The organism is Streptomyces sp. NPDC004266, assembly GCF_042874095.1.
In the GTDB taxonomy this organism is placed as follows: Bacteria; Actinomycetota; Actinomycetes; order Streptomycetales; family Streptomycetaceae; genus Streptomyces.
The window spans coordinates 318,180-669,054 of sequence record NZ_JBIAMM010000002.1 but is presented as its reverse complement, the minus strand read 5'-3'; the positions used below and the strand labels follow the sequence as shown (position 1 = coordinate 669,054).

304 protein-coding genes, 15 tRNA genes, 1 other RNA gene, 3 pseudogenes and 1 riboswitch (1 of these 324 running past the window's edge) are annotated in these 350,875 nt (G+C 72.0%); of the genes and pseudogenes, 166 read left to right on the top strand and 157 right to left on the bottom strand.

The window, feature by feature from the left end; genetic code table 11:
* From ACFYUZ_RS07825 to ACFYUZ_RS07815, 3 genes are all read right to left on the bottom strand, one after another.
* The coding region (locus ACFYUZ_RS07825) for a DEAD/DEAH box helicase (RefSeq protein WP_389306983.1) at positions 1-1,992 on the bottom strand (1,992 nt) is incomplete at its 3' end.
* Between the two features lie 197 nt (positions 1,993-2,189).
* Positions 2,190-2,807 (bottom strand): hypothetical protein, encoded by a 618-nt coding sequence (locus ACFYUZ_RS07820; protein ID WP_389306982.1) that lies wholly within the window; start codon positions 2,805-2,807, stop codon positions 2,190-2,192.
* 289 nt (positions 2,808-3,096) lie between these two features.
* Positions 3,097-3,447 carry a metallopeptidase family protein gene (locus tag ACFYUZ_RS07815; RefSeq protein ID WP_389306981.1) on the bottom strand — a complete coding sequence of 117 codons (351 nt, stop codon included), beginning with the start codon at positions 3,445-3,447 and terminating at the stop codon, positions 3,097-3,099.
* Positions 3,448-3,551: 104 nt separating this feature from the next.
* Here ACFYUZ_RS07815 and ACFYUZ_RS07810 point away from each other — a divergent pair.
* The 3 genes from ACFYUZ_RS07810 (at position 3,552) to ACFYUZ_RS07800 (ending at position 3,834) form a co-directional block, all read left to right on the top strand.
* Positions 3,552-3,624 (top strand) — tRNA-Glu (locus tag ACFYUZ_RS07810).
* A gap of 40 nt (positions 3,625-3,664) precedes the next feature.
* Positions 3,665-3,738: transfer RNA gene (locus ACFYUZ_RS07805), tRNA-Asp, on the top strand.
* A gap of 22 nt (positions 3,739-3,760) precedes the next feature.
* Positions 3,761-3,834: transfer RNA gene (locus tag ACFYUZ_RS07800), tRNA-Phe, on the top strand.
* A gap of 135 nt (positions 3,835-3,969) precedes the next feature.
* On the opposite strand, the gene ACFYUZ_RS07795 is transcribed toward ACFYUZ_RS07800, so the two are convergent.
* The 3 genes from ACFYUZ_RS07795 to ACFYUZ_RS07785 are packed head-to-tail and all read right to left on the bottom strand — an operon-like array spanning position 3,970 to position 6,011.
* Positions 3,970-4,803 carry a cytochrome c biogenesis CcdA family protein gene (locus ACFYUZ_RS07795; protein ID WP_389306980.1) on the bottom strand — a complete coding sequence of 278 codons (834 nt, stop codon included), beginning with the start codon at positions 4,801-4,803 and terminating at the stop codon, positions 3,970-3,972.
* Positions 4,800-5,543, bottom strand: coding sequence for a DsbA family protein (locus ACFYUZ_RS07790; RefSeq protein WP_389306979.1), 744 nt, complete (start codon positions 5,541-5,543; stop codon positions 4,800-4,802). The genes ACFYUZ_RS07795 and ACFYUZ_RS07790 overlap by 4 nt, the downstream gene beginning before the upstream one ends.
* A gap of 60 nt (positions 5,544-5,603) precedes the next feature.
* Positions 5,604-6,011 (bottom strand): hypothetical protein, encoded by a 408-nt coding sequence (locus tag ACFYUZ_RS07785; RefSeq protein ID WP_389306978.1) that lies wholly within the window; start codon positions 6,009-6,011, stop codon positions 5,604-5,606.
* Positions 6,012-6,123: 112 nt separating this feature from the next.
* Between ACFYUZ_RS07785 and hrpA the strand changes: the two genes are divergently transcribed.
* The 3 genes from hrpA to ACFYUZ_RS07770 all read left to right on the top strand — a co-directional run bounded on the left by hrpA (position 6,124) and on the right by ACFYUZ_RS07770 (position 10,564).
* A complete protein-coding gene (hrpA, locus tag ACFYUZ_RS07780) occupies positions 6,124-10,104 on the top strand; it encodes an ATP-dependent RNA helicase HrpA (RefSeq protein ID WP_389306977.1) in 3,981 nt (1,326 codons plus the stop codon).
* A gap of 68 nt (positions 10,105-10,172) precedes the next feature.
* A tRNA-Asp gene (locus tag ACFYUZ_RS07775) sits at positions 10,173-10,246 on the top strand.
* 126 nt (positions 10,247-10,372) lie between these two features.
* On the top strand, positions 10,373-10,564 hold the full coding sequence (locus ACFYUZ_RS07770; RefSeq protein ID WP_389306976.1) for a DUF6274 family protein: 192 nt from the start codon (positions 10,373-10,375) through the stop codon (positions 10,562-10,564).
* Positions 10,565-10,905: 341 nt separating this feature from the next.
* Here ACFYUZ_RS07770 and bldC read toward each other — a convergent pair whose 3' ends face one another.
* Both bldC and ACFYUZ_RS07760 read right to left on the bottom strand, forming a co-directional pair.
* Positions 10,906-11,112 carry a developmental transcriptional regulator BldC gene (bldC, locus tag ACFYUZ_RS07765; RefSeq protein ID WP_003949541.1) on the bottom strand — a complete coding sequence of 69 codons (207 nt, stop codon included), beginning with the start codon at positions 11,110-11,112 and terminating at the stop codon, positions 10,906-10,908.
* Between the two features lie 584 nt (positions 11,113-11,696).
* Positions 11,697-12,557 (bottom strand): hypothetical protein, encoded by an 861-nt coding sequence (locus ACFYUZ_RS07760; RefSeq protein WP_389306975.1) that lies wholly within the window; start codon positions 12,555-12,557, stop codon positions 11,697-11,699.
* 155 nt (positions 12,558-12,712) lie between these two features.
* Here ACFYUZ_RS07760 and ACFYUZ_RS07755 point away from each other — a divergent pair, with 155 nt between their 5' ends.
* Positions 12,713-13,804 (top strand): Leu/Phe/Val dehydrogenase, encoded by a 1,092-nt coding sequence (locus tag ACFYUZ_RS07755; protein ID WP_389306974.1) that lies wholly within the window; start codon positions 12,713-12,715, stop codon positions 13,802-13,804.
* Between the two features lie 289 nt (positions 13,805-14,093).
* Positions 14,094-14,348: a DUF3073 domain-containing protein gene (locus ACFYUZ_RS07750; RefSeq protein WP_352017950.1), complete on the top strand. Its 255-nt coding sequence runs from the start codon at positions 14,094-14,096 to the stop codon at positions 14,346-14,348.
* Positions 14,349-14,480: 132 nt separating this feature from the next.
* On the opposite strand, the gene purM is transcribed toward ACFYUZ_RS07750, so the two are convergent.
* From purM to ACFYUZ_RS07730, 4 genes are all read right to left on the bottom strand, one after another.
* Positions 14,481-15,560: a phosphoribosylformylglycinamidine cyclo-ligase gene (purM, locus tag ACFYUZ_RS07745; protein WP_389306972.1), complete on the bottom strand. Its 1,080-nt coding sequence runs from the start codon at positions 15,558-15,560 to the stop codon at positions 14,481-14,483.
* A gap of 44 nt (positions 15,561-15,604) precedes the next feature.
* Entirely contained in the window at positions 15,605-17,131 is a 1,527-nt protein-coding gene (purF, locus tag ACFYUZ_RS07740) for an amidophosphoribosyltransferase (RefSeq protein ID WP_356904443.1), read from the bottom strand.
* Positions 17,132-17,347: 216 nt separating this feature from the next.
* Positions 17,348-18,166, bottom strand: a complete 819-nt coding sequence (locus ACFYUZ_RS07735) for an META domain-containing protein (protein WP_389306971.1) — start codon at positions 18,164-18,166, stop codon at positions 17,348-17,350.
* Between the two features lie 65 nt (positions 18,167-18,231).
* Positions 18,232-19,020, bottom strand: a complete 789-nt coding sequence (locus tag ACFYUZ_RS07730; protein ID WP_389306970.1) for a sterol carrier family protein — start codon at positions 19,018-19,020, stop codon at positions 18,232-18,234.
* Between the two features lie 66 nt (positions 19,021-19,086).
* Between ACFYUZ_RS07730 and ACFYUZ_RS07725 the strand changes: the two genes are divergently transcribed.
* Entirely contained in the window at positions 19,087-19,494 is a 408-nt protein-coding gene (locus tag ACFYUZ_RS07725; RefSeq protein WP_389306969.1) for a nuclear transport factor 2 family protein, read from the top strand.
* A gap of 54 nt (positions 19,495-19,548) precedes the next feature.
* On the opposite strand, the gene purL is transcribed toward ACFYUZ_RS07725, so the two are convergent.
* From purL to purS, 3 genes are read right to left on the bottom strand one after another with little or no spacing between them, the layout of a single operon-like run.
* Positions 19,549-21,798: a phosphoribosylformylglycinamidine synthase subunit PurL gene (purL, locus tag ACFYUZ_RS07720; protein WP_389306968.1), complete on the bottom strand. Its 2,250-nt coding sequence runs from the start codon at positions 21,796-21,798 to the stop codon at positions 19,549-19,551.
* On the bottom strand, positions 21,798-22,478 hold the full coding sequence (gene purQ / locus ACFYUZ_RS07715) for a phosphoribosylformylglycinamidine synthase subunit PurQ (RefSeq protein WP_225804323.1): 681 nt from the start codon (positions 22,476-22,478) through the stop codon (positions 21,798-21,800). The genes purL and purQ overlap by 1 nt, the downstream gene beginning before the upstream one ends.
* The gene (purS, locus tag ACFYUZ_RS07710; RefSeq protein ID WP_015035032.1) at positions 22,475-22,720 is read right to left on the bottom strand and encodes a phosphoribosylformylglycinamidine synthase subunit PurS; all 246 of its coding nucleotides are present in this window, start codon (positions 22,718-22,720) and stop codon (positions 22,475-22,477) included. Before purS ends, purQ begins: the two co-directional genes overlap by 4 nt.
* Positions 22,721-23,085: 365 nt before the next feature.
* Here purS and ACFYUZ_RS07705 point away from each other — a divergent pair, with 365 nt between their 5' ends.
* The 4 genes from ACFYUZ_RS07705 to ACFYUZ_RS07690 all read left to right on the top strand — a co-directional run bounded on the left by ACFYUZ_RS07705 (position 23,086) and on the right by ACFYUZ_RS07690 (position 24,054).
* On the top strand, positions 23,086-23,427 hold the full coding sequence (locus ACFYUZ_RS07705) for an Lsr2 family protein (protein ID WP_389306967.1): 342 nt from the start codon (positions 23,086-23,088) through the stop codon (positions 23,425-23,427).
* Positions 23,428-23,548: 121 nt separating this feature from the next.
* Positions 23,549-23,620, top strand: a tRNA-Gly gene (locus ACFYUZ_RS07700).
* 84 nt (positions 23,621-23,704) lie between these two features.
* Positions 23,705-23,777 (top strand) — tRNA-Gly (locus ACFYUZ_RS07695).
* A gap of 201 nt (positions 23,778-23,978) precedes the next feature.
* A tRNA-Gly gene (locus ACFYUZ_RS07690) sits at positions 23,979-24,054 on the top strand.
* Positions 24,055-24,097: 43 nt separating this feature from the next.
* Here ACFYUZ_RS07690 and ACFYUZ_RS07685 read toward each other — a convergent pair.
* The 6 genes from ACFYUZ_RS07685 to ffs form a co-directional block, all read right to left on the bottom strand.
* Positions 24,098-25,009, bottom strand: a complete 912-nt coding sequence (locus ACFYUZ_RS07685; RefSeq protein ID WP_389306966.1) for a phosphoribosylaminoimidazolesuccinocarboxamide synthase — start codon at positions 25,007-25,009, stop codon at positions 24,098-24,100.
* 142 nt (positions 25,010-25,151) lie between these two features.
* Complete coding sequence (locus ACFYUZ_RS07680; protein ID WP_389306965.1) at positions 25,152-26,612, bottom strand: N,N-dimethylformamidase beta subunit family domain-containing protein; 1,461 nt, start codon at positions 26,610-26,612, stop codon at positions 25,152-25,154.
* Positions 26,613-26,825: 213 nt separating this feature from the next.
* Entirely contained in the window at positions 26,826-28,880 is a 2,055-nt protein-coding gene (locus ACFYUZ_RS07675; protein WP_389306964.1) for a hypothetical protein, read from the bottom strand.
* A 280-nt stretch (positions 28,881-29,160) separates the two neighbouring features.
* Positions 29,161-30,414, bottom strand: a complete 1,254-nt coding sequence (gene purD, locus ACFYUZ_RS07670) for a phosphoribosylamine--glycine ligase (RefSeq protein ID WP_389306963.1) — start codon at positions 30,412-30,414, stop codon at positions 29,161-29,163.
* Between the two features lie 61 nt (positions 30,415-30,475).
* Positions 30,476-32,590, bottom strand: a complete 2,115-nt coding sequence (locus ACFYUZ_RS07665; RefSeq protein ID WP_389306962.1) for a DNA polymerase III subunit gamma and tau — start codon at positions 32,588-32,590, stop codon at positions 30,476-30,478.
* Between the two features lie 134 nt (positions 32,591-32,724).
* Positions 32,725-32,823, bottom strand: an RNA gene (gene ffs, locus ACFYUZ_RS07660) — signal recognition particle sRNA small type.
* Positions 32,824-32,941: 118 nt separating this feature from the next.
* Between ffs and ACFYUZ_RS07655 the strand changes: the two genes are divergently transcribed.
* Positions 32,942-33,029, top strand: a tRNA-Ser gene (locus ACFYUZ_RS07655).
* Between the two features lie 75 nt (positions 33,030-33,104).
* Here the strand turns inward: ACFYUZ_RS07655 and ACFYUZ_RS07650 are convergent.
* Positions 33,105-33,524: pseudogene (locus ACFYUZ_RS07650) on the bottom strand (hypothetical protein).
* Positions 33,525-33,787: 263 nt separating this feature from the next.
* On the opposite strand from ACFYUZ_RS07650, the gene ACFYUZ_RS07645 reads away from it, so the two are divergent.
* From ACFYUZ_RS07645 to ACFYUZ_RS07635, 3 genes are all read left to right on the top strand, one after another.
* Positions 33,788-34,201 (top strand): hypothetical protein, encoded by a 414-nt coding sequence (locus ACFYUZ_RS07645; RefSeq protein ID WP_389306961.1) that lies wholly within the window; start codon positions 33,788-33,790, stop codon positions 34,199-34,201.
* Positions 34,202-34,265: 64 nt separating this feature from the next.
* Positions 34,266-34,940, top strand: coding sequence for an ABC transporter ATP-binding protein (locus tag ACFYUZ_RS07640; protein WP_389306960.1), 675 nt, complete (start codon positions 34,266-34,268; stop codon positions 34,938-34,940).
* Positions 34,937-37,192, top strand: coding sequence for an FtsX-like permease family protein (locus tag ACFYUZ_RS07635; RefSeq protein ID WP_389306959.1), 2,256 nt, complete (start codon positions 34,937-34,939; stop codon positions 37,190-37,192). Before ACFYUZ_RS07640 ends, ACFYUZ_RS07635 begins: the two co-directional genes overlap by 4 nt.
* A 41-nt stretch (positions 37,193-37,233) precedes the next feature.
* Here ACFYUZ_RS07635 and ACFYUZ_RS07630 read toward each other — a convergent pair whose 3' ends face one another.
* A complete protein-coding gene (locus ACFYUZ_RS07630; RefSeq protein WP_389306958.1) occupies positions 37,234-38,490 on the bottom strand; it encodes an MFS transporter in 1,257 nt (418 codons plus the stop codon).
* Positions 38,491-38,576: 86 nt separating this feature from the next.
* Between ACFYUZ_RS07630 and ACFYUZ_RS07625 the strand changes: the two genes are divergently transcribed.
* Both ACFYUZ_RS07625 and ACFYUZ_RS07620 read left to right on the top strand, forming a co-directional pair.
* On the top strand, positions 38,577-39,554 hold the full coding sequence (locus tag ACFYUZ_RS07625; protein WP_389307033.1) for a DUF5937 family protein: 978 nt from the start codon (positions 38,577-38,579) through the stop codon (positions 39,552-39,554).
* Between the two features lie 44 nt (positions 39,555-39,598).
* A complete protein-coding gene (locus tag ACFYUZ_RS07620; protein WP_389306957.1) occupies positions 39,599-40,657 on the top strand; it encodes an aldo/keto reductase in 1,059 nt (352 codons plus the stop codon).
* Positions 40,658-40,897: 240 nt separating this feature from the next.
* Here the strand turns inward: ACFYUZ_RS07620 and ACFYUZ_RS07615 are convergent, their stop codons facing one another.
* On the bottom strand, positions 40,898-41,758 hold the full coding sequence (locus tag ACFYUZ_RS07615; protein ID WP_389306956.1) for a helix-turn-helix transcriptional regulator: 861 nt from the start codon (positions 41,756-41,758) through the stop codon (positions 40,898-40,900).
* A gap of 188 nt (positions 41,759-41,946) precedes the next feature.
* On the opposite strand from ACFYUZ_RS07615, the gene ACFYUZ_RS07610 reads away from it, so the two are divergent.
* Both ACFYUZ_RS07610 and ACFYUZ_RS07605 read left to right on the top strand, forming a co-directional pair.
* The gene (locus ACFYUZ_RS07610) at positions 41,947-42,747 is read left to right on the top strand and encodes an alpha/beta fold hydrolase (RefSeq protein ID WP_389306955.1); all 801 of its coding nucleotides are present in this window, start codon (positions 41,947-41,949) and stop codon (positions 42,745-42,747) included.
* 16 nt (positions 42,748-42,763) lie between these two features.
* On the top strand, positions 42,764-43,945 hold the full coding sequence (locus ACFYUZ_RS07605; protein ID WP_389306954.1) for a winged helix DNA-binding domain-containing protein: 1,182 nt from the start codon (positions 42,764-42,766) through the stop codon (positions 43,943-43,945).
* Between the two features lie 125 nt (positions 43,946-44,070).
* On the opposite strand, the gene ACFYUZ_RS07600 is transcribed toward ACFYUZ_RS07605, so the two are convergent.
* The gene (locus tag ACFYUZ_RS07600; protein WP_389306953.1) at positions 44,071-44,700 is read right to left on the bottom strand and encodes a MarC family protein; all 630 of its coding nucleotides are present in this window, start codon (positions 44,698-44,700) and stop codon (positions 44,071-44,073) included.
* A 131-nt stretch (positions 44,701-44,831) separates the two neighbouring features.
* On the opposite strand from ACFYUZ_RS07600, the gene ACFYUZ_RS07595 reads away from it, so the two are divergent.
* Positions 44,832-45,248 carry a YciI family protein gene (locus tag ACFYUZ_RS07595; protein WP_389306952.1) on the top strand — a complete coding sequence of 139 codons (417 nt, stop codon included), beginning with the start codon at positions 44,832-44,834 and terminating at the stop codon, positions 45,246-45,248.
* On the opposite strand, the gene ACFYUZ_RS07590 is transcribed toward ACFYUZ_RS07595, so the two are convergent.
* A complete protein-coding gene (locus tag ACFYUZ_RS07590) occupies positions 45,208-46,662 on the bottom strand; it encodes a DHA2 family efflux MFS transporter permease subunit (protein ID WP_389306951.1) in 1,455 nt (484 codons plus the stop codon). The two genes, ACFYUZ_RS07595 and ACFYUZ_RS07590, sit on opposite strands and share 41 nt — an antisense overlap.
* Before the next feature lie 64 nt (positions 46,663-46,726).
* Between ACFYUZ_RS07590 and ACFYUZ_RS07585 the strand changes: the two genes are divergently transcribed.
* Together ACFYUZ_RS07585 and ACFYUZ_RS07580 are read left to right on the top strand one after the other, a co-directional pair.
* The gene (locus ACFYUZ_RS07585) at positions 46,727-47,359 is read left to right on the top strand and encodes a TetR/AcrR family transcriptional regulator (protein WP_389306950.1); all 633 of its coding nucleotides are present in this window, start codon (positions 46,727-46,729) and stop codon (positions 47,357-47,359) included.
* 78 nt (positions 47,360-47,437) lie between these two features.
* Positions 47,438-47,725: a metal-sensitive transcriptional regulator gene (locus ACFYUZ_RS07580; protein ID WP_030685455.1), complete on the top strand. Its 288-nt coding sequence runs from the start codon at positions 47,438-47,440 to the stop codon at positions 47,723-47,725.
* 92 nt (positions 47,726-47,817) lie between these two features.
* Here ACFYUZ_RS07580 and wrbA read toward each other — a convergent pair whose 3' ends face one another.
* Positions 47,818-48,426, bottom strand: a complete 609-nt coding sequence (wrbA, locus tag ACFYUZ_RS07575) for an NAD(P)H:quinone oxidoreductase (RefSeq protein ID WP_389306949.1) — start codon at positions 48,424-48,426, stop codon at positions 47,818-47,820.
* 192 nt (positions 48,427-48,618) lie between these two features.
* On the opposite strand from wrbA, the gene ACFYUZ_RS07570 reads away from it, so the two are divergent.
* From ACFYUZ_RS07570 to ACFYUZ_RS07555, 4 genes are all read left to right on the top strand, one after another.
* Positions 48,619-49,254, top strand: a complete 636-nt coding sequence (locus ACFYUZ_RS07570) for a TetR/AcrR family transcriptional regulator (RefSeq protein WP_389306948.1) — start codon at positions 48,619-48,621, stop codon at positions 49,252-49,254.
* Positions 49,255-49,338: 84 nt separating this feature from the next.
* Positions 49,339-49,908: an RBBP9/YdeN family alpha/beta hydrolase gene (locus tag ACFYUZ_RS07565; protein WP_389306946.1), complete on the top strand. Its 570-nt coding sequence runs from the start codon at positions 49,339-49,341 to the stop codon at positions 49,906-49,908.
* A 66-nt stretch (positions 49,909-49,974) separates the two neighbouring features.
* On the top strand, positions 49,975-50,910 hold the full coding sequence (gene pip / locus ACFYUZ_RS07560; protein WP_389306944.1) for a prolyl aminopeptidase: 936 nt from the start codon (positions 49,975-49,977) through the stop codon (positions 50,908-50,910).
* 242 nt (positions 50,911-51,152) lie between these two features.
* A complete protein-coding gene (locus ACFYUZ_RS07555) occupies positions 51,153-52,706 on the top strand; it encodes a M28 family metallopeptidase (protein WP_389306942.1) in 1,554 nt (517 codons plus the stop codon).
* 14 nt (positions 52,707-52,720) lie between these two features.
* Here ACFYUZ_RS07555 and ACFYUZ_RS07550 read toward each other — a convergent pair whose 3' ends face one another.
* Positions 52,721-54,349, bottom strand: coding sequence for a helicase HerA-like domain-containing protein (locus ACFYUZ_RS07550; RefSeq protein WP_389306941.1), 1,629 nt, complete (start codon positions 54,347-54,349; stop codon positions 52,721-52,723).
* Positions 54,350-54,446: 97 nt separating this feature from the next.
* Here ACFYUZ_RS07550 and ACFYUZ_RS07545 point away from each other — a divergent pair, with 97 nt between their 5' ends.
* Both ACFYUZ_RS07545 and ACFYUZ_RS07540 read left to right on the top strand, forming a co-directional pair.
* Positions 54,447-54,743, top strand: coding sequence for a type II toxin-antitoxin system VapB family antitoxin (locus tag ACFYUZ_RS07545; RefSeq protein WP_030209440.1), 297 nt, complete (start codon positions 54,447-54,449; stop codon positions 54,741-54,743).
* Between the two features lie 111 nt (positions 54,744-54,854).
* Positions 54,855-55,484 (top strand): LytR C-terminal domain-containing protein, encoded by a 630-nt coding sequence (locus ACFYUZ_RS07540; protein WP_389306940.1) that lies wholly within the window; start codon positions 54,855-54,857, stop codon positions 55,482-55,484.
* A 102-nt stretch (positions 55,485-55,586) separates the two neighbouring features.
* On the opposite strand, the gene upp is transcribed toward ACFYUZ_RS07540, so the two are convergent.
* Positions 55,587-56,222, bottom strand: a complete 636-nt coding sequence (gene upp, locus ACFYUZ_RS07535) for a uracil phosphoribosyltransferase (protein WP_389306939.1) — start codon at positions 56,220-56,222, stop codon at positions 55,587-55,589.
* 92 nt (positions 56,223-56,314) lie between these two features.
* Here upp and ACFYUZ_RS07530 point away from each other — a divergent pair, with 92 nt between their 5' ends.
* The 9 genes from ACFYUZ_RS07530 to ACFYUZ_RS07490 all read left to right on the top strand — a co-directional run bounded on the left by ACFYUZ_RS07530 (position 56,315) and on the right by ACFYUZ_RS07490 (position 62,725).
* Positions 56,315-56,524 (top strand): hypothetical protein, encoded by a 210-nt coding sequence (locus ACFYUZ_RS07530; RefSeq protein WP_389013750.1) that lies wholly within the window; start codon positions 56,315-56,317, stop codon positions 56,522-56,524.
* Positions 56,525-56,741: 217 nt separating this feature from the next.
* Positions 56,742-57,278 (top strand): hypothetical protein, encoded by a 537-nt coding sequence (locus ACFYUZ_RS07525; protein WP_389307032.1) that lies wholly within the window; start codon positions 56,742-56,744, stop codon positions 57,276-57,278.
* 77 nt (positions 57,279-57,355) lie between these two features.
* The gene (gene tadA / locus ACFYUZ_RS07520; RefSeq protein WP_389306938.1) at positions 57,356-57,784 is read left to right on the top strand and encodes a tRNA adenosine(34) deaminase TadA; all 429 of its coding nucleotides are present in this window, start codon (positions 57,356-57,358) and stop codon (positions 57,782-57,784) included.
* Between the two features lie 67 nt (positions 57,785-57,851).
* Positions 57,852-57,936: transfer RNA gene (locus tag ACFYUZ_RS07515), tRNA-Ser, on the top strand.
* A 506-nt stretch (positions 57,937-58,442) separates the two neighbouring features.
* Positions 58,443-58,607, top strand: coding sequence for a hypothetical protein (locus ACFYUZ_RS07510; RefSeq protein WP_177181689.1), 165 nt, complete (start codon positions 58,443-58,445; stop codon positions 58,605-58,607).
* A gap of 9 nt (positions 58,608-58,616) precedes the next feature.
* Positions 58,617-58,910, top strand: coding sequence for a Dabb family protein (locus ACFYUZ_RS07505; protein WP_389306936.1), 294 nt, complete (start codon positions 58,617-58,619; stop codon positions 58,908-58,910).
* Between the two features lie 917 nt (positions 58,911-59,827).
* The gene (locus ACFYUZ_RS07500; protein WP_030685480.1) at positions 59,828-60,679 is read left to right on the top strand and encodes an RNA polymerase sigma factor SigF; all 852 of its coding nucleotides are present in this window, start codon (positions 59,828-59,830) and stop codon (positions 60,677-60,679) included.
* Positions 60,680-60,914: 235 nt separating this feature from the next.
* Positions 60,915-61,847 carry an RNA polymerase sigma factor SigF gene (locus ACFYUZ_RS07495; protein ID WP_389306935.1) on the top strand — a complete coding sequence of 311 codons (933 nt, stop codon included), beginning with the start codon at positions 60,915-60,917 and terminating at the stop codon, positions 61,845-61,847.
* A 59-nt stretch (positions 61,848-61,906) separates the two neighbouring features.
* Complete coding sequence (locus tag ACFYUZ_RS07490; RefSeq protein ID WP_389306934.1) at positions 61,907-62,725, top strand: hypothetical protein; 819 nt, start codon at positions 61,907-61,909, stop codon at positions 62,723-62,725.
* On the opposite strand, the gene ACFYUZ_RS07485 is transcribed toward ACFYUZ_RS07490, so the two are convergent.
* From ACFYUZ_RS07485 to ACFYUZ_RS07475, 3 genes are read right to left on the bottom strand one after another with little or no spacing between them, the layout of a single operon-like run.
* Complete coding sequence (locus ACFYUZ_RS07485; protein WP_389306933.1) at positions 62,706-63,539, bottom strand: alpha/beta fold hydrolase; 834 nt, start codon at positions 63,537-63,539, stop codon at positions 62,706-62,708. The genes ACFYUZ_RS07490 and ACFYUZ_RS07485 overlap by 20 nt on opposite strands.
* Positions 63,536-64,132, bottom strand: coding sequence for a TetR/AcrR family transcriptional regulator (locus ACFYUZ_RS07480; RefSeq protein ID WP_389306932.1), 597 nt, complete (start codon positions 64,130-64,132; stop codon positions 63,536-63,538). The genes ACFYUZ_RS07485 and ACFYUZ_RS07480 overlap by 4 nt, the downstream gene beginning before the upstream one ends.
* Positions 64,133-64,179: 47 nt before the next feature.
* Positions 64,180-65,112 (bottom strand): oxidoreductase, encoded by a 933-nt coding sequence (locus tag ACFYUZ_RS07475; RefSeq protein ID WP_389306931.1) that lies wholly within the window; start codon positions 65,110-65,112, stop codon positions 64,180-64,182.
* A 48-nt stretch (positions 65,113-65,160) separates the two neighbouring features.
* On the opposite strand from ACFYUZ_RS07475, the gene ACFYUZ_RS07470 reads away from it, so the two are divergent.
* Positions 65,161-65,811, top strand: coding sequence for a TetR family transcriptional regulator (locus ACFYUZ_RS07470; protein WP_389306930.1), 651 nt, complete (start codon positions 65,161-65,163; stop codon positions 65,809-65,811).
* Positions 65,812-65,927: 116 nt separating this feature from the next.
* Here ACFYUZ_RS07470 and ACFYUZ_RS07465 read toward each other — a convergent pair whose 3' ends face one another.
* Positions 65,928-66,161 (bottom strand): hypothetical protein, encoded by a 234-nt coding sequence (locus ACFYUZ_RS07465; RefSeq protein ID WP_030685489.1) that lies wholly within the window; start codon positions 66,159-66,161, stop codon positions 65,928-65,930.
* Positions 66,162-66,320: 159 nt separating this feature from the next.
* On the opposite strand from ACFYUZ_RS07465, the gene ACFYUZ_RS07460 reads away from it, so the two are divergent.
* Both ACFYUZ_RS07460 and ACFYUZ_RS07455 read left to right on the top strand, forming a co-directional pair.
* The gene (locus tag ACFYUZ_RS07460; protein WP_389306929.1) at positions 66,321-66,764 is read left to right on the top strand and encodes a MarR family winged helix-turn-helix transcriptional regulator; all 444 of its coding nucleotides are present in this window, start codon (positions 66,321-66,323) and stop codon (positions 66,762-66,764) included.
* 14 nt (positions 66,765-66,778) lie between these two features.
* Positions 66,779-68,392: an MDR family MFS transporter gene (locus tag ACFYUZ_RS07455; protein WP_389306928.1), complete on the top strand. Its 1,614-nt coding sequence runs from the start codon at positions 66,779-66,781 to the stop codon at positions 68,390-68,392.
* Between the two features lie 157 nt (positions 68,393-68,549).
* Here the strand turns inward: ACFYUZ_RS07455 and ACFYUZ_RS07450 are convergent, their stop codons facing one another.
* The 9 genes from ACFYUZ_RS07450 to ACFYUZ_RS07410 all read right to left on the bottom strand — a co-directional run bounded on the left by ACFYUZ_RS07450 (position 68,550) and on the right by ACFYUZ_RS07410 (position 78,948).
* Positions 68,550-69,338 carry a TetR/AcrR family transcriptional regulator gene (locus ACFYUZ_RS07450; RefSeq protein ID WP_389306927.1) on the bottom strand — a complete coding sequence of 263 codons (789 nt, stop codon included), beginning with the start codon at positions 69,336-69,338 and terminating at the stop codon, positions 68,550-68,552.
* A gap of 35 nt (positions 69,339-69,373) precedes the next feature.
* Positions 69,374-70,873: an MFS transporter gene (locus ACFYUZ_RS07445; RefSeq protein ID WP_389306926.1), complete on the bottom strand. Its 1,500-nt coding sequence runs from the start codon at positions 70,871-70,873 to the stop codon at positions 69,374-69,376.
* Between the two features lie 75 nt (positions 70,874-70,948).
* The gene (locus ACFYUZ_RS07440; RefSeq protein ID WP_389306925.1) at positions 70,949-73,069 is read right to left on the bottom strand and encodes an ArnT family glycosyltransferase; all 2,121 of its coding nucleotides are present in this window, start codon (positions 73,067-73,069) and stop codon (positions 70,949-70,951) included.
* Entirely contained in the window at positions 73,066-74,325 is a 1,260-nt protein-coding gene (locus ACFYUZ_RS07435) for a glycosyltransferase (protein WP_389306924.1), read from the bottom strand. Before ACFYUZ_RS07435 ends, ACFYUZ_RS07440 begins: the two co-directional genes overlap by 4 nt.
* Before the next feature lie 25 nt (positions 74,326-74,350).
* Positions 74,351-75,943: an ATP-binding protein gene (locus ACFYUZ_RS07430; RefSeq protein ID WP_389306923.1), complete on the bottom strand. Its 1,593-nt coding sequence runs from the start codon at positions 75,941-75,943 to the stop codon at positions 74,351-74,353.
* 5 nt (positions 75,944-75,948) lie between these two features.
* On the bottom strand, positions 75,949-76,704 hold the full coding sequence (locus tag ACFYUZ_RS07425; protein ID WP_389306922.1) for a response regulator transcription factor: 756 nt from the start codon (positions 76,702-76,704) through the stop codon (positions 75,949-75,951).
* Positions 76,705-76,800: 96 nt separating this feature from the next.
* On the bottom strand, positions 76,801-77,676 hold the full coding sequence (locus ACFYUZ_RS07420; RefSeq protein ID WP_389306921.1) for an amidohydrolase family protein: 876 nt from the start codon (positions 77,674-77,676) through the stop codon (positions 76,801-76,803).
* Positions 77,663-77,998 carry an antibiotic biosynthesis monooxygenase family protein gene (locus tag ACFYUZ_RS07415; protein WP_389306920.1) on the bottom strand — a complete coding sequence of 112 codons (336 nt, stop codon included), beginning with the start codon at positions 77,996-77,998 and terminating at the stop codon, positions 77,663-77,665. Before ACFYUZ_RS07415 ends, ACFYUZ_RS07420 begins: the two co-directional genes overlap by 14 nt.
* A gap of 83 nt (positions 77,999-78,081) precedes the next feature.
* Positions 78,082-78,948, bottom strand: a complete 867-nt coding sequence (locus ACFYUZ_RS07410) for a DUF2797 domain-containing protein (protein WP_389306919.1) — start codon at positions 78,946-78,948, stop codon at positions 78,082-78,084.
* 27 nt (positions 78,949-78,975) lie between these two features.
* Here ACFYUZ_RS07410 and ACFYUZ_RS07405 point away from each other — a divergent pair, with 27 nt between their 5' ends.
* Complete coding sequence (locus ACFYUZ_RS07405) at positions 78,976-79,374, top strand: hypothetical protein (RefSeq protein ID WP_389306918.1); 399 nt, start codon at positions 78,976-78,978, stop codon at positions 79,372-79,374.
* A gap of 38 nt (positions 79,375-79,412) precedes the next feature.
* Here ACFYUZ_RS07405 and ACFYUZ_RS07400 read toward each other — a convergent pair whose 3' ends face one another.
* Positions 79,413-80,240: a BRO family protein gene (locus ACFYUZ_RS07400; protein WP_389306917.1), complete on the bottom strand. Its 828-nt coding sequence runs from the start codon at positions 80,238-80,240 to the stop codon at positions 79,413-79,415.
* 124 nt (positions 80,241-80,364) lie between these two features.
* Positions 80,365-80,730 (bottom strand): PH domain-containing protein, encoded by a 366-nt coding sequence (locus tag ACFYUZ_RS07395; protein WP_329856176.1) that lies wholly within the window; start codon positions 80,728-80,730, stop codon positions 80,365-80,367.
* A 103-nt stretch (positions 80,731-80,833) separates the two neighbouring features.
* Here ACFYUZ_RS07395 and ACFYUZ_RS07390 point away from each other — a divergent pair, with 103 nt between their 5' ends.
* Positions 80,834-81,781 carry an RNA polymerase sigma-70 factor gene (locus ACFYUZ_RS07390; protein WP_389306916.1) on the top strand — a complete coding sequence of 316 codons (948 nt, stop codon included), beginning with the start codon at positions 80,834-80,836 and terminating at the stop codon, positions 81,779-81,781.
* Between the two features lie 92 nt (positions 81,782-81,873).
* The gene (locus ACFYUZ_RS07385; protein WP_389306915.1) at positions 81,874-83,061 is read left to right on the top strand and encodes an NAD(P)/FAD-dependent oxidoreductase; all 1,188 of its coding nucleotides are present in this window, start codon (positions 81,874-81,876) and stop codon (positions 83,059-83,061) included.
* A gap of 167 nt (positions 83,062-83,228) precedes the next feature.
* Here the strand turns inward: ACFYUZ_RS07385 and ACFYUZ_RS07380 are convergent.
* A tRNA-Arg gene (locus ACFYUZ_RS07380) sits at positions 83,229-83,301 on the bottom strand.
* A gap of 348 nt (positions 83,302-83,649) precedes the next feature.
* Positions 83,650-83,740 (bottom strand) — tRNA-Ser (locus ACFYUZ_RS07375).
* Between the two features lie 247 nt (positions 83,741-83,987).
* Here ACFYUZ_RS07375 and ACFYUZ_RS07370 point away from each other — a divergent pair.
* Both ACFYUZ_RS07370 and ACFYUZ_RS07365 read left to right on the top strand, forming a co-directional pair.
* Complete coding sequence (locus tag ACFYUZ_RS07370) at positions 83,988-84,410, top strand: SSI family serine proteinase inhibitor (protein ID WP_389306914.1); 423 nt, start codon at positions 83,988-83,990, stop codon at positions 84,408-84,410.
* Between the two features lie 115 nt (positions 84,411-84,525).
* Complete coding sequence (locus ACFYUZ_RS07365) at positions 84,526-88,446, top strand: PAS domain-containing protein (RefSeq protein WP_389306913.1); 3,921 nt, start codon at positions 84,526-84,528, stop codon at positions 88,444-88,446.
* Positions 88,447-88,508: 62 nt separating this feature from the next.
* Here the strand turns inward: ACFYUZ_RS07365 and ACFYUZ_RS07360 are convergent, their stop codons facing one another.
* The 12 genes from ACFYUZ_RS07360 to ACFYUZ_RS07305 all read right to left on the bottom strand — a co-directional run bounded on the left by ACFYUZ_RS07360 (position 88,509) and on the right by ACFYUZ_RS07305 (position 99,888).
* Entirely contained in the window at positions 88,509-90,161 is a 1,653-nt protein-coding gene (locus tag ACFYUZ_RS07360) for a long-chain fatty acid--CoA ligase (RefSeq protein ID WP_389306911.1), read from the bottom strand.
* 136 nt (positions 90,162-90,297) lie between these two features.
* Positions 90,298-90,843 carry a SigE family RNA polymerase sigma factor gene (locus ACFYUZ_RS07355; protein WP_190155334.1) on the bottom strand — a complete coding sequence of 182 codons (546 nt, stop codon included), beginning with the start codon at positions 90,841-90,843 and terminating at the stop codon, positions 90,298-90,300.
* Positions 90,844-90,986: 143 nt separating this feature from the next.
* The gene (locus tag ACFYUZ_RS07350) at positions 90,987-92,264 is read right to left on the bottom strand and encodes a DUF1906 domain-containing protein (protein ID WP_389306910.1); all 1,278 of its coding nucleotides are present in this window, start codon (positions 92,262-92,264) and stop codon (positions 90,987-90,989) included.
* A gap of 52 nt (positions 92,265-92,316) precedes the next feature.
* The gene (locus ACFYUZ_RS07345; protein ID WP_389306909.1) at positions 92,317-93,483 is read right to left on the bottom strand and encodes a lipid-transfer protein; all 1,167 of its coding nucleotides are present in this window, start codon (positions 93,481-93,483) and stop codon (positions 92,317-92,319) included.
* The gene (locus ACFYUZ_RS07340; RefSeq protein ID WP_389307031.1) at positions 93,480-93,863 is read right to left on the bottom strand and encodes a MaoC/PaaZ C-terminal domain-containing protein; all 384 of its coding nucleotides are present in this window, start codon (positions 93,861-93,863) and stop codon (positions 93,480-93,482) included. Before ACFYUZ_RS07340 ends, ACFYUZ_RS07345 begins: the two co-directional genes overlap by 4 nt.
* A gap of 5 nt (positions 93,864-93,868) precedes the next feature.
* Positions 93,869-94,903 carry an acyl-CoA dehydrogenase family protein gene (locus ACFYUZ_RS07335; RefSeq protein WP_389306908.1) on the bottom strand — a complete coding sequence of 345 codons (1,035 nt, stop codon included), beginning with the start codon at positions 94,901-94,903 and terminating at the stop codon, positions 93,869-93,871.
* Position 94,904: 1 nt separating this feature from the next.
* Positions 94,905-95,903, bottom strand: a complete 999-nt coding sequence (locus tag ACFYUZ_RS07330) for a bifunctional MaoC family dehydratase N-terminal/OB-fold nucleic acid binding domain-containing protein (protein ID WP_389306907.1) — start codon at positions 95,901-95,903, stop codon at positions 94,905-94,907.
* Positions 95,900-97,066 carry an acyl-CoA dehydrogenase family protein gene (locus tag ACFYUZ_RS07325; protein ID WP_389306906.1) on the bottom strand — a complete coding sequence of 389 codons (1,167 nt, stop codon included), beginning with the start codon at positions 97,064-97,066 and terminating at the stop codon, positions 95,900-95,902. The genes ACFYUZ_RS07330 and ACFYUZ_RS07325 overlap by 4 nt, the downstream gene beginning before the upstream one ends.
* A 203-nt stretch (positions 97,067-97,269) precedes the next feature.
* A complete protein-coding gene (locus ACFYUZ_RS07320) occupies positions 97,270-97,575 on the bottom strand; it encodes a hypothetical protein (RefSeq protein ID WP_389306905.1) in 306 nt (101 codons plus the stop codon).
* Between the two features lie 751 nt (positions 97,576-98,326).
* Positions 98,327-98,542, bottom strand: a complete 216-nt coding sequence (locus tag ACFYUZ_RS07315; RefSeq protein WP_389306904.1) for a hypothetical protein — start codon at positions 98,540-98,542, stop codon at positions 98,327-98,329.
* 254 nt (positions 98,543-98,796) lie between these two features.
* Positions 98,797-99,084: a hypothetical protein gene (locus ACFYUZ_RS07310; RefSeq protein ID WP_389306902.1), complete on the bottom strand. Its 288-nt coding sequence runs from the start codon at positions 99,082-99,084 to the stop codon at positions 98,797-98,799.
* Between the two features lie 291 nt (positions 99,085-99,375).
* Positions 99,376-99,888: an O-acetyl-ADP-ribose deacetylase gene (locus ACFYUZ_RS07305; RefSeq protein WP_389306901.1), complete on the bottom strand. Its 513-nt coding sequence runs from the start codon at positions 99,886-99,888 to the stop codon at positions 99,376-99,378.
* Positions 99,889-100,288: 400 nt separating this feature from the next.
* On the opposite strand from ACFYUZ_RS07305, the gene ACFYUZ_RS07300 reads away from it, so the two are divergent.
* Complete coding sequence (locus ACFYUZ_RS07300; RefSeq protein WP_389306900.1) at positions 100,289-101,488, top strand: hypothetical protein; 1,200 nt, start codon at positions 100,289-100,291, stop codon at positions 101,486-101,488.
* A gap of 78 nt (positions 101,489-101,566) precedes the next feature.
* Here the strand turns inward: ACFYUZ_RS07300 and ACFYUZ_RS07295 are convergent.
* Together ACFYUZ_RS07295 and ACFYUZ_RS07290 are read right to left on the bottom strand one after the other, a co-directional pair.
* Positions 101,567-101,651: transfer RNA gene (locus ACFYUZ_RS07295), tRNA-Ser, on the bottom strand.
* 136 nt (positions 101,652-101,787) lie between these two features.
* Positions 101,788-103,257: a S1C family serine protease gene (locus tag ACFYUZ_RS07290; RefSeq protein ID WP_389306898.1), complete on the bottom strand. Its 1,470-nt coding sequence runs from the start codon at positions 103,255-103,257 to the stop codon at positions 101,788-101,790.
* 189 nt (positions 103,258-103,446) lie between these two features.
* Between ACFYUZ_RS07290 and ACFYUZ_RS07285 the strand changes: the two genes are divergently transcribed.
* The 3 genes from ACFYUZ_RS07285 (at position 103,447) to ACFYUZ_RS07275 (ending at position 106,277) form a co-directional block, all read left to right on the top strand.
* On the top strand, positions 103,447-104,268 hold the full coding sequence (locus tag ACFYUZ_RS07285; RefSeq protein WP_389306897.1) for a glycerophosphodiester phosphodiesterase: 822 nt from the start codon (positions 103,447-103,449) through the stop codon (positions 104,266-104,268).
* A 107-nt stretch (positions 104,269-104,375) separates the two neighbouring features.
* Positions 104,376-104,978 carry an ATP-binding protein gene (locus ACFYUZ_RS07280; protein ID WP_078953706.1) on the top strand — a complete coding sequence of 201 codons (603 nt, stop codon included), beginning with the start codon at positions 104,376-104,378 and terminating at the stop codon, positions 104,976-104,978.
* A 321-nt stretch (positions 104,979-105,299) separates the two neighbouring features.
* Positions 105,300-106,277 carry a DUF5926 family protein gene (locus tag ACFYUZ_RS07275; protein ID WP_389306896.1) on the top strand — a complete coding sequence of 326 codons (978 nt, stop codon included), beginning with the start codon at positions 105,300-105,302 and terminating at the stop codon, positions 106,275-106,277.
* A gap of 221 nt (positions 106,278-106,498) precedes the next feature.
* On the opposite strand, the gene ACFYUZ_RS07270 is transcribed toward ACFYUZ_RS07275, so the two are convergent.
* Both ACFYUZ_RS07270 and ACFYUZ_RS07265 read right to left on the bottom strand, forming a co-directional pair.
* Positions 106,499-107,098: a hypothetical protein gene (locus tag ACFYUZ_RS07270; protein ID WP_389306895.1), complete on the bottom strand. Its 600-nt coding sequence runs from the start codon at positions 107,096-107,098 to the stop codon at positions 106,499-106,501.
* A 213-nt stretch (positions 107,099-107,311) separates the two neighbouring features.
* Positions 107,312-107,992 carry a bifunctional DNA primase/polymerase gene (locus ACFYUZ_RS07265; RefSeq protein WP_389306894.1) on the bottom strand — a complete coding sequence of 227 codons (681 nt, stop codon included), beginning with the start codon at positions 107,990-107,992 and terminating at the stop codon, positions 107,312-107,314.
* Between the two features lie 558 nt (positions 107,993-108,550).
* On the opposite strand from ACFYUZ_RS07265, the gene ACFYUZ_RS07260 reads away from it, so the two are divergent.
* Both ACFYUZ_RS07260 and ACFYUZ_RS07255 read left to right on the top strand, forming a co-directional pair.
* Positions 108,551-109,966 carry a PP2C family protein-serine/threonine phosphatase gene (locus ACFYUZ_RS07260; RefSeq protein ID WP_389306893.1) on the top strand — a complete coding sequence of 472 codons (1,416 nt, stop codon included), beginning with the start codon at positions 108,551-108,553 and terminating at the stop codon, positions 109,964-109,966.
* 103 nt (positions 109,967-110,069) lie between these two features.
* Positions 110,070-111,536 (top strand): aminopeptidase P family protein, encoded by a 1,467-nt coding sequence (locus ACFYUZ_RS07255; RefSeq protein WP_389306891.1) that lies wholly within the window; start codon positions 110,070-110,072, stop codon positions 111,534-111,536.
* Between the two features lie 99 nt (positions 111,537-111,635).
* Here the strand turns inward: ACFYUZ_RS07255 and ACFYUZ_RS07250 are convergent, their stop codons facing one another.
* The gene (locus ACFYUZ_RS07250; protein ID WP_389306890.1) at positions 111,636-112,082 is read right to left on the bottom strand and encodes an ATP-binding protein; all 447 of its coding nucleotides are present in this window, start codon (positions 112,080-112,082) and stop codon (positions 111,636-111,638) included.
* 260 nt (positions 112,083-112,342) lie between these two features.
* Here ACFYUZ_RS07250 and ACFYUZ_RS07245 point away from each other — a divergent pair, with 260 nt between their 5' ends.
* The 9 genes from ACFYUZ_RS07245 (at position 112,343) to ACFYUZ_RS07205 (ending at position 122,084) form a co-directional block, all read left to right on the top strand.
* Complete coding sequence (locus ACFYUZ_RS07245; RefSeq protein WP_389306888.1) at positions 112,343-113,125, top strand: hypothetical protein; 783 nt, start codon at positions 112,343-112,345, stop codon at positions 113,123-113,125.
* Positions 113,126-113,251: 126 nt separating this feature from the next.
* Complete coding sequence (locus ACFYUZ_RS07240; RefSeq protein WP_389306886.1) at positions 113,252-114,013, top strand: YcnI family protein; 762 nt, start codon at positions 113,252-113,254, stop codon at positions 114,011-114,013.
* A gap of 87 nt (positions 114,014-114,100) precedes the next feature.
* The gene (locus ACFYUZ_RS07235) at positions 114,101-114,766 is read left to right on the top strand and encodes an SCO family protein (RefSeq protein WP_389307030.1); all 666 of its coding nucleotides are present in this window, start codon (positions 114,101-114,103) and stop codon (positions 114,764-114,766) included.
* Entirely contained in the window at positions 114,763-115,215 is a 453-nt protein-coding gene (locus ACFYUZ_RS07230) for a copper chaperone PCu(A)C (RefSeq protein ID WP_389306884.1), read from the top strand. Before ACFYUZ_RS07235 ends, ACFYUZ_RS07230 begins: the two co-directional genes overlap by 4 nt.
* A 24-nt stretch (positions 115,216-115,239) precedes the next feature.
* Positions 115,240-117,234 carry a copper resistance CopC/CopD family protein gene (locus tag ACFYUZ_RS07225; protein ID WP_389306883.1) on the top strand — a complete coding sequence of 665 codons (1,995 nt, stop codon included), beginning with the start codon at positions 115,240-115,242 and terminating at the stop codon, positions 117,232-117,234.
* Between the two features lie 5 nt (positions 117,235-117,239).
* Positions 117,240-118,499, top strand: coding sequence for an iron uptake transporter deferrochelatase/peroxidase subunit (gene efeB / locus ACFYUZ_RS07220; protein WP_389306882.1), 1,260 nt, complete (start codon positions 117,240-117,242; stop codon positions 118,497-118,499).
* A 69-nt stretch (positions 118,500-118,568) separates the two neighbouring features.
* Positions 118,569-119,504, top strand: a complete 936-nt coding sequence (gene pheA / locus ACFYUZ_RS07215) for a prephenate dehydratase (protein WP_389306880.1) — start codon at positions 118,569-118,571, stop codon at positions 119,502-119,504.
* A gap of 487 nt (positions 119,505-119,991) precedes the next feature.
* Positions 119,992-121,281 carry a serine--tRNA ligase gene (serS, locus tag ACFYUZ_RS07210; protein ID WP_389306878.1) on the top strand — a complete coding sequence of 430 codons (1,290 nt, stop codon included), beginning with the start codon at positions 119,992-119,994 and terminating at the stop codon, positions 121,279-121,281.
* Entirely contained in the window at positions 121,278-122,084 is an 807-nt protein-coding gene (locus tag ACFYUZ_RS07205; RefSeq protein WP_389306876.1) for an HAD family hydrolase, read from the top strand. The genes serS and ACFYUZ_RS07205 overlap by 4 nt, the downstream gene beginning before the upstream one ends.
* 130 nt (positions 122,085-122,214) lie before the next feature.
* Here ACFYUZ_RS07205 and ACFYUZ_RS07200 read toward each other — a convergent pair whose 3' ends face one another.
* Both ACFYUZ_RS07200 and lpdA read right to left on the bottom strand, forming a co-directional pair.
* Positions 122,215-122,835 (bottom strand): rhomboid-like protein, encoded by a 621-nt coding sequence (locus ACFYUZ_RS07200; protein WP_389306875.1) that lies wholly within the window; start codon positions 122,833-122,835, stop codon positions 122,215-122,217.
* A gap of 89 nt (positions 122,836-122,924) precedes the next feature.
* Positions 122,925-124,328, bottom strand: a complete 1,404-nt coding sequence (lpdA, locus tag ACFYUZ_RS07195; RefSeq protein ID WP_389306873.1) for a dihydrolipoyl dehydrogenase — start codon at positions 124,326-124,328, stop codon at positions 122,925-122,927.
* 135 nt (positions 124,329-124,463) lie between these two features.
* Between lpdA and ACFYUZ_RS07190 the strand changes: the two genes are divergently transcribed.
* Entirely contained in the window at positions 124,464-125,144 is a 681-nt protein-coding gene (locus ACFYUZ_RS07190; protein WP_389306872.1) for a FadR/GntR family transcriptional regulator, read from the top strand.
* A gap of 203 nt (positions 125,145-125,347) precedes the next feature.
* Complete coding sequence (locus tag ACFYUZ_RS07185; RefSeq protein ID WP_389307029.1) at positions 125,348-126,526, top strand: CynX/NimT family MFS transporter; 1,179 nt, start codon at positions 125,348-125,350, stop codon at positions 126,524-126,526.
* A gap of 44 nt (positions 126,527-126,570) precedes the next feature.
* On the opposite strand, the gene ACFYUZ_RS07180 is transcribed toward ACFYUZ_RS07185, so the two are convergent.
* From ACFYUZ_RS07180 to ACFYUZ_RS07165, 4 genes are read right to left on the bottom strand one after another with little or no spacing between them, the layout of a single operon-like run.
* Positions 126,571-127,293 (bottom strand): ABC transporter permease, encoded by a 723-nt coding sequence (locus ACFYUZ_RS07180; RefSeq protein WP_389306871.1) that lies wholly within the window; start codon positions 127,291-127,293, stop codon positions 126,571-126,573.
* 16 nt (positions 127,294-127,309) lie between these two features.
* Complete coding sequence (locus ACFYUZ_RS07175) at positions 127,310-128,221, bottom strand: ABC transporter ATP-binding protein (protein ID WP_389306870.1); 912 nt, start codon at positions 128,219-128,221, stop codon at positions 127,310-127,312.
* A 49-nt stretch (positions 128,222-128,270) separates the two neighbouring features.
* Positions 128,271-129,161, bottom strand: a complete 891-nt coding sequence (locus ACFYUZ_RS07170) for an ABC transporter permease (protein WP_389306869.1) — start codon at positions 129,159-129,161, stop codon at positions 128,271-128,273.
* On the bottom strand, positions 129,158-130,114 hold the full coding sequence (locus tag ACFYUZ_RS07165; RefSeq protein WP_389307028.1) for an ABC transporter ATP-binding protein: 957 nt from the start codon (positions 130,112-130,114) through the stop codon (positions 129,158-129,160). The genes ACFYUZ_RS07170 and ACFYUZ_RS07165 overlap by 4 nt, the downstream gene beginning before the upstream one ends.
* A 249-nt stretch (positions 130,115-130,363) precedes the next feature.
* On the opposite strand from ACFYUZ_RS07165, the gene ACFYUZ_RS07160 reads away from it, so the two are divergent.
* The 6 genes from ACFYUZ_RS07160 (at position 130,364) to ACFYUZ_RS07135 (ending at position 136,873) form a co-directional block, all read left to right on the top strand.
* Positions 130,364-131,209 carry a M24 family metallopeptidase gene (locus ACFYUZ_RS07160; RefSeq protein WP_389306867.1) on the top strand — a complete coding sequence of 282 codons (846 nt, stop codon included), beginning with the start codon at positions 130,364-130,366 and terminating at the stop codon, positions 131,207-131,209.
* On the top strand, positions 131,209-132,993 hold the full coding sequence (locus ACFYUZ_RS07155; protein WP_389306865.1) for an SDR family oxidoreductase: 1,785 nt from the start codon (positions 131,209-131,211) through the stop codon (positions 132,991-132,993). Before ACFYUZ_RS07160 ends, ACFYUZ_RS07155 begins: the two co-directional genes overlap by 1 nt.
* A gap of 140 nt (positions 132,994-133,133) precedes the next feature.
* Positions 133,134-134,084 carry a MerR family transcriptional regulator gene (locus tag ACFYUZ_RS07150; protein ID WP_389306863.1) on the top strand — a complete coding sequence of 317 codons (951 nt, stop codon included), beginning with the start codon at positions 133,134-133,136 and terminating at the stop codon, positions 134,082-134,084.
* Positions 134,085-134,184: 100 nt separating this feature from the next.
* Entirely contained in the window at positions 134,185-134,727 is a 543-nt protein-coding gene (locus tag ACFYUZ_RS07145) for an RNA 2'-phosphotransferase (RefSeq protein WP_389306862.1), read from the top strand.
* A 36-nt stretch (positions 134,728-134,763) separates the two neighbouring features.
* A complete protein-coding gene (locus ACFYUZ_RS07140) occupies positions 134,764-135,216 on the top strand; it encodes a hypothetical protein (RefSeq protein WP_389306861.1) in 453 nt (150 codons plus the stop codon).
* 79 nt (positions 135,217-135,295) lie between these two features.
* Complete coding sequence (locus tag ACFYUZ_RS07135) at positions 135,296-136,873, top strand: aldehyde dehydrogenase family protein (protein ID WP_389306860.1); 1,578 nt, start codon at positions 135,296-135,298, stop codon at positions 136,871-136,873.
* Between the two features lie 112 nt (positions 136,874-136,985).
* On the opposite strand, the gene ACFYUZ_RS07130 is transcribed toward ACFYUZ_RS07135, so the two are convergent.
* From ACFYUZ_RS07130 to ACFYUZ_RS07080, 11 genes are all read right to left on the bottom strand, one after another.
* Positions 136,986-139,343 (bottom strand): M20/M25/M40 family metallo-hydrolase, encoded by a 2,358-nt coding sequence (locus ACFYUZ_RS07130; RefSeq protein WP_389306859.1) that lies wholly within the window; start codon positions 139,341-139,343, stop codon positions 136,986-136,988.
* A 20-nt stretch (positions 139,344-139,363) separates the two neighbouring features.
* Positions 139,364-140,230 carry an alpha/beta fold hydrolase gene (locus ACFYUZ_RS07125; RefSeq protein ID WP_389306858.1) on the bottom strand — a complete coding sequence of 289 codons (867 nt, stop codon included), beginning with the start codon at positions 140,228-140,230 and terminating at the stop codon, positions 139,364-139,366.
* A gap of 2 nt (positions 140,231-140,232) precedes the next feature.
* Positions 140,233-140,979 carry a thioesterase II family protein gene (locus ACFYUZ_RS07120; RefSeq protein ID WP_389306857.1) on the bottom strand — a complete coding sequence of 249 codons (747 nt, stop codon included), beginning with the start codon at positions 140,977-140,979 and terminating at the stop codon, positions 140,233-140,235.
* A gap of 9 nt (positions 140,980-140,988) precedes the next feature.
* Positions 140,989-141,180 carry an MbtH family protein gene (locus ACFYUZ_RS07115; RefSeq protein ID WP_389306856.1) on the bottom strand — a complete coding sequence of 64 codons (192 nt, stop codon included), beginning with the start codon at positions 141,178-141,180 and terminating at the stop codon, positions 140,989-140,991.
* On the bottom strand, positions 141,177-142,463 hold the full coding sequence (locus ACFYUZ_RS07110; RefSeq protein ID WP_389306854.1) for an MFS transporter: 1,287 nt from the start codon (positions 142,461-142,463) through the stop codon (positions 141,177-141,179). Before ACFYUZ_RS07110 ends, ACFYUZ_RS07115 begins: the two co-directional genes overlap by 4 nt.
* A gap of 26 nt (positions 142,464-142,489) precedes the next feature.
* Entirely contained in the window at positions 142,490-143,539 is a 1,050-nt protein-coding gene (locus tag ACFYUZ_RS07105) for a cupin-like domain-containing protein (RefSeq protein ID WP_389306853.1), read from the bottom strand.
* Positions 143,540-143,594: 55 nt separating this feature from the next.
* Positions 143,595-144,908, bottom strand: a complete 1,314-nt coding sequence (locus tag ACFYUZ_RS07100) for a diaminobutyrate--2-oxoglutarate transaminase (protein WP_389306851.1) — start codon at positions 144,906-144,908, stop codon at positions 143,595-143,597.
* A 5-nt stretch (positions 144,909-144,913) separates the two neighbouring features.
* Entirely contained in the window at positions 144,914-149,485 is a 4,572-nt protein-coding gene (locus ACFYUZ_RS07095) for an amino acid adenylation domain-containing protein (protein ID WP_389306850.1), read from the bottom strand.
* Entirely contained in the window at positions 149,482-164,298 is a 14,817-nt protein-coding gene (locus ACFYUZ_RS07090; RefSeq protein WP_389306849.1) for an amino acid adenylation domain-containing protein, read from the bottom strand. Before ACFYUZ_RS07090 ends, ACFYUZ_RS07095 begins: the two co-directional genes overlap by 4 nt.
* Positions 164,299-164,415: 117 nt before the next feature.
* The gene (gene glyA, locus ACFYUZ_RS07085; protein ID WP_389306847.1) at positions 164,416-165,783 is read right to left on the bottom strand and encodes a serine hydroxymethyltransferase; all 1,368 of its coding nucleotides are present in this window, start codon (positions 165,781-165,783) and stop codon (positions 164,416-164,418) included.
* Between the two features lie 31 nt (positions 165,784-165,814).
* The gene (locus ACFYUZ_RS07080; protein ID WP_177181694.1) at positions 165,815-166,636 is read right to left on the bottom strand and encodes a TauD/TfdA family dioxygenase; all 822 of its coding nucleotides are present in this window, start codon (positions 166,634-166,636) and stop codon (positions 165,815-165,817) included.
* Between the two features lie 346 nt (positions 166,637-166,982).
* Between ACFYUZ_RS07080 and ACFYUZ_RS07075 the strand changes: the two genes are divergently transcribed.
* Positions 166,983-167,792, top strand: coding sequence for a 4'-phosphopantetheinyl transferase family protein (locus ACFYUZ_RS07075; RefSeq protein WP_389306845.1), 810 nt, complete (start codon positions 166,983-166,985; stop codon positions 167,790-167,792).
* Here the strand turns inward: ACFYUZ_RS07075 and ACFYUZ_RS07070 are convergent.
* The 3 genes from ACFYUZ_RS07070 to ACFYUZ_RS07060 all read right to left on the bottom strand — a co-directional run bounded on the left by ACFYUZ_RS07070 (position 167,752) and on the right by ACFYUZ_RS07060 (position 169,768).
* Complete coding sequence (locus tag ACFYUZ_RS07070; RefSeq protein WP_389306844.1) at positions 167,752-167,964, bottom strand: MbtH family protein; 213 nt, start codon at positions 167,962-167,964, stop codon at positions 167,752-167,754. The genes ACFYUZ_RS07075 and ACFYUZ_RS07070 overlap by 41 nt on opposite strands.
* Positions 167,961-168,575 (bottom strand): response regulator transcription factor, encoded by a 615-nt coding sequence (locus ACFYUZ_RS07065; RefSeq protein WP_389306843.1) that lies wholly within the window; start codon positions 168,573-168,575, stop codon positions 167,961-167,963. The genes ACFYUZ_RS07070 and ACFYUZ_RS07065 overlap by 4 nt, the downstream gene beginning before the upstream one ends.
* A 197-nt stretch (positions 168,576-168,772) precedes the next feature.
* The gene (locus tag ACFYUZ_RS07060; RefSeq protein ID WP_389306841.1) at positions 168,773-169,768 is read right to left on the bottom strand and encodes a LuxR C-terminal-related transcriptional regulator; all 996 of its coding nucleotides are present in this window, start codon (positions 169,766-169,768) and stop codon (positions 168,773-168,775) included.
* Positions 169,769-169,928: 160 nt separating this feature from the next.
* Between ACFYUZ_RS07060 and ACFYUZ_RS07055 the strand changes: the two genes are divergently transcribed.
* On the top strand, positions 169,929-170,240 hold the full coding sequence (locus tag ACFYUZ_RS07055) for a hypothetical protein (protein WP_389306839.1): 312 nt from the start codon (positions 169,929-169,931) through the stop codon (positions 170,238-170,240).
* Positions 170,241-170,378: 138 nt separating this feature from the next.
* Positions 170,379-170,519, top strand: coding sequence for a hypothetical protein (locus tag ACFYUZ_RS07050; protein ID WP_389306838.1), 141 nt, complete (start codon positions 170,379-170,381; stop codon positions 170,517-170,519).
* A gap of 177 nt (positions 170,520-170,696) precedes the next feature.
* On the opposite strand, the gene ACFYUZ_RS07045 is transcribed toward ACFYUZ_RS07050, so the two are convergent.
* Positions 170,697-170,831: a hypothetical protein gene (locus tag ACFYUZ_RS07045; RefSeq protein WP_389306837.1), complete on the bottom strand. Its 135-nt coding sequence runs from the start codon at positions 170,829-170,831 to the stop codon at positions 170,697-170,699.
* Between the two features lie 265 nt (positions 170,832-171,096).
* The gene (locus ACFYUZ_RS07040; RefSeq protein ID WP_389306836.1) at positions 171,097-171,612 is read right to left on the bottom strand and encodes a MarR family winged helix-turn-helix transcriptional regulator; all 516 of its coding nucleotides are present in this window, start codon (positions 171,610-171,612) and stop codon (positions 171,097-171,099) included.
* Between the two features lie 156 nt (positions 171,613-171,768).
* On the opposite strand from ACFYUZ_RS07040, the gene ACFYUZ_RS07035 reads away from it, so the two are divergent.
* The 4 genes from ACFYUZ_RS07035 (at position 171,769) to ACFYUZ_RS07020 (ending at position 174,888) form a co-directional block, all read left to right on the top strand.
* A complete protein-coding gene (locus ACFYUZ_RS07035; RefSeq protein ID WP_389306835.1) occupies positions 171,769-172,431 on the top strand; it encodes a hypothetical protein in 663 nt (220 codons plus the stop codon).
* A gap of 1 nt (position 172,432) precedes the next feature.
* Positions 172,433-173,257: an SGNH/GDSL hydrolase family protein gene (locus ACFYUZ_RS07030; RefSeq protein WP_389306834.1), complete on the top strand. Its 825-nt coding sequence runs from the start codon at positions 172,433-172,435 to the stop codon at positions 173,255-173,257.
* A complete protein-coding gene (locus ACFYUZ_RS07025) occupies positions 173,248-173,898 on the top strand; it encodes an NAD(P)-dependent oxidoreductase (protein ID WP_389306833.1) in 651 nt (216 codons plus the stop codon). Before ACFYUZ_RS07030 ends, ACFYUZ_RS07025 begins: the two co-directional genes overlap by 10 nt.
* A 117-nt stretch (positions 173,899-174,015) precedes the next feature.
* Positions 174,016-174,888 (top strand): Cof-type HAD-IIB family hydrolase, encoded by an 873-nt coding sequence (locus ACFYUZ_RS07020; RefSeq protein ID WP_389306832.1) that lies wholly within the window; start codon positions 174,016-174,018, stop codon positions 174,886-174,888.
* Positions 174,889-174,910: 22 nt separating this feature from the next.
* Here ACFYUZ_RS07020 and ACFYUZ_RS07015 read toward each other — a convergent pair whose 3' ends face one another.
* The 4 genes from ACFYUZ_RS07015 to ACFYUZ_RS07000 form a co-directional block, all read right to left on the bottom strand.
* Positions 174,911-176,641: a GAF domain-containing sensor histidine kinase gene (locus ACFYUZ_RS07015; protein WP_389306831.1), complete on the bottom strand. Its 1,731-nt coding sequence runs from the start codon at positions 176,639-176,641 to the stop codon at positions 174,911-174,913.
* Positions 176,642-176,661: 20 nt separating this feature from the next.
* The gene (cydD, locus tag ACFYUZ_RS07010) at positions 176,662-180,252 is read right to left on the bottom strand and encodes a thiol reductant ABC exporter subunit CydD (RefSeq protein WP_389306829.1); all 3,591 of its coding nucleotides are present in this window, start codon (positions 180,250-180,252) and stop codon (positions 176,662-176,664) included.
* A gap of 69 nt (positions 180,253-180,321) precedes the next feature.
* Positions 180,322-181,323 (bottom strand): cytochrome d ubiquinol oxidase subunit II, encoded by a 1,002-nt coding sequence (gene cydB / locus ACFYUZ_RS07005; protein ID WP_389306828.1) that lies wholly within the window; start codon positions 181,321-181,323, stop codon positions 180,322-180,324.
* Positions 181,324-181,341: 18 nt separating this feature from the next.
* Positions 181,342-182,850 carry a cytochrome ubiquinol oxidase subunit I gene (locus tag ACFYUZ_RS07000; protein ID WP_389306827.1) on the bottom strand — a complete coding sequence of 503 codons (1,509 nt, stop codon included), beginning with the start codon at positions 182,848-182,850 and terminating at the stop codon, positions 181,342-181,344.
* Positions 182,851-183,049: 199 nt separating this feature from the next.
* Between ACFYUZ_RS07000 and ACFYUZ_RS06995 the strand changes: the two genes are divergently transcribed.
* On the top strand, positions 183,050-183,430 hold the full coding sequence (locus tag ACFYUZ_RS06995; RefSeq protein ID WP_389306826.1) for a cyclophilin-like fold protein: 381 nt from the start codon (positions 183,050-183,052) through the stop codon (positions 183,428-183,430).
* Positions 183,431-183,462: 32 nt separating this feature from the next.
* Here the strand turns inward: ACFYUZ_RS06995 and hisC are convergent, their stop codons facing one another.
* Positions 183,463-184,560: a histidinol-phosphate transaminase gene (hisC, locus tag ACFYUZ_RS06990; RefSeq protein ID WP_389306825.1), complete on the bottom strand. Its 1,098-nt coding sequence runs from the start codon at positions 184,558-184,560 to the stop codon at positions 183,463-183,465.
* Positions 184,561-184,974: 414 nt separating this feature from the next.
* On the opposite strand from hisC, the gene ACFYUZ_RS06985 reads away from it, so the two are divergent.
* The 3 genes from ACFYUZ_RS06985 (at position 184,975) to ACFYUZ_RS06975 (ending at position 188,693) form a co-directional block, all read left to right on the top strand.
* Positions 184,975-186,081 carry a LacI family DNA-binding transcriptional regulator gene (locus ACFYUZ_RS06985; RefSeq protein ID WP_030685682.1) on the top strand — a complete coding sequence of 369 codons (1,107 nt, stop codon included), beginning with the start codon at positions 184,975-184,977 and terminating at the stop codon, positions 186,079-186,081.
* Positions 186,082-186,368: 287 nt separating this feature from the next.
* Positions 186,369-187,853: a metallophosphoesterase gene (locus tag ACFYUZ_RS06980; protein WP_389306824.1), complete on the top strand. Its 1,485-nt coding sequence runs from the start codon at positions 186,369-186,371 to the stop codon at positions 187,851-187,853.
* A gap of 165 nt (positions 187,854-188,018) precedes the next feature.
* On the top strand, positions 188,019-188,693 hold the full coding sequence (locus ACFYUZ_RS06975) for a hypothetical protein (RefSeq protein ID WP_389306823.1): 675 nt from the start codon (positions 188,019-188,021) through the stop codon (positions 188,691-188,693).
* A gap of 51 nt (positions 188,694-188,744) precedes the next feature.
* Here ACFYUZ_RS06975 and ACFYUZ_RS06970 read toward each other — a convergent pair whose 3' ends face one another.
* Positions 188,745-189,236: a hypothetical protein gene (locus ACFYUZ_RS06970; RefSeq protein ID WP_389306822.1), complete on the bottom strand. Its 492-nt coding sequence runs from the start codon at positions 189,234-189,236 to the stop codon at positions 188,745-188,747.
* A gap of 151 nt (positions 189,237-189,387) precedes the next feature.
* Positions 189,388-191,172, bottom strand: a complete 1,785-nt coding sequence (thiC, locus tag ACFYUZ_RS06965) for a phosphomethylpyrimidine synthase ThiC (protein WP_389306821.1) — start codon at positions 191,170-191,172, stop codon at positions 189,388-189,390.
* Positions 191,166-191,300: riboswitch (TPP riboswitch) on the bottom strand. It overlaps the preceding gene by 7 nt.
* A gap of 71 nt (positions 191,301-191,371) precedes the next feature.
* On the opposite strand from thiC, the gene ACFYUZ_RS06960 reads away from it, so the two are divergent.
* The gene (locus ACFYUZ_RS06960) at positions 191,372-192,754 is read left to right on the top strand and encodes a YibE/F family protein (protein WP_389306820.1); all 1,383 of its coding nucleotides are present in this window, start codon (positions 191,372-191,374) and stop codon (positions 192,752-192,754) included.
* A gap of 57 nt (positions 192,755-192,811) precedes the next feature.
* On the opposite strand, the gene ACFYUZ_RS06955 is transcribed toward ACFYUZ_RS06960, so the two are convergent.
* From ACFYUZ_RS06955 to ACFYUZ_RS06940, 4 genes are all read right to left on the bottom strand, one after another.
* Entirely contained in the window at positions 192,812-193,252 is a 441-nt protein-coding gene (locus ACFYUZ_RS06955) for an SsgA family sporulation/cell division regulator (protein ID WP_086823848.1), read from the bottom strand.
* A 138-nt stretch (positions 193,253-193,390) separates the two neighbouring features.
* Positions 193,391-194,155 (bottom strand): IclR family transcriptional regulator, encoded by a 765-nt coding sequence (locus tag ACFYUZ_RS06950; protein WP_389306819.1) that lies wholly within the window; start codon positions 194,153-194,155, stop codon positions 193,391-193,393.
* A 241-nt stretch (positions 194,156-194,396) separates the two neighbouring features.
* Positions 194,397-194,615: a DUF5326 family protein gene (locus ACFYUZ_RS06945; RefSeq protein WP_123453633.1), complete on the bottom strand. Its 219-nt coding sequence runs from the start codon at positions 194,613-194,615 to the stop codon at positions 194,397-194,399.
* Between the two features lie 229 nt (positions 194,616-194,844).
* Positions 194,845-195,162 (bottom strand): cupin domain-containing protein, encoded by a 318-nt coding sequence (locus ACFYUZ_RS06940; RefSeq protein WP_366037105.1) that lies wholly within the window; start codon positions 195,160-195,162, stop codon positions 194,845-194,847.
* Between the two features lie 51 nt (positions 195,163-195,213).
* Here ACFYUZ_RS06940 and ACFYUZ_RS06935 point away from each other — a divergent pair, with 51 nt between their 5' ends.
* From ACFYUZ_RS06935 to ACFYUZ_RS06915, 5 genes are all read left to right on the top strand, one after another.
* Positions 195,214-195,591 carry a phage holin family protein gene (locus ACFYUZ_RS06935; protein ID WP_389306817.1) on the top strand — a complete coding sequence of 126 codons (378 nt, stop codon included), beginning with the start codon at positions 195,214-195,216 and terminating at the stop codon, positions 195,589-195,591.
* 9 nt (positions 195,592-195,600) lie between these two features.
* Positions 195,601-196,092 (top strand): low molecular weight protein-tyrosine-phosphatase, encoded by a 492-nt coding sequence (locus ACFYUZ_RS06930; RefSeq protein WP_389306816.1) that lies wholly within the window; start codon positions 195,601-195,603, stop codon positions 196,090-196,092.
* Complete coding sequence (locus ACFYUZ_RS06925) at positions 196,089-197,228, top strand: cystathionine gamma-lyase (RefSeq protein WP_389306815.1); 1,140 nt, start codon at positions 196,089-196,091, stop codon at positions 197,226-197,228. The genes ACFYUZ_RS06930 and ACFYUZ_RS06925 overlap by 4 nt, the downstream gene beginning before the upstream one ends.
* A gap of 239 nt (positions 197,229-197,467) precedes the next feature.
* On the top strand, positions 197,468-198,364 hold the full coding sequence (locus tag ACFYUZ_RS06920; protein ID WP_389306814.1) for a LysR family transcriptional regulator: 897 nt from the start codon (positions 197,468-197,470) through the stop codon (positions 198,362-198,364).
* A gap of 35 nt (positions 198,365-198,399) precedes the next feature.
* Positions 198,400-198,879 carry an NUDIX domain-containing protein gene (locus ACFYUZ_RS06915; RefSeq protein WP_389306812.1) on the top strand — a complete coding sequence of 160 codons (480 nt, stop codon included), beginning with the start codon at positions 198,400-198,402 and terminating at the stop codon, positions 198,877-198,879.
* Between the two features lie 22 nt (positions 198,880-198,901).
* On the opposite strand, the gene ACFYUZ_RS06910 is transcribed toward ACFYUZ_RS06915, so the two are convergent.
* Entirely contained in the window at positions 198,902-200,095 is a 1,194-nt protein-coding gene (locus ACFYUZ_RS06910) for a globin domain-containing protein (protein WP_389306811.1), read from the bottom strand.
* Positions 200,096-200,200: 105 nt separating this feature from the next.
* On the bottom strand, positions 200,201-200,854 hold the full coding sequence (locus ACFYUZ_RS06905; protein WP_389306810.1) for an HAD family hydrolase: 654 nt from the start codon (positions 200,852-200,854) through the stop codon (positions 200,201-200,203).
* 113 nt (positions 200,855-200,967) lie between these two features.
* Between ACFYUZ_RS06905 and ACFYUZ_RS06900 the strand changes: the two genes are divergently transcribed.
* The 3 genes from ACFYUZ_RS06900 (at position 200,968) to ACFYUZ_RS06890 (ending at position 202,875) form a co-directional block, all read left to right on the top strand.
* On the top strand, positions 200,968-201,831 hold the full coding sequence (locus ACFYUZ_RS06900; protein WP_389306809.1) for a GNAT family N-acetyltransferase: 864 nt from the start codon (positions 200,968-200,970) through the stop codon (positions 201,829-201,831).
* Between the two features lie 87 nt (positions 201,832-201,918).
* Entirely contained in the window at positions 201,919-202,377 is a 459-nt protein-coding gene (locus tag ACFYUZ_RS06895; RefSeq protein WP_389306808.1) for a MarR family winged helix-turn-helix transcriptional regulator, read from the top strand.
* 45 nt (positions 202,378-202,422) lie between these two features.
* Positions 202,423-202,875, top strand: a complete 453-nt coding sequence (locus ACFYUZ_RS06890; protein WP_389306807.1) for a GNAT family N-acetyltransferase — start codon at positions 202,423-202,425, stop codon at positions 202,873-202,875.
* A gap of 53 nt (positions 202,876-202,928) precedes the next feature.
* Here ACFYUZ_RS06890 and ACFYUZ_RS06885 read toward each other — a convergent pair whose 3' ends face one another.
* Together ACFYUZ_RS06885 and dnaB are read right to left on the bottom strand one after the other, a co-directional pair.
* On the bottom strand, positions 202,929-204,311 hold the full coding sequence (locus ACFYUZ_RS06885) for a serine hydrolase domain-containing protein (protein ID WP_389306806.1): 1,383 nt from the start codon (positions 204,309-204,311) through the stop codon (positions 202,929-202,931).
* A 52-nt stretch (positions 204,312-204,363) separates the two neighbouring features.
* The gene (dnaB, locus tag ACFYUZ_RS06880) at positions 204,364-205,845 is read right to left on the bottom strand and encodes a replicative DNA helicase (RefSeq protein WP_190155405.1); all 1,482 of its coding nucleotides are present in this window, start codon (positions 205,843-205,845) and stop codon (positions 204,364-204,366) included.
* Between the two features lie 423 nt (positions 205,846-206,268).
* Between dnaB and ACFYUZ_RS06875 the strand changes: the two genes are divergently transcribed.
* Positions 206,269-207,606, top strand: coding sequence for an MATE family efflux transporter (locus ACFYUZ_RS06875; RefSeq protein ID WP_389306805.1), 1,338 nt, complete (start codon positions 206,269-206,271; stop codon positions 207,604-207,606).
* Between the two features lie 149 nt (positions 207,607-207,755).
* On the opposite strand, the gene rplI is transcribed toward ACFYUZ_RS06875, so the two are convergent.
* The 4 genes from rplI to rpsF all read right to left on the bottom strand — a co-directional run bounded on the left by rplI (position 207,756) and on the right by rpsF (position 209,463).
* The gene (gene rplI / locus ACFYUZ_RS06870) at positions 207,756-208,202 is read right to left on the bottom strand and encodes a 50S ribosomal protein L9 (protein WP_030685731.1); all 447 of its coding nucleotides are present in this window, start codon (positions 208,200-208,202) and stop codon (positions 207,756-207,758) included.
* 18 nt (positions 208,203-208,220) lie between these two features.
* Positions 208,221-208,457, bottom strand: coding sequence for a 30S ribosomal protein S18 (gene rpsR / locus ACFYUZ_RS06865; RefSeq protein ID WP_005315025.1), 237 nt, complete (start codon positions 208,455-208,457; stop codon positions 208,221-208,223).
* Between the two features lie 56 nt (positions 208,458-208,513).
* Positions 208,514-209,098: a single-stranded DNA-binding protein gene (locus ACFYUZ_RS06860; protein ID WP_123453610.1), complete on the bottom strand. Its 585-nt coding sequence runs from the start codon at positions 209,096-209,098 to the stop codon at positions 208,514-208,516.
* Between the two features lie 74 nt (positions 209,099-209,172).
* A complete protein-coding gene (rpsF, locus tag ACFYUZ_RS06855; protein WP_015034882.1) occupies positions 209,173-209,463 on the bottom strand; it encodes a 30S ribosomal protein S6 in 291 nt (96 codons plus the stop codon).
* A 285-nt stretch (positions 209,464-209,748) separates the two neighbouring features.
* Between rpsF and ACFYUZ_RS06850 the strand changes: the two genes are divergently transcribed.
* The 3 genes from ACFYUZ_RS06850 (at position 209,749) to ACFYUZ_RS06840 (ending at position 212,394) form a co-directional block, all read left to right on the top strand.
* The gene (locus tag ACFYUZ_RS06850) at positions 209,749-210,051 is read left to right on the top strand and encodes a hypothetical protein (RefSeq protein WP_123453608.1); all 303 of its coding nucleotides are present in this window, start codon (positions 209,749-209,751) and stop codon (positions 210,049-210,051) included.
* A gap of 119 nt (positions 210,052-210,170) precedes the next feature.
* On the top strand, positions 210,171-211,289 hold the full coding sequence (locus tag ACFYUZ_RS06845; protein ID WP_030685738.1) for a peptidoglycan bridge formation glycyltransferase FemA/FemB family protein: 1,119 nt from the start codon (positions 210,171-210,173) through the stop codon (positions 211,287-211,289).
* A 73-nt stretch (positions 211,290-211,362) separates the two neighbouring features.
* Positions 211,363-212,394, top strand: coding sequence for an alanine racemase (locus ACFYUZ_RS06840; protein ID WP_389306804.1), 1,032 nt, complete (start codon positions 211,363-211,365; stop codon positions 212,392-212,394).
* A gap of 85 nt (positions 212,395-212,479) precedes the next feature.
* Here ACFYUZ_RS06840 and ACFYUZ_RS06835 read toward each other — a convergent pair whose 3' ends face one another.
* Together ACFYUZ_RS06835 and ACFYUZ_RS06830 are read right to left on the bottom strand one after the other, a co-directional pair.
* Complete coding sequence (locus ACFYUZ_RS06835) at positions 212,480-213,985, bottom strand: glycosyltransferase family 87 protein (RefSeq protein WP_389306803.1); 1,506 nt, start codon at positions 213,983-213,985, stop codon at positions 212,480-212,482.
* Between the two features lie 125 nt (positions 213,986-214,110).
* Positions 214,111-216,861, bottom strand: a complete 2,751-nt coding sequence (locus tag ACFYUZ_RS06830; protein WP_389306802.1) for a transglycosylase domain-containing protein — start codon at positions 216,859-216,861, stop codon at positions 214,111-214,113.
* 371 nt (positions 216,862-217,232) lie between these two features.
* On the opposite strand from ACFYUZ_RS06830, the gene ACFYUZ_RS06825 reads away from it, so the two are divergent.
* The 3 genes from ACFYUZ_RS06825 to ACFYUZ_RS06815 all read left to right on the top strand — a co-directional run bounded on the left by ACFYUZ_RS06825 (position 217,233) and on the right by ACFYUZ_RS06815 (position 220,391).
* Positions 217,233-217,913: a PadR family transcriptional regulator gene (locus ACFYUZ_RS06825; RefSeq protein WP_030685747.1), complete on the top strand. Its 681-nt coding sequence runs from the start codon at positions 217,233-217,235 to the stop codon at positions 217,911-217,913.
* 48 nt (positions 217,914-217,961) lie between these two features.
* Positions 217,962-219,044 (top strand): inositol-3-phosphate synthase, encoded by a 1,083-nt coding sequence (locus ACFYUZ_RS06820; RefSeq protein WP_389306801.1) that lies wholly within the window; start codon positions 217,962-217,964, stop codon positions 219,042-219,044.
* 75 nt (positions 219,045-219,119) lie between these two features.
* Entirely contained in the window at positions 219,120-220,391 is a 1,272-nt protein-coding gene (locus tag ACFYUZ_RS06815) for an MFS transporter (RefSeq protein WP_389306799.1), read from the top strand.
* A 75-nt stretch (positions 220,392-220,466) separates the two neighbouring features.
* Here ACFYUZ_RS06815 and ACFYUZ_RS06810 read toward each other — a convergent pair whose 3' ends face one another.
* Positions 220,467-221,933, bottom strand: a complete 1,467-nt coding sequence (locus ACFYUZ_RS06810) for a CCA tRNA nucleotidyltransferase (protein WP_389306798.1) — start codon at positions 221,931-221,933, stop codon at positions 220,467-220,469.
* Between the two features lie 243 nt (positions 221,934-222,176).
* On the opposite strand from ACFYUZ_RS06810, the gene ACFYUZ_RS06805 reads away from it, so the two are divergent.
* From ACFYUZ_RS06805 to trxA, 7 genes are all read left to right on the top strand, one after another.
* Positions 222,177-224,531 carry a DUF6049 family protein gene (locus ACFYUZ_RS06805; protein WP_389306796.1) on the top strand — a complete coding sequence of 785 codons (2,355 nt, stop codon included), beginning with the start codon at positions 222,177-222,179 and terminating at the stop codon, positions 224,529-224,531.
* 45 nt (positions 224,532-224,576) lie between these two features.
* Entirely contained in the window at positions 224,577-226,808 is a 2,232-nt protein-coding gene (gene murJ / locus ACFYUZ_RS06800) for a murein biosynthesis integral membrane protein MurJ (protein WP_389306795.1), read from the top strand.
* 117 nt (positions 226,809-226,925) lie between these two features.
* Positions 226,926-228,617: a serine/threonine protein kinase gene (locus ACFYUZ_RS06795; protein WP_389306793.1), complete on the top strand. Its 1,692-nt coding sequence runs from the start codon at positions 226,926-226,928 to the stop codon at positions 228,615-228,617.
* Positions 228,618-228,640: 23 nt separating this feature from the next.
* Complete coding sequence (gene sigM / locus ACFYUZ_RS06790; protein ID WP_389306792.1) at positions 228,641-229,345, top strand: RNA polymerase sigma factor SigM; 705 nt, start codon at positions 228,641-228,643, stop codon at positions 229,343-229,345.
* A complete protein-coding gene (locus ACFYUZ_RS06785) occupies positions 229,342-230,289 on the top strand; it encodes an anti-sigma factor family protein (RefSeq protein WP_389306791.1) in 948 nt (315 codons plus the stop codon). The genes sigM and ACFYUZ_RS06785 overlap by 4 nt, the downstream gene beginning before the upstream one ends.
* A 139-nt stretch (positions 230,290-230,428) precedes the next feature.
* Positions 230,429-231,394 carry a thioredoxin-disulfide reductase gene (gene trxB, locus ACFYUZ_RS06780; protein ID WP_389306790.1) on the top strand — a complete coding sequence of 322 codons (966 nt, stop codon included), beginning with the start codon at positions 230,429-230,431 and terminating at the stop codon, positions 231,392-231,394.
* Positions 231,395-231,440: 46 nt separating this feature from the next.
* Positions 231,441-231,779 carry a thioredoxin gene (gene trxA / locus ACFYUZ_RS06775; RefSeq protein WP_389306788.1) on the top strand — a complete coding sequence of 113 codons (339 nt, stop codon included), beginning with the start codon at positions 231,441-231,443 and terminating at the stop codon, positions 231,777-231,779.
* A gap of 69 nt (positions 231,780-231,848) precedes the next feature.
* Here the strand turns inward: trxA and ACFYUZ_RS06770 are convergent, their stop codons facing one another.
* From ACFYUZ_RS06770 to rpmH, 9 genes are all read right to left on the bottom strand, one after another.
* Positions 231,849-232,466: a GNAT family N-acetyltransferase gene (locus ACFYUZ_RS06770; RefSeq protein ID WP_389306787.1), complete on the bottom strand. Its 618-nt coding sequence runs from the start codon at positions 232,464-232,466 to the stop codon at positions 231,849-231,851.
* A gap of 163 nt (positions 232,467-232,629) precedes the next feature.
* Positions 232,630-233,670 (bottom strand): ParB/RepB/Spo0J family partition protein, encoded by a 1,041-nt coding sequence (locus ACFYUZ_RS06765; RefSeq protein ID WP_389306786.1) that lies wholly within the window; start codon positions 233,668-233,670, stop codon positions 232,630-232,632.
* Complete coding sequence (locus tag ACFYUZ_RS06760; protein ID WP_086828372.1) at positions 233,667-234,743, bottom strand: ParA family protein; 1,077 nt, start codon at positions 234,741-234,743, stop codon at positions 233,667-233,669. The genes ACFYUZ_RS06765 and ACFYUZ_RS06760 overlap by 4 nt, the downstream gene beginning before the upstream one ends.
* 236 nt (positions 234,744-234,979) lie before the next feature.
* The gene (rsmG, locus tag ACFYUZ_RS06755; RefSeq protein WP_123453573.1) at positions 234,980-235,696 is read right to left on the bottom strand and encodes a 16S rRNA (guanine(527)-N(7))-methyltransferase RsmG; all 717 of its coding nucleotides are present in this window, start codon (positions 235,694-235,696) and stop codon (positions 234,980-234,982) included.
* A 118-nt stretch (positions 235,697-235,814) separates the two neighbouring features.
* Entirely contained in the window at positions 235,815-236,327 is a 513-nt protein-coding gene (locus ACFYUZ_RS06750; protein ID WP_389306784.1) for a protein jag, read from the bottom strand.
* 29 nt (positions 236,328-236,356) lie between these two features.
* Positions 236,357-237,673, bottom strand: a complete 1,317-nt coding sequence (gene yidC, locus ACFYUZ_RS06745; protein WP_389306783.1) for a membrane protein insertase YidC — start codon at positions 237,671-237,673, stop codon at positions 236,357-236,359.
* Between the two features lie 3 nt (positions 237,674-237,676).
* Positions 237,677-238,003, bottom strand: a complete 327-nt coding sequence (gene yidD, locus ACFYUZ_RS06740) for a membrane protein insertion efficiency factor YidD (protein WP_030685785.1) — start codon at positions 238,001-238,003, stop codon at positions 237,677-237,679.
* Entirely contained in the window at positions 238,000-238,371 is a 372-nt protein-coding gene (gene rnpA / locus ACFYUZ_RS06735; protein WP_389306782.1) for a ribonuclease P protein component, read from the bottom strand. The genes yidD and rnpA overlap by 4 nt, the downstream gene beginning before the upstream one ends.
* Before the next feature lie 21 nt (positions 238,372-238,392).
* Positions 238,393-238,530, bottom strand: a complete 138-nt coding sequence (gene rpmH, locus ACFYUZ_RS06730) for a 50S ribosomal protein L34 (protein ID WP_007265229.1) — start codon at positions 238,528-238,530, stop codon at positions 238,393-238,395.
* A 398-nt stretch (positions 238,531-238,928) separates the two neighbouring features.
* On the opposite strand from rpmH, the gene dnaA reads away from it, so the two are divergent.
* From dnaA to ACFYUZ_RS06675, 11 genes are all read left to right on the top strand, one after another.
* The gene (gene dnaA / locus ACFYUZ_RS06725) at positions 238,929-240,707 is read left to right on the top strand and encodes a chromosomal replication initiator protein DnaA (protein ID WP_389306781.1); all 1,779 of its coding nucleotides are present in this window, start codon (positions 238,929-238,931) and stop codon (positions 240,705-240,707) included.
* A gap of 1,026 nt (positions 240,708-241,733) precedes the next feature.
* Entirely contained in the window at positions 241,734-242,870 is a 1,137-nt protein-coding gene (dnaN, locus tag ACFYUZ_RS06720) for a DNA polymerase III subunit beta (protein ID WP_389306779.1), read from the top strand.
* Between the two features lie 186 nt (positions 242,871-243,056).
* On the top strand, positions 243,057-243,935 hold the full coding sequence (gene gnd, locus ACFYUZ_RS06715; protein WP_389306778.1) for a phosphogluconate dehydrogenase (NAD(+)-dependent, decarboxylating): 879 nt from the start codon (positions 243,057-243,059) through the stop codon (positions 243,933-243,935).
* A gap of 59 nt (positions 243,936-243,994) precedes the next feature.
* Positions 243,995-245,116 (top strand): DNA replication/repair protein RecF, encoded by a 1,122-nt coding sequence (recF, locus tag ACFYUZ_RS06710; protein WP_389306777.1) that lies wholly within the window; start codon positions 243,995-243,997, stop codon positions 245,114-245,116.
* The gene (locus ACFYUZ_RS06705) at positions 245,113-245,685 is read left to right on the top strand and encodes a DUF721 domain-containing protein (RefSeq protein WP_389306776.1); all 573 of its coding nucleotides are present in this window, start codon (positions 245,113-245,115) and stop codon (positions 245,683-245,685) included. The genes recF and ACFYUZ_RS06705 overlap by 4 nt, the downstream gene beginning before the upstream one ends.
* Positions 245,686-246,031: 346 nt before the next feature.
* Positions 246,032-248,062 carry a DNA topoisomerase (ATP-hydrolyzing) subunit B gene (gene gyrB, locus ACFYUZ_RS06700; protein ID WP_389306775.1) on the top strand — a complete coding sequence of 677 codons (2,031 nt, stop codon included), beginning with the start codon at positions 246,032-246,034 and terminating at the stop codon, positions 248,060-248,062.
* Positions 248,063-248,103: 41 nt separating this feature from the next.
* Complete coding sequence (gene gyrA / locus ACFYUZ_RS06695; RefSeq protein ID WP_389306774.1) at positions 248,104-250,698, top strand: DNA gyrase subunit A; 2,595 nt, start codon at positions 248,104-248,106, stop codon at positions 250,696-250,698.
* A gap of 105 nt (positions 250,699-250,803) precedes the next feature.
* The gene (locus ACFYUZ_RS06690) at positions 250,804-251,364 is read left to right on the top strand and encodes a DUF3566 domain-containing protein (protein WP_389306773.1); all 561 of its coding nucleotides are present in this window, start codon (positions 250,804-250,806) and stop codon (positions 251,362-251,364) included.
* A 99-nt stretch (positions 251,365-251,463) separates the two neighbouring features.
* Positions 251,464-251,537 (top strand) — tRNA-Ile (locus tag ACFYUZ_RS06685).
* Between the two features lie 146 nt (positions 251,538-251,683).
* Entirely contained in the window at positions 251,684-251,818 is a 135-nt protein-coding gene (locus ACFYUZ_RS06680; protein WP_003958712.1) for a DLW-39 family protein, read from the top strand.
* Positions 251,819-252,002: 184 nt separating this feature from the next.
* Positions 252,003-253,310, top strand: coding sequence for a hypothetical protein (locus ACFYUZ_RS06675; RefSeq protein WP_389306772.1), 1,308 nt, complete (start codon positions 252,003-252,005; stop codon positions 253,308-253,310).
* Between the two features lie 49 nt (positions 253,311-253,359).
* Here ACFYUZ_RS06675 and ACFYUZ_RS06670 read toward each other — a convergent pair whose 3' ends face one another.
* Both ACFYUZ_RS06670 and ACFYUZ_RS06665 read right to left on the bottom strand, forming a co-directional pair.
* A complete protein-coding gene (locus tag ACFYUZ_RS06670; protein WP_389306771.1) occupies positions 253,360-254,682 on the bottom strand; it encodes a serine/threonine-protein kinase in 1,323 nt (440 codons plus the stop codon).
* A gap of 64 nt (positions 254,683-254,746) precedes the next feature.
* Positions 254,747-255,295 (bottom strand): DNA-binding protein, encoded by a 549-nt coding sequence (locus ACFYUZ_RS06665; RefSeq protein WP_356902390.1) that lies wholly within the window; start codon positions 255,293-255,295, stop codon positions 254,747-254,749.
* Positions 255,296-255,424: 129 nt separating this feature from the next.
* On the opposite strand from ACFYUZ_RS06665, the gene ACFYUZ_RS06660 reads away from it, so the two are divergent.
* The 3 genes from ACFYUZ_RS06660 (at position 255,425) to ACFYUZ_RS06650 (ending at position 257,479) form a co-directional block, all read left to right on the top strand.
* Positions 255,425-255,497 (top strand) — tRNA-Ala (locus ACFYUZ_RS06660).
* A 269-nt stretch (positions 255,498-255,766) separates the two neighbouring features.
* Positions 255,767-256,882, top strand: coding sequence for an acyltransferase family protein (locus ACFYUZ_RS06655; RefSeq protein WP_389306770.1), 1,116 nt, complete (start codon positions 255,767-255,769; stop codon positions 256,880-256,882).
* 225 nt (positions 256,883-257,107) lie between these two features.
* The gene (locus tag ACFYUZ_RS06650) at positions 257,108-257,479 is read left to right on the top strand and encodes a DUF6344 domain-containing protein (RefSeq protein ID WP_389306769.1); all 372 of its coding nucleotides are present in this window, start codon (positions 257,108-257,110) and stop codon (positions 257,477-257,479) included.
* A gap of 225 nt (positions 257,480-257,704) precedes the next feature.
* Here ACFYUZ_RS06650 and ACFYUZ_RS06645 read toward each other — a convergent pair whose 3' ends face one another.
* A complete protein-coding gene (locus tag ACFYUZ_RS06645) occupies positions 257,705-258,409 on the bottom strand; it encodes a DUF5324 family protein (RefSeq protein ID WP_389306768.1) in 705 nt (234 codons plus the stop codon).
* Positions 258,410-258,580: 171 nt separating this feature from the next.
* Here ACFYUZ_RS06645 and ACFYUZ_RS06640 point away from each other — a divergent pair, with 171 nt between their 5' ends.
* Together ACFYUZ_RS06640 and ACFYUZ_RS06635 are read left to right on the top strand one after the other, a co-directional pair.
* Positions 258,581-259,108, top strand: a complete 528-nt coding sequence (locus tag ACFYUZ_RS06640; protein ID WP_389306767.1) for a peptidylprolyl isomerase — start codon at positions 258,581-258,583, stop codon at positions 259,106-259,108.
* A gap of 22 nt (positions 259,109-259,130) precedes the next feature.
* Positions 259,131-259,994 carry a rhomboid family intramembrane serine protease gene (locus ACFYUZ_RS06635; protein ID WP_389306766.1) on the top strand — a complete coding sequence of 288 codons (864 nt, stop codon included), beginning with the start codon at positions 259,131-259,133 and terminating at the stop codon, positions 259,992-259,994.
* 316 nt (positions 259,995-260,310) lie between these two features.
* Here the strand turns inward: ACFYUZ_RS06635 and crgA are convergent, their stop codons facing one another.
* Positions 260,311-260,562: a cell division protein CrgA gene (gene crgA, locus ACFYUZ_RS06630; protein WP_190155471.1), complete on the bottom strand. Its 252-nt coding sequence runs from the start codon at positions 260,560-260,562 to the stop codon at positions 260,311-260,313.
* Positions 260,563-260,702: 140 nt separating this feature from the next.
* On the opposite strand from crgA, the gene ACFYUZ_RS06625 reads away from it, so the two are divergent.
* From ACFYUZ_RS06625 to ACFYUZ_RS06600, 6 genes are all read left to right on the top strand, one after another.
* Positions 260,703-261,470, top strand: coding sequence for a DUF881 domain-containing protein (locus tag ACFYUZ_RS06625; RefSeq protein ID WP_389306765.1), 768 nt, complete (start codon positions 260,703-260,705; stop codon positions 261,468-261,470).
* Positions 261,471-261,485: 15 nt separating this feature from the next.
* Positions 261,486-262,157 (top strand): class E sortase, encoded by a 672-nt coding sequence (locus ACFYUZ_RS06620; RefSeq protein ID WP_389306764.1) that lies wholly within the window; start codon positions 261,486-261,488, stop codon positions 262,155-262,157.
* Between the two features lie 64 nt (positions 262,158-262,221).
* Positions 262,222-262,383, top strand: coding sequence for a hypothetical protein (locus ACFYUZ_RS06615; RefSeq protein ID WP_389306763.1), 162 nt, complete (start codon positions 262,222-262,224; stop codon positions 262,381-262,383).
* Positions 262,380-263,018 carry an aminodeoxychorismate/anthranilate synthase component II gene (locus ACFYUZ_RS06610; RefSeq protein ID WP_086830118.1) on the top strand — a complete coding sequence of 213 codons (639 nt, stop codon included), beginning with the start codon at positions 262,380-262,382 and terminating at the stop codon, positions 263,016-263,018. Before ACFYUZ_RS06615 ends, ACFYUZ_RS06610 begins: the two co-directional genes overlap by 4 nt.
* Entirely contained in the window at positions 263,015-264,289 is a 1,275-nt protein-coding gene (locus ACFYUZ_RS06605; RefSeq protein WP_389306762.1) for a class E sortase, read from the top strand. The genes ACFYUZ_RS06610 and ACFYUZ_RS06605 overlap by 4 nt, the downstream gene beginning before the upstream one ends.
* A gap of 36 nt (positions 264,290-264,325) precedes the next feature.
* Positions 264,326-265,000 (top strand): class E sortase, encoded by a 675-nt coding sequence (locus ACFYUZ_RS06600; RefSeq protein ID WP_389306760.1) that lies wholly within the window; start codon positions 264,326-264,328, stop codon positions 264,998-265,000.
* 82 nt (positions 265,001-265,082) lie between these two features.
* On the opposite strand, the gene pknB is transcribed toward ACFYUZ_RS06600, so the two are convergent.
* The 6 genes from pknB to ACFYUZ_RS06570 form a co-directional block, all read right to left on the bottom strand.
* Positions 265,083-267,092 (bottom strand): Stk1 family PASTA domain-containing Ser/Thr kinase, encoded by a 2,010-nt coding sequence (gene pknB / locus ACFYUZ_RS06595; protein WP_389306759.1) that lies wholly within the window; start codon positions 267,090-267,092, stop codon positions 265,083-265,085.
* A 155-nt stretch (positions 267,093-267,247) separates the two neighbouring features.
* On the bottom strand, positions 267,248-268,714 hold the full coding sequence (locus tag ACFYUZ_RS06590) for a peptidoglycan D,D-transpeptidase FtsI family protein (RefSeq protein WP_389306758.1): 1,467 nt from the start codon (positions 268,712-268,714) through the stop codon (positions 267,248-267,250).
* Entirely contained in the window at positions 268,711-270,153 is a 1,443-nt protein-coding gene (locus ACFYUZ_RS06585) for an FtsW/RodA/SpoVE family cell cycle protein (RefSeq protein ID WP_389306757.1), read from the bottom strand. The genes ACFYUZ_RS06590 and ACFYUZ_RS06585 overlap by 4 nt, the downstream gene beginning before the upstream one ends.
* A 26-nt stretch (positions 270,154-270,179) precedes the next feature.
* Complete coding sequence (locus tag ACFYUZ_RS06580) at positions 270,180-271,670, bottom strand: Stp1/IreP family PP2C-type Ser/Thr phosphatase (protein WP_389306756.1); 1,491 nt, start codon at positions 271,668-271,670, stop codon at positions 270,180-270,182.
* A 179-nt stretch (positions 271,671-271,849) separates the two neighbouring features.
* Entirely contained in the window at positions 271,850-272,371 is a 522-nt protein-coding gene (locus ACFYUZ_RS06575) for an FHA domain-containing protein (protein ID WP_389306755.1), read from the bottom strand.
* Positions 272,372-272,381: 10 nt separating this feature from the next.
* On the bottom strand, positions 272,382-273,233 hold the full coding sequence (locus tag ACFYUZ_RS06570) for an FhaA domain-containing protein (RefSeq protein ID WP_389306754.1): 852 nt from the start codon (positions 273,231-273,233) through the stop codon (positions 272,382-272,384).
* Between the two features lie 455 nt (positions 273,234-273,688).
* On the opposite strand from ACFYUZ_RS06570, the gene ACFYUZ_RS06565 reads away from it, so the two are divergent.
* From ACFYUZ_RS06565 to ACFYUZ_RS06555, 3 genes are all read left to right on the top strand, one after another.
* Positions 273,689-273,775 (top strand) — tRNA-Leu (locus tag ACFYUZ_RS06565).
* 282 nt (positions 273,776-274,057) lie between these two features.
* Positions 274,058-275,764 (top strand): sensor histidine kinase, encoded by a 1,707-nt coding sequence (locus tag ACFYUZ_RS06560; protein ID WP_389307027.1) that lies wholly within the window; start codon positions 274,058-274,060, stop codon positions 275,762-275,764.
* Positions 275,765-275,802: 38 nt separating this feature from the next.
* Positions 275,803-276,462 (top strand): response regulator, encoded by a 660-nt coding sequence (locus tag ACFYUZ_RS06555; protein WP_389306753.1) that lies wholly within the window; start codon positions 275,803-275,805, stop codon positions 276,460-276,462.
* Positions 276,463-276,508: 46 nt separating this feature from the next.
* On the opposite strand, the gene ACFYUZ_RS06550 is transcribed toward ACFYUZ_RS06555, so the two are convergent.
* The gene (locus ACFYUZ_RS06550) at positions 276,509-276,976 is read right to left on the bottom strand and encodes a MarR family winged helix-turn-helix transcriptional regulator (protein ID WP_389306752.1); all 468 of its coding nucleotides are present in this window, start codon (positions 276,974-276,976) and stop codon (positions 276,509-276,511) included.
* Between the two features lie 143 nt (positions 276,977-277,119).
* Here ACFYUZ_RS06550 and ACFYUZ_RS06545 point away from each other — a divergent pair, with 143 nt between their 5' ends.
* From ACFYUZ_RS06545 to ACFYUZ_RS06530, 4 genes are all read left to right on the top strand, one after another.
* Entirely contained in the window at positions 277,120-278,250 is a 1,131-nt protein-coding gene (locus ACFYUZ_RS06545; protein ID WP_389306751.1) for a hypothetical protein, read from the top strand.
* Between the two features lie 168 nt (positions 278,251-278,418).
* On the top strand, positions 278,419-279,879 hold the full coding sequence (locus tag ACFYUZ_RS06540) for a DUF2252 domain-containing protein (protein WP_389306750.1): 1,461 nt from the start codon (positions 278,419-278,421) through the stop codon (positions 279,877-279,879).
* Positions 279,880-280,163: 284 nt separating this feature from the next.
* Complete coding sequence (locus ACFYUZ_RS06535; RefSeq protein WP_389307025.1) at positions 280,164-281,078, top strand: hypothetical protein; 915 nt, start codon at positions 280,164-280,166, stop codon at positions 281,076-281,078.
* Between the two features lie 54 nt (positions 281,079-281,132).
* Positions 281,133-281,477, top strand: a complete 345-nt coding sequence (locus ACFYUZ_RS06530; RefSeq protein ID WP_190155485.1) for a rhodanese-like domain-containing protein — start codon at positions 281,133-281,135, stop codon at positions 281,475-281,477.
* Between the two features lie 23 nt (positions 281,478-281,500).
* On the opposite strand, the gene ACFYUZ_RS06525 is transcribed toward ACFYUZ_RS06530, so the two are convergent.
* From ACFYUZ_RS06525 to paaA, 6 genes are all read right to left on the bottom strand, one after another.
* Entirely contained in the window at positions 281,501-282,634 is a 1,134-nt protein-coding gene (locus ACFYUZ_RS06525; protein WP_389306749.1) for an acyl-CoA dehydrogenase family protein, read from the bottom strand.
* Between the two features lie 131 nt (positions 282,635-282,765).
* Complete coding sequence (locus ACFYUZ_RS06520) at positions 282,766-283,854, bottom strand: 2Fe-2S iron-sulfur cluster-binding protein (RefSeq protein ID WP_389306748.1); 1,089 nt, start codon at positions 283,852-283,854, stop codon at positions 282,766-282,768.
* On the bottom strand, positions 283,855-284,352 hold the full coding sequence (paaD, locus tag ACFYUZ_RS06515) for a 1,2-phenylacetyl-CoA epoxidase subunit PaaD (RefSeq protein WP_356902366.1): 498 nt from the start codon (positions 284,350-284,352) through the stop codon (positions 283,855-283,857).
* Positions 284,346-285,074, bottom strand: coding sequence for a 1,2-phenylacetyl-CoA epoxidase subunit PaaC (paaC, locus tag ACFYUZ_RS06510; protein WP_389306747.1), 729 nt, complete (start codon positions 285,072-285,074; stop codon positions 284,346-284,348). The genes paaD and paaC overlap by 7 nt, the downstream gene beginning before the upstream one ends.
* The gene (gene paaB / locus ACFYUZ_RS06505) at positions 285,071-285,358 is read right to left on the bottom strand and encodes a 1,2-phenylacetyl-CoA epoxidase subunit PaaB (protein ID WP_030692422.1); all 288 of its coding nucleotides are present in this window, start codon (positions 285,356-285,358) and stop codon (positions 285,071-285,073) included. Before paaB ends, paaC begins: the two co-directional genes overlap by 4 nt.
* The gene (paaA, locus tag ACFYUZ_RS06500; RefSeq protein ID WP_389306746.1) at positions 285,355-286,371 is read right to left on the bottom strand and encodes a 1,2-phenylacetyl-CoA epoxidase subunit PaaA; all 1,017 of its coding nucleotides are present in this window, start codon (positions 286,369-286,371) and stop codon (positions 285,355-285,357) included. The genes paaB and paaA overlap by 4 nt, the downstream gene beginning before the upstream one ends.
* A gap of 286 nt (positions 286,372-286,657) precedes the next feature.
* Between paaA and ACFYUZ_RS06495 the strand changes: the two genes are divergently transcribed.
* Genes ACFYUZ_RS06495 through ACFYUZ_RS06485 form a run of 3 tightly spaced genes read left to right on the top strand, consistent with a single transcriptional unit; the run spans position 286,658 to position 289,223 of the window.
* Positions 286,658-287,326: a DUF5819 family protein gene (locus ACFYUZ_RS06495; RefSeq protein WP_389306745.1), complete on the top strand. Its 669-nt coding sequence runs from the start codon at positions 286,658-286,660 to the stop codon at positions 287,324-287,326.
* The gene (locus ACFYUZ_RS06490) at positions 287,323-288,564 is read left to right on the top strand and encodes an HTTM domain-containing protein (RefSeq protein WP_389306744.1); all 1,242 of its coding nucleotides are present in this window, start codon (positions 287,323-287,325) and stop codon (positions 288,562-288,564) included. Before ACFYUZ_RS06495 ends, ACFYUZ_RS06490 begins: the two co-directional genes overlap by 4 nt.
* Positions 288,561-289,223, top strand: a complete 663-nt coding sequence (locus ACFYUZ_RS06485; RefSeq protein ID WP_389306743.1) for a TrmH family RNA methyltransferase — start codon at positions 288,561-288,563, stop codon at positions 289,221-289,223. Before ACFYUZ_RS06490 ends, ACFYUZ_RS06485 begins: the two co-directional genes overlap by 4 nt.
* 51 nt (positions 289,224-289,274) lie before the next feature.
* Here ACFYUZ_RS06485 and paaN read toward each other — a convergent pair whose 3' ends face one another.
* Positions 289,275-290,972, bottom strand: a complete 1,698-nt coding sequence (gene paaN / locus ACFYUZ_RS06480) for a phenylacetic acid degradation protein PaaN (RefSeq protein ID WP_389306742.1) — start codon at positions 290,970-290,972, stop codon at positions 289,275-289,277.
* A gap of 124 nt (positions 290,973-291,096) precedes the next feature.
* On the opposite strand from paaN, the gene ACFYUZ_RS06475 reads away from it, so the two are divergent.
* A complete protein-coding gene (locus ACFYUZ_RS06475) occupies positions 291,097-292,680 on the top strand; it encodes a 3-hydroxyacyl-CoA dehydrogenase (RefSeq protein ID WP_389306741.1) in 1,584 nt (527 codons plus the stop codon).
* Positions 292,680-293,273, top strand: coding sequence for a TetR/AcrR family transcriptional regulator (locus tag ACFYUZ_RS06470; protein WP_389306740.1), 594 nt, complete (start codon positions 292,680-292,682; stop codon positions 293,271-293,273). Before ACFYUZ_RS06475 ends, ACFYUZ_RS06470 begins: the two co-directional genes overlap by 1 nt.
* Before the next feature lie 110 nt (positions 293,274-293,383).
* Here the strand turns inward: ACFYUZ_RS06470 and ACFYUZ_RS06465 are convergent, their stop codons facing one another.
* Positions 293,384-293,908 carry an Lrp/AsnC family transcriptional regulator gene (locus tag ACFYUZ_RS06465; protein ID WP_389307024.1) on the bottom strand — a complete coding sequence of 175 codons (525 nt, stop codon included), beginning with the start codon at positions 293,906-293,908 and terminating at the stop codon, positions 293,384-293,386.
* A 192-nt stretch (positions 293,909-294,100) separates the two neighbouring features.
* Between ACFYUZ_RS06465 and pdhA (ACFYUZ_RS06460) the strand changes: the two genes are divergently transcribed.
* The 7 genes from pdhA (ACFYUZ_RS06460) to ACFYUZ_RS06430 all read left to right on the top strand — a co-directional run bounded on the left by pdhA (ACFYUZ_RS06460) (position 294,101) and on the right by ACFYUZ_RS06430 (position 302,182).
* A complete protein-coding gene (gene pdhA, locus ACFYUZ_RS06460) occupies positions 294,101-295,258 on the top strand; it encodes a pyruvate dehydrogenase (acetyl-transferring) E1 component subunit alpha (RefSeq protein WP_389307023.1) in 1,158 nt (385 codons plus the stop codon).
* Positions 295,258-296,304 carry an alpha-ketoacid dehydrogenase subunit beta gene (locus ACFYUZ_RS06455; protein WP_389306738.1) on the top strand — a complete coding sequence of 349 codons (1,047 nt, stop codon included), beginning with the start codon at positions 295,258-295,260 and terminating at the stop codon, positions 296,302-296,304. Before pdhA (ACFYUZ_RS06460) ends, ACFYUZ_RS06455 begins: the two co-directional genes overlap by 1 nt.
* Positions 296,304-297,725, top strand: a complete 1,422-nt coding sequence (locus tag ACFYUZ_RS06450) for a dihydrolipoamide acetyltransferase family protein (RefSeq protein ID WP_389306737.1) — start codon at positions 296,304-296,306, stop codon at positions 297,723-297,725. The genes ACFYUZ_RS06455 and ACFYUZ_RS06450 overlap by 1 nt, the downstream gene beginning before the upstream one ends.
* A gap of 171 nt (positions 297,726-297,896) precedes the next feature.
* On the top strand, positions 297,897-298,751 hold the full coding sequence (locus tag ACFYUZ_RS06445) for an NTP transferase domain-containing protein (protein WP_389306735.1): 855 nt from the start codon (positions 297,897-297,899) through the stop codon (positions 298,749-298,751).
* On the top strand, positions 298,748-300,055 hold the full coding sequence (locus ACFYUZ_RS06440; protein ID WP_389306734.1) for a molybdopterin molybdotransferase MoeA: 1,308 nt from the start codon (positions 298,748-298,750) through the stop codon (positions 300,053-300,055). The genes ACFYUZ_RS06445 and ACFYUZ_RS06440 overlap by 4 nt, the downstream gene beginning before the upstream one ends.
* A 20-nt stretch (positions 300,056-300,075) precedes the next feature.
* Positions 300,076-301,137: a potassium channel family protein gene (locus tag ACFYUZ_RS06435; RefSeq protein WP_389307022.1), complete on the top strand. Its 1,062-nt coding sequence runs from the start codon at positions 300,076-300,078 to the stop codon at positions 301,135-301,137.
* Between the two features lie 58 nt (positions 301,138-301,195).
* Positions 301,196-302,182, top strand: a complete 987-nt coding sequence (locus ACFYUZ_RS06430) for an NAD(P)H-quinone oxidoreductase (RefSeq protein WP_389306733.1) — start codon at positions 301,196-301,198, stop codon at positions 302,180-302,182.
* Positions 302,183-302,266: 84 nt separating this feature from the next.
* Here ACFYUZ_RS06430 and ACFYUZ_RS06425 read toward each other — a convergent pair whose 3' ends face one another.
* From ACFYUZ_RS06425 to ACFYUZ_RS06400, 6 genes are all read right to left on the bottom strand, one after another.
* Positions 302,267-302,812 carry a bacterial proteasome activator family protein gene (locus tag ACFYUZ_RS06425; protein WP_389306732.1) on the bottom strand — a complete coding sequence of 182 codons (546 nt, stop codon included), beginning with the start codon at positions 302,810-302,812 and terminating at the stop codon, positions 302,267-302,269.
* Positions 302,813-302,909: 97 nt separating this feature from the next.
* Positions 302,910-305,774 (bottom strand): ABC transporter permease, encoded by a 2,865-nt coding sequence (locus ACFYUZ_RS06420; RefSeq protein WP_389306731.1) that lies wholly within the window; start codon positions 305,772-305,774, stop codon positions 302,910-302,912.
* Positions 305,771-306,505: an ABC transporter ATP-binding protein gene (locus ACFYUZ_RS06415; RefSeq protein ID WP_389306729.1), complete on the bottom strand. Its 735-nt coding sequence runs from the start codon at positions 306,503-306,505 to the stop codon at positions 305,771-305,773. The genes ACFYUZ_RS06420 and ACFYUZ_RS06415 overlap by 4 nt, the downstream gene beginning before the upstream one ends.
* Before the next feature lie 138 nt (positions 306,506-306,643).
* A complete protein-coding gene (locus ACFYUZ_RS06410; RefSeq protein ID WP_389306727.1) occupies positions 306,644-307,363 on the bottom strand; it encodes a helix-turn-helix transcriptional regulator in 720 nt (239 codons plus the stop codon).
* 96 nt (positions 307,364-307,459) lie between these two features.
* Positions 307,460-308,185 (bottom strand): hypothetical protein, encoded by a 726-nt coding sequence (locus tag ACFYUZ_RS06405; protein WP_389306726.1) that lies wholly within the window; start codon positions 308,183-308,185, stop codon positions 307,460-307,462.
* A 109-nt stretch (positions 308,186-308,294) separates the two neighbouring features.
* A complete protein-coding gene (locus ACFYUZ_RS06400) occupies positions 308,295-309,932 on the bottom strand; it encodes a protein kinase (protein WP_389306725.1) in 1,638 nt (545 codons plus the stop codon).
* Between the two features lie 276 nt (positions 309,933-310,208).
* Between ACFYUZ_RS06400 and ACFYUZ_RS06395 the strand changes: the two genes are divergently transcribed.
* Entirely contained in the window at positions 310,209-311,801 is a 1,593-nt protein-coding gene (locus ACFYUZ_RS06395; RefSeq protein WP_389306724.1) for a protein kinase, read from the top strand.
* Between the two features lie 27 nt (positions 311,802-311,828).
* Here the strand turns inward: ACFYUZ_RS06395 and ACFYUZ_RS06390 are convergent, their stop codons facing one another.
* From ACFYUZ_RS06390 to ACFYUZ_RS06380, 3 genes and pseudogenes are all read right to left on the bottom strand, one after another.
* A complete protein-coding gene (locus tag ACFYUZ_RS06390; protein ID WP_389306723.1) occupies positions 311,829-312,845 on the bottom strand; it encodes a phosphotransferase in 1,017 nt (338 codons plus the stop codon).
* Positions 312,846-313,205: 360 nt separating this feature from the next.
* A pseudogene (locus ACFYUZ_RS06385) lies at positions 313,206-313,598 on the bottom strand (pyridoxamine 5'-phosphate oxidase family protein); the annotation flags it as partial.
* 126 nt (positions 313,599-313,724) lie between these two features.
* On the bottom strand, positions 313,725-314,384 hold the full coding sequence (locus ACFYUZ_RS06380) for a response regulator (RefSeq protein WP_389306722.1): 660 nt from the start codon (positions 314,382-314,384) through the stop codon (positions 313,725-313,727).
* A gap of 338 nt (positions 314,385-314,722) precedes the next feature.
* Between ACFYUZ_RS06380 and pdhA (ACFYUZ_RS06375) the strand changes: the two genes are divergently transcribed.
* The 6 genes from pdhA (ACFYUZ_RS06375) to ACFYUZ_RS06350 all read left to right on the top strand — a co-directional run bounded on the left by pdhA (ACFYUZ_RS06375) (position 314,723) and on the right by ACFYUZ_RS06350 (position 320,891).
* Positions 314,723-315,907 carry a pyruvate dehydrogenase (acetyl-transferring) E1 component subunit alpha gene (pdhA, locus tag ACFYUZ_RS06375; protein ID WP_389306721.1) on the top strand — a complete coding sequence of 395 codons (1,185 nt, stop codon included), beginning with the start codon at positions 314,723-314,725 and terminating at the stop codon, positions 315,905-315,907.
* A gap of 2 nt (positions 315,908-315,909) precedes the next feature.
* Positions 315,910-316,890, top strand: coding sequence for an alpha-ketoacid dehydrogenase subunit beta (locus ACFYUZ_RS06370; RefSeq protein ID WP_093875189.1), 981 nt, complete (start codon positions 315,910-315,912; stop codon positions 316,888-316,890).
* A 31-nt stretch (positions 316,891-316,921) separates the two neighbouring features.
* Positions 316,922-318,310 (top strand): dihydrolipoamide acetyltransferase family protein, encoded by a 1,389-nt coding sequence (locus tag ACFYUZ_RS06365; protein ID WP_389307021.1) that lies wholly within the window; start codon positions 316,922-316,924, stop codon positions 318,308-318,310.
* A gap of 73 nt (positions 318,311-318,383) precedes the next feature.
* On the top strand, positions 318,384-318,854 hold the full coding sequence (locus ACFYUZ_RS06360; protein ID WP_389306719.1) for a hypothetical protein: 471 nt from the start codon (positions 318,384-318,386) through the stop codon (positions 318,852-318,854).
* A 70-nt stretch (positions 318,855-318,924) separates the two neighbouring features.
* Positions 318,925-319,599 (top strand): GntR family transcriptional regulator, encoded by a 675-nt coding sequence (locus tag ACFYUZ_RS06355; protein ID WP_389306718.1) that lies wholly within the window; start codon positions 318,925-318,927, stop codon positions 319,597-319,599.
* Positions 319,596-320,891 (top strand): nitrate/nitrite transporter, encoded by a 1,296-nt coding sequence (locus ACFYUZ_RS06350; protein ID WP_389306716.1) that lies wholly within the window; start codon positions 319,596-319,598, stop codon positions 320,889-320,891. The genes ACFYUZ_RS06355 and ACFYUZ_RS06350 overlap by 4 nt, the downstream gene beginning before the upstream one ends.
* Positions 320,892-320,973: 82 nt before the next feature.
* Here the strand turns inward: ACFYUZ_RS06350 and ACFYUZ_RS06345 are convergent, their stop codons facing one another.
* The gene (locus tag ACFYUZ_RS06345; protein ID WP_389306714.1) at positions 320,974-321,801 is read right to left on the bottom strand and encodes a maleylpyruvate isomerase family mycothiol-dependent enzyme; all 828 of its coding nucleotides are present in this window, start codon (positions 321,799-321,801) and stop codon (positions 320,974-320,976) included.
* A gap of 155 nt (positions 321,802-321,956) precedes the next feature.
* Between ACFYUZ_RS06345 and ACFYUZ_RS06340 the strand changes: the two genes are divergently transcribed.
* Together ACFYUZ_RS06340 and ACFYUZ_RS06335 are read left to right on the top strand one after the other, a co-directional pair.
* Positions 321,957-322,760, top strand: a complete 804-nt coding sequence (locus tag ACFYUZ_RS06340; RefSeq protein WP_389306713.1) for a carbon-nitrogen family hydrolase — start codon at positions 321,957-321,959, stop codon at positions 322,758-322,760.
* Between the two features lie 157 nt (positions 322,761-322,917).
* Positions 322,918-324,042, top strand: coding sequence for an SMI1/KNR4 family protein (locus ACFYUZ_RS06335; protein ID WP_389306712.1), 1,125 nt, complete (start codon positions 322,918-322,920; stop codon positions 324,040-324,042).
* Between the two features lie 97 nt (positions 324,043-324,139).
* Here the strand turns inward: ACFYUZ_RS06335 and ACFYUZ_RS06330 are convergent, their stop codons facing one another.
* The gene (locus ACFYUZ_RS06330) at positions 324,140-324,736 is read right to left on the bottom strand and encodes a hypothetical protein (RefSeq protein ID WP_389306711.1); all 597 of its coding nucleotides are present in this window, start codon (positions 324,734-324,736) and stop codon (positions 324,140-324,142) included.
* 163 nt (positions 324,737-324,899) lie between these two features.
* On the opposite strand from ACFYUZ_RS06330, the gene ACFYUZ_RS06325 reads away from it, so the two are divergent.
* Positions 324,900-326,096: a trans-sulfuration enzyme family protein gene (locus ACFYUZ_RS06325; RefSeq protein WP_389306710.1), complete on the top strand. Its 1,197-nt coding sequence runs from the start codon at positions 324,900-324,902 to the stop codon at positions 326,094-326,096.
* Here ACFYUZ_RS06325 and ACFYUZ_RS06320 read toward each other — a convergent pair.
* The 3 genes from ACFYUZ_RS06320 to ACFYUZ_RS06310 are packed head-to-tail and all read right to left on the bottom strand — an operon-like array spanning position 326,093 to position 328,891.
* On the bottom strand, positions 326,093-326,584 hold the full coding sequence (locus ACFYUZ_RS06320) for an LURP-one-related/scramblase family protein (protein WP_389306709.1): 492 nt from the start codon (positions 326,582-326,584) through the stop codon (positions 326,093-326,095). The genes ACFYUZ_RS06325 and ACFYUZ_RS06320 overlap by 4 nt on opposite strands.
* A 31-nt stretch (positions 326,585-326,615) precedes the next feature.
* Positions 326,616-327,365 (bottom strand): hypothetical protein, encoded by a 750-nt coding sequence (locus tag ACFYUZ_RS06315; protein WP_389306708.1) that lies wholly within the window; start codon positions 327,363-327,365, stop codon positions 326,616-326,618.
* Between the two features lie 2 nt (positions 327,366-327,367).
* The gene (locus tag ACFYUZ_RS06310) at positions 327,368-328,891 is read right to left on the bottom strand and encodes a hypothetical protein (protein ID WP_389306707.1); all 1,524 of its coding nucleotides are present in this window, start codon (positions 328,889-328,891) and stop codon (positions 327,368-327,370) included.
* Between the two features lie 142 nt (positions 328,892-329,033).
* Between ACFYUZ_RS06310 and ACFYUZ_RS06305 the strand changes: the two genes are divergently transcribed.
* The 4 genes and pseudogenes from ACFYUZ_RS06305 to ACFYUZ_RS06290 all read left to right on the top strand — a co-directional run bounded on the left by ACFYUZ_RS06305 (position 329,034) and on the right by ACFYUZ_RS06290 (position 332,092).
* Entirely contained in the window at positions 329,034-329,180 is a 147-nt protein-coding gene (locus ACFYUZ_RS06305) for a hypothetical protein (protein ID WP_389307037.1), read from the top strand.
* A 42-nt stretch (positions 329,181-329,222) separates the two neighbouring features.
* A complete protein-coding gene (locus tag ACFYUZ_RS06300; protein WP_389306706.1) occupies positions 329,223-330,773 on the top strand; it encodes a recombinase family protein in 1,551 nt (516 codons plus the stop codon).
* Between the two features lie 349 nt (positions 330,774-331,122).
* A pseudogene (locus ACFYUZ_RS06295) lies at positions 331,123-331,575 on the top strand (Scr1 family TA system antitoxin-like transcriptional regulator); the annotation flags it as partial.
* Positions 331,576-331,861: 286 nt separating this feature from the next.
* The gene (locus ACFYUZ_RS06290) at positions 331,862-332,092 is read left to right on the top strand and encodes a hypothetical protein (protein ID WP_031155825.1); all 231 of its coding nucleotides are present in this window, start codon (positions 331,862-331,864) and stop codon (positions 332,090-332,092) included.
* A 5-nt stretch (positions 332,093-332,097) separates the two neighbouring features.
* On the opposite strand, the gene ACFYUZ_RS06285 is transcribed toward ACFYUZ_RS06290, so the two are convergent.
* On the bottom strand, positions 332,098-332,814 hold the full coding sequence (locus ACFYUZ_RS06285) for a hypothetical protein (RefSeq protein WP_389306705.1): 717 nt from the start codon (positions 332,812-332,814) through the stop codon (positions 332,098-332,100).
* A gap of 74 nt (positions 332,815-332,888) precedes the next feature.
* Between ACFYUZ_RS06285 and ACFYUZ_RS06280 the strand changes: the two genes are divergently transcribed.
* Positions 332,889-334,697 carry an NHL domain-containing thioredoxin family protein gene (locus tag ACFYUZ_RS06280; protein ID WP_389306704.1) on the top strand — a complete coding sequence of 603 codons (1,809 nt, stop codon included), beginning with the start codon at positions 332,889-332,891 and terminating at the stop codon, positions 334,695-334,697.
* On the opposite strand, the gene ACFYUZ_RS06275 is transcribed toward ACFYUZ_RS06280, so the two are convergent.
* The 3 genes from ACFYUZ_RS06275 to ACFYUZ_RS06265 form a co-directional block, all read right to left on the bottom strand.
* The gene (locus tag ACFYUZ_RS06275) at positions 334,698-335,021 is read right to left on the bottom strand and encodes a hypothetical protein (protein ID WP_389306703.1); all 324 of its coding nucleotides are present in this window, start codon (positions 335,019-335,021) and stop codon (positions 334,698-334,700) included.
* A gap of 60 nt (positions 335,022-335,081) precedes the next feature.
* Positions 335,082-336,389: a M18 family aminopeptidase gene (locus ACFYUZ_RS06270; RefSeq protein ID WP_389306702.1), complete on the bottom strand. Its 1,308-nt coding sequence runs from the start codon at positions 336,387-336,389 to the stop codon at positions 335,082-335,084.
* 138 nt (positions 336,390-336,527) lie between these two features.
* Positions 336,528-338,357 (bottom strand): acyl-CoA dehydrogenase, encoded by a 1,830-nt coding sequence (locus ACFYUZ_RS06265; RefSeq protein WP_389306700.1) that lies wholly within the window; start codon positions 338,355-338,357, stop codon positions 336,528-336,530.
* Positions 338,358-339,162: 805 nt separating this feature from the next.
* On the opposite strand from ACFYUZ_RS06265, the gene ACFYUZ_RS06260 reads away from it, so the two are divergent.
* On the top strand, positions 339,163-339,663 hold the full coding sequence (locus ACFYUZ_RS06260) for an SseB family protein (protein WP_389306699.1): 501 nt from the start codon (positions 339,163-339,165) through the stop codon (positions 339,661-339,663).
* Between the two features lie 103 nt (positions 339,664-339,766).
* Here the strand turns inward: ACFYUZ_RS06260 and gcvH are convergent, their stop codons facing one another.
* Complete coding sequence (gcvH, locus tag ACFYUZ_RS06255) at positions 339,767-340,162, bottom strand: glycine cleavage system protein GcvH (protein ID WP_389306698.1); 396 nt, start codon at positions 340,160-340,162, stop codon at positions 339,767-339,769.
* A 228-nt stretch (positions 340,163-340,390) separates the two neighbouring features.
* Here gcvH and ACFYUZ_RS06250 point away from each other — a divergent pair, with 228 nt between their 5' ends.
* Positions 340,391-341,353 carry a pirin family protein gene (locus ACFYUZ_RS06250; protein WP_389306697.1) on the top strand — a complete coding sequence of 321 codons (963 nt, stop codon included), beginning with the start codon at positions 340,391-340,393 and terminating at the stop codon, positions 341,351-341,353.
* A gap of 111 nt (positions 341,354-341,464) precedes the next feature.
* The gene (locus ACFYUZ_RS06245) at positions 341,465-342,538 is read left to right on the top strand and encodes an AI-2E family transporter (RefSeq protein WP_389306696.1); all 1,074 of its coding nucleotides are present in this window, start codon (positions 341,465-341,467) and stop codon (positions 342,536-342,538) included.
* Here ACFYUZ_RS06245 and ACFYUZ_RS06240 read toward each other — a convergent pair.
* Complete coding sequence (locus ACFYUZ_RS06240) at positions 342,535-343,350, bottom strand: MBL fold metallo-hydrolase (RefSeq protein WP_389306695.1); 816 nt, start codon at positions 343,348-343,350, stop codon at positions 342,535-342,537. The two genes, ACFYUZ_RS06245 and ACFYUZ_RS06240, sit on opposite strands and share 4 nt — an antisense overlap.
* A gap of 92 nt (positions 343,351-343,442) precedes the next feature.
* Complete coding sequence (locus ACFYUZ_RS06235; protein ID WP_389306694.1) at positions 343,443-345,578, bottom strand: SpoIIE family protein phosphatase; 2,136 nt, start codon at positions 345,576-345,578, stop codon at positions 343,443-343,445.
* Between the two features lie 171 nt (positions 345,579-345,749).
* On the opposite strand from ACFYUZ_RS06235, the gene aspS reads away from it, so the two are divergent.
* The 3 genes from aspS (at position 345,750) to ACFYUZ_RS06220 (ending at position 349,701) form a co-directional block, all read left to right on the top strand.
* Positions 345,750-347,570, top strand: a complete 1,821-nt coding sequence (gene aspS, locus ACFYUZ_RS06230) for an aspartate--tRNA ligase (RefSeq protein ID WP_389306692.1) — start codon at positions 345,750-345,752, stop codon at positions 347,568-347,570.
* A gap of 457 nt (positions 347,571-348,027) precedes the next feature.
* On the top strand, positions 348,028-348,378 hold the full coding sequence (locus ACFYUZ_RS06225; RefSeq protein WP_389306691.1) for a DoxX family protein: 351 nt from the start codon (positions 348,028-348,030) through the stop codon (positions 348,376-348,378).
* Positions 348,379-348,387: 9 nt separating this feature from the next.
* Positions 348,388-349,701, top strand: a complete 1,314-nt coding sequence (locus tag ACFYUZ_RS06220; protein ID WP_389306690.1) for a hypothetical protein — start codon at positions 348,388-348,390, stop codon at positions 349,699-349,701.
* Between the two features lie 77 nt (positions 349,702-349,778).
* Here the strand turns inward: ACFYUZ_RS06220 and metG are convergent, their stop codons facing one another.
* A protein-coding gene (gene metG, locus ACFYUZ_RS06215) for a methionine--tRNA ligase (RefSeq protein WP_389306689.1) crosses the window boundary here: on the bottom strand, positions 349,779-350,875 show its 3' portion. It continues 511 nt past the right edge of the window; only the last 1,097 of its 1,608 coding nucleotides appear in the window; its start codon lies beyond the right edge, outside the window — the gene reads right to left on this strand; it ends in the stop codon at positions 349,779-349,781.

Genomic DNA, 350,875 nt, shown 5'->3' with positions numbered 1-350,875 from the left:
GGACGGACGGTCGTTGTCACGACGCTCGAAGGAACGGCCACCGCGGTCGTCGCGGTTGAAGCCGCCCGACGGACGGTCGTCACGACGGAAACCACCGGAGGGGCGGTCGTCACGGCGGAAGCCGCCACGGTCGTCACGGTTGAAGCCGCCGGAGGGGCGGTCGTCACGGCGGAAGCCGCCGGACGGACGGTCGTTGTCACGACGCTCGAAGGAACGGCCACCGCGGTCGTCGCGGTTGAAGCCGCCCGACGGACGGTCGTCACGACGGAAACCACCCGACGGACGGTCGTTGTCGCGGCGGAAGCCGCCACGGTCACCGCCGCGGAAGCCACCGCGGTCGCCGCGGTCGTCACGGTTGAAGCCACCGCGGTCACCGCGGTCACGGCGCTCGAAGTTGCCCCGCTCGTCGCGGTACGTCGAACGCTCCTCGCGGCGCTCCTCGGCCTTCGCGGCGCGCTCGGCCTCGACGGCCGCGGCGGCGACCTCGGCCTCGGCGGCCTCGGTCACCTCGGCGACGGCGGCCTCCGGGTCCTCGCCGCGCTCGCGGGCGGCGCGGGCGACCAGACGGTCGGCCTCCTCGCGGAGCTCGACGGCGCGGCGCTGGAGGCGCTCCAGCTGCTTGGTCAGGTCGACGACCTCGCGCTCGGCCTGCTTGGCCGAGTTGTTCGCGGAGTCGGCCTGGACCTCGGTGAGCGAACGGGCGCCGGTGATCTCGGCGACCTCCGGGTCGAAGGCGCCGGCGCCGCCGACGATGTGGCGCGAGGCGTCGACGCCCGCGTCCTCCATCAGGCGGAAGATCTGGCGGCGCTGGTGCGGCAGGGCCAGGGAGACCACGACGCCGGAGCGGCCGGCGCGGGCGGTGCGGCCCGAGCGGTGCAGGTAGTCCTTGTGGTCGCCGGCCGGGTCCACGTTGAGGACCAGGTCGATGCCGTCGACGTGGATGCCGCGGGCGGCGACGTCGGTCGCGACGAGCGCGTTGACGTAGCCGTCCTTGAAGTCGGCCAGGGTGCGCGTGCGGGCGCCCTGGGTCATGCCGCCGTGCAGGGCGTCGGCCTTCACACCGGCGTCGCGGAGCTGCTCGGCGATGCGGTCGGCGCCCAGCTGGGTGCGGACGAAGATGATCGTGCGGCCCTTGCGGGCGGCGATCGCGGCGGTGACCGGGGCCTTGTCCTTCGGCTTCACGACGAGGACGTGGTGGGTCATCGTGGTGACGGCGCCGGCGGACGGGTCGACCTCGTGCGTGACCGGGTTCACCAGGTAGCGCTTGACGAGGGTGTCGATCTCGTTCTCCAGCGTGGCGGAGAAGAGGAGGCGCTGACCGCCCTCGGGGATCTGGTCGAGCAGCTCGGTGACCTCGGGCAGGAAGCCCAGGTCGGCCATCTGGTCGGCCTCGTCGAGGACGGCGACCTGGACGGCCTCCAGGGAGCAGGCGCCGCGGTTGATGATGTCGCGCAGGCGGCCCGGGGTGGCGACGAGGATGTCGACGCCGCGCTCCAGGGCGTAGATCTGGTTGCCCATGGACGTGCCGCCGCAGACGACCTTCATCTTGAGGCCGAGCACGTCGCCGTAGGGCTGGAGGGCGTCCGCGACCTGCATCGCGAGCTCACGGGTCGGGGTGAGGATGACGCCGCGGGGCTTCTTCTTCTCGGTGTGGCCGTCCGCCAGGGTGGCGAGCAGGGGCAGACCGAAGGAGAGGGTCTTGCCGGAGCCGGTGCGGCCGCGGCCGAGGATGTCCTTGCCGGCCAGGGCGTCCGGGATGGTCGCCGCCTGGATCGGGAAGGGGGTGGTGACGCCGTTCTGCGCGAGCTTGCGCACGACGCCCTCGGGGAGACCGAGGTCGCCGAAGGTGATGGTGGGCTCGGCGGACTCCTCGACGGAGGCCTCGGCGCCGGTGTCGTCGGCCTCGATCTCGACGGTCTCGGTGGCCTCTACGGCCTCGACGATCTCGTCGTTCTCGGGCATGACGGCGTGGTCAGAACTGAAAATGGACATGCGAAATGCGAAACCTTCCGGAGTCTCGGCACGCGCCCGTCAACTCCGTGTTTCGCAAATCGACCGCCTCGATGCGGTCAGCCACGGCTAGGGAGAGTACGCGCCACGCGGCGCTCTTCTGTGTCGGCGCCGGGCAATGGGATCAAACGATCTACCACCATACGCACCCTCCCCCACCTGTGGCAAATCGGACTACGTCACACCGGGCCGACCTGCGGGGATGCCATCGGCTCCGGGGGTGCCCCCGGCCCGTCCGCCGCCCGCATCGCGCCCATCTGGGTGTCGGTTCCGGAGGGCGGCGGGTCGGCGGGATCGGAGGTCGGCTCCGGGGTCGGCTCGGGCGTCGGGTTCGAGGTCGGCTCGGGCGTCGGCTCGGGGCTCGGCGGGGTCGGTTCGGGCGTGGGCGTGGCCCCGCCGCCGTCCTGACCCCCGACGCCTCCGCCGCTGCCGCCGTTCTCCCCGCCGCCGCTGCCCCCGCTGCCGCCGTTCCCCCCGCCCCCGCCGGAGCCGCCGCCCGTGGTCTCGTGGCCGCCGCCGGCCGGCTGCGACTTCGACGGCCCTGCGGGTCCGCCGGGGCCCTCCACCGGCAGCACCGCGCCCGGCGAGGGCTTCGCCGTGCCCGACGGCGAGCCGCTCGGGACCGGGGACTCCTTGCCCGCGCCGGCCGGGACCGGGCCGCCCTTCTCCGGCCGGCCGTTCCAGGACCCGCCGCCCCCGCCCCGGGCCCCGCCGCCACCGTCGCCCTCGGCCGCCGCGCCGTGCTTCCCCCCGGACGCGCCGGGCGTCGGCTTCGCCCCCTCGTCGCTCACACTCATACAGCCGCTCAGACCGGCACAGGCCGCGACGGCCAGCGCGGTGGCGGCCCATCTCACCGGGGTGGGCAAATGGCGCACGGGGGGCACCTCCAGGACACAACGGGCAGGAACGGAACGGGTCGCACTGCCCAACTCCCCGGGCACCGCAAGGGACACGGCCCCCGCACGGCCACGCGATCCGGCCGAAGCCACCCGATCCGGCCACGCCCCACCGCCCGATCCGGCCGGCGCCCCCGCTCCGGCAGCGACTCACCTCACCTCGTCCGGCCGCCGCCCGTGCCCGCCCCGCTCAGCCGTAGCCGAGCGCGTGCAGCCGGTCGTCGTCGATGCCGAAGTGGTGGGCGATCTCGTGCACGACGGTGATCTCGGTCTCCGCGACCACGTCCTCGCGCGACTCGCACATCCGCAGCGTCGGCCCCCGGTAGATCGTGATCCGGTCGGGCAGCACCCCGGCGTACCACTCGCCGCGCTCGGTCAGCGGCGTCCCCTCGTAGAGCCCGAGCAGCTCGGGATCGTCCGGGGAGGGCTCGTCCTCCACGAACACGGCGACGTTGTCCATGAGCCGTGTCAGCTCCGGCGGAATCCGGTCCAGGGCCTCGGCGACGAGCTCCTCGAACTCCTCGCGCGTCATCTCCAGCACGGGCCCATTCTCCCCCGCCCGGAATCCGTTTTGGCGATAGCGGCCGGCATCCCATATGCTTCTCACGTCCCCGACGCACTGAGAAGTGCGCAGGTGAGCCTCTAGCCCTCATCGTCTAGTGGCCCAGGACGCCGCCCTTTCAAGGCGGTAGCACGGGTTCGAATCCCGTTGGGGGCACGCATTACCGTGTGCGACACTAGTACGCACACACAAGCAAGGCTCTGTGGAGCAGTTGGTTAGCTCGCCACCCTGTCAAGGTGGAGGTCGCGGGTTCAAGTCCCGTCAGAGTCGCTGAAGCTGGAAACAGCTTCGTGGCTGGGTAGCTCAGTTGGTACGAGCGATCGCCTGAAAAGCGATAGGTCGCCGGTTCGACCCCGGCCCCAGCCACAGAGTGAAGGCCCCGTTCGAAAGAACGGGGCCTTCTTCGTGTTCCCGCAAGACACCGGGAGACACCGCAAGGCACCCGGAGACACCGGGAGACAGAGGTACGGGGGAGGGGCCCGCGCCCCTCCCCCGTACGGCTCAGATCTCCTCGCGCCGCCGGCTCCTGCGACCCCGCGCCGCGAACACCGCCGCCACCGTCGTCACGACGCCGACGAGCAGCGCCCAGTCCGGCACCGAACGGCCCAGCGAGGCGACCCGCTCCTCCACGGCGAAGGAGTCGTCCACCGAGAGCAGGCCCGGCAGCGCGGTCGTCCCGTCGAAGACCAGGAAGAGGGTGCCGAGGGCGATGAAGAGCAGGCCCGAGAGCAGCGAGGTGGAGTGGACCTCGAAGCGGCCGACACGGAGCGGCCGGCCGCGCAGCCAGCGCCGCCGGCCCAGCTCGTACCGGTCCCAGAGCAGCGCCAGGACGAACAGCGGGACGGCCATGCCGAGGGCGTAGACGGCGAGGAGCAGTCCGCCGTACGCCGGGCTGCCGCTCAGCGCCGCCACCGTCAGGACGCTGCCCAGGATCGGGCCCGCGCAGAAGCCCGCCAGGCCGTAGACCAGGCCGAGGGCGTAGACGGAGAGCGCCGACGTGGGGCGGATCCGGCCGCTCGCCTCGGCGATCCGGCGGGAGGTGAAGCCCAGGCCGAGAATCTGGAGGACGCCGAGGCCGACGATCAGCCAGCCGCCGGCGGTGACGAGCAGGTCCCGGTGGCCGTAGAAGAACCGGCCGGCGAGGGAGCCGGCCGCGCCGAGCGGGACGAGGGTGGTCGCCAGGCCCGCGTAGAGGATGCCGGTCCTGGCCACGAGCTTCGCGCGCGTGTCGATCGAGTACGCGAAGAAGGCGGGCAGGAGCAGGGCGCTGCACGGGCTGAGCAGGGCGAGGAGGCCGCCGAGGAAGGCGGCGAAGTAGCCGATGCCGGAGGTCACTGGCCGGCACCCGGCTTCTTCGCGGCCTTCGCCGCCGCCTCGATCGCCTCCGTGAAGGTCTCCAGGGGCTGGGCGCCCGCGATCGGCCGGCCGTTGATCAGGAACGACGGGGTGGAGGAGGCGCCGAGCGCGTACCCCTGCTCCTGGTCCTTCCGTACGGCCTCCCGGGCGGCCGCGCTGTCGCCGTCCTCGGTGAACCGGGCGAGGTCGGGCACGCCGGCCTCGGTCGCGAGGGCGGCCAGCCGCTCCTTGCCGAAGCCCTTCTCCTTGGCGCCCTCGGCGTAGGCGGCCCTGTGGAACTCCCAGAACCGGCCCTGCTGCCCGGCCGCCCAGGAGGCGCGGGCGACGGTCTCCGACTCCTCGCCGAAGATCGGGAAGTTCCGCCACTCGATGCGCAGGGTGCCGTTCTCGACGTACTTCTCCACCAGGACGGGCTCGGTGTCGCGGGCGAACTTCCCGCAGTAGCCGCACTTGAAGTCGGCGTACTCGATGAGCACGACGGGCGCGTCGACGCGGCCGAGGGCGAGCTTGTCGGAGGCGTCGCGGCGGGCGTAGGCCTCCAGTTCGGCGTAGACGCCGGCGGAGGGGTCGGCGGAGACCTCGGCGACGGACGAGGAGCCGGAGGCGCCGGGGGGCGTGGGCTTGGTGGCGGTGTACGAGACGACGCCGAGCAGCACGGCGGCGGCCGCGACCCCGGAGATGATCGCGATGGACTTGGGCTTGGACGCGGTCGTGGACATGCGGAAGCGCTCCTGAGGGCGGGAGGGAGGAGGGAAGGACGGCGGAAGAGGGCCGTCCGCCTACACCCTCAGGACCGAGAGCTCCACGGGGGTCGGCACGCGCGCGGGTGGCTCCCGGCCCGGCGGGGCGGCCGGACCGACCGCGTCCGGCCGTCGGACCGCGGGCGTCACCCGGTCGGCGGCCAGGGCCGGCAGCAGCTCGGCGAAGCCGTGCGCCCGCGGCGGTACGACGGGGCTCCCGGCCCCCTCGTCGACGGCCCGGCCCGGGTCGCAGCCGGGCACGGCGGCACCGAGGACGACCGGGACCGTGGCGACGGCCGGGACCGTGGCGACGGCCGGCGCCGGGCCCGGAGCCGCGCCGAAGGCCGGGGCCGCGCCGTCCGGGGCGGAGGCGCCGCAGATCAGAAAGGAGAGCACCAGGCCCAGGAGCGCGGCGAGCGCCGCCGCCGCGCGGGTGGTGCGGGACATGCGAAACCTCTCCGGTCCGGGCCAGATGCCCGAAATACTACGCACCGACGCCCGCCCCCCTTCGTAAATGGGTTCGCCGCTTCTCGTCCGCAGGTGCGATCCTGGATCCCGTATGTCTACTTCCTTCGCCGCCCTCCAGTCCGTCCTGGCCGAGGTCTCGCTGCGGGACTCCCACCGGCTCGGCCGCCGTCTCGAAGGCGCCCGCCGCATCCGCAAGCCCGAGGCCCGCGCGGCCGTCCTGGACGAGATCGCCGCCGAGGCGGCCAAGGCCAAGGAGCGCGTCGACGGGCGCGCCGCCCGCGTTCCCCAGGTCACGTATCCCGAACAGCTGCCCGTCTCGCAGAAGAAGGACGAGATCCTGGAGGCGATACGCGACCACCAGGTCGTGATCGTCGCCGGTGAGACGGGCTCCGGAAAGACCACCCAGATCCCGAAGATCTGTCTGGAGCTGGGCCGGGGCGTCCGGGGCATGATCGGGCACACCCAGCCCCGCCGGATCGCCGCCCGCACGGTCGCCGAGCGCGTCGCCGAGGAGCTGAGGACCCCGCTGGGCGAGGCCGTCGGCTGGAAGGTCCGCTTCACCGACCAGGTGAACCCCGACGCGACCTTCGTGAAGCTGATGACGGACGGCATCCTGCTCGCCGAGATCCAGACGGACCGCGAGCTGCGCGCGTACGACACGATCATCATCGACGAGGCCCACGAGCGGTCCCTCAACATCGACTTCCTGCTCGGCTACCTGGCCCAGCTGCTGCCGAAGCGCCCCGACCTCAAGGTCGTCATCACCTCGGCGACGATCGACCCGGAGCGCTTCTCCCGGCACTTCGGCGACGCCCCGATCGTCGAGGTCTCCGGCCGCACGTACCCGGTCGAGGTCCGCTACCGCCCCCTCCTCGAAGAGGACAGCGAAGAGGCCGACCGGGACCAGATCACCGCGATCTGCGACGCCGTCGACGAGCTCCAGAAGGAGGGGCCGGGCGACGTCCTGGTCTTCCTCTCCGGCGAGCGCGAGATCCGCGACACGGCGGACGCGCTCACCAAGAAGAAGCTCTTCGACACCGAGATCCTGCCGCTGTACGCGCGGCTCTCCCACGCCGAGCAGCACCGGGTCTTCCAGGCGCACTCCGGCCGCCGGATCGTCCTCGCGACGAACGTCGCCGAGACCTCCCTGACCGTCCCCGGCATCAAGTACGTGATCGACCCGGGCACCGCCCGCATCTCGCGCTACTCGCACCGCACCAAGGTGCAGCGCCTCCCGATCGAGCCGGTCAGCCAGGCCAGCGCCAACCAGCGCAAGGGCCGCTGCGGCCGTACGAGCGACGGCATCTGCATCCGCCTGTACTCCGAGGACGACTTCCTCACCCGCCCCGAGTTCACGGACGCGGAGATCCTCCGCACGAACCTGGCCTCCGTCATCCTCCAGATGACAGCGGCCGGCCTCGGCGACATCGAGAAGTTCCCCTTCATCGACCCGCCGGACCACCGCAACATCCGGGACGGCGTCCAGCTCCTCCAGGAGCTCGGGGCGATCGACCCGACGGAGAAGGACCCGAAGAAGCGGCTGACCCAGCAGGGGCGGAAGCTCTCGCAGCTGCCCGTGGACCCCCGGCTCGCCCGGATGGTCCTGGAGGCCGACAAGAACGGCTGTGTCCGCGAGGTCATGGTCATCGCGGCGGCGCTCTCCATCCAGGACCCGCGCGAGCGGCCCTCCGAGAAGCAGGCGCAGGCCGACCAGCTGCACGCCCGCTTCAAGGACGAGACGAGCGACTTCCTCGCCTTCCTCAACCTGTGGCGGTACGTCCGCGAGCAGCAGAAGGAGCGCGGTTCCAGCTCCTTCCGCCGGATGTGCAAGCAGGAGTACCTCAACTTCCTGCGCATCCGCGAGTGGCAGGACATCTACGCCCAGCTGCGGACGGTCGCGAAGCAGATGGGCATCCACGTCAACGAGGAGGACGCGCCGGAGCAGTCCGTGCACGTCTCCCTGCTCGCCGGTCTGCTCTCCCACGTCGGCCTGAAGGACGTGAAGGAGTCCAAGGAGGGCTCCGGGGCCAAGGACGGCTCCCGCCGCGAGGGCGGCCGGGGCGAGTACATCGGCGCCCGGAACGCCAAGTTCGCGATCTTCCCGGGTTCGGCGCTCTTCAAGAAGCCCCCGCGCTTCGTCATGTCCGCCGAGCTGGTGGAGACCTCGCGGCTCTGGGCCCGGGTCAACGCCCGGATCGAGCCCGAGTGGATCGAGCCGCTCGCGCAGCACCTGGTGAAGAAGACGTACAGCGAGCCGCACTGGGAGAAGGACCAGGCGGCCGTGATGGCCTTCGAGAAGGTGACGCTGTACGGCGTCCCGATCGTCGCCGACCGCAAGGTGAACTACGGGCGGGTCGACCCGGAGGTCTCCCGCGACCTGTTCATCCGGAACGCGCTCGTCGAGGGCGACTGGCGCACGCACCACAAGTTCTTCGCGGACAACCGCAAGCTCCTCACCGAGGTCGAGGAGCTGGAGCACCGGGCCCGGCGCCGGGACATCCTCGTCGACGACGAGACGCTCTTCGACTTCTACGACAAGCGCGTCCCCGAACACGTCGTGTCGGGTGCCCACTTCGACTCCTGGTGGAAGCACAAGCGCCGCGAGGAGCCGGAGTTCCTCGACTTCGAGCGCGAGATGCTCATCAACGAGAAGGCGGGGGCGGTCACCAAGGACGACTACCCGGACTCGTGGCGGCAGGGCGCGCTGAAGTTCCGGGTGACCTACCAGTTCGAGCCGGGTGCGGACGCGGACGGCGTGACCGTCCACGTGCCGCTCCAGGTGCTCAACCAGGTCACCGACGAGGGCTTCGAGTGGCAGATCCCGGGGCTGCGCGCGGAGGTCGTCACGGAGCTGATCCGCTCCCTGCCGAAGCCGATCCGCCGCCACTACGTCCCGGCGCCCAACTTCGCGACCCGCTTCCTCGACTCCGTGGTCCCCGTCCAGGAGCCGCTGACGGGCGCGCTCGCCCGGGAGCTCCAGCGGATGGTCGGCGTCCCGGTGACGGCCGAGGACTTCGACTGGGCGAAGGTCCCCGAGCACCTCAAGGTGACCTTCCGGATCGTCGACGAGCGGCGCCGCAAGCTGGCCGAGGACAAGGACCTGGAGACGCTGCGGCTGAAGCTGCGCCCCAAGGCCCGTCAGGCGCTCTCCAAGGCCGCCGCGGCCGCGACGGGCGGCCCGGACGGCTCCGGGCCCTCCCTGGAGCGCACGGGCCTCAAGGACTGGACGATCGGGACGCTCACGAAGGTCTTCGAGACCAAGCGGGGCGGGCAGCCGGTGAAGGCGTATCCGGCGCTGGTCGACGAGGGCGAGTCCGTGGCCGTGCGGCTCTTCGACTCGGAGGCCGAGCAGGCGCAGGCGATGTGGCGGGGCACCCGGAAGCTGATCATGCTGAACATCCCGGTGAACCCGGCGAAGTTCGCCTCGGAGAAGCTGACCAACCAGCAGAAGCTGGCCCTGTCGTCGAACCCGCACGGCTCGATCCAGGCCCTCTTCGACGACTGCGCCACCGCCGCCGCGGACAAGCTGATCGCGGACCACGGCGGCCCGGCCTGGGACGAGGAGTCCTTCCGGAAGCTGTACGACAGGGTCCGCGCGGACCTCGTCGACACGACGGTGCGGACGGTGGGCCAGGTCCAGCAGATCCTGGCGGCCTGGCAGGCGTGCGAGCGCCGGCTGAAGTCGACGAACAGCCTGGCGCTGATCAACAACCTGACCGACGTGAAGGCGCAGCTCGCCTGGCTGATGCCGGCCGGCTTCGTCACCCGTACGGGTCTGAAGCGGCTGCCGGACCTGATGCGCTACCTGGTGGCGGTGGACCGGCGGCTCCAGCAGATGCCGACGGGCGTCCAGCGGGACACCACCCGGATGGAGAAGGTCCAGGAGATGCAGGACGAGTACGCCTGGCTCCTGGAGCAGCTTCCGAAGGGGCGTCCGGTGCCGGCCGAGGTCACCGACATCCGCTGGATGATCGAGGAGCTGCGGGTGAGCTACTTCGCCCACGCGCTGGGGACGGCGTACCCGATCTCGGACAAGCGGATCGTGAAGGCGATCGACGCGGCGGTGCCGTAACCGGACCCTTGCCGTGGGTGAGTTCGACCAGACCCCCTGACCTGCTGTACAGTCTCTCTCGCAGCCAAGGTCCTGTGGAGCAGTTGGTTAGCTCGCCACCCTGTCAAGGTGGAGGTCGCGGGTTCAAGTCCCGTCAGGATCGCCTCTACGAAGGCCCGCATCGTGAGATGCGGGCCTTCGTTGCGTTCCCGTGTCTTGACGGGGTCGCGCGCCCGCCGGTACCCCGGACATCAGGGAATCGGGGGCCCACACCCGGAGGTGGTCGCGCATGGCCGCGGCGTCCGCAGCACGGCACGACACCCGCGCGCTGCTGCGCGCCCATCTGGCGGCCGCGTCGCGGTACGGGCACCTCACCCGTCAGTGCCCGGTCTGCCATCGCCTCCTGCGGCTCGCCATGGAGGCCCCGGAGCCCGAGGAGCCGGCGGACGCCGCCGAGGACGAAAGTCCCACCGACCCGTGACCTGTGGCGGGTTGGGGGCCTTCCGCGAAGTGGGAGGCTGTTCCTTGGCAAGACTTCGCCGGTGTGACGGGAGTCACTGAAGGAGTTTCAGAAACCCCTGCACTTACACCCTCCCTACACTGCCCGGATTTAATATGTGCAATTGCACCACCCCGCAAGGAGTGTGGCGCCGGGCACAAAAAAGATCGCGCTGGACCCGGCGGAGTCCAGCGCGATCGTTGACGGAGACCTGTTGGGGCAGGAGCCCGTCGGCAGTACTAGGGGTGGGCGACCGGATTGGGGGATCCGGAAGGGCCCGGTGTTACGGGGTGTTGCAGGGTGCTGCAGGGTTCTGCGCGACCTCAGGCCTCGCTGCGCTGCTGCGGAATGCCCGCCAGCAGGGCGCGAACCTCGGCCTCGCGGTACCGGCGGTGCCCACCCAGGGTGCGGATGGACGTGAGCTTGCCCGCCTTCGCCCAACGGGTAACCGTCTTCGGGTCCACGCGGAACATCGTGGCAACCTCGGCGGGGGTCAGCAGCGGCTCGGCATCAGGGGTGCGAGCGGTCATGAGCGGCCTCCTCGGGAGAACCGAACCTATCTCGGTTCTTTCCTCTAAATTCTGCACCTTGACCCGCCATGCCCGAAATGGCAGAAGCGGGTCGAGTCGGTTATAGGACGAACGGCTTGTCCTCGGCACTACAACTACACCATCCGTCCAGCCGCGTCGGCCAAACCGATGGAATTGCCCTCGCAGGTGTTCATCAGCGGCGGAAGTCGACTGACCATGCCATAACGGACAGTCACGCCACTGTGACGATCAGTCACAGAGCGATCAGGAGTCCTCAGACCCCCCATAGAGTGCAATGCTGAGCGTTCCGCCCGAACTTGGGCGGAAGGAACCCTCCCCGGACTCCTTGTCCTATTTTGGCACGAGGGTGGGTGATGGGCGCAAGGGTGCGTTACGTGCTGTCCGTCACGCTTGAGCCAAAGGCCCGGATCGGGACCAACGTCCCCGCGCCACCGGTACGAAAGCCCCGACCGACCGAACGCGCATCGATCCGGCCACCGAAACCGGCCACCCGCCTCGAAGATCATTTACACCCGCCGGACATGTCTTGTCGATACCGACCTGACGAACTTGTCCGACTGATGTCAGTTCGCGAAACGCAGGTCCCTGACGGCCCGCCAGCGCTCCGCCAGCCGCCCGTACACCTCGCTCGCCGCCTCGCCGTCCCCGTCCCGCAGCGCGGCGATCCCCTCCGCCAGTTGGGCCGCCGAGCGGTCCTCCGCCAGCCACCCGGCCGGCAACGCGTGCACCAGACCGCCGAAGTCCAGCTCCACCAGCGCCCGCGGATGGAACTCCTCCAGCCAGCGCCCCACCTCCACCAGCCCCCGCGTCATCGGACCCTCGTCGATCGACTCCCGCAGCGCCTTGAGCGCCCGCGCGAGCCGCCGCCGCGCCTGGGCCATCGTCGTCCGGTAGCGCAGCACCGGCGCCCGCCCCTCGGCCGTGCTCCCGGGGTCCCCCGGCTCGTACTCCCGCTCCTCGTCCCCGAAGAGCGCGAACCAGCGCAGCGGCACCTGCCAGACCCCCGTGCGGATCCACGGCCGCGCGTCCGGGTTCCGGCTCAGCCAGCGCTCGTAGTCGCTCGCCACCTGGGCGCGCACCACCGGCGGCAGCATCGCGTCGAGCACCGCCGCCGGGTACGGACCGGCCGCCAGCTCCTCCATCGCCAGCCAGCCGCGCAGCCGGGTCCGCCACGGGCAGATCACCACCACCCCGTCCAGGTGCGCGACGAAGGCCTCCCCGCTCTCGTGGACCGGCACCGGCACCGGCGGCGTCGGGAGCAGGTCCGCGAGCGAACGGCGCAGCTCCTCCTGCGCCCCCGGGACGCGCGCCCGGCGGGCGTACCGCGCCCAGTGGGACCGCTCCGGCTCGGGGAACGCGGCCAGCGGCTCGTACACCCGCAGGTAGGACGCGTAGGGAACGGGGACCGTGGAGGCGACCGACATGTCGCAAATCCTTCCACGGAGGTACCCCCGGAGGGGGTGATCCTCAGCACTGCGGCCGATCTACGCCCAGGTAGGACTTACTCTCTTGCCGACCTGGTCCTCCCCCACCCACAGGGAGGGCCGCAACCGCCGCTTCGTACTTGGGAGTCACCACCGTGACCGATGTGACCGGCGTTCCTGGCGACGTACTGAACACCCTGTTCCACTCGGAGCAGGGTGGCCACGAGCAAGTCGTCCTCTGTCAGGACCGCGCCACCGGCCTCAAGGCCGTCATCGCCCTCCACTCCACCGCCCTGGGCCCCGCCCTCGGCGGCACCCGCTTCTACCCGTACGCCACCGAGGCCGAGGCGATCGCCGACGCGCTCAACCTGGCGCGCGGCATGTCGTACAAGAACGCCATGGCCGGTCTCGACCTGGGCGGCGGCAAGGCCGTCATCATCGGCGACCCGGAGCAGATCAAGACCGAGGAGCTCCTCCTCGCCTACGGCCGCTTCGTCGCCTCCCTCGGCGGCCGCTACGTCACGGCCTGCGACGTCGGCACCTACGTCGCCGACATGGACGTCGTCGCCCGCACCAACCAGTGGACCACCGGCCGCTCCCCCGAGAACGGCGGCGCCGGCGACTCCTCCGTCCTCACCGCCTTCGGCGTCTTCCAGGGCATGCGCGCCGCCGCGCAGACCCTCTGGGGCGACCCCACCCTGCGCGGCCGCAAGGTCGGCGTCGCCGGCGTCGGCAAGGTCGGCCACTACCTGGTCGAGCACCTCCTGGAGGACGGCGCCGAGGTCGTGATCACCGATGTGCGCGAGGAGTCGGTGCGCCGGATCACCGACAAGCACCCGCAGGTCACCGTGGTCGCCGACACGAACGCGCTGATCCGCGTCGAGGGCCTCGACGTCTACGCTCCCTGCGCGCTGGGCGGTGCCCTGAACGAGGAGACCGTGCCGTTCCTGACCGCGAGCATCGTCTGCGGCGCGGCCAACAACCAGCTCGCCCACGGGGGCATCGAGAAGGACCTGGAGGCGCGCGGGATCCTCTACGCGCCCGACTACGTGGTCAACGCCGGTGGCGTGATCCAGGTCGCCGACGAGCTGCACGGCTTCGACTTCGACCGCTGCAAGGCGAAGGCGACGAAGATCTTCGACACCACCCTGGAGATCTTCGCACGTGCGAAGGCCGACGGCATTCCGCCGGCCGCCGCGGCCGACCGGATCGCCGAGCAGCGGATGGCGGACGCCCGCCGCCGCTGATCCGCACGGCGCGGCACGGAGGGCCGGCCCGTCGCCGGGGAGACTTCGCTCACCCCTATCGGCGGGTCGGCACTCCAGAAGAGGTTAAAATCGCGATTGACCAGCGAGGAAAGGGCACCTCGAAGGTTCTGTACCGGGGTATGTGATGCGCGCGGCGTACCGTAGACCCACGGAAACAGGTACCGTTGAAGCCCTACGGACCGGTCTCTCTGTCGAGAGTCCGTTCCGAATCATGAACGCGTGTCAAGACTCTGGGGCCGACGAGCCCCGTCACCGAGGGGGTCGAGCCATGGGGCGCGGCCGGGCAAAGGCCAAGCAGACCAAGGTCGCCCGCCAGCTGAAGTACAGCAGCGGCGGGACAGACCTGACGCGTCTGGCCAATGAGCTGGGCGCTTCGACTTCGAGTCAGCCGCCGAATGGCGAGCCGTTCGAGGACGACGACGAGGAAGACGACCCGTACGCCCAGTACGCGGATCTCTACAACACGGACGACGAGGACGAGGACGACGAGTCCGGTCCTGGCACGTCCCCGCGTCGCGCTTGACCTTCTGAATCACCGAAACCCGGACCGGGGCCACCCGGCCGGGTTTCTGTGCTGTCCGCACACCGCTGCCGGTGGAAGCGGACACGCCGACGGGGCGCCCCTCAGGAGCGCCCCGCCTTCATGTCGCAAGGACTACTTCGCGTAGTCGCCGACCAGCTCCGCGCCGGTCGCGTGCGCCCCGCGCTCGGTGATCTCGCCCGCCACCCAGGCCTCGACCCCGCGGTCCGCCAGGGTCGCCAGGGCCACCTCCACGGACTCGGCCGGCACGACGGCCATCATGCCGACGCCCATGTTGAGGGTCTTCTCCAGCTCCAGGCGCTCCACCTGACCGGCCTTGCCGACCAGGTCGAAGATCGCGCCCGGCGTCCAGGTCGAGCGGTCGACCGTGGCGTGCAGCCCGTCCGGGATCACCCGCGCCAGGTTGGCGGCGAGGCCGCCGCCCGTGATGTGGCTGAAGGCGTGGACGTCCGTGGTCCGGGTGAGGGCCAGGCAGTCCAGCGAGTAGATCTTCGTGGGCTCCAGGAGCTCCTCGCCGAGCGTCCGGCCGAGCTCCTCGACCCGCTGGTCGAGGGTCATGCCGGCGCGGTCGAAGACCACGTGCCGGACGAGCGAGTACCCGTTGGAGTGAAGGCCCGAGGACGCCATGGCGATGACCGCGTCCCCCGTACGGATACGGTCCGCGCCGAGCAGCCGGTCGTACTCCACGACGCCCGTGCCCGCACCGGCGACGTCGAAGTCGTCCGGGCCGAGCAGGCCCGGGTGCTCCGCCGTCTCGCCGCCGACCAGGGCGCAGCCGGCGAGGACACAGCCCTCGGCGATGCCCTTGACGATGGCGGCGACCCGCTCCGGGTGGACCTTGCCCACGCAGATGTAGTCGGTCATGAAGAGCGGCTCGGCGCCGCAGACGACGATGTCGTCCATGACCATCGCGACCAGGTCGTGGCCGATCGTGTCGTACACGCCCATCTGGCGGGCGATGTCGACCTTCGTGCCGACGCCGTCGGTCGCCGAGGCGAGCAGCGGGCGCTCGTAGCGCTTGAGGGCGGAGGCGTCGAAGAGGCCGGCGAAGCCGCCGAGGCCGCCGAGGACCTCGGGGCGCTGCGTCTTCTTCACCCACTCCTTCATGAGCTCGACGGCGCGGTCGCCCGCTTCGATGTCGACGCCCGCGGACGCGTAGCTGGCGCCGCCTGCGGCACTGTCGGTCTGAGACATGGGTTCAGAGCTTTCGTGTCGTACTGCGGGTGTGCAGCGGGGTCTTACGGGCGACGGAGGGCGTCGGAGGCCGCGGTGGCGGCCGGGCCGGCGGCCAGCTCGGTCTCCAGGAGCTGCTTGCCGAGCAGCTCGGGGTCCGGCAGCTCCATCGGGTACTCGCCGTCGAAGCAGGCACGGCAGAGGTTCGGCTTCTGGATCGTGGTCGCCTCGATCATCCCCTCCAGGGAGATGTACGAGAGCGAGTCCGCGCCCAGCGACTTGCCGATCTCCTCGACCGACATCCCGTTGGCGATCAGCTCCGCGCGGGTCGCGAAGTCGATGCCGAAGAAGCAGGGCCACTTGACCGGCGGCGAGGAGATCCGGATGTGGACCTCGGCCGCACCGGCCTCGCGGAGCATCCGGACCAGGGCGCGCTGGGTGTTGCCGCGGACGATCGAGTCGTCGACGACCACGAGCTTCTTCCCCTTGATGACTTCCTTGAGGGGGTTCAGCTTCAGCCGGATGCCCAGCTGGCGGATGGTCTGGGAGGGCTGGATGAAGGTGCGCCCGACGTAGGCGTTCTTCACCAGGCCGGCGCCGAAGGGGATGCCCGAGGCCTCGGCGTAGCCGATGGCGGCCGGGGTGCCGGACTCCGGGGTCGCTATCACCAGGTCGGCCTCGACCGGTGCCTCCTTCGCGAGGCGGCGGCCCATCTCCACGCGGGAGAGGTACACGTTCCGCCCGGCGATGTCGGTGTCGGGACGGGCCAGGTACACGTACTCGAAGACACAGCCCTTGGGCTTCGCTTCCGCGAATCGCGAGGTGCGGATGCCGTTCTCGTCGATCGCGATCAGCTCGCCCGGCTCGACCTCGCGGACGAAGGTCGCACCGCAGATGTCGAGGGCGGCGGACTCGGAGGCGACCACCCAGCCGCGCTCCAGACGGCCGAGGACCAGCGGGCGGATGCCCTGCGGGTCACGGGCCGCGTAGAGCGTGTGCTCGTTCATGAAGACGAGGGAGAAGGCGCCCCGGACGTCGGGGAGGACCTTCGCGGCCGCCTGCTCGATGGTGAGCGGGGTGCCGTCCTCGGCCACCTGGCCCGCGAGGAGCGCGGTGACCAGGTCGGTGTCGTTGGTGGCGGCGACCTGGGTCGCGCGGCCTTCCTTCTTGGGCAGGTCTGCGACCATCTCGGCGAGCTGCGCCGTGTTCACCAGGTTGCCGTTGTGGCCGAGCGCGATCGAGCCGTGGGCGGTCGCCCGGAACGTCGGCTGCGCGTTCTCCCACACGGAGGCCCCGGTGGTCGAGTAGCGGGCGTGACCGACCGCGATATGACCTTGGAGGGAACCGAGAGAAGTCTCGTCGAAGACCTGGGACACGAGGCCCATGTCCTTGAAGACGAGGATCTGGGAGCCATTGCTGACCGCGATTCCCGCGGATTCCTGACCCCGATGCTGGAGGGCGTAGAGCCCGAAGTACGTGAGCTTTGCGACCTCTTCACCCGGAGCCCAGACACCGAAGACGCCACAAGCGTCCTGGGGGCCTTTCTCACCGGGGAGCAGATCGTGATTGAGTCGACCGTCTCCGCGTGGCACGTTTCCGAGTGTAGACGGGCTCGACCACTGGTCCGAATTGAGGAAAAGCGGGGGTGCCCGCACTCGTGCGATCGCACGAAATGATCGATTGCCGCTTGGAGGGGCCCACAAAGCAGGCGGGGTAAGGGTTTCCGGCCACCGGGCCCGGACGAGCGGACGCTCGTACCAGGCCCGGTGTGGTCCCGCGATGTGACGGACGCCGCAGTCGGCGTCCGCTCAGCGGGCGGCCGCGGTCGCCGTGAGGCCCTCGCCGGAGGCGTCGGTGAGGGTCAGCGTTCGGTGGTTCAGCCGATACCCGAGCGGGCCGTCGAGGAGCTCGTACAGCTTCGTCTCCAGCTTCATCTGCGGGCTCGTGCACATCATCCGGGTCGTCGCCGCCGGACCCTCGACGGTGAGGGTCCGGGCCTTCTCGTCGACGCGGGCGGTCGCGGAGAAGTCGTTGCAGCCCAGGTTCCCGGTGATCCGGCCGTCGGCACCGACGACGAACCGCGCCTTGGTCCCGCTCCCGGCGGGAAGGGAGGACGCCGTGTCCCCGTCGCCGGACCCCGAGACCAGCCCGTCGACCTTCCACGTGGTGCCCCGCAGCGGGGCCTCCTCCTCGGCCGTCAGCTCCACACCGTTGCGCCCGTCGGCCGAGGCGAGCCGGAGGCCGGCGCCCTTCAGGGTCCCCTTCAACGGGCCCGAGAAGGCCTTGAGCAGCTCCTTCTCGAAGCGCTGCCGGTCGGCGGGACAGCCGATCTCGGTCACCCCGTCCTGGGAGACCGTGAGGGTGTCGCCCCGGACCACCACACCGGCGTCGAAGGTGTTGCAGCCGCTGTTCCCCCGGGCACGGCCGTCCTCGAAGTCGACGCGCGCCCCGTCGGGCGCGGCCGACCTGCGGCCGTCGACCGTGACGGCGTCGACCGTCCAGTGCGTGCCGGCGACCGGCAGATCGGGCTCTCCCGCGCCCGCGCCGCCTCCCTCCCCTCCTCCCGTGCCGCAGGCGGTGAGCAGAAGGAGGGGGACCAGGACGGCGAGTGCGCGTGACTTCGGCATGCCGATGGGACGGAACGGCCCGCCGTACGGTTCCGGGGACTGGGGCCCGTCTTTCGGATCAGGCCCTAGCCCATGAGGGGCAGGAGGTCGTTCAGGTCCGCGCGCTCCCCGCTCGCGCTGACGTGCGCCGCGTCCAGCTCCGCCGCCCATGCCGTACGGCCCGTCGCGAGCCTGATCCAGGTCAGCGGGTCCGTCTCCACCACGTTCGGCGGGGTGCCCCGGGTGTGCCGGGGGCCCTCCACGCACTGCACCACCGCGTACGGCGGGATCCGCACCTCGACCGCCCCGCCCGGCGCCTTCGCCGCGAGCGCGTCGGCGAGCAGCCGGGTGCAGGCGGCGAGCGCCTGACGGTCGTACGGGACGTCGGCACCGGTCGCCGCGTTCAGGTCGTCGGTGTGGACGACGAGTTCGACGGTGCGGGTCACGAGGAAGTCCCCGAGCCGCATCGCTCCGAAGCGGCTCCGGACGAGCCGCTCGTCGGAGGCGGCCGCGATCGCCTCCTCGTACCGCGCGAGGGTCTCCGCGTACAGCGCCGGCAGGTCGGCCGTGTCGATCGCCCGGGTGGCCTCGTCGATGCTCCCCGCCGCCGTCGCCGTGACCGAAGGCCAGTCGACCAGGGTGAGTTCACGCCGCTCCGGCTCGGGCTCCGCGAGCTTCCGGGACACGGACGCGAGCACCATCGTCAGGTGCGCCGCCAGGTCCCGTACCGTCCACTCCCCCAGCCGGGTCGGTCCGTCCAACTGCTCGGGCGTGAGGGCGGTCACCGCCTCCCGGACGTTCCGGAACTGGGCCAGGACGGCCGCCCTCGTCTTGGCGGAGTCGTAACTGCGGGCACGCTTCTTGGCAGGTGGCATGGCCCGAGGCTAGCCCCGAGACTGGAAGGAACGGAGCCAACCGCAGCGAGAGCAGGCGACGGGACCATGACCCATCACGAGCACCCCGACGCGGCCCTGGTACGCCGGGGCTACGAAGCCTTCAGCAACGGTGACATGGAGACGCTGACCTCCCTGATGACCAGCGACTGCACCCATCACTCGCCCGGCGAGAGCCAGATGTCCGGGCACTTCAAGGGCCGGGACAACATCCTGGGCCACTACGCGAAGCTCTCCGAGCTGACCGACGGCACCTTCCGCTCGGATCTGAAGGCCGTCTACCCGGACGGCAGGGGCCACGTCATGGCCGTCCACAAGTGGCACGCCGACCGGGGCGACCGGGGCATCGAGATGGAGGGCGGCCTCTTCCTCACGATCATCGGCGGGAAGGTCTCCGACATCGACGAGTGCGTCGCCGACATCACGGAGACGGACTCCTTCTGGGGCACCGGCTGACAGCACGGAGCCCCCGCCCTTCCCGGGCGGGGGCTCCGTTCCGTACGGGAGCGATCAGGCCAGCAGGCCGGGGATCGTCGCCTCGTGGGCGGTGCGCAGCTCCTCCAGGGAGAGGCTGAACTCGCCCTGGACGTCCACCGCGTCGCCGTCGACGACACCGATCCGGGTCGCCGGCAGACCCCGCGCACCGCACATGTCGGTGAAGCGGAGCTCCTCGCTGCGCGGGACGGCGACGACCGCACGGCCGGCCGACTCGCTGAAGAGGAACGTGAACGCGTCCAGGCCCTCCGGGACGACCAGGCGCGCGCCGTTCCCGCCGCGCAGGCAGGACTCGACGACCGCCTGCACGAGACCGCCGTCGGACAGGTCGTGCGCCGCGTCGATCATGCCGTCGCGCGAGGCCGAGATCAGGATCTCGCCGAGCAGCTTCTCCCGGTCGAGGTCCACGGCCGGCGGCATGCCGCCGAGGTGCTGGTGGATCACCTCGGACCAGGCCGAACCACCGAACTCCTCCTTGGTGTCGCCGAGCAGGTAGAGGAGCTGGCCCTCTTCCGCGAAGGCGATCGGGGTGCGGCGGTTCACGTCGTCGATCACACCGAGGACGGCCACGACGGGCGTCGGGTGGATGGCGACCTCACCGGTCTGGTTGTACAGCGACACGTTGCCGCCGGTGACCGGGGTGCCCAGCTGGAGGCAGCCGTCCGCGAGACCACGGGTGGCCTCGGCGAACTGCCACATCACGGCCGGGTCCTCGGGCGAACCGAAGTTCAGGCAGTCCGAGATCGCGAGCGGCTTGGCGCCGGAGGCGGCGACGTTGCGGTACGCCTCCGCCAGCGCGAGCTGCGCGCCCGTGTACGGGTCGAGCTTGGCGTACCGGCCGTTGCCGTCGGTCGCCATGGCCACGCCGAGGTTGGTCTCCTCGTCGATGCGGACCATGCCCGCGTCCTCGGGCTGCGCCAGGACCGTGTTGCCCTGCACGAACCGGTCGTACTGGTCCGTGATCCAGGACTTCGAGGCCTGGTTCGGGGAGGAGACGAGCTTGAGGACCTGGTCCTTCAGCTCGGCGCCGTCCTGCGGCCGGGGCAGCTTGCCGGCGTCGTCGGCCTGGAGCTCGTCCTGCCAGTCCGGGCGCGCGAACGGCCGGTGGTAGGTCGGGCCCTCGTGGGCGACGGAGCGCGGCGGCACGTCGACGATCTGCTCGCCGTGCCAGAAGATCTCCAGGCGCTCGCCCTCGGTCACCTCGCCGATGACGACGGCGATGACGTCCCACTTCTCGCAGATCTCCAGGAAGCGGTCGACGTGCTGCGGCTCGACGATCGCGCACATGCGCTCCTGCGACTCGCTCATGAGGATCTCCTCGGGCGAGAGCGTCGCGTCGCGCAGGTGCACCTTGTCGAGGTCGACCCGCATGCCGCCGGAACCGGCGGAGGCCAGCTCGGACGTGGCGCAGGAGAGCCCGGCGCCGCCGAGGTCCTGGATGCCCGCGACGAGCTTCTCCTTGAAGATCTCCAGGGTGCACTCGATGAGGAGCTTCTCCTGGAAGGGGTCGCCGACCTGGACGGCGGGGCGCTTGGTCGGCTTGGTGTCGTCGAAGGTCTCGGACGCGAGGACCGAGACGCCGCCGATGCCGTCGCCGCCCGTGCGGGCGCCGTACAGGATGACCTTGTTGCCGGGGCCGGAGGCCTTGGCGAGGTGGATGTCCTCGTGCTTCATCACGCCGATGCAGCCGGCGTTGACCAGCGGGTTGCCCTGGTAGCAGGAGTCGAAGACGACCTCGCCGCCGATGTTCGGCAGGCCCAGGCAGTTGCCGTAGCCGCCGATGCCGGCGACGACACCGGGCAGCACGCGCTTGGTGTCGGGATGGTCGGCCGCGCCGAAGCGCAGCGGGTCGACGACCGCGACCGGGCGGGCGCCCATGGCGAGGATGTCGCGGACGATGCCGCCGACGCCGGTGGCCGCGCCCTGGTAGGGCTCGATGTACGAGGGGTGGTTGTGCGACTCGACCTTGAAGGTGACCGCGTACCCCTGGCCGACGTCGACGACGCCCGCGTTCTCGCCGATGCCGACGAGCATGGCGTCGTTCTCGGGGGTCTTCTCGCCGAACTGCTTCAGGTGGACCTTGCTGCTCTTGTAGGAGCAGTGCTCGGACCACATGACGGAGTACATGGCGAGCTCGGCGCCGGTGGGACGGCGGCCGAGGATCTCGCGGATGCGCGCGTACTCGTCCTCCTTGAGGCCGAGCTCCTTCCAGGGCTGCTCGCTGTCCGGCGTCTCGCTCGCGTGCTTGACGGTGTCGAGGCTCATCAGGCGTTGACCAGCTTCTTGAGGATCGAGGTGAAGAAACCGAGGCCGTCCGTCTTGCCGGTGCCGACCAGCGGCTCGACGGCGTGCTCCGGGTGCGGCATGAGGCCGACCACGTTGCCCGCGGCGTTGGTGATGCCCGCGATGTCGCGCAGCGAGCCGTTGGGGTTCATGTCCAGGTAGCGGAAGGCGACCCGCCCCTCGGCCTCCAGCTCGTCGAGCGTGCGCTCGTCGGCGACGTAGCGGCCGTCCATGTTCTTGAGCGGGACCTCGATCTCCTGGCCCTCGGTGTAGTCCGAGGTCCAGGCGGTCTCCGCGTTCTCCACCCGCAGCTTCTGGTCGCGGCAGATGAAGTGGAGGTGGTTGTTGCGCAGCATCGCGCCCGGCAGCAGATGGGCCTCGGTGAGGATCTGGAAGCCGTTGCAGATGCCGAGGACGGGCATGCCCGCCTTCGCCTGCTCGATGATCGTCTCCATCACCGGCGAGAAGCGGGAGATGGCTCCGGCCCGCAGGTAGTCGCCGTAGGAGAAGCCGCCGGCCAGGACCACGGCGTCGACCTGCTTGAGGTCCTTGTCCCGGTGCCAGAGCGACACGGGCTCGGCGCCCGCCAGGCGGGCGGCACGCAGCGCGTCCTGGTCGTCGAGCGTGCCGGGGAACGTGACGACGCCGATGCGTGCGGTCACGACTCCACCTTCACGACGAAGTCTTCGATCACGGTGTTGGCAAGGAAGGTTTCGGCCATCTCATGGATGCGGGCGAGGGCGGCGTCGTCGACCGGTCCCTCCACCTCCAGCTCGAAGCGCTTCCCCTGACGGACGTCGGCGATTCCGGCGAATCCCAGGCGAGGCAGTGCACGCTGCACCGCCTGCCCCTGAGGGTCGAGGATCTCCGGCTTGAGCATGACGTCGACTACGACGCGTGCCACTGGCACTCCCGGTGGTGTGTTGCGTGGGCGGTTCCCTCAGCGTACCTGCCTCCAAATTCTACGCGGGTAGAGATCTGAAGGATCCTACAAAAGCCCGGTTCGGAGCGGTGTGCGTCACACGAACGGCATCCGAACCCCGGCCACACACTCCCCACAAAATTCGAGCGAAATATTGCGGAGCACATTGCGCCGGGACACGCTGAAACAATTGGCGGGGCTTCACAATGCGACGCCCACCGCTGTACAAAGGAATCCAGAAGAAAGCAGCATTGTCCCGGCACAGCCGTACGGTCGGCATCGCCGCACGTCAGGGGCGCCACAAGCGTCCTCTCGACTGCGGCAGCCGCAGGAAAGGACCGATATCCGTGGCTCAACGTGTGGTGGTCACTCTCTCCGACGACATCGACGGCGGAGAAGCGGCTGAAACGGTCGCGTTCGGCCTCGACGGGAAGATGTACGAGATCGACCTGAATGCTGCCAATGCAAAGAAACTCCGCAAGGCCCTCGCGCCCTACCTCGCCGCCGGCCGCAAGCTGCCGGCCCGGGCGTCGGCCGGCCGGAACGCCCCGGCCGCCTCGTACACGCACACCGCCCTCGCCCCCGACCCGGCGGCGGTCCGCGCCTGGGCCCAGTCCAACAAGATGGACGTCCCGGCCCGCGGCCGGATCCCGAAGCGCGTCTACGAGGCCTTCCACGCGGCGAGCTGAGGCGGGGCTCCGGCCCCGCGGCCGACCCGGACCGAGCCGATTTGCATTGCACCCCCCTTGATCCGCTAGAGTCTGGATCACGCCGAGGGGCGAGGCCGAAAAGCCGAGTCCCCAGCAGCGTGCGGGTGTAGTTCAGTAGCAGAACAGCCCCCTTCCAGGGGGAAGGCGCAGTGTGCGATCCCTGTCACCCGCTCTGCGAGAAACGCGTTACCGACCACTCCGGTGGATCAGGTAGAGTGGTGCTCGCACCGAGCAGCGAAAGCTGACCGGTAGCAATGCGGACGTGGCTCAGTTGGTAGAGCATCACCTTGCCAAGGTGAGGGTCGCGAGTTCGAATCTCGTCGTCCGCTCAGGGAGCGAAGGCCCCGGTTCTCAGGAACCGGGGCCTTCGTCGTGTTCCCGGAGAGTTCCCGGCCGGAGAGTTCCCGGAGATGCCTGGAGGGTGTTCGGAGGGCTCCGGGGGGCGTCCTGAGGGTGTGAAGGGCCCCACACGGCGGTGTGTCACGAGCACCCGCGGGGTTGGGTATAGTTAGCAGCGCGCTACGGCGCATGCGGACGTGGCTCAGTTGGTAGAGCATCACCTTGCCAAGGTGAGGGTCGCGAGTTCGAATCTCGTCGTCCGCTCCATGAAGAAGCCCCCGGTCGAATCGACCGGGGGCTTTCTCGTTCCCTAGGACCAGGCCTGGCCGGTCAGGAGCTCGTACGCCTCGATGTACTTGGCGCGGGTCTTCTCCACGACCTCCTGCGGCAGGGCCGGCGGCGGCTGCTCGCTCTTGCGGTCCCAGCCGGAGGCCGGCGAGGTCAGCCAGTTCCGCACGATCTGCTTGTCGTACGAGGGCTGGGCGCGGCCCGGCTCCCACTCGGAGGCCGGCCAGAAGCGCGAGGAGTCCGGGGTGAGGACCTCGTCGGCGATGACCAGGCGGTCGCCCTCGGGGGTGCTCTCGAAGCCGAACTCGAACTTCGTGTCGGCCAGGATGATCCCGCGCTCGCGGGCGATGTCCCGGGCCCGGGAGTAGACGGCGAGCGTCGTCCGGCGCAGCAGCGCGGCCGTCTCGGCGCCGACCTGGCGGGCGACCTCCTCGTACGGCACGTTCTCGTCGTGGTCGCCGACGGCGGCCTTGGTCGCCGGGGTGAAGATCGGCGCGGGCAGCTCGGAGCCGTCGGTCAGGCCCTCGGGCAGGGCGAGACCGCAGACCGTGCGGGACTCGTCGTACTCGAGCAGGCCGGAACCGGTGAGGTAGCCGCGGGCCACGCACTCGACCGGGACCATGTTCAGCGACTTGCAGACCAGCGTGCGCCCCGCCCAGTCGGCGGGGGCGCCGGCCGGCAGGTCGGTGGAGAGCACGTGGTTCGGGACCAGGTCGACGAGCTTGTCGAACCACCACAGGGAGAGCTGGGTGAGCACCCTGCCCTTGTCGGGGATCTCGGTGGGCAGCACCCAGTCGTAGGCCGACATGCGGTCGCTCGCCACCATGACGAGGTCGCCCGCCTCGTTCCGGTACAGGTCGCGGACCTTGCCCGTGTGGAGATGGGTCAGGCCCGGGACCTGGACGGGCTCGGGCTTTTCTACGAATCCGGACACGGTTCCTCCGCGTAGGTTGATCCAGGAGCGAGTCCGATTCTCTCGCACATCCGGGCGGGTCCGGCCGCGAGGAGCTGTGACCCCCCGCTCAGTCCCTCTCGGGGAGCCCCTCGGCGAGTCCCTCTCGGGCAGCCCCTCTCCCTCACTCCCTCTTGCAGATCCGGTCGAGCAGGTTCGCGGTGGCGCGCTGGACCCGGGCGTCGACGTGGCCCGGCCGGTCCAGCGCCGGCGACCAGGCGAACGTGCCGGACGCGAAGACCCAGGCTCCGGACGGGGCCCGGTAGAGACTCGTCTCCTGGTGGCGCAGCGCCCCCTCGCCGTCCCGGTAGGGCGAGTGCGCGAGCAGGATGCGTCCCTGGTGCTCCGGCAGCGCGGTGCGCGGGAAGTAGCGATCGGCCTCGCCCGCGACCAGGCCCGGGAGCTCGTCGCCGTCGCCCGCCCCGGTGGCATCCCAGAGCCAGTGGTCGGCGTTCCGCACGACCAGCGGGTTCGGCTCGGGCACCCGGCCCGCGTACTGGATGCCGAGGAGCTGCTGCTCGGGCCGGTCGACCTCGCGCCAGAGGGCGGGGCGGCCGGGGCCGCGCCGCTTGCGGCAGGTGAGGAGGCGGTCCGGCACCCCGGACGGCGACGGGCCCAGCTCCACCTGCCAGTACATGGTGTTGGCGGAGAGGAAGACGAGCGAGGTGCCCTGGTCTCGGGCGAGTTCGACGGTCCGGCGCATCGGCACCGACCAGTACTCGTCGTGGCCCGGGAAGACGAGGCCCCGGTAGCGGCTCGGATCGACCCGGCCCGCGTGCAGGTCACGGGTCTCCGCGTACGCCAGGTCGTAGCCGTAGCGCTCGGCCCAGCGGATGAAGTCGTAGGCGTGTCCGACGTGCAGGGGCAGCCCCGCGCCCGCGTACGGACGGTCGAAGGAGACGGTGACGGCCGCCTCCTCCTCGCCGAGCAGCCGGCCCTCCTCGTCCCAGGCGTGGTAGAGGCTGGCGCCGGTGTGGCCGTCCTCCGGGTAGAGGTTGTACGCCTGCCAGGTCACGTCCGGGAGGACGAGCAGCAGATCCGCCGGGTGGTCGTCCCGGACCGTGAAGGGGATGTGCGAGCGGTGGCCGTCGGCGGTGGTGAGGACGGCGACGTACGCGCCGATCGACCAGTACGTGGGGACCTGCAGCCGCCAGGACTGCCACCAGTGGTGACAGGAGACCGTGCGGTCGGCGGTGAGCGGGGCCGGCTGGACGATCCCGGAGAGCCGCGGGCTCGTGGTGATCTTCGCGGCGCCGTCGCCGCCGTAGTGCCCGATCCGGTAGACGTCGACCGAGAACTGCTGCGGCGGGTCCACGGTGATGTGGAAGTCGATCGACTCGCCCGGCGCCACCGCCCCGTCCGACGCGAAGCCCTTGATCTGGCGCCGGACGTCGTCCGCCGTGCGCGGGCCGCCGCTGCCGCCCCGGGCCAGGACCTCGTCCGCGTACCAGGGGACCATCTGGCCGGTGTCGTCGAAGTAGTTCTCCGAGCCCCGCAGCCAGGGCAGCGGGCCCTGGCCGAAGGGATCGGAGACGGCGTGCGCGAGCGCACCCGACTCCCACCGTCTGATCTGCTCCGCCCCCATGTGCGCCCCTCCCTCGACTCCCCCGGTCGGCCGGTCAGTGCCTGTTCGATGCGTGTTCGGTGCCTGTTCGGCGCCTGTGATGTGTGCCGGTGGTTCGTGCCTCTGTCAGTGACGGTCTCCAGCACATCACATAACGCACGCACTCCGTCACCGTTCGTCGTGAATTGACGAGAGTGGAAGCCGAGACTCCGGCTGGAGTCCTTCCACGAGGCCTCAGACCAGGCGTACGGGCTTCTCCGCGCGCACCCCGGTGCGGGCGAGCCAGGCCCGCAGCGGCTCCGGGTCGCCGTCCTCCACGAGCGCGAGGACCCGGGGCCCGAGGTCCGCCGCGCGCTCGCCGCCGACGAGCAGGGCGGGCCCGTCGAGCCAGTCGAGGCCGGGAGCGGCCTCGGCGGTGTCCACGGCCGCGCAGCAGACCATCGCGGTCACGTGGTCGGCGAGCAGGTCGCGGCCGGTACGGGGCGGCTGGAGCGGGAACAGCGGCAGGGGCCCGTCGGGGCCGCTGACGGCGTCGGGGGCGGCGGCGCCTGCCCGGTCGCCCTTGCCGGTGGCGCGGGCGGCCGCGGCCGCCGCGGCGACCCTGGCCTCCCGGGCCGCCTCCTCCCGCGCGAGGAGCGCGCTGAGCGCCCCGGCGAGCGCCTCGGCGGCGGGATTGACCGGCTCGTCGTCGTCCTCTTCGGGACCGGTGGGGAGGGCGGGGTCGGAGGCGAGGTCGGGGCCGAGCCCGGGCTCGTCGACGGGGGCGGCGAGCTCGGGGCGGGGCTCGGCCCCGTGCCCGTGCTCGGCGGCGACGTGGAGGGGCTCGGGCCCGCCGGGGCCGTTGCCGCGTCCGGGCTTGTCGGTGCCGGTGTCCGTACTGGTGTCGGCGCCACGTCCTGGTCCGTCGAGGCCGGTGTCGGCGCCGGTGCCGCGCTGTGGCTCGGGCTCGTCGGCAACGGCGGCGCGCTCGCGCTGGAGCTCCTCGGTGCCGGTGGCGCGCTCGTGCTGGGGCTCGTGTTCGGGGCGGGGGGTCGTCAGGTGGGCCATCACCCGGGTCAGGGTCGGGCCGGTCGCGCCGGAGGCCGGTCCGCCGGCGGGGGCGGCCACGCCGAGGCCGTCGAGGACCTGGTGCAGGCGGGCCGCGTCGGTGCGCCACTTCCGGTCGACGACCTCCTCCGGATACTGGCTCCACTCGACCGGCGCCCAGTCGGGGCCGGGCTCGGCCGGACCGCCGTGGAAGAGGCGGGCGGCGAGCAGCGAGGTGGCCTCGTCGACGGCGCCGGGCTCCTCCAGGAGGTCGCAGGCGGGGCGCTCGCCGAGCCGGGAGGAGAAGCCCTCCGCGAGCCGGTCCCGGCGGGAGAGCTCGGTGAGGGCGGAGACCACGCCCGCGTCGAGCTTGGCGGGCCAGCGGCCCATGCGCCAGGCGGGCAGCGCGACCCGGGTGAGCAGCCGGTCCCAGCCCGCGTAGGCCAGGCCGACCTGCTCCTGGGCGACGATCCGCACGCCGTAGTCCACGGCCTGGGCGCGCTCCGAGCCGGCGGCGGCGACTCCGCGCTCCATCTCGGCGGCGTGCCCGCGGCAGGCGCGCAGCAGCACGCGGGCGACGTGCCCGACGCCGTGGGCCCCGAGCCGGCGGAGCGGGCCGAGGCCGGGGTCCCGGGGCACGGCGACGGCGGCGTCCAGACCGCGGACGAAGCGGCGGGCGGCGGCTATGTCGGGGTGGGCGGCCGGTCCCGTACCGGCGACGACGGGGGCGAGGACCGCCCGCAGCTCGCCGACGCGCATCCACCACAGGAAGGGCGAGCCTATGACCAGGACCGGGGCGCCGTCCCCGCCGGACGTCCGGCGGAGGCGGTGGGCCCGGTGGGTGCGGTCCTCCAGCCAGCTGTCGCAGTCCGGGGTGAGGGCTATCGCGGCGGGCGCCGGAACGCCGAGCCGGTCGGCCAGATCGCGGACGAGCCGGTAGAGGTCGGGGGCGGCGGACTCGGCGAGCTCCACCGTCGGCGTGGCGGCCGGACGGGCCCGGGTGACGACGAGGGCGACGGCCGCGGCGGCGAGGAGCACGACGACGGCGAGGACGGTCACGACCCGGCGGGCCGTGTCCCAGCCCGCTCCGGTGAAGTGGTCGGTGACCCCGCCCGCGTAGAGGACGACGGCCACGGCGGCGGGGAGCACCGCGAGGCCCAGCGCCCTGCCCCGGACGCGGAGGACGGCGAGGGCCCGGGAGCGCGCGGCGCGCGCACCCCACTCCTCGCCGACAACGGAGCCGGTACCGGACACGCCGTTCATCACCCCCTCCTGTCCTCGACGGGACTGCCTGTGGCGGTGTTGCTCACTCCCCCACTGTGGCACCCGCCGCTGACATCGCAATGCCGGTGGGCCAAGTGCCGGAATGCCTTCGCCGCACCCTAGTTGGGGCTGTGGCGGGCGTCATCCGTATGGCCGAGCCGTCACTCGATGGAATGGCTTTGGGTAAAGGTGATGGCGCACTTGTGGCCGTGTGGTTCACGGGTTCCGCACCACACGGCCACAAGAGGAATCAGGAGAAATCAGCCGGAATCAAGCGGGATCAGGCCTCGGCGGCCTTCCGCGCGATGTCCGTACGGTGCTGCGAACCGTCAAGGCGGATACGGCCGACCGCCGCGTACGCCCGCTCGCGGGCCTGCGCCAGGTCCGAACCGGTGGCGGTGACCGACAGGACGCGCCCGCCGGCGCTCAGGACCGCGCCGTCCTCGCTCCGCTTCGTACCGGCGTGCAGCACGTACGCGTGCGGGGCGTCCTTCTCCGCGACCTCGTCCAGGCCCTCGATGGGGTCGCCCGTGCGCGGGGTGTCCGGGTAGTTGTGGGAGGCCACGACCACGGTGACGGCGGCCTCGTCGCTCCAGCTCAGCGGGGCCTGGTCGTCCAGGGTGCCGTTCGCGGAGTTCAGCAGGACGCCCGCGAGCGGGGTCTTCAGGCGGGCCAGGACGACCTGGGTCTCGGGGTCGCCGAAGCGCGCGTTGAACTCGATGACCCGGACGCCGCGGCCGGTGATCGCCAGACCCGCGTAGAGGAGGCCGGAGAACGGCGTGCCGCGGCGGCGCAGCTCGTCGACCGTCGGCTGCAGGACGGTCCCCAGGACCTCCTCGACCAGCTTCGGGTCGGCCCAGGGAAGCGGCGAGTAGGCGCCCATGCCGCCGGTGTTCGGGCCCTCGTCGCCGTCGAGCGCGCGCTTGAAGTCCTGCGCGGGCTGGAGCGGGAGGACGGTGGTGCCGTCGGTGATGGCGAAGAGGGAGACCTCGGGGCCGTCCAGGTACTCCTCGATGACCACCCGGTCGCAGGCGAGCGCGTGCGCCCGCGCCTGCTCGACGTCCTCGGTGACGACGACGCCCTTGCCGGCCGCGAGGCCGTCGTCCTTGACCACGTACGGAGCGCCGAAGGCGTCGAGCGCCTCGTCGATCTCCTCCGGGGTGGTGCAGACGTAGCTGCGGGCGGTGGGGACCCCGGCGCCGGCCATGACGTCCTTGGCGAAGGCCTTGGAGCCCTCCAGCCGCGCCGCCTCCCGGGACGGGCCGAAGACGGGGATGCCGGCCGCGCGGACGGCGTCGGCGACGCCGGCGACGAGCGGGGCCTCCGGGCCGACGACGACCAGCTCGGCGCCCAGCTCGGTGGCGAGCGCGGTGACGGCCGCGCCGTCCAGCTGGTCGACGGCGTGCAGCTCCGCGACCTCCGCGATTCCGGCGTTGCCGGGCGCGCAGTGCAGAGCGGTGACGTCGGGATCGAGGGAGAGAGAGCGGCACAGGGCGTGTTCGCGGGCGCCGCCGCCGATGACGAGGACCTTCACGCCTGCCAGGGTAGCCCGCGGGGCGGGATGCCCCTTGTGCGGGTCGCCGAGCGAGACGGCCCTACTCGTTCGTGTATTCCTCCACAACCGTCGCTCCCAGCTCGCGCACGATCAGGTCGTGCCCGGAGAGCGCGGAGTCCACGAGGTCCGGGTCGTCCTCCTCCGGGACGTCGTCCTCGGGCGCCACTGGCTGCGGCGCCGGCGGGGTGTAGGCGGGCGCCGGAGCGGGCGGCGGCGCCTGCTGGAACGAGGCGGCCGGAGCGGGCTGCGCCTGTACGGGGGCGGGCGCCGGGGCCTGCTGGAACGCGGGTGCGGGAGCGGCGGCGGGCGCGGGCGCGGCGGACCGACCGCCACCGAAACCACCGGCGCCGCCTCCGCCGCCGAAGCCTCCGGTTCCGCCCGAGCCGCCGAATCCGGTGGCGGCGGGCGGGGGCGCGGAGCCGCCCGAGGGGTCGATGATCGCCTCGATCTTCCAGTTCACGTTGAACTGCTCGGCGAGGGCCTGCTTGAGGACGTCCTCGCTGCCGCTGCTCGCGAAGTTGTCCCGGGCACCGGCGTTGAGGAAGCCGAGCTGGAGCGTCGTGCCGTCGAACCCCGCCACCTGGGCGTTCTGGCTGAGCAGGATCCAGGTGAAGCGGCGCCGGTTCTTGACGGCGTCGAGGATCTGCGGCCACAGGTTCCGCACCTGGGCCGTGTCCCCGCCGCCACCCGCGGCGGCCGGGGCCTGCGGCGCGGGCTGCGCCTGTACGGGCGCGGGGGCCGGGGCGGCGGGCGCCGCGGACGCGCCGGGCCAGGCACCGGGCGCGCCGCCGCCGGGGGTGGCGGCACCCGGCCAGGCACCAGGCCGGGCCGCGGCGGGCTGCTCCTGCGGCGCGGGCGCGGGGGCCGGCGGCTGGACGGGGGCGGGCACGGGGGCCGGCGGGGGCGGGGCCATCGGGGTGTGGGCCTCGGGGCCGGGCACGTATGCCATGGCGGGCGCCGGGGGCCCGGGCGTGAAGACGGGCGCGGGCGCGGCGGCCGCCCCGCGCTCCAGCCGGTCGAGCCGGGCCTGGAGGGAACGCTCGTCGTCGAAGGCGGCGGGCAGCAGCACGCGGGCGCAGATCAGTTCCAGCTGCAGCCGGGGCGAGGTGGCCCCGCGCATCTCGGTCAGCCCGGCGTTGACGAGGTCGGCCGCACGGCTCAGCTCGGCCGCGCCGAAGACGGACGCCTGGGCCTGCATGCGCTCGATGACGTCGGCGGGGGCGTCGATGAGCCCCTTCTCGGCGGCGTCGGGCACGGCGGCGAGGATCACGAGGTCCCGCAGCCGCTCCAGCAGGTCGGCGACGAACCGCCGGGGGTCGTTCCCGCCCTCGACGACCCGGTCGACGACCTCGAAGGCGGCGGCGCCGTCCCCGGCCGCGAACGCGTCGACGACGGAGTCGAGCAGCGACCCGTCCGTGTATCCGAGGAGGGAGGTGGCCATGGAATACGTCACACCGTCGTCGGCGGCGCCGGCGAGCAGCTGGTCCATCACCGACATCGAGTCACGCACGGAACCGGCGCCGGCGCGGACGACCAGCGGCAGCACCCCGTCCTCGACGGGAATGCCCTCGCGTCCGCACACCTCACCGAGGTAGTCCCGGAGCGTCCCCGGCGGCACGAGCCGGAAGGGGTAGTGGTGGGTCCGGGACCGGATGGTCCCGATGACCTTCTCCGGCTCGGTGGTGGCGAAGATGAACTTGAGGTGCTCCGGCGGCTCCTCGACCACCTTCAGGAGGGCGTTGAAGCCCGCCGAGGTGACCATGTGGGCCTCGTCGATGATGTAGATCTTGTACCGGCTGGAGGCGGGCCCGAAGAAGGCCTTCTCGCGCAGGTCACGGGCGTCGTCCACACCACCGTGGGAGGCGGCGTCGATCTCGATGACGTCGATCGACCCCGGCCCGTTCCGCGCGAGGTCCCGACAGGACTGGCACTCGCCGCACGGGGTGGGCGTGGGCCCCTGCTCGCAGTTCAGGCACCGCGCGAGAATGCGCGCACTGGTCGTCTTGCCGCACCCGCGGGGCCCGCTGAACAGGTACGCGTGATTGACCCGGTTGTTCCGCAGGGCCTGCTGCAACGGGTCGGTGACATGCTCCTGCCCGATGACCTCGGCGAAGGACTCGGGGCGGTAGCGGCGGTACAGCGCGAGAGACGACACGTATACGAGGTTATAGGCGCCCACCGACAACCCGGGAAAACGGGAACGGGAACGGGAGGAGCGGGGCACGGGGCCGGCGCGGGACGCGGCACGGGAGGCCCGAACGAGAAGGCCCGGAACGAGAAGGCCCGGGGAAAGCAAGCGCCCCCCACGCACCTGCCAGAGCCGACCTACCCTTGCTGCCTTCCGGCCCTGGGGGAGTTCAGTCAGATAGCACCGCGTGAGGGGCTCCGCCCAGCGTACCCGATCCCGACCCCCACCGGTCCCCCCTCCCCGACCTGCACCCCTCGCCCACCCCCACGCCGAGATGACGTGCGCGAGCACCCCTCCCGGTCATGTAATGTTCTCCCCGGAGGATTCGCCTAGAGGCCTAGGGCGCACGCTTGGAAAGCGTGTTGGGGGCAACCCCTCACGAGTTCGAATCTCGTATCCTCCGCCAGTGCCTCACCGGGCACGTTGTCGAAGGGCCCCACCGTTCGCGGTGGGGCCCTTCGACGTGTGCCGTCCGTCTCTCCTACACGGGGCAGGGGCGGTACTCGAGGCTCAGCTCGCGGTCGACGGCGTAGCTCGTCCGCATCGACGCGTCGATGACCTGCTGCCAGGATCCGTACTTGGCGTACAGCTGGTCCGCGGTGGGGCCGAGGGGGTTGCCGTACTTGGCGATGTTCCGCTCCTCCAGGAGCCCGTGGTAGCGCATCCGGGTCCGCTAGGCCTCGACCTTCTCGTCCATCGACAGAACGCGGATGCGGCACACGACCGGGTCGGCGCTGGGGCAGGGGTCGTCGGCGGAGACGGGAGGGGCGAGGGGCGCCGTGTTGACGGACCCGCACGCCTCGGCCGCACCGACCACGGACGAGCCGGCGGTGCCCAGGAGGGCGACGGCGGCGACGAACGGGACGAGGGCGCGGCCCAGCAGAGAAGAGGAAGGACGGATGGGCGCATCCTGGGGGTGGCGACGGGGCCCTTCACGCAGGCGCACCGGCGATCACTCCTACGGCGGCGGGCCGCCCGCCGGGCGCGCATGCGAGGCACCCGACGCCCGGAGGGCTGAACGGGCCTTCCGGCAGGGGCTGTTCACCGGATCGGGGGGTGATCGGAGGAAGGGACGTTCCTGCTCGATCCGTCCGGTAGCGATGCCGCTACTTTCTGTGATGACCAGTCGATGGCCAGTCGGCACGATCAAAACAGGGGACATCCATGAGGAAGTTGGCTGCAGTGGTGGGGGCCGTTGGGTTGTTCGTCGGAGGGGCGGGGGTGGCGGCGGCCGATTCGTGGCACGGCCTGGCGCTCTTCAAGACGACCGGAGCACGCTTCGCGGGCGGGAAGTACAAGTGGGAGCCCGCTGAGGTACAGCAGGGCGCCTTCCACATCAAGGGCACACTGCGTGACGTCGGCCTGGACGACAACCACAACGTGTATTTGCAGGTGAAGGTGCACGGCTACGGGTGGAATCGCTTCGACGGTGTGCAGAAGAAGGACGTCTGGATCGACAAGCTCGTCCACGACGGCGCCAGCCGGTACACGAACACGGCTGAGGTACGGGTGTGCCAGAACCGCGGTTCCCTGCACCCTGACAACTGCTCTCCGACGAGGTCCTTCAAGCGCAATTAGGGCAGTCGACCTTCGCGGGGGCCGCTCACCGGTGGCTCCCGCTCCCAAAGGAGTGCGCACCACGATGGACGTCATCCTCCGCGCCGAGGGCGTGGATCTCTTCTACGGCACCCAGCAGGCTGTGACCGGTGCCGATTTCACGCTCAGGCGCGGCGAAGTGGCCGCCATCATGGGCAGCAGCGGGTCGGGCAAGTCGTCCCTGCTGTATTGCCTCGCTGGAGTTCTGCCGCCCTCCAACGGCACGGTGGCCTTCGACGGGGAGCAGCTCTCGTCGCTCCCCGACGGGGAACTCAGCGCGTTACGCCGTACGCGTCTGGGCTTCGTCTTCCAGTACGGGGAGCTGCTGCCGGAGCTGACCGTCGAGGAGAACGCGGCGCTCCCCCTCCGGCTCGCCGGGATCAGCAAGACCCACGCCCACGCCATGGCGGCCCAGGTGCTGGGGCGCCTCGGGATGGGCGACCTGCTACGGCGCAGGACGTCGAAGCTGTCGGGTGGCCAGATCCAGCGTGTGGCTGTGGCACGGGCTCTGGTCCACCGGCCGGACGTGGTGTTCGCGGACGAGCCCACCGGGGCGCTCGACAGCATCAACGCGGCCGCCGTGCTCGATGAATTCCTTCAGCTGGCGAGAAGGCAGAAGACGGCCGTCGTCATCGTCACGCACGACGCCGACGTCGCCGCGAAGGCCGACACCCAGTACACGATGTCGGACGGTGTGCTGGCCCAACGGGTGACCGTGTGAACGCGTTCGTCCTCGGCATGCGTCTGCTGTGGGGAAGCGGGCGCCGGGCTCGGGTCCGCTTCCTCCTGATGGCGCTCGGATCCGCACTCGGGGTCGCCTGTCTGGCCGCCGCACTCACCATCCCGACGATCATCGCCGCCAACGATGCCCGGGTGACGAGCCGCGCGGTCGTTCCAGGTGCGAACAAGAACGCCGTCTACCAGGAATTCCTGGACCCCTACGGCTCGCAACCGCTGCGGCGTGTCTTCATCGGTCACAAAGGTGTCGGCCCCCTGCCGGTTCCTCCGGGAATCAGGGCACTCCCTCGTGCGGGCGAAGCGATCGTTTCACCGAAGCTGGGCGAGATCCTGGCGGCCAACCCGCGCGCCGCAGGACTCGTGCCCGGCCGCGTGATCGGCACCATTTCCCCGGCGGGTCTGGGTGGGCCGGACGAGCTGTACGCCTATATCGGCACCGACGCCGATGAACTGAGCGGGGCGACATCACTCGGCCGTTTCGGCGCTGCGCACACGAAACATGAGGTCATCGACCCCTCCACCCTGGACATCCTGCGGTTCACCCTCGGCTGCATCGTGCTGCTCCCGCTCGTCATCTTCCTTTCCGTCTGTGCCCGGCTCTCCGGGGAGTCACGTGCGCGTCGGCTCGCCGCACTCCGGCTCGTCGGCCTCAGCATGCGGGACACCCTGCGGGTCAATGCCGGAGAGAGCGTGGTCGCCGCCTTCGTCGGGGCCATGGCCGGACTCATCGGATATCTCGGAATCAATGAGGTCATGGCGTGGGTCGGGCTGCCCGGCTTGCGCTGGTACCCGGCCGATGGGCGGCCGGACGGGACGACCATCGCCGTGTGTCTAGTGGGGTGCCCGGCCCTCGCCTGGGTCGTGGGCCAGTTCAGTGCGCGGCGAGCGGCCCAGTCGCCCATCAGTGTGCGCCGGACCGGCGAGCGTAAGCCTCCGAAGAAGTACGGGATGCTGCTGCTGATCCCCGGGCTCGGAATCATCAGCGGGTACTGCCTGCTCAGCGCGATGGGACGGAATCCGTCAGGTGGATCGGCCGGCGCCGTGCTGGTTCCCGGCGCGGTGCTGATGACCGGGGCAGGGCTTGTGTTCGGCCTGGCGCCGATCACGGCATGGATCTCGCGACGTCTGGCGGGAATGTCGCAATCGCTGCCACTGTCGCTGGCCATGCGACGCACGGAGGTCGATCCGGGAAGCGCCCTGCGGGTGGTCACCGGGCTCGTACTGTTGGTGTTCGGTGCCTCGCTCACACAGGGGGTGCTCATCGAGTTGGATCAGGTCAGTCGGCGAACGGCCCCGGTCCAGGAGTACAGCCTTCCCGCAGCAGAGTTGAGTACGCGACAGCGCTCAGAGATGACCGCTTTGAGCGGAGTACAGGCCCATGGCCTGGCCGTCCAGTCATGGGTGGCCACGTTGGAAGAGGACCTGCCCACCATCCAAGGCGTTGTTGCTACGTGCGCCCAATTGGCTGCCTTCACCAAAACTACGCACGGCTGCATTGACGGCAAGGTCCTACGGATCGAGGATCCGACCTTCTTGTTCGATAAGAACGCCCGCCTCGGCCGCAACTTCCCATTTCTGCTCAGCAATGGGGAAAAGCTGAATGTCTCCGTCCCTCGGGACACTGTGACCATTCAGGCTTACGACCCCTCAGAGTTCGGCGGACCAAGCCTGCTCATTCCCCCCTCGCTGCTCCCCCAGAACGCTCAGCTCGCAGACGCCCGCTTCGTTCTCGTCAGCCCCTCCGACCCCACCACCGTCCGCGCCGTTCTCGACGGCATCGGAGCCGTCGCCCCCACCGTTTCCGTCGAGCCCGTGGGGATCGTCATCGACTCGCTCGCTCAGTTGACCGTGATTCGGAGTCTGCTGGTCGTCGGGATGGTGCTCGGGCTGGTGATCGGGGTTGCCGCGTTCGTCGTGTCCGTGGCTGATCGGGCCCTGGAGCGGCGGGGGCAGGTCACCGCGCTCGCGTTGTTGGGGGCCCGGGCGGGGACGTTGCGGGTGGTGCAGGTGGTTCAGGTGTTGTTGCCGTTGGTGGTGGGGTTGGGGGCGGCGATCGTCACCGGGTGGCTGGCCGAGTCCAGTTACCTGATCACCGGGGGCGGCGCGGTGCACTGGGACTGGGACGGGTTGCCCCTGCTGTTCGCCTCCGCGCTGGGGGTCGTGCTCGTCGCCGCCGTCGCCTCCGTCCCCATGGTGCGGCGGCACATCGATCCCGAGCACATCCGGCGGGATTGATCCCCGGTGGGCGGTGGGGCCCCGCCGCCCGCCCCTCGGGCTCATGCCGCCAGGGTGTGCGCCGTCGTACGGGCCTCCACCCGGGTGCGCAGCGCCAGGGTGATCGCCGCCGTGGCCGTTCCCGCCACCAGTGCCGTCCACCACAGCGTCGCCGGGCCCAGGGTCGTGTAGGTGGTCACTCCCAGGGTGAGGGCCCCGAAGCGGGCCGCTCCCCAGGTCCAGCTGAAGGCGCCCTGGTAGCGGCCGCGGGCGTGCGCCGGGGCCAGGTTGGCGAAGACGCCGGCGGCGATGCCCGCGACGACGACCTCGCCGAGCGACCAGATCACGACCGACACCGTGTAGCCGGCGATGCCGTCGGCGAGGCCGGTCAGCGCGACGCCCACCGCGATCAGACCGCTCCCCGCGCTCTGCACCGCCACCTGCGGGAGCCGCGCCAGCCACGCGGTCGCGAAGGGCTGCAGCGCGACGACCAGGATCGCGTTGACGGCCGCCATCGCCCCGTACACCGCCGGCGAGAGGCCGCTGTCGCGGACGGCGAGCGGGAGCGCGACCTCGGTCAGCGAGTACACGAAGAGCTGGACGCCGAAGAGGGGGAGCAGGAGGAGGGCCAGGCGGTCCCGGAGGACCACTCCGTAGCCGATGCCGTCCTTCGCCGGTCCCGTCGGTGCCGAGCGCCGCGGCTCCGGCAGGCGGATCGCCACCACCGCCGCGTACAGCAGCATCGAGCCCGCGTCGACCGCGAACAGCAGCCAGTACCCCTGCGCCGCGAGGTAGCCGCCCAGGACTCCCGCCACCGCGGTGCCGATGTTCACGCCCCAGCCGAAGAGCGCGTACGCGCGCTGCCGCCGTTCGCTGTCCACGGCGTCGGCCAGCAGGGCGTACGCCGCCGGGGAGACCGTGCTGCCGGCCGCGCTGATCAGCAGCGCCGCCCCCGCCATCGTCCACACCCCCGGCGCCAGGAAGAGCGCTCCCTGTGCCGCCGCCGCGCCGATCAGGCCGATCAGCATCGTGGGGCGACGGCCGATGCGGTCGGCGAGGACGCCGCCCACCGCGGGGCCGATCAGGTTGCCCGCTCCGAGCGCTCCGAGGACGTACGAGGTGTCCCCGCCGGTCACTCCCCGCGAGGCGAGGAAGAAGACCAGGAACGGCGTGACGAGGTAGCCGAGGCGGTTGACGATCGTTCCCGCGAAGATCGTCCAGACCACCGACGGGAGGCCCTTGAAGGCCGAGCCGGAGGAGGCGGAGGAAGAGGATGAGGAGGAGGGTGCCGCTGTGGTGGTGCTGGAGGTTCGAGGCATGGGAGGAGCGTGCTTTCCCGCCCCCGCGCCCCTCCATTGATTAAGCTCAGACCGAATCCATTCGCTACCCCCAGGACGTGGAACGCATGGAAGCCGGGCTCAGTTTCTCCGCCGCCGACCTCGCCCAGACCCGTTTCGCCGTCTCCCCCATGTGGGAGGTCGTCACCAGCTACCGCGTCGTCGCCCACCGGCCCGACTCCGCCCCGCACGGGCGCTGGGCCGCCCAGGTGCGGCCCCGGCTCGTCCGCGCCGGTCTCGACCGCGGCTGGCTCGCCGCGCTGATCCCCGCCCAGGGGTACCTCGCCGACTTCCTCAACCCCACCCCCGCCGGACCCTTCCCCGCCCTCGCCGCCGAGCTCGACGCCATCCGCCGCGCCCCCGCCGCGGACGTGCGGGACGACCTCGACTCGCTGGAGGGGAAGGGCAGTCGCGAGCCCCGGCTCCGGCTGCTGCGCGAGGACCCCGAGGCCGTCCTCCCCAAGGTCGCCGACGAGATCGAGACGTACTGGGAGCTCGCCCTCGCCCCCTACTGGGCCCGCATCCAGAAGGTCCTGGAGGCGGACGTCTTCCACCGGGCGCGGCAGGTCGCCGAGCACGGTTCGGCGCGGGTGCTGAGTGAGCTCCACGAGACCGTGCGGTGGGACGACGGCACCCTACGGCTCGTACGGCGGCACTGCGCGCTCACCCGCGACCAGGCAGGCTCCGGGCTGCTGCTCATCCCCTCCGTCTTCGCCTGGCCCAGCGTCCTCACCCGGTCGGTCCACCCCGACCCACCCCAACTCGCCTATCCGGCACGGGGTTTCGGGAGCGTCTGGGAACCCCGTGCCACCGACGCCACGGACGCCGTCGCCGCCGTCCTCGGCCGCTCCCGCACCCTGCTCCTCACCGAGCTCGACACCCCCGCCTCCACCACCCAGCTCGCCACCCACTGCGGCATGTCCGCCGCCGGCGTCTCCCAGCACCTCATCGCCCTCCGCAACGCCGGCCTCGTCACCGCCCACCGCAGCGGCCGCTCCGTCCTCTACGCCCGCACCGCCGTCGCCGACCAGCTCCTGCACCCCTAGCCGCCCCTTGCCTTGGAGTGCACTCCAGTCCCTAGAGTGCGCGCATGCGCTATCGGGTACTCGGCGGGACCGGGATCGACGTCAGCACCTACTGCCTCGGCACCATGATGTTCGGAGCCGTCGGCAATCCGGACCATCAGGAGTCCGTACGGATCATCCATGCCGCCCTCGACCAGGGCGTCAACTTCGTGGACACGGCCGACATGTACTCGGCCGGCGAGTCCGAGGAGATCGTCGGCAAGGCGCTGCGCGACCCGCGGCGCCGGGAGGCGACCGTCCTCGCCACCAAGGTGTACTTCCCCGTCGGCGGTGAGGGGCCCAACAGGGGCGGTGGCTCCCGGCGTTGGATCACCCTCGCCGTCGAGAACAGCCTCAAGCGGCTCGGCACCGACTGGATCGACCTGTATCAGGTGCACCGGCCCGACCACCGGACCGACATCGAGGAGACCCTCGACGTCCTCGGGGACCTCGTCACCCAGGGGAAGATCCGGGCCTTCGGCTGCTCCACCTTCCCCGCCGAGGAGATCGTCGAGGCGCACGCCGTCGCCGAGCGGCGCGGGCTGCGCCGGTTCCGCTCCGAGCAGCCGCCGTACTCGCTGCTCGCCCGCGGCGTGGAGGCGAACGTGCTGCCCACCGCCCAGAAGTACGGGATGGGGGTGCTGACCTGGAGTCCGCTCGCGTCCGGCTTCCTCACGGGCAAGTACCGCAAGGGGCAGGCGATCGACCTGACCAGCGGGCGGCCCGCGCTCACCCCGCACCGCTTCGACCCCTCGCTGCCGGTCAACGCCGCCAAGCTCGACGCCGTCGAGGAGTTCGTCGCGCTGGCCGACGAGGTCGGGTGCTCCCTGCCCGAGCTGGCGATCGCGTTCGTCGCCTCCCATCCGGCCGTGACGTCCGTGATCATCGGGCCCCGGACGATGGAGCAGCTGGAGGGGCTGCTGAAGGGAGCGCCGGTCGTCCTCACCGACGAGGTCCTCGACCGGATCGACGCGATCGTGCCGCCGGGGACCAACCTCTACCAGCCGGACGGCGCCTGGCGGCCGCCCTTCCTCACCGATTCCTCCCTCCGACGGCGGCCGATCGGCGAGCGCGCGGCCGGGTGACGGACGGTGTGCCGTCGGGTGGGGGCGGTGTGCGGGGTGAGGACGGTGTGCGGAGTGAGGACGGTGCGCTTTCGGGTGGCGGCGCGCTGCCCGGGGGCGGTGTGCCGTCCGGGGGCGGTGTGCCGTCCGGTGGCGGTGTGCCGTCCGGTGGCGGTGTGCCGTCCGGTGGCGGTGTGCCGTCCGGTGGCGGTGTGCCGTCCGGTGGCGGCGCGCCCTCGGGCGGGTGGCTGAGCCGCTGCGCTACGGCGTCGCCGTGAACTGTTCCGTGCCCACCACCCGCAGCAGGGCCAGGCGCTCCCCCGTGTCCGTGCCCGGCGGCGGGGTGTAGAGGACGAGGCGCTGCTCGCCCTCCGGGGCCAGCAGCACCTGGCAGTCCAGGTCGACCGTGCCGATCACCGGGTGCGCGACCCGCATCCGGCTGTGCCGGCGGACCGCCACCTCGTGGCGCTCCCACAGCTCCGCGAACTCCTCGCTCGCCCCGCGCAGTCGCTCCACGAGGCGCGTGGCGGCCGGGTCGCCGGAGCGGCGGCCGACGGCCGCGCGCAGGTCGGCGACGTGGAGGCGGCTGTAGTACGCGTGCTCCTCGGCCGGGTACGCCGTACGGACCGTCGCGTCGGCGAACCAGCGCCACACCACGTTCCGCCCGTGCTCCGACACCGTGCACACGCCGCCGAGCAGGGACTGGGCCATCGCGTTCTGGGCGAGGACGTCCCCGAGGTCGCTCAGGACCTGTGCGGGGGTCGTCTCCAGCTGGTCGAGCAGGTGGAGCAGGCCGGGTGCGACGTGGTCGCCGGCCGTGGCGCCGGCGGGCGGGCGGTGGCCGGCGAGGAGGTGGAGGTGGTCGCGCTCGTCGGTGTCGAGGCGCAGCGCGCGGGCGAGCGCGGCGAGCATCTGCGGCGAGGGCTGCGGGCCGCGGGCCTGCTCCAGGCGGATGTAGTAGTCGGCGGACATGCCGGCGAGCTGGGCGACCTCCTCGCGGCGCAGTCCGGGGGTGCGGCGCCGGGGGCCGGCCGGGAGGCCCGCCTCCTGCGGGCGCACCCGCTCGCGGGAACGGCGCAGGAAGTCGGCGAGTTCTCGGCGGTCGATCGTCATGCCGATCATGGTGCCGGGTGCGGGCGGCCGTATCCAGGGATCGGCGGTCCCAGGCTCGGAAGGGCTCTCCCGGCCGCTTCCGGGGATCGGCAGAGTCCTCGGTGTCGGCCACCGACCGCCTCCCGCCGGGAGCGGACGGGGCCGGTCACCGACCGCCTCCCCGCCCGGGGAGGCCGCATCCACCGGGAGCAGAGACCATGGCCACCGTCACCGTCGGCACCGCCCGCGTCCGCTACGACGTCGAGGGCTCGGGCAGCGGGCCCGCCCTCCTCCTCGTCCACGGCACCGGCTCCGGCGGCGCCGTCATCAACTGGGGGCAGACGGCGCCGCGCTTCATCGGCGACCGCCGGGTCGTCACGCTGGACCTGTCCGGTGCCGACCGGACCGTCGACGACGGCGGGCCGCTGACCGTCGAGACGCTCGCCGCGCAGGTCGCCGCGGTGATCGAGGACGCGGGCACCGGTCCGGTGGACCTCCTCGGCTTCTCGATGGGGGCCCCGGTGTCGGCGGCCGTGGCCGCGCTCCGCCCGGACCTGGTGGAGCGGCTGGTGCTGGTGGCGGGGTGGGCGCACACCGACGGCGACGAGTACCTGCGGAACCTGTTCACGCTGTGGCAGCGGCTCGGCGAGTTCGATCCCGCGGGCTTCGGGCGGAGCGTGACGATGACCGGCTTCAGCCGCGGCTTCCTCAACTCGATCGGCCGCGAGGGCGTGGAGGCGCTCGTCCCGAACATGCCGCCCACCCCGGGCACCCTGCGGCACGTGGCGCTCGACCTGACGGTCGACATCCGCGCGCTGCTGCCCCGGATCGAGGCGGAGACGCTGGTCGTGGGGGGCACGCAGGACATCACCGTGCCGGTGGAGAACAGCCGGGAGCTGCACGCGGCGATCGCCGGCAGCAGGTACGCGGAGATCGACGCCGGTCACGTCATGTTCTTCGAGAAGGAGGACGAGTTCGTGAGGACGGTGACGGAGTTCCTGGGCCCGGCCGCCGCCTGAACCCATGATGGGGTCCATGGGAGACACCAGGTTCATCGACGCGGCGGAGCGGCGGGCCCGGCTCGGGGTGCGGCACCGGCTGGCGGGGAGCGCGCGGGCGGGGTCGGCGGCGGAGGTCGGGGACGCGCTCGTGGCGCTGCACGCGACGGATCCGGCGAGCGTGTTCCTCGCGGTGGCGGCGCGGCTGGCGGAGGGCGTCGAGCCGGTGGGGGCGGTGGAGCGGGCGCTGTACGAGGACGGGGCGCTGGTCCGGATGCACGGCATGCGGCACACGGTCTTCGTCTTCCCGGCCTCCCTCGCCGCCGCCGTCCAGACCTCGACGACCCGGCCGGCGGCCGTCCGTGAACGCACCACGCTCCTCAAGCACTTGGCGGCCGGCAGCGAATTCGACGAGGACTGGCTCGTGGAGACCGAGCGGCTCGTCCTCGCGGAGCTGGCGGCCCGGGGCGAGGCGACCGGGACCGAACTGGGCGCGGCGGTACCGAGGTTGAGGTCGACGTACGTGTACGGGCCGGGCACCCGTCAGGAAGGGACGCAGTCCGTGGCGAGCCGGGTGCTGCGGGTGCTGGGCATGGAGGGCCGGATCGTACGGGGCCGGCCGCAGGGGACGTGGACGTCGAGCCGTTTCCGGTGGGCGGTCGCCGGGGCCCACCCCGCACTGGACCCGGCCTCGGCGCGGGCGGAGCTGTTGCGGCACTGGCTCGGGGCGTGCGGGCCGGCGACCGAGGCGGACCTGACGTGGTGGACGGGGTGGAGGGTCACGGACGTGCGCAAGGCTCTCGTGGCGGTGGGGGCGCTGCCGGTGACGGTGGACGAGGGGACGGGTTTCGTCCTGCCGGACGACCTCGGGGCCGTCCCGGAGCCGGAGCCGTGGGCGGCGCTGCTGCCCGCGCTCGACCCGACGGCGATGGGCTGGCAGGGCCGCGACTGGTACCTGGACCCGGCCCATCGGGCGGCGCTGTACGACCGCAGCGGGAACGTCGGGCCGACGGTGTGGTGGAACGGCCGGATCGTCGGCGGCTGGGCGCAGCGCCCGGACGGCGCCGTCGTCCACCGGCTCCTCGCCGACGTGGGCGCGGACGCGGAGCGGGCGATCGGGGCGGAGGCGGCGCGGCTCGCGCGGTGGGTGGGCGACGTCCGGGTGACGCCCCGTTTCCGGACCCCGCTGGAGCGGGAGCTGAGCGCGGATCGGACCTGAGCGGCGCGGCACCTCTCCTGGCGGGGATCGGACCTGAGCGGCGCGGCACCTCTCCTGGCGGGGATCGGACCTGAGCGGCGCGGCGCCTCCTGGCGCGGATCGCCCCCTGAGCGGAACCCCACCTCCTAGTGGCGGACGTCCAGGCCGGAGACGCCCAGGTCGAAGAGGCCGTCGAGGACCAGGTCGACGCCGACGGCGGCGAGCAGCAGGCCCAGGAGGCGGCCGAGCAGCTCGATCGTGGCGTGGTGGGTGCGGCGCAGGATCCGGGCGAGGAGCAGGACGCAGACCAGGTCGAGGGCGATGACCGCCACGTACGCGCCGACCACCGTCGAGCGCCAGCTGAAGGAGTCGCGCTCGGCCGCCTCGATGAGCACGGCGGTCATGGCGAGCGGGCTCACGACGTACGGCATGAGCAGCTCGCGCACCCCGCTGACCAGGTCGGGGGCGTCCTGGTGGGCGCTGTCGGAGCCGAGGTGGAGGCCGAGGACGAGACCGACGGCGTAGATGAAGAAGATGATCCCGCCCGCCAGCTGGAGGGCGGGGGTGCTGATGTGGAAGAGGTCGAGCAGCCAGGGTGACGTGATGCCGGTGACGAGGCCGACGAGGACGGCCGCGCCGGAGGAGACGAGCGCGATGGTCCGCACCTGGCGGACGTCGTGGACCTGGGCGAGGCCGGCGAAGGCGAGGAGCACCTTCGGGGGGCCGACGACGGAGAAGAAGGCGATGAAGGCGGCGGAGAAGGTGAATGCGTTCACACCGGAAATCATGGGGCGGCCGGGTGATTTCTCCCGTTTTTCCGGTTTCCTTCCGCGCGGTGTCGAGAACGGCCACCCGGCTCCGACTGTGCTGCGAGAGGCAGACCGGACCCGCGAGCGAGGAGGACGTCATGAAGTACCTGGTGATGGTGCAGGGGTCGCAGGCCGACTACGAGGCGATGGCGGGGCACGGCTCCGCGCAGAGCCCCGCCTGGGACAAGACGCAGCTCAAGGCGATGTTCGACCACATGAACGCGATCAACGAGGAGGTGTCCGCGAGCGGCGAGATGATCGACGCCCAGGGCCTCGCCGCCCCGTCCACGACCCGCTTCGTCACGGTGGACGGCGACGGGAAGCCGCTCGTCACCGACGGCCCGTACGCCGAGACCAAGGAGGTCCTCGCCGGCTACTGGGTCCTCGACTGCGCCTCCCTGGAGCGCGTCACCGAGATCGCCGCCCGGGTGGCCCGCTGCCCGGTCCCGCCCGGCTCCCCGGACCACCCGGTGGTCATCCGCCCGATCGACGAGACGGGTCCGGCCCAGGACTGAGCCGGTGCGCCCCGTGGGCCCCGCCGGTGGCGCGGGGCCTGCCCCGGGGGACGAGGAAGGGGGCCGTCAGGGCCGCCGCCGCGGCCGCCAGGGCGCAGGCCTTGAAGGCGGTGGTGAAGCCGGTCGCGGCCGGGGGCGTGGTGCCGAGGGCGAGGGTGGAGGCGAGGGCCACGCCGATCGTGCCGCCGAGTTCGTGGAAGGTGTTGACGATCCCCGAGGCGAGGCCGGCCTCGTGCGGCGGGATCAGGCCGAGGGCCGTCGTGGTCGCCGTGACGAAGACCGCGCCCAGGCCGAAAGCCGCCACGGCCAGGGCCGGCAGGAGGGTGGTCCAGGGATCGGCGGTCGGCGTGAGGAACGCCAGGGGCAGGCAGCCGGCGGCCGCCAGGGCCATGCCGCCGGCGGTGCAGGCGCGCGGGCCCGCGGTCGTGACGAGGCGGGAGCCGAGGTGCGCGCCGATCGCCGTGGCGAGGGCGACCGGGAGGAAGAGGAGGCCGGTGCGGAAGGCGTCGAGGCCGTGGCCGTGCTGGAGCCGCATCGAGCCGAGGAAGAAGAACGAGATCAGGAGCGCGGTCGCGACCAACATGAGCAGGGAGCCGGCCACGACCGGGCGCCGGGTCAGCATCCGAAGGTCCATGAGGGGCGTGCGGGACCTTCGCTCCACCCCAGCGAACCCCGCGTAGAGGGCGATCGCGCCCAGGAGTGGCAGCAGGGCGGCCGGGGCGGTCCAGCCGGAGTCGCCCGCCCGGACGAGCCCGTAGACGAGCGCGCCCGTGGCGGAGGTGACGAGGAGGGCGCCCGGGACGTCCAGGGGGCGGGTGCGGGCCGGGGCGGGATCCTTCGGCAGCAGCCTCGGGAGGACGGCGAGCAGCGCCAGGCCCGTCGGGACGTTCACGTGGAAGATCCAGGGCCAGCCCGGGCCGGACGTGAGGGCGCCGCCGAGGAGGACGCCGACGGCCGAGCCGGTACCGCCGACGGCCGCCCAGGCGCTGATCGCCCTGGCCCGTTCGGGGCCGTGGAACAGGGTGGTGACGAGGGCGAGCGCCGCCGGGGAGAGGAGGGCGGCGCCGATGCCCTGGGCGACGCGGCCGGAGAGCAGGACGGTGGCGTTCGGCGCGAGTCCGCAGGTGAGCGAGGCCGCCGTGAACAGGGTGAGGCCGGCGAGGAGGACCTGGCGGGCGCCGAGGGCGTCCGCCAGCCGTCCGCCGAGGAGCATCAGGCCGCCGAAGCAGAGGGTGTAGGCGGTGACGACCCAGGTCAGGGCGGTGCGGTCGAGGTCGAGGTCGGCGGCGAGGGCGGGCAGGGCGACGTTCACGACGGTGACGTCGAGGATCAGCATGAACTGGGCCGCGCAGATCAGCGCGAGGGCAGTCCAGCGGCGTGCGTGGGCGCCGGCGGTGGCGGTGGCGGTCGACATAACTGAACTGTACGGCACAGTACAGTTGAACTCAAGAGTACAGTTCCCTTGGTACGCTCCGGCCATGGAACCCAAGCCCGCCCCCACCGGCCCCCGCGCCGCCCGCAAGCGACAGGCCGTCGTGCGGGCCGCCCGCGACCTCTTCCTCCGGGAGGGCTTCGGCGTCGGCATGGACGCCATCGCCGCCGAGGCGGGCGTCTCCAAGGTGACCGTCTACAACCACTTCGGCAGCAAGGAGGCCCTCTTCACCGCCGTCGTCGCCGGCGCCCTCGACGAGCCCCTGGGGGCCGACACCGACGGGCCGGACCTCTCTCTGCTCCCCGACGCCGAGGACCTGCGCGCCGCCCTCGTCGAGGCCGGGCGCGCCTGGGCACGGGCCGTACGGGCCGACGACGAGGGCCGCGCCCTGCGCACGCTCGTCGCCACCGAGCTCCACCGCTTCCCCGAGCTGGGCCGCGCCTGGCGCGCGCACGGTCCCGCCGGCCACCACCCGGCCGTCGCGGACGCCCTGCGCGCCCTCGCCGACCGGGGCCGGCTGGCGATCCCGGACCTGGAGGTCGCGGTCCTCCAGCTGTACTCGCTGCTCGTCTTCCCGCAGATGGTGTTCGAGCAGTACGGGACGGAGCTCACCGAGGAGCTGAGCGAGCGGCTCGTCGTCGACGGGGTGGAGATGTTCCTCCGCCGCTACACGCCCTGACAGGTGTCATCCTTGGACGTCGACGGACCCCGTGCCGGGGAGTAAATTACCCCCTGGGGTATCTGTGGAGGAGTGACAGTGGAACTCGATCTCGCGGGCGCCGAGCTCAAGGCGGTCCTGAACCGGCTGCGCCGGGCGCAGGGCCAGATCTCCGGGGTGATCCGGATGATCGAGGAGGGGCGCGACTGCGAGGAGGTCGTCACCCAGCTGGCGGCCGCCTCCCGGGCCCTCGACCGGGCCGGCTTCGCGATCATCGCGACCGGTCTCCAGCAGTGCCTGACCGACATCGAGGGCGGGCGCAAGAACGGCGAGGACCCCGAGGCCATGCGGGCCCGCCTGGAGAAGCTCTTCCTCTCGCTGGCCTAGCCGGAGACTGGCCTAGCCGGAGAGGGGACACGGGACACGGGAGTGCCCCCGGGGCGTCGCCCCGGGGGCACTCCCGTGTCCACGTCCGGCCGTCAGTCGTCCGCCAGGCCCTTCAGGCGCTTGGCGATGCGGGTCAGGCGCTCGCCCTGGTAGCGGGCGGCCGCGAGGACCTCCTCCCCCGGGGTGCCGTTGGCGCCCGGGTGGGCGGTGCCGTAGGGGTTGCCGCCGGCCGCGTACACCGCCGGGTCGGTGAAGCCGGGCGAGACGATGACCGAGCCCCAGTGGTGGAAGGTGTTGTAGAGCGCGAGCAGCGTCGACTCGTTGCCGCCGTGGACGTTGTGGGCGCTGGTGAAGGCGGTCGCGGGCTTGTCCGCCATGACGCCCCGCTGCCAGAGGCCGCCGGTCGTGTCGACGTACTGCTTGAGCTGCGCGGACACGTTGCCGAAGCGGGTCGGGGAGCCGAGCGCGTACGCGTCCGCCCACTCCAGGTCCTCCAGGGTGGCGACCTCCACGTCCCCGGTGGCGTCCACGTGGGCGCGCCAGGCCGGGTTGGCGTCGATGGCGGCGTCGGGGGCGAGCTCGGGCACCCGGCGCAGGCGGACCTCGGCGCCGGCCTTCTCGGCGCCCTCGGCGAGGGCCTGGGCGAGCTGGTGGACGGCTCCCGTGGCCGAGTAGTAGATGACGGCGACCTTGACGGACATGACGGACTCTCCTCAGCCGAACACGAACGGACCACACGAACAGGTCAAGCGGATCGTTTTCCGCTTTACCGTGACCGAGACTAAACGGATTGCTATCCGTTTCGCAAGGGGAACAGGTATGCTCGCCTCAGGAAGCCGCGAGAGCGACCCAGGGGGAGACGGAGCTCAGGACACAGGGACAGGAGTCGGCAGATGAGCACGGAGAACCCGCGGGCCGGAGACAGGACGGCGCCGGTGCTCGACCTGCTCCCCACCGTCGACGCCCCCGCCCCCGAGCGCGCCGACGCGGCCCGCAACCGGCGCAGGATCCTCGACGCGGCCGCCCGGATCGTCGCCGAGGAAGGCCCCGACGCCGTCACCATGAACCAGGTCGCCCACGCCAGCGGCATCGGCGTCGGCACCGTCTACCGCCGCTTCGGCGACGTCTCCCAGCTGCTGTGGGCGCTCCTCGACGAGCGCGAGCGCACGTTCCAGGAGGCGTACATGAGCGGCCCGCCCCCGCTGGGCCCGGGCGCCCCCGCCGCCGAGCGGCTCGACGCCTTCCTCGACGCGCTCGTCGACCGGGTCGCCGCGCAGCGCGCCCTGCTGCTCGCGGCGCACTCCGCCGCGCCCCGCGCCCGCTACCACAGCGGTGCCTACCGGGTGATGCACACGCATATGGCCCTGCTCATCGGCGAGCTCAGACCGGAGGGCGACCGCACGCTCCTCGCGCACCTGGCGCTCGCGCCGTTCTCGCCCGACGTCATGCACCACCTGACGGTCGAACAGGAGCTGTCGGCCGAGCGCCTCAAGGCCGGCGTGCGGGAGCTGCTCACCCTGCGGGCCTGACCCCGGGCGATCCGGCCCCGGAGGGCGCCGACCGCTCCGTGGACGGTGGTGGACCGGCGGCCTCCGGCGTCGCAGGATCACGCCATGACCACGTACCTGATCCTGCACGGCTTCCAGAACCGCCGCCCGCCCGCCCACTGGCAGCACTGGCTCGCCGGGCAGCTGCGCGAGCGTGGCCACGAGGTCCGCTACCCGCAGCTGCCCGCGCCGGACGCGCCCGTCCTCGACGAGTGGCTCGACGCCCTGGAGGAGCACGGGCAGCGCCCGGCCGAGGGGGAGTTCGTGGTCCTCGCGCACAGCCTGTCGGTGCTGCTGTGGCTGCGCGCCGGGCACCGGCGGCCGGACGCCGACCGGGTCCTCCTGGTCGCCCCGCCCTCCCCGGGGGTCACCGCCTCGATCCCGGAGATCGCCGCCTTCGCCGACGGCCTCGACCTGGCGGAGGCGGGACTCAAGGCGCGCCTCGTGTACGGGGACGGGGATCCGTACTGCCCCGAGGGCGCCGACCTGCACTACGGCATCCCGCTCGGCCTCGACCTGGACCACGTACCGGGCGGCGAGCACCTCAACCCCGATTCGGGGTACGGGGAGTGGCCCTCGCTCCTGGAGTGGTGCGAGGACCCGGCCGTACGGGTGCGGGGGAACGAGAACCCGTGAGCGCGGGCCGGCCGCGGCCGGAAAACTCCCCGGCCCGTGACGCCCGCGCCCGGTAGCGTCGGCCGGATGCATCCCGAGACCGCACCTCATGACCAAGGCCTGCTCGACGTGGGCGACGGCAACCTCGTCCACTGGGAGGTGTCCGGGAACCCGGACGGCAAGCCCGCGCTCGTCGTGCACGGCGGGCCGGGCTCCGGCTCCTCCCCGCGCAGCCGGCGGTACTTCGACCCGGAGGCGTACCGGGTCGTCCTCTTCGACCAGCGCGGCTGCGGGCGTTCCACCCCGCACGCGAGCGACCCGGCCGCCGACATGTCTGTGAACACCACCGCGCACCTGGTGGCCGACATGGAGCGGCTGCGCGAGCACCTCGGCATCGACAAGTGGCTTCTGTACGGCGGCTCCTGGGGCTCCACGCTGATCCTGGCGTACGCGGAGGCCCACCCCGAGCGCGTGTCGGAGATCGTGATCGCGGCCGTCACCACCACCCGCCGCTCCGAGACCGCCTGGCTGTACGAGGGAGTCGGCCGCTTCTTCCCCGAGGCCCACGAGCGCTTCCGGGCGGGGGCGGGGGACGCCCCCGACGTCGTGGGGGCGTACGCGGCCCTCATGGACCACCCCGACCGGGCCGTACGGGAGAGGGCCGCGGCCGACTGGTGCGCCTGGGAGGACGCGGTCCTCTCGATGGAGGGCATGGGGACCCCGTACACCGACCGGGTCGACGACACCCGGCTCGGCTTCGTCCGGATCTGCTCGCACTACTTCGCGCACGGCGCCTTCCTGGAGGAGGGCGCGCTGATCCGCGACGCGCACCGGCTCGCCGGCATCCCCGGGGTCCTGATCCACGGCCGGCTCGACATGGGCGGGCCGCTCACCACCGCGTGGGAGCTGACCCGCGCCTGGCCGGACGCCGAGCTGCACGTCGTCGAGCGCGCCGGGCACCTGGGCGGCGAGGAGACCCGGGAGCGGATCCTGGCGGCCCTCGACCGCTTCGCGAAGAGGTGAACCCACCGGGCGATCATCACGCACGCGCGTGATGATCAGGGCATGAACTCCGAAACCCGTCCCGGAGCCCGTCCCGGAAAAACACCTCGAAAGCCGCGAAAGAGGACCCGCGGATCGGGAATTGATAACTCCGTATTTCCTTCCTGCTGCGACCTGACAGGAATTGTGACGGATCTGTTCACAGAAGCCCCTCTACATCGCTAGCTTCCCCTCAACCTCCGTCCGTACCGGGAAGGACTTCTGTGAACGCATCCCAGCGCCGAGCCGCGGCCATCCTCGCCGCCGCCGCCCTCGCCACCCCGCTGGTCCTCGCCTCCCCCGCCACCGCGGGTCAGGACCCCGCGGCCGCGCCCGCCCGCGACGCCGCCAGGCTGGCGAAGAAGCTGGTCCGCGAAACCACCGCCCAGGACGCCTACCGGCATCTGCAGAAGTTCCAGGCGATAGCCGACTCGGCCGCCGGAAACCGCGCGGCCGGCACCCTCGGCCACGACGCCTCGGCCGCCTATGTGTACACCCAGCTCAAGAAGGCCGGATACGACGTCCGGTACCAGCAGTTCGACTTCATCTACACCGAGACGCTCACCGAGAAGGCCTCCGTCGTCTCGCCCGGTTCCCGGACGCTCGGCATCAAGGCGATGACGTACACGAAGTCCACCCCGGTCGGCGGCATCACCGCCGAGCTGGCGGCCGTCCCGGTCGACGCCGACGGCTCCACCGGCTGCGAGCCGGGCGACTTCGCCTCCGGCACCTTCACCGGGAAGATCGCGCTGATCAAGCGCGGCGTCTGCTCCTTCGCGATCAAGCAGCAGAACGCCGCCGCGGCCGGCGCCGTCGGCGCGATCGTCTACAACAACGTCGACGGCGCCCTCTCCGGCACCCTCGGCGACCCGGCCTCCGGCAAGATCCCCACCGGCGGGATCAGCCTGGCCGAGGGCACGCAGCTCGCCGCCGACCTCGCCAAGGGCCCGGTCTCGCTCTCCTTCGAGATCCGCCAGCTCCAGGAGAAGCGCACCACCAACAACGTCATCGCGGAGACCCGGGGCGGCAACGCCGCCAACACCGTGATGCTCGGCTCCCACCTCGACTCCGTCACCGCCGGCCCCGGCATCAACGACAACGGCTCCGGCTCCGCCGGTCTCCTGCAGACCGCCCTGGAGCTCGCCAAGTCGAAGGAGAAGGTCCGCAACAAGGTCCGCTTCGCCTGGTGGTCGGCGGAGGAGGTCGGCCTCCTCGGCTCCGAGCACTACGTCGACAGCCTCACGGCGCTCGACAAGAAGGAGATCAAGCTCTACCTCAACTTCGACATGATCGCCTCGCCGAACTACGGCCTGTTCGTGTACGACGGCGACAACTCGGACGGCGTCGGCGCGGGCGCCGGCCCCGAGGGATCCGCCCAACTGGAGCGCGACATCACCGACTTCATGGACAAGCGCGGGGTCCCGCACGAGGGCACCGACTTCACCGGCCGCTCCGACTACGGCCCGTTCATCGGCGTCGGCATCCCCTCCGGCGGCACCTTCACCGGCGCCGAGGGCATCAAGACCCCTGCCCAGGCGGCCAGGTTCGGCGGCACGGCGGGCGTCGCCTACGACGTGAACTACCACGCCAAGGGCGATGACATCCGCAACATCGACATGACGGCCTTCGACGTCAACATCGACGTCATCGCCAACGCCGTGGGCACCTACGCCCACGACATCTCCTCCCTGCGCAAGCCGGTCGTCTCCACCCCGACCACGGGCGACGCGGGCAGCGGCGGCGGCCTGCACGGCGACCACGACGAGGTGACCGCCTAACCGGTACCTCCCGGTCAGCGCCTCCGGCGGGCCGTCCCGAAGAGCGAACGGGTGATCTCCCGGCCCAGCTGGGTGCCGACCGAACGGGCCAGGGACGTGAAGATCCCGCTGCCCACCACCTGTTCGACGAGCGAGGGCTCCTCCTTCCCACGGGGAGCCCTCGCCTCCCGGGGAGCCCTCGCCTCCTCCCCGGCCGCCTCGGCCGCCTCCAACGCCGCCGCCTCCGCCGCCCGCTGCTCGGCGGTCAGCCTCTCGTACGCCGACTCCCGGTCCACCGCCTCCGCGTACCGCCCGTACAGCGACGAACCCTTCACCGCCGCGTCCAGAGCCGCCGCGTCGAGCGGGCCCATCAGCGACTCGGGGGCCCTCAGCCGGGTCACCGCCACCGGCGTCGGCGCGCCCTCCTCGCTCAGTACGGTGATCACCGCCTCGCCCGTACCGAGCCCGGTGAGCACCTCCTCCAGGTCGTACGGCGACTTCGGGAAGGTCCGCACCGTCGCCTTCAGGGCCTTCGCGTCGTCCGGGGTGAAGGCGCGCAGCGCGTGCTGCACCCGGTTGCCGAGCTGCGCCAGCACGTCCGGGGGGACGTCCTTCGGGGTCTGCGTCACGAAGAAGACCCCGACGCCCTTCGAGCGGATCAGCCGCACCGTCTGCGTGACCGACTCCAGGAACGCCTTCGAGGCGCCGCTGAAGAGCAGGTGCGCCTCGTCGAAGAAGAAGACCAGCTTCGGCTTCTCCAGGTCGCCGACCTCCGGGAGGTCGCCGAAGAGGTCCGCCAGCATCCACATCAGGAAGGTCGAGAACAGCTGCGGCTTGTCCTGCACCGCCGGCAGCTCCAGGACCGAGACGATCCCGCGCCCGTCCGCCGCCGTCCGCAGCAGCTCGGCCGTGTCGAACTCCGGCTCCCCGAAGAAGTCCCCCGCCCCCTCCTGCTCGAAGGCCGTGATCGAGCGCAGGATCACCCCGGCCGTCGCCGTCGACAGACCGCCGATGCCCTTGAGCTCGGCCTTCCCCGTGTCCGAGACCAGGAAGGCCACCACCGCCCGCAGGTCCTTGAGGTCGACCAGCTCCAGGCCCTTGGCGTCGGCGTAGTGGAAGATCAGGCCGAGCGACTGCTCCTGCGTCCGATTGAGCCGGAGCACCTTGGACAGGAGCACCGGGCCGAAGCCGGTCACCGTCGCGCGGACCGGGATGCCGGGGCCGGTGCCGCCGAGCCCGTAGAACTCGCAGGGGAAGCCGCGCCCCCGCCACTCCTGGCCCACCTGCCCGGCGCGCTCCCGGACCCGCTCGCCGTCCTGGCCGGGGGCGGAGACGCCGGAGACGTCGCCCTTGACGTCGGCGAGGAAGACCGGCACGCCGTTCGCCGAGAGCTGCTCGGCGATCAGCTGGAGCGTCTTCGTCTTGCCGGTGCCGGTCGCCCCGGCGACCAGACCGTGCCGGTTGAGCACGGACAGCGGGACGCGGATACGCGCGTCCGGGTGACAGACGCCGTCCCAGAGCAGAGCCCCCAGTTCGAGTGCGGGTCCGTCGAAGGCGTACCCGGCGGCGATCTCGGCGGCGGGTCCCGCGGAGGCGGCGGACGGTCCCGCGGGGGCGGCGGGCGGCTCCGCCGGGGAGGCGGGCGGCGGCTCGCTCACGCTCATGACGGCACCCCGATTCCGGTTATGTCATGGTTTGCACCAGCATCCCACTGCTCTCGCGTGGCTGCGCCGGGAGCCGCTCGCCCGGTAGGCTTTCCGTGTGATCTTCAAGCGCATCGGAAACGGAAAGCCGTATCCCGACCACGGCCGGGAAAGCACCCGGCAGTGGGCGGACGTCGCCCCGCGCCCGGTCCGCCTCGACCAGTTGGTGACCACCAAGGGCCAGCTGGACCTGGAGACCCTGCTCGCCGAGGACTCCACCTTCTACGGCGACCTCTTCGCGCACGTCGTGAAGTGGCAGGGCGACCTCTACCTCGAGGACGGACTGCACCGCGCCGTCCGCGCTGCGCTCCAGCAGCGCCAGGTGCTGCACGCCCGCGTCCTGGAGCTCGACTGAGCCCTTCCAGGGCCGTCCCGCTGACCCTTTCGGGGTCAGTTCGCCCCCATCCGGACGCGATCACATGATCATCAAGTAGGCATCGCCGACGGGCGGCATTACGCTGCGTTCATGAGCATGCTCACTCCCCCCGGCATGGGCGGAAAGTACCGCATCACGGGGGATGTCTACCCCCGCATGCGCCGCCCCCACCGCCGGCGCAGGATCGTCCTCGCGTCCGTCGCCGCCGTGGTCGTGCTCGGCGCGGCCGGCTGGGGGACGCTCCAGCTCGTCGACGTCTTCTCCGGTGACACGGGCGCGAAGACGACGGCCGGGAAGCAGACCGACTGCAAGCCCGCCCCCAAGGCCACCGCCGCGCCCGCCGCCGCCTTCCCCAAGCCGGCGCAGATCACGGTCAACGTCTACAACGCGACCCCGCGCAGCGGGCTCGCCAAGACAACCGCGGACGAGCTCAAGAAGCGCGGCTTCAAGATCGGCAAGGTGGGGAACGCGCCCACCGCCTACGACAAGAAGGTCACGGGCGCCGGCCTGCTGCTCGGCGCGCCCGCCGCCACCAAGGGCGCCTTCCCGGTCCTCGGCACCCAGCTCGCGGGCGCCACGACCAAGACGGACACCCGGGCCACGGCCGATGTGGACCTGATCATCGGGACCGCGTTCAAGACGCTGTCCCCGAAAGCGACGGCGGACGCGGCCCTGGTCGCCCTGACCAGGCCCGCGCCCGCGGTGAAGCCCTGCCGGTAGGGGTGGCCGCCCGGCAGGTCCTGCCGTGTCCTGTTCGGCGGAGCCGGCTGCGTCCTGTTCGGCGGAGCCGGCCGCGTCTTATTCGGCGGAGCCGGCCGCGTCTTATTCGGCGGAGCCGTACATGCGGTCGCCCGCGTCACCCAGGCCCGGGACGATGTAGCCGCTCTCGTTGAGCCGCTCGTCGACCGAGGCCGTCACGACGGTCACCGGCGTGCCCGCGAGCTCGCGCTCCATGACCTCGACGCCCTCCGGGGCGGCGAGGAGCACGACCGCGGTCACGTCGTCGGCGCCGCGCTTGATGAGCTCCTGGATCGCCGCGACCAGCGTGCCGCCGGTCGCCAGCATCGGGTCCAGGACGTACACCTGGCGGCCCGAGAGGTCCTCCGGCATCCGCGTCGCGTAGGTCGACGCCTCCAGCGTCTCCTCGTTGCGGATCATGCCGAGGAAACCGACCTCGGCCGTCGGGAGCAGCCGGACCATGCCGTCCAGCATCCCGAGACCGGCGCGCAGGATCGGGACCACCAGCGGACGCGGGTGCGACAGCTTCACGCCGGTCGTGGGCGTCACGGGGGTCTCGATGTCGACCTGCTCGGTCCGCACGTCCCGGGTGGCCTCGTAGGCGAGCAGGGTGACCAGCTCGTCGGCGAGACGGCGGAAGGTCGCGGAGTCCGTGCGCTTGTCGCGCAGGGTGGTGAGCTTGTGGGCGACCAGGGGGTGGTCGACGACGTGGAGACGCATGACTCAACAGTAGCCCGCCGGGCACTGGCATCGACCCACGGCGCTGGGGGAAGGTGGGGACACAGGGACCCAGCGATGGGGTGGTGTGGCCGATGCCCGACCTGGAAGAACCGGCAGGGGAAGCCGCCGAGGGGGCGGCCCGCACGCCGGCACCGGAGACCGACGCGGAGCGCCGCAGACGCCGCGCCCAGTTCCTCCGCGAGCTGAACGAGGCCAAGGCGCTGCGCGAGCGCGTGCAGCCGCGGCGCGCCAGGGCCGCCCGGATGCGCCAGGCGATGCGCATGCGGACCTTCCGCTGGTGAGGCCGTCCGTGGGACGCTGCCGCGGGAACCGTCCGTGCGCCCCCTTCGTGCGCCGGGGTCGCACGCCCACCCGATCGCGGGGTCGTTCAGACTGATGCACGACGCAAGAGCCGAAGACCTCTCCTGACGGCGACGTTTCTGTCACGATGCCGATTGGGCGGGGCACCGGAAGCGCGCCGCCGGAACGTCACACCTCTGATCAGTGGGAGAGAGTCAGGTGTACTTCGCCGCACTGCTCGCGCGCACCGAAGACGGGTGGGAAGCGAGCGACACGGAGCTCGACGACGTGGAGAGCCTGTCGGATCTGGCCGAGCTCGCTCGCGAGGCCTCGGACGACGACACGGTGATCGTCTTCATCGAACAGGAGGACGCGTGGTTCGGGATCGTCCGGATCGAGGGTGAGGAGGACCCTCGTATCTACGTCTCGGACGGGGCCGCCGCCGCGCGTTCCTCGTACGGGGAGATGCTCACCCGGGAGATCCTCGGCGACGACCTGGACGACCTGGTCGACGACCTGGAGACGCTGGACCTGGACGGCACCGAGGACGGGGAGCCGCTCGACGGCGACACGGACGAGGACGACGAGGCGGGCTCCGTCGCCGCCGAGGCCGTCCCGGCCGCTCCGGTGGGCGACCGGCTGATCCTGGCCGACCTCGGGATGTCGGCGGAGGACCTGCTGGCCCTCGACACGGACGCGCTCGCGGAGATCGCGGAGGCGCTGGGCGCCGCCGAGGTCCTGGAGGCCGTCCGCTAGTGACATCCGCGGTACCCGTTCCCGACCCCGCTCCCGACTCCGTTCGGGACCCGGTCCGGGATCCCTGGCGGGACGCCATGCGTCTCGCCCTCGCCGAGGCCGACGCGGCCGCGCCGGCCGGTGACGTACCGGTCGGGGCGGTCGTGCTCGGGCCGGACGGCACGGTGATCGCCCGCGCGCACAACGAGCGGGAGGCCACCGGCGACCCCACCGCGCACGCCGAGGTGCTCGCCCTGCGCCGGGCGGCGGCGGTCACCGGCGAGTGGCGGCTGACGGGCTGCACGCTGGTCGTGACCCTGGAGCCGTGTGTGATGTGCGCCGGCGCGCTCGTCCAGTCCCGTGTCGAGCGGGTGGTGTTCGGGGCGCTCGACGAGAAGGCGGGCGCGACCGGTTCGCTCTGGGACCTCGTACGGGACCGACGGCTCAACCACCGCCCCGAGGTGATCCAGGGCGTCCTCGGCGAGGAGTGCGCCGAGCAGTTGACGGCCTTCTTCCGCGGCCGCTGACCCCTGCTCCGACCTGGTCTTCGACGCGGATTTCATCGCAGCGCCAGTTTGGGCTAAGCTCTCTCTCGGTAGCGTGTCCGAGCGGCCGAAGGAGCTCGCCTCGAAAGCGAGTGTGGCGCAAGTCACCGAGGGTTCAAATCCCTCCGCTACCGCTTCGATCGAAGGGCCCGGCGCATCAGCGCCGGGCCCTTCGGCGTATCTCCGGTGCGCACGCGGGTCCGTGCGCGAGGACCGCACGACGAAGGCCCCGGTCCGTGCGCGAGGACCGCACGACGAAGGCCCCGGTCCGCGCGCGAGGACCGCACGACGAAGGCCCCGGTCCGCGCGCGTGGCGCGGCCGGGGCCTGCTCCGCCGGAACGGGGCTCAGGACGGGGGGAACGGCATCGGGGGGACAAGCCGCTCCCCCCGACGAGAACCGGACCTGCAAGTCCTGCGCCGCGTTCAGGGGGGAAGCCCGCGGCACGGACCCCGCAGTGCGGGCCGGTTCCTCCGAGCCCCGCGGATTCCTGCCAGATCCGCCGGGCTCGACATCCATACTGCGCGCCCGTCACCCTTCCGGGGAGCGGCGAAAGGCCCCGATCGCCGGGCCCTTGGTCCATAAGGCCTCGGTTAGAGTGGCGCGGTCGTACGGCGGGGGAACAGGGGAGGGCTGGGCAGATGGCGCAAGCGAAGAAGGTCGCGCTGTACGCGGTCGTGGTCTTTGTGCTGTACACGATCGTCACCTCCCCGGCCAGGGCCGCCGATCTGGTGCAGGTAGGGTTCGAGGGCATTTCCAGCGCCGCCCAGGGGGTCGGTCAGTTCATGACCGAACTCGTCAACTAGGAGCCCACCGTGATCCGCCATCTGGTCCTCTTCAAGCTCAACGACGGCGTCGCGCGCGACGAGCCGCGAGTGGTCGCCGGCGTCGAGGCGTTCCGTGCGCTCGGCGGGCAGATCCCGGAGCTGAAGTTCTGGGAGTGCGACTGGAACATCACGGACCGGCCGATCGCGTACGACTTCGCCATCAACTCGGCCGTCGAGGACGAGGAAGCGCTCCAGCGCTACCTGGACCACCCCGCGCACCAGGCCGGTGTCGCCCAGTGGCGCGAGTTCGCCACCTGGGTGATCGCGGACTACGCCTTCTGAGACTTGGTCCGCGATTCACCAGAGGGTGAATCGCGGACTGCGGCCGGTGTGAGGGTCGAACGTTCCGGCGTGGGCACCTCGCGGTGTCTCATCCGGGGTCGTCCGGTCGGCTGTCGGGGCCTCCGGCAAGCACCACGGCGAGCGGGCCCGCGTGGTCCCACCAGGTCGCCTTGCGCATCCTCGCCGTCCCGGCCGCCGTCGTTCTGTGCGTCGGGGAACAGATGCCGCGAGACGCCGCTCCACACCTCGTCGGCCATGCGCCTCGCAAGGGCCTTCGAACCATGGCGCTTGAGGTGCACCGAGGCTTCGAGGTGTCGGCAGGCGCACCGCTCCAGAGCCTCGCGGGACAGTCCGAGACGCTGCCTCACGGCCTTGCACCCGTTCCGCCCCCGCTCGCGGTGCGCGGCCCGGCATGCGTCCACCCTTGCGCGGGCGTCCCGCTGGACGGCCCTCTTGATGCACCACATCGCCCCGAACGGCTTCTCCAGCCGAGCGAGATCGCCAGGATCCGCGACCGCCAACGGCAGCACCACCACCGACACCGCCCCGTCATCGGGCGTGGTCCGCTTCGGCGCCTTGTTCTTCCCCCGGGACCGTCGCCGTGCCCGGACAGCACGCACCCCCCTCACCCCCTCGGCCTCAGACCCCAAGGTGGAGACGGTCCAGCACACATAGGCGAGAACCGCGCATTTTCACCATCACACGCGATGGCTCGCACGAGCGTACGACCGTCGTTCGGCAGGAGCATCGCGGATTTTCACCCCTCCCCCATTTACACCATCATGCCCTCAACACGGGATTATGCGGTGCTTGCACACAGTGGACATGTCTTGTGATGCTATGACCGCTTTTGACGGATGAGTTGACCGTAGTTGACCCGGTCCACCAGCAAGAACAGGCGAAGGGGTGGCGTGAACGTGCCGGCCAGTACAGCACCTCAGGTCCCGCCCCAGCACGAGGCGGGCGGCGGTGGTCCGGAAGCCCCGCGCCCGCGCCCGCAGAGCAGTCGCGGCGCCGACACCCGCGCCCTCACCCAGGTGCTCTTCGGGCAGCTGAAGAACCTGGAGCCGGGCACCCCCGAGCACCACCGGGTGCGCGGGGCCCTCATCGAGGCCAACCTGCCGCTCGTGCGGTACGCGGCGGCCCGCTTCCGCTCCCGCAACGAGCCGATGGAGGACGTCGTCCAGGTCGGCACCATCGGCCTCATCAACGCCATCGACCGCTTCGACCCCGACCGGGGCGTCCAGTTCCCCACCTTCGCGATGCCGACCGTCGTCGGCGAGATCAAGCGGTACTTCCGCGACAACGTGCGGACCGTGCACGTGCCGCGCCGGCTGCACGAGCTCTGGGTCCAGGTGAACGGCGCCACCGAGGACCTGACGACCGCTCACGGCCGCTCCCCCACGACCGCGGAGATCGCCGAACGGCTGCGGATCGGCGAGGACGAGGTGCTCGCCTGCATCGAGGCCGGCCGCTCGTACCACGCCACCTCCCTGGAGGCCGCGCAGGAGGGCGACGGGCTGCCCGGACTGCTCGACCGGCTCGGCTACGAGGACCCCGCCCTGGCGGGCGTCGAGCACCGCGACCTCGTCCGGCACCTGCTCGTCCAGTTGCCCGAGCGGGAGCAGCGGATCCTGATGCTGCGCTACTACAGCAATTTGACCCAGTCTCAGATCAGTCAGGAACTCGGCGTCTCCCAGATGCACGTGTCAAGGCTCCTCGCCCGCAGTTTCGCCCGCCTGAGATCCGCAAACAGGATCGAGGCGTAACCGGAACGGGTAGACCGGTTCGGAGCAGTTCTCACCCGGGCCAAATGCCGTACACCCCTTGTTTCCTGCGGAAATGCACCGCCGCCGTGTCGACAAGTCACTACAGCGTGTTGCCGACATGTGACATTCTGCTGGAACCGAGTTTGCCGCAGCCCCACCGCCGGTATTCAGGTGGAGGCTGCGTTCCTCAGACGGTCGCGGCCACCGCGACCGTCCGCGACCTCAAGGGGGTGGCATGTCCACAGAACTGGGCAGCTCGAAGGTGCTCACGCTCACGCCCGTTCCCGTGCCCACGCAGACGACGGCGCCGAACGCGGCCGACGGCACGGAGACCGTGAACACCGCCGGGACCACCGAGACCGCGCCTCCGCCGATGGTCCTCACGTCCGGGGCCCTCGACACCCGCACCCTCTCGCGCTCCCTCTTCCTGCGGCTGCGCGCCCTCGACACCGAGGGCGCCGCCGCCGACAGCCCGGAGCGGACCTACGTCCGCGACACCCTCATCGAGCTCAACCTCCCGCTCGTGCGGTACGCGGCGGCCCGCTTCCGCTCCCGCAACGAGCCGATGGAGGACATCGTCCAGGTCGGCACCATCGGCCTCATCAAGGCGATCGACCGCTTCGACTGCGAGCGGGGCGTCGAGTTCCCGACGTTCGCCATGCCGACCGTCGTCGGCGAGATCAAGCGCTTCTTCCGCGACACCTCGTGGTCGGTGCGGGTCCCGCGCCGGCTCCAGGAGCTGCGCCTCGCCCTGACCAAGGCCAGCGACGAGCTCGCGCAGAAGCTCGACCGCTCCCCCACCGTGCCCGAACTCGCCGCCGTGCTCGGGGTGTCGGAGGAGGACGTCGTCGACGGCCTCGCCGTCGGCAACGCGTACACCGCCTCCTCGCTGGACTCCCCCTCGCCCGAGGACGACGGCGGCGAGGGCTCGCTCGCGGACCGCCTCGGCTACGAGGACATGGCCCTCGAAGGCGTCGAGTACCGCGAGTCGCTCAAGCCGCTGCTCGCCAAACTGCCGCCCCGCGAGCGGCAGATCATCATGCTCCGCTTCTTCGCGAACATGACGCAGTCGCAGATCGGCGAGGAGGTCGGCATCTCCCAGATGCACGTCTCGCGCCTCCTCACCCGCACCCTCGCCCAGCTGCGCGAGGGCCTCATCTCCGACTGATCCGGCAGAGTTCCGCGAAAGCCCCGCTTGTTGACGGGACGTCAGCCAGACTGGGACGCATGAGGCGCAGGAAGCCGGGACTCGTGGCGGTGGCGCTCTGCCTCGGCGGGGCGCTGACCGCGTGCGGCGGCGGAGGAGACGGCGAGGGGTACGCGGCGGTCGGCGCCGGCCCCTCCCCGAAGGGCGCGGTCGCCCCTTCGGGCGTGGTCACCCTGGTCCCCCTGGAGAGCCCCTCCGCGAGCGGGACGACGTCCAGCACGTCCTCCCCGTCGCCCGCGGCGCCCGGCGCGCCCGGGACTCCGGGGGCGTCCGGGACGGCCTCCACGGGCGGTGGCGGGGGCTTCCCGACGCCGTCCGGGACTTCCGGGACCCCTGGGTCCTCGGGGTCCTCGGGGTCCTCCCCTACGGACACGGGTACGGGCACGAGTACGGGGTCCGGTCCGGCTTCGACGACCGCGCCCGGCCGCGGAGGCACCGGCGCCCCGCCCCGTACCCCCTCCACCACGCCCGCCCCCACACCGCCCGGCACCGGCACGTCCCCGCCGTCGACCGCACCGACCCCCGCGCCCGGGCCCGCCGTGCTCACCGTCTCCGCGCCCAGCCTCGCCGACGGCGACCGGCGCTGGTGCCAGCGGGTCACCGTGACCTTCCGCAACACCGGAGGCTCCGCGGCCACTTCGGGGACGGTCGGCTTCGCGACGCACGTCATCGGCCTGCTCGGCACCGACTGGGGGACGTTCCCCTCCCGTCAGCCGCTGCCCGCTCCGATCGCCGCGGGGGCGGCGCGGACGCAGACGTACACGGTGTGCGTGGACTCCTGGCGGGTGCCGATCGGCATGCGGGTCGACACCCGCGAGGTCACCGCAACATGGCGCTGACCAGTACCTTCGCGAACTCGACCGGGTGCTCCACGCAGCCCACGTGGCCGCCCGGGAACTCCGCCCGCACGGCGCCGGTCAGCTCGGCGAGCCGCCGCGCCGGCCCGGCGAGCGCCTCCTGATCCGTGGACTCCTCGCCGACGCCCAGGACCAGCTTCCCTGCGGCGGCGCGCAGCCCCTCCAGATCGGGTGCGGAGGAGGAGAAGGGGACCAGGACGTGCTCCAGGAAGACCGGCATGTTGGCGGCCATGCGGGAGGCCATCGGCCGGACGGAGGCGGGAAGTTCGCCGCCCTGCCGCTCCGGCTTCCGGCCGTCGGGCGTCTCGGAGAAGCGGGCCGTCGCCGGCCCGAGCCCCCGCGTGCGGTGCAGCTCGCGGACCTCGGCGAAGTGGTCGCGGTACGGAGCCGGGTCGGCGAGCAGCTCCACGAGGGGCGGCTCGTGGGCGACGAGCCGGCGCACCCGGTCCGGGCGGGCGGCGAGCAGGGAGAGGGCGACGATGCCGCCGGAGCTGCTGCCGAAGACGTACGCGGGGTCGTCCGGGGAGACCGCGTCCAGGACGGCGAGGGCGTCGTCGCGCCACTCGGCCACCCGCTGGTCGGCGGGGGGCCCGTCGAGCGGGCTGCGCGACAGACCGCGCTGGTCGTACGAGACCACGGTGTGCCCGGCCTCCGCGAGGAGGCCGGCCATCCCTTCGAAGAGCCCGGCGTCCCCGGCGCCGCCGGGGATCAGCAGCAGCACGGGGCCGCTGCCCCGGGTCTCGTACCGCAGGGTGGCCCCCGGGACCTTCACCGTGCCGACGTCGACGGCGTTCACGAGTCGTTCCCCCAGTTCTCCAGGACGTGGTGGAGCGCGTCCAGGGAGCGCGCCCAGGATGCGGCGACGGGGCGCGAGTGCGCGAAGCCGCCGCCCAGTTCGAGGTGGACGTAGCCGTGGAAGGCGCTGCGGAGCAGGCGTCCGGCGTCGGTGAGGTCGGGCTCCTGGAGGCCGTAGCCGCGCAGCATGCCGTAGGTGAGCTCGACGGCCCGCAGGAGGACGGTGGTGTCCTCGATCTCCTCCGGCTCGATCCGCTGCTGTGCGGCCGCGTACCGCCCGGGGTGCGCGAGGGCGTAGTCGCGGTAGGCGTCGGCGAAGGCGACGAGCGCCTCCTTGCCGGACCGGCCGGCCACGGCGGCGCCGATGGCGTCGTTCATCTCGCCCGAGGCGAGGAGCGCGAGCCGGACCCGCAGGTCGCGCAGGTTCCTGACGTGTGAGTAGAGGCTCGCGTCCTTGACCCCGAAACGCCGTGCCAGGGCCGAGACGGTGACCTTGTCGAGGCCGCTCTCGTCCGCCATCTCGGCGGCGGCCCGCACGAGGCCGTCGACGGTGATTCCCGCGCGCACCACGAGGCCCTCCTCTTTCCTAGTCATCCTAGGAAGGAGACTAATGCCCCTAGGTTCGATCCGCCAGAGGGTGATCAGCGGCCCAGGTAGCGCACTCCCGTCAGGCGCTCCGACTCCTCCCACAGCCGGCGGCCCGTCCCCGGGTCGCCCGCCGCCTCGGAGAGGCGCACGCGGGTCGGGGCGCCCCGCAGCTCGCCCATGCCGTCCGGGCCGATGAACTCGCCGCCCGCGACGGACGCGTCGGTCGCCGCGTACAGCTGGGGCAGTGCGCCCCGCTCCGGCCGCTGGGCGAGCAGCGGGTTGCCGATGCGTCCGAAGAACAGCTTCGCCAGACCGGAGGTGTCCTTCGTCTGGAGGCTCGTGGCGGTGTAGCCCGGGTGGGCGAGCACGCTGCGGACCGGGCTCGCGGTCGCGGCGAGGCGGCGGTGCAGCTCCTTGCCGAAGACGGCGTTGGCGAACTTCGACTGGTTGTAGAAGGTCATGGGCGTGTAGCCCCGCTCGCCGCTCAGGTCGTCGAAGCGGAGGCCGCCCTGCCGGTGGTTGATCGAGCTGACCGTGACCACCCGCGGGTCGGTCCCGGCGGCGAGCAGGTCGAGCAGCAGGCCGGTGAGCGCGAAGTGGCCGAGGTGGTTGGCGGCGAACTGGATCTCGTGTCCCCCGGGGGTGAGCGTGCGGGGCGGCGCCATCACGCCCGCGTTGTTGACCAGCACGTCGAGGCGCGGATGCTCCGCGCGCACGCCGTCGGCGAAGGCGCGCACCGAATCGAGGTCGGCGAGGTCGATCCGCCGTACGAGGAGGAGGTCCCGGTCGGCCCCCGCCGCCGCGAGGTCCTCGGCCACCCGGCGGCCCTTCTCCTCGTCCCGTACGGCGAGGATCACGCGCCCGCCCCGTCGGACGAGCGCACGGGTGGTGGCGAGGCCGAGACCGCTGTTGGCTCCGGTGACGACGAAGACCCGTCCGGTCTGGTCCGGGACGAGGTCGGCGGTCCAGCGCTGCTTCTCAGTCATGCGACACACGTTGCCGCTCGTGTCACCGAGTGTCAAGCATGACTATGGATGTCACCTGAGGCACCGCGTTACCATCGGCCCGTGACCACCCGCCCCGAGTCGACCCTCGCCCAGCGCAAACGCCAGCTCGTCGCCACCGAGCTCACCGAGGCGGCGCTCCAGCTGTTCGCCCTCAAGGGCTTCGACGCCGCGACCGTCGACGAGATCGCGACCGAGGCCGGGGTCTCCAAGCGGACCTTCTTCCGGTACTTCGCGTCCAAGGAGGACGTGGTCGTCCAGTTCCTGGCCGGCATGGGCGCCGACATGCGCGCCGCGCTCGCCGAGCGGCCCGCCGGGGAGCGCCCCTCCGAGGCGCTGCGGCACGCCGTCTCCGTACCGCTGGCCGCCTGCGGCGACCACGCCGAACGGGTCCTGCCGGTGGTCCGGCTGATCCTGCGGACCCCCTCCCTGCTCGCGCGCCTCCTGGAGCACCAGGCGGAGTGGCGCGAGGGCCTGGCGGAGGAACTGGGGGCCCGGCTGGGGCGCGACCCCGAGACCGACCTCCGTCCCCGGCTCGCCGCGGGCATGGCCCTGACCGCCTTCGACGCCGTCCTGCGCCGGTGGAGCGGCGGCGAGAGCGCGGAGGTCGCCGAGGATCCGGTCGCCCTGCTGGGGGAGGCCTTCGCGGTGCTCACCCCGGCCCTGGACGCGAGTTCGTGAGCCGCAGGGCCGTGTGCTCCTGAGGCCGTGAGCCGCGCGCCGCGCCGTGAAAGAAAGGTGGGCCGGTCCGCTGTCGCGGAGCCGGCCCACCCGGGGCGTGTGGTCGGTACGGAGGGTCAGCCCAGCGCCAGCCAGGCGACGGCCGCCAGGACGACGATCACCGCGACGACGCCGACGATCAGGCCGACGCGCGGGCCGCCCGACGCGGCCGCGGCCTGCGGCTGCTGCCGCTGCGGGGTGCCCTCGTCGACGAAGGCGCGGAACATCTGCGTGCTGCCGGCGGGGTCGTAGCCCTCGGGACCCTGAGGGGGCTGGCCCTGGCCGTACGGTGCTTGGGGGTTGTGTGCCATGGGCCAGGACCCTAGCGAAGTCGGGATGGGGGGCCCAAGCCCCGGCACCGACGATCCGCCTTTGCCGATTCTTTAGCGCCGTTTGACCGATTTAGTTTGCCTGAAGCAACCATCCATCTCTATGGTTGCCCTAAGCAACAAGATGGACGGGGGTGCCCCATGGCGACACGGAACAGATACGAGGAACTCGCCCGCTCGGTGAGCGCGATCGGCGCCGTGAAGCGCGGCCTCGCCCGTGTCCTGCCCGTCGACTGCCAGGGCGGCTCGGCCGCCGTGCTCGCCCTGGTCAACCACCACGGCGCCATGCGGACGAGCAGGCTCGCCGAACTCATGGCCGTCGACATGTCCGTGTGCAGCCGCCACGTGGCGCACACCGTGGAACACGGCTGGATCGAGCGACTGCCCGACCCGGACGACAAGCGCTCCCGCATCCTGCACCTCACGGAACCGGGCCACGCGATGCTCGACGAGCTCGACCGCCGAGTGACCGAGGCCTTCTCCCGCCACCTCGCGGAGTGGACCGACGACGACGTCGACCAGCTCACGCACCTGCTCGCCCGCCTCCGCGACTCCTTCGGGGACTGCCGGGCCCACCACGCCTGAGAAAAAGGAAGTTCATGGCCACGACCACGCCCGACACCGGTGCGCGGAACGGCGTCACCGGTACCGGCGGTGGCGGCGAGACCGCCCCGATGTCACACCGTCAGATCATGGAGGCGCTGTCCGGGCTGCTGCTCGGCATGTTCGTCGCCATCCTGTCCTCGACGATCGTCTCCAACGCCCTCCCCCAGATCATCACCGACCTGGGCGGCGGCCAGTCCGCCTACACCTGGGTGGTGACCGCGGCCCTCCTGGCGATGACCGCGACCACCCCGCTCTGGGGCAAGCTCGCCGACCTCTTCTCCAAGAAGCTGCTCGTCCAGATAGCCCTGATCGTCTACGTCGCGGGCTCGGTCGTCGCCGGTCTCTCGCAGAGCACCGGCATGCTCATCGCCTGCCGCGTCGTCCAGGGCATCGGCGTCGGCGGTCTGACCGCCCTCTCCCAGATCATCCTGGCCGCGATGATCGCCCCGCGTGAGCGCGGGCGGTACAGCGGCTACCTCGGCGCGACCTTCGCCGTCGCCACCGTCGGCGGCCCGCTGCTCGGCGGCGTCATCACCGACACCGACTGGCTCGGCTGGCGCTGGTGCTTCTACGTCGGCGTGCCCTTCGCGATCATCGCCCTGATCGTCCTGCAGAAGACCCTGAACCTCCCCGTCGTGAAGCGTCAGGTCAAGGTCGACTGGGCCGGCGCCTTCTTCATCAGCGCCGCCGTCTCCCTGCTCCTCATCTGGGTGACCTTCGCGGGCGACAAGTACGACTGGATGTCCTGGCAGACGGCCGTCATGGTCGTCGGCGCGGTCGCCCTCGGCGCGGTCTTCGTGCTCGTCGAGTCGAAGGCGAGCGAGCCGATCATCCCGCTCCGCCTCTTCCGCAACCGGACGATCACCCTCGCCTCGCTCGCCTCGCTCTTCGTGGGCGTCGCGATGTTCGCCGGCACGGTCTTCTTCAGCCAGTACTTCCAGCTGGCGCGGAACGAGTCACCGACGATGTCCGGCGTCCTCACCATCCCGATGATCGGCGGCCTGTTCGTCTCCTCCACCGTCTCCGGTCTCGTCATCACCAAGACCGGCCGCTGGAAGGCCTGGCTGGTCAGCGGCGGCGCCCTGGCCGCCGGCGGTCTCGGGCTGCTCGGCACGATCCGCTACGACACGGCGTACTGGCACATCGCGCTCTTCATGGCGGTCCTCGGCCTCGGCCTCGGCATGATGATGCAGAACCTGGTGCTCTGCACCCAGAACCAGGTGGCCCCCGCCGACCTCGGCGCCGCCTCCTCCGTCGTCACCTTCTTCCGCTCCCTGGGCGGTGCGATCGGTGTCTCGGCGCTCGGCGCGGTCATGGCCCACCGGGTCACGAACTACGTCAAGGAGGGCCTGGCCGAGCTCGGCCCGAAGGCCGCGGCCGCCATGGGCAAGGGCGGCTCGGGCGGTGGCATCCCCGACATGGACAAGCTGCCGGCCCCGATCCGCACGGTCATGGAGGACGCGTACGGCCACGGTGTCGCCGACGTCTTCCTCTACTCGGCGCCGTTCGCGCTGCTCGCCTTCGTGGTGACGCTGTTCATCAAGGAGGTCGCGCTGAAGAGCAACCACGCGAAGGCCTCCGAGGAGACAGCCGGCACGAAGGCCTAGGAAGAGCTCCCGGCCACGCTTCGAGCGGAGGCGCGGCCGGGTCGGGTACGGAGCGGCGGGCAGGGGACGGCCCGCCGCTCCGTCATTTCTCCGCACGGCGCGCCCGTTCATCTCTCCGCACGGCGCGCTCCGTCATTTCTCCGTACGGCGCGGCCCCTCATCTCTCCGTACGGCGCGCCCCTTCGGCCTCGCGCGCGACCATGACCTCGATGCCCGCGATCAGGACGTCCAGGGCGTAGCCGAAGTCGCGGTCCCAGATGTCCCTGAGGCTGTCGTGCGAGGTCCGCTCGTCGAGGATCTCCCTCAGGCCCTCGACCTGCTCCGTGAGCCCCGGGTCGTCCCGGAAGGCGTTCACCGAGTTCACGTAGAACTCGTCCTGCGACATCCCGGCCTCCGCCGCGCGCCGGCCGAACTGGGACTCGATCGTCCCGTAGCCGTACACGAACTGGAAGACCGCCGACATCGCGCTCGGCCGTCGGTCGAGCGAGAGGCCCGTCTCCGCGACCGTGTCGTGGATCTTCTGGCCGACGGCGATCGCGTTCGGGCCGATGTTCAGGTACTGGCCGGCGCTCGGCGACATCCACCCGTGGCGGACCAGCATCCTCCGGTAGTCCAGGGCGAGCAGCCGGATCCGCTCCTGCCAGCTCCCGGCGGCGTCGACCGCCGCGAGGTCGACCTCCCCGTAGACGCTGTCCATGGCGTACTCGAGGATGTCGTCCTTGGTGTCCACGTACCAGTACAGGGACATGGCCGTGACGCCCAGCTCGGTCGCGAGCTTGCGCATCGACAGCTTGGCGAGGCCCTCCTCGTCGAGCATCCGGACCGCGGCGGCGACGATCCGGTCCCGGTCGAGCCCGGCCGGGCCGCCACCGCTGCGGGTGGCCCGCTTCTCCAGCCACACGCTGGAACGCGCCGGGTTCTTGGCCCGATCGGCTGCCTTGACCATCGCGTTCCTCCGTCTGTCAGCGGTCCGTGACCATGCTAGGCAGCCACCGGCTCTTCGGGCGTCAGGGCCTTCTCCGCGCGCTCGGCCCGCTTGAGCAGGGCCGCCGCCAGGAGGCCGCCGGCGAGGACGGCGATCGCGCCGACGAGCTGGCTGGTCTGGAGGCCGGAGGCGAAGGCGTCGGAGATCTGCCGTCGCTCGGCCTCGCCGCCGGCGGCGGCCAGGGCGGCCGGGAGCGAGGTCGCGGTCACGGCGACGAGCGCGGCGAAGCGGGCGTTGAGCACGGCGCCGAGGACGGCGACGCCCAGGCCGTTGCCGAACTCGGCCAGGGTGCCGTTGATGCCGGCGCCCACGCCCGCCTTCTCCGGCGGGATCGCGCTCATCAGGGCGTTGGCCATGGCCGGCGAGGAGACGGCGATGCCGAAGCCCATCAGGACCAGGCCGAGCAGCATCCCCCAGTAGCTGCCGTCCGTGCCGCCGCCGAGCAGCGCGATGGAGGCGAGGCCGGCGGCGACCAGCGTCATGCCGAGGACGACGGTGGGCGGGGTGCCGAGCTTCATGACGATCTTGGGGCCGACGCCGGTCAGGTTGAGGCCGACGATCGTCAGGGCGAGCGGCGCCATCCGGAGGCCGGCTTCGAGCGGCTCGTAGCCGAGGACGAACTGCAGGTGCTGGGTGAGCAGGAAGAGCGAGCCGCCCATGCCGAAGACGACCAGGATCGAACCGCCGACGGCGCCGATGAACTTCTGGTTCCGGAAGAAGTGCATGTCGAGCATCGGGTACGGGGTGTGCAGCTCCCACCGCGCGAAGGCGCCGAGCCCGAGGAGGCCGACGGCCGCCGGGACCAGGACCTGGGCGGAGAGCCAGCCGTGCTCGGGGCCGCTGATGATCGCGTACACGACGGCGGTCATGCCGATGGTGGAGAGCAGCGCGCCGAGCAGGTCGGGGCGGTCCCCCTGGGGGTTCTTGGACTCCGGGACGAGCTTGAGGACGGCGACGAGGGCGACGGCCGCGACGGGGAGGTTGATCAGGAAGATCATTCCCCACCAGAAGTGGTTCAGGATCACGCCGCCGATCAGCGGGCCTCCGGCGAAGCCGAGCGAGGCGACCGTGGACCAGAGCGCGATGGCCTTGACCCGCTCCGAGTCGTCGAAGATCTGCATCACGACGGCGAGGGTGGTGGTCATCAGGAGCGCGCCGCCGACGCCCATGCCCGCGCGGGCGGCGATCAGCTGCGCGGTGGAGCCGGCGAGGCCGGCGGCGAGCGAGCCGAGGCCGAAGAGCGCGAGGCCGGCGGCGAGGAGCTTCTTGCGGCCGTAGCGGTCGGCGGCGTTGCCGGCGGTGAGCAGCAGGCCGGACTGGACGAGCGAGTACGCGTTGATCATCCACTGGATGTCGGAGGTGGAAGCGTGGAGCTCGGAGGTCAGGGAGGGGATGGCGACGCTGAGCACGGTGTTGTCGAGCAGCACCGTGAGCTGGGCGAGGCAGATGACGCCGAGGATCAGCCAGCGCTGCGGATGACCGCCGGTAGCTGTCATGACAGGAGACTCCTATACGGTGTACGAGACCGAGGCTCGTACACCGTATAGGGACTCTCGTACGCTGCATAGGGGTTATTTCTCGCGGGTCAGGTCGTAGAAGGTGGCGCCGTCGACGGTGACCTCCTCGAAGTGCTCCGACACCCACGTGGAGATCTCGGAGCCGCCGCCGGGACCGCCGCCCATGCGGCCGCCGCCCTCGCCCCCCGAGCCGCCTCCGATGAAGTAGTGGATCCTGCCCTCCGCGACGTACTCCTTGAACCGGGCGAGCGTCGGCGACGGGTCGCTGCCGTTGAAGCCGCCGATCGCCATGACCGGCTTCTCCGTGGCGAGCTGGTAGCCGGCGGCGTTCTGGGCACCGACCGTGGCCGCGACCCAGGTGTAGGCGTCGGCGTCCGCGAGCAGGGCGGCCTTCGCCTTCGTACCGACACTGGCGCCGTTGAGGAGACCGCCCATGCCGCCACCGGCGCCGGGGCGTCGGTCGCCCCCCGGGCCGAAGGCTTCCAGGGCGGCACCGCCGGGCATTCCGCGACCGCCCTGCCCGCCCGGCAGCTGACCACCGGGGAACTGGCCACCGGGGAACCGGCCGCCGCCGGGCATCTGGCCGCCGGGCATCTGGCCGCGCTGGCCGCCGGGAGGCATCGTCCCGATCTCGAAGAGCCGGCCGCCGCCCGGGCCCCGGCCGCCGAACGCGCCGCCCGCCGGACCCGCCGTCACGATCGAGCCCTGATGACCGGCGTTCACCGTCTCCAGGGTGTACGCGAACGGCCCCGCGAGCCCCGCCGCCAGGCCGAGGCCGGCCACCCCGAGCCCCAGCCGCCGGTCGACCCGGCCCGCGAACAGCAGCCCCGGCGCGGCCACCGCCCCCGCCACCAGCACCGTCCAGCGCAGCCACGGCAGCCAGTCCGGCGTCCGGCCGAGCAGCGTCCAGGCCCACCAGGCCGTCACCGCCACCACCGCCGCGAGCGCCGCCGAGGCGAGCCACCGCGTGCGTTCCTCCCACAGCACCGCGGCGCCCATCCCGATCAGCGCCGCGAGGTAAGGGGCCAGGGCCACCGTGTAGTACTCGTGGAAGATGCCGGCCATGAAGCTGAACACGGCGAGCGTCATCAGGAGCGCACCGCCCCAGACCAGGAAGGCGGAGCGCGCCGTGTCCGTCCGGGGTGCCCGCCAGGTGACGACGAGCCCCGCGACGAGCAGGACCAGCGCGGCCGGCAGCAGCCAGGAGATCTGACCGCCGACCGCGTCGTTGAACATCCGGGCGATGCCGGTCTCGCCCCAACGGCCGCCGCCCATGCCGCCGGGACCGCCACCGCCGCCGACGCTGCCGGTCTCGTCGCCGTTGATGCGGCCGAGGCCGTTGTAGCCGAAGGTCAGCTCCAGGAAGCTGTTGTTCTGCGAACCTCCGACGTACGGACGGGAGGACGCCGGCCACAGCTCGACCAGGGCCACCCACCAGCCCGCCGAGACGAGCATCGCGAGCCCGCCCAGGGCGAGCCGGCCGAGCCGCCGCCCGAACCCTCCGGGCGCGCACACCAGGTACACGACCGCGAGCGGCGGCAGGATCAGGAAGGCCTGGAGCGTCTTCGCGAGGAACGCGAAACCGAAGGCCACGCCCGCCCACACCAGCCACCGCGCGGCGCCCCGCTCCTGCTCCAGGGCGCGCAGCACGCAGTACACCGCGACCGTCATGAGCAGCGCGAGCAGCGCGTCCGGGTTGTTGAAGCGGAACATCAGCGCGGCGACCGGCGTCAGCGCGAGGACCGCGCCCGCGAGCAGGCCCGCTCCGGCGGGGAAGCGGCGGCGGACGGCCGCGTAGAGCACGGCGACCGTGCCCACGCCCATGAGCACCTCGGGCACGAGGATCTGCCAGGAGCCGAGCCCGAAGAGGCGGACGGAGAGCGCCATCGGCCAGAGCGCGGCCGGCGGCTTGTCGACGGTGATGGCGTCGGCCGCGTCGAGGGAGCCGAAGAAGAAGGCCTTCCAGCTCTCGGAGCCCGCCTGGACGGCGGCGGAGTAGAAGGAGTTGGCGTAGCCGGAGGCGCTCAGGTTCCACAGGTAGAGCAGCGCGGTGGCGGCGAGCAGGCCGAGGAGGGCGGGCCGGACCCAGGGGCGGTCCTCGGGGCGTCCGCGCCACAGCCGGGCGAGCCGGCCGGTGCGGGGCGCCGCGGGGACGGCGGTGGGCAGGGTGGTCATCGGTCGTTCCTTGGGGTCGGCCGCTCGGGGAAGACCCAGAGGCGGAAGAGGAGGAAGCGCAGGACGGTCGCGGCGAGGTTGGCGACGATCAGGACGGCGAGCTCGGTGGAGTGCGCCGGATCGCCGGTCGCCGCGCCGAGGGCGGCGAGCGAACCGCTGGTCAGCGCGAGGCCGATGGCGAAGACCACGAGCCCCTGCGCCTGGTGGCGGACGGCCCGGTCACGGCCCCGTACGCCGAAGGTGAGGCGCCGGTTGGCGGCCGTGTTGGCGACGGCGGAGACGAGGAGGGCGGCGGCGTTGGCGAGCTGCGGGCCGAGGCCGAGCCGGAAGGCCGAGTACAGCGCGAGATAGCAGAGCGTGGACAGGGCCCCGACCACGCAGAAGCCGACGAGCTGACGGGCGAGGCCGCCCGGCACGCCGCTCAGCTCGCGGTCCCGGGGGTCGTCGCCGAACGGCCGGGCGAGCCGGTCGAGGGGCAGCGAACCGGTCGCGAGGGCCCGGCCCACCCGCCACACGCCCTTCAGGTCGTCGGTGGCCGTCCTCACGATGTGCACGGTCGAGTCGGGGTCGTCGACCCAGTCCACCGGCACCTCGTGGATGCGCAGCCCGGCCCGCTCGGCGAGCACCAGCATCTCGGTGTCGAAGAACCAGCCGGTGTCCTCGACCATCGGCAGCAGCCGCTCGGCGACCTCCCGCCTTATGGCCTTGAAGCCGCACTGCGCGTCGGAGAACCGGGCGGCGAGCGATGAGCGCAGGATCAGGTTGTAGGCGCGCGAGATGAACTCCCGCTTCGGCCCGCGCACCACCCGCGAGGAGCGGGCGAGCCGGGAGCCGATCGCCAGGTCCGAGTGGCCGGAGATGAGCGGCGCGACCAGCGGGAGCAGCGCGTTGAGGTCCGTGGACAGGTCCACGTCCATGTAGGCGAGGACGGGCGCGTCCGAGGCCGACCACACGGTCCGCAGCGCCCGGCCGCGGCCCTTCTGTTCGAGCCGCACGGAGCGCACCTCGGGCAACTCTCCCGCGAGCGCGGCGGCGACGGCGGGCGTGGTGTCGGTGGAGGCGTTGTCGGCGACGGTGACGCGGAAGCCGTACGGGAAGGTCCTCAGGAGGTGCTCGTGGAGCCGGCGGACGCACGGCTCCAGGTCCTTCTCCTCGTTGTAGACGGGGATCACCACGTCCAGGACGGGCCGTCCGGCGACGTCCACCGGCAGGTGCTCCCGGGCGGGGAGGGCTTCCTCGATGGTTGGGGTTGGCATGCTCCGACACTCGCCGGGCCCGCTGTCACGGCTGTGTGATGAGCCTGTGGCCTGCCTGTGAGTCCGGTGGGGCGGCGGGTGCCGCTCCCTGTCCTGCGTTCTGTGCCGTGTCCTGTGCGGCGTTCTGTGCGGCGGGCAGCCGGACCGTGAAGACGGTCCGCCCGGGGGCGCTCTCGACGCCCACCTCCCCGCCGTGCGCGAGCACGACCGCGCGGACGATGGCGAGGCCGAGGCCGGTGGATCCGGCGTGCCGGGAGCGGGAGGCGTCGCCGCGGGCGAAGCGCTCGAAGACGGCGGGGAGCAGGTCGGGCGGGATGCCGGGGCCGTCGTCCTCGATCTCGACGAGGACGGCCGGGGCCTCCGTGCGGACACGGGCGGTCACCTTGGTGCCGGGCGGGGTGTGGGTGCGGGCGTTGGCGAGGAGGTTGACCAGGACCTGCTGGAGCCGGGCGCCGTCGGCCCGTACGGCCGGGCCGTCCGTGGGCAGTTCGAGGCGCCAGTGGTGCTCGGGTCCGGCGGCGCGGGCGTCGCTCACGGCGTCCACGACGAGCGGGACGAGGTCGGTGGTCTCGCACGAGAGGGGGCGGCCGGCGTCGAGCCGGGCGAGCAGCAGGAGGTCCTCGACCAGACCGGTCATCCGGGTGGCCTCGGACTCGATCCGCCCGAGGGCGTGCCGGGTGTCGGGGCCGCACTCCTCGCGGCCGCGCCGGGTGAGCTCCGCGTAGCCCCGGATCGAGGCGAGCGGGGTGCGCAGCTCGTGGCTGGCGTCCGCGACGAACTGCCGGACCCGGGTCTCGCTCTGCTGGCGGGCGTCGAGGGCCGAGTGGACGTGGTCGAGCATCCGGTTGAGGGCCGCACCGACCTGGCCGACCTCGGTGCGCGGGTCGGCTTCCGCCTCCGGGACCCGCTGATGGAGCGCCACCTCCCCGCTGTGCAGGGGGAGCCGGGCGACCTGACGGGCGGTGATGGCGACCCGGCGCAGCGGGCGGAGGGCGACCCGGACGAGCACGGTCCCGGCGAGCGAGGCCGCGACGAGCCCGGCGCCGGTGACGCTCAGCTCGACGAGGACGAGGGTGGAGAGGGCGTCCTCGACCTCGGCCAGGGGGATGCCGGTGAGGAAGGCGCCGTGGGCCCCGGCGGCGTACTCGACCCGGTAGGCGCCGAGGCCGCCGGGCAGGTCGACGGTGTGCGGCCGGCCGTCGCGGGGGACGGCGGCGAGCGCGGCCCGCTGGCCCGCGTCGAGTTCGGCGAACCGGATGTTCCGCTCGTACGGCCCGCTGCCCGCGGCCTCCGCCGAGTACCCGGCCGAGGTCACCTCGCCGTCCACGAGGACCGCGCCGAGGGTGCCTATGGGGGCGCCGGGCCCCTGGACGAAGGCGAGGGGCTCCTTCCGACGGACCGGGTCGAGCGGACCGGGCACCGGGGAGACCACGACCGGCGGGCCCGCCGCCCGGTCCGCGACGGCGTGGACCTGCTCGTCGGCCTGTGCGTACAGGTACGAGCGGAACGCGATGGTCGTCACCGTCCCGATCACCGCCGCGACGACCGCGATCAGCGCGACGGCCGAGACGACGAGCCGCGTCCGCAGCGACCACGGCCGCCCTCGTCGCACGCGCACGGGGGCTACTCCCCCGGCTTGATCAGATAGCCGGCCCCGCGCCGGGTGTGGATCATCGGCGAACGCCCTGCGTCGATCTTCCGGCGCAGGTAGGAGATGTAGAGCTCGACGACGTTGGCCTGGCCGCCGAAGTCGTACGACCAGACCCGATCGAGGATCTGCGCCTTGCTGAGCACCCGCCGCGGATTGCGCATGAGGTAGCGCAGCAGCTCGAACTCGGTCGCGGTGAGGTGGATGGACTCACCGCCCCGGGTGACCTCGTGGCTGTCCTCGTCGAGGGTCAGGTCCCCCACGGAGAGCAGTGACTCGCTGCGCGCCTGCGCGGCCCCGGACCTGCGGATGAGGCCGCGCAGCCGGGCCACGACCTCCTCCAGGCTGAAGGGCTTGGTGACGTAGTCGTCGCCGCCGGCGGTGAGCCCGGCGATGCGGTCCTCGACCGCGTCCTTCGCGGTCAGGAACAGCACGGGCACGTCGGGCAGTTCACGGCGGATCGAACCGAGCAGGCTCAGCCCGTCGGCGTCCGGGAGCATGATGTCGAGGATGACGGCGTCGGGCCGGAACTCCCGCGCGGAGCGGAGGGCGGCGGCCCCGTCCCCGGCGCTGCGGACCTGCCAGCCCTCGTAGCGCAGGGCCATGGAGAGCAACTCGGAGAGTGACGCCTCGTCGTCGACGACGAGGACCCGGACGGCGGTCCCGTCGGCACGGAGCATGGCGGCGTGGGTGCCGGTGCGGGCGCTGGTGCTTCGCGTGGTCACGGTCATGGCTCCCACGGTGGGGGCCACCGCTGAGAGGCCTCTTTCCCTTTCCTGTGAATTCCCTGAGAAAGCTCCCAGGGGCCCTCGGGGAGGGCCGGCGGCTCACCGTTTCACGTGAAACATCGCGGCACCGTTCTCGTACAGGACCCGCCGGAGCCAGTCGTCGCCGAGCCCGAGGCGTTCGAGGGCGTGGAGCTGGTGGACGTACGGATACGGGATGTTCGGGAAGTCCGAGCCGAGGAGGATCCGGTCGCCGAGGTCGAGGAGCCGCTTGCGCTCGGCCTCGGGGAAGGGCGCGAGCCGCTCGCTGAAGTCGGTGAAGGCCATGGTGGTGTCGAGGTGGACGCCCTCGTACCGCTGGGCCAGGTCCAGGAAGTCGCCGTACTCCGGCATCCCCATGTGCGCGACGATCACCCGCAGCCTCGGGTGCCGGGCCAGCAGCCGCCCCATGGGGCCGGGCCCGGTGAAGTTCCCCGGGGTGGGCCCGGAGCCGCAGTGCACGACGACGGGGGTGCCGCTGTCGGCGAGGGCTCCCCAGGAGCTGTCGAGTTCGATGTCGGTCGGATCGAAGCCGCCCACCTGGAGGTGCACCTTGAACACCCGGGCTCCGGCGTCGAGCGCCTGGTGGACGTACGCGTGGACGCCCGGCTCGGGGAAGAGCGTCGCGGTGTGCAGACAGTCGGGGGTGCGGGCCGCGAAGTCGGCGGCCCAGGAGTTCAGCCAGGCGGCCATCCCGGGCTTGTGCGGGTAGAGCATCGCGGTGAAGGCGACCACGCCGAACCCGCGCAGGAGGGCGATCCGGCGCTCCTCCTCCTCGCGGTAGGCGATGGGCCACTCCACGCCGGTGAGGGGCCCGACGGCGTCGAAGTACGCCCAGACCTTGTCGAGGACGTTCTGCGGCATGAAGTGCGTGTGCACATCGACGAGTCCGGGGATGCCGAGCCGCGCCGTCAGCGCTTCCGTCTCACTCGCGCTCAAAGCCGTAGCTCCGCTCGACCCTGCCGATGTGGACGCTGTAGCTGTCGTACCAGTGCTCCCGCCCGTACGCCTTGGCGGCCTGGTGCTCGGTGTCGAGGCGCCAGGCGTCGAGGGCCTCCAGATCGCGGAAGTAGGCGACGGTGATGCCGATGCCGCCGGGGGTGCGGGCCGACTCGTAACCGAGGAAGCCGGGGACGTCCCGGACGATCTCCTGCATCCGGGCGGAGGTCTCGGCGTAGCCCTCGGGGGCGTCGGGGCGGACGGAGGTGAACACGGCGGTGTAGTAGGGCGGTTCGAGGCCCGCCACCAGCTTCGGAGTCATGTGATCACCCTCGCCGGGACGGCGGCGGGATGTCCACGGCGCCCCGGGAAAGGGATCCAAGACTTTACGAAGCGGGAGAGGGTTCAGAAGAGCCCCTCCTGGGCGCCCTCGGCCGCCGCGGCCGCCGCCGTCACCGGTACCGAGAAGCCCTCCCCCTCCCCGGCGGCCTCGAGGATCCAGCCGCGCACGAGCCGGGTGTCCAGGACCAGGCAGCGCCCGTCGGGGGCGAGGAGGTGCAGGTCGGGCCCGGCGGCGGCGAGCAGCCGGCCGGTGACGACGCCGCCGCCGACGAGCTCGGCGACCGTGCCGTCGAGGCGCGGCAGCCCGTCGAGGCGGAACGCCCCGGCATGGTCCCGTGCGGCGAACTCCAGCGGCTCCAGGGTCTCCGTCCAGCCGCCGACGGCCCGCGCGCGCCGGTACAGCTCCTCGACCTCGCGGGCCCGGTCCCCGGCGGGCGGCAGGGCGTGCCGGGCGGCCCGCTTGCGCTCGTACGCCACCCGGTCGGGCACGCCGAGGGCCTGCCGCAGCACCTCCTCGGTGCGCCGGGCGGCCATCAGCGGGCCCCGGCCGAGCCAGCTGAAGGCGACGGTCCCCTGCTCCAGGAGCCGGGCCTCGCCACGGGCCTCCGCGGTGATCCCGACCTTGGTCATCCCGGGCCCGAACCACGCCAGGTAGACGCGGTACGGCTGCGGGTCGTCCGCGACGGTGTCGGCCGCGACGGAGTGGGCCCGGTCGAGCCGCGCGCACTCCGGGCACCGCCCGCCGGTGGACCGGCCGGGCACGACGGCCGCCAGGGGGCAGGCGTTCCCCCGGGCGCCGGGGCACCGCCGGACGCCGACGGCTCGGAAGGCGAGCCGCTGCCCGTACGTGAGCGTGCTGACGCGCCCGCCCCGCCACCGCAGCCCGGGCGCTCCGCCGGTCCAGTCGATCCCCCGAGACCACCACTCCACGCCGCCGCGCCTCCCTATGCTCCCCGGATGCCGTCCAGTCTCCGCCACATCCGCTTCCAGTCCCCGACCCGGAGCCCCCGGGGCCACCACACCGGCGTCTTCGGCCTGGCCAACGCGCTGGCCCGGGAAGGAAGACTCTCCCCCGAGGAGTGGGCGGTCTGGCGCGCCTCGAACGACTGGTACGACGCGCACTTCCCGAACCCGTCGGCGGTGGACCCGAGGGTCTACGACCCGGCGGTGAACCCGGGCGCCGCCGCCTGGTTCCGGCCGACGGCGACCGAGGCGCTGGCCCGGGTCGCCCCGTACCTGCTCATCCTGCGGAACCACGGCGTGCCCTGCGTACGCCTGGAGTCGGCGGACCCGGGCCGGATCGTGTACGCGGACGCGTACCAGGTGGTGGCGGTGGGGCCGGGCCGGCCGGGCTGACCGCGAGGACAGCCGCGGCCGGCCCGGGGTCCGGCCGGTCAGGGCAGGACGTAGATGCGGGTGCCGTCCGGGGCCGGGGTGCCCACCTCGCGCATGCAGCCGCGTTCGAGGAGGAGGCGGACGCAGTCCCGGACGCGTTCGCCGGAGAGGCCGGTGCGGCGGGTGACGTCCTGGGGCCGGTAGCGCACCCCGCCCCGCACGAGCGCGGGCGCCAGACAGGAGGCGACCGTCCGCATGTCCCCGGTGATGGCCCAGGACTCCACGAGCTCCTGCGGCGTGAGGGCGACGGCGGCGCCGGCGCGCTGACGGGGCACGGCGAGCCGCTCCAGGGAGTCGGCGACCCTGGAGAGGCTCTGCCGGGTCTCGCGGAGCAGCTCCGCGTACTCGGCGTGCTCGACGAACGCGGCGGCCTGTTCGTCGAACCGTCCCTCGAGCCGTACGAGGACGTCGACGAGCTCCGGTGGCAGCAGGAACCCGGCGTGCACCGGCGAGGGTTCGAGCCCGTACCCGCCGTACCGCTGGACCGCGGCCACGACCCCCGCCGTCCACGCCCGGAACGGCCCGGCCTCCGGTCTCCGGCACGCCCCGACGAGCTGCACGAGCCCCTCCAGGTTCACCATCCGGGTCGACGCCCGGATCCCGGTGGCCCGGCCGGGGAGCCCCGTGTCCCCGTCGAGATCCCGCGCGGCCGCGAGGCACTCCTCCGGCAGGGTCACGGTCCGCAGCGCCTCCCGCGTCCCCGCGTATCCGAGGCGCTTCGCCACGTCCACCACCGGGAACCAGTGGCTCCCGTCCGGCGCGGTCAGCCGCCGCAGGGGCGCTCCGGTGGCGGCGTGCACCAGGTCATCGATGTCGATCGCGTCCATCGATCATCACCTCCACCTCGCAAGCTAGGCCGAGGGCATATTCAACTGACATGCAAATCAGACGGGTTCACCCGAAAGGGGAGGGTTCTCGGCGATTCTGCCGAGAACCCTCCCCTCCACACGCCTACTTGGCGACGAACTGCGTGAGGATCGCCTGCACCTCGTAGATGTCGACGCCCTTGGTGAAGGTCTTCGTGACCGGCAGCTGGGTGCCCGAGATCCAGATCTTCAGCTCGGCGTCCAGGTCGAACGTGCCGGCCGTCTCCACGGCGAAGTGCGTGATGCTCCGATAGGGGATCGAGTGGTACTCGACCTTCTTGCCGGTGATGCCCTGCTTGTCGACGAGGACGAGCCGCCGGTCGGTGAAGAAGATCGTGTCGCGGATCAGCAGGTACGCGGCGTGCACCTGCTCCCCCTGGCCGAGCAGCCGCGCGAAGTCCTGCTGTGCCTGCGCCGGATCGATCGCGTGCGCGTTTCCGAAGAGCGCCATGCCCCAAACCCCCACATCGGACGAGAAAGAAAGATCATCCGACCCTAACGCGCACACAGGAACACCCGCTACGACGGAAGGGGCACGGACTAGGATCCGAACCATGGCTCTGACCATGAACGACGTGGACCGGTTCGAGGCCTCCCGGCCCCGCCTGGAGGCGATCGCCTACCGCCTCCTCGGCTCGGCGAGCGAGGCCGAGGACGCCGTGCAGGACACCTTCCTGCGCTGGCAGGCCGCCGACGTCGACCGCGTCGAGGTCCCCGAGGCCTGGCTGACGAAGGTCCTCACCAACCTCTGCCTCAACCAGCTCACCTCGGCCCGCGCCCGGCGCGAGACCTACGTCGGCGAGTGGCTGCCCGAGCCGCTCCTCGCCGGCGACCCGATGCTCGGCCCCGCCGACACCGCCGAGCAGCGCGAATCGGTCTCGTACGCAGTCCTCGCCGTCATGGAGCGCCTCTCCCCCAACGAGCGCGCCGTGTACGTGCTGCGGGAGGCCTTCGACTACCCGCACCGCGAGATCGCCGAGATCCTCGACATCACCGAGGCCGCCAGCCAGCAGATCTTCCACCGCGCGAAGAAGCACGTCGCCTCCGGCAAGGCCCGCACCGAGATCGACGAGGCCGAGGCCCGCCGGATCGTCGAGGAGTTCCTCGCCGCCGCCACCAGCGGCCGCACCGAGCCCCTCGTACGGCTGCTCACGGGCGACGCCGTCTCGATCGGCGACGGCGGCGGCAAGGTTCCGGCGCGCGCCAAGGCGTTCGAGGGCGCCCTCGCGGTCGCGACGTTCATGCGGGGCCTCTTCAAACCCGGCGTCGCCAAGCGGAAGGTGGTCGGCGGTTCGCCCGACGTCTACGCGACGACCGCCAACGGCTCTCCCGCCGTCGTGGCCGTCCTCGACGGCCGGGTCGTCGGCGTCATGTGCCTGGAGGTCACCGCCGAGGGCATCACCGCCTTCCGCAACCAGGTGAACCCCGACAAGCTCGAACGCGCGACGCGGCACTGGGCGGCCTCCGACCACGGCGCCCCCCTGGTGGAAGCCGCCTTCTGATCCCGTGTGACCCACGTCACACGCAGTACCTGTCAGGAATCGTCGGGCTGCCCGGTTCAAGGGTCGACACCGCGCGAGACAGGAGCAGGCACATGCAGCAGCACCGCATCATCGTCCTCGGAGCCGGCTACACCGGAGCCATCGCCGCCGGCCGCCTCGCCAAGCAGCTCCACCGCGAGGACGTCGCCATCACCCTCGTCAACCCCGAGCCCGACTTCGTCGAGCGCGTCCGGCTGCACCAGCTGGCGGTCGGCCAGGACCTCCCGCACCGGCCCTTCAGCGAGATGTTCGCCGGAACGGGCGTCGAACTGAAGCTCGCGAAGGTCACCGCCGTGGACGTGGACCGCAAGACGGTGACGGTCACCGCCGGGAGCACCACCGAGGAGCTGGCGTACGACACCCTCGTGTACGCCCTCGGCAGCGGCTGGAACACCCAGGGCGTCCCCGGCACCGCCGAACACGCCCACGAGATCGCCGGCCGCCCCGGGGCCCTCCGCCTCCGCGAGCGCCTGGCCGCCCTGGAGGCCGGACGGCCCGTGGTCGTCGTCGGCGGCGGACTGACCGGCCTGGAGGCCGCGACCGAGATCGCCGAGGCCCGCCCGGACCTCGCCGTCACCCTCGCCGCCCGCGGCGAACTCGGCGACTGGCTCTCGGACAAGGGCCGGCAGCACGTGCGGAAGGTCTTCGCCGGCCTCGGCATCACCGTGCTCGAAGACACGGCGGTCACCGCCGTCGAGGCGGACCGCGTCATCACCGCCGACGGCCCGGTCCCGGCCGCGGTCACCGTGTGGACCACCGGCTTCGCCGTCCACCCGATCGCCCGCGCCACCACCCTGGAACTCGCCGACGACGACCGGATCGTGGTCGACGGCACGATGCGCTCGGTCTCCCACCCGGACGTGTACGCCGTCGGCGACGCGGCCCTCGCCATGGGCCCGTCCGACAAGCCCCTCCGCATGTCCTGCGCCTCGGGCACCCCCATGGCCTGGCAGGCCGCCGACGCCATCGCGGCCCGCCTCACCGGCACCAAGGTCCCGAAGACGCCGCTGCGCTACTTCAACCAGTGCATCTCGCTGGGCCGCAGGGAAGGCCTCATCCAGTACGTCACCGCCGACGACCGCTCGGTCCGCGCGACCCTGACGGGCCGGCTCGCCGCCGGCTACAAGGAACTGATCTGCAAGGGCGCGGCCTGGAGCGTGGCCCACCCGAAGCTCGGCTTCCCCACCCGCGCCCGCCGCGTCCCGGCCCCCCGCCCCACCCCGCTCGAGGCCACGGCCTGACCCCACCCGCGGCCCGGGCGCTCCCCCGAGGAGCGCCCACCGCGGCGGCGCCCCGGCGGGATGCGAAGCCGGGGCGACCCCGACCGGGGGACGTGGCGCCGCACTTCGCCGCCGTACGCCCGCACAACGCAAGAGGCCCGGACTCTCGTCCGGGCCTCTCACCTGTGTGCACTCGGCAGGATTCGAACCTGCAACCTTCTGATCCGTAGTCAGATGCTCTATCCGTTAAGCTACGAGTGCTTGTTTTTAGTTCTTGTCTCCGTTTCCCGGCCCTTTCGGCCCGCTGTCCCGGCGACAGGAAGAACATTACATGAGTCCCGCCGTCATGTGAAATCCATTCCCCACACCCCTTGTGACCTGCGAAAACGTCGAGGAGGGGGCGGGACGGGGGTCGGTGGGGGAGTCGTCGCGGCGCGGTCGGGCGGGGTGGAAATCCTCGGAAAGAGACCGGGGTCACACCGTCGGGGGGTGAAGGCGGGGCGCGCGTGCCCGGAGAGCCGGAGCGAGTCCGGAGAGCCGGGCCGGGAACGGAGAGCCGGGCCGGGAACGGCCGAAGCCCCGGCCTGAGGGCCGGGGCTTCGGTAGGGGCGGAGGCGGAGGGATTTGAACCCTCGATGGGCTTTAAGACCCAAACCGCATTAGCAGTGCGGCGCCATAGACCGGACTAGGCGACGCCTCCTCGCACCTCACGCATGCGCGGGTGGTGCGTGCAGATGATGACACAGGCGAACCGGCTGTCACCAATCGATTCTCACCGTACTAGTCCTCCGGGGTCCAGGGCAAAGCCCGGCGGGCCCCCGTGGCGTTCTCTTCGCCCCCGCCCGGCGCACCCCGCTTGCGCAACGCGGGGGCGCCCGGAGCGTTAGAGGGGGCGGGCGCATCGTGCATCCGCGCTCGTCGTGCTTCCCGTGCTCCTGGAGATCCGAATGCTGCGCAGTCTCGTCCTCGCGACCCTCGCCACCGCCGCCGCCGGGACCGCCGGTCTCACCCCCCTGCCCCCGGCGCTGTTCTCGTCGCCCGACACCCTGACCGTCACGGTCGAGAAGAGCGGCGACTCCAGGACCGACGGCACCTTCCGGCTGGCCTGCGGCGAGCGCGCCGAGGGCGACCACCCGGCCGCCGAGGACGCCTGCGGGCGCCTGGGGCGGCTGGCGGAGGAGGGCGGCGATCCGTTCCGGCCCGTCCCCCGGGACCAGATGTGCACCCAGGTGTACGGCGGGCCCGCCCTCGCCCACGTCACCGGCGTCTGGCGGGGCCGCGAGGTGGACGCCCGCTTCTCCCGGGCGAACGGCTGCGAGATCGACCGCTGGAAGAATCTGGAGCCGTTGCTTCCCCTCGTCCGGGGATGACGGCCGGAGGCTCCCTTAGACTCCCCTCAGTGACAGGTCGCGGCCCGCGGGGCAAGATGGGCCGGGCCGGCCGATAGGGCGAGCACGTGCAGTGCGTCAGGGAGGAAGCGTCGTCGTGAGCAGCAGGCCATCTCGAGGCGCTGCTCGCCTCGCAGCCATACTCGACGCCCTCCCCGACGGCCTCGTGCTCGTCAACTGCAACGGCACGGTCGTCAACGCCAACACCATCGCCCTCGGCATGTTCGAGACGCCCGGCACCGCCCTCGTCGGGCGCGGCCTGCTCGATCTGCTGCCCACCTTCGACTCGCGCCTCATCCCCGGCTCCATGCGCCGCCCCGACGGCGCCGACGAGCGGGGGCGCACCAAGCCGACCCGGATGATCGCCCGCCGCACGGACGGCTCCGAGTTCCCCGTCGAGGTGACCAGCGCCAGCCTGGAGGACGGCCGCGAGGCCTACGACTCGTACGGCGGCTACACCGGCGACGAGCTGCTCATGCTCGTCGTGCGCGACCTCACCGGCACCCTCGACACCGAGGCCGAACTCGCCCGCTCCCAGCGGCAGACCGAGATGATCCTGCGCGCCGCGGCCGAGGGCGTCGTCGGCACCGACACGGACGGCCGGGTCGTCCTCGTGAACCCCGCCGCCGCGCAGATCCTCGGCTACCGCGCCGGCGAGCTCGGCGGCCAGGAGCTGCACCCGCTGATCCTCGCCAAGCGCGCCGACGGAGAGCCCTTCCCGTACGAGGAGTCGCCGCTCGCCGACACCCTCAAGTCCGGCCGCAAGCACCGCGTCCGGGGACAGGTCCTGTGGGCGAAGAAGGGCGACCGGGTGCCGGTCGACCTGACGACCGCTCCGGTCCGGGACGGGGACCAGCTCGTCGGCGCGGTGATGACCTTCACCGACCGCAGGCCGTACGAGGAGCTCGTCGAGAAGCACGCCGCCGAGCTCGCCGACCTGGCCGAGCGGCACGCGGCGGAGCGCGAGGCGCAGGCGGAGAAGTACACCTCCCTGGCCGCCCGTCACGAGCAGCTGACCGCCGTCCTCGCCGAGTCGCTGCGCGGGCCCCTGGAGGAGCTGCGCACCCAGCTGGGCACCCTCGCCGCCGACGACGCCGGGCAGCTGTGGCCGGAGGCCAACCAGGTCCTGCACCACCTGGCCGCCGGATACGCCCGGATGACCTCGCTCGTCGACAACGTCCTCGGCTACCAGCGGCTCGACGCCGGCGAGGAGAAGCTGGACAAGGCCGTCGTGCTGCTCGACGGGATCGTGTCCGGCGGCATCGACGGGGCCGTCGAGCTGATCGGGCCCGGCCGCGCCCAGTTCGCCGTGCACGCGCCGCCCATCGAGGCGGAGGTGGACGCGGCCCGGCTGAAGACCGCGCTCGCGCACCTCGTCGCGGACGTCGCCGGCGTCGACGCGACCGGCAAGAGCAAGGCCGAGCGGACCCCGAGCGACTCCACGATCGTCGTCGCGGCCGCACAGCGCGGTGACGTCGTGCGCATCGAGGTCCGCGGCCCCTACGCGGGCGGCGACCCGGCGCACGGGCCCGTCGTGCGCGGCATCGTGGCGGCGCACGGCGGTGTCGTGCAGACCCACGAGGTGCCGGGGACGAGCGGCGGCGCGTACGTGCTGGAGGTGCCGGTCGGGGCCGGCCGGGGCACGGTCCCGGCGCCCGCCCCGGGCGACGCGCCCGCGGGCGCACGCGAGGCCCTCGCGCTCCCCGCCCAGGCCTCGGGCCCGGCGGCCGGTTCGCCGAAGTCCGGTGGTTCTCCGCGGGCCGCGGACTCCCCGCGGGCCGCCGACTCCGCGTCGCCGTCGGCCGCCGGCTCGCTGTCCGTCGCGGCTCCCGGTGGGACGGCCCCCGTCGGCGGCACGGTCGCGGGCTCCGGTGCCGTCGTGGCCCCGGGCGGGATCCCGGTGGACGACCCCGCTCCCGAGGCCCCCGGTGGGGGGCGGCGGCGGGCCCGGCGCGGCTCGACGGACGCCTTCCTGGAGAGCGCGGTCGTGCCCGAGGGCGGTGCGGAGCCGAGCGGGCGCCGCCGTGCCCGTACGGGAGAGGCCGCCGGTCCCGCCGAGCTGATCCCCGCCCAGCAGAACGCCCCGGTGGACTCCGCCCGCGCGGTGTCCCCCGGCACGCCCGTCCCGCCGGGCGCCTCCGCCCTCCCCGTGGCCCCGGGCACGCCCGTCCCGCCGGGCGCCTCCGCCCCCGTGGAGCCCACCGGGCGCCGTCGGGGCCGGCCCGCCGAGGGCTCCGTGGTGACCGCCGCCGAGGGCGCGCAGGGACGTGCGGCGCTCGGCGCGGCCGTGCCGCCGCAGGGCGTCGCCGTCGAGCCGACGGGCGCTCCCGCCCTGGCCCGCGCCCTGCCCGCCGTCGCCTCCGCCCCCGAGGGGGCCCCGCAAGCCCCGGCGCAGCCGAGCGGCCGCCGCCGGCGCGCGCTGGCCGCCGCGCAGGAGCGGGCCGCCGCGGCCGAGGCCGGGCCCCGCACCCCGTTCGCGCTCGGGCCCGCCGAGGCCGACCGTGACGCCGGGGCGGCGCTCCCGGCCGCTCCCGCGGCCGGTCCGCTGCCGGTCTCCGACGAGGGGCTGCACGAGGCCGTACGGGGTGTCCCGGGCGCCGACCACACGCCGCCGCAGCCCCATCCGCACGTACAGCCGCAGCCCGACCCCGCGGCGGCGGCGACGGCGGCCGAGCCGACCGGCCGGCGCCGGGCCGTGAAGGCTCCGCTGCCGGAGCAGACGCCGCAGCACGCGCCGCAGCCCACGCCCCCGCACGCGCCGCAGCCCACGCCCCCGCACGCGCCGGAGCCCGCGCCGCAGTCCGCGCCGCAGTCCGCGCCGCAGTCCGCGCCGGTGAACGGCACCGGGACCGGCTCCGTGCCGCTGCCGCCCGAGCTGCCGATGCCGGCGACCGTGTCGAAGGACTCGACCCAGGGCCGGGCGTTCAGCGTCCGCACCCTCGGGCAGGGCGTCCCCTTCGTCCCGCCGGCGGCTCCTGCCGCCCCGGCCCCGGCGGCCCCTCCGGCCGCCCCCGCCGCGCCCTCCAACGGCTCGGGGCGGCGGCGCAGGCTCGCCACCCCGCCCGAGGTCGACCCGCCCCTCCCGGCGCCGCTTCCCGCGCCGGCCGAGGCCAGGCCGCACCCGCAGCCGACGGCGCCGGCCCCTTCGCCGCACGACACCCCGCCCGAGGGCCGGGCGTACGCCATAGGGGCGCCCGCCGAGGGTTCCGCCGAGGGACCGGAGCCGCTCGACGGCCCGGGCGGCGCGGTCGAGGTCGCCAACCGGCCCGCCCCGCGCCCCGTCGACGACGAGCTGCCCCCGGAGCCGCTCGACAACCCGCGCCGGCTGCTCGTCTGGCCCGCGCCCGACGTCTCCACCCAGCAGGCGCTGAGCGACCGCGGCTACCGGCCGGTGATCGTGCACTCCCGCGAGGAGGTCGATGCCCAGATCGCCGCCTTCCCGGCCGCGCTCTTCGTCGACCCGCTGACCGGGCCCATCACCCGGACCGCGCTCCAGTCGCTGCGTCAGGCGGCGGTCGCCGCCGAGGTGCCGGTGCTGCTGGCGGCCGGGCTCGGGCAGGCGACCCGGGAGGCGGCGTACGGCGCCGATCCGGCCGTACTGCTCAAGGCGCTCGCGCCCCGCGACAGCGAGCAGCACCCGTCCCGGGTCCTGCTGATCGAGGAGAACGAGACCGTCGCGGAGGCGCTCGCCGCCACCCTGGAGCGACGCGGGATGCAGGTCGCGCAGGCGGAGACGGACACCGAGGCGGTCATGCTGGCCACCCAGACCCGGCCGAACCTGGTGGTGATGGACCTGATGCAGGTGCGCCGCCGCCGGGCCGGGATCATCGACTGGCTGCGGGCGAACGGGCAGCTGAACCGCACCCCGCTCGTCGTCTACACCTCGGCCGACCTCGTCGAGGAGGAGCTGCCGAAGCTCGCCTCCGGCGAGACGGTCCTGTTCCTCGCCGAGCGGTCGAACAGCGCCGAGGTCCAGGCGCGGATCGTCGACCTGCTCGCGAAGATCGGCACCAACTAGGGCCTGATCCGAAAGACAGGCCCTAGGACGGGGAGGGCTTCCGCCCTCCCCGTCCCGGTCCGCTACAGCCGGGTGACGTCCAGCTCGCCCTCCGCGTACTGCCTGCGGATGACCTTCTTGTCGAACTTGCCGACGCTCGTCTTCGGCACGGCCGGCACGATCGCCCAGCGCTCCGGCAGCTGCCACTTGGCGATGCCGCCCTCGTCGGCGAGGAAGGCCTTCAGCATCTCGTAGTCCGCCGTCGCGCCGTCCTTGAGGACGACGGTGGCGAGCGGGCGCTCGCCCCACTTCTCGTCCGGCACCGCGACGACGGCGGCCTCGGCGACCTCCGGGTGCGCCATGAGGGCGTTCTCCAGCTCGACGCTGGAGATCCACTCGCCGCCCGACTTGATGACGTCCTTGGCGCGGTCGGTGAGGGTGAGGTAGCCGTCCGGGCTGATCACGCCGACGTCGCCGGTCTTGAGCCAGCCGTCCTCGCTGAACTTGTCGGCGGGGCGGATCTCCCCGGCGTCGACGCCGCCGAAGTACGCTCCCGCGATCCAGGTGCCGCGCACCTCCAGTTCGCCGGCCGACTCGCCGTCCCAGGGGAGGTGTTCGCCGCCGGGGCCGACCAGGCGCGCCTCGACACCGGCGGGGAAACGTCCCTGCGTGACGCGGTACGGCCACTCCTCCTCGGCGGTCAGGCCGTGCGGCGGGTGGGCCATGGTGCCCAGCGGGGAGGTCTCGGTCATGCCCCAGGCGTGGCAGAGGCGGACGCCGAGCCGGTCGTACGCCTCCATGAGGGAGGGCGGACAGGCGGCGCCGCCGATGGTGACCTGGGCCATCGAGGAGAGGTCGCGGGGGTTCGCGGTGACCTCGGCGAGCAGGCCCTGCCAGATGGTGGGGACGGCGGCCGCGTGGGTGGGCCGCTCGCGCTCGATCATGTCGGCGAGCGGGGCCGGCTGGAGGAAGCGGTCCGGCATGAGCATGTTGATGCCGGTCATGAAGGTGGCGTGCGGCAGGCCCCAGGCGTTGACGTGGAACTGCGGGACGACGACCAGGGTCGTGTCCTTGGCGGTGAGACCCATCGACTCGGCCATGTTCACCTGCATGGAGTGCAGGTAGATCGAGCGGTGGGAGTAGACGACGCCCTTGGGGTCGCCGGTGGTGCCGGAGGTGTAGCACATGGCCGCCGCCGAGCGCTCGTCCAGCTCGGGCCAGTCGTACGAGGTCGGACGGCCGGCGATCAGCTCCTCGTACTCGTGGACGCGCGGGGCGGCGCCGTCCAGGAGGGAGCGGTCGCCCGGGCCCGCGACGACGACGTGCTCGACCGTCGGCAGGTGCGGGAGCAGCGGGGCGAGGAGCGGGAGCAGGGAGCCGTTGACGATCACGACCCGGTCGGCGGCGTGGTTGACGATCCACACCAGCTGCTCGGGGGGCAGGCGGAGGTTGAGGGTGTGGAGCACCGCCCCCATGGAGGGGATCGCGAAGTACGCCTCGACGTGCTCCGAGTTGTTCCACATCAGGGTGGCGACGCGCTGGTCGCCGGTGACGCCGAGTTCGTCGCGCAGGGCGTGGGCCAGCTGGTGCGCGCGCGTTCCGGCCTCCGCGAACGTGCGGCGCTGCGGCTCCGGCTCGCCCGTCCAGGTGGTGATGGTGGACTTCCCGTGGATCGTCATCCCGTGCTGGAGGATGCGGCTCACGGTCAGTTGTACGTCCTGCATGGTGCTGTACACGGGGCGTCCTCCCGGTGGGCGCTACGTGGCAGAAGGGGTGTGGAGATTCTGCGCACATACCACGCGGTATGTCACTACCCGGGAGTACGGAAAATGCCAGTGATCACTGGCGGAAGCCGCCGGACGGAACGGCCCGCTACCGTACGGGCGTCAGCTCCGGGTCCTCGCGGAGCTTCCCGAGCGCCCGGGACACCGCGCTCTTCACCGTCCCGACCGACACCCCCAGCACCTCGGCCGTCTGGGCCTCGCTGAGGTCCTCGTAGTACCGCAGGACCACCATCTGGCGCTGCCGCTCCGGCAGCTTCAGGACCGCGCGCCACATGGCGTCGTGCAGCACCTGCCGCTCGGCCGGGTCCGGCTCCGGGAGGCCGGCCGGCTCGGGCAGCTCCTCGCAGACGAACTCGTCGACCTTGCGCTTGCGCCACTGGGACGTACGGGTGTTCAGCAGCGCGCGGCGGACGTAGCCGTCCAGGGCCCGGTGGTCCTCGATCCGCTCCCAGGCCATGAAGGTCTTGGCCAGCGCGGTCTGGAGGAGGTCCTCCGCGTCCGAGGGGTTCGCGGTGAGGGAGCGCGCGGTGCGCAGGAGCACGGGTCCACGCGCCCTTACGTACGAGGTGAAGGTCGGGAACGACGCGTACTGCGAAGCCCCGGCGCAGACGGGGCCGGAGGGTGGCGGAGTCATGCCTCCACGCTAGGAGCGGACGGGTGCCCGGCGGATCGGCCCCAGGTCCCGACCCGCCGTCCGCCTCAGGTTGTAGGGGTGGGGACGGCTCCACCTCCTCTGGGTGGAGACCCGGGTCGCCCGCGTCAGGGTCGGTGTCCGCCTCAGGGGTGCCGGGACGCCGCGAACGACAGGGGCACCGGGACGCGTGAGGTGAACCGGGCCACGGGCGCGTCCATCGCGTTGCGGTCGATCGCGAGGGTGCGCCCGCCGTACGTCTCGGTCACGTTCCCCGCGTACTGGTGGATCCGGGCGTGCGGCGTCCAGGCCTCCGGATGCAGCACCGACTCGGTGAGCAGCGCCGGCTGCCCCCGCCAGCGCGCGAACCACATCACGTCCGGCAGGTCCTTCGTCCCCGCCCTCCGCTGCGTCTCCATGTCCCGCACCCCCGTGTCGGCGCTGCTGTAGAAGCCGGGGAGGTAACCGAGGCGGCGCACCTCCTTGTTCCAGGCGCGGACGAAGGAGAGGGTGGTCGCGGCGCAGGCCGTGTCGCCCCGCCGGTAGGCCTCGATGTCGAGGTAGAGCGGACTGCCCGCGCCGATCCCGAGGGCGCTCGCGGCCCGCACCGCGTCGCCCCCTTCCCTGGTGCCCTGGCCCTTGGGGTCGGCACCGATGGCGAAGCGGCGCTTGGCGAGGGAGTCCACGCACGGGGCCTGGGAGCCGACGAAGAGCGGCAGCAGCCGCCAGCCCATGGCGTGGGCGGAGGCGACCCAGGCGGGGGTGAGCTCCTTCTGGACGGGGCAGCCCCGCCCCCGCCCCCCGAAGTAGATCCCGACGGCCCCGTACGGCGACCCCCGCCAGGCCCGCATCACCGTGAGGGACGGCGCCTCACAGGTGTCGAAGGCCTTCCCGGCGAAGTGCACGGGGGCGGCGGGGGCACCGGCCGAGCCGGACGCGGCGGAGGAGCCGGCGGAGCCGGACGCGGCGGGGGAGTCGGCGGAGCCGGGCCCCGCCGTCGAGCGGGTCGCCGGGGCCGGGACGGGCTCCGTGTCCGAGGCGGCCCTGGTGGTCGCGGGCGGGCGTTCGGTCCTCGTGGTGGCCGGGGGCGGGGCGTCGAGGAGGACCGTCCCGGCCAGCGCCGCCATCACGACGGCGATGACGGCCCGCGCCCCGGGAGGCGGCGCGGAACGCGGCCGGACCGGCGCCGAGGGCGGGGCCGGGACGAGGGCGGGGGCGGGGGCGGGCGCGGCCTCGGAGGCGGCCTCCGAGGCGAAGGCGGCGGCGGAAGCGGAAGCTGAGGCGGCATCGGGAGCCGAGGTGGCTTCGGCTCCGGGCGCGGCTTCGGAGGCGGAGGCCGCTTCGGAGGCGGAGGCCGCTTCGGAGGCGGAGGCCGCTTCGGAGGCGGAGGCCGCTTCGGACGGGGGCGGCGTGCGAGTGCTCATGGCGCGAGTGAAGAACCGCCCGCCCCGCCCGGCCACCGCTCAGGCCGTCGCCTCAGCCGTCCGTGCCCAGGATCAACCCGGACGTGGGAACCCCCGTGCCCGCCGTGACCAGGGTCCGGGCCGCGCCGGGCACCTGGTTCACCGAGGTGCCGCGGATCTGCCGCACCGCCTCCGCTATGCCGTTCATGCCGTGGAGGTACGCCTCCCCGAGCTGCCCCCCGTGGGTGTTCAGCGGAAGCGCGTCCGCCGCGACGAAGTCGGCCGCCTCCCCCGGCCCGCAGAAGCCGAACTCCTCCAGCTGCATGAGCACGAACGGGGTGAAGTGGTCGTAGAGGACGCCCACGTCGATGTCGGAGGGCGCGAGCCCGGACGTCCGCCAGAGCTGCCGGGCCACCACGCCCATCTCCGGAAGCCCGGTCAGGTCGTCCCGGTAGAAGCTGGTCATGGCCTCCTGCTTGCGGCCCGCGCCCTGGGCCGCGGCCAGGATCACGGCGGGGGGGCGCGGCAGGTCGCGGGCGCGCTCGACGGAGGTGACGACGATCGCCTGGCCGCCGTCGGTCTCCTGGCAGCAGTCGAGGAGCCGGAGCGGCTCGACGATCCAGCGCGAGGCGGCGTGGTCGGCGAGGGTGATCGGCTTCCCGTGGAAGTACGCGGCGGGGTTGCGGGCCGCGTGGCGCCGGTCGGTGACGGCGACGTGGCCGAAGGCGTCCGGGGTCAGCCCGTACGTGTGCAGGTACCGCTGGGCGGCCATGGCGACCCAGGAGGCCGGGGTGAGCAGCCCGAAGGGCAGCTGCCAGCCGAGCGCGGCCCCCTCTGCGGAGGGCTCGCGCCGCTGGACGCCGGAACCGAAGCGGCGCCCCGAGCGCTCGTTGAACGCCCGGTAGCAGACGACGACCTCGGCGACCCCCGAGGCGACGGCGAGCGCGGCCTGCTGCACGGTGGCACAGGCGGCACCGCCCCCGTAGTGCACGCGGGAGAAGAACGACAGCTCGCCGATGCCGGACGCCTGGGCGACGGTGATCTCGGGGTTGGTGTCCATGGTGAAGGTGACGAGGCCGTCGACGTCGGCGGGGGCGAGCCCGGCGTCGTCGAGGGCCGCGCGCACGGCCTCGACGGCGAGGGAGAGTTCGCTGCGTCCGGAGTCCTTGGAGAACTCGGTCGCACCGATGCCCACGACGGCCGCCCGCCCGCCGAGCGTGTCCCTGCTGTGCACGCTCATCGGGTCACCTCCACGGTGACCGTCCCGGTGACGTGGTGCCCGAGCCCGTTGGCGCCGACGACCCGGACGCTCGCCGTGTCCCCGTCGACGTCGGTGACCGTCCCGGTCAGGACCATGGTGTCGCCGGGGTGGTTGGGGGCGCCGAGCCGGATGGCGACCTTGCGGAGGACGGCCCGGGGGCCGAAGTGGTCGGTGACGTACCGGCCGACGAGCCCGTTGGTCGTCAGGATGTTCATGAAGATGTCCGGTGAGCCCTTCTCCCGGGCCAGCTCGGCGTCGTGGTGCACGTCCTGGTAGTCGCGGGAGGCGACGGCCCCGGCGACGATCAGGGTGCGGGTGATCGGGATCCGCAGCGGCGGCAGCTCGTCACCGGGCTTCACGGCGGTCATGACGGGTCTCCCTTCGCGAGCCGGTCGCCGAGTTCGGCGAGGAGTTCGGTGCCGCAGCCCAGGTACGCGTCGAGCTGCCGGCCCCAGAGGAAGTGCCGGTGGACGGGGTGGTCGAGGTCCGCGCCCAGGCCGCCGTGGAGGTGCTGCCCGGCGTGCACGACCCGCTTGCCCGCCTCGGAGGCCCACCAGGCGGCGGTCAGGGCCGCCCCGGCGGCGTCGAGGCCCTCGTCGAAGCGCCAGGCGGCCTCGTAGGCCGTGACCCGGATGGCCTCGGTGTCCATGTGGGCGTCGGCGGCCCGCAGTTGCACCGCCTGGTGGGTCGAGAGCGGCCGGCCGAACTGCTCCCGTGCGGACGTGTACTCCACCGCCCTGGCGAGCGAGCCGGCGCACACCCCCGCCTGGAGCCCGGCGAAGGCGATCCGCGCGGCGGCGAGCACGTCCTCGTAGGGCTCGGCGTCCGCCGTCCCCAGCCGCTCGGCCGGCGTCCCGTCGAGGACGAGCCGGGCCGCGGCCCAGGGCGCGGTGAGCTCCACGGCCTCGACGGCGGCCGCGTCCTCGGCGCGGACCAGCCAGAGGGCGCGGTCCTCGTCCGGCACGAGCACGTGGGTGGCGTCCCTGAGCCACGGCACCCAGCCCACGGCGCCGTCGAGTCCTTCCGGACCGGCGGTGACCGTGCCCGGCGCCGGGAGCGCGCCCGTCACCACCGTCGTGCCGTCGCGCAGGCCGGGCAGGAGCCGGGCGCGCTGCTCCTCCGTGCCGTGCCGGGCGACGGCGAGGATCCCGTACACGCAGCTCGCGGCGAACGGCACCTGGGCCGTCCTGCGTCCCTGCTCCTCCAGGAGCAGGACCAGGCCGAGCAGGCCGGTCTCCTCGACGGAGCCGGGCAGCCCGGCCGCGCAGAGCGCCTTCCAGAGCTCGGCGTCCGTGCCGGTCCCGGCGGCCCGGAGCCGCTCGTGCGTGGCGAGGTCGGCGAAGATCCGCCCGGCCAGCTCCCGGGCGGCCTCCTGCTCCTCGGTGGGGGTGAAGTCCATGTCAGTCCTCCCCTCCCGCACGGAAGACGGGGAGCTCCAGGTCCTCGTCGACCCGCAGGAACTCAAGGCGTACGGGCATCCCGATCCGCACCTTGTCGTACGGCACCCCCACCACGTTGCTGATCGTCCGCACGCCCTCGGCGAGTTCGATCAGGCCGACCGCGTACGGAGGGTCGAAGGCCGGGAAGGGGGGGTGGTGCATCACCACGTACGAGAAGACCGTCCCGGCGCCGCTCGCCTCGACCGTGTCCCACTCCCGCGAGCCGCAGTCGGCGCACCCCGGCAGCCAGGGGAGGCGGAGGGCGGCGCAGTCGCCGCAGCGCTGGATCAGCAGCCGGTGCCCGGCCACGCCCTCCCAGAAGCCGGCGTTGTCCCTGTTGATCACGGGCCGGGGCCGACGGGCCGGGGGTTTCCGGGGCGGCCGGGCGGCGGGCGCGTACTTGAGGATGCGGAAGCGGTGCGTGCCCGCGAGTTCGCCGCCCGCCCGGACGTCCGTCCGCGTCGTCACGAAGTACCCGGTGCCGAGCTTGGTGGTCTTGCGCTCCGACACGGACTCGATGACGGTGTCGAAGCCGATCTCGTCGCCCGGGCGGAGCGGCCGCGGGTACTCCTGCTCGCAGTCGGTCGCGACGACCGAGGTGTATCCGGCGCCGTCGAGGAGGGCGAAGAGCTCCTCGTACGCCGAGGACCGGTCCGTGTGCCCGGAGAGGCCGCCCATCGTCCAGGCCTGGAGCATGGTGGGGGGCGCGACGGCGTCCGGTCCCCGGTAGGCGGGGTGGGCGTCCCCCATCGCCTCGCACCAGTGCCTGATCATGGGCAGGTTGACCGGGTCCTTGCCGGTGCCGGCGGTGGCGGCGGCCAGGCCCTGGAAGGCCACGAGCCGCTCGTACAGGGCGTCCGGCGCGTCCGGCGCCTCCGTACGGCTCCCCGCGGGGACCTCCGTGGCGCTCGCCCCGGCCCGCTCCGTGGCGCTCGCCCCGGCCCGCTCCGTACCGCTCATCGCCGCCCCCTCCCCTTCATGCCGAGCCGCATCCTCGCGACGATCTCGCGCTGCACCTCGCTCACCCCGCCCCCGAAGGTGTTGATCTGCGCGGCCCGGTTCATGCGCTCCAGCTCGCCGCCGTCGAGCTCCCCCGGCGACCCCGCCCGCACCGTCCCCGGCGGCCCCGCGATCTCCTGGCAGACGCGATACACCTCCACCGCCGACTCGGTGCCCGCGAACTTCACTCCGCTCGCGTCCCCCGGGGCCAGTCGGCCGGCCCCCACGTCGCCCACCAGACGCCAGTTCAACAGCCGGGTCGCGGCCAGCCGGGCATGCGCCTCGGCGGCCCGGATCCGGACCCACGGCTCGTCGATGCGACGCCGGCCCGTCACCGGATCGGGGGTGCGGGCCCGGTCGAGGACGGCCGCGAAGAAGTCCTCCGCCTGCATGCCGATCGCCGCCAGCGCGACCCGCTCGTGGTTGAGCTGGCTGGTGATGAGGCCCCAGCCGCCGTGCTCGGGCCCGACGAGGTTGCCCGCGGGGACCCGTATCCCCTCGTAGTACGTGGCGGTCGTCGTCAGTCCGCCCACCGTCTCGATCGGGGTCCAGGAGAAACCGGGGGAGTCGGTGGGGACGAGGACGATGGAGATCCCGCGGTGCGGCGGCGCGTCGGGGTCGGTGCGGCAGGCGAGCCAGATCCAGTCGGCGTTCTGGGCGTTGGAGGTGAAGACCTTCTGGCCGTCGACGCGCCAGGAGTCCCCGTCCCGTACCGCCCGGGTGCGCAGGGAGGCGAGGTCCGTGCCGGCCTCGGGCTCGCTGTAGCCGATGGCGAAGACGGTCTCGCCGCGCAGGATCCGGGGCAGGAAGAAGGCCTTCTGCTCCTCCGTCCCGTAGGCCATGAGCGTGGGGCCGACGGTGTTGAGGGTGACCATCGAGACGGGTGCGCCCGCGCGGTACGCCTCGTCGAAGAAGACGAACTGCTCGTCGGGCCCGCGGCCCCGCCCCCCGTACTCCTCGGGCCAGCCGAGACCGAGCAGGCCGTCGGCGCCGATCCGGCGGAGCAGCCGCCGCTGGGCTTCGGCGTCGCCGGCGGGCGGCGGCCCGTCGGGCATCACGTCCCGGAAGTACGCGCGGAGTTCGGCGCGCAGCCGCAGCTGCCGCTCGGTCGGGGCGAGGTGCACGGCGACGGCCTCCCGTGGGACGACTGAGGTTTCTGACTGTCCGTCAGATTCCGTGCGCCTGTCAAGGTCGGCGACGCCCGCACCGCTCCGGGAACCGCGCGCGGAAGCGCGTCGGCCCGCGCATCCGTACCGAAGTACGGATGCGCGGGCCGACGTTCACACCGCGGTCACGCCCCCCGTCGAACCGGCTCAGACGCCGCCGGTCACCACCAGGGGTGGAAGTCGACCACGTTGTTGCTCTGGTCGATGTGGGTGAGGGCGGAGCCGTTCACGCTCGCGGTGTTGTTCTGGTTGGAGGCACCGGAACCGGTCGCCACCTGCTGCGTCGTGGTCGAGTTGCCGAGGTTGTGCCCGCCGACTCCGCTGCCGATGATCGTGGCGACGCTCGCGTTCGATCCGTCGTCCGCGAAACCGCCGTTGTCGGCCTGGGCCACCCCGGTGAAGAGCGCGGCGGCGAGGGGGAGGGCGGCGGCAGCGGCGAGGATGCGGGCGGTACGGATGCTTGCCATGTCTGTTCCTCCGGGAACTGAAAGCTGATGCTGTTGCACGGAACTGCTCTACGGAACTTCTCTGCGGAACTTCTCTGCTGCATTGCTCTGAAGTACGGCCATTCCCAAGGCAGTTGGCCGACCGCCCCGGTCTTCGTGCTCGACGTCGCGAATCCAGAGTTGCCCACCGAATCCCCGGCGAACCACCCCGGAGCGGCCGATTCCCCCGCAAGCGTGAGGACAAGCCGATAAACCCGCCCACAGCGAGAAAGGCGCAGCTCAGCGGGGATCGTGAACCCCGGGCGCGGCGTGTCGGCCGACAGCGTCGTTGCGCCCCAAGGGGCGAAGCGTTCCGGCAGCTTTTCAGTCAATCCGTCGTACGGAACGCCGACGCCGGGAAAATCCACGAAGGAACGGGAAGAGAAAAGCCGAACGCATTCACCGAACAAGCGAATGGGTTCGACCGAACCCCCGAGAGCAAGACCGGCGTCGTCCCCCTCCCCTCCCGCTACTGAACTTGAACTCGTGATGTCGGTCGACTCGTGGTGGCGGCGTCAGGGTCCGAGACGTCGGCTGTTACCGGCTCGGGTTCGGGACGACGGCTGTAGCCGGCGCCGCGCCGCGGAGAGGTTCACCTCCACGTCATCGCTCCAGGAACAGACCTCCAGCCGTCTTCGACCGATTTCGGGTCCGTCGACCCGACGCTCACAGGGCCAGGTCGGTGCCGCCGGCCAGCTGTCAGGCGAACGGCACCGACCTCACTCGATCGAGTTCAGTGGCGGGCGAGGGTCCAGTTCGTGAGGCGGTCCACGATGTCGAGAACCGACCTGCGTGCCCCGGCGGAGATGAACGCGAAGACGACGAACGAGGGGATGAGCGCCACGATCACGACCAACGCGGGCAGCAGACGGACCACGATGGTGCAGAAGTCCAGCAGGGCGCGGAGGGTCCGGGTCGGAGACAGGAGGTCGATCAAACGGTCCAGCAAGGTGCACTCCTCGGATACGCGAGCGGGGTCACCTGGTGTCCGACTGAGGGCATACGTCTCCCTCGGACGGTGCCCTGTCAGGGCAACCAAGCTAATGAAGAACCCCGCTGGCCCGCGTTTCACGAGTCAGCGGCAGGTTCGAAACCTGCTGCGCATCCCTGTCTCCCTGCATATCGACCTACGGCGCCGGACAACAGTCCGGCGGTCAGCTGAATTTACTGACCGCCATACTGTCATTCAAGGGCGAATTTTAGTCACTGTCTAGAAACGCTCGAAGCTACTGCCTGAGCTTGAATGCGTGATGCCGGCCAGTCGTCCGTGATCAGGCCGGTGCTGGTCAGGCAGCCGTCGACCAGGTGCATGCGCAGGTTGTCCCAGACCAGCACGATCGGGCCGCCGGGCTGGATGTGCGCTCTGACCAGCAGGTCGCACAGGTCGCGCCGGCCGATGCCCTTCGGCTCGCCCTCGCGGCCCCGGTACTCGCGGACCGAGTAGAGCGTCCGGGACCGCTTCCCCGGCTTGTGGCAGGTCAGCCCGGCCATGGACACCCGGCCCGAGCCCCGGCCACGGACCCGGACCACTGGCGTTGAGCCCTTGCGTCCCCAGCTTCTCGCTCGCGGCGGCGTCATCGACTGCCCGGCTTCGTCCTCGAAGACGATCCAGCCGTCACATGCCGCCGCGGTGCTCTTGCCCGCGGCCAGATCTCCTTACCCGCTCCCTCGCGGCCCTTCCGATGTCGGTCAACCCGCCGTCCTGCGCGTATCTCACAGTTCAGGGCTACCGGAACGGACCGACCACCATCAGGCGAACGGTCCGACATCGCCCCATCAAGTTCAGTAGCGCGCGAGGGCGGCCTCGAAGGCGGCGTACGCGGTCGCGTCGAAGAGCACGAAGCGGACCTCCTCCACCTCGGTCGCGGCGGCCCGGACGGTCTCCACGGCGATCCGGGCGCCGTCGTCCATCGGCCAGCCGTAGACGCCGGTGGAGACGGCCGGGAACGCGACCGTACGGTCGCCCAACTCGTCGGCCACCCGCAGCGCTTCGCGGTAGCAGGAGGCGAGCAGCTCCGAGCGGTCCTCGTCGCGCGACCACACCGGCCCCACCGTGTGGATCACGTGCCGGGCCGGCAGCCGTCCGGCCGTGGTCGCGACGGCCCGCCCGGTCGGCAGCCCCTTGCCGTAGTGCGAGTTCCGCAGGTCCCGGCAGGCGGCGAGGATCTCCGGGCCGCCCTTCCGGTGGATGGCGCCGTCGACCCCGCCCCCGCCGAGCAGCGAGGAGTTCGCGGCGTTGACCACCGCGTCGACCTCCTCGGCGGTGATGTCCCCCTGGACGAGCACGATCCGCATCCCTGCCCCTGTCTCCGTGGATCCCCGGACCCTATGTCCTCCTCCGTCGGGCGGCACCGCTTTTACCACCTCGCCGGGCCGGGGAGCCCCGTCCGGAGCCACGGGCGGCCGGGACGCGGAGCGATGCATACGTACGGGAAGACCCGGTGGAAGCGGCGTCACACGTACGGGTGGGTGTGAGGGCCGGGCAGTCGGGTACGGGACCGCCGCTCCGGAGGGGAGGGCGCCCACGGGCGCCCGTCGGACGGGGGAAGCGAAATACCCGGCACAGAAGGCGTTTCCGGCCTTCAATCGCTCAGGGCTGTGCGCGTGTCTAACCCCAACCCGACGCCTAAATTGTTCAGAATGTCACCTACTGCCCCACTTGAAACTACGAAGTTTCGTTGCCGAGGAGCGTGTCATGCAGATTCGCAGGTGGCTCCCAGACCAGCCCACCCGCATCGGCCGCCATGACTGGCCGGACGAGGGCGTCAAGGGAACACATCTGCGGCTGCAGGCCGGATCCATCGTCGTGCTCGACCGGCAGGCGTGGCGCGTCCTGGACATCACCGGCTATCCGGGCAACCACTGGCCGGAATCCTACGAGAAGGCATGGCGCGACCACGTCGAACTGTGGTGGCACGCCAACGAACTGCGACGGGCCGAGAACCAGGCGGTCAAACCGGCCCCGGAGCGCGCCGAGTTCTACAGGCGTCCGGTGGTCCTCGTCCTGCGCGACGAGAACCTCCCCCGGGCCGCGGCGAAGCACTGGTGCGCCCCCGCCAGCCAGGACTGGCAGGTCCTTCCCGAGCACTACGCCGTCTGCCGGGCCTGCGGCGAACTCCCGCCCTGCCACCACGGGGAGTACCGCCCGGAAGGCGGCCCCCGCCGCCCCGAGCAGAGCGGCGGCATCCCGCTCCTCGTGCCGGAGGGCTGCTGCATGGGGTGCGCCGAGGAGATCAAGCCGCGGATGCGGACCGTGCGCTTCCCCGGACCCAACCTCTGGTACCCGGACCTGGGCGACAACACCGCGATCTTCCACGCCCGTTCCTCCTGCGAGGACCAGGTGGAGTACTACCGCGCGCAGTGGCAGAGCGAGTACGCCCAGCCCGCCGCCCACCCGGCTCCCCCGGCGTTCCCCGGCTTCGACCACTTCGTCCTGCCCCGGGCCCGCCGGTCCCGGCCCCCGGTCCTGGGACCGGTCCCGCAGCACGGGCAGGATTCCGCCGCGGCCCCGCACCACCAGGAGGAGGCGCACACCTCGCTGGCGGTCGGCTCCGGCACCTTCTCGCCGTCCTTCGAGGACTACCGGGCGGAGCCCGAGCCGTACCCCTCGGCTCCACAGCCGTCGCCCCAGCCCGCACCCGCACCCGCCCCGGCCCCTGCACCGGCGCCCGCGCCCACGCCCGCGCCCGCGCAGAGCGCGCCCCCCGCTCCCGCCGGCGACGGCGGCCTCGCCGGCCCCGCCGTCCGGGCGGCGGAGGAACTGAGCCGCACCCTCACGGACCGCCCGGCCTTCCACAACGCGGAACAGGCGGCCCGGGTGATCGAGGAACTCACGGCGGCCGTCCGCAACATCGCCCTCTGCCTGAACAACCCCCAGACCCGCGCCCACCCCTGAACCGGCGCGGGTGAACGCGGAGGGCGGGCCCCGGGATCCGGGGCCCGCCCTCTGGCGTGCCGCTTCTCTGACCTGCTGCGGTGGGTGTGGGATTTGAACCCACGGTGACTCGCGCCACGACGGTTTTCAAGACCGTTCCCTTAGGCCGCTCGGGCAACCCACCCACGCCCCGGCCCACCTGGGGCGGAGCAGATCACAGCCTACCGGTTGGGCGCCCCGGGGAGGGAAGTCCGGGCAGAGGACGCAGGAGGGGAGCGCCGGGTGTCCGGTGCTCCCCTCCTGTCGTTCGGCCGTGGCCGTCAGCTGTCGCCGGTGCGCTCGCCGAGGACGACGGTGGCCGTGGCGGTCCTGCCGTCGCGCTCGTAGGTGATCTTCACCGAGTCGCCCGGCTTGTGGGTCCAGATCTCGCTGATCAGCGTCGGGCCGCTGTCGATCGGGTGGTCGCCGAAGGCCGTGATCACGTCGCCGGCCTTCAGGCCCGCCTTCGCCGCCGGGCCGCCGGGCGTGACCGAGGGCGTGCCGCCGGAGCCCTGGCCGGCGATCTTCGCGCCCTGGCCCTTGTCGTTCATGTTCACGGTGGCGCCGATCACCGGGTACACCGGCTTGCCCGTCTTGATCAGCTGCTGCGCCACGTTCTTCGCCTGGTTGACCGGGATCGCGAAGCCGAGGCCGATCGAGCCCGCCTGGGACTGGCCGAAGCCGCCGCTGGTCGACTGGATGGCCGAGTTGATGCCGATCACCGCGCCGCTCGCGTCGAGCAGCGGGCCGCCGGAGTTGCCCGGGTTGATCGAGGCGTCCGTCTGCAGCGCGCTCATGTACGAGTTGCCGCCGCCGGAGCCGTCGCCCGAGGCGACCGGGCGGTTCTTGGCGCTGACGATGCCCGTCGTCACCGTGTTCGACAGGCCGAAGGGGGCGCCGATCGCGATCGTCGAGTCGCCGACCGCCACCTTGTCGGAGTCCCCGAGCGGCAGCGGCGTCAGCCCCTTCGGGGCGTCCTTCAGCTTGATGACCGCCACGTCGTAGCCCTCGGCCCGTCCGACGACCTCCGCGTCGTACGTCTTGCCGTCCGAGAACGTCACGGACAGCGTGCCGCCGTCCGCCGCCGACGCCACCACGTGGTTGTTGGTGACGATGTGGCCTTCCTGGTCGTAGACGAAGCCCGTGCCCGTACCGCCCTCGCCCTCCTGGCCGCCGGACTTCGCCTGGATGGTGACCACGCTCGGCAGGGCCTTCGCGGCGACCGCCGCGACCGTCCCCGGGTCGCGCTTGAAGGAGGCCGGGGCCTGGCCGGAGGAGACCGTGGTCGAGCTGAAGCCGTTGTCGCCGCGCTCGGCCGCCCAGTAGCCGATGCCGCCGCCGATGCCGCCCGCGACGAGCGACGCGACGAGCACGGCCGCCACGAGGCCGCCGGTCCGCCGGCGCGGGGCCTGGGGGGCGGGGGGTACGGGCGGGTGCTGCGGGGCGCCCCAGGCCGGGACGGCCGGCGGGGGCGGCGGCCATCCGCCGGCGGGCGCGGCGGCGGGCGCGGGGGGCTGGTGCGGAGCCGCCGGGGCCGGGGCCTCGGCCGGAACCGGGGCCTGGACCGCCGTCGGCTCGTCCCCCTGCGGAGAGGTCTGCGGGGGCGCCTGCGGGGAGGTCTCCGGGGGCGTCCGCGGGGGCGTCTCGCCCGCCGGCTTGTCCAGCGACGTCGGAGGTACGGGAGGCGTCGGAGGGGCGGAGGGGGCAGCCGGGTCCGCCGGAACCGGCGTGCCCTCGTTCTCGGTGCTCACAGCTCGCTCTCCTCGTTGACTGCGCGGATGGGGTACGGAAGTGGCTCCAGGGTGCTGCACCAGCTTTTCCCACAGGACGTCAGGCCTCTGTAAGGCGGAGCTGTGCGTTCGCACCCCTTCCTTTATATACGGACAGAACGGACACTCTCCGAGGTGCCCGCACCACCCCGCCAATGGCACCATGACGCGGTGACTCACGCACGGCAGCACCCGAACCGCGTCCCCCTCCAGGTCGTCGCCCACCGCGGGGCGTCCGAGGACGCACCGGAACACACCCTCGCCGCCTATGTGAAGGCCATCGAGGACGGCGCGGACGCCCTGGAGTGCGACGTCCGGCTCACCGCCGACGGCCACCTCGTCTGCGTCCACGACCGACGCGTCGACCGCACCTCGAACGGCCGCGGCGCCGTCTCCGCGCTCGAACTCGCCGATCTCACCGCCCTCGACTTCGGCACCTGGAAGGGCCGGGACGAATCCGGCGAGATCCCCGACTGGCGGGACCCCGGATACACCTCCGTCCTCACCCTGGAGCGGCTCCTGGAGCTGGTCTCCGACGCCGGGCGCCGGGTCGAGCTGGCCATCGAGACCAAGCACCCCACCCGCTGGCGCGGCCAGGTCGAGGAGAAGCTGCTCCAGCTCCTCAAGCGCTTCGGCCTGGACGCGCCCGCGTCCCCCGCCGAATCCCCCGTACGCGTCATGAGCTTCTCGGCCCGTTCCCTGTACCGGATCGCCGCCGCAGCACCGACGCTGCCCACCGTCTCGCTCGCCCAGTTCGTCTCGCCCCGGCTGCGCGACGGACGGCTGCCCGCGGGCGCGCGCATCGCGGGTCCGTCGATCCGGATCGTCCGGCACCATCCCGCCGTGATCCTGCGGCTCCAGAAGGCCGGGCACCAGGTCCACGTCTGGACGGTGGACGAGGCGGAGGACGTCGAGCTCTGCGAGCGCCTGGGCGTGGACGCGATCATCACCAACCGCCCGAAGCAGGTGATCGCCCAGCTGGGGCGTGACTGAGCGCCGTTGGGGCGCCTCTCCCGTCACTCGTTCCCCCTCCGCCACAGGGGGCCACACCCCTTACGGGGCGTGCCCCGGCGCGTTCCACGCGTACGCGATCGTCACGAGTGCCTCATCCCACACGGATTGGCCGGTTTCCGGTCCAGGCCATTGGGGCATCCACACGGTGGCGTGGGGCAAAGGAGGTCTCGGGGGTGGCGTTGGTGGTGGCACAGGAGGTGCCCACGTCGTCGAGCATGGCCGTACCCCATGGCCCTGCGGGCGTGGGTGAGGCGCGACACCGGATGCGGGACGAGCTGTACCGCAGCGGGGTGTCCGAATCGGTCGTCGACGACGCGGTGCTGATCCTCTCCGAACTGCTCAGCAATGCCTGTCGGTACGGCAGGCCGCTGAACCACGCGGAGCGGGGCGAAGGCGATGTACGGGCGGCCTGGCGGGTCGACCCGGGAGGCGGCCTGCGGGTCGAGGTGACCGACGGGGGTGGTCCGACACGGCCCGTTCCATCGACGCCCTCGGTCACCGCACGGGGCGGCCGCGGGCTGAACATCATCGGGGCGCTGGCCCAGGACTGGGGCGTACGGGACAGTGCGACCGGTGAGGTCACCGTCTGGGTGGTCGTCACCGAGGGGCACCGCCGCGAGGACTTCGCCGCGCGCGTCGGCGGCGGCTCGGGCTTCGACTTCCTCGACGCGTACGACGACCTGGACTGAGAGGCGTACGACGGCCCGGGCCGGGGCACGACGGCCCGGGCCGAGACGCGTACGACGGTGCGGAGCGAAACGCGTACGGCCATCCGGGCCGAGGCACGACAGTCCGGACCGAGACGCGTACGACCATCCGGAGCGAAACGCGTACGACGGTCCGGGGCGGAGGCCGGTGCCGACAGGCGGTGGCGGGCACGGTCTTCCGGCGCCGCCCCGCCCGGGCCGTCGCGCCGCCCCGCCTGAGCGGCGCCGGGGCCCGGTGCGGCTAGGCTCGCGCCCGATACAGCACCGCACACAGCACAGCCGCGATCGGGAGAAAGCCACACCATGGCCAAGAAGCGCCCCCAGACGAAGGCCGGCAAGACCGGCCAGGCACAGGTCACGAGCGGGGAGATCCCGGTCGTCGGCGCGCGCGAGCCGTGCCCGTGCGGTTCGGGCCGCCGCTACAAGGCGTGTCACGGCCGGGCCGCCGCGCACGCCGTGACCGAGCTCGTCCAGCGCCCCTTCGAGGGTCTGCCCGGCGAGTGCGACTGGGTCGCGCTGCGCGAGCTGGTGCCGGCCGCCACCGTGCCGCTCACCCTGAAGGGCGGCCTGCCGGAGGGCGTCCCGTCGGTGACGCTCGCGACCGTGCTGCCGATGGCGTGGCCCGCGCTCCGCCGCGACGACGGCTCCGTCCTGCTCGCCCTGCAGAACGACTCCACCTCCGGCGACCTGGCCCGCGACCTCGCCGACACCCTGCAGCGCGCCCTGGAGGTGGAGCCGGGCACCCCGGTCCCCGCGCGCCGCGTGCCGGCCGAGGGCCCGCGCCTGCAGGAGCTGCTCGACGTGGACGCCCCGTTCGTCCCGGAGGTCCACTCGGGCTTCGAGTTCTGGATCCCGCAGTCCGCGGACGGCGCGGACCCGGAGGTCGCGGCCTCCCTGGAGCGGGCCAACGCGGCGGCGATCCCGACCGTGAAGCTGACGAGCGTGGACTCCGCGTACTGGTGCGAGGTTCCGGACAAGAACCACCTCCGCTGGGTCATGCCGCACCCGGAGGAGAAGCTCCTCGACGCGCTCGCCCGCCTCCAGGCCGGCGAGGGCACCTCGCTCGGCGCGGACACCCGGCTCGTCGGCTCCTTCCGGGCCCACGGTCTGATGGTGCCGGTGTGGGACCTGCCGTCCTCGATGACCGCCGAGGACTGCGAGAAGCCGGCGGCCGAGTTCGCCGAGCGGCTGGCCGCGGCGCTCGCCTCGGACGCCCCGCTGACGGCGGAGGAGCGCCGGGCGCGCGGCGGCCTCACGAACCGTCAGGTGACTCTCAGCTGATACCCCAGGTGGTATCGGTGACAGGCAGACCGACCGGTCGGTGACTTCCGCCACAAAGCGGGTCCTCGGACGGATAAATCCCTGTCCGAATAACCGAGATCGAATTTGCGAACAGCAGATCTCTTGTTACCGTTCTTGAAGCCCGGTCGCTGGTGCATCCCCCGTCGCCAGCGACCGGGCCTTTCCATGTCCGCTTCCGGCAGCGCCGGAGCGTCCGACGCTCAACTTCCCTCCCCGTCCGCCGTGTTGCTTCCCGCGCGGAGCAGCAGCGGAGTGGCGTCCCCCTCGCCCGCTCCCGCGAATTCCGCGACCGCCGTATAGGCCGTGACCGCGCCGCGAGCGCGCTCCCTCGGCGTTTCGCAGGTTCCCGGTTCGTCCTGCGCCGGGACGGGACAGCTCACGCGGACGGTCCGTCCGCCGGGTCCCATGAGGGTCAGAAACGCGTCGAACTGTCGGCCGGTGGCGTTCCGGTAGTACGTGCGCGCCCAGACCTCGCGTTCCTCGCCCAGGACGCAGGTCTGCGCCTCGGCCCCCTCCGGAGAGGCGAGTTCCGGCCCACAATGCGTGACGCGTTCGGGAGCCGTGGGAACCGGCGGGACCGCGGAGGCCGGAGCGGCCGGGGCGGGAGCGGCGGAGGCGGGGGTACGGGGCCCCAGGCCGAGCCCCCTGAGCAGCTCCCCGGGCTTCGCGTCCCCCTCGGCGCTCGCGCCGGCCGGCCGTGCGGGGTCTCCCGTGGGTCCGGCGGTCGCGACGAGGGGCAGCAGGACGGCGACCGTGACGGCGGTCCCGAGTCCGACCACACGGGGGTTCACCGGGCTCATGGGGCCCACCTGCTCCTGCTCGGACGGAGATCCGGAGATCTTGGACGGTGGGGTGAACATAGCGGCGGGATCCCGGCGCGTGGTCGGCCGCGCGCCCGGATCCCCTGCAAGTCGGACCGGGACGCACCCGTTCGGGTGAACGACCGCGCCCGCCCCGGCCCTCCTCCGCACGAAAGCCCCCGAGCGGCCTCCGTACGAAGGTCCCGAGCGGGCTCAGTACGCCAGCCTGCTCCCGCCGCCCGGCGTGCTCGTGCTCGCCTCGACCAGGGCGTCGACCACCGCCTCCACGTCGGGCAGCCACGGCCGGGCCGAGCCGGCGAGCGGCGCCCGCTCCCAGCGGACCTGTCCGGTCCCCGCGACCGAGGGCGGGAGCAGCAGGTAGCCGCCCTCGCCGTGGAACCGCAGCGAGCTGGGCACGCTGTCCTTCGCGTACAGCAGCTCGCCCAGTCGTTCGAGGCCGTACGGGGCGACGAGGATCGACCACCGGGTCGGGGTCGCCACGACGGGTCCGAGCCGCATGCCCGTCGCGTCGAGCGCGGCGAGGGCCCGTGCCCCCGCCACCGCCGGGAGGCTGACCGCGCAGGGCGCGGCGCCGCCGGTGGCGAGGACCACCGGGGCGTCCGGGCGCCGGGTCCACCACCAGCGGACCATGCGCTCGTCCGTGGTGGCCGCGAGCAGCCCGGGGTCGTAGGGGTGCGCGCCGGGCACCACGCAGTCCGGGTCGGGGCAGGAGCAGGCCGCCCCCGTGGCCGTACGGGTCGTCGCTCTCAGGCTCGCGCCCGGCAGGACGGGCCAGTTCCACTCGACCGCGAAGGTGACCGCGGCGTCGAGCCGGCCGGTCCTCTCCCTGCGCCGGAACCGGAGCCTGCGTCGCCTTCCGAGGATCTCGCGCATGAGCGCTCGTTCCTTTCCGTTGAACGCCGAATCCACATCACACCATGTGCAGAACTCTTCACCGTGCGTATCAGCGCGTGCCGGGTCGGCGGGGTGTCCGCCCCCTGAGGAGCGGGGCGGACCGGGCCGGTGCCGGGCGGATCCCGGGGGGTCCGGGTGGAGCCAGGTCAGAGCCGGAGCGGGTCAGAACACGTTCCCCGCCACTCGGTGGCGGGTTGCGGCCTGCGGCGGGGAAGACGCCGGGGTGCCGTGTCACGTTCCGGGGCGGTGTCAACTGCCCCTGCCTGTCACCGATTACGTACCCAGCATGCTGGGAATGACGCGCTTTCAAACGACGCCAGTCGACCGCAAAAGGTGCACACCGGGGGTAATTTTCGGCCAACTTCTCGCGTACTTCAACCCTTGCGCACGACCTCACGGACACCACAAGTCCCGTGGGGACAATGCTGGACATCGTTCCTCTTGTGCGTGTACATGTGGATGCATCGAGCGGCTCTGATTGACATGGGGGTTTGCGATGCTATGGCGTCAAACGCACCGGTCGGAAAGCCGACTGCCATGAGCGCCCCACACATGCCGAAAGTGGCCGGAATCGATTCCACAGCTCCCGGGCCCCCGCACACTGCGCCGCCCCTCCCCGGGGTGCCGCCCGCGGCGAGCCCCGCCGACGCGGCCCTCCCGCCCGGCGTCCTGATCCAGGACCGGCTGGCCTCCTGGGTCTCCGACCTCACCACCCTCCACGAACTCACCGAGCGCCTCGTGAAGACCGCCGCCCTCGACGAGGCCCTCCGCGAGATGCTCGGCGCCGGCGCCGCCCTCGTCGGCGCCCGCCGCGGGATGGCCGTCCTCGAACCGGCCGACGGCCGCGGCCCCGCCAGCACCATCGGCCTCGGCCTCGCCCACGCCGACCTCGGCACCATCGAGACCGTCCCGCGCGGCGCCACCAGCTACGGCCGCCTCCTCGACGGCCTCCCCGACCCCGGGCACCCCGGGCGCGTCCCCGACCCGATCGCCATCCGCGACGTCCGCACGGAGGAGGGCCTCGACCCGCGCCACCGCGAGGTCGCCGCCCGCCTCGGCTACGCCGCCAGCTACGCCCTGCCCCTCGCCACCGAGGAGGCCGGCCGGCTCGGCGCGGTCGTCTGGCTCTACGACGAGCCCGCCGAGCCCACCGACCGGCAGCGCCACCTCATCGGGCTCTACGGCCGCTTCGCCACCGAGCACCTCGCCCGGCTCCTCCAGGTCGAGCGCGCCCGCGTCCAGGTCGCCACCGTCGCCGAGGAGCTGCTCCCCAGCCGTCTCCCGCGCGTCCCCGGCGTCCAGCTCGCCGCCCGCCACCGCACCGGCCCGCTGGGCGGCGGCGACTGGTACGACGCGCTGCCGCTGCCCGACGGCGCCCTCGGCCTGGCCGTCGGCTCCGTCTCCGGCACCGGGCCCAGCGCGCTGGCCGCCATGGGCCGGCTGCGCGCCTCCCTCCGGGCGTACGCCGTGATGGAGGGCGAGGACCCCGTCGCCGTCCTCTCCGACCTGGAGCTGCTGCTCCGGATCACCGAACCCGCCCGCTCGGCGACCGCCCTCTTCGCCTACGCCGAGCCCGCGCCGCGCCGGATCGTGCTCGCCGGCGCCGGTCACGCCCCGCCGCTGGTCCTCGGCGAGCGCCGCACCGAGTTCGTCGAGACCTCGCTGTCGGCCCCGCTCGGGATGCTCTCCTGCTGGGAGGCGCCGAGCGTGGAGCTGTCCCTCGCCCCCGGAGAAACGGTGCTTCTCTACACGGACGGGCTGCTGCGGCGCACCGGCGACGCCATGGACCGGGCCTTCGCGCGACTCCACGCGGCCGCCGCGAGCGTGCCGAGGGCGGACCGGGGCGACCCGGGCGCCGTCGCCGACCACGTCCTGCGGGTCCTGCTCCCCGAGGGCCTGGACCCGGCCGTGGACGGCGAGGACGTGGTCCTGCTCGCGGCACGCTTCGAGTGACCGGAATGTGACGCTCCGGTAATGGGTCTTCCGGCCCTGGGCCCCCTTCCGTACGACCGTACGATGGTGGGGGTTCAGTGTCGTACCAAGAGGAGGCAGACCCGTGGCCGAGGAGCTCACCCCGGAGACCCCGGAAGAGACCGAGACCGAAGAGCAGCCGATCAAGCAGCGCAAGAACGGGCTGTACGGGGGCGTGTCCGACGAGCTCGCCGAGAACATGCGGTCCGGCTGGGCCGACACCGAGCTGCACGACCTCGCGCCGATCGCGCAGGCCGACAAGACCGCCGCGCGCCGCGCCGCGCTCTCCGCCCGCTTCCCGGGCGAGCGCCTGGTGATCCCCGCCGGGAACCTGAAGACCCGGTCGAACGACACCGAGTACGCCTTCCGCGCCTCCACCGAGTACGCGTACCTCACCGGCGACCAGACGCAGGACGGCGTCCTCGTCCTGGAGCCCACCGCCGACGGCCACGGGGCCACGATCTACCTGCTGCCGCGCTCGAACCGCGAGAACGGCGAGTTCTGGCTCGACGGCCAGGGCGAGCTGTGGGTCGGCCGCCGCCACTCCCTCGCCGAGGCCGAGCAGCTCCTCGGCATCCCGGCCAAGGACGTCCGCGAGCTCGCCGACGCCCTCAGGGAGGCCACCGGCCCCGTCCGCGCCGTCCGCGGCCACGACGCCGGCATCGAGGCCGCGCTGGCCGACAAGGTCACCGCCGAGCGCGACGAAGAGCTGCGCGTGTACCTCTCCGAGGCCCGCCTCATCAAGGACTCCTTCGAGATCGCCGAGCTGGAGAAGGCCTGCGCCTCCACCGCCCGCGGCTTCGAGGACGTCGTCAAGGTCCTCGACAAGGCCGAGGCCACCAGCGAGCGCTACATCGAGGGCACGTTCTTCCTGCGCGCCCGCGTCGAGGGCAACGACATCGGCTACGGCTCCATCTGCGCCGCCGGTCCGCACGCCACCACCCTGCACTGGGTCCGCAACGACGGCGACGTCCGCTCCGGCGACCTGCTGCTGCTCGACGCCGGCGTGGAGACCGACGAGCTCTACACCGCCGACATCACCCGCACCCTGCCGATCAACGGCCGGTACACCGAGCTCCAGCGCAAGATCTACGACGCCGTGTACGAGGCGCAGGAGGCCGGCATCGCCGCGGTGAAGCCCGGAGCCGCCTACCGCGACTTCCACGACGCCGCCCAGCGCGTCCTCGCCGAGAAGCTCGTCGAGTGGGGCCTCGTCGAGGGCCCGGTCGACCGCGTCCTGGAGCTCGGCCTCCAGCGCCGCTGGACCCTGCACGGCACCGGCCACATGCTCGGCATGGACGTCCACGACTGCGCCGCCGCGCGCACCGAGATGTACGTGGACACCACGCTGGAGCCGGGCATGTGCCTGACCGTCGAGCCCGGTCTGTACTTCCAGGCCGACGACCTGACCGTGCCGGAGGAGTACCGCGGCATCGGCGTCCGGATCGAGGACGACATCCTCGTCACGGAGGACGGCAACCGGAACCTCTCGGACGCGCTGCCGCGCCGCGCCGACGAGGTCGAGGCGTGGATGGCCGCGCTGAAGGGCTGATTTCCGCGTACGTTGGAACCGAAGGGCCCCCGCCGACCGACCGGCGGGGGCCCTTCCCCGTGCACACCGGATCTCACGCCATGAGGAACACGCCGGATCTCACGCCATGAGGAGCGACGGGCTGTCCCGCCACTTCAGGATCTTGTCGAAACTGACCACGGCGCCGCCCCGGCCCGAGCGGTTGCCGAACTGCACGTGATCGGCCAGCTCCTCGATCAGGCGCATCCCCCGGCCGTGCTCGGCCTCGTCCGACGGCACGGCCGGCGCCGAGGCGCCGGGGAAGCCCGGCCCCGAGTCCGCCACCTCGATGCGGCACGTCTCGCCGTCCAGGTACGCCGTCACCCGGTACGCCCCGCCCCGCTCCCGTGCGCCGGCTCCGCCGCCGTGCTCGACGGCGTTGGCACACGCCTCGGTCAGCGCGACCGACAACTCGTACGACACGTCGGGATCGACACCCGCCGTCTCCATCGTGCCCAGCAGAAGCCTTCGCGCGAGCGGCACGCTCGCGGCCTCGCGCCGCAGATGGAGTGACCACCAGATGCTCATGCTCCAGCCTCCCGGCAGCGGCTCGACATACCGATACGTATTGCCGGAGCGGACGCTCCGTAAGCACCCCGGGGCCTCAAGAGCGCTCGTTCGGCGGATGCACCGGGCGGGGACGCCGGTGTATGTCACCTCCGCGCGTCGCCCCGACGACCGGGCCTCCGGGCACGGCGGTCGGCGTATCTCGTCGCGAAGGCGCCCAAGAACGACCTTCCGGACCTGCCTCATGGCGGTGGCGCGCGTGGTGCGATGATGGGGCCGCCATGACTGCCCCCGCGCTCGCTCCACGGCTGCTGAGGGCCGCGGTGTTCACCGCGGTCTGCGTCGTGCTGTCCGCGCTGGGACACGCGCTCGCCGCCTGCGCGGGCATCGCCCTGTGGACCCTCGTCGCCGGATTCCTCGGCGTCTTCGGGGTCACCGTCCTCTTCACCGGCCGCGCGCGTTCGCTCGGCTTCGTCGTCGGCGCCCTCGCCGGCGGGCAGCTCGGCCTGCACGTCCTCTTCGGGCTCGGCCAGCGGCAGCTCGCCCTGAGCGAGCAGGCCGACGACGCCCTCGTCCGGATGGCCGCCCGGCTGGTCTGCGGGGCGGGCGCCGCCTCCCTCAGCCCCGCCGACGCCACCCGGATCATCACCGACGCCGGGCTCGACCCGGCCGACGCGCACGCCCACATGGGGCACCTCGCCGCCGGTGCGGCCGCGCCCGCCGGCGAGCTGCTGCCCGGCCTGCCCATGCTCCTCGGCCACCTCCTGGCCGCCCTGGCCGCGGGCTGGCTGCTGCGCCGCGGCGACCACGCCCTCGGCCGGCTCGTGGAGCTCTCCGAGCAGGGCGCGACGGAGCTCGCCGAGTGCGCCCTCGTGCGCTCCCTGCGGGCCGCGCTCCGTCTCGTACGGGCCCTGCTCGCCGGGCTGCCGTCGGCACCGCGCACCGGGCCGCGGCGGACCCTCCGGGCCCCCTCCGACTCCTCGCCGCCGCCGGTGGCCGAGGCCCTTCAGCACACGGTGATCAGGCGCGGCCCCCCGGCCGCCGACTGCGTCCTCGCAGCCTGACGCGGACCGCTCACCGCTCGACGGGAGTGGGCCGCGTTCGTCCGCACGCCCGGGCGGGACCCCTGTCCCCCGGCGCACCGGACCCACCCACCACCGTGAACCCTTCGAGCTGGAGTGTCTTCCACCATGAGCGTTTCCCGTGTCTCCGCCACCCGCGCCGCCCTCGCCGGCGGCATCGCCCTCTCCTCCGTGGTGCTGCTGTCCGGCACCGCCTTCGCGCACGTCAGCGTGCAGCCGCAGGGCGAGGCGGCCAAGGGCGGCTACGCGACCGTCAACATCAAGGTCCCGAACGAGCGCGACAACGCCTCCACCGTGAAGCTGGAGGTCAACTTCCCGCTCGACCACCCGCTGGCCTCCGTCATGCCGCAGCCCGTCCCCGGTTGGAAGGCCGAGGTCACCAAGAGCAAGCTCGCCAAGCCGCTGGAGCTGCACGGCAAGAAGATCAACGAGGCCGTCTCCAAGGTCACCTGGACCGCCGACGGCTCGAAGATCGGCCCCGGCCAGTTCCAGCAGTTCCCGCTCTCCCTCGGCCGGCTGCCGGAGGACACCGACCAGCTGGTCCTCAAGGCGATCCAGACGTACGACAACAAGGAGGTCGTGCGCTGGATCGAGGAGCAGAAGGAGGGCGCGGAGGAGCCGCAGAACCCGGCCCCCGTCCTGAAGCTCTCCGCCGCCTCCGAGGACCACCACGGCGGCGCCGCGCCGTCCGCCTCCGCCGGCACGGACGAGAAGGCCGGTCACGACGACGAGACGGCCGACCACGAGGAGACCGCCTCGGCCTCTTCCGCCACCGACACCACGGCCCGTGTCCTCGGTGTCGTCGGCATCCTCGTGGGTGTCGCCGGCGTCGCCTTCGGCGTCCTCGCCGGCCGCCGCCGCTCGGCCTGACGGCCACACCCCCACCCGACATCCGGAAGAAACACCATGTCTGAAGAGAAGACGCCCGGGGCGGCCACGTCCCGCCCCGGGCGGCGCATGCCGCTGGTCATCTCGGCCGTCGCGATCGTCGCCGCGGTCGGCCTCACCGTCGCCGTCGGCCTCGGCGACGACGACAAGCCCTCGGGCGCCGGCTCGGCGGTCGCCGAGATCTCCGGCGGCTCCGACCCCACCAGGGCCGCCACCGTCCTCGACCGGCCGTTCACCAAGCCCGCGCTCGTCCTCACCGACACCAAGGGCCGGAAGTACGACCTGCGGGAGCGGACCAAGGGCAAGCCGACGCTCGTCTACTTCGGCTACACGCACTGCCCCGACGTCTGCCCCCTGACGATGAGCAACATCGCCATCGCCAAGAAGAAGCTCCCCAAGGCCGACCAGGACAAGCTCCAGGTCGTCTTCGTCACCACCGACCCCGAGCGGGACACCTCCGCCGAACTCGCCAAGTGGCTGCCCGCCGCCGGCGACCCCTCCTTCACCGGCCTCACCGGCGACTTCTCCGCCATCCAGGCGGGGGCCCGGCAGATCGGCATCGGCATCGACCCGCCGAAGAAGGAGAAGGACGGCTCGGTCGTCTCCATGCACGGAGCCCAGGTGATCGCCTTCTCGCCCACCACCGACCAGGGCTACGTCCTGTACGGCGAGGACGCGACCGTCGACGACTACGCCAAGGACCTGCCGAAGCTCATCAAGGGGGAGAACCCGTGACCCGCCGCACCACCGCCCTGTCCGCCGCCGTGGCGCTCGCCGCCGCGCTCGCGCTGACCGGGTGCTCGTCCTCCGACAGCAAGCCCGACCTGGAGGTCAGCGGCGCGTTCATGCCCCAGCCGGTGATGGACATGGCCGGCGGCTTCCTCACGATCAAGAACGACGGCGACACGGCGGACAAGCTGACCTCCGTCACCAGCCCCCTCTCGGACGACGTCACGATCCACGAGACGAAGAACCAGAAGATGCGGCAGGTGCAGTCCTTCGACATCCCCGCGAACGGCGAGCTGAAGCTCGAACGCGGCGGCAGCCACATCATGTTCATGGAGCTGAAGTCGAAGCCCAAGCAGGGCGACAAGGTCAGCATCGAGCTCCACTTCGAGAAGTCCGACCCCATCAAGGTCGACCTTCCCGTCGAAGCGCCCAACCACAACCCGCAGCAGCACTGAGCTCGTTGACGGAGTGACACAGAGATGACAACCACCGCCCCGCGCCTCGGCACCGCCCTGGCCCGGCTGCTGATCCTCGCGGCCGCGCTGCTCGGCACGCTGCTCGCCGGCGCCGCCCCCGCCTCCGCGCACGCGGCGCTCACCGGCAGCGACCCGAAGGACGGGGCGGTGGTCGCCACCGCCCCCGAGGAGGTCAACCTGACCTTCTCCGAACAGGTCGCCATGAGCGCCGACTCCATCCGGGTCCTCGACCCGGCGGGCCGACGGGCCGACACCGGCGAGATACGCGATCTGTGCAGCGGCTCCGTCGTCCGGTACGGGGTGGGGCTCCGCGCCGGACTGCCCGACGGCACGTACACCGTGGCCTGGCAGGCCGTCTCGGCCGACAGCCACCCCGTCGCCGGTGCCTTCACCTTCTCCGTCGGAGCCCCCTCCACGACCTCCGTCGCCCTGTCCGACCAGGCGCCCGGCGGCGGCCTCGTCGGTGCCCTCTACGGCATCGCCCGCTACCTCGCGTACGCCGGATTCGCCGTCCTCGTCGGCGGCGGCGCCTTCGTCCTGGCCTGCTGGCCGCGCGGCGCGGGCGTCCGCCCCGTCCAGCAGACCGTGGTCCGGGGCTGGCTGGCCCTCACCGGCGCCACCCTGGCGATGCTGCTCCTGCGCCACCCGTACACCGGCTCCGGGAAGCTCGCCGACGCCTTCGACCTGGCAGGCCTGAAGGCCGTCCTGGAGACGAAGACCGGCGCGGCGCTCACCTCCCGGCTGCTGCTGCTCGGCGCGGCCGCGCTGTTCGTGGCCGTCCTCTTCGGCGCCTATGCCCGCCGCACCGACCCGAAGGAGAAGAAGGACCTCTCCTTCGGACTCGCCCTCGGCGGCACCGTCGTCGCCGCCGGCATCGCCGGGACCTGGGCCCTGGCCGAGCACGCCTCGACCGGTGTCCAGCCGGGCGTCGCCGTGCCCGTCGACATCCTGCACCTCCTCGCCGTCGCCGCCTGGCTCGGCGGCCTCACCGTGCTCCTCGTCGCCCTCTACCGGGCGCCGTCCGTCGAGCGCTCCGCCGTCGAGCGCTTCTCCCGGGTGGCCCTCGGCTCCGTGGCCGTCCTCGCGGCCACCGGCCTCTACCAGTCCTGGCGCCAGGTCGGCTCCTGGTCCGCGCTGACCGGGACCCGGTACGGCCAGCTGCTCCTGGTCAAGATCGGCCTCATGGCGGTCCTCGTCGGCATCGCCTGGATCTCCCGCCGCTGGACCCGCCGCCTGGCCGAACCGGCACCGGGGGGAGCGGACGGGCTGCCGGGCGGGGACGAGGCCCTGGGCGCGCGCCCGGCGGCCGAGGAGCCGGTCGGCGGATCCGAGGCCACGGAGCCGGAGGACGGGGCCGAGGGCGACGGGCCCGAGACCGACGGGGCCGAGGGCTCGGGCGGAGCCGTCGGACCGGTCGACCCCGTGCGGGCCGCGCAGCTCGCCCGGCAGCGGGCCGCCGTCGCCACCGCCCGGCGGAAGCGGGAGCGGGACGCCGACCCCGAGCGGGCCGGTCTGCGCCGCTCGGTGCTGACCGAGGCCGCCGTCGCGGTCGTCCTCCTCGCCGTGACCACCGTCCTCACCTCGACCGAGCCCGGCCGCACCGAGGAGGAGGCCGGACGGTCCACCACCGCCTCCGGCCCGGCCGCCGTGCCCGACCGGCCCGTCGACATCCGGCTGCCCTTCGACACCGGCGGCGTCGACGGCAAGGGCGTCGTCCGTCTCAGCCTCGACCCCGGCCGCACCGGCGCCAACGCGCTCCACATCTTCGTCGAGCGCCCCAACGGCAAGCCGCTGGACGTCCCCGAGATCAAGGTCGCCCTCACCCTGGAGGCGAAGGGCGTGGGCCCGCTGCCCGTCGCCCCCGACCGGATCCAGACCGGACACTGGAGCGCGAGCGGCGTCCAGATCCCGATGCCGGGCGACTGGAGGATCCAGGTGACCGTCCGTACCTCCGAGATCGACCAGACCACCATCGACAAGAACGTGAAGATCGGCTGAGCCTCGTGACCGACAGCGACAACCTCGATCTCTCCCGGCGGCGCCTGCTCGGCGCCGTCGGCGCGGCGGGCGCGGCCGGCCTCGTCGCCGGTGCGGCCGGTGGAGCCGGGATCTCCGCGGCCCTGTCCGACGACACCGCCGGGGCCGGCGGCGCCCCGGCCCTGACCACCGTCGGCTCGACCGCGGTGATGTTCCACGGGAAACATCAGGCGGGCATCACCACCCCCCTCCAGTCCCGTGGCCATCTGGTCGCCTTCGACCTCGCTCCGGGGGCCGGCCGCAAGGAGGCCGCCGCCCTGCTGCGGCGCTGGTCGGCCACGGCGAAGACGCTGATGGCGGGCAAGGCCCCGGCCGAGGACACCGGGGTGGCGCTCGACGCGGGCCCCTCCTCCCTCACGGTCACCTTCGGCTTCGGCCGGACCTTCTTCGACCGCACCGGGCTCGTCCCGCGCCGCCCCGTCGAACTGGATCCGCTGCCCGCGTTCTCCTCCGACGCCCTGGACCCCCGGCGGTCCGAGGGCGATCTGTGGGTGCAGATCGGCGCCGACGACGCGCTCGTCGCCTTCCACGCGCTGCGCGCCGTCCAGAAGGAGGCGGGGGACGCGGCCCGGGTGCGCTGGCAGATGAACGGCTTCAACCGCTCGGCCGGCGCCACCGCGAAGCCGATGACCGCCCGCAACCTGATGGGGCAGGTCGACGGCACGGGCAATCCGAAGCCCACCGATCCGGACTTCGACCGGCGGGTCTTCGTCCCGGCCGGGTCGGGCGGCGCACCGGAGTGGATGGCGGGCGGCTCGTACGCGGTGGTGCGCCGGATCCGGATGCTGCTCGACGACTGGGAGAAGCTGCCGCTGGACCGGCAGGAGAAGGTGATCGGGCGCCGGAAGTCCGACGGGGCCCCGCTCACCGGCGGCTCCGAGACCACCGAGCTCGATCTGCACAAGCTCGGGCCGGACGGGAAGCTCGTCATCCCCGACAACGCCCACTCCCGGATCTCCGCCCCCGAACAGAACGGCGGGGCGGCGATGCTGCGCAGGCCGTTCTCCTTCCACGACGGGATCGGTCCGGACGGAACGCCGGACGCGGGACTCCTCTTCGTCTGCTGGCAGGCGGACCCGCTCAGGGGCTTCGTCCCGGTGCAGCGCAAGCTCGACCGGGGCGACGCGCTGTCCGCGTTCATCCGCCACGAGGCGAGCGGACTCTTCGCGGTCCCGGGCAGCCCCGCCGAGGGCGAGTACGTGGGCCAGCGCCTCCTGGAGGCCTGACCGTCCCGACCGGAGAGGCGCCCCGCCGGTGCGGCGGCCCTCTCCGGCGGCGACCATTAGGGTGACGTCATGTCCGCCACCCGGTACACCTATCTCGGCCCCGAAGGCACCTTCACTGAGGCGGCGCTGCGCACGCTGCCCGAGGCCGCGACGCGGGAGCTCGTCCCCATGGTCTCGGTCCCGGCCGCCCTCGACGCCGTGCGGAACGGGGAGGCCGCCGCCGCGCTCGTCCCGATCGAGAACTCGGTCGAGGGCGGGGTGACCGCGACCCTGGACGAGCTGGCCTCGGGCGAGCCGCTGATGATCTACCGCGAGGTGCTCCTTCCGATCGCCTTCGCGCTGCTCGTCCGGCCCGGGACCAGGCTCTCGGAGATCAAGACGGTCACGGGCCATCCGGTGGCCCAGCCGCAGGTCCGGAACTGGCTGCGGGCCCATCTGCCCGAGGCGGTGTGGGAGTCGGCGGCCTCCAACGCGGACGGCGCCCGGCTGGTGCAGGAGGGCCGGTTCGACGCCGCCTTCGCGGGGGAGTTCGCGGCGGCGACGTACGGCCTCGAAGCGCTGGTCACGGAGATCCACGACGCGGAGAACGCCGAGACGCGGTTCGTGCTCGTGGGCCGGCCGGCCCGGCCGGCTGCTCCGACGGGGGCGGACAAGACCTCGGTGGTGCTGTGGCTGGGTGACGATCATCCGGGTGCCCTCCTCGAGCTGCTCCAGGAGTTCGCGGTGCGCGGGGTGAACCTGATGCTGATCCAGTCCCGGCCCACGGGAGCGGGGATCGGGAACTACTGCTTCGCCGTGGACGCCGAGGGCCACATCTCGGACCGGCGGGTGGGCGAGGCGCTGATGGGCCTCAAGCGGATCTGCCCCAAGGTGCGGTTCCTCGGCTCGTACCCCCGGGCGGGCGTGTCGGTGGAGGACGTGTCGGCGCTGCGGCGCGGGACTTCGGACGTGGAGTTCATGGAGGCCTCCGACTGGCTGACGAGGGCCCAGGACGGTCGGGCCTGATCCGAGGGTGGACGAACTCCCGCGCCGGTGTGAGCGGTCGTCCACAGGTACGAACCACTAGTCCTACCTGCATACTTTTCAGTTACCCACAGAGGTTATCCACAGGTCCCCTGTCAGACCTGGGGACAAGTCGACACCCCGCCGAGACAAGGTCGACAAATCGCCCCACCCACCCTCCGCCCATTCGTGCGCCATCCACAGCGCTCGCACGGCGTTCTCGTCAGCAGCCCTCTGTAGACCCACCCGTTGGGGCGACCAATTCCCACCCAAATGAGCGTGTGAAGGGTGTTTGATCACGGAATTCCCAGGCACGATGAGGGAAATCCCTGGGGTCTTCTCCGTAGTCCACAGATTTTCCGCACAGCCTGTGGATAACTGAATGGAACAGCCCCGCCGACGACATTTCCACGGGTCCCCATGGGGACGAATCAACACGCGCCCCCTTATCCGGTGGGGGCACGCGAACGCGCACCGGTAGCCTGGTGGGGTGATTGACCTTCGCCTGCTCCGTGAGGACCCCGACCGTGTTCGCGCCTCCCAGCGCGCCCGTGGAGAGGACGTCGCGCTCGTCGACGCCCTGCTCTCCGCCGATGAGCGGCGCAGGTCGTCCGGCGTCCGCTTCGACGAGCTCCGATCCGAGCAGAAGGCGCTCGGGAAGCTGATCCCCAAGGCCGGCCCCGAGGAGCGCGCCGAGCTCCTGCAGAGGGCCGAGCAGCTCAAGACCGACGTCAAGGCCGCGGAGGCCGAGCAGAACGAGGCCGACGAGGCGGCCAAGCAGCTTCTGCTCCAGCTCGGGAACATCGTCCACGCGGACGTCCCGGTCGGCGGCGAGGAGGACTTCGTCGTCCTGGAGACGCACGGCACCATCCGCGACTTCGCGGCCGAGGGCTTCGAGCCCAAGGACCACCTGGAGCTGGGCGAGGCGCTCGGCGCCATCGACGTCGAGCGGGGCGCCAAGGTCTCCGGCTCGCGCTTCTACTACCTGACCGGCGTCGGCGCCCTCCTGGAGCTCGCCCTGGTCAACGCGGCGATCGCCCAGGCCACCGAGGCCGGCTTCATCCCCATGCTGACCCCCGCGCTGGTCCGTCCGCGCGCCATGGAGGGCACCGGCTTCCTCGGCCAGGCCGCGGAGAACGTGTACCACCTGGAGAAGGACGACTACTACCTCGTCGGCACGTCCGAGGTGCCCCTCGCCGCGTACCACATGGACGAGATCATCGAGGCCGACAAGCTGCCGCTGCGGTACGCGGGCTTCTCGCCCTGCTTCCGCCGCGAGGCCGGCACGTACGGCAAGGACACCCGGGGCATCTTCCGCGTCCACCAGTTCGACAAGGTCGAGATGTTCTCGTACGTCGCCCCGGAGGACGCCGAGGCCGAGCACAAGCGGCTCCTGGAGTGGGAGAAGCAGTGGCTGACCTCGCTGGAGCTGCCGTTCCAGGTCATCGACGTCGCCACCGGTGACCTCGGCGCCTCCGCCTCCCGGAAGTTCGACTGCGAGGCGTGGATCCCGACGCAGGGCAAGTACCGCGAGCTGACCTCCGCCTCGAACTGCGACAGCTTCCAGGCCCGCCGCCTCTCCGTCCGTCTGCGCGACGACAAGGACGGCAAGAAGGTCGTGCAGCCGCTGGCCACCCTGAACGGCACGCTGTGCGCCGTACCGCGCACGATCGTGGCGATCCTCGAGAACCACCAGCTGGCCGACGGTTCCGTGCGGGTGCCCGAGGTGCTCCGTCCGTACCTCGGCGGCCGTGAGGTCCTGGAGCCGATCGCCAAGTGAGTCCCTTCCCCTACCGCCTGGTCGCGACGGACCTCGACGGCACGCTGCTGCGGTCCGACGAGTCCGTCTCGGACCGCACGCGGGACGCCCTGGCCGCCGTGACGGCGGCGGGTGCCGCGCACATCGTGGTCACCGGCCGGGCGGTGCCCTGGACCCGGCACATCCTGGACGACCTCGGCTACCGGGGGATCGCGGTGTGCGGGCAGGGCGCGCAGGTCTACCACGCCGGTGAGCACCGGCTGCTGACCTCGCTGACCCTGGACCGGCAGCTCGCGGGGCTCGCGCTCTCCAAGATCGAGGCGGAGGTGGGCCCGCTGGCGCTGGCCGCCAGCCGCGACGGCCTGGAGGGCGAGGTCCTGATGGGTCCCGGCTACCGGGCCCACGAGGGACCGCTGCCGTACGTGCCGTACGAGGACCCGGCGGAGCTGTGGGCGGCGCCGCTGACCAAGCTGTACATCCAGCATCCGACGCTGTCCGACGACGAGCTCACCCGGGCCGCCCGGGAGACGGTCGGCGGGCTCGTCGACGTCGTCATGGCGGGCCCGGGCATCGTGGAGATCCTCCCGCTCGGCCTCAGCAAGGCGACCGGTCTGTCGCTCGCGGCGCGCCGGCTCGGGGTGAAGGCCGCGGAGACGATCGCCTTCGGCGACATGCCGAACGACATCCCGATGTTCGGCTGGGCGGCGCACGGCGTGGCCATGGGCAACGCGCACGAGGAGCTGCGGGCGGTGGCGGACGAGGTGACGGCCTCGAACGAGGAGGACGGCATCGCGCTCGTCCTGGAGCGCCTGCTGGCGTCCTGACCCGGCGACACCCGGACGAAGGCCCGCCCCCCTCGGGGGCGGGCCTTCGTGGGTCGCGGCCCGCGCGGACCGGGGTCCGCGCGCTCGAAGCGGCCGCACCCGGGGAATCCCCCGTGTCCCCCGCGTGCAACTAGTGTGCGTCGGGAGGCCGTTCGAAGGCGACCGGTTTTCCACCGGTCGGCGCTCCGCGGGTCAGCGGGTGGCAGGCCAGACCGATCGCCAGCGAGATCGCGTGACCGAGGTCGGTGTACGTACGGTCGGTGGCGAGCGGCACGAGGAAGAACGCGACCACCGCGGCGAGGTAGAACAGGCGCCAGGGGTACGGCAGCCGGTAGGTCAGGATCCCGGCCGAGGCGGCGAGGCCGTAGCTGACCCCGATGTCGACGACGTGCGCCATGCTGCGCGGCACGTCGTGGAGCTGGATGGCCGCCAGGACCACCTGCTGGCTGACGAGCGTGGCCGCGATGTGGGCGGTGGCGACGGTGAGCAGCCACTTCGGGGTGCCGAGCCAGCGTTCCACGGGGGCGTGGAAGACCTCGAAGAGCACCGCGTACAGCAGGAGGTCCGCCGGGTTCTCGATCCAGAACGCGCTGCCCAGCAGGGCCCGCATCGGGTGGTGCGCGAGCTGGTGGAGATTGCTGCTGTTGCGGTGGAGGAGATAGGTCTCCAGCCCGGCGGGGGAGAGCGCGATGACGAGGCTGGTGATCGCGATGACCGCCAGCCACACATGCGTACCGGGTGACGAACGCACCCACGACCTGATCGGTCGGGACGGTTCGCCACCCGGGGAGGTTTCGCTCGGCACCTTTCAGTGCCTATCACCCGAACCTGGGAGAAACCTCAGAAATTGATCATGTGTCCGGCAATGCCGTGGATCGCTTCCTTCACGGCCTCGCCCAGCGTCGGGTGCGCGTGCACGTTCCGGGCGACCTCGTGGACCGTGAGGTCCCACTGCTGGGCCAGCGTCAGCTCGGGCAGCAGCTCGGTGACGTCCGGGCCGATCAGGTGGGCGCCGATGATCTCGCCGTACTTCGCGTCGGCGACGATCTTGACGAAGCCGGTCGAGTCGCCGAGGCCGTGCGCCTTGCCGTTCGCCATGAAGGGGAACTTGGCGACCTTGACGTCGTAGCCCTTCTCCCGCGCCTGGGCCTCGGTGTAGCCGAAGCTGGCGATCTGCGGCTGGCAGTAGGTGGCGCGCGGGATCATGACGTAGTCGAGTTCCATCGTCTCGGCGTCCGCGATGGTCTCGGCGGCGATGATGCCCATGGCCTCGGCGGTGTGCGCGAGCATCAGCTTGGCGGTGACGTCGCCGATGGCGTAGATGTTCGGCACGGAGGTGCGGCAGCGGCCGTCGACGTCGATGGCACCGCGCTCGGTGAGGGCGACGCCGGTGTTCTCCAGGCCGTAGCCGGAGACGTTCGGGGCGAAGCCGATGGCCTGGAGGACCTTGTCGGCCTCCAGGACCTTCTGGGCGCCGTCCTTGCCGGTGACCGTGACGCGGACCTGCGGGCCGGACTCGTCGATGGCCTCGACGCGGGTGGAGGTGAGGACGTCGATGCCGAGCTTGCGGTACTGCTTCGCGAGCTCCTTGGAGACCTCCTCGTCCTCCAGCGGGGCCATCCGGTCGAGGAACTCGACGATGGTGACCTTGGTGCCGTAGTTGTTCAGCACGTACGCGAACTCGATGCCGATCGCGCCGGCGCCGGCGATGACGATCGACCGGGGGGCGTCCTCGGCCAGGATCTGCTGCTCGTACGAGACGACACGGTCGCTGAGCGAGGTGCCGGGCAGCAGGCGCGGGGTGGCGCCGGTGGCGATGATGCAGTTGTCGAAGGCGATCGTCTGCGTGGTGCCGTCGGACTTCGCCACCTGGAGGGTGTTCGCGTCGAGGAAGGTGCCCCGGCCGTCGAACTCGGTGATGCCGTTCTTCTTCATCAGGAAGTGGACGCCCTTGACGCGGCCGTCCGCGACCGTGCGGCTGCGGCGGAACGCCTCGCCGTAGTCGAAGGAGACGGTGCCGTCGACCTTGATGCCGAAGGTCTTCGCCTCGTGGTTGAAGATGTGGGCGAGCTCGGCGTTGCGCAGCAGCGCCTTGGTGGGGATGCAGCCGACGTTCAGGCAGACACCGCCCCAGTACTTCTCCTCGACGACCGCGACCCGCTTGCCCAGCTGGGCGGCGCGGATGGCGGCGACGTAGCCGCCGGGGCCAGCTCCGAGTACGACGACGTCGAAGCGGTCTGACATGACTGACTCCCGAGGGTGGTGAGGGTGTTCGGCACACGTACGAGCCCACAGTAGTCCGGTCGCTGCGGCCTGACCGGGGAGGCGAGGGAGCTCACTTGTAGGATGACTGGGCAACCGGGCGAATGGAGGATTTCGATGGCTCTCAGGGCGGCGGGGCGGACCTCGCTGGTGGACTCCGTGGTGGAACAGCTGCGCACACAGCTCAGCGACGGGGAGTGGGCGGTCGGCGACCGCATCCCGACCGAGCACGAGCTCGCGCAGCAGCTCGGCGTCGGCCGCAACACCGTCCGCGAGGCGGTCCGGGTCCTCGTCCACGCGGGCCTCCTGGAGTCCCGCCAGGGCAACGGCACCTTCGTCAGGTCGACCGCCGACCCGTCCGCCGTGCTGCGCGGCGTCCGGCACGCGGGCGCGGCCGACGTCCTCGAACTCCGGGTCGCCCTGGAGGCCGAGGCCGCCCGGCTCGCCGCCGCCCGGCGCGACACCCACGACCTGCTGCGGCTGCGGGCCGCCCTGACCGGTCTGCGCGAGGAGGGCGACCGGGACGCGGACGCGGACCTCGCCTTCCACCTCGCCGTCGTCGGCGCGACCCACAACGCGGCCTTCGTCGAGGTGTACCGCTTCTTCTCCGCGCAGGTGCACGAGGTCCTGGTGGAGGCCCTCGGCGACCGGGAGATGCCCCCGGTCGACATCGACGCCCACGAGGCCCTGGTGGCGGCCGTCGAGGCCGGCGACCCGGATGCGGCGGAGCGGCAGGCCCGCGAACTGCTGCGGGTCCCGATGGAGACGGTCGCGGCACTGACGGAGGGGGACCGGTGAGCTCCGGGACGCGCACGGGTGCGGGAACCGGTCCGGGGTCCGGGACGCGCACGGGTACGGGAACCGGTCCGGGGTCCGGGACGCGCACGGGTACGGGAACCGGTCCGGGGTCCGGGACGCGCACGGAAGCGGAGGTCCGCGGGCTCGTCGACGCCGAGGCCGGGGTCCGGCCGTCGGCCGGGGGAGCGGCGGCCCGGCACGCCCTGCTCGCGCACCCGGCGCTGCTCCTGGTCGGCATCGTGCTGGCCTCGCTCAACATGCGGGTGGCGCTGGCGAGCGTGGCGCCGCTGGTCGGAGAGATGTCCGCCGCCTTCGGGCTCTCGTCGACCGCGAGCTCGCTCGTGACCTCCGTCCCGGTGCTCTTCCTCGGCCTGGGCGCCCTGGTGGCGCCGTGGCTCGGCCGCCGGTTCGGCGCCGAACGCGTGCTGTTCGCGGCGCTCCTGCTGCTCGGCCTCGGCATCCTCGCGCGCGTCCTGCCGTCCGTGTACGCGCTGTACGGCGGCGGGATCCTCGTCGGCACCGCGATCGCCCTGCTCAACGTGCTGATGCCGGGCCTGATCAAGCGTGACTTCCCGGGCCGGGCCGCCTCGATGACCTCGGTCTACACGGGCGCGATGATCGCCGGTGCCACCGTCGCCGCGGCGGCCGCGGTCCCGCTGGAGAAGGCACTGGGCGGCGGCTGGGAGGCCTCCCTGGGCTTCTGGTCGCTGCTCGCCGCGGTCGCGGCCCTCGCCTGGCTCCCGCAGGTGCTGATCGCCCGGGGTCGTACGGGGCACGAGGTACGGGCCGTCCCGGCCGGCGGCGCCCGCCCGGTGAGCGTCTGGCGCTCGGCGCTCGCCTGGCAGGTCACCCTCTTCATGGGGCTGCAGTCGCTGTGGTCGTACGTGCTGATCGCCTGGATGCCGACGATCTTCACCGACCACGGGATGAGCCGCTCCACGGCCGGCGTGATCTTCGCCTTCAACAACCTGATCCAGGTCGCCGGCGCCTTCGTGGTGCCGCTGCTGGCCGGCCGGATGCGCAGCCAGCGCCCGCTGGTCGTGCTGGTCACGACGCTGGTCGCGGCCGGTTACGCCGGACTGATGGTGGCGCCCGTGGAGGGTGCCTGGCTCTGGTCGGCGGTCCTCGGCGTCGGTCAGGGCGGCGCCGTCGGCCTCGCCCTGACCCTGATCGTGCTGCGCTCCGGGGACGCGGTGACCGCGGCCGGGCTGTCGGGCATGGCCCAGACGGTCGGCTATCTGCTGGCCGCCGCCGGGCCGCTGGCGGCCGGCGCCCTCCACCAGGCCACCGGCTCCTGGACCCTGCCGATCTGTCTGGTCCTCGGCGTCTGCGCGGCAGCCCTCGCCGTCGGGCTGCCGGCCGCCCGGGACCGTACGGTCTGACGCCCCGCCCGGGACCGTACGGTCCGAGGTCCGGCCCGGGCCCTCTACTCCTCTCCGGCCAGCTTGAGCGTGCGCAGCTTGTGGCCGGCGAACCAGGTGGCCCCGAGGGTGACGGCGACCAGCAGCACCGTCGCCGTCGGCAGGGCCACGTCCGACGTGACCAGGCTGCCCTCGCCGGTGACCTTCTCGGCCAGGGCGAGCGCCCACTGCTGGACGCTGAGGGTGCGGGCGCCGGAGATCAGGGACCCGAAGAGCGCCTCCCAGACCAGGGCGTAGACCAGCCCGATCACCACGGCGTGCCGGCTGACCGTGCCGAGGAGCAGGAAGAGCGCGCTGTAGGCGATGGAGGCGACCAGCGCGGCGACCGTGTAGGCGACGGCGACCTGCTGCCCGTTCCCGTTCAGGACGAAGCCGGCGATCAGCGTCGGCACGGCCGAGAAGACCATGGTGACGGCGATGGCCACGATCAGCTTGGTGGTGATGATCGTCGACCGCTTCACCGGCTTGGAGAGCAGGTAGACGATGGAGCCGTCGTCGATCTCCGGACCGATCGCTCCGGTGCCGGCGATGACGCCGATCAGCGGGACCATCGTGGCGAGCGCGAAGCCGCCGAGGAGATCGGACGCGACCTGGTCGTCCGCGCCGTTGAGCACGCGGACGGCCGCGGCGATGACCAGGAGCAGGGCGGGCAGGAGGAAGAGGATCGCCGCCCGGCGGCGGCCGAGGAGGGCCCGGTAGGTGAGCCGGGCGACGGTGGGGTCGTACATCGGGGTCGTACTCCTTTCAGGCCGCGACGAGATACGAGAAGACGGATTCGAGGGACTCGTCGGAGGGCGAGACCGTCAGCAGCCGGATGCCCCGCTCCCGCGCGACCTTCGGCAGCAGCTCGGTGAACCGTCCGAAGTCGACGGCCTGGATCCGCAGTCCGCCGTCCACCGCGTCGACCTCGATGCCGGCCGTGGACGGGTCGGCGATCAGCGCGGCGGCGAGCGCCCGGTCGTCGCTGGAACGGACGAGGTAGCGGTGCGGCCGGTCCGTCATCAGCCGGCGGATCCTGCGGAAGTCGCCGGAGGCCGCGTGCCGTCCGGCCACGATCACCTCGATGTGGGAGGCGAGCTGCTCGACCTCCTCCAGGATGTGCGAGGAGAACAGGACCGTGCGGCCTTCCGCGCCCATCCGCCGCAGCAGGTCCATCAACTGCATGCGCTGGCGCGGGTCCATGCCGTTGAACGGCTCGTCGAGCAGCAGCACGGACGGCTCGTGGACGAGGGCCGAGGCCATCTTCACGCGCTGCCGCATGCCCTTGCTGTACGTGGCGATCTTCCGGTCCTGCGCGTACTCCATCTCGACGGTCGCCAGGGCGCGCTGGGCCTCCGCCGCGCCGAGGCCCTGGAGCTCCGCGTTGGCCACGACGAACTCGCGGCCGGTGAGGAAGTCGTACATCGCCTCCCGCTCGGGGACGACGCCGATGGAGCGGTAGACCGACTCGTTGCGCCAGACCGGTTCGCCGTCGAGGGTCACGCTGCCGGTGGACGGGTCGAGGAAGCCGCCCATCATGTTGATGAGGGTGGACTTCCCGGCGCCGTTGGGGCCGAGGAGGCCGGTGACGCCGGGGCCGATCGACATCGTGATGTCGTTGACCGCCACCACGTTCCCGAACCAGCGCGAGACGTGGTCGATGGTGAGGGTGCTCATGGGCGCGGCCCCTTCCTTGGAGGGGTGGTGGCGGGTGACGGGAGGGCGCTCACAGTCCGACCTTTCGGTAGCGGCGCATCAGGATGCCGTAGCAGGCGGCGACGAGGCCGAGGACGACCAGCAGGTAGACCACGCCGGTGCCGGTCCCGACCTGCATCTCGCCGGGGAAGGAGGCGGGGGCGCCGAGGAACGCGTTCTGCAGGCCGATGACGAGGGTCAGGGGCGAGAAGAGACCGAGCCAGACGATGGAGCCGGTGTTCTCGGTGGCGTAGGAGATGCCCTGGAGGGTGGAGACCGCGCCGTAGGAGATGGTGAGGACGGCGATCACGGCGGCGACGCCGAAGCCGCGGCGCGGGGTGAGCGCGGCCATGACCAGGCCGACGCCGGCGAAGAGCACCGACAGGATCGCGACGGAGACGAGGCCCTGCCCGAACAACTTGGCCTGCTCGGCGAAGTCCATCTTGGCCAGCATCGAGCCGATCCACATGATGAGCAGCGGGACGGCGGTGAGGACGAAGAGCGCCGAGGCCATCGCCCCGTACTTGGCGAGGACGTAGTCCACCCGCTCGATGGGGCGGGAGAAGTACAGCGGGACCGTGCGGAACCTCAGGTCGCGGGAGACCGACTGGGGCGCCTGGGAGGCCAGGAAGACGGCGATGACGAGCTGGAGGTAGACCGCGTACTGGGTGTACTCCATGAAGAGCTTGTCCGCCTTGGTGTACACCGAGATGGCGACGATGATCAGCGCGGGCGCGCACATCACCGCGAAGAGCAGCATCGGCAGCACCTTGGACTTGGCGCTGCGGCCCAGGCCGTACGCGCCGCGCAGGGACTGCGAGAACAGCGACCGGCGCGCGTACGCCCGGCCGAGGCGCGGACCGTCGTAGGACCGGTAGCCGATGTTGTGGATCCGGGTCGTGTCGGGGGCCTGGGAGCTCATCGAGCAGGCACCTCCTCCTGGTCCTTCGCCTTGAAGACCTCGGCGATGTGGTGGCGGCGCTGCTCCATGCGGACGAGGCCGAGGCCGAGCCCGGCGACGGTGTCCCGCACGAGGTCGTACGTCTCCTCGCCGGCCGCCTCCAGGAGCAGGATGTGACCGGCGCCCGGCAGGCCGTCCTCCACGCCCGCGTGGACCGCGACGCCGGCGGCGGCGAGGGCCGCGCGGAGCGCCGCCGTGCCGTCGGGGCAGGCGTCGGAGTCGGTGACCTCGACCGCGAGCGTCGTGGTGGTCCGGGTGAAGTCGCTGGTGGAGCTGGAGCGCAGAAGCCGGCCGCCGTCGATGACGACGACGTGGTCGCAGGTGCGCTCCAGCTCGCCCAGCAGGTGCGAGGTGACGAGGACGGAGATGCCGAAGTCGGTCCAGACCCTGCGGATCAGTCCGAGCATCTCGTCCCGGCCGACCGGGTCGAGGCCGTTGGTCGGCTCGTCGAGGAGGACCAGCCTGGGGTCGTGGACGAGCGCCTGCGCCAGCTTCACCCGCTGCTTCATGCCCGTCGAGTAGCCGCCTATCGGGCGGTAGCGCTCCTCGTACAGGCCGACGTGGCGCAGGGTGTCGGCGGTCCGCTCCCGGGCGGCGGTCGCGGGCAGCCCGGACATCCGCGCCATGTGGACGACGAACTCGGTGGCCGAGACGTCCGGCGGAAGGCAGTCGTGCTCGGGCATGTACCCGACGCGCTCACGGATCTCGGGGCCGTGGGTCCGGACGTCGAGGCCCAGGACCGCCGCGGTGCCCTCCGTGGCGGGGGAGAGTCCGAGCAGGATCTTGATCATCGTGGACTTGCCGGCTCCGTTGGCACCCACCAGTCCGGTCACACCGGGCCCGATGTCCAGGGAGAGCCGGTCGAGCGCGGTCACCCGGGGGAACCGCTTGCTGAGGCTTTCGGTGGCGATCACAGTCACGCTTCGACGGTAGTGGCGTGCGCCACAGCAGTCGTCAGCCCAACGGCTCGATCCTTCTCCCACTTCAGGAGTACAAGCCCGTAGGGGCGTCGCGACGAAAGTCTTTCCCCCGGGCTCGCGGACGGTCTTTTCCACAGGCCGTCGTCCGACCCCTTGACGCAGCCGCCGGGCATTGTCACATTCATCGGTGTCAAGTTACGAACGCGTAGCGCATCCGGGCGCTCACACGGGACGGCGGGTGGCATGGCCTCAGCAGTGACAGGCGAACTCTCCGCGGAGCTGCGGGGGTTCAGGGAAGTACAGCGGCTCTCCTACGCGTGCGCGGAAGCCGTCGCGGCCCAGCTCAAGCCGGGCGTGACCGAGCGCGAGGCCGCCCGGATGCAGCGGGAGTGGCTCCACGAGCGGGGGGTGCGGGACTGGTTCCACCGGCCCTTCGCCTGGTTCGGCGACCGCACGGCCTTCGTGGACTTCAAGGTCCCCCTGCAGTTCTTCCCCACGAACCGCCGCCTGGAGGCGGGGATGCCGTTCATCCTCGACATGGCGCCGGTCCACAAGGGATACACGGCCGACATCGGCTACAGCGGCTGCCTGGGCCTCAACCCCCTGCACGACAAGCTGCTCGCCGACCTGGAGGCCCACCGCGAGCTGATCCTGCGCGAGGTGCGCGAGCGCCGCACACTGCGCGAGATATACGAGGACGTGGACCGGCTCATGGTCCGCCAGGGGTACGCGAACCGGCACCGGGCCTACCCCTTCGGCGTCATCGCCCACAAGATCGACCGGGTGAGGGAGCGCCGCTGGGCGCCGACGCTCTTCGGCTTCGGCACCCAGTCGCTCAAGGGGCTCGCGAGCGACGCCCTGCACGGCCACCGGGACGGCTGGTCCCCGCTCTGGTCGCCGTACAGGTTCTCCGACCACCCGCCCGTGCCGGGGCTGTGGGCGGTCGAGCCGCACCTCGGATTCCGGGGGACGGGCGCGAAGTTCGAGGAGATCCTGGTCGTCACCGACTCCCGGGACCCCGAGCAGAGCGCTTTCTGGCTGGACGACGATCTGCCGCACGTGCGGCGCTGGAACGAGGGAGCGGTCTGATGGCGGGGCTGAACGGGGCGCGGGAGCGCTGGGTCCGGACGGGCGGGATCGAGCTGTGCGTCGCCGAGCTCGGCGACACGGACCGGCCGACCGTCCTGCTCGTGCACGGGTACCCGGACTCCAAGGAGGTGTGGTCGGAGGTCGCGGCCCGGCTGGCCGAGGAGTTCCACGTGGTGCTGTACGACGTCCGGGGCCACGGCCGGTCGACGGCGCCGGTCCCGCTGCGCGGCGGCTTCACCCTGGAGAAGCTGACGGACGACTTCCTCGCGGTCGCCGACGCCGTCAGCCCGGACCGGCCCGTCCACCTCGTCGGCCACGACTGGGGCTCGGTGCAGTCCTGGGAGTTCGCCACCGTGCCGCGCACGGAGGGCCGGATCGCCTCCTTCACCTCGATGTCGGGTCCCTCGCTCGACCACTTCGGGCACTGGATCAAGCAGCGGATGACCCGGCCCACCCCGCGCCGGGTCGGCCAGCTCCTCGGCCAGGGCGCCAAGTCCTGGTACGTGTACATGCTGCACACGCCCGTGCTGCCGGAGCTCGCCTGGCGCGGCCCGCTCGGCAGGCGCTGGCCGAAGGTCCTGGAGCGGCTGGAGAAGGTCCCCGCCGGCGACTACCCCACGTCCTCCCTGCCGAACGACGCGGCGCACGGCGCCTGGCTCTACCGGGACAACGTCCGGGCCCGCCTCGGCAGGCCGCGCCCCGACGCGTACGCGCACGCGCCCGTGCAGCTGATCACGCCGACCGGTGACGCCTTCCTCTCCGAGCGGCTCTACGACGACCTGGGCGGCTGGGTGCCGGACCTGACCCGGCGCACCCTCCCGGCCAAGCACTGGGTGCCGCGCACCCGGCCGGACCAGCTGTCCGCCTGGATCGCCGAGTTCGTCCGGGCCAACGAGGACGCGGCGGCCAAGGCGTCGAAGCCCGTCGCGGCGAAGAGCGGCGTGAAGCCGGCGTACGCGGAGCGGTTCGGCGGGCAGCTCGTCCTGGTCACCGGGGCGGCCAGCGGCATCGGCCGGGCCACCGCCTTCGCGTTCGCGGAGGCCGGCGCCCGGGTGGTGGCCGTGGACCGGGACGCCGAGGGGGCGGTCCGCACGGCCGAGATGGCGCGCCTGATCGGCGCCCCGGAGGCCTGGGGCGAGGCGGTCGACGTCGCCGACGAGCGGGCGATGGAGGAGCTGGCCGCGAAGGTGGCGGCCGAGTACGGCGTCGTCGACGTCCTGGTCAACAACGCGGGCATCGGACTCACCGGCTCCTTCTTCGAGACGTCGGGCGAGGAGTGGAAGCGGGTCCTGGACGTCAACCTGTGGGGCGTCATCCACGGCTGCCGTTTCTTCGGCGCGCAGATGACCGCGCGCGGTCAGGGCGGCCACATCGTCAACACCGCCTCGGCGGCGGCCTTCCAGCCCTCCCGGGCGCTGCCGGCGTACAGCACGTCGAAGGCGGCGGTGCTGATGCTCAGCGAGTGCCTGCGCGCCGAACTGTCCGATCAGGGCATCGGGGTGTCGGCGATATGCCCCGGCATCGTCAACACCAACATCACGGCGACCGCGCGGTTCGCCGGGGTCACGGACGCGGCGGAGGAGAAGCGGCGGCAGCAGAAGGCCTCCCGGCTGTACGGCCTGCGGAACTACCCGCCGGAGAAGGTCGCGGACGCGATCCTGGGGGCGGTCCTGCACGACCGGGCCGTCGTCCCGGTGACCCCCGAGGCCCGGGGCGCCCACTTCCTGTCCCGGCTCAGCCCGGGAGCCCTGCGGGCCCTGGCCCGCTGGCAGCCGCCGGCGTAACCGACGGGGCCGGGCCCGGACCGGGCGCGGGTCCGGGTCGGTGGTCGCGTCGTCGTGACCGGCCGGGCCTGGTCGGGGCCGGCGGTCGTACGATCCCTCCCAGGAGGGGCTCCGCGGCGGCGGGGCGGAGGACGCGGGTGGTGGGAGCGGTTTTGGCCGAGCAGTCAGCACAGCCGGAGTACCGGATCGAGGATCTCGCCCACCACAGCGGAGCCACGGTCCGGACGATCCGCGCCTACCAGGACCGTGGTCTGCTGCCCCGCCCGGAGCGGCGGGGCAGGTCGAACGTGTACGGGGACGCGCACCTCGCGCGGCTCCGGCAGATCGCCGACCTCCTCGACCGGGGCTACACCCTGGCCTCGATCAAGGAGCTCCTGGAGGCCTGGGACACCGGTCGGGGGCTCGGCGGGGTGCTGGGTCTGGTCGCGGAGGTCCACGGGCCGTGGACGGACGAGGAGGCGGACCGGATCTCCCGCGCGGAGCTGGACGCCCGCTTCGGCGGCACGCCGGACGAGGAGGCCATCCGGGAGGCGGTCGAGCTCGGCGTACTGGAGCGGCTGCCGGGACGGGAGGGCGAGGAGTACCTCGTGCCGAGCCCGCAGGAGCTGGCGGTGGCGGCCGAGCTGTACGCGGCGGGTGTGCCCCTGGCGGCGATCACCGGCCACCTGAGGGAACTTCGCGACCAGGTCGAGCACATCGCGTCCCGTTTCCTGGAGTTCACGACCGAGCACGTCTTCGCGCGCTATCTGGAGCACCGGCCGCCGACGGACGCGGACGCGACCGAGGCGGCCACGATGGTGCGACGCCTCAGGCCGCTCGCCCAGCAGACCGTGGACGCCGAACTGGCGCGGGCGATGCGCCTGTTGGCCACGCGCCACCTCCAGATCCACCTGTCGCCGGATCCGCCCGTGGCGCGGGACGACCAGCCGCGCGCGGTGTCGCTCCCGGCCGGGACGATACGGGCCGTGCAGAGCCTGGTCGGCGCGGAGGGGGTCGAGGCCTTCATCGCGGCGGCCACGGAACGAGAGGTCAACAAAAGGACATTGGACGCACTTGCCACAAGTCACCACAAAGTCCAGGAAATTCAATAAATGCCTTGCCCTGGCAGCCCCGTTGTCCACAGAATCTCAAACTCGCTTGTGGATAACTCCACTTGCTTGTGGATCAAACCTGAACGGGGAAGAAATCGAGATGGATGAACGACGCACCGTGAAGGTGTCCAAGTACCTCTCCAAGCATCTGCGCCACCAGCCCGAGCGCATCGGCCTCGTCCTCGACGCGCACGGCTGGACCGAGATCGACGACCTGCTCCGGGCCGCCGCGGAGCACGGCTTCCCCTTCACCCGTGAAGAGCTGGACCACGTCGTCGCGACCAACGACAAGAAGCGCTTCGCCGTCGAGGGCACCCGCATCCGGGCGAGCCAGGGCCACACCGTCGCGGTCGACCTCGACCTGCCGGCCGCGGAACCGCCCGCGTACCTCTACCACGGCACGGTCGCCGACCGGCTCCCCGCGATCCGGGCGGAGGGGCTGCGGCCCATGGACCGCCACCACGTCCACCTCTCCCCCGACCGGGAGACGGCGACCCGGGTCGGCGCGCGCCGGGGGCGGCCCGTCGTGCTGAGCGTCGACGCCGGCGCCATGCGACAGGCCGGACACGTCTTCCGCGTCAGCGCCAACGGGGTCTGGCTGACCGACGCCGTCCCGCCGGAGTTCCTCCGCTTCCCCTCCTGAGCCCGCGCCCGAGGGCCGTGCGGCATGATCGCTCCCATGGCTCACCCACACCTGCCCACCACCGAGGCCGCCGTCACCGCGATCCGCGAGGTCGCCCGGGAGTTCCACCTGGAGATGACGGTGACCGACGACATCGGCGCGGACCAGACCTCCCGGCGCACCTCCTCCGGGGCCTTCGCCGTCCTCGACCCGGACGGGTCGCTGCCGCACGAGGCCCATGTCGAGCTGGGCGGCTCCCCCTCGGTCACCGTCCAGGTCTTCCCCGAGGACGACGCCAGGATCACCGTGGACGGGATCGAGTTCGCGGACGTGCCCCGCGACGCCGTCCCCGCCTTCCTGCGCTCCGTCCACGGCGGCCTCGCCCATGTGAAGGGCCGGTTCTTCCCGCCCGGCTGGTGGCTGGTCGTCCCGCTCCCCGGCGACGAGACGTACAAGGAGCTGGTCCCCGGCGCCTCGCTCACCCCCTGGATGAGCCGCAGGGTCCGCTGATCCTCCGGGACCCGGACCGGTCGCGCAGGTCAACGGCTACTCTGACCCACCGCATCCCCCATGGTGAGAGGAATTCGAAGTGGTGGCTCCGACTGCGCTGAACTCGGTGATCGACGGCAAGGAGGTCCCCGGCGGCGGTGACACCTACGCCTCCCTCAACCCCGCGCGCCAGAGCGACGTCGTCGCCGAGGTCCGGCTGGCCGACTCGGCGGTGTTCCAGGACGCCTGCGCGGCGGCGCGGCAGGCACAGCGCGAGTGGGCGCGGGTGCCGGCCCCCGTGCGCGGGCAGGTCGTGGGGGCCTTCGGGCGTCTCGTCCAGGCCAACAAGGAGAGCCTGGCGCGCCTCGTCACCCGTGAGGTGGGCAAGACGTACGCCGAGGCGCTGGGCGAGGTCCAGGAGATCATCGACACCTGTGACTTCTTCCTCGGCGAGGGCCGCCGTCTGTACGGGCAGACGGTCCCCTCCGAGATGTCGGACAAGCAGCTGTTCACCTTCCGCATGCCGGTCGGCGTGTCCGTCATCGTGACGGCGGGCAACTTCCCGGTCGCGGTGCCGTCCTGGTACATCGCCCCGGCGCTGCTGTGCGGCAACGCGGTGGTGTGGAAGCCCGCCGAGTACGCGGCGGCGACCGCCCGTGCCCTCGCCGAGCTCGCCTGGCGGGCCGGCGTGCCGGCCGGCGTCCTGAACCTGGTCTACGCGGACGGCGAGACGACCTTCGAGGGCCTGGATGCCGCGCTGGGCCGCGGCCTGGTGGACAAGGTCGGCTTCACGGGCTCGACGCTGGTCGGCCGGCGGATCGGCGAGCTCTGCGGCCGCCACCTCCAGACCCCGTGCCTGGAGCTGGGCGGCAAGAACCCGATGGTCCTCGCGCCCGACGCGGACCTGGACCTGGCCGTGCAGGCCGCGCTGTTCTCCGGCTACGGCACGGCGGGCCAGCGCTGCACCTCGCTGGGCACGGTCATCGCCCACGAGGACGTGCACGACGAGTTCGTCCGCAAGTTCGACGAGGCGGTGCGGGCCGCGGCGGTGGGCGAGCCGACCGAGGGCGTCGTCTACGGCCCACTGCTCGACGACAAGTTCGCGCGCTCCTACGAGGAGGCGCTGAGCTGGATCGAGGAGCACCACACCGTGCTCGGTTCGAGCGCGATCGGCAGGATCACCGCCGAGTCGCCCCGCGAGGGCTTCGTCGGCGACCCCTCCGACGGCCTGTACTACCACCCGGTGCTCGTGGACGGGGTCCGCCCGACGGACCGGATCTTCCTGGAGGAGACCTTCGGGCCGGTCGTCGGCGTGACCACGTACCGGACGCTCGACGAGGCGATCGAGCTCGCCAACACTCCGGGCTACGGCCTCTCCGCCGCCGTCTGGACGAGCGACCCGGCCACCGTGTTCCGCTTCCGGCAGGGCATCGGCGCGGGCATGGTCAGCGTGAACAACTCCACCTCGGGCGCCGAGGCCCACCTTCCGTTCGGCGGCAACGGGAAGTCCGGCAACGGCAGCCGCCAGTCCGGCGTCTGGGTCCTCGACCAGTTCACCCGCTGGCAGTCGATGAACTGGGACTTCTCCGGTTCGCTGCAGAAGGCCCAGATGGACGTGGCGACCGTCGAGGCCGACCTCGACTACCGCCTGCCGGCCGACTGGACCGAGGGCGTCTGACACGACGGCGCCCCACACGACGGTGCCCGACACGAGGGCGCCCGACACGGCGAACGGGGCCGGGCGGTGTTTCACGTGAAACACCGCCCGGCCCCGCGCTCCTGGTGGCCCCTCAGGACGTGTACGCGTGCGTGACGACCGTCCTCGCGTGGCCCACCGTCCACTCCGGCAGCGCGGCCAGGACCCGTTCGGCGTCCTCGCCGGTCTTCAGGAAGACCTGGTCGACCTGGATCTCGACGGGACCGCTGCGGTCGACGGTCAGCGTGTGGCCGCCGAAGCGGCCGACGACGTCGATCACCGCCTCCTCGCTCTCGAAGGGCCGGCCGCCGGCGGAGAGGCCGGGGCCCGTCACCGTGACCCTGATCAGCTCCGCGCGGTTCGCGCCGAGCGTGATCCGGACGGGCGCGGTCGGACCGGCGGTGTCGACGGAGACCTTCCCCTCCCCCACGAACACCTTCCGCGCGGCGAGCCCGCCGTCGTGGGCCCGCAGACCCGTGTCGCGGGCGACCCGGTCGACGACGCCGAGGCTCTCGGGCGTGAGGGCGTCGCGGCCTTCGAGCACGATCCGCGGGTCCTTGCCGTCGGTCTGCTCCTGGAAGGCGCTGACCAGCTTGGGGTGCGCGCTGTCGTACGGCTGGACGAGCCCGACGACCAGCAGTCCGCAGGCGGTGTACGCGAGCACGGCGAGGCCGGACCGGCGCGGCGGGCGGCCGGCGTGGGCGGCGAACGGCGCGAGGACCAGCGCCAGCGGCAAGGCGACCAGGACGCACGCCACCGCGAGGGCCGCGTCCATCGGGACGGCGGTGGGGAGCCGGCCCATCATCGGGACGGCCAGCTCGAACAGGTTCCGGGTGAACTGGGCGATCAGCACGAACGACACGAACGCGCTCACGAGCAGCGGCACCGCCCGCGCGCGGCCCCGAAGCACCAGGAAGCCGCCGAGGGAGAGGACGGACAGGGCGGAGCCGATCCACAGCAGATAGCCCGGTCCGACGCCGAGCCAGGCGGTGAGCACGCCGAGCACTCCCATCGCCCAGGCGTTGCCGAGCAGGGCGGCACGGGCGTCCGGCCGGCCGGGGCCGTCCGGGGCGCGGCGCCGGCGCCGGCGCTCCAGGAGCAGCTGCGGGGCGAGCGCCCCGAGGACGGTGAGGGGCAGCGGCACCAGGTACATCAGCCAGGGGTGCGCGTACCAGGCGTGCGGACCGATGAGGGACTGGGCGGCGCCCACCAGCACACCCGTGAGCACGGCCGCGGGGAGTCCGAGGAGCGCGGCCCCGGCGGTGGCCGCCACCCGGCCGGGACGGAGGCCCCAGACCCGGCCGGCCCGCCAGGTCAGCGCGGCCAGGACGAGGAGCAGGGCGAGGGTGCCGGACTTCACCAGCAGCGGGTCCAGGGTCACCCACCAGCGCGACAGGACGTCGAAGTAGTACGGGGCGGGCTTCCGGCCGACCGGGTCGGCGGACCCCGTGACGTCGGAGGCGAACCGGACGGTCAGGTCGGTGACCGCCTGTGCGGAACCGTCCCCGATCGCGGCGACCCGGTCGTTCGGCGTGTGGTACTGGTAGCCGTCCTCGAAGAGGGCGTAGTCGAGTCCCGACCAGCCCTGGGCGCGCCACACCCGGCCGTCGGTGTCGGAGTTGATGAGGCCCGCCTGGAACAGCCACTGGCCGAGGACCGAGCCGTACGGCCGCGCGGTGTCGCCCGCGAGCTCGATCAGCCGGCCGTCGTCCTCGCCCGCCTGGAACAGGATGGGCAGTCCGCCCGAGCCGACGGCCTCCAGGTTCAGGAACCAGCGGACGTCCTTCGCCCACGGGTGCCGGGTGAAGGCGTCGGCGCCGGTGAGGCCGACCTCCTCGCCGCCGTTGAAGAGGTAGACGACGGTGCGGTGGTGGTCCTCGCCGGCCAGCTGCCGGGCGGCCTGGAGCACCGCGCCGACGTTGACGCCGTCGTCGGCGGAGCCGGGGCCCTCCATCGCCGAGTCGACGTGGACGTTCACCAGGAGGGCGTCCTCGCTGTCGCCGGGCTGGCGGGCGATCACGTTCTCGACGGCGTAGTCGACGGCACGGTCGTGGAAGCGGTACGAGCCGGTGGCGCGCTGCCGCTCCACCTCCAGGCCCGGAATCGCCTCCAGCTCGCGGGAGACGAGGTCGAGTCCCTCCGCGAGCCGCGGGCTCGCGGCGACGTGCGTGCCGAGGTCCTCCAGCCGCTGGGCCGTGGCCAGCGCGCCCCGGCCCGCCTCCCCGTCGGGTGCCGGGCGGGTCGCCCCGTACGCCAGCGAGAAGGAGACGGCCAGGAGCAGCACCAGGACCGCCCAGGTCCCGGCGAACCGCCGGGCGCCGGCCGGACCGCCGGACGGGCCGCCGGACCGTGCGCCGGACCGGCCTCCGGACGGAGCGCCGGCCCCGGAGGACCGGCGGTCCTCCGCCGAGGGCGCGTCGGCCGTGCTCGGCCGGGACTTCAGCATGCTCATCGCAGAGCCCTCTCCCTAGGTCATTCCCCGGGCTGCGGCAGCTGCCGCAGTTCCCGCCACCACGTGCGCAGTTCGCTCACGACCGTGTCCTCGCGCTCCAGCGTGAGCGCGTGCGCCGCGTCCGGGACGCGGACGAGCGAGGCCTGCGGGACGGCGCGCTCGATCTCCTCGGCCGTGGCCCGCATGCCGAGCGTGTCGGCGTCGCCGACGAGCACCCGGACCGGCACGTCGAGCTTCGCCAGCCGGTCGGCCGCGGGCTCGGGCCGCGTGAAGTCCGGGGTGTCCTTCTGCTGCGTGTAGTTGAGCCGCAGCATCTCGGCGACCGCCTCGCGCAGGGCCGCCCGCTCGGGCGCCTGCTCGCGGCCGGGGCCGTCGACGAAGAGCCGCACCTCGAGGGCGATCAGCTCCTCGACCGTCCGGGGGACGTCGGCCGGCTCGGCGGTGTCCCAGGCCTCCTCGGCCTCCCCGACGGCTTCGAGCAGCGGGCGCTCCTCGTCCGCGACGGGGGAGTCGAAGCCCGAGACGTCGGGCGCGAGCAGGAAGAGGCCGTCCACCCGCTCGGGGTGCGCGAGGGCGAAGTCGATCGCGAGGCGCGCGCCGCGCGACTCGGCCACCAGCACGGCGGACTCGAGCCCGTAGGCGTCGAGGACGCTCCCGAGGTCGGCGAGGTCGGAGAACTCGCCGTCCAGCGTCGTCGTCGACCGGCCGAAGCAGCGGCAGTCGTAGGCGACGGAGAACATCTCGTCGCTCAGCGCTTCCATCAGCGGGTGCCACATCTGCCCGTGGGCGATGCCGGAGTGGACGAGGACGGCGGCGGGGCCGGCCGGGGCGCCGCTGCTCACGGCGTGCAGGGTGCCGCCGGGGACGGTGAGGGTACGCGTTTCCATGGTCATCCTTCGATTGACTGCAGGGGGCGGGTGTCGGACCGCTGGTGACAGCCGACCACGAACGAGGCGACCTCCTCGACGTGTTGCAGGAGGAACATGTGACCGCCCTCCCACATCCGGACGGGGCAGTCGCCCTGCCCGTGCGCCGCCCAGGCCGTGAGGCCCTCGACGGGCACGCCGGGATCGTCGGTTCCCCCGATCGCGAACACCCGGGCGGAGAGTGCGGGGCCCTCCGCGTACCGGTAGCCCATCGCCATCCGGTAGTCGGCGCGCAGGCCCGGCATGACGAGTTCGAGGAGGTCGGGCTGGGTGAAGAACTCCGGGGGCGTCACCCCGTGCGAGCGGAGGCTGGAGAGGATCTCGGCGTCCGTGGGCACCGGCCTGGGGGGCAGCACCTTCGGCGCCACCATCCCGGACGCGATCAGGCAGTCGACCGGGAGCGCACGCTCCTGGAGCAGACGGGCCAGTTCGAACGCGACCAGCGAGCCGAAGCTGTGCCCGAACAGGGTGGTCGGCCGCCGGTCCGCGCCGAGCTCGTCGGCCAGGGTGCGGACGAGCAGCCCCATGTCCTCCAGGGGTTCTTCGAGCATCCGGTGTTCGCGTGCGGGCAGATGGGGTGCCCACAGCTCCACCTCGGGGGGAAGCCACCCGGTCCAGCTCTCGTAGACCGTGCCGTTGCCGCCCGCGTAGGGCAGGCACACGATCCGGCTGGTTCCTTCACCGGCGCTGAGCCGTCGGAGCAGGGTCATGGCGGACGATCAGCTCCGCGCGCAGCGCGGACGCATGTCGGTCCACACGGTCTCGATGCGGTCGAGGCACTCGTCCTTGCTGGCGGCCGGTCCGTCGGCCTCCCAGCCGGCGGGCAGCTCGCGGTCGCTGCGCCAGATCGAGTACTGCTCCTCTTCGTTGACCACGACGACGTAGTCGGGCTCTGCGGTGGTCACGCTCATGGGGTCACCTCTTCGGGTGTCGGGTGTACGGGTGTGGGACGTACGGGGGCGGGTGCGGCGGCCGGCGCGGCCGCGGCGGAGAGCCGGCGGCCGTAGCCGGCGAAGACGAGGCTGATCGCGATGGAGGAGACCGCGATCACGGCCAGGGTCACGGAGCCGGAGGTCGCCTCCAGGGCGATGCCGGCCGCCAGGACGGACAGGGGTTTCAGGCTGAACGCGGCGACCTGCGCGGTCGTCGTCACCCGGCCGAGGAGCTCGTCCGGGGTGAGCCGCGCCCGCAGCGTGCTGTAGACGATCGCCGAGAGCGACTCCCCGCCGCCGGCGAGGAAGACGACGCCGAGGGCCAGCGGCAGCGACGCGGTGCCGCTCAGGACGAGCAGCGCGACGCTCCCGAGGACCGTGCCGGCGCACATGACGGCGACGGTGGCGGCCTTCATCCGCGAGGCGAGCACGGCGCCGGCGATCGCCCCGACCGCGTAGACCGCGATGATCGACCCGAGGACTCCGGGCGACCAGCCGAGGTCCTCGCGGATGAAGTACGTGGCGCAGATGACGACCGGCGAGGTGAAGAAGGTGACCGCCGCCCAGTAGAGCAGCGCCGCCCGGAGGAGCCGGTGTCCGGCGATGAACCGGAAGCCCTCCAGGACCTGCCGCCGCATCGGCGCGGGCGCCTGCTCCCGCGCGTTCTGCATCGGTCGGCGGATCAGCATCAGGGAGACCGCCGACACCGCGAAGGTCAGCGCGTCGACCCCCAGGGTGCCGGCCCCGCCGATGCCCGTCACCAGGACACCGGCGAGCGCGGGGCCGGCGATGTAGCCGAGCGCGTTGCCGATCGACAGGAGCGAGTTGGCCTCGCCGAGCCGGTCGCGGCCCACCAGCGAGGGCACGCAGGACAGGCAGGCCGCCTCGAAGACGGCGTACAGCACACCGACCGGCACGGCCACCGCGTACAGCACCGGCAGCACCGGCAGCCCCAGCCAGGCCGCCAGCGGCACCGCGCCGACGAGCAGCGCGCGTCCCACGTCCGACCAGAGCATCATCCGCCGCCGGTCGAGGCGGTCGGCCCAGGCGCCCGCGGGGACGCCGAGCAGCATCATGGGCAGCGCCGACAGCATGGCGATCAGACCCATGTGCAGTCCGGAGCCGGTGAGGGCCAGGACCAGCAGCGGCAGGGCGGTCTTGCTCAGCGCGTCGCCGAGTGCCGAGGCGCCCTGGCCGCCGGCGAACAGCAGGAAGTCGCGGTCCCGCAGCAGGTTCCGGCCCTCGGGGCCGGCCGTGCTCACAGCCGTGCTCGCAGGTGTGCTCACGGTCAGGCCCAGTCGTCCCAGTCCTTGGCGCCGGTCACGTTGCGCAGACCGCCCTGGGACTTGAAGTACATCTGCGCCAGGTAGCGCTCGGGGATGCAGGTCAGCCAGCCCAGCGCGTTGTCCTCGCCGACGATCTGGTGGCTGTACGAGATCGAGGTGTCCATGGCCTCGATGGCGTGCCAGTAGCCGCTGGGGACGTACAGCGTCTCGCCCGGGTGCAGGACGGTCTCCTCCACGACCACGTCCTTGAAGCGCGGGTGGCGCGTCAGGTCGGGGCGGCGGTAGTCGACCTGCGCCATGCCGAACTGGCGGCGGAACGGGCGCGGGTACAGCTTGGCGTGCTGGTCCGGGGAGACGAAGTAGCAGCGCTTGCGGCCGACGACCTGGCTCAGGTAGGCCGCGGTCTGCATGCCGTCGCTGTGGAACGGGGTGACGGTGCCCTTGCTGCCGACGAACATCACGGACGCGACCCGGGAGGACACGGTGGAGCGCGAGGCCCCCTTGCCGCCGCCGCGGTTGAGGAAGAGCTTGGCGAGGTACAGGCCGAGCATCTTCGCCGGGTTGACCGTGCCGGCCGGCAGCTTCGCCTTGAAGCGGATGTCGGCCCAGTTCGGCGCCAGGTCGGGGAGGTCGTAGTCCTCCTCCAGGCCCGGGTAGTGCTCGACCATCCGGTGGACCGGGTAGGCGCGCAGGTAGTACGCCTTGCCCTCGTCGGTGTTCTTCTCGATCTCGTCGAGGAGCGCGGACAGCTTCATCCCGCGGAAGCCGCCGACGTTGCCGAGGATCAGCTCCTTGTCGAGCCGCTGGAGGTTGGCGTGGATGTCCAGGTCGCCGAAGTGCTCGCGGAAGTAGTCCAGGCTCCAGCGCTCCATGGCCGGCCAGTCGTCCATCAGGCCGGTGATGATGGCGGGCTTGCGCTTGTACACGTACTCGCGCTTGAACATCTCGGGGTCGGGGTTGTGGAGCCGGTCGATCGCGTCGATCTTGACGGTCGCCTCGGGGAAGATCGTGCCGGCGACGGCCGCGTCCTGCTCGGTCTGGCTGATGGTCATCGTGGGTCCTGTTCGTAAGTCTGTGGGGTGACGGATGGGGGGACTGCGGGCCGCGTCAGTGGGAGAGCGCCGTGCGCAGGCCCTCGTGGATCAGTTCGCAGCCGTACCGGAGGACATCGAGCTCCATGGTCAGAGCGGGCAGCAACTTGAGGACGGCCTTGTCGCGGCCGGTGGACTCGACGATCAGGCCGCGCTCGAAGCACCAGGCGACGACCTCGTCGGCGGCCCGGCGACCCCCGGCGTGCGTCAGGTCGATGCCGATCGCGTGGCCCTCGCTGCGGACCTCGACGCCGGGCAGCGGGTGGCTCTCCCAGAAGGAGCGGAGCAGCTCGGCGCCGTTCCGGGCCCGGTCGAGGAAGGCGTCGTCCTTCCACAGGTCGAGGGCGGCGCAGGCGGCGACGAACGCCAGCTGGTTGCCGCGGAAGGTGCCCGGGTGGTCGCCGGCCTTCCAGGAGTCGAGGCCCTCGCGGATGAGGAGGATCGACATCGGCAGGCCCAGGCCGCCGATCGACTTCGAGACGGTGATGAGGTCGGGGACGACCCCGGCCTGCTCGAAGGAGAAGAAGCCGCCGGTGCGGCCGCAGCCGGCCTGGATCTCGTCGGCGATCAGCACGATGCCGTACCGGTCGCAGAGCTCGCGCAGGCGGCGCAGGTCCTCGTCGGGGATGCGGTAGACGCCGCCCTCCATCTGGACGACCTCGAGGATCACCGCGGCGGGCACGTCGACGCCGGACAGGTCGTCGCTCAGGAACTGCTCGAGGAGGTCGAGGGTCGGGAAGTGGCCGCGCGGGCCGACCGGGAACGGCAGGTGGGTGACCTCGCCGAGGGCCGTACCGGCCACCTTGCGCAGCGAGTTGTCCGCCGTCGCCGCGAGGCTGCCGCGGCTGACGCCGTGGTACGCGCCGGAGAAGGCGATCACCTGGGAGCGGCCGGTGTGCTTGCGGGCCAGCTTCAGCGCGGCCTCGACGGCGTCGGTGCCGGTGGAGCCGCAGAACTGGACGCGGTGGTGCAGTCCGCGCGGCTCCAGGATCTCCCGGCCGAAGCGCTCCAGGAACTCGCGCTTGGCCGCCGTGTGGAAGTCCAGGGCGTGCAGCAGCCCGTCGCCCTGGAGGTAGGCGAGGACCTGACGCTTGATGTGGTCGTGGTTGTGGCCGTAGTTGAGGGCGCCGGCGCCGGAGAAGAAGTCGACGTACTCCGTCCCGTCCTCGGCGACCAGCGTGGTGCCGTGCGCCGAGCTGAGCAGCGTGGGGAACGCCCGGCAGTACGACCGGACGGCGGACTCCCGGGTCTCGAAGACCTCGGTGGAAGGGGCGGGGGCGGAAGGGGCGAGAGCGGAGGGGGCGAGAGTGGAGGGAGCGCGTTCTGCCATGACCGTCATCGGGGGTCTCCAATCGAGTGGGGGGCGAGCGGGAGCACCTGGCCGACGGTGGCGGCAGGTGTACGGGCGACGGAGGCGAGCAGCGCGAGGTAGTCGTCGAGCAGCTGCCGGGCGTCGGTGTCGGCGACGCGGTCGCCGTAGTACGACAGGGCGATACGGGGTTCGGCGTCGTCGGTGACGTCGAGGCGGAGCGAGAACTCGGTCTGGTTGCGGGTGCCGTCGCTCTCGGCGCCCTCGTGGACGCTCGCGGCCTGCTGGGCACGGAGCGCCGAGGAGACCGGATAGTTGGCGACGACGACGACCGAGTCGAACAGCGGTCCTTCGCCGGCCCCCATCCGCTGGAGCGTGCCGGTGGGGACCGAGGTGTGCTCGGCGCCCTCGACGCGGGCCAGCTGGAAGCGGTCGAACAGGGCGGTCAGGCTCTCGTCCCGGTCGATCTCCACCCGTACGGGCAGGGCGGCGATGAACAGGCCGACCGCGCGCTCCAGGCCGTCGACGGCCCGGTCGCGTCCCGCCGAGACCACGCCGACCGTGACGTCGGCGCGCTCCAGGCGCGCGGCCGCGAGGAGCGACCAGCCGGCGCAGGCCAGGGTGGAGAAGGTGTGGCCGTGCTCGGCGGCCCGCTCGCGCAGCGCCTGGGCGACCGCCGGGTCGAGCCGGCCGGCCACCCGGGCGAAGCGGGACGGGCCGAGGAGGCCCGGCTCCGCCGCCAGCCGGGTCGGGAGGGCCCCGGCCAGCTGGTCCCGCCAGAAGGCGGTGTCCGCCTCCGGGTCGGTGTGCTCGGCGTCGAGCTCGGGGACCGGCGGGAGGCCGGCGTCCCGTCCTTCGAGGGCGGCGACGTAGAGCGCGAGGAGTTCGTCGAGCAGCACCAGGTTCGACCAGCCGTCGGCCAGCAGGTAGCTCTGGATCTGGCCCAGCCACCAGGTGTTCCGGCCGCGCACCAGCCACACCCGCCACAGGGGCGGCTCGGAGACGTCGAAGGGCGTGGCCCGCTCGGCCTCCAGGAGGGCGATCAGCTCGTCGGCGACCGCGTCCGGCTCGTGGTCGCTCCAGTCGAGGACCTCGATCACCGGGGCGAGCTCGTCGGCGACGACCGGGACCCAGGCGCCGTCGCCGTCGCGCCGGAAGCCGGTGCGCAGGGCGGGGTGGCGGTCGCCGAGCGCCTGCCAGGCGGCACGGAAGCCGTCCGGGTCGATCTCGAAGGGCAGCTCGGTGGTGGACTGCATCTGGTACAGGCCCGGCACCCAGTCGTTCTCCAGGACGTCCAGCATGTGCTGCTGGCCGGGCGTCACCGCCGGTCCGGCGGGACGGGGCCGGGCGGGCCCGGCGGCCGGGGCGGCCTCCCGCTCGTCGATCGCCTTCGCGAGCGACTCGACCGTCTGGTGGGCGAAGACCATGCGCGGGGTCATCTCCAGGCCCGCGCGGCGGGCCGCGCTGACCATGCGGATGACGGCGATGGAGTTGCCGCCCAGGGTGAAGAAGCCGACGTCGGCCGGGACGTCGTCGCGGCCCAGCGCCTCGCGCCACAACTCCACCAGGGCCCGCTCGGTGTCGGTGCCCGCGGCCCGTCCGGTGACGGCGGCGACCGTGGGCGCCGGCAGCTCGCGGCGGTTGATCTTGCCGTTGTGGGTCAGCGGGAAGGCGTCCATGCGGACGAACGAGGCGGGCACCATGTGCTGGGGCAGCCGCTCCGCCAGCTGCCGCTTGAGCTCGGCGTCCTCGGGGATCTCCCCGCCGGTCGGCGCCACCAGGTAGGCGACGAGCGTCTTCGCGCCGTCGCGCGGGCCGTGCGCCGCGACCAGGCAGGAACCGCCGCCGATCACCTCCCGCAGGGCCGCCTCGATCTCGCCGGTCTCCACCCGGTAGCCGTTGATCTTGATCTGGAAGTCGATGCGGCCGAGGAGCTCCAGATTGCCGTCCGGCATCCAGCGGGCCCGGTCGCCCGTGCGGTACATCCGCGCGCCGGGCAGCGGGCTGAACGGGTCCGGCAGGAACTTCTCGCCGGTCAGCCGGGGCCGGTTGTGGTAGCCCCAGCCGACGCCGACACCGCCGAGGTACAGCTCGCCGGGGACGCCGACGGGCAGCGGGGACAGCGAGGCGTCGAGGACGTACGAGGTCTGGTTCGCCATCGGGACGCCGTACGGGATGCTGCGCTGCTCCGGCAGGACCTCGCCGATCAGGTGGATCGTCGAGTCCATGGAGACCTCGGTGGCGCCGCCCATGCTGACCAGCTGCGCCGACTCGACGAGCTGGGCCGCGCCGCGCTGCGGCAGCGCCAGCGGGATCCAGTCGCCGCCGAGCAGCACCAGCCGGATCGGCAGCCGCTCGCCGCCGCGCACCTCGGCCTCCTCGACGAGCAGGCCGAACAGGGCGGGGACCGAGTGCCACACGGTGACGGACTCGCGCTCGATCGTCTCGATCCAGCGGTGCGGCGAGCGCTCGTCCTCGGGCGTCGGGAAGACCACGGTCGCGCCGGCCATGAGCGTGCCGAACACGTCGTACGCGCTCATGTCGAAGGCCAGCGCCGAGACGCCGAAGACCTTGTCACCGGGGCCGACCAGGAAGCGCCGGTTGAAGTCGGTGAAGTTGTTGACGCGGCCCCGGTGGTCGAGCAGCACGCCCTTGGGCAGACCGGTCGAGCCCGAGGTGTAGATCAGGTACAGCAGGTCGTCCGGGCGGACCTCGCGCTCCGGCCGGGTCGCGGGGAGGTCCCCGGCGGAGGACGGGTCGACGGCCGTGACGCCGTCGCCGGCGAGCCGGTCGTCACGGGTGACGACCAGGCGGGCGCCGGAGTCCGCCAGCATCCACTGGAGGCGCTCGGCCGGGTAGCCCGGGTCCAGCGGCACGTAGCCCGCGCCGGCCTTGGCGATGGCGAGCTGGGTGACGACCAGGTCGATGCCGCGCTCCAGGCAGACGCCGACGCGCTCGTGGCGGCCGGCGCCCCGCTCGATGAGCAGGTGGGCGAGGCGGTTGGCGCGGGCGTCGAGTTCGGCGTAGTCGACCGCCTCGTCGCCGCAGACCACGGCCGTGGCGCCCGGGTCCACGTCCGCCCACTGCTCGAACAGGCCGTGCGCGGTGGCGTCCTCGGGGTACTCCTCCCCCGTGCGGTTCCACTCGTCGACGACGAGCTCCCACTCGGCCGGGGTGAGCAGGTCCGCGTTGTCGACGTGGACGTCCGGGGTCTCGCACAGTCCGGTGAGCAGTCGCCGGTAGTGGCCGAGCAGGCGCTCGGCGGCGTCGGCGTCGATCACCGACTCGTCGAACTCCAGCGACACCATGACCTCGTCGTCCGTCACCGCGCAGGACAGGTCCAGCGGGAACTTGGCGGTGCCGGAGTGCAGATGGGTGGGGGTCAGCGACAGGTCGCGCAGCCGCATCTCGTGGCCGGGACCGTTGTTGAAGACGAACATGGCCTCGAAGAGCGGGCTCTCGGCCAGGGTCCGCTGCGGCGCGACCTTGTCGACCAGCACGTCGAAGGGGATCTGGTGCTCCTGGGCCCACAGCGACTCGCGGGTGATCCCGGCGAGCACGTCGCCCAGGGTGCCGGCCCCGGCGGACAGGTCGGCGACGACGGGAACGGTGTTCGCGAAGTAGCCGACCAGCCGCTCGGTCTGCCGGTTCCGGTTGGCCATGACCGTGCCGATGGCGAACCGGGAGGTGCCCGTGTACCGGTGCAGGAGCACCGCGAACGCGCTGAGCATCACGTTGAACGCGGTCGTGCGGTGCGTCTCGGCGGCACGCTGGAGCTCGCGGCCGAACTGCCCGTCCCACTGGCAGCGGATGCGCCGCCCGGTGCGGGCCGTGCCCCGGTCGCCGCTCGCCGACAGGCCGAGCGGCTGGGCCCAGGCCAGCTGCTCGCGCCACTGCGCGACCAGCCAGTTGTAGTCCGCGGGCTCCTGGGCCCGCTCGTGCACGGCCGCGTCGGCGTAGTCGATGCCGAGCTCGGGCAGCCGGGGCGAGCGGCCCTCGCGGGCCGCGTCGTACAGCTCCGCGAGGTCCTCCAGGAGGACGCCCACCGACCAGGCGTCGGTCGCGATGTGGTGCACGACCAGCGCGAGCAGGTGGTCGTCGGCGGCGATCCGGAACAGCCGGCCGTGCATCACGGGCCCGGCGGCCAGGTCGATCGGCCGGGCCGCCTCGCGCTGCGCGGCGGCCATCGCGGCCTCCTCGCCGCCGGTCTCCTCGACCGGCAGCGGCACCGGCTCGGCCTCCCGCACGACCTGCTCCAGGCCGCCGTCCGGCAGCTGCCGGTAGACGGTGCGCAGGACCGAGTGCCGGGCGACGAGCCCGTCGAGCGCGGTGCGCAGCGCGGCGACGTCGAGCGCGCCGCGCATCCGCACGCCGTACGGCACGTTGTACAGCGGGCGGCCGTCCGCGAGGGACTCGGCGACCCACAGCTGCTCCTGGCCGCGGGAGAGCAGGACGGGCGCCGCGGGGTCGCGGCGGCGGATGGTGCGCGCCGCCGCCCGCTGCTTGCCGCGGGCGAGCAGGAGCTGGGCCATCAGCTCCCGCTTGGCCGCGGAGAGGCCCTTGACGGCCTCCCGCTTGGTGGAGACTTCCCCGATCATGCGTCCCTCTCCTCGCCGGCCGCGAGCAGCTCGCGGGCCTGGTCGTCGGTCACACCGTCGAGCAGCACCTCGAGTTCGAGGAGCTCGGCCTCGCTCAGCCCGGCCATCTGGAGCTCCTCCAGGGCCTGTGCGACACCGCGCACGGTGGGCTGCTCGAAGACGGTGCGCAGCGGCAGTTCGATGTCCGTCTGCGCGGCCAGTTCGGCCACCAGACGGGTGGCGAGCAGCGAGTGGCCGCCCAGGGTGAAGAAGTCGTCCAGCGCGCCGACCGCCGGGGTGCCGAGCAGTTCCTCGAAGACCGAGGCCACGAGCCGCTCGGTGGGGCCGGACAGCGCCTCGAAGCGCTGCCGGACCCGCTCGACGGTGACCTCGTCGCGCTGGAGGGCGTTCCGGTCCACCTTGCCGTTGGCGTTGCGCGGCAGCCGGTCGGCGAAGACGTAGCCGGTGGGGACCATGTAGCGCGGCAGGCGGGTGCCGAGCGCGGCGGCCAGGACGGCCGGGTCGTGCTCGGTGCCGACCACGCAGGCGACCAGGGTGGGTTCGCCGTCGCAGTCGCGCAGGACGACCGCCGCCTCCCGTACGGCCGGCAGCTCGCACAGCGCCGTCTCGACCTCGCCGGCCTCGATGCGGAAGCCGCGGATCTTCAGCTGGTCGTCGAGGCGGCCGAGGAACTCGAGCCGGCCGTCGGCGTGCAGCCTCACCCGGTCGCCGGTGCGGTAGAGCCGGGCGCCGGGGACCGTCGCGTACGGGTCGGGGACGAAGCGGTCCGCGGTGGCCTTCGGGTCACCGAGGTAGCCGCGGCCGACCACCGGACCGCCGATGGCGAGCTCGCCCGGCACGCCGAACGGCACGCGCCGTCCCTGCGCGTCGAGGACGTACGAGGTGACGCCGGCGACGGGGCTGCCGAGCGGGACCGGGCGGTCCGCCGGCGGCGGCGTGGACAGCACCGCGAGGTGGGTGTCGTCCGAGCACTCCGCGGGGCCGTAGGCGTTGACCATCGGGATCCCGGGGAAGCGGCGCAGCCAGTCCGCCGCGAGGTCCGGCGGCAGCGCCTCGCCCGTGGCGATCAGGAACCGGAGGCTCGCCAGGTCGCCGCCCGCCGCGTGGTCGAGCAGCGCCCTGATCATGCCGGGCACCAGCTGGAGCACGGTGACACCGCGCTCCCGGACGAGGGCGAGCAGCGCCTCGGCGTCGCGGCTGGTGGCGTCGGGGCTGACCACCGTGGTCGCGCCGCGCATGACCGCGACGAGCATCTGCCAGACGGAGATGTCGAAGGACTGCGAGGCGGTCTGGGCCACGACGTCGCCCGAGGTCAGCTCCAGGTCGTGGGCCATCAGTTCGAGGTGGCCCAGGAGTCCGGCCTGCTCGATCTCCACGCCCTTGGGCTCACCGGTCGTACCGGAGGTGAAGATGACGTACGCGCGCCGGTTCGGGTGCGCGCCGGAGGCGTCGAGCGGACGGTCCGCGGTGGAGTCGTCGAGGACGAGGTGGCTGCCGCGGGCCTTGCCGTCGCCGAGCAGGGCGGCGATCCGCTCCGCGTGCTCGTCGTCGGTGACCGCGACGACCTCGCCGAGCCGGTCGAGGATCGTGGCGATCCGCCGGTCCGGCACGGCCGGGGAGACCGGCACGTACGTGGCGCCGGCCGCGCCGCAGGCGAGGGCGGCGGCGATGTGCCGGGCGGAGCGCTCGGCGCAGACCACCACGGCCGGCTCGGGGCCGGTGGCCGCCGAGGTCAGCCGCTCGGCGAGCGCCGCGACGCGGTCCCGCAGCTCCCGGTAGGTCCAGACGGTGGTGCCGTCGACGACGGCGGGGGCGTCCGGGGTGTGCCGCGCCCAGTGTTCGAGCGCCTCGGCGGTGGTCCTCGGCGTGAGGGCGGCCGGTCCGGCGCTCAGGGCGTCCTGGGCCGCGGCCTCGGCGGCCGAGCGCAGTTCCAGGTCGGCCACGGCCCGCGTCGGGGCGGCGGTGATGCTGCCGAGCAGGGCCTCGAAGTGGTCGAGGAGCTGCTCGCCGGTCTCGGCGTCGAACAGGTCGGCGTTGAGTTCCAGGGTGGCGTGCAGGCCGTCCTTCTCCTCGGCCAGGTCGAGGCTGAGGTCGAACTTGGCGGTGCCGACCGGGGCGTGCAGCCGCTCCAGCCTGAGGTCGCCGAGGTCGATCTCCGAGTAGGGCGCGTTGTGCAGGGTGAACATGACCTGGAAGAGCGGGCTCACGCTCAGGTCGCGGTTCGGCTGGAGCGCGTCCACGACCCGGTCGAAGGGGACGTCCTGGTTGGCGTAGGCCGCCAGGGTCGTCGAGCGGACGCGTTCGAGCAGCTCGGTGAAGGACTCCTCCGCGGAGAGCTTGTTGCGGAAGACGATCGTGTTCACGAAGAACCCGACCACGTCCTCGATCTCGACCGAGCGGGTGCCCACCGGGGTGGCGACCGCGATGTCCGCCGCGCCGCTGTAGCGGTGCAGCTGGGCGTTGAAGGCCGCGAGGAGGGTCATGAACAGGGTCGCGTTGTGCTCGCGGCCCACGTGCCGGACCCCGTTGACCAGTTCGGCGTCGAGGATCCGGCGGACCGTCAGGCCGCGGTTGGTCATCGCGGCGGGCCTCGGCTTCTGCGCGGGGAACTCCAGCACGGACGCCGGCTCGGCCAGCGTCTCGCACCAGAAGTCCAGCTGCCCCTGGTAGTCGCCGCCCTCGACCCGGTCGCGCTGCCAGCTCGACCAGTCGGCGTACTGCACCTCCAGCTCGGGCAGCGGCGAGGCCGTTCCCTGGCGTCGCGCCTGGTAGAGGGCCGCGAAGTCGCGGACCACGATCTGCAGGCCCCAGCCGTCGGCGACGACGTGGTGCACGGTGAGGACGAAGACGTGGTCCTCGTCGGAGAGCCGGATCAGGGTGGCCTGCTCCAGCGGCGCCTGGGCCAGGTCGAAGCGGTGCCGGGCGGCCTCGTCGACGAGCTGCCACATGCGCTGCTCGGCGTCCTCCCGCGGCTCGTCGCTCAGGTCGACGACCGTGAGCGGCATGGTGACCTCGCCGGCCGGCTCGACGATCTGGCCGACCCGGCCGTCGTCCATGACGATCCGGGTGCGCAGCACCTCGTGCCGGTCGACCAGCTCGTCCAGGGTGGCGGCCAGCGCCTCGGTGTCCAGCGGGCCGCGCATCCGCACGACCGTCGGGCTGTTGTAGGCGCCGGTGTCGCCCTCCAGCTGGTCGAGGACCCACAGGCGTTCCTGGCCGTACGAGGCGGGCAGGGCGCCGGTGCGGGGCAGGGCGGTGATCGGCGCGGCGACGGCGGCGGCGCCGGCGACTCCGTCGATGTGGGCGGCGAGGTCCCGCACGGTCTGCTTCTCGAACAGGGTGCGCAGCGCGATCTCGCAGCCGAAGACCCGGCGGATCCGGGACACGACCTGGGTCGCCATCAGCGAGTGTCCGCCGAGGTTGAAGAAGTTGTCCTCGGGACCCACCTGGTGGGCGCCGAGCACGTCCTGCCACAGGCCGGCCACCAGTTCCTCGGTGGGCGTCAGCGGGGTGCGCGGTCCGTCCTCGTGGACGCCGGTCGCCGCGGAGGGCTCCGGCAGCGCCGCACGGTCGATCTTGCGGTTCGGCGTGAGCGGGAAGGCGTCGAGGACCACGACGAACGCCGGGACCATGTAGTCCGGCAGCCGCTTGCGGACGTACCCCTTCAGCTCGTTGCCGGCCACCTTCTGGCCGGGCCTGGCCACCACGTAGGCGACGAGCGCGGTCTCGCCGCTGGCGTCGGCGCGGGCCATGACCAGGGCGTCCTGGACCTCCGGCGCGGAGCAGATCACGTGCTGCACCTCGTCGGTCTCGACGCGGTAGCCGCGGATCTTCACCTGGTTGTCGGCGCGGCCGAGCGGGGTGACGGAGCCGTCGGCGAGGTAGCGGCCGAGGTCGCCGGTGCGGTACATGCGGTCGTCGTCGGACGTGCCGAACGGGTTGCGCACGAACTTGACGGCGTTGAGCTGCTCGTCGGCGTAGCCGAGCGAGAGGTGCGGGGAGCGGATGACGATCTCGCCCGGCTCGCCGACGCCGGCCTGCCGGCCGGCCTCGTTGAGGACGAGGAGCTGGACGTCCTTCATGCCGCGGCCGAGGGGGTACGTGACCCCGGGGTCGGTCTCGGCGGTGCCGTGGGCGGCGGGGACCACGTAGTAGCCGACCGCGCGCTGCGTCTCGGTCGAGCCGTACAGGTTGACGCAGGTCGCCGAGCCCGCCATGCGGGTGATCGCCCGTACGTCACGGCTGGTCAGCGTGTCGCCGAGGAAGAAGACCCGCTCCAGGAGCGGCAGCGTGCCCGGGGCGACCGACAGCTGGTCGAAGAGCCGCGCCATCGGGGGCGTCATGTGGCTGACCGAGACCTGGGCCGTGCGGAACCACTGGGCCAGCCGGCCCGGGGTCTCGACGTCGAGGCGGTCGGGCACGCAGATCGTGGCGCCCGTGACCAGCGGCGTGAACACCTCGCGGTGCAGCGGGTCGTGGCTGATGCCGGAGAGCAGGCTGTAGCGGTCGGTCTCGCGGAGCCCGAAGGTCTCCACCATCCACGGCACGAAGTGGGTCAGGGAGCCGTGCGCGCCCCGGATGCCCTTCGGCTTGCCGGTGGAGCCCGAGGTGAACGCGATGTACGCGCAGTCCCGCGGGCCCACCTGGACCGCCTCGGCCGGTTCGGCGCCCTGCGGCACCAGGTGCCGGGCGTCCGCGAGGCGGGACGGCAGCTCGAAGCGGCAGCGCAGGGAGTGCGCCTGGAGCGCGGTGTCCACCGCGAGCGGCACGGCACCGGCCCCCTCCAGCTGGAGGAAGGCGCTCGGGCGGGCCACCGCCAGGCAGTCGGCGATGCGGTCGGCCGGGTAGCTCGGGTCGAGGATGGCGAACGAGGCTCCGGCGCGCATCACCGACAGGATCGCCCAGACCAGGGAGGCGCTGCGCTCGCCGTAGATGGCGACCACGTCGCCCTTGGCGACGCCCTGCTGGTTCAGCAGCCCGGACATGGCGGCCGTCGCCCAGGCGAGGTCGCCGTAGGTGAGCTCCTGGCCCGGCTCGCTGATCGCGATCCGCTGCGGCTCACGGGCGGCCAGCCGCTCGAACTGCTCGACCACCGACCCGTACCAGGTGGTGTCCAGCGGCGCGGCCGGGTCGGGCAGCTCGCGGCGGGCCTGCGGCGTGTCGAGCCGCAGGGCGTCGATGGGGCTGCCGCTGTCGGCGACGGCCTGCTCGATGACCCGGATCCACTGGGCGAGCAGCTCCCGCGTGGTGGCCTCGTCGAACCGCTCGCCGGCGTACATCAGGTCCAGCGAGAGGCCCGGCCCCGCGGGGTCGACGTAGAAGGTGAGGTCGAACTTGGCGCCGAGGTCGGGGACCGCGAAGGTGTCGACCTCGATGCCCGGCAGCTCGGACCGGTGCGGCGGGATGTTGAGCAGGTTCAGGTAGACCTGGAAGAGCGGCGTGGTGTTCAGGTCGCGCTCGGGGGCCAGCTTTCCGACCAGCGTCTCGAACGGGACGTCCTGGTGCTCGTACGCGTCGAGGGTGGTCGTGCGGACCCGGTCGAGCAGCTCGGCGAAGGTCGGGTCGCCGGACAGGTCGGCGCGCAGCACCAGCGAGTTGATGAAGAAGCCGATCAGGTCCTCCACCTCGCGGTGGCGGCGGCCCGCGATGGGCACGCCGATCGCGAAGTCGCGCTGGCCGGCCAGCCGTCCCAGGGTGAGCTGGAGGGTGGCGGCGAGGACCATGAACAGCGTCGCCCCGGATCCGGCGGCGAGCCGCTCCATCGCCTCGCGCAGCTCCGGCGTGACGGTCGCCCGCACCCGGTGGCTCTTCTCGTCGTCCGCCGGGGCGGAGCCGGAGCGGGCGATCGGGAGGGTCAGCGAGGGCAGCCCGTCGAGCTGCTCGCACCAGTACGCGACGGAGGCGTCGAGCGCGCCGGAGTCCAGCTGCCGGCGCTGCCAGCGGGAGAACTGCTCGTACGTGACCGGGAGCGGCGGCAGCGGGGCGGCGGGCTCGTGGCCGGTCTCCTCCGCGTAGAAGTGCGTCAGGTCCCGCTTGAGGATCTCCATCGACCAGCCGTCGCCGACGATGTGGTGCAGCGTCAGCACGAGGACGGCGTCGTCGTGGCCGAGGTCGAGGAGCCGGACCCGCAGCAGCGGGCCGGCCGACAGGTCCATCGGCTCCGCGGCCTCGCGCTCCACCAGGGCGAGGGCCTCGGAGACCCGCTCCTCGGCGGTGACGCCGGTCAGCGCGGTGCGCGCCAGGGTGACGTCGGCGCTGTCGAGGACGGACTGCGTCAGGACGCCGTCCCGGTGGGCGACGACCGTGCGCAGCGTGGTGTGCCGCTCGACCAGGCGGCCGACGGCCCGCTGGAGCGCGGCCTCGTCGAGCGCGCCGGTGAGCCGGATCGCGCCGGCCAGGTGGTAGCGGCCGGTGAGGGCGTTCTGGCCGGAGCCGTTCTCGATCTCCTCCAGGAGCCAGAGGCGTTCCTGCATCACCGACAGCGGCGCGTCGCCGCCGTCGGCGGCGTGGTCCGCGATCCCCTCGGAGGCGTCCCGGGCGGCGGCGGCGTCGCACAGCGCGGCGTAGTCGCGGAGCACGGGCGCCTCGAACAGGGCGCGCAGCGGGACCTCGCGGCCCAGCTCCTCGCCCACCTGCGAGGTGATCACGGTGGCGAGCAGGGAGTGGCCGCCGATGGTGAAGAAGTCGTCGCCGGCGCCGACCGCGTCGACGTCGAGGACCTGCGCCCAGACCCGGGCGACGGTCCGCTCGGTCTCCGTCTCCGGCTCGGCGAAGTCGGCGTGCGCGAAGTCGGCGCGGCGCGGCCGGCCGAGACGGCTCGGGTCGATCTTTCCGCCGGGCAGGCGGGGCAGTTCCGCGGAGGCCACGAACGCGGCGGGGACCATGTGCGGCGGCAGTTCCGCCGCGCACAGCTTCGCCAGCGCCTGCGGGGTCAGCTCCGGGTCGGCGGTCTCGACGTGGGCCACCAGGACGCCGTCGAGGCCCCGCACCACGGCCTGCGTCACCCCGGCCAGGGCGAGCAGCACCGACTCGATCTCGGCGGGCTCGACGCGGTAGCCGCGCAGCTTGATCTGGCTGTCGCCGCGGCCGCAGTAGTCCAGGGTCCCGTCGGCGCGCAGCCGGACGAGGTCGCCCGTGCGGTACATGCGGGCGCCGGGGACGGCGGAGAACGGGTCGGGCAGGAAGTGTCCGGCGGTCAGCGCGGGCCGGCCGTGGTAGCCGAGGGCCAGACCGGCGCCGCCGGCGTACAGCTCGCCGACCGCGCCGGCGACCACCGGCCGCAGGTCCGCGTCCAGGACGTACGCCGTGCCGCCCGGCAGGACCGCGCCCAGCGAGGCGGGCTGCCCCGGTTCGAGGGCGGCGGCCGTGATGGCGACGGTGCACTCGGTGGGGCCGTACGCGTTGACGAAGCGCCGGCCCGGCTGCCACCGCTCGACCAGCTCGGGGCGGCAGGCCTCGCCGCCCGACACCAGGGTCTTCAGGAGCGGCAGTTCACGGACGGGCAGGGAGGCGATCACCGACGGCGGCAGCAGGCAGACGCCGATGGCGCGCTCGGCCAGGACGTCGGCCAGGGCCTCGCCGACGAGGGCGTGCTCACGGCCGACGACGCACAGGGTGCCGCCCGCGGCGAGGGTGGAGAAGATCTCCCAGACGGAGGCGTCGAAGCTCAGGCTGGCGAATTGGAGCATGCGCGAGCCGGCGTCGATCCCGAAGACGTGCGCCTGGGCCGCCGTGAGGTTGGCGAGCGAACGGTGGGAGACGAGGACGCCCTTGGGACGGCCGGTGGAGCCCGAGGTGTACAGGAGGTACGCGGGAGCGTCCGGGTCGGCCTGCGGCAGCGCCACGGCCCCGTCCGGTGCCTCGCGCAGCGCCTCCTCGACGAGTTCGCGGGTCACCAGACCGCGCGCCCCCGAGTCGGCCAGCATGAAGTCCTTGCGCTCGGCCGGGTAGGCGGGGTCGATCGGCAGGTACGCCGCTCCGCAGCGCTGCGCCGCGAGGACGGCGACGACCGCCTCGACGGACGGCTCGACCGCCACGGCGACGACGTCGCCGGGGCGCACGGCGAACCGGTCGGCGATCACCCGGGCGACCTGCTCGACCCGGTCGCGCAGCTCGCCGTAGGTCAGCGCGCTGTCGGCGCCCTCCAGGGCGATCGCGTCGGCGCGGCTGTCGACGGCGCGCTCGAACTGCGCCCAGAACGTGTCGGGGTGCCGCTCCGCGCCGGTCCCGGCCGGCCAGTGGCCGAGGGCCGCGGCCGCCGAGGGGGTCTCGACGCGCTCGTCCGGGCGCTGCCCCATCGCGCGGGCCGTCTCGGCGAACAGCCGGGCGACGAGCTGCGCGGTCTCGGGCCGGAAGAGGTCCGTGTTGAACTCCAGCCAGCCCGTCAGCGGGCCGCCGTCGTCGGTGATCTCGAAGGTCAGGTCGGTCTTGGCGGTGCCGGTGTACAGCGGAGCGGTCTCGACCCGCAGGCCGGGCAGGGCCGGCGAGGGCAGGGCGCCGCTGCGGACGTCCAGGATCACCTGGAAGAGCGGGCTGCGGCTGGGGTCGCGGTCCTGGCCGCTCGCCTCGACGATCGCGGAGAACGGCACCCACTTGTGCGGCATCGCCTCCAGGGTGGTGGCGCGGGCCCGGGCGACGAGGTCGCGGCCGGTGGCGCCGCCGGGCGCCTCGAAGCAGAGCGGGACGGTGTTCACGAAGAAGCCGACGACGTCGTCGTAGGCGCCGTCGCCCGGGCGGTTGGCGTCGGGGACGCCGACGACCACCCGCTCCTGGCCGGTCAGCCGGGAGAGCGTCGAGGACAGGCAGGCGGCCAGCGTCATGAAGACGGTCGCCTGCTGGTCGCGGGCGAGGGAGCGCAGCAGGTCCGAGTCGGCCTGGCCGAGGGCCAGCGGGACGCGTGCGCCGTCGAAGGTCTGCACGGCCGGCCGGGTCCGGTCGAAGGGCAGGTCGAGGGCGAGCGGCGCGCCGGCGAGGTGCCCGGACCAGAAGGCCAGGCCCTGCCGGCCCTCCGCGGAGTCGAGCCGGGCGCCCTCGTCGAGGGCCCACCGGGCGTACTGGTGGACGACCGCGGGCGGCTCGCCGGCACCGGTGCCGGCACCGTGCGCGTACAGCTCGGCCAGCTCTCCGGCGATGACCTCCATCGAGCGGCCGTCGGAGACGATGTGGTGGAAGGCCAGGAGCAGGGCGTGCTCGTCGGGCCCGAACTGCACCAGGGCGGCGCGCATCAGCGGCGGCGTGTCGAGGTCGAAGAGCTGCCGCACGTGCTCGCCGACGAGCTCGGAGAGCTCCGCCTCGCGGCGGGCGGGCTCGGCCGACGTCCGGTCGATGACCTCGAAGGGGCAGGTCAGGCCGGTGTGCACGAAGGGCACGGGCCGGCCGCCCTCGTCCTTGAAGCCGGTGCGCAGCGCCGGGTGCCGCTCGACGATCGCGTCGAGCGCGCCGCGCAGGACGTCCCGGTCGAGCTCGCCGTAGAGCCGGAGCACACCCGGCACGACGTAGGCGCGGGAGCCCGGGGCGAACTTCTCCAGGAACCACAGGCGGCGCTGGCCCAGCGACAGGGTGGGCTCGACCTCGGTGGCGGCGTCCGCCGCGCTCCCGGTCTCCACCGGCTCGGCGGCGGCCAGTTCGGCGATCCGCGCCGCCTGGGCGCGGACGGTGACGGACTCGAAGAACATCCGCAGCGGCGGCTGGACGCCGAACTCGCGGCGCACCCGGGTGTTCAGATCGGCGGCGCGCAGCGAGTGGCCGCCGAGCGCGAAGAAGTCCTCGTCGGGACCGACCCCGGCGACTTCGAGCACCTCGCACCAGAGGGCGGCGAGCCTGCTCTCCATCGGCGACATGTCGGCCGCCCCGGCCGAGCGGGACACGTCGAGGGCCAGCTCGCGCAGGGCGTGCGCGTCGACCTTGCCGTTCGAGGTGAGCGGGATGGCGTCCAGGACGAGGAGGCGGCTCGGGACCATGTAGCTGGGCAGCTCGCGGTTGAGCCAGTCGCGCAGCCCGTCGGTGCTGACGTCCGCGCCGGTGACGGCGGCGATCAGCTCGGTCTCGCCCGCGCCGCGGGTGGCGACCACGGCCGCCTCGGCGACCTCGGGGTGCCGGCGCAGCACCACGTCGACCTCGCCGAGCTCGATGCGGTAGCCGCGCACCTTGACCTGCTGGTCGGCGCGGCCGACGTAGCGCAGCTCGCCGTCGGCGGCGCGGCGCACCAGGTCGCCGGTGGCGTACAGGCGGCGGCCCGGCTCGGTCGCGAACGGGTCGGGGACGAAGCGCTCGGCGGTCTTGCGGGGCTCGGAGGCGTAGCCGCGGCCGACGCCGATGCCGCCGATGTACGCCTCGCCGACGACGCCGTCGGCGACGGGCCGCAGCTCGGCGTCGAGGACGTGGACGACCGCGTCGGTCATGTCGGCGCCGATGGACACGTCACGGGCGCGGGAGACCCGGCCCGACTCGGGGCCGAGGTGGGCGACGGTCGAGCACACCGTGGTCTCGGTGGTGCCCCAGCGGTTGTACAGCTCCACGTGGGCGCGGTCGGCCGCGAACCACTGGTCGAGCTTGTCGGGGTGCGCGGCCTCGCCGCCGATGAGGATCGAGCGCAGCGCCGGCGGCACCCGCACCCCGGACTCCAGGGCGGTGACGAGGACGTGGAAGAAGGCCGTGGGGATGTCGACGAGGTTGAGGCGCTGCTCCTCGCACCAGGCCCAGAACAGCTCGGGCGAGCCGAGCACCGACTCGTCGCGCAGCACCAGGGCGGCGCCCCGGGTCCACGCGGAGAAGATCTCCTCCAGGCAGGGGTCGAAGGTGAGCGGGGCGAACTGCAGCACCCGGTCGCCCTCGGCGACGTCGAAGGCGTCGAGGAAGGACAGCACGTAGCTGACGAGCGAGCGGTGCTCGATCTGCACGCCCTTGGGGCGGCCGGTGGAGCCCGAGGTGAAGATGACGTACGCGAGGTTGTCGCCGGTGACGGCGAGCGCGGGACGGTCCTCGGGGAGGTCCGCGCCGGACTCCTCGTCGACGCGGGTCGCCTCGCCCAGGGAGGCCGCGAGCCCGGCGGTCGCGCCGTGGCAGAGGATCCGCTCGCACCGGGCGTCGCCGACCATGTCGGCGAGGCGGTTCTGCGGCAGCGTCGGGTCCAGGGGGACGAACGCGGCCCCGGACTTCATGACCGCGAGCATCGCGACGATCAGCTCGGGGGAGCGCTCCAGGCAGAGGCCGACGGTCTGCTCGGGACGCAGGCCGTCCTGCCGCAGCCGGTGCGCGAGACGGTTCGCGGCGGCTTCCACCTGGGCGTACGTCAGCTCGTCGGCGCCGGCCACGAGGGCGGTCGCGTCGGGGGTGCGGTCGGCCGTCGCCTCGAACAGCTCGTGGACGGAGGTGACGCCCTCCTGGGTGCGGGCGGGTACGCCGGCCCGGGCGAGGGACTCGGTCGCGCCGGTCAGCCGCAGCGCGGAGACCGGGGAACCGCCGTGGACGACGATCTGCCGGAGCAGCTCCAGGAACTGCTCCCCCAGCTGCCCGGCGAGGGCCTCGTCGAAGCGGTCCGCGCGGACCAGCATGTGCGCGAGCAGGCCGCCGTCGGCCGGGATCGCGTGCAGGGTGATGTCGAACTGGGTGGCCAGCTCACCGGCCGGGAACGGCTCCAGGGTGAGGTCGCCGAGGGCCGCGCCGGCGCTGCCCGCGCCGAAGAGGACCGAGGTGACGTCGTCGGCGATCGCGGTGTGCGGCCGCTCGAAGACGACCGCCGTGTTGATCGCGGCCGAGGTGTTGCCCTGGGCGCGCAGCAGCTCGACGAGGCGGCTGACCGGGAAGTGCTGGTGGCCGAGCGAGCGGCGCAGCTGCTGTCCGGTGCTGCGGATCAGCTCGGTGACGGTCGGGTGGGCGCCGGGCTCGGCGCGGACCGGGATGGTGTTGGCGAAGTAGCCGAGGGTGTTGCGGAAGCGGGCCTGCGGGCGGCCGGCCGTGGTGGCGCCGACGACGAAGTCGCGTGCGCCGCTGTGTGCGGCGACGAGGACCTCGAAGGCCGCCATCAGGACCGAGAAGACCGTGGTGTCGCTCTCGCCGGCGATCCCTTCGAGCGCGGCGAGCAGGTCGGCGTCCACCGTCACCCGGTGGCTCGCGATGCCCTGGTCCGGCTGCGGCACCTCCCGTACGGGGAGCGACGGCGCCTGGACGTCACCGGCGAGGAGGTCCAGCCAGTAGCGCTCGTCGGCCTGCCACTGGGGGGAGCGCTCGTAGTCCTGCTGCCAGCGGACGAACTCCTCGTAGCCGACGGCCGGCGGAAGCTCGGGGGTGCGCTCGTGCAGCAGGTCGCCGTAGACGGTGGTCAGCTCGTCGAGCAGGGTCACCACCGACCAGAAGTCCGTGATGGCGTGGTGCTGCGCGAGCACCAGGACCGGCGCTCCGCAGCCGGTGAACAGCTTCGCGCGGGCGACGTCTCCGTGCTCGATGTCGAAGGGGTCGAGGGCGCACGCGTCGACGCGGGCCCGGAGCTCCTGCTCCGTCTCGCCCGTCAGGTCGACGACGTCGAGCTCGAACGGCTTGGCGGGGTCGACGAGCTGCACGCGGCGGCTGCCGTCGACGCCGAAACCGGCGGTGAGGATGGGGTGGCGGGTGCCGATGTGGCGCACGGCGGCGGCCAGCACCCCGGCGTCGACCGGCTCCGACAGCCGGACCGCGACGGAGACGTTCTGCCGGCAGTCCGGGCCTTCGAGGTCCCGCATGAACAGCAGCGACTGCTGACCGGCCGACAGCGGTACGGCTCCGCCGCGCTGCCCGGAGGTCTGCCCGGCCGGCGTCTCGGGTGCGGATTCCAGGCGCTCCTCGACGGCGACCGCGACCTCGCGCAGGCTCGTCGGCTGGAGCAGCAGGCCCGGGTCGGTGACGACGCCGGTCTGCTCCTCGATGCGGAAGGCGAGGTCGACCGCGGCCAGCGAGTCGAGGTCGAGGTCGGCGACCATCGTGGCGGGCGCGTCGCCCTCGCCCCGGCCGACCAGGCTCAGGGCGCGCTCGATCGCGTCGACGCGCTCCTCGCGGGCGAGGGCGAGGAGTTCGGCGCGCGACGGCAGGGCGAGCTCGCGGCGCTCGCCGCGGGCGGCGGCGGTGGTGGAGCGGCGGTAGATCTCGCCCTCGACCTGCCCGGCGGTGTACGCCGTGCGGCCGGCCAGGCGCTGGATCTTGCCGCTGGAGGTCTTGGCCAGGCTGCGGGCGGCGAGCAGGACCACGTCGTGCAGGGCGATGCCGTGCTCCTGCTGGACGGCCGCGGCGATCGCGTCGGCGATCCCGGGGAGGTCCTCCTCGGTGGCGGAGACGGCGACCTCGTGGAGGATCACGCACTCCTCGCCGTCCGCGGTCTCCACCGAGAACGCCGCGCCGCAGCCGGGGCGCGCGAGCGGAGAGGCCGCGACGGCGGTCTCCTCCAGGTCGTGCGCGTAGAGGTTGCGGCCGCGGACGACCATCATCTCCTTGAGGCGTCCGGTGACGAAGACCTGCTCGTCGAGGACGAAGCCGAGGTCGCCGGTGCGCAGGTACGGCTTCGGGTCGTCCGCCAGGCGGGCGCCGAAGGCCGTCTCGGTCGCGGCCTCGTCCTCCCAGTAGCCGGCGGCGACGGACGCGCCGCGCACCCACAGCTCGCCGACCGTGCCGGGTGCGACGCGCTCGCCGGACTCCGGGTCGACGACGGCGAGTTCGTGGCGGTCGGCGACGACGCCGGAGGAGACCAGGTGGTCGCCGTCCGCGCGCTCCTCGGCGCGGCCCTGCTCCAGGGCGGGGCGGTCGACGCGGAGGCTGTGCGCGCCGTTGCCGCGGCCGCTGCCCGCGACGAACAGGGTGGCCTCGGCGAGGCCGTAGCAGGGCAGCAGCGCGGACCGGTCGAAGCCGCTGACGGCGAAGGCGTCGGCGAAGCGCTCCAGGGTGCGGTTGCGGACCGGCTCGGCGCCGCAGAAGGCGACCCGCCAGGACGACAGGTCGAGGTTCTCGCGCTCGGCGGGGGTGCTCTTGTTGACGCAGAGGTCGAAGGCGAAGTTCGGGCCGCCGCTGACGGTCGCGCCGCGGCTGGAGATGGCCTCCAGCCAGCGCATCGGCCGGCGCATGAACTCCAACGGCGACATCAGGACGTTGGACAGGCCGGACAGCATCGGCTGCAGGACGCCGCCCAGCAGACCCATGTCGTGGTAGAAGGGCAGCCACGAGGCGACGACGTCGCCGTCGGCGAGGCCGAAGGCGCCGGCGATCGCGGAGCCGTTGGACAGCAGGTTCCCGTGGGTCACCACGACGCCGCGCGGGGTGCCGGTGGAGCCGGACGTGTACTGGAGCAGGGCGACCGAGTCGGGGGCGACGGCCGGCATGCGCCAGTCGTCGGCGCCCTCCAGCATCGCCTCCTCGGTGACGATCCAGGGCAGCCGGGCCACCTCGGGCGCCTGCTGCTCGAACAGCTCGCGGGTGAAGGCCTGCACCAGGCCGTCCGTGAGGACGATCTCGGCGCGGGAGCTCTGCACCACCGCGCGCAGCCGGGGCAGCGTACGGGCGACGCGCATCGGGTCCGGCGGGTAGACCGGGACGGCGACCATGCCGGCGTACAGCGTGGCCACGAAGCCCACGACGAAATGCTCGCCCGGTGGGTAGAGCAGCATGACCCGCGCGCCCGGCTTCGCCCGCTCCAGGAGGGAGACGGCTATCGCCCGCGCACGCCTGTCGATCTCGAGCATGCTGAGCTTCGTGTCGACGCCACCGGCGTCGGCGAGGAATTCGTAGCTTGCGTCGGCACCGCGCTCGGAGACGTTGCGGCGGATGACATCAACGACAGAATTGTTTGCGTACATAGACCGTTCTCACATCGGCGTGGAGTTTCGGAGCCCGGGCGGGCGGAGTGGCCCTGAGGGCACACCGCGGGGGCGGGCCGGCGTCATGGGGGAGCGCCGGCCCGCGGGGAACCGCGGTCAGTAGCCGGCGACCGGCCGGCGGTGGCAGATGCTGCGGATCCGCTCCTGGACGCGCGCCCGCAGGGCGGGGTCGAGGGCGTAGGTGTTGTTGGAGGTGTTCTCCAGGTCGGTCAGCACCTCGTGGACGAGCTCCGCGACCTCCGCGACGTCGGCCTCGTCGAAACCGCGGGCCGCCATGCTGTTGCTGCCGAACCGCACGCCCGACGTGACGAAGGCGGAGTGCGCGTCGCCGACGATCCGGTTCTTGTTGACGAGCACGCCGCACTGCTCCAGCGCCTTCTCGGCGTTGACACCGGTGACGCCGTACGACGTGAGGACGTCGGCCACGACGATGTGGTTGTCGGTCCCGCCGGAGATCACCCGCACTCCGCGCGCGATGAGCTGCTCGGCGAGCGTGGCCGCGAGGTCGCGGACCCGGTGGATCCGGGCGGTGAACTCCGGCGTGGTCGCGGCACCCAGGGCGTAGGCCTTGGCGGCGATGCTGTTGACCACCGGAGCGCCCTGGATCAGCGGGAAGAGCCCGCTGTTCAGGGTCTGCTGGAGCGTGCGGCCGGTGGGGAGCACCATGTCGGCCGAGTCGCCGAGCATGATCAGGCCGCCGCGCGGACCGTAGAGCTGCTTGTGCGTGCACGTGGTCACGACATGGGCGTGGGCCAGCGGCGAGGGGTGGAGACCGGCCACCACGAGACCGGCGATGTGGGTGATGTCGGCCAGCAGGTACGCGCCCACCTCGTCGGCGATGGCGCGGAACGCGGCCCAGTCGAGCGTACGGGGGTAGGCGGTGGTACCCGCGATGATCAGCTTCGGGCGGTGCGCGAGCGCCTGGGCGCGGACCTCCTCGTAGTCGATGAGGCCGTCGGCCCCGAGGCCGTAGCTGTGCGCCTCGAAGATCTTGCCCGAGAGGTTGACCTTGGCGCCGTGGCTGAGGTGGCCGCCGGCGTCCAGGTCGAGGCCCAGGATCGGGTCGCCCGGCTTCAGGAGCGAGTTCATGACGACCTGGTTGGCGGTGCTCGCCGAGTGGGGCTGGACGTTCGCGTAGCGGGCGCCGAAGGCCTGCTTGGCGCGCTCGACCGCGAGTTCCTCGACCTTGTCGACGTTCACGCAGCCGGCGTGGAACCTGCGGCCGGGGTAGCCCTCGGCCGTGACGTTGGCGAAGAAGCTGCCCTCGGCGAGCAGCGCCGCGGGGTTCACGGGGCTGCAGGAGGCGACCAGGGCGAGGGTCTCGCGCTGACGGTGCAGCTCGTCGTCGAGGAGCCCGTACAGGGCCGGGTCGCCGAGCTCCATGGCGTGCAGGGCGTTCTCGTAGAAGGCCGAGAGCGGGGCGGTCGGAGGGGTGAGCGTGGGCAGTCCGACGGCTTGGGTCATGGGGCCGAATCCAAACTGTGAGGGGTGGGGGTCAGAAGTTCGGCGTCGAGAGCATCGCCGCGACCTTGCGGTCGGGGTCCTCGAAGCCGCGCCGGCCGTGCATGACGCGCTTGTTGTCGATCATGACGATGTCGCCGGCCTCCCACTGGAGGTCGACCCGCACCTCCTCGGTGGCGTCGAGCGCGTCCCAGCGGCAGTGCTGCGGAATGGACGATCCGTCCTCGAAGGAGACGAGCGCCCCCGAGCCCAGGTAGCTGTTGCACAGCGTCGGCGCGTCCACGTAGGGGGCCTGCGGGACCGCGGAGACGGTCCACTTCCAGTTGAGGTTGCCGGCCTCGTCGAAGTCGTACTCGAAGTCGTCGAAGGTGGCGAACAGCGCCTCCAGCTCGGCACGGTCGGCCGTGCCGAACACGCGCTCCTGGTGCTCGGGGGCGGTCGGGAACGGCAGGCGCCAGGTCAGCCGCAGCCTGTCGAACAGCTCGCGGGTCTCCGGGGCGAGCCGCTTGTACGCCTCGACGCCGTCGTAGACCGTCGTCTCGCCGTCCTCGTCGGCCGGCCGCACGCAGTAGAACCACTGGAGGCCGGGGTGCAGCGGGCAGTAGCTCATCTCGGAGTGCGCCGGAATGGGATTCCGGTGCGCGTCGACGAGGAGCACGGCGCCGTCGTCGGAGATCGTCTCCCGGTTGGGGTTCTGGTGGAAGAACAGCTTCGACGAGAACTTCTGGACCAGCGCGCGGAAATCATCGGCGGTGGCGCCGAATCCACGGAACATCAGCGTGCCGTGCTGCTTGAAGAGTTCGGAGATCTCGGAGTGCGGGAGTTCGGCGAGGGGGAGATCTGCGCTTTCGATCACCAGACCGTGGTGGTCGGAAAGGGGAGAGGTTTTGAAGGGGGTTGTCGCCATGAGAATTCCTACGTGAGTGAGAGGCCCTGACTTTTCATCACGACCGTGACGTTAGGCGGGCGTTCATACGGTGGGCAATATCGGGATCCTGGACTGATCCGGTCATTGCAGGGGGTGTCCAATTCCGTCCACGGGACGGAGCGCGCGGTGTCCCCGGAACAGGTGTCACGGCTTTCGGGGGCGTGTGTCCGCGACGGTCGCCGGGGAGCATGGGAGGCCGATCGGTACATGCGGTACCTCCCCGTCCCGACCAGCGGAACGGCGGCGAACGGCAGTGGAAGGCAGGCGGTGGACGATGAGCTCGTGCCCGACGCCGTACGCGGCCGGCCACCGGATCGACCGGCCCCCGGCGGTCCCGGTGCTCGGCCCGGCCGACTGCCACGTCTGGTGGGCGGATCCGGCCACGGTCACCGACGCCTGCCTGGACCTGCTCGACGAGACCGAGCAGTCCCGGCTCCCGCAGCTGCGCCGGACGGAGGACCGGCAGCGGTTCATCGCCGGCCGGGCCCTGCTGCGCACCGCGGCCGCCGGCTATCTCGGCCTGCCGCCCCAGTGGGTCGAGGTGGTCGCCCGCTGCCCCGACTGCGCCAGGAACCACGGGAAGCCCGAACTGCCGGGCACCGGGCTCCAGGTGTCGGTGTCGCACTCCGGCTGCCGGGTGGCGGTCGCCGTCACCCGCGTGGGTCCCGTCGGGATCGACGTCGAGGAGATCAGCGCCTCCGTGGCCCCCGCGGAACTGCTCCCCCACGTCCTCGGCCCCGCGGAGCCCCGTACCCCCGCCCACGTCACCACGAGCGGCTTCCACCGGATGTGGACCCGGAAGGAGGCGGTGCTCAAGGCCACGGGCCAGGGACTGCGGATACCGCTGTCCGAGGTCGGGGTGTCGGCCCCGGAGGAGGACCCGAGGGTGCTGTTCCTGGGCGGTCCCGCGGCCAGGCCCGCCGAGGACTTCGTCCTGGCCGACCTGGAGGCCGGTGGGGGCTGCGCGGCCGCGGTCGCCGTGATCGGCGGCGGGCCGCCCGTCTTCACCGCCTACTCCCGGAGCCGCCCCTCGGCCGCCGCGTTCAGCGCGGGGCCCCCGCGGGCTGCGGGGTCCGGGCGCTGAGCGGCCTCATGTCCGTCCACACCCGCTCGATGTGGTCGAGGCACTCCTGCCGCTCGCCGCTGAAGCCCTCCGGCTCCCAGCCGTCCGGCAGCTCGCGGTCGGCGGGCCAGAGCGAGTACTGCAGTTCCTGGTTGCGGACCACGAGCTGGGTGCCGGTGCCTTCGGTCGTCATGTCTCCACCTGCTGTCGTTGTCGGGGTTCGGGGTGCGCGGACGGTGCGCGCGGGGTGGTCAGAGCGGCGCGGACCAGCTGCGCCTTGTTGTGCGCGCCGAGCTTGGAGCGGATGCGCTTCACGTACGTGTCGACCGTGTGCTGGCTGATGCCGATCCGCCGGGCCGCCTGGTCGTGGGTGCAGCCCTCGACGAGGTGCCCGAGCACTTCGCGCTCCCTCGGGGAGAGCGTGGCGACGCCCTGCCGGACGGGGGCCGGTCCCGGCGCCGCCACCCGTCGGATGGCGTCCACGAGCAGCAGGGGCGCGTCGTCGAACGGAAGGGTCGCGCCCGTCCGTTCCGGTCCCCGGCCCGTACCGGAGCCCGCTTTCCGTCCCCCTTCCCGGGCCGTCTCCGGCCCTTCGGTCAGGAGGACCGTGCGGGCGGCGGGGACGGCCGGCGGCAGCTCGCCGAGCAGGCCCCGGTCGACCACGAGGCAGTCGACCGACCCGGGCGCCACCGCGAACGGCGTGCTCGTGGCGAACGCGACCTGGATGTCGGCCTCCGCGTCGAGCAGATAGCGGATGCCGAGCAGGGCGAGCTGGTTCCCGACGAAGATCCCGGCACGCGTCATGTCGTCTCCTCGTCTGCGCTGGGTCCGGTCCACTCCGGCTCCACAGGACCAATCTCCGTGATCGGAGCACTCATCGGAAGGCGACTCCGGTGGCCCGTTGAGGCCCTGGACACAAGGGGACAACGGGACGCGGGGAGACGGGGAAACGCCGAGGGGACCGGCCCACGAAGGGTCGGTCCCCTGAAACGGTCGCGGCGTCAGCGCTGCTCGGAGATCCAGCCGTTCTGCACGGCGCGGACGCCCGCCTCGAACCGGCTGCGCGCCCCGAGCCGGGTCATCAGCTCGGAGGCCAGCCGCCGCGCGGTCCGCGGCGACACCCCGAGCCGCTTCGCGATGGTCTCGTCCGTGTGGCCCTCGGCCAGCAGGACCACGACCGTGGCCTGCTGGTCGGTGAGGCCCTGCTCGTCGGCCCTGCTCTCCTCGTTCAGCGGCCGGGCGTCGTTCCAGACGCTGTCGAACAGCGCGCACAGCGCGGTCAGCGTGCCCTCGCCGGTCAGCACGACGGCGCCCTCGGCGCTTTTGGTGCTGTTCACGGGGATGACGGCGGCCTTGCGGTCGAAGACGATCATCCGGGTCGGCAGGGTCGGCACGGTGCGCACCTGGCCGCCCAGCTTGGACAGCCAGCTCACGTACTGGAGGGTGTGCGGGCTGTTGCGGGCGCTGTTGAGGTAGACCGTCCGCAGTCGGACCCCCCGGTCGAGGAGTTCCTGGTTGAGCGGCTTCGCGGCCTCGATGTGCTCCGGGCGCTGGGGCCCGTCCGGGGCGAAGGTCATGACCTCCTCCCGGGTGTCCCGGCTGAGGGCGGCGAGCCCGTCGCGGATCTGGTCGATCCCGGTCAGCCGCTCACTGTGCGGGCGGGTGGCGGCCGGCCGTATCTCCTCGTACTCCGCGATCAGCTGGGCCGCGGCCGCCCGCGACTCCTCCAGCTGTTTCTGGTGCGCCGCGAGCTCGGCCTGCTGGCGCGCCATGAGCATCTGGAGGCCGACCTCGGGCGATACCGGCCACAGCGTGCCCTCCTGGTCGTAGGAGGGGCGCAGCAGCGCCAGTTCGCTCAGGGTGTCGAGACCGTACCGGACCTGCTCGGGAGTGAGTCCCAGCCGCTCCGCCAGGCCCGCCACGCCGTCGCGCGGCTGTGCCAGGAGGCCCCGGTAAACGGCCTCGGCGATGGAATCAAGACCAAGCGCCTTGAGCACGGCACATCTCTCCCCCCGGAGATCTCGTGTGTTTAGGGGCTCCATCATCACACGCGTGGCCAGTTTTCTACAGAAGGCGGTGTGGACTGTACCGGCCATTGCCGGAATGGGACTTCTGTTCTTCTTCTTCCTGGTTCGTCCTTTGGGGAAAATGCCGGGTGTGTATCTCGTTCACACCGAACTCCTCAATAGGAAGGCGGAGTTGTGCATCCCTCAGAACCTCGCGGATCTCCTCCGTGACCTGGCGCTTCCCGGTGACGGTGTGGAGCACGTGGTCGTCCACCCCCGTCCGGACAACGGGGTGACGGTGGGGGTCTATCTGCTCGCCGACCGCCTCCGGGTCGCGGAGGAGACGGCGGCACGGCTGTGCCTGCGCGCGGTCGCCGAGATCGGTCCGCTGCCGGGGTGGCGGGTCGGCCGTTCGGAGGCGCCGCTGCTCGCGCCCTACGGCTTCGACGGATTCGTGGGCTGAGCCCCTGGGACGCGGTCCGTTGACCTCTTCGGTCCAGGGCCCGTTCCGTCCACCGGAAGTCCCTTCCGAACGCCTTTCGGCCTGACGAAGCTTTGTCTCACCGAAGGACACCCCACCGATTCGTAAGGGACTCATACCTTGCTGCGCTTTCGTTCCGCCCGCTGGGCTGCGGTTCTCCTGACGGCTCTCGCTCTGCTGGTCCCGGCGTTCGGCTCGGCCGACGGCTCCGCCGACACCGTGGTCACCGCCGCCGCCCTGGACGACGTGATCTGGGGCTGACGCCCGCCCCGACGCCCAGGCGTCGACCTTCGGAACGGGACGCGGGCGCCCGGGGTGCCCCTTCCAGAACGCCGAACGGCATCGAAGACAGAGTCTTCGGTGCCGTTTCGTCGTACGCGGGGTCCTCCGCCGCGGGGGCTTTCCGTCGTACGCGGGGTCCTCCGCCGCAGGGGCCGTTCAGGCCGTCCGCAGCTCGTGGCCCCGCCACAGGGCGAGCAGGACCGGGGAGTCGGCGAGGACGTCGCCCACGAGCACCGGATCCCGCGTGGGGTGCGCCGCTCCGACCCGCTCGCACTCCGCGCAGAGGGTCATGCGGAGGCTCGCGACCCACGTTCCGTACGGCCCACCACAGGAGTCGCACTCCGCGCCTCGCCGGCCCGCGACCATGCCCCGCCCTCCCCTGGAGACGCCGTCAGCTCCCAGGGGTCTTCCCCGTCACGCCGAAAACGAACGGGTGTTTACGGCCATGTCCTGGCGCACACCGGAGTGCGCCGCCCCGGACCCGCCCCGCACCCGCTCCGCACCCGCTCCGCACCCGCCCCGGACCCGCTCCGCGCCGGCGCCGCGCGGTCCCCGCTCAGCCCCGGCGCTTCGGCAGGTGGCGGTAGCCCGGGTGCACGCCGGGGGTGAGGCCCTGCTGTTCGGCGATCCGCCCGAGGAGCGCCGTCAGCCGGGCCCGGTCCTCCTCGTCGAGCGCCGCGAACAGGTCGTCCTCGTGCAGCGCGGCGACCTCGCGGACCCGTCCGAGCACGCGGCGCCCTTCCTCGGAGAGGTACAGCTCGTGGTGGCGGCGGTCCTCGGCGCTGCGGCGGCGCTCGACGAACCCCTTCTTCTCCAGGCTGTCGATGAGCGCGACCACCCGGCTCGGGACGACGCCGAGGTCCGCGGCGAGGGAGCGCTGACTCCGTCCCGGCTCCATGGCGATCATCCGCAGCAGCCCGACGTCCGGCGGGGCGAGACCCAGCTCGCCGACGCGCTCGCCGAAGCGTCCCGCCGCGTGCGCCCCGAGCTGAGCGAGCAGAAACGCTCCGCCGCGCGGGGGCGGGGCCGTCCCCGCTCCGGGATCTTCCACTGGTTGCCGCTCACTGCTCACGGGGCTATCGTACGCGACAAGAATGATTCTCCATTGTGAACTATTCTCATGAGAGAACGGACTGGACCCGTGTCTGCAGCAGAGAGCCGGACCGACCCCCGACCGACCCGGACCCCCCGAGCGCGCCGGGAGGCCCAGGCAGGACCCCCGCCCGGCGTGCTCGCCGTGGTGTTCACCGGGCTGTTCCTGGCCGGCCTGGTGCTCGGCACCGTGCTCGCCGGCGGCGAGCCCTTCCCCTCCCCCTTCGGCGAGACCGGCGAGATCGTGGCCTACTTCCGCGCCCACTCCGACGCCGTCGGGATCTCCGGGGCCCTCCAGTTCGCGGCCTCGATCCCGCTGGCCGTCTACGCCGCCACGGTCTCGGCCCGGCTGCACCGGCTCGGCGTCCGCGCCCCCGGCGCGACCGTCGCCCTGGCCGGCGGCCTCCTCGCCGCCGGGTTCCTGGCCTGCTGCGGCCTGGTGAGCTGGACCCTGTCGCGTACGGAGGTGCTGGAGCTCCCGCCGCTCGCCCGGGCCCTGCAGTACCTGGCCTTCGCCACCGGCGGTCCGGGCCACGTCGTGGCGCTGGGCCTGCTGGTGGCCGGGATCGCCGTCCCCGGGCTCCTCGCCGGACTGCTGCCCCGCGCGTTCGCCGTGACCGGCCTCGTCCTGGCGGCGGTCGCCGGACTCTCCGCCCTCACCCTGCTCGCCGACGCCGCCGCCCCGCTGCTGCCGTCGGCCCGCTTCACCTGCCTGGGCTGGCTGATCGCCGCCGGCTTCCTGCTGCCCCGGCGCCGCACCCGTACCGAGCCCCTCCACCGCACCGGCAAGGAGCACTGACATGCCCGAGAACCTGACGGACAAGCTCGTGCGCTTCCAGCAGCCCGAGAAGACCCTCCGCTACCTGGGGGAGCTGCCCGACACGCGCCTCGCCGGCCTCTTCGGCCTCGACCCCGACGCGTACCGGACGCTGCTGCGGGACTTCGACGACCGGACCCGGGACACCGCGGCCGAACTGCTCAAGGACCCCGCCTTCGCCGCCCGCGCCGACCGGCTGCCCTTCCGGCCGGGGCAGCGGGTCGTGGCCCTCGGCGAGAGCACCACCGCCGACCGGCTCTCCTGGTTCTCGATCCTGCGCCACCTCCTCCCGGACGGCGTCGAACTCGTCAACCTCGCCGTCTCCGGCTCCACCACCACCCAGGCCCTCGCCCAGCTGCCCCGGCTCGGCCTCCCGCGCCCCGACTGGATCCTGTGCATGCTCGGCGCGAACGACGCCCAGCGGCTGGGCCGCGGCGCGGAGTCCGCCGGCACCCGGCTGGTCAGCGCGGCGGAGACCGAGCGCAACCTCCTCGCCCTGCGGGAGCTCGCCGGGCGCGGCGGGCTCCCCGGCCCGGACCGCTGGATCTGGCTCACCCCGAGCGCGGTGGACCAGGAGCGGGCCGACGCCTCTCCGCACTTCCGGCGCGCCGGGATCGGCTGGGCGAGCGAGGACGTCGATGCCGTCGCCGACTTCCTCCTCGCACAGCCGGAACGCACCGTCGACACCCGGCCCGCCACCGCCGGACTGCACCTGGACGACGGGATCCACCTCACGCTCGACGGCCAGCGCGCCGTCACCGTCGCCCTCGTCCATGCCCTGACCGAGGAGCGCACCTCATGGAACTGATGCTCTTCGGCGTCACCGGCGGTACGGGCGCGCGGCTCCTGGCCCAGGCCCTCGCCGCCGGCCACCGGGTCACGGCCGTCGCCCGCGACCCCGCCCGGGTCCCCGTCGCGGACCCGGGGGCCGGGCTGACCGTCCTGCCCGGCGACGTCCTCGCCCCCGAGTCCTGGCGGGAGGCCGTCGCCGGCCACGACGCCGTCCTCTCCTGCCTCGGCAGCACCGACCGCAAGCACCCCACCACCGTCTACTCGCAGGGCACGCGGAACATCGTCGAGGCCATGCGCGCCTCCGGCGTCGGCCGGCTGCTCTGCCTCTCGTCCGCCGGCCTGGAGATCACCCCGGAGGTGCCGCTGCCGCAGCGGCTCGTCACCCGGTACGTGATCCAGCGGCTCTACCGGCACGGCTACGCCGACATGGCCCGGATGGAGGGCTTCGTACGGTCGCCCGCCGCGGACGGCACCGTGTGGACGGTGGTCCGGCCCCCGATGCTGACCGACGGCCCGCTGACCGGCACCTACCGGACCGCGGAGAACGCGCCCCTGGCACGGCCGAAGTCCCTCTCCCGCGCGGACCTCGCGCACTACCTGCTCACCCACGTCGACGACCCCCGCGCCCACCGGGCCGTCGTGGAGGTCGCGTACTGACACCACGGCAGGAGGACACCGCGGAAGGACGCCCCAGGAGGGCGTCCCGGCCAAGAAGCCAGGCTCATATGTGCGGCTCCTCGCACGCCCGTGCGTCCGGTGCGGAAGAATGGTGCGGTGACCTCTCCCCGTTCCCCGCGCCCTTCCGCCCCGGTGGCCCGGCTGATCGCCACCGACCTCGACGGCACCCTGCTGCGCGACGACAAGTCCGTGTCCCCGCGCACGGTCGCCGCCCTCGCGGCCGCCGAGCAGGCCGGGATCGAGGTCTTCTTCGTCACCGGCCGCCCGGCCCGCTGGATGGACGTCGTCAGCGACCACGTCCACGGCCACGGCCTGGCGATCTGCGCCAACGGCGCCGCCGTCGTCGACCTCCACTCGGGAGGCACCTTCCTGGAGGTCCGCCCGCTGGAGCGGCCGGTCGCGCTCGACGTGGTCCGCGCCCTGCGCACCGCCGCGCCGGGGACCTCCTTCGCCGTCGAGCTCACCACCGGCATCCACTACGAGCCGCAGTACCCGCCCTTCTTCCTGGACCCCGGCGCCACCGTCGCCACCGCGGAGAAGCTCCTCTTCGAGGAGAAGCCCGGCTCCGCCGCCCCGGTGCTCAAGCTGCTCGCCCAGCACCCCGAGCTCGACCCGGACGTGTTCCTCGCGCTCGCGCGGGAGGCGGCGGGCGACCGGGCCTCCTTCACCCGCTCCAGCCCGACCGCCCTCATCGAGATCAGCGCGCTCGGCGTCTCGAAGGCCTCCACGCTGGCCCTGTGCTGCGCCGAGCGCGGCATCGCGGCCGAGGAGGTCGTCGCCTTCGGCGACATGCCGAACGACATCGAGATGCTGAGCTGGGCCGGCCGCTCGTACGCCATGGGCAACGCCCACCCGGACGTCATCACCGCCGCCTCGGGCCGCACGGTCGGCAACAACGAGGACGGCGTGGCCGTCGTCATCGAACGACTCGTCGCCGACGCCCTCGGCACCTCGGGGACCTCGGCCTAGAGCCCCCTTCGGGCGGGCGGCGCTACTTCCCGGACACGGCCTGGAGCGGCGCCTCCCACACCACCGTCGTCCCGCCGCCGTCCTCGCCCAGGCCCGGGCCGCACCAGCTCGCGCCGCCGAGCGACTCGGCCCGCCGTGCCAGATTGCGCAGGCCGCTGCGCCGCCCGCCCGCCGGGATGCCGATGCCGTCGTCGGCGACCGAGAGGCGCACCCCGGCGGAGCCGTCCGGCAGGGTGGCTCCGGCGTCGACGACGACCTCGATGCGGCTCGCCTCCGCGTGCCGGAACGCGTTCGAGAGGGCTTCGCGCAGGGCGGCGACGAGGTTCTTGCCGGTGAGCTCGCCGACCGTCGAGTCGATCGCGCCGAGGAAGCGGTGCGCGGGCTTGAAGCCGAGGGGCACGGCCGCCATGTTGATCTCCCGCAGGACGCGGGTGCGCAGCCCCGACGGGGCCTCGGCGGGGCCCTGCTGGAGCGCGAAGATCGCCGTGCGGATCTCCTGGATGGTCACGTCCAGCTCGTCCACGGCCTTGCCCACGCCCTCGCGCACGGCCGGCACGATCGACCTCCGCTGGGCGCTCTCCAGCATCATGCCGGTGGCGAAGAGCCGCTGGATGACCAGGTCGTGCAGGTCGCGGGCGATCCGGTCGCGGTCCTCGAAGACGGCGAGGCGCTCCCGGTCGCGCTGGGCGTCGGCCATCATCAGGGCGAGGGCGGCCTGCGAGGCGAACTGGGTGGCGAGCGTCCGCTCGGCCTCCGTGAACTGCCGTGCGCCGCGTGCCCGGGGCGTGGCGAGCGCGCCGAGGACCCGTCCGCCGCTCTGCAGCGGCAGCACCATGCTCGGCCCGTACGAGGACGTCAGCCGGCTGATCATGCGCGGGTCCGTCGAGACGTCGGCCACGAAGACGGCCTCGCCCTCCAGGAGCTCCCTCACCACGGCGCTCTCGGGCGGGATCACCATGCCCAGCGACTTCGTGGGCCGGGGCGAGGAGACGGCGACGATCTCCAGACCGCCCTCCTCGGCGGGCAGCAGCACGATCCCGGCGTCCGCGTCGGCGAGCCTGCGGGCCTGTTCGGCGACGACCGTGAGGGCGTCGTCCGCGTCGCCGCCGGAGAGCAGGGCGGTGGTGACGGCGACCGAGCCGTCGATCCACCGTTCGCGCTGCCGGGCCGCCTCGTACAGGCGGGCGTTGCCGATCGCGATGCCCGCCTCGGTGGCGAGGACCCGGACCATGTGCACGTCGTAGTCGTTGAACTCGCCGCCGCCGTGCTTCTCCGCGAGGTAGAGGTTGCCGAAGATCTCGCCCTGGACCCGGATGGGGACGCCGAGGAAGGTCCGCATCGGCGGATGTCCCGGCGGGAAGCCCGCCGCGCGCGGATCGGTGGACAGATCGGCGAGGCGGATGGTCTGCGGGTCGCGGATCAGCGCGCCGAGCAGTCCCGCGTGGCCGTCGGGGCGGTGGCCGATCCGGCGGGCCACGTCCTCGCCGACGCCGAAGGTGACGAAGTCGGACAGGCCCTCGCCCTCCTCGTCGACGACGCCGATCGCGGCGTACCGGGCGTCCGCGAGTTCGGCGGCGGTCTCGCAGATCCGGTCGAGGGTGGAGTGGAGTTCGAGTCCGGTGCCGACCGATCGCATGGCCTCCAGGAGCTGCGGCACGCGGGCGGTGAGCTCCGTGGACAGGCCCTGGAGGCTGCGGGTGGCCCGGGTGGCGGCTTCCAGGGGGTCCGGGGCGTCGGAGGCGGCAGCGGTCATGACCTTGAGCCTAGTAAGTCCTATTTGGCGAGAAAAGTCGGCCTCCCCGTACCGGTCGCCGCGGAGGTGACGAGCAGATCGGTCTCCCGCTCCCGCTCCAGCATCCGGCGCAGCGGACCGTCCGCCACCGCGAGCTCGGCGTACGGACCGCGCTGCACGGTCCGGCCCTCGTCGAGGACCACCACCTCGTCGACGGCGTCGAGACCGTGCAGCCGGTGGGTGACGAGGACGGTGGTGCGGCCCTCGGTGGCCCGGAGCAGGTCGTCGGTGAGCGCGTCGGCGGTGGCCAGGTCCAGGTGCTCGGCGGGCTCGTCGAGGACGAGGACCGGGAAGTCGGCGAGGAGGGCCCGGGCGAGCGCGAGGCGCTGCCGCTGTCCCCCGGACAGCCGGGAGCCGTGCTCGCCCACGAGCGTGTCGAGTCCGGCGGGCAGCCCGTCGACCCAGTCGAGCAGCCGGGCCCGGCGCAGCGCCTCGCGCAGCTCCTCGTCGTCCGCCCCGACCTTGGCGAGCCGCAGGTTCTCCCGGACGGAGCTGTCGAAGAGATGGGCGTCCTGGGCGCAGAGCCCGACGAACCGCCGGACCGCGTCGCCGTCGAGTTCCCAGGCCGGTACGCCGCCGATCCGGTACGTGCCGTGCTCCACGTCCAGGAACCGCAGCAGCACCTGGGCGAGCGTGGTCTTGCCGGAGCCGGAGGCGCCGACGACCGCGACCCGGCGCCCGGCCTCCAGGGTGAGCCCGAACCCGTCGAGGGCGAGCCGCTCCTGTCCGGGGTGCCGGGCCGAGAGCGCGGCCAGCTCCAGCGGGAACGGGTCCGCCGGGGGAGCGGCGGGCGTCCGCGGCTCGTGCACGGGGACGGGGGCGTCGAGCACCTCGAAGACCCGCTCGGCGCTGCGCTTGATCCGCTGCCGGTACTGGACGGCGAGCGGCAGGCCGGTGACGGCCTCGAAGGCGGCCAGCGGCGTCAGGACGATCACGGCGAGGGCCACCCCGTCGAGCCGCCCGTCCCGTACGGCCTGGACGCCGACGAGCGCGGCGGCCGCGACCGTCAGGCCGCAGACCAGGGCCGAGAGGCCGGCACCGAGCGCGGTGGCGGCGGCCTGCCGGGAGGCGATGGCGGTGAGGACCCGGTCGGCGTCCCGCGTCCGCTCGATCCGGCCCCGGAGCGCACCGGCGACGGTCAGTTCGGCGCAGCCGCGCAGCAGGTCGGCCACGGCGGTCGCCAGGGTGCCGCGCGCGGGGGCGAGCCGCCGCTCGGCCCGGCGGGCGAGGGCTCCGCCGGCCGCCGGCACGGCGACCCCGGCGATCAGCAGGCCCACGGCGAGGACGGCACCGGCCTCGGGCAGCAGCCAGGCGGTGAAGCCGGCGGAGGCGACGCCCACGACGAGCGCCGCGCCCACCGGGAGCAGCCAGCGCAGCCAGTAGTCCTGGAGGGCGTCGACGTCCTGGACGAGCCGCGCGAGGAGGTCACCGCGCCGGGTGCGGCGCAGTCCGGCGGGGGCGATCCGCTCCAGCCGCCGGTAGACGGAGACCCGCAGGTCGGCGAGCATCCGCAGCACGGCGTCGTGCGAGACGAGCCGCTCGGCGTACCGGAAGACGGCCCGGCCGATGCCGAAGGCGCGCGTGGCGGTGACGGCCGTCATCAGATAGAGCACGGGCGGCTGTTCGGAGGCCCGCGAGATGAGCCAGCCGGACACGGCCATGAGCCCGACGGCGGACCCGAGCGCCAGACTCCCGAGCAGCAGAGCGAGCCCCATCCGCCCCTTGAGCTCCCCGGCCGTGCCGCGCACCCGCGCGAGCACCGCCGCCCGGGTGGTGGGCGGCTCGTCGGCACCGGGTGTGGGCGTCCGTTCCGCCAGGGGCGAGGGGGGTGCCTCCTGCCGGAGCGAAGCCGAGGGCTCGGGGGAGGGCGGGTACACCTCCCCGACGGACCCGTCACCGTCCGCCGCATCCGCACCGGGTGAGCCTCCGGGCCCCGCGGCGCCCCCGAGGCTCACCACCCGGTCCGCCACCGCGAGCAGCGCCGGCCGGTGCACCACGAGCAGCACCGTCCGCCCCGCGGCAAGACGCCGGACCGCCTCCACGACCCCCGCCTCCGTCGCACCGTCCAGCGCCGCCGTCGGCTCGTCGAGCAGCAGCAGCGGCCGGTCGGCCAGGAACGCCCGGGCGAGCGCGAGCCGCTGCCGCTGCCCCGCCGAGAGCCCCGCGCCGTCCTCGCCGAGCGGGGTGTCGAGCCCCTGCGGCAGCCCCGCGACGAACCCGGCCGCCCCGGCGTCCCGCAGGGCGTCCCGTACGGCCTCGTCGGAGGCGTCCGGACGGGCGAGCCGTACGTTCTCGGCGACCGTCCCCGCGAAGAGGTACGGGCGCTGCGGGACCCAGGCGATCCGGGACCGCCACTCCTCCGGGTCGAGCGTCCCCAGGTCGATGCCCCCGACCCGTACGGAACCGCCCTCCTCCGGCACCGCGAACCCCAGGACGACGTCGAGCAGCGTCGACTTCCCGGCCCCGCTCGGCCCGACCAGGGCCACCGTCTCCCCCGGCTCGACCGTCAGCGTCGCCGCGTCGAGGGAGGGCTCGGCGCGGCCGGCGTGACGGACGGTCACGCCGTCGAGCTCAAGGCGCACGGACTCCGGGGCGCCCACCGTGCCGCCGTCCCGCACCGGCTGCTCCAGGACGTCGAAGATCTCCTCCGCCGCCGCGAGCCCCTCCGCCGCCGCGTGGTACTGCGCCCCCACCTGCCGCAGCGGAAGGTACGCCTCGGGCGCCAGGATCAGGATGACGAGCCCGGTGTAGAGATCGAGTTCACCGTGGACGAGCCGCATGCCGATGGTCACGGCGACGAGCGCGACCGACAGGGTCGCCAGGAGTTCCAGGGCGAAGGAGGAGAGGAAGGCGATCCGCAGCGTGCGCATCGTCGCCCGGCGGTACTCCGAGGTGATCGCGCGGATCGACTCGGCCTGGGCCTTCGCCCGGCCGAAGATCTTGAGGGTGGGCAGGCCGGCCACCACGTCCAGGAAGTGGCCGGAGAGCCGTGAGAGCAGCTTCCACTGCCGGTCCATCCGGGCCTGGGTGTACCAGCCGATGAGGATCATGAAGACCGGGATGAGCGGCAGCGTGACCACGATGATCGCCGCCGAGACCCAGTCCTCGGTGACGATCCGGGCCAGGACCGCCACCGGCACGACCACCGCGAGGCCCAGCTGCGGCAGATAGCGGGCAAAGTAGTCGTCGAGGGCGTCCACGCCCCGCGTGGCGAGGGCGATCAGCGAACCGGCCTTCTGGCCGCTCAGCCACCCCGGTCCGAGTGCGGCCGCGCGGTCGAGGAGCCGGCCGCGCAGTTCGGACTTGACCGCCGCGCTCGCCCGGTGGGCGGCGAGCTCGGTCAGCCAGGAGACGAGCCCCCGCGCCACCGCGACTCCGGCGAGCACCAGCAGGGGTGTGGTCAGATCGGCGACCGACTGGGCCTTCTGGAAGGCTCCCACCACGATCTCGGCGATGAGCATCGCCTGGGCGATGACCAGCGCCGCTCCGACGAGGCCGAGCACGACCACCGCGATCAGGAAGAGACGGGTGGCCCTGGCGTACCGGAGCAGGCGCGGGTCGATCGGTTTCACGTGAAACATGCCCTTCGGGAGAGCGTCGGCCGCCGAGCGCCGACCGGGGCGTCGGCGGCCGGGTGGCGACTAGTGGGCGTCGGCGATGTGCTGCGTACCGATGCGCTTGCGGAACACCCAGTAGGTCCAGCTCTGGTAGAGCAGCACCAGCGGGGTCGCGATCGCCGCGCACCAGGTCATGATCTTGAGCGTGTACGGGCTCGAGGACGCGTTCGTCACGGTAAGACTCCACTCGGGGTTGAGTGAAGACGGCATGACGTTCGGGAAGAGCGCCAGGAAGAGCATCGCCACGGCGGCGGCGATCGTCACTCCCGAGAGCGCGAACGACCAGCCCTCGCGTCCCGCCTTGACGGCGACGATGGCACCGACCAGCGCCACCACGGCGACCAGCATCGCCACCAGGCTCCGGCCGTCCCCCTTGTCGGCCTGGGTCCAGATCAGGAAGGCCAGGGCGAGCACCGCCGTGACCAGACCCAGCTTGAACGCGAGCGCCCGCGCCCGGCCCCGGATGTCCCCCACCGTCTTGAGCGAGGCGAAGACCGCGCCGTGGAAGGTGAAGAGGGTGAGCGTGACCAGGCCGCCGAGGAGCGCGTACGGGTTGAGCAGGTCCCCGAGGGTGCCGACGTACTCCATGTCGGCGTCGATCTTCACGCCCCGGACGATGTTGCCGAAGGCCACGCCCCAGAGGAACGCGGGGATCAGCGAGGTCCAGAAGATCGCCTGCTCCCAGTTGCGCTGCCAGTTCTCCTCGGGCCGCTTCACGCGGTACTCGAAGGCGACGCCCCGGACGATCAGGCAGACCAGGATGAGCAGCAGGGGCAGGTAGAAGCCGGAGAAGAGCGTCGCGTACCACTCGGGGAACGCGGCGAAGGTCGCGCCGCCGGCGGTGAGCAGCCACACCTCGTTGCCGTCCCAGACGGGTCCGATGGTGTTGATGAGGACCCGCTTCTCGACCCGGTCACGGGCGAGCAGCTTGGTCAGGACGCCGACCCCGAAGTCGAATCCTTCGAGGAAGAAGTAGCCGGTCCAGAGGACGGCGATGAGTACGAACCAGACGTCGTGGAGTTCCATGCCTCGATCTCCTCAGCCTCAGTACGAGAAGGCCATGGGCCGGTCGGGGTCACGGGAGTCCCCGCCGATCTTGGTGGGCGGGTTGAGGTCGTCCTCGGTGAGCTCCGGCGGGCCCGCCTTGACGTACTTGACGAGGAGCTTGACCTCGATGACGGCGAGGACCGCGTAGAGGGTGGTGAAGACGATCATCGAGGTGAGGACCTCGCCCTGGGAGACGCCGGGGGAGACCGCGTCACGGGTGCGCAGCACTCCGTAGACGACCCAGGGCTGACGGCCCATCTCGGTGAAGATCCAGCCCCAGGAGTTGGCGATCAGCGGGAACGCCATCGTCCAGAGGGCGACGATCCAGTACCACCTGCCCAGGCGGGGGCTGAGCGCCTTCCGCTTGAACAGGACCAGGTTCGGCACCTCGTCCTCACCGGTGCGCAACCCCGGTGCCAGCATGAACTTCTTCCGGGTCAGCCAGAGACCGAGCATGCCGATGCCCAGCGAGGCCATGCCGAAGCCGATCATCCAGCGGAAGCCCCAGTAGGCGACGGGGATGTTGGGCCGGTAGTCGCCGGGGCCGAACTTCTCCTGCTCGGCCTTGTTCACGTCGTTGATGCCCGGGACGTACGAGCTGAAGTCGTCGTTCGCGAGGAAGGACAGCAGGCCCGGCACCTCTATGGCCACCGTGTTGTGGCCCTTCTCGACGTCGCCGTAGGCGAAGATCGAGAAGGGTGCGGGTGCCTCGCCGTCCCAGAGCGCCTCGGCGGCGGCCATCTTCATCGGCTGCTGCTTGAACATGACCTTGCCGAGCAGGTCGCCGCTGATGGCGGTGCCGAGACCGGCGATGATCAGCGTGATCAGACCGAGCCGCAGCGAGGTCCGCATGATCGGGATGTGCTTCTTGCGCGCCAGGTGGAAGGCGGAGATGCCCACCATGAACGCGCCGCCGACCAGGAACGCCGCCGTCATCGTGTGGAAGAACTGGGTGAGCGCGGTGTTCTGGGTGAGCACCTGCCAGAAGTCGGTGAGCTCCGCCCGGCCGCGTTCCTTGTCGATCCGGTAGCCCACGGGGTGCTGCATCCAGGAGTTGGCCGCCAGGATGAAGTACGCGGAGAGGATCGTGCCGATCGACACCATCCAGATGCAGGCGAGGTGGATCTTCTTCGGCAGCTTGTCCCAGCCGAAGATCCACAGACCGATGAAGGTCGACTCGAAGAAGAAGGCGATCAGCGCCTCGAAGGCGAGCGGGGCGCCGAAGATGTCGCCGACGAAGCGGGAGTAGTCGGACCAGTTCATGCCGAACTGGAACTCCTGCACGATCCCGGTGACCACACCCATGGCGATGTTGATCAGGAAGAGCTTGCCCCAGAACTTCGTCGCCCTGAGGTACTTCTCCTTGCCCGTGCGGACCCAGGCGGTCTGGATGCCGGCGGTGAGCGCGGCAAGCGAGATCGTCAGGGGTACGAACAGGAAGTGGTAGACGGTGGTGATGCCGAACTGCCAGCGCGCCAGAGTCTCCGGCGCCAAAGCTAGGTTCACGTCTTCTCCTTACTCGACGTGGTCACAGCGGGCAGTCTGCCTGGCGGGTTCCACCCAAACTGGGAGGAAGCAGGACACGCTTGTGAACGCGTTCACATTCACAAGCATTATTGCTTATACGAAATCCGCACCGTAAGGCGGGGGGCTGTACCGCGGGTCACACTTTCCGGCCACTTCAACATATTGTTGAATCCGAGGCATGACTCTTCGGATACGCGTCTCCTGGCCCGCCGGCCACACCACGGCCACCCTTGAGGAAACCCCCACGAGCAAAGCGCTCGTGGGGGCTCTCCCGATCGTCTCCACCGCACACACCTGGGGCGAGGAGGTCTACTTCGACACTCCGGTCTCCACCGCCCTCGAGTCCGACGCCCAGCAGGTCGTCGAGCCGGGCACGGTGGCGTTCTGGACGGAGGGCGACGCACTCGCCCTCCCCTACGGCCCGACGCCGATCTCCCGGGGCGGGGAATGCCGGCTCGCCAGCCCGTGCAACCTGCTCGGCGAGCTCGACGACGACCCGCGCGTCCTGGCGTCCGTCCGGGACGGCGACCCGATCCGCGTCGAACTCGTCACGGACTGACCGGCCCGCCCGCGGGGGTCGTCAGCGGCTGATCACCCCTCCTTGCGGAAGCCCTCCGCCGCCTTCAGGAACAGGTCGTTGGCCTCGCACTCACCGATCGTGACGCGCACGCCCTCGCCCGCGAACGGCCGCACCATCACGCCGTGCCGCTCGCACTCCGCCGCGAACTCCATGGTCCGCTCGCCGAGCCGCAGCCAGACGAAGTTGGCCTGGGTGTCCGGCACGGTCCACCCCTGGGCCACGAGCCCCGCGTGGACCCGCTCGCGCTCCGCCACCAGCGAGCCGACCCGGCCGAGCAGCTCGTCCTCGGCCCTCAGCGAGGCCACCGCCGCGTCCTGCGCCAGCTGGCTCACGCCGAACGGCACCGCCGTCTTGCGCAGCGCCGCCGCCACCGGCTCGTGGGCGACCGCGAAGCCGACCCGCAGCCCCGCCAGGCCGTACGCCTTGGAGAAGGTGCGCAGCACGGCGACGTTGGGCCGGTCGCGGTAGAGCTCGATGCCGTCCGGGATGTCGCTGTCGCGGACGAACTCCCGGTAGGCCTCGTCGATCACGACGAGGACGTCGGAGGGCACCCGCTCCAGGAAGCGCTCCAGCTCGGCCCGTCGCACGGCGGTGCCCGTGGGGTTGTTGGGGTTGCACACGAAGATCAGCCGGGTCCGCTCGGTGATCGCCTCGGCCATCGCGTCGAGGTCGTGCACCTCGCCCTCGGTCAGCGGCACCTGCACGGAGGTGGCCCCGCTGATCTGCGTGATGATCGGGTACGCCTCGAAGGAGCGCCAGGCGTAGATCACCTCGTCGCCCGGGCCCGAGGTGGCCTGGAGCAGCGACTGCGCGACGCCGACCGAGCCGGTGCCGGTGGCCAGGTGGGAGACGGGCACGCCGAAGCGGTTCGCCAGCTCCTCCGTCAGACCGCTGCAGGCCATGTCGGGGTAGCGGTTGAAGCTCGCGGCGGCGGCCAGCGTGCTCTCCATGACCCCCGGCAGCGGCGGGTAGGGGTTCTCGTTGGAGGACAGCTTGAAGGCCACGGGACCGCCCGCGGCGGCCGGCTTGCCCGGCTTGTAGGTGGGGACACCGTCCAGCTCGGCGCGCAGCCTGGGGCTGCCGGTGCTCGTCCCGCTGGTCTCGCTCACAGTGTGGCCTCCTCGACCGTCCGTACCGCCAATACTCCTCACCTTAAGAGGATTCGCCGCCGCTGCGAATGGGCTGTGGACAACAGGAGGGACACGCTGTGGACACGGGGGCGCTCGCGCCCCGGAAGAGGGAGCCGCCCGCGCCCCGGCGGAGAGGGGCGCGCGACAGGGTGGCGTGCGCCGGTGGCGGGCGCCGTGGCGCGCATCCCCCGTAGAGGTGAGTTGAGACCTCTTCGAGACCTCGACCCCTCGCCAGGCCTACGCCGTTCGATCGCCATAGATCGCACGTCAGAATCCCTAACTACCTTTGATTCAGCGGCCCTTGAGCTTCTTTGATCATGCAGAAACGTGCCTGTCAACGCCTGCATATGCGACCGTCCCGACCGCCCCTCATCGCCCTACTATCGGCTCGCCATGACAGCAGCAGGGAAGCACCAGGTGAGCCGGGCACAGACCCGGGGAAGCCGGCAGGGCCGGGCAGGCATCCGGGACGTGGCCGCCGCCGCCGGGGTCTCCATCACGACTGTCTCCGACGCGCTCAACGGCAAGGGCCGACTCCCGGACGCCACCCGCCGCCACGTCCGCGAGGTCGCCGACAGGCTGGGCTACCGCCCATCCGCGGCGGCCCGCACGCTCCGTACCGGCAAGTCGGGACTCATCGGCCTGACCGTGACCACGTACGGGGATGAACCTTTCACCTTCACCGAATTCGCGTACTTCGCGGAGATGGCCAGGGCAGCCACGTCGGCGGCGCTCGCCCGGGGCTACGCCCTGGTCATCCTCCCCGCCACCTCCCGCCATGACGTCTGGTCGAACGTCGCCCTCGACGGCACCGTCGTCATCGACCCCTCCGACCACGACCCGGTCGTCACCGAACTGGTCCGCCAGGGCCTGCCCGTCGTCTCCGACGGACGCCCCGCCGGCACCCTCCCGGTCACCGCCTGGGTCGACAACGACCACGAAGCCGCCGTCCTCGACCTGCTCGACCACCTCGCCGCCGCCGGCGCCCGCCGGATCGGCCTCCTCACCGGAACCACCACCGACACGTACACCCGCCTGTCCACCACCGCGTACCTCAACTGGTGCGAACGGGTGGGCCAGGACCCCGTCTACGAGGCCTATCCGGCGCACGACCCGTGCGCGGGCGCCGTCGCGGCCGACCGGCTGCTCGCCCGCCCGGACCGGCCCGACGCCGTGTACGGCCTCTTCGACCCCAACGGAACCGACCTCCTCGCGGCCGCCCGCCGCTACGGACTGCGCGTCCCGGACGACCTGCTGCTGGTCTGCTGCAGCGAGTCGACCGTCTACGCCACCACCGAACCGCCCATCACCACGCTCTCGCTCAAGCCGCGCCGGATCGGCACGGCCGTCGTCCAGCTCCTCATCGACGCCATCGAAGGGATCGACACCGACGGTCCGGTCGAACGGGTGATACCGACCGAACTCATCGTCCGCACCTCCTCACAGCGGCGTTCGCCACGCACCACCGTCAGCCCGCCACGCTCACCGGCAAAGGACTGACCCCACGGGCGGCGGCCCGTCGAACCCGCCGCCATCCGAACCGCCGTCCCCGTCCCTGCCCGTGGGCGGGGACGGGGAAACCGATCGCCGCACCGGGTTCACCCCTGGACTGGACCTTCACAATTCGGGCGAAACAATCGGAGAACCCGGAGTGAACCCGGATTCACCACCCCTGGTGCGTCACACGGAAGGGCCCTCATTCCTATGATGGGCGGACGACACCGCGGACCACCCCGACCAGGCCGGTCCGCGATGTGCAGGGCATCGCGACGGTGGTGGAGGGGTCGATGACTCAGGGGGCCGGTCAGGAGCCCGTGGTGCGCACGGCGACATTGCGTGACTTCCGCGTACCGCCGTACGCCCGCGTGCCCGTGCAGGGCCACGCCGCCGAGCCGCCGTCCCCGGAGAAACCGCCGACGGCCCCGCCGGGCGAGCCCGCTCCGGGCGAGCGCCCGGCTCCCCCCGCGTACCCGGCGTCCGCCGAACCCCTCCCCCCGGTCGCCCCCTCCCCGGTCGAGGCCGTCCCGGTGCCGACCCCGCCGGTCGAGGCCCTCCCGGCCGAGGCGCCCCCGGGCGCGCCCGCCACCCCTCCGCAGGCCGCCCCGCCCGCCGCACAGCTCCCGGCCACGCCGCAGGCACCCGCGCCCGCCGCACCTCTTCCGGCCGCCGCGCCGCAGGCACCCGTGCCCGCCACGCCGCCGACGGCCCCCATGCCCGCCGATCCGACCCTCCACCTGGGGCACCGCCTCGCCCCGGCGTACGCCGCCCCGGCCGGCTCCTCCATCGTCTCCGTCGCCACCGGCCACCCGGGCAACGCCTTCCCCGGGAGCGAGCCGCCCGAGGGGTACACCCCGACCGAGCGCGACCTCCCCGTCATCAACCGCGGCGACACCGTCCAGGTCCCCGTCGCCCCCGAACCGGCCCCCGCCCCGGAGCCCGCGAACGGCGACGGACCCGGCCCCCTCTACGTCGTCGGCGACGTCCACGGCTACCTCGACGAGCTCCTCGCCGCCCTGCGCGCCCAGGGCCTCATCGACGAGAACGGCGGCTGGTCCGCGGGCAACGCCCGGCTCTGGTTCCTCGGCGACTTCACCGACCGCGGCCCCGACGGCATCGGCGTCATCGACCTCGTCATGCGCCTCTCCGCCGAGGCCGCCGCCGCCGGCGGCTACTGCAAGGCCCTCATGGGCAACCACGAGCTGCTGCTGATCGGCGCCAAGCGCTTCGGCGACACCCCCGTCAACTCCGGCGCGGGCACCGCCACCTTCCAGGCCGCCTGGCTGCTCAACGGCGGCCAGAAGCACGACATGGACCGGCTCCAGGACGTCCACCTCCAGTGGATGTCCCGGCTCGACGCCGTGGTGCGCGAGGACGACCACCTCCTCGTGCACTCCGACACCACCGCGTACCTCGAATACGGCCAGACCATCGAGGACGTCAACGACACGGTCCACGAGATCCTCAACCGGAACGACGCCGACGAGGTCTGGGACGTCTTCCGGAAGTTCACCAAGCGCTTCGCGTTCCGCGACGACGGCGGCCCTCAGGCCGTCCAGGAACTGCTCGCCACCTACGGCGGCCGCCGGATCGTGCACGGCCACAGCCCCATCCCGTACCTCCTCGGCCAGGTCGGCGCCGAGGACGGCGAGGACAGCGCGGGCCCGGTCGTCGACGGACCGCACGTGTACGCCGACGGTCTCGCGATCGCCATGGACGGCGGAGTGACCATGGCCGGAAAGCTACTGGTCGTCCAACTCCCCCTGAACGGCTGACGCATAACGCTGCGCATCCGGGGAAGTCGATTTCCGGAAAGACCCTGTCAGGCCGTGGTGTCGCCGCAATACCATCGGGTCATCCGTAGCAGGCTCTCCTCCGTTTCCGCCCGACCGGCCGCTTCCCACGGCTGATCCGGGCCTACGGCGCATCGGGGGATGCACATGAACGTGGCTCCGCACCTGCTGACCGAGGACCGCGCCGAGTACGAGCGGGTCCTCGACGACGCACTGAGCACCGCCCACGCACGTCCGGATCTCGCCGGAATCGGAACGAGGCTCACGGTCGTGCAGCTGCGCGCCATGACGATGAACGCGACAGCGCTCATCACCACCGCCGCGGCCCTGGAGTACGACCACTTCGTGAAGGTCCGCGAGCAGAACCGGGCGGCCCTCGGGACCCGGACGCCCCCGGCGGAACCGGGCGCGGACACCGGTGCGGGCGCCGGCGTCGTCGCCGTCGTCACCGTGCTGCTGCCCGTCCTCGCGGGCACCGCCGCCGCGATATTCCTGCTGGTCGGCGGGGTCCTGCACGCCCTCGCGCCCACCCTGGCGTTCGGCGAGACCCTGCTGACGGCAGGCCTCGTCTTCGCCGCCCTCGCCGCCGCCGGCCTGCTCTCCGCGGGCGTCGGCCTCCTCGTGACCGCCCTGCGCAACCGGCCGGCCGCGGCGGACGGGGCCGCCGCGGCCGACGACGAACTCTCCCTCGCCAGGGAGGCCTGGCGCCGCGCCCTCCTGGAGCGCGGCATCCTCCCCTTCCTCCGCGACGCCCTCGCCGCCGCGGCGCCCCCGGATCCGGCGGCGCCGGACCCGGCGGCGCCGGACCCGGCGGCGCCCTGAGGAACGGCGGGCCGGGGGCCGCCCGATCAGCCGTTCCTCACTGCCGGGCCGTCAGCACCACGCCGAGCCATCGTGGCTCGCAGTCACATCCAGGCCGTACTCCATGGCATTCGCCCGAGGCTCCCCCTCCATGTCGTAGGAGCTCGGGAACCACACCGACAGATAAGCGGTGACGGTTCCGTACGGCTTGGAGAAACACAGGCCGTCATCGCGCCTGTCATGGTCCGGCTGCCATCCGCCCTTCGCCGCCATGGCACGGTAGAAGGCGAGCAAATCCTCACGGGCACCCATGTGCTCATAGTGCTGACCGGCGGCGGCGAAGCCGTCGTCCTCGTCACAATCCGAGTAGCGCTCGCCCGACTTCCGTGCATCCGGCGGGCGGACATCGAGGATGGCGAACGTCGCCAGCTCGTCTGCCAGCTCCTCGTCCCTGAAGGTGCAGCCGTAGAGCCCCCCGGAGACGGCCCAGACACCAGTCACGCCACAACCCGCCAGGACGGTGAGACCCAGCAGCCCAGACACGATCGCCTTCCGAACCTTCATGACGCGGAGCCTAGCGATCACCTCCAGGTACGCGGCATCAGGCAGAGCGACCAGCGGGCCGGCGGGCGACAGGGCCCGGACCGGTGACGACGCGCTGCTCTGGGAGGCCCCTTCCCCTCCCGGAGCGGCGCGCTCGTCGGTCTGCCCGGTGTCAGTCCGCCAGCGGCAGGTAGACCCGGTTGCCCGAAGCCGCGAACTCCTTCGACTTCTCCGCCATGCCGGCCTCGATCTCCTGCTGCGTACCGCCGTGCTCACGCCGGATGTCCTGGGAGATCTTCATCGAGCAGAACTTCGGGCCGCACATCGAGCAGAAGTGCGCGGTCTTCGCGGGCTCCGCCGGCAGCGTCTCGTCGTGGAACTCGCGCGCGGTGTCCGGGTCGAGCGCCAGGTTGAACTGGTCCTCCCAGCGGAACTCGAACCGCGCGTCCGAGAGCGCGTCGTCCCACTCCTGCGCGCCCGGGTGACCCTTGGCCAGGTCCGCCGCGTGCGCCGCGATCTTGTACGTGATGACGCCGGTCTTCACGTCGTCGCGGTTCGGCAGGCCCAGGTGCTCCTTGGGCGTGACGTAGCAGAGCATCGCCGTGCCCCACCAGGCGATCATCGCGGCACCGATGCCGGAGGTGATGTGGTCGTACGCGGGCGCGACGTCGGTGGTCAGCGGGCCGAGCGTGTAGAACGGCGCCTCCTCGCAGATCTCCTGCTGGAGGTCGATGTTCTCCTTGATCTTGTGCATCGGGACGTGCCCGGGGCCCTCGATCATCGTCTGCACGTTGTGCCGCTTGGCGATCGTGTTGAGCTCGCCGAGGGTCTTCAGCTCGGCGAACTGCGCCTCGTCGTTGGCGTCCGCGATCGAGCCGGGGCGCAGGCCGTCGCCGAGCGAGTACGTGACGTCGTACGCCGCCAGGATCTCGCAGAGCTCCTCGAAGTTCGTGTAGAGGAAGTTCTCCTTGTGGTGCGCGAGGCACCAGGCGGCCATGATCGAGCCGCCGCGCGAGACGATGCCGGTCTTGCGGCGCGCGGTGAGCGGCACGTACGGCAGGAGCACGCCGGCGTGCACCGTCATGTAGTCGACGCCCTGCTCGGCCTGCTCGATGACCGTGTCCTTGTAGATCTCCCAGGTCAGCTCCTCGGCCCTGCCGTCGACCTTCTCCAGGGCCTGGTAGAGCGGCACGGTGCCGATCGGCACGGGGGAGTTGCGCAGCACCCACTCGCGGGTGGTGTGGATGTTGCGGCCGGTGGACAGGTCCATGACCGTGTCGGCGCCCCACTTGGTCGCCCAGGTCATCTTCTCCACCTCCTCCTCGATGGAGGAGGTGACGGCGGAGTTGCCGATGTTGGCGTTGACCTTCACCAGGAACCGCTTGCCGATGATCATCGGCTCGATCTCCGGGTGGTTCACGTTCGCCGGCAGCACGGCGCGGCCCGCGGCGATCTCCTCCCGCACGACCTCGGGGGAGACGTTCTCGCGGATCGCGACGTACTCCATCTCCGGGGTGATCTCGCCCCGGCGGGCGTACGCGAGCTGGGTCACCGCCTGGCCGTCGCGGCCGCGGCGCGGCAGGCGGGGGCGGCCGGGGAAGACGGCGTCGAGGTTCTTCAGCCCACCGCCGCGCGGGGAGGTGTGCTTGATGCCGTCGTCCTCGGGGCGGACCGGGCGGCCCGCGTACTCCTCGGTGTCGCCGCGCGCGATGATCCAGTTCTCGCGCAGCGGCGGAAGGCCCCGCCGGACATCGGTGTCGATGGCGGGGTCGGTGTACGGACCGGACGTGTCGTACAGCGTGACGTCCTTGCCGTTGGTGAGGTGCACCTGGCGGACGGGCACCCGGAGGTCGGGGCGCGATCCCTGGACGTACCCCTTGTGCCAGCCCGGCGTGCGCTCCTGCCCGTCGGCCTGGTTCTGGTCGGAGGCAGGCGTGCGTGCATCCTGAATGGTCATGAGACCGATCTCCCTACGCCGGCATTACCCGGTAACAGGTTCGGCGGTCGGCGCAGCCTCTTCCCGTACGCGCGTACGGTGATCAGCGCCCTCTCAGCCCGGTGCTCCGAGCTCCCGCGTGTGCAAAGGTGCCACCACGCTAGCGCCCTCCCTGGCGTGCTGAACAGTGGGCCCCCGTCGTTCTTGCGATGATCGGCCGGTGACTTCCCCCCAGCAGCCCCTCGAGCCACACCACGACGCCCACGACCCCGGACACGGACACGGAGCCGGATCCGGACACGGTCACGGATCCGGAGGAGGGCACGGACACAGCCACAGCCATGGACCCGCCGCCCCGGTCTCGCGGCATCTGCGCAAGGTCATCGCCGCGATCCTGATCCCCTTCGCCACCGCCGTCCTCGTCGGACTCGCGGTCCTGTGGCCGGGCGGCACCCCGGCGCACGAGCGCACCGGCGTGGGCTTCGACCGGCAGACCCAGCAGGGCCAGGTCGTCTCCGTCGAGCACGTCGACTGCAAGACCGTGAACGCCGCTCAGGTCCCGCCGACCGGCGACACCTCCACGCCGGAGGGGCGCGAGGCCGTCGACGCCCGGCAGGGGCAGTGCGAGAAGGCGACGGTCGAGGTCACCAGCGGTCCGGACAAGGGACGCAGGTTCGTCGAGATCGTGCAGCCGGACGCGCCGCGCCAACTGCACGAGGGGCAGGGCGTGGTGGTGGCGTACGCCCCCGACGCCCCGCACGACCTGCAGTACTCGGTGACCGACGTGAACCGCAAGGTGCCGCTGGCGCTGCTCGCCGGCATCTTCGCCGTCGCGGTCGTGGTGGTCGGCCGGATGAGGGGAGTGATGGCGCTCGTCGCACTCGCCGTGAGCTTCCTCATCCTCACCTACTTCATCCTGCCGGCGATCCTGGAGGGGTCGAACCCGCTGGTCGTCGCGGTGGTCGGATCGAGCGCGATCATGCTGATCGCGCTCTACATGTGCCACGGGCTCTCGGCCCGCACCTCGGTCGCCGTGCTCGGCACGCTGATCTCGCTGCTGCTGATCGGTCTGCTCGGCTCGCTCTTCATCGGCTGGACGGCGCTCAGCGGCAACACCGACGACTACACCGGCCTGATCCACGGTCTGTACCCGGAGATCGACATGTCCGGCCTGCTGCTCGCCGGGATCATCATCGGTTCGCTCGGCGTGCTCGACGACGTGACGGTCACTCAGACGTCGGCGGTCTGGGAGCTGCACCAGGCAGATCCGGGCATGGGGCCGCGCGGCCTGTACCGGGCAGGGATCCGGATCGGCCGCGACCACATCGCCTCGGTCGTGAACACGCTGGTGCTGGCGTACGCGGGTGCCGCCCTGCCGCTGCTGCTGCTCTTCTCCATCGCCCAGAGCAGCATGGGCACGGTGGCCAACAGCGAACTGGTCGCCGAGGAGATCGTCCGGACCCTGGTCGGCTCGATCGGTCTGGTGGCGTCCGTTCCGGTCACCACGGCGCTCGCGGCCCTGGTGGTCTCCGCCGACCGTCCGGCGTCCGGGGGCGGGAAGCCGGCGGTGGTACGGGGAGGTCGGCGCCGCCGCGCCAAGTGAACCGCCGTCCTGGGGGATCGGGCCGGATCAGGCGGGGTCGGCTCGCGCGGGGCCGGCTCAGGCGGGGCCGGCGTTCTCTTCGGCCAGGATCCGGCCCAGTGCGGCCTCCAGGTGGTCCTCGAAGTCGCCGAGGGTCCGTTCCTGGCCGAGCGGAACCAGCTTGTCCGTTCGGTCGAGGAAGGCGACCAGCGGCGGCGCGCTGGCACGGAACAGCGCGCGATCGCCGCCCACCTGGAGTCGGATGGAGACGTCCGAGAGCCGCTCGGGCTCCGTCGGGGCGATGTGCACGTCGCCGTCCCCGCTCGGCCGGTTGATCCCGTCGAGCAGCAGTTCCCTCCCGAACGCCCAGGTCACAGGGGCGTCTCCGGGAAGGTGGAAGGTCATCCGCACCGCGTAGGGATCCCGGGTCTCATACCGGAGTTCGACCGGGATCTTGAAGGAGAGCTCCTCGGAGACGAGGAAGCTCATCAGGACCTCGGCCTGAACCGACTCTCGCATCGTGTACCCCGCAGTAGATGAAGCAGTTGTGTGAACACAGGGGCTGAAAGCTGTGACCTAAACGGCCAGGAATGATCCCCCATGGCCCTCTTGACGCAATCGTGCTGTAAGCACTAGCAGATCACAAGGAGTGATTTTTCAGATACTGATAGAGAGCGCGAGGGAACCGAAGAGCCTTCCGATCTCTTTGCGTAGTCGTTCCACTGCGGGGAGCAACCGTTCTTCCTGGTGAAGAGGGAGGGAAATCGCCACCGCGGCCGCCATGGAGCCCGCGGTGACGGGGATTGCGGCACAGACCGTGCCCAGCGCATATTCCTGCCGCTCCACCAGGGGCTCCATTCGCCCCAAACCATCCAAACGCTCCAAAAGGACACGGCGATTACGCACCGTGTACGGAGTGATGGCCTCCACCGGGTGGCGGTCGAGGTGGTCTTGACGAGATTTCAGATCGAGTTGACTCAGCAGGCACTGCCCGATCGCATGGGCGTGCGCGGTCTCGCGGAAGTCGGCCCATTCCTCCACCGCGGGGGCGGAGGGGGTGTCGGCGACGGCGACGAGCTCGATCTCGCCTTCGCGGTAGAAGGCGAAGTAGATGGGTACACCGATCTCGTCCCGCCAGCGGGCAAGGGAGTCTTCGATCTTGATGCGACGATTCTGCACAGCTCCGCCGCCGGCCAGTCGGACGGCGGCGTCGCCCAGGACGAACACACCCTTGTCACGGCGCAGATAGCCCTCGTGCGTCAGGGTGCGGAGCAGGTGGTAGGTGGTGGGCAGCGGAAGGCCCGTCTCGCGGGCGAGCTGTTTCGCGGGGGCGCCCTCCGCGTGGGAGGCCACGGCCTCCAGGAGTCTCAGCGCCCGCTGCACCGATCCGATCAGGGTAGGCGCTGCCGTCTGCGTAGCCATGGCCAAAGGTCACCCCCAGGCGTGAGGACGGGTGCAGTGCACCCGCCCGCGGGGGCCGCCCCCGCGCGCCCGCCGGGCCTGGGAAACCGCTGGTCAGTATGGAGGTCTACGCCTGTAGTCCCCATCGCGGCGGAGAGATTCCACTCTAGTGGCAGCCCCGGGGCCCATACCCTGTTCGGCCAGGGCGTTCCCCCGCCCGGGCTAACGCCCTCCACCGCCCCCTGGCGATCAGCAGCTTGTGCTACCAGTCCTCGCGCGACCTGGCGGAGGAGCTGAACTTCCGCACGACGTAGACCAGTCCGGCGACGAGGGCCACGAAGAGCAGCACCTTGAAGAGCAGACCGACCACGAAGGTGAGGACGCTGGTGATCAGCCCGCCGAAGACGAGCAGGGCGAGAACGGGTATGGCGACCCACTTCACCCACCAGGGCATCCCCGCGAGAATCTCCCGTACGGCCATCGTCCCTACCTCGCTCTCGAAGAACCGCGCACTCCGCGCCGAACACCCTCAAGGCTAGGGGCGGGAGGCAGCCCGTGGGGGCCCCGCGGCCCCCGCTCTCCCCTGATCCGCCCCCTAGGGGCTCGGCCCCCGTGCCCGGAGCCCCCTCAGGGTTCCGGTTCGGCCCGCCCGTCGGCGCCGGCCCTCCGGGTCCGGCTCGGCCCCGCCCCCGCTCGCCCCCCGCGCCCGCTCAGCCCTCCGGCGGCGAGAAGACCACCATGACCCGCAGGTCCTCGCTGATGTGGTGGAACCGGTGCTCCACCCCGGCCGGCACGTAGACCACGCTGCCGCGCGCCACCTGGGTCGTCTCCGTCCCGACCGTGATCGCCGCCCGCCCGCTGACCACGAAGTACACCTCGTCCTGGCCGTGCGGCTGCTGCGGATCGAGTTCCCCGGCATCGAGCGCGTACAGGCCCACCGACATGTTCCGCTCGCGCAGGAACTGGAGGTACGCCCCCTTGTTCGCGGCGCGCTCCGCCTCCAGTTCGTCCAGCCGGAATGCCTTCATCGCCCGCTCGCCCCTGCCGTCGGCCCGATCATGTCTGCCACGATCAGACACATGATGAATTTCGTAGTCAAGACGCTCGCGAACGCGGGCGCCCTGGGAGTCGCCATCTGGCTGCTCCAGGACATCACCCTGACCGGTGAGAGCACCGGCAAGAAGGCCCTGACCCTCATTCTCGTGGCCCTCGTCTTCGGGCTGGTGAACTTCCTGGTCAAGCCGGTCGTCAATCTCCTGACGCTTCCCCTCTTCATCCTGACGCTCGGCCTGATCACCCTGGTGGTCAACGCCCTGATGCTGCTCCTCACGTCCTGGCTGGCCGAGCAGCTCGACCTCAGCTTCCACGTGGAGGGCTTCTGGACCGCCGTCCTGGGCGGTCTGATCATCTCCGTCGTCTCGTGGGCGCTCAACGTCGTCCTCCCCGACGGCGACTGAGTGGGGATCATGAGCTACCGCGTCTGCTTCGTCTGCACGGGCAACATCTGCCGCTCGCCGATGGCCGAGCACGTCTTCCGCCGCCGGGTGGAGGAGGCCGGCCTCGGCGGTCTGGTGGAGGTCGACAGCGCGGGCACCGGAGGCTGGCACGAGGGCGACGGGGCCGACCCGCGCACGGTCACCGTCCTCGACGAGAACGGATACACCTCCGAGCACGTCGCCCGGCGGTTCCGGCCCTCGTGGTTCCCCGCCCTCGACCTGGTGATAGCCCTGGACGAAGGGCATCTGCGGGAGCTCCGGGCGCTCGCCCGCACCCCCGACGAGGCGGCGAGGATACGACTCCTGCGCTCCTACGACCCGGCCGCCGGCGCCGGGCTCGACGTCCCCGACCCCTACTACGGGGACCGCGGGGACTTCGAGGAGTGCCTGGAGATGGTGGAGGCCGCGAGCGAGGGACTGCTCGCGGCCGTACGCGCGGAACTGGAGGAACGGACACCGTGAAGGACGACGAACTCGGCGACGGCACACGGGCGGTACGGGCCGGGCTGCCCGAAGCCGTGAAGTACGAGCCGACCCTGCCGGGGCCGGTCTTCGCGGCCCACTTCCACCTGCCGGGCGAGCCGACCGGCCCGTACACCTACGGCCGCGACGAGAATCCCACCTGGACCCACCTGGAGCGGGCGATCGGCGAGCTGGAGGCGCCGGGGGAGGAGGGCGTGGAGACGCTGGTCTTCGCCTCCGGCATGGCCGCGATCTCCGCCGTCCTGCTCTCCCAGCTCAAGGCCGGCGACGCGGTGGTGCTGCCGGCCGACGGCTACCAGGCCCTGCCCCTGCTGCACGAGCAGCTGCGGGCGTACGGCGTCGAGGTCCGTACCGCGCCGACCGGCGGCGACGCCCAGCTGTCCGTACTGGACGGGGCCCGGCTGCTGTGGATCGAGAGCCCGTCCAACCCCGGTCTCGACGTCTGCGACATCCGCCGACTGGTGCGGGAGGCACACGCGGCCGGCGCGCTCGTCGCCGTCGACAACACCCTCGCCACACCGCTCGGCCAGCGCCCGCTGGAACTGGGCGCGGACTTCTCCGTCGCCAGCGACACCAAGGGCATGACCGGGCACGGCGACATCCTGCTCGGCCACGTGAGCTGCCGGGACCCCCGGCTCGCGGCGGACGTACGGCGCTGGCGCAAGATCGTCGGTGCCATCCCCGGCCCCATGGAGGCCTGGCTCGCCCACCGGTCGCTCGCCACGCTCCAGCTGCGGATCGACCGGCAGTCCTCCACCGCTCTGGCGCTGGCGCGGACGCTCGCCGAGCGCGCGGACGTGACCGGACTGCGGTATCCCGGACTGCCCGACGACCCCTCGCACGCGGTGGCCGCCCGGCAGATGCGGCGCTTCGGCCCGGTGGTCTCCTTCGAACTGGCGGACCGGGAGCGGGCCGAGCGGTTCCTGGAGGGGCTGCGGCTCGTCGACGACGCCACCAGTTTCGGCGGCGTGCGCTCCACGGCGGAGCGGCGCGGGCGCTGGGGCGGGGACGCGGTGGCGGAGGGCTTCATCCGCTTCTCGGTCGGAGCCGAGGATCCGGAGGACCTGGTCGCCGATGTGCTGCGCGCCCTCGACGAGGCCGGGAGTCACGGCTGAGACCGGTGGCCCCGCCCGCGGCGCACGCGGAGCGGGGCGCTCCGAGCCTCCCCCCTCGTGGCTCGGAGCGCCCTCGGTCTCCCACGCGGAAACCGCCTGCACAAGGCTAGTTGACTGAGCGTCAGTGTCCAATCACGGTAGCGACAGCGACCTATCGACTTATTTATAGTTGGACGTTCCTGAGGCGCAGTCAGCCGACCGCGTGAGTCGAACGGCCACGGGGCCGGGAGGGAGCGGACATGGATCTGGCCCTGCTGCGCACGTTCGTCACGGTGCACCGGGCCGGTTCCTTCACCCGCGCCGCCGCACTCCTGGGCCTCTCCCAGCCCGCCGTCACCAGTCAGATCCGCACGCTGGAACGACAGCTCGGACGGCCGCTCTTCCTCAGAAGGGCGCGCGGAGTCACCCCGACCACCATCGGCGACGAACTCGCCCACCGCGCGGCACCCCATCTGGACGCCCTCGTGGAGATCGCCGAGACCGGGCTCGCCGAGGAGAGCGGCGTCCGCACCCTCCACATCGCCGGCCCCCCGGAGTTCACCGCGCTCCGCGCGCTGCCCGCGCTCACGCCCCTGGTCGGCCAGGGGCTCGCCGTGCGGGCCTCCTTCCTCGGCGACACGGAGGAGATCCTCGACGGGCTCGCCGCCGGTCACCACGACCTGGCCCTCGCGACCGCCCGCCCCCGGGGCGGCCTGCTGGTCTCCACCCCGCTCTGCGACGAGGAGCACGTCCTGGTCGCGGCCCCGAGCTGGGCCGCCCGGCTCTCCCCCGAGGTGCTCCTGAGCAAGGGCGCGGTGCTCCTGGAACGACTGCCGGTGGTCGAGGTCCACGAGTCGCTGCCGTTCGTCTCCCGCTACTGGGCGAGTGTCTTCGAGGCCAAACCGGCGGCGGCCGCCACCGTCATCGCCCCCGACCTGCGGGCCGTGCGGGACTCCGCCGCCTCCGGCGCCGGGCTCGCCGTCCTGCCGCGCTACCTGTGCGAGGAGGCTCTGCGGCAGGGGCACCTCGTGGCGCTGCTCGACCCCCCGGTCCCTCCGCTCCGGACCTACTTCCTGGTCGTGCGCACGGGAACGCTCGCGCTGTCCCCGCTCGCCAGGGCCCACGAGGAACTGCTGCGGGCAGCCGGGAACTGGTGAGTTTCAGGACACCTCGGACGGGCCATTTTCTTCCCATGACCGAACGGCCCGTGATCAAGCGCACCGCACGCGCCATCCTGCTCGACGGGGACGATCTGATCCTCATCAAGCGGACCAAGCCCGGCATGGACCCCTACTGGGTCACGCCCGGCGGCGGCGTGGAGCCCACCGACTCCACCGTCGTCGAGGCCCTGCACCGCGAAGTGCTCGAAGAGCTCGGCGCCAAGATCACCGATGTGGTGCCCTGCTTCGTCGACACCGTCGAGCACATCGTCGACGGCGGGGTCTCCGGGGTGAAGGTCCAGCACTTCTTCGTGTGCCGGCTCGGCTCCATGGACCCCTCCCTGCGGCACGGCCCCGAGATCGAGGAGCCCGTCGGCGAGTACGAGATCGTCCGGGTGCCCTTCAGCCGGGTCGGCATCGCCGCCGTGCACCTCGTCCCGCTCTCCCTGCGCCACTACCTCGACGGCAACATCGAGGGCGTCCTCGCGATGCACGCCCCCGACCTGGGGTAGGGCCGGTCCTCCGGAGCAGGCCCTAACCGGCCGTGGCGGGGGCGAGCTCCGCGAGGAAGTCGTGACGGATGCGGTCCGAGGGGACTCCCGCCCCGCGCAGCGCGTCGACGCCCCGACGGACCATGTCGAGCGGCCCCGAGAGGTAGGCGTCCCGTTCGTTCCACGGGCCGTAGCGGCAGACGGCGTCCGGGAGCCTTCCCTGCTCCTCGGTGACCGGGTGGACGGAGAGCCAGGGGAAGGTCCTCTGGAGCCGCAGCATCGTGTCGATGTCGTAGAGGTCGTGACCGCTGCGCGCCCCGTAGAAGACGTCGACCGGCCGCCGGTCCCCGTGCTCGGCGACGTCCTCGACCAGCGCCTTGATCGGCGCTATCCCGGTGCCGCCTCCCATGCAGAGCAGTCCGGTGTCCGTGGAGTGGTCGACCGTCATGGAACCGGCCGGCGGACCGAGCCGCAGCACGTCCCCGGGGCGCGCCCGGTGCACCAGCGCGTTGGACACCCAGCCGGCCGGGACGGCCTTGACGTGGAGGGAGAGCAGCCCGTCCGGCCGGGGTGCCGAGGCGAAGGAGTAGTGGCGCCATATCCGGGGCCACCACGGGGTCTCCAGCGTCGTGTACTGCCCGGCGAGGAAGGGGTACGGCTGGTCGGGTCTGAGCGTGACGACGGCGATGTCCGGGGTGCGCAGGTCGTGGGAGACCACCTCGGCCTGCCACCAGGCGGGCGCGGTGCGCTCGTCCTCCGCGGCCGAGTCGATCATGATCTGGGAGATCGTCGTGTACGTGCGGACCCAGGCCGCCTCGGTCTCCTCGTCCCAGCTCTTCTCCGCGTACCGCTCCAGAGCACCCATGAGGGCCTCGCCGACGGCCGGATAGTGGTCCGCCCTCGTCCCGTACTTCCGGTGCCCCCTGCCGAGGTTCTCCAGGTACGCGGTGAGGACCGGAGCGTCGTCCATGTGCTCGGCCGCCGTCAGCAGGGCCTTCAGGAGCCGGTCCCGCTGGGTGTCCATGGCCGCGGGGAACATCTCGCGCAGCTCGGGGTGCCGGACGAAGAGCAGGGCGTAGAAGTACGAGGTCACCCGGCCGGCGACCGGTGCGATCTCCGCCAGCGTGCGCCGGACGAGTACGGCGTCGGCGGAGGGTCCCTCGGATGTCCGGGGTTCCGTTCCCTCTGCTTCCGGGGGCTCCCGCTCGTACGTCGTGGTGGTCGGAGCATCCATCATGTGCCTCGCCTCGCGCTGGCCGGCTTCCGTGACCGCAGCATGACGCTTCCCACCGGCGCTTCGGACCGAAAGTGGCGTTCTCGGGCCATAGGCCCGGTTTTCTGGCTAGGCTGCGCTGTTTCGGACCAGGGCGTAGGCCTCGCGCAGGTCTCCCCCGGAGTAACTGTGGCGGGAGAGCCCGGCGAGATGGTGGTCCGCGTTCACGGCCACCGTCTCCGGCACGATCGCGAAGAGCTCCGCGTCGGACATCGAGTCCCCGTACGCGACGCAGTCGGCGGGGTCCACCCCGTACCCCGCGCAGAGCTCCCTCGCGATGCGCACCTTCGCGCGCGCGTCGAGAATGCCCGGCCGGTGGACCGGCTCGGTGAAGGGGACCGCCGGCCAGAGCGACCCGTGGGTCGAGTCGGCGCCCCAGTCGAGAAGCCGCTCGACGAAGAAGTCGGGCGAGAGGGAGATGACCGCGCAGAGGTCTCCCCGCGCCCGGATGTCCGCCCAGACCTCGCGGATGCCCGCCAGCCAGGGCGCTCCCTCGAAGGCCGCCGCGACCTGCTCCAGGGTGAGCGCGGACCACAGCTCGCGGGCCCGGACGGCGAACTCGTCCGGCGTGAGCCCCCGCAGAAATCCCTCTTCCAGGGCGGCGATCTCCTCCATCAGGTCCAGTTGCCGGGAGATCTCCACCGCGGCGGCCGAGCCCCTGATCAGGGTGCCGTCGAGGTCGAAGAGGTGCAGTCGTCGCGTTCGGGGTTTCACGTGAAACATCGTCCGGGTGCCACCCGACGGAATCAACGGCTCCTCGGGTATCGGCCGGAGAGGTCGGCCGGATCCGGTAAAGAGGTGGACGGAAGATCGCCGCGTCGGACAGCCTGAAAGGCATGCCTACCTCCCCCGCCTCCCTCACACAGCTCCCGGTCCGGCGTCTCACCTCGGAGGACCTTCTCGCTTGCGCCGATCTCTCCGAGAACCGGGGCTGGCCGCGCGAGGAACACAAGTGGGGCCTGCTGCTCGCCGCCGGCACCGGCTACGGCATCGACGATCCCGACGCTCCGGGCCTCGCCGCCTGCTGCGTGGTCACCTCGTACGGCCCCGGCCTCGCCGCGATCGGCATGGTGCTCGTCGCCGAGCGGTACGCACGCCAGGGCGTGGGACGCCGGCTCATGCGGCACGTCCTGGCGGAGGCCGGGGACACCCCGCTCACGCTGTACGCCACGGCGAACGGGCAGCCCCTGTACGAACAGCTGGGCTTCACCGAGACCGGCCGGTCCGAGATGGTGCGCGGACGCTTCACCTTCACCGCACCCGCCCCGGACGTTCCGGTCCGTCCGGCGACGGCCGAGGACCTCCCGGCGATCCTGCGCCTGGACCACGAGGTCTTCGGTCTCGACCGCACCCACGTCATCGCCCGGCTCCCCGCCTTCGCGGATCACCTCAGGGTCGCGGAGGAGGACGGCGGGATCACCGGCTTCGCGGCCGCCTGGCCCAACATGGACACCCATGTCATCGGCCCCCTGCTCGCCCGGGACCCGGGCACGGCGAAGGCCCTGATCGCCTCCCTGGCCGCCGCCACCGACCGACCGCTGCGCACGGACATCGACGTACGGCACGCCTCCCTGCTGAGCTGGGCGAAGGAGAACGGCATCGACACGATCGCCACCACGTCGGTGATGATCCGCTCCCTGTCCGATCTCCCCGGCGACTGGCGCCGCCGCTTCGCTCCCCTGACGGTCGCCGCCGGATAGATTTACTTGCAGACGCCCATTATTTCGTCCCTTCGTCTACCCTGGGCCGAGAGCCGCACCGGCGCCGAGGAGACACCGAGGAGAGACATGACCGCGACGGACCCCGCACTCACCGCGCTCGCCCAGCGCTGGTGCGCCCTCTCCCTGCTGCACGGCAGGATCGAGTCCCACATCGAGCGCGCCCTGGAGTCCGGCCACGGTCTGAGCGTGCGGGAGTACTCGCTGCTCGACGTCCTCAGCCGCCAGCACAGCGGCCCCGGCGGCCACCTCCAGATGAAGCAGGTCGCCGACGCCGTCGTGCTCAGTCAGAGCGCCACCACCCGGCTCGTCACCCGCCTGGAGGACCGCGGTCTGCTCACCCGGTACCTCTGCGCCACCGACCGGCGCGGCATCTACACCGACGTGACCGAGGCCGGCCAGAAGCTCCTCGAAGAGGCCCGTCCCACCAACGACAGCGCGCTGCGCGAGGCCCTGGACGAAGCCGCGAAGAACCCCGAGCTGGCCCCTCTGGTCCAGGTCGTGGAGGGCGTGGGCGTGCCCGTGTGAGCCCGAACGCCGGGGCAGGAGCGCCCCGGCGTTACGCTGCGGGGCATGAGCGATCTTGAGATACGCCCCGCCACCGCGGAGGACCTCCCGGCCGTCGTCGCGATGCTCGCCGACGACCCCCTGGGCGCACAGCGCGAGTCCCCCGACGACCTCGCCCCGTACCTCGTCGCCTTCGAGCGCCTCGCGAACGACCCCAACCAGCACGTCGTCGTGGCCGTCCGCGAGGGCAGGGTCGTCGGCACCCTCCAGCTGACGATCATCCCGGGACTCTCCCGACGGGGCACCACCCGCTCGATCGTCGAGGGCGTCCGCATCCACGCCGACGAGCGCGGCAGCGGCCTCGGAACGCAGCTCATCGAATGGGCTGTCGAGGAGTCGGGCCGCCAGGGCTGCCGGCTCGTCCAGCTGACCTCCGACGTCACCCGCACCGATGCCCACCGCTTCTACGAGCGTCTGGGCTTCGAGGCCTCCCACGTGGGTTTCAAGAAGAGCCTCTGAGGACGGGTTTCACGTGAAACAGCACGGTTTCACGTGAAACACCCCACAATCGCTCAGAGACCGCGCCAGCCCGCCTCGTCCACACCGCCCGGAACCGCGTCCTTCGGCTCGTACGGCTCCCGCGTGAAAACGAACGAGCCGAGGTCGAGATGGCTCACACTGCCGTCGGCGCGCCGCACCGCCCTGAGCGTCTCCCCCGCGTAGTAGCCGTTCAGGCCGACCCAGCCGCCCTCGGGCAGCGCCCGGAACCGGGCCCATCGCCCGGCACCCCGCAGCGGTTCGAGCACCACGCTCCGCTCGGGACCGAGCCGAAGCCCATAGGCGTACGTGCCCCAGTACCAGGGCCCCGTGAGGGACAGCAGCTCCTCGTCGACCTCGGCCTCGGGAAGGGGGCGCCACGGCTCCGGGAACCTGGGCTCCGCCTCCGCCACGATCCGCACGAGATCGGCGGCCACGGCCCCCACCAGGGGCCCCGAGGTGGCGTTGGAGAGGGCGATGCCCGCGAGGCCGTCCTCCACGCTCACCCACAGGGAGGCGACGAAACCCGGGAGGGAGCCGCTGTGGCCGATCAGGGTGCGGCCGTCCTTGCGCACCAGCTGGAGACCGAGCCCGTAGCTCCCCTCCCAGTCGCCTTCCCCGGCGGGAGAGGCCGGGGCGCGCATCTCCTCGACGGACGCCCTGGCGAGCACCCGCTCGTCCCCGGCCGCGAGGAAGGCGGCGAAGCGCGCGAGGTCGGCGGCCGTCGACCAGAGCTGCCCGGCCGACGCCATCAGACCGAGGTCCTCGGACGGCTCGGGCAGCATGACGTCGGCCCAGGGGTGCACCGCCCAGCCACCCGCGTGCGGAGCGACGGGATCGACCGTCGTACGGCCCATCTCCAGCGGATCCAGGATCTCGCGCCGCAGCGCCTCTTCCCAGGACACCCCCCGGACCGCCTCGACCAGCGAACCCAGCAGCGTGTAGCCGGGGTTGGAGTAGTGGTGCCGGCGCCCCGGCGACTGGAGGAAGGGCTGCTCCCCCAGGACGTCGGAGAGTTCGGGGCGCAGGGCGGCCGAGGACCGCTCCCACCACGGGCCGGGCGTCTCGGCCGCGAGACCGCCGGTGTGGCCCAGGAGTTGGGCGATCGTCACCTCGCCGACGCCCGTTCCCTTCAGATGGCGTTCCAGCGGATCGTCGAGCCCGAGCAGGCCCTCGTCCCGGAGCCGCATCACCAGGACGGCGGTGAACACCTTGGTGATGGACCCGATCCTGAACTGGGTGTCGGCGTCCGGCGCGTGGCCGTCCACGCAGCTGCGCGAACCACTCCAGACCAACGCTCCGTCACGGACCACCGCCCCCACCAAGGACGGCGCCCGCCCCTCGGACTGGGCGACAGCGACGCGGTGCAGCAGAGCCCGCTCGGTACCGGGCAACAGGGTTTCGAAAGATGTCGTCATGGAGCCCATCCAACGCGAATGTCGCCCGCGGTACTGATCCGTTTTCCTCGGGTCAGGTCTGGGCCATGTCCACGAAACGCGAGTAGTGGCCCTGGAAGGCCACGGTGATCGTGGCCGTCGGACCGTTACGGTGCTTGCCCACGATGATGTCCGCCTCGCCCGCGCGCGGTGACTCCTTCTCGTAGGCGTCCTCGCGGTGCAGCAGGATGACCATGTCGGCGTCCTGCTCGATCGAGCCGGACTCACGCAGGTCGGAGACCATCGGCTTCTTGTCGGTGCGCTGCTCGGGACCACGGTTCAGCTGGGAGAGCGCGATCACCGGCAGTTCCAGCTCCTTGGCGAGGAGCTTCAGGTTTCGCGACATGTCGGAGACCTCTTGCTGACGGCTCTCCTGCCGCTTGGAACCGCCCGACTGCATGAGCTGCAGATAGTCGATGATGACGAGCTTCAGGCCGTTGCGCTGCTTGAGCCGGCGGCACTTCGCGCGGATCTCCATCATCGACAGGTTCGGGGAGTCGTCGATGTACAGCGGGGCCTGGGAGACGTCCGGCATCCGGCGGGCGAGTCGCGTCCAGTCCTCGTCGGTCATCGTGCCGGAGCGCATGTGGTGGAGCGCGACCCGGGCCTCGGCCGAGAGGAGACGCATGGCGATCTCGTTGCGGCCCATTTCGAGGGAGAAGATGACGCTGGGCAGGTTGTGCTTGATGGAGGCCGCCCGGGCGAAGTCCAGGGCGAGGGTCGACTTACCCATGGCGGGACGGGCCGCGATGATGATCATCTGGCCCGGGTGCAGTCCGTTGGTGAGCGAGTCGAGGTCCGTGAAGCCGGTGGGCACACCGGTCATCTCGCCGCTGCGGGAGCCGATCGCCTCGATCTCGTCGAGCGCCCCCTCCATGATGTCGCCGAGCGGCAGGTAGTCCTCGGTGGTGCGCTGCTCGGTGACGGCGTAGATCTCTGCCTGGGCCGAGTTCACGATCTCGTCGACGTCTCCGTCGGCCGCGTACCCCATCTGCGTGATCTTGGTGCCGGCCTCCACGAGGCGGCGCAGGACCGCGCGCTCGTGGACGATCTCCGCGTAGTACGAGGCGTTGGCCGCGGTCGGGACCGACTGGACCAGGGTGTGGAGGTAGGAGGCGCCGCCGACGCGGGTGATCTCGCCGCGCTTGGTGAGCTCGGCGCCGACCGTGATCGGGTCGGCCGGCTCGCCCTTGGCGTAGAGGTCGAGGATGGCCGCGTAGACGGTCTCGTGCGCGGGCTTGTAGAAGTCGTTGCCCTTGATGATCTCCACGACGTCCGCGATGGCGTCCTTGGAGAGCAGCATGCCGCCGAGGACGGACTGCTCGGCGTCGAGGTCCTGCGGGGGAACGCGTTCGAAGGCGGAGAGCCCGCCGTCCCAGGGACCGTCTCCGCCCCGCTCGTGCTGGTCGTCGCGGCCGCGGCCACGGCCGCGTCCCTCGCCACGGGTACGGGTGGGCAGCCGGTCGCTCGGTCCGCTGTCGGCCCAGGGGTCGTCCATGGGCTCGGGAACGCTCACCAAGCCACCTCCTCCCGTCCGCTCCGCGGACCTCGCCGTGCCACTCTTTCTTATGCCACGCCTTGATCGACGAGTGGCTTCGCGACCGCTTCTGGCGCGTCGGGCGCCGGACCACGGTAGGCCTGTGGAGAGCCCCAGCCAATCTGGTTATCCACAGGCCCTGTGGGTTACGGGCCAGATGCTGTGGAGAACTCCCCAGATCCTGTGCACGGAGCGGGGGACAGCCATGTGGACAAACTCATAACACCCCCGCCCTCACCCATCTGACCTGCACTTTTCCCATCCACGGGCTGTGGGGGAGAAAAAGTTGTCCACCGGGACCAAGATCAGAACAAACGGCCCACACCCGAAGCCCCGCGCCAGCCCCAAGTAAGGATCGCCAATGCATTGCATCACTTACCTGTGGAAGATTAGATTGAGCTCATGACTCAGGCCCCCGCGACCTCCAAGGCCGTCCGCCGACAGCACGACCGCGAGATCGTCTCCCTCGCCCTGCCGGCGTTCGGCGCACTCGTCGCCGAGCCGCTGTTCCTCATGGTCGACAGCGCCATCGTCGGGCACCTCGGCACACCTCAGCTCGCGGGCCTCGCGATCGCCGCGGCACTGCTCTCCACCGCCGTCAGCGTCTTCGTCTTCCTCGCCTACGCCACCACGGCCGCCGTCGCCCGGCGGGTGGGCGCGGGCGATCTCCAGGCCGCCATCCGGCAGGGTATGGACGGCATCTGGCTCGCGCTCCTCCTCGGCGCCGCCGTCGTGGCGCTGACCCTGCCCACGGCACCGGGGCTCGTCGACGTCTTCGGCGCCTCGGACACCGCCGCTCCGTACGCCGTCACCTACCTCAGGATCTCCAGCCTCGGAATCCCCGCCATGCTGGTGGTCCTGGCCGCCACCGGCGTCCTGCGCGGCCTCCAGGACACCCGCACACCGCTCTATGTGGCCATCGCCGGCTTCGCGGCCAACGGCGCGCTCAACGCGGGTCTGGTCTACGGCGCCGGCCTGGGCATCGCCGGCTCCGCGTGGGGCACGGTCATCGCCCAGTACGGCATGGCCGTCGCCTATCTCGTCGTGGTCGTACGAGGCGCCCGGCGCCACGGTGCCTCCCTCCGCCCCGACCCGGCCGGCATACGCGCCTCCGCCCAGGCCGGCGTCCCCCTCCTGGTCCGTACGCTCTCCCTGCGCGCGGTCCTGATGATCGCCACGGCCGTCGCCGCCCGGCTCGGGGACGCCGAGGTCGCCGCCCACCAGATCATCCTGTCCCTGTGGAGCCTCATGGCCTTCGCGCTCGACGCGATCGCCATCGCGGGCCAGGCCATCATCGGCCGCTACCTCGGCGCGGACGACGCCGACGGGGCACGCCAGGTCTGCCGCCGCATGGTCCAGTGGGGCGTGCTCTCGGGGGCGGTGCTCGGCGCGCTGCTCATCGTCGCCCGGCCCCTGTTCGTGCCGCTCTTCACCGGCGACACCGCCGTGCAGGACACCCTGCTCCCGGCCCTGCTCGTGGTCGCGCTCTCCCAGCCGGTCTCCGGGGTCGTCTTCGTCCTCGACGGCGTCCTGATGGGCGCGGGAGACGGCCCCTACCTGGCCTGGGCGATGCTGCTCACGCTGGCGGTCTTCGCCCCGGTCGCCCTCCTGGTCCCGGCGCTCGGCGGCGGACTGACCGCGCTCTGGTGGGCGATGACCCTGATGATGACGGTCCGGATGGGAACCCTCTGGTTCCGCATGCGCTCCGGCCGCTGGATCGTCACGGGCGCCACCCGCTGAGGGCCCACCCGTTTCACGTGAAACCGCAGAAGGAGAAGCGGCACAGGAAAGCAGCAGACGAAGGAGAAGCGGACGAAGACAGCGGAAGGGCCGCACCCCGAGGGGTGCGGCCCTTCCTCACTGCTGAGCGCAGACTGCCGAGGGCAGCGTTACGCGGCGACGACCTCGATGCCGAGCTTCGCGGCAACCTCGGGGTGCAGACGCACGGACACCTGGTGCGAGCCCAGGGTCTTGATCGGCGAGCCGAGCTCGACGCGACGCTTGTCGACGTCGGGGCCACCCGCGGTCTTGATCGCCGAGGCGATGTCGGCCGGGGTCACGGAGCCGAAGAGACGGCCGGCGTCGCCGGAGCGAACGGCCAGGCGCACCTTCGTGCCCTCGAGCTGGGCCTTGATCTCGTTGGCCTGCTCGATGGTCGCGATCTCGTGGATCTTGCGGGCGCGGCGGATCTGCGCCACGTCCTTCTCGCCACCCTTGGTCCAGCGGATCGCGAAACCGCGCGGGACCAGGTAGTTGCGAGCGTAGCCGTCCTTGACGTCGACGACGTCGCCAGCGGCACCGAGGCCGGAAACCTCGTGGGTGAGGATGATCTTCATTTTTCGGTCACCCTTCCCTTATCGCGCGGTGGACGTGTAGGGCAGCAGCGCCATCTCACGGCTGTTCTTCACGGCCGTGGCGACGTCACGCTGGTGCTGCGTGCAGTTGCCGGTCACGCGGCGGGCACGGATCTTGCCGCGGTCGGAAATGAACTTCCGCAGCATGTTCGTGTCCTTGTAGTCCACGTACGCGGTCTTGTCCTTGCAGAACGCGCAGACCTTCTTCTTAGGCTTGCGCACAGGCGGCTTCGCCATGGTGTTTCTCCTGTGTGATCAAGAAGTGGGGGTACGAGCTGCTTCGAGGGCGTGCCCTAGAAGGGGGGCTCGTCCGAGTAGCCGCCGCCGGAGTTTCCACCCCAGCCGCCACCGCCGCCGCCCTGCTGGCCGCCGCCGGAGGGGCCGCCGGTCGCCCACGGGTCGTCGGCGGGAGCACCGCCGCCGCCCTGCTGGCCACCGCCGCCGGAGTTTCCACCCCAGCCGCCACCGCCGCCGCCCTGCTGGCCGCCGCCGTATCCACCCTGGCCGCCGCGACCGGTGGTCTTGGTGACCTTGGCCGTGGCGTTCTTGAGGCTGGGGCCGACTTCCTCGACGTCCAGCTCGTAGACCGTGCGCTTGACGCCCTCACGGTCCTCGTAGGACCGCTGCTTCAGCCGGCCCTGCACGACGACGCGCATGCCTCGCTGGAGCGACTCGGCGACGTTCTCCGCCGCCTGACGCCAGACCGAGCAGGTGAGGAAGAGGCTTTCGCCGTCCTTCCACTCGTTGGTCTGACGGTCGAAGGTGCGGGGGGTGGACGCGATACGGAACTTCGCGACCGCCGCACCGGACGGGGTGAAGCGCAGCTCGGGGTCGTCGACAAGATTGCCGACGACCGTGATGACGGTCTCGCCTGCCATGGGGGAACCTCTCGGCGGGTTTGCTTCTGGCTGCTGTGTTGCTACTCGAACCCGATGACCTCTGAGCTAGAAGCTCAGTGGGTCTCGGGACGGAGGACCTTGGTCCGGAGGACCGACTCGTTCAGGTTGAGCTGGCGGTCGAGCTCCTTGACGACCGCAGGCTCGGCCTGCAGGTCGATGACCGAGTAGATGCCCTCGGGCTTCTTCTTGATCTCGTAGGCGAGACGACGACGGCCCCAGGTGTCGACCTTCTCGACCTTTCCGTTGCCCTCACGGACGACGGAGAGGAAGTTCTCGATCAGCGGGGAGACAGCGCGCTCCTCGAGATCGGGGTCGAGGATGACCATCACCTCGTAGTGACGCATGTGGAACCCACCTCCTTTGGACTCAGCGGCCACGGTCGTTCCGTGGCAGGAGGGTCGTGATGCGTGAGCAACGGTATCCGCCGCCACTGACAGTCCCCCTCGGCGAGCGAGGAGCGCTGTCGGGGATCCCGGAGGGACCTGGGCAGACACCGGCGCAGCTGTACAGAGTACCCGCACATCTGCCTGCGGTTGAAATTCCCCCGGGAGGGGACGCAATCTGTACACAACGGATGTGGGCGGCGCTAGGATGCGCCGCCTTCCGGTAGCCACGCCAGGAGGTGCCCCATGGCACAGGCAATGCGACCCGACCCCGGCCACTCGCTCTTCGCGACCGACGGCAAACCCCACCCGCTCCAGGACGCCCTGATGGGCGTGACGCTGGTCCTGGGGATCCTCGCCTTCGTCACGGCGCAGTTCCACAACCTGCACCTGCTGAGCTCCTGGTCGGGTCTGATCGGCATCCTGACCGGCGCGTACGGACAGTTCATCTCCGTGACGACGCGCGAGCGCTTCCTGATGATCATCGGACTCGGCGCCTCGGCGGTCGGCTTCTACCTCGGAATGGCGCACGGCGGCCTCTTCGGCTGAGACCGACCGCGCGTCGGCGCACACACACCCATTCGGGGCGCTCTCCGGTCACAGTAGGCTTCGGCGCGAGAGCCGGAGCCCCTGACCGATGGGGACACACCTGCCGAGGAGCGCCCCGCATGAGCCTGACCCTGAGGACCATCAGCCGTGAGCAGCATCTGGCATTCATCCAGAGCCAGCCCGCCGCGAGCCACTGCCAGGTCCCGGCGTGGGCTGATGTGAAGACCGAGTGGCGCTCGGAGAACCTCGGCTGGTTCGACAAGTCCGGCGAGCTCGTCGGCGCCGGACTGGTGCTCTACCGCCAGCTGCCGAAGATCAAGCGCTACCTCGCCTACCTGCCCGAGGGGCCGGTCATCAACTGGTACGCGCCCAACCTCGACGACTGGCTGCAGCCGATGCTGGCGCACCTCAAGCAGCAGGGCGCCTTCTCGGTGAAGATGGGCCCGCCGGTGGTCATCCGCCGCTGGGACTCGGCCGCCATCAAGGCCGGCATCCAGGACCCGGACGTCAAGCGCCTCAAGGACGTCGAGGCCACCCACATCGAGCCGCGCGCCTTCGAGGTCGCGGACCGGCTGCGGAAGATGGGCTGGCAGCAGGGCGAGGACGGCGGCGCCGGCTTCGGCGACGTGCAGCCCCGCTACGTCTTCCAGGTCCCGCTCGCGAACCGCTCGCTCGACGACGTCCTCAAGGGCTTCAACCAGCTGTGGCGCCGCAACATCAAGAAGGCCGAGAAGGCCGGTGTCGAGGTCGTCCAGGGCGGCTACGAGGACCTGGCCGAGTGGCAGCGGCTGTACGAGATCACGGCCGTCCGCGACCACTTCCGGCCGCGCCCGCTCTCCTACTTCCAGCGCATGTGGACCGTCCTCAACAACGAGGACCCCAACCGCATGCGGCTCTACTTCGCCCGCCACAACGGTGTGAACCTCTCCGCCGCGACCATGCTCGTCGTCGGCGGGCACGTCTGGTACTCCTACGGCGCCTCCGACAACATCGGCCGCGAGGTCCGGCCCTCGAACGCGATGCAGTGGCGGATGCTGCGCGACGCGTACGCCATGGGCGCGACCGTCTACGACCTGCGGGGCATCTCCGACTCGCTCGACGAGACCGACCACCTCTTCGGACTCATCCAGTTCAAGGTGGGCACGGGCGGCGAGGCAGTCGAGTACGTCGGCGAGTGGGACTTCCCGCTGAACAAGCTGCTGCACAAGGCGCTCGACATCTACATGTCGCGCCGCTGACCGTTCCGTAGGCTTCGTAGTCTCGTACACACCTCTGACCCACCGCTGCCATCAGAAAGGTTCCGGGCCGGCCATGGCGCTCTCCCTCTACGTCGACACCGCTCGCTGGCGGGCGCACCAGAAGACCGTCATCGACCAGTTCCCGGGACTCATTCCGGTGTGCAAGGGCAACGGGTACGGCTTCGGCCACGAGCGGCTCGCCGACGAGGCGGCCCGGTTCGGCGCCGACATGCTCGCCGTGGGCACCACGTACGAGGCCGCGAAGATCAAGGACTGGTTCGGTGGCGACCTGCTGGTCCTCACCCCCTTCCGCCGGGGCGAGGAACCGGTTCCGCTGCCCGATCGGGTGATCCGTTCCGTGTCGTCGGTGGACGGCGTGCACGCCCTGGTGGGCGCCCGGGTCGTGATCGAGTGCATGAGCTCGATGAAGCGGCACGGCGTGCGCGAGGAGGAGCTCCCGCAGCTCCACACCGCCATCGAGGACGTCCGTCTGGAGGGCTTCGCCCTCCACCTGCCCCTGGACCGCCCGGACGGCACCGACGCGGTCGAGGAGGTCATCGCCTGGATGGACCGGCTGCGGGCCGCCCGGCTGCCGCTGCACACCATGTTCGTGAGCCACCTGCGGGCCGAGGAGCAGGCCCGGCTGCAGCAGCAGTTCCCGCAGACCCGCTTCCGCGCCCGGATCGGCACCCGGCTCTGGCTGGGCGACCACGAGGCCACGGAGTACCGGGGCGCCGTCCTCGACGTGACCCGGGTCGCCAAGGGCGACCGGTTCGGCTACCGCCAGCAGAAGGCCGCGTCGGACGGCTGGCTGGTCGTCGTCGCCGGCGGCACCTCCCACGGTGTGGGCCTGGAGGCCCCGAAGGCCATGCACGGCGTCATGCCGCGCGCCAAGGGCGTCGCCCGGGCGGGCCTCGCCACCGTCAACCGCAACCTCTCGCCCTTCGTCTGGGCCGGGAAGCAGCGCTGGTTCGCCGAGCCGCCGCACATGCAGGTGTCGATCCTGTTCGTGCCGGCCGACGCCCAGGAGCCCCGGGTGGGCGACGAGCTCGTGGCGCATCTGCGCCACACCACGACGCAGTTCGACCGTCTCGTCGAGCGCTGAGCCGGCCGGAGGGCATCGCCCGGCAGAGCCTGCCGAAACGAATCACCCCCGGGAGCGGAGCTCCCGGGGGTGATCGCCGTGCGGCCTATTCGGGGACGCTCCAGGGGTCGTCGGTGGTGCCCCAGCGCACCCGCTGCCCCTCCTCCACGGCCGGGGCGGCGTGCCGGGCCGGGTGGGCCGCCCTGCCCGCCACGGCGACGTCCTCGGCGCCGTCCAGGACACCCCCCGAGGGGTCGTCCGCACCCTCCTGCCGGACCGGGTCCTTCTCGGGGGCCAGGATGTCGCGGACGACCATCGCGCACAGGTACAGCGTGCCGAGCAGGTGCAGGACGATCGCGAACTGGTAGCCGTCCACCGGCAGGCCCTGCTTGTTGCCGCTGCCCGTGAACGCCAGGTACGTCCAGATGCCGACGAAGTACACGACCTCGCAGGCCTGCCAGACCAGGAAGTCCCGCCAGCGGGGCCGGGCGAGCGCGGCCAGCGGGACCAGCCACAGGACGTACTGCGGCGAGTAGACCTTGTTCGTCAGCACGAACGCGGCGACGATCAGGAAGGCCAGCTGGACGAAGCGCGGCCTGCGGGGCGCCGTGAACGCCAGGAACGCGAGGCCCGCAACCGCCACCGCCATCAGCAGCAACGCGTACAGATTGGCCCGGCCCGGCGTGATCACGTCTCCGGTCCGCTGGCTGACCAGCAGCCAGATCGAGCCGAAGTCGACGTTCCGGTCCCGGCTGAAGAGGTAGAACTGCTTCCACCCCTCCGGCGCGAGCAGCATCACGGGCAGGTTCACGAGCAGCCAGGAACCCAGGAAGCCGAGCACCGCGATCCCGTACGCCCGCCACTTCCCGGCCCGCCAGCAGAGCAGCAGCAGCGGGCAGAGGAGCAGTATCGGGTAGAACTTGGCGGCGGTGGCCAGGCCCAGCAGGATCCCGAAGGCCAGCGGCCGGCTCCGCGACCACATCAGGACGGCGGCGGCGGTCAGCGCGACGGCCAGTATGTCCCAGTTGATCGTGGCGGTGAGGGCGACCGAGGGCGCGAGGGCGACCAGCAGACCGTCCCAGGGGCGCCGGCGGTGCGTCCGGGCCACGCAGACCGCCAGGACGGCCGCGCACACCATCAGCATGCCGGCGTTGACCAGCCAGTACGACTGCTCCTGCTGGCTGGTCTCGCCGCCGCCGGGCGTCAGCCAGGCCGCGACCTCCATGAAGAGTCCCGTCAGGACGGGGTACTCCAGGAACGGTATGTCGCCGCCCAGCCGGTCGAAGTACGGGACCAGGCCCTCGGCGAAGCCCCGCCCGACGAAGAGGTGCGGGATGTCCGAGTAGCAGGCGTGGGTGTACTGGGAGGTCGTGCCCCGGAACCAGGCCCAGTTGTAGCAGGGCAGCTTCTGCACCATGCCGAGGGCGTACATGCCGAGGGCCACGAGGGCGATCACCCGCACCGGCGTCAGCTGCCCGGTGCCGGACACCGCCCGGCGTCCGTAGGGGCCGCCGATCAGCTCGCTGCCCGCTGCGGCCACCTTGTCCCGGTGGGTGGGGATGACCGTCTGCGAGCGGTCCTGCGGCGCGCTCGACTTCTGGAGGCTCGGCATGGGGGACATCCTGCCGTACGTCTCCGGGAAAACGGCGAGGGCCGCCGCGGCCGGTCCGTACGGAAGGTACGGAGCGGCCGCGGCGGCCCTCGGGGCGTGCCCGGACCGTCGCCGGGGCGAAGGGATCAGGGGACCCAGTTCCCGCCGCCCCCGGGCTTGCCGTTCCCGCCGCCGGAGGTGTCCGTCGGCGAGTCCGTCGGCGTCGGCTCGGTGGTGGGTGGCGTCGTGGTGGGTTGCCCGGTGTTGCCGCCCGCGCCTCCCGGGTTGTTGCAGTTCCAGTCGAAGATGTCGCAGGTCGTCTTGCCCGGCTTCGGCGACTTGGTCGGCTTCGCCGGGGGAGTCGTCGTCGGGGTCGCCGGGGGGGTCGTCGTCGGCGTCGCCGACTCGGTGGGCGTCTGGGTGGCCGTCGGGGTCGGCGTCGGGCTCTGGGCACCACCGCCGAAGACGGGCTTGGCGCCTTCCAGCTTCTCCGGCTCCGGGAAGTCCACGACGGGCATGCCCTCCACGGCTTCCGTCATGTACTCCCGCCAGATGCGCGAGGGGAACGACGAACCGTGGATCGTCGGCTGGTCACCCGTGCCGTACATCTTCTCGAACTTGCGGCCCTGCTTCGTCTCGTCGTCGTCGAAGCGGTACATGTCGATCGCCGTCGCCAGCTGCTTCGTGTAGCCCACGAACCAGGCCGACATGTTGTCGTCGGTCGTACCGGTCTTGCCGGCCACCGCGCGGCCCGGGATGCGCGCCTTGCGACCGGTGCCCCGGTCGTCGTCCACGACGGACCGCAGCACGTCGGTGACGTTGTTGGCGATGGCCGGGCTGAAGGCCGTCTTGGGCTTGGCCTGGTGCTTGTTGATGACGACGCCGCTCCGCTTGACCATCTCGACGGAGTACGGGTCGTTCTGCTCACCCTCGTTGGCGAAGGTGGCGTACGCCCCGGCCATGCGGATGGCGCTCGGGCTGGAGACACCGAGGGAGAAGGAGGGGAACTCGCCCTTGACGAGGGACTCCTCGCGGAGGCCGGCCCTCATGGCCGCGTCGCGCACCTTGTCGATGCCCACGTCCATGCCGAGCTGCACGTACGGCGAGTTGGCGGACTTGATCATGGCGTAGCGCAGCGAGATGGGGCCGTAGCTGGCGTCCTCGTCGTTGCTCTGCTTCCACTCGTCCCCGTTGTCGTCGCGCCAGATCTCCCCGTTGTACTTGCGGATCGTCAGGTCGTCCTTGCCGTTGTAGAGGCTCTTGTCCGGGTCGAGGATCGTGCGCTCGGACGCGTCCTGGTCCGGGCCGAGGTTCTTGTCACGGACGCCGTCCTTCATCGCGGCGGCGAGCACGAAGGGCTTGAACGTCGATCCGACCTGGGCGCCGGTGCTGTCGGCGTTGCTGCGGAAGTGCTTGGTGGCGTCGACGCCACCGTAGAGGGCGACGATCTTCCCGGTCGCCGTGTCGACCGAAGCGCCGCCGAACTGGACGTGCGTGTCCGTCTTCGGCCGCTTCTTCGGGTCGATGTTCTCCTTGATGACGTTCTTGATCGTGGCTTCCATCTTGTCCACCTTCTTCTTCTCGAAGGTGGTGTAGATCTCGTAGCCCCCGCGCTGCAGCTGCTCCTCGGTGATCCCGAACTGGTTCTTCATGTTCTGGTCGGCGGTGGAGACCAGGTAGCCGATCTGACCGCTCAGGTTGGCGCTCTTCCGGGGCGGCTGGACCTTGGGGAAGGTGGTGTACTTCGCCCGCTCCTCGGCCGAGATGTGCCCGTCCTTCTGCATCTCGTCGAGGATCCAGCTCCACCGCTCGGTGGCCCGCCTGGTGTTCGCCTCGGCCGTGGCCTTGGGGTCGATCTCGGGGTAGCCGGCGGGGTCGTAGTACGTCGCGCCCTTCAGCACCGCGGCGAGCAGCGCCGACTCGCTGGCGTTGAGCTTGCCGACGTCCTTGTTGAAGTAGGCGCGGGCCGCCGCCTGGATACCGTACGCACCACGCCCGTAGTACGAGGTGTTCAGGTAGCCGGCCATGATCTGGTCCTTGCCGACCTCGTTGCCCACCTTCATGGAGATGAAGAGTTCCTTCACCTTCCGGGTGATGGTCTGCGACTGGTCGTCGAGGCGGTTGTTCTTCACGTACTGCTGGGTGATCGTCGAGCCACCCTGGGTCTCGCCGCCCTTGGCCATGTTCCACACGGCGCGGGCGATGCCCATGGGGTCGACACCGGAGTCGTCCCAGAAGGTCTTGTTCTCCGCCGAGATCACCGCGTTCTGCATGGACTTCGGGATGTCCGCGAACGGGACGATCTGGCGGTTGGTGCCACTGCCCGTCGCGACCATGCGGGAGCCGTCGGCCCAGTAGTAGATGTTGTTCTGCGATTTCGCGGTGTCGGCCTCCTTGGGGACCTCCACCTTCGAGTACGCGATCGTCGCGGCGCCCATCAGGCTCGCCACGAAGAACAGGAACGTGCCCGTCACGAGCTTCCACGACGGCATCCAGCGACGCCAGCCGTACTTGTTGTGGCGCGGGTAGTCGATGAGCCGCTTCTTGCCCGGCGGGCGGCCGCCGCCACCGCCGCGTCCCGGGTCGCCGCCGCGACCGCCGCCACCGCCACCGCGCCGTCCCCCACCGGGGCCGCCGGGGCCACCGTGGCCGGAATCGGCTCCCCTGCGACGGCTGCCGCGCTGGGCGGCCCGACGGGCCTCCGCGCGCCCTCCGTAGGGACGCTGCTCCTCCCCGTAGGAGGAAGGAGGTCCGTACGAGGCCGAAGGGGCCTCCATACCGACGTCATGGGCCGGGGCCGACCTGCGGCCCATCGGCTGCTGGGCAGCGCGCCGTGCCGCCGCGCGCCCGCCCGTCGGCGGCTGCTGCGGCGGCATTTTGCGACGATGCTCGCTCATCGAACGACTACTCCTCGGGCAGGCGCGTACGCCTGGAAGCGGCAGTTGAGTTCCGGTCCCCCCGAAATGCGCACGCGGGAACCCCATCGGAGGTCCCCCCGTACCGCAGCCGGTCACCCGCAACACTGACGCCCCACGGCATCGCTCGGTTCCCGGTGATCTGCATGCCGCACAGACTACGCACGGCCAAAACCCGCCTAGAGCCGGAGTTCACCCCAAATCGGGCAAGACGATCGCCATGAATTGGCGATGTGACGCCGGTCACGGCGGTCCCGCTTGTCGAGACAGGGAGGCCGTTCTATCGTGCTGATGTATCGAGTCGATACATCAGCACGGCATAAGGGCCCCGAAGGCGGAGGAGGAGGCGACGGATGAGCAGACGCTCCGGCATCCTCGAGTTCGCCGTTCTCGGCCTGCTGCGCGAGGCCCCCATGCACGGGTACGAGCTGCGGAAGCGCCTCAACACCTCGCTGGGCGTCTTCCGGGCCTTCAGCTACGGAACGCTGTATCCCTGCCTCAAGACGCTGGTCGCCAACGGCTGGTTGATCGAGGAGCCGGGCAGCGCCCCCGAGGAGGCCCTCGCCGCGTCACTCGCAGGACGCCGGGCCAAGATCGTCTACCGGCTGACCCCGGCAGGTAAGGAGCACTTCGAGGAGCTCCTCTCCCACACCGGCCCGGACGCCTGGGAGGACGAGCACTTCGCGGCGCGCTTCGCCTTCTTCGGACAGACCGAGCGCGAGGTGCGGATGCGCGTCCTCGAGGGTCGTCGCAGCCGGCTGGAAGAGCGCCTGGAGAAGATGCGCGCCTCCCTGGCCCGGACGCGCGAGCGCCTGGACGACTACACGCTTGAGCTGCAGCGCCACGGCATGGAGTCCGTGGAGCGCGAAGTGCGCTGGCTGAACGAGCTCATCGAGAGCGAGCGGGCAGGGCGGGATCAGCGATCCGGCTCCGACGCCCCCGCTCGGCACGACAACGATTCTGGAGAAACGGGCGGCCTGCCCCGGCACGGGGGCAGTACCCGGCCGGATCCGTCCGACGACACCGCCAAGTGAAACCCTGCGTACAGCAGGGCTTCCACGATCACACAGGGAGCAACCGGAATGGGTTCGGTTCGCGTAGCCATCGTCGGCGTGGGCAACTGCGCCGCCTCGCTGGTTCAGGGCGTCGAGTACTACAAGGACGCCGACCCGGCGACCAAGGTGCCCGGCCTGATGCACGTCCAGTTCGGCGACTACCACGTCGGTGACGTCGAGTTCGTCGCCGCCTTCGACGTCGACGCGAAGAAGGTCGGCCTCGACCTCTCCGACGCCATCGGCGCCAGCGAGAACAACACCATCAAGATCTGCGACGTCCCGAACAAGGGCATCACGGTCCAGCGCGGGCACACGCTCGACGGTCTCGGCAAGTACTACCGCCAGACCATCGAGGAGTCCGCCGAGGAGCCCGTCGACGTCGTCCAGATCCTCAAGGACCGCCAGGTCGACGTCCTCGTCTGCTACCTGCCCGTCGGTTCCGAGGACGCGGCGAAGTTCTACGCCCAGTGCGCCATCGACGCCAAGGTCGCCTTCGTCAACGCCCTCCCGGTCTTCATCGCCGGCACCAAGGAGTGGGCCGACAAGTTCACCGAGGCGGGCGTCCCGATCGTCGGCGACGACATCAAGTCGCAGGTCGGCGCGACCATCACGCACCGCGTGATGGCGAAGCTGTTCGAGGACCGCGGTGTCCGTCTCGAGCGCACGATGCAGCTCAACGTCGGCGGCAACATGGACTTCAAGAACATGCTCGAGCGCGAGCGCCTGGAGTCCAAGAAGATCTCGAAGACGCAGGCCGTCACCTCGCAGATCCCGGACCGCGAGCTGGGCGAGAAGAACGTCCACATCGGCCCCTCGGACTACGTGGCCTGGCTGGACGACCGCAAGTGGGCGTACGTCCGCCTCGAGGGCCGCGCGTTCGGCGACGTCCCGCTGAACCTGGAGTACAAGCTCGAGGTGTGGGACTCCCCGAACTCCGCGGGTGTCATCATCGACGCCCTGCGCGCCGCGAAGATCGCCAAGGACCGCGGCATCGGCGGCCCGATCCTCTCCGCCTCCTCGTACTTCATGAAGTCCCCGCCGGTGCAGTACTTCGACGACGAGGCCCTGGCCAACGTCGAGAAGTTCATCAAGGGTGAGGTCGAGCGCTAAAGCGCCGCACGCTTGTCGAGCGAGGGTCCCCGAGCCACTGCCCGGGGGCCCTCGTCGTATGTGAGTCTTGCTGCCATGTCCGTCGTACGTGATCTGCGCGTACTCCTGCGCCTGCGGAACTTCCGCCGCCTGCTCGCCGTCCGGCTGCTCTCCCAATGCGCCGACGGCGTCTACCAGGTGGCCCTGGCCACGTACGTCGTCTTCTCCCCCGAGAAACAGACCTCACCCGGTGCCATCGCCTCCGCCATGGCGGTGCTCCTGCTCCCGTACTCGCTCGTCGGTCCCTTCGCCGGAGTGCTCCTCGACCGCTGGCAGCGCCGCCAGGTCTTCCTGTACGGCAACCTCCTGCGCGCCCTGCTGGCCTGCGGGACCGCCCTCCTCGTCCTCGCCTCCGTGCCGGACTGGCTCTTCTACGCCTCCGCCCTCTCCGTCACCGCCGTCAACCGGTTCGTCCTGGCAGGGCTCTCGGCCTCTCTCCCCCGTGTCGTCGACGAAGAGCGGCTCGTCATGGCGAACTCGGTCTCGCCCACCGCGGGCACCCTCGCCGCGACCCTCGGCGGCGGCCTCGCGTTCGGTGTCCGGCTCCTCGCCGACGACTCCGACGCGGTCGTGGTGGCCTTCGGTGCCGTCCTCTATCTCTGTGCCGCCCTCGCCTCCCTGCGGATGTCCCGGGAACTCCTCGGCCCCGATGCCGCCCCCGTGGCCCAACCCCTCGCCTCGGCCCTGAAGTCGACGGCCCACGGTATGGCCGCGGGGATGCGGCACCTCGCCGAACGACGCCCCGCCGCCCGGGCACTCATCGCGGTGGCCCTCATGCGCTTCTGTTACGGCGCCCTGCTCGTCACCGTGCTCATGCTCTCCCGCTACGCCTGGAGCTCCACGGACTCCGACGGCCTCGCCCTTCTCGGGCTCGCCGTCGCAGCGTCCGGTGCCGGCTTCTTCGCGGCGGCCGTCCTCTCGCCCTGGGCGGTCGGACGGTTCGGTCCCTTCGGCTGGATGACCGTGTGCACGGCTGCGGCCGCCGTCCTCGTGCCGGCGCTCGGGCTGTCCTTCACTCCGGCCCCCTTCCTCGTCGCCGCCTTCGTCCTCGGACTCATCACCCAAGGGGCCAAGATCGCGACGGACACGGTGGTCCAGACGGCCGTGGACGACTCCTATCGGGGAAGGGTCTTCTCCCTCTACGACGTGCTGTTCAACGTCGCCTTCGTGGGCGCGGCGGGGGTCGCGGCGTTGATGCTGCCGCCCGACGGCCGGTCGCCCCTGCTGGTCGTGCTGGTGGCCGTGATCTACGCGGCGATCGCCGCGTTCTTGCGCCGGGAAAGCCGGAAGGGGCGGTGTTTCACGTGAAACACCACCCCTTCAGAGCGTCGCACGGGCCGGTGTTTCACGTGAAACACCGGCCCGCCCGGTCGCCGTCCCGGCTCAGTCGCGCGCTGCCCACCACTCCTTGAGCGCGGTGACGGCCTGGTCGTGCTCCATCGGTCCGTTCTCGAGCCGGAGTTCCAGCAGGAACTTGTACGCCTGACCGATGGCCGGCCCCGGTCCGATGCCCAGGATCTCCTGGATCTGGTTGCCGTCGAGGTCGGGTCGGATCGCGTCCAGCTCCTCCTGCTCCTGGAGCTGGGCGATGCGGTCCTCAAGCCCGTCGTAGGCGCGGGAGAGCGCACTCGCCTTGCGCTTGTTCCGCGTGGTGCAGTCCGAGCGGGTCAGCTTGTGCAGCCGCGACAGCAGCGGGCCCGCGTCACGGACGTAGCGCCGCACGGCCGAGTCGGTCCACTCACCGGTGCCGTAGCCGTGGAAGCGGAGGTGCAGCTCCACGAGGCGCGAGACGTCCTTGATCATCTCGTTGGAGTACTTGAGCGCGGTCATGCGCTTCTTGGTCATCTTCGCGCCGACCACCTCGTGGTGGTGGAAGGAGACCCGGCCGTCCTTCTCGAAGCGGCGCGTGCGCGGCTTGCCGATGTCATGGAGCAGGGCGGCGAGGCGCAGCACCAGGTCGGGGCCGTCCTCCTCCAGGTCGATCGCCTGGTCGAGCACGGTCAGCGAGTGCTCGTAGACGTCCTTGTGCCGGTGGTGCTCATCGCTCTCCAGGCGCAGCGACGGCAGCTCGGGCAGCACGTACTCGGCGAGGCCGGTGTCCACGAGGAGCCCGAGGCCCTTCCGGGGGTGTGCCGAGAGCAGCAGCTTGTTGAGTTCCTCACGTACGCGCTCGGCGGAGACGATCTCGATCCGGCCCGACATCTCCTTCATGGCCGTCACGACCTCGGGAGCGACCTCGAAGTCCAGCTGCGCGGCGAACCTGGCGGCCCGCATCATGCGCAGGGGGTCGTCGGAGAAGGACTCCTCCGGCGTGCCCGGCGTGCGCAGTACCCGGGCGGACAGGTCCTCCAGGCCGCCGTACGGGTCGATGAACTCCTTCTCGGGAAGGGCCACGGCCATGGCGTTGACGGTGAAGTCACGCCGGACGAGGTCCTGGTCGATGGAGTCGCCGTAGGAGACCTCGGGCTTCCGGGAGGTCCTGTCGTACGCCTCAGAGCGGTACGTGGTGACCTCGACCTGAAAGCGCTGAACAGCGTCTCCGACGCGGGCGTCCTTCTGGCAGCCGACGGTCCCGAAGGCGATGCCGACCTCCCACACCGCGTCGGCCCACGGTCGGACGATCTTCAGTACGTCCTCGGGGCGGGCGTCGGTGGTGAAGTCCAGGTCGTTGCCGAGCCGGCCGAGCAAGGCGTCCCGCACCGAGCCGCCGACCAGCGCGAGGCTGAACCCGGCCTCCTGGAAACGGCGGGCGAGGTCGTCGGCGACAGGGGACACACGCAGCAGTTCGCTGACCGCGCGGCGTTGCACCTGGCTCAGTGCAGTCGGGGTGTCTTCGTTGGCGTTCGGCACAACAGAAAAGGGTACGTGCCCCGGCTCACCGCCATGTCCTCGTTTTCCAGCGGGTGAGGGCGTGCGGCGTCCGCTCCCCGCCGGGCGCGGACGCCGGGCGGCGTCGTCGGCGGTCGGTCGAAGATCGCCTGGAGCACTCCCCGGCACTTGCCCCCCGCGTGCCTCGTTACCATGCCTGGACACAGCAACCGGGAACCACCGACACCACTGGCATCACAGACAACGACGAGGACGGGCGAACGCGTGGCCGAGGCGGCAGACATCCAGGGAACCGGTCCCTCACCTGCCCGCCGATGGCTGCGGCGCACGATCACCGTCGCCTTCGGGGCACCCCTCCTCGCCGGCCTGCTTCAGGGCCCGGTCGTCGCCGCTCCGGCGACCACCGCCGAGGACGGCACCGGCTCCAGGACCGTCGATGTGTCCCTCGACACGCTGGCCCCGAGCGCTCCCGTCGCGGGCGACACCGTCACCGTGACCGGCACGGTGACCAACCGGGGCAAGAAGACCGTCACCGACGCGACCGTGAACCTGCGCGTCGGACCGAGGATGACGAGCCGCAGCGAGATCGAGCAGGTCACGGGGCGCACCGGTTTCCGGAACGACAGCGACCCCGCTCCCCTCGCGGACGCCCCCACCGTCAAGATCCCCCGGCTGGGGGCCGGTCTCAGCGCCGACTTCTCGCTGTCCGTCCCCGTCGCCGAGCTCAAACTCGACGAGGAGGGCGTCTACCAGCTGGGCGTCTCCCTCACCGGGCAGACCTCGGACCGGCAGTACGACCGGGTGCTCGGCATCGAGCGGACCTTCCTGCCGTACCAGCCGGAGCCCACCGAGAAGAAGACCCAGATCACCTACCTCTGGCCGCTGATCGCCTCGGCGCACGTCTCGGCACAGACGGCCACGGACGACCAGCAGACCCCGGTCTTCGAGGACGACGCCCTGGCGGCCGAGCTGCGACCGGGCGGGCGCCTGGACCAGCTGGTCTCGCTGGGCAGGAACCTGCCGGTCACCTGGGTGGTCGACCCGGACCTGCTGGCCTCCGTCGACGCCATGGCGAACGGCTACCGCGTGAAGGACGGCGACCTGGACGTCCCCGGCAGGAACCAGGCCCTCGCCGAGCGGTGGCTGGACGCGCTGGAGAAGGCGGTCCAGGGGCACAAGGTCGTCGCCCTGCCCTTCGCGGACCCCGACCTGGCCTCGCTGGCCCACCGGGGCAAGGACGTCCCCGGCTCCCTCGGACACCTCCAGTCGGCGACCGCCCTGGCGGGCGTGACGGTCGAGACCGTCCTCCACGTGCCGGCGTCCACCGACTTCGCCTGGCCCGCCGACGGAGCCGTGGACCCCTCCATCGCGGCGGTCGCGACCTCGGCCGGCGCCGACAAGGTGATCGCCCGGAGCGACAGCGTCCGCGACGACCTCCCCTACACGCCCACGGCCGCCCGCCCCCTGGGCAACGGCAGCACCACGGCCGTGGTGAGCGACGCGCTCCTGTCCACCGCCTTCGAGGGGGACATGGTCCGCGCGGAGGGCTCCACGCTCGCGGTCCAGGAGTTCCTCGCCCAGTCCCTGGCGATCACCCTGGAGCAGCCGGAGGACCAGCGCAGCATCGTGGTCGCCCCGCAGCGGATGCCGACCGCCTCCCAGGCGCAGGCCATGGCGACCGCCCTGGGGGGCCTCTCCGGCCGGCGCTGGAGCCAGCCGAGCGACCTCCTCGCGGCCGCCGCGGCCAAGCCGGACCCGGACGCCTCCACCGCGGTGCCGAGCAGCTCCCGCTACCCGAAGGCGCTGCGCGACCGGGAGCTCCCGGTCCAGGCCTTCCGCGACATGAAGACCACCCGGGACGAGCTGAACGACTTCAAGGTCATCCTGACCCAGCCGGAACGCGTCGTGACGCCGTTCGGCAACGCGATCAACCGTGAGATGTCGACCTCCTGGCGCGGTGAGGCCCGGGCGGCCGCGATCTACCGGAACAACGTCCTGGACTACCTGCAGACCCTCACCAAGGGCGTCCAGCTCGTCGACAAGTCCGACCTCACGCTCTCCGGCCGCAGCGCGACGATCCCCGTGACCGTCCAGAACAAGCTTCTCCAGGGCGTGGACAACCTGGTCCTGCGCCTCACCTCCGCCAACAAGAACCGGCTGGAGCTGAACGGCGACAGGTACGCCGAGCTCCCGGTGAAGGTCGGCGGCGGACACAGCCAGTCGGTGAAGTTCACCGCCTCGGCGAACGTCAACGGCCAGGTGCCGATGACGGCCCAGCTCTACACCGAGGACGGCACCCCGTACGGGCAGCCGATGGACTTCACCGTGAAGGTCTCCGAGATCACTCCCACGGTGATGCTCGTGATCGCCGGCGGTGTCCTCCTCCTCGTTCTCGCCGGCGTGCGCATGTACAGCCAGCGCAAGCGGGTGGCCGCCCGGAACGCCGAGGCCGAGGCGGCCGAGGCCACCGAGGACGGCACCGCTCCGGAGCCCGGCCGGGACGAGTCCGGCGAGGGGGAGCCCCACGGGGACGAACCCGTGCAGCCGAGTGACCCGACACCGGACACCGGACCCGAAAGCGGCGACCCGTCGGGCCTGGGTGAGAAAGTGGACCGTTGAGCGATGTCGTGGCCGGTCGGCCGGGGACGATGAGGTGGGGTAACCATGAACGCGCCGTACGACGGTGACCGCGGCCAGGGCGCGGGCGGCCCGGCGCCGTCCGGTGGGACGCCCGCGGTGCCTCCCGGCGCCGGCCACCCGCCGGTGCCGTCCCCCCAGGGACAGGACCCCTACGCCCAGGACCCGCAGGGCCAGGACCCCTACGCGCAGAACCCGTACGTCCAGGACCCCTACGTCCAGGACGCCTACGCCCACGACCCGTACCGGGCCCAGGACATGTCCGCGCAGGACCCGGTGACCGAGGCGCTCTACGACCGCGCCGCGCACCCGCCGCCCCCGCCCGGCACCTACCAGGACCCGAACGCGCTCTACCAGCAGCCCGCCGCGCCGCAGCACGCCCCCGACCCCCGGGTGTGGGCGCAGACCCCGGCGCCCGAGCCGGACGGCCCCTCCCGCCACCTGCCGTACGGCGACGACGCGCGCACGGTCCAGTTCACCGGCGTCGACGACCTGGTGACCCGGGCCGGTGAGGAGGCGCCCGAGCCGGACGCGTTCGCGCACCTCTACCGGGACCAGCAGGCGCCCGGGCAGGTGCCCCCGCCCACTTCGGAGCCGGACCCGCTGCCCGCGCCCGCCCCCAAGAAGTCCGGCCGTGCCTCCGGACTGCTGAAGTCGAGCGCGGTGATGGCGGCCGGCACCCTGGTCTCCCGTCTGACCGGCTTCGTCCGCAGCCTGGTGATCACCGGAGCGCTCGGCGCGGCCCTGCTCGGCGACACCTTCACCATCGCCTACACCCTGCCGACGATGATCTACATCCTCACCGTCGGCGGTGGCCTCAACTCGGTCTTCGTCCCCCAGCTCGTCCGGTCGATGAAGAACGACGAGGACGGCGGCGAGGCCTACGCCAACCGTCTGCTCACCCTGGTCATGGTGGCGCTCGGCATCATCGTGGCCCTGGCCGTCTTCGCGGCGCCGCTGTTGATCCGGCTGATGTCGAACACCATCGCCGACGACGCCGCGGCCAACAGTGTGGCCGTGACCTTCGCCCGCTACTGCCTGCCCACGATCTTCTTCATGGGCGTGCACGTGGTGATGGGACAGATCCTCAACGCCCGCGGCAAGTTCGGCGCGATGATGTGGACCCCGGTCCTCAACAACATCGTCATGATCGTCACCTTCGGCCTGTTCATCTGGGTCTACGGCACCTCGGCCGAGTCCCACATGGGCGTGCAGACCATCCCGGACGAGGGCATCCGCCTGCTCGGCGTCGGCACCCTGCTCGGCCTCGTCGTCCAGGCCCTGGCGATGATCCCGTACCTGCGCGAGACGGGCTTCCGCTTCCGTCCCCGCTTCGACTGGAAGGGCCACGGGCTCGGCAAGACGGTCAAGCTGGCCAAGTGGACCGTCCTCTTCGTCCTCGCCAACCAGGCGGGCGTCCTGGTCGTCACCCAGCTCGCCACCGCCGCCGGCGAGGAGTCCGGGAAGAACGGCGCGGGCTTCCTCGCCTACTCCAACGCCCAGCTGATCTGGGGCATGCCGCAGGCCATCATCACGGTCTCCGTCATGGCCGCGCTGCTGCCGCGGATCTCCCGCGCCGCCCACGACGACGACCCCGGCGCCGTCCGGGACGACATCTCGCAGGGCCTGCGGAACTCGGCCGTCGCGATCGTCCCGGTCTCCTTCGCCTTCCTGGCGCTCGGCGTCCCGATGTGCACCCTGCTCTACGCCTCCAGCGGCGTCGAGGCCGCCCAGGGCATGGGCTTCATCCTGATGGCCTTCGGCCTCGGCCTGATCCCCTACTCCGTCCAGTACGTCGTGCTCCGCGGCTTCTACGCCTACGAGGACACCCGGACGCCCTTCTACAACACGGTGATCGTCGCCGCCGTCAACGCGGCCGCCTCGGCGGTCTGCTACGTCGTCCTGCCCGCCCAGTGGGCGGTCGTCGGCATGGCCGCCTCGTACGGGCTCGCCTATGCCGTGGGCGTCGGCATCGCGTGGCGCCGGCTCAGCAAGCGCCTGGGCGGCGACCTGGACGGCACCCACGTGATGCGGACCTACGCACGCCTCTGCATGGCCTCCGTGCCCGCCGCGCTCGTCGCCGGCGCCGTCGGCTTCGGTCTGCTGAAGCTGCTGGGCGAGGGCGCCCTGGGCTCGCTCGCCGCCCTCGTGGTCGGCGGGGCGGCGCTCCTCGGCGTCTTCTTCGTCGCGGCGAAGCGCATGCGGATCGCGGAGCTCAACAGCCTGGTGGGCATGGTCCGCGGACGTCTGGGACGCTGAACCATCGGTCCCGCACAACCATCGGCGGGAACCGCGTGTCGTGCATAGCGTCCGACTGTGGGCACAATTGGCTTGGCTGTTGGATGTGGCGCAACGGATGGGGAGGCAGGAACGACGGTGGCGGAACGTAGCACGGCTGCCGTCGACGTGGCCGACAACAGCGGTGACGATCCGCTGACCGCCAAGGCGGACACGGCCGCGACCGACGGGGTGGCGGAAGAGCAGAAGACGGCGGAGAAGACCGCCGAGGCCACGGAGAGCAAGGCGGTCGAACGACAGAGCGGCGAACAGCCACCCATCACGGCACCCGAGCTGCACAGCGGCCACAAACTGGCCAGACGCTATCGGCTGGAGGAGTGCGTCACCCGTCTGGACGGGTTCAGCAGCTGGCGCGCCGTCGACGAGAAGCTGCGCCGCGCGGTCGGCGTCCACCTGCTGCCGGCCGACCACCCCAGGGCCCGGTCGGTCCTGGCCGCGGCCCGCTCCTCGGCCCTCCTCGGCGACCCCCGCTTCGTCCAGGTCCTCGACGCCGTCGAGGAGAACGACCTCGTGTACGTCGTGCACGAGTGGCTGCCCGACTCCACCGAGCTGACCGCGCTGCTCGCGGCCGGCCCCCTGGAGCCCCACGACGCGTACCAGCTCGTCAGCCAGGTCTCCCAGGCCATGGCCGCAGCCCACCGCGAGGGCCTCGCGCACCTCCGGCTGACCCCGAGCGCCGTCCTGCGGAGCTCCACCGGCCAGTACCGGATCCGCGGCCTCGCCGTGAACGCAGCCCTGCGCGGCATCACCGCCGAGCGCCCGCAGCGCAGCGACACCGAGGCCATCGGCGCCCTGCTGTACGCCGCGCTCACCCAGCGCTGGCCGTACGAGAACGACGCCCACGGCCTCTCCGGCCTCCCGAAGGGCGTCGGGCTGCTCCCGCCCGACCAGGTGCGCGCGGGCGTCCACCGCGGCCTCGCGGAGATCGCCATGCGCGCCCTCGCGAACGACGGGGCCACCGCCTCGCGTCAGGAGCCGCCCTGCACCACCCCGGACGAGCTGGCCAAGGCCGTGGCGGCGATGCCCCGCGTCAAGCCGCCGGAGCCGGAGTTCACCGCCCCGCCCGAGTACCAGCACACGACGTACCAGCAGGGCACCTACGGACGCCCCCAGCCGCGTCCCCCGGTCACCCAGCCGGTCATCGTCCCGCCGCCCCCGCTGCAGAGCCGCACCGGCAAGGCGATGAAGTGGGCCGTGTCGGCCCTCCTCATCGCCGCCCTGGGCCTCGGCAGCTGGCAGATCGCGGACCGGCTGCTCGCGCCGGAGCCCACGGACGAGACCCCCATAGTGCAGCCTTCGGTCGACGAGAAGCCCGCGCCCCCGAAGCCGATCGCCATCTCGTCCGCCGAGGACTTCGACCCGCCCCCCGGGGGCAACGGCGAGGAGTACCCGGAGGCCGTGGCGAACGCGTTCGACGGTGACCCGAGCACCTTCTGGCACACCAAGAACTACGCCAGCGCCGACCTCGGCAACCAGAAGCCCGGCGTCGGGATCGTGCTGGACCTGGGCTCGTCCCAGAAGGTCAGCGAGGTCGACCTGTCGCTCGTGGGGCGCACCTCGGTGGAGATCCGCACGGCGGCCGCCGGGGCCTCCTCGGCGCCCTCCACGGCCGACGGGTTCACCACTCAGGCGTCCGATACCGGCAGCGATCTGAAGCTGAAGCTCACCAAGCCGGTCACGACCCGCTACGTTCTGGTCTGGCTGACAGAGCTGCCCCTCACCGACGGCGAGTACCGCGGCCAGCTGGCCGAAGTGAAGGTCATGGGCTGACGACGCTGGGGAGGGGCTCACCGTTGGACCGACCGACAGACGACACCACGGACGACCGGGAACTCCTGGAACGCCATGTCGCCGGGGACCCGGACGCCTTCGGTGAGCTCGTCCGCCGTCACCGCGACCGCCTGTGGGCGGTCGCGGTGCGGACGCTCGGCGACCGCGAGGAGGCCGCCGATGCCGTCCAGGACGCTCTGATCTCCGCCTTCCGGGCCGCCCACACCTTCCGCGGGCAGTCGGCCGTCACGACCTGGCTCCACCGCATCACGGTGAACGCCTGTCTCGACCGCGCGCGCAAGGCCGCCTCCCGCAAGACCTCGCCCGTCGACGACACCGACCGCTTCGAGCAGCTCCTCGACCCCCATGAGTCGGCCGAGGCGCCCGTGGAGCGTCAGGACCTCCACCGCCAGCTGCTCTCCGCGCTCGACGCGATCCCCGAGGACCAGCGGGCCGCCCTCGTCCTGGTCGACATGCAGGGATACCCCGTCGCCGAGGCGGCCCGTATCCTCGGCGTCCCCACCGGGACCGTGAAGAGCCGCTGCGCACGCGGGCGGGCACGCCTCCTTCCGATGGTCACTCATCTGCGCGCCGACACCGTGGGTAACGAGGCCGCCGAAGGGGGAAGGAACCGGACGCCGGGGACATCCGTCCCACAGGTGCCGGGGCCGACGGATACCGGACCGACAGATCCAGCTGCTGTGAAGGGCGGAGGTGGGCGCACGTGACTTCCACGGCCGGCAGGGCCGACACCACACAGCACCCGGACGTCTCGGAGATCTCCGATCTGACCGAGGGACTGCTCTCGCCGACCCGTTCGGCCGCCGTACGACGGCACCTGGACGGCTGTCCTCTCTGCGCCGACGTGCGGTCCTCCCTGGAGGAGATCCGGGGCCTGCTCGGCACCCTGCCGGGACCGCCCCGCATGCCCGCCGAGATCGCCGGACGGATCGATGCCGCCCTGGCCGCCGAAGCCCTCCTCAACGCCACCTCGCCGGAGCGCGACGCCCCCGTTTCACGTGAAACATCGCGCTCCTCCGCCGAGGTGGCCGAGACCGCTCCTCCCGCAGCGCCCCACCCGGCCGCGGACCGTCCCGCCGGACGCCCCCGGGCCGGCACCGGACCCGGGCGCCCCCGAAAGCCCCGCCGACGCCGGATCGCACTGCTCTCCACACTCGGTGCCGCCTTCGGAGCCATGGTGCTCGGAACGAGCCTGTACCTCAGCCAGGCGGGCAACCTCACCGCAGGCAGCGCGGGCGAGGACACCAAGAAGGCCGACACCGTCGCGGGCGCCACCCTCAGCCCCTTCTCCGGCGCACCCGTCGAGGACCGCGTCCACGCCCTCCTCACCGAGAACCGCTCGCCCAAGACCCCCCAGGGGATCGGGCCCGAATCCATGTCCGCCGAATCCGGTGGCGACACGCCCCAACGCCACAGCGACAACGCCGTTCCCGGCTGTGTCCTGGCAGGCACCGGCCGTAGCGACGGCGTACTCGGCTACGAGAAGGGCGAATACCAGGGCACCCCCGCCTATCTGGTCGTCCTGACGGACCCGACGGACAGCACACGGGTCCGGGCCTACGTCCTCGACGCCTCCTGCGCCCAGCGGCCCACGGAGAGCGGAAGCCCGGCCGCCGACCTCCTCCTCAGCACGACGTACCCTCGCTCCTGACCTCTCTCCACGCCCGGCCACGGTGCCGCGCGGCGGTCTCGGGAATGCACGCCCCTTAGGATCCGTTGGGTGGGGTGAGAGCGACCGAGACAACCGCCCCCGTAGGCAGTGGCAGTCTGCAGAGACGAGGAAGAAACCCGTGAGCGACGTCCGTAACGTGATCATCATCGGCTCCGGTCCCGCGGGTTACACCGCTGCGCTCTACACGGCCCGAGCGTCGCTGAAGCCTCTGGTCTTCGAGGGTGCCGTCACCGCCGGTGGCGCCCTCATGAACACCACCGAGGTCGAGAACTTCCCCGGTTTCCGTGACGGGATCATGGGCCCGGACCTGATGGACAACATGCGGGCCCAGGCCGAGCGCTTCGGCGCCGAGCTGGTCCCGGACGACGTCATCGCCGTGGACCTGACGGGTGACATCAAGACCGTCACCGACACCGCCGGCACCGTGCACCGCGCGAAGGCCGTGATCGTCACCACCGGCTCCCAGCACCGCAAGCTCGGCCTCCCCAACGAGGACGTGCTCTCCGGCCGTGGCGTCTCTTGGTGCGCCACCTGCGACGGGTTCTTCTTCAAGGACCAGGACATCGCCGTCGTCGGCGGCGGCGACACCGCGATCGAGGAGGCCACCTTCCTCTCGCGCTTCGCCAAGTCCGTCACGATCGTCCACCGCCGGGACACCCTGCGCGCCTCCAAGGCCATGCAGGAGCGCGCCTTCGCCGACCCGAAGATCTCGTTCGCCTGGGACAGCGAGGTCACCGAGATCCACGGCGAGCAGAAGCTCAGCGGTCTGACCCTGCGTGACACGAAGACCGGCGCGACCCGCGAGCTCCCCGTCACCGGCCTCTTCATCGCCGTCGGCCACGACCCGCGGACCGAGCTCTTCAAGGGCCAGCTGGACCTGGACGAGGAGGGCTACCTCAAGGTCGCCGCCCCGTCGACGCGCACGAACCTCACGGGTGTCTTCGGCGCCGGTGACGTCGTCGACCACACCTACCGTCAGGCCATCACGGCCGCCGGCACCGGCTGCTCCGCCGCACTCGACGCCGAGCGCTTCCTGGCCGCCCTCGCCGACAGCGAGAAGCTGGCCCAGACCCCCGCGGTCTGACCCCTGTCTCTCCCCACCTCACACCCCGCGAAATAAGGAGGCCGCCGTGGCCGGCGCCCTGAAGAACGTGACCGACGCAGACTTCGAGGAAGTCGTCCTCAAGAGCGACAAGCCCGTCCTCGTGGACTTCTGGGCTGCCTGGTGCGGCCCGTGCCGTCAGATCGCCCCGTCGCTGGAGGCCATCGCCTCCGAGCACGGCGAGATCGAGGTCGTGAAGCTCAACATCGACGAGAACCCGGGCACGGCCGCCAAGTACGGCGTCATGTCGATCCCGACGCTCAACGTCTACCAGGGCGGCGAGGTCGTGAAGACCATCGTCGGCGCCAAGCCGAAGGCCGCCATCCTGCGCGACCTGGACCCCTTCATCGACGCGACCAAGGTCTGACACCTCGCGCGCGTTTCACGTGAAACGGCCCGCCCCCTGTCCGGGGGCGGGCCGTTTCCGTCTTCGGAGCTAGAGGGGCCGTAGCGCGGGCTCCTTCTGCACGGCGCCGAGCAGACGGTCCAGGGCCATCTCGACGTCCTCCTTCCAGGAGAGCGTCGTCCTGAGCTCCAGCCTCAACCGGGGGAAGGCGTGGTGCGGACGGACGGTCTTGAAGCCCACCGCGAGGAGATGATCGGCCGGCAGCACACAGGCCGGCTCCTTCCACCGGGCGTCCCCGAACGCCTCGATCGCCTTGAAGCCCCGCCTCATCACGTCCTTGGCGACCGTCTGCACCATCACCCGCCCGAGGCCCTGCCCCTGATAGCCCGGCATGAGCCATGCCGTCATCAGCTGGACGGCGTCCGCCGCCACGGGGCTCGTCGGGAAGGCCGTCGAGCGCGGCACATAGGCCGGGGGAGCGTAGAGGACGTAGCCGACCGGGACTTCGTCGACGTAGACCACCCGGCCACAGGAGCCCCACTCCAGCAGAACGCCCGAGATCCAGGCCTCCTTCTCCAGCTCCGGGCGCCCCGCCTTCACCGCCGCCTCGCCGCTGACCGGGTCGAGCTCCCAGAAGACACAGGAGCGACACCGTTTGGGGAGATCCGGAAGGTTGTCCAGGGTGAGCGGTACGAGCCGACGCCCCACGGCTGCTCCTCGTTTCCCTCGCCATCGAGCACGGATACGCCTCTCGGAATCGTATCGATCGGGCGATCGGGGCGATACCGCTCACAGGCAAAGGGCGGGCCGTGTTCCGGTGAAGACCGGAACACGGCCCGCCCTGAGCGGTCTCGGCGAGCGGGGAGAGGGATCAGCCCTCGGCGTCCTGTTCCGCGTCCGTGCGGCCCAGCACCCGACCCTCGCCGGGAGCGAGGGTCGAGAGGATCCGCTCCAGGTCGTCCATCGAGGCGAACTCGACGACGATCTTGCCCTTCTTCTGCCCCAGGTCGACCTTCACGCGGGTCTCGAAGCGGTCCGAGAGCCGCGTGGCGAGGTCCGTCAGCGCGGGTGAGACCCGGGCACCGGCACGCGGCCCCTTCGGCTTGGCCGCCCACGCGGGCTCCTCGGAACCCATGAGGCTCACGATCTCCTCGACGCTGCGCACCGAGAGGCCTTCGGAGACGATCCGATACGCCAGCTTGTCCTGCGACTCCGGGTCCTCCACACCGAGCAGAGCCCGTGCGTGTCCGGCGGAGAGCACTCCGGCGGCGACCCGGCGCTGCACCGGCAGGGAGAGCCGCAGCAGACGCAGCGTGTTGGAGATCTGCGGGCGGGACCGACCGATCCGCTCCGCCAGCTGGTCATGGGTGCAGCCGAAGTCCTTGAGCAGCTGCTCGTAGGCGTGGGCCTCCTCGATCGCGTTCAGCTGGGCCCGGTGAAGGTTCTCCAGGAGCGCGTCCAGGAGCATCTTCTCGTCGTCGGTGTCCCGGACGATCGCCGGGATCCGCTCAAGGCCCGCCGTCGTCGAAGCCCGCAGACGACGCTCACCCATGACGAGCTCGTAGCGGTCGGCCTCGATCTTGCGCACGACCACGGGCTGGAGCAGGCCGACCTCCTTGATGGAGGTGACGAGCTCCGCCAGCGCGTCCTCGTCGAAGACCTCACGCGGCTGGTGCCGGTTGGGAACGATCGCGTCGATCGGAAGCTCGGTGAAGTAGGCCCCACCCGGAGCCTCCGGCACGACCGTCGGCTCGGGTTCGTTCCACGTCGGGGACGACTCCGGGGCCTGCGGGCTCCGCGGCAGCGTCGTCAGCTTCGCGGCGGCCACCCCGCGCTCCACCGGTCGTTCCTGGGGAGCAGCGGGGATCAGCGCACCGAGCCCACGCCCCAATCCCCTACGTCGCTCACTCACTGGATCCCCTCCGACATGCTGCGCTGGTTGTTCTGGTGCCCCACATGGGCGTGCTGCGGGTCGTAGTGCACGGCGGCCCCCCGCAGGGCGATCTCACGCGCCGCTTCGAGATACGACAGGGCCCCGCTGGAGCCCGGGTCGTAGGTGAGGACCGTCTGACCGTAGCTCGGCGCCTCCGAGATGCGGACGGACCTCGGAATGCTGGTCCGCAGCACCTCCTCGGCGAAGTGGCTGCGCACCTCGTCGGCGACCTGCGAGGCGAGCCTCGTCCTGCCGTCGTACATGGTGAGCAGGATCGTCGAGACGTGGAGCGCCGGGTTGAGGTGCCCTCGTACCAGGTCGACGTTCCGCAGGAGCTGTCCGAGTCCCTCCAGCGCGTAGTACTCGCACTGGATCGGGATCAGCACCTCTGCGCCCGCCACCATGGCGTTGACCGTGAGGAGACCGAGCGAGGGCGGGCAGTCGATCAGGATGTAGTCCAGCGGCTGCTCATAGGCCTGGATCGCCCGCTGCAGGCGGCTCTCACGCGCCACCAGGGACACCAGCTCGATCTCCGCGCCGGCCAGGTCGATGGTGGCCGGGGCGCAGAAGAGGCCCTCCACGTCCATGACCGGCTGCACCACGTCGGAGAGCGGCTTGCTGTCCACCAGGACGTCGTAGATCGAGGGAACCTCGGCGTGGTGGTCGATGCCGAGCGCCGTCGACGCGTTGCCCTGCGGGTCCAGGTCGATGACCAGGACGCGAGCACCGTGCAGCGCGAGGGAGGCGGCAAGGTTGACCGTCGTGGTCGTCTTGCCCACGCCGCCCTTCTGGTTGGCGACCACCATCACACGCGTCTGGGCCGGGCGGGGAAGTCCCTCACCGGCACGACCCAGCGCCTCTACTGCCAGCTGGGCAGCACGACCGATGGGGGTGTCGTCCATCGGGGGCGGTGTTTCACGTGAAACATCCTCCCCCACCGATTCGGTTCGGGGACCGGGGACCGGATCGGTCATCGGTCCCGCGATGTTGGCGTCGGACCGCAAGGATTCACTCTCCTCGGCTTCAGGCTCGCGATGAGGAGAGCCTGCCATGCTTTCGGGGTCACGAACCAGCGAGGTCGGTGGTTGTGTGGGTGAATCCACCTCTGTGGACAACTCCGTAACCCTCACGGGTGGCTTCACGCGGGGTCGACGGTCCCGGGGCGTGGCAGCCGCGCGACCGCGGCTGATGATCCCCTGCAGCAGTGAGCGACGTTTCACGTGAAACACCATGCCGCCGCCGCGCGGCCGGAACCGTTCGACACTCCGAAATGGTACGTATGCGACGCTCAGCGGCGCCGACGGGTCTTGCTCGTCCGGGCGGCCTTGGCCCGCTTGGCCGCGAACCGCACACCGCCGGGGCTCTCCCCGACCTCCACCCGCACGACCGTGGACAGCGGATCGACGACGCCCTCGCCCACCTGAAGCACCGAGGTCTCCACCACGCCGAGCCGGGAGAGCGCGGCGCGAGCACCGTCGATCTCCTCCTGCGCGGTGTCGCCCTTGAGCGCCAGCATCTCTCCGTACGGGCGCAGCAGGGGAACGCCCCAGCCGGCCAGCCGGTCGAGCGGGGCCACCGCACGGGCGGTCACCACGTGCACGGGCGTGATCTTGCCGAGCATCTCCTCCGCGCGTCCCCGCACCACGGTGACGTGGTCGAGGCCGAGCAGCTCGACGACCTCCTGGAGGAAGTTCGTCCTGCGCAGGAGGGGCTCCAGGAGCGTGATCTTCAGATCGGGCCGGACCAGGGCCAGGGGGATGCCGGGCAGACCGGCGCCCGAGCCCACGTCGCAGACGGTGACGCCCTCGGGGACGACCTCCGAGAGGACGGCGCAGTTCAGCAGGTGACGCTCCCAGAGACGGGGCACCTCGCGCGGGCCGATGAGGCCGCGCTTCACACCCGCGTCCGCGAGCAGCTCCGCGTACCGCACGGCCTCCGGGAAGTACTCGCCGAAGACTGTCCGCGCCTGCTCCGGCGCCTCGGGGAGCTCCGCTGCCTCCGTCACGGGAACCGTCCTTCCGTACCGCACGCCTCGCGTGCGAGCGCACTGTGGTGGCTGACTATCAAGGCTGACAAAGATCGGCCCCGCCTGCGAACAGACGGGGCCGACACTACGTGAGGGGTCAGGCCGGGAGCACAACGACGAAGCGCTGCGGCTCCTCGCCCTCGGACTCGCTGCGCAGACCGGCGGCGGCGATCGCGTCGTGCACGACCTTGCGCTCGAACGGCGTCATCGGGTCCAGCTTGACCGGCTGGCCGGTGGACTTCACCTCGGCCGCGGCCTTGGCACCCAGCTCGGCGAGCTCGGCGCGCTTCTTGGCCCGGAAGCCGGCGATGTCGAGCATCAGTCGGCTGCGGTCACCGGTCTCGCGGTGCACCGCGAGGCGCGTCAGCTCCTGGAGCGCCTCCAGGACCTCCCCGTCGCGGCCCACGAGCTTCTGCAGGTCGCGGCTGCCGGAGTCGCTGATGATCGAGACCGCGGCCCGGTCCGCCTCGACGTCCATGTCGATGTCGCCGTCGAGGTCGGCGATGTCGAGCAGACCCTCGAGGTAGTCGGCCGCGATCTCACCCTCCTGCTCCAGGCGGGTCAGGGTGTCGCCACCCTCGGCGGCGGCGGAGGTGGTGCCTTCCGTCACGGATGGACTCCTTCTTGCTTCTGGGAGGCTTACTTCTTGGAGGACGGGTGCTTGGGCCGCTGCTGACCCTTGCGCTGCCCCTGGCCGGACTTGCCCTGACGCGAGCCGCCGGAGTTGGCGCGGCTTCCACGCGGGGGCTTGTCGCCCTGCGTCTCGGCCTTGGCCTCGGTGACAGCCGGACCCTGGGGCTTCTTCTCGAGCGAGGTGGTCGCCTCTGCGGCGGCCGGCTCGGAACCTTCCTCGGAGTCCTTCACCACGGGCTGCTGGGCCGCGGAGGCCTGGCGCTGGGACTTGGTCTGGCGCTTGGGCTGCTGGCGCCTGGCGGCGGCACCGCCCTCCGCCTCGGCCACGATCGTGTCGCTCTTGATCACGGTGCCGTCCGCCTGAGCGGCGAAGCCGGCCTTGGACAGGCCGCCGAAGAAGCGGCGCTCGTTCTCGTTGCGGTCGCTGCCCTTGGCGACGATGACCTTGACGACGTTCTTCCGGCGACGACCCTTGACCTCACCGCTGTGCGTGATGCTCTTCAGCAGGCGCTGGAGGTAGGCGTCCTGGGCCTTGCTGCCCGGCGTCGGGTTCTGGTTGATCACGTACATCTGCTGGCCCATGGTCCACACGTTGGTGGTCAGCCAGTAGATGAGGACACCGACGGGGAAGTTGATGCCCATGCCGGCGAAGATCAGCGGGAAGATGTACATGAGCATCTTCTGCTGCTGCATGTACGGGGTCTTCACCGAGAGGTCGACGTTCTTCATCATCAGCTGGCGCTGGGTGAAGAACTGCGAGGCCGACATCATCACGATCATGACCGCGGTGACGATGCGGACCGACGTGATCGAGGCGTCGAGAGCGGCGACCTCAGCGGCGGTGTCCGTGAACTTCGAGGCGAGCGGGGCGCCGAAGATGTGGGCCTGACGGGCGCTGGCGAGCAGCGGGCCGTCGATGACGCCGATCTCCTTGCCCGAGGCGATCGCGGAGAGCACGTGGTACAGGGCGAAGAAGAACGGGGACTGCGCCAGGATGGGAAGGCACGAGGAGAGCGGGTTGGTGCCCGTCTCCTTGTACAGCTTCATCATCTCTTCGGACTGGCGCTGCTTGTCGCTCTTGTAGCGCTCCTGGATCGCCTTCATCTTCGGCTGGAGCGCCTGCATGTTCCGCGTCGACTTGATCTGCTTCACGAAGAGCGGGATCAGGCAGATACGGATCAGCACCACGAGGGACACGATGGACAGGCCCCAGGCCCAGCCCGTGTCGGGGCCGAAGATCGCCCCGTACACCTTGTGGAACTGGACGATGACCCAGGAAACGGGCCAGGTGATGAAGCTGAACAGACTGGCAATCGTGTCCACTAATCAGGCTCCTTGAGCATTGGGCGAGGTCTCGGCGGCCGGGCTCGTCTCGGTGGGGGACCCGCCCTTGTCACCGCGCAGCGCGTTCCGCAGCATCTCGTGCCAGCGGGGACGCTTGCGCGGGGGGACGTGATCCACGCCGCCGGGCGACCACGGGTTGCACCGCAGGAGGCGCCAGGCGGTCAGGGCCGTGCCCTTGATCGCGCCATGCCGGTCGATGGCCGTGAATCCGTAGTGGGAACACGACGGGTAGTACCGGCAGACGGGGCCCAGAAGAGGGCTGATCGTCCACTGGTACAGCTTGATGAGAGCCAGCAGCGGGTACTTCATCGCGTGCCCCCTCCCAGCAGCCGCTGGAGAGCGGCGTCCAGGTCTCGGGCCAGCTGTGCGTGGTCGGCGTCGCCGGCTCCGGGCAACGCCCGTACGACCACCAGGCTACCGGGGGGCAGCTCGGAGAGACGGTCGCGGACGAGATGGCGCAGACGTCGCTTCACCTGGTTGCGTACGACCGCACCGCCCACGGCCTTGCTCACGACGAAACCCGCACGCGTCGGGGGAGCGCTCTCCCCAGGCGCGTGCGGGTTCGTTGCACCGCTGCGTAGGTGGACGACGAGGAGCGGGCGACCGGCCCGGCGACCTCGGCGTACCGCGGTTGCGAAGTCCTCGCGCCGCCTCAGCCGATTCTCGGTAGGCAGCACGTCATGACCTGTTTAAGCGGATCAGGCGGACAGCGCCGAGCGACCCTTGGAACGGCGGTTCGCAAGGATGGCGCGACCGGCACGCGTACGCATGCGCAGGCGGAAGCCGTGGGTCTTGGCGCGACGACGGTTGTTCGGCTGGAAGGTGCGCTTGCTCACTCGGGGGCTCCAGAAATGATTCGTAGATGGCGGGACATCGCCTGGCTGTCACCGTGCGCCCACGAGTAGCTCGCAATACGCCCGAGTGCACCGCTACACGATCACTGACCGTGATCTTTGCCCATCGGAGGCAGGCGGCAGCAGCCATCGACAACTCGACCTGGTTACGGTACGCGCGGCTACGCCATCCGGTCAAACCGACCTGTCGCCACCCCCCATTGTGCACAGGCTGTGGACAACAACTTGAACCACGTCATCCGCCCCGACTACCGTGGACGACCTCCACAATCTTTATTCCGTTCTGTCCTCACCTGTCCTCGACGGATCCATCCTCACGGACTTCGACCCACCGTCCCCGCGCACCACACCGTCGGGGGACCTGCGAGAAAGCGTGCCCTGTGGCTGACGTACCTGCCGATCTTGCCGCAGTGTGGCCACGCGTCCTCGAGCAGCTCCTCGCCGAGGGACAACAGGGAATCGAGCCCAAGGACAAACAGTGGATCGAGCGCTGCCAGCCGCTCGCCCTGGTCGCGGACACGGCCCTGCTCGCCGTCCCCAACGAATGGGGCAAGCGGGTCCTGGAGGGCCGGCTCGCCCCGCTGATCAGCGAGACCCTGAGCCGTGAGTGCGGCCGGCCGATCCGGATCGCGATCACCGTCGACGACTCCGTCGGCGAGCCGACCCCGCCGGCGCCCCCGGCGCAGCCGCCGCAGCAGTCCCGCTACGACGAGCGCCCGCAGCCCGAGCCGTACGAGAAGTACGAGGGCTACGGCCATCGGCCCATGCCCGACGACGGGCTGCCCACCGCGCGCCCCGCCTATCCGGACTACCAGCAGCAGCGGCCCGACCCCGGCGCCTGGCCGCGCACCCAGGAGGACCTCTCCTGGCAGCAGCCGCGGCTCGGCGGCTACCAGGAGCGCGCCCCGTACACCGGACCGGAGCAGTCCCGCCAGACCCGCTACGGCGAGCCCGCCCGCGGCTACGAGCAGCAGCGGCCCGAGCGCGCCGAGCTGCCCGACCCGCAGAACCACGGCCCGCGTCCCGGCCCCCGCCCCGGCACCGCGGTCCCCGGACCGGGCGGCGTGCCGGGCGGCGGCCACGGCTCCCCGTCCTCCGGGCAGGGCGCCGGCGCGCCGGGTGAGCAGCACGCGCGGCTGAATCCCAAATACCTCTTCGACACGTTCGTCATCGGTTCCTCGAACCGGTTCGCGCACGCGGCCGCCGTCGCGGTGGCCGAGGCGCCGGCGAAGGCGTACAACCCGCTCTTCATCTACGGGGAGTCGGGTCTCGGCAAGACCCACCTGCTGCACGCGATCGGGCACTACGCGCGGAGCCTCTACCCGGGCACGCGCGTGCGCTACGTGAGCTCCGAGGAGTTCACCAACGAGTTCATCAACTCGATCCGCGACGGCAAGGGCGACGCCTTCCGCAAGCGCTACCGCGATGTGGACATCCTGCTCGTCGACGACATCCAGTTCCTGGCGAGCAAGGAGTCGACGCAGGAGGAGTTCTTCCACACCTTCAACACCCTGCACAACGCGAACAAGCAGATCGTGCTCTCCTCGGACCGGCCGCCCAAGCAGCTGGTCACCCTGGAGGACCGGCTCCGCAACCGCTTCGAGTGGGGCCTCACCACCGACGTGCAGCCGCCGGAGCTGGAGACGCGCATCGCGATCCTCCGCAAGAAGGCGGTCCAGGAGCAGCTCAACGCCCCGCCGGAGGTACTGGAGTTCATCGCGTCCCGGATCTCGCGGAACATCCGTGAGCTGGAGGGCGCGCTGATCCGGGTGACGGCCTTCGCGAGCCTCAACCGGCAGCCGGTGGACCTCGGACTCACCGAGATCGTCCTCAAGGACCTGATCCCCGGTGGCGAGGACAGCTCGCCGGAGATCACGGCTCCCGCGATCATGGCGGCCACGGCCGACTACTTCGGTCTGACGGTGGAGGACCTCTGTGGATCCTCGCGCAGCCGCGTCCTGGTGACGGCCCGGCAGATCGCCATGTACCTGTGCCGTGAGCTCACGGATCTGTCGCTGCCGAAGATCGGCGCGCAGTTCGGCGGCCGCGACCACACGACGGTGATGCACGCGGACCGGAAGATCCGTGCCCTGATGGCGGAGCGCCGCTCCATCTACAACCAGGTCACCGAGCTCACCAACCGCATCAAGAACGGCTGACGCCGGGTCACCAGGGCCTCTCGCACGGGCCTTCCGCGACCTCTCCAGGGCGCTCCGGGACACCTCCCGGGGCGCCCTTCGCCGTTCCCCGGGGCGCCCTTCGGCATTCCCACAGGCGTCCTCCGGCGTTCCCGGAGGTGCCTTCGCCGTTCCCCGGGGCGCCCTTCGGCATTCCCACAGGCGTCCTCCGGCGTTCCCAGAGGTGCCCTTCGCCGTCCCTGAGGGCGTCTTTCGCCGTTCCGCGGGGCGTCCCACGCCGCTCCTGGGGGCGTCCCTCGCCGGGACCGCCGTCCCCCACCGGCCCCGGCCTGTTCGATTCCCGCGTTCCGGTGGCAGGTTCTCCACAGATTGCGGGATGATCTCCCGTCCACAGGGTGGGGACCGCCAAGTTATCCGGATTGTGTCCACAGGTCTGCCTGGTGACAGCTCATCACTCCAGGTCAGACCCTTGTGGAATTGTTGGCAAACGATTTCCACAGCCTGTGGATGAATCCTTCGTCCACAGGGCGGCTCGAAGGTTGTCCACTGGGTGCCCACAGGGATGAGTCGGTTGCCCACAGCTTCTCCACACCGCTGTCCACTGTTCGGCAACGAAACACGTCTGCTCACTGAGACGAGTGAAAGCGGTCACACCAAGGGAGACGTTTGGGCTGTGGGGAACCTGGGGAAAGCTGGGGACAGCACTGGGGAGAACTCCCCGTGGCCTGTGTACCGGCTGTGCAGAACTTTCGAGTGTCCACAGAGACCCCTGGTTGTCCACGGGGTCCACCCACAGGGGCAGTGGACAAAAAACCGGGCCTGAGCTGGGGAAACGACGTTATCCACGGTTTCCACAGGCCCTACTACTACTCCCACATAGAGTTAGCCCGGAATTCGCTTCGAAGTGGGACCTGTGCACAACTCGGCGCCGGAGCTCCGTCGCGCTCTCGTCTCGACTTGACCCCGAGCAGCACCGAGTGTCGGTGGCGTGCGTCAGACTGGTTCCCGCAGTCGACGAAGAGCCAGCAACAGCAGGAGGCGGTTCCGGTGAAGATCCGGGTGGAGCGCGATGTACTCGCGGAGGCGGTGGCCTGGGTGGCCCGCAGCCTTCCGGCCCGTCCGCCGGCGCCCGTGCTCGCGGGCCTTCTCCTGAAGGCCGAGGACGGCGCCCTGAGCTTCTCGAGCTTCGACTACGAGGTCTCGGCGCGGGTCTCGGTCGAGGCCGAGGTGGAGGAGGACGGCACCGTCCTCGTCTCCGGCCGCCTGCTCGCCGACATCTGCCGCGCCCTCCCCAACCGCCCCGTGGAGATTTCCACAGACGGTGTACGGGCGACCGTGGTCTGCGGCTCCTCCCGCTTCACCCTCCACACACTGCCTGTGGAGGAGTACCCGGCGCTGCCGGAGATGCCCACCGCGACGGGCACCGTCCCCGGTGAGGTCTTCGCCTCCGCCGCCGCGCAGGTGGCCATCGCCGCCGGCCGTGACGACACGCTGCCCGTCCTCACCGGTGTGCGCATCGAGATCGAGGGCGACACGGTCACCCTGGCCTCCACCGACCGCTACCGCTTCGCGGTCCGCGAGTTCCTGTGGAAGCCGGAGTCCCCGGACGCCTCCGCGGTCGCCCTGGTGCCGGCGAAGACCCTCCTGGACACCGCCAAGGCGCTCACCAGCGGCGACACGGTGACCCTGGCGCTCTCGGGCTCCGGCAAGGGCGAGGGCGAGGGCCTCATCGGCTTCGAGGGCGCGGGCCGCCGCACCACCACCCGCCTCCTGGAGGGCGACCTCCCGAAGTACCGGACGCTCTTCCCCACCGAGTTCAACTCGGTCGCGGTGATCGAGACCGCCCCCTTCGTGGAGGCCGTGAAGCGCGTGGCCCTGGTGGCCGAGCGCAACACCCCGGTCCGGCTGAGCTTCGAGCAGGGCGTGCTGATCCTGGAGGCCGGCTCCAGCGACGATGCACAGGCTGTGGAGCGCGTGGACGCGCAGCTGGACGGCGACGACATCTCGATCGCCTTCAACCCGACCTTCCTGCTGGACGGCCTGAGCGCGATCGACTCCCCGGTCGCCCAGCTCTCCTTCACCACCTCCACGAAGCCGGCGCTGCTGAGCGGCCGGCCCGCGCTCGACGCGGAGGCGGACGAGGCCTACAAGTACCTGATCATGCCGGTGCGGCTGAGCGGCTGACGTCCGGCTGTCCGTGCCGGGGGTCCGGGGGTCGCCCCCGGGAGGCGCAGTATGCCGGTGCGGCTGAGCGGCTGAGACCTCTCGCCGAGGGGCGTCGCCTGAGCGGCCGACCCCACAGGTGTGCACCCGGGTCCGGGCGTAGGCTCGGACCCGGGTAAACCGCACACGACGCTTAAGGAATCTCTGATGGAGCTTGGTCTCGTCGGTCTCGGCAAGATGGGCGGCAACATGCGTGAGCGCATCCGCCGCGCAGGCCACACCGTCATCGGATACGACCGCAACCCGGACCTCGCGGATGTCCACAGCCTCGAAGAGCTTGTGGGCAAGCTCAAGGGACCGCGCGTCGTGTGGGTCATGGTCCCGGCCGGCGCCGCGACCCAGTCCACCATCGACGAGCTGGCCGAGCTGCTCTCCCCCGGCGACATCGTCGTGGACGGCGGGAACTCGCGCTGGACGGACGACGAGAAGCACGCCGAGGAGCTCGCCGCCAAGGGCATCGGCTTCGTCGACTGCGGCGTCTCCGGCGGCGTCTGGGGCCTGGAGAACGGCTACGCGCTGATGTACGGCGGCGACGCCGAGCACGTGGCGAAGGTCCAGCCGATCTTCGACGCGCTGAAGCCCGAGGGCGAGTTCGGCTCGGTCCACGCGGGCAAGGTCGGCGCCGGCCACTTCGCGAAGATGGTCCACAACGGCATCGAGTACGCGATGATGCAGGCCTACGCCGAGGGCTGGGAGCTCCTGGAGAAGGTCGACTCCGTCACCGACGTGCGCGAGGTCTTCCGCTCCTGGCAGGAGGGCACGGTCATCCGCTCCTGGCTGCTCGACCTCGCGGTGAACGCACTGGACGAGGACGAGCACCTGGACAAGCTGCGGGGCTACGCGTCGGACTCCGGCGAGGGCCGGTGGACGGTCGAGGCCGCCATCGACAACGCCGTCCCGCTGCCGGCGATCACCGCGTCGCTGTTCGCGCGGTTCGCCTCCCGTCAGGACGACTCCCCGCAGATGAAGATGATCGCCGCGCTGCGCAACCAGTTCGGCGGCCACGCGGTCGAGACGAAGAAGTAATCCACAGGCTGTGCACCCCGCGGTGCACAGCCGCCGGGGGAAGAAGGTCGGCGCCCACCATGCACGTCACGCACCTCTCGCTGGCCGACTTCCGCTCCTACGCCCGGGTCGAGGTCCCGCTCGACCCGGGCGTCACCGCTTTCGTGGGCGCGAACGGCCAGGGCAAGACCAATCTGGTCGAGGCCGTCGGCTACCTCGCCACCCTCGGCAGCCACCGCGTCGCCTCCGACGCCCCCCTCGTCCGCATGGGGGCGGAGCGCGCGGTCATCCGCGCCGCCGTCACCCAGGGGGAGCGCTCCCAGCTGGTCGAGCTGGAACTCAACCCGGGCCGCGCCAACCGTGCCCGCATCAACAGGTCCTCGCAGGTCAGACCGCGTGACGTGCTGGGGATCGTCCGGACCGTGCTGTTCGCCCCCGAGGACCTCGCCCTGATCAAGGGCGACCCCGGCGAGCGCCGGCGCTTCCTCGACGAGCTGATCACGGCGCGCACGCCGCGCATGGCGGGCGTGCGCTCCGACTACGAGCGCGTCCTCAAGCAGCGCAACACGCTCCTGAAGTCGGCGGCGATGGCCCGGCGGCACGGCGGCCGGGGCATGGACCTGTCCACCCTGGACGTGTGGGACCAGCACCTGGCCGGGGCGGGAGCCGAGCTGCTCGCCCAGCGGCTCGACCTCATCGCCGTGCTGCAGCCGCTCGCCGACAAGGCGTACGAGCAGCTCGCACCCGGCGGCGGACCGATCCTGCTGGAGTACCGCCCCTCCGCGCCGGGCGCCGGGCACACCCGCGAGGCGCTGTACGAGCAGCTGCTCGCCGCCCTCGCCGAGGTCCGCAAGCAGGAGATCGAGCGGGGCGTCACGCTCGTCGGCCCCCACCGGGACGAGCTGCTCCTGAAGCTCGGCGACCTCCCCGCGAAGGGGTACGCGAGCCACGGCGAGTCCTGGTCGTACGCGCTGGCGCTCCGCCTCGCCTCGTACGACCTGCTGCGCGCCGAGGGCAACGAACCGGTCCTCGTCCTCGACGACGTCTTCGCCGAGCTGGACGCGCGGCGGCGCGAGCGGCTCGCGGAGCTGGTGGCGCCGGGCGAGCAGGTGCTCGTCACGGCGGCGGTCGACGACGACGTGCCGGGCGTCCTCGCGGGCACCCGGTACGCCGTGTCCGGCGGGACGGTGGAGCGGGTATGACGGGGACGGGCGGACAGCGACCCCTCGACGAGCCGGCGGGGCCGGCCGGCCCCGCCGTGCCCGAGCCCTCGGGCGTCGACCTCGCCCGGGTCGCGCTGCGCGCCGCCAAGGAGCAGGCGAAGGCGCGGGGCGCGGCGGCGGCGCAGAAGAAGCAGGCCCGGCGCGGGGGCGGGCTGCGCTCCGGCGCGCGCGCCGACGGGCGCGATCCGATGGCGCTCGGCGCCGCGATCAACCGGCTGATCACCGAGCGGGGCTGGGAGACCCCGGCGGCGGTCGGCGGGGTCATGGGCCGCTGGCCGCAGATCGTCGGCGAGGACCTGGCGAAGCACTGCGTACCGCTGAAGTTCGACGACGAGCCGGACGCGCGGGTGCTGACGGTGCAGTGCGACTCGACGGCGTGGGCGACGCAGCTGCGGCTGCTCGCGCCGCGGCTGGTCGCGCGGCTGAACGAGGACCTCGGCCACGGGACCGTGCGGATGATCAAGGTGCTGGGGCCGGGGACGCCCCGGCGGGGGTACGGGCCGCTGCGGGCGCCGGGGTCCGTGGGGCCCGGGGACACCTACGGGTAACCCCGCGCGGGGCGGGGCGTGAGGGGCGCGGGCCCGTGCGCGGGGCGCCCCGCGGGCGGTGCTGTGCCCGCCCGTTCCGCCCGTCCGGAACGCATGCCCGCAACGGGGCGGACCGGTTGCCCACAACCGGTCACCGCCCGAAGCGCTGGGTGGCCGTCTGGGGCCTCTGGAGCCCCTATCCGGATATGGGGAGTCGTCTCGCTCCCGCTCAGGGCGGCACATGCGCATTCAGGTACCGGCAAACCCCCATGACTGTCGGCGCTACCGGTAGACTGGAAGACAATCCCGCCACCCTGCGGAACATGTCGAACGACGCAGCCGCTCCCGTATGCCCGGAGAACGGCTTGTGCTGTGCCAGAAAGGGCGCTTCGTGGCCGATTCCGGCAACCCCAACGAGAACAACCAGTACACCGCCAGCAACATCCAGGTCCTCGAAGGCCTGGATGCCGTGCGCAAGCGCCCTGGCATGTACATCGGCTCGACCGGTGAGCGCGGTCTGCACCACATGGTGCAGGAGGTCGTCGACAACTCGGTCGACGAAGCCCTGGCCGGTCACGCGGACACCATCGACGTGACGATCCTCGCCGACGGCGGCGTCCGCGTCGTCGACAACGGCCGCGGCATCCCCGTCGGCATCGTCGAGTCCGAGGGCAAGCCGGCCGTCGAGGTCGTGCTGACGGTCCTGCACGCGGGCGGCAAGTTCGGCGGCGGCGGCTACGCCGTCTCCGGCGGTCTGCACGGTGTCGGCGTGTCGGTCGTGAACGCCCTGTCCACCAAGGTCTCCGTCGAGATCAAGACGGACGGCCACCGCTGGACGCAGGACTACAAGATGGGCGTCCCCACCGCGCCCCTCGCCCAGCACGAGGAGACCTCCGAGACCGGCACCTCGGTCACGTTCTGGTCCGACCCGGACATCTTCGAGACGACCGAGTACTCCTTCGAGACGCTCTCGCGCCGCTTCCAGGAGATGGCCTTCCTCAACAAGGGCCTGACGATCACGCTCACCGACGAGCGCGAGTCCGCGAAGGCCACGGTGGGCGCCGACGACCCGGACGCCGAGGCCGCCGCCGAGCCGACCGCGCGCACGGTGACGTACCACTACGAGGGCGGCATCGTCGACTTCGTGAAGTACCTCAACTCGCGCAAGGGCGACCTGATCCACCCCACCGTCATCGACGTCGAGGCCGAGGACAAGGAGCGCCTGCTCTCGGTCGAGATCGCGATGCAGTGGAACTCCTCGTACAGCGAGGGCGTGTACTCCTTCGCGAACACGATCCACACCCACGAGGGCGGTACGCACGAGGAGGGCTTCCGCGCCGCGCTGACGACGCTCGTCAACAAGTACGCGCGCGAGAAGAAGCTGCTCCGCGAGAAGGACGACAACCTCACGGGCGACGACATCCGCGAGGGTCTGACCGCGATCATCTCGATCAAGCTCGGCGAGCCGCAGTTCGAGGGCCAGACCAAGACGAAGCTCGGCAACACCGAGGCGAAGACCTTCGTCCAGAAGGTCGTCTTCGAGCACCTCACGGACTGGTTCGACCGCAACCCGGTCGAGGCCGCGGACATCATCCGCAAGGGCATCACCGCCGCCACCGCGCGCGTGGCCGCGCGCAAGGCGCGCGACCTGACCCGCCGCAAGGGCCTCCTGGAGTCGGCGTCGCTGCCGGGCAAGCTCTCCGACTGCCAGTCGAACGACCCGTCCAAGTGCGAGATCTTCATCGTCGAGGGCGACTCCGCCGGCGGCTCGGCCAAGTCCGGCCGCAACCCGATGTACCAGGCCATCCTGCCGATCCGCGGCAAGATCCTGAACGTCGAGAAGGCGCGGATCGACAAGATCCTGCAGAACACCGAGGTCCAGGCGCTGATCTCCGCCTTCGGCACCGGCGTGCACGAGGACTTCGACATCGAGAAGCTCCGCTATCACAAGATCATCCTGATGGCGGACGCCGACGTCGACGGCCAGCACATCAACACCCTGCTGCTGACCTTCCTCTTCCGCTTCATGCGGCCGCTGGTCGAGGCCGGGCACGTCTACCTCTCCCGCCCGCCGCTCTACAAGATCAAGTGGGGCCGGGACGACTTCGAGTACGCCTACTCGGACCGGGAGCGGGACGCGCTCGTCGAGCTCGGCAAGCAGAACGGCAAGCGGATCCGCGAGGACTCGATCCAGCGCTTCAAGGGTCTCGGCGAGATGAACGCCGAGGAGCTGCGCGTCACCACCATGGACGTCGAGCACCGCGTGCTCGGCCAGGTCACCCTGGACGACGCCGCCCAGGCCGACGACCTGTTCTCGGTGCTGATGGGTGAGGACGTCGAGGCACGGCGCTCCTTCATCCAGCGCAACGCCAAGGACGTTCGCTTCCTCGACATCTGAGTCGGTCTCAGCTGACCGTACGAAAGGACTGACGACCAGCAATGGCCGACGAAAACACGCCGACCGGCACCACCGAAGAGCAGGAGCCCGTGCTGCGGATCGAGCCCGTCGGGCTCGAGACCGAGATGCAGCGCTCGTACCTCGACTACGCGATGTCCGTCATCGTGTCCCGCGCGCTGCCCGACGTACGGGACGGCCTCAAGCCCGTCCACCGGCGCGTGCTCTACGCGATGTACGACGGCGGCTACCGGCCCGAGAAGGGCTTCTACAAGTGCGCCCGCGTCGTCGGCGACGTCATGGGCACGTACCACCCGCACGGCGACTCCTCGATCTACGACGCGCTCGTCCGCCTCGCCCAGCCCTGGTCGATGCGCCTGCCGCTCGTCGACTCCAACGGCAACTTCGGCTCCCCGGGCAACGACCCGGCCGCCGCCATGCGCTACACCGAGTGCAAGATGGCGCCGCTGTCGATGGAGATGCTCCGCGACATCGACGAGGAGACCGTCGACTTCACGGACAACTACGACGGCCGCAACCAGGAGCCGACGGTCCTCCCGGCCCGGTTCCCGAACCTGCTGGTCAACGGCTCCGCCGGCATCGCCGTCGGCATGGCCACCAACATCCCGCCGCACAACCTGCGCGAGGTCGCGGCCGGCGCCCAGTGGGCCCTGGAGCACCCCGAGGCCGGCCACGAGGAGCTCCTCGACGCGCTGATCGAGCGGATCAAGGGACCCGACTTCCCCACCGGCGCGCTCGTCGTCGGCCGCAAGGGCATCGAGGAGGCGTACCGCACCGGCCGCGGCTCGATCACGATGCGCGCGGTCGTCGAGGTCGAGGAGATCCAGAACCGCCAGTGCCTGGTGGTCACGGAGCTTCCGTACCAGACCAACCCCGACAACCTCGCGCAGAAGATCGCCGACCTGGTGAAGGACGGCAAGATCGGCGGCATCGCCGACGTCCGCGACGAGACCTCGTCCCGGACCGGCCAGCGCCTGGTCATCGTGCTCAAGCGCGACGCCGTCGCCAAGGTCGTCCTCAACAACCTGTACAAGCACACCGACCTGCAGACGAACTTCGGCGCGAACATGCTGGCGCTCGTCGACGGAGTGCCGCGCACCCTCTCGCTCGACGCGTTCATCCGCCACTGGGTGACGCACCAGATCGAGGTCATCGTCCGCCGGACCAAGTTCCGGCTGCGCAAGGCCGAGGAGCGCGCCCACATCCTGCGCGGTCTGCTCAAGGCCCTCGACGCGATCGACGAGGTCATCGCGCTCATCCGCCGCAGCGACACGGTCGAGGTCGCCCGCACGGGCCTGATGGACCTGCTCTCGATCGACGAGATCCAGGCGAACGCGATCCTGGAGATGCAGCTCCGCCGGCTCGCCGCCCTGGAGCGCCAGAAGATCGTCGCCGAGCACGACGAGCTCCAGGCGAAGATCGACGAGTACAACGCGATCCTGGCCTCGCCGGAGAAGCAGCGCGCGATCGTCAGCGAGGAGCTGGCCGCGCTCGTCGAGAAGTTCGGCGACGACCGCCGCTCCAAGCTGGTGCCCTTCGACGGTGACATGTCCATCGAGGACCTGATCGCCGAGGAGGACATCGTCGTCACCATCACGCGCGGCGGCTACGTGAAGCGGACGAAGACCGAGGACTACCGCTCGCAGAAGCGCGGCGGCAAGGGCGTGCGCGGCACGAAGCTGAAGCAGGACGACATCGTCGACCACTTCTTCGTCTCCACCACCCACCACTGGCTGCTCTTCTTCACCAACAAGGGCCGGGTCTACCGGGTCAAGGCGTACGAGCTGCCGGACGCCGGCCGGGACGCCCGCGGCCAGCACGTGGCCAACCTGCTGGCCTTCCAGCCGGACGAGCAGATCGCCCAGATCCTGGCGATCCGCGACTACGACGCCGCGCCGTACCTGGTGCTCGCCACCAAGGCCGGTCTGGTGAAGAAGACCGCGCTGAAGGACTACGACTCGCCGCGTTCCGGCGGTGTCATCGCGATCAACCTGCGGGAGCGCGAGGACGGCAGCGACGACGAGCTGATCGGCGCCGAGCTGGTCTCCTCCGAGGACGATCTGCTGCTCGTCTCCCGGAAGGCGCAGTCGATCCGCTTCACCGCGACCGACGACGCGCTGCGTCCGATGGGACGCGCCACCTCGGGCGTCAAGGGGATGAGTTTCCGCGAGGACGACGAGCTTCTCTCGATGAATGTCGTCCGGCCCGGTACTTTCGTCTTCACCGCGACCGACGGCGGGTACGCGAAGCGCACCCCCGTCGACGAGTACCGCGTCCAGGGGCGTGGCGGCCTCGGCATCAAGGCCGCCAAGATCGTGGAGGACCGCGGCTCGCTCGTGGGCGCGCTGGTGGTCGAGGAGACGGATGAGATCCTCGCCATCACGCTGTCCGGCGGTGTGATTCGTACGCGAGTCAATGAAGTCAGGGAGACCGGCCGTGACACCATGGGCGTCCAGCTGATCAACCTGGGCAAGCGCGATGCCGTCGTCGGCATCGCACGGAACGCCGAGGCCGGTGGCGACGACGAGGACGTCGACGACGCCGAGGGCGCCGTGGAGGCGGCCGAGGTCGAGGCGGTCGAGGGCACGGAGCCCTCGACCGGGGAGCACGAGGAGTAGAGCGTGAGTGGAGCCACGGGCGCCGGATCGGCGGCTGCCGGAGCTTCTGCTGGTGCTGGAGCGAACGGTGCCCGTGGTTCCGCCACGGACTCCCAGGGGGTTGCGGTGACGGACACTCGGGGGCAGCAGCCCTCGTACGACACGTACAACGGGCCACTGCCCGGCGAGCGCCCCCAGGGGCAGCCGGGAGGGCCCTACCATCCGCCGCAGGCGTACGGCACGCCTGCGGGCGGTACGCAGGGCGGGCAGACCGGGGCCGTGCGCCGGCCGCGGACCGGGGCGAGCACGACGCCCCGGACGCGCAAGGCGCGGCTGAGGGTGGCCAAGGCCGACCCGTGGTCGGTCATGAAGGTGAGCTTCCTGCTCTCCATCGCGCTGGGCATCTGCACGGTCGTGGCCGCCGCGGTGCTGTGGATGGTCATGGACGCCATGGGCGTCTTCTCGACGGTCGGCGGCACGATCAGCGAGGCCACGGGCTCGAACGAGTCCAACGGCTTCGACCTGCAGTCGTTCCTGTCGCTGCCGCGGGTCCTGATGTTCACCTCGGTGATCGCCGTGATCGACGTGGTTCTGATGACGGCCCTCGCGACGCTGGGCGCCTTCATCTACAACCTGTCGGCGGGCTTCGTGGGCGGTGTGGAGCTCACGCTGGCGGAGGACGAGTAGCCCGCGTGGGGCCGGCCCCGGGAACCGATTTTGGGACTGGCCCCCACGTGCGCTAATGTTCAGGAGTCAGCGCGCGGGACACACACCGCAAAGCGCGGCGGGGCTATAGCTCAGTTGGTTAGAGCGCATCCCTGATAAGGATGAGGCCACAGGTTCAAATCCTGTTAGCCCCACAGATCGGATCGGCCCGGATGGTACTCCATCCGGGTCGATCTGTTTGTGTGAGGTTTGAAGCCCGCACAGGTCACCGATCGGTATCGGTCGATGTGTAGAGTGGGCGTCAGAAGTCTCCTACGTCAACGAAAGACGAGGTCGCGCGGTGAAGAAGCTTCTCCTGGTCGCACTGGCCGCCATCGGCGGGCTCCTCGTGTACCGCCAGATCCAGGCGGATCGCGCCGAGCAGGACCTGTGGACGGAGGCGACCGACTCCGTGCCCGCAGGTTCCGGTGTCTGAGCGACACACACTCTGTGGGTGAAGCCCCGGCCGCGTGAGCGGACCGGGGCTTCACTGCGTCTCGCCCCTCCCTCCGAATTCACTTGAGCGAATTGTGTGCTTGCTCACGCAAATTCATCGTGCGGCGGTCCGGTGAGGGGCAGGATGGACCGGCACCGCAGGGCGGGAACGGACGGAGAGACGCGTGAGCACGCAGGCCGGAAGGCGGGCCGGGATCGGCCGGAGGGCGGGAGCCCTGATCGCGGCGGCCGCGGCGGTGGGCGCGGCGACGGCCCTGCCCGCCCAGGCCGTCCAGGACGCCCGCGACGCCGGGGGGACGGCCGTACCGCCGTACGCCTTCGACGGCTCGGCCCAGCGGATCCGGGGCGCCGCCTCCAGCCTCGACGCGAAGACCCTGCAGACCGGCCGGACGTACCGCGACACCCTGGGGAAGGACGGCAAGGTCTACTACCGGGTCGACCTCGACACGAAGCGGAACACGTACGTCTCCGTCGTCGCCGTCCCCAAGCCCGGCGGCAAGGTCGAGTACGGCGACGGCTTCACGGTCGGCATCCAGGACAACACCGGAGCCGACTGCGGCCACCAGCAGGTCGACTTCGGCTCCGGGCAGTACGCCAGGCCGCTCGCCGCCTACGCCCGCCGGATCGTCGACCCGGACTCCTCCAGCTGCCAGAAGCAGGGCGCCCACTACGTGCTCGTCGAGCGCGATTCGGCGGCGACCTCCACCCCGGACGACTGGGAGCTGGAGCTCCGGTACGTCACCGAGCCCCTCCTCGCGCAGGCCGGCCCCACCGCCCTCCCCGAGGCCTGGCCTTCGGGCACGCCCGCGCCGCCGGCCGGAGGACAGCAGAGGCGGCAGGGAGGCGCCGGGTTCCACGAGGCCGTCGCGCTGCGGGAGGGCGAGTGGCGGGCGGACATCCGGCCCGGCCAGACCCTCTTCTACCGGGTGCCCGTGGACTGGGGGCAGCAGCTCTTCGCCGGCGCCGAACTGGGCAGCGGCACCGAGGGGGACTCGGTGAGCAACGCGCTCACCCTCTCCCTCGACAACCCGGCCCTCGGCTTCGTCGACATGGACACGGTCAGCTACGACGGGAAGCCCGCCACCCTGGCCCTCGACCCGCTGCGGCCGGTCGCCCACGAGAACCGCACGTCGTACCAGGAGGCCACCAGCGGCATGCGGTTCGCCGGCTGGTACTACCTGTCGGCGACGCTGAGCCCGGAGGTCGCCGCCGAGTACGGCGACAAGCCGGTGCCGCTGACGCTCCGGGTGAACGTCGAGGGCAGCCCGAAGCAGGCTCCCCCGTACGACGCGGACCCCGGGATCTTCTCGGTGACGGCGGACGACCGGGAGGCCGCGGCGAACGGCGCCACGGGGGCGTCGGCCACGACGGACGGCACGATGGCGATCGTCGCGACGGCCGGCATCGGCACCGGGACCGTGCTGCTCCTCGGACTCGGGGCCTGGACCCTGCTGGCCCGTCGACGGGCCTGAGAGCCCCCGACCCGCCCCAGACCCGCGTCAGACCCGCCCCAGAACCGCGTCAGACCTGCGTCAGGGCCCAGAAGCCGACCGCGAGGCACACCAGCGCGACCAGGAGCACCGGGACCGCCACCTTCGGGGGCGGTCCCGGCCGGCGTACGGGGGCGGGCGGGGCGGGAGCGGGAGCCAGGACGGGGGGAGGGGCGTACGGGCGGCCGGGAGCCTGTCCGTACGGCGCCGCGGGGGCGGTCACCTGCTCGAAGGCCGGCACCGGGGCCGGGCGCGGGACCGGCGGAGGCAGAGGGAAACCGCCCGTCTCGGAGGGCCCGGGCAGCGGCGGGGACGCCGGGGCGACCTGGGCGGTGGGCCGGTACGAGGGGTACGGCTGGTGCTGCGGCGGCTGTACGGGCTGTACGGGCGGTCCCTGCGCCGGTACGGGCGCGGGCGCGGGTGCGGCGGGGCTCGTGGCGGCGGGGCGCGGGGGCTCCGCGGGGCCCGTGTGCCCCGTGGGGCCTTCCGGGGCGAATCCGGGCGGGAGGGGGCCGAGTCGGTCGGCGATCTCCACCGCCTCCTCGCCGGGGCGCGGCTCGGGCAGCATCTCCACCGCGGCGCTCAGCGCCTTGCGCGCTCCCGTGGCCGTCCGGAACCGTGCCTGTGGATCGGGCTGGAGCAGCCCGGCGAGCACCTGCCACAGGGGCTCCGGGACGCCCTCGGGGGCGCCCGGGGTGCCGTGCGCGACCCAGTGCTCGACCAGCGCCCGGGAGTCCGGCCTGCGGCCCTTGAGCAGGTGGAGCGCGACCAGTCCGACGGCGAAGAGGTCGGCGGTGAAGTCCGGCTCGGCGCCGAGGAGCTGCTCCGGCGCGAAGTGACCGGGTGTCCCCACCACGTGGTCGGTCTCGGTGAGGCGGGGTTCGCCCTTGCGCACGGAGATGCCGAAGTCGGACAGCCGCAGGTGCGGCCGCCCGGCGCCGGTGACCTCCATGAGGATGTTGGCGGGCTTGACGTCCCGGTGCACGACCCCCTCCGCGTGCACCGCGGCCAGGCCCGAGAGCAGCTGGTCGAGCAGGGTGCAGACGAAGCGGGGCGGCAGCGGCCCGTGGTCCGCGATGACGTGGGCCAGGGAGCCGCCTGCCACCAGGTCCATGGTGAAGAGGACCTTGTCGTCGTCGGCGGCCCAGCTGGCCGGGGCGAGGACGTGCGGATGGTCGATCCGCAGCGCCTGCTCACGGACGAAGCGCAGCAGGGTGTGCGCGTCGCTCTGCAGGAGGACCTTGGCCGCCACGTAACGGCGGCGCCGGTGGTCCCAGGCGCGCCACACGGCGCCCGCCCCGCCGCGCCCGATCGGGTCGATCAGCTCGTACCGACCAGCGAAGACCTCACCCATCGCGCTGCGTCCGCTCCCCGTGTGCGTCGGCTCTCCGCGGTGCCGGCCGGCCGCCGGACCCGCGTCAGTTCTGGTGCGACTCGTAGTGGGCGACCGCGTCGGCGGTGCGCCCGGCGCCGTACACCCGGAGGAACTCTGCCAGTTCCGGGTGGGCCGGGGCGAGCGAGTCGGCGGCGTCGATGATGTCGCCGGCGGCCGCCACGGAGCGCAACAGGGACTGGATCTCGCGGACCACCCGGCGCACGGTCGGCCCGCCCGAGCCGGTGCTCGGCTGGCCCGTGGCGGTGAGGACGGAACCGCCCTGCGACTTCTTGACCTCGTCCATCCGGTCGGTGGCCTCGGCGGCGCTGACGCTGCCGTCGGCGACCTGGACGGCGAGCTCCTGGAGGGCCTGGACGCGCTGGACGACGGCCGGGTTGCCGATCTTGGCCCGCTGGCCGCTCATCAGCTGGGACAGCATGGGCGCCGAGAGCCCGAGCACGGCCGCGAGCCTGGCCTGGTTGAGCCCGAGGTCGTCGATCAGGCGACGGAAGAGCGCCCCCAGCGGCTCTCCGTACCAACTGCGCTGAAGCTCTCTGGCTCTTGCCGTGGCTTCCTGCTGCGCTGCGTCCATTGCTTCTCCCCATCCCTTGGTTCGCCACTGCGAACCCCGGTCAGCATCTTACGGAGAGTGGTTGCTCACGGGGAGTCCCAATCCTTTTGCCGGGCATGGGGGGTGACCCGGTACGCTGTTCCTTGTTCCGGGGCCTTAGCTCAGTTGGTAGAGCGCTGTCTTTGCATGGCAGATGTCAGGGGTTCGACTCCCCTAGGCTCCACCGGTGAAATGCCCTCCGGCACCGCGGAAGCGCGGAGCCGGAGGGCGTTTTCCGTGCGGGCGCGGCACCGGGCCGCCCTCGCCCGCGGGCGGCCCGCCCCTGCGCGGAGCCCCTCGCCCGGCGGGCGGACCCGTTACTCGACGAGCGGCACGTCACGCAAGTCAAAGCTTGTACGGATTCTGTGGGCCACCTATGCTCACTGCGCCGAGTCGACACCCTGTGCGAACCAGGTGAGCTCGCCGGCCACAGACCTAGGTGGGGATTTCCGAGTGTTGAACCAGCTGTCGCCCGAGCTGCTCAAGGCCCGAATACCGCAGCCCGAACCCCCGATCGTGCCGAGCCCGGAGACGAAGCGCCTCCCGCGGCTCCACGCGCTCGACGGGATCAGGCTGGTGGCGGCGCTCATGGTGGTCATGTACCACTACACGGCTCGCGGCGGTGGCTGGCCGACGCCGGTGAGGGAGATATTCCCGGAGACCTTCCGAATAACGTCGTACGGCTATCTCGGCGTCCAGCTGTTCTTCATCATCAGCGGCTTCGTCATCTGCATGAGCGCGTGGAACCGGCCCGTGAAGGCGTTCTTCGTCTCGCGGGTGATCCGGCTCTATCCGGCCTACTGGTTCGCGGTCATCGCGACCACCGTCACCGTCATGGTCATTCCCGGTGGCGCCCGCCACCTCCCGTGGAACGACATCCTGACCAACCTGACGATGCTTCAGCAGCCCCTCCGGGTGCCGCACGTCGACGGCGTCTACTGGACGCTCTTCACGGAGCTCCGCTTCTACCTCCTCTTCGCCCTGGTCGCCTGGTGGGGCCTGACCTACAAGCGGGTCCTGCTCTTCTGCTGCGTCTGGGGCGCGGCCACCGTCATCGTCGCCAAGCAGCCGCCCGGCCCGCTGCGGCTGTTGCTGATCCCCGAGTACAGCTGGTTCTTCATCGCCGGAATGGCGTTCTACCTGATGTACCGATTCCGTCCGAACCTGATGCTCTTCGGCGTCGTCGGCATCTCCTTCTGCGCCTCGCTCGCCCCCACCATCGAGGAGTTCCAGCACCTCACGCCCTTCCTCGGCCGGCGTGCCGCGTGGCCCGTGATCGTGCTGATCGCCGCCTTCTTCGGCGTCATGGCGCTCATCGCCACCGGCAAGCTCTCCCGCATCCGGTGGAAGTGGCTGTCGGTCGCGGGCGCGCTGACCTACCCGGTGTACCTCCTGCACGAGGTGATCGGCTGGGAGTTCTTCAGTTACTTCGCGCCGCGCGAGATCGTCTCCCCGTGGACGCTCCTCGGCCTGGTGCTCCTCGGGGTGCTGGTGCTGTCGTACCTGGTGAACAAGCTCGTCGAGAAGCCTCTGAGCGCCTATCTCAAGCGCCACCTCGCCCAGCTCTGACGGCCCGGGCCCGGCCCTGCCGGCCCCGGATCGACGCGAAAGGCCACGCCCGGCTCGGGGGGCGTGGCCTTTCGCGCTGATCCGGACGGGTGGTGTTCATCGGAAGAACTGCGCGACGGCGGCGGCGTTCCGGGCAATTCGGGCGCGCGTCCTCATCATGAGGAAAGTACGTAAAGCGCGCAACCCGAAATGAACCATTCGAGAACGCCACGAAAGTGAGGGGTCATGGCCACCGCCAAGGTCAAGCAGTTCTGGACCGCCTTCATCTCCGTCCTCTTCGCCCTCCTCGCCTCCGTCGGCCTGGCGAACACCGCCGCCGCGGCCGGGCAGCCCGCCGTCCAGCAGCCCGAGGAGCCGGCCGCGCCCGCCGCCGTCCCCACCGCCGCCGTGGAGCGCGCGCTCGCCCCCGTACCGGCACAGCGGGCGCGCCGGTGGCCGCTCGTCGGGGACCGTTCCCTGCCGCCCACCATCAAGCAGCGCATCGCCGCCGAGGCCCACGGTTCCTCGCCCTCCGCGCGACAGCGGTCCTCGTCGACCGCCTCGGTCGAGACCGACCCGGCCGCGCTGACCGACCTGGCGCTCGCCGCGGCGGCGTAGGGCGCGGGGAGACGCGCTCCCCACACCCCACGCGCAGGGCCCCGGCGCATCCTCGGCAGGACCCCGCGCATCCTCGGCAGAACCAGCAGGACCTCGTACGACCCCGGCAGAACCAGCGGGACCTCGTACGACCCAGCAGGACCCGGTACGACCCAGCAGGACCCCAGCAGGACCCCGGCAGGACCCGTACGGCCCCGGCAGGACCCCGGCAGGAGTGGCGGTCGGTCAGCGGCGCTCGTCGCGTTCGGCGGCTTCTTCGGCGGCCGCGGCATCCGCGTCGGTCTCCGCCTTCGCCTCCGCTTCGAGGGAAGTCCCACCGCCGTCGACGGACGACAGCGGGGAGTCCTCGTCCATCTCGGTGGGCGCGGGAGGCTCGACCAGCCAGTCGGGATTGGCCTGCTTGTCCCACCACTTCCAGGCGACGAACAAGCCGCCGACCACCACGCCGAGGACGGCGAGTCCCTTGGCGAGGCGTCCGGCCCTGGCCCGACGCTCGTGCTTCCTCACGATCTTCTGGATCTCCTCCGGCGTCACCTGACCGCGCAGCGCGGCCCAGGCGGCGGTGGAACGCGACCCGGCCTCCTCGAAAACGGGACCGGTCGCGGCGACCGCGCTCTCGACGCGCGGAACGGTGTAGTCGGCCGCCTGACGGGCGGCCTGGCGGGTCTTGACCGCCGCACGGTGTGCGGCCGCGTCGACCCGTGGCGGTACCCGCGGTGCGACATACGAGTCGTACTGCACACGCGCCTGTGCCCGGGCCTGCTGAGCGGCCTTCGAGAGCTTCGGCGCGGCCCACGACCGCGCCCCCTGCGCGTAGTGCGTGGCCTGGTCCCTGGCTGTCTCGGCGTACGGCGCCACCACTTCCGCGGCGTGCAGGACGCTCTCCTTCGCCGAATCTGTCGCGGCGCGCACGCTGTCCATGCGGGTCACGGGATTCCTCCTCCTCGGTGGCGATGTCGGTTTTTCACCTTTCCATCCTTTTCGGAATCATGCCCGCCGGAGCGCGCTCCGGCATGTGGGGCTGGCATCCGGGGCATGCGAGGATCGGACACGTCAGAGACAACGCGGCATGACGCGAGACGACGTGGACGGAAGGCGACCGTGGCCGAGCAGCTGTACGCGATCCTCAAGACGAGCCTGGGCGACATCGAGGTGCGGCTGATGCCGTTCCACGCCCCGAAGACGGTCCGCAACTTCGTCGAGCTCGCCTCCGGCGAGCGCGAGTGGACGCACCCCGCCACCGGCAAGGTCTCCTCGGACCCGCTCTACGACGGAACGGTCTTCCACCGGGTCATCAAGGGGTTCATGATCCAGGGCGGCGACCCGCTGGGGAACGGCACGGGCGGACCGGGCTACGAGTTCGCCGACGAGTTCCACCCGGAGCTCTTCTTCGACCGCCCCTACCTGCTGGCCATGGCCAACGCGGGCCCGGGCACCAACGGCTCGCAGTTCTTCGTCACCGTCGGCGCCGCGACCTGGCTGAACCGCAAGCACACCATCTTCGGCGAGGTCGTGGACAAGGAGAGCCGGAAGGTCGTGGACGCCATCGCGGCCACCGCGACCGACCCGCACACCGACCGTCCGCTCCAGGACGTGACCGTCGAGTCCGTGGTGATCGAGAAGCGCTGAGGCGGAAGGGACGGGACCTCCCATGGACACGCAGCCCGGTCTGCTGCGCTGCTACCGCCACCCGGAGGCCGAGACCGGCATCCGCTGCGCCCGCTGCGAGAGGCCCATCTGCACGCAGTGCATGATCTCCGCCTCCGTCGGCTTCCAGTGCCCCGAGTGCGTGCGGGGCGGCTCGGGCACGGGCCACGCCCCCGACGCCAACCAGCCCCGGACGCTCGCCGGCGGCCGGGTGGCGACGGACGGGCGTCTCGTCACCAAGATCCTCGTCGCGATCAACCTGGCGCTGTTCGTCGCCGTCCAGGTGGTGGGCGACCGGCTCGTCGACGACCTGGCGCTCATCGGCGGCGCGTACCTGCCGAGCGGCGAGCTGGTCGGGGTCTCGGTCGGCGAGTGGTACCGCCTGCTGACCTCCGCCCTGCTCCACCAGGAGCTCCCGCACTTCCTCTTCAACATGCTCGGCCTGTGGATGATCGGCGGGATCGTCGAGCCCGAGCTCGGGCGGATCCGGTACGCGGCCCTCTGCCTCCTCTCCGGCCTCTCCGGCTCCGCGCTCGCCTATCTGCTCTCCCCGCAGAACCAGTTCTCGCTCGGCGCCTCCGGCATCGTCTACGGCCTGATCGGCGCCTGGATCGTGCTGGCCCGGCGCCGTCGGCAGGACATGAGGCCGGCGCTGCTGTTCGTGGCGCTGAATCTGCTCATCACGTTCACCCGTCCGGGGATCTCGTGGGAGGCGCACATCGGTGGTCTGGTGGCCGGCGTGCTGGTGGCGTACGCGATGGTGCACGCGCCGCGGACCCGTCGGGACCTCGTGCAGTACGGGGCCTGTGCGCTGGTGCTCCTGATCGACCTGGGGATCGTGCTCGCCCGTTCGGCAGCGCTCACCTGAGCATGCACACCTGTGGAAGAGCTCTTCTGTGAGCTTTCCCCAGAGTTATCCACAGTGTGTGGCGGGCCCTGTCCGCTGCGTGGGGAAAGACTGCGCCCCCCGCCTCTGACCTGGTGTTTCTCCAGGGAGGCGAGGGGCGCTGTGGATAACTTCGAGGGTGATTCCGGTCATACCGGCGTCAACCTCACGCCGAGTTATCCACAGATCTTCGTAAGTTATCCAGTGCTGTGCACAACTCTGTGGATAAGCTCGGGGGAGAACTTGACGAGCGGACCGTGCGACCGCTAGATCGCCCGGACCGCCCCCGCTTCCGCCGCTACTTCCACTGCGTGGAGACGCCGAACCCGGCCGCGATGAAGCCGAAGCCCACCACGATGTTCCAGTTCCGGATCGACTCGACCGGCATGGAACCGTCGGTGACGTAGAAGACCACGATCCACACCAGCCCGATGGCGAACAGCGCCAGCATCACGGGCGCCACCCAGCTGCGGTTGGTCAGCTTGATGGCGGTGGCCTTGGCGGGCGGAGGCGTGAAGTCGGCCTTCTTGCGGATCCGTGACTTCGGCACGAGGAACTCTCCTGTCGATGCGCTGCGTGACCGCGCAGGGAACTGTGGCTGGCGCCGGGATGTGACGAAGGAGGACGACTGCGTCCCCCAAGCGTCCGTTAGCGTAGTGGTTCCGCGGCACCGAAGGGGATCAGGGTACGTTGAGCAATTCCGCCGACACTCCCGAAGGGCCGGGCCGCACCACGAGGTGGCGCCCCGTCCGAGTGCTCACCCTTGCCGTCTTCGCCCTCGCCGGACTGATCTTCGTCACGAGCTTCAACACCGCCAAGGGCACCAACCTCCGGACCGACGCCTCGCTCCTGAGGCTCTCCGACCTCATCGAGGAACGCAGCCACAAGAACGCGGGCCTCGACGAGTCCACCGCCGCCCTCCGCACCCAGGTCGACTCCCTCGCCGCCCGGGACGACGGCTCCACGCGCGCGGAGGACGCGAAACTCGACGCGCTGGAGGCGAAGGCCGGGACCAGCGAGGTCTCCGGCTCCGGCCTCACCGTCACCCTCGACGACGCCCCGCCGAACGCCCAGGCCGCCCCCGGCTACCCCGAACCGCAGGCCAACGACCTCGTCATCCACCAGCAGGACCTCCAGGCCGTCGTCAACGCCCTGTGGCACGGCGGCGCCGAAGGCATCCGGGTCATGGACCAGCGGCTCATCTCCACCAGCGCCGTGCGCTGCGTCGGCAACACCCTGATCCTCCAGGGCCGCGTCTACTCCCCGCCGTACAGGATCACCGCCGTCGGTGACCGGGGGAAGCTGACCAAGGCCCTCGCGGACTCCCCCGCGCTCCAGAACTACCAGCTGTACGTCAAGGCGTACGGGCTCGGCTGGAAAGTCGACGAGCACAGGACGGTGACTCTTCCCGGCTACTCGGGCACAGTGGACCTCCACTACGCGAAGCCGGTGAGCTGACAGCGGGAGGTCCGCTTGCGCCTCGTCGTCAGGACCCTCAACGAGCTGTGCATCACCGCCGGCGCCCTGGTCGTCCTCTTCGTCGCCTACCTCCTCTACTGGACCGGCGTCCAGGCCGCCGGCGCCGGCGCCGCCCAGATCGACACCCTCCAGCGGGAGTGGGCCGGCACACCCGTCGCCGCCGCACCCGCCCCCGCGCGCGTACCGGCGCCGTACGTCACCGGCAAGGGCTTCGCCGTCATGTACGTCCCCCGGCTCGGCCGCGACTGGGAATGGCCCGTCCTCGAAGGCACCGGCCCCGACGTCCTGAAGCGGGGCCTCGGCCACTACACCCGCACCGCCCCCCTCGGAGCCACCGGGAACTTCGCCGTCGCCGGCCACCGCCGGACCCACGGCGACCCCTTCAAGGACTTCCCGCGGCTGCGCCCCGGCGACGCGGTCGTCCTCACCGACGGCACGACCTGGTTCACCTACCGGATCGACCGCGGCCCCTACCGGACCGTCCCCGGCGACACCGCCGTCGTCGACCCCGTCCCCAGGAAGTCCGGCTTCGACGGTCCCGGGCGCTATCTCACCCTCACCACCTGCGACCCCGAGTGGGGCAGCAGCCACCGGCTGATCGTCTGGGCGCACCTCGACGCCACCCGCCCGGTGACCGACGGCCGTCCACAGGCTTTGGGCAGCTGACCCCCCACGGCCCTCTCGCCCCGTACTCTGGTCCCCGTAACGAACGGAAGGGGCGGTCGACGTCATGTACGGCTGGATCTGGCGGCATCTGCCGGGCAACGCGTGGGTACGGGCGCTGATCTCGATCGTGCTGGTCCTCGCGGTCGTCTATCTCCTCTTCCAGTACGTGTTCCCCTGGGCGGAGCCTCTGCTTCCGTTCAACGATGTGACGGTGGACGGCCAGTGAGCGCGCGAATTCTCGTCGTCGACAACTACGACAGCTTCGTCTTCAACCTCGTTCAGTACCTCTACCAGCTCGGCGCCGAGTGCGAAGTCCTCCGCAACGACGAGGTCGAGCTGAGCCACGCCCAGGACGGCTTCGACGGCGTCCTGCTCTCTCCCGGACCCGGCGCGCCCGAGCAGGCCGGGGTCTGCATCGACATGGTCCGGCACTGCGCCGACACCGGTGTGCCCGTCTTCGGCGTCTGCCTCGGCATGCAGTCGATGGCCGTGGCGTACGGCGGCGTCGTCGACCGCGCGCCCGAGCTGCTGCACGGCAAGACCTCGCTCGTCACGCACGAGGGCCAGGGCGTCTTCGCCGGTCTGCCGTCGCCGTTCACCGCGACCCGCTACCACTCGCTGGCCGCCGAGCCCGCCGCCCTGCCGGCCGAGCTGGAGGTCACGGCGCGGACCGAGGACGGCATCATCATGGGGCTGCGCCACCGTGAACTGCCCGTCGAGGGAGTGCAGTTCCACCCCGAGTCGGTCCTCACCGAGCACGGGCACCTGATGCTGGCCAACTGGCTGGAGCAGTGCGGCGACAAGGGGGCGGTCGGCCGGTCGGCGGGGCTCGCTCCGGTGGTGGGCAAGGCCGTCGCGTGACGACGGGCTCGCCGTGGTTCCGGCCGTCGAACGGTCCGGAACCGGAGCCGATACCCGGGGACCCGTACGCGCCCGCCGCCGAACCGTACGCGCCGAACGCCGAGCCGTACGCACCGGCTGCCGAACCGTACGCGCCGCACACCGAACCGTACGCGCCGCACACCGAGCCGTACGCGCCGAACGCCGAGCCGTACAGCGCCGCCGAACCGTACGCACCGGCCGCCGAGTCGTACGCGCCCGCCGCCGAACCGTACGTCCCCGCTGATCCGTACGCGCCCGCCGAGCCGTACCCGTACGAGGAGCCGGTGCCCCGCCGAGCCGCCGTCCAGGAAGCCCCCTACGAGCCCCCGTACGGGCCGTACGGGGCGGAAGAGACTCCGGTGGCCCGGCCGGACGAGACGATGCCCCTGCAGGCCGTGGAGGACCCCGCCGGGCCGCCGCCCCCGGGGCCCGGGCGTGCCGAGCGCCGGCGTGCCGCCAAAGGTGGCCGGGGCAGGAACCGGGGCGCCGCCCCCGCGCCTTCGGCGCCGTCCGCCGCCGAAGGGCGTCCCCTCTCCCGCGTGGAGGCCCGGAGGGCCGCCCGCGCCGCCAAGGAGAGCGTCGGCGTCGTCGCCAGCCGGATCGTCGGAGAACTCTTCATCACCTTCGGCGTCGTCATGCTCCTCTTCGTCACCTACCAGCTGTGGTGGACGAACGTCCGCGCCGGTCAGGAGACCGACCGGGCCAAGGCCCAGATCGAGGACACCTGGGCCAGGGGCGGCGAGGACGAGAAGCCCGAGGCCTTCGAGCCCGGCAAGGGCTTCGCCATCATGTACATCCCCAAGCTGGACGTCGTCGTCCCCATCGCCGAGGGCATCAGCAAGACCGACGTCCTCGACAAGGGCATGGTCGGCCACTACGGCGAGGGCAAGCTCAAGACGGCCATGCCGTCCGACAAGCAGGGCAACTTCGCGGTGGCCGGCCACCGCAACACCCACGGCGAGCCGTTCCGGTACATCAACCGGCTGAAGCCCGGCGACCCGATCGTCGTCGAGACGCAGAACGCGTACTACACGTACGAGATGGCCGGCATCCTGCCGCAGACCTCGCCCTCCAACGTCTCGGTGATCGAGCCCGTGCCGAAGCAGTCCGGCTTCAAGGGCCCCGGCCGGTACATCACGTTGACCACCTGCACACCGGAGTTCACCAGCACGTACCGCATGATCGTGTGGGGCAAGCTGGTCGACGAACGCCCGCGCAGCAAGGGAAAGCCGGAAGCGCTCGTAGGCTGAGACCCACACCTCCGGACGGGACGACGGGACGACCTAGTGGCACGCGCGCGCAACCGGATCGCCGGGCTCATCAGCCTCCTCGGCGAACTCCTCATCACGGCGGGCCTGGTGCTCGGCCTCTTCGTCGTCTACTCCCTGTGGTGGACCAACGTCCTCGCCGACCGCGCCGCCGACAAGGACGGCGCCCAGGTCCGCGACCAGTGGGCCGACGGGCCCGGCGCGCTGGACACCAAGGACGGCATCGGCTTCCTCCACGTACCCGCCATGCAGAACGGCGAGGTCCTGGTGAAGAGGGGCACCGGCACCGACGTCCTCAACCACGGCGTCGCCGGCTACTACACCGACCCGGTCAAGTCCGCGCTCCCGCAGGACAAGCAGGGCAACTTCACGCTCGCCGCGCACCGGGACGGGCACGGCGCCAAGTTCCACAACATCCACAAGGTGAGGACCGGGGACGCGATCGTCTTCGAGACCAAGGACACCTGGTACGTCTACAAGGTCTACAGGACCCTGCCCGAGACCACGAAGTACAACGTGGACGTCCTCCAGTCCGTCCCCAAGGAATCGGGGAAGACCAAGCCGGGCCGCTACATCACGCTGACCACCTGCACCCCCATGTACACCTCGGACTACCGCTACATCGTCTGGGGCGAACTGGAGCGCACGGAGAAGGTCGACCGCGACCGGACCCCTCCGGCGGAGCTGCGCTGAAACGTTCATGGGAGGCGAGAGCCCCGGCATCCGTCCTGGATGCCGGGGCTCTCGCCTCCCACGTGCCCGGTGCGGGCGGGCGTCAGCCGAAGAAGCCGCCGCCGGGGTTGCCGTTGTTGTGGTCCCCGCCGCCGCCACCCAGGGTGTTGACGGTGATCGGCTGGTTCTTGTCGACCATCGAACCCTCCGGCGGGTTCGTGCCGAAGACGAGGGCGTCCTCCTTGTCGGAGCCCACCTGGACGACCGTGAGGCCCAGGTTCTGGAGGGTGTCCCGGACCTCCTTGAACTTCTTGCCGGTCAGACCCGTGGGGATCTGGACCTGGGTCTGCTGCGGGCCCTTGGAGACCTTCAGCGTGATCTGGACGTCCTTCGGCTGGTTCGACGGGCCCTGCGGGGTCTGGTCGACGACCGTGCCCGCCGGCTCGTTCGAGTCGACCGGCTCCTGGGTCACGTTCGTGAAGCCGATCGCGTTGAGCTGCTGGACGGCCTGGTCGTAGGTACGGCCCTTGAAGCTGGGGAGCTCCGACAGCTGCTTCTTCGCGACGGTGATCGTGATCTCGGAGTTCTGCTCCGCCTTGGTGCCGCCGTCCGGGTTCTGCTTCAGAACCGTGCCGGGGTCCTGCTCGGACTCCTCCTGCTCGACCTTGACCTTGAAGCCCTTGTCCTTGAGGCTCTGCTCGGCCCGCTCCTGGGACTGCTCCACGACGTCCGGGACCTCGACGAGCGGGGCGCCCTCGGAGACGTACACCTGGATCGTGCCGTCGACGTCCATCTTCTGGACGTTGTCCGCGACCGGCTCCTGGCGGCAGATCGTGTCCTTCGGCTGGTCGCAGCGCTCGGTGCCGGCCTGCTGGACCTTCACCTGGACGTTGCGCGCGCGGTCCTGCGCGCCCTGCAACGTCTGGCCGACCAGCTGCGGGACGGTGACCTTCTGCGGCCCGTCCTTCTTGTCGAAGAGCGAGACGCCGATGAAGATCGCGCCGACGAGCACCAGGATGCCCGCGAGGACCAGGAGGATCGTCGAGGTGTTCGACTTCTTCTGGCCACCGCCACGACGGCGGTCGGGGCGGTCGTCGTAGCCGTAGCCGCCGTCGTCCGGGTTGACCGGCGGCATCATCGACGTCTGGCCGGCCGGGTCGGCCTGGCGCAGCGCGGTGGTCGGCTGGTCCTCCGGCGGGTAGCCGCCGTAGCCCCCGCCGTAGCCGGGCGCGCCCGCCATGCCCATCCCCATCGCGGCGGCGGCCGCGACCGGCTGGCCGTCGAGGCAGGCCTCGATGTCCGCGCGCATCTCGTCGGCGGACTGGTAGCGGTAGTCGGGGTCCTTGACCAGCGCCTTCAGGACGATGGCGTCCATCTCGGGCGTGATCTCGGGGTCGAAGTTGCTCGGCGGCTGCGGCTCCTCGCGGACGTGCTGGTACGCGACCGCGACCGGGGAGTCGCCGATGAACGGGGGACGGACGGTGAGCAGCTCGTAGAGGAGGCAGCCCGTGGAGTACAGGTCGGAGCGGGCGTCGACCTGCTCGCCCTTGGCCTGTTCCGGGGAGAGGTACTGGGCCGTGCCGATCACCGCGGCGGTCTGCGTCATGGTCATGCCCGCGTCGCCCATGGCGCGCGCGATGCCGAAGTCCATGACCTTGACCTGGCCGGTGCGCGTCAGCATGACGTTCGCCGGCTTGATGTCACGGTGCACGATGCCGGCGCGGTGCGAGTACTCCAGTGCCTGGAGGATGCCGACCGTCATCTCGAGGGTGCGCTCGGGCAGCAGCTTGCGCCCGGAGTGCAGCAGCTCACGCAGGGTCGACCCGTCGACGTACTCCATCACGATGTACGGGATGGAGACCTGGTCGACGTAGTCCTCGCCGGTGTCGTAGACCGCGACGATCGCCGGATGGTTCAGCGAGGCGGCGGACTGTGCCTCACGGCGGAACCGGGCCTGGAAGGACGGATCGCGGGCCAGGTCGGCCCGCAGCGTCTTCACGGCGACGGTGCGGCCGAGCCGGGTGTCCTGGGCGAGGTACACCTCGGCCATGCCACCACGGCCGAGCACCGGGCCCAGCTCGTACCGGCCGCCGAGGCGACGCGGCTCTTCCATAGCTAATCCAGCCCTCTCCGTCTGTCCCGACCGCACCCATGGGTGGTCCGGCGGTGTGTGCTGTTCGCGCATACGCTACCGGCCCCGGGAAGGCGTTCCGCCCGGGGCCGGTAGCTGATACCTGACCGGTACCTGACCCGTGCGGGGTCCGGTGGTCAGCTCCGGGTCTTGATGACCGCCTTCATCACGGCCTTGGCGATCGGGGCGGCCAGACCGCCACCGGTGATGTCCTCACGGTCGGTGCCGGCCGAGTCCTCGACGACGACCGCGACCGCGACCGGGGAGCCCTCGGCGGTCTTCGCGTACGAGATGAACCAGGCGTAGGGACGCTTGGCGTTCTTCTCGCCGTGCTGGGCCGTACCCGTCTTGCCGCCGACCTTCACGCCGTCCATGTTCAGGTCGGCGTTGCCGCCGGTGCCCTTCGTGACGACGCTCTCCATCATCTGCTGGAGCTTCTGGGCGGTCTCCGGCGAGACCGGGCGGCTCATCTCCTCCGGCTCGGTCTGCTTGATGATGTCGAGGTTGGGCGCCCGCAGCTGGTCGATCATGTACGGCTTCATCAGCTTGCCGTCGTTGGCGATCGCCGCCGTGACCATCGCCATCTGCAGCGGGGTCGTCGCGGTGTTGAACTGGCCGATCGACGAGAGCGCGTTTCCACCGCGGTCGGCGTTCTTGTCGAAGACGGAGGCCGAGGAGCGGACCGGGGTGAACTGCTCGGCGTTGAAGCCGAACTTCTCCGCCGTCTCGACCATCTTGTCGCGGCCGACGTCGTCGCCGAGCTTCGCGAAGACCGAGTTGCAGGAGATCTCGAGGGCGTGGATGAGGCTGGCGTTGGCACAGCCGTGGGCGTGGTTGATCATCTCCCGGTTGGAGAGGGGGATCTTCCAGCCCTCGGGGGTGTCGGTCGCCGCGTTGATGTCGGTGACCTTGCCGTTCTCCAGCGCGGCGGCGGCGGTGACGACCTTGAAGACGGAGCCGGGCGGGTAGATCTCGCGGATCGCGCGGTTCAGCTTCGGCTTGTTCTTGTCCTTCTCCAGCGCGACCCAGGCCTTCTCGTCCTTGCCGGAGTAGCCGGCGAAGGTGGAGGGGTCGTACGAGGGCGTGGACGCCATCGCCAGGATCTTGCCGGTCTTCGGCTCGATGGCGACGACCGCGCCGGTCTTGCTGCCGAGCCCCTCGTAGGCGGCCTTCTGCGCGGCGCCGCTGAGGGTGGTGACGACGTCGCCGCCCTTCTTCTTCTCGCCGGTGAACATGGCGAGGGTGCGGTCGAAGAAGAGCCGGTCGTCGTTGCCGGTGAGGATGCCGTCCTCGATCTTCTCGATCTGGTTGGCGTCGTAGGCCTGCGAGGCGTACCCGGTGACCGGGGCCCACATGGGGCCGTCCACGTAGGTCCGCTTGAACTTGTAGAACTTGTCGCCCGAGTCGACGGAGCCCGTTATGGGCTTGCCGTCGACGATGATGTTGCCGCGCTGGTTCGAGTACCGCTCGATCTGCACGCGCCGGTTCTTGGGGTGCGCGTTCAGCTCGTCGGCGCGGACGAGCTGGAGCCAGTTGTCCCGCAGGAGCAGGGCGAGGACGAGCAGGCCGCAGAAGATCGCGACCCGCCGCAGCGGCTTGTTCACGGACGGACCACCTGGGTCATCTCGGCGTCGGGGGACGGGGCGGGCGCGGGCGCGGGACGGCGCGCGGTGTCGCTGATCCGGATGAGGATGCCGATCAGGGCCCAGTTGGCGATCACGGAGGAACCGCCGTACGCGAGGAACGGCATGGTCATACCGGTGAGCGGGATGAGACCCATCACACCGCCGGCGACGACGAAGACCTGCAGTGCGAAGGCGCCGGACAGGCCCATCGCCAGCAGCTTGCCGAAGGGGTCGCGGGCGGCGAGGGAGGTGCGGATGCCGCGCTCGATGATCAGGCCGTAGAAGAGCAGGAAGACCATGACGCCGGTCAGGCCGAGCTCCTCGCCGACCGTGGCGAAGATGAAGTCGGAGTTCGCGGCGAACTGGACCAGGTCCGAATTGCCCTGGCCGAGACCGGTGCCGAGGATGCCGCCCGAACCGAACGACATCAGCACCTGCGTCATCTGGTCACACGCGTACGCCATGTTGGAGTTGGGCGGCGCCGTCTTCAGACACTCGAACGGGTCGAGCCAGGCCTGGACACGCGACTGCACGTGGCTCGCCGTCGAGCCGACGACCACCGCACCCGCCACGGCCATCAGCAGACCCATGACGATCCAGCTGGTCCGCTCGGTCGCCACGTACAGCATGATCACGAACATGCCGAAGAACAGCAGCGAGGTACCGAGGTCGTTCTCGAAGACCAGGATGAGGAGGCTGACCGCCCAGATCGTCAGGATCGGGCCGAGGTCACGGCCGCGCGGCAGGTAGAGCCCCATGAAACGGCGGCTGGCCAGCGCCAGCGCGTCCCGCTTCACCATCAGGTAGCCGGAGAAGAACACGGCGAGGACCAGCTTGGCGAACTCACCGGGCTGGATCGAGAAGCCGCCGATACGGATCCAGATCTTGGCGCCGAAGACGTCCGCGCCGAGGCCCGGGACGAGCGGCAGCAGCAGGAGGACGAGGGCCGCGACCATGGAGATGTACGTGTAGCGCTGGAGGACGCGGTGGTCCTTGAGCAGCAACAGCACGCCCACGAACATGGCGATGCCGATCGCCGAGTACATCATCTGGTTCGGCGCGGACTCGCTGAACGCGCCGTACGTGCGCTTCGCCAGGGAGATCAGCCGCGGCGACTGGTCGAGACGCCAGATCAGCACCAGGCCCATGCCGTTCAGCAGGGTCGCCAGCGGCAGCAGCAGCGGGTCCGCGTACGGGGCCCACTTGCGCACCACGAGGTGCGCGACGCCCGCGAGCAGCGCCAGGCCGAGGCCGTACCCGGCCATTCCGGCCGGGACCTTGCCGTCGATGGCCAGGCCCACGTTGAGGTACGCGAACACCGGGATGACGACGGCGAACGCGAGCAGCGCCAGCTCGGTGTTGCGGCGGCTCGGCGCCTCGATCGCGCCGATGGTGGTCGTGTTGGTGACAACGCTCATGGTGGTGAAAGGCCCCCTACGGGTGCTTACTGCTTGCCGCAGTTCGAGGCCAGCTTCTGCTCCTCCGCGGTGAGGGTGGGACCCGGGGACGGAGCGGCTGTGGTGGGCTTGGATTCAGGAGTGGCGGTGCCGGGCTTCTGGGTGGCCGGCGGCTTGCTCGCCTGGTCGGCGGCCTTCTCGGCGGCGGCGTGCCGCTGCTCGGCCTTCTTGCAGGCCGAGGCCTGCAGGGCCAGCTCCGAGATCTTCGTCTCGGCCTTGCCGAGGCTGCCGCCCGCGATCGTGTCCTCGACCTGCTTCCGCTGGTAGGCGGGGAGGTACTTGAGTTCGATCTCGGGGTGGTCCTTCTCGACCTTCGAGAGCGACACCCACGCCAGGTCCTGGCTGATGCCCTGGTACAGCGCCACGTGCTGGTCCTTGGAACCCACGAAGTACTGCGTCTGCGTCCAGCGCCAGCCGCCGTACAGCCCGCCGCCGAGGAGCGCGAGGACGAGGACGAGGAAGAAGGAGCGCTTGAGCCACTTGCGGCCGGTGCGCGGCTTGACGAAGTCGTCGTCCGTGTACGAGTCGAAGGAGCCCTGCGGGGGCATGCCGCCGTAGCCGTGGTCGTCGCCGCTGCCGGGCGGGCCGAAGCCGCCGGCGGGCGGCTGGTGGTGCGGCGCGGTGCGCCCGAGGCCCGAGGCGCGGCCGGCCGGGGTCTGCATCGCCCCCCCGTCGTTCAGCTGCGCCTGGTTCTCGGCGACGGCGCCCACGATGACCGGGGTGTCGCTGAGGTGACCGGCGAGGGTGTCGCCGCCGTCGACGTCGAGGACGTCGGCCACGATCACCGTGATGTTGTCGGGGCCGCCGCCGCGCAGCGCGAGCTGGATCAGCTCCTGCACGGTCTCCTGCGGGCCCTGGTAGCTGGCGAGGGTGTCCTCGAGGGTCTGGTGGGAGACCACGCCGGACAGGCCGTCGGAGCAGATCAGGTAGCGGTCGCCGACCCGGACCTCACGGATGGAGAGGTCGGGTTCGACGTGGTCGCCGCTGCCGAGCGCGCGCATGAGGAGCGAGCGCTGCGGGTGGGTGGTGGCCTCTTCCTCGGTGATCCGGCCCTCGTCGACGAGGCGCTGGACCCAGGTGTGGTCCTGGGTGATCTGGGTGAGGACGCCGTCGCGGAGCAGGTAGGCGCGGGAGTCCCCGACGTGCACGAGCCCGAGCCGCTGGCCGGTCCACAGGAGGGCGGTGAGCGTGGTGCCCATGCCCTCCAGCTGCGGGTCCTCCTCGACCATCATCCGCAGCTGGTCGTTGGCGCGCTGCACCGCCGTACCGAGCGAGGTGAGGATGTCGGAGCCGGGGACGTCGTCGTCGAGCGTGACGAGCGTGGAGATCACCTCGGAGGAGGCGACCTCGCCGGCGGCCTGTCCGCCCATGCCGTCGGCGATGGCGAGCAGCCGGGGCCCGGCGTAGCCCGAGTCCTCGTTGCCCTCGCGGATCATGCCCTTGTGCGAGCCCGCGGCGAATCGCAGGGACAGAGTCATGCGCACCTGCCCTGTCGACGCTGCATCGGGGTAGAGCCGGTCTCGACCCACACTGCCCACCCTCCGGTCGCTCCGGTCACACCGGTCGATTCAGTCGCTCCGGTCGGGAGCGCGGCACGTCCCGCGGCGGGGACCGTCCCGGCTCGCTCGCTCCGCTCGCGCTCATTCATGTCGTGGCACTACTTCCGAAGCTCGATGACGGTCTTGCCGATGCGGATCGGCGCGCCCAGCGGAATCGGCGTGGCGGTGGTGAGGCGGGTCCGGTCGAGGTAGGTGCCGTTGGTGGACCCGAGGTCCTCGACGATCCACTGGCCGTCCCGGTCCGGGTAGATCCTGGCGTGGCGGCTGGAGGCGTAGTCGTCGTCGAGCACGATCGTCGAGTCGTGCGCCCGGCCCAGCGTGATCGTCTGGCCCTGGAGGGCGACGGTCGTGCCGGTGAGGGTGCCCTCGGAGACGACCAGCTTGGTCGGTGCGCCGCGGCGCTGGCGGCCCCCCGCGTTCTGCTGGCCGCGCTGCTGCGGAGGCGTGGCCGCCGCCTGGCGCGCGTTCTGCTGGGGTCGCGCCTCCTGGCGGCGCGAACCGCGCTGGGTGACCCGTGTGCCGAACAGATCACTGCGAATGACCTGGACGGCCACGATGACGAACAGCCACAGAACGGCCAGGAAACCCAACCGCATGACCGTCAGGGTCAGCTCTGACATTGCCCCCGCTTCACCCTTCGGCTTGCCGGTAAACGATGGTGGTGCTGCCCACGACGATCCGCGAGCCGTCGCGGAGCGTAGCGCGGGTGGTGTGCTGCCCGTCCACCACGATGCCGTTGGTGGATCCCAGATCCTGGATCGTCGAGGGCGTTCCGGTCCGGATCTCGCAGTGCCGGCGGGAGACGCCGGGATCGTCGATCCTCACGTCCGCGTCGGTGCTGCGGCCGAGGACCAGGGTCGGGCGGGAGATCTGGTGGCGGGTGCCGTTGATCTCGATCCAGCGGCGCACCGGAGCGCCCGCTCCGCCGTGGGTGGCGGGGCCGGGCATGGATCCGGGACCGCCCGCCGGCCGCCCGGCGGGCGCCGTCGGCCGGTGGCCGGGCGCGCCCGGAGGCGGGGAGGCGGGCATGGGCGGGGCGCCGGCCGGGGGGTACCCGTAGCCGCCGCGGCCCTGCTGCTGGGGCTGCTGTGGTTGGGGCTGTGACGTACTCGACGCCAGCGTGCGGCTGCGGACCCGGTACAGGCCGGTGTCGAGGTCCTCGGCCTTCTCCAGGTGGACCTTGATCGGGCCCATGAAGGTGTACCGCTGCTGCTTCGCGTAGTCCCTGACCAGGCCGGCGAGCTCGTCGCCGAGCTGGCCCGAGTAGGGGCTGAGACGCTCGTAGTCCGGCGTGCTCAGCTCCACGATGAAGTCGTTGGGGACGACCGTCCGCTCGCGGTTCCAGATCGTCGCGTTGTTGTCGCACTCGCGCTGGAGCGCGCCGGCGATCTCGACGGGCTGGACCTCGGACTTGAAGACCTTGGCGAAGGTGCCGTTGACCAGACCTTCGAGACGCTGCTCGAAACGCTTCAGGACTCCCATGGGGCACCTCCTCCGTCGTTGTCGCCCTGGTACTGCTTACTGATCGTATCCACGCGTCGGGAAATCGGCTGGTTCCCCTTCTCTGCCCTGTGGACGAGTGTCACCTCTCACAGGCTTTCCCCACGGATCGTAGAGGCGGCCTGTGGACAGTGTCCCGCACCCGGCTGTGGGAGCGGAGGCTCGGGCCGGGGTTCCGGACCGGTCCGTCCCCTTCGCCCTCCTTCTTCCTCTCCTCCGCCGTCCTTCTTCCCCCTCCTCTCCCGCCTCCCCCTCCCGGACGTGCCCGCTCCTTCCGGCTCGCGCCCCACCCGGTCACGTCGCCCCTCCCCCCTCTCCTTGTTCTCCGGGAGCGGGGGCGAAACAACGGATGTGAATCCACGGTCTGCGACGTGCTAATCTTCAGATGTCGCCAGGCGCTCCCGCTGAAAAGCGAGAGGGCAGGGAGATCACCCAATGCGCGGGTGGCGGAATAGGCAGACGCGCTGGATTCAGGTTCCAGTGCCCGCAAGGGCGTGGGGGTTCAACTCCCCCCTCGCGCACCAGACGGAAGCCCCGTAGGTCATCGACCTACGGGGCTTCCGCGTATGCCGGGGCGGATGTGAGCCTTCCCACGTCGGGGGCTCGTGCCGAGGGCGCGCAGGGCCGCGACTTTTGTCTTCCGAGGGCGAGACGAAAGAGGGAAGCCCGGGGTGCGGGGCGCTGCCTAGGGTTCGAGCGTGGACGCTATGTCGAAGTCGGGGGGCCGGGCCGCGATGCCGAAGTCGGAGGGCCGGACCGCTCGGGGGACCGCGGCCAGGGCCGCCGCCTGGTGGAACTGGCTCGTGATGCCCGGGCGCTGGTCACGGCGCAGGATCACCGGTGAGGTGGCCCTCGCCGTGGTCGTCGCGCTGCTGGCGGCGGGCTCCGAGGAGCTCCTGGGCGGCGAGGGATGGCGGCTGGCCGCCGTCGCCGCGGGCGCGGCCGTGCTGTCGCTGCTGCGGCGCAGACTCCCCGCGGGCGTGCTCGTCCTGACCGCCGGCCTCGCGCCCTTCCTGCCCGGCCTCGGGCCCCTGCTCATCGTGCTCGGCTGGTCGTCCGGTCGGTACGTCGCCAGCCCCGGGCGGGCGCTGGCCGCGTTCATCGCCGCCTTCGTCCTGAACGTCGGCGGGACGCTCCTGGAGACCTGGGACCGGCAGCGGCTCCTCACCGTCGCCTTCATGGCCACCCTCTACTACCTGGGCACCACGCTGGCCCCCGGCCTCGCCCACCGCTACTGGACCCAGCGGAGGACCCTGCTGCACGCGCTCCAGGAGCGCAACGCGCAGCTGCTGCGCGAGCGGAACATGGTGGTCTGGCAGGCCAGGCTGCGCGAGCGGCAGCGGATCGCCCAGGACATGCACGACAGCCTCGGTCACCAGCTGGCGCTGATCGCCGTGCACACGGGCGCCCTCGAAGTGGACCGGGAGCTGGGCGAGCGGCAGCGCGAGGTGGTCGGCGTCCTGCGGAACGCCTCGGTGACCGCCATGCACGAACTGCGGGAGGTCGTCGGGATACTCCGCGACGGGGTCGCGGCGGAGGACGGCACCCCGTCGGCGCCCGCCCCGGCCGGGGACGAGACGGGGCGGGCCGCGCGCGGGACCGCCGGCATCGAGGGACTCGTGGCGGCGGCCCGGGCGGCCGGCACCTCCGTCGGACTGCGGCGGCTGGGGGACGAGAGACCACTGGCGCCGGCCGCCGACCACGCCGCGTACAGGATCGTGCAGGAGGCCCTGACCAACGCCTACAAGTACGCGCCGGGGGCGCCGATCGGCGTCGAGCTGCGGTACGAGCCGGACACCTTCGTCGTGGAGATCGTCAACGGCGAGCCGGTGGACGGTCCGGTGAAGGACGTGGTGAGCGGCGGGCAGGGGCTGACCGGCCTCGCCGAGCGGGCCCGTCTGGTGGGCGGCATGTGCCATGCGGGCCCGGCCGACGGCGGCGGGTTCCGGGTCGCCGGGATGCTGCCGTACGGGGCGGCGCCGGTCGCCGAGGCAGCGCCTTTGGTCGATGCGGCCGACGACTTCCGACAGCAGACCACGAAGCCGCTGGTGGGCGATGGTCGTCCGGTCCAGGTCGGACCGGCCGACTGGACGTTCACGGAGCGGGAGCTGGCGATGGCGATGCGTGGGGGCAGGGGCAGGAGCACGGGCGGGGCGGTCGCACTGGGCTGCGGTATCGCGTTCGCGGCACTCGTCCTGCTGGTGGTGGCGGGGGGCTTCGGCCTCTACTTCCTCATGGGCTCCGTGAAGGACGGCATGATCGACCCCGCGCAGTACGAGGCGGTGAAGGTCGGGACGGCCGAGAAGGAGGTCCGTGACCAGCTGCCCCCGGGCGACACCATAGCCACGGCGGGACTGGACGGCACGGGGCCCACCAGGCCGGCGGGCTCCAGTTGCCTGGTGCTGATGTCCTCGGACATGGGCGATGCCTATGACAAGGAGCCCGTTTTCCGGTTCTGCTTCAAGGACGGCAAGCTGATCGAGAAGAAGTCGTACTCGGTCGAGCAGCGCTAGCGCTGGACGGCCCGTACCGGAGGCGTGGGGGAGAAGCAGTGGCAGGGCAGCCCATCAGGGTCGTGATCGCCGACGACGAGCCTCTGATCAGGGCCGGGATCCGGATGATCCTCATCTCGGACCCGGAGATCGAGGTCGTCGGGGAGGCCGCCGACGGGCGGGAGGCGGTCGAGGCCGCCCGGGCGCACGCCGCCGACGTGGTGCTGCTCGACATCCAGATGCCGGTGCTCGACGGCCTCTCCGCACTGCCGGAGCTGCGCCGGGCCGCGCCCGCGGCCCGCGTGATCGTCCTGACGACCTTCGGGGAGCGGGAGAACGTGCTGCGGGCCCTGGAGCACGGGGGCGCCGGCTTCCTGCTCAAGGACACGGCGCCCGCCGAGCTGATCCGGGCGGTGCGGGCGGCCGCGGCGGGGGACGCGTATCTGTCGCCGGCTGCGACCCGGCACGTGGTGGAACGGCTGGCCATGGGCCGGGAGGTGGAACGCGCCGAGCAGGCGCGGGCACGGGTGGCGGCGCTCAGCGAGAAGGAGCGGGACGTCCTGGCACTCCTCGGCGAAGGGCTCTCCAACGCGGACGCCGGGAAGCGGCTGCACATGAGCGAGGCCACCGTGAAGACGTACGTGAGCCGGATCCTGGCCAAGCTGGACTGCGAGAACCGCGTGCAGGCGGCGCTGCTCGCGCGGGACGCGGGGCTGTAGCCCGCAGGAGGGGCCGGCGCCGGGGGACGGCGTGTGAAGGCCGGGGTCAGTTCGCCGGGGTGCCGGGGAGGGGGCTCGCGGCCGCGGCGTTGTAGCGCAGCAGGTACGCGGCGAAGTGGGCGAGGTCCTCGGCCGACCAGTCCTCCAGGCGTTCCTGGAAGGCGGCCATGCGGCTCGTCTGGGCCGCGGCGAGGACCCGGGTGCCGGCCTCGGTGGGGTGCAGCACCTGCACCCGGTGGTCGTCGGGAGCGGGGCGGCGCTCCACGAAGCCCAGCTTCTCCAGGCCGGCGACCTGGCGGCTCACCGTCGACTTGTCCAGGAAGTAGTGGGCCGCGAGGTCGGTGGCGCGGCAGCCGCGCTGCTCCTCGATGTGGGCGAGCAACGTGTACGAGACGAGCGGGAGTTCGGGGTGGACCCGGGCCGCCGCGGCACGGGCCCTGCGTGCGAAGGCGGTCAGCTCGCGCTGGATGACGTCCACCGACGCCTCACGGGGTGGCTCTGCGGCGCCGGTCATCGTGCGCTCCCTGTTGTGGTCGGTGCGTGGCCGCCGGTGCGTCGCCGGCGGTCGGGGTTGTTCGGGGCGGGTCGCCTCTCACGAACTTTCGGTTGTATAGTACAACGGTTATTTAGTTGTAAAAGCCAACCATGGAGGTCTCGGTGTCCGCAGGACCGAACACCAGCGGCGCGTTGCGGCATGTCCTCGGACATCTGCTCACCCCCCTGTTGATGTGCGTCGGCATGGGACTCGCCTACCTCGGCGCCTTCCACGCGCCCGAACCCCACGACCTGCGCGTCGACGTCGTCGGCTCCGGTCCCGCCACCCAGGTCCTCGCGCAGACGCTCCAGGACAAGGGCGCCGGCGCCCTCGACGTCCGCACCGTCGCCGACCGGGACACCGCCGTCTCCGCACTGCGCGAACAGCGCAGCTTCGGCGCCTACGTCCCCGGCGCGAAGCCCGAACTGCTCGTCGCCTCCGGCTCCTCCGACACCAGCGCCATGGCCGTCGAGAAGGTCTTCACCGAGGTCGCCGCCGGACAGGGCGCGCCCCTCGAGGTCACCGACGTCGCCCCCACCGCCTCCGGCGACCCCACGGGCCAGGGCGTCTTCTTCCTGCTCGTCGCCCTCAGCATCGGCTCGTACGCCTCCGTCGCCGTCATCGGAGGAGCCGGAGCCGTCCTGCCCATGCGGACCAGGGCGCTCCTCGCCGCCGGCATGTCGCTCGTCGTCAGCCTGATCGGCACCCTCTTCGCCGGCCCGCTCTTCCACCTGGTCGACCAGGGCCTCGGCGGTGTCTGGGCGATGTCCTGGCTGTACGCGGCGGGGATCCTCGCCGTCGGCGTCGGCCTGCACACCTTCCTGCGGCGCTGGACCACGCTCGGCGTGATGGTCCTCTTCGTCATGCTCAACTTCACGAGCTCCGGCGGCATCTACCGGCCCGAGCTCCAGCCCGGCTTCTTCGGCGCGCTGCACGCCTTCTGGAACGGCGCGGGCTTCGTCGAGGGCGTGCGCGCTCACGTCTACTTCGACGGCCACGGGCTCGGCGGGCACGTCCTCGTCCTCGCCCTGTGGCTCCTCGCCGGCGTCACGCTCGTCGTCCTCGCCGGACTCACGGAGTCCCGGCGGAAGCAGGCGGCCGCCGGCCGGGGCCGGGCACCGGGGACGCCGGGAACCGCGGCGACCACGGGGACCACGGGGGCGGTCGAGGACGGCGCCGATGCCGATGCCGGCGTCGATGCCCGGGCCCGGGCCGAGGCCGAGGAGGAGATGGAGGAGGCCGTCGCGGTCTGAGGGGCGGTCCAGGGGCCGAGGCCTGCTCCGGAAGCCTGGCGCAGGGGCTTCCTCCCGGGGTTGTCCACAGGCTCGCGGGGCGTTGTCCACAGGGGGAGACGGGTGATCGTGAACGGCGGTACGGTCAGGGCCGGATGATGTCGGACATCACATCGGGGGAGGCGTCCCATGGACGGGATCCGGGCCGTCGTGCCAGGCCAGCGCGGTACGGACGAAAGGCAGGACGGGGCACGCGTCCCGCACGTGCCGGGCTTCGCGCGCCGCGCCGCCCTCACCACCGGGGTCTCCCCCAAGGACCGGGGCAAGCAGCTGCGCGAGCGGGTGCCCCGCTCCTCGCACGACCGGCCGGCCCTCGCCGCCGACCGCCCCGACGCCGTGCGCGCCGTCGAGGAATCGAACCGGGGCCGGGTCCCCGAGCTCGCGCCGATACGGGTCGGCAGGATGGCGGCGAGCCCCTTCGCCTTCCTGCGCGGCTCCGCCGGACTCATGGCCCAGGACCTCGTCGGGACGCCCGTCACCGGGATCGCCGCCCAGATATGCGGCGACGCGCACGCCGCCAACTTCGGTCTCTACGGTGACGCGCGCGGACGGCTCGTCATGGACCTCAACGACTTCGACGAGACCGTCGTCGGCCCCTGGGAGTGGGACCTCAAGCGACTCGCCACCTCCCTCGTCCTCGCCGGACGGGAAGTGGGAGCGGACGAGGACGTGTGCCGGGCCGCCGCGTTCGACACCGTCGGCGCGTACCGGCGCACCATGCGCCTGCTCGCCCGGCTGCCCGTCCTCGACGCCTGGAACGCGATCGCCGACGAGGAACTCGTCTCGCACACCGACGCCCGCGACCTCCTCGGCACCCTGGAGCGGGTCTCCGCCAAGGCCCGCAACAACACGAGCGCCCGGTTCGCCGCCCGGTCGACCGAGGCCGTGACGGACGCCGAGGGCGGCGGCCGCAGGTTCGTGGACGCTCCCCCGGTGCTGCGCAGGGTCCCGGACGCCGAGGCGGCCGAGGTCGCCGCATCCCTCGGCGCGTACCTGGAGACCGTGTCCGAGGACAGACTGCCGCTCCTGGCCCGGTACGCCGTCCACGACGTGGCCTTCCGGGTGGTCGGCACCGGAAGCGTCGGCACCCGCTCCTATGTGGTGCTGCTGCTCGACCACCGGGGCGAGCCGCTGGTGCTCCAGGTGAAGGAGGCCCGGCCGTCGGCCCTGCTGCCGCATCTGCGGGCCGCCGGATTCACCGTGCCGGACGCCGGCCACGAGGGGCGGCGCGTGGTGCTCGGACAGAAGCGGATGCAGGTCGTCAGCGACATCCTGTTGGGCTGGACCACGGTCGAGGGGCGTCCGTTCCAGGTGCGGCAGTTCCGCAACCGCAAGGGCAGCGTCGACCCCGCCGCCCTCACCGCGGACCAGCTCGACGACTACGGGCGGATGACCGGGGCCCTGCTCGCCCGCGCGCACGCCCACAGCGCCGACCCGCGCCTGATATCCGGCTACTGCGGCAAGAACGAGGAGCTCGACGAGGCCGTCGCCTCCTTCGCCGTCGCGTACGCCGACCGCACCACCGAGGACCACGCCGACCTGCTCTCGGCCGTCCGCACGGGTCGCGTGGCGGCGGAACCGGGCGTCTGACGCCCGGCGGGGGCGACGAGAGCAAAAACGGGGGAGGGGAGGGAGGGGGGAGGCCCCCCCGCGAGGACCGTAGGCTGGGTGGGACGAGGCGGAACGAGGACTTGGCGGGCGTGGACGTGAGCGTGGACCAGGGTGTGAACGAGGGACCCGGGGACGAGCGACCCGAGGCCGAGGAGCCCGGTGGCCGGCCGTCTGCGGACCCGCGGGTCGGCACGCGGCAGGTCGCGGACCCGGAGGCTGTGGATCCGCAGGCTGTGGATCCACAGGTCGCAGACCCGGAGGCCATGGACCCGCAGGTCGGGGGCCCGCAGGCCGTGGACGCCCAGGTCGGTGGACCGCAGGCCGGGGCGCAGGAGGCCGTGGACGCCGAGGCCGGAGATCCGCAGGTCGGGGGCCCGGAGGGCGCGGGTGCCCAGGTGGGGGACCAGCGGCCTGAGGCTCGGTTGGAGCGGGCCGTGCGGGTGGCCGAGCAGGCGTTGATCGAGTTCGAGATCGCCGTCGAGACCTTCCGGGTCGAGGTGGAGAACTTCTCGCGGCTGCACCACCAGAAGCTCGGGCCGATGTACGCGCGGCTCGACGAGCTCGACGCGCGGATCGCCGAGGCGCGGGCGGCGCGGACCGGGGACCCCGAGGACCTGCGCCGGGCGCAGGAGGCGCGGGCCGCGGTGCTGCCGATGCCCGGCGTGGAGGAGCTGTTCAACGACTGGATCGACACCGACGGCCTCTCCCCCGAGGCCGCCGCGATGCTCACCGACCGGCCGGTGCAGCCGCCGAAGCGGGTCCGCCCCGGCGAGGAGGCCCGCAGGCTCTACCGCGAGCTGGCCCGCAAGGCCCATCCCGACCTGGCGCTCGAGGAGGACGAGCGGAAGCGGCGTGAGGAGTTCATCACGCGCGTGAACGCCGCCTATGCCCGGGGCGACGAGGCGCTGCTGCGGGAGCTGTCCGCGGAGTGGGAGGCCGGGCCGGTGCCCGCCGAGGAGCGGCTCGGCGAGAGCGAGGAGCTGTACGCGCGTCTGGAGTGGCTGGCCGAGCGCAAGGACATGCTGTCGGCGGTGGCGCGCGAGCTGGAGGAGAGCGCGATCGGCGCGATGCTGCGGATGGCGCCGGACGATCCGGACCAGCTCCTGGAGGAGATCGCCGAGCAGCTGCTCGCGCAGGTCTCCGAGCGGGAGAACGAGCTGGCCGGGCTGGTGCAGTAGTTTTTCCGTGCGCCCGAGTCGTTCGGGCGGTTCTGACGAGAGAAGGCCCTTCCCATGAATTTCTCCCCGCTGCCCTCCGTGGACGCGGCTTCCGTGCCGGCCGATGCCCTGGTGCTGGACGTCAGGGAGAACGACGAGTGGGCGGCCGGTCATGTCGAGGGTGCGCTGCACGTGCCGATGAGTGACTTCGTGGCCCGTTTCGGTGAGGTGACGGAGGCCGTGGCCGAGCGTGGTCGGGCCTATGTGATGTGCCGGGTGGGGGGCCGTTCTGCGCAGGTCACCCAGTACCTGGTGCAGCAGGGTTTCGACGCGGTGAACGTGGACGGCGGGATGCTCGCCTGGGACGGCGCCGGGCGTCCGATGGTGGCGGAGAGCGGAAGCCCGGCCTTCGTCCTCTGAGCCTTCCACGGCCCTCGGGGGCGTCAGTCGAGGGGGTGGGTGGCCAGCAGGTCGCCGAGGGCCTCCTCGTGGGCGGCCGCGGGGCCGAGGGACAGTTCGAGGTGCTTGGCCCAGGCGTGGTAGCGGTGCAGCGGGTAGTCGGTGTCCGCGCCGAAGCCGCCGTGCAGGTGTTGGGCGGTCTGCACCACGCGGCGGACTCCTTCGGAGGCCCAGATCTTGGCGACGGCGATGTCCCCCGCCGTGGGCAGCGGTCCGTCGGTGTCGTGGGAGAGGCGCCAGGCGGCCTGCCAGAGCGTGGCTTCCATGGCGCGTAGGTCGATGTAGCGGTCGGCGGTCTGGACGGCGACGGCCTGGAAGGTGGCCACGGGGTGGCCGAACTGTTCGCGTTTTCCGGTGTACTGGCTCGTCATGGCGAGGACGGCCTCTCCCAGGCCGAGGGCGAGCGCGCAGGTGCCGGTGGTGAGGATGTCGCGCAGTCGTTCCCAGGCGCCGTCGGTGTCGATGACGTCCGTGTCGTCGAGGTGGACGGCGTCGAGGCGGAGTTCGGCGAGGAGCTCGCCGTTGGTGGAGTACTGGTCGGTGAGGCCGAGGCCGTCGTGGGTGCGGGGCAGCAGGGCGAGGACGGTGCCGCCCTCGGTGGTGCGTGCGGGTACGGCGATGACGTCGGCGCGGTGGGCCCAGGGGACGGCGGTCTGGAGGCCGTCGAGGGTCCAGCCGGTGGCGTCGCGGCGCGCGGTGACGGCGTGGGCGGCGGGTTCGTGGCCGGTGCGTCCGTGGGCGGCGGCGGTGAGGACGAGTTCGCCGCGGGTGATGCGGGGGAGCAGTGCGGCGGCCGTGCGGGGGTGCGCGTACCGCTCGACGGTGAGGGCGACGGCGCTGGTCTCCAGGAGCGGGACGCGGGCGAGGACGCGGGCGGATTCGCGCAGGACGAGGCAGAGGGCGACGGGGTCGAGGCCGGCGCCGCCGTGCTCGGGGTCCAGGGTGAGTCCGAGGAGGTCGGCGGCGGCGAGGCGTGTCCAGAGCGGCCGGTCGAAGTCCTCGGCCACGGCGCCCGGGGTGAGGGCGGGGCTGGGCACCGCGTCGGGTGCGACGTCCGAGAAGACCGCCTTGGCGGCTTCGACGGCCGCCTGCTGTTCCTCGGTGAAGGTGAAGTCCACTGTGCTGCCTTCCCGTTGCCGACGCCTGGATGTCTGACGGATCGTCAAGATAGAACAGGTTCTAGGGGAAGGGAATGGCGGCGCCGACCGTACTTCGGCGGCGCCGCCACTTCGTCAGTGCTCGAGAATCGTCAGCGGTCGAAGTCCAACTCCACGTCCGGGGTGGCCGGATGGGACTGGCAGGCCAGGACGTATCCGGCTTCCGTCTCCTCCGGCTCCAGGGCGAAGTTGCGGTCCATCCGCACCTCTCCGCCGACGACGAAGGCGCGGCAGGTGCCGCACACCCCGCCCTTGCAGGCGTACGGGGCGTCCGCGCGGGCGCGGAGCACGGTGTCGAGGAGCGTTTCACCGCGCTCCACCGGCCAGGTGCCGGACCGGCCGTGCAGGGTGGCCGTCAGGGTGGCGTGCGCCGGGGCGTCCGCCGCGGGGGCGGGGGCGGGCGCGGAGCCGTCGTCGACGTGGAAGATCTCCTGGTGGATCCGGCCGCGGTCGACGCCCAGGCCGCGCAGTGCCTGTTCGGCGCCCTGGACGAGTCCGAAGGGGCCGCAGAGGAACCAGCCGTCGATCGTGTCGACCGGCAGCATCGCGGGCAGCAGTTCGGCGAGCCGCTCGCGGTCGAGGCGACCGGAGGGCAGGCCTGCCTGCTGCTCCTCGCGGGAGAGCACGGTGACGAGCTGGAAGCGGTCCGGGTAGCGGTCCTTGAGGTCGGCGACCTCGTCGAGGAACATCGTGGACGCGGCGGTGCGGTCGCTGCGGATCAGGCAGAACCGGGCCTCCGGCTCGCGGGCGAGCAGGGTGGCCGCCATCGAGAGCACCGGGGTGATGCCGCTGCCGCCGACGACGGCGGCGAAGTGGCCGGGGCAGGGGGTGAGCGAGAAGCGGCCCATCGGCTCCATGACCTCGACGAGGTCGCCGACGGCCAGTTCCTTGAGCGCGTACGTCGAGAACGAGCCGCCGTCGACGAGTCGGATGCCGACGCGCAGGACGGGGGGTTCGCCGGCCGGGGAGGCGGGGGCGCAGATCGAGTACGTGCGCCGGATCTCCTCGCCCTGCTCGCCGGTGCGGCGCAGGGCGAGGTGCTGTCCGGGGAGGTGCCGGTACGCCTCGTGGAGTTCGGGCGGGACCGCGAAGGTGACGGCCACGGAGTCGTCCGTGAGGCGGTCGACCTCGCTCACCCGGAGCGGATGGAACCCGGCCCGTCCGGCGGCTGAGGACACCATCTACAACTCCTTGAAGTGGTCGAACGGTTCGCGGCAGGCGGTGCAGCGGCGCAGCGCCTTGCACGCGGTGGAGGAGAAGCGGCTCAGGAGCTCGGTGTCGGTGGATCCGCAGTGCGGGCAGCGGATCGCCAGGGTGAGGGGCACGGGGCCGCCGGCGGGTCCCTGGGGGCGGGGCGGGGCGATGCCGAACTCGGTGAGTTTGCGGCGTCCCTCCTCGCTGATGTCGTCGGTGGACCAGGCCGGGGCGAGGACCGTGACGACGGTGACGTCCGGCACGCCGTGCCGGTGGAGGGCCTGCTCGATGTCGGAGGCCATGGCCTCGATGGCGGGGCAGCCCGTGTAGGTGGGGGTGAGGGAGACCTCGACCCGGCCGGGGCCGAGGACCTGCACGCCCCGCATGACGCCGAGTTCCTCCAGGGTGAGGACGGGCAGCTCCGGATCGGGGACGGAGCCGGCGATGCGGCTCAGTTCCTCCTCCAGGGCCGTCATGGTCACCATGTCGCCCCCGGGTGGCTGCGGTGCAGGTGCTGCATCTCGGCGAGCATCCGTCCGAAGGACTCGGTGTGGAGGCCCTGCCGGCCGGCGCCCGCGCTCCAGGCGCCGGTGCGCGGTCCGGAGGGCACGGTGAGCGTGGCCCGGCCGAGGACGTCGGTGACGGAGTCCAGCCAGGCGGTCTCCAGCGCCGGGAGGTCCAGGTCGAGGCCGTCGACGGGCTGGAACAGTTCGCCGGTGTACCGCCAGAGGGCGTCGCAGGCGAGCTGCATCCGCCGGTGGCTCTCGGTGGTGCCGTCGCCGAGGCGGAGGGTCCAGTGCTCGGCGTGGTCCTGGTGGTAGGCGACCTCCTTGACGGCCTTGGCCGCGAGGCCGGCGAAGGGGCCGTCGCCGGAGGCCAGCCGTCCGTAGAGGAGGTGCTGGTAGGTGGAGAAGTACAGCTGCCGGGCGATGGTGTGGGCGAAGTCGCCGTTCGGCTGCTCGACGAGCTGGCTGTTCCGGAAGGAGCGCTCCTCGCGGAGGTAGGCGAGTTCGTCCTCGTCGCCGACGAGGGAGAGCAGGACCCGGGCCTGGCCGAGGAGGTCGAGGGCGATGTTGGCCAGGGCGACCTCCTCCTCCAGGACGGGGGCGGCGCCGGCCCACTCCCCCAGGCGGTGGGAGAGGACGAGGGCGTCGTCGCCGAGGGCGAGCGCCGCGGCGGCGGTGAGGGTGTCGGTGGTGCCGGTCACAGGTGCTTCACCCCTTCCGGGATCTCGTAGAAGGTCGGGTGGCGGTAGGGCTTGTCCGCGGCCGGCTCGAAGAAGGGGTCCTTCTCGTCGGGCGAGGAGGCGGTGATGGCCGTGGAGGGGACGACCCAGATGGACACGCCTTCGGACCGGCGGGTGTAGAGGTCGCGGGCGTTGCGCAGGGCCATCTCCGCGTCGGGTGCGTGGAGACTGCCCGCGTGGGTGTGGGACAGTCCGCGGCGGGAGCGCACGAACACCTCCCACAGCGGCCAACCGTCGGTCGTCATGCCTGTGCCTCCCCGTGCTTTCCGGTGTGCTTGTCCGCGTAGGCCGCCGCCGCTTCTCTGACCCAGGCGCCGTCCTCGTGGGCCTGGCGTCGCTTGCTCAGCCGCTGGTCGTTGCAGGGGCCGTTGCCCTTGAGGACGTCCCAGAACTCGGTCCAGTCGATCGGGCCGAAGTCGTAGTGCCCGCGCTCCTCGTTCCACCGGATGTCGGGGTCGGGGAGGGTGAGGCCGAGGGCCTCGGCCTGCGGCACGGCGATGTCGACGAAGCGCTGGCGCAGTTCGTCGTTGGAGTGGCGCTTGATCTTCCAGGCCATCGCCTGGGCGGTGTGGGTGGACTCGTCGTCCGGGGGGCCGAACATCATCAGCGAGGGCCACCACCAGCGGTTCACGGCGTCCTGGGCCATCGCGTGCTGGGCCTCGGTGCCGCGGGAGAGGGCGAGCAGTGCCTCGTACCCCTGGCGCTGGTGGAAGGACTCCTCTTTGCAGACCCGGACCATCGCGCGGGCGTACGGGCCGTAGGAGCAGCGGCAGAGGGGGACCTGGTTGGTGATCGCGGCGCCGTCCACGAGCCAGCCGATCGCGCCGACGTCGGCCCAGGTCAGCGTGGGGTAGTTGAAGATGGAGGAGTACTTCTGGCGGCCGGAGTGGAGCTTGTCGAGGAGCTCGTCGCGGCTGGTGCCGAGGGTCTCCGCCGCGCTGTACAGGTACAGGCCGTGGCCGGCCTCGTCCTGCACCTTGGCCATGAGGATCGCCTTGCGGCGCAGCGAGGGCGCGCGGGTGATCCAGTTCGCCTCGGGCTGCATGCCGATGATCTCGGAGTGGGCGTGCTGCGCGATCTGCCGGACGAGGGAGGCGCGGTAGGCCTCGGGCATCCAGTCGCGCGGCTCGATCCGCTCGTCGGCGGCGACGGCGGCGTCGAACACGGCCTCGTAGGCGGCCTGCTCGGCCGCCGCGGCCGTGTCCGACACGCCGGGCGCGCCCGTGGTCCCTGCCGTCCCTGCCGTCACTGCGGTCATCAGACCCCCTACCGACCGATCGTTCGGTTGAATGACTTCAATGGTGGGTCGGCGGCCCGTATGGTGTCAACCCTGTGGATAACCGAGGTGGGCTGATCGGGATCGGGGCGGGATGGACGCGTACGTCGAAAAGGACGCGGTCGAGATGAGTGACGACGGGCGCAGACCCCCCGAGGACCCGCCGGTCCACGGGCCGAATCACCTCGAGAATCCGTCGGCCACCCCTTCCGGGGCCCCGGACGCCCCCGGTGCCCCTTCCGGTGCCGAGGGGGCCGGTGCCGGGATCATGTCCCTCTCGCTGCCGTACCAGGTCGTCGCCGCCGTGTCGCTCGCCGTCGTCGGCGTGTTCGCCTGCGTCCACCTGGCGATGGTGTTCCTGCACGTGGCGCCGTCCAACACGCTGACCAAGCGGCACGGCGAGGCCGTCGGCGACTGGATCTACCCCGAGTTCGAGCAGAACTGGAAGCTCTTCGCGCCCAACCCGCTCCAGGCGAACATCTCCGTCGAGGTCCGGGCCGAGCTCGCCGGCGCCGACGGGGGCCGCCGCACCACCGGCTGGATCGACCTCACCGCCCAGGACATCGAGGGGATCCGCCACAACCCGATGCCCAGCCACGCGCAGCAGAACCAGCTCCGCAGGGCCGTGGACTTCTACCTCAACACGCACGACGACGACAACAGCCCCAACGGACTGCGCGGCACCCTCTCGGAGCAGTACATCCGCCGGATCGCGATGCTCAGGCTCGGAGCCGTCGAAGGACCCGACGGGCGGACCGTCGGCCCCGACGCGCGGCGCATCCAGCTCCGCACCGTCTCCCGGACCGTCCCCGCCGCCCGGTGGAGCACCGAGAGGACGCGGACCACCCCCTCCTACCGCGACTTCCCGTGGTGGACGATCACCGACGCCGACCGGACCGCCGGCGCCGTCACGAGCCGCACGGAGGCGGGCCGATGAGCACGTCCACCGCCACGCCCGCGCGTGCCCGCGAACCCTTCGCCCGCCGGCTCGCCCGCGGGGTGCAGGCCGTCACGAGCCGTCCCCTCGCCCCGTACCAGAGCGCGATCATCCGGATCGGCTTCTCGCTGACCTGGCTGCTCTTCCTGCTGCGCGAGCTGCCCCACCGGCACCAGCTGTACGGACCCGACGGCCCCTGGTCCTGGGAGCTGGCGCAGCGGCTGATCGCCGACAACCGGGCCTTCACGGTGCTCCTGTGGTCGGACGGCCGGATCTGGTTCGAGGCCGTCTACGGGCTCGCGGTGCTCTCGGCCGCGCTGCTCCTCGTCGGCTGGCGGACCCGGGCCGTGTCCGTGGTCTTCATGGTCGGCGTGCTCTCGCTGCTGAACCGCTCCGTCTTCGTGGGCGACGGCGGCGACAACGTCCTGCACATCGTCTCGATCTACCTCGTCTTCACCCGCTGCGGCCGGGTGTGGTCCCTGGACGCCCGGCGGGCGGCCCGTGAGGACCGCGCGGCCCGGGCCGGGGAGCCCGCGCGCCGCGATGTCGCCGGACCGCTGCTGTGGGTGGTGCTCGGCGGCTTCCTCCTCGCCGCCACCTGGTTCAGCGACGTCTCCGGCGAGTGGTGGGTGCCGGTGCTGCTGTGGGTGCTGTGGCTCGGCAACGGGCTGTGGTGGCTGGTCTGCCGGATCGCCCCCGGGGAGCCGCGCACCCTCCTCGACGTCCTGGCGAACCTCGCGCACAACGCCGCCCTCGTGGTGATCATGGCCGAGGTCTGCCTGATCTACGCCACGGCGGGCTGGTACAAGATCCAGGGCTCGCGCTGGCAGGACGGGACCGCGCTGTTCTACCCGCTGCACCTGGACTACTTCTCGCCCTGGCCGGCCCTCTCCGAGCTGCTCGGCGCCAGCGGGGTCATGGTGATGCTGCTGTCCTACGGCACGGTCATCGTCCAGGTCGCCTTCCCCTTCACGCTCTTCAACCGCAAGGTCAAGAACGTCCTGCTGGTCGCGATGATGATGGAGCACGCCGGGATCGCGGTGCTCCTCGGACTGCCCGTCTTCTCGCTCGCGATGATCTCCGCCGACGCCGTGTTCCTGCCGACGGCGTTCCTGGTGTGGCTGGGCGCCCGGGTGGCCGGGGGCAGGGACCGGCTGCTGAGGCGGACCCCCGCCGGGACGCTGCCCGAGCAGCGCCGTACGGCCGAGGAGCCCGGCCCCCGTACCCTCGTCGGGTGAGCACCACGGAAGAACAGCCCGAGCCGGTCCAGTACGACGAGGGGTTCGGCCCCGAGATCGGCGTCGGGCCGCACCCGGAGCCGTGGCCGCGGGACGAGCGGTACGACCCCGAACTGCTCGCCGGCGGCGACCGGCGCAACGTCGTGGACCGCTACCGGTACTGGACGCGCGAGGCGGTCGTCGCCGATCTGGACACCCGGCGCCACGACTTCCACGTGGCGGTGGAGAACTGGGGCCACGACTTCAACATCGGCTCGGTCGTGCGGACCGCGAACGCCTTCCTGGCGAAGGAGGTCCACATCGTGGGCCGCCGCCGCTGGAACCGCCGGGGTGCCATGGTCACCGACCGCTACCAGCACGTCCGGCACCACCCGGACACCGAGTCGCTGACCGCGTGGGCGGCGGCCGAGGGCATCCCCGTCATCGGGATCGACAACCTGCCGGGCGCTGTCCCGCTGGAGCGGACCGTGCTGCCCCGCCGCTGCGTGCTGCTCTTCGGACAGGAGGGCCCAGGGCTCACCGAGGAGGCCCGTGCCCATGTGGAGATGGTCTGCTCGATCGCCCAGTTCGGCTCGACCCGGTCGATCAACGCCGGCGCGGCCGCCGCGATCGCCATGCACGCGTGGGTGCAGCGGTACGCGGAGATCGAGGCTCCCTGACCTCTCGCGGGCTCTCGTGGAGGCCCCGGAGGGCCTCCACGAGACCGCGGATCAGGCCTGGCGGCGGACCTCCACCACCCGGAAGCGGTTGGAGACGAAGGCGCCGTCGCACAGCGCGGCGTTCGCCGCCGGGTTGCCCCCGGAGCCGTGGAAGTCGGAGAACGCGGCCGTCTGGTTCACGTACACCCCGCCCGTGAGGTTCAGCGAGAGCTGGGCCGACTCCTCCAGGCAGACCTCCTCCACCGCGCGCTCGGTGTCCGCCGAGGTCGTGTAGGCGCCGACCGTCATCGCGCCCTTCTCACGGACCGTGCGGCGCAGCAGCTCCAGGGCGTCGGCGGTGGAGTCCACCGAGACGGCGAAGGAGACGGGGCCGAAGCACTCCGAGAAGTACGCGGCCTGGGCGTCCGGCTTGGAGCCGTCCAGCTTCACGATGACCGGCGTCCGGACCACGGCGTCCGGGTACTCCGGGTTGACCACCTCGCGGGAGGCGAGCGCGACCTCGCCGAGCCCGGCGGCGGCCTCCAGGCGCGCCTTCACGTCCGGGTTGACCAGGGCGCCGAGCAGACCGTTCGCCCGGGCGTCGTCGCCGAGCAGGCCGCCGACCGCCGCCGCGAGGTCGGCGACGACCTCGTCGTACGACTTCGGGCCCTGGTCGGTGGTGATGCCGTCGCGGGGGATCAGCAGGTTCTGCGGGGTGGTGCACATCTGGCCGCTGTACAGGGACAGCGAGAAGGCCAGGTTGGACAGCATCCCCTTGTAGTCGTCGGTGGAGTCGACCACGACCGTGTTGACGCCGGCCTTCTCGGTGTAGACCTGGGCCTGCCGGGCGTTGGCCTCCAGCCAGTCGCCGAAGGCGGTGGAGCCGGTGTAGTCGATGATCCGGATCTCGGGGCGGACGGCCAGGGTCTTGGCGATGCCCTCGCCGGGGCGCTCGACGGCGAGCGCGACCAGGTTCGGGTCGAAGCCGGTCTCCGCGAGCACCTCGCGGGCGATCTTCACCGTCAGCGCGAGCGGCAGGACGGCGCGCGGGTGCGGCTTGACCACGACCGGGTTGCCGGTGGCGAGGGAGGCGAACAGGCCCGGGTAGCCGTTCCACGTGGGGAAGGTGTTGCAGCCGATGACCAGCGCGATGCCGCGGCCGACCGGGGTGAACTCCTTGCTCAGCTCCAGGGGGTCGCGCTTGCCCTGCGGCTTGGACCAGCCGGCCCGCCCGGCGGGCGTGCGGGTCTGCTCCTCGTACGCGTACGCCACGGCCTCCAGGCCGCGGTCCTGGGCGTGCGGGCCGCCGGCCTGGAAGGCCATCATGAACGCCTGGCCGCTGGTGTGCATGACGGCGTGGGCGAACTCGTGGGTCCGGGCGGAGATCCGGGCGAGGATCTCCAGGCAGACCAGGGCGCGGGTCTCGGCGCCGGCGTCCCGCCAGGCGCCCATGCCCGCGCGCATGGCGGGGAGCAGCACGTCGAGGTCGGCGTGCGGGTACTCGATGCCGAGCGACGGGCCGTACGGCGAGGTCTCCCCGCCGGTCCAGCCGTCGGTGCCCGGCTGGTCGAGGTCGAAGCGGGTGTTCAGCGCGGACTGGTGGGCGGCGAGGCCCGCCGCGGCGTCGAGCGAGCCGTCCGCGCCGTACGCCTTCGGGTGCTCGGGGTAGGGCGACCAGTAGGCGCGGGTGCGGATGGTGGCGAGCGCCTGGTCGAGTGTGGACCGGTGCTTCTCGGCCAGACGGTCGGTGGTCAGCTGAGCGGTGGCCATCGATGGACCAACTCCTCGTCGAGCTGGGCAGGGAGACGCGTACGGAGTTAGAGTAACCGAACGATCGGTCGGGACAAGGGGGTCCGTCGATCCTGTGGAGAACCCATCGGGGAGGATCACTCCTATGAGCGCCAACGTGACCGTCAGGGGGAGCGACGACGTGACCGCCAGTGAGACCGCCGCCGTGGAGCAGGACCGCACCGCCATCGGGCGGGACCGCGTCGTCGCCGTCGTCGGCACCGGCACCATGGGCCAGGGCATCGCCCAGGTCGCGCTGGTCGCCGGCCACCCCGTGCGCCTCTACGACAGCGCCCCCGGCCGGGCCGCCGAGGCCGTCGCCGCCGTCACCGCCCGCCTGGACCGGCTGGTGGAGAAGGGGCGCCTCGACGCCGCCGCGCGGGAGGCCGCCGCCGGCCGGCTGCACGCCGCCGAGGACCCCGCCGAGCTCGCGGACGCCGCCCTCGTGATCGAGGCGATCGTCGAGGACCTCTCGGTCAAGCAGCGGCTCTTCGCCGACCTGGAGGAGATCGTCGGCGACGGCACCGTCCTCGCCACGAACACCTCCTCCCTCTCCGTCACCGCCATCGCGGGAGGGCTGCGGCTGCCCGGCCGGTTCGTCGGCCTGCACTTCTTCAACCCGGCGCCGCTGCTCCCCCTGGTCGAGGTCGTCAGCGGCTTCGCCACCGACGCGGACGTCGCCACGCGCGCGTACGAGACGGTGAAGGGCTGGGGCAAGACGCCGGTGCGCTGCGCGGACACCCCCGGCTTCATCGTGAACCGGGTCGCCCGCCCCTTCTACGCGGAGGCGCTGCGGGTGTTCGAGGAGGGCGGGGCCGATCCCGCCACCATCGACGCGGCCCTGCGCGAGTGCGGCGGATTCCGGATGGGGCCCTTCGAGCTGACCGACCTCATCGGGCAGGACGTGAACGAGGCCGTCACCCGGTCGGTGTGGGAGTCCTTCCACCAGGACCCCAAGTTCACCCCCTCGCTGGCGCAGCGGCGGCTCGTCGAGTCGGGGCGGCTCGGCCGCAAGTCGGGGCACGGCTGGTTCTCGTACGCGGAGGGCGCCGAGCGGCCCGAGCCGCAGACGGCGCCGCCGGCCCCGGCGCCGGCGGAGATCGTCGTCGAGGGAGACCTGGGGCCCGCCGAGCCGCTCGTCGCGCTCTTCGAGGAGGCCGGGATCGAGGTCCGGCGCGAGAAGGGGGAGGGCGGGCACATCAAGCTGCCGGGAGGCGGTGAGCTCAGCCTCGCGGACGGGGAGACCTCCTTCGAGTACTACGCGCAGGAGATCGTCTACTTCGACCTCGCGCTCGACTACGCGCGCGCGAGCCGGATCGTGCTCTCCACCAGAGAGGGGACGGCACCCGAGACCCTCGCCGAGGCCGTGGGGCTCTTCCAGGCCCTGGGCAAGCAGGTGTCCGTGATCGGCGACGTGCCCGGCATGATCGTCGCCCGTACGGTCGCGATGCTGGCCGACGTCGCGGCCGACGCGGTCGGCCGCGGGGTCGCCACCGCCGAGGACGTCGACACGGCGATGCGGCTCGGGGTCAACTACCCGGCGGGCCCGCTGGAGTGGGCCGCCGAGGTGGGGTACCGGCGTACGGCGGACCTGCTGCAGGAGCTGCACGAGCGGTACCCGACGGGACGGTACGCCCCGAGCGTCGCCCTCATGCGCCGGAGCTGCGCCGAGGAAGCGGAGGACTCCTGATGACCACGGCGAAGCGCGACACGTACACCCCCGACACGCTGCTGTCGGTCGCGGTGCGGGTCTTCAACGAGCGCGGCTACGACGGCACGTCGATGGAGCACCTGTCCAAGGCGGCCGGGATCTCGAAGTCCTCGATCTACCACCACGTGGCGGGCAAGGAGGAGCTGCTGCGGCGCGCGGTCAGCCGGGCGCTCGACGGGCTCTTCACGATCCTGGACGAGCCGGGCGCCGGGCGCGGCCGGGCCGTCGAGCGGGTCGAGTACGTCACGCGCCGCACCGTCGAGGTGCTGATCGCGGAGCTGCCGTACGTGACGCTGCTGCTGCGGGTGCGGGGCAACACCGGGACCGAGCGGTGGGCGATGGAACGGCGCCGCGAGTTCGACCACCGGGTGGCCGAGCTGCTGAAGGCCGCCGCCGCCGAGGGGGACCTGCGGGCCGACGTGGACATCCGGCTCGCGACCCGGCTCCTCTTCGGCATGATCAACTCGCTGGTGGAGTGGTACCGGCCGCATCCGGACACGACGGCGGAGCGGGAAAAGCTCGCCGAGACCGTCGTCCACCTGGCCTTCGACGGGCTGCGGACGGCCCGCTGAGGCGTCGTACGGGCCGTTGAGCGGCCCCTTGCCGGGTCTCGGCCGGCTCCGTGCCGGGCCCGCGGCCCCGCCGCTCCCCCGTACGGCCCACCGCGGGCGTGGCGGCGGGGTCAGCGGCCCGGGGTGCGGTGGTCCGGGTCGAGGTCCGTCTCCTCGAAGACCAGCAGGGTCCGGGTCGAGAGCACCTCCGGGATCGACTGGAGCTTGGTGAGCACCAGCTCGCGCAGGGTCCGGTTGTCGGGGGTGTGGACGAGCAGCAGGACGTCGAAATCGCCGCTGACCAGGGCGATGTGCGCGGCTCCCGGCAGGGCCTGGAGCTGTTCGCGCACGGTCCGCCAGGAGTTCTGGACGATCTTGAGCGTGATGTAGGCGGAGGCTCCGTGCCCCGCCCGCTCGTGGTTGACGCGGGCGCTGAAGCCGCGGATCACCCCGTCGTCGATGAGCCGGTTGATCCGCGCGTACGCGTTGGCCCGGGAGACGTGCACCCGCTCGGCCACGGAGCGGATCGAGGCGCGGCCGTCCGTCTGCAGGATGCGGAGGATGTCGCGGTCGATGGCGTCCAGCGGGCGCGCCGGAGACCCCGTGGGCCCCGCCGTCGGCGCCGGGGCGACGACCTGCTCCCAGTCGTCGGCCATTTGTTCATCCGCCATGTGCCCCCGCCTCTCTCCGGTGGACGACCTGCCCTTATCCCAGGCTGTGGAGAACCGTTTGTCCACAGGCTGGAGGTGCCTGTAGCCAAAATGCCTCCACGACCGAACAATCGGTAGGTGAGGCGCGCCACACTCGCGCCACCCGCCTTCGGGTCTTATGCCCGCTCCCATGAGGAGGTGGACTCGTTGCAACAGCGCAGTTCGACAGTCCAAGAGCCGCCCGGTGCCGTCCCCGCCGACCGGCACACCCCGCCGACGTGGCGGCCGCGTACCGACCCCGCCCCGCTGCTGCCGGAGGCCGAGCCGCTGCGCGTGCTCGGCACGGACGCCGTGGCCGACGCCGACCCCGCGCTGCTGCTCCGGCTCTACGCGGAGCTGATCCGCGGCCGCCGGTACAACACCCAGGCCACCGCCCTCACCAAGCAGGGCCGGCTCGCCGTGTACCCGTCCACCACCGGCCAGGAGGCGTGCGAGATCGCCGCCGCCCTCGCCCTGGAGGAGCGGGACTGGCTCTTCCCCTCGTACCGCGACACCCTGGCGGCCGTCGCCCGGGGCCTCGACCCCGTCCAGGCCCTCACCCTGCTGCGCGGCGACTGGCACACCGGGTACGACCCGCACGAGCACCGCATCGCGCCGCTCTGCACGCCCCTCGCCACCCAGCTGCCGCACGCCGTGGGCCTCGCCCACGCCGCCCGCCTCAAGGGCGACGACGTCGTGGCCCTGGCCATGGTCGGCGACGGCGGCACCAGCGAGGGCGACTTCCACGAGGCGCTGAACTTCGCCGCCGTCTGGCAGGCCCCCGTGGTCTTCCTCGTGCAGAACAACGGCTTCGCGATCTCCGTGCCGCTCGCCAAGCAGACCGCGGCCCCCTCCCTCGCCCACAAGGCCGTCGGATACGGCATGCCGGGCCGGCTCGTCGACGGGAACGACGCGGTCGCCGTCCACCAGGTGCTCACCGAGGCCGTGGCCCGCGCGCGGCGCGGCGGCGGCCCCACCCTCGTCGAGGCGGTCACCTACCGGATCGACGCCCACACCAACGCCGACGACGCCACCCGCTACCGCACGGCCGACGAGGTCGAGGCCTGGCGGGCGCACGACCCGATCCTCATCCTCGAACGGGAACTGACGGAGCGTGGCCTGCTCGACGAGGACGGCAGGCGTGCGGCGGCCGAGGCCGCCGAGACGATGGCGGCGGAGCTGCGCGAACGGATGAACGCCGACCCGGTGCTCGACCCGATGGAGCTCTTCTCCCACGTCTACGCGGAGCAGACGACACAGCTGCGCGAACAGGCGGCGCAGCTGCGCGCCGAGCTCGAAGCCGAGGGTGAGGCGTGATGACGACCGCGACGACCGGCCCCACCGCGGCCAAGGCCGGCGGGAACGCCGCGAAGCCGAAGCCCGCCACGATGGCGCAGGCGCTCCAGCGCGCCATGCGCGACGCGATGGCCGAGGACCCGACCGTCCATGTGATGGGCGAGGACGTCGGTACCCTCGGCGGCGTCTTCCGGGTCACCGACGGACTCGCCAAGGAGTTCGGCGAGGACCGGTGTACGGACACCCCGCTGGCCGAGGCGGGCATCCTCGGCGCGGCCGTCGGCATGGCCATGTACGGCCTGCGGCCGGTCGTGGAGATGCAGTTCGACGCGTTCGCGTACCCGGCCTTCGAGCAGCTGCTCTCGCACGTGGCGAAGATGCGGAACCGCACCCGCGGCGCGATGCCGATGCCGATCGTCATCCGCGTCCCGTACGGCGGCGGGATCGGCGGCGTCGAGCACCACAGCGACTCCTCCGAGGCCTACTACACGGCCACGCCGGGACTGCACGTCGTCACCCCGGCCACCGTCGAGGACGCCTACGGGCTGCTGCGCGCGGCCATCGCCTCCGACGACCCGGTGATCTTCCTGGAGCCCAAGCGGCTCTACTGGTCCAAGTCCGACTGGTCCCCCGAGGAGCCCGCGCCCGTCGAGCCGATCGGCAAGGCCGTCGTGCGGCGCCGGGGCACCGGGGCCACCCTGATCACCTACGGCCCCTCGCTGCCGGTCTGCCTGGAGGCGGCGGAGGCCGCCCAGGCCGAGGGCTGGGACCTGGAGGTCGTCGACCTGCGCTCGCTCGTGCCGTTCGACGACGAGACCGTCTGCGCCTCGGTGCGTCGCACCGGCCGCGCGGTCGTCGTCCACGAGTCGACCGGCTTCGGCGGCCCCGGCGCGGAGATCGCCGCGCGCGTGACCGAGCGGTGCTTCCACCACCTGGAGGCGCCGGTGCTGCGGGTCGCGGGCTTCGACATCCCGTACCCGCCGCCGATGCTGGAGCGGCACCATCTGCCGGGCGTGGACCGGGTCCTGGACGCGGTGGCGCGACTGCAGTGGGAGGCGGGCAGCTGATGGCACAGGTCCTGGAGTTCAAGCTGCCCGACCTCGGCGAGGGCCTCACCGAGGCCGAGATCGTGCGCTGGCTGGTCGCCGTCGGCGACGTCGTCGCCATCGACCAGCCGGTCGTCGAGGTCGAGACGGCCAAGGCCATGGTGGAGGTGCCCTGTCCGTACGGCGGTGTCGTCACCGCCCGGTACGGCGAGGAGGGCACCGAACTGCCCGTCGGCGCACCGCTCCTGACGGTCGCCGTCGGCGGCACGGGAGCTCCGGAGGAGCTCGCGGAGGCCGCTCCGGGAGCGGCCCCCACGGAGGGCCGGGCCGACGCCGAGTCGGCCGTCTCCTCGGAGTACTCGGGCAATGTGCTCGTCGGCTACGGCACGGCCGGGCCCGCCGCCCGCCGCCGCCGGGTGCGGCACACGAACCCGGCGACCGCCCCGGCGCAGACGGCCGCTCCGGCGCCGGTCGCGGGACGGGCCCCGGACGCCGCCCGGACTCCTGTGGCCGCTCCGGCGGCTCCGGTCGCCGCTCCGGTCGCCGGAGGGCACGCGGGACCGGTGCCCGTCATCTCGCCGCTCGTGCGGAAGCTGGCCCGCGACCGGGGCCTCGATCTGCGGGAGGTGCGCGGATCCGGGCCCGAGGGGCTGATCCTGCGGGCCGACGTGGAGCGGGCCCTCGCGGTCCTGGAGCGGCCGGCCGCCGCCCCGGCGTCCGCACCCGGCGCCGCCGTGGCGCCCGTCGCGACGGCCGGCGAGCGGGTTCCGCTGCGCGGGGTCCGTGGCGCGGTGGCGGACAAGCTGTCCCGCAGCCGTACGGAGATCCCCGACGCGACCTGCTGGGTCGACGCCGACGCGACCGAGCTGATGGCGGCACGGGCGGCGATGAACGCGGCCGGCGGGCCGAAGATCTCGCTGCTCGCGCTCCTCGCGCGCATCTGCGTCCACGCCCTGGCCCGGTTCCCCGAGCTCAACTCCACGGTGGACACGGCCGCCCGGGAGATCGTCCGGCTGCCGTCCGTGCACCTCGGCTTCGCGGCCCAGACCCCGCGCGGGCTCGTCGTCCCCGTGGTCAAGGACGCGGGGAGCAGGACGGCCGAGTCGCTGACGGAGGAGTTCGCCCGGCTGACGGAGGCGGCCCGGCAGGGGGCGATCACCCCGGCCGATCTGACCGGCGGCACGTTCACCCTGAACAACTACGGGGTGTTCGGGGTCGACGGCTCCACGCCGATCATCAACCACCCCGAGGCCGCCATGCTCGGTGTCGGCCGGATCATCCCCAAGCCCTGGGTCCACCAGGGCGAACTGGCGGTCCGTCAGGTGGTGCAGCTCTCGCTCACCTTCGACCACCGCGTCTGCGACGGCGGCACGGCGGGCGGCTTCCTGCGGTACGTGGCGGACTGCGTCGAGCAGCCTGCCGTCCTGCTCCGCACGGTCTGACCGGGAACGGCCGCACCGGACCCCCACCCGGTGCGGCCGCCCGGTGCGCACCGGCCGCCGGTGGGCCCGGTCGGCCGTGCGGTCGTTCGCGCGGGCCCGCCTCGCTGCGGCCCGTCTCAGCAAGGGAGACGGCCCCGTCGGCGGTGGGCCCGGGCGGCCCATACTGCTGGGGTGACCACCGCATACGACGCCGTCGTGCTCGCCGGGGGCGCCGCCCGGCGCCTCGGCGGCTCCGACAAGCCAGGGGTACGGGTCGGGGGCCGGACCCTTCTCGACCGGGTGCTCGCGGCCTGTCCCGACGCCGGCCGGACCGTGGTCGTCGCGGCCCCCCGCCCGACCGCCCGCCCCGTCCGCTGGACCAGGGAGGACCCGCCCGGCGGCGGACCGCTGGCCGCGCTCGGCGCCGGCGTCCGGGAGACCGGGGCCGACGTCCTCCTCGTCCTCTCCGCCGACCTGCCCTTCCTGCACGGGACCGCCGTCCGGCGCCTCCTCGACGCGCTCGACGCGACCCCCGGAGCCGAGGCCGCGCTCCTCACCGACGCCGAGGGGCGGGACCAGCCGCTCGTCGCCGCCTACCGCCGTGCCCCGCTCCTACGTGAACTGGATCTCATCACCGGCCGGCGGGGCACCCTCGCAGGCGGTCCGCTGCGTCTCCTCACCGGGGGACTGCACCTCACCCGGGTCGCCGCGGCCCCCCTGACCTCCTTCGACTGCGACACCTGGGAGGACATCGCCACGGCCCGGGCCCGCATCAGGGAGCATGGGACCGTGCTGGATGAATGGATCACCGCAGTCAAGGACGAACTGGGCATCGAATTGGACGTCGACACCGGCGTGCTGCTCGACCTCGCCCGTGACGCCGCCCACGGCGTGGCCCGCCCCGCCGCGCCCCTGACCACCTTCCTGGTCGGCTACGCGGCCGCCCGCGCGGGTGCCGAGGGAGGGCCGGAGGCCGTCGCCGAGGCCGCCCGCAAGGCCGCGGCGCTCGCGCAGCGTTGGGCCGCCGAGCAGGACGAGACCGGATGACTTCGAAGGAGCCCCTTCCCGTGGCCCCCGGAACCGCCGCAGGCACGAAGGCCGGCCCGCCGCACCGGGCCACCGCCTGGCCCGAGGCCAGGGCCGCCGCCGCCCGCGCCGGGAGCGCCGCACGGGCCGGCCGGGGGCCGCGGCGCCGCCCGCTCGGGCAGGCGCTCGGCCAGGTCCTGGCCGAGCCGCTCCTCGCCCTCACCGACCTGCCCTCCTTCGACACCTCCGCCATGGACGGCTGGGCCGTCGCGGGCCCGGGCCCCTGGAGGGTCCGCGCGGAGACCCCCGTCCTCGCAGGTCACGCGCCCGTCGCCGCCCTGACCGTCGGCGAGGCCGTACGGATCGCCACCGGCGCCCCCGTTCCGTCCGGGACCACCGCCGTCATCCGCGCCGAGCACTCCCGCACGGAGCGGGACGGGTCCCTTCCCGGGCCGGGCCTTCTGATGCACGCGCTGCGCGAGGTGGTCTCCGGGCAGGACATCAGGCCCCGGGGCCAGGAGTGCCGGTCCGGCGACGAGCTGCTGCCCGCCGGCACCGCCGTGACCCCCGCCGTGCTGGGCCTCGCCGCGGCCGCCGGCTACGACGAGCTGCCCGTGCCGCCGCGTCCCCGGGTGGAGGTCCTCGTCCTCGGCGACGAGCTGCTCACGGCTGGTCTCCCCCACGAGGGGCTCATCCGTGACGCCCTCGGCCCGATGCTCGGCCCCTGGCTCGCGGCGCTCGGCGCCGAGGTGCTCGGCACCCGGCGGATCGGAGACGACGCCGAGGAGCTGTACGCGGCCGTCACCGGCTCCGCCGCCGATCTGGTCGTCACCACCGGGGGCACCGCCGCCGGACCCGTCGACCACCTTCACCGCGTCCTCGACAAGGCGGGCGCCACGCTCCTGGTCGACGGGGTGAAGGTCCGCCCCGGCCATCCGATGCTCCTCGCGGCCCTGGGCGGCGGCCGCCACCTCGTCGGCCTGCCCGGCAACCCGCTCGCCGCCGTCTCCGGGCTCCTCACGCTCGCCGAGCCGCTCCTCGCCGCCCTGGGCGGCACCTCTCCCGCCGAGGGCCGCGCCCCCGTCCTGGACGAGGTGCACGGGCATCCCCATGACACCCGGCTCGTCCCGGTCGTCCGCCGGGGCGAGCGGCTCGTTCCGCTGCGCTACAACGGGCCCGCCATGCTCCGGGGCATCGCCGTCGCGGACGGCATGGCCGTCGTCCCGCCCGGCGGCGCCCGGTCCGGCCAGGAGCTGGACGTCCTCGACCTTCCCTGGCCGCCGACGTCGGGCGCCGTACCGGCCCAAGGAGCGTGTTTCACGTGAAACTTCCCAGTCGTGACGTGATGGCCCGCAACGCGGAGGAACGGGTCTCGGGCCCACGGGTCCAGCTGCCCCGCAGGGTCGTCGAGAGGCCGCTGCGCCAGGTCGGCAAACGGCTGCTCATGGCGCTCGGCGTGCTGGTCCTGACGGTTCTCATCGTCTACGTCGACCGCGACGGCTACCACGACAACGCCGACGAGAAGCTCGACTTCCTCGACAGCGTCTACTACGCGACCGTGACGCTCTCCACCACCGGATACGGCGACATCGTCCCGTACAGCGACTCGGCGCGGCTCGCCAACATCCTGCTGGTCACGCCCCTGCGCGTGCTCTTCCTGATCATCCTGGTCGGCACCACTCTCGAGGTCCTCACCGAACGGACCCGGGAGGAGTTCCGGCTGAACCGCTGGAGGTCCACCTTGCGCGACCACACCGTCATCGTCGGTTTCGGTACGAAGGGGCGGTCCGCGATCCAGACCCTCTGCGCGACCGGGCTCCGCAAGGACCAGATCGTCATCGTCGACCCCTCCACGAAGGTGATCGAGACGGCGAACGCGGACGGGTTCGTCGGCGTCATCGGCGACGCGACCCGCAGCGACGTGCTGCTCCGCGCCGAGGTGCAGCGGGCCCGGCAGATCGTCATCGCCACCCAGCGCGACGACACGGCGGTCCTGGTCACCCTCACGGCGCGCCAGCTCAACCGGGGCGCGAAGATCGTCGCGGCCGTCCGCGAGGAGGAGAACGCGCCGCTGCTCCGTCAGTCCGGCGCGGACGCGGTCATCACCAGCGCCAGCGCCGCCGGCCGCCTCCTCGGACTGTCCGTGCTGAGCCCCAGCGCGGGCACGGTCATGGAGGACCTCATCCAGCAGGGCTCGGGCCTCGACCTCGTGGAACGGCCGGTGACCAAGAGCGAGGCCGGCAAGAGCGTGCGGGACACCGGCGACCTGGTGGTGAGCGTGCTCCGCGGCCACCGGCTCCTCGGTTACGACGACCCCGCGGCCAGCCCGCTCCAGCTCACCGACCGGGTGATCACCATCGTGCGCGCCGCGCCGGTGGCCCCGCTCTCCACGCCGCCGGAGGACTGACCCGCCGGAGCGCCGACTCGCCGGAGGACAGGCCCGCCGGACGAGTAGCCTCGCCGCCATGTATGCGATCACGATTCCGGAACCCGGCGGTCCCGAGGCGCTCGTCTGGGCCGAGGTGGCCGATCCCGTACCCGGCGAGGGCGAGGTGCTCGTCGAGGTGGCGGCCAGCGCGGTCAACCGCGCCGATCTGCTCCAGCGGCAGGGCTTCTACGACCCGCCGCCGGGCAGCTCTCCGTACCCCGGACTGGAGTGCGCGGGCCGGATCGCCGCGCTCGGCCCCGGGGTGTCCGGCTGGGCCGTCGGCGACGAGGTGTGCGCGCTGCTCGCCGGCGGCGGCTACGCGGAGAAGGTCGTGGTCCCGGCCGGCCAGCTGCTGCCCGTCCCGGAGGGCGTCGACCTGACCACGGCCGCCGCGCTCCCCGAGGTCGCGTGCACGGTCTGGTCCAACGTCTTCATGCTCGCGCACCTGCGGCCCGGTGAGACGCTGCTCGTGCACGGCGGCGCGAGCGGGATCGGCACGATGGCGATCCAGCTGGCGAAGGCGGTCGGCGCGCGGGTCGCGGTCACCGCCGGCGGTCCCGAGAAGCTGGCGCGCTGCGCCGAGCTGGGCGCGGACATCCTCATCGACTACCGCGAGCAGGACTTCGTCGAGGAGCTGGCGAAGGCGACGGACGGAGCGGGCGCGGACGTCATCCTGGACATCGTGGGCGCCAAGTACCTGGAGCGGAACGTGAAGGCGCTGGCGGTGAACGGCCGGCTGGTCGTCATCGGCCTCCAGGGCGGGGTGAAGGGCGAGTTGAACCTCGGGGCGCTGCTCGCGAAGCGCGCCGCCGTCCTGGCGACGACGCTGCGGTCCCGTCCGGCGCAGGAGAAGGCGGCGATCGTCGCGGCCGTGAGGGAGCACGTCTGGCCGCTGGTCGGTGCGGGCACGGTCCGGCCGGTCGTCGACCGGACGCTGCCGATGCCGGAGGCCGCCGAGGGGCACCGGGCTCTGGAGGACGGCCGTCACGTCGGCAAGGTGCTGCTGATCACGCCGCACGCCTGACCCGCGCGCACGCCTGACCCGCACACGCGAGGAGGGGCCCGGCACACCTCGTGTGCCGGGCCCCTCCTCGCGTACGGACGCGACCTACAGGTACGGTCCCGAGCGCACCGCGTGCCCGTGGCCCTGGTCGTCGTCATCGTCGTGGGACGCCCCCGGAGGCAGTGCGCGGCGCATCTGCTCCAGCTGCGCGCGGGCCGCCATCTGCTGGGCGAACAGGGCCGTCTGGATGCCGTGGAACAGGCCCTCGAGCCAGCCCACCAGCTGCGCCTGCGCGATGCGCAGCTCCGCCTCGGAGGGGATCGCCTCGTCCGTGAACGGCAGGGAGAGCCGCTCCAGCTCCTCGACCAGTTCGGGCGCGAGCCCGTCCTCCAGCTCCTTCACGGAGCTGGCGTGGATGTCCTTCAGCCTGACCCGGCTCGCCTCGTCCAGAGGGGCCGCCCGTACTTCCTCAAGGAGCTGCTTGATCATGCTGCCGATCCGCATGACCTTCGCAGGCTGCTCGACCATTTCCGTCACCGGGACCTCGCGGGGTTCGTCGTCGCCCTGAGTGCCGCCGAGCGCCATCCCGTCCTGTCCCACGATGAGGACCTGGGGGCTCTCCTGCGACCTGTCATTCCTCGGCATCTCCATGCCGCCATTCTCTCGTACACATGCGTCACCACAGGGTGTGCCCCTGTACGAGGGTGATCCACCCTCGTACAGGGGCACAGGACGGGAACGAAGACCGTCAGGTCGCCGCGCGGCGGGCCAGCGCACCGCGCGAGCGGGTCACCAGGGCCGCCAGGAGCGCGGCGCCGAGCGGGACGGCGACGAGCAGGCCGGCCAGCGTCTCCCAGGGGATGACGATCGGCACGTGGGGCGGCGTGAGGTCGCCGCTCCAGCCCTCGGCGACGTTCTGCTCGTAGAAGCGGATCTGGTCGCGCTCCTCGGTGAGCCGGAGCCCGACGGCGGGCAGCAGACCCGCGGCCGAGCCGAGGACCACGCCCATCGCGGCGACGACTCCGCACTGGAAACCGCTGAGGGTGCGGCGGACCCGGGGCGGGGCGCCCACGGCGGCGAGCGTCTTCAGATCGGCCTCGGCGTCGGCCTGGGCGAGGCCGGTGGCGATGCCGGCGGCACCGATGGTGACCAGGCCCGCGAAGATGGCCAGCGAGAGCAGGACGATGCCGTACTCGTTGACGAAGCCCTCCTCCAGGTGCAGCTCGACATTGCTGCCCAGCTTGGCGAGGTCGCCGTCGAGCTTCTGGCGCTGGTCGCCGTCCGGGAGCCGGTCGGTGCTGACGTAGAGGCCCATCGGCACCGTCGAGAGGCCGGCGGCCTTGGCGGTGGCGGGGGTCATGAGTGCCTGGACGCCGTACGACTTCTGGTCGCCGGGCACCAGGTAGGCGGGCAGGGAGCTGACCTTGCCGGGGGCGGGGCGGCCCTGCTCGGAGGCCTTGTCGGCGGCGGCGATGTCGGTGATCTGCTTGATGCCGACGGTGCCCTTCGCGTCGACCAGGGTGCGGTTGAAGGTGACGACCTTCCCGTCGGCGAGGGCCTTCACGGTCGCGGGGGCGTCGACGCCGAGGACCTGGAGCAGCTTGGCGTCGCCGATGACGAGGCCGCCGTCCGTGATGTACATGCCGCTGCTGGAGGAGTCCTTGCAGCGCCAGTCCTCGGTGAGCATCTTCCGGCGCTCAGCGGGCGTGAACTTCTCCGAGGGGTCGCTGTCGCCCGGGCCGGACGCGTACATCGGGCACTCGTTCGCCCTGGGGATCAGGACCTCGTAGCGTCCGCAGCCCGCGTCGCCGCCCCAGGGCGGGCAGCCGGGCTTGCCGACCGAGACGCGCCCGACGTCGGCGCGGACGTCGACGGGGAAGGCGCGCTGGACCGCGTCCCGGACGGCGGGGACGTCCCGGCCGCCCTCCTCCTGGACGAAGGCCGCGGCGACGCCGTACGGCAGGGAGGCCTCGTACGCGGCCCTGTTCTGGGCCTCGCGGCTGGCCATGTACGTGGTGACGGCGACCGTGCCCGCGACGGCGGCGAGGACGGCGGCGACGGCGGGTGCCGTACGACCCCGGTTGCGGACGGCGTCCCGCAGCGCGAGGCGCGGGGAGAGCGGCAGCCAGCGGCCGGTCCGCCCGAACAGGCCCACCAGGGCCGGGGTCATGGCGACGACACCCAGTTCGGCGAGGGCGGAGCCAGCGGCCACCAGGGTGACCTGCTGGGAGACCACCGAACCGAAGAGGGCGACCGCGCCGCCGAGCAGGAGGGCGCCCAGACCGATCAGGGGCAGGACCCGGCTGCTGCGGCGGATCCCGCGCCGGCCGGTGAGCGAGGCGAGGACGGTCTGCCGGGAGGCGGTGACGGCCGGGACGATCGCGGCGAGCAGACCGGTCAGGACCGCGAGCAGCGCGATGCCGAGGATTTCCAGGGGCCGGATGTCGAAGGCCCCGAACCGCTGGCCCATGGTGCCTTCGAGGACCGGCTGGAGCAGCAGCGTCAGGATCACGGCGAGGACGGTGCCGGTGACGGCGGCGGCGACGCCGATGACCAGGCCACCGCTGAGCACGATCGCCCGGATGTGGCTGCGGGCACCGCCGTTGGCCCCGACCAGGCCCAGCTGGCGGCGCGAGCGGCGGGCGCCGACCGCGAAGGCGGGTCCGGCGAGCAGGCAGATCTCCAGCATCGCCAGGCCGACGACAGTGACGAGGGAGGCGAGCTCGGCGGCATCGGCCCCCGCGCTGGACTCGTAGTCGCCCCAGCCGTCCTTCTGGAAGAGCGGGATCTCGGACTTGGCGGGCGGGTCGAGGACAACGGCGCGGGAGAAGACGGCGACGCCCTTGGTGTTGATCTCCTTCACGCTGTTCCACGTGAAACCACCGGAGGCGCGCACCAGGTACGAGACGGAGGTGTCGGGCGCCGGCAGGCCGGCCTTCTCGACCGCCTTTGCGTACGGGGCGAGGAAGGTTCCCGGCAGCGCGTTGACCTGATCCAGGTCGAGCGTGTTGGGAAGTTCGTACGAGCCGACGATCCGGTACGGACGTTCGAAGTTGCGGGCGGAAAGGGTGGAGCCGACCGACAGACCGCTGCTCTCCAGGAAGTGCGCGGTCGCCATGACCTCGTCGCCCTTCTCGGGGAAGCGCCCCTCCAGGAGCGTCATGATGCCGCGGGCGACCGGATCGGACGCCTTGAGCTCACGCACCTCGGTCATGAGCAGACCGTGGGCCGTCGTCAGTTTGGCCGAACCGGTGGTGTCCGTGAGGACCGTGGAGCCCGCCGGGAACGTCCTGGTGACGTCCGTGGGGCCGCTCGGCCACGGCTCGTTCTCGTAGTCCTTGACCGTCGTGTGCATCTCGCCGGTCGGGTCCTGGAAGATCGGGACACCGGTGACGTCGGCGTCCTTGAAACGCGCGTCGGCGGCGCCGATCTCCCGCTCCACCCGCTCGGCGGGCGACAGTTCGGAGCTGCGGTAGGTCAGGTCGAGGGCGCTGACACCCAGGATGGGCAGCGCGATCATCGCGAGGACGAGGGCGCTGCGGCCCTTGGAGCGCCAGGCGTCGCGGCGGGCTATGCGGATCGCGGCCCGCCAGGAGTGGAACCAGGTCTTCACGCGTCGGCCACCTGACCCGACAGGAGCGAATCCGCCTCGCTGCGCACGGTCTGGTCGACGATGGCGCCGTCCCGCAGGAACACGACCCGGTCGGCCCAGGCGGCGAACCGCGGCTCGTGGGTGACGAGGACACCGGCGGCGCCCGCGTCGCAGCGGGAACGGAGCAGGGCGAGGACGGACTCGCCGGTCTCGGAGTCCAGGGCGCCGGTCGGCTCGTCGGCGAGGACCAGCCGGCGGTCGCCGACGAGGGCGCGGGCGATGGCGACGCGCTGCTGCTGGCCGCCGGACATCTCGTCGGGGAAGCGGTCGGCGAGGTGGCCGAGCCCCATCTCCTCCAGGGCGGCGACGGCCTCGACGCGCGCCTTGCGGGCGGAGGTCCCGTCCAGCTCGCGGGGCAGGGCGACGTTCTCGGCGGCGGTCAGGGCCGGGATGAGGTTGTAGTCCTGGAAGACGTAACCGATGCTGCGGCGGCGCAGGGCCGCGAGCTCCTTGACGCTCGCGGTGGTGATGTCGGTGTCCTCGACGATCACCCGGCCCGAGCTGGGGGCGTCCAGGCCGCCGGCGATGGTGAGCAGCGTGGACTTTCCGGAGCCCGACGGGCCCATGACGGCGACGAGTTCGCCGGGGTACACGGCGAGGTCGATGCCGCGCAGGGCGTGCACCTCGGTGGCGCCCGCGCCGTGGACGCGGGTCAGGTTCTGCAGTTGCAGCACGGGCTGCTGTGTCGACATGGAGGGGTCCCCCCGTTGGCCGTACGCGGCGGACGGGCCGGGTACGGGAGCGTGCGGTGGAAGGTGGTGCGTCAGCGGTACGGCAGGGGCGCGAGGGTGCGGTCGACGCGGCCCGGGCGTACCGGTGGTCGAAGGGCGTTAGGAGGCCGGAGCCCCCGGGGCGGTCGGTGCACTCGGGGCGCCCGGGCCCGCCGGGGCGCCGGAGACCGCCGGGGAGGCCGGGACGCTCGCGACCGCCGGGACCGTCGGAGCGACCGGGGTGACCGGGGCCGTCGGGTCCGTGGGCGCGGTCGCCGGGCTCCCCGCGGTCGCCATCGCCGACAGGCGGATCAGCCGGGACTCGCAGTGGTCCAGCCAGCGGGCCTCGGCCTCGGTCTGGAAGATCAGCTGTTCCAGGACGAGCAGCCAGGCCACGTCGTCCCGCTCCCGGGCCCCGCCGCCCTCGACGGCGAGCAGGGCCCGCGCCTTGAGCCGGGTGTAGTCCTGCATCGCCTTCACGGTGTGCCGGCGCTGGGACTGGATGACGTCGCGGATGTCGACGCCGGGCGCGCCCACGGCCATGGCGAGCTTGATGGCCAGCTCGTCGCGGGCGGGGCTGGTGCGGTCCACCGGCTTCTCGAACCAGGTCCTGAGCTCGGCCCGGCCGGTGTCGGTGATCGTGTAGAGCGTGTGCCCGGCCGCGTCCTCGCCGCCCTGGGCGACCATGCCGTCGCGCTCGAGCCGGTTGAGGGTCGTGTAGACCTGGCCGACGTTGAGCGGCCAGGTGGAGCCGGTGCGGGACTCGAACTCCGTACGGAGCTGGGAGCCGTAGCGAGGGCCGCGTTCGAGGAGGGCGAGGAGCCCGTGGCGGATCGACATACTCAGTATGTATACCGGGTATGTCGCGACGGACAACCGTCCTGAGGGGGAAGCGGGAGGTCCGACTCAAGGGGGACCCCGGCCGCCCCGGCGGGGTCAGCGGCGGCGCATCCGGAGCCCGAGGAAGCCGATCCCGCACCCCATCAGGGCCAGCCCCACGCCCAGGGTGAGCACGGGAATCCGCTGGTCGACGAGGGGGGAGGAGGCCTCGCCCGCCAGCCCGGGGGCCGCGGCGGGCAGGCTGGCGGGCGCCGCCTCGGGCGGCAGCGGGTCCCCCTCGCGTACCGCTTCGCTCGTCTCCTCGGCGGCCTCGTGCTCGCGCGAGGTTGTAGCGGTTTCGGTACGAGAGGGGCGGGGCGGCGACGTCCTGGCGCTCGCCGAGGCGGCGGGTCCGGCGGACGCGGGGCGCCCGGGGCGGGCCCTCCCCTCGCCCGCGGGCCGCCCCGCGAGGGAGGCGGATCGGCTGGGGGCGGGGGCGTCGGAGGGCTCGGCGCTCGGCGCCGGCGGGGAGGACGGCGCTCCCGCTCCGGTGGGCGCGGGCGCCGGGGAGACGGGCGCGCGGGTCCCCCCGTCACCACTCGGAGAAGCCGAGGGGGACACGGGTGGGGAGGCGGACGGGGAGGGCGAGCCCGGCGGGGCGGTCGAGGAGGGCGTGGCGGAGGACGGGTTCGCCGCCGGCGGGACCACGCTGCCCATCGAGGTGCCGGGGCCCTGCGCCGTGTACGCGAAGGGCGTGGCGTAGAAGGCGTAGGCGCAGGTGAACACGCAGGTGAGCGCGGGGCGGAGAGCCCGCGCGCGTGCCCTGCGGAGTGCTGGAGTCACCGGGTGACCCCCTCCCGTACCGAGGCGCGGAGACGTCCGACTCAGCGTCACATGCCCGATTCGTTCCGGCATCCGGGACGGGGCCAGGGGGTGTACGGCGGCTCCGGGACTACTGCGGCGGGTTGCCCGTCGAGATCTTGAGGGTGAACTCGGCGCCCTCGTCCGTGATGTCCTCGCCGGCCGGCGGGTACTGCTCCAGGACCGTGCCCTCGCCGTACGTGGCCTCGTCCACCGGGGTCTGCGTCATGATCTTCCAGCCCGCCGCCTGGACGCACGCCTTCACCGACTGGATGTTCTTGTAGGTGAAGTTGGGGACCTCGAACTTGGCGGGGTCGTCCTGCGACTCCGAAGGCTGCGTGCACTTCTTCGTGTCGATGGTCTTGGTCAGGTCGGGGCCCTTGTGGCCGGGCGCCGCCGTCTGGCTCTGCTGCGTCTCCGTGCCGCCGGTGCCGCCGGCCTGCGGGTCCTCGTCCTTGTTCATGTTGAGCGCGACGAGCAGGCCGCCGATCGCGAGCAGCGCGACGGCGACGGCGCCGACGAGGACCGGGGTGTTCCGGCGGGAGCCCGAGCCGCCGGTCGCGACGGGAGCGGGCATGGGCGCCGGCGTCGGGGCGTACGGCGCGGGGGCCGGGGTGGGCGCGTACGGCGCGGGCGTCGGCGCCTGCTGCGGGTAGCCGTACGCCGGGGCGGGCGCGGGGGTCGTGGGGCCGTACGGGCCGGGCTGCGGCGTCGGCGGCAGGTAGGGCTGCTGCACGCCGGGGTGCGGGGTCGGCGGCGGGGTCTGGCCGACGGGCGGGAAGACCGCCGAGGAGACGCCCGCGCCGCTGCTGACCTGACCGCCCTGGACGATCATCGGCGCACCGGTCTGGCCGGCGGCCAGGACCCGGAGGCACTCGTCGCGCATGGCGGCCGCGCTCGGGAACCGCTCGTTCGGGTTCTTCCGCAGCGCGCGGGCGACGAGCGCGTCCATCGCCGGCGTCACCGAGCGGTTGACGGAGGACGGGGCGACCGGCTCCTCCTGCACGTGCGCGTAGGCGATGGCGAGCGGCGAGTCGGCGTCGAAGGGGAGACGGCCCGTCAGCAGCTGGAAGAGCATGATGCCGACCGAATAAAGGTCGGAGCGGGCGTCCACCGCGCGGCCGAGGGCCTGCTCGGGGGAGAGGTACTGGGGGGTGCCGACGACCATGCCGGTCTGCGTCATCGAGGTGACCCCGGACTGCATGGCCCGCGCGATGCCGAAGTCCATGACCTTGACCACACCGCGCTTGGTGGTCATCACGTTGCCCGGCTTGATGTCACGGTGGACCAGGCCCATCTCGTGGCTGACCTCGAGCGCGGCCAGCACGTCGGCCGTGACCTTCAGCGCCTTGTCGGCCGGCATCGCGCCGTACTGCTGGACGTCCGCGGCGAGGACCGAGCCGAGCGGCTGCCCCTCCACGTACTCCATGACGATGTACGGCATGACGGCGCCGTCGAGGGTGTCCTCGCCGGTGTCGAAGACCGAGACGATGTTCGTGTGCGACAGCTTCGCGACGGCCTGCGCCTCGCGCCGGAACCGCTCGCGGAAGGACTGCTCCCGGCCGAGCTCGGTGTGCAGCGTCTTGATGGCGACCTGCCGGTCGAGGGCGCTGTCGTAGGCCAGGTAGACCGACGCCATGCCGCCCTCGCCGAGAAGGTCGCGCAGCTGGTACCGGCCGCCCGCGACCGAACCGCCCGCGTAGCGGCCCTGTGCGCCGTCCTGGCTCATCTGTGCTTCCCCCTACGCGCGCGTGGCGGCGTTGATCCGGAATTTCCTGGCGCAAGTCTGCCGCAGGGCAGTGACACGTCAAGCCGCGCCCCGGTTCGGTACCCGTTCCGTGACCCTCCGCACAGGGAGCGTCTCCGCACGGCCGGGGGAAACCCGACGAATTTGCACAGGTGTACGTCGAGAGGGTTTGATGGCCGGTCCATCTCGGACCGTGGTGTCGTACGGAGCCTGTAGCGTGACGACTGGACACGGCACGACAGACGACGGCGAGGACTGATGGCACCCGAATCCGGAGCAGGTGGCGGTGTGCCGGACGCGTCGGCGGAATCGTGGGGCGAGGGCGGCGTCGTCGGCGACGGCCGCTACCGCCTGACGCACCGTCTGGGCAGGGGCGGCATGGCGGAGGTCTTCGCCGCCGAGGACGTACGGCTCGGCCGCACCGTGGCCGTCAAGCTGCTGCGCGCCGATCTCGCCGAGGACCCGGTCTCCAAGGCCCGCTTCACCCGCGAGGCACAGTCCGTCGCCGGACTCAACCACCACGCGATCGTCGCCGTGTACGACTCCGGCGAGGACCTCGTCGGCGGCCGGCCCGTGCCGTACATCGTGATGGAGCTGGTCGAGGGCCGCACCATCCGCGACCTGCTGCTCAGCGCCGAGGCCCCCGGTCCCGAGCAGGCGCTCATCATCGTCTCCGGCGTCCTGGAGGCGCTGGCCTACTCGCACCAGCACGGCATCGTGCACCGCGACATCAAGCCGGCGAACGTGATCATCACGCACAGCGGTGCGGTGAAGGTCATGGACTTCGGCATCGCGCGCGCCCTGCACGGCGCGCAGTCGACGATGACCCAGACCGGCATGGTCATGGGCACCCCGCAGTACCTCTCCCCCGAGCAGGCGCTCGGCAAGGCGGTCGACCACCGCTCCGACCTGTACGCGACGGGCTGCCTGCTCTACGAGCTCCTCGCGCTGCGGCCCCCCTTCACCGGTGAGACGCCGCTGTCCGTCGTGTACCAGCACGTGCAGGACGCGCCGGTCCCGCCGTCCGAGGTGACCGGGTCCGTGCCGCCGGAGCTCGACGGCCTGGTGATGCGCTCGCTCGCGAAGGACCCGGACGACCGGTTCCAGAGCGCCGAGGAGATGCGCGGGCTGATCCAGTACGGCCTGTCGATGCTCCAGCAGCAGGGCGGGTACACCGGCACGTGGAACACCGGGCCGGTCGAGATGTACGAAGGCGGGCACACCCCGGTCGGCGGCATGGCCGCGACGACCGCGATGGGGCACCCCGTGCACGGCGAGACCGCGCAGGGCCCGATCCTTCCGCCGATGAACCCGAACGACGGCGGCTACGACGGCGCCACCGGCGGCTACGGCCAGGACGGGTACGGCGCGCAGAACGGCGGCGGCGGCCGGGGCAAGGCGTGGCTGCTCGCCGCGCTCGCGCTGATCGCGGTCGTCGCGGGTGTCGCGTACGCGGTCAACAAGGCGGGCGGCCCGGGCGGCGAGGTGAAGACGCCGACGACCGTCAGCAGCACGCCGTCCACCGCCTCCCAGGAGCCCACCCCCTCGGAGGAGCCCACCCAGGAGCCCACCCAGGACTCGGGCACGTCGACCGGCGGCGAGACGCAGCAGCCGTGGAACCCGCCGACGACGTACGAGCCGACCTGGCCCACGGGCGAGCCGACGACCGAGGCGCCGACGCAGCCGACGACCACGCCGCCGACCACGCCGACGGACAAGCCGACGGAGACGACGGGCGAGCCGACGACCGATACGCCGACGGAGCCGACGGGCGGGGCGACGGACGACTCCTCCGGTGGCAACGGCAACCCGGACACCCCGCCGCCGGGCACGGGCACCGAGACCGGCTGACGGCTGCCGGGCCCGCCGGCGCCCCGCTCAGCCGGCGAAGGCGTCGCGGACCGCCGCGTACTCCCGCGTCCACCAGACCGCCAGGGCCGACACCGCGGGAAACTGCGGGTCGGCCCGCCGGTCGTGCAGCTGGTAGCGCCAGCGCAGGGTCCAGAAGTCGTTGAGCCGCTCCCACCACACCCGGTGCGCCGCCGCGGCCAGCTCGGCGCCGTCCGCGCCCGTCGCCCGCCGGTACGCGCGCGCGTACGCCCGCACCTTCTCCAGGGCCAGCTCCCCCTCCGGCCGTACGAAGAAGATCGCGGCGGCCCTGACCGCCTCCTCGGCCCTGGGGCGGACCCCGAGCCGGTCCCAGTCGACGATCGCGGCGGGCTCCGCGCCCCGGTACAGCAGGTTCAGCGGGTGGAAGTCCCCGTGCACCCAGCCGGCGGCGGAGGCGGGCGGCGGCCGGTGGTGGGCGTGCTGCGCGAGCAGCCTGCGCCGCTCCCTGAGCCGGTGCTCGGCGAGCGCGTCGAAGCTGTCGCGGGGGCGGTGTGCGCGGGCGAGACGGAGCAGCTCCTCGATGGCCCGGAAGGTGTCCTCGGGGCGGGCGCTCTCGTGTTCGCCGCCCGGCGGCGGGGACTCCATGACCTGCTCCAGGCAGGTGTGGACGCGGCCGAGGAGGGTGCCGAGGCGGCGGGAGCAGCCGGTGGAGAGCTGGGCGCCGTCGCGGTGGCGGCCGTCGACCCAGGGGTGCAGGGCGTAGCAGTGGCCGCCGAGGAGGGCGACCGTGCGGCCCCGGCTGTCGGGGAGCGGCGGCGCCACGGGCAGGCCGAGGGCGTGTAAGCGCTGGGTGGCGCGGTGCTGGCGGGTGATGGTGGCCCGGTCCGAGGTGGGGGCGTCCAGGTGCTGCTTGAGGAAGTACGCCCCGCGGGTGGTGGAGAGCCGGTAGCCGCGGTTGAGCAGTCCCTCGGTCACGGGGACGCAGGAGAGGGGCTCGCCCACGTCCGTGTAGCGACGCAGGAGGGGGCGGACGGGCGGAGCGTGGGGTGCAGATGAGCGCGGCACTCCGCAGATGTTAGATCACGCTGCGTGGTGGAGGCGTCGCTCCAAGGTGCGGGGGTCGGTACCGGCCTCGGGAACGGTCTCGGGACGGGGGGCGGAGCCGGCTTCACGGGGGCCGGAGCCGACTTCACGGCGATCGGAGCCGATTCCGGTGCGGGGATCGGAGCCGGCTTCGGGGGCGGTCTCGGGGCGGCCCTGAGGACCGGCCTCGGGCCCGGCCTCGGAAGGCCTCTCGCCGGGCGCCCCGCCGGACGCCCCTGCAGCGGGCTCCGAAGGGGTCTCGGGGCCGTCCTCGGCCGCCTCCCGCGTCGGGCCCTCCGTGAGGGCCCCAGCAGGGCTCACGGCCCGCGCCCCGGCTCCCGCGTCCTCCCTGTAGTCCAGCTCGTGGACCGTCACGAACTGCGGCTCGATCCGCATGAACACCGGGGAGAAGGGCTCGCCGTCCACCCGCACGGGCTCGGGGCCGAAGGCCGCCAGCTCCTCCGCGGTCGGCTCGACGATCTCCGCCGTGCCCGTGAACTGCACGGACCAGATGTGCTCGGCGCCGGAGTCGCAGTTGTCCGCGCCGTACGCCACCACGCTGCCGTTGCAGGCGCGGTGGTAGCCGAGGCCCCGGTGCATCCGGAGCAGGACGCGGCCGTCGGCCACGACGTGGCGGGCGGGGGCGACGAACGGCATCGCCCGCATGCTCGTCGCCACCCGGCCGTACGACACACGGCCCAGCAGTTCGATGGCGCGGATCTCGTCGGTGGACATGGCCTCCACTCTCCGCCACCGGCGCCGTGTCGGAAAAGGGGCCCCTGCCCCGGTTCGAGGGGCCGTAGGTCCCGAGAACGGGCCGTCGGCCCGCCCCGGCCCTGGTGCGGGCCGGGCCGACGGGCGTCAGTGACGTTCGGCCTGGAGCCGGGCCACGTACGCCGCCGCCTGCGAGCGCCGCTCCATGCCCAGCTTCGACAGCAGGCTGGAGACGTAGTTCTTGATGGTCTTCTCCGCGAGGTGGAGCCGCTCGCCGATGACCCGGTTGGTCAGGCCCTCGCCGATCAGGTCGAGGATCCTGCGCTCCTGCTCCGTCAGGTTGGCGAGCCTGTCGTCGCCCTTCGGGCTGTTGCCGTCGCGCAGCCGCTCCAGGACCCGGGCGGTGGCCACCGGGTCCAGCAGGGACCTGCCGGCCGCGACGTCCCGCACGGCGTTCAGCAGCTCGTTGCCCCGGATCGCCTTGAGGACGTAGCCCGAGGCCCCGGCCATGATCGCGTCGAAGAGCGCCTCGTCGTCCGCGTACGAGGTCAGCATCAGGCAGTTGATCGACTCGTCCCGCGAGCGGATCTCCCGGCACACCTCCACCCCGCTGCCGTCGGGCAGCCGGACGTCGAGCACGGCGACGTCCGGGCGGGTCGCGGGGATCCTGACCAGCGCGTCCGCCGCCGTCCCGGCCTCGCCGACCACCTCGATGTCGTCCTCCACGGAGAGCAGCTCGTGGACGCCGCGCCGGACGACTTCATGGTCGTCCAGCAGAAATACCCGGATTTTTCCATCTTCGCGCACGCGGTCAGTCTCACATATTGGGTCTTCCGGCGCCCGGGGTGCGCGGGATAACGTGCCGGGTGTTCCGACGACGGCGTCGGGCCGTTGTCCATGCTCTGACCAGGGATGAGTCCCCCTTTTCTCGATTTACTTGGAAATCCAAGCAAAATCGCAGGTCAAGTGGGGTTTCGCGGGAATGCCGCGTAATGGGTAACGTGCCTATGACGGCGCTCGCCGGGGCACCTTTCACGCCCGACTCCGGCCGCGTCGCACCCACCCCGTGCGAAGGTACGGACAAGGCGGAGCCGCACTGGCCTCACCGGCGAACCCGGGGGCCGGACCGACGGAGGAGCACGCACGTGACCGTGGAGAGCACTGCCGCGCGCAAGACGACGCGACGCAGCAGCGGCACCAAGCGCACCGCAAGCGCGAGCACGAGCACCACCAAGAAGGCGACGGCCGCCACGGCCTCGGAGCCCGAGCTCGTTCAGCTGCTGACGCCCGAGGGGGAGCGCGTCCAGCACCCCGACTACGACATCGATCTGAGCGCCGAGGAACTGCGCGGTCTGTACCGCGACATGGTCCTCACCCGACGCTTCGACGCCGAGGCGACCGCCCTGCAGCGTCAGGGCGAGCTGGGCCTGTGGGCCTCGCTGCTCGGCCAGGAGGCCGCCCAGATCGGTTCGGGCCGGGCCCTGCGCGATGACGACTACGTCTTCCCGACCTATCGCGAGCACGGCGTCGCCTGGTGCCGCGGGGTCGACCCGACGAACCTGCTGGGAATGTTCCGCGGTGTGAACAACGGCGGCTGGGACCCCAACAGCAACAATTTCCACCTGTACACGATCGTCCTCGGCTCGCAGACCCTGCACGCCACCGGCTATGCCATGGGCATCGCCAAGGACGGCGCGGACTCCGCCGTGCTCGCCTACTTCGGTGACGGCGCCTCCAGCCAGGGCGACGTCAACGAGTCGTTCGTCTTCTCCGCGGTCTACAACGCTCCGGTCGTGTTCTTCTGCCAGAACAACCAGTGGGCCATTTCCGAGCCCATCGAGAAGCAGACCCGTGTCCCGCTCTACCAGCGCGCCCGCGGCTTCGGCTTCCCCGGCGTCCGCGTCGACGGCAACGACGTCCTCGCCTGCCTCGCCGTGACCAGGGCGGCCCTGGAGCGCGCCCGCCGCGGCGAGGGCCCGACCCTGGTCGAGGCCTTCACCTACCGCATGGCCGCCCACACCACCTCCGACGACCCGACGCGCTACCGCCGCGACGCGGAGCGCGAGGCGTGGGAGGCCAAGGACCCGATCCTCCGCCTGAAGGCGTACCTGGAGAACGAGGGCCACGCCGACGCGGCCTTCTTCGAGGAGCTGGAAGCGGAGAGCGAGGCCCTCGGCAAGAACGTCCGCGAGGTCGTCCGCGCCATGCCCGTCCCGGACCACATGGCGATGTTCGACCACACCTACGCGGACGGGCACGCGCTCGTCGACGAGGAGCGCGCGCAGTTCGCCGCCTACCAGGAGTCCTTCACGGGCGGAGAGGCCGAGTAATCATGGCTGTTCAGAAGCTTCCCCTGGCGAAGGCGCTCAACGAGTCGCTGCGCAAGGCCCTGGAGACCGACCCCAAGGTCGTCATCATGGGCCTGGACGTCGGCAAGCTCGGCGGTGTCTTCCGGATCACCGACGGTCTGCAGAAGGACTTCGGCGAGGACCGGGTCGTCGACACCCCGCTCGCCGAGTCCGGCATCGTCGGCACCGCCATCGGTCTCGCCCTGCGCGGCTACCGGCCGGTCGTGGAGATCCAGTTCGACGGCTTCGTCTTCCCGGCGTACGACCAGATCGTCACGCAGCTGGCGAAGATGCGGGCCCGTTCGCTCGGCACCGTGAAGATGCCGGTCGTCATCCGGATCCCGTACGGCGGCGGCATCGGCGCCGTCGAGCACCACTCCGAGTCCCCCGAGTCGCTCTTCGCGCACGTCGCGGGCCTCAAGGTCGTCACCCCGGCGAACTCCTCCGACGCGTACTGGATGCTCCAGCAGGCGATCCAGAGCGACGACCCGGTCATCTTCTTCGAGCCCAAGCGCCGCTACTGGGACAAGGGCGAGGTCGACACCGAGGCCATCCCCGGCGAGCTGCACAAGGCCCGGGTCGCCCGCGAGGGCACGGACCTCACCCTCGTCGCCTACGGCCCGATGGTGAAGACCTGCCTGGAGGCTGCCGCGGCCGCCGCCGAGGAGGGCAAGTCGATCGAGGTCGTGGACCTGCGCTCGATCTCCCCCCTCGACTTCGACACCATCCAGGCCTCGGTCGAGAAGACCCGCCGCCTGGTCGTCGTCCACGAGGCGCCGGTGTTCTTCGGCTCCGGCGCGGAAATCGCCGCCCGGATCACCGAGCGCTGCTTCTACCACCTGGAAGCCCCCGTCCTGCGGGTCGGCGGCTACCACGCGCCGTACCCGCCGGCGCGCCTGGAGGAGGAGTACCTGCCGGGCCTGGACCGCGTGCTCGACGCCGTCGACCGCTCGCTGGCGTACTGAGGAGAGCACCGTGACGATCCGCGAATTCAAGATGCCCGACGTGGGCGAGGGCCTGACCGAGGCCGAGATCCTCAAGTGGTACGTCCAGCCCGGTGACACCGTCACCGACGGCCAGGTCGTGATCGAGGTCGAGACGGCCAAGGCCGCCGTCGAGCTGCCGATTCCCTTCGACGGGACGGTCCACGAGCTCCTCTTCCCCGAGGGCACCACGGTCGACGTCGGCCAGGTCATCATCTCGGTGAACGTGGGCGGTGGCGCCGAGCCCGAGGCCCCGGCGGCCCCGGCCGTGGCGGCCGCTCCCGTCCAGGAGCCGGTGGCCGAGCCGGAGACCGCCCAGTCGGAGGGCCGTCAGCCGGTCCTCGTCGGCTACGGCGTGGCCGCGAGCTCGACCAAGCGGCGCGCCCGCAAGGCGACGCCGGGCGCCCCGGCCCAGGCGGCCGAGGTCGCCGCGCCCGCCCCGGTGGTCCCCGAGCAGCTGAACGGCCACGGTCCCGTGACCGGCCGCCCGCTGGCCAAGCCGCCGGTGCGCAAGCTCGCCAAGGACCTCGGCGTCGACCTGGCGACGGTCACCCCGACCGGCCCGGACGGGATCATCACCCGGGAGGACGTCCACGCGGCGGCCGCTCCGGCGCCCGCCCCGGTCGTCGAGGCTCCCGCGCCGGTGGCGGCACCGGCCCCGGTCGCGGCGCCCGCCGCCGCGCCGGCCGCGGCGTCCGACGCCCGGGAGACCCGTGTGCCCATCAAGGGCGTGCGGAAGGCCACGGCGGCGGCGATGGTCGGTTCGGCCTTCACCGCCCCGCACGTCACCGAGTTCGTGACCTTCGACATCACGCGCACGATGAAGCTGGTCGAGGAGCTCAAGTCCGACAAGGACATGGCGGGCCTGCGGGTCAACCCGCTCCTCATCATCGCCAAGGCCGTCCTGGTGGCGGTCAGGCGCAACCCGGAGATCAACGCGGCCTGGGACGAGGCGGCGCAGGAGATCGTCCTCAAGCACTACGTGAACCTGGGCATCGCCGCGGCCACCCCGCGCGGTCTGATCGTGCCGAACATCAAGGACGCGCACGCCCAGACCCTGCCCGAGCTCTCGCAGTCCCTGAGCGAGCTCGTCGCCACCGCCCGTGAGGGCAAGACGACCCCGGCGGCGATGCAGGGCGGCACCTTCACCATCACCAACGTCGGCGTCTTCGGCGTCGACACCGGTACGCCGATCCTGAACCCCGGCGAGTCCGCGATCCTCGCGGTCGGTGCGATCAAGCTCCAGCCGTGGGTCCACAAGGGCAAGGTGAAGCCGCGCCAGGTCACCACGCTGGCCCTCTCCTTCGACCACCGCCTGGTCGACGGCGAGCTCGGCTCCAAGTTCCTGGCGGACGTCGCCGCGATCCTGGAGAACCCGAAGAGGCTCATCACCTGGGCGTGACGCCCCATGTGACCGTTTCACGTGAAACATCCGGTGGTGGCACCAGCCGCCACCGGATGTTTGGGTTGAGGGCATGGACCTCCGCCTCGAACCGCCGCGCGGCGCCGGACCCGTACGCCTCGGCATGTCCCTCGACGAGGCGGTCGCCGCCGTCTCCCCCTGGGGCGAACCCCGCGTGCGCACCCGGCCGAACCGCGTCCCGGTGACCGTCTCGACCGCCTGCGACCGCGTCGGCGTCGAGGTCCTCCTGGAAGAGGAGAACACCGTCACGGCCGTCGAGCTGTGGTGGCCGGGGGAGCGGCGGGAGAGCTCGACCCGGGTGCTCCTGGCGGGTGTCGACGTGTTCCGTACGCCCGCCGACGAGCTGCTGAAGGGCCTTTCGGCGCACGACGCCGACGGCGAGGACCCGTTCGTCCCCGGCCTCTCGCTCGGCTTCACCCGCCGTACCTCCCAGGAGGTCCCGCGCCGGCCCGACGGCCTCCCCGTGCACTTCACCTCCGTCCTCGTCGGCGGCGAGGACTACTACGGGTACCGGCTCCGATGAGGCTCCGGTAAGCAGTCCATGATGCGGACGCGGCTGTCTGTTGCACCCCTGTTGTATCTATGCTGTGCGCATGCCATCAGCGCCAGCCGGTCCCGCCCCCCTGCCCACCAAGCAGCCCCCCGCTGCCGACCGCGTCTACATGCACGTCAAGCAGGCCGTACTCGACCGGCGCTACGAGGGGGGAACCCTCCTCACCGAAGGCGAACTCGCCCAGGCCGTCGGGGTGTCCAGGACCCCCGTCCGCGAGGCGCTGCTCAAGCTGGAGATGGAAGGGCTGCTGAAGCTCTACCCGAAGAAGGGGGCGCTCGTCCTCGCCGTCTCCGCGCAGGAGATCGCCGATGTCGTCGAGACCCGGCTGCTCGTCGAGGAGTTCGCCGTCCGCCGGGCCGTGCCCGCGTCCGCCTCCCTGATCGCCCGCCTCGAAGAGCTCCTGGAGGAGCAGAAGCGGCACGCCGAGGCCGGTGACCTCGCCGAGGTCGCCGTCACCGACCGCTGCTTCCACGCCGAGATCGTCAAGCACGCCGGCAACCAGATCCTCGTCCGCCTCTACGACCAGCTCCGCGACCGCCAGCTCCGCATGGGCGTCGCCGTGATGCAGTCCCAGCCCGACCGTGTCGCCAAGAACATCGCCGAGCACGCCGAGATCCTCGACCGCGTCAAGGCCGGCGACGTCGAGGGCGCCGCGCACTGCGTCCGCCAGCACCTCAGCTGGGTCAAGGTCCTGGTCCGGGGTGAGGCCCGATGAGTCCGGTCAGCCTGCCCGACGATCCGCCCGGCGGCCGCCGGGCCGCCCTCGTCTGGGGCGTCGGCGTCGCCGTCTACTTCGTCGCCGTCATCTTCCGCACGTCCCTGGGCGTCGCCGGCCTCGACGCCGCCGACCGCTTCGACGTCAACGCCTCGGCGCTCTCCACCTTCTCCATCCTCCAGCTGCTCGTCTACGCCGGCATGCAGATACCCGTCGGCCTCATGGTCGACCGGCTCGGCACCAAGAAGGTCCTGGCCCTCGGCGTCGTGCTCTTCACCGTCGGCCAGCTGGGCTTCGCGCTCTCCCCCTCGTACGGCACGGCGCTCGCCTCCCGCGCCCTCCTCGGCTGCGGCGACGCCATGACCTTCATCAGCGTCCTGCGGCTCGGCAGCCGCTGGTTCCCCGCCCGCCGGGGCCCGCTCATCGGCCAGGTCGCCGCCCTCTTCGGCATGGCCGGCAACCTCGTCTCCACCGTCCTCATCGCCCGCGCCCTGCACGGCCTCGGCTGGACGACCACCTTCGTCGGCAGCTCCCTCGCCGGCGTCGTCGTCCTCGTCCTGCTGCTGCTCTTCCTCAAGGACCACCCCGAGGGGCACGCACCGGAGCCCGCCCGCCACGCGGGTGCCGCCTTCGTCCGCCGCCAGATCGCCGAGTCCTGGCGGGAGCCCGGCACCCGGCTCGGCATGTGGGTGCACTTCACCACCCAGTTCCCCGCCATGGTGTTCCTGCTGCTCTGGGGCCTGCCGTTCCTCGTCGAGGCGCAGGGCCTCTCCCGGTCCACCGCCGGCACGCTGCTCACCCTGGTCGTGCTGTCGAACATGGCCGTCGGCCTCGCGTACGGGCAGATCATCGCCCGCCACCACGCGGCCCGCGCCCCGCTCGCCCTCGGCACGGTCGCGGCCACCGCCCTGCTGTGGGGCACGACCCTCGCGTACCCCGGCGACCACGCGCCGATGTGGCTGCTCGTCACCCTCTGCCTGGTCCTCGGAGCCTGCGGACCGGCCTCGATGATCGGCTTCGACTTCGCCCGCCCGGCCAACCCGCCGGAGCGTCAGGGCACCGCCTCGGGCATCGTCAACATGGGCGGTTTCGTCGCCTCGATGACGACGCTGCTCGCCGTCGGCGTGCTGCTCGACGCGACCGGCGACGACTACCGGATCGCGTTCTCCTCGGTCTTCGTCCTGGAGGCGCTCGGCGTCGTGCAGATCCTCCGCCTCAAGGCCCGCACCCACCGCAGGGAACGGGAACGGCTCGTCGCCAGCCGCGTCGAGGCCGTGCACGTGCCCGTGTAGACACCGCCGCGATCCATGCGTGGAGAGCGCCGGGGTCCACGGAGGGAAACCGCCGCGATCCACGCGTGGAGAGCGCCGCGGCCTATCGGGGCGTCACCGCGAAGTTGTCCAGGATCGCCGCCGCCAGGTCCGCGTCGCCCTCGGTCTTGACCCGGTCGGCCACCTCGGCCGGCCGGACCCGGCCGCAGGCGAGGCGGACGAACGTCTCCCAGTCCGTCGCCAGCGTCACCGCGGGGCCCAGCGACGGCGCGCCGTCGATCGAACCGCGGCCCTCCGCGTCCACCCGCACCGTCCGCAGGAACTCCACCGGACCGGTCACGTCGAGCACCACCGCCGAGGACGGGGGCGCCCCCGCGTCCTTGGCGACCACGTCCGGCAGCGCCTCCAGGAGCACGTCCCGGGCCACGAGCGCCCCGGCCGAGTCCAGGTTCCCCGGCACGCCCAGCGCCGTCCGCAGGTCCTGCTCGTGCACCCACACGTCGAAGGCACGGTCCCGGTAGGCCCGTTCGAGGGTCCACTCGGCGCCGAGGGGGGCGCGTATCAGATGCTCGGGGGAGCGGTTCTCGTTGCGGAGCTGACGGGCCCGCCGGATGAGGATGTACTCCAGCTCCGAGGTCATCTCCGGGGAGGTGTGGTGCCGCCGCACATCGACCTGGACCTCCATGTAGCGGGCGAAGTCACTGCGCACGTGGTACAGGTCGCGGGGCAGGGAGTGGATCGGCCGCGGATCGCCGAGCATCTCCGTCTCCATGCCGATCACATGGGAGACGATGTCCCGCACCGACCAGCCGATGCACGGGGTCGGCCGGTTCCACTCGCCCTCCACGAGCGGCTGCACCAGCTCGGCTATCGCCTCGATGGAATGGGTCCAGGCGTCGGCGTAGTTCTGGAGGCTGGGATGGACGGTCACGGGACCCCTCGGCGGTTCTTCGGTGCGCGGGCTGAAAACACGACTGGGTGGGAGGCTCGGACGCTAAGTTACGCTGCCCGAAGGCACCCCGGCAGTGCTTTCGTGTGACGATCGTAGGCCGGTGTTGACGGCTCGAATGCCAGGACGGTGGTAGTGTGCGCGCCTCGCTGATCCAGATCGCGGTAGACCCGGACGAACCGGTCGATGCCCGTCGCGCCCGTGCGTCGCGTCTCGTACGGGAGGAATCCGGCCACGCAGACCTCGTGGTCCTGCCGGAACTGTGGACCGTCGGAGCCTTCGCGTCCGACCTCTTCGCCGCCGAGTCCGAGCCCTTGAACGGCCCCACCCACCGGGCGATGGCGGAGGCCGCCCGTGACGCCGGGGTCTGGCTGCACGCCGGCTCCTTCGTCGAGGCGGAGGGCGGCGCCCTCTACAACACCTCGCTCGTCCTCTCCCCCGACGGCGAACTCGTCGCCTCCTACCGGAAGATCCACCGCTTCGGCTTCGACAAGGGCGAGGCCGTGCTGATGGCCGCCGGGGAGGACCTCGTCACCGTCGACCTGCCGCACCTCACCGTCGGCGTCGGCACCTGCTACGACCTGCGCTTCCCCGAACTCTTCCGCGGCCTCGTCGACGCGGGCGCCCAGGCCTTCGTCGTCCCGGCCGGCTGGCCCGCCCGCCGACGGGCCCACTGGACCCTCCTGGCCCGGGCCCGGGCCGTCGAGAACCAGGCGTACGTCCTCGCCTGCGGCACCGCAGGCACCCACGCGGGCGTGGAGCAGGCCGGGCACTCGATCGTCGTCGACCCCTGGGGCGAGACCCTCGCGGAGGCCGGTCCGGACGAGGAGATCCTGCGGGTCGTCCTCGACCCGGCGAAGGTCCGGACGACCCGCGAGGAGTTCCCCGCGCTCAAGGACCGGGTGCTCGGAGTCGCGACGCCACGCAACCGCCGGGCCTGAGAAGCACACCCGCCGCGCCCGGGCCCCGGCCCGGCGGCCTCCCGTCAGGCCCGCCCGCCGGGCCCGGGACGTGCACCCGCCGCGCCCGGGCCCCGGCCGGGACGGCCTCCCGCGAGGCCGCCCGCCGGGGGGCCGGGCCTTCTTCGAGAGGCACCTCGTGAACGACCAGGAGAAGGCGGCCGTCGCCGCCTTCGCCGGGCTCTTCGGACCTCCGCCCGAGCCGCCCGCCGCCCCGGCCCCGCCCGTCGACTGGGAGGCGGTCGAGGAATGGCTGGGGCTGCCCCTGCCCGCCGACTACAAGGCCGTGGCCACCGCCTACGGCCCGCTCGACATCGGCGAACGGCTCTGGCTCCACACCCCGTTCGCCGGCGACGCGGAGCTCTTCGACTACGGCCGCTTCGTCGAGGAGGGCCGCCGGGACGCCCCCGGCGTCCTCCCCTTCGGCGCCACCCGCATGGCCGACACCCTGTACTGGGACACCACCGCCTCCGACGACCCGGACCGATGGCCCGTCGTCGTCCACGTGCAGGACCTCGCGAACGCAGGCAAGGACCCCTGGCTCCGCCCCGGCACCACCCTCCTGCCCACCCTCGCCGGATTCGTCGCAGACGGCCTGCGCCCGGTCCTCGCCCGCAGCGGCCTCGCCGGCGGCGGACCGTCCGCCTGGACCCCGCCGCCCCGCCGCCCCGAACCGACCCCCGAGCAGCGCGCGGCGCTCGCCGCCGGCACCGGCCTCGGCACCCTCACCGCCCTGATCCCGCCGCCCGCCGATCCGTACCTCGGCGAGCAGAGCTGGGAGTGGCTGCACGAGCGCCTCGGCACCCGCCTCCCCACCGAGTACGTCCGCCTGATGGAGACGTACGGCGGCGGGGAGTGGTGCCAGTGGCTCCGCTTCAGCGTCCCGCTGGGCACCGGGCACTACGACCTGGCGGGCACGGAGGAGTGGTACGGCGACGCCTACCGCGGCCTGCGCGCGAACCACCCCCAGTACCACCCGCTGGCCGTCTGGCCCGAACCGGGCGGCTTCCTGCCCTTCGCCGACACCGTCGACGGCGACCAGCTGTGCTGGCTCACCGAGGGCGACACCCCCGACGACTGGCCCCTGATCGTCATCCCGCGCCACGCCGACCAGGGCCCGCCGCTCACCGGCACCCTCACCGAGACCCTGCTCGCCTGGCTGCGCGGCGAACTCCGCACGGAAGGCCTCCCCGGCCTCGTACGCCCCCATGAGGACCCGCTGGACGTCATCGACTTCGATCCGTACGGCCCGGCGGACGACTAGATCCCGACCGACGACCAGGGCCCCACGGACCAGGGCCCCACGGACCAGGGCCCGACGGACCAGAACCCGACCGACGACCAGGGCCCGACGGACGGCCTCAGTAGGAGGCCTCGGTCCAGAAGTGGGCGGCCCGGGAGAGCCCCGCCCTCACCGCGCCGATCCGCGTCAGGGCGGAGCGGTCGACACCGGCGAAGACCAGGCCGAGGGCGAGATCCCCGCCCTCGGCACGCCCACCGACGTGCACGGAGAGCCTGCGGCCCTTGCCACGGCCGGTCCCGCGGACGGTGATCGTGACGCCGGGGTCCTCGTCGTCGGCGGCGCGGGTCAGGACGTAGCCGTGCCTGTCGAGGGCGGCGAGCCGGTAGTGGTCGCCCGCGTACCGCATCGCCAGGGACCGCTGCTCCGACGTGACGCCGAAACGGTTCCGCGTCACGTACACCACCCGGTCGCCGACCCGCAGCGTGAAGCGGTTGAGGGTCGGCAGCCGGATCCCCTCGACGTGTGCCCCGCGCGCCTCGAAGGAGGCGGTCGGCAGGAGGCCGCCGCGCACCTCCGAGACGATCGAATCGGGAGAGGTGCGGGGAAGGGGACAGGTCAGCGTGATCTCGCCGAACTCCGGCGAGACCCCCTTCCAGCCGGCCCGGTGGTCGTGCCGGTCCCCCTCCCGCCACGCCCGCAGGTCGAACGGTGTCACCCGGGTGTGCATCTCTCTCCGGCTCCGGCTCGGTCCCGGCCGTGCGCGCGGCACGGCCCTCCTCCCGCGCATGGTTCCGTGGCGACCCACGGCACGCAAGGCCGTGACCAATCCGCGAGGATTGGACCTGGGAAGCCGAACGGCCTTTGCGCAGACTGAGTTCATGACCCACGCCGAACCCGTGTCCCCCCGCCCCGAGACCCTCACCGTCCACCCGCCGCACGTCGAGATCACGGGCAGCAGGCCCCTGGGCGTGCCCCTGCACCAGGGCCACGTCTTCGCCTTCGACTCGGCCGACGCCCTCGCCGAGGGGTTCACCTCGCCGGACGCCTTCCTTTACTCCCGCCTCGGCAACCCCACCGTCCGCACCCTGGAGGACGCCGTCGCCCGCCTGGAGGGCGGGGTCGCCGCCCGGTCCTTCGCCTCCGGCATGGGCGCCGTCAACGCCGTCCTCTTCGGCCTGCTCTCCGGCGGCGACCACGTCATCGCCCAGACCTGCCTGTACGGCGGCACGTACGCCGTCCTCACCGACCTCGCCGCCCGCTGGGGCGTCCACGTCACGTACGTCTCCGGCGACGACCCGGAGGAGGTGCGGGCGGCCCTGCGCCCCGAGACCCGGCTCCTCTACCTGGAGACCATCGCCAACCCCACCACCCGCGTCGCCGACGTCCCCGCGCTCGCCGCCGTCGCCGCCGAGGCCGGGGTCCCCGTCGCCGTCGACAACACCTTCGCCTCCCCGCTGCTCTGCCGCCCCCTCGACCACGGCGCCGACATCGTCGTCCACTCCGCCACCAAGTACCTGGCCGGGCACGCGGACGTCCTCGGCGGCGTCGCCGTCTTCAAGGACCCCGAGCTGTACGGCAGGGTCCGCCACCACTCCGTCGAACAGGGCGCGTCCACCGACCCGTTCGCCGCCTGGCTCACCCTGCGCGGCATGCAGACCCTCTCCCTGCGCATGGAGCGCCAGTGCGCGAGCGCCGCCGAACTCGCCGCCCGGCTCGAAACCCACCCGGCGGTCCGGGCCGTCCGCCACCCGGCCCTCGCCAGCCACCCGGACCGGGCGATCGCCGCACGCCTGCTGCCCGCCGGCGGCGGCGGGGTGGTCTCGGTCGACCTCGCGGGCGGCCGGGAGGCGGGCCGCACCTTCGTCGAGGCGGTACGGCTCGCCTCCCTGAGCGTCTCCCTCGGCGACGTGAAGACGCTGGTCATGCACCCGGCGTCCACCTCCCACCACCAGCTCGACGCGACGGCGCTCGCCGCGGCCGGCATCGGCGCCGGCACGGTGCGGCTCTCGGTCGGCATCGAGCACGTCGAGGACCTCTGGACGGACCTGGAGCAGGCGCTGGGGAAGGCCGCCTAGTCCTCCCGTTCCCGCTCCGCCATCCGGATGACGCACACGGCGACCGCGATCTGCAGCGCCGCGTCCGCGTCCTCGCGGACCACGTTCACCGCGTACGTGTCGCGGACGTGGAACCACTGCCGGGAGATGTGGGCCAGGAGTTCACCCTCGTACTCGACGGTGAACTCCCGGTCCAGGATCCGGCCGCTGACGTCCAGTTCGGTCCCGTCGACGAGCATCACCCGGTAGTGGTTCCGGAGCAGGGAGAGCCGCTTGCGGCGGACGGTCGCGAGCGGACGGTCGCCCCGCTCGATCGTCATCGCGTCCCGCAGGCTGAACATCTTCTGCCGCAGGGTGACGAGGACCTGCCCGTCGGGGGCCTTCAACTCCAGGGTGTCGCGCAGCCGCAGGGCCTTGCCGTCGACGAGGAAGGCGTGGCGGCCCTGCTCGTCCTCGATCCAGTAGTCGTCGCCGATCGCGAAGAGTTTGTCCCGTACGAGATATTTCACGCGCCTATGTGTGCCCGGCCAGGGGCGTTTCTCACCCGAAGTAGCGGGTGAACGGCTCCGGAGACGCGCCGAGCATCTCGCCGAACGGCGCGTCGAGCTGATGGATCAGCAGCACGGTGAAGGCGATGAACCCGGAGAGCCCCATCACCATCACCACGTGCGTCACGCTCCTCCTGATCCCGAAGAGGAACATGAACGCCAGCGTCAGCGCACCGCCGATCAGCAGCCCCGTCCACAGCACGGGGGAGAGCCGCTCCTGTGCCGCCGCCTCCCGGCCCCGCCGCGCGTCGTCGATGTAGCCGAGCTGGGCCAGGACCTCCTGGGCCGCGATCTGCTCCGGCACCTCGGCCGAGTCCCCGACCTCGCCGGCCCTCCGGAGCCGGTCGAGCAGCCGCCAGCCGGACGGGTCGAGCTGTTCGCGCTCCGCCATCCTCGGCCATTCCACGCCGACGACGTGGTCGGCGTACGCACGGGCCGCCTCCCTCAGGGGCTGCCGCTGGGCGGCGGGCAACGCGTCCGCGAGGAGATACGTCTGGTGCAGGGCGCTGGCCTCGGCCTGGACGTTGTCGGCGGCGTCGGAACGGGTGTCCCAGACGGACACCAGACAGAGGCCCAGCACCACGGCGTAGAGGACCGAGACCATCATGGCGATGTACTCGGCGACGTCCTCGCGCGGTTCCTCGTCCTCGCCGCCCGGGAAGAACCTGGTCTTGGCGAAGACGGCGAGGGCGGAGACGAACGCGACCCCGAGGACGACGACGAGCGTCTCGAACAGGGCCACGGTCACTTCACCCGGCTGCCGAGCAGGGCGGCCGCGAGGGCCGCCGGGATCAGGAGGAGCAGCAGCATCGCCACGACCCCGAACTCGTGCGCCTCCCGCGCCCGACGCCGCAACCGCCCCGGCAGCCCCTCGTCGTCCGGCACGGCCTCGGCCCGCTGCCGCTGCCTGTCGCCGGTCGGGGGCACCGTCTCCGGCACGTCCCGGGGCGGGGCCACGGGGACGGCGGCGGCGGTACGGGCCGGTGCCGGCGGGACACGGGTCGGGGCGGTTCGCGGTACGGACGGGGGGAGGGCGGGCGGAGCGGCGGGAGGCACGGCCTGAGCCACACCTCCGGAAACGGCACCTGGGGGCGCCGGAGCCCCTGGAGTCCCCAGAGTCCCTAGAGCCCCCGGAGCCCCTGGAACCGCAGGGGCTCCCGGTGCACCGGCGACACCTGCGGTCCCGGCGCCGGCGCCGGCGCCAGGAACCCCGGCGGCCCCGGCGGCACCAGCAGCCCCGGCGCCGGCGGCCCCGGCCGCCGACCCGGCCCCTCCAGAAGCCCCCGCCCCTCCAGAATCCCCAGCTCCTCCAGAAGCACCGGCCCCTCCAGAAGCCCCGGCCACCCCAGAGGTTCCCGCAGCCCCAGAGGCCCCCGCCGGACCCCCCACCCCACTCCTCGCACTCCCCCCGCCCGCTCCACTCCCCCCACTCCCCCCGCCGCCTCCACTCCCCCCGCTCCCCCCACCGCCCACCGCCCCCGGTGTCGGCGAAAGGACGGTGAAAGCGGTGGAGGAGCGGGCGGTGAGCGTCGGTGCGGGCACGAGGGAGCCCCCGGCGTCGAGGGTCGGGACCCGGTCGCTGCCGGTGGCGAGTCCGGTGCTGCGGTGGGTGCCGGGCGGGCGCCGGACGGTGGCCGTGCAGCGGACCGAGGCGCCCGGGAGGAGCAGGGGCACGGTCCCGGCGCGCCCGCCGCAGTCGACGGCGCCGGGGCCGAGCCGCAGGGCGGTGTCCTCGACGCGTACGGCGTGGAGGGTCTGGTTGCCCCGGTTGGCCACGGTGTACGTGACGGCGGCCCGGCCGTCCCGGACCGCGACCCGCTCGGTGAGCACGAGGCCTCCGGCGACGCCGACGTACCCGGAGCGGGCGGTCGCGCCGATCCGTCGGCCGAGGGACGGGACGTCACCCTCGGCCCGCGCGGTGGCGAGGTGCGCGCCGGGCAGGGCGCGGAAACGGGCGACGCACTCCGTCTCCCCGAGCGCGGCGAGCGGCTGCCGGGGGCACCGTACGGCCCCGTCGGGCGCGCCCGGGTCGACGACCCGCACCCCGTACAGATGCGCCTCGCCCCGGTTCACCAGGCGGTACCGCTTCACGATCCGCGCCCCGACCCGTACCGCCGGCGGGCGCACCGCGCTGTCGGAGCGCTCGTTCACGGTGACGGTCATCCGCAGGGCCCCGTCCCCGGCCCCACCGGCCCACGCGGCGGCTCCGGGCAGTGCGGCGGCTCCGGGCAGCGCGAGCAGCACCGCCGTCAGCAGTCCCCCGCTCACCCGGCGGCCGTAATAGTCCGATGATCTGCCCGCGCGCGTCATGCGCCCCATGCCACCGCCCGCCCCCGGCCCACCCGCACCCGGGACACGCCCCGGCCCCCCACCCGGCCCCCGTTTTCCACCCGTACGGCACCCTTGAACCATGAACGACTCCGCGCACACCCCCGCGCCCCGCCGTGCCCGTGTCCGCGCCCCCGAGCTGATCGGCAAGGGCGGCTGGCTCAACACGGGTGGAGAACAACTGACCCTCGCCGACCTGCGAGGAAAGATCGTTCTGCTCGACTTCTGAAAATAGACAACAGAGCACCGAACTCTTCGCCACACTGAGTGTGTGCACCAAGACACGATCTGTGATCTCTACCTCCGCCTGTCCCTCGACCGGGACGGCAAGACCGCAATCGAACGGCAGGAAGCCGACTGCCGTGCCTGGGCCGAACGCAACGGACTGACCGTCCGCAAGGTCCACATAGACAGAGGGCGCTCCGGCTACAAGACCGTTGAGCGCAAGGGCTTCGACGCCGCGCTGGCGGCCGTCACGGCGGGCGTCGTCGGCACGCTGATCGTCTGGAAACTGGACCGCCTGTCCCGCAAAGGCATCGGCCAGGTGGGCAAGGTGCTGGACGACATTGAGAAGGTCGGCGGCCGTCTCGTCTCAGTCGTGGACGGCCTCGACACCTCGAACGACTCGGCGCGCACGGTGGTCGCGATGCTCGCTGAGCTGGCCCGGTCCGAGTCGAAGAATCTCGGGACGCGTGTCGGGCACGCGAAGCGCTACCTCCGCAGCAAGGGGCAGTGGATCGGCGGACAGCCTCCGTACGGGCTGCTCATCGACCCGAAGACCAAGAAGCTCGTCCATGACCCGGAGCACGCCGTCTATGCCCGCCTGATCGCGGATGAAGCCCTCGCCGGGACATCGTTGGTCAAGATCGCCCGACGCCTCAACGAGTACGAGATCCTCTCGCCCAGGGGCGGGCAGTGGAACGCGGCCAGCATCATGCAGCTCCTTCGTTCCCCTGCATTCGCCGGCCTGATGCCGGAGACCGAGAGCGTCGAGACGGATGACGGCGAGCGGAAGTACACGGGCAGGGTTTTCCCGTACCGCGATCCCGAGACACTGGACACTGTCGAGATCGGCGAGGGGATCATCACGGTCGGAGAGCGCGAACAGATCATCCGCACGCTGGAGTCGAGAACGTTCGTGCACGCAGGAAAGCGGCGACCGAAGCCGGAAGGGACGGCGCTGCTCACGGGACTCGTCTTCTGCGCGGTTCCTGGCTGCGGCCGCCGGATGCACCGTGTGGGTGGCAGCTATCAGTGCATGGCCCGCCGCGCGGGCAACCAGTGCATCGGGGCGTCGGCGTTGGCTGAGGCGGTGGACCAGTACGTGACGGAACAGTTCCTCACCAAGCTGCCGGCGCTCGAACCGGACGACCCGCTGCTTGTCGCGATCGCAGATCGCTGGGTGCACCGTGTGGACCCGGAGACCTTCGCGAAACGTGATGCCCTCACTGCGGAGATCCAGGACGAGGAAGCACGCCTGGCTGATCTGGAAGATGCGCGATACGTGCGTGGTGAGTTCAGCGGCGCCGCAGCTGTGGAGCGCTACAACCGGCTTTCAGAGCGCCTGAGGGGGCGTATCCAGGGGCTTCGCGCCGATCTGAACAAGCTCCCCATGCCATCCGTGGACGTGTCACCGATGCTCGACGGCCTCACCTTGCGTGAGGCATGGGCTGATGCGACGAACGAAGACCGGCGCAGTCGGTTGTCGCTCGCCATAGACCGGGTTGAGGTGAGCAAGGGAGTGCGCGGTCAGCGGATCATCCCCGAGCAACGCATCCAGATCCGTTGGGCGAAGCTGGTGGAAATCGAAACCCCCGCTTAAGCGCCCGTCGGCAGCGCGCAGGCGTGACGAAGTGACGGAATGACGCTCTCGCCCGGTTACCCCTTATAGAAGTGTTGTTGTTTCTATGAGTGGATCAGAAGTAATCGTCATTCCGTCACTTCGTCACTCGGGATGTGCAAAGTTCAGGCGAAGCCCTCGCAGCGGCCCCGGCCCCAGCTCGGAGAACACGACCTGGGTGTGCCGCTTTTTGGGGGCCGTATGCGCCTTGGCCTGGGAACACGTGCCACTAAAGGTTCGCGAACGACCCGGTTAACGCCCTTGAGGGCCGCTGAAGCCCTGTGAAACCGCACGGCGGGCACTTCAACATCCCTGAGACCCCGCGCTCGTCACCCTCGCGGTCTTGCGGGCCGTCCAGCGCAGGCGCGTGGAGGTGGACGACGTCGCCGACGCGGTGGCCGTGCGCATGGAGCGTCAGCGCGTCCTCTACGAGGGCGACCGGCGGTTTGCGTTTCTGGTTGAGGAATCGGTCTTGCGGAACGGGCTCGGTGGGACGGACGTGCAAGAGGAACAGCTCAGGCACCTCCTCACCATCGGCTCCCTGCCCAGCGTCAGCCTGGGCGTCGTTCCCAGCCGGACTGACCGGTCCCGGATGCCGGTGGAAGGGTTCTGGATCTTCGGCACCGGACAGGTCAACGTTGAGCTTGTCTCCGGTTACCTCACACTGACCCAGCCGAGCGAGGTTGCCGCGTACGCGGACACCTTTACCGAACTGGCCGACATGGCCGTCTATGGAGTGAAGGCCCGCACGCTGATCACGAGCGCCATTCAGTCGCTCAGGTGACGACTGTGCAACCTCGTGCGATCTTCTGGGAGTTGCAGCTCCGGCGTTCCTAGCGTGGTCGCTACACGGACGACACGAGGAGCGGGGCCGTGAAGGCGATCACGTATGCGCAATCCCCGGTAGAGCTGCCGTTGCGAACAGACCCGGAGCCCGTACCGGTGGCCAGCTGCGGGGTCTGCGCCGCCCTGGCCGCACAGCGCCGGGAAGCCCGTCTCCGGGGCGACCACTCCACGGTCAGCGATTGCAACGTGGAGCTCCGGAACCACCCGCACCCCAAGGAAGCGGCATGACCGTGAGAGCCGTGCTCCGGTATGTCAGCTACGTCATGCACCGCCACCCTTCGGCGGAGACGACGGCCACAGCGCGGTGCCTGAACCCGGACTGCCGCTGGACTGCCGCGCCTACCGGGAACGCCGACGTGTGTACGGATATGTGCATCGAGCACACGGGCCGGACCGGTCACATGACCTTCCTGCGGGAGTTCTCGGAAATCGCCGTGGTTGAGCGCGCCCAGTGAGGGCGTCAGTCACCGACCTGGTGTTCCACGCGGTGGCGGAGGTACTCGTCCGGATGGGACCGGGCTATCGCCACGGCCGCGTCCACGAGATCGTGCAGTGCCGGCGGATAAGCCGACTTCCGGAGCGGCAGGCCCGGCAGGATGCAGCGCCGGACGTCCAGGTGCTCGTTGCTCACGAACTCGCGCAGCGCGGTTTCGTACCACTCGGCCCTCACGGTTGCGGCGTCGTCGGGTTCCGCCGGACCGGTGGCTGCGGGGTGCTCCGCCCGTACGGTGGGCATGCGCAGGGGTAGAGCCGACCAGTACCAGGCATTCGCTGCGCCCGCCCGCTCGAGGTCCGTGCCGGCCCGCAGGTATCCAAGCAGCGAGGCCTGGACCCGCCTGTGCCCGAACGCGTTCAGCGCGGGCTCGAGGAAATGGCGGTTGAAGCTCGGGTCGGGGTCGTAGACGGCTGCCTTGATCAGCGTCTGGAAGGACTCCTCGGAAAGGATCAGCTCCCGGCGGCAGGCCTTGTACAGCGCCGTCCGAGCATGGTTCACCCAGGTTCGTGGATCGTCGGGCTGCGGCTCCGGAGCGACATCGAGCCCGAGGACCCGGACGACCTCCGCCACGCATCTGGCGAACACCTCCCTACGGTCCTCCACCGGCCCCGGCAGCGCCAGGAACCCCTGAACCGTCCGCGCCGTCTCGCCGGCAGTCTTCTCGTCCTCGTCCGTAGCCAACCTTCGGCCCCCTGTCGTAGGTCCTGCCGTACGCGTGTGATCCGACGTTCATACCAGGGTGGCAAGCTTGAAGGATGAACGATGCTGCCCCGGCGCCCACCCCCGCGCCTGCGCCCCGCCGCCGTGCCCGTGTCCGTGCCCCCGAGCTGATCGGCAAGGGCGGCTGGCTCAATACCGGAGGCAAAGAGCTCACCCTCGCCGACCTGCGAGGTAAGTGTGTTGTTGTAGATTTCTGGACCTTCTGCTGCGTGAACTGCCTGCACGTCCTCGACGAACTGCGGGACCTGGAGGAGAAGCACCGCGACACGCTCGTGATCGTCGGCGTGCACTCGCCGAAGTTCGTGCACGAGGCCGAGCACCAGGCCGTCGTCGACGCCGTCGAGCGGTACGAGGTGCACCACCCGGTGCTCGACGACCCGGAGCTCGCGACCTGGAAGCAGTACGCCGTGCGGGCGTGGCCGACGCTCGTCGTGATCGACCCCGAGGGGTACGTCGTCGCCCAGCACGCCGGCGAGGGGCACGCCAACGCGATCCGGACGCTCGTCGAGGAGCTGGAGGCCGAGCACGAGGCCAAGGGGACGCTGCGGCGCGGCGACGGGCCCTACGTGGCGCCCGAGCCGGTCGCGACCGACCTGCGCTTCCCCGGGAAGGCCGTCACGCTGCCGTCCGGGAACTTCCTCGTCTCCGACACCACCCGGCACCAGCTCGTCGAGCTCGCCGAGGACGGGGAGACCGTGGTGCGGCGGATCGGGGAGGGCGTCTTCCGGGAGCCCCAGGGGCTCGCGCTGCTTCCCGGCGGCAAGGTCGTCGTCGCCGACACCGTGAACCACGCCCTGCGCACGTACGACCCGGAGAGCGGGGCGATCGAGCTCGTCGCGGGCACCGGGAGGCAGTGGTGGCAGGGGTCCCCGACCTCCGGCCCCGCCCTCGAGGTCGACCTGTCCTCGCCGTGGGACGTCGCGTGGTGGCAGGGCAAGGTGTGGATCGCCATGGCCGGTGTGCACCAGCTGTGGACGTACGACCCGGAGAGCGGGACCGTCGGGGTCGCGGCCGGGACGACGAACGAGGGGCTCGTCGACGGGCCCGCCGCCGAGGCCTGGTTCGCGCAGCCCTCCGGGCTCGCGGCCACCGAGGACCGGCTGTGGATCGCCGACTCCGAGACCAGCGCGGTGCGCTGGATCGACACCGAGGGCGTCGTGCACACGGCGGTCGGCACCGGCCTCTTCGACTTCGGTCACCGTGACGGCGCCGCCGGCCAGGCGCTCTTCCAGCACCCGCTGGGCGTGACCGCGCTGCCCGACGGCTCGGTCGCCGTCTCCGACACGTACAACCACGCCCTGCGCCGCTTCGACCCCGCCACCGGCGAGGTCACGACCCTCGCCACCGATCTGCGCGAGCCCAGCGACGCGGTCCTCGTCGGCGGCGACATCGTGGTCGTCGAGTCGGCCCGGCACCGGCTGACCCGGCTGCGGCTGCCGGAGGAGGCCGTCCAGGTCGAGTCCGCCGCCTACCGGACGCAGCGCGAGGCCACCGAGGTCGCCCCGGGCCGGCTCCGCCTCGACGTCGTCTTCCAGGCACCGACCGGGCAGAAGCTGGACGAGCGGTACGGTCCCTCGACCCGCCTCCTGGTCTCCTCGACCCCGCCGGAGCTGCTGCTCGGCGGCGAGGGAACCGGGACGGACCTCTTCCGGGAGCTGGACCTGAACCCGGAGGTCACCGAGGGCGTGCTGCACGTGTCCGCGATGGCCGCTTCCTGCGACGACGACCCGGCCAACGAGTACCCGGCCTGCCACGTCCACCAGCAGGACTGGGGCGTCCCGGTGAAGGTCACGGCCGAGGGCGTCGCCCGGCTGCCGCTGATCCTCGCCGGCATGGACGGCTAGTCAGCGGACGATCCCCTGGTTCCTGGACGGGCGCCCCGCGGCCCCGTCCAGGCACCCCTCCACCCACGCCGCCGGATCGTGCGCGGCCCGCTCGCCGCCCATCCCCTGGCGCTCCATGTCGGCGCACTCGCCCTCGCGCAGGGGGCGCCACTTCACGATCCGGACGGCCTGGAGGTATCCGCCCTCGTAGGCGATGTCCGTGCCCCACGGGGGCCGTCCGTCGTACCGCGCGATCACGGCTCCGCCCGCCGCCGTGGCGAGCACGACGGCGGCGGCCAGGACGGCGGCGGACTTGCCCCGGGGCGGGCCCTCATGACGATGCATGAGGACGACCCTGCCCGGCGCGGCCTTTCGCGGATGTTTCGCCGGAGCCGATGCGGAGGCTCAGCCCTCCAGGAAGGCCACCAGGGCGTTCGCGAGGAGGTACGGGTCGTCCGCGCCGCAGAGTTCGCGGGCGCTGTGCATGGAGAGGATCGCGACGCCGATGTCGACGGTCGAGATGCCGTGCCGGGCGGCCGTGATCGGGCCGATCGTGGTGCCGCAGGGCATGTCGTTGTTGGAGACGAAGGACTGCCAGGGCACCCCCGCCTTCTCGCAGGCGGCGGCGAAGACCGCGCGGCCGCTGCCGTCGGTGGCGTACCGCTGGTTGACGTTCACCTTGAGGATCGGGCCGCCGTTGACGCGCGGGTGGTGCGTCGGGTCGTGGCGCTCCGTGTAGTTGGGGTGGACGGCGTGGCCGGTGTCGGAGGAGAGGCAGATCGTGCCGGCGAAGGCGCGTGCCCGGTCCTCGTAGGAGCCGCCGCGGGCGTAGACCGAGCGCTCCAGGACGTTGCCGAGGAGGGGGCCCTGGGCGCCGGTGTCGGCCTCGGAGCCGTTCTCCTCGTGGTCGAAGGCGGCGAGGACCGGGATGTACGGGAGGTCGTCGCGGCCCGCGAGGGAGGCGAGCGCGGCGACGCCGGCGTGGACGGAGAGGAGGTTGTCCATGCGCGGGCCGGCGAGGAGCTCGCGGTCGCGGCCGAGGTAGGCGGGGGCGTCGACGGCGTGGACCATGAGGTCCCAGCCGCTGACGTCCTCGGCATCGACGCCGGCCTCGGCGGCGACGAACTCGATCAGGTCGCCCTCGTGGACCTGCCCGATGCCCCAGATGGGCTGCATGTGGCGCTGGCGGTCGAGCTTGAGCCCGTCGTTGACCTGGCGGTCGAGGTGGATGGCGAGCTGCGGGACGCGCAGCAGCGGCCGGTCGACGTTGACGAGGTGGTGGCTGCCGTCGCGGAGGGTGAGGCGGCCGGCGAGGCCGAGGTCGCGGTCGAGCCAGGTGTTGAGCAGGGTCCCGCCGTAGATCTCGACGGCGATCTGCCGCCAGCCCTGGGCGCCCATGTCGGGCTGCGGCTTGACGCGCAGGTTGGGGGAGTCGGTGTGGGCGCCGACGATCCGGTACGGGGTGTGGGCGGTGGCGCCCGCAGGCACGTACCAGGCGATGATCGCGCCGCCGCGGACCACGTACTTCCCGCCGCTGGTCCCGTCCCAGGCCGCGGTCTCCTCCACCTTGCGGAAGCCGGCCTTCTCGAGCCGCGAGGCGGCGTTCGCCACCGCGTGGTACGGCGAGGGGGAAGCCGTCAGGAAGGCCATGAGGTCGTCGGTGTGGCCGCGGTCGAAGGGGCCGGCGGTGGGACGGGAAGCTGCGCTGCTCATGGGCTCACCTTACGCAGGAACCGGATTTCGAATACGGGGCCCCGGAAATGGCGCACCGGGGCCGGACCGGCCCCGGGCAGAGAGAACGGCCCGCCCCCCTCCCCGGGGACGGGCCGTTCGGTCGGAGCGAGGCGCGTCCTAGAACGCGGCCTCGTCCAGGTCCATCAGCGAGCCGTCGACGGCCTCGGCCAGCGCGCGCTCGGCGGAGACGCCGGGCAGGACGTTGGCGGCGAAGAACTTCGCGGCCGCGATCTTGCCCTGGTAGAACGCGACGTCCTTGCCGGTGGCGCCCTCGGCCAGCTTCTCGGCGGCGACGGCCGCACCCTTGAGGAGCAGGTAGCCGACGACGACGTCGCCGGAGGCGAGCAGCAGGCGGGTGGTGTTGAGGCCGACCTTGTAGATGTTCTTGACGTCCTCGCCGGTGGCGGTGAGGTCGGTGATCATCTTGCCGACGATGGCCTCCAGGTCGACGGCGGCCTTGGCGAGCGCGTCGCGGGCGCCGGCCAGCTCCTCGCCGCCGGTGCCGACCGCGAGGAACTTCTTGATCTCCTCGGACAGCGCGTTCAGGGAGGCGCCCTGGTCGCGGACGATCTTGCGGAAGAAGAAGTCCTGGCCCTGGATGGCCGTGGTGCCCTCGTAGAGGGTGTCGATCTTGGCGTCCCGGATGTACTGCTCGATCGGGTACTCCTGGAGGAAGCCGGAGCCGCCGAAGGTCTGGAGCGACTGCGCGAGCTGCTCGTAGCCCTTCTCGGAGCCGTAGCCCTTCACGATCGGCAGGAGCAGGTCGTTCAGGCCGTGCAGGGCCTTGGCGTCCTCGCCGGCCGCCTCCTTGATCGCGATCTCGTCCTGCACGGAGGCCGTGTAGAGGACGAGGGAGCGCATGCCCTCGGCGTACGCCTTCTGCGTCATCAGCGAGCGGCGGACGTCGGGGTGGTGCGTGATGGTGACCTTGGGCGCGGCCTTGTCCATGAAGTTGGCCAGGTCGGTGCCCTGGACGCGCTCCTTGGCGTACTCCAGGGCGTTGAGGTAGCCCGTGGAGAGGGTGGAGATCGCCTTCGTGCCGACCATCATGCGGGCGAACTCGATGATGAGGAACATCTGGCGGATGCCGTCGTGCTTGTCGCCGATCAGCCAGCCCTTGGCGGGGTGCTGGTCGCCGAAGGTCATCTCGCAGGTGTTGGACGCCTTGAGGCCCATCTTGTGCTCGACGTTGGTGGCGTAGACGCCGTTGCGCGCGCCCAGCTCGCCGGTCTCCCAGTCGAACTCGTACTTCGGGACGAGGAAGAGGCTCAGGCCCTTGGTGCCGGGGCCGGCGCCCTCGGGGCGGGCGAGGACGTAGTGGAGGATGTTCTCCTCCATGTCGTGCTCACCGGAGGTGATGAAGCGCTTGACGCCCTCGATGTGCCAGGAGCCGTCCTCCTGCTGGATGGCCTTGGTGCGGCCGGCGCCGACGTCCGAGCCCGCGTCGGGCTCGGTGAGGACCATGGTGGAGCCCCAGCGCTTCTCGACGGCGATCTGCGCGACCTTCTTCTGCGCCTCGTTGCCCTCGTTGTAGAGGATGCCGGCGAAGGCCGGGCCGGAGGAGTACATCCAGATGGCCGGGTTCGAGCCGAGGAGCAGCTCCGCGTAGGCCCAGATCAGGGAGCGGGGGGAGACGGTGCCGCCGATCTCCTCCGGGATGCCCAGGCGCCAGTACTCGGACTCCATGAAGGCGTTGTACGACTTCTTGAAGGTGGCGGGGACGGGCGCGGTGTTGGTCTCCGGGTCGAAGACCGGCGGGTTGCGGTCGGCGTCGGCGAAGGACTCCGCGAGCTCGTTCTCGGCGAGACGGCGGATCTCGTCGAGGATGCTCTTGGCGGTCTCGACGTCCATCTCCTCGAACGGCCCGGTGCCGTACACCTTGTCGCGGCCGAGGACCTCGAAGAGGTTGAACTCGATGTCGCGGAGATTCGACTTGTAGTGCCCCATGGCGACGGCTCCGTAAAGGCTCGGGGAGGCGGATGTCCTGGTACGCGCGTGTGCCGGCGCCCGTACTACCGACGAGTAGCCAACACTTCTCTACGATGATGCTACCCACCGGTAATAAGGGCAACCCCTATCCGGCCATCTGTGACGCGAGCCGCACGAAAAGGGCCCGGGGCACACGCCCCGGGCCCCTCTCGGGGGACGTGCGGTCCGTACGTCCCCCGAGCGCGCTCCGTACGGATTCGTCAGGTCGGTGCCCTCCGGGGCCCGGAAGCGGCCCGAGACGACGGTGACGGCGATCAGGTTCTTCCGCTTCGGGGCGGGCCTGGCCGGATCCGTCCGGATCCGCGCCCCGGTCTCCGCGAACACCATGCGGTGGGCGTCGTCGCGGACCGAGGACGGCAGGCCGTCGAGGGCGCCGACGGAGGCCGGGGAGGGCGTCGCGCACTCGTCACGCTGCTCCTGGCTCAGCCCGTTCCACCAGGCGGCGTTCCCCTCGGGCGACTTGAGGTGGAGGTCCTCGGCTCGCCCGCGGTGTTCCCGGCGCTGTGCCAGGGGCCCACGTCGGCCTTGCGGCCGGCTCCGCCGCCACCGCCACCGCCGTCCGGGGCGGCGGGCCCCGCGAGACTCGTGGTGGCGGGCGGTCCGCCGATGATCTCCTGCCATCCGGCGTCGAGCGCCGTCCGTCACCCCCGTGGTGGCCGAATCGCTTCCGCGAACCCGGCGAGAGGGCGGACGCGGCGCGAAGAGGGGGCGAGAGGCACCCGTGCGCCCGCCCAGGGCCCCGCCGCTCGATAGTCTTGCCCCCATGTACGGCTACGAGCAGAACCCGGGTGCCCAGCAGCAGTACGCGCCTCCCCAGCAGGGGCAGTACCCGCCGCAGGGCGGTATGCAGGGCGGTGTCCCCGGTGGGTACGCCCAGCAGCAGCCCCCGCTCTACCCGGAGCCCTCGCCGCCCTCCCTCGCGGACGCCGTGCGCGCCTTCACGACCGGCACCCTGGCCGCCGAGGACTTCCAGCAGATCTTCGCGACCTCCAAGGTCTACTGCCCGCGCGGCGACAACCCCGGCTTCCTGGCCCTGCACAACACCCAGCAGCCGGTCATCCCGATGTTCACCTCGCTGAAGGAGCTGCGGCGGTACGCGGGCAAGGAGTCGAAGTACTTCGTGATCACCGGGGCCGAGGTGATCGACCTGCTGCCGACCGGCTACGGCTTCGTCCTGGACATGGAGGGCGACCACCGCATGGTCTTCGACGCGAAGGCCGTGGAGCAGATGGTCGACTTCGCGATGCGGCGGATGTACGGCTGAGGCGTACGGCTGACGGAGGCGCGGCCGCGCGGCCGCGCGGACGTGTACGGGCGGGCCCGGCGATCCCCGAAGGGGTGCCGGGCCCGCCCGTTCCTCGTGGGCCCTAGTCCGCCTGCGCCGCGACGTGGGCCTCGTACTGCGCGGCGTCGAGCAGTCCGGCCGGCGCGCCGGTGCCGGACATCTCGATCTCGATGATCCAGCCCTCGCCGTACGGTTCGGTGTTGATCAGATCGGGCTCGTCGTCGAGGTCGGCGTTCTTGGCCGTCACCCGGCCGGAGACGGGCGCGTACAGCTCGCTCACCGACTTGACCGATTCCAGGGTGCCGAACGCCTCCCCCGCCTCCACGTCGCGGCCCACCGCCGTGACGTCCACGAAGACGATGTCGCCGAGCTGCCTCTGTGCGAAGTCGGTGACGCCCACGCGCACGCGCCTGTCGCGCGTCACCTCCACCCACTCGTGGTCCTTCGAGTACTTCAGGTGCTCCGGGTACTGCTGCATGCGGGCTCCTTCAGGGGCCGTCGGGGTGCCGGGAGGTCCGCCCGGCGGAGACAGCGTGCCCGAGTGGCCGGGGGCGCGGAGGCGTGGCTCACTCGGACGGGCGGGCGGCTTTCGGCCGTCCGGACGGGGTGCCCGGGAATGCCGCGGAGCGGATCCGCGTTCCGGGTGGCAAGAAGTTCAGTGTTCAACTAAAGTGGTCGTACAAGGTCGCACCTAGGAGGTCCGGTCATGCCCGCTGTGACTGTCGAGAACCCGCTCACCCTGCCGCGCGTCGCCGCCCCCGCCGACGCCGTCTCCCGCCCCGTGCTCGCCGTCACCACGGCCCCCTCGGGCTTCGAGGGCGAGGGCTTCCCGGTGCGCCGTGCGTTCGCCGGGATCAACTACCAGTACCTCGACCCGTTCATCATGATGGACCAGATGGGTGAGGTGGAGTACGCGCCCGGAGAGCCCAAGGGCACGCCCTGGCATCCCCACCGCGGCTTCGAGACCGTCACCTACATCATCGACGGGACCTTCGACCACCAGGACTCCAACGGCGGCGGCGGCACCATCACCAACGGCGACACCCAGTGGATGACCGCCGGCTCCGGCCTCCTCCACATCGAGGCCCCGCCGGAGTCCCTCGTCGTCAGCGGCGGCCTCTTCCACGGCCTCCAGCTGTGGGTGAACCTCCCCGCCTCCGACAAGATGATGGCCCCCCGCTACCAGGACATCCGCGGCGGCCAGGTCCAGCTGCTCACCACCCCCGACGGCGGCGCGCTGCTCCGCGTCATCGCCGGCGAGCTCGACGGCCACGAGGGCCCCGGCATCACCCACACCCCGATCACGATGATCCACGCCACCCTGCGCCCCGGCGCCGAGATCAGCCTGCCCTGGCGCGAGGACTTCAACGGCCTCGCGTACGTGCTCGCCGGCCGCGGCACCGTCGGCACCGACCGGCGCCCCGTCCACACCGGACAGACCGCCGTCTTCGGCAAGGGCGGCTCGCTCACCGTCCGCGCCGACGAGAAGCAGGACGGCAACACCCCGGACCTGGAGGTCGTCCTCCTCGGCGGGCAGCCGATCCGCGAGCCCATGGCCCACTACGGCCCGTTCGTCATGAACACCCAGGCCGAACTGCGCCAGGCCTTCGAGGACTTCCAGGCCGGCCGCCTCGGCACGATCCCGGCGGTCCACGGAATGGGCGAATGAGCGGCGACCGGTGACACCGGACGAGCGGTAGACCGGAATCACTGACGGGCCGTCACCCGGACGGCCCGTCAGCACACGACGACACGCCCACGGACGTGGTCCGGTGGTCGGGTGCAGCCGAGCCCAGCGCCCCTCCCTCCCGAGCCCCTGCTCCCCGCATCCGCCCGCCGGTTCGCCGCCTGGTGCGTCGTCCTGCTGCTCGCCGCCGGGGTCGCCGCCGTCTTCGTCTGGCTCTGCGTCGTCTTCAAGACGGCCGTCACCCCCGTCCTCCTCGCGATCCTCGGCGCCGCCCTCCTCGGCCCGCTCCACCGGCGCCTGCTGCGGATGAAGGTGCGCAGGGGCCTCGCCGCCCTGCTCACCGTCGTCGCCGTCCTCGTGGTCGTCGGCGGCGCCACGTACATCGTCGTCGCCGCCCTCGTCGAGACCGGCGACCAGATCATCGCCTCGCTCCGGCAGGCCGCCTCCGACATCGCCGGCCACCTCGGCGCCGCCGGCACCTCCCTCGACGACCTCGCCGGGAACGCCGAGAAGCTCCTCAAGGAGTTCGGCGGCACCGCCGCCTCCGGCGTCATCAGCGGCCTCAGCGTCGTCGGCCAGGCGCTCGCCACCGGCGTCCTCGCCCTCTTCCTCATCTTCTTCTTCCTCAAGGACTCCGACCGGGCCGCCGGCGCCCTGCGCTCGCTCGCCCCCCGCGGCACCGGCGACCTCGTCGAGGCCATGGCGCGCCGCGCCTTCGAGGCCGTCGAGGGCTTCATGCGCGGCACCACCTTCATCGCCCTCGTCGACGCCGTCCTCATCGGCATCGGCCTGGTCGTCCTCGACGTGCCCGGCGCCGTGGGGCTCGCCGCGCTCGTCTTCGTCACCGCCTACATCCCGTACCTCGGGGCCTTCCTCTCCGGCGCGATCGCCGTCCTCGTCGCCCTCGCCGACCGCGGCTTCGTCATCGCGCTGTGGGTGCTCGGCGTCGTCCTGGCCGTCCAGGTCATCGAGGGCCACCTCCTCCAGCCCCTCGTCCAGAGCAGGACCGTGCAGATGCACCCGGCCGTGGTCATGCTGGCGATCACGGCCGGCGCGTCCGTCGCGGGCGTCCTGGGCATGCTGCTCGCCGTCCCGCTGACGGCCGCCGGGACGGGGGTCCTGGGGGTGCTGCGGACGCGGTACGGAACACCTGCCGCGGAGGGCTAGGCCGGGGTCAGGCCGCCCGGCTCGAACGAGGCCAGCAGCCGCTCCAGGGCCGCCTGGTCCGGGCCCACGAACGGGTCCGAGTCCGGGACCGACGCGAGCGTGCCCAGCATCCGGTCCGTCATCCGCACGGCCGGCGGCAGGTGCGTGCACAGCACGATCTCCGGGTTCATCTCGGCCAGCGGCGCGAGCGAGGCCCGGTACTTCTCCGCGTCCACCAGGTGCACCCACGGGCTGTCGATCGTCGCCCACAGCACCTGCGCCTCCCGCAGCTCCTCCGGCTTCAGGTCGCTCGCGTGCCCGCTCTCGGCGAGCTCGGCGCTCGGCATCGGACCGCCGAAGCAGTCCGAGCTGAAGCAGATCCGCGTCCGGTCGTCGTAGAAGCCGACGGTGGCCGGGTTGTCGAAGAGCGGCGGCCGGAAGGCGTGCAGCGTCCGGTCGCCGACGTCGAGGGACTGGCCCGGATTGAGGAAGTACACCCGGTCCATGGGCAGCGCCCGCTCGGTCGACATGATGCCGGAGCCGAGGAAGGTGGTGATCACGCGCGCGTGCGGGGCCGCGTCGAGGAGGTCGAAGATCCCTCCGGTGTGGTCCCGGTCGGGGTGGGTCAGCCAGATCCAGCGGACGTCGGACGGGTCCATGACCCCGCTGAGCGCGGCGACGAAGTCGCGGTCGCCGACCGAGAGCCCGGTGTCGACGACCACGGGCTCCGCGGCGGTGAGGACGTAGGCGTTGGCGGGGATGTGCCCGACGCCCGGGATCTCGAGACTGTCGGCGATCACCGTGGTGTCGCTGCCGACCTTGTGGGTGTCCATGACGCGCTCCGTGGTCCCCCCGGCGGCCGTACGACACCAGTCTGCGCCGGGGGGAGGGAGCGCGCGCGGGGGCGGGGGCGCCGTCGGCCCGGCTACGGGCGCCGGTCGTCCTGCGGAGGCTGTGCGCGGGCGTCCTCCGACTCCGGTTCGTTCAGTTCGAACCAGATCGCCTTGCCCTCGCCCCGCGGGTCGACGCCCCACGCGTCGGCCAGCATCTCCATCAGGACCAGGCCGCGCCCGCTCGACGCCATCTCCCCCGGGTGCCGCTTGTGCGGCAGCTCGTCGCTGCCGTCGGAGACCTCCACGCGCAGTCGCCGCGTCTTCTCGCCGCAGGCGACCTCCGCGACCAGGAGCGCGTCGCCGTCGGTGTGGACGAGGACGTTCGTGACCATCTCGGAGACCATCAGGACCGCCGCGTCGAGCTGGTCCTGGTCCGACCAGTCGTGCAGCAGCTGCCGGACCTGCTCGCGCGCCTCGGCGATCCGTTCCGGCTCCGCCTGGGCGATCGTCATCAGGGTGCGGCGCGGGGCCTCCGGGACGCCGCCGCCGGGCCGGCGGGAGAGCAGCAGGACGGCGATGTCGTCCTCGCGGCGGTCGGCGAGCGGGCCCGTCGTGTGGTGCGAGCCGGGGCCGTGGACGGCCTCCACGAGGGCGTCGGCGAGCCGCTCCAGGTCGTCGCCGTCGTGGGACTCCAGGAGCTCCCGTACGCGCTCCCAGCCGCTGTCCAGGTCGTGTCCGCCGGTCTCCAGCAGGCCGTCGGTGCAGATCATGAGGGTCTCGCCGGGGTCCAGGGTGAGCCGGGTGGTGGGGTAGTCGGTGTCGGGGTCGATGCCGAGGGGCAGCCCGCCGGCCGTGGGCCTGAGGAGGACCGTTCCGTCGTTCATCCGCACCGCCGGGTCCGGATGTCCCGCGCGCGCGATGTCGACCGTCCCCGTCTCCAGGTCGACCTCCAGGTAGAGGCAGGTCGCGAAGCGCGGGCCGCCGTCCCCGTCGCCGTCCGTGACGCCGTAGAGGAAGCGGGAGGCGCGCGAGAGGACCGCGTCGGGCCGGTGGCCCTCGGAGGCGTACGCGCGCAGGGCGATCCGCAGCTGCCCCATGAGGCCGGCGGCCCGCACGTCGTGGCCCTGCACGTCACCGATGACGAGGGCGATCCGGCCCGGACCGTGCCCGCCGGTGCGGGAGGAGCCGCCGGGCAGCCGGATCATGTCGTACCAGTCGCCGCCGACCTGGAGGCCGCCGCCGGTCGGCACGTACCGCGCGGCGACCTGGATGCCGGGGATGCCCGGCCCGAGGACCGGCATCATCGTCCGCTGGAGGCCGAGCGACAGCTCGCGCTCGGACTCGGCCACGCCCGCGCGTGCGAGGGCCTGCGCGAGCATCCGCGCGACGGTCGTCAGCACGGAACGCTCGTCGGGCGTGAACGCCACCGGGTGCTTGAAGGCCGCCATCCAGGCGCCCATCGTGCGCCCGGCGACGACGAGCGGCACGAAGGCCCAGGAGCGGCGCCCGAAGCGCCGCGCGAGCGGCCAGGTCGTGGGGAAGCGGCGCAGGTACTCCTCCGGGGTCGGCAGGTAGATCGCCCGCCCGGTCCGCGCGACCTCGGCCGCCGGGTAGTCCGTGTCCAGCGACATCGAGGAGAACGGCCCCTCGTCGCCCTCGCTGTGTCCGTGGTGGCCGATGACCGTCAGCCGCTCGCCCGCCACGCCGAAGACGGCGAGCCCGTCCGGCGAGAAGCCGGGCATCGACAGCGAGGCCGCCACCCGCAGCACCTCGGCCGTCGACCGCGCCTCGGCGAGCGCCCGCCCGGCGTCGAGGAGGAAGGCCTCGCGGGAGCGGCGCCAGTCACCGGTGACGGGGGTGCGGGCGGCGGCGTCCGGCAGCTGCTCGGCGACCTCCTGGAGGGTGCCGACCAGCTGGTAGTCGTTCCCCTCGATGAGAGGCTTCGACCTGCTCCGTACGGTACGGATCACCCGCCCGTGCCCGTCCATGACACGCAGCCGGGCCTCGGCGAGGGTGCCCTCGGCGACGGCGAGGTTGACCACCCCGTCGATCTCGTTCCAGTCGACCGGATGAAAACGGGACCGTACGGCCGCCTCGGTGAGCCGCACGGGCTCGGCGGGCAGCCCGAGCAGCCGGGCGGCCTCGGCGTCGAGCGAGACGATCCCGGACGCGTTGTCCCAGCGCCACAGGCCGGTCGCGATCGCGGCCAGGACGTCCTCGGTGCGCATTGCCCCACTTTATGAATATCGGACAGCGGGTCGCCACCGAGGGTATTCGAGATGCGATCTTGGCCCGGCCGGTACCCTGGGTGGGTCTGCCCTCGTGTCCTGTGACATCTGTGACAGCGGTCACGGCCGGCGGCGACCCACCCCAAGATCCCGAAGACTGGATGAACGACGATGCATCGGTACAGGTCCCACACCTGCGGCGAGCTCCGCGCCTCTGACGTCGGCACCGACGTCCGGCTGAGCGGCTGGCTGCACAATCGGCGCGACCTGGGCGGCATCCTCTTCATCGATCTGCGCGACCACTACGGCATCACGCAGCTCGTCGCCCGGCCCGGCACGCCCGCCGCCGAGGTTCTCGACAAGCTCACCAAGGAGACGGTCGTCCGCGTGGACGGCAAGGTCGTCTCCCGCGGCGCGGAGAACGTCAACCCCGAGCTGCCGACCGGCGAGATCGAGATCGAGGCCGCCGAGGTCGAGGTCCTGGGCGCCGCCAAGCAGGTCCCCTTCACCATCAACACCGACGACGGTGTCAACGAGGAGCGGCGCCTGGAGTACCGCTTCCTCGACCTGCGCCGCGAGCGCATGCACCGCAACATCATGCTGCGCTCCGCCGTCATCGCCTCCATCCGCTCCAAGATGGTGGCCCTCGGCTTCAACGAGATGGCGACCCCGATCCTCGCCGCGACCTCCCCCGAGGGCGCCCGCGACTTCGTCGTCCCCTCCCGCCTGAACCCGGGCAAGTTCTACGCGCTGCCGCAGGCGCCGCAGCAGTTCAAGCAGCTGCTGATGATCTCCGGCTTCGACCGGTACTTCCAGATCGCGCCCTGCTTCCGCGACGAGGACGCCCGCGCCGACCGCTCGCCCGGCGAGTTCTACCAGCTCGACGTCGAGATGAGCTTCGTCGAGCAGGAGGACGTCTTCCAGCCGATCGAGAAGCTCATGACGGAGCTCTTCGAGGAGTTCGGCGGCGGCCGCCACGTCACCTCGCCGTTCCCGCGGATCCCGTTCCGCGAGTCGATGCTCAAGTACGGCAACGACAAGCCCGACCTGCGCACCGACCTCGAACTCGTCGACCTCACCGACGTCTTCGAGAACTCCGAGTTCAAGGCCTTCGCCGGCAAGCACGTCCGTGCCCTGGCCGTCCCGAACACCGGCGACCAGCCGCGCAAGTTCTTCGACTCCCTCGGCGACTTCGCGGTCTCCCTGGGCGCGAAGGGCCTGGCCTGGGTCCGCGTCGGCGAGGGCAACGCCCTGACCGGCCCGATCGCCAAGTTCCTCACCGAGGAGAACGTCAAGGTCCTCACCGAGCGCCTCGGCCTCGTCCCGGGCCACGCGATCTTCTTCGGCGCGGGCGAGTTCGACGAGGTCTCCAAGATCATGGGCCCGGTCCGGGTCGAGGCCGCCAAGCGCGCCGGCCAGTTCGAGGAGAACGTCTTCCGCTTCGCGTGGATCGTCGACTTCCCGATGTACGAGCGGGACGAGGAGACCGGCAAGATCGACTTCTCGCACAACCCGTTCTCCATGCCGCAGGGCGGCCTGGAGGCCCTGGAGACCCAGGACCCGCTGGACGTCCTCGGCTGGCAGTACGACATCGTCTGCAACGGCATCGAGCTCTCCTCCGGCGCCATCCGGAACCACGAGCCCGAGATCATGTTCAAGGCCTTCGAGATCGCGGGCTACTCCCGCGAGACGGTCGAGCACGAGTTCGCGGGCATGCTCCGCGCCTTCGAGTACGGCGCCCCGCCGCACGGCGGCATCGCCCCGGGCGTCGACCGCATCGTGATGCTCCTCGCCGACGAGCCCAACATCCGCGAGATCATCGCCTTCCCGCTCAACGGCAACGGCCAGGACCTCCTGATGGGCGCCCCGACGGAACTCGACGAGTCCCGCCTGCGCGAGCTGAACATCCAGCTCCGCAAGCCGGTCGAGAAGAAGGCCGTCACGGAGGACCGCCCGGTGACGGAGTCGGTCCACCCGGACGCGGCGCGGTGAGCCTGAGAGCTGACGCCTGACGAAGGGCCCGGAATCCTCATGGATTCCGGGCCCTTCGCGTCCCACTGGAATGCGGGCCGTTCCTCGAGATCCCGAAAGAGATCCGAGGGGCCGGCCACGGAATCCTCAATTCACCGAGCAACCGCGCAAACCGCCGTCGTGCCGCGGCCGCTGCGTCGACGGTTTCCGCCCCGGGTGTGGTCCGCGTGGACGTGTCCGTCCCTGATGTGGATGCCAACCCCGCCATGCTGAAGGCACGTTGAGGCGGCAGTGCCGTGTCGTCCCCGTCCCGTGACCGCCTGGCCCCGGCGCCGGCACGCAGAACTCACCGTCCCGTCCGGGGCTCCCGGGCCGCCGGAAGGAAACTCCCCGGGGCTGTCACACACCCCGTCCCGCCTCCGTCAGTGCGGTGTCCGGCTCGTTCGAGACGGATACGGGAAAGACCTGAGGAGCCGAGATGTTCGCCGAGATGTCCACCACCGCCGTCGTCGTCACCGCCGTCGCCGCGTTCATGGCCGGATTCTCCGGGGTGTCGGTCTTCGCCAAGGCCCCGTTCGTCGTCGGGCCGCTCGCCGAGTACGGGGTGCCGCGCTCGATCTGGAACCTGCTCGGGGCCGCCAAGGTCGCCGGGGCCGTCGGGCTCGTCGTCGGGTTCTACGTCCCCGTCATCGGGACCCTCGCCGCGATCGGGCTCGTCCTGTACTTCGCGGGGGCGGTGATCACCGTGATCCGGGCCGGGGCGTACGGGCACGTGGCCTTCCCGCTGATCTACATGGCCCCCGCCGTCGCCGTCCTCGCGCTCGCGTAACCTCCCCCGGTGACGAATTCCCGTACGAACAGCCGATGGCGCTCGCGCGCCGCCGCCGCGATGGTGTCGGCGCTCGGCCTCCTCGGCCTCACCCTGACAGCCGCCCCGCAGGCCGCCGCCGCCACCCCGGTGGCCCCCCTCCCCACCGCGGGCCTCAAGCTCACCGCCGGTGACTTCACCAGCCGCTGGGCCGCCATCGACGCCCTGGAGGCCTCCGGCCGGGTCACCAGCTACACCGGCCAGCCGGCGCTCGCCCCGCTCTTCGACCCGGCCAACGGGGTCACCGGCGTCACCGGCGTCGCCGGGCTCTGCCACCAGAGCAACCTGAACACCGCCTACAGCATCGGCGGCTTCTGCTGGAACCAGGCAGACGACATCTCCAGCACGTGGACGCCGCAGGGCTTCACCGGCTCCCACGACGCGCAGCCCACCGGCACCTGGAACGGCAAGTACCTCTACATCGCCTCCTGGCACAACGGCGACGACAGCCGGGCCCGCATCACGGTCGTCAACAACAGCAGCCCGAGCGTCCCGCCGGTCTACCACCGGATCCTGCTCGTGGACCCGTACGGCACCGGTGACACCGCCAACTACCGGGCCGTCGGCACCGCCAGCGGCTACAGCCCCCGGCCCGGCGGCCACGCCGACGGCGTCTCCTGGTACGGCAACAAGCTGTTCGTCGCCACCGGCCACCAGATCCAGGTCTACGACCTGCGCCACCTGTGGAAGACCACCCGCGGCGCGCAGGGCACCGTCGGCATCGTCGACGGCACCGCCTACTCCGAGGACCACGACTGGGTCCTGCCGATGATCGGCATCTACTCCAACGCGGCCTACGGCGCGGCCTGCACGGCCACCGAGCCGTGTCTGAACTCGCTGAGCCTGGACCGCACCGGCACCGACAGCCTCGTCACCGCCCAGTTCGCGGCGAACGGCGGCGCCCCCGTCATCCGCTGGCCCCTGAACGCCACGGACGCGCTCCTCGACACGGACGGCGCCACCAACTACACCGGCGCGGTCACCGCGAACGCCGCCTACAGCGTCCCCGTCTGGAAGGTGCAGGGCGCCGCGACCGACGGCACGTACTACTACTTCAGCGGCGAGTGCCCGGCGTACGCCGGCTCCACCGACTCCGACGTCCCGTACTGCATCCACCGCGCGAAGCCGGGCGAGGCGCCGCACGTCCTCACCGAGGCGCCGCCGCTCACCCAGAACCTCTCCTGGTCCCCGGCGGTCCACCGCCTCTGGGGCGTCAACGAGCGGGCGAACTACTCCGGCCCCGGCAAGCGGGTCGTCTTCACCCTGAACCCGCCGTACAACTAGCGGAACGGCGGAGGCCGCCACCCGGTGCGGGTGGCGGCCTCCGTCCCGACCCGTACGCGACGCGTACGGGACCGGCGTCAGTCCTTCTTCGGGTCCTCCAGGCGCGGGAACAGCACCGCGCCCTTCGTCACCGTCGCACCGGCCGGGAGCTGCCCCCACGTGCCCGACGACTGGACCGGCTGGTCGGTCAGGGTGCCCAGGGACGCCTCGGCGCCCAGCGACTCCCAGAGGGCCTGCGAGGTCTCCGGCATGATCGGGTTGAGGAGGACGGCGACGGCGCGCAGGGACTCCGCGGCCGTGTAGAGGATCGTCGCCAGGCGGGCCCGGCCCTCCTCCGACTCGTCCTTGGCCACCTTCCACGGCTCCTGCTCCGTGATGTAGCCGTTGACCTGCTTCACGAAGTCGAAGATCGCCAGGATGCCGGCCTGGAAGTCCAGCTCCTCGCCGATCTTCGCGTCGGCCGTCGCGACGGCCTTGGACAGGCCCTCGTGGATCGCCTTCTCCGCGTCGCCGTCGGCCGTCGAGGCCGGCAGCTCGCCGCCGAAGTACTTGCCGACCATCGCCGCCACGCGCGAGGCGAGGTTGCCGTAGTCGTTCGCCAGCTCGCTCGTGTAGCGGGCGGTGAAGTCCTCCCACGAGAACGAGCCGTCGCTGCCGAAGGCGATCGCCCGAAGGAAGTACCAGCGGTACGCGTCCACGCCGAAGTGCGAGGTCAGGTCCTGCGGCTTGATGCCCGTCAGGTTCGACTTCGACATCTTCTCGCCGCCGACCATCAGCCAGCCGTTGGCCGCGACCCGGCCCGGGACCGGCAGGCCCTGCGCCATCAGCATCGCCGGCCAGATCACCGCGTGGAACCGCAGGATGTCCTTGCCGACCAGGTGCACGTCCGCCGGGAACGTCTCCTCGAACTTCGCCGGGTTCTCGTTGTAGCCGACGGCCGTGGCGTAGTTCAGGAGCGCGTCGACCCACACGTAGATGACGTGCTTCTCGTCCCACGGGATCGGGATGCCCCAGTCGAACGTCGAGCGCGAGATCGAGAGGTCCTGAAGGCCCTGCTTGACGAAGTTCACGACCTCGTTGCGGGCCGACTCCGGCTGGATGAAGCCCGGGTTCGCCTCGTAGAACTCCAGGAGCTTCGGGCCGTACTCGCTCAGCTTGAAGAAGTAGTTCTCCT

Excerpts from the sequence above, each read along its gene's own strand:
- ACFYUZ_RS07820 (WP_389306982.1), bottom strand. The coding sequence starts at position 2,807 with ATGAGTGTGAGCGACGAGGGGGCGAAGCCGACGCCCGGCGCGTCCGGG.
- ACFYUZ_RS07790 (WP_389306979.1), bottom strand. The coding sequence starts at position 5,543 with ATGTCCACGACCGCGTCCAAGCCCAAGTCCATCGCGATCATCTCCGGG.
- ACFYUZ_RS07785 (WP_389306978.1), bottom strand. The coding sequence starts at position 6,011 with ATGTCCCGCACCACCCGCGCGGCGGCGGCGCTCGCCGCGCTCCTGGGC.
- hrpA (WP_389306977.1), top strand. The coding sequence starts at position 6,124 with ATGTCTACTTCCTTCGCCGCCCTCCAGTCCGTCCTGGCCGAGGTCTCG.
- ACFYUZ_RS07770 (WP_389306976.1), top strand. The coding sequence starts at position 10,373 with ATGGCCGCGGCGTCCGCAGCACGGCACGACACCCGCGCGCTGCTGCGC.
- bldC (WP_003949541.1), bottom strand. The coding sequence starts at position 11,112 with ATGACCGCTCGCACCCCTGATGCCGAGCCGCTGCTGACCCCCGCCGAG.
- ACFYUZ_RS07760 (WP_389306975.1), bottom strand. The coding sequence starts at position 12,557 with ATGTCGGTCGCCTCCACGGTCCCCGTTCCCTACGCGTCCTACCTGCGG.
- ACFYUZ_RS07750 (WP_352017950.1), top strand. The coding sequence starts at position 14,094 with ATGGGGCGCGGCCGGGCAAAGGCCAAGCAGACCAAGGTCGCCCGCCAG.
- purM (WP_389306972.1), bottom strand. The coding sequence starts at position 15,560 with ATGTCTCAGACCGACAGTGCCGCAGGCGGCGCCAGCTACGCGTCCGCG.
- ACFYUZ_RS07735 (WP_389306971.1), bottom strand. The coding sequence starts at position 18,166 with ATGCCGAAGTCACGCGCACTCGCCGTCCTGGTCCCCCTCCTTCTGCTC.
- ACFYUZ_RS07730 (WP_389306970.1), bottom strand. The coding sequence starts at position 19,020 with ATGCCACCTGCCAAGAAGCGTGCCCGCAGTTACGACTCCGCCAAGACG.
- ACFYUZ_RS07725 (WP_389306969.1), top strand. The coding sequence starts at position 19,087 with ATGACCCATCACGAGCACCCCGACGCGGCCCTGGTACGCCGGGGCTAC.
- purL (WP_389306968.1), bottom strand. The coding sequence starts at position 21,798 with ATGAGCCTCGACACCGTCAAGCACGCGAGCGAGACGCCGGACAGCGAG.
- ACFYUZ_RS07680 (WP_389306965.1), bottom strand. The coding sequence starts at position 26,612 with ATGGGGGCGGAGCAGATCAGACGGTGGGAGTCGGGTGCGCTCGCGCAC.
- ACFYUZ_RS07675 (WP_389306964.1), bottom strand. The coding sequence starts at position 28,880 with ATGAACGGCGTGTCCGGTACCGGCTCCGTTGTCGGCGAGGAGTGGGGT.
- ACFYUZ_RS07645 (WP_389306961.1), top strand. The coding sequence starts at position 33,788 with ATGAGGAAGTTGGCTGCAGTGGTGGGGGCCGTTGGGTTGTTCGTCGGA.
- ACFYUZ_RS07640 (WP_389306960.1), top strand. The coding sequence starts at position 34,266 with ATGGACGTCATCCTCCGCGCCGAGGGCGTGGATCTCTTCTACGGCACC.
- ACFYUZ_RS07630 (WP_389306958.1), bottom strand. The coding sequence starts at position 38,490 with ATGCCTCGAACCTCCAGCACCACCACAGCGGCACCCTCCTCCTCATCC.
- ACFYUZ_RS07625 (WP_389307033.1), top strand. The coding sequence starts at position 38,577 with ATGGAAGCCGGGCTCAGTTTCTCCGCCGCCGACCTCGCCCAGACCCGT.
- ACFYUZ_RS07620 (WP_389306957.1), top strand. The coding sequence starts at position 39,599 with ATGCGCTATCGGGTACTCGGCGGGACCGGGATCGACGTCAGCACCTAC.
- ACFYUZ_RS07615 (WP_389306956.1), bottom strand. The coding sequence starts at position 41,758 with ATGATCGGCATGACGATCGACCGCCGAGAACTCGCCGACTTCCTGCGC.
- ACFYUZ_RS07610 (WP_389306955.1), top strand. The coding sequence starts at position 41,947 with ATGGCCACCGTCACCGTCGGCACCGCCCGCGTCCGCTACGACGTCGAG.
- ACFYUZ_RS07605 (WP_389306954.1), top strand. The coding sequence starts at position 42,764 with ATGGGAGACACCAGGTTCATCGACGCGGCGGAGCGGCGGGCCCGGCTC.
- ACFYUZ_RS07595 (WP_389306952.1), top strand. The coding sequence starts at position 44,832 with ATGAAGTACCTGGTGATGGTGCAGGGGTCGCAGGCCGACTACGAGGCG.
- ACFYUZ_RS07590 (WP_389306951.1), bottom strand. The coding sequence starts at position 46,662 with ATGTCGACCGCCACCGCCACCGCCGGCGCCCACGCACGCCGCTGGACT.
- ACFYUZ_RS07585 (WP_389306950.1), top strand. The coding sequence starts at position 46,727 with ATGGAACCCAAGCCCGCCCCCACCGGCCCCCGCGCCGCCCGCAAGCGA.
- wrbA (WP_389306949.1), bottom strand. The coding sequence starts at position 48,426 with ATGTCCGTCAAGGTCGCCGTCATCTACTACTCGGCCACGGGAGCCGTC.
- ACFYUZ_RS07570 (WP_389306948.1), top strand. The coding sequence starts at position 48,619 with ATGAGCACGGAGAACCCGCGGGCCGGAGACAGGACGGCGCCGGTGCTC.
- ACFYUZ_RS07565 (WP_389306946.1), top strand. The coding sequence starts at position 49,339 with ATGACCACGTACCTGATCCTGCACGGCTTCCAGAACCGCCGCCCGCCC.
- pip (WP_389306944.1), top strand. The coding sequence starts at position 49,975 with ATGCATCCCGAGACCGCACCTCATGACCAAGGCCTGCTCGACGTGGGC.
- ACFYUZ_RS07550 (WP_389306941.1), bottom strand. The coding sequence starts at position 54,349 with ATGAGCGTGAGCGAGCCGCCGCCCGCCTCCCCGGCGGAGCCGCCCGCC.
- ACFYUZ_RS07540 (WP_389306940.1), top strand. The coding sequence starts at position 54,855 with ATGAGCATGCTCACTCCCCCCGGCATGGGCGGAAAGTACCGCATCACG.
- upp (WP_389306939.1), bottom strand. The coding sequence starts at position 56,222 with ATGCGTCTCCACGTCGTCGACCACCCCCTGGTCGCCCACAAGCTCACC.
- ACFYUZ_RS07530 (WP_389013750.1), top strand. The coding sequence starts at position 56,315 with ATGCCCGACCTGGAAGAACCGGCAGGGGAAGCCGCCGAGGGGGCGGCC.
- tadA (WP_389306938.1), top strand. The coding sequence starts at position 57,356 with ATGCGTCTCGCCCTCGCCGAGGCCGACGCGGCCGCGCCGGCCGGTGAC.
- ACFYUZ_RS07510 (WP_177181689.1), top strand. The coding sequence starts at position 58,443 with ATGGCGCAAGCGAAGAAGGTCGCGCTGTACGCGGTCGTGGTCTTTGTG.
- ACFYUZ_RS07495 (WP_389306935.1), top strand. The coding sequence starts at position 60,915 with ATGTCCACAGAACTGGGCAGCTCGAAGGTGCTCACGCTCACGCCCGTT.
- ACFYUZ_RS07490 (WP_389306934.1), top strand. The coding sequence starts at position 61,907 with ATGAGGCGCAGGAAGCCGGGACTCGTGGCGGTGGCGCTCTGCCTCGGC.
- ACFYUZ_RS07480 (WP_389306932.1), bottom strand. The coding sequence starts at position 64,132 with ATGACTAGGAAAGAGGAGGGCCTCGTGGTGCGCGCGGGAATCACCGTC.
- ACFYUZ_RS07475 (WP_389306931.1), bottom strand. The coding sequence starts at position 65,112 with ATGACTGAGAAGCAGCGCTGGACCGCCGACCTCGTCCCGGACCAGACC.
- ACFYUZ_RS07470 (WP_389306930.1), top strand. The coding sequence starts at position 65,161 with ATGTCACCTGAGGCACCGCGTTACCATCGGCCCGTGACCACCCGCCCC.
- ACFYUZ_RS07465 (WP_030685489.1), bottom strand. The coding sequence starts at position 66,161 with ATGGCACACAACCCCCAAGCACCGTACGGCCAGGGCCAGCCCCCTCAG.
- ACFYUZ_RS07460 (WP_389306929.1), top strand. The coding sequence starts at position 66,321 with ATGGCGACACGGAACAGATACGAGGAACTCGCCCGCTCGGTGAGCGCG.
- ACFYUZ_RS07455 (WP_389306928.1), top strand. The coding sequence starts at position 66,779 with ATGGCCACGACCACGCCCGACACCGGTGCGCGGAACGGCGTCACCGGT.
- ACFYUZ_RS07450 (WP_389306927.1), bottom strand. The coding sequence starts at position 69,338 with ATGGTCAAGGCAGCCGATCGGGCCAAGAACCCGGCGCGTTCCAGCGTG.
- ACFYUZ_RS07445 (WP_389306926.1), bottom strand. The coding sequence starts at position 70,873 with ATGACAGCTACCGGCGGTCATCCGCAGCGCTGGCTGATCCTCGGCGTC.
- ACFYUZ_RS07440 (WP_389306925.1), bottom strand. The coding sequence starts at position 73,069 with ATGACCACCCTGCCCACCGCCGTCCCCGCGGCGCCCCGCACCGGCCGG.
- ACFYUZ_RS07435 (WP_389306924.1), bottom strand. The coding sequence starts at position 74,325 with ATGCCAACCCCAACCATCGAGGAAGCCCTCCCCGCCCGGGAGCACCTG.
- ACFYUZ_RS07425 (WP_389306922.1), bottom strand. The coding sequence starts at position 76,704 with ATGACCGTGACCACGCGAAGCACCAGCGCCCGCACCGGCACCCACGCC.
- ACFYUZ_RS07415 (WP_389306920.1), bottom strand. The coding sequence starts at position 77,998 with ATGACTCCGAAGCTGGTGGCGGGCCTCGAACCGCCCTACTACACCGCC.
- ACFYUZ_RS07405 (WP_389306918.1), top strand. The coding sequence starts at position 78,976 with ATGCCGTCCAGTCTCCGCCACATCCGCTTCCAGTCCCCGACCCGGAGC.
- ACFYUZ_RS07400 (WP_389306917.1), bottom strand. The coding sequence starts at position 80,240 with ATGGACGCGATCGACATCGATGACCTGGTGCACGCCGCCACCGGAGCG.
- ACFYUZ_RS07395 (WP_329856176.1), bottom strand. The coding sequence starts at position 80,730 with ATGGCGCTCTTCGGAAACGCGCACGCGATCGATCCGGCGCAGGCACAG.
- ACFYUZ_RS07390 (WP_389306916.1), top strand. The coding sequence starts at position 80,834 with ATGGCTCTGACCATGAACGACGTGGACCGGTTCGAGGCCTCCCGGCCC.
- ACFYUZ_RS07385 (WP_389306915.1), top strand. The coding sequence starts at position 81,874 with ATGCAGCAGCACCGCATCATCGTCCTCGGAGCCGGCTACACCGGAGCC.
- ACFYUZ_RS07370 (WP_389306914.1), top strand. The coding sequence starts at position 83,988 with ATGCTGCGCAGTCTCGTCCTCGCGACCCTCGCCACCGCCGCCGCCGGG.
- ACFYUZ_RS07355 (WP_190155334.1), bottom strand. The coding sequence starts at position 90,843 with ATGACTCCGCCACCCTCCGGCCCCGTCTGCGCCGGGGCTTCGCAGTAC.
- ACFYUZ_RS07350 (WP_389306910.1), bottom strand. The coding sequence starts at position 92,264 with ATGAGCACTCGCACGCCGCCCCCGTCCGAAGCGGCCTCCGCCTCCGAA.
- ACFYUZ_RS07345 (WP_389306909.1), bottom strand. The coding sequence starts at position 93,483 with ATGAGCGTGCACAGCAGGGACACGCTCGGCGGGCGGGCGGCCGTCGTG.
- ACFYUZ_RS07335 (WP_389306908.1), bottom strand. The coding sequence starts at position 94,903 with ATGGACTTCACCCCCACCGAGGAGCAGGAGGCCGCCCGGGAGCTGGCC.
- ACFYUZ_RS07330 (WP_389306907.1), bottom strand. The coding sequence starts at position 95,903 with ATGAGCGGTACGGAGCGGGCCGGGGCGAGCGCCACGGAGCGGGCCGGG.
- ACFYUZ_RS07320 (WP_389306905.1), bottom strand. The coding sequence starts at position 97,575 with ATGGCAAGCATCCGTACCGCCCGCATCCTCGCCGCTGCCGCCGCCCTC.
- ACFYUZ_RS07310 (WP_389306902.1), bottom strand. The coding sequence starts at position 99,084 with ATGGCCGGGCTGACCTGCCACAAGCCGGGGAAGCGGTCCCGGACGCTC.
- ACFYUZ_RS07305 (WP_389306901.1), bottom strand. The coding sequence starts at position 99,888 with ATGCGGATCGTGCTCGTCCAGGGGGACATCACCGCCGAGGAGGTCGAC.
- ACFYUZ_RS07300 (WP_389306900.1), top strand. The coding sequence starts at position 100,289 with ATGCAGATTCGCAGGTGGCTCCCAGACCAGCCCACCCGCATCGGCCGC.
- ACFYUZ_RS07275 (WP_389306896.1), top strand. The coding sequence starts at position 105,300 with ATGGCCAAGAAGCGCCCCCAGACGAAGGCCGGCAAGACCGGCCAGGCA.
- ACFYUZ_RS07270 (WP_389306895.1), bottom strand. The coding sequence starts at position 107,098 with ATGAGCCCGGTGAACCCCCGTGTGGTCGGACTCGGGACCGCCGTCACG.
- ACFYUZ_RS07265 (WP_389306894.1), bottom strand. The coding sequence starts at position 107,992 with ATGCGCGAGATCCTCGGAAGGCGACGCAGGCTCCGGTTCCGGCGCAGG.
- ACFYUZ_RS07260 (WP_389306893.1), top strand. The coding sequence starts at position 108,551 with ATGAGCGCCCCACACATGCCGAAAGTGGCCGGAATCGATTCCACAGCT.
- ACFYUZ_RS07250 (WP_389306890.1), bottom strand. The coding sequence starts at position 112,082 with ATGAGCATCTGGTGGTCACTCCATCTGCGGCGCGAGGCCGCGAGCGTG.
- ACFYUZ_RS07245 (WP_389306888.1), top strand. The coding sequence starts at position 112,343 with ATGACTGCCCCCGCGCTCGCTCCACGGCTGCTGAGGGCCGCGGTGTTC.
- ACFYUZ_RS07240 (WP_389306886.1), top strand. The coding sequence starts at position 113,252 with ATGAGCGTTTCCCGTGTCTCCGCCACCCGCGCCGCCCTCGCCGGCGGC.
- ACFYUZ_RS07235 (WP_389307030.1), top strand. The coding sequence starts at position 114,101 with ATGCCGCTGGTCATCTCGGCCGTCGCGATCGTCGCCGCGGTCGGCCTC.
- ACFYUZ_RS07225 (WP_389306883.1), top strand. The coding sequence starts at position 115,240 with ATGACAACCACCGCCCCGCGCCTCGGCACCGCCCTGGCCCGGCTGCTG.
- pheA (WP_389306880.1), top strand. The coding sequence starts at position 118,569 with ATGTCCGCCACCCGGTACACCTATCTCGGCCCCGAAGGCACCTTCACT.
- lpdA (WP_389306873.1), bottom strand. The coding sequence starts at position 124,328 with ATGTCAGACCGCTTCGACGTCGTCGTACTCGGAGCTGGCCCCGGCGGC.
- ACFYUZ_RS07190 (WP_389306872.1), top strand. The coding sequence starts at position 124,464 with ATGGCTCTCAGGGCGGCGGGGCGGACCTCGCTGGTGGACTCCGTGGTG.
- ACFYUZ_RS07180 (WP_389306871.1), bottom strand. The coding sequence starts at position 127,293 with ATGTACGACCCCACCGTCGCCCGGCTCACCTACCGGGCCCTCCTCGGC.
- ACFYUZ_RS07175 (WP_389306870.1), bottom strand. The coding sequence starts at position 128,221 with ATGAGCACCCTCACCATCGACCACGTCTCGCGCTGGTTCGGGAACGTG.
- ACFYUZ_RS07170 (WP_389306869.1), bottom strand. The coding sequence starts at position 129,161 with ATGAGCTCCCAGGCCCCCGACACGACCCGGATCCACAACATCGGCTAC.
- ACFYUZ_RS07160 (WP_389306867.1), top strand. The coding sequence starts at position 130,364 with ATGGCCTCAGCAGTGACAGGCGAACTCTCCGCGGAGCTGCGGGGGTTC.
- ACFYUZ_RS07155 (WP_389306865.1), top strand. The coding sequence starts at position 131,209 with ATGGCGGGGCTGAACGGGGCGCGGGAGCGCTGGGTCCGGACGGGCGGG.
- ACFYUZ_RS07145 (WP_389306862.1), top strand. The coding sequence starts at position 134,185 with ATGGATGAACGACGCACCGTGAAGGTGTCCAAGTACCTCTCCAAGCAT.
- ACFYUZ_RS07140 (WP_389306861.1), top strand. The coding sequence starts at position 134,764 with ATGGCTCACCCACACCTGCCCACCACCGAGGCCGCCGTCACCGCGATC.
- ACFYUZ_RS07130 (WP_389306859.1), bottom strand. The coding sequence starts at position 139,343 with ATGAGCATGCTGAAGTCCCGGCCGAGCACGGCCGACGCGCCCTCGGCG.
- ACFYUZ_RS07125 (WP_389306858.1), bottom strand. The coding sequence starts at position 140,230 with ATGGAAACGCGTACCCTCACCGTCCCCGGCGGCACCCTGCACGCCGTG.
- ACFYUZ_RS07120 (WP_389306857.1), bottom strand. The coding sequence starts at position 140,979 with ATGACCCTGCTCCGACGGCTCAGCGCCGGTGAAGGAACCAGCCGGATC.
- ACFYUZ_RS07115 (WP_389306856.1), bottom strand. The coding sequence starts at position 141,180 with ATGAGCGTGACCACCGCAGAGCCCGACTACGTCGTCGTGGTCAACGAA.
- ACFYUZ_RS07105 (WP_389306853.1), bottom strand. The coding sequence starts at position 143,539 with ATGACCATCAGCCAGACCGAGCAGGACGCGGCCGTCGCCGGCACGATC.
- ACFYUZ_RS07100 (WP_389306851.1), bottom strand. The coding sequence starts at position 144,908 with ATGGCAGAACGCGCTCCCTCCACTCTCGCCCCCTCCGCTCTCGCCCCT.
- ACFYUZ_RS07095 (WP_389306850.1), bottom strand. The coding sequence starts at position 149,485 with ATGATCGGGGAAGTCTCCACCAAGCGGGAGGCCGTCAAGGGCCTCTCC.
- ACFYUZ_RS07090 (WP_389306849.1), bottom strand. The coding sequence starts at position 164,298 with ATGTACGCAAACAATTCTGTCGTTGATGTCATCCGCCGCAACGTCTCC.
- glyA (WP_389306847.1), bottom strand. The coding sequence starts at position 165,783 with ATGACCCAAGCCGTCGGACTGCCCACGCTCACCCCTCCGACCGCCCCG.
- ACFYUZ_RS07075 (WP_389306845.1), top strand. The coding sequence starts at position 166,983 with ATGAGCTCGTGCCCGACGCCGTACGCGGCCGGCCACCGGATCGACCGG.
- ACFYUZ_RS07070 (WP_389306844.1), bottom strand. The coding sequence starts at position 167,964 with ATGACGACCGAAGGCACCGGCACCCAGCTCGTGGTCCGCAACCAGGAA.
- ACFYUZ_RS07065 (WP_389306843.1), bottom strand. The coding sequence starts at position 168,575 with ATGACGCGTGCCGGGATCTTCGTCGGGAACCAGCTCGCCCTGCTCGGC.
- ACFYUZ_RS07045 (WP_389306837.1), bottom strand. The coding sequence starts at position 170,831 with ATGACCCTCTGCGCGGAGTGCGAGCGGGTCGGAGCGGCGCACCCCACG.
- ACFYUZ_RS07030 (WP_389306834.1), top strand. The coding sequence starts at position 172,433 with ATGCCCGAGAACCTGACGGACAAGCTCGTGCGCTTCCAGCAGCCCGAG.
- ACFYUZ_RS07025 (WP_389306833.1), top strand. The coding sequence starts at position 173,248 with ATGGAACTGATGCTCTTCGGCGTCACCGGCGGTACGGGCGCGCGGCTC.
- ACFYUZ_RS07015 (WP_389306831.1), bottom strand. The coding sequence starts at position 176,641 with ATGACCGCTGCCGCCTCCGACGCCCCGGACCCCCTGGAAGCCGCCACC.
- cydB (WP_389306828.1), bottom strand. The coding sequence starts at position 181,323 with ATGGAACTCCACGACGTCTGGTTCGTACTCATCGCCGTCCTCTGGACC.
- ACFYUZ_RS06995 (WP_389306826.1), top strand. The coding sequence starts at position 183,050 with ATGACTCTTCGGATACGCGTCTCCTGGCCCGCCGGCCACACCACGGCC.
- ACFYUZ_RS06985 (WP_030685682.1), top strand. The coding sequence starts at position 184,975 with ATGACAGCAGCAGGGAAGCACCAGGTGAGCCGGGCACAGACCCGGGGA.
- ACFYUZ_RS06980 (WP_389306824.1), top strand. The coding sequence starts at position 186,369 with ATGACTCAGGGGGCCGGTCAGGAGCCCGTGGTGCGCACGGCGACATTG.
- ACFYUZ_RS06975 (WP_389306823.1), top strand. The coding sequence starts at position 188,019 with ATGAACGTGGCTCCGCACCTGCTGACCGAGGACCGCGCCGAGTACGAG.
- ACFYUZ_RS06970 (WP_389306822.1), bottom strand. The coding sequence starts at position 189,236 with ATGAAGGTTCGGAAGGCGATCGTGTCTGGGCTGCTGGGTCTCACCGTC.
- thiC (WP_389306821.1), bottom strand. The coding sequence starts at position 191,172 with ATGACCATTCAGGATGCACGCACGCCTGCCTCCGACCAGAACCAGGCC.
- ACFYUZ_RS06955 (WP_086823848.1), bottom strand. The coding sequence starts at position 193,252 with ATGCGAGAGTCGGTTCAGGCCGAGGTCCTGATGAGCTTCCTCGTCTCC.
- ACFYUZ_RS06950 (WP_389306819.1), bottom strand. The coding sequence starts at position 194,155 with ATGGCTACGCAGACGGCAGCGCCTACCCTGATCGGATCGGTGCAGCGG.
- ACFYUZ_RS06945 (WP_123453633.1), bottom strand. The coding sequence starts at position 194,615 with ATGGCCGTACGGGAGATTCTCGCGGGGATGCCCTGGTGGGTGAAGTGG.
- ACFYUZ_RS06940 (WP_366037105.1), bottom strand. The coding sequence starts at position 195,162 with ATGAAGGCATTCCGGCTGGACGAACTGGAGGCGGAGCGCGCCGCGAAC.
- ACFYUZ_RS06935 (WP_389306817.1), top strand. The coding sequence starts at position 195,214 with ATGATGAATTTCGTAGTCAAGACGCTCGCGAACGCGGGCGCCCTGGGA.
- ACFYUZ_RS06930 (WP_389306816.1), top strand. The coding sequence starts at position 195,601 with ATGAGCTACCGCGTCTGCTTCGTCTGCACGGGCAACATCTGCCGCTCG.
- ACFYUZ_RS06920 (WP_389306814.1), top strand. The coding sequence starts at position 197,468 with ATGGATCTGGCCCTGCTGCGCACGTTCGTCACGGTGCACCGGGCCGGT.
- ACFYUZ_RS06915 (WP_389306812.1), top strand. The coding sequence starts at position 198,400 with ATGACCGAACGGCCCGTGATCAAGCGCACCGCACGCGCCATCCTGCTC.
- ACFYUZ_RS06910 (WP_389306811.1), bottom strand. The coding sequence starts at position 200,095 with ATGATGGATGCTCCGACCACCACGACGTACGAGCGGGAGCCCCCGGAA.
- ACFYUZ_RS06905 (WP_389306810.1), bottom strand. The coding sequence starts at position 200,854 with ATGTTTCACGTGAAACCCCGAACGCGACGACTGCACCTCTTCGACCTC.
- ACFYUZ_RS06900 (WP_389306809.1), top strand. The coding sequence starts at position 200,968 with ATGCCTACCTCCCCCGCCTCCCTCACACAGCTCCCGGTCCGGCGTCTC.
- ACFYUZ_RS06895 (WP_389306808.1), top strand. The coding sequence starts at position 201,919 with ATGACCGCGACGGACCCCGCACTCACCGCGCTCGCCCAGCGCTGGTGC.
- ACFYUZ_RS06890 (WP_389306807.1), top strand. The coding sequence starts at position 202,423 with ATGAGCGATCTTGAGATACGCCCCGCCACCGCGGAGGACCTCCCGGCC.
- ACFYUZ_RS06885 (WP_389306806.1), bottom strand. The coding sequence starts at position 204,311 with ATGACGACATCTTTCGAAACCCTGTTGCCCGGTACCGAGCGGGCTCTG.
- ACFYUZ_RS06875 (WP_389306805.1), top strand. The coding sequence starts at position 206,269 with ATGACTCAGGCCCCCGCGACCTCCAAGGCCGTCCGCCGACAGCACGAC.
- rplI (WP_030685731.1), bottom strand. The coding sequence starts at position 208,202 with ATGAAGATCATCCTCACCCACGAGGTTTCCGGCCTCGGTGCCGCTGGC.
- rpsR (WP_005315025.1), bottom strand. The coding sequence starts at position 208,457 with ATGGCGAAGCCGCCTGTGCGCAAGCCTAAGAAGAAGGTCTGCGCGTTC.
- ACFYUZ_RS06860 (WP_123453610.1), bottom strand. The coding sequence starts at position 209,098 with ATGGCAGGCGAGACCGTCATCACGGTCGTCGGCAATCTTGTCGACGAC.
- rpsF (WP_015034882.1), bottom strand. The coding sequence starts at position 209,463 with ATGCGTCACTACGAGGTGATGGTCATCCTCGACCCCGATCTCGAGGAG.
- ACFYUZ_RS06850 (WP_123453608.1), top strand. The coding sequence starts at position 209,749 with ATGGCACAGGCAATGCGACCCGACCCCGGCCACTCGCTCTTCGCGACC.
- ACFYUZ_RS06845 (WP_030685738.1), top strand. The coding sequence starts at position 210,171 with ATGAGCCTGACCCTGAGGACCATCAGCCGTGAGCAGCATCTGGCATTC.
- ACFYUZ_RS06840 (WP_389306804.1), top strand. The coding sequence starts at position 211,363 with ATGGCGCTCTCCCTCTACGTCGACACCGCTCGCTGGCGGGCGCACCAG.
- ACFYUZ_RS06835 (WP_389306803.1), bottom strand. The coding sequence starts at position 213,985 with ATGCCGAGCCTCCAGAAGTCGAGCGCGCCGCAGGACCGCTCGCAGACG.
- ACFYUZ_RS06830 (WP_389306802.1), bottom strand. The coding sequence starts at position 216,861 with ATGAGCGAGCATCGTCGCAAAATGCCGCCGCAGCAGCCGCCGACGGGC.
- ACFYUZ_RS06825 (WP_030685747.1), top strand. The coding sequence starts at position 217,233 with ATGAGCAGACGCTCCGGCATCCTCGAGTTCGCCGTTCTCGGCCTGCTG.
- ACFYUZ_RS06820 (WP_389306801.1), top strand. The coding sequence starts at position 217,962 with ATGGGTTCGGTTCGCGTAGCCATCGTCGGCGTGGGCAACTGCGCCGCC.
- ACFYUZ_RS06815 (WP_389306799.1), top strand. The coding sequence starts at position 219,120 with ATGTCCGTCGTACGTGATCTGCGCGTACTCCTGCGCCTGCGGAACTTC.
- murJ (WP_389306795.1), top strand. The coding sequence starts at position 224,577 with ATGAACGCGCCGTACGACGGTGACCGCGGCCAGGGCGCGGGCGGCCCG.
- ACFYUZ_RS06760 (WP_086828372.1), bottom strand. The coding sequence starts at position 234,743 with ATGGCAGGCTCTCCTCATCGCGAGCCTGAAGCCGAGGAGAGTGAATCC.
- yidD (WP_030685785.1), bottom strand. The coding sequence starts at position 238,003 with ATGAAGTACCCGCTGCTGGCTCTCATCAAGCTGTACCAGTGGACGATC.
- gnd (WP_389306778.1), top strand. The coding sequence starts at position 243,057 with ATGGAGCTTGGTCTCGTCGGTCTCGGCAAGATGGGCGGCAACATGCGT.
- recF (WP_389306777.1), top strand. The coding sequence starts at position 243,995 with ATGCACGTCACGCACCTCTCGCTGGCCGACTTCCGCTCCTACGCCCGG.
- ACFYUZ_RS06705 (WP_389306776.1), top strand. The coding sequence starts at position 245,113 with ATGACGGGGACGGGCGGACAGCGACCCCTCGACGAGCCGGCGGGGCCG.
- gyrA (WP_389306774.1), top strand. The coding sequence starts at position 248,104 with ATGGCCGACGAAAACACGCCGACCGGCACCACCGAAGAGCAGGAGCCC.
- ACFYUZ_RS06670 (WP_389306771.1), bottom strand. The coding sequence starts at position 254,682 with ATGGGTGAGGTCTTCGCTGGTCGGTACGAGCTGATCGACCCGATCGGG.
- ACFYUZ_RS06665 (WP_356902390.1), bottom strand. The coding sequence starts at position 255,295 with ATGGACGCAGCGCAGCAGGAAGCCACGGCAAGAGCCAGAGAGCTTCAG.
- ACFYUZ_RS06650 (WP_389306769.1), top strand. The coding sequence starts at position 257,108 with ATGGCCACCGCCAAGGTCAAGCAGTTCTGGACCGCCTTCATCTCCGTC.
- ACFYUZ_RS06635 (WP_389306766.1), top strand. The coding sequence starts at position 259,131 with ATGGACACGCAGCCCGGTCTGCTGCGCTGCTACCGCCACCCGGAGGCC.
- ACFYUZ_RS06615 (WP_389306763.1), top strand. The coding sequence starts at position 262,222 with ATGTACGGCTGGATCTGGCGGCATCTGCCGGGCAACGCGTGGGTACGG.
- pknB (WP_389306759.1), bottom strand. The coding sequence starts at position 267,092 with ATGGAAGAGCCGCGTCGCCTCGGCGGCCGGTACGAGCTGGGCCCGGTG.
- ACFYUZ_RS06585 (WP_389306757.1), bottom strand. The coding sequence starts at position 270,153 with ATGAGCGTTGTCACCAACACGACCACCATCGGCGCGATCGAGGCGCCG.
- ACFYUZ_RS06580 (WP_389306756.1), bottom strand. The coding sequence starts at position 271,670 with ATGACTCTGTCCCTGCGATTCGCCGCGGGCTCGCACAAGGGCATGATC.
- ACFYUZ_RS06575 (WP_389306755.1), bottom strand. The coding sequence starts at position 272,371 with ATGTCAGAGCTGACCCTGACGGTCATGCGGTTGGGTTTCCTGGCCGTT.
- ACFYUZ_RS06570 (WP_389306754.1), bottom strand. The coding sequence starts at position 273,233 with ATGGGAGTCCTGAAGCGTTTCGAGCAGCGTCTCGAAGGTCTGGTCAAC.
- ACFYUZ_RS06560 (WP_389307027.1), top strand. The coding sequence starts at position 274,058 with ATGCCCGGGCGCTGGTCACGGCGCAGGATCACCGGTGAGGTGGCCCTC.
- ACFYUZ_RS06550 (WP_389306752.1), bottom strand. The coding sequence starts at position 276,976 with ATGACCGGCGCCGCAGAGCCACCCCGTGAGGCGTCGGTGGACGTCATC.
- ACFYUZ_RS06540 (WP_389306750.1), top strand. The coding sequence starts at position 278,419 with ATGGACGGGATCCGGGCCGTCGTGCCAGGCCAGCGCGGTACGGACGAA.
- ACFYUZ_RS06535 (WP_389307025.1), top strand. The coding sequence starts at position 280,164 with ATGGACCCGCAGGTCGGGGGCCCGCAGGCCGTGGACGCCCAGGTCGGT.
- ACFYUZ_RS06530 (WP_190155485.1), top strand. The coding sequence starts at position 281,133 with ATGAATTTCTCCCCGCTGCCCTCCGTGGACGCGGCTTCCGTGCCGGCC.
- ACFYUZ_RS06520 (WP_389306748.1), bottom strand. The coding sequence starts at position 283,854 with ATGGTGTCCTCAGCCGCCGGACGGGCCGGGTTCCATCCGCTCCGGGTG.
- paaD (WP_356902366.1), bottom strand. The coding sequence starts at position 284,352 with ATGGTGACCATGACGGCCCTGGAGGAGGAACTGAGCCGCATCGCCGGC.
- paaB (WP_030692422.1), bottom strand. The coding sequence starts at position 285,358 with ATGACGACCGACGGTTGGCCGCTGTGGGAGGTGTTCGTGCGCTCCCGC.
- paaA (WP_389306746.1), bottom strand. The coding sequence starts at position 286,371 with ATGACCGCAGTGACGGCAGGGACGGCAGGGACCACGGGCGCGCCCGGC.
- ACFYUZ_RS06495 (WP_389306745.1), top strand. The coding sequence starts at position 286,658 with ATGTCCCTCTCGCTGCCGTACCAGGTCGTCGCCGCCGTGTCGCTCGCC.
- ACFYUZ_RS06490 (WP_389306744.1), top strand. The coding sequence starts at position 287,323 with ATGAGCACGTCCACCGCCACGCCCGCGCGTGCCCGCGAACCCTTCGCC.
- paaN (WP_389306742.1), bottom strand. The coding sequence starts at position 290,972 with ATGGCCACCGCTCAGCTGACCACCGACCGTCTGGCCGAGAAGCACCGG.
- ACFYUZ_RS06475 (WP_389306741.1), top strand. The coding sequence starts at position 291,097 with ATGAGCGCCAACGTGACCGTCAGGGGGAGCGACGACGTGACCGCCAGT.
- ACFYUZ_RS06470 (WP_389306740.1), top strand. The coding sequence starts at position 292,680 with ATGACCACGGCGAAGCGCGACACGTACACCCCCGACACGCTGCTGTCG.
- ACFYUZ_RS06465 (WP_389307024.1), bottom strand. The coding sequence starts at position 293,908 with ATGGCCGACGACTGGGAGCAGGTCGTCGCCCCGGCGCCGACGGCGGGG.
- ACFYUZ_RS06455 (WP_389306738.1), top strand. The coding sequence starts at position 295,258 with ATGACGACCGCGACGACCGGCCCCACCGCGGCCAAGGCCGGCGGGAAC.
- ACFYUZ_RS06450 (WP_389306737.1), top strand. The coding sequence starts at position 296,304 with ATGGCACAGGTCCTGGAGTTCAAGCTGCCCGACCTCGGCGAGGGCCTC.
- ACFYUZ_RS06440 (WP_389306734.1), top strand. The coding sequence starts at position 298,748 with ATGACTTCGAAGGAGCCCCTTCCCGTGGCCCCCGGAACCGCCGCAGGC.
- ACFYUZ_RS06435 (WP_389307022.1), top strand. The coding sequence starts at position 300,076 with ATGGCCCGCAACGCGGAGGAACGGGTCTCGGGCCCACGGGTCCAGCTG.
- ACFYUZ_RS06430 (WP_389306733.1), top strand. The coding sequence starts at position 301,196 with ATGTATGCGATCACGATTCCGGAACCCGGCGGTCCCGAGGCGCTCGTC.
- ACFYUZ_RS06425 (WP_389306732.1), bottom strand. The coding sequence starts at position 302,812 with ATGGAGATGCCGAGGAATGACAGGTCGCAGGAGAGCCCCCAGGTCCTC.
- ACFYUZ_RS06415 (WP_389306729.1), bottom strand. The coding sequence starts at position 306,505 with ATGTCGACACAGCAGCCCGTGCTGCAACTGCAGAACCTGACCCGCGTC.
- ACFYUZ_RS06410 (WP_389306727.1), bottom strand. The coding sequence starts at position 307,363 with ATGTCGATCCGCCACGGGCTCCTCGCCCTCCTCGAACGCGGCCCTCGC.
- ACFYUZ_RS06400 (WP_389306725.1), bottom strand. The coding sequence starts at position 309,932 with ATGAGCCAGGACGGCGCACAGGGCCGCTACGCGGGCGGTTCGGTCGCG.
- ACFYUZ_RS06395 (WP_389306724.1), top strand. The coding sequence starts at position 310,209 with ATGGCACCCGAATCCGGAGCAGGTGGCGGTGTGCCGGACGCGTCGGCG.
- ACFYUZ_RS06370 (WP_093875189.1), top strand. The coding sequence starts at position 315,910 with ATGGCTGTTCAGAAGCTTCCCCTGGCGAAGGCGCTCAACGAGTCGCTG.
- ACFYUZ_RS06365 (WP_389307021.1), top strand. The coding sequence starts at position 316,922 with ATGCCCGACGTGGGCGAGGGCCTGACCGAGGCCGAGATCCTCAAGTGG.
- ACFYUZ_RS06360 (WP_389306719.1), top strand. The coding sequence starts at position 318,384 with ATGGACCTCCGCCTCGAACCGCCGCGCGGCGCCGGACCCGTACGCCTC.
- ACFYUZ_RS06355 (WP_389306718.1), top strand. The coding sequence starts at position 318,925 with ATGCCATCAGCGCCAGCCGGTCCCGCCCCCCTGCCCACCAAGCAGCCC.
- ACFYUZ_RS06350 (WP_389306716.1), top strand. The coding sequence starts at position 319,596 with ATGAGTCCGGTCAGCCTGCCCGACGATCCGCCCGGCGGCCGCCGGGCC.
- ACFYUZ_RS06325 (WP_389306710.1), top strand. The coding sequence starts at position 324,900 with ATGACCCACGCCGAACCCGTGTCCCCCCGCCCCGAGACCCTCACCGTC.
- ACFYUZ_RS06305 (WP_389307037.1), top strand. The coding sequence starts at position 329,034 with ATGAACGACTCCGCGCACACCCCCGCGCCCCGCCGTGCCCGTGTCCGC.
- ACFYUZ_RS06290 (WP_031155825.1), top strand. The coding sequence starts at position 331,862 with ATGACCGTGAGAGCCGTGCTCCGGTATGTCAGCTACGTCATGCACCGC.
- ACFYUZ_RS06280 (WP_389306704.1), top strand. The coding sequence starts at position 332,889 with ATGAACGATGCTGCCCCGGCGCCCACCCCCGCGCCTGCGCCCCGCCGC.
- ACFYUZ_RS06275 (WP_389306703.1), bottom strand. The coding sequence starts at position 335,021 with ATGCATCGTCATGAGGGCCCGCCCCGGGGCAAGTCCGCCGCCGTCCTG.
- ACFYUZ_RS06270 (WP_389306702.1), bottom strand. The coding sequence starts at position 336,389 with ATGAGCAGCGCAGCTTCCCGTCCCACCGCCGGCCCCTTCGACCGCGGC.
- ACFYUZ_RS06265 (WP_389306700.1), bottom strand. The coding sequence starts at position 338,357 with ATGGGGCACTACAAGTCGAATCTCCGCGACATCGAGTTCAACCTCTTC.
- ACFYUZ_RS06260 (WP_389306699.1), top strand. The coding sequence starts at position 339,163 with ATGTACGGCTACGAGCAGAACCCGGGTGCCCAGCAGCAGTACGCGCCT.
- gcvH (WP_389306698.1), bottom strand. The coding sequence starts at position 340,162 with ATGCAGCAGTACCCGGAGCACCTGAAGTACTCGAAGGACCACGAGTGG.
- ACFYUZ_RS06250 (WP_389306697.1), top strand. The coding sequence starts at position 340,391 with ATGCCCGCTGTGACTGTCGAGAACCCGCTCACCCTGCCGCGCGTCGCC.
- ACFYUZ_RS06240 (WP_389306695.1), bottom strand. The coding sequence starts at position 343,350 with ATGGACACCCACAAGGTCGGCAGCGACACCACGGTGATCGCCGACAGT.
- ACFYUZ_RS06235 (WP_389306694.1), bottom strand. The coding sequence starts at position 345,578 with ATGCGCACCGAGGACGTCCTGGCCGCGATCGCGACCGGCCTGTGGCGC.
- aspS (WP_389306692.1), top strand. The coding sequence starts at position 345,750 with ATGCATCGGTACAGGTCCCACACCTGCGGCGAGCTCCGCGCCTCTGAC.
- ACFYUZ_RS06225 (WP_389306691.1), top strand. The coding sequence starts at position 348,028 with ATGTTCGCCGAGATGTCCACCACCGCCGTCGTCGTCACCGCCGTCGCC.